At 71.3% G+C, this 323,752-nt stretch carries 275 protein-coding genes, 2 tRNA genes and 8 pseudogenes; 148 read left to right on the top strand and 137 right to left on the bottom strand.

Going from position 1 to position 323,752, the window contains the following annotated elements; genetic code table 11:
* Nucleotides 1-740 (bottom strand): ABC transporter permease (locus ACH47Z_RS22910; RefSeq protein ID WP_399076430.1); only part of this gene is annotated, 740 nt, incomplete at its 3' end.
* Nucleotides 740-1,759 (bottom strand): substrate-binding domain-containing protein, encoded by a 1,020-nt coding sequence (locus tag ACH47Z_RS22905; RefSeq protein ID WP_399076428.1) that lies wholly within the window; start codon nucleotides 1,757-1,759, stop codon nucleotides 740-742. The genes ACH47Z_RS22905 and ACH47Z_RS22910, both read right to left, overlap by 1 nt.
* Nucleotides 1,760-1,938: 179 nt before the next feature.
* Between ACH47Z_RS22905 and ACH47Z_RS22900 the strand changes: the two genes are divergently transcribed.
* The 4 genes from ACH47Z_RS22900 (at nucleotide 1,939) to ACH47Z_RS22885 (ending at nucleotide 6,143) form a co-directional block, all read left to right on the top strand.
* Nucleotides 1,939-2,730 carry a GntR family transcriptional regulator gene (locus tag ACH47Z_RS22900; RefSeq protein ID WP_399076426.1) on the top strand — a complete coding sequence of 264 codons (792 nt, stop codon included), beginning with the start codon at nucleotides 1,939-1,941 and terminating at the stop codon, nucleotides 2,728-2,730.
* 223 nt (nucleotides 2,731-2,953) lie between these two features.
* Nucleotides 2,954-4,267 carry an ABC transporter substrate-binding protein gene (locus ACH47Z_RS22895; protein WP_399076424.1) on the top strand — a complete coding sequence of 438 codons (1,314 nt, stop codon included), beginning with the start codon at nucleotides 2,954-2,956 and terminating at the stop codon, nucleotides 4,265-4,267.
* An 8-nt stretch (nucleotides 4,268-4,275) separates the two neighbouring features.
* Nucleotides 4,276-5,259, top strand: a complete 984-nt coding sequence (locus ACH47Z_RS22890) for a carbohydrate ABC transporter permease (RefSeq protein WP_399076422.1) — start codon at nucleotides 4,276-4,278, stop codon at nucleotides 5,257-5,259.
* Nucleotides 5,256-6,143: a carbohydrate ABC transporter permease gene (locus ACH47Z_RS22885; RefSeq protein ID WP_399076420.1), complete on the top strand. Its 888-nt coding sequence runs from the start codon at nucleotides 5,256-5,258 to the stop codon at nucleotides 6,141-6,143. The genes ACH47Z_RS22890 and ACH47Z_RS22885 overlap by 4 nt, the downstream gene beginning before the upstream one ends.
* Before the next feature lie 49 nt (nucleotides 6,144-6,192).
* On the opposite strand, the gene ACH47Z_RS22880 is transcribed toward ACH47Z_RS22885, so the two are convergent.
* On the bottom strand, nucleotides 6,193-6,504 hold the full coding sequence (locus ACH47Z_RS22880; protein WP_399076417.1) for a CU044_2847 family protein: 312 nt from the start codon (nucleotides 6,502-6,504) through the stop codon (nucleotides 6,193-6,195).
* Between the two features lie 156 nt (nucleotides 6,505-6,660).
* Here ACH47Z_RS22880 and ACH47Z_RS22875 point away from each other — a divergent pair, with 156 nt between their 5' ends.
* Entirely contained in the window at nucleotides 6,661-7,356 is a 696-nt protein-coding gene (locus tag ACH47Z_RS22875) for a hypothetical protein (protein WP_399076415.1), read from the top strand.
* Between the two features lie 31 nt (nucleotides 7,357-7,387).
* Nucleotides 7,388-9,607 (top strand): CHAT domain-containing protein, encoded by a 2,220-nt coding sequence (locus ACH47Z_RS22870; RefSeq protein ID WP_399076413.1) that lies wholly within the window; start codon nucleotides 7,388-7,390, stop codon nucleotides 9,605-9,607.
* A gap of 149 nt (nucleotides 9,608-9,756) precedes the next feature.
* Here ACH47Z_RS22870 and ACH47Z_RS22865 read toward each other — a convergent pair whose 3' ends face one another.
* The gene (locus ACH47Z_RS22865; RefSeq protein WP_399076411.1) at nucleotides 9,757-10,068 is read right to left on the bottom strand and encodes an FAD binding domain-containing protein; all 312 of its coding nucleotides are present in this window, start codon (nucleotides 10,066-10,068) and stop codon (nucleotides 9,757-9,759) included.
* A gap of 156 nt (nucleotides 10,069-10,224) precedes the next feature.
* Nucleotides 10,225-10,298, bottom strand: a tRNA-Pro gene (locus ACH47Z_RS22860).
* 105 nt (nucleotides 10,299-10,403) lie between these two features.
* Here ACH47Z_RS22860 and ACH47Z_RS22855 point away from each other — a divergent pair.
* Nucleotides 10,404-10,922, top strand: a complete 519-nt coding sequence (locus ACH47Z_RS22855) for a DUF309 domain-containing protein (protein WP_399076409.1) — start codon at nucleotides 10,404-10,406, stop codon at nucleotides 10,920-10,922.
* Between the two features lie 73 nt (nucleotides 10,923-10,995).
* Nucleotides 10,996-11,769 (top strand): precorrin-6A synthase (deacetylating), encoded by a 774-nt coding sequence (cobF, locus tag ACH47Z_RS22850; protein ID WP_399076406.1) that lies wholly within the window; start codon nucleotides 10,996-10,998, stop codon nucleotides 11,767-11,769.
* A gap of 21 nt (nucleotides 11,770-11,790) precedes the next feature.
* On the opposite strand, the gene ACH47Z_RS22845 is transcribed toward cobF, so the two are convergent.
* Nucleotides 11,791-12,537 (bottom strand): cobalt-precorrin-6A reductase, encoded by a 747-nt coding sequence (locus ACH47Z_RS22845; RefSeq protein ID WP_399076404.1) that lies wholly within the window; start codon nucleotides 12,535-12,537, stop codon nucleotides 11,791-11,793.
* Between the two features lie 61 nt (nucleotides 12,538-12,598).
* Here ACH47Z_RS22845 and ACH47Z_RS22840 point away from each other — a divergent pair, with 61 nt between their 5' ends.
* Nucleotides 12,599-13,375, top strand: a complete 777-nt coding sequence (locus ACH47Z_RS22840) for an HAD-IIA family hydrolase (protein ID WP_399076402.1) — start codon at nucleotides 12,599-12,601, stop codon at nucleotides 13,373-13,375.
* On the opposite strand, the gene ACH47Z_RS22835 is transcribed toward ACH47Z_RS22840, so the two are convergent.
* The 3 genes from ACH47Z_RS22835 to ACH47Z_RS22825 all read right to left on the bottom strand — a co-directional run bounded on the left by ACH47Z_RS22835 (nucleotide 13,364) and on the right by ACH47Z_RS22825 (nucleotide 17,010).
* Complete coding sequence (locus tag ACH47Z_RS22835; RefSeq protein WP_399076400.1) at nucleotides 13,364-14,146, bottom strand: sulfite exporter TauE/SafE family protein; 783 nt, start codon at nucleotides 14,144-14,146, stop codon at nucleotides 13,364-13,366. The two genes, ACH47Z_RS22840 and ACH47Z_RS22835, sit on opposite strands and share 12 nt — an antisense overlap.
* Nucleotides 14,147-14,234: 88 nt before the next feature.
* Nucleotides 14,235-15,746 (bottom strand): long-chain fatty acid--CoA ligase, encoded by a 1,512-nt coding sequence (locus tag ACH47Z_RS22830; RefSeq protein WP_399076398.1) that lies wholly within the window; start codon nucleotides 15,744-15,746, stop codon nucleotides 14,235-14,237.
* Between the two features lie 76 nt (nucleotides 15,747-15,822).
* A complete protein-coding gene (locus ACH47Z_RS22825) occupies nucleotides 15,823-17,010 on the bottom strand; it encodes a thiolase family protein (RefSeq protein ID WP_399076396.1) in 1,188 nt (395 codons plus the stop codon).
* Nucleotides 17,011-17,180: 170 nt separating this feature from the next.
* Here ACH47Z_RS22825 and ACH47Z_RS22820 point away from each other — a divergent pair, with 170 nt between their 5' ends.
* From ACH47Z_RS22820 to ACH47Z_RS22810, 3 genes are all read left to right on the top strand, one after another.
* Nucleotides 17,181-17,723 (top strand): alpha/beta fold hydrolase, encoded by a 543-nt coding sequence (locus ACH47Z_RS22820; RefSeq protein ID WP_399076394.1) that lies wholly within the window; start codon nucleotides 17,181-17,183, stop codon nucleotides 17,721-17,723.
* Entirely contained in the window at nucleotides 17,675-17,992 is a 318-nt protein-coding gene (locus ACH47Z_RS22815; protein ID WP_399076391.1) for an alpha/beta hydrolase, read from the top strand. Before ACH47Z_RS22820 ends, ACH47Z_RS22815 begins: the two co-directional genes overlap by 49 nt.
* Before the next feature lie 144 nt (nucleotides 17,993-18,136).
* On the top strand, nucleotides 18,137-18,934 hold the full coding sequence (locus ACH47Z_RS22810; RefSeq protein WP_399076389.1) for an SAM-dependent methyltransferase: 798 nt from the start codon (nucleotides 18,137-18,139) through the stop codon (nucleotides 18,932-18,934).
* A gap of 41 nt (nucleotides 18,935-18,975) precedes the next feature.
* On the opposite strand, the gene ACH47Z_RS22805 is transcribed toward ACH47Z_RS22810, so the two are convergent.
* On the bottom strand, nucleotides 18,976-19,830 hold the full coding sequence (locus ACH47Z_RS22805) for a Cof-type HAD-IIB family hydrolase (RefSeq protein ID WP_399076387.1): 855 nt from the start codon (nucleotides 19,828-19,830) through the stop codon (nucleotides 18,976-18,978).
* A gap of 146 nt (nucleotides 19,831-19,976) precedes the next feature.
* Here ACH47Z_RS22805 and ACH47Z_RS22800 point away from each other — a divergent pair, with 146 nt between their 5' ends.
* The 7 genes from ACH47Z_RS22800 to ACH47Z_RS22770 all read left to right on the top strand — a co-directional run bounded on the left by ACH47Z_RS22800 (nucleotide 19,977) and on the right by ACH47Z_RS22770 (nucleotide 27,761).
* A complete protein-coding gene (locus tag ACH47Z_RS22800) occupies nucleotides 19,977-20,810 on the top strand; it encodes an SAM-dependent methyltransferase (RefSeq protein ID WP_399076385.1) in 834 nt (277 codons plus the stop codon).
* Between the two features lie 58 nt (nucleotides 20,811-20,868).
* Nucleotides 20,869-22,272 carry a glutamine synthetase gene (locus ACH47Z_RS22795; protein WP_399076383.1) on the top strand — a complete coding sequence of 468 codons (1,404 nt, stop codon included), beginning with the start codon at nucleotides 20,869-20,871 and terminating at the stop codon, nucleotides 22,270-22,272.
* 2 nt (nucleotides 22,273-22,274) lie between these two features.
* Nucleotides 22,275-23,462 carry an amidohydrolase family protein gene (locus ACH47Z_RS22790; protein WP_399076381.1) on the top strand — a complete coding sequence of 396 codons (1,188 nt, stop codon included), beginning with the start codon at nucleotides 22,275-22,277 and terminating at the stop codon, nucleotides 23,460-23,462.
* A gap of 16 nt (nucleotides 23,463-23,478) precedes the next feature.
* The gene (locus ACH47Z_RS22785; RefSeq protein ID WP_399076379.1) at nucleotides 23,479-24,006 is read left to right on the top strand and encodes an NUDIX hydrolase family protein; all 528 of its coding nucleotides are present in this window, start codon (nucleotides 23,479-23,481) and stop codon (nucleotides 24,004-24,006) included.
* Between the two features lie 183 nt (nucleotides 24,007-24,189).
* The gene (locus ACH47Z_RS22780) at nucleotides 24,190-24,984 is read left to right on the top strand and encodes a hypothetical protein (RefSeq protein WP_399076377.1); all 795 of its coding nucleotides are present in this window, start codon (nucleotides 24,190-24,192) and stop codon (nucleotides 24,982-24,984) included.
* Between the two features lie 274 nt (nucleotides 24,985-25,258).
* Nucleotides 25,259-26,593 carry a PP2C family protein-serine/threonine phosphatase gene (locus tag ACH47Z_RS22775; RefSeq protein WP_399076375.1) on the top strand — a complete coding sequence of 445 codons (1,335 nt, stop codon included), beginning with the start codon at nucleotides 25,259-25,261 and terminating at the stop codon, nucleotides 26,591-26,593.
* Between the two features lie 112 nt (nucleotides 26,594-26,705).
* Nucleotides 26,706-27,761, top strand: coding sequence for an MASE1 domain-containing protein (locus ACH47Z_RS22770; RefSeq protein WP_399076372.1), 1,056 nt, complete (start codon nucleotides 26,706-26,708; stop codon nucleotides 27,759-27,761).
* A gap of 28 nt (nucleotides 27,762-27,789) precedes the next feature.
* On the opposite strand, the gene ACH47Z_RS22765 is transcribed toward ACH47Z_RS22770, so the two are convergent.
* Nucleotides 27,790-27,866 (bottom strand) — tRNA-Pro (locus ACH47Z_RS22765).
* 123 nt (nucleotides 27,867-27,989) lie between these two features.
* On the opposite strand from ACH47Z_RS22765, the gene ACH47Z_RS22760 reads away from it, so the two are divergent.
* Nucleotides 27,990-28,697 carry a transketolase gene (locus tag ACH47Z_RS22760; protein WP_399076370.1) on the top strand — a complete coding sequence of 236 codons (708 nt, stop codon included), beginning with the start codon at nucleotides 27,990-27,992 and terminating at the stop codon, nucleotides 28,695-28,697.
* 47 nt (nucleotides 28,698-28,744) lie between these two features.
* Entirely contained in the window at nucleotides 28,745-29,668 is a 924-nt protein-coding gene (locus ACH47Z_RS22755) for a transketolase family protein (protein WP_399076368.1), read from the top strand.
* A 474-nt stretch (nucleotides 29,669-30,142) separates the two neighbouring features.
* Here the strand turns inward: ACH47Z_RS22755 and ACH47Z_RS22750 are convergent.
* The 19 genes and pseudogenes from ACH47Z_RS22750 to ACH47Z_RS22660 form a co-directional block, all read right to left on the bottom strand.
* A pseudogene (locus ACH47Z_RS22750) lies at nucleotides 30,143-30,344 on the bottom strand (MFS transporter); the annotation flags it as partial.
* A 110-nt stretch (nucleotides 30,345-30,454) separates the two neighbouring features.
* Nucleotides 30,455-30,814: an MmcQ/YjbR family DNA-binding protein gene (locus ACH47Z_RS22745; protein ID WP_399076366.1), complete on the bottom strand. Its 360-nt coding sequence runs from the start codon at nucleotides 30,812-30,814 to the stop codon at nucleotides 30,455-30,457.
* Between the two features lie 30 nt (nucleotides 30,815-30,844).
* A complete protein-coding gene (locus tag ACH47Z_RS22740; protein WP_399076364.1) occupies nucleotides 30,845-31,366 on the bottom strand; it encodes a GNAT family N-acetyltransferase in 522 nt (173 codons plus the stop codon).
* Nucleotides 31,363-31,932: a helix-turn-helix domain-containing protein gene (locus tag ACH47Z_RS22735; RefSeq protein WP_399076362.1), complete on the bottom strand. Its 570-nt coding sequence runs from the start codon at nucleotides 31,930-31,932 to the stop codon at nucleotides 31,363-31,365. The genes ACH47Z_RS22740 and ACH47Z_RS22735 overlap by 4 nt, the downstream gene beginning before the upstream one ends.
* 63 nt (nucleotides 31,933-31,995) lie before the next feature.
* Complete coding sequence (locus tag ACH47Z_RS22730) at nucleotides 31,996-32,901, bottom strand: LysR substrate-binding domain-containing protein (protein WP_399076360.1); 906 nt, start codon at nucleotides 32,899-32,901, stop codon at nucleotides 31,996-31,998.
* Between the two features lie 31 nt (nucleotides 32,902-32,932).
* Nucleotides 32,933-34,126, bottom strand: coding sequence for a glycine C-acetyltransferase (locus tag ACH47Z_RS22725; RefSeq protein ID WP_399076358.1), 1,194 nt, complete (start codon nucleotides 34,124-34,126; stop codon nucleotides 32,933-32,935).
* A gap of 52 nt (nucleotides 34,127-34,178) precedes the next feature.
* A complete protein-coding gene (gene tdh / locus ACH47Z_RS22720) occupies nucleotides 34,179-35,207 on the bottom strand; it encodes an L-threonine 3-dehydrogenase (protein ID WP_399076356.1) in 1,029 nt (342 codons plus the stop codon).
* Nucleotides 35,208-35,396: 189 nt separating this feature from the next.
* Nucleotides 35,397-35,972 carry a GAF domain-containing protein gene (locus ACH47Z_RS22715; protein WP_399076354.1) on the bottom strand — a complete coding sequence of 192 codons (576 nt, stop codon included), beginning with the start codon at nucleotides 35,970-35,972 and terminating at the stop codon, nucleotides 35,397-35,399.
* 85 nt (nucleotides 35,973-36,057) lie between these two features.
* Nucleotides 36,058-36,657 (bottom strand): GTP-binding protein, encoded by a 600-nt coding sequence (locus ACH47Z_RS22710; protein ID WP_399076351.1) that lies wholly within the window; start codon nucleotides 36,655-36,657, stop codon nucleotides 36,058-36,060.
* Nucleotides 36,635-37,006: a DUF742 domain-containing protein gene (locus ACH47Z_RS22705; protein ID WP_399076349.1), complete on the bottom strand. Its 372-nt coding sequence runs from the start codon at nucleotides 37,004-37,006 to the stop codon at nucleotides 36,635-36,637. The genes ACH47Z_RS22710 and ACH47Z_RS22705 overlap by 23 nt, the downstream gene beginning before the upstream one ends.
* Nucleotides 37,007-37,008: 2 nt before the next feature.
* Nucleotides 37,009-37,443, bottom strand: coding sequence for a roadblock/LC7 domain-containing protein (locus tag ACH47Z_RS22700; RefSeq protein WP_399076347.1), 435 nt, complete (start codon nucleotides 37,441-37,443; stop codon nucleotides 37,009-37,011).
* 86 nt (nucleotides 37,444-37,529) lie between these two features.
* A complete protein-coding gene (locus tag ACH47Z_RS22695) occupies nucleotides 37,530-39,614 on the bottom strand; it encodes an ATP-binding protein (protein WP_399076345.1) in 2,085 nt (694 codons plus the stop codon).
* 314 nt (nucleotides 39,615-39,928) lie between these two features.
* Nucleotides 39,929-41,056 carry a hypothetical protein gene (locus ACH47Z_RS22690; protein WP_399076343.1) on the bottom strand — a complete coding sequence of 376 codons (1,128 nt, stop codon included), beginning with the start codon at nucleotides 41,054-41,056 and terminating at the stop codon, nucleotides 39,929-39,931.
* Nucleotides 41,053-41,361 (bottom strand): helix-turn-helix domain-containing protein, encoded by a 309-nt coding sequence (locus ACH47Z_RS22685; protein ID WP_399076341.1) that lies wholly within the window; start codon nucleotides 41,359-41,361, stop codon nucleotides 41,053-41,055. Before ACH47Z_RS22685 ends, ACH47Z_RS22690 begins: the two co-directional genes overlap by 4 nt.
* The gene (locus ACH47Z_RS22680) at nucleotides 41,358-42,095 is read right to left on the bottom strand and encodes a hypothetical protein (RefSeq protein WP_399076339.1); all 738 of its coding nucleotides are present in this window, start codon (nucleotides 42,093-42,095) and stop codon (nucleotides 41,358-41,360) included. Before ACH47Z_RS22680 ends, ACH47Z_RS22685 begins: the two co-directional genes overlap by 4 nt.
* The gene (locus tag ACH47Z_RS22675; protein WP_399076337.1) at nucleotides 42,092-42,376 is read right to left on the bottom strand and encodes a hypothetical protein; all 285 of its coding nucleotides are present in this window, start codon (nucleotides 42,374-42,376) and stop codon (nucleotides 42,092-42,094) included. Before ACH47Z_RS22675 ends, ACH47Z_RS22680 begins: the two co-directional genes overlap by 4 nt.
* Nucleotides 42,373-43,140, bottom strand: coding sequence for a hypothetical protein (locus tag ACH47Z_RS22670; RefSeq protein WP_399076335.1), 768 nt, complete (start codon nucleotides 43,138-43,140; stop codon nucleotides 42,373-42,375). Before ACH47Z_RS22670 ends, ACH47Z_RS22675 begins: the two co-directional genes overlap by 4 nt.
* Before the next feature lie 122 nt (nucleotides 43,141-43,262).
* Nucleotides 43,263-43,955: a Crp/Fnr family transcriptional regulator gene (locus tag ACH47Z_RS22665; protein WP_399076333.1), complete on the bottom strand. Its 693-nt coding sequence runs from the start codon at nucleotides 43,953-43,955 to the stop codon at nucleotides 43,263-43,265.
* A 145-nt stretch (nucleotides 43,956-44,100) separates the two neighbouring features.
* Nucleotides 44,101-45,267 (bottom strand): MBL fold metallo-hydrolase, encoded by a 1,167-nt coding sequence (locus tag ACH47Z_RS22660; protein ID WP_399076331.1) that lies wholly within the window; start codon nucleotides 45,265-45,267, stop codon nucleotides 44,101-44,103.
* Nucleotides 45,268-45,473: 206 nt separating this feature from the next.
* Between ACH47Z_RS22660 and ACH47Z_RS22655 the strand changes: the two genes are divergently transcribed.
* Together ACH47Z_RS22655 and ACH47Z_RS22650 are read left to right on the top strand one after the other, a co-directional pair.
* A complete protein-coding gene (locus ACH47Z_RS22655; protein ID WP_399076463.1) occupies nucleotides 45,474-46,652 on the top strand; it encodes a Glu/Leu/Phe/Val dehydrogenase dimerization domain-containing protein in 1,179 nt (392 codons plus the stop codon).
* A gap of 78 nt (nucleotides 46,653-46,730) precedes the next feature.
* Complete coding sequence (locus ACH47Z_RS22650; RefSeq protein ID WP_399076329.1) at nucleotides 46,731-47,351, top strand: TetR family transcriptional regulator C-terminal domain-containing protein; 621 nt, start codon at nucleotides 46,731-46,733, stop codon at nucleotides 47,349-47,351.
* 136 nt (nucleotides 47,352-47,487) lie between these two features.
* Here the strand turns inward: ACH47Z_RS22650 and ACH47Z_RS22645 are convergent, their stop codons facing one another.
* The 3 genes from ACH47Z_RS22645 to ACH47Z_RS22635 form a co-directional block, all read right to left on the bottom strand.
* Nucleotides 47,488-48,273, bottom strand: coding sequence for an SGNH/GDSL hydrolase family protein (locus ACH47Z_RS22645; protein WP_399076461.1), 786 nt, complete (start codon nucleotides 48,271-48,273; stop codon nucleotides 47,488-47,490).
* A gap of 144 nt (nucleotides 48,274-48,417) precedes the next feature.
* Nucleotides 48,418-49,134, bottom strand: a complete 717-nt coding sequence (locus ACH47Z_RS22640) for a DUF6250 domain-containing protein (RefSeq protein WP_399076327.1) — start codon at nucleotides 49,132-49,134, stop codon at nucleotides 48,418-48,420.
* Nucleotides 49,135-49,330: 196 nt separating this feature from the next.
* The gene (locus ACH47Z_RS22635; protein ID WP_399076458.1) at nucleotides 49,331-51,421 is read right to left on the bottom strand and encodes an alpha-galactosidase; all 2,091 of its coding nucleotides are present in this window, start codon (nucleotides 51,419-51,421) and stop codon (nucleotides 49,331-49,333) included.
* A 217-nt stretch (nucleotides 51,422-51,638) separates the two neighbouring features.
* Between ACH47Z_RS22635 and ACH47Z_RS22630 the strand changes: the two genes are divergently transcribed.
* Nucleotides 51,639-52,436, top strand: a complete 798-nt coding sequence (locus ACH47Z_RS22630; protein WP_399076324.1) for a tyrosine-protein phosphatase — start codon at nucleotides 51,639-51,641, stop codon at nucleotides 52,434-52,436.
* 6 nt (nucleotides 52,437-52,442) lie between these two features.
* On the opposite strand, the gene ACH47Z_RS22625 is transcribed toward ACH47Z_RS22630, so the two are convergent.
* The 20 genes from ACH47Z_RS22625 to ACH47Z_RS22530 form a co-directional block, all read right to left on the bottom strand.
* Entirely contained in the window at nucleotides 52,443-52,565 is a 123-nt protein-coding gene (locus tag ACH47Z_RS22625) for a DUF6126 family protein (RefSeq protein WP_399076322.1), read from the bottom strand.
* Complete coding sequence (locus ACH47Z_RS22620; RefSeq protein ID WP_399076320.1) at nucleotides 52,562-53,185, bottom strand: helix-turn-helix domain-containing protein; 624 nt, start codon at nucleotides 53,183-53,185, stop codon at nucleotides 52,562-52,564. The genes ACH47Z_RS22625 and ACH47Z_RS22620 overlap by 4 nt, the downstream gene beginning before the upstream one ends.
* Before the next feature lie 91 nt (nucleotides 53,186-53,276).
* A complete protein-coding gene (locus tag ACH47Z_RS22615) occupies nucleotides 53,277-54,662 on the bottom strand; it encodes an aspartate aminotransferase family protein (protein WP_399076317.1) in 1,386 nt (461 codons plus the stop codon).
* A complete protein-coding gene (dxs, locus tag ACH47Z_RS22610) occupies nucleotides 54,659-56,557 on the bottom strand; it encodes a 1-deoxy-D-xylulose-5-phosphate synthase (RefSeq protein ID WP_399076315.1) in 1,899 nt (632 codons plus the stop codon). Before dxs ends, ACH47Z_RS22615 begins: the two co-directional genes overlap by 4 nt.
* A gap of 29 nt (nucleotides 56,558-56,586) precedes the next feature.
* Nucleotides 56,587-57,720: a flavodoxin-dependent (E)-4-hydroxy-3-methylbut-2-enyl-diphosphate synthase gene (gene ispG, locus ACH47Z_RS22605; protein ID WP_399076314.1), complete on the bottom strand. Its 1,134-nt coding sequence runs from the start codon at nucleotides 57,718-57,720 to the stop codon at nucleotides 56,587-56,589.
* Nucleotides 57,721-57,724: 4 nt separating this feature from the next.
* Complete coding sequence (hpnH, locus tag ACH47Z_RS22600) at nucleotides 57,725-58,747, bottom strand: adenosyl-hopene transferase HpnH (protein ID WP_399076312.1); 1,023 nt, start codon at nucleotides 58,745-58,747, stop codon at nucleotides 57,725-57,727.
* 5 nt (nucleotides 58,748-58,752) lie between these two features.
* Entirely contained in the window at nucleotides 58,753-59,394 is a 642-nt protein-coding gene (locus tag ACH47Z_RS22595; protein ID WP_399076310.1) for a 1-hydroxy-2-methyl-2-butenyl 4-diphosphate reductase, read from the bottom strand.
* A 1-nt stretch (nucleotide 59,395) separates the two neighbouring features.
* Nucleotides 59,396-61,441: a squalene--hopene cyclase gene (gene shc / locus ACH47Z_RS22590; protein ID WP_399076308.1), complete on the bottom strand. Its 2,046-nt coding sequence runs from the start codon at nucleotides 61,439-61,441 to the stop codon at nucleotides 59,396-59,398.
* A gap of 120 nt (nucleotides 61,442-61,561) precedes the next feature.
* Complete coding sequence (locus tag ACH47Z_RS22585; protein ID WP_399076456.1) at nucleotides 61,562-62,626, bottom strand: polyprenyl synthetase family protein; 1,065 nt, start codon at nucleotides 62,624-62,626, stop codon at nucleotides 61,562-61,564.
* A gap of 68 nt (nucleotides 62,627-62,694) precedes the next feature.
* Nucleotides 62,695-64,131: a hydroxysqualene dehydroxylase HpnE gene (gene hpnE, locus ACH47Z_RS22580; protein ID WP_399076306.1), complete on the bottom strand. Its 1,437-nt coding sequence runs from the start codon at nucleotides 64,129-64,131 to the stop codon at nucleotides 62,695-62,697.
* Nucleotides 64,128-64,355 carry a DUF6380 family protein gene (locus ACH47Z_RS22575; protein WP_399076303.1) on the bottom strand — a complete coding sequence of 76 codons (228 nt, stop codon included), beginning with the start codon at nucleotides 64,353-64,355 and terminating at the stop codon, nucleotides 64,128-64,130. The genes hpnE and ACH47Z_RS22575 overlap by 4 nt, the downstream gene beginning before the upstream one ends.
* Nucleotides 64,355-65,317: a presqualene diphosphate synthase HpnD gene (hpnD, locus tag ACH47Z_RS22570; protein WP_399076301.1), complete on the bottom strand. Its 963-nt coding sequence runs from the start codon at nucleotides 65,315-65,317 to the stop codon at nucleotides 64,355-64,357. The genes ACH47Z_RS22575 and hpnD overlap by 1 nt, the downstream gene beginning before the upstream one ends.
* On the bottom strand, nucleotides 65,314-66,210 hold the full coding sequence (gene hpnC / locus ACH47Z_RS22565; RefSeq protein WP_399076300.1) for a squalene synthase HpnC: 897 nt from the start codon (nucleotides 66,208-66,210) through the stop codon (nucleotides 65,314-65,316). Before hpnC ends, hpnD begins: the two co-directional genes overlap by 4 nt.
* A 360-nt stretch (nucleotides 66,211-66,570) precedes the next feature.
* Nucleotides 66,571-67,371, bottom strand: coding sequence for an ABC transporter ATP-binding protein (locus tag ACH47Z_RS22560; protein WP_399076298.1), 801 nt, complete (start codon nucleotides 67,369-67,371; stop codon nucleotides 66,571-66,573).
* The gene (locus tag ACH47Z_RS22555) at nucleotides 67,364-68,293 is read right to left on the bottom strand and encodes an ABC transporter permease (protein WP_399076296.1); all 930 of its coding nucleotides are present in this window, start codon (nucleotides 68,291-68,293) and stop codon (nucleotides 67,364-67,366) included. Before ACH47Z_RS22555 ends, ACH47Z_RS22560 begins: the two co-directional genes overlap by 8 nt.
* Before the next feature lie 57 nt (nucleotides 68,294-68,350).
* Nucleotides 68,351-69,223: a glycosyltransferase family 2 protein gene (locus ACH47Z_RS22550; protein WP_399076454.1), complete on the bottom strand. Its 873-nt coding sequence runs from the start codon at nucleotides 69,221-69,223 to the stop codon at nucleotides 68,351-68,353.
* A gap of 5 nt (nucleotides 69,224-69,228) precedes the next feature.
* Nucleotides 69,229-70,008, bottom strand: a complete 780-nt coding sequence (locus ACH47Z_RS22545; protein WP_399076294.1) for a CDP-alcohol phosphatidyltransferase family protein — start codon at nucleotides 70,006-70,008, stop codon at nucleotides 69,229-69,231.
* Complete coding sequence (locus tag ACH47Z_RS22540) at nucleotides 69,986-71,047, bottom strand: iron-containing alcohol dehydrogenase family protein (protein WP_399076292.1); 1,062 nt, start codon at nucleotides 71,045-71,047, stop codon at nucleotides 69,986-69,988. The genes ACH47Z_RS22545 and ACH47Z_RS22540 overlap by 23 nt, the downstream gene beginning before the upstream one ends.
* Nucleotides 71,035-71,787, bottom strand: a complete 753-nt coding sequence (locus ACH47Z_RS22535; protein ID WP_399076290.1) for a sugar phosphate nucleotidyltransferase — start codon at nucleotides 71,785-71,787, stop codon at nucleotides 71,035-71,037. The genes ACH47Z_RS22540 and ACH47Z_RS22535 overlap by 13 nt, the downstream gene beginning before the upstream one ends.
* Nucleotides 71,784-73,589 (bottom strand): DUF5941 domain-containing protein, encoded by a 1,806-nt coding sequence (locus ACH47Z_RS22530; protein ID WP_399076289.1) that lies wholly within the window; start codon nucleotides 73,587-73,589, stop codon nucleotides 71,784-71,786. The genes ACH47Z_RS22535 and ACH47Z_RS22530 overlap by 4 nt, the downstream gene beginning before the upstream one ends.
* A gap of 259 nt (nucleotides 73,590-73,848) precedes the next feature.
* Here ACH47Z_RS22530 and galE point away from each other — a divergent pair, with 259 nt between their 5' ends.
* From galE to idi, 3 genes are all read left to right on the top strand, one after another.
* A complete protein-coding gene (galE, locus tag ACH47Z_RS22525) occupies nucleotides 73,849-74,850 on the top strand; it encodes a UDP-glucose 4-epimerase GalE (protein ID WP_399076287.1) in 1,002 nt (333 codons plus the stop codon).
* Between the two features lie 132 nt (nucleotides 74,851-74,982).
* The gene (locus ACH47Z_RS22520) at nucleotides 74,983-75,924 is read left to right on the top strand and encodes a cation diffusion facilitator family transporter (protein ID WP_399076285.1); all 942 of its coding nucleotides are present in this window, start codon (nucleotides 74,983-74,985) and stop codon (nucleotides 75,922-75,924) included.
* Between the two features lie 174 nt (nucleotides 75,925-76,098).
* Nucleotides 76,099-76,692 carry an isopentenyl-diphosphate Delta-isomerase gene (gene idi / locus ACH47Z_RS22515; protein ID WP_399076283.1) on the top strand — a complete coding sequence of 198 codons (594 nt, stop codon included), beginning with the start codon at nucleotides 76,099-76,101 and terminating at the stop codon, nucleotides 76,690-76,692.
* 13 nt (nucleotides 76,693-76,705) lie between these two features.
* On the opposite strand, the gene ACH47Z_RS22510 is transcribed toward idi, so the two are convergent.
* Together ACH47Z_RS22510 and ACH47Z_RS22505 are read right to left on the bottom strand one after the other, a co-directional pair.
* The gene (locus ACH47Z_RS22510) at nucleotides 76,706-77,194 is read right to left on the bottom strand and encodes an ATP-binding protein (protein WP_399076452.1); all 489 of its coding nucleotides are present in this window, start codon (nucleotides 77,192-77,194) and stop codon (nucleotides 76,706-76,708) included.
* A gap of 175 nt (nucleotides 77,195-77,369) precedes the next feature.
* Complete coding sequence (locus ACH47Z_RS22505; protein ID WP_399076281.1) at nucleotides 77,370-77,969, bottom strand: HdeD family acid-resistance protein; 600 nt, start codon at nucleotides 77,967-77,969, stop codon at nucleotides 77,370-77,372.
* 97 nt (nucleotides 77,970-78,066) lie between these two features.
* Here ACH47Z_RS22505 and ACH47Z_RS22500 point away from each other — a divergent pair, with 97 nt between their 5' ends.
* A complete protein-coding gene (locus ACH47Z_RS22500; protein ID WP_399076279.1) occupies nucleotides 78,067-78,822 on the top strand; it encodes an enoyl-CoA hydratase/isomerase family protein in 756 nt (251 codons plus the stop codon).
* Here ACH47Z_RS22500 and ACH47Z_RS22495 read toward each other — a convergent pair.
* Both ACH47Z_RS22495 and ACH47Z_RS22490 read right to left on the bottom strand, forming a co-directional pair.
* Nucleotides 78,809-79,444: a DJ-1/PfpI family protein gene (locus ACH47Z_RS22495; protein WP_399076277.1), complete on the bottom strand. Its 636-nt coding sequence runs from the start codon at nucleotides 79,442-79,444 to the stop codon at nucleotides 78,809-78,811. The two genes, ACH47Z_RS22500 and ACH47Z_RS22495, sit on opposite strands and share 14 nt — an antisense overlap.
* Before the next feature lie 22 nt (nucleotides 79,445-79,466).
* Complete coding sequence (locus ACH47Z_RS22490) at nucleotides 79,467-80,426, bottom strand: GlxA family transcriptional regulator (protein WP_399076275.1); 960 nt, start codon at nucleotides 80,424-80,426, stop codon at nucleotides 79,467-79,469.
* Nucleotides 80,427-80,588: 162 nt separating this feature from the next.
* Here ACH47Z_RS22490 and ACH47Z_RS22485 point away from each other — a divergent pair, with 162 nt between their 5' ends.
* The gene (locus ACH47Z_RS22485; protein WP_399076273.1) at nucleotides 80,589-83,006 is read left to right on the top strand and encodes a Tex family protein; all 2,418 of its coding nucleotides are present in this window, start codon (nucleotides 80,589-80,591) and stop codon (nucleotides 83,004-83,006) included.
* 106 nt (nucleotides 83,007-83,112) lie between these two features.
* On the opposite strand, the gene ACH47Z_RS22480 is transcribed toward ACH47Z_RS22485, so the two are convergent.
* The 3 genes from ACH47Z_RS22480 to ACH47Z_RS22470 all read right to left on the bottom strand — a co-directional run bounded on the left by ACH47Z_RS22480 (nucleotide 83,113) and on the right by ACH47Z_RS22470 (nucleotide 88,057).
* Nucleotides 83,113-85,263, bottom strand: a complete 2,151-nt coding sequence (locus tag ACH47Z_RS22480; protein WP_399076272.1) for a tetratricopeptide repeat protein — start codon at nucleotides 85,261-85,263, stop codon at nucleotides 83,113-83,115.
* 91 nt (nucleotides 85,264-85,354) lie between these two features.
* A complete protein-coding gene (locus ACH47Z_RS22475) occupies nucleotides 85,355-86,995 on the bottom strand; it encodes an ABC-F family ATP-binding cassette domain-containing protein (RefSeq protein WP_399076270.1) in 1,641 nt (546 codons plus the stop codon).
* Between the two features lie 36 nt (nucleotides 86,996-87,031).
* Nucleotides 87,032-88,057 carry an oxidoreductase gene (locus ACH47Z_RS22470; protein WP_399076268.1) on the bottom strand — a complete coding sequence of 342 codons (1,026 nt, stop codon included), beginning with the start codon at nucleotides 88,055-88,057 and terminating at the stop codon, nucleotides 87,032-87,034.
* Nucleotides 88,058-88,158: 101 nt separating this feature from the next.
* Between ACH47Z_RS22470 and ACH47Z_RS22465 the strand changes: the two genes are divergently transcribed.
* Nucleotides 88,159-89,070 (top strand): FAD-dependent oxidoreductase, encoded by a 912-nt coding sequence (locus ACH47Z_RS22465; RefSeq protein WP_399076450.1) that lies wholly within the window; start codon nucleotides 88,159-88,161, stop codon nucleotides 89,068-89,070.
* Nucleotides 89,071-89,085: 15 nt separating this feature from the next.
* On the opposite strand, the gene ACH47Z_RS22460 is transcribed toward ACH47Z_RS22465, so the two are convergent.
* Nucleotides 89,086-91,095: a Xaa-Pro dipeptidyl-peptidase gene (locus ACH47Z_RS22460; protein ID WP_399076266.1), complete on the bottom strand. Its 2,010-nt coding sequence runs from the start codon at nucleotides 91,093-91,095 to the stop codon at nucleotides 89,086-89,088.
* A 198-nt stretch (nucleotides 91,096-91,293) separates the two neighbouring features.
* On the opposite strand from ACH47Z_RS22460, the gene ACH47Z_RS22455 reads away from it, so the two are divergent.
* Nucleotides 91,294-92,796, top strand: a complete 1,503-nt coding sequence (locus ACH47Z_RS22455; RefSeq protein ID WP_399076264.1) for a M1 family metallopeptidase — start codon at nucleotides 91,294-91,296, stop codon at nucleotides 92,794-92,796.
* 18 nt (nucleotides 92,797-92,814) lie between these two features.
* Here the strand turns inward: ACH47Z_RS22455 and ACH47Z_RS22450 are convergent, their stop codons facing one another.
* From ACH47Z_RS22450 to ACH47Z_RS22440, 3 genes are read right to left on the bottom strand one after another with little or no spacing between them, the layout of a single operon-like run.
* Nucleotides 92,815-93,747 carry an adenosine kinase gene (locus tag ACH47Z_RS22450; RefSeq protein WP_399076262.1) on the bottom strand — a complete coding sequence of 311 codons (933 nt, stop codon included), beginning with the start codon at nucleotides 93,745-93,747 and terminating at the stop codon, nucleotides 92,815-92,817.
* Nucleotides 93,744-94,127, bottom strand: a complete 384-nt coding sequence (locus ACH47Z_RS22445; RefSeq protein WP_399076260.1) for an Appr-1-p processing protein — start codon at nucleotides 94,125-94,127, stop codon at nucleotides 93,744-93,746. The genes ACH47Z_RS22450 and ACH47Z_RS22445 overlap by 4 nt, the downstream gene beginning before the upstream one ends.
* 42 nt (nucleotides 94,128-94,169) lie before the next feature.
* The gene (locus ACH47Z_RS22440) at nucleotides 94,170-95,636 is read right to left on the bottom strand and encodes an amino acid permease (protein WP_399076258.1); all 1,467 of its coding nucleotides are present in this window, start codon (nucleotides 95,634-95,636) and stop codon (nucleotides 94,170-94,172) included.
* A 235-nt stretch (nucleotides 95,637-95,871) separates the two neighbouring features.
* On the opposite strand from ACH47Z_RS22440, the gene ACH47Z_RS22435 reads away from it, so the two are divergent.
* Nucleotides 95,872-96,612, top strand: a complete 741-nt coding sequence (locus tag ACH47Z_RS22435; protein WP_399076256.1) for a MerR family transcriptional regulator — start codon at nucleotides 95,872-95,874, stop codon at nucleotides 96,610-96,612.
* 10 nt (nucleotides 96,613-96,622) lie between these two features.
* Here the strand turns inward: ACH47Z_RS22435 and ACH47Z_RS22430 are convergent, their stop codons facing one another.
* The 3 genes from ACH47Z_RS22430 to ACH47Z_RS22420 are packed head-to-tail and all read right to left on the bottom strand — an operon-like array spanning nucleotide 96,623 to nucleotide 101,237.
* Nucleotides 96,623-98,794, bottom strand: coding sequence for a 3-hydroxyacyl-CoA dehydrogenase NAD-binding domain-containing protein (locus ACH47Z_RS22430; protein ID WP_399076254.1), 2,172 nt, complete (start codon nucleotides 98,792-98,794; stop codon nucleotides 96,623-96,625).
* 41 nt (nucleotides 98,795-98,835) lie between these two features.
* Nucleotides 98,836-100,050 (bottom strand): acetyl-CoA C-acetyltransferase, encoded by a 1,215-nt coding sequence (locus ACH47Z_RS22425; RefSeq protein WP_399076252.1) that lies wholly within the window; start codon nucleotides 100,048-100,050, stop codon nucleotides 98,836-98,838.
* 35 nt (nucleotides 100,051-100,085) lie between these two features.
* Nucleotides 100,086-101,237, bottom strand: a complete 1,152-nt coding sequence (locus ACH47Z_RS22420) for a CaiB/BaiF CoA transferase family protein (protein WP_399076250.1) — start codon at nucleotides 101,235-101,237, stop codon at nucleotides 100,086-100,088.
* A gap of 276 nt (nucleotides 101,238-101,513) precedes the next feature.
* Here ACH47Z_RS22420 and ACH47Z_RS22415 point away from each other — a divergent pair, with 276 nt between their 5' ends.
* Together ACH47Z_RS22415 and ACH47Z_RS22410 are read left to right on the top strand one after the other, a co-directional pair.
* Nucleotides 101,514-102,692, top strand: a complete 1,179-nt coding sequence (locus ACH47Z_RS22415) for a saccharopine dehydrogenase family protein (protein WP_399076248.1) — start codon at nucleotides 101,514-101,516, stop codon at nucleotides 102,690-102,692.
* A 149-nt stretch (nucleotides 102,693-102,841) separates the two neighbouring features.
* On the top strand, nucleotides 102,842-103,030 hold the full coding sequence (locus ACH47Z_RS22410) for a hypothetical protein (RefSeq protein ID WP_399076246.1): 189 nt from the start codon (nucleotides 102,842-102,844) through the stop codon (nucleotides 103,028-103,030).
* On the opposite strand, the gene ACH47Z_RS22405 is transcribed toward ACH47Z_RS22410, so the two are convergent.
* Nucleotides 102,994-103,701: an endonuclease V gene (locus tag ACH47Z_RS22405; RefSeq protein WP_399076244.1), complete on the bottom strand. Its 708-nt coding sequence runs from the start codon at nucleotides 103,699-103,701 to the stop codon at nucleotides 102,994-102,996. The two genes, ACH47Z_RS22410 and ACH47Z_RS22405, sit on opposite strands and share 37 nt — an antisense overlap.
* Before the next feature lie 60 nt (nucleotides 103,702-103,761).
* Between ACH47Z_RS22405 and ACH47Z_RS22400 the strand changes: the two genes are divergently transcribed.
* Nucleotides 103,762-104,058 carry a YciI family protein gene (locus ACH47Z_RS22400; protein ID WP_399076242.1) on the top strand — a complete coding sequence of 99 codons (297 nt, stop codon included), beginning with the start codon at nucleotides 103,762-103,764 and terminating at the stop codon, nucleotides 104,056-104,058.
* A 13-nt stretch (nucleotides 104,059-104,071) separates the two neighbouring features.
* Here ACH47Z_RS22400 and ACH47Z_RS22395 read toward each other — a convergent pair whose 3' ends face one another.
* Nucleotides 104,072-105,172: a WD40/YVTN/BNR-like repeat-containing protein gene (locus tag ACH47Z_RS22395; protein ID WP_399076240.1), complete on the bottom strand. Its 1,101-nt coding sequence runs from the start codon at nucleotides 105,170-105,172 to the stop codon at nucleotides 104,072-104,074.
* Between the two features lie 219 nt (nucleotides 105,173-105,391).
* On the opposite strand from ACH47Z_RS22395, the gene ACH47Z_RS22390 reads away from it, so the two are divergent.
* From ACH47Z_RS22390 to ACH47Z_RS22375, 4 genes are all read left to right on the top strand, one after another.
* Entirely contained in the window at nucleotides 105,392-105,808 is a 417-nt protein-coding gene (locus tag ACH47Z_RS22390; protein WP_399076238.1) for an SsgA family sporulation/cell division regulator, read from the top strand.
* A 330-nt stretch (nucleotides 105,809-106,138) separates the two neighbouring features.
* Nucleotides 106,139-107,764, top strand: coding sequence for an ABC-F family ATP-binding cassette domain-containing protein (locus ACH47Z_RS22385; RefSeq protein ID WP_399076236.1), 1,626 nt, complete (start codon nucleotides 106,139-106,141; stop codon nucleotides 107,762-107,764).
* A 150-nt stretch (nucleotides 107,765-107,914) separates the two neighbouring features.
* Complete coding sequence (gene ddaH / locus ACH47Z_RS22380; protein WP_399076234.1) at nucleotides 107,915-108,691, top strand: dimethylargininase; 777 nt, start codon at nucleotides 107,915-107,917, stop codon at nucleotides 108,689-108,691.
* A gap of 186 nt (nucleotides 108,692-108,877) precedes the next feature.
* Complete coding sequence (locus ACH47Z_RS22375; RefSeq protein WP_399076232.1) at nucleotides 108,878-109,852, top strand: acyl-ACP desaturase; 975 nt, start codon at nucleotides 108,878-108,880, stop codon at nucleotides 109,850-109,852.
* A gap of 23 nt (nucleotides 109,853-109,875) precedes the next feature.
* Here ACH47Z_RS22375 and ACH47Z_RS22370 read toward each other — a convergent pair whose 3' ends face one another.
* The gene (locus ACH47Z_RS22370) at nucleotides 109,876-110,121 is read right to left on the bottom strand and encodes a WhiB family transcriptional regulator (RefSeq protein ID WP_225095216.1); all 246 of its coding nucleotides are present in this window, start codon (nucleotides 110,119-110,121) and stop codon (nucleotides 109,876-109,878) included.
* A 224-nt stretch (nucleotides 110,122-110,345) separates the two neighbouring features.
* Here ACH47Z_RS22370 and ACH47Z_RS22365 point away from each other — a divergent pair, with 224 nt between their 5' ends.
* Nucleotides 110,346-111,137 (top strand): VOC family protein, encoded by a 792-nt coding sequence (locus ACH47Z_RS22365; protein ID WP_399076230.1) that lies wholly within the window; start codon nucleotides 110,346-110,348, stop codon nucleotides 111,135-111,137.
* A 23-nt stretch (nucleotides 111,138-111,160) separates the two neighbouring features.
* On the opposite strand, the gene ACH47Z_RS22360 is transcribed toward ACH47Z_RS22365, so the two are convergent.
* The 3 genes from ACH47Z_RS22360 to ligD form a co-directional block, all read right to left on the bottom strand.
* Nucleotides 111,161-112,243 (bottom strand): LacI family DNA-binding transcriptional regulator, encoded by a 1,083-nt coding sequence (locus ACH47Z_RS22360; protein WP_399076228.1) that lies wholly within the window; start codon nucleotides 112,241-112,243, stop codon nucleotides 111,161-111,163.
* A 114-nt stretch (nucleotides 112,244-112,357) separates the two neighbouring features.
* Nucleotides 112,358-113,302, bottom strand: coding sequence for an ornithine cyclodeaminase family protein (locus ACH47Z_RS22355; protein ID WP_399076226.1), 945 nt, complete (start codon nucleotides 113,300-113,302; stop codon nucleotides 112,358-112,360).
* 45 nt (nucleotides 113,303-113,347) lie between these two features.
* On the bottom strand, nucleotides 113,348-114,367 hold the full coding sequence (ligD, locus tag ACH47Z_RS22350) for a non-homologous end-joining DNA ligase (RefSeq protein ID WP_399076224.1): 1,020 nt from the start codon (nucleotides 114,365-114,367) through the stop codon (nucleotides 113,348-113,350).
* A gap of 73 nt (nucleotides 114,368-114,440) precedes the next feature.
* Between ligD and ACH47Z_RS22345 the strand changes: the two genes are divergently transcribed.
* Nucleotides 114,441-115,502, top strand: a complete 1,062-nt coding sequence (locus tag ACH47Z_RS22345) for an ATP-dependent DNA ligase (protein ID WP_399076222.1) — start codon at nucleotides 114,441-114,443, stop codon at nucleotides 115,500-115,502.
* A gap of 109 nt (nucleotides 115,503-115,611) precedes the next feature.
* Here the strand turns inward: ACH47Z_RS22345 and ACH47Z_RS22340 are convergent, their stop codons facing one another.
* Nucleotides 115,612-116,076, bottom strand: a complete 465-nt coding sequence (locus ACH47Z_RS22340; protein WP_399076220.1) for a MarR family winged helix-turn-helix transcriptional regulator — start codon at nucleotides 116,074-116,076, stop codon at nucleotides 115,612-115,614.
* Nucleotides 116,077-116,257: 181 nt separating this feature from the next.
* On the opposite strand from ACH47Z_RS22340, the gene ACH47Z_RS22335 reads away from it, so the two are divergent.
* The 7 genes from ACH47Z_RS22335 to pcaD are packed head-to-tail and all read left to right on the top strand — an operon-like array spanning nucleotide 116,258 to nucleotide 122,739.
* Nucleotides 116,258-117,013, top strand: coding sequence for a CoA transferase subunit A (locus ACH47Z_RS22335; protein ID WP_399076218.1), 756 nt, complete (start codon nucleotides 116,258-116,260; stop codon nucleotides 117,011-117,013).
* Entirely contained in the window at nucleotides 117,013-117,657 is a 645-nt protein-coding gene (locus ACH47Z_RS22330) for a CoA transferase subunit B (RefSeq protein WP_399076216.1), read from the top strand. Before ACH47Z_RS22335 ends, ACH47Z_RS22330 begins: the two co-directional genes overlap by 1 nt.
* Nucleotides 117,654-118,856, top strand: a complete 1,203-nt coding sequence (locus ACH47Z_RS22325; RefSeq protein WP_399076214.1) for a thiolase family protein — start codon at nucleotides 117,654-117,656, stop codon at nucleotides 118,854-118,856. The genes ACH47Z_RS22330 and ACH47Z_RS22325 overlap by 4 nt, the downstream gene beginning before the upstream one ends.
* Before the next feature lie 19 nt (nucleotides 118,857-118,875).
* On the top strand, nucleotides 118,876-119,649 hold the full coding sequence (gene pcaH, locus ACH47Z_RS22320; protein WP_399076212.1) for a protocatechuate 3,4-dioxygenase subunit beta: 774 nt from the start codon (nucleotides 118,876-118,878) through the stop codon (nucleotides 119,647-119,649).
* A gap of 8 nt (nucleotides 119,650-119,657) precedes the next feature.
* Nucleotides 119,658-120,260, top strand: a complete 603-nt coding sequence (gene pcaG, locus ACH47Z_RS22315) for a protocatechuate 3,4-dioxygenase subunit alpha (protein ID WP_399076210.1) — start codon at nucleotides 119,658-119,660, stop codon at nucleotides 120,258-120,260.
* Nucleotides 120,257-121,585, top strand: a complete 1,329-nt coding sequence (pcaB, locus tag ACH47Z_RS22310; protein WP_399076208.1) for a 3-carboxy-cis,cis-muconate cycloisomerase — start codon at nucleotides 120,257-120,259, stop codon at nucleotides 121,583-121,585. Before pcaG ends, pcaB begins: the two co-directional genes overlap by 4 nt.
* Nucleotides 121,582-122,739 (top strand): 3-oxoadipate enol-lactonase, encoded by a 1,158-nt coding sequence (pcaD, locus tag ACH47Z_RS22305; RefSeq protein ID WP_399076206.1) that lies wholly within the window; start codon nucleotides 121,582-121,584, stop codon nucleotides 122,737-122,739. The genes pcaB and pcaD overlap by 4 nt, the downstream gene beginning before the upstream one ends.
* Before the next feature lie 13 nt (nucleotides 122,740-122,752).
* Here pcaD and ACH47Z_RS22300 read toward each other — a convergent pair whose 3' ends face one another.
* Complete coding sequence (locus ACH47Z_RS22300; RefSeq protein ID WP_399076204.1) at nucleotides 122,753-125,437, bottom strand: AAA family ATPase; 2,685 nt, start codon at nucleotides 125,435-125,437, stop codon at nucleotides 122,753-122,755.
* A gap of 334 nt (nucleotides 125,438-125,771) precedes the next feature.
* On the opposite strand from ACH47Z_RS22300, the gene ACH47Z_RS22295 reads away from it, so the two are divergent.
* Nucleotides 125,772-126,827, top strand: a complete 1,056-nt coding sequence (locus ACH47Z_RS22295) for a DUF2510 domain-containing protein (protein WP_399076202.1) — start codon at nucleotides 125,772-125,774, stop codon at nucleotides 126,825-126,827.
* A 158-nt stretch (nucleotides 126,828-126,985) separates the two neighbouring features.
* Here ACH47Z_RS22295 and ACH47Z_RS22290 read toward each other — a convergent pair whose 3' ends face one another.
* Complete coding sequence (locus tag ACH47Z_RS22290) at nucleotides 126,986-127,600, bottom strand: TetR/AcrR family transcriptional regulator C-terminal ligand-binding domain-containing protein (protein ID WP_399076200.1); 615 nt, start codon at nucleotides 127,598-127,600, stop codon at nucleotides 126,986-126,988.
* A 160-nt stretch (nucleotides 127,601-127,760) separates the two neighbouring features.
* Here ACH47Z_RS22290 and ACH47Z_RS22285 point away from each other — a divergent pair, with 160 nt between their 5' ends.
* Both ACH47Z_RS22285 and ACH47Z_RS22280 read left to right on the top strand, forming a co-directional pair.
* On the top strand, nucleotides 127,761-128,564 hold the full coding sequence (locus ACH47Z_RS22285; RefSeq protein ID WP_399076198.1) for a phosphatase PAP2 family protein: 804 nt from the start codon (nucleotides 127,761-127,763) through the stop codon (nucleotides 128,562-128,564).
* Entirely contained in the window at nucleotides 128,561-129,508 is a 948-nt protein-coding gene (locus ACH47Z_RS22280; RefSeq protein WP_399076196.1) for a hypothetical protein, read from the top strand. The genes ACH47Z_RS22285 and ACH47Z_RS22280 overlap by 4 nt, the downstream gene beginning before the upstream one ends.
* A gap of 78 nt (nucleotides 129,509-129,586) precedes the next feature.
* Here ACH47Z_RS22280 and ACH47Z_RS22275 read toward each other — a convergent pair whose 3' ends face one another.
* The 4 genes from ACH47Z_RS22275 to ACH47Z_RS22260 all read right to left on the bottom strand — a co-directional run bounded on the left by ACH47Z_RS22275 (nucleotide 129,587) and on the right by ACH47Z_RS22260 (nucleotide 135,035).
* A complete protein-coding gene (locus ACH47Z_RS22275; protein WP_399076194.1) occupies nucleotides 129,587-130,435 on the bottom strand; it encodes a phospholipid scramblase-related protein in 849 nt (282 codons plus the stop codon).
* 66 nt (nucleotides 130,436-130,501) lie between these two features.
* Complete coding sequence (locus ACH47Z_RS22270) at nucleotides 130,502-132,550, bottom strand: phosphocholine-specific phospholipase C (protein ID WP_399076192.1); 2,049 nt, start codon at nucleotides 132,548-132,550, stop codon at nucleotides 130,502-130,504.
* Nucleotides 132,551-132,762: 212 nt separating this feature from the next.
* Nucleotides 132,763-134,610: a molecular chaperone HtpG gene (gene htpG, locus ACH47Z_RS22265; RefSeq protein WP_399076191.1), complete on the bottom strand. Its 1,848-nt coding sequence runs from the start codon at nucleotides 134,608-134,610 to the stop codon at nucleotides 132,763-132,765.
* A 14-nt stretch (nucleotides 134,611-134,624) separates the two neighbouring features.
* On the bottom strand, nucleotides 134,625-135,035 hold the full coding sequence (locus ACH47Z_RS22260) for a cold-shock protein (protein ID WP_399076189.1): 411 nt from the start codon (nucleotides 135,033-135,035) through the stop codon (nucleotides 134,625-134,627).
* 153 nt (nucleotides 135,036-135,188) lie between these two features.
* Between ACH47Z_RS22260 and ACH47Z_RS22255 the strand changes: the two genes are divergently transcribed.
* Genes ACH47Z_RS22255 through ACH47Z_RS22245 form a run of 3 tightly spaced genes read left to right on the top strand, consistent with a single transcriptional unit; the run spans nucleotide 135,189 to nucleotide 137,346 of the window.
* Nucleotides 135,189-136,253 (top strand): Rieske 2Fe-2S domain-containing protein, encoded by a 1,065-nt coding sequence (locus ACH47Z_RS22255; RefSeq protein WP_399076187.1) that lies wholly within the window; start codon nucleotides 135,189-135,191, stop codon nucleotides 136,251-136,253.
* Nucleotides 136,250-136,420, top strand: a complete 171-nt coding sequence (locus ACH47Z_RS22250; protein WP_399076185.1) for a hypothetical protein — start codon at nucleotides 136,250-136,252, stop codon at nucleotides 136,418-136,420. The genes ACH47Z_RS22255 and ACH47Z_RS22250 overlap by 4 nt, the downstream gene beginning before the upstream one ends.
* A 23-nt stretch (nucleotides 136,421-136,443) precedes the next feature.
* Nucleotides 136,444-137,346, top strand: coding sequence for a PDR/VanB family oxidoreductase (locus ACH47Z_RS22245; RefSeq protein WP_399076448.1), 903 nt, complete (start codon nucleotides 136,444-136,446; stop codon nucleotides 137,344-137,346).
* A 21-nt stretch (nucleotides 137,347-137,367) separates the two neighbouring features.
* On the opposite strand, the gene ACH47Z_RS22240 is transcribed toward ACH47Z_RS22245, so the two are convergent.
* From ACH47Z_RS22240 to ACH47Z_RS22210, 7 genes are all read right to left on the bottom strand, one after another.
* Nucleotides 137,368-139,545, bottom strand: a complete 2,178-nt coding sequence (locus ACH47Z_RS22240; protein WP_399076183.1) for a discoidin domain-containing protein — start codon at nucleotides 139,543-139,545, stop codon at nucleotides 137,368-137,370.
* Nucleotides 139,546-139,595: 50 nt separating this feature from the next.
* Nucleotides 139,596-141,200, bottom strand: a complete 1,605-nt coding sequence (locus tag ACH47Z_RS22235; protein ID WP_399076181.1) for a glycoside hydrolase family 13 protein — start codon at nucleotides 141,198-141,200, stop codon at nucleotides 139,596-139,598.
* A gap of 34 nt (nucleotides 141,201-141,234) precedes the next feature.
* Nucleotides 141,235-142,110 (bottom strand): carbohydrate ABC transporter permease, encoded by an 876-nt coding sequence (locus ACH47Z_RS22230; protein WP_399076179.1) that lies wholly within the window; start codon nucleotides 142,108-142,110, stop codon nucleotides 141,235-141,237.
* Nucleotides 142,107-143,063 (bottom strand): carbohydrate ABC transporter permease, encoded by a 957-nt coding sequence (locus ACH47Z_RS22225; protein WP_399076177.1) that lies wholly within the window; start codon nucleotides 143,061-143,063, stop codon nucleotides 142,107-142,109. Before ACH47Z_RS22225 ends, ACH47Z_RS22230 begins: the two co-directional genes overlap by 4 nt.
* Nucleotides 143,064-143,068: 5 nt before the next feature.
* On the bottom strand, nucleotides 143,069-144,421 hold the full coding sequence (locus ACH47Z_RS22220; RefSeq protein WP_399076175.1) for an ABC transporter substrate-binding protein: 1,353 nt from the start codon (nucleotides 144,419-144,421) through the stop codon (nucleotides 143,069-143,071).
* A 140-nt stretch (nucleotides 144,422-144,561) separates the two neighbouring features.
* On the bottom strand, nucleotides 144,562-145,560 hold the full coding sequence (locus tag ACH47Z_RS22215) for a LacI family DNA-binding transcriptional regulator (protein WP_399076173.1): 999 nt from the start codon (nucleotides 145,558-145,560) through the stop codon (nucleotides 144,562-144,564).
* Nucleotides 145,561-145,662: 102 nt separating this feature from the next.
* Complete coding sequence (locus ACH47Z_RS22210) at nucleotides 145,663-146,334, bottom strand: hypothetical protein (protein WP_399076171.1); 672 nt, start codon at nucleotides 146,332-146,334, stop codon at nucleotides 145,663-145,665.
* A 277-nt stretch (nucleotides 146,335-146,611) separates the two neighbouring features.
* On the opposite strand from ACH47Z_RS22210, the gene ACH47Z_RS22205 reads away from it, so the two are divergent.
* The 3 genes from ACH47Z_RS22205 (at nucleotide 146,612) to ACH47Z_RS22195 (ending at nucleotide 148,239) form a co-directional block, all read left to right on the top strand.
* Nucleotides 146,612-147,268, top strand: coding sequence for a helix-turn-helix domain-containing protein (locus ACH47Z_RS22205; protein WP_399076170.1), 657 nt, complete (start codon nucleotides 146,612-146,614; stop codon nucleotides 147,266-147,268).
* 14 nt (nucleotides 147,269-147,282) lie between these two features.
* On the top strand, nucleotides 147,283-147,840 hold the full coding sequence (locus ACH47Z_RS22200) for a toxin-antitoxin system, toxin component (RefSeq protein WP_399076168.1): 558 nt from the start codon (nucleotides 147,283-147,285) through the stop codon (nucleotides 147,838-147,840).
* A 171-nt stretch (nucleotides 147,841-148,011) separates the two neighbouring features.
* Nucleotides 148,012-148,239 carry a hypothetical protein gene (locus ACH47Z_RS22195; protein ID WP_399076166.1) on the top strand — a complete coding sequence of 76 codons (228 nt, stop codon included), beginning with the start codon at nucleotides 148,012-148,014 and terminating at the stop codon, nucleotides 148,237-148,239.
* 30 nt (nucleotides 148,240-148,269) lie between these two features.
* Here ACH47Z_RS22195 and ACH47Z_RS22190 read toward each other — a convergent pair whose 3' ends face one another.
* Nucleotides 148,270-148,950, bottom strand: a complete 681-nt coding sequence (locus ACH47Z_RS22190; RefSeq protein ID WP_399076164.1) for a 4'-phosphopantetheinyl transferase — start codon at nucleotides 148,948-148,950, stop codon at nucleotides 148,270-148,272.
* On the bottom strand, nucleotides 148,898-149,803 hold the full coding sequence (locus ACH47Z_RS22185) for a metallophosphoesterase family protein (RefSeq protein ID WP_399076446.1): 906 nt from the start codon (nucleotides 149,801-149,803) through the stop codon (nucleotides 148,898-148,900). Before ACH47Z_RS22185 ends, ACH47Z_RS22190 begins: the two co-directional genes overlap by 53 nt.
* Before the next feature lie 291 nt (nucleotides 149,804-150,094).
* On the opposite strand from ACH47Z_RS22185, the gene ACH47Z_RS22180 reads away from it, so the two are divergent.
* On the top strand, nucleotides 150,095-151,216 hold the full coding sequence (locus ACH47Z_RS22180) for an ATP-grasp domain-containing protein (RefSeq protein WP_399076162.1): 1,122 nt from the start codon (nucleotides 150,095-150,097) through the stop codon (nucleotides 151,214-151,216).
* Nucleotides 151,217-151,294: 78 nt separating this feature from the next.
* Here ACH47Z_RS22180 and ACH47Z_RS22175 read toward each other — a convergent pair whose 3' ends face one another.
* From ACH47Z_RS22175 to ACH47Z_RS22165, 3 genes are read right to left on the bottom strand one after another with little or no spacing between them, the layout of a single operon-like run.
* Complete coding sequence (locus ACH47Z_RS22175; protein ID WP_399076160.1) at nucleotides 151,295-154,339, bottom strand: alpha-mannosidase; 3,045 nt, start codon at nucleotides 154,337-154,339, stop codon at nucleotides 151,295-151,297.
* A gap of 45 nt (nucleotides 154,340-154,384) precedes the next feature.
* Nucleotides 154,385-155,722, bottom strand: a complete 1,338-nt coding sequence (locus ACH47Z_RS22170; protein WP_399076158.1) for a 6-phospho-beta-glucosidase — start codon at nucleotides 155,720-155,722, stop codon at nucleotides 154,385-154,387.
* A complete protein-coding gene (locus ACH47Z_RS22165) occupies nucleotides 155,719-156,483 on the bottom strand; it encodes a DeoR/GlpR family DNA-binding transcription regulator (RefSeq protein WP_399076444.1) in 765 nt (254 codons plus the stop codon). The genes ACH47Z_RS22170 and ACH47Z_RS22165 overlap by 4 nt, the downstream gene beginning before the upstream one ends.
* A gap of 128 nt (nucleotides 156,484-156,611) precedes the next feature.
* On the opposite strand from ACH47Z_RS22165, the gene ACH47Z_RS22160 reads away from it, so the two are divergent.
* From ACH47Z_RS22160 to ACH47Z_RS22115, 10 genes are all read left to right on the top strand, one after another.
* Nucleotides 156,612-157,664 (top strand): carbohydrate kinase family protein, encoded by a 1,053-nt coding sequence (locus ACH47Z_RS22160; protein ID WP_399076156.1) that lies wholly within the window; start codon nucleotides 156,612-156,614, stop codon nucleotides 157,662-157,664.
* A gap of 57 nt (nucleotides 157,665-157,721) precedes the next feature.
* Nucleotides 157,722-158,999 carry an ABC transporter substrate-binding protein gene (locus tag ACH47Z_RS22155; protein ID WP_399076154.1) on the top strand — a complete coding sequence of 426 codons (1,278 nt, stop codon included), beginning with the start codon at nucleotides 157,722-157,724 and terminating at the stop codon, nucleotides 158,997-158,999.
* A gap of 124 nt (nucleotides 159,000-159,123) precedes the next feature.
* Nucleotides 159,124-160,008, top strand: a complete 885-nt coding sequence (locus ACH47Z_RS22150; protein WP_399076442.1) for a carbohydrate ABC transporter permease — start codon at nucleotides 159,124-159,126, stop codon at nucleotides 160,006-160,008.
* A complete protein-coding gene (locus ACH47Z_RS22145) occupies nucleotides 160,005-160,853 on the top strand; it encodes a carbohydrate ABC transporter permease (RefSeq protein ID WP_399076152.1) in 849 nt (282 codons plus the stop codon). The genes ACH47Z_RS22150 and ACH47Z_RS22145 overlap by 4 nt, the downstream gene beginning before the upstream one ends.
* 38 nt (nucleotides 160,854-160,891) lie before the next feature.
* Nucleotides 160,892-161,818 carry an alkaline phosphatase family protein gene (locus tag ACH47Z_RS22140; protein WP_399076150.1) on the top strand — a complete coding sequence of 309 codons (927 nt, stop codon included), beginning with the start codon at nucleotides 160,892-160,894 and terminating at the stop codon, nucleotides 161,816-161,818.
* The gene (locus ACH47Z_RS22135) at nucleotides 161,815-164,751 is read left to right on the top strand and encodes a glycoside hydrolase family 2 TIM barrel-domain containing protein (RefSeq protein WP_399076147.1); all 2,937 of its coding nucleotides are present in this window, start codon (nucleotides 161,815-161,817) and stop codon (nucleotides 164,749-164,751) included. The genes ACH47Z_RS22140 and ACH47Z_RS22135 overlap by 4 nt, the downstream gene beginning before the upstream one ends.
* A gap of 44 nt (nucleotides 164,752-164,795) precedes the next feature.
* Nucleotides 164,796-166,622 carry a LamG-like jellyroll fold domain-containing protein gene (locus ACH47Z_RS22130; RefSeq protein ID WP_399076145.1) on the top strand — a complete coding sequence of 609 codons (1,827 nt, stop codon included), beginning with the start codon at nucleotides 164,796-164,798 and terminating at the stop codon, nucleotides 166,620-166,622.
* Between the two features lie 21 nt (nucleotides 166,623-166,643).
* A complete protein-coding gene (locus ACH47Z_RS22125; protein ID WP_399076143.1) occupies nucleotides 166,644-168,341 on the top strand; it encodes a PHP domain-containing protein in 1,698 nt (565 codons plus the stop codon).
* 125 nt (nucleotides 168,342-168,466) lie between these two features.
* Nucleotides 168,467-169,225 (top strand): IclR family transcriptional regulator, encoded by a 759-nt coding sequence (locus ACH47Z_RS22120; RefSeq protein WP_399076141.1) that lies wholly within the window; start codon nucleotides 168,467-168,469, stop codon nucleotides 169,223-169,225.
* Nucleotides 169,226-169,525: 300 nt separating this feature from the next.
* Nucleotides 169,526-170,923: a glycoside hydrolase family 16 protein gene (locus ACH47Z_RS22115; RefSeq protein ID WP_399076139.1), complete on the top strand. Its 1,398-nt coding sequence runs from the start codon at nucleotides 169,526-169,528 to the stop codon at nucleotides 170,921-170,923.
* Between the two features lie 13 nt (nucleotides 170,924-170,936).
* On the opposite strand, the gene ACH47Z_RS22110 is transcribed toward ACH47Z_RS22115, so the two are convergent.
* Entirely contained in the window at nucleotides 170,937-171,848 is a 912-nt protein-coding gene (locus tag ACH47Z_RS22110) for a helix-turn-helix domain-containing protein (protein ID WP_399076137.1), read from the bottom strand.
* Nucleotides 171,849-171,994: 146 nt separating this feature from the next.
* On the opposite strand from ACH47Z_RS22110, the gene tkt reads away from it, so the two are divergent.
* From tkt to ACH47Z_RS22075, 7 genes are all read left to right on the top strand, one after another.
* A complete protein-coding gene (gene tkt / locus ACH47Z_RS22105) occupies nucleotides 171,995-174,070 on the top strand; it encodes a transketolase (RefSeq protein WP_399076136.1) in 2,076 nt (691 codons plus the stop codon).
* Nucleotides 174,071-174,136: 66 nt separating this feature from the next.
* A complete protein-coding gene (gene tal / locus ACH47Z_RS22100) occupies nucleotides 174,137-175,282 on the top strand; it encodes a transaldolase (protein WP_399076133.1) in 1,146 nt (381 codons plus the stop codon).
* Nucleotides 175,279-176,871: a glucose-6-phosphate dehydrogenase gene (zwf, locus tag ACH47Z_RS22095; RefSeq protein WP_399076131.1), complete on the top strand. Its 1,593-nt coding sequence runs from the start codon at nucleotides 175,279-175,281 to the stop codon at nucleotides 176,869-176,871. The genes tal and zwf overlap by 4 nt, the downstream gene beginning before the upstream one ends.
* Entirely contained in the window at nucleotides 176,868-177,794 is a 927-nt protein-coding gene (gene opcA / locus ACH47Z_RS22090) for a glucose-6-phosphate dehydrogenase assembly protein OpcA (RefSeq protein WP_399076129.1), read from the top strand. The genes zwf and opcA overlap by 4 nt, the downstream gene beginning before the upstream one ends.
* A gap of 1 nt (nucleotide 177,795) precedes the next feature.
* Complete coding sequence (gene pgi / locus ACH47Z_RS22085) at nucleotides 177,796-179,466, top strand: glucose-6-phosphate isomerase (RefSeq protein WP_399076127.1); 1,671 nt, start codon at nucleotides 177,796-177,798, stop codon at nucleotides 179,464-179,466.
* Nucleotides 179,467-179,468: 2 nt separating this feature from the next.
* A complete protein-coding gene (gene gnd / locus ACH47Z_RS22080; protein ID WP_399076125.1) occupies nucleotides 179,469-180,347 on the top strand; it encodes a phosphogluconate dehydrogenase (NAD(+)-dependent, decarboxylating) in 879 nt (292 codons plus the stop codon).
* A 6-nt stretch (nucleotides 180,348-180,353) separates the two neighbouring features.
* The gene (locus ACH47Z_RS22075) at nucleotides 180,354-180,947 is read left to right on the top strand and encodes a histidine phosphatase family protein (protein ID WP_399076123.1); all 594 of its coding nucleotides are present in this window, start codon (nucleotides 180,354-180,356) and stop codon (nucleotides 180,945-180,947) included.
* Between the two features lie 23 nt (nucleotides 180,948-180,970).
* Here the strand turns inward: ACH47Z_RS22075 and ACH47Z_RS22070 are convergent, their stop codons facing one another.
* The 3 genes from ACH47Z_RS22070 to ACH47Z_RS22060 form a co-directional block, all read right to left on the bottom strand.
* Nucleotides 180,971-182,860, bottom strand: a complete 1,890-nt coding sequence (locus ACH47Z_RS22070) for an ArnT family glycosyltransferase (RefSeq protein WP_399076121.1) — start codon at nucleotides 182,858-182,860, stop codon at nucleotides 180,971-180,973.
* Nucleotides 182,861-183,029: 169 nt separating this feature from the next.
* Nucleotides 183,030-184,820, bottom strand: a complete 1,791-nt coding sequence (locus ACH47Z_RS22065) for a bifunctional sugar phosphate isomerase/epimerase/4-hydroxyphenylpyruvate dioxygenase family protein (RefSeq protein ID WP_399076119.1) — start codon at nucleotides 184,818-184,820, stop codon at nucleotides 183,030-183,032.
* Entirely contained in the window at nucleotides 184,820-185,716 is an 897-nt protein-coding gene (locus ACH47Z_RS22060) for a shikimate dehydrogenase (protein ID WP_399076117.1), read from the bottom strand. Before ACH47Z_RS22060 ends, ACH47Z_RS22065 begins: the two co-directional genes overlap by 1 nt.
* Before the next feature lie 176 nt (nucleotides 185,717-185,892).
* On the opposite strand from ACH47Z_RS22060, the gene ACH47Z_RS22055 reads away from it, so the two are divergent.
* Together ACH47Z_RS22055 and ACH47Z_RS22050 are read left to right on the top strand one after the other, a co-directional pair.
* The gene (locus ACH47Z_RS22055; protein ID WP_399076115.1) at nucleotides 185,893-186,558 is read left to right on the top strand and encodes a TetR family transcriptional regulator; all 666 of its coding nucleotides are present in this window, start codon (nucleotides 185,893-185,895) and stop codon (nucleotides 186,556-186,558) included.
* Between the two features lie 172 nt (nucleotides 186,559-186,730).
* Nucleotides 186,731-188,095, top strand: a complete 1,365-nt coding sequence (locus ACH47Z_RS22050) for an MFS transporter (protein ID WP_399076113.1) — start codon at nucleotides 186,731-186,733, stop codon at nucleotides 188,093-188,095.
* A gap of 24 nt (nucleotides 188,096-188,119) precedes the next feature.
* Here ACH47Z_RS22050 and ACH47Z_RS22045 read toward each other — a convergent pair whose 3' ends face one another.
* The gene (locus ACH47Z_RS22045; RefSeq protein WP_399076110.1) at nucleotides 188,120-188,461 is read right to left on the bottom strand and encodes a VOC family protein; all 342 of its coding nucleotides are present in this window, start codon (nucleotides 188,459-188,461) and stop codon (nucleotides 188,120-188,122) included.
* Nucleotides 188,462-188,697: 236 nt separating this feature from the next.
* Here ACH47Z_RS22045 and ACH47Z_RS22040 point away from each other — a divergent pair, with 236 nt between their 5' ends.
* Complete coding sequence (locus tag ACH47Z_RS22040; RefSeq protein WP_399076440.1) at nucleotides 188,698-191,394, top strand: LuxR C-terminal-related transcriptional regulator; 2,697 nt, start codon at nucleotides 188,698-188,700, stop codon at nucleotides 191,392-191,394.
* Between the two features lie 123 nt (nucleotides 191,395-191,517).
* Nucleotides 191,518-191,715 (top strand): hypothetical protein, encoded by a 198-nt coding sequence (locus tag ACH47Z_RS22035; RefSeq protein ID WP_399076108.1) that lies wholly within the window; start codon nucleotides 191,518-191,520, stop codon nucleotides 191,713-191,715.
* A 15-nt stretch (nucleotides 191,716-191,730) separates the two neighbouring features.
* On the opposite strand, the gene ACH47Z_RS22030 is transcribed toward ACH47Z_RS22035, so the two are convergent.
* Complete coding sequence (locus tag ACH47Z_RS22030; RefSeq protein WP_399076106.1) at nucleotides 191,731-192,192, bottom strand: potassium channel family protein; 462 nt, start codon at nucleotides 192,190-192,192, stop codon at nucleotides 191,731-191,733.
* 415 nt (nucleotides 192,193-192,607) lie between these two features.
* On the opposite strand from ACH47Z_RS22030, the gene ACH47Z_RS22025 reads away from it, so the two are divergent.
* The 4 genes and pseudogenes from ACH47Z_RS22025 to ACH47Z_RS22010 all read left to right on the top strand — a co-directional run bounded on the left by ACH47Z_RS22025 (nucleotide 192,608) and on the right by ACH47Z_RS22010 (nucleotide 196,042).
* A complete protein-coding gene (locus ACH47Z_RS22025) occupies nucleotides 192,608-193,954 on the top strand; it encodes a hypothetical protein (protein ID WP_399076104.1) in 1,347 nt (448 codons plus the stop codon).
* Between the two features lie 120 nt (nucleotides 193,955-194,074).
* Complete coding sequence (locus tag ACH47Z_RS22020) at nucleotides 194,075-194,518, top strand: SHOCT domain-containing protein (protein ID WP_399076102.1); 444 nt, start codon at nucleotides 194,075-194,077, stop codon at nucleotides 194,516-194,518.
* A 58-nt stretch (nucleotides 194,519-194,576) separates the two neighbouring features.
* The gene (locus ACH47Z_RS22015) at nucleotides 194,577-195,008 is read left to right on the top strand and encodes a hypothetical protein (RefSeq protein ID WP_399076100.1); all 432 of its coding nucleotides are present in this window, start codon (nucleotides 194,577-194,579) and stop codon (nucleotides 195,006-195,008) included.
* Nucleotides 195,009-195,029: 21 nt separating this feature from the next.
* A pseudogene (locus tag ACH47Z_RS22010) lies at nucleotides 195,030-196,042 on the top strand (CorA family divalent cation transporter).
* Nucleotides 196,043-196,060: 18 nt separating this feature from the next.
* Here the strand turns inward: ACH47Z_RS22010 and ACH47Z_RS22005 are convergent.
* A complete protein-coding gene (locus tag ACH47Z_RS22005) occupies nucleotides 196,061-196,654 on the bottom strand; it encodes a TetR/AcrR family transcriptional regulator (protein ID WP_399076098.1) in 594 nt (197 codons plus the stop codon).
* Between the two features lie 101 nt (nucleotides 196,655-196,755).
* Here ACH47Z_RS22005 and ACH47Z_RS22000 point away from each other — a divergent pair, with 101 nt between their 5' ends.
* Complete coding sequence (locus tag ACH47Z_RS22000) at nucleotides 196,756-197,634, top strand: NAD(P)-dependent oxidoreductase (RefSeq protein WP_399076096.1); 879 nt, start codon at nucleotides 196,756-196,758, stop codon at nucleotides 197,632-197,634.
* A gap of 1 nt (nucleotide 197,635) precedes the next feature.
* Here the strand turns inward: ACH47Z_RS22000 and ACH47Z_RS21995 are convergent, their stop codons facing one another.
* Nucleotides 197,636-198,085, bottom strand: coding sequence for a PPOX class F420-dependent oxidoreductase (locus ACH47Z_RS21995; RefSeq protein ID WP_399076094.1), 450 nt, complete (start codon nucleotides 198,083-198,085; stop codon nucleotides 197,636-197,638).
* An 89-nt stretch (nucleotides 198,086-198,174) separates the two neighbouring features.
* On the opposite strand from ACH47Z_RS21995, the gene ACH47Z_RS21990 reads away from it, so the two are divergent.
* The 3 genes from ACH47Z_RS21990 to ACH47Z_RS21980 all read left to right on the top strand — a co-directional run bounded on the left by ACH47Z_RS21990 (nucleotide 198,175) and on the right by ACH47Z_RS21980 (nucleotide 201,398).
* Entirely contained in the window at nucleotides 198,175-198,762 is a 588-nt protein-coding gene (locus tag ACH47Z_RS21990) for a TetR/AcrR family transcriptional regulator (protein ID WP_399076092.1), read from the top strand.
* Nucleotides 198,759-200,108, top strand: a complete 1,350-nt coding sequence (locus ACH47Z_RS21985; RefSeq protein WP_399076090.1) for an MFS transporter — start codon at nucleotides 198,759-198,761, stop codon at nucleotides 200,106-200,108. Before ACH47Z_RS21990 ends, ACH47Z_RS21985 begins: the two co-directional genes overlap by 4 nt.
* Nucleotides 200,109-200,174: 66 nt before the next feature.
* Nucleotides 200,175-201,398 carry a serine hydrolase domain-containing protein gene (locus ACH47Z_RS21980; protein WP_399076088.1) on the top strand — a complete coding sequence of 408 codons (1,224 nt, stop codon included), beginning with the start codon at nucleotides 200,175-200,177 and terminating at the stop codon, nucleotides 201,396-201,398.
* 24 nt (nucleotides 201,399-201,422) lie between these two features.
* Here ACH47Z_RS21980 and ribA read toward each other — a convergent pair whose 3' ends face one another.
* Nucleotides 201,423-202,094: a GTP cyclohydrolase II gene (gene ribA, locus ACH47Z_RS21975; RefSeq protein ID WP_399076086.1), complete on the bottom strand. Its 672-nt coding sequence runs from the start codon at nucleotides 202,092-202,094 to the stop codon at nucleotides 201,423-201,425.
* Nucleotides 202,095-202,183: 89 nt separating this feature from the next.
* Here ribA and ACH47Z_RS21970 point away from each other — a divergent pair, with 89 nt between their 5' ends.
* Nucleotides 202,184-202,921 carry a creatininase family protein gene (locus ACH47Z_RS21970; protein WP_399076084.1) on the top strand — a complete coding sequence of 246 codons (738 nt, stop codon included), beginning with the start codon at nucleotides 202,184-202,186 and terminating at the stop codon, nucleotides 202,919-202,921.
* Nucleotides 202,922-202,974: 53 nt separating this feature from the next.
* Here ACH47Z_RS21970 and ACH47Z_RS21965 read toward each other — a convergent pair.
* The 5 genes and pseudogenes from ACH47Z_RS21965 to ACH47Z_RS21945 form a co-directional block, all read right to left on the bottom strand.
* Nucleotides 202,975-204,048, bottom strand: a pseudogene (locus tag ACH47Z_RS21965) (YbhN family protein); the annotation flags it as partial.
* Nucleotides 204,045-205,202 (bottom strand): class I SAM-dependent methyltransferase, encoded by a 1,158-nt coding sequence (locus ACH47Z_RS21960; RefSeq protein WP_399076082.1) that lies wholly within the window; start codon nucleotides 205,200-205,202, stop codon nucleotides 204,045-204,047. The pseudogene ACH47Z_RS21965 and the gene ACH47Z_RS21960, both read right to left, overlap by 4 nt.
* Entirely contained in the window at nucleotides 205,199-206,383 is a 1,185-nt protein-coding gene (locus tag ACH47Z_RS21955) for a glycosyltransferase family 4 protein (protein ID WP_399076080.1), read from the bottom strand. Before ACH47Z_RS21955 ends, ACH47Z_RS21960 begins: the two co-directional genes overlap by 4 nt.
* Nucleotides 206,384-206,388: 5 nt before the next feature.
* Nucleotides 206,389-206,787, bottom strand: a complete 399-nt coding sequence (locus tag ACH47Z_RS21950) for a 6-pyruvoyl trahydropterin synthase family protein (RefSeq protein WP_399076078.1) — start codon at nucleotides 206,785-206,787, stop codon at nucleotides 206,389-206,391.
* Nucleotides 206,788-206,934: 147 nt separating this feature from the next.
* Entirely contained in the window at nucleotides 206,935-207,924 is a 990-nt protein-coding gene (locus ACH47Z_RS21945) for a dehydrogenase (protein WP_399076076.1), read from the bottom strand.
* Between the two features lie 106 nt (nucleotides 207,925-208,030).
* On the opposite strand from ACH47Z_RS21945, the gene ACH47Z_RS21940 reads away from it, so the two are divergent.
* Nucleotides 208,031-208,798 (top strand): CDP-alcohol phosphatidyltransferase family protein, encoded by a 768-nt coding sequence (locus tag ACH47Z_RS21940; protein ID WP_399076073.1) that lies wholly within the window; start codon nucleotides 208,031-208,033, stop codon nucleotides 208,796-208,798.
* 69 nt (nucleotides 208,799-208,867) lie between these two features.
* Here ACH47Z_RS21940 and ACH47Z_RS21935 read toward each other — a convergent pair whose 3' ends face one another.
* From ACH47Z_RS21935 to ACH47Z_RS21890, 10 genes are all read right to left on the bottom strand, one after another.
* Nucleotides 208,868-209,581 (bottom strand): YcnI family protein, encoded by a 714-nt coding sequence (locus ACH47Z_RS21935; protein ID WP_399076072.1) that lies wholly within the window; start codon nucleotides 209,579-209,581, stop codon nucleotides 208,868-208,870.
* Nucleotides 209,582-209,622: 41 nt separating this feature from the next.
* Nucleotides 209,623-210,198: a hypothetical protein gene (locus tag ACH47Z_RS21930; RefSeq protein ID WP_399076070.1), complete on the bottom strand. Its 576-nt coding sequence runs from the start codon at nucleotides 210,196-210,198 to the stop codon at nucleotides 209,623-209,625.
* Between the two features lie 51 nt (nucleotides 210,199-210,249).
* Nucleotides 210,250-211,614, bottom strand: coding sequence for a GH1 family beta-glucosidase (locus tag ACH47Z_RS21925; protein ID WP_399076068.1), 1,365 nt, complete (start codon nucleotides 211,612-211,614; stop codon nucleotides 210,250-210,252).
* Between the two features lie 29 nt (nucleotides 211,615-211,643).
* The gene (locus ACH47Z_RS21920; RefSeq protein ID WP_399076438.1) at nucleotides 211,644-212,483 is read right to left on the bottom strand and encodes a carbohydrate ABC transporter permease; all 840 of its coding nucleotides are present in this window, start codon (nucleotides 212,481-212,483) and stop codon (nucleotides 211,644-211,646) included.
* Between the two features lie 7 nt (nucleotides 212,484-212,490).
* A complete protein-coding gene (locus ACH47Z_RS21915; protein ID WP_399076436.1) occupies nucleotides 212,491-213,483 on the bottom strand; it encodes a carbohydrate ABC transporter permease in 993 nt (330 codons plus the stop codon).
* Between the two features lie 8 nt (nucleotides 213,484-213,491).
* The gene (locus ACH47Z_RS21910; RefSeq protein ID WP_399076067.1) at nucleotides 213,492-214,808 is read right to left on the bottom strand and encodes an ABC transporter substrate-binding protein; all 1,317 of its coding nucleotides are present in this window, start codon (nucleotides 214,806-214,808) and stop codon (nucleotides 213,492-213,494) included.
* Between the two features lie 918 nt (nucleotides 214,809-215,726).
* Nucleotides 215,727-217,820 (bottom strand): elongation factor G, encoded by a 2,094-nt coding sequence (fusA, locus tag ACH47Z_RS21905; protein ID WP_399076065.1) that lies wholly within the window; start codon nucleotides 217,818-217,820, stop codon nucleotides 215,727-215,729.
* Between the two features lie 328 nt (nucleotides 217,821-218,148).
* A complete protein-coding gene (locus ACH47Z_RS21900; protein ID WP_399076062.1) occupies nucleotides 218,149-219,435 on the bottom strand; it encodes a nucleotidyl transferase AbiEii/AbiGii toxin family protein in 1,287 nt (428 codons plus the stop codon).
* A gap of 49 nt (nucleotides 219,436-219,484) precedes the next feature.
* Nucleotides 219,485-219,679 carry a hypothetical protein gene (locus tag ACH47Z_RS21895; RefSeq protein ID WP_399076060.1) on the bottom strand — a complete coding sequence of 65 codons (195 nt, stop codon included), beginning with the start codon at nucleotides 219,677-219,679 and terminating at the stop codon, nucleotides 219,485-219,487.
* A gap of 285 nt (nucleotides 219,680-219,964) precedes the next feature.
* A complete protein-coding gene (locus tag ACH47Z_RS21890; protein ID WP_399076058.1) occupies nucleotides 219,965-221,023 on the bottom strand; it encodes a LacI family DNA-binding transcriptional regulator in 1,059 nt (352 codons plus the stop codon).
* Between the two features lie 302 nt (nucleotides 221,024-221,325).
* Here ACH47Z_RS21890 and ACH47Z_RS21885 point away from each other — a divergent pair, with 302 nt between their 5' ends.
* The 8 genes from ACH47Z_RS21885 (at nucleotide 221,326) to ACH47Z_RS21850 (ending at nucleotide 233,176) form a co-directional block, all read left to right on the top strand.
* Nucleotides 221,326-222,915: a sugar ABC transporter ATP-binding protein gene (locus ACH47Z_RS21885; RefSeq protein ID WP_399076056.1), complete on the top strand. Its 1,590-nt coding sequence runs from the start codon at nucleotides 221,326-221,328 to the stop codon at nucleotides 222,913-222,915.
* Nucleotides 222,912-224,006 (top strand): ABC transporter permease, encoded by a 1,095-nt coding sequence (locus tag ACH47Z_RS21880; protein WP_399076054.1) that lies wholly within the window; start codon nucleotides 222,912-222,914, stop codon nucleotides 224,004-224,006. Before ACH47Z_RS21885 ends, ACH47Z_RS21880 begins: the two co-directional genes overlap by 4 nt.
* Before the next feature lie 73 nt (nucleotides 224,007-224,079).
* Nucleotides 224,080-225,051: a substrate-binding domain-containing protein gene (locus tag ACH47Z_RS21875; protein WP_399076052.1), complete on the top strand. Its 972-nt coding sequence runs from the start codon at nucleotides 224,080-224,082 to the stop codon at nucleotides 225,049-225,051.
* Nucleotides 225,052-225,324: 273 nt separating this feature from the next.
* Nucleotides 225,325-226,293: a cyclase family protein gene (locus tag ACH47Z_RS21870; RefSeq protein WP_399076050.1), complete on the top strand. Its 969-nt coding sequence runs from the start codon at nucleotides 225,325-225,327 to the stop codon at nucleotides 226,291-226,293.
* 67 nt (nucleotides 226,294-226,360) lie between these two features.
* A complete protein-coding gene (locus tag ACH47Z_RS21865; protein ID WP_399076048.1) occupies nucleotides 226,361-229,180 on the top strand; it encodes a SpoIIE family protein phosphatase in 2,820 nt (939 codons plus the stop codon).
* Nucleotides 229,181-229,304: 124 nt separating this feature from the next.
* Nucleotides 229,305-230,852, top strand: a complete 1,548-nt coding sequence (locus tag ACH47Z_RS21860; protein WP_399076046.1) for a sugar ABC transporter ATP-binding protein — start codon at nucleotides 229,305-229,307, stop codon at nucleotides 230,850-230,852.
* Nucleotides 230,849-231,940 (top strand): ABC transporter permease, encoded by a 1,092-nt coding sequence (locus tag ACH47Z_RS21855; RefSeq protein ID WP_399076043.1) that lies wholly within the window; start codon nucleotides 230,849-230,851, stop codon nucleotides 231,938-231,940. Before ACH47Z_RS21860 ends, ACH47Z_RS21855 begins: the two co-directional genes overlap by 4 nt.
* A gap of 72 nt (nucleotides 231,941-232,012) precedes the next feature.
* Nucleotides 232,013-233,176 (top strand): substrate-binding domain-containing protein, encoded by a 1,164-nt coding sequence (locus tag ACH47Z_RS21850; protein WP_399076041.1) that lies wholly within the window; start codon nucleotides 232,013-232,015, stop codon nucleotides 233,174-233,176.
* A 46-nt stretch (nucleotides 233,177-233,222) separates the two neighbouring features.
* On the opposite strand, the gene ACH47Z_RS21845 is transcribed toward ACH47Z_RS21850, so the two are convergent.
* Nucleotides 233,223-233,900 carry a DUF429 domain-containing protein gene (locus ACH47Z_RS21845; RefSeq protein WP_399076040.1) on the bottom strand — a complete coding sequence of 226 codons (678 nt, stop codon included), beginning with the start codon at nucleotides 233,898-233,900 and terminating at the stop codon, nucleotides 233,223-233,225.
* An 86-nt stretch (nucleotides 233,901-233,986) separates the two neighbouring features.
* Complete coding sequence (locus tag ACH47Z_RS21840) at nucleotides 233,987-234,943, bottom strand: hypothetical protein (RefSeq protein ID WP_399076038.1); 957 nt, start codon at nucleotides 234,941-234,943, stop codon at nucleotides 233,987-233,989.
* Between the two features lie 249 nt (nucleotides 234,944-235,192).
* Here ACH47Z_RS21840 and ACH47Z_RS21835 point away from each other — a divergent pair, with 249 nt between their 5' ends.
* From ACH47Z_RS21835 to ACH47Z_RS21810, 6 genes are read left to right on the top strand one after another with little or no spacing between them, the layout of a single operon-like run.
* A complete protein-coding gene (locus ACH47Z_RS21835) occupies nucleotides 235,193-237,718 on the top strand; it encodes a Pls/PosA family non-ribosomal peptide synthetase (RefSeq protein ID WP_399076036.1) in 2,526 nt (841 codons plus the stop codon).
* 13 nt (nucleotides 237,719-237,731) lie between these two features.
* A complete protein-coding gene (locus ACH47Z_RS21830) occupies nucleotides 237,732-240,983 on the top strand; it encodes an amino acid adenylation domain-containing protein (RefSeq protein WP_399076034.1) in 3,252 nt (1,083 codons plus the stop codon).
* Nucleotides 240,984-241,025: 42 nt separating this feature from the next.
* On the top strand, nucleotides 241,026-242,030 hold the full coding sequence (locus ACH47Z_RS21825; RefSeq protein ID WP_399076032.1) for a TauD/TfdA family dioxygenase: 1,005 nt from the start codon (nucleotides 241,026-241,028) through the stop codon (nucleotides 242,028-242,030).
* Nucleotides 242,027-243,097, top strand: coding sequence for a 2,3-diaminopropionate biosynthesis protein SbnB (gene sbnB / locus ACH47Z_RS21820; protein ID WP_399076030.1), 1,071 nt, complete (start codon nucleotides 242,027-242,029; stop codon nucleotides 243,095-243,097). The genes ACH47Z_RS21825 and sbnB overlap by 4 nt, the downstream gene beginning before the upstream one ends.
* 36 nt (nucleotides 243,098-243,133) lie before the next feature.
* Nucleotides 243,134-244,195 (top strand): 2,3-diaminopropionate biosynthesis protein SbnA, encoded by a 1,062-nt coding sequence (gene sbnA, locus ACH47Z_RS21815; protein ID WP_399076028.1) that lies wholly within the window; start codon nucleotides 243,134-243,136, stop codon nucleotides 244,193-244,195.
* A 58-nt stretch (nucleotides 244,196-244,253) separates the two neighbouring features.
* Nucleotides 244,254-245,345, top strand: coding sequence for an alpha/beta fold hydrolase (locus ACH47Z_RS21810; RefSeq protein WP_399076026.1), 1,092 nt, complete (start codon nucleotides 244,254-244,256; stop codon nucleotides 245,343-245,345).
* 10 nt (nucleotides 245,346-245,355) lie between these two features.
* Here the strand turns inward: ACH47Z_RS21810 and ACH47Z_RS21805 are convergent, their stop codons facing one another.
* The 4 genes from ACH47Z_RS21805 to ACH47Z_RS21790 all read right to left on the bottom strand — a co-directional run bounded on the left by ACH47Z_RS21805 (nucleotide 245,356) and on the right by ACH47Z_RS21790 (nucleotide 252,203).
* A complete protein-coding gene (locus tag ACH47Z_RS21805; RefSeq protein ID WP_399076024.1) occupies nucleotides 245,356-248,295 on the bottom strand; it encodes a hypothetical protein in 2,940 nt (979 codons plus the stop codon).
* Nucleotides 248,296-248,297: 2 nt separating this feature from the next.
* A complete protein-coding gene (locus ACH47Z_RS21800; protein ID WP_399076022.1) occupies nucleotides 248,298-250,145 on the bottom strand; it encodes an HSP90 family protein in 1,848 nt (615 codons plus the stop codon).
* A 50-nt stretch (nucleotides 250,146-250,195) separates the two neighbouring features.
* A complete protein-coding gene (locus tag ACH47Z_RS21795) occupies nucleotides 250,196-251,182 on the bottom strand; it encodes a hypothetical protein (RefSeq protein ID WP_399076020.1) in 987 nt (328 codons plus the stop codon).
* Nucleotides 251,183-251,366: 184 nt separating this feature from the next.
* Nucleotides 251,367-252,203, bottom strand: a complete 837-nt coding sequence (locus ACH47Z_RS21790) for an alpha/beta fold hydrolase (protein WP_399076018.1) — start codon at nucleotides 252,201-252,203, stop codon at nucleotides 251,367-251,369.
* A 296-nt stretch (nucleotides 252,204-252,499) separates the two neighbouring features.
* Here ACH47Z_RS21790 and ACH47Z_RS21785 point away from each other — a divergent pair, with 296 nt between their 5' ends.
* The 4 genes from ACH47Z_RS21785 (at nucleotide 252,500) to ACH47Z_RS21770 (ending at nucleotide 256,108) form a co-directional block, all read left to right on the top strand.
* On the top strand, nucleotides 252,500-253,243 hold the full coding sequence (locus ACH47Z_RS21785; protein ID WP_399076016.1) for an alpha/beta fold hydrolase: 744 nt from the start codon (nucleotides 252,500-252,502) through the stop codon (nucleotides 253,241-253,243).
* Between the two features lie 86 nt (nucleotides 253,244-253,329).
* Nucleotides 253,330-254,310 carry a pirin family protein gene (locus tag ACH47Z_RS21780; RefSeq protein ID WP_399076015.1) on the top strand — a complete coding sequence of 327 codons (981 nt, stop codon included), beginning with the start codon at nucleotides 253,330-253,332 and terminating at the stop codon, nucleotides 254,308-254,310.
* A 10-nt stretch (nucleotides 254,311-254,320) separates the two neighbouring features.
* Entirely contained in the window at nucleotides 254,321-254,662 is a 342-nt protein-coding gene (locus tag ACH47Z_RS21775; protein WP_399076013.1) for a GNAT family N-acetyltransferase, read from the top strand.
* A gap of 204 nt (nucleotides 254,663-254,866) precedes the next feature.
* Nucleotides 254,867-256,108, top strand: coding sequence for an MFS transporter (locus ACH47Z_RS21770; RefSeq protein ID WP_399076009.1), 1,242 nt, complete (start codon nucleotides 254,867-254,869; stop codon nucleotides 256,106-256,108).
* A gap of 24 nt (nucleotides 256,109-256,132) precedes the next feature.
* Here ACH47Z_RS21770 and ACH47Z_RS21765 read toward each other — a convergent pair whose 3' ends face one another.
* Entirely contained in the window at nucleotides 256,133-258,880 is a 2,748-nt protein-coding gene (locus tag ACH47Z_RS21765) for an ATP-binding protein (protein WP_399076007.1), read from the bottom strand.
* 238 nt (nucleotides 258,881-259,118) lie between these two features.
* On the opposite strand from ACH47Z_RS21765, the gene ACH47Z_RS21760 reads away from it, so the two are divergent.
* The 8 genes from ACH47Z_RS21760 (at nucleotide 259,119) to ACH47Z_RS21725 (ending at nucleotide 268,824) form a co-directional block, all read left to right on the top strand.
* On the top strand, nucleotides 259,119-260,462 hold the full coding sequence (locus ACH47Z_RS21760) for a helix-turn-helix domain-containing protein (RefSeq protein ID WP_399076005.1): 1,344 nt from the start codon (nucleotides 259,119-259,121) through the stop codon (nucleotides 260,460-260,462).
* Nucleotides 260,463-263,210 carry an AAA family ATPase gene (locus tag ACH47Z_RS21755; RefSeq protein ID WP_399076003.1) on the top strand — a complete coding sequence of 916 codons (2,748 nt, stop codon included), beginning with the start codon at nucleotides 260,463-260,465 and terminating at the stop codon, nucleotides 263,208-263,210. It abuts the gene before it with no gap.
* A 93-nt stretch (nucleotides 263,211-263,303) separates the two neighbouring features.
* Complete coding sequence (locus ACH47Z_RS21750) at nucleotides 263,304-264,068, top strand: alpha/beta fold hydrolase (RefSeq protein ID WP_399076001.1); 765 nt, start codon at nucleotides 263,304-263,306, stop codon at nucleotides 264,066-264,068.
* 181 nt (nucleotides 264,069-264,249) lie between these two features.
* The gene (locus ACH47Z_RS21745) at nucleotides 264,250-265,458 is read left to right on the top strand and encodes an extracellular solute-binding protein (RefSeq protein ID WP_399075999.1); all 1,209 of its coding nucleotides are present in this window, start codon (nucleotides 264,250-264,252) and stop codon (nucleotides 265,456-265,458) included.
* The gene (locus ACH47Z_RS21740) at nucleotides 265,430-266,359 is read left to right on the top strand and encodes a carbohydrate ABC transporter permease (RefSeq protein WP_399075997.1); all 930 of its coding nucleotides are present in this window, start codon (nucleotides 265,430-265,432) and stop codon (nucleotides 266,357-266,359) included. Before ACH47Z_RS21745 ends, ACH47Z_RS21740 begins: the two co-directional genes overlap by 29 nt.
* On the top strand, nucleotides 266,356-267,171 hold the full coding sequence (locus tag ACH47Z_RS21735) for a carbohydrate ABC transporter permease (RefSeq protein ID WP_399075995.1): 816 nt from the start codon (nucleotides 266,356-266,358) through the stop codon (nucleotides 267,169-267,171). The genes ACH47Z_RS21740 and ACH47Z_RS21735 overlap by 4 nt, the downstream gene beginning before the upstream one ends.
* A gap of 128 nt (nucleotides 267,172-267,299) precedes the next feature.
* On the top strand, nucleotides 267,300-268,274 hold the full coding sequence (locus ACH47Z_RS21730; protein ID WP_399075993.1) for a helix-turn-helix domain-containing protein: 975 nt from the start codon (nucleotides 267,300-267,302) through the stop codon (nucleotides 268,272-268,274).
* Nucleotides 268,275-268,398: 124 nt separating this feature from the next.
* The gene (locus ACH47Z_RS21725) at nucleotides 268,399-268,824 is read left to right on the top strand and encodes an SsgA family sporulation/cell division regulator (RefSeq protein WP_399075991.1); all 426 of its coding nucleotides are present in this window, start codon (nucleotides 268,399-268,401) and stop codon (nucleotides 268,822-268,824) included.
* A 127-nt stretch (nucleotides 268,825-268,951) separates the two neighbouring features.
* Here the strand turns inward: ACH47Z_RS21725 and ACH47Z_RS21720 are convergent, their stop codons facing one another.
* Nucleotides 268,952-270,613: an MFS transporter gene (locus ACH47Z_RS21720; protein WP_399075989.1), complete on the bottom strand. Its 1,662-nt coding sequence runs from the start codon at nucleotides 270,611-270,613 to the stop codon at nucleotides 268,952-268,954.
* Between the two features lie 203 nt (nucleotides 270,614-270,816).
* Here ACH47Z_RS21720 and ACH47Z_RS21715 point away from each other — a divergent pair, with 203 nt between their 5' ends.
* The 6 genes from ACH47Z_RS21715 to ACH47Z_RS21690 all read left to right on the top strand — a co-directional run bounded on the left by ACH47Z_RS21715 (nucleotide 270,817) and on the right by ACH47Z_RS21690 (nucleotide 279,555).
* The gene (locus tag ACH47Z_RS21715) at nucleotides 270,817-272,181 is read left to right on the top strand and encodes a cytochrome ubiquinol oxidase subunit I (protein WP_399075987.1); all 1,365 of its coding nucleotides are present in this window, start codon (nucleotides 270,817-270,819) and stop codon (nucleotides 272,179-272,181) included.
* Nucleotides 272,174-273,454 (top strand): cytochrome d ubiquinol oxidase subunit II, encoded by a 1,281-nt coding sequence (locus ACH47Z_RS21710; RefSeq protein ID WP_399075985.1) that lies wholly within the window; start codon nucleotides 272,174-272,176, stop codon nucleotides 273,452-273,454. Before ACH47Z_RS21715 ends, ACH47Z_RS21710 begins: the two co-directional genes overlap by 8 nt.
* The gene (locus ACH47Z_RS21705; RefSeq protein WP_399075983.1) at nucleotides 273,451-275,217 is read left to right on the top strand and encodes an ABC transporter ATP-binding protein/permease; all 1,767 of its coding nucleotides are present in this window, start codon (nucleotides 273,451-273,453) and stop codon (nucleotides 275,215-275,217) included. Before ACH47Z_RS21710 ends, ACH47Z_RS21705 begins: the two co-directional genes overlap by 4 nt.
* Nucleotides 275,214-276,953, top strand: coding sequence for an ATP-binding cassette domain-containing protein (locus ACH47Z_RS21700; RefSeq protein ID WP_399075981.1), 1,740 nt, complete (start codon nucleotides 275,214-275,216; stop codon nucleotides 276,951-276,953). The genes ACH47Z_RS21705 and ACH47Z_RS21700 overlap by 4 nt, the downstream gene beginning before the upstream one ends.
* On the top strand, nucleotides 276,925-277,227 hold the full coding sequence (locus ACH47Z_RS21695) for a WhiB family transcriptional regulator (protein ID WP_399075979.1): 303 nt from the start codon (nucleotides 276,925-276,927) through the stop codon (nucleotides 277,225-277,227). Before ACH47Z_RS21700 ends, ACH47Z_RS21695 begins: the two co-directional genes overlap by 29 nt.
* Before the next feature lie 585 nt (nucleotides 277,228-277,812).
* On the top strand, nucleotides 277,813-279,555 hold the full coding sequence (locus ACH47Z_RS21690) for a pyruvate dehydrogenase (protein ID WP_399075977.1): 1,743 nt from the start codon (nucleotides 277,813-277,815) through the stop codon (nucleotides 279,553-279,555).
* An 88-nt stretch (nucleotides 279,556-279,643) separates the two neighbouring features.
* On the opposite strand, the gene ACH47Z_RS21685 is transcribed toward ACH47Z_RS21690, so the two are convergent.
* From ACH47Z_RS21685 to ACH47Z_RS21670, 4 genes are all read right to left on the bottom strand, one after another.
* Entirely contained in the window at nucleotides 279,644-280,381 is a 738-nt protein-coding gene (locus ACH47Z_RS21685) for a YoaK family protein (protein WP_399075975.1), read from the bottom strand.
* Complete coding sequence (locus ACH47Z_RS21680; protein ID WP_399075973.1) at nucleotides 280,362-280,886, bottom strand: DoxX family protein; 525 nt, start codon at nucleotides 280,884-280,886, stop codon at nucleotides 280,362-280,364. Before ACH47Z_RS21680 ends, ACH47Z_RS21685 begins: the two co-directional genes overlap by 20 nt.
* Nucleotides 280,887-280,940: 54 nt before the next feature.
* A complete protein-coding gene (locus ACH47Z_RS21675) occupies nucleotides 280,941-281,603 on the bottom strand; it encodes a hydrolase (RefSeq protein ID WP_399075971.1) in 663 nt (220 codons plus the stop codon).
* Nucleotides 281,604-281,732: 129 nt separating this feature from the next.
* Nucleotides 281,733-283,610 (bottom strand): amidohydrolase, encoded by a 1,878-nt coding sequence (locus ACH47Z_RS21670; protein ID WP_399075969.1) that lies wholly within the window; start codon nucleotides 283,608-283,610, stop codon nucleotides 281,733-281,735.
* A gap of 285 nt (nucleotides 283,611-283,895) precedes the next feature.
* On the opposite strand from ACH47Z_RS21670, the pseudogene ACH47Z_RS21665 reads away from it, so the two are divergent.
* A pseudogene (locus ACH47Z_RS21665) lies at nucleotides 283,896-284,346 on the top strand (alpha/beta hydrolase fold domain-containing protein).
* Here ACH47Z_RS21665 and ACH47Z_RS21660 read toward each other — a convergent pair.
* A complete protein-coding gene (locus ACH47Z_RS21660) occupies nucleotides 284,315-285,454 on the bottom strand; it encodes a low temperature requirement protein A (protein ID WP_399075967.1) in 1,140 nt (379 codons plus the stop codon). The pseudogene ACH47Z_RS21665 and the gene ACH47Z_RS21660 sit on opposite strands and share 32 nt — an antisense overlap.
* A 50-nt stretch (nucleotides 285,455-285,504) precedes the next feature.
* Nucleotides 285,505-285,699 (bottom strand): hypothetical protein, encoded by a 195-nt coding sequence (locus ACH47Z_RS21655; protein ID WP_399075965.1) that lies wholly within the window; start codon nucleotides 285,697-285,699, stop codon nucleotides 285,505-285,507.
* Between the two features lie 238 nt (nucleotides 285,700-285,937).
* On the opposite strand from ACH47Z_RS21655, the gene ACH47Z_RS21650 reads away from it, so the two are divergent.
* The 4 genes from ACH47Z_RS21650 to ACH47Z_RS21635 all read left to right on the top strand — a co-directional run bounded on the left by ACH47Z_RS21650 (nucleotide 285,938) and on the right by ACH47Z_RS21635 (nucleotide 289,375).
* Nucleotides 285,938-286,516, top strand: coding sequence for a Dps family protein (locus ACH47Z_RS21650; protein ID WP_399075963.1), 579 nt, complete (start codon nucleotides 285,938-285,940; stop codon nucleotides 286,514-286,516).
* A gap of 54 nt (nucleotides 286,517-286,570) precedes the next feature.
* Nucleotides 286,571-287,485, top strand: coding sequence for a LysR family transcriptional regulator (locus ACH47Z_RS21645; protein ID WP_399075961.1), 915 nt, complete (start codon nucleotides 286,571-286,573; stop codon nucleotides 287,483-287,485).
* Nucleotides 287,486-287,636: 151 nt separating this feature from the next.
* The gene (locus ACH47Z_RS21640) at nucleotides 287,637-288,764 is read left to right on the top strand and encodes an LLM class flavin-dependent oxidoreductase (protein ID WP_399075958.1); all 1,128 of its coding nucleotides are present in this window, start codon (nucleotides 287,637-287,639) and stop codon (nucleotides 288,762-288,764) included.
* Complete coding sequence (locus ACH47Z_RS21635; protein WP_399075956.1) at nucleotides 288,761-289,375, top strand: FMN reductase; 615 nt, start codon at nucleotides 288,761-288,763, stop codon at nucleotides 289,373-289,375. Before ACH47Z_RS21640 ends, ACH47Z_RS21635 begins: the two co-directional genes overlap by 4 nt.
* Before the next feature lie 334 nt (nucleotides 289,376-289,709).
* Here the strand turns inward: ACH47Z_RS21635 and ACH47Z_RS21630 are convergent, their stop codons facing one another.
* Nucleotides 289,710-290,564, bottom strand: coding sequence for an NmrA/HSCARG family protein (locus ACH47Z_RS21630; protein WP_399075954.1), 855 nt, complete (start codon nucleotides 290,562-290,564; stop codon nucleotides 289,710-289,712).
* Nucleotides 290,565-290,810: 246 nt separating this feature from the next.
* Here ACH47Z_RS21630 and ACH47Z_RS21625 point away from each other — a divergent pair, with 246 nt between their 5' ends.
* The 5 genes and pseudogenes from ACH47Z_RS21625 to ACH47Z_RS21605 all read left to right on the top strand — a co-directional run bounded on the left by ACH47Z_RS21625 (nucleotide 290,811) and on the right by ACH47Z_RS21605 (nucleotide 296,067).
* Complete coding sequence (locus tag ACH47Z_RS21625) at nucleotides 290,811-291,764, top strand: DUF5996 family protein (RefSeq protein ID WP_399076434.1); 954 nt, start codon at nucleotides 290,811-290,813, stop codon at nucleotides 291,762-291,764.
* Between the two features lie 80 nt (nucleotides 291,765-291,844).
* Entirely contained in the window at nucleotides 291,845-292,882 is a 1,038-nt protein-coding gene (locus ACH47Z_RS21620; RefSeq protein ID WP_399075952.1) for a metal-sensing transcriptional repressor, read from the top strand.
* Nucleotides 292,883-292,889: 7 nt separating this feature from the next.
* Nucleotides 292,890-293,606, top strand: a complete 717-nt coding sequence (locus ACH47Z_RS21615; protein ID WP_399075950.1) for a lysostaphin resistance A-like protein — start codon at nucleotides 292,890-292,892, stop codon at nucleotides 293,604-293,606.
* A gap of 140 nt (nucleotides 293,607-293,746) precedes the next feature.
* Nucleotides 293,747-295,338 (top strand): annotated as a pseudogene (locus ACH47Z_RS21610) (alpha/beta hydrolase).
* Nucleotides 295,339-295,578: 240 nt separating this feature from the next.
* Complete coding sequence (locus ACH47Z_RS21605) at nucleotides 295,579-296,067, top strand: GAP family protein (protein WP_399075948.1); 489 nt, start codon at nucleotides 295,579-295,581, stop codon at nucleotides 296,065-296,067.
* Nucleotides 296,068-296,375: 308 nt separating this feature from the next.
* Here the strand turns inward: ACH47Z_RS21605 and ACH47Z_RS21600 are convergent.
* A pseudogene (locus ACH47Z_RS21600) lies at nucleotides 296,376-296,663 on the bottom strand (DUF302 domain-containing protein).
* 186 nt (nucleotides 296,664-296,849) lie between these two features.
* Here ACH47Z_RS21600 and ACH47Z_RS21595 point away from each other — a divergent pair.
* The 3 genes from ACH47Z_RS21595 to ACH47Z_RS21585 all read left to right on the top strand — a co-directional run bounded on the left by ACH47Z_RS21595 (nucleotide 296,850) and on the right by ACH47Z_RS21585 (nucleotide 299,385).
* Nucleotides 296,850-298,214 (top strand): rhodanese-like domain-containing protein, encoded by a 1,365-nt coding sequence (locus tag ACH47Z_RS21595; RefSeq protein ID WP_399075946.1) that lies wholly within the window; start codon nucleotides 296,850-296,852, stop codon nucleotides 298,212-298,214.
* Between the two features lie 80 nt (nucleotides 298,215-298,294).
* Nucleotides 298,295-298,642, top strand: a complete 348-nt coding sequence (locus ACH47Z_RS21590; protein ID WP_399075944.1) for a rhodanese-like domain-containing protein — start codon at nucleotides 298,295-298,297, stop codon at nucleotides 298,640-298,642.
* Nucleotides 298,639-299,385, top strand: coding sequence for a sulfite exporter TauE/SafE family protein (locus ACH47Z_RS21585; RefSeq protein ID WP_399075942.1), 747 nt, complete (start codon nucleotides 298,639-298,641; stop codon nucleotides 299,383-299,385). The genes ACH47Z_RS21590 and ACH47Z_RS21585 overlap by 4 nt, the downstream gene beginning before the upstream one ends.
* Before the next feature lie 9 nt (nucleotides 299,386-299,394).
* On the opposite strand, the gene ACH47Z_RS21580 is transcribed toward ACH47Z_RS21585, so the two are convergent.
* Entirely contained in the window at nucleotides 299,395-299,682 is a 288-nt protein-coding gene (locus tag ACH47Z_RS21580) for a metal-sensitive transcriptional regulator (RefSeq protein WP_399075940.1), read from the bottom strand.
* A 99-nt stretch (nucleotides 299,683-299,781) separates the two neighbouring features.
* Between ACH47Z_RS21580 and ACH47Z_RS21575 the strand changes: the two genes are divergently transcribed.
* From ACH47Z_RS21575 to ACH47Z_RS21540, 8 genes and pseudogenes are all read left to right on the top strand, one after another.
* Nucleotides 299,782-300,369: a rhodanese-like domain-containing protein gene (locus tag ACH47Z_RS21575; protein ID WP_399075938.1), complete on the top strand. Its 588-nt coding sequence runs from the start codon at nucleotides 299,782-299,784 to the stop codon at nucleotides 300,367-300,369.
* Between the two features lie 167 nt (nucleotides 300,370-300,536).
* Nucleotides 300,537-301,796 (top strand): MFS transporter, encoded by a 1,260-nt coding sequence (locus tag ACH47Z_RS21570; RefSeq protein WP_399075936.1) that lies wholly within the window; start codon nucleotides 300,537-300,539, stop codon nucleotides 301,794-301,796.
* Nucleotides 301,797-301,906: 110 nt separating this feature from the next.
* A complete protein-coding gene (locus ACH47Z_RS21565) occupies nucleotides 301,907-302,263 on the top strand; it encodes a KUP/HAK/KT family potassium transporter (protein ID WP_399076432.1) in 357 nt (118 codons plus the stop codon).
* A 688-nt stretch (nucleotides 302,264-302,951) separates the two neighbouring features.
* The gene (locus ACH47Z_RS21560) at nucleotides 302,952-303,326 is read left to right on the top strand and encodes a hypothetical protein (RefSeq protein ID WP_399075934.1); all 375 of its coding nucleotides are present in this window, start codon (nucleotides 302,952-302,954) and stop codon (nucleotides 303,324-303,326) included.
* 343 nt (nucleotides 303,327-303,669) lie between these two features.
* Nucleotides 303,670-303,976 (top strand): annotated as a pseudogene (locus ACH47Z_RS21555) (alpha-hydroxy-acid oxidizing protein); the annotation flags it as partial.
* Nucleotides 303,977-304,431: 455 nt separating this feature from the next.
* Nucleotides 304,432-307,200 (top strand): S8 family serine peptidase, encoded by a 2,769-nt coding sequence (locus ACH47Z_RS21550; protein ID WP_399075931.1) that lies wholly within the window; start codon nucleotides 304,432-304,434, stop codon nucleotides 307,198-307,200.
* Complete coding sequence (locus ACH47Z_RS21545; RefSeq protein WP_399075929.1) at nucleotides 307,197-308,609, top strand: hypothetical protein; 1,413 nt, start codon at nucleotides 307,197-307,199, stop codon at nucleotides 308,607-308,609. Before ACH47Z_RS21550 ends, ACH47Z_RS21545 begins: the two co-directional genes overlap by 4 nt.
* A gap of 209 nt (nucleotides 308,610-308,818) precedes the next feature.
* Entirely contained in the window at nucleotides 308,819-309,811 is a 993-nt protein-coding gene (locus ACH47Z_RS21540) for a helix-turn-helix domain-containing protein (protein WP_399075927.1), read from the top strand.
* A gap of 293 nt (nucleotides 309,812-310,104) precedes the next feature.
* Here ACH47Z_RS21540 and ACH47Z_RS21535 read toward each other — a convergent pair whose 3' ends face one another.
* The 3 genes from ACH47Z_RS21535 to ACH47Z_RS21525 all read right to left on the bottom strand — a co-directional run bounded on the left by ACH47Z_RS21535 (nucleotide 310,105) and on the right by ACH47Z_RS21525 (nucleotide 313,521).
* Nucleotides 310,105-311,223 carry a 3-hydroxyacyl-CoA dehydrogenase NAD-binding domain-containing protein gene (locus ACH47Z_RS21535; protein WP_399075925.1) on the bottom strand — a complete coding sequence of 373 codons (1,119 nt, stop codon included), beginning with the start codon at nucleotides 311,221-311,223 and terminating at the stop codon, nucleotides 310,105-310,107.
* A 58-nt stretch (nucleotides 311,224-311,281) separates the two neighbouring features.
* Nucleotides 311,282-311,848: a carboxymuconolactone decarboxylase family protein gene (locus ACH47Z_RS21530; protein WP_399075923.1), complete on the bottom strand. Its 567-nt coding sequence runs from the start codon at nucleotides 311,846-311,848 to the stop codon at nucleotides 311,282-311,284.
* Between the two features lie 479 nt (nucleotides 311,849-312,327).
* A complete protein-coding gene (locus ACH47Z_RS21525) occupies nucleotides 312,328-313,521 on the bottom strand; it encodes a PucR family transcriptional regulator (protein WP_399075921.1) in 1,194 nt (397 codons plus the stop codon).
* 298 nt (nucleotides 313,522-313,819) lie between these two features.
* Between ACH47Z_RS21525 and ACH47Z_RS21520 the strand changes: the two genes are divergently transcribed.
* The 4 genes from ACH47Z_RS21520 (at nucleotide 313,820) to ACH47Z_RS21505 (ending at nucleotide 318,441) form a co-directional block, all read left to right on the top strand.
* The gene (locus ACH47Z_RS21520; RefSeq protein ID WP_399075919.1) at nucleotides 313,820-315,508 is read left to right on the top strand and encodes an alpha-keto acid decarboxylase family protein; all 1,689 of its coding nucleotides are present in this window, start codon (nucleotides 313,820-313,822) and stop codon (nucleotides 315,506-315,508) included.
* A 54-nt stretch (nucleotides 315,509-315,562) separates the two neighbouring features.
* On the top strand, nucleotides 315,563-316,783 hold the full coding sequence (locus ACH47Z_RS21515) for an aromatic acid exporter family protein (protein WP_399075917.1): 1,221 nt from the start codon (nucleotides 315,563-315,565) through the stop codon (nucleotides 316,781-316,783).
* 81 nt (nucleotides 316,784-316,864) lie between these two features.
* Nucleotides 316,865-317,752 (top strand): alpha/beta fold hydrolase, encoded by an 888-nt coding sequence (locus ACH47Z_RS21510; RefSeq protein ID WP_399075915.1) that lies wholly within the window; start codon nucleotides 316,865-316,867, stop codon nucleotides 317,750-317,752.
* A 32-nt stretch (nucleotides 317,753-317,784) separates the two neighbouring features.
* Complete coding sequence (locus ACH47Z_RS21505) at nucleotides 317,785-318,441, top strand: LuxR C-terminal-related transcriptional regulator (RefSeq protein WP_399075913.1); 657 nt, start codon at nucleotides 317,785-317,787, stop codon at nucleotides 318,439-318,441.
* 62 nt (nucleotides 318,442-318,503) lie between these two features.
* Here ACH47Z_RS21505 and ACH47Z_RS21500 read toward each other — a convergent pair whose 3' ends face one another.
* Nucleotides 318,504-320,054 carry a YhgE/Pip domain-containing protein gene (locus ACH47Z_RS21500; RefSeq protein ID WP_399075911.1) on the bottom strand — a complete coding sequence of 517 codons (1,551 nt, stop codon included), beginning with the start codon at nucleotides 320,052-320,054 and terminating at the stop codon, nucleotides 318,504-318,506.
* On the opposite strand from ACH47Z_RS21500, the pseudogene ACH47Z_RS21495 reads away from it, so the two are divergent.
* Together ACH47Z_RS21495 and ACH47Z_RS21490 are read left to right on the top strand one after the other, a co-directional pair.
* Nucleotides 320,026-320,691: pseudogene (locus ACH47Z_RS21495) on the top strand (alpha-hydroxy-acid oxidizing protein); the annotation flags it as partial. The gene ACH47Z_RS21500 and the pseudogene ACH47Z_RS21495 sit on opposite strands and share 29 nt — an antisense overlap.
* Before the next feature lie 555 nt (nucleotides 320,692-321,246).
* Nucleotides 321,247-323,340, top strand: a complete 2,094-nt coding sequence (locus tag ACH47Z_RS21490) for a SpoIIE family protein phosphatase (RefSeq protein WP_399075909.1) — start codon at nucleotides 321,247-321,249, stop codon at nucleotides 323,338-323,340.
* Nucleotides 323,341-323,752 lie beyond the last annotated feature (412 nt).

The following is a 323,752-nucleotide window of genomic DNA, read 5'->3' as shown; positions in this document are numbered from 1 at the left end:
GGCACACCGACCGCCCGCGCGGACTCCTTGTTGCCGCCCACCGCGAAGATCCAGTTGCCGTACTTGGTGCGCAGCAGCACCCAGGTGGCGATCGCCGCGAAGACCACCCACCACACCACGGTGATCTTCACCTGGACCCCGCCCACGTCGAACGACGACGCGAAGACCTTCTTCGCCTGGTCGAACCCGTCCATGTCACTGATGTCGTCGGTCGCGACATTGCCGGTGACCAGCTTGGTCACGGCCAGGTTCGCGCCCTGAAGGATCAGGAACGTGCCCAGGGTGACCAGGAAGCTCGGCAGCCCGGTCCTGACCACCACCCAGCCGTTGAAGAACCCGATCGCCAGCGACACCAGCAGGGCGGCGATCACGCCGACCCAGACGTTCATGGTCAGCTGGTAGCTGAGCATGCTCGCGGTCAGCGCCGAGGAGATCACCGCGACGCCGGAGGACAGGTCGAACTCGCCACCGATCATCAGCAGGGCCACCGGAAGAGCCATGATGCCGATGGTCGAGGACTGGTAGAGGATCGTGGCCATCGAGCTGCCCTGGCGGACCGAGGGTGCGGCGATCAGGAAGAAGACCAGTACGGCGGCGGCGCCGAGGAAGACCCCCACCTCCGGCCGGGCCAGCACCCGCAGCGCCAGCGGGCGCCGGGCGGTGCGGCCGTCGGTCCCCCGGGGACCGGACGTCGGCGGTGTCGTCCCCACGGCCGGCTCGGCGTGCTGGGCCATACTCATCACCGGGTGCCCTTCGCGGCGAACTCGGCGACCTTGTCGACGTTGGACTTGTCGACGAAGGCCGGACCGGTCAGCACCGGCTCCTCGCCGCCGCCGCTGTAGTTGCCGTTGTTCTTGTAGAGCCACAGTCCGTCCACGGCGAGGTAGCCCTGGAGGTAGGGCTGCTGGTCGACGGCGAACTCGATGGAGCCGTTCTGGACGGCCTTGACCAGGTCCTTGTTGAGGTCGAAGGTCGCCACCTTGGCCTTGCTGCCCGCATCGCCCACCGACTGCACGGCGGTCAGGGCGAAGGGGGCGCCGAGGGTGACGACGGTGTCGATGGCGCTGTCCTGCTTCAGCTTGGCCGTGATGGTCGACTTCACGGACGGCATGTCGGTGCCGTTCACATACAGGGTCTCAGTGGTGCCCTTGAACGTCTTCTGCACGCCGTCACAGCGCTGGGTGAGGCCCACGTTGCCCTGCTCCTGGATCACGCACACGACCTTCTTGGCGCCGGTCGAGTTCAGCTTGTTGCCGAACGCCTCGCCCGCCACGCTCTCGTCCTGCCCGAAGAACTCCATGAGGCCGAGCTTCTTCCAGTCGCTCAGTCCCGAGTTCAGGCCCACCACCGGGATGCCCGCCTGCTGCGCCTTGCCTATGACGCTCTTCATCGCGTCCGGCTTGGCCAGGGTGACCGCGACGCCGTCCACCTTCTGGTCGACCGCGTTCTGCACCAGGTTCGCCTGGTTGCCCGCGTTCGGGTCGGCGGAGTAGATCAGCTTGATGTTGTCCTTGGCCGCGGCGGCCTCGGCGCCCTTGCGGACGGTGTCCCAGAAGGTGTCACCGGGTGCCTGGTGCGTGACCAGCGCGACGGTCATCCGAGGGGTGTTGGCCTTGCCCGCCGAAGCGTTCTGAGCCGCCTCCTCGGACTTCTTCCCGCCGTGGCTGCTGGAGCAGCCGGCGAGGGTCAGGGCTGCCGCTGCGGCGACCGCAACGACGGGGGCCAGCCTGCGGGAGCGGGAGCGAGAAGAGCGGTCCATCTTTCCAGCACCTCACTGTGCGTGCGACGGGGGGAAGGGACGCTGTTGCGTTGGGACGGGATCCAAGTCCCTGGTGAGCCCGCTGTCAATACTTTGTTAAGACATCATTTCACGAGCAGGTCCGAATGTAAGTACAAACCATTGACACTTGGACCTCCGCAGGCCTACACCTGACGGGCATGAGCCCAGTACACCGCACACCGCAGCGAACGGCACCGGGTGACCGGGCGCTCGACTCCCTCACCTTCGCCCTGGACCGTACGAGTCCGGTACCGCTGTACTACCAGCTCGCCCAGCAGCTGGAGGCCGCCATCGAACACGGCGTGCTGGCTCCGGGCAACCTCCTGGGCAATGAGGTCGACCTGTCCGTACGGCTCGGCCTGTCCCGCCCCACCGTCCGCCAGGCGATCCAGTCCCTGGTCGACAAGGGCCTGCTGGTGCGCCGCCGCGGGGTGGGCACCCAGGTCGTCCACAGCCAGGTCAAGCGACCCCTGGAGCTCAGCAGCCTCTACGACGACCTGGAGTCGGCCGGCCAGGGCCCGACCACCCGGGTGCTGCGGGCCGAGCGGATCCCGGCGGCCGCCGACGTGGCCGCGGCCCTCGGCATCGCGGAGGGCGCCGAGGTCACCGTACTGGAACGGCTGCGCTCTACCCATGGCCAGCCGGTGGCGTTCCTGTGCAACTACCTGCCACCCTCACTGCTCGAACTCCCCACGGAGCGGCTGGAGTCGACGGGTCTGTACCGGATGCTGCGGTCCGCCGGGATCGTCCTGCACAGCGCCCGCCAGTCCGTCGGCGCCCGCAGCGCCACCGCCGAGGAGGCCGCCCTGCTGGACGAGAAGGAGGGCGCGGCCCTGCTCACCATGCGCCGCACCGCCTACGACGACACGGGCCGGCCGGTGGAGTACGGCAGCCATGTCTACCGGGCCTCGCGCTACGTCTTCGACTTCCAGCTGCTGGTCAGACCCTGAGGCGATCAACTCCGCCCGCCGTTCAACAAAATTGCAGGTGTTGATGACGATTACGTTTCGGGCAAGACACCCACCAGTGCGAGCCGACCCTATTGACGCATGAGCGGACATGGGGGTGTTATGACGCCCACGATGTTCGGTCGAGTTGGTTTCTGAGCGGTTTCGACGACCTTTCGGTGATCAACTCATCCCCTTGACCGAGCCCTGCTTCCTTGGAGCCGCCATGCGCCTCTCCCCCTCCGGTGCTTCCGTCCCGGGTCCCAGCCGTCGCTCACTGCTCCGCGGTGCGGGCGGTGCCGTCCTGCTCGCCGGTGGCGGCATACCCCTGCTGTCCGCCTGCGGGAGCAGCGGTTCCTCCTCCGACCCGAAGACCGTCACGGTCGGCTCCAATGCCTCGGACGCGGTGCCGAAGAAGGCCTTCGAAGGCGTTTACGCCGACTTCAAGAAGCAGTCCGGCCTCACGGTCAAGGTGAACACCAAGGACCACAACACCTTCCAGGAGCAGATCAACTCGTATCTGCAGGGCACTCCGGACGACGTGTTCAACTGGTTCGCGGGTTACCGCATGCAGTTCTTCGCGGCGAAGGGGCTGGCCTCGCCGGTCGACGACGTGTGGGCGAAGATCGGGGACAATTTCCCCGACGCGATGAAGAAGCTCAGCAAGGGCGAGGACGGCAAGTACTACTTCGTGCCGCTGACGACGTACCCCTGGGCGATCTTCTACCGCAAGAGCGTCTTCCAGCAGCACGGCTACAAGGTCCCCACCACCTGGGACGACTTCGTCGCCCTGTGCAAGCAGATGAAGAAGGACGGCCTGGTCCCGATCGCGTTCGGCGACAAGGACGCCTGGCCGGCGATGGGCACCTTCGACCAGATCAACTTCCGGCTCAACGGCTATGACTTCCACGTCCAGTTGATGGCCGGCAAGGCCTCCTGGACGGACGCCAAGGTGAAGGCCGTCTTCGACCACTGGTCCGAGATCCTGCCCTACCACCAGGACGGCTTCATGGGCCGCACCTGGGAGGACGCCGCGCAGACGCTGGTGTCGAAGAAGGCCGGCATGTACCTCCTCGGCTCCTTCGTGGCGCAGCAGTTCACCAACAAGGCCGACCTGGACGACCTGGACTTCTTCCCGTTCCCGGAGATCAACCCCACCTACGGCCAGGAGACGGTCGAGGCGCCGACCGACGGCTTCATGGTCAGCAAGTCCCCCAAGAACCACGACGGTGTCCTCAAGCTGATGGAGTACCTGGGCAGCCCGGCGGCCGAGGAGGCGTACCTCAAGACCGACCCGAGCGTGGTCGCCGCCTCCAACAAGGCCTCCACCTCCGCCTACTCGCCGCTGCAGAAGAAGGCGTTCGAGATGATCGGCGCCGCCAAGAACCTCACCCAGTTCATGGACCGCGACTCCCGGCCCGACTTCACCTCCACGGTGATGCAGCCAGGGCTGCAGAAGTTCCTGCAGAACCCCCAGGGCGTGGACAGCCTGCTGTCGTCCATCGAGCGCCAGAAGAAGACGATCTTCGCGTCCCAGTGAGCGATCCGATGACGACCGACATGACGACGAAGACCCCGGAGGCGGCCGCCACGGCGCCCCCGGGGCCCACGCCTGAGAAGAAGAAGCGGGCCGCGCAGAGCCACAAGCGTCTGCTGACCCGCCGTGACCGGATCACGCTCGGCCTGATGGCGGGCGTGCCGACGATCCTGCACGTGGCCCTGGTCTGGGCCACCGCCATCGCCTCGATCTTCCTGGCCTTCACCACCTGGGACGGCATCGGGTTCGACTCGATCAAGTGGGTGGGCCTGGACAACTTCAAGCAACTCTTCAACGACAACCCGCAGTTCTGGCCGGCCGTCCAGCACAACGTCGTCTGGTTCGTCGTACTGATCCTGATCCCGACGCCGTTCGGCCTGTTCCTCGCCGTCCAGCTGGACAAGAAGATCCGCTTCAGCCGCGTCTACCAGACCGCGTTCTTCCTGCCCGTCGTCATCTCCATGGCCTGCATCGGCTTCGTCTGGCAGCTCGTCTACAACCCGGACACCGGCCTGATCAACAGCATCATCGGCGCCAACAAACCCGGCCACTACGTCGACTGGATCGGCGACCCGCACCTGAACCTGTGGGCCGTCCTGATCGCCGCGTCCTGGCGGCACACCGGCTACATGATGATCCTCTACCTCGCCGGCCTCAAAAGCGTCGACCCCTCACTGCGCGAAGCCGCCGCCCTCGACGGCGCAGGCGAGTGGCAGACCTTCAAGAACGTCATCTTCCCCACCCTGCGCCCGACCAACACGGTCGTCCTCGTCGTCACCATCATCGAGGCACTGCGCGCCTTCGACCTGGTCTTCGTCTTCAACAAGGGCGCCCAGGGCACCGAGTTGCTGTCGATCCTGGTCACCAACAACATCATCGGCGAGTCCAGCCGCATCGGGTACGGCTCCGCCATCGCCGTGGTCCTGCTGGTGATCTCGCTCGCGGTGATCATCCCGTACCTGATCGCCACCTTCCGGAAGGAGCGGCGCGCATGAGCACCACCACCCTGCCGCTGAAGCAGCGCGCCCCGATCCGCCCGGCCCGGGTGCTCCTGCACGTCTTCCTCGCCGGGACGGCACTGGCCTGGCTGGCCCCGCTGCTGTGGGCGATCTTCTCAGCCCTGCGGCCCTACAGCGAGACCAGCGCCAAGGGCTACGTCTCCTGGCCGGACAAGCTGACGTTCGACAACTTCACCAACGCGTTCCAGCAGTCGGACATGCTGCACTACTTCGGCAACACCCTGATCATCGCGGTGCCGGCCGTCCTGCTGACCCTGTTCCTGTCCTCCTGCGTGGCCTTCTACGTCAGCCGCTTCGACTTCCGCCTCAACCTCGCCCTGCTGCTGGTCTTCACGGCCGGCAACCTCCTGCCCCAGCAGGTCATCATCACCCCGCTGTACCGGCTGTACCTGCTGACGAACCTGCCGGGCATCACCGCCAGCGGCAAACTGTACGACTCCGCCCTCGGCCTCGTCCTCATCCACGTGGCGTTCCAGTCCGGCTTCTGCGCGTTCGTGCTGAGCAACTACATGCGCTCACTGCCGCACGAACTGACCGAGGCCGCACTAGTCGACGGCGCCTCGGTATGGCGGCTGTACTGGCAGATCACCCTGCCCCTGTGCAAACCGGCGATGGCCGCCCTGGCCACCCTGCTGTCCATCTGGATCTACAACGACTTCTTCTGGGCCCTCGTGCTCATCTCGACCGGGGACAACATGCCGATCACCTCGGCCCTGAACAACCTCTCCGGCCAGTACTTCACCGACCCCAACCTGGTCGCCGCCGGCTCCCTCCTGACCGCGATCCCGACCCTGATCGTCTACTTCGCGCTCCAGCGCCAGTTCGTCAACGGCCTCACCCTCGGCTCCAACAAGGGCTGAACCGCCCGCACTTGAGGTCCGTGACCGGCCCCGCCCACGGCGGCGCCGGTCACGACTTGTTCCACGTCAGACTGACGGTCAGTTGAGCCGAGGCTCCGGCCGCCGTGATGATCGCTCCTGCCTGGGCGTTCAACTCGACGCCGAACTCCACGACGAGGGTGTCGGGCCGCTGGACGAAGTCCTCCAACTGCGCGGTCAGCCCCTTGGCCACCGCCCGCACGGCCTGCAGGACGGACTCGAACGTACCCTCGGCTCTCTCGATCACCGTCGCCGACGCGCCCCGGGTCAGCAGGGGACTCGACGCCTGCTCGTCGGAGACCCTGACGAGCACGGCGCTACCGTCGTGTAGCGGGAACTGCATGATGGTCATAATGTATTGATTAGCACGAAATGTCGGATACTGTCAGGTAGTTGATGGTTCTTCCATTTCCTGAGCAGGTGCGCCGAGGGCGAGGGCAGGGTCGGTGGGCTTCGGGCCGCAATCGCATGCGGCGCCCCCCTCGAAGGAGCGGAAGCGATGCCACTCGCCGTCGAAATCGTTCTCATCGTCATCGGAGTTCTCCTCCTCGCACTCGCCCTGATCGGCAGCGGCATTTCGCGGCGCCTGATGACCATCCCGAAGATGCATCGGGCACCACGTGTCGCCGTGGCCATTCTCGGCGTGTTGCTGCTGGCCGGCGGATTCTGGGGAATGTGGAGCGGGACGCAGAAACACGGGCCAACTCTGGCCGCTCTCAGGGCTCATATTCCAAATGATGTCAAGTCCTCACTGACCTGCACGCAAGCTGTCGATACCCCCAAGAACGGGGTGAAGCTGGAATGCAGTGGTGGGCAGGGCAGCCTCCCAACCTACGTCTGGTACGCCATGTTCCCCGATGTGAATTCGATGCAGAACTACTGGATGCAGGAAGCAGGCCCCTCGAACCTCCCAGGAACCCACTGCAAGACCATCGCCGACTACGAGACGGGGGGCAAGCAGACCTTCACCCTCGGCGATCAGGCCATCACCGATGGCGACGAAGCCTGCTACGTGAACGGGAATACCACTGCGGAGATATACACGGACCGGCGTTACAACATCGTCGTCTACGCCGAGGAATCGGATCCACAGAAATTCTCCGATTTCACCAAGTGGCTCGACAATACCTCGGTGCCCCCAGGCCCGTCCGACACCGCTCCCCCGACGCCCTCGCAGACCCCCGACGGAAGCTGACCCTGCCTGCTAGCGAGAAGGGCGCGGCGCCATGACGGGGGAATTCGATTTCGTCCTCGAGATGAGCGAGGCGCCCGGCGGCTACAGCATCGAGGTCTCGTCGCCGTGCGGTGAGGACCGCGCCCTCGCCGAGATCGACGCACTCGGCCTGCTGGAGAGGCTGCCGTCGCTGCAGGCAGCGGTACTCGGGTCCGCCGTGCGCTCCCGGGGCGTGGAGACCGAGCTCGAGACGCCGGTCCGGCAGGTCGGCAGCATGCTGTACGACGCCGTGTTCCAGAGCGCGATCAAGGCGCTCTACCTGTCCAGCAGGCAGAAGGCCCAGGAGCGCGGGCAGAGGCTGCGCATGGTGCTGCGGGTGCGTGCCCCGGACCTCGCCGCACTGCCCTGGGAGCTGCTGCACGACGCGAAGCTCGGCGGCTATCTGTGCCTGCACCACCCGATCATCCGCTACGTCGAGATCCTGGAGCCCGTGTCGCCGCTCCGCGTGGTGCCGCCGCTGCGCATCCTGGGCATGGTGTCCCTTCCCGGCTCGCTGGGGGCGCTCGACGCGGACGCCGAGAAGGAGAGCCTGAGCACCGCGCTCGAGCCGCTCATCAACGACAGGATGGTGCAGCTCGACTGGGTGCCCGGGCACACCAAACAGGACCTGTTCGAGGCTCTGCTCCGGGGCTGTCACATCTTCCACTTCACCGGTCACGGACAGTTCGACGACGTCCGGCACCAGGGAATGATCCTCTTCGCCGACGAACAGGGCCGGCCGGATCCGCTGCACGCCGAGGCGCTCGGCTCGCTCATCAGCGTCGCCGACCCCGCCCCCCGCCTCGTCGTGCTCAACAGCTGCGAGACCGGGACCTCCCGGTCACAGGATCTGTTCTCCAGCACGGCGGCGGAGCTGGAGTACACGGTGCCGGCCGTGGTGGCCATGCAGTTCGCGGTGACCGACAAGGCGGCCGTGCTCTTCGCCCGGGCCTTCTACCAGGCCCTCGCCGCCAACCGGCCGGTCGACGAGGCCGTGCGCACGGGGCGTATCGCGCTGCGCGCCGACAAGGACGACAGCCTCGAGTGCTTCACCCCCGTCCTGTACCAGCGCAGCGGAGACGCCCGGCTCTTCGACCTCACCTCCCCACGGCAGTCCACTCCCCCGCGGACCGTGGTCCAGGAGATCAACCAGCTGCAGTGGGACGCCGGCGGCGCGAGGCGCTCCGAAGAGCGACCCACCCCCCGGCCGCCGCCCCCGACGCCGACCCCCGCCCCCGCCCCCGCCCCCGCCCCGACCCCGGCGGCTTCCCAGCGGAAGCCGCCTTCCGAGACATTCCAGCGGAAGCCGCCGTCCGAGCAGAAGCCGCCTCCCCCCAGGGCGCCCTCCCCCGGCATCACACCACGCCCGGAGATCGACACGGGGCAGTGGGTGGTCAGTCTGGCCGTCCATCCCCAGGGGCGGCTGCTCGCCACCGGCGCCCGGAAGCTCGTACGGGTCTGGAACGTGGTCACCGGCGAGCCGACGTGGGAGCGGCGGCTCGCCGGGTGGAGCACCATGGTGAACGCGATCGCCTTCAGTCCCGACGGGGGAAGGCTGGCGGTCGGCAGCACGGACAACCGCGCCCGCGTCTGGGAGATGGCGACCGGGGAGCTGGTGGCCGAGCTGGCACACCATCATTTCGTCAACACGGTGGACTTCGACCCCACCGGGCGCTACCTGGCCACGGGGAGCGCGGACGCGGTGGCCGGCGTCTGGGATCTGACCACCGGGAGCCGCGTCCTGTCCGTACGCCATGCCCGTGCAGTGAAGGACGTGACGTTCAGTCCGGACGGGAGGCTGCTGCTCACGGCGTGCGAGGACAAGAAGGCGTATGTCTGGGACACGGACACCGGCTGGCAGAGGGCGGAGATTCCGCACAAGCACTTCGTCCTCGGTGTCGCCTTCTCGCCGGACGGGCGGAAGATCGCCACGTGCAGCGAGAACCACAGCGCCCTGATCAGCGAGACCGGGACCTGGACGACGCTCTTCCAGGTCGAGCACAGGAGTGGTCAGAGGTCGGTGGCCTTCAGTCCCGACAGCAGCATGTTCGCCACCGGCAGTCAGGACGGCGCCGTATGCGTGTGGCGGGCCGACACCGGGCTGGCGCTGCTCACGCTCAAGCACCACCGCTCGGTGAACGCCCTGGCGTTCTATCCGGACGGCCGGTACCTCGCCAGCGCGGGTGAGGACAAGGTGGTGCGCAGCACCCTGCTTCCCGAGCTGGACTGGTGAGCCCTCCGTGCTCAGCGTGGGCGGCACGATGATCAACGGCAGCAGGGGAACGTCCGCGTCGACTCCCTGAACCAGGGCGCACTAACGCGTCTGCTGGTGTCCGGGAGCAAGGAATCCCCGGGCGATGGCGCTGAAGGCATGCGGCGCTGTCATGGGCAAGAGGTGCCGGTGGCCTTCGGCAGCAGCGGGACCAGTTCGCCGACCAGCGGCCGCTCCTGAAGCGCGTACTGGCGAACCCCGGCGCCGACCTCCAGGATGCCGTCCCGGCGCTCGATCCTCTGCAGGTCACCGATCCTGTTGATGTCGATCAGTGCCTCCGGCCTGACCAGCCGCATGGTGAGCAGGGGCAGCAGGCTCTGTCCGCCGGCGAGGACGAAGGAGTCGAGGCCGTACGCGCACTTGAGCGCGACGGCCTCGTCGACGGATTCGGGATCGCAGTACGTGAAGGGAGGCGGCTTCATCGCCAGTCCTTGGCTGCGGCTCCTGGGGAGGGAGCAGGGTGCGCTGCCCTTCTCCTCCCAGTGCACCACGCCTCGCGGACCTGATCCACTCGGGCGCCGACTCCGGAAAGACCGAGAGGCCGCCCGTAGGCGACCTCTGATCCGCGACTTCATCAGTCGGGACGACAGGATTTGAACCTGCGACCCCTTGACCCCCAGTCAAGTGCGCTACCAAGCTGCGCCACGTCCCGATGCACTCACTCGCGGTGACCCGCGTGATCGCGCGAACAGAACTTTACCCCACGCCCGGGGGTGCGCCGAAGAGGGCCGGCGGGGAGCGGGGGAGAATCGGCGGTATGACGAACGCGGGCACATCGGAGGCCAGGGACCGCGACGCGGACGGGCGGGCGCGCAACGCCCGGCCCCGGGACGGGCTCGGGCGGCCGCTGCCCTACGGCGCGGAGGGCGTCCCCCGTCAGCCGGAGGGGGTCGTACGGGCGCCCGACGAGACGGTCACCGAGGCGCAGGCGCTGCTGGACGCGGGCAGGCCGTTCCACGCGCACGAGGTGTTCGAGGACGCCTGGAAGTCGGGGCCGCCAGACGAGCGGGCGCTGTGGCGGGGGCTGGCGCAGCTGGCGGTCGGGCTCACCCATGCCGCCCGCGGCAACGCCGTCGGCGGCGCACGCCTGCTGCGGCGGGGCGCGGGGGCGGTCGAGGCGTGGGAGAAGGAGCGGGGCGAGGACCGGCCGTACGGGATGGATCTCGCCGGGCTCGCCCGGTGGGCGCGGGAGCTGGCGCAGCGGGTGGAGCGGGGCGCCGGGCCGGTGGACCCGGTGGCCGAGGCGCCCCGGCTCGGGTGGGGCGAGATCCGCTGACCGGGCATGCGGCGATGACCGTGCGTACGGAGGCGGTGGACGCGTTGTCAGTGGCATACGGCAGACTCGGAGCGTGCGAAAGATTCATGTCATCGGTATCGGCGCGGGCGACCCCGACCAGCTGACCCTGCAGGCCGTCAAGGCGCTGCGGAGCACGGACGTGTTCTTCCTGCTGGACAAGGGCGAGGTGAAGGGGGATCTCACCCAGCTCCGCCGGGACATGCTCGACGCGCATCTGCCGGAGGGGGCGTACCGGGTGGTGGAGGCCCGTGACCCGGAGCGGGACCGCAAGGCGGGCGGGTCGGCGTACTCACCGGCCGTGGAGGACTGGCGCAGCGCCCGCGCCGGGATCTACGAGCGGCTGATCGCCGAGGAGCTGGGCGAGGACGGCACCGGCGCGTTCCTGGTGTGGGGCGATCCCGCGCTGTACGACAGCACGCTCGGGATTCTGCAGGAGGTGCTGGAGCGGGGCGCGGTCGCCTTCGAGTACGACGTCATACCCGGTATCAGCAGTGTCTCCGCGCTGGTCGCCCGGCATCGTACGGGGCTGAACCGGGTGGCGCGGCCGGTGCAGATCACCACCGGGCGGCGGCTCGCCGAGGGCTTCCCGGAGGGGGTGGACGACGTGGTGGTGATGCTGGACGCCCATCAGACCTTCCGGCAGTACGCCGGCGAGGACATCGACATCTACTGGGGCGCCTACATCGGCACCCCGGACGAGCTCCTCGTCTCCGGCCCGCTCACCGAGGCCGGCCCGGAGATCGAGCGGGTGCGGGCCGAGGCGCGCGAGCGCAAGGGCTGGATCATGGACACGTATCTGCTGCGCAGAAACCCGGGAGCCCGGTAGCGCCCCGAGGGGCGTCGGTCCTCACCCCGGGCTGAGGCCCAGCCGCTCCACGACGCCCGCCACGTCCGGCACCGCCGTCACGCCCCGCGGAAGCGGCGGACGGCGTACGACGACCACGGGCAGCCCGAGTTCCCGTGCGGCGGTCAGTTTGGCGGCGGTGGCCTCGCCGCCGCTGTCCTTGGTCACCAGCACCTCGATGCGGTGGGTGCGCAGCAGTTCGGTCTCGTCGGCGAGGGTGAACGGGCCGCGCGCGAGGACCAGTTCAGTGTCCGGCGGCATGGGCGGCTCGGGCGGTTCGACCGAGCGGACGACGAAGTGCAGGTCCGTCAGGTGGGCGAAGGCGGCGAGGCCCAGGCGTCCGGTGCTGAGGAAGACCCGGCGGCCGAGACCGGGCAGCGCCTCGGCGGCTCCGGCCAGGGACGGGACGTCGTACCAGCGGTCGCCGGGGCCCGGCCGCCAGCCGGGGCGGCGCAGCACCACCGCCGGCACCCCGGTGGCCGCCGCCGCGCGAGCCGCGTTGAGGGTGATCGCCTCGGCGAAGGGGTGGGTGGCGTCGACGAGGGCGTCCACGTGGTGCGCGCGCAGCCAGTCGGCGAGGCCCTCCGCGCCGCCGAAGCCGCCGATCCGCACCTCACCGGCCACCGCTCCCGGCTGCGTGACACGGCCGGCCAGGGACGTGGTGACCTGGACGCCGGGGCGTGCGGCGAGGTCGGCGGCGAGGCGGCGGGCCTCGGTGGTGCCGCCGAGGATCAGGACGTGCGCGGGCATAGGGGTGAGCGTACGAGGTCGTACGGGCCTTTCCGGAGGCCGGGTCGCTACGGTCGGGGGCATGGACGTGCGTGCCGTTCTCATCGACATCGACGGTGTCCTCACCGTCTCCTGGAAGCCGCTGCCGGGCGCGGTGGAAGCGCTGCGCGCCGTCCGGGGCGCGGGGCTGGGGGTGGTCCTGGTGACCAACACCACCTCCCGGTCCCGGGCGTCCATCGCCGGATCGCTCGCGGACGCGGGGTTCTTGGCGGGAGCCGAGGACATCCTGACGGCCCCCGCGGCCACCGCCGTCCATCTGGCCGGGGCCCGCGTCGCGCTGCTGAACAGCGGGGACATCGGCGAGGATCTGGAGGGCATCACCCTCGTCGACGACCGCGACGACGAGGTCCCGGACATCGTACTGCTCGGCGGCGCGGGACCGGAGTTCGGCTACGAGGCGCTCAACCGTGCCTTCGGCCGGCTTCAGCGGGGCGCGCGGCTGGTCGCCATGCACCGGAACCTGTACTGGCGGACGGACGAGGGACTCCAACTGGACGCGGGGGCGTTCCTGGCGGGCCTGGAGGCGGCCGCGGGGGTCGAGGCGGAGGTCACCGGGAAGCCGTCGCGGGCGTTCTTCGAAGCGGCCCTCGACCGTCTCGGGGTCGGTGCGGAGCAGGCGTTGATGATCGGGGACGACGTCGAGCACGACGTCCTGGCGGCGCAGCGGCTCGGCATCACCGGGGCGCTGGTCCGCACGGGCAAGTTCCAGGCGCGGACGCTGGAACGGGCGAGCGGAAGCCCCGACCACGTCCTGGACTCCTTCGCGGACCTCCCGGACCTGCTGGGGCTAGCGCAGTAGCAACTGCACCCCGCCCACGATCGTCGCCGCGATCACGAGTTGTTCGAAGAGTCGCTGGTTGATCCGGTTCACAGCCCATTTGCCGAACAGCGCACCGGGCACGACGAACACCGCGAGTGCCGCGTCAAGGAGCAGTGAGTGCCCGTCGATGAGGCCGAGGCCCGCGCTGAACGGCACCTTGGACACGTTCACGATGAGGAAGAAGAACGCGGAGGTGCCGAGGAAGCCCAGCTTCCGGAAGCCCGCCGAGAGCAGGTACATCGACATCACCGGGCCGCCCGCGTTGGCGACCATCGTCGTGAACCCGCCGAGCACGCCGTACGAGCGCGCCTTCACCCGGCCCGCCCGGCCGGTCACCGCGTCCGGCTCGTCCGCCCCGCCCGCGGCCTCCGCCCGGCGCCGCCGCCACAGGGTGACGCCGGCCATCAGCAGCAGGATCGCGCCGATCGAGGTCCGTACGACCCCGTCGTCGGCCCACATCAGGAACAGCGTGCCGATCACGACCCCGGCTGCGACGGCGGGGAACAGCCGCCACAGGGTGGGCCAGTGGGCGTGCCGCCGGTAGGTGAGGACGGCGAGCACGTCGCCGGCGATCAGGACGGGCAGCAGTACGCCGGTGGAGGCGCGGGCGGGCAGGACGGCCGCGAAGACCGCGAGGCTCACCGTGTTGGCCCCGCTCACCGCGGTCTTGGAGAAGCCGACGAGCAGGGCCGCGAAGGCGAGCGCCGCGAACCCCCAGCCGGATATGTGCCAGAGCGTCATCGTGTTCATGCGGGGACCGATGCTATGTCCGGACAAGTCTCCGGCGTAAGGACCGTCTCGCCAGGTGATCCCTGCCATCCCCCTATGACCGACCCGCTTACTTTTTCGCGTACTTCGCCCGGATCTCCCGCTTCAGCACCTTCATGCTCGGGCCCAGCGGCAGCGCGTCCGTGAACTCGACGCGCCGCGGGTACTTGTGCCGGCCCAGGTGCTCCTTGGCCCACTCGATGATCGAGGCGGCGTCGGGTGCGGCGCCCGGCGTCGGTACGACGACGGCGGCGACCTCCTCGCCGTGCAGTTCGTCGGGCAGGCCGATGACCGCGACCTGGGCGATTCCGGGGTGGCGCGCCAGGACCTCCTCGACCTCCCTCGGGTACACGTTGTAGCCGCCGCGGATGATGACGTCCTTCTTGCGGTCGACGATCCTCAGGAAGCCGTCGTCGTCCTTGGTGCCCAGGTCGCCGGTGCGGAACCAGCCGTCGACCAGGGCCTCGGCGGTGGCCTCGGGCCGGCCGAGATAGCCGGAGAAGACGTTGTGACCGCGGATGACGACCTCGCCCAGCTCACCGGCCGGCAGCAGCTCGGCACGGTCCTCCACCTCGGCACGCGCGATCTCCACGTCGACGCCCCACAGGGGATGCCCGATGGTGCCGGCCCTGGTGCCGAACAGCGGCTGGTTGACGGTGGCCGTCGGCGAGGTCTCCGACAGCCCGTACCCCTCGTAGACCGGCGCGCCGAACGCCTCCTCGAACCGCTCCAGTACGGCGACGGGCAGCGAGGCGCCACCGGAGATGCAGACCCGCAGCTCGGGCAGCCGCTCCGCCTGCGCCGCTGCCGCCGCGAGGGCGACGTACATGGTCGGCACGCCGTGGAAGGTGTTCACCCCCTCCTCGGCCATCAGCTCGATGGCGCGGGCCGCGTCGAATCGGGGCAGCAGGACGAGCGTGGCGCCCGCCCGCCAGGTGGAGTTGAGCGAGACGGTCTGCCCGAAGGCGTGGAAGAGGGGCAGCGCGCCGAGGGCGATGTCGTCGGCGCGGATGTCGTTGGCGTCGAAGGCATTGACGGTGGCGTTCATCACGATGTTGAAGTGGCTGAGGACCGCGCCCTTGGGGACGCCGGTGGTACCGCTCGTGTAGAAGATCACCGCCGGGTCGTCGGCCGCGCGGGTGACGTACACCGGCAGCGGCTCGGCGTCCGCCGCGAGTTTGTCGAACTCCTCGCCCAGGACGGTCACTTGGACGCCGGTGGCCTCGGCGGCGGCCCGGCCGGTCTCCGCCTGGGCCGGGTGGACGAGCAGCAGCCTCGCCCCGCTGTCCTTGAGCACGTGCTCGACCTCGCCGGCCGACAACAGCAGATGCACCGGTACGACGACTCCGCCGGCCGCGGTGATCGCGTAGTAGGCGACCGGGAATTCGGTGGTGTTGGGAGCCATCAACGCGACCCGGTCACCCGGCCGTACGCCCAGGGCGGTGAGCGCGCCCGCCCGGGCGAGGGACCGCCGCCACACCTCGCCGAAGGTCAGCCGCAGTCCGCCTTCCACGAGGGCGGTCTTGCCGGGGCGGCGCTTGGCGTTCTCGGCGAGGATGGAGGCGACGGACAGGGTTGCCATGGAGTGGTGCTCCGTTTCCTTGCTGCGGCTCGTACTACCGAACTCCCTTGCCGGGAGCCCTCGTTGACGTTGTGAGTCAGCGCCTCTCCACCAGCACCGCACTCCCCTGCCCCACGCCCACGCACATGGTGGCCAGCCCCCGCTCCGCCCCCGTACGCCGCATCCGGTGCAGCAGGGTCGTCAGGATGCGGGCGCCCGAGCAGCCGAGGGGGTGACCGAGGGCGATGGCGCCGCCGGTGGGGTTGACCAGCTCCGGGTCGATGCCCAGCTGGTCGACGCAAGCGAGGGCCTGGGCGGCGAACGCCTCGTTGAACTCGGCCTCCTGGAGGTCACCGATCTCCCAGCCGGCACGGGCCAGTGCCTTGCGGGTGGCGGGGACCGGGCCGATGCCCATGACGTCGGGGTGGACCCCGGCGGAGGCACCCGCGACATAGCGGCCGAGGGACTCCAGGCCCAGCTCGTTCAGGGCCTCCTCGCTGACCAGGAGCAGCCCGGCCGCGCCGTCGTTCATCGGCGAGGCGTTGCCCGCGGTGACCGTGCCGCCCTGGCGGAAGACCGGCCTGAGGCGGGCGAGTTTCTCCAGCGAGGTGTCCTCACGGACGCACTCGTCCTGCTCGACCACGATGCCGTCCGGCCGTTCCACAGACAGGAGTTCGTTGTCGAAGTGGCCGTTCTTCCGCGCGGCGGCGGCGAGTTGGTGACTGCGCAGCGCGAACGCGTCCTGCCGCTCACGGGAGACGCCGTACCGCTGGGCGACCTCCTCGGCGGTCTCGCCCATGGACAGCAGGCCGTGCAGGTCCTTCATCGCCGGGTTGACCAGACGCCAGCCGAGCCGGGTGTCGTGGGTCTCGATGCGCTGCGGCAGGGCCTCGTCGGGGCGGGGCAGCACGAAGGGGGCACGGCTCATGGACTCGGAGCCGCCCGCGATCACGATGTCGGCCTCGCCGGCGGCGATGGTGCGGGCGGCGGCGGTGACCGCTTCCAGCCCGGAGGCGCACAGCCGGTTGACGGTGGCGCCGGGCACGGTCTCGGGCAGGCCGGCGAGGAGGGCGGCCATGCGGGCGACGTTGCGGTTGTCCTCACCGGCCTGGTTGGCCGCGCCCCAGTAGACGTCGTCGATCCGGGCCGGGTCGAGCGCGGGCACACCGGTCACCAGGTCGCGGATCACCGCGGCCGCCAGATCGTCGGGCCGGACGCCGGACAGGGCTCCGCGCAGCTTGCCGATGGGGGTGCGGCGGGCGGCCGCGAAGTGGACGGGACGCACGGCCTCGACTCCTGACCTGACTGACCTACGACTGATCCACGACACTGTCGACCAGCCACTTAATTAGCACTGCTAGTTTTGGACTATAGACCTCCGACCGGCCCACTGGGAAGATCCCCCCGGACCGTCGCCCAGACCCGCACCGAGTCGCCGAGTCCCCCGGAGGAGACATGCCCCACGTCCGCGAGCACACCCTCGACGGCACCCACGGCCGGATCGCCGTACGCGAGTGGCCGCACCCGGCACCGCGGTACCTCGCCCTGGTGGTGCACGGGTACGGCGAGCACGCGGGCCGGTACGACGGGCTCGCGGACGTGCTCACCGGGCACGGGGCGGCCGGCTACGCGCCCGATCACGCCGGCCACGGCAGGTCGGCCGGGGAGCGGGTGGTGATCGAGGACTTCGAGGACGTGGTCACCGATGTGCACGCCGTGGCGGTCCTCGCCCGCGCCGCCCACCCCGGTCTGCCGCTGGTCCTGGTCGGCCACTCCATGGGCGGGCTGATCGCGGCCCGCTACGCGCAGCGGTACGGCTCGGAGCTGACCGCGCTGATCCTGTCCGGGCCGGTGATCGGCGCCTGGGCCAGCTGCCGGGGCGGCTGCTGGCCCTGCCGGAGATCCCGGACACCCCGGTCAGCCCGGCCGCGCTGTCCCGGGACCCGGCCGTGGGCGCCGCCTACTCCGCCGATCCGCTGGTGTGGCACGGGCCGATGAAGCGCCCGACGCTGGAGGCGTTCGCCCGGGCCCTGGAGACCGTCGCCAAGGGCGGTGACGTGGGCGACCTGCCGCTGTTGTGGCTGCACGGCGAGGACGACAGGCTGGTGCCGTTGCCCGGCAGCCGGGCCGGCGTGGAGCGGCTGAGCGGCGGCCGGCTGACCGAGCGGATCTTCCCCGGGGCGCGGCACGAGGTGTTCCACGAGACGGACAAGGAGGAGGTCTTCGCGGAGGTGCTCCGCTTCCTGGACGGTGCCCTGCCCCGCTGAAACCTCCAAACGGCGTGCCAGGCAACCACGTTGAGGTCGGCGCTCAGCGAACAGGGCCTGCGCCGCACGGCAAGATCGTGTCACACTGCTGCCCGCACGTCCCGGTGTGAGGGCGCCGGGGCCGGCCGAGCGGAGGAGCAGCACGTGACGGGGACCGAGTCGGCCGCATCGCGCATCGACACCACCCGGCCGCATCCGGCCCGGGTCTACGACTGGTTCCTCGGCGGCAAGGACAACTACCCCGTCGACGAGGAGCTGGGCCGCCGGATCATGGCGATCGACGAGGGCGCCCTGCGGGCCGCCCGCGCCAACCGGGCGTTCATGCAGCGCACCACGCGCGCCCTGGCCCAGGACGGCATCCGCCAGTTCCTGGACATCGGCACCGGCATACCGACCGAGCCCAATCTGCACCAGATCGCGCAGTCGGTGGCCCCGGACACCCGGGTGGTGTACGTCGACAACGACCCGATCGTGCTGGCCCACGCCGGCGCCCTGCTGCGGGGCACCCCGGAGGGGATCACGGAGTACGTCCAGGCCGACGCCCGCGATCCGCGCGCCATCCTCGAACAGTCCGCCCGCGTCCTGGACTTCGACCGTCCGGTGGCCCTGTCCCTGATCGCGCTGCTGCACTTCGTCGCCGACGAGGACGGCGCCCACGAGGTGGTGTCGACCCTGGTGGACGCGCTGGCGCCGGGCAGCTGCCTGGTGCTGTCGATGATGACGGCCGACTTCGAGCCGGAGAACGTCGAGAAGGGCATCGCCGCGTACGCGGCCGGCGGGGTGACCCTGGTGGCCCGCTCCCGCGCCGAAGTGGCCGCCTTCTTCAACGGACTCGACCTGCTGGAGCCGGGCGTCGTGCCGGTCGACGACTGGCGCCGCGAGGAGGCACCGGACGGCCCGGGGCCCGTCTCGCTGTACGGCGCGGTCGGCCGCAAGCCCTGAGCGCGCGTTCCTTCGGACCGACGCACGGCCCGAAGAGTGACTCACAGCCCGAGCACGCGCGCGATGGTGCGCAGGACGCCGTTGTCGTTGTTGGACGGGGCCAGGTGGCGGGCCCGGCGGACGACCTCCGGGTGGGCGCCCGCCATGGCGAAGGACCAGTCGGCCGCGTCGAGCATCTCCAGGTCGTTGAGGTAGTCGCCGAAGACCATGGTCTGCGCGGGCGTGATGCCGAGGGTGCGCTGGAGGCCGCGCAGCGCGGTGCCCTTGTTGGCGGTGCGGTTCATGACGTCGACCCAGTGCTCGCCGGACACCACGACCTGGTGGGTGCCGGCGAACTCCGCGAGCGCGGGTGCCGTGGAGTGCTCGGCGGAACCGAAGTCGAACAGTGCGATCTTGATCACATCGTCCTCGACGGCGGTGAGGTCCTCGACGACCCGGTGCTCCACGTAGTACTTGCGCACCTCCGCGACAAACGCCTCGTCCGACCGCTCGACGTACGCCGACCGCTTGCCGCACACCACGGCGCCCACGTCCCCGCCGTCCGCGACCAGCCGCCGTACCGTCCGCACGATCCGCGCGGCCACGGACGCGTCGAGCGTGTCGGAGCTGAGCTCCACGCCGTCGCGGACGACGTACGTGCCGTTCTCCGCGATGAACACCATGCCCTCGGCGACCTCGGCGAACTGCCGGGCCAGCGTGGCGTACTGGCGGCCGCTGGCGGGGCTGAACAGCACACCGCGGCGGCGCAGTTCGGCGAGCATCGGCCACAGGCCGTCGGGTATGCGCTTGGCGTCGTCCAGCAGGGTGCCGTCCATGTCGGTGACGATGAGCCGGATGTCGGCGGGGCCCGCGGGCAGGCCGGGGTCGTCCAGGAGGGGCGTGGGCGTGGCGGGCATGGCCTGCTTCCGGTCGGGGGAGGGGTACGCCGTCCAGTGTTCCTCATGCGCCGTCCCGAACCGCCCGGACCGGGCGTTTACCGGGACAGCGCGATCACCGGGCGGCACAATGACGGCGGGCAACCGCGTGCGAGAAGGGCGGCGACGTGACCGAGGGCGACTCCCCGACGGCCGGGACCGAGGGCTCCCCCACGGCCGGACCGGCGAAACTCAACACCTCCGTGGCGCACAACGCCCGGGTGTGGAACTACTGGATCGGCGGCAAGGACAACTACGCGGTCGACCAGCAGGTCGGTGAGCACGTCGCCGGGATGTTCCCGGTGATCCGTGAGGTGGCCCGCGCGGACCGGGCGTTCCTGGCGCGGGCGGTGCGGTACGTGGCCGCCGAGCGCGGGATCCGCCAGTTCCTGGACATCGGCACGGGCCTGCCGACCGTGGACAACACCCACGAGATCGCGCAGCGCATCGCCCCCGAGTCCCGGATCGTGTACGTCGACAACGACCCGATCGTGCTGGTGCACGCCCGCACGCTGCTCACCAGCTCCCCCGAGGGCGTCACGGACTACGTCGACGCCGATGTGCGCGACCCGGACACGATCCTGCAGCGCGCCGCCGAGACCCTGGACCTGACCCGGCCGGTCGCGCTGATGATGCTCGGCATCCTGAACTTCGTCCTGGACACCGGCGAGGCCCGGGACATCGTGCGGCGGCTCGTCGACACCCTGCCCTCGGGAAGTTGTCTGGTCCTCACCCACCCGACGTACGACGGTGACGTGGGCGGCGAGGGCAACGTCGCGGCGATGGAGTTCTGGAACGCCAACGCCACCCCGCCGATCACCGCCCGCGGCCGCGCGGAGATCGCCTCGTTCCTCGAGGGCCTGGAGCCGGTCGAGCCGGGCCTGGTGCCCTGCTCGCAGTGGCGCGCCGAGACCGCCGCGGCGCCGGTGCCGCAGTACGGCGCGGTGGCCGTGAAACCCTGAGGCCCGGCCCTGACGCCCGTCGACGCCGGCACCCCGCGGACCGAGCCGAGGAGGACGTATGACCACCCTTGCCGACCCCGTGCCCGGCGGGCGCCCCGAGGATCTGCGCCGGGTCGCCGCGCTCACCGCCGACCTGGCCGCGCGGGGCGTACGCGGGATCGTGCTCGCCTACGTCGACACCGCCGGAGTCTGCCGGGTGAAGACGGTCCCGACGGCGCGGCTGGCGGCGGCCGTGTCCTGGGGCGTCGGCATGTCCCCGGTGTTCGACACCTTCCTCGCGCACGACTCGATCGTCACCACCGACGTACTCGGCTCCCCGGACGGCGACCTGCGCCTCTACCCGGACCTCGACCAGCTGGTGACGCTGGCCGGGCAGCCCGGCTGGGCGTGGGCGCCGGTGGACCGGATCACCCAGGAGGGCGCCCGGCACCCCGGCTGTGCCCGGACCTTTCTGCGCCGGATCGTCGCCGACGCCGCCGAGCGGCACGGGCTGGCCTTCAAGGCGGCGATCGAGGTCGAGTGGTCGCTCGGGCTCGGCTCGGCCCCCGCCGGGGAGTTCGTGCCGGCGGTCTCCGGCCCGGCGTACGGCGCGATCCGGCAGGTGGAGCTGAGCGACTACACCGCCGACCTGCTGACCGCGTTCGCCGCGCAGGACGTGCCCGTCGACCAGCTCCATCCCGAGTACGCGCCGGGGCAGTTCGAGATCTCGGTGGGCGCGCTGGACCCGGTGGCGGCGGCCGACCGCAGCGTCCTGGTCCGGCAGACGGTCCGCGCGGTCGCGCAGCGGCACGGCCTGCGGGTGTCGTTCTCGCCCGCGGTGTCCGCCGAGGGCGTCGGCAACGGCGGCCATCTGCATGTGTCCTGCTGGCGCGGCGGGGTGAACCTGCACGCGGGCGGGGAGCGCCGCTACGGCATGACGGCCGGGGCGGAGTCCTTCACGGCCGGGATCCTGGCCCGCCTGCCCGCGCTGACGGCGGTCACCGCCCCGAGCCCGGCCAGCTCCCTGCGGCTCAAACCCTCCCAGTGGGCAGGGGTGTTCACCGCCTGGGGCCGGGAGACCCGCGAGACGGCGCTGCGGGTGATCACCGGTACGGCCGGCCGCCGGGACCAGGACGCCAACCTGGAGGTCAAGCCGGTCGACCTGGCCGCCAACCCCTACCTCGCCCTCGGCTGCGTCATCGCCGCGGGCCTCGACGGTCTGGCCGGTGCGCTGGAACTGCCCGAGGAGACCACCGGCGACCCGGCCCGCTACGGCCCCGACGAGGCGGCGGCCCTCGGCGTACGGCGGCTGCCGCGATCGCTCCCCGAGGCGGTCGAGGAGTTCCGCGCCGACGAGGTGCTGCGGGCGGCGCTGGGCCCGGTCCTCGCGGACGCGGTGACCGCGGTACGCCTGGGTGAGGCGGCGGCCGTCGAGGGCCTGGACGACGCGCGGGTGGCGGCGGCCTACCGCTGGGTGTACTGACCATGGCCACCGCGCCGGGACCGGTCCACGAGGCCCTCGCCGCGCTGCCGTTGGTGGACCACCACTGCCACGGCGCGGTGACGGCCGACCTCACGCCGGAGGAGTTCGCCGCGCTCCTCACCGAGGGCGGGGCCTGGCCCGGCGTCTCGCCCTTCGACACCCCCGCCGGGGTGGCCGTACGCCGGCACTGCGCGCCCCTGCTGGACCTGCCGAGGCATGCCCCGCCGGCCGCGTATGCGGCCCGCCGTACGGAGCTGGGCTGGCGGGAGGTCAACCGCCGCTTCCTGACCGCCGCCGGGGCCGAGGCGTTCTTCGTCGACACCGGCTACACCACACACCCCCTCACCTCCCCCGCCGAGCTGGCGGCGGCCTCCGGTGCCGCCGCCCGGGAGGTCGTACGCCTGGAGCAGGTGGCGGAGGCGGTGGCCGCGCGGGGCGTGGAGCCGGACGCGTACGCGGAGGCGTTCCGCACGAGCGCCGAGGAGGCGGTACGCCGGCCGGGTGTGGTGGCGGTGAAGTCGGTCGCCGCCTACCGCACGGGCTTCGCCCTGGACCCGGCCCGCCCGACGGCGCAGGAGGTGACCGAGGCCGCCCGGCACTGGCTGGAGGCCGGGGGCCGCCTGACGGACCCGGTCCTGGTACGGAACGTCCTGTGGACGGCCGTGGACCTGGGCCTGCCCCTCCAGCTGCACACCGGCTTCGGCGACGCGGACCTGCGGCTGCACCGCGCCGACCCGGCCCTGCTGACCGACTGGCTGCGCCTGGCCTCCGGCACGATCCCGGTCCTGCTGCTGCACTGCTGGCCGTACCACCGGCAGGCCGCCTATCTGGCCGCGGTGTTCGAGCAGGTGTACCTGGACGTCGGGCTCGCCCTGCACCACACCGGCCCGGCCCGCTCCCGGGCGGTGCTGGAGGAGGCGCTGGAGATCACCCCGTTCCGGAAACTGCTGTACAGCTCCGACGCCTACGGTGTGGCCGAATTCCACCACCTGGGCGCCCTCTGTTTCCGTCAGGGACTGGCCGGTCTTCTCCAATCCCGCGTCGACGCGGACGAGTTGAGCCTGCCCGACGCCCTGCGCATCGCCACCTGGACGGGCCGCGACAACGCCCGCCGCCTCTACGGACTCTACGGACCGCCCGCACCCGAACCGGCCCGCGACCCCAGCGAGCGCCCCACCCGGAAAGTATGATCAAGCAATGTCAGACATGACCGAAACCACGCCCGGCTGGCTCACCACGGACGAGCTGGAAATGGCCAGGGCCCGCATGCCGATCCTGTACGTCGAGGCCGTGCCCGTGCGCGTGGACGACAGCGGCGAAGTCACCAGCATCGGACTGCTGCTGCGCATCGGCCCGGACGGGACGGTCAGCCGGACCCTGGTCTCCGGCCGCGTCCTGCACCACGAGCGGGTCCGCGACGCCCTGCTGCGCCACCTGGAGAAGGACCTCGGCCCGGTCGCACTCCCCCGCATCCCCGCCTCGCTCCAGCCCTTCACCGTCGCCGAGTACTTCCCGACGGCGGGCATCACCCCGTACCACGACCCACGCCAGCACGCGGTCTCCCTCGCCTACATCGTCCCGGTCAGCGGCGACTGCCGCCCCCGCCAGGACGCCCTGGACCTGGTCTGGTTCAGCCCCCAGGAAGCGGCCTCCGTGGCCGTCCAGAGCGAGATGCCGGGCGGGCACGGAATGCTGCTGAGGCAGGCGCTGGCGCACGCGGGGGTGGCGATCTGATGGAGACGGCCGCCCGACCGGCCTGTCTATCAGGCCAGTCGGGCCCCTGACCAGGGATGACGCCGTCACGTTCAGGTTGTGTTCAGGTTCGCCGCGCCCCGTGGCAACAGCTGCACCAGAAGCCCCAAAACAATGGCAAAGGAGGCTGGGGCAACGGTAGTTGCGCGTGCGAGGGTGCGGATCATGAGCACAGAGCACGTCCTCCAGGACCCGCCGCGCGGTCACGCACGCGCGCGCATACGCGAGAGCGCGAACAAGGTGCCGGAGGTCACCGTCTACTTCTGGATCATCAAGGTCCTCACGACCGGCATGGGCGAGACCGCCTCCGACTTCCTGGGTCATCTGCTGGGCCCGGTCCCGGCGGTCGGTCTCGGCTTTCTCGCCTTCGCCGCGTCGCTCGTGCTCCAGTTCGCCGTGCGCCGGTACGTCGCCTGGATCTACTGGACGGCGATCGTCATGGTCAGCGTGTTCGGCACCATGGCCGCCGACGTGCTGCACGTGGGTCTCGGTGTCCCGTACACCCTGTCCACCCCGTTCTTCCTCATCGCCCTCGCGGCCGTCTTCGCCCTCTGGTACCGGAGCGAGCGCACCCTGTCCATCCACTCGATCCGCACCCGCCGCCGCGAGTACTTCTACTGGGCGACCGTCCTCGCCACGTTCGCGCTGGGCACCGCCGCGGGCGACCTCACCGCGACCATCGGCCTCGGCTACCTCGGCTCCGTCGCCCTGTTCGCCGCGGCCATCTGCGTCCCCGCTCTCGCCCACCGCATGCGCCTGCTCGGCGCGGTGACCGCCTTCTGGACGGCGTACGTCATCACCCGCCCGCTCGGCGCCTCCCTCGCCGACTGGATGGCCCTGCCGACCAAGCGCGGCGGCCTGGACTGGGGCCTGGGCCCGGTGACCCTGTCCTGGACGGTGGCGATCATCGGCTTCGTGGCGTTCCTGGCGATGTCACGGCGGGACGTGCGGACCGTCTGAAGCCGCCCGCAGCGTGCGAAAGGGTCTCGCCCGGCTAGTGCCGGCGAGGCCCTTTCCCCTGCGGTGCCGGCCGCCGCCGTAGCACCCGGCCCGGGCACCGGTGCCACAATCGAAGGCGATGCAGCCGCCATGGCGGGGGCACGTCCCGGGAGCCACCGCGGTGGTCCGGGTGGCGTGGCGCTGCCGAGTGGTGGACGTTGGTGCTGACGGGCCGTGTCACGCTGTCGTCCCGCAGGGACACCCGCATGGACAGGGGTCGCGCCAGGAGGCCGGAATGGCGGGAGAGAAGGCAGGGAGACAGCCCAGCCAGCCGTACCTCCCCGACCTGCACATGCGGCTGCGTTCCGAGCTGAGCCGGATCGACGAGCAGTTGCGCACCCTGCTGTCCGCCATGGACCGGCTGCAGGGCCTGCTGGACGCGGTGGTGGCCATCAGCCGTGAGGTGGAGCTGCCCGCGGTGCTGCACCGCATCGTGACGACCGCCATGGAGCTGGTCGGCGCCCGCTACGGGGCCCTGGGCGTGCTCGACGAGTCCGGAGAACGCCTGGAGCAGTTCATCTCGGCCGGTCTGTCCGAGCAGGAACGCCTCGCTCTGGCCGAGGCCGGACGGCCTCGTGGTCTGGGCGTCCTCGGCCACCTGATCCGCTACCCCGGCCCCGTGCGGATCGACGACATCCAGGGCCATCCGGCCTCCGCCGGATTTCCGCCGGGCCACCCGCGCCTGCGCACCCTGCTCGGCGTCGCCATCACCGTGCGCGGCGAGATCTACGGAGACCTCTACCTCTCCGAGCGGCACGACGGACAGCCCTTCGACGTGCACGACGAGAACGTCGTCGTCGCCCTGGCCAGCGCCGCCGGCATCGCGATCGAGAACGTCCGCCTGTTCGAACGGATTCGCGTCGGAGCCGAGCAGTTCCAGCGGCTTCTGCTGCCCACACTGCCCGACCTGCGGCCGTTCACCGCCGCCGCCATCTACCGGCCCGCCGCCGAGCCCAGTCAGCTCGGCGGGGACTGGTACGACGCCATCCCCCTGGCCGACGACGTCGTGGCGGTCGTCATCGGCGACGTCGTCGGCCACGATCTGCAGGCCGCGGCCGCCATGGCGGCCACCCGCAACATGCTGCGCGCCCTCGTCATCGGCCAGAGCAGTACGCCCGGCGCGGTCCTCGCCCAGCTCGACCGGACCCTGGAGACGGTCCGGAACAATCGCGTCACGACCACCACCCTGGCCCGCATCGAGCCGGAGGGGCCGGGCTGGCGACTGCGCTGGAGCACCGCGGGCCACGTCCCGCCCCTGCTGGTCACCCGTGAGCACCACGTGGTCTGTCTGCTCGCCGAGCCCGGACTGCCGCTCGGTGTCGACACCGGGCAGCCCCGCCCGGACCACTCCCGCTTCCTGCCCCCGGAGGCCACCGTCGTCTTCTTCACCGACGGGCTGATCGAGCATCCCTGCCACTCCATCGACGAGAGCCTGAGCGAACTCGCCGGTCTCGCCGCGGTCCACGCCGCCCTCCCGCTTCCGGAGTTCGTCCGGACACTCGCCGATCACCACCCCAGCGACGGTCACGACGACATGGCCATCCTCGCCGTGCGCACCCCGCCCGCCTGACCCACGGACCGCCGCGCTCAGTGCCGCTCCCGGGCCGGCCCGGCCTGCCGTGGAGGATCCGGGGGATCCGGCGGATGATGGGTGCGGGGCGATTCACCTCGGAGGTCGCCCGATGGCTGTCGCGCCGCATCATCGGCTCCGGCGCAGTGGGCCGGCCGCCCTGGAGATCTGTGCCATCGCCGCGCTGTACTACGGCTCGGCCAGGGTGGGACTGCTCCAGCAGCTGGTGCGTGGCCAGGTCACCCCGCTGTGGCCACCCAGCGGTATCGCGGTGGCGAGTCTGCTCCTGCGCGGCCCGCGGGTCTGGCCCGGTATCGCACTCGGCGCGTTCCTGGTCAACATCTCGCTGGGGCCCTCGCTCCCGGCCGTGCTCGCCATCGCGGCGGGCAACACCCTCGCGCCCCTCTGCTCCTACCTGCTGCTGCGCCGTACGGGGTTCCGTGCCGAACTGGACCGGCTGCGGGACACACTCGCACTGATCTTCCTCGGTGCGTTCACCGGGATGCTGGTCAGCGCGACGACGGGCAGCGGGACCCTGGCCCTCGCCGGGGTACTGAGCACCGGCGATTTCTGGCCGACGTGGTCGGTCTGGTGGACCGGCGACGCGATGGGCGTCCTGGTGGTCACGCCGGTGCTGCTCGTCCTCCGCTCGGCACACCGGCCGAGGAAGGCGCGGCCGTTCCGGTGGGCGGAGGCGCTGCTGCTTCTGGCGGCCACGGCCGGTGTGGGATTCCTCGTCACCGGTCACACTCCCCTGCTGTTCCTCGGGTTCCCGCTGCTGATCTGGGCGGCCTTCCGCTTCCAGCTGGCCGGGGCCGCGCCCTGCGCGCTGGCCATGTCGACCTTCGCGATCATCGCCGGTGGCGAGAGAGCAGGCCCGTTCGCCGGTCACGACCTGCTCACCGAGATGATCACCCTGCAGGCCTTCAACGGTTCCACCGCGCTGACCGCGCTCCTGCTCGCGGCGGTCATCAGCGAGCGGAACCAGACCCAGCGGGAGATCGCGCGGGCCTGCGGGCAGCTCGCCACGATGGCGGCCAAGATCGCCTCCGGCGACCGCCGCCCGACGCTCCCCGACGCGAAGCACGAGAAGGGCGAGGGGGACGAGGGGGACGAGAAGGGCGCCGGAGACCCGCGGACACGACAAAAGCCGTCTCCTCATCCCTGAGAAGACGGCCTCCGACCAACAGAAAAGCTGGTCGGGACGACAGGATTTGAACCTGCGACCCCTTGACCCCCAGTCAAGTGCGCTACCAAGCTGCGCCACGTCCCGGTGCCGTTTGACCTGGGGTTTCCCCGGTCGAAACGCGCAGGGAAACAATACCGCACTCGGATCGGTGGTCGCCTCTCCGTTTCGTGTTGACCTCAAGTCTGGTTGAGGTTGCACGATCGCCTTATGACGATCACTGCGGACTACGGCCGTACCTACGGCTACGACGACCTGCCCGGGCTGATGAGCCTCATGACCGGCGACGAGAAGCACGGGCCTGCGGCCACCTCCACCCTCGACGTGCTGTGGGTGCTCTACGACCGGGTGCTGCGGGTGACGCCGGAGAGGCGGGAGGATCCGGCCCGGGACCGGTTCCTGCTGAGCAAGGGGCACGGGCCGATGGCGTACTACGCGGTGCTGGCCGCGAAGGGGTTCGTGCCGGTCGACTGGCTGCCCGGGTTCGGGTCGTACGACTCCCCGCTCGGGCATCACCCGGACCGGGTGCTGGTGCCGGGGGCCGAGATCGCCAGCGGGTCGCTCGGGCACGGGCTGCCCATCGCCGTGGGCAGCGCCCTGGGACTGCGGGCGCAGGGGCTGCACGACCCGGCGGTCTGGGTGCTGATCGGGGACGCCGAGCTGGACGAGGGCAGCAACCACGAGGCGATCGCCTTCGCCGGGCCCGCCGGGCTGGAGCGGCTGCACACGATCGTGGTCGACAACTCCTCCGCCAGTCATGCGCGGCCCGGCGGGATCGCCGCCCGGTTCGAGGCCGCGGGCTGGTCCGCGGTCACCGTCGACGGGCGCGATCACGAGGCTCTGCACGCGGCGTTCACCGCGCCGCATCCCGGGCGGCCGCACGTGGTCGTGGCCCGGGTCGAGCCGAAGACCGCCTGATGTCCAACGTCCGTCCCCTCGCATCCGACCGGAAAGGCTCCCTTGTCGTGGAAACCATGCGTGACCGTTTCGCCCCCGTCGTCTCCCGGCTGCTGGACGAGGATCCGCGGGTCGCGGTCGTCCTCGCCGAGATCGGCAAGGACGGCTTCCAGGAAGTCATGGCCCGACATCCGGACCGGGTGATCAACGTCGGTATCCGGGAGCAGTTGCTGGTCGGGGCGGCGGCCGGGCTGGCGCTGACCGGGCTGCGGCCCGTGGTGCACACCTTCGCCAGCTTCCTCGTGGAGCGGCCGTTCGAGCAGGTCAAGCTGGATCTGGGGCACCAGGACGCCGGGGCGGTGCTGGTCAGCGCGGCGGCCTCCTTCGACTGGCCGGCGGGCGGCTACACCCACATGTCCCCCGGCGACGTGGCGCTCCTCGACACCCTGGACGGCTGGACCGTTCATGTGCCCGGGCATCCGGACGAGGCCGAGACCCTGCTGCGCCACGCGGTCGGCGCCGGTGACGACAAGGTGTACGTCCGGCTGTCCGTGCAGGCCAACCGGCGGGCGCGGGTGATCGACGGGCGGCATTTCGTCACCGTGCGCGAGGGCCGCTCCGGGGTGGTCGTCGCCGTCGGTCCGCTGCTGGACACGGTCCTCGACGCCACCGAGGGGCTGGACGTGACCGTGCTGTACGCGACGACCGTACGGCCCTTCGACGCGGCCGGGCTGCGCCGGGCCACCGAGGCGGCGGGCACCGACGTCGTCCTGGTCGAGCCGTACCTCGCGGGCACCTCGACGGCCGCGGTGAGCGAGGCCCTGTCCGACGTACCGCACCGGGTACTGGGCCTGGGCGTGAGCCGCCGGGAGCTGCGCCGCTACGGGACGATCGAGGAGCACGTGGCCGCACATGGGCTGGACACCCCGAGCCTGCGAGACCGGATCGGCGCCTTCGTGGGGACGGCGGGGCGAGTGACCGCCGGGGTGTGAGACCGGGGCGGTGAGTGGGTGCGTGCCGGCGCGGTGAGTGGGTGCCTGTCGGGCGGCGCCGAGGGGCGCGGAGGGTCCGGCGGTGCGCCTGGGTCAGCCCGGGGTCCCGGCGGTGCGCGGACCGGCTCGGGGTCCGCCTAGGGCAGCAGGGAGGGCCAGCGGTACGCGGAAGGGCTCGGGGGCGCGCAAGACAGCGCCGGGCCCGGCACTGCACCGCAGGCGCGGCGGTGCGCCCAGGTCAACGCGGGGCCCGACAGCGCGCGGACCGGCTCGGGTCCACCCAAGGCAGCACGGAGGGCCCAGCAGTGCGCGGGCCGGCACGAGGTGCACCCGTGGCAGCGCGGAAGGACCGGCAGTGCGCGGGCCGGCACGAGGTGCACCCCGCGCAGCGCGAGGGACCAGCGGTGCGCGGGCGGACTCGGGGGCACCCGAGGCCGCGCGGGTGTCCCGGAGGGGTCAGTGTGCGGGCGTGGGTGTGTCCGCGCGGAGCAGGTCGCGTACCGCCGGGATCGCCAGCAGAGCCGTGGCCACCGCCAGGGTGGTCGCGGCGGAGATCAGCAGGACGTGGCCGGCGCCGTGGGCCTGGCCGACCGGCATCATGGCGAGAGAGCCGGCGACGTCGTAGGCATGGATGCGGTTGAGGACGTGCCGGGATCTGGGTCTGCAGGCTGGTCGCCCGTCATGGCGGATGCCCCTCGTTGCCTCCCTCGCCGGCCCGGCCAGGGCGCCGGGCCGCCCGCGCCGCGCGGGATCATGCCACGCCCGGCCGGCGGCCGCCGGGGATTTTCACTCCGCGCGCGGGTGGCCCAACTCGGGGTAGGCGTCGAGGAGTCGGGGCGGGGCGGCCTGTCGCCAGGAGTCGGCGAGGATGTCGCGCAGCTCGTCCTCGTCCTCCAGCGCGGCGAGTCTCGCTCTCACCCAGGCGAACTGGGCCTCGTGGTCGGCGACCCAGAACTTCCCCGGCTCGGCCAGCACCAGTTCGTCGCGCTCCTCCTTGGGGCAGCGCACGGCGATGGACGTCTCCTCCTCGGGCAGGGTCGCGAACATCTTCCCGGCGACCCGGAACGTGGGCATGCTCCAGGCGATCTTCTCCGTGGTGTCCGGCAGGGACAGGGCGATACGGCGTACGTCTTCAGCGTCCGGCATGCAACGCACCGTAGCTCCTGCCACTGACAGTCACCCGCTGAGCCGCTTGAAGTACAGCGTGGTCGGCCGCAACTCGCCCGCCGGGCTGAGCGCGTAGTCGGGGATGACACCTGCCTGCGTCCAGCCCGCCGAGCGGTAGAGCAGCTCGGCGGGGCTGCCGGTCTCGGTGTCGAGATGGAGCAGGCTGATGCCGGTCGCGGCGGCCGCCTGCTCGGCGGTGGTGAGGAGGCGGCGGCCGAGGCCCTGGCCCCGCGCGGTGCGGCGCACCATCAGTTTCACCAGTTCCGCGCGATGACGGCTGTTCGGTTTGTCGGGGTACGCCAGGCTCACGGTGCCGGTGATCCGGTGGCCAGCGTCGACGGCCGCCCAGACGGCGAGCCGGGCCGCCGCCGTCGCGTCCGCCCGCTCCCGCCACCACGCGGCGGCCTCCTCCTGGGCGAGCGGCGCGAGGAAGCCGACCGAGGCACCGCCGGCCACCGTGTCGGCCAGCAGCTCCGCCAGCTCCCCGGCCCGCTCCCGTACCTGCGTGCCGTCCCAGCGCTCCACCCTCACGGCCGCACCACCGCCAGCACGTACCGTGTCTCGCCGGATCCGGCACAGCGGAACCGGGTCGGGCCGAAGACCCGCATCCGCAGGCAGTCGCCGGTGTCGAGGTGGTGGGCCCGGTCCCCGGCGGTGACTTCCAGGGCCCCGTCGAGCACCCACAGATGCTGTTCCAGGCCGCTCACGGGCGGCCGGTCGTAGGCGATGTCGGCGCCCGGCGCGAGCCGGCCCTCGACCAGTTCGCCGCGCAGGCCGGGGTGCGGCGGGGAGACGGACCGCCGTACGAAACCGGAGGCGGGGTCCTCCCAGATCCGCTGGTCGGCGGCCCGGACCAGCGGGGCCGGTTCCGCCTCGACCTCGCTGAGCAGCTGGGACATCGTGCGGCCGTAGACATGGCAGAGCCGGTTGAGCAGGGCGGCGGTGGGGCTGATCTCGGCGCGTTCGGCGCGCGAGAGGGTCGACCGGCTCACTCCGCTGCGCTCCGCCAACTCGCCCAGGGACCAGCCGTGTTGGGCGCGCAGCTCGGCCAGCCGGGTGCCGAGCCGGGTGTCGAGGGGATCCTCCGCGCTTCTCATCTCCGGGACGTTATCCCCGATATGAGACACCGGGGTTACGGAAGCCTCACATCTCGCGGGCGCTCACGCCTCCTGCGCCGCCCGCCCCAGCGCCTCCAGCACCGGGCGGATCAGCGGGTGCCCCTCGGCTCCGCGCCGTACGGCGGCGAAGACGCGGCGGGTCGGGGCCACGCCGTCGACGGGGCGGACGATCACGCCGGTCAGGTCCATGCCGTTCAGGGCAGAGCGCGGTACGAGGGCAACCCCCGCGCCCGCCGAGGCGAGGGCGACGACGGCGCGGAAGTCGTCGGAGGAGTGCTCCAGGCGGGGCTGGAAGCCGGCGTTCTCGCAGGCGAGGACGACCACGTCGTGGCAGGGGTTGCCGGGGTACGGGCCGATCCAGGGGTCCTTGGCCAGCTCGGCGAGGGGGACCTCGGCGGTGTCCGCGAGGCGGTGCCCGACGGGTACGACGGCGTCGAACGGCTCGGCGTAGAGCGGGACATGGGTGAGCCGGGGGTCGTCGGCGGGCGGGGCGCCCCGGTACTCCACGGCGACCGCCACGTCGACCTGCCGGTCCAGCACCATGGGCAGGCTCGCGTCGCCCTCGGCGTCCTGGACCCGGATCCGGATGCCGGGCGCGGTGTCCGCGAGCCGGGCCACGGCCGGGGCCACGACCTGGGCGATGCCGGTCGCGAAGGCGGCCACCGTGACCGTGCCCGCCTCGCCCGAGCCGTAGGCGGCCAGCTCCGCCTCGGCCCGCTCCAGCTGGGCGAGGACCGCGTTGGTGTGGCTCAGCAGGATCTCGCCGGCCGGGGTGAGCCGCACCCCCTTGGCGCTGCGCTCGACCAGCCGGTGGCCGGTCTCCTGCTCCAGCGCGGTCAGCTGCTGGGAGACCGCGGAGGGGGTGAGATAGAGCGCGGCGGCCGCCGCGGTGACCGTGCGGTGGTCGGCCACCGCACGGAGGATGTGGAGCCGCCGTGCTTCGATCATGTCCTCAATTATCCCCAGCTGTCGGCGCTGGTCAGACCGCCAGCTCGGCGCGGGCGGCGACGAACGCGTCGACCGCGCGGTTGACGTCGGCCGTGGAGTGCGCGGCGGACAGCTGGACGCGGATCCGGGCCTGGCCCTGCGGGACGACCGGGTAGGAGAAGCCGATCACGTACACGCCGCGCTCCAGCAGCAGCTCGGCCATGCGGCCCGCCTCGGCGGCGTCGCCGATCATCACGGGGGCGATGGCGTGGTCGCCGGGGAGGATGTCGAAGCCCTCCTCGGTCATCCGGCGGCGGAACAGGGCGGTGTTCTCGTTCAGCCGCACGCGCAGGTCGTCGGCCGACTCCAGCAGGTCGAGGACCTTCAGGGAGGCGGCGGCGATCACCGGGGCGAGGGTGTTGGAGAACAGGTACGGCCGGGAGCGCTGGCGCAGCAGGGCGACGATCTCGGCGCGGGCCGCGACATAACCGCCGGAGGCGCCGCCGAGGGCCTTGCCGAGGGTGCCGGTGATGATGTCGACGCGGTCCATGACACCGTGCAGTTCGGGAGTGCCGCGGCCGGTCGGGCCGACGAAGCCGACGGCGTGCGAGTCGTCGACCATGACCATCGCGTCGTAGCGGTCGGCGAGGTCGCAGATCTCGCGCAGCGGGGCGACGTAGCCGTCCATGGAGAAGACGCCGTCGGTGACGATCAGCCGGCGCCGGGCGTCGGACGCCTCCTTCAGCTTCGCTTCCAGGTCGGCGAGGTCGCGGTTGGCGTAACGGAAGCGGCGGGCCTTGGACAGGCGGATGCCGTCGATGATGGAGGCGTGGTTGAGGGCGTCGGAGATCACCGCGTCCTCCTCGCCGAGCAGGGTCTCGAAGACACCGCCGTTGGCGTCGAAGCAGGAGGAGTACAGGATCGTGTCCTCCTGGCCGAGGAAGGCCGACAGGCGCGCCTCCAGCTCCTTGTGGACCTCCTGGGTGCCGCAGATGAAGCGGACGGAGGCCATGCCGTAGCCCCAGCGGTCGAGGGCCTCGTGGGCGGCGGCGATCACCTCCGGGTGGTCGGCCAGGCCGAGGTAGTTGTTGGCGCAGAAGTTGAGGACCTCGCCGGGGCGGCCGCCGGCGGTGACGCCCACGGTCGCGGACTGCGGGGTGCCGATGACCCGCTCGGGCTTGTGCAGACCGGCGGCGCGGATCTCGTCGAGGGTGGCGCGCAGGTCGTCGCGGACGGTCTCGAACATGAAGGGCTCTCCTGAAGGTGCTTGCGGGGGAAGGGAGTTACGACGCTGCTGCTCACGCAGTCCAGTCGAGGATGACCTTGCCGCCCTTGCCGCTCGCGGCGTCGGCGAAGGCCGCCTCGAAGTCGCGGTAGCCGTACCGGCCGGTGATCACGGGGGCGAGGTCCAGGCCGCCTTCCAGCAGCACCGACATCGCGTACCAGGTCTCGAACATCTCGCGGCCGTAGATGCCCTTGATGGTGATCATCGAGGTGACGATCCGGGACCAGTCGACCGGGAACTCCTGGGCGGGCAGGCCGAGCATGGCGATCCGGCCGCCGTGCGTCATGTTGGCGATCATGTCCCGCATGGCCTCGGGGCGGCCGGACATCTCCAGGCCGATGTCGAAGCCCTCGCGCAGTCCCAGCTCGCGCTGGCCGTCGGCGATGGTGGTCTGCGCGACGTTCAGGGCGAGGCTCACGCCGATCTTGCGGGCCAGCTCCAGGCGCTCCTCGCTGACGTCGGTGACGACGACGTTGCGGGCGCCGGCGTGCCGGGCCACGGCGGCGGCCATCAGGCCGATCGGTCCGGCGCCGGTGATCAGGACGTCCTCGCCGACCAGCGGGAAGGACAGTGCGGTGTGCACGGCGTTGCCGAACGGGTCGAAGATCGCGGCCACGTCGAGGTCGACGGGCACCCGGTGCACCCACACATTGCTCGCGGGCAGGGCGACGTACTCGGCGAACGCCCCGTCGCGGCCGACGCCGAGGCCGACGGTGGCCCGGCACAGGTGACGGCGGCCGGCCAGGCAGTTGCGGCACTTGCCGCACACCAGATGACCCTCGCCGCTGACCCGGTCCCCTATGCGGATGTCGCTCACGTCGCGGCCGGTCTCGACGACCTGCCCGACGAACTCGTGCCCGACCGTGAGCGGGGTGCGGATCGCCTGCTGCGCCCAGCCGTCCCAGGCCCGGATGTGCAGGTCGGTGCCGCAGATACCGGTCCGCATGACCTTGATCAGTACGTCACCGGGACCGATCTCCGGCTCCGGGACGTCCGTCAGCCAGAGTCCCGGCTCCGCCTTCTCCTTGACCAGCGCCTTCACGCGTGCGGCTCCTGTGGGTGAGGTCCCGGCCCGCGGGCATACCGAAGAAGCCCGCACCGGGTCAGAGGGGTGGAATCACCCCGCAATCTGCCGTATGCGCGGGCCGCGGGTCCATCGAGCTTTTCTTAACCGCCGCCTCAGCTTTCCTTCACGCCCCAGGTGCGGGAGGAGAAGGGATGCCGTCGTCCGTCACAGGGGCAGTCCGTCCTCGGCGCTTCGTTCGAGGCGTACGACGAGGTCGGCGGCCAGCGCCTTGATGGTCTCCAGGCCGGCCCTCCCCCAGACCCGGGGCTCGGTGTCGGCCGCGCACACGGTGCCGAGCGCCATACCGGAGCGGTCGATCAGTGGGGCGCCCATATAGGAGCGGATGCCATAGGCGTCGACGACCGGGTTGCCGGCGAAGCGCGGGTAGTCACGGACGTCCTCCAGGACCAGCGCCTTGTGGCGGACCACCACATGGGGGCAGAACCCATGGTCCCGGGGCAGGACCCGGCCGAGCTCGGCGCTGCTGCCGTCCTCGCGGACGACCGGCGCGACGGCGGGGGCGCTCAGCCCGGCGAAGAACTGGTGTTCCTCGCCGATGAAGTTGACCATGGCGTACGGCGCGCCGGTGAGTTGGGCGAGATGGGCGGCGAAGACGTCGAGCGCGGGATCGGGGCGGTCCACCAGGCCGAGCAGGCGCAGTCGGCGGACGCGGGCGGGGGCCTCCTTGTCCTCGGGGGTGAGCAGCAGACCCCGGACCGGCCGGGGTGGCTCGTAGCTCATGGCCGGGCTCCGGGCCGTACTCCTGGCTGGGGTTCGGCGCTGTGGGCATACCTCATATAGGAACTCCGTGGGCAATAGGGCGGGATCACATGTGGGCGCCATGGCTCGGCGCGGTCGCCGGAGCGTGGGCGAGGAGGTGGCGTACGAGGGTGAGCAGGGTCTGCACGCCGGAGCTGGAGATCCGCGCGTCGCAGCGGACGATGGGGATCTCCGGGTCGAGGTCGATGGCGGCGCGGACCTCTTCGGGGTCGTAGCGATAGCCGCCGTCGAACTCGTTGATGGCGACGATGAAACCGAGCCCGCGCTCCTCGAAGAAGTCCACGGCCGCGAAGCAGTCCTGCAGGCGCCGGGTGTCGGCGAGGATCACCGCGCCGAGCGCGCCCTCGGACAGCTCGTCCCACATGAACCAGAACCGCTCCTGCCCCGGCGTGCCGAACAGGTACAGCACGTGGTCCGGATCGAGGGTGATCCGGCCGAAGTCCATGGCGACCGTGGTCTCCATCTTGTTCTCGATGCCGTCGAGACTGTCCGTTCCGACGCTGACCGTGGTGAGCAGCTCCTCCGTACTGAGCGGGGCGATCTCGCTGACCGCGCCCACGAAGGTCGTCTTGCCGACCCCGAACCCGCCCGCCACCAGGATTTTCAGCGCGGTCGGGAACGGGTCAGAGCTGTCGTCGTAGTCCATCGAGCACTGCCTCCAGCAGAGACCGGTCAGTGGGTGTGTGGTGGAAGACGGGGGGCTTGGTGGTCAGCACCTCGCAGTCGACGAGGTCCGAGAGCAGCACCTTGGTGACCACCGCGGGCAGCTTCAGATGTGCGGCGACCTCGGCGACCGAGACGGGCGCGCGGCACAGGTCCAGCGCTTGGGCGTGCTCGGGGCCGAGATAGCCGAGCGGAGCGACGCCGGTGGCCATCACCTGCGACATCAGGTCCAGGGCGACGCTGGGCTCGGTCCGTCCGTTGCTGATCGTGAACGGGCGCACCAGCCGTCCGGCCGCGTCGTCCAGCCAGGGCCCGTCGCCGGCTGCGGCCACGCTCAAGGCCTCGTCGCCGCGGAGTCGACGGGGTGCTGGCGGGGCGCGGTCACCAGGTAGGGACGGACGCTCTTGACGAGCATCGCCATCTCGTAGCCGAGCACGGCGGCGTCGGCCTCGCGTCCGGCGAGCACGGCGAGGCAGGTGCCGGAGCCGGCGGTGGTGACGAACAGCAGGGTCGAGTCGAGCTCGACGACGACCTGGCGGACGTCCCCGCCGTCGCCGAACCGGATGCCCGCGCTGCGGCCGAGGGAGTACAGGCCGGACGCCAGGGCCGCCATGTGGTCGGCGCTGTCGATGTCGAGGCCGTGCACGGACTTCACCAGCCCGTCGCAGGACAGGAGCACCGCGCTGCTGGTGTGCGGTACGCGCTGCACGAGGCCGCTCAGCAGCCAGTCGAGGTCGGATGCCTGGGCGGTCGGCGCATCGCTCGCCATGGTGGATCGACTCCTTGGGGTACGAAGGTCTGTGGGAGCGCGGGCAGTTGGGAAACGAGACGGGGTGGAGCGGGGTAGCGCGCGGGTCAGCCGGCCGGGGCGCTCCCGTCGGGCCGGCCGGCGCCACGGGCACCGTCGAGTCCGGGCGCGTGGACGCGCCCTTGAGGTATGGGTGTCGGCTCCAGGTGGTCCGGCCCTTCCATGGGTACGGGCTCCATGGGTAGGACCGCCGTACTCTCGATGGGTTCGAGGTGTTCCATGTGCTGCTGCGCCTCGGCGAGTCCGATCCCGCGCTGGAATGCCGCCATCAGGCCCGGGTCGTGGCCCGGGACGGTGTCGGCGTCCTGGCGGGGTGTGGGGCCGCCGCGCAGCTGGGGCACGATGTGCTCCTGGGCGCGGCGGCGGGGCAGTTGGGGCTTGCCCATGGTGCCGCGCACGGTGCCGGCGCGCGGGGTGGGCAGGATGCCGGCGTGCGCCTCGACCGCCGACCGGTCCCCGGCGCCGATGCCGGGTACGGCCGCGGCGGGGGTGGGCCGGTCCTGCCGGGCACCGCGCACCGGAAGGGGCGCCGGTGCGCCACCGCTCCGCCCGCCGTACGGGCCCTCGGCACCGGGCGGCCCCGAGCCGTCCCCGGCACCGGTCCACCCGGGATCACCGGCCAGGGACCGGCTGTCCCCAAGTCCGGTTTCCGAGCCGGTTTCCGAACCGTGCCGCCCGGTCCCTCGCTGGGCGTGCCGCCGCCGTCCGGTGCCCGGGCCCGGCCCGGCACCGGCCTGCGCGGCGGCGGTCCCGTCCCCCGGCCGGCCCCCCGTCACCTGCGAGGACACCGGCGCGGCAGCCGGCACGTGCGGCTGGGTCCGCGTCTGGGGCTGCGGGTGGGTCTGCGGCTGCGCCTCCGCCGGCCCGTGCGGCCCGTGCCCCTGCGGCGACGCGCCGGTCCCGGCCGACTCACCGGGCGCCGCGGCCGCCGTGCCCAACAACGCCTGCGGGACGACGAGTACGGCCTGGACACCGCCGTAGATGTTGGTCTGCAGGCGCACATGGATGCCGTGTCGGCGGGCGAGCTGGGAGACGACGTAGAGCCCGATGCGGCCGTCGGCCAGCAGGCTGGCGACGTTGACCTGGTCGGGGTCGGCGAGCAGGGCGTTCATCCGGTTCTGTTCGCCGACGGGCATGCCGAGTCCGCGGTCCTCGACCTCCACGGCGAGCCCGGAGGTGACGAGGCCCGTACGCAGCAGCACCTGGGTCTGCGGGGCGGAGAACACCGAGGCGTTCTCGATGAGTTCGGCGAGCAGGTGGATGACGTCGGCGACGGCGTGGCCGCGCAGTTCGCCGTCGATCGGCGGTACCAGTTTGACCCGGGAGTACTGCTCGACCTCGGCGATGGCGGAGCGCAGCACCTCGGTCATGCTCACCGGGTTGCTCCACTGCCGCCGGGAGACGGCGCCGCCGAGCACGGCGAGGTTCTCGGCGTGCCGCCGGATCCGGGTGGCCAGGTGGTCCACGTGGAACAGGCCCTTGAGCAGGTCGGGGTCCTCGATCTCGTTCTCCAGCTCGTCGAGGATCGAGATCTCCCGGTGCACGAGGGACTGCAGCCGGCGCGCGAGGTTGACGAAGACCTCCAGCTTCTGCTCGCTGCCCGTCTGGCTGGAGAGCTGGGCGGCGCGCACGACGGCGGTGACGGCGCCGTCGTGCGCGCGGGCGAGGTCGGCGGCGAGCAGTTCGAGGTCGTCGGCGTCCGCGGGCGGCCGGCGCGGTGGGGTGCGCTGCGGCGGGGTCGCGCCCTGGCGCAGCGCGTCCACGAGGGCGTGCAGGTCGGCCTCGCCGCGCGCGGCGGTGCGCCGCAGCACGTCGACGCGGTCGGCGACCGAGCGGGCGGCACGGTCGGCGGCCACGGCGGCGATGAGGATGCCGGCGACCGTCACGGTGACCGCTCCGGCGAGCACCGCCCACAGGACGGGCCCGGTACGGGCGCCGGTGGAGCGGATGCTGAACAGGACCGCGGCGCTGGCGCTGAGCGCGACCGCGAGGGGCGGCAGTACGGCGAGCCTCATGAGCTGGGGCCGTATGTGCGTTTCGGGCAGTGCGGGAGCCGTTCGGGCGACCGGCCGCCCGTGCCGGCCGCCCTCCCGGCGGTCGGCGCGCGTGGCCGGTGCTCGGAGGTGAGACATCGCTTGCGTCCTCGTACTGGTCCGTGGGCCTGCCTTCGCGGGGTGCGCGAGGCGGGCATGCGTCATCGCGGCGCCGGGCGGCGGAACCGGGGAATCCGGCCGCCCGTCGCCGACGGACACTCACAGTAGTTGCCTGAGCATCATGTGCGGTGGGCAGTTGACAAAGTCCCCCGAGGAGCGTCCCACTCTGGTATGAAGCCTCGTACGACAGATCGATAATCGTCCGGAGCGCCCCGGCCGCAAGGGACGACACTCCCCGCATGATTACGGAGAGTGTCGACTTTGGCCTTGGGTTGGCGGGTTCCGGCGACAGGTCAGCCGGTGGCCCGCTCGAGCAGGGTGCGCGCCTTGCCCGCCCATTCCTCGACGCAGGCCATGACCGAGACGACCTGCTTCACGGCGGCGGAGATGTTCTTGACGGGCTTGCGGACGTGCCGGCTGAGGCTCAGCAGACCGTCGGCGGCCGAACCCATGCCGTCCAGCCCCGCCATGCTCTCCTGGGCGGTCGCCTCCAGGTCGACGAGCTGACGCAGGAACTCGTCCGTCCCCTCGCCCCACTCCTCGGGCGGGGTGATCTCGACGAGGCTCAGCGCCGCCCGCACCCCGCTGTCCAGGCTCGTCATACGACGGGCGAAGGCGTGCGCGGTGTCCTTCAGCTCGTCGGCGGGAGAGCTGATCGACTCGGCGTACCGGGCAAGTCCCGCGAGCCGGGCGCTCATCGGCACATGGGCCTGGGCGAGGCCGGCGATCTCCGCGCCGTGCTGCTCGGTCAGCGCGGCGATCGTCTCGATCGCCTTGGTGATCGTGTCCATGTCCTCGGTGACCTGTTCCAGGCCGTCCTCGATCGCGGCGAACTCGTCCAGCAGGCCCGGCGCCTCCTCGTCCTGCTCTGCGGTGTCCCCGGGCGCGGCGGGGGTCCCGTCGGCCGGCTGGATCCCGCGCAGCACACGGGCCGGGGTGAGGGATTCGAACCCGTCGCGCAGCCCCACCTCCAGCGCGTTCTCGATCGTTTCGCGGGCGTCGGCGAGGCCGCTGCGCGAGCGTTCGTAGTGGATGGTCCTGATGGAGGCGATGTCGAAGGGCAGCTGCCCGTGTTCGCCGATGTGGATGGTGGGTTTGCCGGTGATGTGGCGCAACCCCAGCTCGTACATCACGTTGGGGTTGCCGCCGGTCACGTCGGCGATGACCAGGTCGGACTGGATGACGTGCCGGCAGATCTGCTCGTTGACGTCGCCGGCGTGCGCGATGCGGTCGGCGCGCAGCGGGGTCATGCCGTACCTCGCGCAGGCCGGGGCGATCACCTGCTCGAAGACGCGGAGGTGATGCTCGTACGCCGCCCGCTCCGGACTGCCGTGCGGGGCGTAGGAGTTGCCGATGGGGCCGATGACGAAGCAGGTGACGTCGCGGTCCTGCTCGTCACGGGCGGCCAGGGTCGTGATCATCCGGGAATCTCCGTTCCGTGGTCGTTGGCGGGGTGCCGCCGGGCGGCGTGTGCGGCGCCCGCTTCGAGATCGACGGCGTAGACGGGCCGCTCCTCGATGCCGAGGGCGCGCAGCAGATACGCCGTGGGGATGCGGTACCGGTGGCCGAGGCGGAGCACCGGGCAGGGGAAACGGCCGTCGTGGATCAGCCGGTAGGCCGTACCGGGGCAGATGCCGAAGGCGCGGGCGGCCGTACAGAGGTCGACGCTCAGCGGCAGGTCGAAGGCCTCGGCGAAGGTCAGGGGTGGTCCGGACCGCGGGCTCACGGCCGGCTCCCGGACGGAAGCAGCGCGAGGGTGCCGATACGGTCCGCGTCCTCGTGCCGCCGGGCCCGGAACACCAGGTGGGCGAGCCCGGAGCAGTGGGCGAGCGCGCCCAGTCGCTCCCCTTCCCGGCGTGTGCCCGCGTCGACGAAGCGGAGCGTCGCCGACAGGCCGTCCCGCTGCGGCGGCGGTGTGATGTGCAGCTCCCAGTCCGCGCCCGGCTCCGCCTCCGCGACGTGCCGGCCGTCCGCGACCGCCGCCACGTCCGCGACGGGGACCTCGCGCCTGCCGCTACGCGCCCTGGCCCACATCTGGTTCGCGGCGCGCCGGAGGAGGCAGCCGCCGGGATCCGGGTCCAGCGGGTCGGCCGCGGCCAGAGCTTCGAGGACGGCGAGCACGGTCTCCGCCTCGAGATCGGCTCGTCCGACGGGCCACCGGAGACCGATCCGGTACCGGGTCCGGCCCAGCCCGGGGAGCGCGAGCCAGACGGCGAGGAGCCGGTGGCCTCGGTCTCCGTCCCCGGGCTCCTGGGCCGTGACGACGGCCTGCCGCCAGATCGGCGTCCACAGTGTCCGGTCGGCCCGGGGGCCGTACAGCGTGGCCCTGGCCTGCTGGGCAGTGAGGTGTGTCGTGTGATCACCGATGTGCACGGCGAGGCTCACCTGCCCGTCGGCGTAGGGGGCGGCGAGCCTCCGCGCGATGGTGTCGAAAAGGCCGGGGGTCTCGGACGATGTCATCGCTGCCTCCCGTCCGGCCGCGCCGGGCCGAGTGCCGACATGGCCGCGGTCGCCCGCGCGCAGGCGTGGGACAGGGCGGCCAGACGTGACCGCGCCGACGCGTACCGCGCCGCCCGGATCAGGCCGGCCCGCCGCTGTCGGTCTGCCGGGCCCGGGTTCGCCGAGGCGGCCGGGTGGATGTGGATGCCGCCGTACACGTTGCGGCCGACGTTGACCCCGCAGTCCGCCCACTGTTCCCGCGCGCCGCTGCCCTCGGGCAGGACGTCGAACGGCGCCGTCACCGTGCGCGGCGGGGGTCGGCCGGCGGGACGGGCGCGGGGAGCCCCACGGTGATGCCTCCGCTGACGTCACCGCCCACGGCAGCGCCGTGGTGGACGTACTGGGTGAGCGCGGCACGGCCCGTCCGTCCGGCAGCCGGCAGGTCCGGTCCCCGCCCCTGCTCGATGAGCGGCCGCAGCTCGTCCGGGGCGTGGCCGGGGACATGGATCCAGCCGTACCCTGCGAACTCCTTCGCCTGGACGTGCACTTTGACGTACCGACCCGGGTCGAGGCCGTTCTGCCCCAGCCGTACGACGTCCTGGTACAGCCGGTCGGAGACGATCACTGCGAGGTCGGTCGTGGTGAGGGCCGCCAGGACGGCCTTCAGCTGGGGCGCGTCGAGGTAGCGCGCGACGGCGACCGGTGCGGGACCGGCGTGGCCGAGGGCGGCGTCCGAGACCACCCCGGCGTCCACGGCGAGCCGCAGCCGCACACGGGTGGTGCGGTGGGCGTTCACGGCGGCCAGAGCGGCCGTCAGGTGCCGTACGAACGGGTCCAGCACGACGCTTTCCCGGGTGCCTGCGGGCAGTACGGCGAACTCCTGGTCGCCCTGCGGCTGGCGGGCCCATGCGGTGCGGTGCAGTCCGGACAGCCGTGCCGCCTCGTCCAGGACCCGTACGAGGTCGGCCTGGACGGCGGACTGGGCCCGGGTGTCGAGGCGGCCGTACTGCTCCACGTCGGCCGCGAGACACAGCCTGTGCTGCGGCGCGTTGGGGTGGATGGTCATGGCGACTTGTCACCTGCCTTCGGTGGTCGGGTGCGGTGTGCGTCCCAACTGTGCGAAGAACAGGGAGAGTTGACCATCAAGCCGCATTAATGCGGCTTTGTGGCGGTGAAGTCGGCGGCCTGCTATGCGAGCCGGGCCTGCTGCCGCAGGCGGTCGAGGTCGCGGATGGTGGTGCGCCGGGTACCGGTGCTGATGAGGCCGTCCTCGCGCAGCTGCGCGAGTGCCTTCTGTACGGTGTCCTTGGTGGAGCCGGTGAGCGCGGCGAACTCCTCCTGCGTGAGGTTCACCCTGATCATCAACTCGCCCCGCCCGCCACTGCAGCCGTACGACGTGACCAGTTCCACGAGGACGCGGGCCAGCCGCACCTTCACCGGATGCCCGGCGAAGTCCAGGAGCCGGCGGCCGGCTCGGCGCAAGCCGGTGCCGAACAGGCCGTACAGCGCCATCGACGCATCGGGGGCGGCGGCGAGAAAGGGCAGCAGGTCGCCCTGGGGGATGACGGTGGCGACGACGTCACCGCACGCCGTGACGGTGGCCGATCGCGCCCTGTGGTCCGTGGCCGCGATCTCGCCCACGACGTCGCCCTCGATCCTGATCTCCAGCAGCGCGTCGCGACCGCCGTCCGTGCGGGCCGTGACCTTGACGATCCCCTCGTGCAGCAGTATCAGATCGCGGGTGCTGTCGCCCTCGCGGATCAGGACCTCGCGGGGCGTGTAGCGGCGCGGGCTGCCGAGGCGCTGGAGGTCCGCCCAGACGGATTCCGGCAGGGCGGTGAGGAAGGGCACACGGTCGTCGGCGTGCGGGCTCTGCTTCATGCGCACAGCACAGCAATCCGCGGCCCGGACGGTGCGGAATTTCGCTCAGCGCCACTCCGCGCATCGAACGCACGCGGGGCGCACGACGGCGCACAGGAGAGGCACGGCGGGCTCCTCCTGCGGCGCCGATGTCGTCGTGGCCGCGTCAGCCCCGCGTCGGCGGCTCCGCCACCAGCGCGCCGACCGAGCGCCAGGTACGGCGCTCCGTGCCCGCCACTCCCCGCCACCAGGCCTCCGCCGGAAGCTTGCCCTCCGGTTCGAAGGGCTCGCCGGGCCGGGGCAGGGCCACCGCCTGGCCTGCCTCCTCGGCCGCCTCCTTGGTCCACTCCCCCGGTTCGGCCCACGGGTGCGGGGCGAGGTTGAAGGTGCCCCAGTGGATCGGCAGCAGCGCGCCGTGCGGTGCGCCGCCCTGGAGGTCCAGGTGGGCACGCAGACCCTCGTCGGGACGCATGTGGATGTCGGGCCAGAACTCGCTGTACGCCCCGATCTGGATCATCGTGGCGTCGAACGGGCCGTGGGCGGCGCCGATGTCCTTGAAGCCCTCGAAATAGCCGGTGTCGCCGCTGTGGTAGATCCGGTGCTCCTCACCGGCGACGACCCAGGACGCCCAGAGGGTGTGCTGGGTGTTGCGCAGGCCGCGGCCGCAGAAGTGGCGGGCCGGGGTGGCGGTGAGGGTGAGGCCGCCGACTCTGGTGGACTCGTGCCAGTCCAGCTCGCGCAGCCGGTCCGCGGAGACACCCCACTGCTCCAGGTGGGCGCCGACGCCGAGCGGCACGGCGAACAGGGTGTCCGTGCCGGCCAGCGCCTTGATCGTGGGCAGGTCGAGGTGGTCGTAGTGGTCGTGGGAGATCACGACCACGTCGACCTCGCCGAGCGCGGCCAGCGGCAGTGGCACGGGGTGCAGCCGCCGGGGTCCGGCGAACGGGAACGGAGAACAGCGCTCGCCCCAGACCGGGTCGAACAGCACCCGGTGGCCGTCGATCTCCGCCAGCACGCTGGAGTGCCCCATCCAGGTCAGCCGCAGCCCCGTGGCGGGCGGCTTGGCCAGGTCGGCGAAGGTCGTGGGGTGCACCGGGACGGTGCCCTTCGGGGCGCGCAGGGGCCGGGTCTCCTTGTCGAAGAACACCTTGGCGAAGTCCAGCGTGGAGCCGGAGGGCCGGGTGCGCGCGGTGCCGCCGGGGTTCTGGAAGACGCCGTCCTTGAAGTGGGGGGAGCGGCGGATGCGTGCCATGCGCTCACCGCCCGGGTCCGCGCCGAAGGCCTCCGGCCGCAGCGCGCGGAGCCCGGAGCTCGAGGAACGCAAACCGGTCACGGTACCTCCCGGTGAAGTGGGTGAGGCTCCCCATTATGGTCGGCGCCTCCGACAGCCCGGGTCCCCCAGGGGGTGCCGGGCCGTATCCGCCGAGCACTACTGAACCATCGTTCAGCACATTGACAGGGCGGGGACCGGCTTCAGATACTGACCAACGATTCAGTAATACCCTGGGAGGCACCATGCCCGACCTCGCCGTCGAACGGGTGCCCGCGCCCCTGATGTCGCTCGTCTGGACCGACCACGCCACCGGCCGCCGGGGCTTCCTGGTCGTGGACCGGCTGGTGCGCGGCGTGGCCAGCGGCGGGCTGCGGATGCGCCCGGGCTGCACCCTGGAGGAGGTGGCGGGGCTCGCCCGCGGCATGACGATGAAGGAGGCCCTGCACTACGACCCCGAAGGCCGCTACATCCCGCTCGGCGGCGCCAAGGGCGGCATCGACTGCGATCCCCGGGCCCCGGAGGCGTACGGGCTGCTGGTGCGATATCTGCGCGCCATGCGGCCGTACATCGAGAGTTTCTGGACCACCGGCGAGGATCTCGGTCTCACCCAGGACCTGGTCGACCGCGCGGCGGACGAGGCGGGCCTGGTCTCCTCCGTCCAGGCGGTGTACCCGCTGCTGGACGACGAGGCGGCGGCCCGCGCGCGGCTCGCGGACGCCTTCGCCGTCGAGGTGGACGGCATCGGGCTGGACGAGCTGGCCGGCGGCTGCGGGGTCGCCGAGTCGGTGCTCACGGCCCTGGACCGGGCGTCGGTGCCGTACGCGGGCACGCGTGTGGCCGTCCAGGGGCTCGGCACGATGGGCGGGGCCACGGCGCGGTTCCTCACGCGCGCGGGGCTGACGGTGGTGGCGGTCGCCGACATCAAGGGCGCGATCGCCAATCCGGCGGGGCTCGACGTCGAGGCCCTGCTGGCCGCGCGGGACGGTTACGGCACCGTCGACCGGCGTGCGCTGCGGCCCGGCGACCGTGAACTGCCCGGCGACGCCTGGCTGTCCGTCGAGGCGGAGGTGCTGGTGCCGGCGGCCGTGTCGTACGCGATCGACGCCGACGACCAGGAGCGGATCGGCGCCCGTTGGATCGTGGAGGCCGCCAACATGCCGGTCCTGCCGGAGGCGGAGGCACTGCTGGCCGCGCGCGGGGTGACCGTGCTGCCGGACGTGGTGGTCAACTCCGGTACGAACGCCTGGTGGTGGTGGACCCTGTTCGGCGACATCGGCGCGGACGCCGACGAGGCCTTCGCGCACATCCGGCGCTCCATGCGCGCCCTGACCGGCCTGATGCTCGACCGCGCGGACGCCGACGGTACGACCCCGCGCGCGGCCGCCCACGCCCTGGCGACCGACCGCCTGCCGTTGATCGCGGAACGCTTCGGGTGGTACCGGTGAGGACCCCCGCCGACCCGAACGGCCGGAAGGTACCTGGTCCGTTCGGCTCTGCTCACGACAACGCACTATCGTGACGGCGTGGCGAGAGTGCGGTTGAGCGTGGCCGAGCGGCGGGAGGAGCTGCTGCGGGCCGCCATCGGGCAGATCGAGGTGCGGGGCGTGGCGGCGGTCAGGATCGCCGACGTGGCCGCGGCGCTCGGGGTGAGCAACGCGCTGGTGCTGTACCACTTCTCCACGAAGGAGAGGCTGGTCGCCGCCGCGTTCGCCTACGCGGCCGAGGACGATCTCACCCGTCTGCGCACGCTGCTCGGGCGGCGTACGTCCGCGCTGCGCCGGCTGCGGGCGGCGGTGCGCTGGTACGCGCCGACCGGCCAGGCCAAGGGCTGGCGGCTGTGGATCGAGGGCTGGGCCGTGGCCCTGCGCGAGCCCGCGCTGCGGGAGGTCACCCGGGACTTGGACAAGCAGTGGAAGGCGGCGATCGCCGAGGTGATCGCCGAGGGCGTGACGGCGGGCGAGTTCACCTGCGCCGACCCGGCCGGTACCGCACTGCGACTGACCGCGCTGCTGGACGGCCTGGCGGTACAGCTGACGTCCTACCCGGGCGCGGTGCCACGCAACCGGGCCCAGGACTGGGTGGACGACGCCCTCGCCCGCGAACTGGGCCTGGACCGAAGGGCGTTGACCGATCGGGAGCGGTGAGCATGCCGGCAGGGCGTCCGGCCAGACCCGGCTGAGCAGGGACCGGTACCGTGCAGACCGCCCGCGCACAGGCTCCGGAAACCCCGCCGTACCCCGCCCCCGCCACATGTGCGGGAGCGGGGCGGGAGCCATGGGGTCAGGCCACCGAGGCTATGCGGTGTTTGATGTCGTCCGGGGACAGGGTGCCCTTCGCCGTCACGTGGTCGCCGGAGGACTCGCCGCGCAGTCGGCGGCCGATCCACGGGACGAGGTACTCGCGGGCCCAGTGGACGTCGTCGCGGCGGATGTCCAGGGTGCCCCGGGGCGGCAGCGGCGGCCACGGCTGCTCCGGGTCGGCCGGGGTCTCGAGGCCGAGCGCCTGGCCGGCGCGCAGCGCCACGCGCGTGTGCCCCTCGGGCGAGAGGTGGAGCCGGTCGCTGTCCCACGCCCTGCGGTCCTGTACGGACTTCAGGGACCACAGGTCGAGCACCGGGCAGCCGTACCGGTCGGCGATGGCCCGTACATGCCCGTTGTACGTGGCGATCTTGCCACGCAGATGCTTGAGCAGGGGGACGCCCCGGGTGTCGAACCCGGTCGTCACCATGACCGTGCCCGCGGCCTCGGTCAGCCGGGCCACGGCCCGCTCGAAACGCTCGGCCACCTCGTCCGGGTCGGTGCCCGGGCGGATGATGTCGTTGCCGCCCGCGCAGAAGGAGACCAGGTCCGGGGCGAGTTCGACGGCCTGCGGGAGCTGGTCCTCCACGATCTGGTCGAGCAGCTTCCCGCGGACCGCGAGATTGGTGTACTGGAAATCGCCCTCGGGCCGCCGGTCGGCGAGCAGGACCGCGAACCGGTCGGCCCAGCCCACGAACGCCCCGTCGGGCCCGGGGTCGCCGACGCCCTCGGTGAAGCTGTCCCCCACCGCCACGTACGACCCGATCACTGATCTGTTGTCATTCTTCGAATCGTCTGCCACGTCGGACCATGATTCCCCTTCGGATGTGACCTACGCGACCGTAGGCAGGGGTTGACGAACGGTGAGATGAGCCACTCTTAAATCATTTGCCATTCAGGAATACTCCAGTCTTCAGCGACGTTGACTGTGCGATCGCCACACCCGGAAGCCGCTGACCCTGAGGTGGCTCCACACGGTCCGGAAGCCGAAGTACCCGCCGGTGTACGGCTCGGGGTCCGTGTAGTCGAACACCAGGCGGCCGTTGTTCCACCACTGCACGAGCGAGCCGTCGGAGACGACGCGTACGTGGTTGGGCCGGTTCGGGACCAGCAGCGGCTCGGTGTAGTCGTAGACGAGCGGGCGGACGCCGGGCTCGCCGACGTAACGGCGCAGCCGGGTGGTGGTGTTGTAGTTCGCGCCGTAGCCCACGTAGTAGGTCGTGAGGTAGTCGTACTCGGCGAGGGCCCCGGTCCGGTGAGTGGCGAACAGGTCACCCGGGGAGCGGACGTCCGTCGCGTTCCAGAAGTTGTTCAGGTCCGAGACGCGGTCGTTGGCGCCGCCTTCCGAGACCGCGGTGGCCGTGTACTCGAGGACGTAGGGTCCGTCGAGCCGGTGCCGGAACCAGACCGTCGCGCCGCTGGGCACATCGATGTCCAGGACTCCGTCGGCCGCGGTGACGCTGCCGCCGTCCTGGAGTTCCGTCACCCACCGGCCGAGGCCGTGCCGGAAGTCGTCGCGGGCGAGGAGCCGGCGAGGGCGGGGCGCGGCGCTCGCGGCCGGGGCGGGCGCGAGCGCGGCTACGGCGGCCGCGGCGGCGAGGGCGGTGAAGGCCCGTCGGGTGGTCGTCATGTGCGGGGCTCCTTTCAGGCGGTAAGCGCTTGCTGTCGACGGCGACCACTGTGTCCCGCACCCATCCTTTCTGTCGACTCCCCGGGCGCGTCCGCCATGTGACCGCAACACACGCCGTGCGGCGGAGGCCGGACATGCCGAAGGCCGGACCCGGGGATCGTGGGTCCGGCCTTCGGCCGCGTGTCAGGCGGAAGGCTCAGATGCGCCGCAGCCGGATGACCGTCGCATCCAGGTCACCCTTGAGTCCGGTGCGCAGGCCGTGGTGCAGCAGGACTGCCCCGCGGTGGATTTCGCCGGTTTCGCGGCATTCGTACGACGCCGTCGGGTCGAGTCCGCGCAGCCGCAGCGCCGGCACCGGCTCGCCGTAGCTCTGCGCCTGGAGCCAGGCGAGGACCACCGCCTCCTCGCCACTGAGGTACTGGACGGCACTCAGACCGCCGGCCGGGGGCCGCAGCCGGTACAGCTCGCCGCGCTGGACGACCGGGCGGATCTCCTTGTACAGATCCACCCAGCGCCGGGCCTCGGCCAGTTCCTCGGGGCTCCACTCCGTGAGGTCGCCGCCGACGCCGAGGACGCCCGCCATCGCGCTGACGAACCTGAACCGCAGTGTGCTGACACGGCCGTTGAGCTGATGGTTCGGGCTGTCGGTGACCCAGGCGGCCATGACCCGGGCGGGGTGGAGCTGGCTGAAGCCGTACTGGATGGCGAGCCGGTCCAGCGGGTCGGTGTTGTCGGAGGTCCACACCTGGTCGGTGCGGCCGAGCACCCCGAGGTCGATCCGGCCGCCGCCGCCCGAGCAGGACTCGAAGGCGACCTGGGGGTGCGCCGCGCGCAGCCGGTCCAGCAGGGCGTACAGGGCGTGGACGTGGTCCACCCACAGCCGCTGCGGGTAGGGCTCGCCGGGCCAGCCGGCGTCGGTGAAGCAGCGGTTGAAGTCCCACTTCACATAGTCGATCGGGGCACTGGACAGCAGGGTGTCCAGCTGCTCCCACAGATACTCCTGGACGTCCTCGCGGGCGAGGTTGAGGACGAGCTGGTTGCGCAGTTCCGTCCGCTTGCGTCCCGTTTGGTACTGCACCCAGTCGGGGTGCGCGCGGTACAGGTCGCTGTCCGGGTTGACCATCTCCGGCTCGACCCAGATGCCGAACTGCATGCCGAGGCCGTGCACCTGGTCGGCGAGGGGCTTGAGGCCCTGCGGGAAGCGGTCGGGGTTGGGGGTCCAGTCGCCGAGTCCGGCGCGGTCGCTGGTGCGGGCGCCGAACCAGCCGTCGTCCACCACGAACAGCTCCACGCCGATCTCGGCGGCCCGGCGGGCGAGCGCGAGCTGCTGTTCCTCGGAGATGTCGAAGGTCGTCGCCTCCCAGGAGTTGAACAGCACCGGCCGGTCCCGCTCCGCGTCCGGGATGACGTACGCGCGCTGGTAGGCGTGCCAGGCGCGGCTCGCGCCGCCGAAGCCGCCGTCGGACCAGAGGCCCGCGAAGACCGGGCTCGTGTACGACTCCCCCGCCTCCAGCATCAACAGGCCCGAGTCGTCGTAGCCGGCGCCGCCGGTGATCTGCACGCGCGCGTCCGGGAGCTGGCCGACGGCGATGCGCCAGGAGCCGGACCAGCCGAGCGCGCAGCCGTAGACCTCGCCGCGCTCCTCGGTGGCGTCGGTGTCCAGGGCCACCCAGGGCAGGTGCTGGTGGCCGGTGTGGCCGCGGCGGCTGCCGATGACCTTCTCACCGTAGGTGAGGGGGGCGGTGGTGAGGCGGGACTCGGCGGCCCAGCGGCCGTGCAGCTGGGACAGCCGCCAGCCCTCGCGGTCGGGCAGGGTCCAGGTCGCCGCGTCGGCCCGCAGCAGCTCCACGCGCGCGTGCCCGCCGTTCGCCACGGTGACCCAGCGCTCGACCACGTCACCGCGCATCCGGTAGTGCAGGGTGATCGCGACCCCGTCGTCGTCGAAGCACAGCCGCAGCTCCTCGCCCTCGCCCTCGCCCTCGGTGTCGGTGTCGTACGACACGAAACGCCACTCGGTGCCGCGCCGCTCCTCGGTGCGCACGGACAGGGCGGGGCGGACGAAGCGGGGGCCGCCCTCGACGGGGTACTCCTCGCGGCCGTCGAGCGGGGACTCGAAGGGCCAGTAGCCGGGCAGCGGGTCCTCGGCCAGCGCCTCGGCGTCCGCGAGGGCGATCCGTGGCCCCCAGTGGAGGTGGAGCAGTTCGTCCGCATCAGTGCGATGCAGGGCATAACTGCTGGTGGGCCCCGAGAGGAGCCAGGTACGACCGTCTTCGGCGATGTCCACCACGTAAGACCTCACAGGTGCCAACAGATCCGCTCAAGTGCAAACATCATTAGGCTCACGTGCCCTCGGTTTCAATGCCTGTGGACAACTGGTTTCCGTGTCGACGGCCCTCGTCTCCCTGCCTGTGGACAACTCCTTGCCCGAGGAAACCGATGTCGTATCGTCGACACAGCGCCCGCCGACGAGCCGCGACGGTGGGGCCCGACCGGGAGGAGCCCCCGTGACGCAGCAGGTCCCGTCGACCGAGCCGGAGCTGGCCGGTGTACGCAATTTCCGTGACGTGGGCGGCCTGCCGACCACGGACGGACGGCGGGTGCGCCACGGCGTGCTGTTCCGCAGCGGGCACCTCGCGCACGCGACCGAGAACGACACCGTGTTCCTCGCCTCGCTGGGCCTGCACACGATCTTCGACTTCCGCAACGCGGCCGACCAGAAGCTGGAGGGCCCGGACGTCGCGCTGCCCGGCGTGCGGAATCTGAACCTGCCGCTGAGCGACCCGGCGGACGGCGCCGAGTTCTGGCAGATGGTCCGGGACGGCGACCTCGTCCAGCTGCGCGGGATCCTCGCCGACGGCAAGGGCGCGGCCCGGATGGTCGCCTCCTACCGGAAGATCGTCAAGGAGCGCACCGCCGAGCACTCCCGGGTGCTGCGCGCGCTCACCGAGGACAGCGTGCCCGCGCTGATGCACTGCGCGGCCGGCAAGGACCGCGCGGGCATCTCCATGGCCGTCACGCTCCTCGCCCTCGGCGTGGAGCGGGACGCGATCGTCGCCGACTACCTGGAGTCCAACGCCAAGCACCGGCGCTACAAGGTCCGTCGCAGTGGCAGCGCCGAGACCGCGTACACCCCCGAGGTGATGGAGCTGCTCAGCCCGCTCTTCGACGCCCGCGCCGAGTACCTCCAGGCGGCCTTCCAGAGCATCGAGGACACCTGGGGCGCGGTCGACACCTACCTGGAGCAGGGCCTCGGCCTCACCCCCGGCGACCGGGACCGGCTGCGCGAGCGCCTGCTGAACTGACCCGGATCAGCCCTTGCCGCCCACCGCGAACAGCAGGTAGAGGAACGCGGCCAGGACATGGCCGACGGCGATGTAGATGATCAGGCGGATCCACAGGGAGCGGGGGAACTTCGTCTCGAGGTCGCTCATGGCAGCTCTCCGGTCGACGGCCCCAGGCACAGCGCGGCCATGGGACTCTGCAGCAGGGTGTGGACGAACAGCAGCTCGACACCGTCGTGGTCCTCGGCGGCGAGGCGGTGCGGGGTGAGCGAGTCGAAGTGGGCACTGTCGCCGGGCGCGAGCAGATGCACGGTGTCGCCGAGCCGCAGGCGCAGGCGGCCCCTGAGGACGTAGAGCCACTCCTCGCCGGGGTGGACGCGCACGATGTCGCCCTGTGAGCCGTACGGCACGCGCACGCGCAGGGCCTGCATACCGCGGCCGGGCGACCCGGCCTGGACGTACGTCCAGCCGCCCGCCCGGGTCGGCTCCATGTCGCCGGCCCGCACGATCGCGTCCCGGTCGGAGACCGTCTCGCCGAGCAGTTCGGAGACCGTCGTATCGTAGATACGCGCGAGGGCGAGCAGCACCGGCAGCGACGGCTGGCGCTGCCCGGTCTCCAGCCGGGACAGATGGGCGGGCGAGAGTCCGGCTGCGCGGGCCGCGGCCTCCAGGGTGAGGCCGGCGCGCCGGCGCAGTGCACGCAACTGCGGCGCGATCACGGGCAGTCCGTCACCCGGCTCCGCCGGCGGCCCGGCGTCTGAGGCGTTCATGCCTCCATTCAGCACCTGTTTTGCCTGAGCGGCAATTTTCTTGCCTCTGAGGCAAAAAACCGTTCTCTTCCTGCCGTTCTTCTGGTGACGCTCAGCGGTTCGCCACCGCCTGCTTGATCAGGGTCTTGCCGAAGTCCCACATCAGGCCGCCGCCGCTGTGCGCATCGTCCATGACGGCGGTGAAGGCGTCCACGAACCGGTCGACGTCGGCCTCGTCGATGATCAGCGGCGGGATCAGCTTGATCACTTCCAGGTGGTCGCCGGAGACCTGGGTGAGGATCCGGTGCTTCTGCAGCAGCGGTACGACGACCATCTGGGCGAACAGGCCCTTGCGGGCGGCCTGGAGCATGGTCCAGCGGCTGCGCAGCTTGAGCGAGGACGGCCGGCCGAACTCGATGCCGATCATCAGGCCCCGACCGCGGACGTCGGCGAGCAGCTCGTATTTGTCGGTCAGTGCGGTCAGCCGGGACTTCAGCAGCTCGCCCGTGCCGCGCACGCCGGCGACGATCTGCTCGTTCTCCATGACCGACAGCACGGCGAGGCCGCACGCCATCGCCTGGGCGTTGGAGCCGAAGCTCGCCGAGTGGACCAGCACGCGGTCCATGGACGAGTAGACCTTCTTGAAGATCCAGTCCTTGCCGAGGGTGGCCCCGACCGGCACATAGCCGCCGGACAGCGCCTTGGCCACGCACACCAGGTCGGGCTCGACGCCGTCCTCGTGCTGGTAGGCGTAGAAGTCGCCGGTGCGGCCGAGGCCGGTCTGCACCTCGTCGGCGATCAGCAGCGCCTTGTGCTTGTGCAGCAGGTCCTGGGCGGCGCGCAGATAGCCGGGCGGTGCCTCGTGCACGCCCTTGCCCTGGATCGGCTCGACGATCAGCGCGGCCACGTCGCCCTTCTTCACCTCCCGCGCCAGGGCGTCGAGATCACCGAGGGGTACGGCGGTGTCGGGCAGCAGCGGGGCGAAGCCGTCGCGGAAGCCGTCCTCGCCGTTGACGGACAGCGAGCCGGTGGTCAGGCCGTGGAAGGCGTGGTCGCAGTACAGGATCCGCGGCTTGCCGGTGGCATAGCGGGCGAACTTCAGGGCCGTCTCGACCGCTTCGGTGCCGCTGTTGCCGAAGAACACCCGGTCCAGGTGCGGGCTGTGGGCGAGCAGCCGTTCGGCGAGCAGGCCGGGCAGCGGCTGGCAGTCGAAGCGGGTGAGGTCGGCGAGGTCGAGGTCGAGGACGTCGTGCAGTGCCTTGCGGACGACCGGGTGGTGGCGGCCGAGGCCCATCACACCGAACCCGGCGAGCATGTCCAGGTAGTCGTTGCCGTCGGCGTCCCAGAAGTGGGCGCCCTCGGCCCGCTCGTAGACCTTGTCGAAGCCGATGGTGTGCAGCATGCGCCCGAGCTGCGGGTTGAGGTACCTCGTGTGCAGCTCGTAGCGTTCGGCTCCGCGCTCGGCGAGCAGCGCGCCGAGGTCGAACTCCGTGCTCATTCCTTCTCCTTGGCTGGGCCGCCCGCGTCCCTGAAGACCAGGCTCGCGCTGATCCGCCCGGCGATCTCGACGGGCGTGAGTCCGATGTCGGCCAGCACCTCGCCGCGTTTGGCGTGCGCGAGGAACTGCTCCGGGATGCCGAACCGCCGTACCGGCACATCCACGTCGGCGTCACCGAGGGCCAGCGCCACGGCCGAACCGACGCCGCCCGCACGGCTGTTGTCCTCCACGACGGCCACCAGCCGGTGCTCGGCGGCGAGGCCCGGCAGCGCGGGGTCGACGGGCTTGACCCAACGGGGGTCCACCACCGTGCAGTTGATGCCGCGCGCCTGCAGCAGGTCGGCGGCCTGGAGGCAGACCGGCGCCATCACGCCGACGGCCACCAGGAGCACCTCGGGGCGTTCGGCGCGATGCAGGACGTCCATGCCGCCGACGTGGCCGACGGCCGGGATGTCGGGGCCCACCGACTCCTTCGGATAGCGGACCAGGGTGGGCGCGTCGTCCACGGCGACGGCCTCGCGCAGCTGGGCGCGCAGCTGGTCGGCGTCGCGCGGGGCGGCGATCCTCAGGCCCGGCACGACCTGGAGGATCGACATGTCCCACATGCCGTTGTGGGAGGCGCCGTCGACGCCGGTCACGCCCGCCCGGTCCAGGACGAAGGTGACTCCGCAGCGGTGCAGGGCGACGTCCATCAGCAGCTGGTCGAAGGCGCGGTTGAGGAAGGTGGCGTAGACGGCGAAGACGGGGTGCAGACCGCCGGTGGCGAGCCCGGCCGCCGAGACGGCCGCGTGCTGTTCGGCGATGCCCACGTCCCACACGCGGTCGGGGAAGCGCTCGGCGAACTTGGTGAGCCCGACCGGGTGCAGCATGGCCGCGGTGATGGCGACGACGTCGTCCCGCTCCTCGCCGATCCGCACGATCTCGTCGCCGAACACCGAGGTCCAGGACGGTCCGCCGGACGGCGAGAGCGGCTCGCAGGTGAGCGGGTCCATCACGCCGACGGTGTGGAAGTGGTCCTCCTCGTGGGCGAGGGCGGGCTCGTAGCCGCGGCCCTTCTCCGTGAGGCAGTGCACGAGAACCGGGCCGTGGAAGCGTTTCGCGCGGCGCAGCGCCGACTCGACGGCCTTGACACTGTGGCCGTCGATCGGGCCGACGTACTTCAGGCCCAGGTCCTCGAACATGCCCTGCGGGGCGAAGGCGTCCTTGAAGCCCTTCTTCGCGCCGTGCAGGGACTCGTAGATCGTGGTGCCGACGACCGGGGTCCTCAGGAGTACGTCCTTGCCCCAGGCCAGGACCTTCTCGTAGCCGTCCGTCGTGCGCAGGGTGGCCAGGTGGTTGGCGAGGCCGCCGATGGTGGGGCCGTAGGAGCGCTCGTTGTCGTTGACGACGATGATCAGCGGCCGGTCCTTCGCGGCCGCGATGTTGTTCAGCGCCTCCCAGGCCATGCCGCCGGTCAGCGCGCCGTCGCCGATGACCGCGACCACATGGCCCTTCTCCCCGTGCACCTGGAAGGCCTTGGCGAGGCCGTCGGCCCAGCCGAGCGCGGTGGAGGCGTGGCTGTTCTCGATGACGTCGTGCTCGGACTCCTCGCGCGAGGGGTAGCCGGACAGGCCGCCCTTCCCGCGCAGCTTGGAGAAGTCCTGACGCCCCGTCAGAAGCTTGTGTACGTAACTCTGGTGGCCGGTGTCCCACAGGATGCGGTCGACCGGTGACTCGAAGACCCGGTGGAGGGCGAGGGTCAGTTCCACCACGCCCAGATTGGGGCCGAGATGCCCCCCGGTCCTGGAGACCGCCTGCACCAGGAACTCACGTATCTCGTGGGACAGTTCGCCGAGTTCCGCCTCGGACAGCGCCTTCAGGTCGCGTGGTCCCCGGATGTTCTCCAGCATGGTCACGCTCGACCCCCTCTCGGTCCGTGCTTGCCTCAATTCGACTGGTCTGCGGGGCTCGTCCGCTCGGCGAGCTTCATGGCCTCCTCGATGAGGGTCTCCACGATCTTCGACTCGGGGACGGTCTTGACGACCTCGCCCTTGACGAAGATCTGGCCCTTTCCGTTGCCCGAGGCAACCCCGAGGTCGGCCTCACGGGCCTCGCCGGGACCGTTGACCACACACCCCATCACCGCGACCCGGAGCGGCACCTCCATGCCGTCCAGTCCCGCCGTGACCTCCTCGGCGAGCTTGTACACATCGACCTGGGCCCGCCCGCACGACGGACAGGAGACGATCTCCAGGCGCCGCTCCCGCAAGCCCAGGGACTGCAGGATCTGGATGCCGACCTTGACCTCCTCGACCGGCGGCGCGCTCAGCGAGACCCGGATGGTGTCGCCGATGCCCCGCGCCAGCAACGCCCCGAAGGCGACGGCCGACTTGATCGTGCCCTGGAACGCCGGACCGGCCTCCGTGACGCCCAGGTGCAGGGGGTAGTCGCACTGTTCGGCGAGCTGCCGGTAGGCCTCGATCATCACGACCGGGTCGTTGTGCTTCACCGAGATCTTGATGTCCCGGAAGTCGTGCTCCTCGAACAGCGACGCCTCCCACAGCGCGCTCTCGACCAGCGCCTCCGGGGTCGCCCTGCCGTACTTCTGGAGCAGACGGCGGTCCAGGGAACCGGCGTTGACCCCGATCCGGATCGGCGTGCCGTGGTCCTTGGCGACGCGCGCGATCTCCCGCACCTGGTCGTCGAACTTCTTGATGTTGCCCGGGTTGACGCGCACGGCCGCACAGCCGGCCTCGATCGCCGCGAACACGTACTTGGGCTGGAAGTGGATGTCCGCGATCACCGGGATCTGCGACTTCCTCGCGATCGTGGCGAGGGCGTCCGCGTCGTCCTGCGTGGGGCAGGCGACGCGGACTATCTGACAGCCGGACGCGGTGAGTTCCGCGATCTGCTGCAGGGTGGCGCCGATGTCCGACGTACGGGTCGTCGTCATCGACTGCACCGACACCGGGGCACCGCCCCCGACCGCCACCGGCCCGACGTGGATCTGCCGCGACGTGCGCCGCGGCGCGACCGGCCGGGCCGGTACCTCGGGAACGCCCAAGGGAACGGCGGTCACGGCGTCACTCCCGGTTTCCGGAGACGGTCTCGCGCATGGCCCGCAGCGACTCCTTCAGGGAGCCGACGGTGGCGAGCACGGCGGTGGGCTCGTAGCCGCAGTGCGCCATGCAGTTGTCGCAGCGCGGGTCCTTGCCGCGGCCGTACTTGTCCCAGTCGGTCTCCTCCAGCAGTTGCCGGTACGTGGCCACGTAACCGTCGCTCATCAGGTAGCAGGGCTTCTGCCAGCCGAACAGCGAGTAGCTCGGGATCGCCCACGCGGTGCACGGGAAGTCGACCTTGCCCTCGAGGAAGTCCAGGAAGAGCGGGCTCTGGTTGAGCCGCCACTTGGCGCGGTTGCCGCCCGAGAAGGCCTTCTTGAACAGTTCCCGGGTCTGCTGGACGCCGAGGAAGTGGTCCTGGTCGGGGGCCTTCTCGTAGGCGTAGGCGGGCGAGAGCATCATCTCGTCGACCTTCAGGTCGTCGTTGAGGAAGTTGAGCACCTCGACGACGGTCTGCGGGGTGTCGGTGTTGAAGAAGGTGGAGTTGGTGGTCACCCGGAAGCCGCGCCGCTTGGCCTCCTTGATGGCCTCCACCGCCTCGTCGAAGGTGCCCTCCTTCGCGACCGAGGCGTCATGCCGCTCACGCAGCCCGTCGATGTGCACGGCCCACGCGAAATAGGGCGACGGCTTGAACTTGTCCATCTTCTTGCGCATCAGCAGCGCGTTGGTGCAGAGGAAGACGAACTTCTTCCGTGCCACCAACTGCCGTACGATCTCGTCGATCTGAGGATGCATCAGGGGTTCGCCGCCGGCGATCGACACCATCGGCGCACCCGACTCCAGGACCGCGCCGACGGCCTGCGCCACGGGCATGCGCTGCTTGAGCACGCCCGCCGGGTGCTGGATCTTGCCGCAGCCCTCGCACTTGAGGTTGCACGCGAACAGCGGCTCCAACTCGACCAGCAGGGCGAACTTCTCCCGCTTCCTGACCTTCTGTTCCAGCAGATATGTAGCGACCTTGAGGGTCTGACGCAACGGCATGACCATCTGGCTCACCTCCGGGGGAGCAACAAAGAACGGTGCCATTCAAAAAACGCGGGAAGTACGGAACGAAGAACGCGGAAGGCTGATATTCCACCGCGTACCGTGCCGATCCGGACGAGTTCATGTTCTGGAGCGTCCACGACCACCCGGACGGCCGCAACCGGGCGTTCGCCGGCCTGGACGGCGCTCAGCAGCGTGGCGGCCGACTCCATGTCGACCGCGATCGCGCCGGTCGCGAGCAGCTGCGCGCGCTCGGTGCCGCGTACGACGTGGTCGGAGCCGGTGAGCGGCCCGGTGTGGACCGTGCGTCCGGGCAGCAGCCGCACGAGTTCCTTGACCAGCAGCTCGGTCGCCACGCAGGCGACGGTGCCGCGCGGGTCCCGGGTCTCCTCGGCGACCACCAGATCGCCGGGGTGCATGCCGGGGGCGAGCCCGGCGCAGAACCCGGTGGCCAGCACGGCCGCGTCAGCGAGTGCCGGCACGGCGAGCTGCCGGGTGACGGAGCGTTCCGCCGCCTTCGGGCCCATGCCCGTACGGACGACGGAGTACGGCCCGCCCGCGCCGCTCCTGTCGCCCGTGCGCAGGGCGAGCTGCTCGATGCCGAGCGCGCAGGCGATCAGCAGCGGGGCCGGGGCGGGCTGGGCGTTCACCTCAGTTCACCCTGGCCTCGGCGTGCGGCGTCCTGGCCCCGGGACGAGGCGTCCTGGCGAGCAGCCGGCGCTCGAAGGGGTCGCCGTGCAGGTAGCGGCCGAGCGCGGTGAGCGGGAAGACCTGCCGGTACAGGTGGTAGTTGATGGAGAAGTCCCAGGGGAAGCCGGTGCCGGTGAAGTACGGCTCGTCCCAGCTGCCGTCCTCGCGCTGGGTGTCAGCCAGCCACCGGATGCCGCGCTCGACGGCCTTGGAGTCCTGCTCCCCCGCCGCGAGCAGCGCCATCAGCGCCCACGCGGTCTGCGAGGCGGTGGAAGCGCCACGGCCGCTCCACTCCTTGGCGTACTTGTAGGAGCGCAGGTCCTCGCCCCAGCCGCCGTCGTCGTTCTGGACGCGCTCCAGCCAGGCTACGGCCCGCCGGATCGCCGGGTGCGATCCGGGCAGTCCGGCCGCGGTCAGCGCGGGGACCACCGACCCGGTGCCGTAGACGTAGTTGACGCCCCAGCGGCCGAACCACGAGCCGTCCGGCTCCTGTTCGGCGAGCAGCCAGTCGATGCCGCGCCGGGTGCGCGGGTCGTGGGCGAGGCCCTCGGCGGCGAGCATCTCCACGACGTGCGCGGTGACGTCCGCCGACGGCGGGTCGATCACCTCGCCGAAGTCGCAGAACGGCAGCCGGTTGGGGAACGGGCTGGTGTTGTCGACGTCGAAGGCGCCCCAGGCCCCGTTCTTCGACTGCATCCCGAGGTTCCAGCGCACCGCGCGCCCGATGGCCTTGTCCATCCGCTCGGGGTCGTGGTGCCGGACCCGGCGCAGCGCGAGCACGACCTCGGCGGTGTCGTCGATGTCGGGGTAGTTGTCGTTGTGGAACTCGAACGCCCAGCCGCCCGGCGGAAGTTGAGGTCGCCGTACGGCCCAGTCGCCGGGCCGGACGATCTCCTCGCCGAGCATCCAGTCGGCCGCCTTGACCAGTTGCGGGTGGTCGGCGGGCAGCCCCGCGTCGACCAGCGCGATGGTGGCGAGGCAGGTGTCCCACACCGGGGACTGGCAGGCCTCGATCATCCGGGCGCCGTCCTCGCGCCACACGGCGAAACGGTCCAGCGAGGCGAGGCCCTCGCGCAGGACCGGATGGTCCAGGTCGTAGCCGAGCAGGTGCAGGGCGATGACCGAGTACACGGCCGGGGGCTGGATGCCGCCCCAGCAGCCGTCGTTCTCCTGCCGCTCGACGATCCAGCGGGCCGCGGAGTTCATCGCGGCCCTGCGCAGCCGGCGCACGGCGACCCTGCGATAGCCGCGGACCACCTTGTCGAGCCGCTGGAAGAGCCCGTCCCAGCTCGTCACCGGGGCGAGCGGCTGCGGCGGGTTGGGGTTCGCCGGGTCGGTGTGCAGCTCGTCCAGCGCGAAGGGCGCGGGGCGCACCGGGCGCTTGGCGGAGACGACGGTGAGCGGCACGATGGTCTGTCGCGCCCAGCACCCGAAGTTGTAGATGTTGAGCGGGAACCAGGTGGGGAAGTAGAGGAGTTCCGGCGGGAGTTCGGGCAGGTCCTCCCACTTCCACCAGCCGAACAGGGCGAGCCAGATCCGGGTGAAGACACGGGAGGCGGCGATCCCGCCGCGCTCGCGGATCCAGGCGGACGCCTTCGCCATATGAGGTGCGTCGGGCGCGTCGCCGGCCAACCGGAGGGCGACGTACGCCTCGACGGTGGTGGACAGTTCGCCGGGCCCGCCGTAGAAGGTGGCCCAGGTGCCGTCCTCGAGCTGCTCGCCGCGGATGAACTTCGCGGCGGCCTGGGTGGTCTTCTCGTCGCGGATGCCCAGGAACTGACGGAGCAGCAGGTCTTCGGCGTCCATGGTGACGTTGGTCTCCAGGTCGCCCTTCCACCAGCCCTGGTCGTCCTGCCGCGACAGCAGGAAGTCGGTGGCGCGCCGGGCGGCGCGTGCGGCGGCGTCGCGCACCCCGGCCGCCTCGGGGGTGGTGAGAGTGGTGTCGCTGGCCGCGGCCGCGTGAGGCTGCGAGGTCGCCCCGGTGCTTCCGTCGGTCGTCGCTGTCATGGCTTCCCCTTCGTGCAGTCGTGCGAGTCGTGCTGCTGTGGGTCCGCCGTCGGCCGGTGTCCTGACGCGATCATGTGACACCGGCCGGCGACTACGCGAGGCGTGTTCGGCCGATAGTGATCATCTCTTTCGTACGACGACGAAGTCGGCGAGTGCCGCGAAGGCGTCCCGGACCCGGCCGGGCATGTCGACGGCGTCGAGGGCTCCGATGGCGATGGTGTGCTGGCGGCGCGCTTCGTCGGCCGTCCAGTCGCGGCCGCCGGCCTCCTCGATCAGGGCCGCGCGGGCGGCGAACTCCTCCTCGGAGAAGTTCTCGAACTCGCTGCTCTTGGCGTCCGCGGCGAGCATCTCGCCGAGCTGCTCGGAGGCGGCGCCGCCGGCCGCGAGGGCGGCGACGACCGGCAGGGACTTCTTGCGCTGGCGCAGATCGCTCCAGGTCTGCTTGCCGGTGGCCTCCGGGTCGCCCCAGATGCCGAGCAGGTCGTCGACGGCCTGGAAGGCGAGGCCGAGGTGGTAGCCGTACTTCTCCAGCGCGTCGGCGGTCCTGTCGTCCGCGCCGCCGAGGAGGGCGCCGATGGAGGAGGCGCAGGCGAGCAGCGCGCCGGTCTTGTTGCCCTCCATCTCCAGGCACTCCTCGACGCTGACGCGGTCGCGGTGCTCGTAGGAGATGTCCTGCGCCTGACCGTCGATCAGGGCGCGGGTGGCGGCGGTCAGCCGGCGGGTGGCGCGGCCGGCGTCGACGGTGCCGAGCTCCAGCAGGATCTCGTTGGCGAGGGCGAACAGGGCGTCGCCGACCAGGATGGCCTGGGCGGGGCCGTGCACCTTCCAGACGGTGTCGCGGTGCCGGCGCTGCTCGTCGCCGTCCATCAGGTCGTCGTGCAGCAGCGAGAAGTTGTGGACGAGTTCGACGGCGACGGCCCCCGGGATGCCCACCTCGGGCGCCGCGCCGGTGACCTCGGCGGAGAGCACGGCGAGGGCGGGCCGTACGGCCTTGCCGCCGTCTCCGTCGGCAGGGTTGCCGGCCGCGTCGATCCAGCCGAAGTGGTAGGCGGCGACGGTGTCCATGGGCGGCGCCAGGCGGTCGACGGCCGTACGCAGGACCGGTGTGGCCAGGGTCCGGCCGCGCTCCAGCAGCGCGGTCACGTCCACCGCGGTCCTCCGAGCGGGTGTCGAGGCCGGGGGCACAGTGGGCACAGTCTCTCCTCTTGTTGCGGTGCCGGGGGTGCGGGGGCCCGCCGTGTGCTGATCGAGCATCAGGCCGCCTCCTCGAACGCGAAGAGACGGCGGGGGCGGGGCCGGCCCAGGGCGCCGAGCGCGGCGTCGGCCGCGCTCACTCCACTGCGGACCGCACTCTCCATGGTCGCGGGCCACCCGGTGGCGGTCCACGCTCCGGCCAGGTACAGGCCGGGGGCATTGGTGCGGGCGCCGGGCCGCAGCCGCCCGACGCCGGGGGTGGGGGCGAACGTCGCCGTGCGCTCCCGGGTCACGAAGAAGTCCCGCACCACCGCGCCGCGCGTGCCCGGGATGAGCCGCTGGAGCTCGGGCAGATAGCGTTCACGGAGTTCGGCGACCGGCAGGTCGATCTCGTCCTGTGCGGCCGACTGCGACAGTGCCAGATACTGCCCCCCGGCGAGCCCGGAGGCGTCCGTGCGGTCGAAGACCCACTGTACGGGGGTGCCGAGGGCGGCGAAGAAGGGCCGGGCGAGCACCGTGCGGTCGTAGACGACGTGCACGTTGAGGATGGGGGCCGTACCGATCTCGAGCAGCCGCTCGGGGGCGTCGAGGGCGCCGGGCGGCAGCAGGTCGTGCGCCTCGCGCTGGGGTACGGCGAGGACGACGGCGTCGGCCTGGATCGTCTCGCCGGGAACCTGAACGCTCCAGCTCCCGTTCTCGTTGGTAGAGACGGAGGTGACGCGTGTACGGACCTCGGTACGGACGCCCGCGGAGTCGAGCGCCTTGCGGGCCAGCCGGTCGTGCAGTTCGCCCAGCGGGACGTGGGCCCAGCCGATGTCGGCGGCGCCCGGGTCGGACAGCAGACCGGTCTTGAACACCATCGCGGCGAGCCCCAGCGAGGCGTCGCCCGCGACCGCGTTGAGGGTGGCGACCCCGACCAGGTCCCACAGGGCTTCCACGGCGCGCGCCGACTGGCCGTGCGCGGCCAGCCAGCTGCCGAAGTCCTGCGTGTCCAGGGTCGGATCGGCGAGGTCGAGCCCCTTGAGCGCGAGCGCGGCCCGCCCGACCGCGGCACGCTCGGCCAGCGACAGATGCGGATACGTGGCGAGGCTGCGCCCCAGGTGGAGGGGGACGGGCAGCGCGTCGCGCCGCAGCCGGCCGAGCCGCCTGCCCTCGGGTCTGGCGACGTCGACGACGGGGACGTCCAGGCGGTCCTGCAGCGGTGCCAGCGCCGTGCCCTGGATCCGGTCCAGGAACCAGCGGTAGGCGGTGCAGCAGCGCAGGTACACGTGCTGGCCGTTGTCGACGGTCAGTTCGCCGCGCTGGAAGGAGAAGGCGAGGCCGCCCAGCCTGGGCCTGCCGTCGAGCAGGGTGACGCGGACACCCGCGTCCGCGAGCGCGAGCGCGGCGGTGATGCCGGCGAGCCCGCCGCCGACCACGACGGCGCTGCGGCCTGCCGCGGCCTCGCCTCCCGCGGGGTCAGCGTGCGCCTGTGCGGGGCGCGAGCCGTCGCTCATCGTGCGTCCTTCCCTGCGAACGCTCCGCGGGGGGTGCCGTGATGGGCCGTCAGGCCTCCGCGGACGCGTCGTGGCTGATCGCGCAGTTCCCCGCGCCCCTTTGGGGCGCTGCAGACCGGCTCGGTGTACAGAGTGAACGGTGCACGCTCCGCCGTCGCAGTCAGGGACGCCACGCCGGAGCAGAGGGTTGCCTGCGGCGTGTCTCCTGGTTCGGTGAGGTCCATCAGGCGCGCCTCCTGACGGAGCGCGGCGCGACATGGCGGGTCACGTGCCGGGTGTCGAGCCCGGACAGACCGCGCACGGCGACGTAGGCCTTCTCGCGGCCGGGCAGCGAGACGCGGCCGCGCAGCACGGCCTCGGGGTCGCGCTCGATCCGGTCCAGCAGCCGGCGGTAGATGCCGGCCATGGCGGCCACGCAGGCGCCGCTGCGCCGGTCGAGCATGGGGAGCAGCCGGTAGCCCTCGGCGAAAAGGGCGCGGGCCCGTCGCACCTCGAAGTGCACGAGGCCCGCGAAGTCGGAGCCCTCCGGTGGGCTCGGCCCGTCGAACCCGGCCGAGCAGCCGAACTTGGCCAGGTCGTCGGCGGGCAGATAGGTACGGCCGTTCTGGGCGTCCTCGCGGACGTCTCTGAGGATGTTGGTGAGCTGCAGGGCGAGGCCGAGCGTGTCGGCGTACTCGGAGGCGCGTTCGGCGCCGCGCGCTCCCGGTTCGGTGCCGAACACGCCGAGCGAGATCCGGCCGACGGCGCCGGCGACACAGCGGCAGTAGACCTTCAGGTCGTCCCAGGTCTCGTAGGTCTCCCCGCGTACGTCCATGTCGACGCCGTCGATCAGCTCGTCCAGGCCGCCGAGCGGGATCGGGAAGGCGCGGGCGGCGTGGTCGAGGGCGACGGCCACCGGGTCGGTGTCGTCCTCCGCGACCTCGCCGTCGCGGACCCGGGCAAGGAGCGCCCTGGTGTCCTGAAGGCGGGTCAGCTTGGTCTCGCCGGGCAGGTCGCCGTCGCCGATGTCGTCCACGCGCCGGGAAAACGCGTACAGCGCCGACATGGCGCGGCGCTTGGGCGTGGGCAGCAGCCGGATGCCGTACGCGAAGTTGCGGGCCTGCTGCCCGGTGACGGCCTCGCAGTAGCTGTAGGCGGCGAGTACCGGCGCGGACACGCGCGACGGAGACTCCACGGTGCGGATCACCCCTCTCCTCGCAGGATCACGCCCGCCTCACGCAGCAGCTGGACCTTGCCAGGTTTGGGCGGGCCGGGAAGTACGTCGTATTCGGCGGCGGCGATCGCGTGGATCGCCGCCCTTCCCCCCGCCACGAACCCTGCGAGCAGCAGCTTCAACCTGCCGTGGACGCTACCCACCAGGGGGGCGCCTTCATTCAGCAGATCGCGGGCGCGTTGTGCTTCGTATGCAACCAGGGCGCGCACCGATGCGCCCCCGGTTTTCTCGCCAAGATCCGCTTCCTGGACGTGAAAGCGCTTCATGTCCTCGGCCGGGAGGTAGATCCGGTCCCGGCCGAGGTCCTCGGTGACGTCCTGGAGGTGCTCGACGATCTGCAGGGCGGTGCAGATGGCGTCGGAGAGGCGGACCCGCTCGGGCGTCGAGGTGCCGGTGACGCCGAGAACGAGGCGACCGACGGGGTTGGCGGACAGTTCGCAGTAGGCGAGGAGGTCGTCGTAGGACTCGTACCGGGTGACGAGCTGGTCCTGGCGGTTGGCGGCGATCAGGCCGAGGAACGGCTCGGGGGTCAGGCCGCGGCGGCGGACGGTGGGCTGGAGGCGACGCAGCAGCGGGTGGAGCGGGGTGCCCTCGAAGACCCGGCGCAGGTCCGCCTCGAAGGCGTCGAGCAGGACCAGGCGGTCCTCGGCGTCGGCGGCCGACACGCCGAGCAGCCGGGCGTCGGCACCGCCGGGGGCGAGGTCGCCGTCGCCGATGTCGTCCACGAGGCGGGCGAAGCCGTATACGGCCATGAGGTCGTCGCGCCAGGCACGGGGCAGGAAGAAGGGGGCCACGGGGAAGTTCTCGCTCGCAGCCTTGTCCAGGGTGGCGCGTTCCGGTTCCGGCGCCGTCTCGGTGGCCGTCATCGTTCGCTGCCCGGGGCGGGGACGGCACATGCTGCGTTGAGCTGGGGAGTCTCCGTAGCCATTGCCGTCACATCTCCCGTTCTACACTGCCGACCCAATACACACTATTTCGGACACGCCGCCCGGCTGTCCGCGGGCCGCCCTGGCGCAGGATGTCGCGCATTATCGCCCCACTTGCCGCTTTCCGGCACCCGTACAGCTTACGTTGTACAACGCATGGAGGTCCGTCGGGGTGTCCTGCGCATCACAACAACACACCGATTGGCGTCAAGATTCCTTGCCCCAGCCGGAGTTGACGTTTCCTTTGCGGCGCGGGGCCCGGCCGGACCGATACCGGCGGAGCCCCTGGCCGAAAACAGGCTACTTCCCCGTGAACTTCTCGTACTCCCTGAGCACCTCTTCGGTCGGCCCGTCCATCCGCAACTCACCGCGTTCCAGCCACAGGACGCGGTCGCAGGTGTCGCGGATGGACTTGTTGTTGTGGCTGACCAGAAAGACCGTTCCGGCCTCCTTGCGCAGCTCCCGGATGCGCTCCTCGGAACGCTTCTGGAACCCCCGGTCACCTGTGGCGAGGGCCTCGTCGATCATGAGGACGTCGTGGTCCTTGGCGGCGGCGATGGAGAAGCGCAGCCGCGCCGCCATGCCGGAGGAGTACGTCCGCATCGGCAGGGTGATGAAGTCGCCCTTCTCGTTGATGCCGGAGAAGTCGACGATCTCCTGGTAGCGCTCCTTGATCTGCTCGCGGGGCATGCCCATGGCGAGACCGCCCAGGATGACGTTGCGCTCGCCGGTGAGGTCGTTCATCAGGGCCGCATTGACGCCCAGCAGCGAGGGCTGGCCGTCGGTGTAGACCCTGCCGCGCTCGGCGGGGAGCAGACCGGCGATGGCGCGCAGCAGGGTCGACTTGCCGGAGCCGTTGGAGCCGATCAGGCCGATGGCCTCGCCCCGGTAGGCGACGAAGGACACCCCGCGCACGGCGTGCACCTTGCGCACGCCCCGCGCCGCGTCGTCCTTGCCTCGCCGCAGAATCCTGCTCAGCGCCGCCGTGGCGCTGCCCTTGCCGGTCCTGGCGCCGTTGACGCGGTAGACGATGTGCAGGCCGTCGGCGATGACGGTGGGCCGGGGCTCGCCCGTGCCCGGTGCGGTGAGCTGCTCACCCACGGCCGTACCTCTCCTCCGCCTGCCAGAAGTACACGAAGCCGCCGGCGAAGACGGCCACGGCCCAGAACAGCGCGATGGCCCACACGTGCGGGGGCAGGTTCGCGGCGCCGTAGCCGTCGATCAGCGCGTAGCGCATCAGGTCCATGTAGACGGCGGCCGGGTTGACCTGGAGCAGCCGGACCGCCAGCTCGGAGCGGCCCTCCATCATCTTGCTGATGGAGAACATCACGCCGGAGGTGTACATCCAGGTGCGCAGGACGAACGGCATCAGCTGGGCGAGGTCCGGCGTCTTGGCGCCCATGCGGGCCACGATCAGCGCGAGCCCGGTGTTGAACAGGAACTGCAGCAGCAGGACCGGCACGATCAGCAGCCAGGCCGGGCTCGGGTAGCTGCCGAACCCGATCGCCACGATGAACATCACGATCATCGAGAAGAGCAGCTGCTGGAGCTGCTGGAGCGAGAAGGAGACGGGCAGCGAGGCACGCGGGAAGTGCAGGGCGCGTACCAGGCCGAGGTTGCCGGAGATCGCCCGGACGCCGGACATGACCGAGCTCTGCGTGAAGGTGAACACGAACACGCCGGTGACCAGGAACGGGATGTACACGTCCTGGGACAGCCCGCGGCTCGCGTGCAGGATGACGCCGAAGATGAAGTAGTACACGCCCGCGTTCAGCAGCGGGGTGGCCACCTGCCACAGCTGGCCGAGCTTGGCCTGGCTGTACTGCGCCGTCAGCTTCGCCTGGGAGAAGGCGAGGATGAAGTGGCGCCTGCCCCACAGCTGACGGACGTACTCGGCGAGCGAGGGACGGGCGCCGCTGACGGCGAGCCCGTACTTGGCGGCGAGCTGCGCGGCCGTCAGTCCCTCGTCGGGCGACGGTATCGCGTTCACCGCGACACCGCCGTCATGGGTTGTGTGACTCACGAGTGGGAATCCGGAATCTCTTGGTAAGAAGCTTGCTCTTCAGGTAAGAGAAGCTTCTCAGATCACTGGAGGCCGGCCCAGCCGGGTCAGCCGCCACACCGTGCGCCACTTCATGGGGCGGCGCGGGCCGCACGGAGACGTCCAGCCCTCCTTGAAGCCACCGAACCAGGCCTTCAGGGCCGGGGCCGACGGACGGCGCGCCAGCGTGAGCAACAGCCAGACGCCGAGGTAGACGGGGACGAGCAGCGCGGGCAGGTTGCGGCGGGCCAGCCAGACGCGGTTGCGGGCGACCATGCGGTGGTAGACCGCGTGCCGCGAGGGCGCCGTCGTCGGGTGGTACAGGACCATGTCCGACCGGTAGTCGATCATCCAGCCGGCGTCCAGGGCCCGCCAGGCCAGGTCGGTCTCCTCGTGGGCGTAGAAGAACGCGTCCGGCAGGGTGCCGGCCTCGGCGAAGACACGGGTGCGCACGGCGTTGGCGCCGCCGAGGAAGGTGGTGACCCGCGAGGAGCGCATCGGGTCGGAGGCCCGCAGCCGGGGCACATGGCGGCGCTGGGTCCGGCCGGTCTCCGGGTCGGCGATGCGGAAGCTGATGATGCCGAGCTCGGGGTCGGCTGCGAGGGCCTCGCGGGCGAGCTGGGCGGTGTCGTGCCGGGCGAGCAGGCCGTCGTCGTCGAGGAACAGCAATATGTCGACATCACGGCCGCCGGGCCCGAAGGCCTCTATGCCGACGTTGCGGCCGCCGGGGATGCCCAGGTTCTCGGGCAGCTCGATCGTCCGGACGCCCTCGGGGACGTCCGGGACGGGCGAGCCGTTGCCGACGACGACCACCTCGACCGGGTCGCCGTCCTGCTTGGCGACCGAGTCGATGAGGGCCCGCAGCTCGTCGGGCCGGTTGCCCATCGTGATGATGACGGCGCCGACCTTCATGGCACTCACTTCAGCCTGCTGGAGGCGAGGATGGACACCAGGTGCAGCAGGGTCTGCAGCAGGGCGATCCCGGCGAGGACTGCGACACCCAGCCGGGAGAAGAACAGGTCGCCGCGGACCTGGTCGACGATCGCCAGCACCAGGATCAGCAGGGACGCCTCGATGCCGAGGATCAGCCGGTGGAACTTCAGCATGGCGGCGGCCTTGCGGGCCAGCGCCATGCCGGAGGAGCGCATCTCGGCGGCGGCCTCCTGCACCGGCGGCTTGCCCGCCTGGTGACGGGCGACGCCGACGAGGTCGGTCTCGGCCTTGATCAGGATGGCGCCGAGCGCGGCGAGCGTGCCGAGGAAGGCCCACAGCCAGTCGATGCGGCCGCCGCCCCACAGGTCGGCGGCGCGCAGCCCGAAGCCGACGAGCACCGCGGCATCGGTGAGGTAGGCGCCGACCCGGTCCAGGTAGACGCCGTTCAGCGAGTACTGCTTCTTCCAGCGCGCGATCTCGCCGTCGACGCAGTCCAGCAGCAGGTACATCTGGACGCAGACCACGCCGAGCACGGCACCCGGGATCCCCGGCACCAGCAGGGCCGGGGCCGCGAGCACGCCGAAGACGGTCATCAGGTACGTGAGCTGGTTGGGCGTGACCCTGGTGTTGACCAGGTAGCGGTCGACCCGCAGGGACACCTCGCGCATGTAGAGGCGTCCCATCCAGTGCTCACCGCTGCGCCGGTCCTTCACCCCGGCGGGGTGGACGACCGGACGGAGTTCAGCTACCGATGGCCTTGACATAGTCGGCGTAGATGTCCTTGATCTGGTTCGGCTTGAGGGCGAGGTGTTCGAGGATCGTGTAGCGGCCGGGCCTGGTCTCGGGCGCGAACTCCACGGCGCGGACGAACTCGTCCACGGTGAAGCCGATCTCCTCCGGAAGCACCGGAAGCCCGTGCCGGCGCAGCACCTCCGCCGTGTGGGCCGCCTCCTCGTGGGCCCCGCGCAGATACGTCGCGAAGGCCGCGCCGAGCCCGCACTGCTCGCCGTGGGAAGCGGCGCGCTTGGGGAACAGCAGGTCGAAGGCGTGGTTGATCTCGTGGCAGGAGCCGGAGGACGGGCGGGAGTCACCGGAGATCGACATCGAGATGCCGCTGAGGACGAGGGCCTCGGCGAGCACCTGGAGGAAGTCGTTGTCGCCGATGCCGCCGGGGTGGCGCAGGACCGCCTCGCCGGCCTGGCGGGCCATGGCCGCGGCGAGACCGTCGATCTTCTCGCCGTTGACCCGGTTCGACAGCTCCCAGTCGGCGACCGCGTTGATGTTGGAGATCGCGTCGCCGATGCCGGCCCGGACGAAGCGGGCCGGGGCCTCGCGGATCACGTCCAGGTCGATGACGACCGCGATCGGGTTCGGCACACCGTAGGAGCCGCGCCCGGCGTCGTTGTCGAGGGTGGCGACCGGCGAGCACAGACCGTCGTGCGCGAGGTTCGTCGGCACGGCGACCAGGGGCAGGCCGACCCGGGCCGAGGCGAACTTGGCGCAGTCGATGATCTTGCCGCCGCCGAGGCCGACCACGGCGTCGTAGTGGCCGGACTTCATCTCGCCGGCCAGCCGGATCGCGTCGTCGAGGGTGCCGCCGCCGACCTCGTACCAGGTGGCGCCGGGCAGCGAGGGGGCGATGCGCTCGCGCAGCCTGGCGCCGGAGCCACCGCTGACGGCGACGGCCAGCCGGCCGGACTGCGCGATGCGTTCGTCGGCGAGGACGCCGGCCAGGTCGTCCAGGGCACCCGGGCGGATGTCCACGACGACCGGCGAGGGAATCAGCCGGGTCAGTAGCGGCACGCGATCTCCCGGCCCTTGGCGAGGTCGTCGTGGTTGTCGATCTCGACCCACTGGACGTCACCGATCGGCGCCACGTCGATGCGGAAGCCGCGGTTGACCAGCTCCTGGTACCCGTGCTCGTAGAACTGCTGCGGGTCGGTCTCCCAGACCGTCTTCAGCGCGTCGGCCAGGTCGGGGGCGGCGTCGCCCTCGATCAGGGTGACGCCGATGTACTCGCCGGTGGCCTCGGCGGGGTCCATCAGCTTGGTGATCTTCGTCATGCCCTTCTCGGGGTCGACGACGACCTTCATCTCCTCGTCCGCGAGGGACTTCACGGTGTCGAGGGCCAGGATGATCTTCTTGCCCTCGCCACGGGCGGCGAGCAGCGTCTTCTCGACGGAGACCGGGTGGACGGTGTCGCCGTTGGCGAGGATCACACCGTCCTTGAGGGCGTCACGGCCGCACCACAGGGAGTAGGCGTTGTTCCACTCCTCGGCCTTGTCGTTGTCGATGAGGGTGAGCTTGAGGCCGTACTTGGTCTCCAGCGCCTCCTTGCGCTCGTACACGGCCTCCTTGCGGTAGCCGACGATGATCGCGACCTCGGTCAGGCCGATCTCGGCGAAGTTGCCGAGGGTGAGGTCGAGCACCGTGATCGAGTCCTCTATACCCGCGGGCCCCACCGGCACCAACGCCTTGGGCAGGGTGTCGGTGTAGGGGCGCAGACGCCGTCCGGCGCCGGCCGCCAGTACGAGGCCGATCATGCGGGTTCTCCTTCATCGTGTACGGCGGGTGCCCCTGCGGACACCCAGAAGCGGATGCTCTCGGCGAGCACCACGAGGGCCACGGCCACGGCGAGGACCGTGAGCGCGAGCGTGAACTGCGCAGCGGTGAGGACCGCTGCCAGGACGGTGACGAGCAGCGTCCGCCCCTCGTGCCCCCCGATGACGCGCACCAGCCAGGCCGGCGGCGCTCCGGCGTTGCCGCGGATGCGGTACACCGTGTCGTAGTGATGGTAGGCGACGGCGGCCACCAGCCCGAAAGCCGCGGGAAGGGCTCCGTTCACCCCCGCCTTGCTCGCGAGGATCAGGACGGTGCCGTACTCGGCGGCCCGGAAGACGGGCGGGACCAGCCAGTCGAGGGCGCCCTTGAGGGGGCGGGCGACGGCGAGCGGGGACTGCAGGACGTAGAAGACGGCGCCCAGGACGGGCCACCAGCTGCCGTACGGGGCGAGCCAGGCGGCGAGGGCGACGACGGCGCCGCCGACCAGCGCGGTGTACGCCGGGGCCCGCAGCGACACCCGGCGGGCGACACGGGTGAGGCCTTCCGCGAGCGGCCCGCTGTCCGCGAGGTCCGCGAGCGCCCGGGCGGCCCGGTCGGTGCGCCGCGCCTTGCGGGTCAGGGACCGCAGCACCCGGCCGGCGGTGGTGTACGTCGCCGCGAAGGCGCAGCCGACGAGCAGCGCGTAGAAGGTGATCCGGGGCGTGGTGGCCGCGGTGAGGACCGCGATCATCGCCCAGCGCTCGCCGATGGGCAGGACGATCATCCGCCGCACCCACACCGTCCAGCCGACGCTGTCGAGCCGGTCGGAGAGTGCGGCGGTGGGGCTGGTGTTGGCGGTGGCGTCGTGGTTGGCCTCGTTGAAGGAGAAGTCGACCACGTGCCGGCAGGTCTGCAGGACCATCGCGCCGAGCGCGAGCGCCCATACGTCGTCACCGCCCCGGGCCGCGCCCAGCGCGAGGCCGGCGTAGTAGGCGTACTCCTTGGCCCGGTCGAAGGTGGCGTCCAGCCACGCGCCGAGCGTGGAGTACTTCAGCGCGTACCGGGCGAGCTGGCCGTCGGTGCAGTCGAGCACGAAGGACGCGATCAGCAGCACGCCGGCCGCGACGAACCCCGCGCGCGTGCCCGTCGCCGCGCAGCCGGCCGCGATCAGGGCGGTGAGCAGCGAGGCCGTGGTGACCTGGTTCGGGGTGAGACCCCGGCGGGCGCACCAGCGGGCGACATAGCGCGAGTAGGGGCTGATGAAGAACGTGGTGAAGAAGCCGTCGCGGGATTTCACGGCCGACTTCAGGCGTACGGCCTCGTCGTCGACGGCGGCGACGGCCTGCCGGGCCTCGTTACGGGCCTGCGGGTCGGCGGGCACGGCGGCGACCAGGCTGCCCAGTTCGGGCCGGTGCACCTCGCCGCCGTCGGTGTCGAGGGCGGTGACGACGCGGTCGGCGAGGCTGTCGACCGCGAGGGCCGTGGCCGTACCACCCCCGCCCGCGGTGGTCTCGCGGGCCACGGCCCGGGTCAGCGCCTGCCGGGCGGCGGGCTGGGCGGTGACGGCGCCGGGGACGGCGGAGAGCGGGAAGCGCGGGTCGGTCAGGCCGAGGCGCAGGGCGTGCGGGTGGCCGACGAAGCGGGCGTCGACCAGGGCGACGCGCTCGCCGGCCGGGACGGCGGCGAGCAGGGTCTCGGCCGTGGCGGCGTCCTCCGCCGCCCGGACGTCGAAGCCGAGGGACCGCAGATCGTTCTCGAGGGTCGATCCGGGCACCGGCTGACCGGTGACGATGGCGGTCGACAACCGAACTCACTCCCTGGGTGCCGGCGCGCGGGCGCCGGTCGCTTGCGTGGTGGGGCGCCCTGCCTGTGGCACCCGGGTGTCGGCAGAGGCTATCCGATGGTTCCGGACCCGTGTTCACCGGCCGTTCACGGCCCGGCCCACGGTGACTGCCCCGGCCTTTGCCGCGATCATCATCGGGGATCCGGGGCCCGGCCCACAAACCGTCGGCGCAGACCCGGGCAACCGGGACACACCTTCGGTCCGCCTAGGCTGGGCGACCATGACGTGGCTGATCACCGGCGGAGCCGGATACATCGGGGCGCATGTGGCACGGGCCATGGCGGGCGCCGGAGAGAGCGTCGTGGCGCTGGACGACCTGTCGGCCGCGGTGCCGGAGCGGCTGCCCGCCGAGGTGCCGCTGGTACGGGGCTCGACGCTGGACGGCGAGCTGCTGGGGCGGGTCTTCGCGGAGTACGGCGTCACGGGCGTCGTCCATCTCGCGGCGCGCAAGCAGGTCGCCGAGTCGGTGGCCGAGCCGACCCGCTACTACCGCGAGAACGTGGGCGGCCTCGCCACACTGCTGGACGCGGTCGCCGCGGCGGGCATCGGCCGCCTGCTGTTCTCCTCGTCGGCGGCGGTGTACGGCAACCCGGACGTGGACCTGATCACCGAGGACACCCCGTGCGCCCCGGTGAACCCCTACGGCGAGACCAAGCTGGCCGGGGAGTGGCTGGTGCGGGCGGCGGGACAGGCGCACGGCATCTCCACGGTGTGCCTGCGCTACTTCAACGTGGCGGGCGCGGCGGCGCCGGAGCTGGCGGACACGGGCGTGTTCAACATCGTGCCGATGGTCTTCGACCGGCTCACCCGCGACGAGGCCCCGCGGATCTTCGGCGACGACTACCCGACGCCGGACGGCACCTGCGTCCGTGACTACATCCACGTGGTGGACCTCGCCGAGGCCCACCTCGCGGCGGCACGCCGACTGGCCGACGGCACCCTGGCCGGGGACCTGACGCTGAACATCGGGCGGGGCGAGGGCGTCTCGGTGCGGGAGCTGATCACGGTCATCGGGGAGGTCACCGGGGACCGCCGCCCACCCGTGGTGGAACCGCGCCGCCCCGGAGACGCACCACGCGCGGTCGCCTCCGCCGAACTCGCCACGAAGGAACTCGGCTGGCACGCCCGGCGCGACGTCCGCGAGATGATCACCTCGGCCTGGCAGGGCTGGCAACTGCACCACGGCGCCCGAACCCGGCGGCCGACCCTGCGGCACCCCTGACCCGCGGAACGTTTCCGCAGGTCAGGGGATATGACAACGGTGTTCACTGCCGCGTTGCCCCATACCCCCCACCCGTAGTTCACTGGGCCTGCCGGACGGATCCCGCAAGGGCACAGGAAGGGCGGTTGGTTCATGGGGGCAGGGCACGACCACGGGCACGCGCACGGCCATGCGCCGGCCTCGGGCACGGCCGCGGCGGCGTACCGGGGGCGGCTGCGGATCGCGCTGGGCATCACGCTCACGATCATGGTCGTGGAGGTCGTCGGCGGCCTGGTCGCGGACTCGCTCGCGCTGATCGCGGACGCGGCGCACATGGCGACGGACGCGGTGGGCCTCGGCATGGCCCTGCTCGCGATCCACTTCGCCAACCGCCCGCCGAGCACCAACCGCACCTTCGGCTACGCCCGCGCCGAGATCCTCGCCGCCCTGGCCAACTGCGTGCTGCTGCTCGGCGTCGGCGGCTATGTGCTGTACGAGGCCGTCCAGCGGTTCGTCTCGCCCGCACCGGCGCACGGCGGGCTGATGGCCGTGTTCGGTCTGTTCGGCCTGGTCGCGAACTCGGTCTCGCTGGCCCTGCTGATGCGCGGGCAGAAGGAGAGCCTGAACGTGCGCGGCGCCTTCCTGGAGGTCGCGGCGGACGCGCTCGGCTCGGTCGCGGTGCTGGTCTCGGCGGCGGTGATCCTGACCACGGGCTGGCGGGCGGCCGACCCCGTCGCCTCGATCGTCATCGGCCTGATGATCGTGCCAAGGACGCTGAAGCTGCTGCGCGAGACGCTGGACGTCCTGCTGGAGGCGGCCCCGAAGAACGTCGACATGGCCGAGGTGCGGGCCCACATGCTGGCACTGGACGGCGTGGAGGACGTCCACGACCTGCACGCCTGGACGATCACCTCGGGCCTGCCCGTGCTGTCCGCCCACGTGGTGGTCGGCCCGGACGCGCTGAACGCGATCGGCCACGAGAAGATGCTGCACGAACTGCAGCGCTGCCTCGGCGATCACTTCGACGTGGAGCACTGCACCTTCCAGCTGGAGCCGGGCGGGCACGCGGAGCACGAGGCACGCCTGTGCCACTGAACACACGTACGACCGTTCGCCCCTGGCGGGCGGTTCCCGGCCGCGGACGCCGGGCACGATGATCTACCGGGCCCCGTCCCGGTACGGCGCCGCGCGCGGACGTGCGGGGAAGTGCCGGGAGTGCCGGATTCGTACGGCAGACTTGGGGTGCGAAGAACGAGGCGAAGGATGGGTATGCCGATCACACCTGCCACCGCGACGCACGGCTCGTCGCAGGGCACCGCAGAGGCGATTTTGCTGGAACTGGTCGACGAGAAGGGTGTGACGATCGGCACGGCGGAGAAGCTCGCCGCGCACCAGCCGCCTGGGCAGCTGCACCGCGCGTTCTCGGTCTTCCTCTTCGACGAGCAGGGCAGGCTGCTGCTCCAGCAGCGGGCGCTCGGCAAGTACCACTCCCCCGGTGTGTGGTCCAACACCTGCTGCGGCCACCCCTACCCCGGCGAGGCGCCGTTCGCGGCGGCGGCCCGGCGGACGTACGAGGAGCTGGGCGTGTCGCCCTCGCTGCTCGCCGAGGCGGGCACGGTCCGCTACAACCACCCGGACCCGGCCTCGGGCCTGGTCGAGCAGGAGTTCAACCACCTCTTCGTCGGCCTGGTGCAGGCGGAGCTCGTGCTGGACAAGGAGGAGGTCGCACAGACCGCCTTCGTGACGGCGGCCGAGCTGGCCGAGCGGCATGCCCGCGACCCGTTCTCGGCCTGGTTCATGACCGTGCTGGACGCCGCCCGCCCGGCGATCAGGGAGCTGACCGGACCTTCGGCCGGCTGGTGAGCCGTCGTACGACCTAACGCGCGGGCTTGAGCGGCAGAGCGGCCCAGATCACCTTGCCACCGCTCGCGGTGTGCTCCACGTCCACCGTGCCGCCCGCCTCCTGGGCCACCTCACGGACCAGCAGCAGGCCCCGGCCGCCGGTCTGGCCGTGGTCGGCCTCCAGGGCGGTCGGCCGGTAGGGATGGTTGTCCTCCACGGACACCCGCACCCACTCGGCTCCGACGGCGACCTCCACGGCCAGCATCGGCGACAGCAGCGCCGCATGCCGCACCGCGTTGGTGACCAGTTCGGAGACGATCAGCAGCAGGCCGTACTCCAGGTCCTCGGAGACCGGCACGCCCTGGCGCAGCAGCAGATCCCGGACGGCGTGCCGGGCCTGCGGGACCGAGGCGTCGACCGCGGCAGCGGTGAACCGCCAGACGCCCTCGTAGGGAAGTGGATTTGGCGGCCGCTCGGCGCCCCCCGCTGGGCGCGGGCCGTCCCCGCGCCCGTGGTTGTCCATCGTCCGGTCGCCACCCTCGCGCTCGATTGTCACCACACGTCGAGTGTTGGTAACGATCCGCTCCGGCCCGCATACCTGAACAGAAGTCAGCGGGTATCGAGCGCTTTGTGATCGAGTGCGTATGACACGGTCACGTGTGGGACTGTTTCCGCTCCTCCGCGCGCCGGTTCGCGAACTATTCGGGTTGTACGGGTTTGGGCCCGCCCTTCCCCGAGACCAGCCCGACGACCCGGCGCCCGCCGTAGCCGGTGGCCACGAGGCCGAGGCCGTCGAAGAGCAGGGCGAGCGAGAAGAAGGCGCCGATCACATACTGGCTGCTGCTCGGCCAGGAGCCGAGGACCAGGATCCCGAGCAGCAGGTCGAAGGCGCCGAGCAGCAGGGTCCAGCCCAGCTGCGGTCCGCGCACGACCAGGCCGCCGACCAGCCGGAAGATGCCGGCGGAGAGGAACAGCAAGGCGGCGAACATGGTGAGGGCGGCGGCCGCGGCGTGCGGCAGGCGGATGACGACGACGCCGGCCGCGATGTTCAGGGCGGCGACGACGACACCGAGCCAGAAGAAGCTGGTGCCACGGGCCTGGATCGCGTGCAGCAGGCCGACGATCCCGCCGATCAGCAGCAGCCAGCCGAACAGCAGCATCGAGGTCAGCGTGGCGACCGCGGTGTAGACGAGCCCGACGAGCCCGGCGAGGACGAGGACCACACCGAGCACCGCGAGCAGACCGAAGCCGCGGTGGAGTGCGGTTGCCTGGTCTTTCCGCTTCCCGGCTCTGGCCATCGCCACCTCCCTGATTGCCTCGTTTACCCTTGTTCTCCGTATTTTTCCCTCGGGGTGGGGTTCGGTAACACCTCGGCGGACGCATAGCATCCCGACCATGGAGCCCCAGCTGTCGCACCATGTCGAAGGCGCGGTCGCCACCGTCGTCATCCGTCACCCGGCCAAGCGCAACGCCATGACCGCCGCGATGTGGCGGGCGCTGCCGCCGCTGCTGGACACGCTCGCGCGCGATCCGGGCGTGCGGGCACTGGTGCTGACCGGGGAGGGCGGGACCTTCTGCGCGGGCGCGGACATCGGCACGCTGCGGGATGCGCCGGAGGAGGCGCCGGGGCTCGCGATGGTGGCGGAGGAGGCGCTGGCCGCGTTCCCCAAGCCGACCGTCGCCGCCGTGCGCGGGCACTGCGTGGGCGGCGGGGCACAGCTCGCGGCGGCCTGCGATCTGCGGCTGGCGGAGGAGAGCGCGCTGTTCGGGGTGACTCCGGCGCGGCTCGGCATCGTCTACCCGGCGTCCTCGACCCGCCGGCTGGTGTCGTTGGTCGGCCCGGCCACCACCAAGTACCTGCTGTTCACGGCCGAGTTGATCGACGCCGGGCGGGCGCTGCGCACCGGGCTCGTGGACGAGGTGCTGCCGGACGGCGAACTGGGCAAGCGGGTCGCGGAGTTGACCCGGATCCTGGTCTCCCGCTCGCAGCTCACCCAGGCCGCCGCGAAGGAGTTCACGGGCGGCCGCACGGACCGGGACGCCCACTGGGCCGAGCAGGCGCGCGACAACCCCGACACCGCCGAAGGGGTCGCCGCGTTCCTGGAGCGCCGGCAGCCGCGCTTCTCGTGGAGCGTGGCTACGTCAGGATGAAGCGGCTCCTGCCACGGAACTCCTCGACGAGGTGGGCGGGCGCCTTCTGCGGGGACCCGGCGTCGTAGGGCGGCTGCGGGTCGTACTCGGTCAGCAGCTGGACGGCCTGGGCGTGTTCGTCGCCGGCGATCCGGCCGAGCAGGGTGAGGCCCATGTCGATGCCGGAGGAGACACCGGCCGCGGTGACGTACGTGCCGTCGAACACGACCCGCTCACCCGTGGGTTCGGCGCCGTACTGCTCCAGGACGTCGAGGGCCAGCCAGTGCGAGGTCGCGCGGCGGCCCTTGAGGAGCCCGGCGGCGGCGAGCAGCAGGGAGCCGGTGCACACCGAGGTCGTCCAGGTGCTGGTGGCGTCGGCGGTGCGCAGCCAGGCCAGGAGGGCCTCGTTCTCCATCTGCGGGGTCTGTCCGGGGCCGCCCGGGACGACCACGATGTCCGGGCTCGGTACCTCGGCCAGAGTCCTGTCGGCGGTGAGGGCGAGGTTCCCGGTCTCGTTGCGGACGGGTCCGGTGCGTTCGGCGACGAACACGGTCTCCGCATCGGGGAGACGGCCGAGGGTCTCGTACGGGCCCACGGCGTCGAGGGCGGTGAAGCGGTCGTAGAGGACGATGGCGATCTGCATGGGTTTTCCCTTCGGCGGAGCTTCAGTGGAGGGGCACGGGGCGGAAACGGCGGCGGTATTCGGCCGGGGACGCCCCGAGCGTTCTGACGAAGGCGCGGCGCATGGCCTCGGGGGTGCCGTAGCCGCTGGCGCGGGAGATCTCCTCGATGCTGTCGGCGGTGTCCTCCAGGAGGCGGCGGGCATGTTCGAGGCGGACGCGGTCGACATAGCGGCCGGGAGTGGTGCCGGTCTCGGCCTGGAACGCGCGGGCGAAGTGGCGCGGTGAGAGGCGGGCGCGGGCGGCGAGGGACTCGACGCCGAGGTCGGCGGCCGGGTGCTCGGTGATCCACTGCTGGACCTCGCGCAGTGGCTCGCGCTGCGCGGTCTGGGCGGCGAGCTGGGCGCTGAACTGCGCCTGGTTGCCGGGCCGGCGCAGGAAGACCACCAGATGGCGGGCGACCGTGAGGGCGACGTCCCGGCCGAGGTCCTCCTCGACCAAGGCGAGCGCGAGGTCGATGCCGGAGGTGACGCCGGCCGACGTGGAGACCGTGCCGTCGCGGACGTAGATCGGCTCGGCGTCGACCTCCACGGCCGGGTGGTCGCGCGCGAGGGTGCCGCAGTACGCCCAGTGGGTCGTGGCCCGCCGGCCGTCCAGCAGGCCCGCCTCGGCCAGCAGGATCGCCCCGGTGCACACCGAGACCAGGCGCTCGGCGTGGGGCGCGTGCGCACGCAGCCAGTCCGTCAGGCGCGGGTCGGGGCGGCGGGTGCCCGCACCGCCGGGGACGAGCAGGGTGTGCGGCTCGGGCGACTCGGCCAGGGCCGAGTCCGGTACGAGGGTGAGACCGCTGGAGGCGCGCACGGGAGCGCCGTCCAGGGAGGCCGTGCGGATCCGGTACGTCCCCGGGGAGTGCGTCTCGGCCCCCGCGAAGACCTCCACGGGGCCCGTGACATCGAGGCTCTGCACGCCGTCGAAGAGGAGGACGAGAACGGTTCGCTGCGGCATGGATCCAGTCTTGACGAGGCTGGGGATGGCCGCAATGACATGTTTCCCACCTTTCCTGCCATGCGACCCACGGCGGATTCAAGTGCGGCCCTTATCCACGGTTGTCGGTGTCACCTGCCACAATTGCCGCGCAAGCTGACGTGGAGAAGGCGGTACGGGATCGTGACGACACCCCTCGTAGGGTCCATCGAAGGCAGGATCGCCGAGGAGCTCGGCGTACGGGAGCGGCAGGTGAAGGCCGCGGTAGAGCTGCTCGACGGCGGTTCGACGGTGCCCTTCATCGCCCGCTACCGCAAGGAAGCGACCGAGATGCTCGACGACGCGCAGCTGCGCACGCTCGAGGAGCGGCTGCGCTACCTGCGGGAGCTGGAGGAGCGGCGGGCCGCGATCCTGGAGTCGGTGCGCGAGCAGGGCAAGCTCACCGACGAACTGGAGGCGCAGATCCGCGGCGCCGAGACCAAGGCGCGGCTGGAGGACATCTACCTGCCGTACAAGCCCAAGCGGCGCACCAAGGCGCAGATCGCGCGGGAGGCCGGGCTCGAGCCGCTGGCCGAGGGGCTGCTCGGCGACCCGAATGTCGAACCGCTGGCCGCGGCCGCAGCGTTCGTGGACGCCGGCAAGGGCGTCGCCGACCCGCAGGCCGCCCTCGAGGGCGCCCGCGCGATCCTCACCGAGCGGTTCTCGGAGGACGCCGACCTGATCGGCGAGCTGCGCGAGCGCATGTGGGTGCGCGGACGGCTGGCCGCGAAGGTGCGCGACGGCAAGGAGGAGGCGGGCGCCAAGTTCGCCGACTACTTCGACTTCGCCGAGCCGTTCACCGAGCTGCCCTCGCACCGGATCCTGGCGATGCTGCGCGGCGAGAAGGAGGAGGTCCTCGACCTCGTCCTGGAGCCCGAGGAGCCCACGGAGGGTCCTTCCTCCTACGAGGGGATCGTCGCCCATCGGTTCGGGATCGCCGACCGGGGCCGCCCCGCCGACAGGTGGCTGACGGACACCGTCCGCTGGGCCTGGCGCACTCGCCTCCTGGTCCACCTCGGCATCGACCTGCGCCTCAGGCTGCGTACGGCCGCCGAGGACGAGGCGGTGAACGTCTTCGCGGCGAACCTGCGCGACCTGCTGCTGGCCGCCCCGGCCGGCACGCGCGCGACGCTGGGTCTGGACCCCGGTTTCCGTACGGGCGTGAAGGTCGCCGTGGTCGACGCCACCGGCAAGGTCGTCGCCACGGACGTGATCTACCCGCACGTCCCGGCCAACAAGTGGGACGAGGCCCTCACCAAGCTGGCCCGGCTCGCGAAGGAGCACGCGGTCGAGCTGGTCGCGATCGGCAACGGCACGGCGTCCCGCGAGACGGACAAGCTCGCCGTCGAACTCATCGCCAAGCACCCGGAGTTGAAGCTCACCAAGGTGATGGTGTCCGAGGCGGGCGCGTCGGTGTACTCGGCGTCGCAGTACGCCTCGCGGGAACTGCCGGACATGGACGTGTCGCTGCGCGGCGCGGTCTCCATCGCCCGCCGACTGCAGGACCCGCTGGCCGAGCTGGTGAAGATCGACCCGAAGTCCATCGGCGTCGGCCAGTACCAGCACGACCTGTCCGAGGTGAAGCTGTCCCGCTCGCTGGACGCGGTGGTCGAGGACTGTGTGAACGGCGTCGGGGTGGACGTCAACACCGCGTCCGTGCCGCTGCTTTCGCGGGTGTCGGGCATCTCCTCCGGCCTCGCCGAGAACATCGTGGCGCACCGGGACGCCAACGGGCCGTTCCAGTCGCGCTCCGAGCTGAAGAAGGTGGCCCGGCTCGGCCCGAAGGCGTACGAGCAGTGCGCGGGCTTCCTGCGCATCCGCGGCGGCGAGGACCCGCTGGACGCCTCCAGCGTGCACCCCGAGGCCTACCCGGTGGTGCGCCGCATGGTGAAGACCAGCGGCCAGCAGGTGGCCTCCCTCATCGGCAACACGGGCGTACTGCGCTCGCTGCGGCCCGCCGACTTCGTGGACGACACCTTCGGTCTGCCGACGGTCACCGACATCCTCAAGGAGCTGGAGAAGCCGGGGCGCGACCCGCGTCCGGCGTTCAAGACGGCCACCTTCAAGGAGGGCGTGGAGAAGATCTCCGACCTGTCCGCCGGGATGATCCTGGAGGGTGTGGTGACGAACGTGGCCGCCTTCGGCGCGTTCGTGGACGTCGGTGTCCACCAGGACGGCCTGGTGCATGTCTCGGCGATGTCGAAGACGTTCGTCAAGGACCCCCGCGACGTCGTGAAGCCCGGTGACATCGTCAAGGTGAAGGTCCTGGACGTGGACATCCCGCGCAAGCGGATCGGGCTGACGCTGCGCCTGGACGACGAGGCGGCCCCGCAGGGCGGCCAGGGCGGCGGCCGGCAGCAGCGCGGCGGACGTCCGCCCCAGCAGCGGCAGGGCGGCCAGGGCCAGCAGCGGCAGGGGGGCCAGGGGCAGGGCCAGCGGCAGGGCCGGGGCGGCGGCGACCGCGGCGGACGGCAGGCGCCGGCCCCGGCGCCGGCCAACAGCGCGATGGCCGACGCCCTGCGGCGGGCCGGGCTGCTGAACCCGAACGACGGGCGGCGCTGAGCCGCGGGGGCGGGGCCGTGCGGCACGCCGGGCACGGCCCCGCCCCGCGCCTTCCGCGACCTGCGCCGCAGGTCGGACGCGTGGACGTCGCGGCTTCGGGCGCCGGTCAGTGATGGTGGCCGTAGACGATCGCCCTGGTGCCCGCGCGTGCGCAGGCCTCGTCGGCCAGGGCCCGCGCCTCGGCCGCCTCCCGTAAGCGGCCCGCGTCCTCCAGCGCCCGGGCGAGATTGGATCCGGTCAGCCCGGTCGCGTACCAGTTGTCGTACTCCTGGCGGATCCGCAGCGACTCCTGGAGGGCGACGATCGCCTCCTCCGTCCGGCCCGCCGCGTACAGGGCCCAGCCGAGGCTGTTCAGGGAGTCGCCGTGATAGATGCGGTCGTGCCCCCGGTGCAGTTCGCAGGCCAGTCCGAAGGCGGCGGCCGCCTCGGCGTGGCGTCCTCCCGCGTCCAGGGCGAGCCCCATGTTGTGCTGGGCCCGGCCCTCGTTCCACCGGTCGCCGAGCTCGCGGAACCGCCCGCGGGCCTTCACATGGGTGGTGAATGCCAGGCCGACCTCGCCGGATCTGCGCTGGGCGAGGCCGAGGTTGTTCCAGGCCATGCCCTCGCCCGTCGCGTCCCCCGTACGGTGGTAGAGGTGCGCGGCGTGCGTGAGCGGTTCGATGGCCTCGTCGGGGTCTCCCCCGCGCGACAGCGCGTTGCCGAGTTGAAGGCAGACGGCCGCCTCGGCGCGCTCGTCCCCCAGCCGGTGCGCGAGGGGGCGCGCCGCGCGGCCGACGGCGATCCAGTCCTCGAAGAAGCGACGCCAGCGCAGATACCCGGCCAGGTGCAGGGCGAGGCCCACCCGGACCTCCGGATCGTCGTCGTCCGGCCACAGCACGGCGGCCACGAGGTTCGCGTGCTCGACGTCGAACCAGGCCAGGGCGGCCTCCCGGCGCCGGACGGCGTCCGGGGAGGGGTCGTGCACCGGCGCGGGCAGATGGCGGTCACCGTCCGCGGCCTGCCGGTGGTAGTGCCGGCGGACCCGGGCCCGGGCCGTGCGTGCCTCCCGGCCCGACCGCGGGTCCGCGGAGGCGAGGGCGCAGGCGTAGCTGCGGACGAGATCGTGGATGTGCCAGCGTTCCCGGACGTCGTCTCCGGGCTGGTCTCGTGTCACCAGGTGCGCGCACGCGAGGTCGTCGAGCACGTCCAGCGCCTGCGCACCCGGCAGTCCGGTGATCACCGCGGCCGTGTCCGTGTCGTAGTCCGCACAGGGGACCTGCGCCAGCAGACACAGGGCCCGGGCACGGCCGGCGGGCAGGCGGCGCACGGAGGCCTCGAACACGGGCGCCAGCACCAGCGGCCTGCCGTACTGGTCGACGCCCCGGCTGCGAAGGGTGTCGGTGAGATGCGTCCCCGAGCGGAGTTCCTTGACCAGGGACGCGACGCGGCCCCGTGAGCGGTGGTGGCGCAGGAGCGCGGCCACGATCTGCAGGGCGAGGGGCACGTGCCCGCACAGTCCGGTCAGTTCGCCGAGCGACTCGGCCTCCCGCTCCAGCCGGTCGTCTTCTCCCTCGCGCAGCCTCAGCGCCTCGGCGATGAGCGCGGTGGAGTCGCGCGGGCACAGCGGGCCGAGCGACAGTTCCCGGGCCGGCAGCGAGGGATGGGACTCCCGTGAGGTGAAGACGACCCGGTGCGCTTCGCTGCCCGGCAGGAGCGGCGGGAGCTGGCCTGCCTCGCAGACGTTGTCGAACAGCAACAGCACCCGCTTGCCCTCGTCGGCGAGGGTGGCCAGGCGGCTGAGGTACAGGGCGTGCTGGTCGACCTCCTCCGAGGGCAGATGGGCGCCGCCGACGCCGAGGGCGTACAGCAGGGACGCGACGGCCCTGGCAGGCGACACCGGGGTGTCGTCGTACCCCGCCAGGTCGAGGAACAGGATCCCGCCGGCGAACCAGCCCTCGTTCCGGGCGACATGGGCCGCACGCAGCGCGAGTGCCGTCTTGCCGATGCCGCCGAGACCGGTCACGGCCCACAGGAGGGTCGAGCCGGTGGCCGCGGTGTCGTCCGGCGGTCGCAGGCCCCGCAGGAGCGCCGCCAGATCGCGTTCCCTGCCGGTGAATCCGACCGGGGCGGCGGGCAGGGCGGACAGCACGTTCGGCCCGCTCGCGGGGGCCGCGGACGTGGCGCCGAGTGCGACAGGACCGTAGAACCGGCCGCCACGCAGGTCGACATGGTCGCCGTACTGGGGGCTGCCCGTGGGTCCGCCCTCTGCTGTGTGCACCCGATCCTCCCCCACCGGTGGCACTTCGAGGCGCCACACGCTAGGCCATCCTGTGTCGCAGCGGTACGTGATCGGGTGATTCCGATGCGTCCTAGCGCTCGGTCACCTTTCCGCTCGCCACCTCCAGGCGGCGGGTCACCCGGACCGCGTCCAGCATGCGCCGGTCGTGGGTGACCAGCAGGAGGGTGCCCTCGTAGGCGTCGAGGGCCGACTCCAGTTGCTCGATGGCGGGCAGGTCGAGGTGGTTGGTCGGCTCGTCCAGGACCAGGAGGTTGACGCCCCGGCCCTGGAGCAGGGCGAGGGCGGCGCGGGTGCGTTCGCCCGGTGAGAGCGTCGCGGCCGGGCGCAGCACATGGTCGGACTTCAGGCCGAACTTGGCGAGCAGCGTGCGCACCTCGACCGGCTCGGTGTCCGGGACGGCCGCGCAGAAGGCGTCGAGGAGGGTCTCGGGCCCGTGGAACAGCCCACGGGCCTGGTCGACCTCGCCGACCAGCACGCCGGAGCCGAGGGCGGCATGGCCCGCGTCGAGCGGGAGGCGGCCGAGCAGCGCGCCGAGCAGGGTGGACTTGCCGGAGCCGTTGGCCCCGGTGATCGCGACCCGGTCCGCCCAGTCGATCTGCAGGGACACCGGGCCAAAGGTGAAGCCGCCGCGCCGGACCTCGGCGTCGCGCAGGGTCGCCACGACCGCGCCGGAGCGCGGGGCGGAGGCGATCTCCATGCGCAGCTCCCACTCCTTGCGCGGCTCCTCGACCACCTCCAGGCGCTCGATCATGCGCTGGGTCTGCCGGGCCTTGGCGGCCTGCTTCTCGCTGGCCTCGCTGCGGAACTTGCGGCCGATCTTGTCGTTGTCGTTGCCCGCCTTGCGCCGGGCGTTCTTCACGCCCTTGTCCATCCAGGCCCGCTGCGTCTGCGCACGATCCTGGAGGGCGGCCTTCTTGTCGGCGTACTCCTCGTAGTCCTCGCGGGCGTGCCGGCGGGCGACGTCCCGCTCCTCCAGGTAGGCCTCGTAGCCGCCGCCGAAGAGGTTGATCTGCCGCTGGGCGAGGTCGAGTTCGAGGACCTTGGTGACCGTGCGGGTGAGGAACTCGCGGTCGTGGCTGACGACGACCGTGCCCGCGCGCAGGCCGGTGACGAAGCGCTCCAGGCGGTCCAGGCCGTCGAGGTCGAGGTCGTTGGTGGGCTCGTCGAGGAGGAAGACGTCGTAGCGGGAGAGGAGGAGCGAGGCGAGACCGGCGCGGGCCGCCTGGCCGCCGGAGAGGGCGGTCATCGGCCGGCCCAGGTCCACGGCGAGGCCGAGGGAGTCGGCGACCTCCTCTGCGCGTTCCTCCAGGTCGGCGCCGCCCAGGTTCAGCCAGCGCTCCAGGCTCACCGCATAGGCGTCGTCGGCGCCGGGCGCGCCGTCGACCAGGGCCTGGGTGGCCTCGTCCATCACGCGCTGCGCCTCGGCGACGCCGGTGCGGCGAGCCAGGAACTCCCGGACGGTCTCCCCCGGCCTGCGCTCCGGCTCCTGCGGCAGATGGCCGACGGTCGCGGTGGGCGGGGACAGCCGCAGCTCGCCCTGCTCCGGCGGGGTGAGCCCGGCGAGCAGCCTGAGCAGGGTGGACTTGCCCGCGCCGTTGGCACCGACCAGCCCGATCACATCGCCGGGCGCGACGACGAGGTCCAGCCCGGAGAAGAGGGAGCGGTCGCCGTGCCCGGCGGCGAGGTTCTTGGCGACGAGGGTGGCAGTCATCAGGACGCCGATCCTAATGGGCCCGGCGTCCCGCTCTCAGCTCCGTTTCCCGCCGGGCACCGGCGCCGTGAGCACATCGGAAGCCGTCCGGGCGACGACGTACGCCTCCCCCTTGACCGCCCGGGGCTCCAGGGCGACGCGGTGCCGGCCGGGCTCGAGGACGCCGTCGAACACCTCCCGGGCGTGGGTGCGGTGCAGCCGGTCGAGACGGTACGCGGTGATCCGCACCCGGCACGGCGCGCTCACCTCCACCTCCACCGCGTCGTCGGCGGCGGCCAGCCCGGTCAGGCGGCGCCGCGCGAGCGGGCTGCGGTCCAAGGCCGCCTCGATCTGGGCGACGAGCAGCGGCACGATCGGGGCCAGGCCGTCCACCGCCACGACCTCGACCCCGGCCTGTGCGAAGGCCCGCAGTACGGCGGCCCGTTCGGCGTCGCCGACCGCGCGGCCGAAGGCGACCGCGCCGTAACCGCGCAGTTCCTCGGCCAGAACGGCCCGGGCGTCCTGGGTGATGTCGGCGCCGATGCCGATGGTGCGCAGCGCGGCGGCCAGCCGGGCGAGGACGGCGACCCGGGCGCCGATCAGCAGCACACGGCGGCCCGGCGGGCCTTCGTCCAGGGCGGTCAGGGCGGCGCGGTAGTCGGCCCCGCGGAAGCGGAACGGCCCTATGCCGTGGTAGCCGTTGCGCTCCAGGTCGGCGTGCTCGTCCGTCTGCCAGGCGAAGTCCCGCCAGACGTAGTCCTCGCCGTCGCGCTCGATGACGGCGGTGACCGCCCCGCAGCCGAGATCCTCGCACTCGGGGCAGCCGTAGATGACGAACCGGCCGTCCGGGAGCGGTGGTTCGGCATCCAGCAGCAGCGCGCGCACCTGCTCGGTGAAGATGGCGGGCGGCACGTCCGAGGCGAGCGGGGAGACCGCGTCCAGGTCGGACAGCTGGAACAGCAGCGGACGGCCGTCCACGACGAAGTCCACGAAGTCGCGGTGAACCTGGTAGCCGCCGTCGGCGAGGACACCGCCGACGCGGGTCGCCGGGGCCAGGCCGAAGGTCGCGTATGCGGCAGACATGCTGTGAGTATCCCCACACCGGGACGGATGTGAGCGCGGCATGACATATTCGTCCGGGCAGGGCCTATCGTCCAGGCGTGGACAACGAGCCGAATGACGAAGTGATCGTGGTCGGAGGCGGGGTCGCCGGGCTGACGACGGCCGTGCTGCTGGCCGAGTCGGGTCGGCGTGTGCGGGTGTGGGCGCGGGAGCCCGCCGAGCGTACGACCTCGGCGGTCGCCGGCGGCCTGTGGTGGCCGTACCGCATCGAACCCGAGGCCCTGGTCGGCGCGTGGGCGCTCGAATCCCTCACCGTGTACGAGGAGCTGGCGCGGCGGCCGCAGGAGACGGGCGTACGCCTGGTCGACGGCGTACAGGCCGGGATCCGACTGGACGGACTGGGCGACTGGGCGGGCCGGGTGCCAGGGCTGCGGGAGGTGCCCGACGGGCTGGCGGCACGGCTGCCGGTGATCGACATGCCGGTGTATCTGGCGTGGCTGCGGGAGCGGTTGGCGAAGGCGGGAGGCGTCGTGGAGGCGCGCGAGGTGACCGACCTGGCGTCCGTCCCCGCCCGGGTCGTCGTCAACTGCACGGGAATCGGCGCCCGTTCGCTGGTCCCCGACCCGGAGGTGCGGCCGGTGCGCGGGCAGCTGGTCGTGGTGGAGAATCCGGGCATCACGACGTGGTTCGGCTGCGTCGACCACTCCTCCGCCTCGACCTATTTCATCCCGCAGCCGTACGGCCTGCTGCTGGGCGGTACGGCGCAGGAGGACGACTGGTCCCTGGAGCCGGAACCGGCCACGGCCGCGGCGATCGTCGCCCGCTGCGCGGAGATCCGCCCGGAGATCGCGGGCGCCCGCGTCCTCACCCACCGCGTCGGCCTGCGCCCGGCCCGGAGCGCGGTACGACTCGAACGGCAGCCCCTGCCGGACGGCCGCGTCCTGGTGCACAACTACGGCCACGGCGGGGCCGGGATCACGGTGGCGTGGGGGTGCGCGCGGGAGGCGGCCGGGTTGGCGTTCCCGGCCGCCTGAAAGGGCACCCGCGCGCTACACCGGGACGTGCTGCGCAGCACCCGGTGCGCGGACGCCGTTCAGGACCGTCGGTGTGGGAGCCCTGCCCGTGCTGCCGGACGTGGCCTGGGCGAACGCGGACGCGCCGCCGACCAGCGGAAGCCGGGCCGTCGTACCCGACAGGGACACCGTGAGCGTCGGCTTGGTGGACGGCGGGTCGATGAGGTCCTTGTCCGTGCCCGCGATGATCAGGGCGAGGCGGTGTCCCTCGGGGATGACGTGGTCGGTCGCCGCCAGGTCGAGGGTCATCGTGTACGGCTTGCCCGGGGTGAGCGGGACGCCCTTGCCGAGGTCGGCGTAGTGGCCGAGGTCGGCGTAGTGGCCGAGGTCGGCCCAGCCGCGGCTGAACACGGTGTAGTCGACCTTGGCGGTCTTGGCCTTGGTCTCCTTGAAGCAGGCGCTGTCCCCGGCCGTGCTCTCGCCCCAGCAGGTGCGGTTCGGCAGCGTGGTGATGCCCTCGGCGGCGTCGGCGTAGTCGCGGACGGTGTCCGGGCCGAGGTCGACCAGGACGGCGGACAGGTGGGCCGAGGTGGTGGTCGGGGTTGCCGTCACCGTCACCGTGGACGAGCCGGACAGGCGCAGGTCATGGGTGAGCGGTGCGGTGAGGAAGCCCGCCTTCTCAGCGGTCGGCGTGGTGAGGTGGGCCGCCCAGTCGGTCTCGCTCAGCTTCGGGTCGTCGGTGAAGGTCTCGGTGCCGGTCGCGGGGCGCAGGCCCAGCGCGCCGACGCCGGCCTGCGGGCCGGGAGCCGGGTGCAGGACGGTGGCCCGGGTGGTCCGCGGGGGCCAGACGCGGGAGGTGACCCACTGGTCGGGGTGGCGTTCGATGTCGGCCATCGGCTCACGGTCGACACCGTTGTCGTAGTCGAGGAGTTCATGGTCGAACCAGCGGTGCAGGGTGTCGACCCAGGCGCCGCGCCGGTAGTCGAACGGGTCGACGTGCCCGGTCTGGGAGAGCCAGATCTTGCGCTCGACGCCATGCTTGGCGAGGGCGTCCCACCACTGGCCGAAGTGCTTGGTGCGGACGTTGAGGTCCTGCATCCCGTGCACCAGGAACACGCTCGCGCGCACCTTGGCCGCGTCCTTGACGTAGTCCCGCTCGGTCCACAGCGGCGTCCAGTCCCCGCTGCGCGGGCTGCCGTCGGTGAGCTTCTTCTGTACGGCCGCGCAGTGGGCCTTGGCCGCATCGCTCTGGACGTATCCGGCCAGTTCGGCGGGGCCGCCGTCGTACAGCGGGGCGCCTTGCGCGAAGTAGTAGTCGTACCAGGAGGAGATGCCGCTGATCGGGACGATCGTCTTCAGGCCCTTGACGCCGGTGGCGGCGACGCCGTTGGCGATCGTGGCGTCCCAGCTCTTGCCGATCATGCCCGTTCGGCCGTTGGTCCAGGTCGCCTTGACGGTCTTCGTGCCGGTGCGGCTGGTGTAGGCGCGGGCGCGGCCGTTCAGCCAGTCGACGACGGCCTTCGCGGACCGGATGTCGGAGCGGCCGCCGACGTCGACGCAGCCGTCGGAGCGGTTGGTACCGGCGAGGTCGACGCCGATGAAGGCGTAGCCGCGGGGCACGAAGTAGTTGTCGTAGAACAGCGGCATCTGGACCACGCGGCCCTGCGCGTCGTACGTCTTGACCTGGCTCTCGTTGCCGCGGCCGCAGCAGGAGAAGTAGGGGCTCGCGTCCATGATGACGGGCACCTTGCGGCCCTGTCGGGCGGGTTCGGCGGGGCGGACGATGTCGGCGGCGACCCGGTCGGGCTTCCCGTCGCCGTCCCCGTCGAGGCCGGTGTCCACCCAGACGGACTCGCGGATGGCGTGGGCGTAGGAGTAGACGGGCCGGCTCTCGCGGGGTGTCCGGCCGTCACGGCCGGCGGCCTGTGCGGCGGCGGCCGGGGTGAGGAAGGCGGCCGTCAGGATGACGGCGACCGCTGTCGCGAACGGTCTCCAGATCGTGAAGCGCGTGCGCATCGGCGTGCGTATCGGCGTGCTTTTCGGCATGCGCGGACGGTACTCCGGTCAACTCCCGTGCAGAAGAGGGCTTTCCGGCACCCGGGTGACGCGTGACGGCTGAATGGCGATCGTGTGACAGCAGGTGCTGTGGACAGGCCAGGGGTCACAGGGAATGAATAGGCTCCGGAAAGATCCACCGAACAGATCCACCGAACGGACTCGCACTCCCGACGACTTGGAGCTGACGTGCACCGCAGAATCATCGCGCCGGGCGCACTCGCGGCGGCCTCCCTCCTGCTGGCGATCCCGGCATCGGCCGCGAGCTACTCCCCCGGCGCGCCGGGCATCGGCGACCCCTACTACCCGTACTACGGCAACGGCGGCTACGACGTCTCGCACTACGACCTGAGGCTGCAGTACCAGCCGACGACGGACGAACTGCAGGGCACGGCCACGATCCTGGCGAAGACCACCCAGGACCTGTCCAGCTTCGACCTGGACTTCCTGCTGGACGTCAGCGAGGTGCGGGTGAACGGCGCCACGGCCTCCTTCACCACCTCCGGGCAGCACGAACTGGTCATCACGCCGAAGACGCCGCTGGCCAAGGGCACGCCGATCACGGTCGTCGTCCGCTACAGCGGAGTGCCGTCGTCGAAGACCGCCTACGGCTTCAACACCTGGCACCGCACGCCCGACGGCGCGGTGGCCGCCGACGAGCCCGAGGCCGCCTGGTGGTGGTTCCCGAGCAACGACCACCCGAGCGACAAGGCCACCTACGACGTGTCCGTGGCCGTGCCGGACGGCACCCAGGCCATCTCCAACGGCACGCTGCAGTCGACCAGTTCGAAGCTGGGCTGGACCCGTTACAACTGGCGGCAGAACAAGCCGCAGGCGACATATCTGGCCACGCTCGCCCTCGGCAGGTTCGACATCACCACCAGCACCTCCGACGGCGGGGTGCCGGTCGTCAACGCCTACAGCAAGGACCTCGGCGACAACGACGGGGCCGCACGGGCGAGCGTGGAGCGCACCGGGGAGATCGTCGACTGGCTCAGCAACTACTTCGGGCCGTATCCGTTCAGCTCGGCCGGCGGGTACGTGCCGAACACCACCACCGGGTACGCGCTGGAGACCCAGACCCGCGTCTACTACAGCCCCAAGCAGTTCGCGAACGGCTCCAACACCTCCGTGGTCGTGCACGAGCTGGCCCACCAGTGGTACGGCGACGACGTGTCGCTCAAGGGCTGGAAGGACATCTGGATCAACGAGGGCTTCGCCCGGTACGCGCAGTGGCTGTGGTCCGAGCACGAGGGCGAGGGCACCGCGCAGCAGCTGGCGGACTACGTGTACGCCTCGCACCCGGCCGACGACCCGTTCTGGACGGTGAAGCCCGGTGACCCGGGACCGGACGACCAGTTCGACATCGCCGTCTACGACCGGGGCGCGGCCGCGGTCCAGGCGCTGCGGAACGAGGTCGGCGACGACGCGTTCTTCGCCATCCTGAAGGGCTGGCCGAAGGAGCACGCGTACGGCAACGCCTCGGTAGCCGACTTCCAGCGGTACGCCGAGCAGGTGTCCGGCAAGCCCCTCGCCGCGCTGTTCGACACCTGGCTGTTCCAGCCGTCGAAGCCGGCCGTGTCCGCTGCCCGTACCGCGTCCCTGGCGAAGCCGGGCGCGACGGTGGCCCAGCCGAAGTCGTGGAAGAAGATCGAAGCGACGAACGACCTCCACGACACGCGCGGGCGCTGACCCGGGGCCGGGGGCGGTCTAGGGTCTCGGCTCCGCCGCCCGCTTGAGCAGTTCGTCCCGGCCGATCGCGTCCGCGCGGGAGGCCGGGACGGTGCAGGCGTACGCCCCGGCGAGGGCTCCGTAGCGGGCGCAGGTCGCGGGCGGCTCGCCGGCGAGGCGGCCGTAGAGGAACGCGGCGGCGAAGGCGTCACCCGCGCCGTTGGAGTCGACCACCGGCGCGGGCGGGGTCTCGGCGGGCACCCGGGTCAGCTCGCCGTCGGCCAGCAGATAGGCGCCCTCGGCCCCGGCGGTGGCGACGACGGTCCGGGCCCGGCCCTCGTCGGCGATGCGCCGCATGGTCCGCTCGGGGTCGGTCAGGGCGGCGGCCGACAGGAAGACGAGGTCCGCGGCGAGGGCGAACGGCTCGTGGTAGGAATTCTCGCCGTCCCAGTCGTGCAGGTCCGTGGACAGTGGCACGCCGGTCCCGGTCAGCACCGGCAGGGCCTCGGCACAGGGCTGGGTGATGGTCACGTGGACGTGCCGGCTCGCCTGGGCGAGCGTGCGCAGCGTCTCCTCCGGGAAGCGGTCGCCGGGGCGGGCGCGGCTGGTGTCGTACAGGGACAGACGGCGGCCGTCGGGGCCGACGAGGTTGACCGCGCGTTTGGTCCCGGCGGGCTGCGGGAGCGCGGTGAGGGTGATGCCGTGCTCGCGGTGCAGGGCGCGCACGAGGTCGCCCTCGGGGTCGTCGCCCAGCAGGTCGAGGTGGTGGGTGCGCAGGCCGAGGGCGGCGAGCCCCAGCGCGACGAAGTCACCGGTCTGTCCGGCCCGGGTGCGGATCCCGGAGTCGATCATGTAGCTGTCGGCGTACGGCAGGGGCAGCTCGGGGACGTGGACGACCGTGTCCACTCCGGCCCCGCCCAGCACCAGGACGTCCGTCGTGCCGTTCCCTGGCGCCCCGGTCTGTGTACTCATCCCCCGCCCTCCCCGTGGTCGTACACCGTCATCGCGATCCGGCTCCGCCGAGTGGGCCGAGATCCCCTCGCCGTGGGTCCTCCCGGCAGTGGACGTCTGCGGCTCGTACGTGGCTGCTCGCGCAGTTCCCCGCGCCCCTTCGGGGCGCGATCCTGACCGTACAACGACAGGCGCTGGACCGCGCCCAGGGCGAAGTCGTTGCGGGCCCGGTCGCGGTGCCAGGCGCGGTACGCGCGCTCCGGCTCCGGCCAGCGGCGCGAGAGGGCGAGGACGAAGCCCTTGCCCCAGCCGCCGATGTCGTTGCAGACATGGGCGATCACCTTGGTGCCCTTGGCCAAAGGAACGGTGGCGTCACCTCGGATGTATGTGATCCCCGACATGACGCCACCGTAGGCGATGCCACTGACAGTGGCCCTGAGCTGCTACTTAGTCAGCTGCGACAGCTCCTTGTCGGCGTTCGCGGACACCCGTCGGCGCACGCCGAACCAGCCGGCGACCAGCAGGACGGCGATCACCGGGATCAGCAGGATGGTCTTCCGGCCGACGTCGGGGTCGTTCCACATCATGCCGAGGCAGATCAGCAGGAACGCGATCGTGGCGATCTCGGTGACCGGGCTGAACTTCAGCTGGAAGTGCGGCCGGGTCACGAGGCCTTCGCGGGCGCGGCGGACGAAGATCATGTGGCAGAGCATGATGATCACCCAGGTGCTGATGATGCCGAGAGAGGCCACGTTCAGCACGATCTCGAAGGCCTGGCTGGGCATGAGGTAGTTCAGGCCGACGCCGAGCACGCAGACCGCGCAGGTCAGCAGGATGCCGCCGTAGGGCACCTGGCTGCGGCTCATCTTCGCGGTGAACTTGGGGGCGGAGCCCGCCATGGCCATCGAGCGCAGGATGCGGCCGGTGGAGTACAGGCCGGAGTTCAGCGAGGACATGGCGGCGGTCAGCACGACGAGGTTCATCACGTCACCGGCCGCCGGGATGCCGATCTTGGACAGGACGGTCACGAACGGGCTCTCGTCGGCGGAGTACACCGAGCCGGGCAGCAGCAGCGCGAGCAGGACGACCGAGCCGACGTAGAACAGGCCGACACGCCACATGATCGAGTTCACCGCGCGCGGGACGATCTTCTCGGGCTCGGCGGTCTCACCGGCGGCGACGCCGACCAGCTCCAGCGCGGCGTACGCGAAGATCACGCCCTGCATGACCAGGACGACGGGCATCAGACCGTGCGGGAAGATGCCGCCGTGGTCGGTGATCACGCTCAGGCCGGGGGTGTGGCCGCCGACCCTGTGCTGGGTGGCCAGCAGGAAAATGCTGACCAGCATGAAGCCGACGATGGTGGCGACCTTGATGATCGCGAACCAGAACTCCATCTCGCCGAAGATCTTCACCGAGATCAGGTTCACGGCCAGGACCATCGCGAGGGCGATCAGCGCCAGGACCCACTGCGGGATCGAGGTGAAGAAGCTCCAGTAGTGCGTGTAGAGCGCGATGGCGGTGATGTCGGCGATGCCGGTGGTCGACCAGTTCAGGAAGTACATCCAGCCGGCGACGTAGGCGCCCTTCTCGCCGAGGAACTCGCGCGCGTACGACACGAAGGAGCCGGAGGACGGCCGGTACAGGACCATCTCGCCCAGGGCGCGCACGACGAAGAAGGCGAAGACGCCGCAGACCAGGTAGGCCAGGGCGAGCGCCGGGCCGGCGTTGTGCAGTCGGCCGCCGGCTCCGAGGAGGAGGCCGGTGCCGATGGCTCCGCCGATGGCGATCATGTTGATGTGGCGGGCCTTGAGGTCCTTGCTGTAACCGGCGTCGCCCGCGTCCGCGGGCGTTGCGGCCGCCTGCGCAGGGGTTACGGCCTGTGCCGAATCCACGGCGTCCTTGCTCACGGGTGGTACCACTTTCCTCGTGCGCCCGGACCTCGTGGGCCCAGGTGGCTTACTTTCTTGGCCCGCACCACCCTGGTGGGGCGCGGTACAGACCAAGCCAGCAGCTTCCCAGAAAGATCGCCGGATATGCGGTGGTCCACGTCACAGAGCGTTACTTCTCACACGATCCACCCGGTGATCACGCGACGTTCACCACGGGTTTCACACCACTGGTGAGACAGCGATACTGCTGCACATGACGACCGACGCGACGAGCGACACCGGGGAGCAGACCGGGGAGCAGACCCTCACCATCGACGAGCTGGCCGCCCGCGCGGGCGTCACGGTCCGCACCGTCCGTTTCTACGGCAGCAAGGGGCTGCTCCCGCCGCCGGAGATCGGTCCGCGCCGGGTGGGCCACTACGGCCCCGGGCATGTGGCGCGGCTGGCCCTCATCGAGGAGCTGCAGCAACAGGGCATGACGCTGGCGGCGATCGAGCGGTACCTGCGGCAGCTGCCGCCCGGTCTCACCCCGCACGACCTGGCCATCCACCGCGCGGTGGTCGCCTCCTGGGCGCCGGACGCGGTGGACACGGTGTCCCGGCGGGAACTGGAGCGGCGGGCCGGGCGGCCGCTGTCCACCGAGGAGGTTGAGCGGCTCGCGGCCATGAACGTCGTCATGGTGGCGGACGACGGCACCTTCCGTGTCGACGCGGGGCTGCTCCGGCTCGGGGTACGGCTGCTCGACGTACCGCTGTCGCAGGAGGCGATCCTCGCGGCGCGCACCGTGCTCATCGAGCACTCGCGCGCCGCGGCCCGTGAACTGTCCCAGCTCTTCCGCGGCGAGGTGGCCGAGCGCGCCGCACGGGATGTGAAGTCCCTGTCGGCGCACATGCACCCGCTGGTCGTGCAGGCCCTGCTGACGACGTTCCAGCGGTCGCTGCGGGAAGAGCTGAGCGAGTGGGTCAGCGGATCGGATCCGGACGCCGATAGCTAGCCGCTATCGGCTAGTCGCTGAAGCGCTCCCCCTTCTCCGCCTTCGCCACGAGCAGCGCGGGCGGGGTGAACCGCTCGCCGTAGGCCGCGGCGAGCTCCCGCGCGCGGGCCACGAATCCGGGCACACCACCCTCGTAACCGTTGATGTACTGGAGCACACCGCCGGTCCAGCCGGGGAAGCCGATGCCGAAGATCGAGCCGATGTTGGCGTCGGCGACCGAGGTCAGGACGCCCTCCTCGAGGAGACGTACGGTGTCGAGTGCCTCGGCGAAGAGCATCCGCTCCTGCATGTCCCGGAACGGGATCTCGTGGCCCGGCTTGGTGAAGTGCTCACGCAGGCCCGGCCAGAGCCCGGCGCGCTTGCCGTCCTCGGTGTAGTCGTAGAAGCCGGCGCCGCCGCTGCGGCCGGGGCGGTCGAACTCGTCGACCATGCGGTCGATGACCGCCTCCGCCGGGTGCGCCGTCCAGGTGCCGCCGGCCTCCTCCACGGCCCGCTTCGTCTCGCCCCGGATCTTGCGCGGGAGGGTGAGGGTCAGCTCGTCCATGAGGGAGAGCACCTTGGCGGGGTAGCCGGCCTGGGCGGCGGCCTGCTCGACGGAGGCGGGCTCGATGCCCTCGCCGACCATGGCGACGCCCTCGTTGATGAAGTGGCCGATCACCCGGGAGGTGAAGAAACCGCGCGAGTCGTTGACGACGATCGGCGTCTTGTTGATCTGCCGGACCAGGTCGAAGGCCCGGGCGAGGGCCTCGTCGCCGGTGCGCTCGCCCTTGATGATCTCGACCAGCGGCATCTTGTCGACCGGCGAGAAGAAGTGCAGCCCGATGAAGTCGGCCTGGCGCTCCACGCCCTCGGCGAGGGTGGTGATGGGCAGGGTGGAGGTGTTGGAGCACAGCAGCGCGTCGGGCGCGACGACGGACTCGATCTCCTGGAACACCTTGTGCTTGAGCGAGGTGTCCTCGAAGACGGCCTCGATCACCGCGTCACAGCCCGCGAGGTCGGCCGCCTCGGCGGTCGGGGTGATCCGGGCGAGCAGCGCGTCCGCCTTCTCCTGGCTGGTACGGCCCTTGGCGACGGCCTTGGCGCACAGCCTCTCGGAGTAGCCCTTGCCCTTGGCGGCCGCCTCCGCGGAGACGTCCTTCAGGACGACGTCGATGCCCGCGCGGGCGCAGGAATAGGCGATGCCCGCGCCCATCATGCCGGCGCCGAGGACGGCGACCTTGCGGACCTTGCGGGGCTCGACGCCCCCCGGGCGGTTGGCGCCGGAGTTGACGGCCTGGAGGTCGAAGAAGAAGGCCTGGATCATGTTCTTCGCGGTCTGCCCGGTGACCAGCTCGGTGAAGTAGCGGGTCTCGATGGTGATCGCGGTCTCGAAGTCGACCTGGGAGCCCTCGACGGCCGCCGCCATGATGTTGCGCGGGGCCGGGTAGGGGGCGCCGTTCGTCTGCTTGCGCAGATTGGCCGGGAAGGCGGGCAGGTTGGCGGCGAACTTGGGGTTGGCGGGGGTGCCGCCCGGGATCTTGTAGCCGGGGACGTCCCAGGGCTGGTGCGACTCGGGGTGCGCGTCGATGAAGGCGCGGGCCTTGGCCAGCATCTCCTCCGGCGTGGCGGCCACCTCGTGGACCAGACCGTTGTCCAGGGCGCGGCGGGGGTTGTACTGGGTGCCCTGGAGCAGCACCTTCAGCAGCGCGTCCGTGATGCCCATCAGGCGCACGGTGCGGGTGACGCCGCCGCCCGCGGGCAGCAGGCCGAGCGTGACCTCGGGCAGGCCGATCTTGGAGCCGGGGGCGTCCAGGGCGATGCGGTGGTGGGACGCGAGCGCGATCTCGTAACCGCCGCCGAGGGCCGCGCCGTTGATGGCGGCGACGACGGGCTTGCCGAGGGTCTCGATGCGGCGCAGCGCGTTCTTGATCTCGGTCGCGGTGTCGAAGACCTGCTGGGCGTCCTCGGGACCGGCCTTGATCATGTCCTTGAGGTCGCCGCCCGCGAAGAAGGTCCTCTTGGCCGAGGTGTAGACGATGCCGCGGATGGAGTCCTTCTCGGCCTCCGCCCGCGCGGCGATCGCCGTGATGGAGGCGCGGAACGCCTGGTTCATCGTGTTCGCGGACTGGTTGGGGTCGTCCAGGACGAGGGTGACGACACCGGTGTCGTCCTGCTCCCAGCGGATGGTGGTGCTTTCGGTCATGACAGTCGTCTCCGTTGAAGTCTGGTGATTCCGCGGGGAGTTCAGATGCGCTCGACGATGGTGGCGATGCCCATGCCGCCGCCGACGCACAGGGTGGCGAGGCCGTAGCGCTTGTCCTGGCGCTCCAGTTCGTCCACGAGGGTGCCGAGGATCATCGCGCCGGTCGCGCCGAGCGGGTGGCCCAGCGCGATGGCGCCGCCGTTGACGTTGACCTTGTCCAGGGAGAGGCCCATGTCCTTGACGAAGCGCAGCACGACCGCGGCGAACGCCTCGTTGATCTCGACCAGGTCGATGTCGTCGATGGTGAGGCCGGCCTTGGCGAGCGCCTTGCGGGTGGCGGGCGCGGGCCCGGTGAGCATGATGGTGGGCTCGGAGCCGGAGACGGCCGCCGAGACGATCCGCGCGCGCGGGGTGAGGCCGTAGCGCTCGCCGACCTCCTTGGAGCCGATCGCGACGAGCGAGGCACCGTCCACGATGCCGGAGGAGTTGCCCGCGTGGTGGACGTGGTCGATCTTCTCCACCCAGTGGTACTTCTGCAGCGCTACGGCGTCGAAGCCGCCGAGTTCGCCGATGTCCGCGAACGACGGCTTGAGCTTCGCCAGGGAGTCGGCGGTGGTGCCGGGGCGCGGATGCTCGTCATGGTCGAGGACGACCAGACCGCTGCGGTCCTTGACCGGGACCACGGAACGCTCGAAGCGGCCCTCCTTCCAGGCCGTGACCGCGCGTTCCTGGGACAGCGCCGCGTACTCGTCGACGTCCCGGCGGGAGAAGCCCTCGATGGTGGCGATGAGGTCGGCGCCGATGCCCTGCGGTACGAAGTTGACGGCGAGGTTGGTCATCGGGTCGTTGAACCAGGCGCCGCCGTCGGAGGCCATCGGCACCCGGGACATCGACTCCACACCGCCCGCGAGGACGAGGTCCTCCCAGCCCGAACGGACCTTGGCGGCGGCCAGGTTGACGGCTTCCAGGCCGGAGGCACAGAAGCGGTTCTCCTGCACTCCGGCGACCGTGTCGGGCAGGCCCGCGGCGACCGCGGCGATCCGGGCGATGTCGGAGCCCTGGTCCCCGACGGGGCCGACGACGCCGAGGACGATGTCGTCGATCGCGGCCGGGTCGAGGCCGGGGAAGCGGCCGCGGATCTCGTGGATGAGGCCGACGACCAGGTCGATGGGCTTCGTGCCGTGCAGGGCGCCGTTCGCCTTGCCGCGGCCGCGCGGGGTGCGGATCGCGTCGTACACGTACGCTTCGGTGCTCACTGGTGTGCCTTTCGGAAAGGGTGGGCCGAGCGGGGTCAGTCGCTGCCTGCGACCGGGTCGTCGTTCACGCCTGCGGGTATCCCCCAGTCCCGCGCCACCGACTCGGTGTCCGCGCCCGGGCGGGCCGGGCCGGTGCGGACGGCGGTGGGGGTCGCGGAGAAGCGGGGGGCGGGGGCGGGCTGGGTGATGCCGCCGTGATCGGTGAAGGTGCCGCGGGCGGCGAGATGCGGGTGGTGCGGGGCCTCGCGCAGGGACAGCACGGGGGCCACGCAGGCGTCGGTGCCCTCGAACACGGCCGTCCACTCGTCACGGGTGCGGGACGTGAAGCGGGCGGCCACACGCTCGCGCAGCTCGCCCCAGCGGGTCCAGTCCTTGCGGGCGCCGGCCAGGTCGTCCAGGCCGAGCAGGCGCAGGAACTCCTCGTAGAACTGCCCCTCCAGAGCGCCCACCGCCATGTACTGGCCGTCGGCGGTCTCGTAAGTGCCGTAGTAGGGACAGCCGCCGTCGAGGAGGTTGGCGGCGCGCCGGTCCTGCCAGCCGCCGGCCGCGAGCATGCCGTGGATCATCGCGGACAGATGGGCGGTGCCATCGACGATGGCAGCGTCGACGACCTGTCCGGTGCCGGTCGCGCGCGCGTGGTGCAGGGCGGCGAGGACACCCACGACCAGGTAGAGGGAGCCACCCGCGTAGTCCCCGAGGAGGTTGGCGGGGACGGCCGGGGGCTCGTCCGGGCGGCCGATCATGCCGAGGGTGCCGGTAAGCGCGATGTAGGCCACGTCGTGGCCCGCGCGCTGGGCGAGGGGGCCGTCCTGGCCCCAGCCGGTCATCCGGCCGTAGACCAGGCGGGGGTTGCGCGCGTGGCACTCCTGCGGGCCGACGCCGAGGCGCTCGGCGACGCCCGGGCGGTACCCCTCGACGAGGATGTCGGCCCGCTCGGCGAGGTCGAGCACGCGCGCGGGGCCGTCCGGGGCCTTCAGGTCGACCACGACCGACCGCTTGTTGCGGTTCGTGACGTCGTACGCGGGGTCGATCGCGAGGCCGGGGCCGCCCGGCCGGTCCACCCGGACCACGTCCGCGCCCAGGTCGGCCAGGAGCATGGCGGCGAACGGGCCCGGCCCGATGCCGGCCAGCTCGACCACACGCACACCGGAGAGCGGCCCCTGCCCCGGCTTCACTGCCGTCGTCATGCTCCAGCCCCCAAGCGTGTGTGACACAACTGATGTAACACCCGTGATGCTAAGAACGCGTTCCATCTGACACAAGACCTGAACGAGCAAGCGCTTAGCCAAGTGCCCGGCACATCGGAGACCACCCGAACGGGTGAGAGGTGAGTGAGCCATGCGCCGGGTCGGCTCACTTCCGCCGCCCAGACGTCACCGGGGTACAGCCGGTCGTCGGAGTACGGCAACCTCACGCTAGCCTCAGCCACCGACAGCGGCACGGGCTGCACGACAAGGGGTGTCATGAGCAGGCTAAACAGGACGGACCGTCCCTACGACCTCGTGCTCTTCGGAGCCATCGGCTTCGTCGGCACCCTCACCGCGGAGTACCTCGCCGCGCACGCGCCGGACGATCTGCGCTGGGCGGTGGCCGGCCGCGACGAACACAGACTGGAACGGCTGCGCGAACGGCTGCCCGGCGGCACGGACATCGGCGTGCTGCGGGCCGACGTGGGCGAACCGGCCACACTGCGCGCCCTCGCCGAGCACGCGCGCGTGGTGGCCACGTCCGTGGGGCCGTACGTGCTGTACGGCGAGGAGCTGGTCGCCGCCTGCGCGGAGACCGGCACCGACTACCTGGACCTGACCGGCGAGCCGGAGTTCGTGGACCTGACGTACGTCCGGCACGACGCACGCGCGCGGGAGACGGGCGCGCGCCTCGTGCACGCCTGCGGCTTCGACTCCGTGCCCCACGACCTGGGCGCGTACTTCACGGTCCGGCAGCTGCCGGAGGGGGTCCCGCTGCGGGTGGACGGCTACGTGACCGCCGACGCGGCCTTCTCCGGCGGCACCCTGGCCTCGGCGCTGAACCAGTTCTCCCGCGGCCGGCAGATGCTGGCCGCCGCGCGCGAACGGGGCCGGCACGAACCGCGGCTGCTGGGGCGCCGGGTCGCGGTACCGACGGGAGCGCCCCGTTTCGCCGGGGAGGTCGGCGCGTGGGCGCTGCCGCTGCCGACCCTCGACCCGCAGATCGTGCGCCGTTCGGCGCGGGCGCTCGAGCGGTACGGCCCGGACTTCCGCTACCGGCACTACGCGGCGGTGCGGCATCTGCCGGTCGCCCTCGGCGGGGTCGCCGCCGTCGGCGCGGCGGTGGCGGCCGCCCAGCTGCCGCCCGCGCGGCGCTGGTTGTCGGGGCGGCTGGAGCCGGGGGACGGGCCGAGCGCGGAGAAGCGGGCGCGGAGCCGGTTCGCGGTGCGCTTCGTCGGCGAGGGCGGCGGCCGACGGGTGTGCACGGAGGTCTCGGGCGGCGACCCCGGCTACGACGAGACGGCGAAGATGTTCGCCGAGGCGGCCCTGTGCCTGGCCTTCGACGAGCTGCCGCCGACGACGGGGCAGGTCACCACCGCGCAGGCGATGGGCGACGCCCTGACCGGGCGGCTGCGCGCCGCGGGGATCACCTTCCGGGTGGCGGCCGCCGGGTGACCGCCACGTCCCCGCCTTCCCTTCGTTTTGAGACTTCACGGTGAGGATGCGCCGCCCACCTTGCGCCCTGGCACTCAAAAGTTTCACACGGTCTTTCAATGAAACGATGGAGGCCCGGAACAAAGCAGCCGCAAGGAGGCGGGAAACGCATGAAGTTCGTGCTCGAAGTGACCGTGGACGAGGGCACGCCGACGCAGGACCGGGCCAGGGAACTGGGCCGGATCCTGCGCTACTGGGGCGGCAACCTCCACCACTACGCCCTCGAGCCGGGTGACGGCTCGGACATCTACGACTCGGCGTATCAGGAGGTCGGCGCCTGGCGCGTCGTCGCCTCCTGAAGCGACCGGCGGCACAGGGCGTCGGCCCGGCGCGTGGTCTCCGGCAGCCGGTAGCGCGGGGTCAGGGCGAGGGTGTGGGCCAGGGCGTTGTCCAGGCTCACCCGGTGGCCGACCGAGACGAAGACCGGCTTGACGCCGTCCCGGGTCCGCAGGGCGCGCCCGACCTCCTCGGTCCCCGCGAGCAGCGGCGCCGACGCGCCCCGCGCGGGGGCCGGTTCGTCGTACCTGAAGGTGAACGGGTTCTTGGCGACGCCGATGACCGGCAGTCCGGTGAGCACGCCCAGATGGCTGGCGAGGCCGAAACGGCGCGGGTGGGCCAGTCCGTAGCCGTCGCACACCACCAGGCCGGGCGGGCACGGCAGCCGGTCCAGGGCGGCCCGGACGGTGGGGATCTCCCGGAAGGCGAGCAGCCCGGGCACGTACGGGAAGGACACCCGGCCCACGGCCGTCGCCTCGGCCACCACCTCCAGGGTGGCGGCGTCCAGCACGACGGCGGCCGCGGCGACGAGATCGAGGCCGTCGTCGTAGGCGACGTCGACGCCGGTGACGTGACCCTGCCCCGGCGGCGGTCCGGGCTCGTCCAGCACCACCCGCCCGCGCAGCTCGTCCTGTACGGCGCGGGCCTCTTCCTCGGTCGCGGGCCAGCCCGCGGGTACGCCTACGGTCGTCATCGTGTCCAGAACTGTACGGCCCGGGGCGGATTGTCAGTGTCCGGGGGTAGCCTCGTGATCATGTTCGTACTCGATCTGACCTACACCGCGCCCCTCGACGCCGTCGACGCCCTGCTGCCCGACCATGTGGCCTGGCTGGAGGAGCAGTACGACAAGGGCTTCTTCCTGGCCTCCGGGCGCAAGGAACCCCGGGAGGGCGGGGTGATCCTGGCCGTCGCCGAGGACCGCGCCCTGATCGACGAGATCGTCGCGCGCGATCCGTTCGTCGTCGCCGGCGTGTGCGCGTACCGCGTCAGCGAGTTCATAGCCACGAAGACGGCCCCCGAGCTGGACCGGCACCGCCAGACGCTGAGCTGAGCCGGTCCCTCGCTCAGCGTTCCAGCCGGGCCACCCTGCCCTGTTCGCCGGCCGCCCAGCAACTCAGGTCGGGCGTGCAGGCCACGGTGTCGTAGGAGCCGGTGTCGATCGTCCGCCAGGTGCGGCCGCCGTCGGTGGTCAGGTCGGTGCCGGTGGGGCCGACGGCGAGCGCGGCACTGCGGCTGTACGGCAGCCAGGCGGCGCCGGAGCGGTAGGCGGGCGGGGGCGTGGCCGCCGGGGCCCAGGTGCGGCCGCCGTCGGCGGAGACGGCGGCGGCCTGCGGCGAGGACTGGCCGGGGCGGTAGTCGCCGCCGACGGCGAGGCCGTGGGTGCGGTCGCGGAAGGCGAGCGCGAAGACGCCCTTGGCCGGATCGCCGGCCGGCACGGGTGTGTCGGCCGCCGTCCAGGTCAGTCCGCGGTCGGCGGAGTGCAGCACGCGCGCGTGGGCGCCGCCCCCGGTGGCCAGCCAGACGTCCCGCGGGCTCGAGGTGACCAGGCACTGGCCGCTCGCGGCGAAGCCTGCCTCGCCGTCCAGGGCGGTGGGCATGCCCTCGGCGGGCAGCACCCGCCAGGAGCGGCCGCCGTCGCTTGTGGACAGCATGCGGAACTTCCCGTCCACCGGGTCGCTCACGGCGAGGCCGTGGCGGCGGTCGAAGAAGGCCAGGCAGTCGTAGAAGGCGTTCGGGTCGGTGTTGCGGAAGGACTCGGTCCAGCTCGCCCCGCCGTCGTCGGTGCGATAGACGCGGGAGGCCTCGCCCTCGCCGATGGCCAGCACCACCGCGCGCCGCGCGTCGAACGCCTCCACGTCCCGGAACTGCAGGTCGCCCGCCCCCGGCGGCGAGACGTTCCGCCAGCTCGAGCCGCCGTCCGTGGTGCGCAGCACCGTGCCGTCGGTGCCGGCCAGCCAGGCCGTCCGCCGGTCGACGGCCGCGAGACCCCGGTACCGGACCTGTGGGGTCCCGGGGTCCTTCGCCGCCCAGTGCGCTCCTGCGCCGTCCGGTCCGAGCGTCCGGGCCTCGGCCGCCGGGACCGTCAGCGCGGCCAGCGCCGCCCCGCACGCCACCCCCGCCGCCACCAGCCGGCCCGTCCGTCCCCTGCGTCGCGTGCTCCCCAAGCGCCTCATGGCGGGCGAAGCTAGCCGACCGGACCGGCGCCGTCCAGAGCACCAACTGCCCGCCCTCGCGGGGCGAACGGGCCGGATCCCGCCACGCATGAACGCGGTGACCGAGGTCACTCGTGATCGGTGTGCACGCCTTGGCCGGATCCGACGTCTCTACCGGTGCCGGGTGCCGCACACCCGGGCGTAGTCCAGCCGTCACGAGGGAGCAAGGCGTTGTCCACCGTCATCGAGCAGCCCGTAGAGGCCCGTCTCGTCGCCGCCGCACCGCGCATGCCGAGCATTCCCGCCACGCTGCGCTACGACCGACGCGACCCGTTCGCCGTCGTCATGACCTTCCCGGCCCCGGCCACCCTGGAAGGCGTCGAGGTCGCCTGGACCTTCTCCCGCGAGCTGCTGATCGCCGGGCAGCAGGGCCCCGAGGGCCAGGGGGACGTCCGGGTGCGTCCCTACGGCTACGACCGCACGGTGCTGGAGTTCCACGCCCCCGAGGGCACCGCGATCGTGCATGTGCGCTCGGGCGAGATCCGGCGCTTCCTGGCGGCGGCCGACGAGCTCGTGCCCGTCGGTCTGGAACACCTCCAGCTCGACCTGGACCACGACCTGGCCGAGCTGATGCGGGACGCCTGCTGACCGCCACGCGCGCGTGAACGGCGTCATCGGCCCCGGCACGGCCCGCGTCGAGGGCCGCTTTTAATTGCGTTGACAGCCTTCGGGCCCCCTTCTACCGTTTACCTCGGTCCTGTTGCCGTCGATTGGAGAAGGACGTTGCTCGTCTGAGGTCTTGAGACACCGCGTTCGCACCGGTGAGGTGTGCGCGGCGTACGACCTCGGCGTCCGAGCCGTCCTCCGGCACAGGCCCTTTTTCATGGGCTCCTCGTGCCCACAGACCTTTCGGTTCCCGCCTCGCGGTGTCTCGACATGCGCCCACCCGACCGCACGCACCTTCATCGCGAGGCCTTCATGTCATCTTCCCTCACCTGTACGTCCCTGTCCTTCGCCTGGCCCGACGGCACCACCGTCCTCGACGGCCTCGACATCGCGTTCGGCCCCGGCCGCACCGGGCTCATCGGCGTCAACGGATCAGGAAAGTCGACCCTGTTGAAGCTGCTGGCCGGAGAACTGACCCCGGCGGACGGCACCGTCAAGGTGGCCGGCGAGGTCGGCCACCTCCCGCAGAACGTCACCCTCGACACCGCGCTCCGCGTCGACCAGGCCCTCGACATCGCCGGGAAACGGGCCGCGCTGCACGCCATCGAGGCGGGCGACGTCGCCGAGGAGCACTTCGAGACGGTCGGCGACGACTGGGACGTCGAGGAGCGCGCCCTGGTCACGCTCGGCGAACTCGGTCTCGGCCACATCGGCCTGGACCGCACCGTCGGCGAGGTCTCCGGCGGCGAGTCGGTGCTGCTCCGGCTGGCCGCGCTGCTGCTGCGCCGCCCCGACGTGCTGCTGCTCGACGAACCCACCAACAACCTCGACCTGTACGCGCGCCGACGGCTCTACCAGGCCGTCGCCGCGTGGCCCGGCGTCCTGATCGTGGTCAGCCACGACCGGGAACTGCTCGACCTGGTCGACCAGATCGCGGAGCTGCGCTCCGGGGAGGTCACCTGGTACGGCGGCAACTTCTCGGCCTACGAGGAGGCGCTCAGCGTCGAGCAGGAGGCCGCCGAACGGATGGTGCGCGTGGCCGAGGCGGATCTGAAGAAGCAGAAGCGCGAACTGGTCGAAGCGCACACGAAGTTGGCGAAGCGGGTGCGCTACGGCAACAAGATGTACGAGAGCAAGCGCGAGCCCAGGGTCGTGATGAAGCTCAGGAAACGCGCGGCCCAGGTCTCCGCGGGCAAGCACCGCGTCATGCACGAGGAGAAGCTCGCCGAGGCCAGGGAACGGCTGGACGAGGCGGTGGAGGCCGTACGGGACGACGACGAGATCCGCGTCGACCTGCCGTACACGGCCGTGCCGCCGGGCCGGCAGGTGCTCACCCTGGAGAACCTGGGGCTGGCCTACGGGGCGCGTGTCGAGGGGATCCTCGATCTGCGCGGCCCGGAGCGGATCGCGGTCATCGGGCGCAACGGCGCCGGAAAGACGACGCTGCTGCGGACCGTCGCCGGGGAACTGGCGCCGGTGGCAGGCTGGGCACACGCGCACGTGCCGCTGCGTTTCCTGCCCCAGCGCCTGGACGTGCTCGACGACGAGCTGACGGTCGCCGAGAACGTGGCCCGGTTCGCGCCGGGCGCCACCAACAACCGGGTCCGGGCACGCCTCGCCCGCTTCCTGTTCCGGGGCGCGCGGGCCGACCAGAAGGCGGCCACCCTGTCCGGCGGCGAGCGGTTCCGGGCGGCGCTGGCCGCGCTGATGCTCGCCGAACCGGCACCCCAGCTGCTGCTCCTCGACGAGCCGACCAACAACCTCGACATGGCGAGCGTCCGGCAGCTGACCTCGGCCCTGGAGTCGTACGAGGGCGCACTGCTCGTGGCCAGCCACGACATGCCGTTCCTCGAGTCGATCGGCATCACCCGCTGGCTGCTGATGGAGGAGGGAGAACTGAAGGAGATCACGCCGGAAGACGCCGGGTATCCCGCCTAGCGCCGGTGGCATGGGTCCGGCCCCGACGTATCAGGAGGGGCACAGCCTGACACCGGGGGTTTTGCCCTGGCGGGAGCGGACTGCATGATGGCGGACCGGCGCCGAATTCACCGGCGCCGGCACCCGCACCGCCGATTCGAAAGGTCCCTCGTGCCCAGCAAGAAGGCCCTCGTCCGCCGCCCCAGCCCCCGCCTCGCCGAAGGCCTGGTGACGCACGTCGAGCGGGAGAAGGTCGACGTGGGGCTCGCCATGGAGCAATGGGACGCCTACGTCGAGGCGCTGCGCACGGCGGGCTGGGAGACGATCGAGGTCGACCCGGAGGACGACTGCCCGGACTCGGTGTTCGTCGAGGACACCGTCGTCATGTACAAGAACGTGGCGTTGATCACCCGGCCCGGCGCCGAGTCCCGGCGCATGGAGACCGTCGGGGTCGAGGAGGCGGTGGCCCGCCTCGGCTGCTCGGTGAACTGGATATGGGAGCCGGGCACGCTGGACGGCGGCGACGTCCTGAAGGTCGGCGACACCGTCTACGTCGGCCGGGGCGGACGCACCAACGCGGCCGGTGTGCAGCAGGTGCGGGCCGCCTTCGAGCCGCTGGGCGCCCGCGTGGTGCCCGTCCCGGTGAGCCGGGTGCTGCACCTGAAGTCGGCGGTGACCGCGCTGCCCGACGGCACGGTGATCGGGCACATCCCGAAGCTGGACCGGCCCTCGCTGTTCCCGGGCTTCCTGTCGGTGCCCGAGGAGTCCGGCTCGCACGTGGTGCTGCTCGGCGGCCACAAGCTGCTGATGGCGGCGAGCGCCCCGAAGACGGCGGAGCTCCTGACCGATCTCGGCCACGAGGTCGTCACGGTCGACATCAGCGAGTTCGAGAAGCTCGAGGGCTGTGTGACCTGCCTCTCGGTGCGCCTGCGGGAGCTGTACGCCTGATCGGGGTGAAGTACCGGGCGCGTCGGAAACCCGTGCCAGGGGGTGCTGATCAGCGATCTTTACAGCGAACTTAACCTACGGCTTCGTAACCTACGGATTCGTAGCCTACGATCTCGTAGGTTTCCGGCGCCGCTCGCCGGACCATCCCCTTCTCGCTTCTCTTGCTCGGCGTCCCCTGGAGTTCCTGTGACGATCACCTCCCCTCATCTCGGCAGCCCGTCCGCCTGGACCGACGCGCGGCTGCTGTACGCGCTGGAGGAAGTGGTCGAGACGGAACTGAACCGGCATCTGAAGGTCGCCAAGGACTGGATGCCGCACGAGTACGTGCCCTGGAGCGACGGCCGTAACTTCCCCGGCCTGTTCGAGGACGGCGAGGCCTGGGACAAGGACCAGTCCAAGGTGACCGAGATCGGCCGGATCGCCCTCGTGGTCAACCTGCTCACCGAGGACAACCTGCCGAGCTACCACCACGAGATCGCCACGCTCTTCGGCCGCGACGGCGCCTGGGGCACCTGGGTGCACCGCTGGACGGCCGAGGAGGGCCGGCACGGCATCGTGATGCGCGACTATCTGCTCACCTCGCGCGCGGTGGACCCCGACAAGCTCGAGCAGTTCCGCATGTCGCACATGAGCGAGGGCTTCGAGTCCGACAACGGGCACTCGATGCTGCACTCGATCGCCTACGTCGCCTTCCAGGAGCTGGCCACCCGGATCTCGCACCGCAACACCGGGCACCAGTCCGGCGACCCGGTCTGCGACCGCATGCTGGCCCGCATCGCGACCGACGAGAACCTGCACATGGTCTTCTACCGCAACCTGCTGAAGGCCGCGTTCGAGCTCGCACCCGACCTGACGATGCAGGCGGTCCGGGACGTCGTGGTGAACTTCCGGATGCCCGGTCACGGCATTCCCGGCTTCGAGCGGGCCGCCGCGCAGATGGCCATCGGCGAGGTCTACAACCTGCGCATCCACCACGACGACGTCCTGCAGCCCGTGCTGCGCTTCCTGAAGGTCCTGGACATCGACGGCCTCGGCCCCGAGGGCCGGCAGGCGCAGGAGGAACTCGGCCTGTTCATGGGCGGACTGGACGCGGAGGCCCTGAAGTTCGACGAGAAGCTGGCCGCGCGCAAGGCCCGGATGGCGGCGCGGGCCGGGCGCTGACCCCGGGCGGGGCCTGCCGGCGGTCAATGCGAGGTGCGGCGCAGGGCGAGGCGTTCCTTCTCGGAGAGCCCGCCCCAGACGCCGAAGCGCTCGTCGTTGGCCAGGGCGTAGTCCAGGCAGGCCGGGCGCAGCTCGCACATGGCGCAGATGCGCTTCGCCTCGCGCACCGAGCTGCCCGGCTCCGGGAAGAAGAAGTCCGGCCCGGTCTGGGCGCACAGGGCCTGTGCCTGCCAGGTGTCGTCGGCCGGGGTGATCGTGTCGAAGTGCATGGCCAGGATCGTGCCGCGCGGCGAAAAACGTTCGATCAACGCCTGTTCAACGCCTCCGTCAAGGCTCCGGCCGCTCCGATCATCCTCCCCCGGCCCGGCCCGGTGCACGGCGGCGCGCGGGACGTGTGCGGGGTGCGCGCGTGGCGGTGCTCCGGCGGCGATTGTCAGTGGGGGGTGGAAGACTCGGCAGTGCAGAGGACGGGACCCTTTCGAGGAGGGCGAAGATGCTCACCACCCGTTTCGTCAACGGCGCTCCGAACTGGATCGATGTCACCACGTCCGACATCGACGGCGCCCGATCCTTCTACGGCGGTCTGTTCGGCTGGGAGTTCCAGTCGGCGGGACCGGACGCCGGCGGCTACGGCTTCTTCCAGCTGGGCGGAAAGACCGTGGCGGGCGGCGTGCAGGGCGGCCCCGAGCAGGGCCCGCCGGCCTGGACGGTGTACTTCCAGAGCGCGGACGCCGAGGCCACGGCCAAGGCGGCGGAGCAGGCCCACGGCAGCGTGCTGGTCCAGCCGATGGACGTGATGGGCCAGGGACACCTGGCGATCCTCGCCGACCAGGCGGGCACACCGTTCGGGATCTGGCAGCCCGGACGGACCAAGGGCGTGGACGTGGCGAACGAGCCGGGTTCGCTGTGCTGGGTCGAGCTGTACACACCGGACGTCGCGGCGGGCGCCGCCTTCTACCACAAGGTGCTCGGCCTGGAGACGTCCTCGGTGCCGTTCCCGGGTGGGGTGTACACCTGCGTCAATCCGGCCGATGCCGGTGAGGACGCGATGTTCGGCGGCATCATGCCCCTGTCCGAGGCCCTCGGCGACGCGGGGCGCGGCCCCCACTGGCTGCCGTACTTCGAGGTGGCGGACACGGACGCCACGGTCGACAGGGCGGGGCGGCTCGGCGGCACGGTACGCATGCCGGCCACGACCCTGGAGGGCGTCGGCCGCATGGCCCAGCTCACCGACCCGTACGGCGCGCACTTCGCGGTGATCCGGAGCGCGTCACAGCAGGGCTGAGCCGGGTCGGGGCCGGCCCGTGGCTACGCGGAGGCGCGGCGGATCAGGGTCGTCGGGAGGATCACGCCGCCGGAGCCGTCGGCGGGCGGCGGGTCCGCCGGCGCTCCGGCACGGTCGCGGCCGCCGGACAGGCCGCGCAGCAGCAGTCGGGCCATCAGACGCCCCATTGCCTCGGTCTCCTGACGGACCGTCGTCAGCGGCGGGTCGGCCTCCAAGGCGACGGGCAGCATGTCGTCGAAGCCGATCACGGCCACGTCCTCGGGCACCCGCCGCCCGGTCGCGCGCAGCACGCGCAGGGCGCCGAGCGCGGTGAGGTCGTTCGCGGCGAACACGGCGTCCACGTCCGGGCAGCGGTCGAGGAGTTCACGCATCGCGCGTTCGCCGCCGGCCGGCGTGAAGTCGCTCTCCACGACCAGCCGGGGATCGCTCCCGCCGGGCGCGTCGCCCATGACGTCCCGGTACCCGTCGAGCCGGTCCACGGCCGAGGTCTGGTCCAGGGCGCCGGTGAGATGCGCGACGCGCCGGCGGCCGAGGTCCACGAGATGGCGTACGGCCGCGCGGGCCCCGCCCCGGTTGTCGCTGTCGACGTACACCACGCCCGGGTTCTCGCCCGCGCGGGTGTCGTCGCCCCAGCCGGGCCGCCCGCCGAAGACGGTCGGCACGCCGGCGGCGTGGATGAGGCCGGGCAGCGGGTCGTCGAGGTGCAGCGAGAAGACGAGTGCGCCGTCGACGTGCCCGCCGGCGAGATACCGGGCCACGCGCGCGTGATCGTCACGGCCCTCGGTGAGCAGCAGCACCAGCTGGTTGTCGTGGGCGGTCAGCTCCTTGCTGATGCCGCGCAGTTGGAGGGCGAAGAAGGGGTCGGCGAAGACCCTGGTTTCGGGCTCGGCGATGACGACCGCGACGGCGTCGTGCCGCCGGGTCACGAGGCTGCGCGCCGCCCGGTTGGGGACGTAGCCCAGTTCCGCCACGGCCTGCCGGACCCGCTCGGCCAGCGGCTCGCGTACCCCGTCCCCGCCGTTGACCACCCGCGACACGGTGGCCCGGGACACACCGGCCCGCGCGGCGACGGCCTCCAGCGTGGGGCGCGACACTGCCTCGGTCACTTCGGGACTCCTCATCGGCTGCTGCCGGTCAGGATAACCGCGAGGTGACACCGCCGCCGGAGCCGCAAACAGCGGCTCGGCCAGGCGGGATCGCCCTCCCGCGTGGGCCGTGGTTCAGCCCAGCAGGTCGATCGTCGCTCCCACACCCCGGCGCTCGGCCTCCCGCCAGGCGAGCCAGGTGAGGGCGAGGTCCTGCCAGGGCAGCCCGACCGGGGCGTACACCGTGCGCTGCCCGGCCGAGGTGCGCCCGGGGCGGGTGCCGCGCAAGACGTCGGTGAGGGTGGCGTCGGCGGTGGTCCGGGCGAGCCCGGGAGCCGCCAACGCGCCCATGCTGACGGCGAGTTCCTCGTCGTCCACGACGAGCAGCGCGGCGTCCAGCAGATCGGGGGCGAGTTCCCGCTTGCCGGGCTCGTCGGTGCCGAGGCTGGTGAAGTGCTGGCCGGCGCGGGTGTCGCCGAGGGCGAGCAGCGGTGTCCGGGACCAGGTCGCGAGCAGGACGGTGTCGGCCGCCCCGGCCACCGCGCCGGCGGAGTCCAGCACCCGGCCGCCGTGCCGGGCGGCGAACGCGGCGGCGCGCTCGGCGTCCGTGTCGTGCACGACGAGCCGCCGGGTCCGGTGCTCGCCCGTCAGGCCGCGCAGCGTCAACTCGGCCTGGGCACCCGCTCCGATCACGCCGAGGACGTCGTAGGCGGCCGGGGCCAGCAGCGCGGTCCCGAGGGCGGCGGCCAGCCCGGTCCGCCAGGCCGTGACGGTCGCCGAGTCCAGCAGCGCGAGCAACTCCCCGTCCGCACCGCTGTGCAGACAGATCACCCCGCGCAACGCGGGCCGGGCCGCGGGGAACTTGGCGTTCACCTTCACCGTGTAGGCGTCGACGCCCGGCAGCAGGCCGGGGATGAGCGCGGTGGCGGTGCCGGGGAACGGCAGGTCGGTGCGGATCCGCCGGCCGGGTACGGCCGTCGCCGTCGTACCGGCCGTACGGAAGCCGTCGCGCAGCGCGGCGAGACAGGCCGCCGGTTCCAGCACGGCCTCGAGGTCGCTTCGGGTCAGGACACGGGTCATGTCCGCATGATCGCCCACCCCGGCCCGCGAGGAGTTCCCCTCCTCTCAGGACGTCCCCTCCCGCCGGGCCCGGCTCGGCTGGACCCGTGTGGGTTCGCCGGGCATCTTCGGATACTCCGGGGGGTACGGCAGATCGCCCAGGCCGTGGTCGTGTTCGTCGCGGCGGGCCAGTTCCAGGAGGGCGTCCAGGGAGTAGGCGTGGTCGTCCATGTCGGCGTGCACGTCGCCGAGTCGGGCGAAGCGGGCCGGCATGGTGGCGAGGTCGAAGTCGCGGGGGTGGGCCGTGCCGACCTCCTCCCAGCGCAGCGGCGCGGAGACGGGGGCGTGCGGGCGGGGTCGTACGGAGTAGGCGGAGGCGATGGTGCGGTCCCGGGCCGTCTGGTTGTAGTCCAGGAAGATACGGCTGCCCCGTTCCTCCTTCCACCACTTGATCGTCACCTGCTCCGGCATCCGGCGTTCCATCTCCCGGCCGACCGCGATGGCCGCGCGGCGCACCTGGGTGAAGGTCCAGCGCGGTTCGATCGGGACGAAGACATGCAGACCACGGCCGCCGGAGGTCTTCGGCCAGCCGCGCAGTCCGCCGAACTCGTCGAGGACGGCGCGCAGTTCGTGGGCGGCGCGGACGGCGTCCGCGTAGTCGGTGCCGGGCTGCGGGTCGAGGTCGATGCGCAGTTCGTCGGGGTGGTCGACATGGGTGCGGCGCACCGGCCAGGGGTGGAAGGTGAGCGTGCCGTACTGGGCGGCCCACACCACGGCAGCCTCCTCGGTGGGGCACATCTCGTCGGCGCTGCGGCCGCTGGGGAAGGTGATGTGGGCGGTCGGGATCCAGTCGGGCATGCCCTTGGGCGCGCGCTTCTGGTAGAACCACTCGCCGTCGACGCCGTCCGGGTAGCGCTGGAGGGTGGTGGGCCGGTTGCGCAGGGCGCGCAGGATGCCGGGGCCGACGGAGACGTAGTACCGGGCGAGATCCAGCTTGGTGAAACCACGCTCGGGGAAGAAGACCTTGTCCGGGCTGGACAGCCGTACGATCCGGCCGGCCACCTCCAGTTCCACCGCAGCACCCATGCGGCCACGGTAGGCGCACCCCGCACAGTGCGCATACCGGGCGCAAGAGTACGTTTGCGAGCAGAATCAAGGCATGGATCTGCCGGTGATGCCACCCGTGAAGCCCATGCTCGCCAAGTCGGTGGCGACGATCCCGCCCGGTATGCACTACGAGGCGAAATGGGACGGGTTCCGGGCGATCGTGTTCCGCGACGGGTCCGACGTCGAGCTGGGCAGCCGTACCGGAAAGCCGCTGACCAGGTACTTTCCCGAGCTGGTGGTGGCGCTGCGGGAGCGGGTGCCGCAGCGGTGCGTGCTCGACGGGGAGATCGTGATCGCGCGGAACGGGCGGCTGGACTTCGACGCGCTGACCGAGCGGATCCACCCGGCGGACTCCCGGGTGCGGATGCTGGCCGAGCGGACCCCGTCCTCCTTCGTCGCCTTCGACCTGCTCGCGCTGGACGACGAGTCGCTGATGGACGTGCCGCTGACCGACCGCCGCGCCCTGCTGGACCGGGCGCTCGCCGCGTCGACCCCGCCGGTGCATCTGGCGCCCGCGACGACGGATCTCGAGGTGGCCGAGCGGTGGTTCGAGCAGTACGAGGGTGCCGGCCTGGACGGGGTCGTCGCCAAGCCGCTCACCCTGCGCTATCTGCCGGACGAGCGGGCCATGTTCAAGATCAAGCACGAGCGGACGGCCGACGTCGTCGTGGCCGGGTACCGCTTCCACAAGAGCGGCCCGGTGGTCGGCTCACTGCTGCTCGGGCTGTACGACGACCACGGCAGGCTCCAGCACGTGGGCGTGTCGGCCGCCTTCCCCATGCGCAAGCGCGCCGAACTCGTCGAGGAGCTGGAGCCGCTGCGCATGGACGACGTGGCCGGGCATCCGTGGGCGGCCTGGTCGGACGAGGCCGCCCATGAGACGGCCCGGCTGCCGGGCGCGCCGAGCCGCTGGTCGGGCAGGAAGGACCTGTCCTGGGTGCCACTGCGGCCGGAGCGGGTCGCCGAGGTGGCCTACGACCACATGGAGAACGGGAAGCGCTTCCGGCACACGGCCCGCTTCCGCCGCTGGCGCCCGGACCGCACACCGGAGAGCTGCACCTACGCCCAGCTGGAGGAGCCGGTGCGGTACGACTTGGCGGAGATTCTGGGGTAGCCCCCGGTCAGGTACGGGTGGCGTGCACCCGGCGCCATGAGCCCCGTACGGCCATGAGCCCCGTACGGCCGTGAGCCCTACGCCGTGAGAACCGCGCGGAGAGGCAGGCTCAGCCCCGCGCGGCCGCCGGCTCGGCCGGATTGCGCAGGCCCTCCGCCGCGTCCGCCACCCGCCGGATCAGGTCGAAGAAGACCGTCTGCTCCTCGGGCGACAGGGGCGCGAGGAAGACCTGGTTCATCCGGGCCGTGCGCACAGTGAGCTTGCGGTGGGTGCGCAGGCCGTCGTCGGTGAGGCGGAGCAGGAAGCGCCGGCCGTCCTGCGGGTCGCGCACCTTGGTCAGCAGTCCCCGGCGGCCGAGCCGGCTGATGACCTCGGCGATGGTCGACCGGTCCAGGCCCACCCGCTCCCCCACGGTCCGCTGGTCGAGGCCGGGCTCGGCGACGAGCGCGTTCATGACCGCGAACTGCGGCGAGGTGATCTCCTCGGAGACCATGGTGTTCCACAGCAGGTAGTGCGCCTGCTGGAGCCGCCGGGCCAGATGCCCGGGATGGGTGCCGAGATCCACGGCGGCCATGCGCGCTCCTCTGGTCGATTAGTCGGTGTACTGAACGATAACCGGCGCTGAGCCTCCCTGTCTTCCGACCACGGTGCTTACATACAGGGGTCTTGACGGTTTTCCGCTCCGGTGGCAGCGTGAGGAGCACCTCGCTGAAATACTCAGTGCCCTGATTAATTGATGAGATGGGGCTTCACGGATGGACAAGGTGGTCGCCACAGCCCTGGAGGCGGTGGCCGATGTGCCGGACGGCGCGTCCCTCGCGGTCGGCGGGTTCGGGCTGAGCGGTGTGCCGAACGTGCTGATCCAGGCGCTGTACGAGCGCGGAGTCGGCGGTCTCGCGGTCGTCTCCAACAACTGCGGGGCGATGGAGACCGGGCTCGCGGTGCTGCTGGCCGCGGGGCGGATCACCCGGGTGACCGGCTCCTACATCGGCGCCAACAAGGAGTTCGCCCGCCAGTACCTGGGCGGCGAGCTGGAGCTGGAGTTGATCCCGCAGGGCACGCTGGCCGAGCGGCTGCGCGCGGGCGGCGCCGGGATCCCCGCCTTCTACACCCCGGCCGGGGTCGGCACCCAGGTCGCCGAGGGCGGGCTGCCCTGGCGCTACGACGGCCAGGGCGGCGTAGCGCTCGCCTCGCCGCCGAAGGAGGTGCGGGAGTTCGACGGCGTGGAGTACGTCCTGGAGCGGGCCATCCGTACCGACTTCGCGCTGGTCAGGGCCGCGAAGGGGGACCGGCACGGGAATCTCGTGTTCAACAGGTCCGCCCGGAACTTCAACCCCCTCGCCGCGATGGCCGGCAGGGTCGCGATCGCCGAGGTGGAGGAGCTGGTGGAGCCCGGCGAGATCGCCCCGGACGCCGTACATCTGCCGGGCGTCTTCGTACAGCGGGTCGTGGCGCTGACCCCGGAGCAGGCGGCGGACAAGCGGATCGAGCAGCGGACGGTGAGCAGCTGATGGCCTGGACACGCGAGGAGATGGCCGCGCGGGCGGCACGCGAGCTGCGGGACGGGCAGTACGTCAATCTCGGCATCGGCCTGCCGACGCTGATCCCGAACCATCTGCCGCCGGGGGTCGAGGTGATCCTGGAGTCGGAGAACGGGATCCTGGGCACCGGGCCGTATCCGGCCGAGGACGAGGTCGACCCGGATCTGATCAACGCCGGCAAGGAAACCGTCACCGTCCTGCCGGGCGCTTCGTTCTTCGACTCTGCGCTGTCCTTCGCGATGATCCGCGGCGGGCACATCGACGTGGCCGTGCTCGGTGCGATGCAGGTGTCCGTCGGCGGCGACCTGGCCAACTGGGCCGTGCCCGGCAAGCTGGTCACCGGGATCGGCGGCGCGATGGACCTGGTGCACGGCGCCCGGCAGGTGATCGTGGTGATGACGCACACCGCGAAGGACGGCTCCCCGAAGATCCTCGAGAAGTGCACGCTGCCGCTCACGGGCAAGGCGTGTGTGAACCGAGTCATCACGGATCTGGCGGCACTGGACGTCACGGAAGACGGGCTCGTGCTCGTGGAGACCGCGCCGGGCGTCTCGGTCGAAGACGTCGTCATCAGGACCGACGCGGAAATGCGGATCGGGGAGAACGTGCTGTGAACCCTGTTTACATCGTCGACGCCGTCCGCACCCCGATCGGCCGCTACAACGGCGCCCTGGCCTCCGTCCGCCCGGACGACCTCGCCGCCCACACCCTCCGCGCCCTCATCGACCGCACCCCGGACCTGGACCCGGCCCGCATCGAGGACGTCTACCTCGGCAACGCCAACGGCGCCGGCGAGGAGAACCGCAACGTGGCCCGGATGGCCGCGCTGCTCGCCGGACTGCCGACCTCCGTGCCGGGCGTGACCGTCAACCGGCTGTGCGCCTCCGGTCTGGAGGCGGTGATCCAGGCGGCCCGCGCCATCGCTGTCGGCGACGCCCACATCGCGCTCGCCGGCGGTGTGGAGTCCATGACCCGGGCGCCGTACGTACTGCCCAAGTCCGACCGGCCCTTCCCGGCCGGGCACGCGGAGCTGTACTCCACGACGCTCGGCTGGCGCATGGTCAACCCGAGGATGGACCCGCGGTGGACCATTCCACTGGGCGAGAGCGCCGAGCTGATCGCCGACAAGCACAAGATCGGCCGCGAGCAGCAGGACGAGTTCGCCCTCGCCTCGCACCGCAAGGCGGCCACCGCCCACGAACAGGGCCTGTTCGACATCGAGTTGGCACCCGTCCCGGTTCCGCAGCGCAAGGGCGAGCCGGTCGTCTTCGCCGCCGACGAGTGCGTACGGCCGGACGCCTCGCTCGCCGCGATGGCGAAGCTCAGGCCGTCCTTCCGCAGCGATGGCGGGACCGTGACGGCGGGCAACGCATCCCCGCTGAACGACGGTGCGGCCGCCCTCCTGCTGACCGACGAGGAGGGCCTGAAGGCCACCGGCCGCGAGCCGCTCGCCCGGATCTGCGCGACCGGCGTGTCCGCGATCGACCCGCACTACTTCGGGCTCGCCCCGGTCGAGGCCGTCAACCGGGCACTCGCCAAGAGCAGCAAGGGATTTGACGAGCTGTCAGTCCTCGAGCTGAACGAGGCGTTCGCCGCCCAGGTGCTCGGCTGCCTCGCCGAGTGGCCCGAGTTCGACCCGGCGGTCCTCAACCCGCAGGGCGGGGCCATCGCGCTCGGCCATCCGCTCGGCGCCTCCGGAGCCCGGCTCGCCGGCACGGTCGCCCACCAGCTCGCTCGCCGCGGCTCCGGCACCGGTGTGGCCACCCTCTGCATCGGCGTGGGCCAGGGCCTCGCCCTCGTCCTCGAACGGTAAGGAAGCATCAGGTATCCCCATGGCTCTCACCCAGCAGGACATCGACCAGGAGATCGCGGCCGAACACGCCGCGTACGAGAAGCGTGTCGCCGACGGCGGACCCGTCGAGCACCACCCGCGCCGGGACTTCGCGCCGTACCGCTCCTCGGTGCTGCGCCACCCCAAGCAGCCCCTGGTCGCCATCGACACCGGCAAGGACCCGGAGCTGGTGGAGCTGCACTCCCCCGCCTTCGGGGAGCGCGACATCACCGGGATCGACAACGACCTCACCCGGCAGCACACCGGGGAGCCGGTCGGCGAGCGGATCACCGTCTCCGGGCGGCTGCTGGACCGCGCCGGGCACCCGGTGCGCGGCCAGCTGATCGAGATCTGGCAGGCCAACTCGGCCGGACGCTACGCCCATCAGCGCGAGCAGCACGACGCGCCGCTCGACCCGAACTTCACCGGCGTCGGCCGCACCCTCACCGACGCCGAGGGTCGCTACCACTTCACCACCGTCCAGCCGGGCCCCTACCCGTGGCGCAACCACGTCAACGCGTGGCGCCCCGCCCACATCCACTTCTCGGTGTTCGGCACGGCGTTCACCCAGCGGCTGGTGACGCAGATGTACTTCCCGAACGACCCGCTCTTCCCGTACGACCCGATCCTGCAGTCGGTGACGGACGACGCGGCCCGGCAGCGGCTGGTCGCCGCCTACGACCACGGCCTGTCGGTGCCGGAGTTCTCGCTCGGCTACCGCTGGGACATCGTGCTCGACGGCCCGGCCGCCACCTGGATCGAGGAAGGACGCTGACGCACACCATGACGACGACCGACACGAGCAGCCCGGAGAACGTCCTGCCCACCCCGTCCCACACGGTCGGCCCCTTCTACGGCTACGCGCTGCCGTTCCGCGGCGGCGAGGAGATCGCACCGCTCGGCCACCCGGACACGATCACCGTCCACGGGTACGTCACGGACGGCGAGGGTAACCCGCTGCCGGACGCGCTCGTCGAGCTGTGGGGTCCGCGGCCCGACGGCACGGTCCCGCGGGTCGACGGCTCCATCCGCCGCGATCCGGCCACCGGCGGGTATCTGGGCCGCAACGGCGTGGAGTTCACCGGCTGGGGTCGGATCCAGACGGACGCCGACGGCCACTGGTACGCCCGTACGCTCCGGCCCGGCGCCCGTGGGAACAGCGCGCCGTACCTCAGCGTGTGCGTCTTCGCCCGCGGCCTGCTCGTGCACCTGTACACCCGGATCTACCTGCCGGACGACGAGGCCGCGCTCGCCGCCGACCCGCTGCTCACCCAGGTGGGCGAGCGGCGCGGCACGCTGATCGCCGGGGACGAGGGCCAGGGCACCTACCGTTTCGACATCCGCCTTCAGGGCGAAGGCGAGACGGTCTTCCTGGAGTACCAGTGACAGTTGAGAGCGACACCGGCCTGCTCGCGCCCGGGTGGGCCGGTTCCCCGGCGGCGGACGCCACGAGTGACACCGCCTTTCTGCGCGCCCTGCTCGACGCCGAGGCGGCCCTCACCCGTGCCCAGGTGGCGCTGGGCCTCGCGCCCGCCGAGGCCGCCGACGCGGTGACCGGGGCGGCCGACCCCGCGCGCTTCGACATCCGCTCCCTCGCCGGGCGCGCCCGGGCCGGCGGCAACCCGGTCATCCCGCTCGTCGCCGACCTCACCGCCGCGGTGGGCGAGCCGTACGGCTCGTACGTCCACCGGGGCGCCACCAGCCAGGACATCCTGGACACCGCCGCCATGCTGGTCGCCGTACGCACGCTGGAGCCGGTCCTTGCCGACCTCGCCCGCACCGAGCGCGCGCTGGCCCGCCTGGCCGCCGCGCACCGGGACACCCCGATGCCGGGGCGCACGCTCACCCAGCACGCGGTACCGACCACGTTCGGCCTCAAGGCGGCCGGCTGGCGCTCGCTCGTCCTGGACGCCCGTGACCGCATCGCACACGCACGGCGGACGCTGCCGGTCCAACTGGGCGGCGCGGCCGGAACGTTGGCAGCCTTCCAGGCGTACGGCGCCCAGGACGCGACCGCACCGACCGAGGCGTACGCCCGTGAACTGGGGCTCGCCACACCGCCGTTGCCCTGGCACACCCTGCGCACCCCCGTCGCCGACCTGGCCGGCGCGCTGGCCTTCACCGTGGGCGCGCTGGGCAAGGTGGGCGAGGACGTGCTGACACTGTCGCGGACGGAGATCGGCGAGGTGGCCGAGGGCAGCGGCGGCGGTTCATCGGCCATGCCGCACAAGGCCAACCCCGTGCGCGCCACCCTCCTCGCGGCCGCCGCGCGCCGTGCCCCGCAGCTCGCGGCGACGCTGTACGGCTCGCTCGCCGCCGGGGACGAGCGGCCGGCCGGGGCCTGGCACGCCGAATGGGAGCCGCTGCGCGACCTGCTCCGGCTGACCGGCGGCGCGGCCCGGGACGCGGCCGAACTCGCCGAGGGCCTGCGGGTGAACGCCGAGGCCATGCGCCGCAACCTGGATCTCACCCGGGGTCTGATCGTCTCCGAGCGGCTGTCCGCCGTACTGGCACCGCGTCTCGGCCGAGCCCGGGCGAAGGAGCTGCTCGGCGAACTCGCCCGCCGCACCCACACCGAGAGTCGTACGCTCGATGAACTCCTCGCAGAAGTACCGGGGTTGACGGACCTGGACCTGACCGAACTCACCGATCCCGCGCAGTACACCGGTTTCGCCGGTGCCCTCACCGACCGTGCTCTGGAGCGACGTTGACCGTGAAACTCCTCAACCACCGTACGGAAGGCCCGGCTTCGGCTCCCCCGCTGCTGCTCGGTCCGTCGCTGGGCACCTCGTACGCCCTGTGGGACGCGGTGGCGCCCGAACTGTCCGTCGGCCACCGGGTGGTGCGCTGGGACCTGCCCGGGCACGGCGGTTCGGCGGCGGACCTGATCGGGCCGGGCGCGACCGTCGGCGACCTCGCGGCGCTGGTGCTGGACCTCGCCGACGCGCTCGGCATCGACCGCTTCGCCTATGCGGGTGTCTCCCTCGGCGGCGCCGTCGGCCTGCACCTGGCCGTGCACCACCCCGACCGGCTGAACTTGCTGGCGGTGGTGTGCTCCTCCGCGCACTTCGGCGGCAGCGCGGCGTGGGAGGAGCGTGCGGAACGGGTGCGGCGCGAGGGTCTGGAGTGGCTGGTGGAGAGCGCCGACGCGCGCTGGTTCACGCCCGGGTTCACCGTGCCGCGGCTGGTCCAGGACCACCGGGAGGCCGACCCGGAGGCGTACGCCGCCTGCTGCGACGCGCTCGCCGCGTTCGACCTGCGCGACCGGCTCGGCGCGATCGTCGTACCGACCCTGCTCGTGGCGGGCCGGGAGGACCCCGCGACGCCGCCCGGGCATCTGCGGGAGATCGCCGACGCGGTGCCCGGCTCGACGCTGGTGGAGCTGCCCGGGGCCTCCCATCTGGCGCCCGCGCAGTGCCCGCGGGCCGTACTGGCCGCGCTGCGCACCCAGCTCGACGGGCCGCCGGCGCGCGGGATGGCGGTGCGCCGGGAGGTGCTGGGCGACGCGCACGTGGACCGGGCGCAGGCCCGGCAGACCCCGTTCACCGCCCGCTTCCAGGACTTCATCTCGCGCTATGCCTGGGGGGAGATCTGGACCGACCCCACGCTGTCGCGGCGCGAGCGCAGCATGATCACCCTGACCGCGCTGGTCGCACACGGCCACTACGACGAGCTGGCCATGCACGTCCGGGCGGCCCTGCGCAACGGGCTGACACCGGAGGAGATCGGCGCGGTGCTGCTCCAGACCGCCGTCTACTGCGGCGTACCGGCCGCCAACTCCGCGTTCGCCGCGGCCCAGCGGGTGCTCGCCGAACTCGCGGAGGAGGAAGGGGAAGAGGGCATGGACGAAGGGCCGGAGGGCTGAAAGCGTCGTCCGCCTACCGCAGCCCCCGCCCCGTCGCCAGCACCTCCCGCGCCTGGGCCACCAGACCCTCCGCCCCGCACTCCCGGGCGAGGTCGAGGCCCCGGTTGAGTTCCGTGACGGAGCGGGCGGCGATGCCGTACTCGACGCGGGCCGCCGCGTGTTCGTACTGGCAGGGTGAGGCCTCCAGGTAGGTGACGGCCTGCGCGGCGAGCTGGACCGCGCGGCTGCCGGTCTCCAGGGCGGCGGCACAGCGCAGGGCCTCGCCGATCGCGGTGTCCGTGCCGAACCGTTCGGCCTGCCGGCGGGCGTCGGACGCGAGCTGGGCGGCCCGCGGCGGGTCCTGCGCGGCGAGGGCCTTGGCGAGGTCGATCGACCAGGACGCGAGCACGGGATTGTGGCCGCCGCGCGAGGCGGCCGTCTTCTCGGCGGCCTCCAGCTCGTTGATGCCGTCCTCGACACGGCCGACGGCGAGCAACAGCCGGCCCCGCACGGACCGGATGTCGGGCAGCACGATCGTGGACGGGTACGGCGGTGCGAAGCCGTACTGCTCGGCGACCGACCAGGCCTCCTGGACCCGGCCGCGGGCCAGCAGGGTGTCGACCAGTCCGCAGGTGGCCGACCAGTACAACGGCAGCCTTCGGCCGACACGTTCGGCGAGGACCAGCGCCTCACGCAGGGTGGACTCGGCGTCGCGCAGGCGGCCCTGTCTGCGGTAGGCGAGACCGAGGAAGGCGTTGGCGAGCGAGAGATGGCCGCCGCGCCAGCCGGCGGAGGTGTAGGCGCGCAGCGCCTCGGCGAAGAGGCTCTCGGCGCGGTCGAGCCGGTCGGTGTAGGCATAGGTGTTGCCGAGCATCATCAGCAGCTCCATGCCCCACTCCTGGTTGGTCCAGCCGAGACCGGGCGCGAGGCGGCCGTTGACGAGGGCGCGGTCGCACAGCTCGACGGCCTCCTCGGCGCTCTCGCCGTGGGTCATGGCATCGAAGGCGCGCAGGATGAGCAGGACGCGTTCGGTGTTGTCGCGGCCGGTGCGGGTGCCCGCGAGTTCGGCCAGGCGCCGGGAGCGGGCCGGGGAGACGGTCTCGCCGTGGATGGTCTCCCACATGAACTGCACGGCCTGCAACCGCATTTTGGCGGGGCCGGGTTCGTGCCGGGCCGCCTCGGCCTCGACCGTGCGGACGGCCTCCTCCAGTTGGTCGTTGTGGAGCTGCGCCTGGGAGAGCCGGACCACCGCGTCGACCCGTCGCTCGCCGCCCAGGCCGGGCATGGCGAGCGCGAGCTGGAGGTGCTCGATGGTGACGGCGGGTGCCGTGAGCAGGGTGGCGCAGCCCAGTTCGAACAGGACGTGCGCCTGGACCTCGGGGAGCGGCGGCTCCGCCAGGGCGCGTTCCAGGCAGGTACGGGCCGCGTCGGGCGCGCCGACGGCGAGGTGTTCGCGGGCGGCCTCGCGCAGTTGCTCGACGAGTTCCTCGTCGCCGTCCGGGTGCACCTTCAGCAGGTGCCGGGCCGCCTCGGCGGCGCCCCGGCCCAGCTCGGAGATGATCTGGGCGGCCACACCGTGCATGGCGGTGCACACGGCGGGCGGGATGGAGGTGTAGACGGCCGTGGCGACCAACGGGTGGACGAACTCCAGCTCCCCGTCCTCGCGTTCGGCACCGGCGGGCCGGTCGGGCTTGGTGAGGATGCGGTCGTTGCAGAGGAGTTCGGCGCAGTGCCGGGCGAGGTCGTCGTTCATGGTGGCGAGGCGGGCGACCATGCCGACGGTGATGGGGGCGCCGAGGATGGCGGCGGCCCAGGCGAACCGGGTGGCCTCCAGGCCGAGGTCCGTGAGCCGGTCGACCAGTCCGCCGCTGCGGGCGGAGCGGTTGAGGGCGCGCAGTTCTCCGGCACGGCCCTCGACCGGCGGGAGTTCGCTGTCCCGCACCTTGGCGAGCAGTTCGACGGTGTAGTAGAGGTTGCCGCCGGTGACGGCCCACACCTCGCGGCAGAACGCGTCGTCGGCATGCCGGCCGAGGGCAGCGCGGGTGAGTCCGGCGGTGGCGTCCGGGGTGAGCGCGCTGAGGTCGTTGACGGGGCGGCCCGCGGCGGCGGCCACCGCGTCGAGGTGGCGAGCGCTGTCTCCGCCGACCTCGCCGGGGCGGCGGGCGACCACGACCAGCACGGACACGTCGTCCAGGCGTTCGGCGAAGGCGGCGAGCCAGCGCAGGGTCTCCTGGTCGGCCCAGTGCGCGTCGTCGATCAGCAGGACGAGGGGCCACTCCCGGCGGGCGAGCCGGCGCACCGCGGCGACGAGTCCGTCGCAGACGTACTGCGGGTCGGCGCTGCCCTCCTGCGGGTCGGCTATGCCGAGGGCGGGGCCGGCGATGTCGTACCAGTCGCCGAGGTACTCGCGGGCCTCTTCGGGCAGCAGGGCCAGCAGCGCGGGCTGGAGCAGCTGCCGTACCACGTTGAACGGAACGGACTTCAGGGTCTCCGCCCCGCGTGCGGACCAGACCGTGCAGTTACGGGCTTCGGCGATGCGGCGCGTCTCGGTGAGCAGCGCGGTCTTGCCGAGTCCCGCCTCGCCGCGGAAGACCAGCAGGCTGCCGGCGGACGTCCGGTCGGCGCACAGGACGTCGAGCGCGTCCACGACAGTGGCGATCTCCGCGTCCCGCTCCCACAGGGAAGCCGAGCCGGCCGTCGGCGGCCGTCCCTCCGTCATCCCGTTACCTCCCCAGGTCGCCCGAATGACGTACAGAGCACGAGCGTAGCCGTCCGGCAGGGCCCGCGGTGGGCGGTCCGGGCAGCTGTTGCCCCGCCGGGTGAAAGTGGGTGCGGACAGGCGACGCTCGCCCGGCCCGAACCGCCGGTCAGCAGCCGACGGAGCGTCAACCGTGCCGTCCGGGGCCGGTACCGGAGGCGGTCGCGGGGCCGGTGTCCGGAAGGACGGCGGAGAGAAAAAGGACGGGAGAAATCCGAGGCGAAATATTACGGTCTGTTCCGTTCGCGAAGGATCCTCTCATCACACTTTCACGGTCGCCTCCTACGGTGGGGGCATGACGCAGGTGACTCCCCCCGGGTGGTACCCCGACCCCGGGCAGACGAACGACGTTCCGCCCACCGAGCGCTGGTGGGACGGCAAGGCCTGGACGGACCGGACCCGCCCCGCCGGGACGGCCGCCGCGTGGGGTCCCCCGCCGCAGTCGGTTCCCTCCGCGCCCGTCGGCTACGGCGAACAGCCGGGGTACGGGACGTATCCGGCGTACCCCGCCGAGCCGCCGGCCGGGCCCCGGAAGCGGCTGCGGAACGGCGTGGCCGTCGCGATGGCCACCGCGGTGCTGGTGAGCATCGGGATCGGCGTCTACGCGCTGTCCAAGGGCGACGGCAACGGCAGCGGCGACCGGGCCGCCTCGGGGCAGGGAGCGCCGGGCGGGCAGAGCGGCGGCCAGGGCGGGCCGTCCGGCGGCGGCTCGGGCGGGTCCGGAGGTTCCGGCGGATCCAGCGGCTCCAGCGGCTCGGGCGGCTCGGGCGGCTCCGGCGGTGGTGCGCCGTCGCCGGGGCGGTCCGACGCGCCCAAGGTACAGGGCGGCGGCACGGTGGCGGACCCGGTCAACGGGATCAGCCTGCCGGTGCCGAAGGGCTGGACCGGGCAGACGATCAGCGTCGGCGCGGAGGTGACCTCGGCCGACTCCTACAAGTGCCCGGGCAACGCCCGCCAGACCTGCACCGCGGGCGGCGCCTACACGGCTCCGGCGGTGGCGCTGGGCCTGCGGGGCACGACGGCCGAGGAGGTCGCCAAGGCGGACATCGCGGCCAACGCCAAGCAGTCCTACGGCGGCGACACCTACGGCAGCATCACCTCGCACCAGGTGCTGGCCTCCCAGGCGGTGACGGTCGCCGGGCAGAAGGGCTACATGGTGCGCTGGAAGGCGGTGACCAGCAAGGGCTCCGACGGCTACGTCGAGTCGGTCGCCTTCCCCTCGCCCAACGACACCCAGCAGATCGTGGTGGTCCGCTTCGGCGTGGACGTCGGGCAGAAGACCTCGGTCATCGACGAGATCCTGGCGGGGATCAAGGTCTCGTCCGGCGGCGGCAACGGCCAGAACGCCTGAGCCGGAGAAGAGCGGGACGCCGACGTGAGACGGCCGGGTGGGGCGCCCCTCCGCTCAAGAGGAGCCCCACCCGGCCGGGGGGTGCGCGCCGCCCCCGTCCCCACGGTGCGGCGCGAGCAGGTCGCCGTTCAGTCATCCCGTGAACGGCGGCCTGGGTCCTATGTCAGCCCGAGTGCGGGCAGCACGGTGGCCTCCACGAACCGGACCAGATAGTCGCCGTCGGCGTACTGGCCGCTGAGCATCGGCCGTACGCGCAGGACGCCGAACATCATCGCGGGGATGTACTCCAGCGCCGGATGGCCGGCCGGGACCTCGCCCCGGGCCACGCCCCGCGCGAGCATCTCCTGCAGCGCGGCGATCTCCGGGTACACCAGCGCCTCGCGCAGCGCCTGTGCCAGTTCCTGGTCGGCGGTCACCGCGTGCCCCAGGGCCTGGAGCAGCCTGGTGTCCTTGCCGGACCAGTCGCCCGCGGCCCGTGCGGCCTGGCGCAGGTCCTCGGCGAGGGACCCGGTGTCGATGCCGGCGAACCGCACCCGGCGGTTGGCGCGCAGTGCGGCCGCGACGAACTGGGGCTTGGTCTTCCACTGCCGGTAGAGCGTGGACTTGCTGCACCGGGTGCTGGCGGCGACGCCGTCCATGGTGACGGACTCGTACCCGCACTCGCGGATCTGCTCCAGCACGGCGTCGAAGAACTCCCGCTCACGCTCCGGCGTGATCTTGGAGCGGCGCGAGGCGACGACCGTGTCCGGTTCGTCCGCGGCCTGCGACGTCATGCGGTGCTTCCTCTCGCTCGTGGGCCTGTCTTCCAGTGTGGCGCACATCAATCGATACGTCAGTGTACCGGTACTGACGCGTATCGGTACACTGACGTTTCGGTACGACAACGTATCGATGAGTTCTACACGCACCACCGTCAGTGAAGGGGCCGGGGGGATGACTGCGCGAACCGAGCCTGCAGAGGCAGAGGCGGAACCGCCGGACGCGACCGCGCGCCCGGCGCTCATACGTGAGCTTCTGCTGGTCGCGGGGCTGTTCCTCGTCTACAAGCTCGGCCGGCAGCTGGCCACGGGCCATACCGGGAACGCCCTCCACAACGCCCAGCGCGTGTGGGACCTGGAGCGGGCGCTGCGCCTCCCCCACGAGAACGCCGTGCAGTCCGCACTGCTGCACGGCGACACCCCGGTCCACCTCGCGAACACCTACTACGCAACCGTCCACTTCCCGGCGACGCTGGCCTTCCTGGTCTGGCTCTACGTCAAGCGGCCCGCCCACTACACATGGGCCCGCCGGGTCCTCGCGGTGGTCACCACGGCCGCGCTGGTGCTGCCGTTCACCTTCCCGCTGGCCCCGCCGCGGATGCTGGCCGGGACCGGCCTGGTGGACACGGCGAAGATCTACGGTCCGTCCGTGTACGGCCCGCCGTCCAGCGACCATCTGTCCAACCAGTTCGCGGCGATGCCGTCGCTGCACTTCGGCTGGGCGCTGATGGTGGCGATCGGCCTGATCGTGGCCACCCGGTCCCGCCTGCGCTGGCTGTGGCTGCTGCACCCGCTGATCACCCTGCTGGTGATCGTGGGCACGGCCAACCACTACTGGCTCGACGCGATCGTGGCGACCGCCATGCTCGGCATCGCCCTCGCGGTGATCCATCCGCCGCGGCGCACGGCCGGCACGGCCGGACGCGGCACGGGGCGGCTCGCCCCGGGCAGGCCCGTCCTGGTGGGAGCGGGCCGATGAGCGCCGCCGCCCTGATCGCCGTAGCCCTCTCCCTGGTCTCGGCCGTCGCTTACGCGCTCGCCGCCGTCGCCCAGGAACGGCTCGCCTCCCGCACCGCCGGCACCGGCCTGCTGCGGCTGCTGGGCAGTGGTGCCTGGTGGGGGGCGGTCGGCCTGAACTCGGCCGCCGCGCTGCTGCACGTCGTCGCCCTCAGGTACGGTCCGCTCACCCTCGTCCAGCCGCTGGGAGCGCTCACCCTGGTCGCGGCCGTGCCGCTCGGGGCGCGGGCGGCCGGGCGCCGGGTCAGCGCCGTGGAGTGGCGCGGTACGGCGCTGACGCTGCTCGGGCTCGCCGCGCTGCTCGTCACCGCCTCCGGTCCGGCGCCCGAGCAGGTGCTGTCGCTGACCGAGGCGCTGGCGGTGGCCGGTACGACGGCCGCCGCGATCGGCATGCTGTCCCGCCCCGGCGCCCGCCCGGGCCTGCGGCACGCGACGGCGTCCGGCTTCGCCTCCGGTGTCGCCTCGGCGCTCACCCAGACGGTGACCGTGGCGGCCACCGACCGTACCGGCCCGGCACTGAGCACCGAGGTGATCGTGGTCGCCGTGCTCGTCGCCGGGTTCGCCGTCGGCGGGCTGCTGCTGTCCCAGACCGCCTACCGCGGCGGCCTCGGCGCCCCGCTGGCCGTGGTCACCCTCGCCAACCCGGTCGCGGCCGCGCTGATCGGCCTCACCCTGCTCGGCCAGGGCCTCCAGGGCGGCGCCGGCGGCGTACTGCTGGCCCTGGCCGGAGCGGCCCTGGCGTCCTGGGGCGTGCTCCTGCTCACCCGGGTCACACCGGAGCCGGTGCCGGAGGACGACGACCACCCCGTGGCCGCCGTACTGGCCCTGGAACCGGGCACGGCGACCGCCGAACCGGCCCTGGTGCCACGGCAACCGGAGCAACCGGGACACCTCACCGCACTCTGAGCACACAGAACGGCGGCCGGGGCGCAGCTCTTCCGCGCGCACCGGCCGCCGTCGCCGTACTCCCCCGTCGGGGGCCGCTCAGTTCCAGCCCCGCGAGTCCTGCTTGAGGGCGGTGTCGACGGTCAGGGCCGTCGCCACCACGAGGCTCAACAGCGGCTCGGGGAGCTGGTAGTGGATCTGCAGGACGTAGTTGTCCGCGGTCGTGAAGAGCGTCTTGGCGAGGCCTTCCCAGGTCTTGGTGATCCGGGCGACCTCGTTGTCCGCGTGGTCGACGATCGCGAAGTTCCAGGCCCGCCAGTTCTCCGCCTTGATCGCGCCGACCTGCTGGCCGTTGGCGTTCATCGCGAAGTTGATCTTCCCGATCATGTTCTGCTGGACGATCTCGCCGACCGGCGATCCGTCCGGACGCGTCACGATCACCCGGGACTTGAAGATCTTCGCGGGCCGGGTCAGCAGCAGCTGCGGCTGGCCGTAGGCGTCGCGGATCTCCAGCTTGTGGGTCAGGAACTGGTCCCAGTTGGAGATGAAGCGGAAGATCTTCCGCAGCACGCCCTGCCCGACCTCGGTGACCGAGCCGATGTCCCGGCCGTTCTGATCCATGACCTTGTACTCGTTGGTCACCTCGATCAGCTTGGCCTTCTGGTTCACGACCAGGATGGGCTCGGTGAAGATCGTGCCGCCGCCGGTGCCGCCGGACACGGCCCCGGCCTGCTGCTGCACCTGCCGCTGCACCTTGGGGTCGGCGGCCTGCTGCTGCGGGGCGCCGAACTGCTGAGGGGCGGCCTGCTGCTGCGGGACCTGGCCGGCGGGGGCCTGCGCCGGGTTGGTGTGCTGGGTCCACTGAGCGCCGTCCCAGTAGCGGAGCGTCTGGGGCGCTCCGTGCGGATCCGGGTACCAGCCTGCAGGAGTGTTCGATTGTGTGGTCACCGGGGCACACTACCCTGATCTGATCGGTACCTGACCAGTCCGCACGGAGCGGTGTTCATCGCCCGTTCACTCCGTGGCGAGCGCCGGGTCGCTGACGCCGGGACGGCCGTTCTCGACGTGCCCGGCGAAGCCGCGCAGGAAGGCCGCGTCGCCGTCGCAGGTGACCGTCACGTCGTACCAGCGCTTGCTCGCCGCGAGGTCGACGGTGTGCTTGACGGTCGCGCCGGGCCGTACGGTCACGGTGGCGGGGTGGCCGCCGTAGCCGTTCACCACCCTCAGCTTCACCGTGCCGGATCCCTTGTTGGTGAAGGTGAGTTCGAGGTGGTCGCCGGCGGTCCGGGCGGTCGCCTCCGGTCCCGTCGTCCTGCCCTTGCCCTTGAAGACGCGCAGGAAGCCGTTCGGGCCGTGCACGGTGAGGTCGTGGACGCCGCCGGAGTAGACCGGGTTCCAGGTGTCGGAGAGGTGCTTGCCGGCCTCGGTGGTGTAGGTCCAGGGGCCGTCGGCGCGGTTGCCGGAGGTCACCAGGAACGCGGCGCCCGCGTGCGCCCCCGAGGCGAACGTGAGCGTCAGCTTGCCGGTCGAGGTGTCCGCGGAACCGTCCACCACCGGGGCGTACTTCAGCGGGCGGGTGGGCCGGTGGCCGCGCTCCTGCCCGGGCAGCGAGGGGTTGGCGGGAGGCTTCGGCACGTAGTCGGGGTGCCGGTTGTGGTCCGGCGGCTGGTAGCCCGCCGTGGACGGCAGCGCGACCCGCTTGGTGTCCTTGCGGGAGAAGTCGAAGGCGCTGGTCAGATCGCCGCTCACGGTCCGCCGCCAGGGCGAGATGTTCGGCTCGTGCACACCGAAGCGGCGCTCGATGAACCGGATGATCGAGGTGTGGTCGAAGGTCTCGGAGCAGACGTAACCGCCCCTGCTCCACGGGGAGACGACCAGCATCGGCACCCGCTGGCCGAGCCCGTAGGCACCGGCGACATGACTCGCGTCGCCCTTGAACAGGTCGAGGGAGGCGTCCACGGTCGACTTGCCCTGCGCGTCGGAGGCCGGCGGGAACGGCGGGACGACGTGGTCGAAGAAGCCGTCGTTCTCGTCGTAGGTGATGAACAGCGCCGTCTTGCCCCACACCTCCGGGTTCGAGGTGAGCGCGTCGAGGACCTGGGAGACGTACCAGGCCCCGTAGTTGGCGGGCCAGTTGGGGTGCTCGGTGAAGGCCTCGGGGGCGACGACCCAGGAGACCTGCGGCAGCTTGCCGGCCTTGACGTCGGCCTTCAGCTGGTCGAAGAAGCCCTCGCCCTTCTTGGCGTCGGTGCCGGTGCGGGCCTTGTCGTACAGCGGGTCGCCGGGCTTGGCGTCGCGGTACTGGTCGAAGTAGAGCAGCGCGTTGTCGCCGTAGTTGCCACGGTAGGCGTCTTCTATCCAGCCCCAGCCGCCCTTCGCGTCGAGGCCGTCACCGATGTCCTGGTAGATCTTCCAGGAGACCCCGGCCTTCTGAAGGCGCTCGGGGTACGTCGTCCAGCCGTATCCCTTCTCGTCGTTGCCGAGGACCGGGCCGCCGCCCTGGCCGTCGTTGCCGACGTAACCGGTCCACATGTAGTAGCGGTTCGGGTCGGTCGAGCCCATGAACGAGCAGTGGTAGGCGTCGCAGAGGGTGAAGGCGTCGGCGAGCGCGTAGTGGAACGGGATGTCCTTGCGGGTCAGGTACGCCATGGTCGTGCTGCCCTTGGCCGGCACCCACTTGTCGTACTTGCCGCCGTTGAAGGCCGCGTGGGTGTCGTTCCAGCCGTGCGGGAGGTCCTGGATGAAGGCGAGGCCCAGGTCGTCGGCGTCGGGGTGGAAGGGCAGGATGTCCTTCGTGCCGTCGGACTGCTTCCAGACGGACGTGCCGTTCTGGGAGACGGATCGGGGGTCGCCGAAGCCGCGGACACCGCGCAGCGAACCGAAGTAGTGGTCGAAGGATCGATTCTCCTGCATGAGGACAACGATGTGCTCGACGTCCTGGACGGTCCCGGTGCGGTGATGGGCGGGCAGGGCGGCCGCGCGCTGGATGCTGCTGGACAACGCGGTGAACGCCGTGGTGGCGCCCGCGAGTTGGAGGAAACGGCGCCGGTTGACTTCGGGCATGGGTGTTCGGGTCCTCTCGTCCTGACGTACGCGATGCCGCCCACATGACGGAATCCGCGCGGAGCGAGTGTTCCAAGAGCAACAAACGTCAGGGAAGGGTCTGATGGCGCCCATGTGAAAGTCGGCGGTCCGGGAGGTGCTCCGCCGGCCACGGTCGGCGCGGACCGTGGCCGGCAGGAATACCTAAGGAGCGAACTCCTCGGGCATATCGGTCAGATCGTGCGGGCGAGTCGGTCGGCGAGCAGCTTGGCGAAGCGCGCCGGGTCGGCCAGGTCGCCGCCCTCCGCGAGCAGGGCGGTGCCGTAGAGCAGCTCGGCCGTGTCCTTCAGATCGGGGTCGGCGGGGCGCTGCTCGTGCGCCGTCCGCAGCCCGCTGACCAGCGGGTGCTCGGGGTTCAGCTCGAGGATGCGCTTGACCGGCGGGAGTTCCTGGCCCATCGCCTTGTACATCTTCTCCAGCGCCGGCGAGATGCCGTCGGCGTCGCTGACCAGGCAGGCCGGCGAGCTGGTCAGGCGGGTGGTCAGCCGTACGTCCTTGACGGCGTCGAGGGTCTCGCCCAGCCAGGCCAGCAGCGGCGCGTGGGCGTCGGACCTCTCCTCCGACAGCTCCTCGTCGGCCTCGTCGGCGGGCAGGTCGACCGCGCCCCGTGCGACGGACTGGAACTCCTTGCCGTCGTACGCGCGCACCGCGTCGACCCAGATCTCGTCCACCGGGTCGGTGAGCAGCAGCACCTCGTACTCCTTGGCCCGGAAGGCCTCCAGGTGCGGGGAGTTCTCGACCTGTGCGCGGCTCTCGCCGGTCATGAAGTAGATCTTGTCCTGACCGTCCTTCATCCGGGCGATGTAGTCGGCGAGGGTGGTCGGCTCGTCGCCGGCGGTGGTGGCGAACGACGCGATGTCGAGGATCGCCTTGTGGTCCTCGCCCGCGTCGAGCAGACCCTCCTTGACCGCGGCGCCGAACTCCCGCCAGAACGTACGGTACTTGTCGGCGTCGTTCGTCATGAGGTCCTTGACGGTGGACAGGACCTTCTTGGCGAGGCGGCGCCGGATCAGCTGGATGTGCCGGTCCTGCTGGAGGATCTCGCGGGAGATGTTCAGCGACAGGTCGGCGGCGTCCACGACGCCCTTGACGAACCGCAGGTGGGACGGCAGGAGTTCACGCGTGTCGTCCATGATGAACACCCGCTTGACGTACAGCTGGATGCCGTGGCGGGCGTCGCGCTGGAACAGGTCGTGCGGGGCACGCGCGGGGAGGAAGAGCAGCGCCTCGTACTCGAAGGTGCCCTCCGCCCGCATCCGGATGGTCTCCAGCGGGTCGGTCCAGTCGTGGCTGATGTGCCGGTAGAACTCCTTGTACTCCTCGTCCTTGACCTCCGAACGCGGCCGCGCCCACAGCGCCTTCATCGAGTTGAGGGTGTCGTCGCCCATCCGGATCGGGAAGGCGATGAAGTCCGAGTACCGCTTGACGATCTCCCGGATCTTCCACTCGTCGGCGTAGTCGTGGAGGGCGTCCTCCTCGTCCGCGGGACGCAGGTGGACGGTGACCGCGGTGCCCTCCGGCGCGTCCTCGACGGTCTCGATGGTGTACGTGCCGCCGCCGTCCGACTCCCAGCGCACACCGCTCTCCTCGCCGGCCCTGCGGGTGAGCAGGGTGACCTTGTCGGCGACCATGAAAACGGAGTAGAAGCCGACGCCGAACTGGCCGATCAGCTCGGCCGATTCGGTGTTCTTCTCGTTCTCCTTCATCCGGCGCAGGGTCTCGGCCGTGCCGGAGCGGGCGATGGTGCCGATCAGTCCGACGACGTCGTCGCGCGTCATGCCGATGCCGTTGTCGCGCACGGTCAGCGTGCGGGCGTCCTTGTCGGCCTCGAGGGCGATGTGCGGGTCGTCGGCCCTCAGGCGGTCGTCCGTCAGACCGGCGAGGCGCCGCTTGTCCAGGGCGTCGGAGGCGTTGGAGATGAGTTCCCGCAGGAAGATGTCCTTGTTCGAGTAGATCGAATGGACCATCAGCTGCAGAAGTTGCCGTGCTTCGGCCTGGAACTCCAGCGTCTCGGTGCTCATTTCGTCCTGTCTCCTCAGTCCTCGATCCAGCCGTGCCGCTTGGCGAACAGGGTCAACTGCTTGCGTACGGCGATGATCTGCTGTCCCGTCAGGTCGGGGACGAAGGTCAGCAGCAGCTCCGTCACCTCGCGGGTGTACTCGGCCGAGCCGAGCACGTCGCACATCGGCTCCTGGCCCTCCGCGGCGCCCACGGGGACTGCCCCCTCGGCCGCCTGTCCCGACTCCTGCGCGAACCGGACGGACGAGGCCTTCAGCCCGCGTCCGCCGTTCTCGATCTCGAACTCCACCGCCAGACCCGGACGCACGGACGACTCGGGAATCAGCAGGTCGTTCACATGCAGGAAGACGTCTTCTCCACCCTGGCCCGGAGCGATGAAACCGTACCCACGCGTCTCATCGAACCGGATCACCCGACCGACAGCCATCCTCAACCCCCACACACACACACAGCCACACCCAGCCTCGGTACTGCCGCTCAGCGTACGCGACCTGGTGCTTCCGTGAGGCGGAAGGAGCGTTGCGGCCCCTCGACGCGCGCCCCGACGATGCCACCACCACAACAGACGGGAGCCGCCTCCATGCCCCATGTAACCGCCTTCGCAAGGAACCAGTGGTACGTCGCCGCCTACAGCCAGGAGGTCGGGCGCGAGCTGCTCGGCCGGACGGTTCTCGGCGAACCGCTCGTCCTCTACCGCGCCGAGGACGACGGCACCCCGGTCGCCCTGCACGACCGGTGCGTGCACCGCCGCTATCCGCTCTCCGAGAGCGGCCTGGACGGCGACCGGATCGTCTGCGGCTACCACGGCTTCACCTACGACCGCACCGGCACCTGTGTGTACGTGCCGGGCCAGAAACGCGTCCCGCGCACCGCGCGCGTCGCCGCCTACCCGGTGGTGGAGCAGGACTCCCTGGTGTGGGTGTGGATCGGCGACCCGGACCTCGCCGATCCGGCTGCCGTCCCGCGGGCCCGGCACCTCGACTCCCCCGGCTGGGTGACGGTCCGGGGCATGGAGCCGATCGACGCCGACCACGGCCTGCTCGTCGACAACCTCCTCGACCTCTCCCACGAGACCTATCTGCACGGCGGTTACATCGGCACCCCGGAGGTCGCCGAGACACCCATCACCACCGAGGTGGACGAGGGCGCCGGCATCGTCCGGGTCAGCCGGCACATGGACGACGCCGAGTGCCCGCCGTTCTACGCCCGCTCCACCGGCATCACGGGCCGGATCACCCGCTGGCAGGACATCGAGTACCACGCGCCCTGCCTGTATCTGCTGCACAGCCGCATCGCACCGACGGGAGTCGTACCCGAGCCGGACGGCAGCGACCCGGCGGGCTTCCACACGGAGATCACCTACGCCATCACCCCGTCGTCGGATGGCAAGGTGTACGACTTCTGGATGGTCTCCCGGGACTGGGCGACGGACGACCCCGAGGTCACCGAGTTCCTGCGCGCCAACAACCACACCGTGGTGATGCAGGACGTCGACGCCCTCAACCTCCTGCAGCGGACGCTGGGTTCGGAGCGCGCCGGCTACCAGGAGCTGAGCATCAACATCGACACCGGCGGCCTGGCCGCGCGCCGCATCCTGACCCGGCTGGCCGAGGAGGGCGACAAGCCGGTGGAGAAGGTCCAGTGAGCAGACCCACCGGCGAGGTCTACCGCATCGACTGGCTGCCGGGCACGGACGTCCTGCACGGCACCTGCCACTGCGGGGCGGAGCACAGCGCACAGGACCCGGTGGAGATGTGGGAGTGGATGCTGGCCCACCCCGAGGGGCACGAGACCCGGGAGGACGTACGGTGACGGAAACCGAACTCATCGTGGAGATGCGGGAGTTCGTGGCGGACGGAGTGCTGTCGCTGACCCTGCGCCATCCGCTCGGGCAGGACCTGCCCGCGTGGGAGCCCGGCGCCCATGTGGACCTGCTGCTCGGTCCGGAACTGGAGCGGCAGTACTCGCTCTGCTCCGACCCGGCGGACCGCTCCGCCTGGCGGATCGCGGTGCTGCGAGAACGGACAGGTCGGGGCGGATCAGCCCATGTGCACGACGAGTTGGGCGCGGGCGACAAGGTGCGGGTGCGCGGGCCACGCAACCACTTCCGCCTCGAACCCTCACCCCACTACCGGTTCGTCGCGGGCGGCATCGGCATCACCCCGCTCCTGCCGATGCTGGCCGCGGCCGAGGCGGCGGGCGCCGAGTGGTCGCTGCTGTACGGCGGCCGGTCCCGCGCCTCCATGGCCTTCACCGCGGAACTGGCACGCTACGGCGACCGGGTGACCCTTGCCCCGCAGGACGAGGCGGGCCTGCTCGACCTGGCTCCGGTGCTGGACGACGTTCCCGACGGCACCCTGGTGTACTGCTGCGGTCCGGGGCCGCTGCTGGACGCCGTCGAGGAACGCTGCCCGGCCGGCCGGCTCAGGGTCGAGCGCTTCCAGCCGAAGGCCCAACAGGCGGGCAGTGGCAGCGAGTTCGAGGTGGTGCTCGCGCGCAGTGGCCGTACCCTCACCGTGGCACCGGAGGTGTCGGTGCTGGAGACGGTGCGCGCCGCCGGCGTCGAGGTGCTGTACTCGTGCACCGAGGGGACGTGCGGCACCTGTGAGACGGACGTGCTGGAAGGCGCCCCGGAGCACCGGGACTCGGTCCTCACCGAGGAGGAGCGGGCCGCGGGAGACACCATGATGATCTGTGTGTCCCGGTGCCGGGGCGCCCGTCTGGTGCTGGATCTGTGAGCCGTCCGCCCGGCCGAGGGGTCAGGGGGTCAGATACGCCTCCACCTCGCTGAACTGCCCTGCCGGCCAGCCGCTGTTGGCGCTGACGGCAAGGCGGAGGTACCGCAGACCGGTGCCGCTCGGCAGGGAGACGGTGGCTGTGTTCCCGGTGGCCGGGTCGAAGCGGTAGTCCTGGGAGCCGACGACGGTGGAGTAGTTCGTACCGTCGGTGCTGCCGAGGACCGTGACGGTCTGGGTGCGTGCGCCCCAGGCCGAGGACGGCGGCAGCTTCAGCACCAGGCGCCGTACGGCGTAGGAGGAGCCGAGGTCGACCGTCCAGGACTGCGGGAAGGCGTTGTTGGTGGACTCCCAGTAGGAGCCCGCGTCGCCGTCGACCGCCTTCTCGGGCGTGTAGACGTCCTTGGAGCCGGTCGCGGAGGCCGGGCGGCCCTTGGCGAGGTTGCGGTTCGGGGCGGGGGCGGGGTTGCCCTGGCCGGGCTGGGGCCAGGTGGAGCAGTCCGACCACGTGCTGCTCCAGCCGGAGTTGCCGCCACCGTCGGTCAGGGTGAAGGAGCCGGAGTTCGCCGGGTAGGGGCAGTTGTAGACGCCGGCGGCGCCGACCTGGCCGGCGGTGACGTTCCTGAAGGTGGCCGCGCCCTGCGCCTCGGCCTGGACGACGACCGTACCGGTGTTCTGCACGCTCGCGCCGGTCACGGTGACGTTCCTGACCGGATAGCCCTGTCCGCCGCCGGAGACGAACTCGAAGGCGCTGTACGGGCTGTCGGTGATGGTGGTGTTGGTGATGTTGACGCCGGCGTTGATGGCGCTGTCGTAGGAGTCGACGCGCAACGCGCCCATCGGATGGTTCCAGTTGGGGTTCATTGCGCCGGTGCGGACGAGGGTGTTGCCGTCGACGGTGATGGTGCCCGCGAGGGGGTAGAAGGGGTCGAGGAACTTCTGGTTGGAGATCGCGATGCCGCTGCCGAGGGCGTTGGTGTCGGAGATCAGGTTGTTCTTCACCGCGATGTCGGTGCCGCCGTAGATCGCGATGCCGTTGGCGAGGTTGGGCTGGGAGATCGTGTTGTTCTCGAAGCTGGAGTTCGTGTCCGGGGAGTAGAGCGACCACATGGCGAGGGCGTCGTCGCCCTGGTTGCGCAGGAAGTTGTTGCGCACGACGACACCCTTGGCGGTGCCGTTGAGGTTGATGCCGTCGGCGGTGGTGTCGAGGATGCGGTTGTTCTCCACCACCAGGTTGTCGTTGTCACCCATCAGCCACATGCCGACCTTCATGTGCTGGATCCACATGCCGGAGACGGAGGAGTTCGGGCCGAGGGAGCCGTTGACGAAGTTGTCGGGGCTGGAGTCGACGCGTTCGGTGACCTCGCCGATGACCGCGAAGTCCTTGATGTGGACGTTTCCGGAGGAGCTGGACTGGTCGATGAAGCGGGAGGTGTGCACGACCGAGTACCAGTTGCCGGCGCCCTGGAGGGTCACGTTCTGCACGCCGTTGAGTGAGGAGGTGATGCGGTAGTCGCCGGGTGGGATCCACACTGTGCCGCCCTGCGCGGCGGCGATGGCGTCCCGGAAGGCCTGCGTGGAGTCGCCGTTGCCGCTGGGGTCAGCGCCCTTGGACACGACGGACACGGAGCCGGCGGGCTGCGTGGCCGCGGCGGCGACCTGCTCGAAGTCGGCGACGTCGACGGTGACCTGGGTACTGGTCGCCTCGAACGCGACCTTGTCACCCGGCTGGACGTTCTGCCCCAGCGGCATCCGGGCGTTGTCGAAGAAGTGGTGCGTCTTGGCGCCGGGGATCCAGCCGGTGTCGATGTACGAGTACCTGGACGTCACCGGGAGGGGCTGGGCGAGCCTGGTGCCGTTGACGTAGACGTTGAGCGCACCGGACTGACCGTCCGGGACGCTGTAGGCAATGTTCACCGCATCGGACGCTTGCGGCACGGTGAACTCCACCCGCTGTCCGGCCGACAGCCGGACGGCCTGCCGTCCGGACGCCTCCGAGGCGAGCGAGCCCTGGGTGTAGTCGGGGCCGATCCTGGTGCCGGTGGTGGTCGCCGACTCGGCCTCGACGGAGGCGAAGGGCAGAGTGGCACCCGGGGCCGCGTGCGCGGCGGGGGCCACGGCGGTGAGCATGCCGGCCGCGAGGGCGACGACCGCCCCGATGGTTGGCATGCGCCTGACATATCTGACGGTACTGGAACGCATGTGCTGATCCCTTCAGGGTGGGGTGCGGGGACAGCTCGCACGCGGTCGGCTCAGGCGCGCAGCCAGGCCGCCGTGTCCTGCGGCAGCCGGCCCGCGTCGTCCAGCGGGCCGCTGCTCAGCAGGAGCCTGGAGTGTGCGGGGAGGTCGGCGGGCGTGGGTGCGAGGTTCACCACGCACAGCGCTCCCCCGGCACGGGCGAAGGCGAGCACGCCGTCGGGGGCGGGCAGCCAGGTCAGGGGACCGTCGCCGAAGACCGGGCGGGTGGCGATGGCCGCGCGGTAGAGGGAGAGCATGGAGTCGGGATCCCGCTGTTGACGGTCGACCGCATACGAGGTCCAGTCGACCGGCTGCGGCAGCCAGGGCTCCTGGGTACTGAATCCCGCGTACGGCACACCGTCGGCCCACGGCAGCGGCACCCGGCACCCGTCCCGCCCGGGGTCGGCACCGTGCGACCGGAAGTGCATCGGATCCTGTATGCGGTCGACCGGGATCTCGGCCTCCGGCAGCCCCAGCTCCTCCCCCTGGTACAGATACACCGAGCCCGGCAGCGCCAGCGACAGCAAGGCGGCGGCGCGAGCGCGCCGGGTGCCGAGGGCGAGATCGGTCGGGGTACCGAAGGCCTTGGTGGCGAAGTCGAAGGCGGTGTCCTCGCGGCCGTACCGGGTGACCGTGCGGGTGACGTCGTGGTTGCACAGCACCCAGGTGGCCGGGGCGCCGACGGGGGCGTGTTCGGCGAGGGTGGTGTCGATGGCGGTGCGCAGTCGGGGCGCGTCCCAGGGGCAGGACAGGAAGGAGAAGTTGAAGGCGGTGTGGAGTTCGTCAGGGCGAAGGTAGCGGGCGAAACGCTCGGGATCCGGCAGCCAGACCTCGCCGACGAACATGCCGTCGTACTCGTCGGCCACGCGCCGCCAGGAGCGGTAGACGGCGTGGAGTTCGTCGCGGTCGACGAAGGGGTGCGGGTCGGGCCGGGAGGCGAGGTCGGGCAGGTCGGGGTCTTTGGCGAGCAGGGCGGCCGAGTCGATGCGGACGCCGGCGACGCCCCGCTCGAACCAGAAGCGCAGGATGTCCTCGTGCTCCTGACGCACCGCCGGGTGGGCCCAGTTGAGGTCGGGCTGCTGGGGGGTGAACAGGTGCAGGTACCAGTCGCCGTCCGGCAGCCGGGTCCACACCGGTTCGGTGGAGCCGACGAACTGTGACGGCCAGTCGTTGGGCGGGAGTTCACCGTGTGCGCCGCGTCCGGGACGGAAGTGGAACAGGGCGCGCTCCGGGCTGCCGGGGCCCGCGGCGAGGGCCGTCCGGAACCACGGATGCCGGTCGGAGACGTGGTTGGGCACGATGTCGACGATGGTGCGGATCCCCGACTCCCGTGCCTCGGCGATGAGTTTCTCCGCCTCGGCGAGGGTGCCGAAGGCCGGGTCGATGGCGCGGTAGTCGGTGACGTCGTAGCCGCCGTCCTTCATCGGTGACAGATACCAGGGGCTGAACCACAGGGCGTCGACGCCGAGTTCGGCCAGGTACGGCAGCCGGGCGCGGACGCCCGCGAGGTCGCCGGTGCCGTCGCCGTCGCCGTCCGCGAAGCTGCGGACGTAGACCTGGTAGATGACGGCGGTGCGCCACCAGTCGCGGTCCTCAGAGGCAGGGGTGGGCTGTCCCACGGAGCTTCCCTTTCTGCAGGCGTTTACGGCGATGTCAGCCCTTGGTGCTGCCCGCGCTGATCCCGGCGATGATGTGCCGCTGGAAGACGAGGAACAGCGCCACCATCGGGATGCTGGCGATCACCATCGCGGCGATGAGCACGGTGAGCTGGATGTTCTGCGACAGCTGGACCAGGGCCACGCTGATCGGCTGTTTGCCGGTGTCGGAGAAGACCATCAGCGGCCACAGGAAGTCCTGCCAGACGGCGACCAGCGCGAAGATCGACACCACGCCGAGGACCGGCCGGGACATGGGCAGCACGACCGACCACAGGATGCGCAGCTTGCCGGCGCCGTCGATCTCGGCCGCCTCCAGGACGTCGCGCGGGAGCTGGTCGAAGAACCGTTTGAGCAGGTAGAGGTTGAAGGCGTTGGCGACGGCCGGGAGCCAGATGCCGAGCGGGTCGTTGAGCAGGCTGGTGTGGATCAACGGCAGGTCGGCAGCGGTCAGGTATTTCGGTACGACCAGGGCCTGCGCCGGGACCATCAGGGTGGCGAGGATGCCGCCGAGGATCACCGTGCCGAAGACCGGCTTCAGCCTGGACAGGGCGTAGGCGGCGGCCGTGCAGAACACCAGCTGGAACGCCCAGGCACCGGCGGCCTGGACGACGGTGTTCCACAGGTGCTCCGGGAGCTGCATCAGGTCCCAGGCGTCGGTGTAGCCGCCGAGGCGCCAGTGGCGCGGAATCAGCGTGGGCGGGGTCCGGGCGACCTCGTCGGGGGACTTCATCGCGCCGGTCACCATCCAGTAGACCGGGAAGAGGAAGGCGAGCGCGAAGAGGACGACGACGGCGGTGAACACGGTCCAGTAGACCGCCTTGCCGCGCGGGCGGGCGAGGGTGGCCGGGGAGATCAGGGTGCGGGTGCTCATGCGGTGTCCCCCTCGGTGCGGGTGAGCCGCAGATAGCCGGCGGAGAAGACCCCGAGCAGGACCAGGAGCATGACGCTGAGGGCGCAGGCGCCGCCGAAGTCGTTGTAGAGGAAGGCGTATTTGTAGATGAGGTAGAGAACGGTGACGGTGGCGTTCTCCGGGCCGCCGCCGGTGATGACGAACGGTTCGGTGAACACCTGCATGGTGGCGATGATCTGAAGGAGCATCAGCATCAGGATCACGAACCGGGTCTGCGGGACCGTGACGTGCCGGATGCGCTGCAGCAGGTTCGCGCCGTCCAGTTCGGCGGCCTCGTACAGCTCCCCAGGGATGGACTGCAGGGCGGCGAGATAGATGAGGACTGTGCCGCCCAGGTTGGCCCACGTCGCCACGATCACCAGGGAGACGAGGGCGGTGTCGGTGCCGTTGGACCAGTTCGAGGTCGGCAGGTGGAGGAAGCGCAGCGCCTCGTTGGCGAGCCCGGCTCCGGGGTCGTAGAACCACTTCCACAGCAGGGCGCTGACCACCGGCGGGATCATCACCGGCAGATAGACCACGACCCGGAAGAAGGCCTTGGCGTGCCGCAACTCGTTGAGGACGAGGGCGAGTACGAAGGGGATCGCGAAGCCGATGAGCAGGGCGAGCAGGGTGAAGGTGAGGGTGTTGCGCCAGGCCGCGGCGAACTCGGGGTCGTGCAGGACGCGGGTGAAGTTGGCGGTGCCGACCCACCGGGGCTTCGAGCCGGGCGTGTACTTCTGGAAGGCGATGACGACCGCGCGGATCGCCGGGTACCAGGAGAACAGGGCGAAGCAGACGAGGCCGCCGAGGAGGAAGGCGTAGGCGCGGGCCTGGTCGATCAGATGGCGGCGCCTGCGGCTCCCCGGCAGGGGCGGCGCCGGGAGCGGGGGGACGGCGGCCTTCGTCACGGGCCGCCGTTCGGCCGTCTTCGTCATGGCGGTCAGCCCCGGGCCAGGATGCTGTCGATCTTGCCGGACGCGTCCTTGAGGAGCTGGTCGATGTCGGCGTCCTTCTTGGTGAGGACGGCGGAGACGGTGGCGTCGAGGACGGAGTAGATCTGCTGGGCGTCCGGCGGCTCGATCTTCATCCGCAGGTGCTGGTTGCCGTCGAGGAAGGCCTGGTAGTTCCGCACCGGGACATTGGCGTTGGCCTTCTTGGCCTGCTGGTCCCTGGCGTCGGCCGCGCCGGTGAACAGGCGCGGCTCGGGCAGGCCGACGGGAGCGTTGTTCTTCTTGGCGCGGGCGTAGTCGCCGAGGAAGCCGCTGCCCGGGGTGAGGAACATGTGGTCCAGCCACTTCAGGCCGGCGCGGATCTGGGCGGGCGTGTCGCGCTTGCTGAACATGTAGCCGTCGCCGCCGATGAGCGTGCCCCGGCCGCCGGGCATGGGGCCGATGGCGATGTCGTCGTAGTTCGCGCCCTTCTCCTTGACCAGGATCGGGATGTTGTCGGGGGCGGCGAGATACATGCCGAGCCTGCCCGAACCCATCATCTGCTGCACGTCATTGATGACGAGGAGCTGCTTGCTGCCCATGGAGTCGTCGGTCCACCGCATGTCGTGCAGGTTCCGCAGGACGGCGTGACCCTCGGGGGTGTCGACGGTGGCCTTCCTGCCGTCGGCGCCGACGACGTCGCCGCCCTGCGCGTACAGCTCGGCGGTGAAGTGCCAGCCGCCCTGGTTCTGTGCGCTGTAGTCGGCGTATCCGACGGTACCGTCGCCGAGTGCGGCGATCTTCCTGGCGTCGGCGCGGACCTCGTCCCAGGTGGTGGGCGGCTTGTCGGGGTCGAGGCCGGCCCTCTGGAAGAGCTTGCGGTTGTAGATCAACCCCATGCTGTATCCGGTACGCGGTATGCCGTAGACCTTCCCGTCGACGGTGTAGATGTCCCGCAGCTGCTTCTGCAGCGTGTCGTAGGACTTCAACTCCTTGAGGTACGGCGTGAGATCGGCCGCCTGGTTGATGTCCACGACGTGCCGGGCGTCGGTGAAGTAGGTGTAGAAGACGTCCTCCATCTGACCGCCGGCGAGCTTGGCGTCGAAGGTCTTCGGGTCCTGGCAGGGGAAGGCGTCGTGCGCGACGACGTCGATGTCCGGGTTCTGCTTCCCGAAGGAGGCGAGGTCCTCCTCGAAGAACTCCCGGTCGGCCTTGGCGCTCTTCGGCGGCTCGCAGTTGACGGTGATGCGTGTCCTGCCGCTCGCCGACCCGTCGCCACCGGACCCGCAGGCGGTGGCGGCGAGGGCGAGGGAGGAACAGACGCCGATCGCGACGACGGTACGGCGGAACCCGGTGTATCTCATCGGTGGACCCCTCGTGGCACTCATGGCAGGAGCGGTGGGCGCCGCACACTCAAGCACCGCCACCACGGGTCCGCAAGATGTCGCGCGAAATCTGTAATTATTTGACAGCCACCCGGATCTTTCGGAGCACCGCCACGATCTCAGTCGCGCGGGGCTTGCGCGGTGGAGCCGCGGACCACCAGCTCGGGCTCGAACAGCAGCTCCTCGGCGGGTACGGCGGTGCCGCCGATCCGCGCGTTCAGCAGCTCGACGGCCGCGCGGCCCATGGCCTCGATGGGCTGGCGGACGGTGGTCAGCGGGGGTTCGGTGCAGTTCATGAAGGCCGAGTCGTCGTAGCCCACGACCGAGATCCGCCCCGGGACGTCGTACCCCTTGCGCCGCGCGGCCCTGATCGCGCCGAGCGCGAGGGGGTCGCTGGCGCAGATGATGCCGGTGACCCCGCGGTCGATCAGCCGGGACGCGGCCGCGTGGCCGCCCTCGAGGGAGAACATGGCCCGCGCGACGAACTCCTCCGGCAGATCACCGGAGATCCCCCGCGCGGCGGCCAGCTTGCGCGCCGAGGGCACGTGGTCGCCGGGGCCGAGGACCAGGCCGATGCGTTCGTGGCCGAGGGAGGCGAGATGCCGCCACGCCTGCTCGACGGCGACGGCGTCGTCGCAGGACACGCCAGGGAAGCCGAGGTGTTCGATGGCCGCGTTGACCAGCACGACGGGGATGTTGCGCTCGGCGAGCAGGCGGTAGTGGTCGTGCGGGGCGTCGGCCTGCGCGTACAGGCCGCCGGCGAAGACGACACCGGAGACCTGCTGCTGCAGCAGCAGTTCGACGTAGTCCGCCTCCGACACGCCGCCCTTGGTCTGCGTGCACAGCACCGGAGTGAGCCCGAGCTGGGCGAGCGCGCCGCCGATGACCTCGGCGAACGCCGGGAAGATGGGGTTCTGCAGCTCCGGCAGGACCAGGCCGACGAGCCGGGCGCGTTCGCCGCGCAGCTGGGTGGGGCGCTCGTAGCCGAGGACGTCGAGTGCCGTCAGGACCGCCTGGCGGGTGGCTTCGGAGACCCCGGGCTTGCCGTTGAGCACCCGGCTGACCGTGGCCTCGCTGACCCCGACCTTCTTCGCCACTTCCGCAAGTCGTCGCGTCATGAGCGCAAGCCTAGCGCAAGTTATGCAAGTGGTTTGCGTAAAGGGCCGTCGGGGCGTGACCGGCCCGGCGCCGCCGGTGACCTGAACGCCGGCGGTGCCGGGTCAGTCCTGGGCGGCCGGGACGACGGTGAGGTGGGGCGCCGTACCCCGTGCCCGGCGGGGGCGGCGTGCGGGTGCGGCGGGGCGGCGGGCGTCGCGCAGGACCATCGTCAGGCGCCGGTACCCGATGTCCCGCAGGGTCTGCGGTGTCTCGTCGACGACCCGGCACTCGGTGGGGCCCCGGCGCGGGTCGGGGTGGAGCAGCAGCCGGACGGCGCCGTCGAGCCGGGTCGCGGACTCGCCGACGGCCCGCATCCAGTGCGGCAGGCCCTGCCGGTAGGCGGCCTCCATGATCGGGTCCTGGGCGATGTCCCGGCGGACCGCCTGGAGTTCGTGGTCGTGGCCGTACGTCTCCAGCGCGGCCCTGAGGTGGGCCAGCATCGGCAGGCACCAGCCCGGCTCGTGCTCGCCGAGGACCTCGGCCGCGTCGGGGTGGAAGAGCACGAACCGCAGGAAGTTGTCCCCGGGCATGGCCGTCGGATGCGGGCGCACACCGCGGAAGAGCGTCGTGTAGGCGCCGTTGGCCATGACCACGTCCCAGCGGTGGTCCACGACCAGGGAGGGCAGGGCGAGGGACTCCAGCAGTGCGGCGTAGTCCTGGAGGTACGCCTGGGTGTCGCACGTCTCGGGGACGGGCCGCGGTACCGGCCGCTGCCCTCCTGCCTGATGTGCCATCGGGCGGTCACCCCTCTTGCCTTCTGCGGCCTTGACGCGGCCCATGCGATCCTGCGGCTCCACCCAGCGGGATGTCAACTATCGTGGCATTTCCTGCCCGTTGACGGCTGAAATTCGCCACAGTTGTGGCGACACCTGGATGTGGGTTCGAGGCACCGGCTAATCTCCGGGAAGTTCACGGCGACCGCTCGCGAGACGCACGTACGCACCACACGCACAGGACGTGACGGAAGCCCTCGAAGAGATGAAGCCTCCAAGAGACGTAGGAGTTCTGTCGGTGACGGATGGCTACGAGGATCCGGGCGCCACGGCGACCGCCCACCTGCCGGCCGTCGTCGCCCGCGTCACAGCGCTCGCCGACCGGCTCGGTGTGCCGCACGCCGAGGTCTTCGACGTCGGACGGCTCTCGGTGGCCTGCGGCGTGCCGGAGCCGGTGGTCAGAGCCCTGCTCAGCGGCCGGCCGGCGGGCGAGCCGGACGTCCAGGCGCGCTTCCTGCAGCGCCTGGGCCTGTTGCGCCGCACCCGGCTGAAGCCGGGCGGCCGCAAGTACACCCAGCAGGAGATCGCCGACGGCGCGGGCATGTCCCGCCAGCAGGCCGGCGCCCTGATCAACGGCGACCGGCGGCCCACCATGGAGCACTGCGACGCACTGCAGCGTTTCTTCCGGGTGCACGCCGGTTTCCTGACCGCTGAGGACCCCGAGGCGCTGGCCGGCGCGCTGCAGCGCACCGAGCAGGAGCTGCTGCAGAAGCTCGCCGACCGGGAGCGGGCCGCGGCCGGCGCCGCCGAGGATCCGCTGGAGAAGCTGCTGCAGGACCACGGGGTGCGCGGGATCGCCTGGCGGGCGGCGCAGCTGCCGACCGACCAGCACCGGGACAAGGTCGCGGAGTGGCTGGACATGCTCTTGGAGAGCGTCAAGCGGCCCGAGTCGTGAACCGGGGGAGAACCGTGGGCATCGGCAGGGACATGCGCCGGCTGTGCGGCGAGCTGGTGGGCGGGCTGACCCTGCCCGTGCCGGCCCCGCCCGAGGAGCTGTACCGCGCGCTGTGCGAGGCGATGAGCCGCCGCCGGGGCCGCCCGGTGCACTTCCGTACGGCCGTCTTCCCGTCCGGCACCGCGAGCGGGCTGTGGCTGGATCTGACCGACCGGGACATCGTCGTCGTGGAGGAACGGACCGCCCCCGGCCACCAGTTGGTGATCCTCGGCCACGAGCTGTGGCACATGCAGGCCGACCACCACGGGCACCGGATCGACGGGACCCCGGTCGCCACACGGCGGCCGGCCGACGACACCGACCAGGCGGCGCTCGAGGCCGTGGTGCGGCGGGTCGCGGCCCGGACCCGCTTCGACCTCGCCGAGGAGCGTCAGGCCGAGACCTTCGGGCTGCTGCTGGCCAGCAAGTGCCGTACGTGGCTGGCCGGTTCGGCCCTGCGCGGCCAGGGCCGGCGCGACGACGTGGCCGGCCGCATCGAGACGTCCCTGGGCTATCCGGGGCCACCGAGCTGACCCTGCCGCGCGCGCGGTGCTGCGTCCAGGGGATTTCCGGGGTCCGGCCTGCGCTGAGCGGGCGAGGCCGAGGCGGAGCCGGACGGCGTTGTCAGTGGTGGGCGGCAAGCTGGAGGTTGCCGCCCACCGCAGGGCGCGCGACCGTGACGCCTACTCGGGGAGAGCCGACCGATGCCCACCGCCGTACTGACCGACCGTGAGCGCACCGCCGTACAGGCCTACCTGCGGCTGCTGCACACCGTGCGCGCCGCCTTCGACGGGCCGCCGGACGACGGCCGGCCCGCCGTGGTGCCGCCCGCCGTGCTGGCCGAGGCGGATCAGGCCCTGGCGCGGGCGGGGCTCGCGGGCAACGAGGAGGAGTTCTTCCGCCTGCTGCGCGAGTGGTGCCCGCGCGCCTGACAGACGCTCAGGGCCGCCACGGCGGGGGTGTCACGCGTGCGGTACGACCACGGAGGTGGCCACCAGCCCGTCCCGTACGGCCCACCGCCCGTCGAAGACCTGGAGCCTGCGGCCCGCGACCAGGGGGCCGGGGACGAGGAGTTCGGCACGCAGGGTGCCGTGCGGCTCGCCGTCCGGGTCCGGGTGCAGGGTGATGTCGGCCTCGGAGAAGTCCAGCCAGGCGCGGGTGAGCGGGAACCACGCCTTGTAGACGGACTCCTTGGCGCTGAACAGGATCCGGTCCCAGTGCACACCGGGCCACCGCGCGGTGAGCCGGGCGAGCCGGATGGCCTCGGCCGGCAGGAAGACCGTCCTGCCGACGCCCTCCGGCAGCGGCCCGTGCGGCTCGGCGTCGATCCCGAGGGAGAGCAGGTCGCTCTCGCGGGTGAGTACGGCGGCGCAGTAGCCGTCGCAGTGGGTCATGCTGCCGATCAGGCCGGCCGGCCAGATCGGGGCGCCCCGCTCGCCGCTGACGACGGGCTGCGCGGGCACGCCGAGCTTCTCCATGGCGCGCCGGGCGCAGCCGCGGACGGCGGCGAACTCACGGCGGCGCTTGGTCACCGCGAGCGCGACGAGCGGCTCCTCCTCGGGAAGGAGGGGGGCATCCCACAGCGGATCGTCACGGTGTGCCTCCACGGCCACGACCGACTCCGGGAGCAGCTCCTCGATCACCGGTTTCGACCTCCATCGGCAGGATACGGCGCAGCCGGCCCGGCGGCTCCGGGCGCTTGCGCCACTCTCGGGGATAACCCACGGAGACCTCCATGAAGCGGACTCCGTCGTGCCAGGTGGTGCGGGGGATGTGCAGATGGCCGTAGACCATGGTCGCGATCGGGAACCGGCGGTGCCAGTCGGCGGTCAGCGTGGTCCCGCACCACATGGCGAACTCGGGGTGCCACAGCACGTCGGTGGGGTGCCGGTGCAGCGGGTAGTGGTTGGCCGGTACGACGGGCAGGCCGGCGGGGAGCGCGGCGAGCCTGCGCTCGGTCTCGGCGACCCGGGCCCGGCACCAGGCGTCCCGGGTCGGATAGGGGTCGGGATGCAGCAGGTACTCGTCGCTGCAGACGATGCCCGTGCTCTCCGCGTAGGCCAGGCCCTCGGTCTTGGTGGCGCAGCCGGCCGGCAGGAACGAGTAGTCGTAGCCGAGGAACAGCGGGGCGACGGCGACCGGGCCGCCCGGGCCCTCCCACACCGGGTAGGGGTCCTCGGGGGTGATGACACCGAGCTCCCGGCATACCTCGACCAGGTGATCGTAACGGGCGACGCCCCGCAGGGTGACGGTGTCCTTCGGGTGGGTCCACAGATCGTGGTTGCCCGGTGCCCACAGCACCTTGCGGAAGCGGGCCGCGAGCGTGGCGAGGGTCCAGCGGATGTCGGCGACGGTCTCGGCGATGTCACCAGCCACGATCAGCCAGTCGTCGTCGCTCGTCGGACGCATGTCCTCGACCAGGGCGCGGTTGTCCGGATAGGTGACGTGCAGGTCGCTGATGGCCAGCAGCTGTCCGGCCCCGGCCGTCGACTCCACCTCGTACCCCTTTCCGATCATCGTCCGTGAACCACAAGAGCATATTCCCGGGGGCGGGACAAGGGGGATCCCCGGCCGGACAGGGGGGATCCCCGGCCGGGCAGGGGTCCGCCAGGGGTCCCGGAATCCGTAACACCCGCGTTGCACGCGCGGGCCCTTGAAAGCCGTATGATCGCCCCAACACCGATGCCCCAATCTCCCTTTTCCCAGGGGCGATTCGGTGTCCCTTCCTTCCTCCTGCCCGGGCACGGGCCGCTGCCCCCTGCCCGAAAACCCCGAAAGGCGGCCTGCATGCTCTCTCGCGTACGCGTCTGGCTCAACCGCACGTACGCGGAGAACGTCTTCTTCATGGAACAGCTGCGGAGAAATCCCAGCGACCGCGCCGTGGAGATCCATGCGACGCACGCGGACCCCGACTCCCCCGTGCTGGCCGCCGCCGACACCGCCGACCTGGAGCCGGAGGGCCTGTCCCCGGCCGCCTACGTCGAGTACGCCCTCGACCAGTGCGCCCGGCGCGGCATCGACGTCTTCGTGCCACGGCTGCACCAGGCGGCGATCGTCGCGCACCGAGCCGACTTCGCGGCGGCCGGTACGGCGCTGCTGGCGCCGACGCCCGAGGCGGTGGCCGTCTTCGAGGACAAGGCGACCGCGTACGAGGCCGTCCGCTCGGTGGGCGTCCCGGTGCCGCCGTGGTGGCGAGTCCGTACGGCGGACGAACTCCTCGCTGCCGTCGAGGAGTTGGAGGCGGCCGGGCACAAGGCGTGCTTCAAGCCGGCCGCCGGTGCGGGCGGGGTCGGCTTCCGGGTGATCACCCGCGCCCCGTTCTCGCTCGCCCATCTCGAGGGCTTCCCGGGACCGTACGTGCAGCTCGACCTGGTCCTGCAGGCGCTGCGGCGGGCGGAGGAGCCGGTGGACTGGCTGGTGATGCCGCGCCTGGAGCAGCCCGAGGTGTCCGTCGACGTCCTGGCCGGACCGGACAACCGGGTACGGCTCGCGGTGGGCCGCACGAAGAACGGCCGCCGGCGGGGCTTCACCCTGGACGAGCGCTGGCTGGCCCCGGCCCGGCTGATCGCGGAGGGCTTCGGGCTGCACTACCTGTCCAACATCCAGTTCCGCATGTACGGCGACGAGCCCGTGCTGCTGGACGTCAACACGCGGCCCGCCGGTGGCCTGCACCAGCTGTCGCTGTGCGGTGTCAACGCCCCCTGGGCCGCAGTGCAGTTGGCGCTCGGCGAGGACCCCGGAGTGGTCGAGCCGCCGTTCCTGGGGCAGGAGTACACGGTGGTGGCGGGGCCTCGTCCGCTGTTGCCCACGGCGTTTCCGCGGCAGAGGTCGGAGGAGGCCGAGGTTTCGTTGCCGGTGGCAGCGGTACCTGTGCAGGCGGCTTCGGCGGCGGAGGTGCTGCCGCTTTAGGACGTACGCCGACTGCGGGTCGCTCGTGGTTGCTCGCGCCGTTCCCCGCGCCCCTTTGGGGCGCGGGGAACCGGTGTTTCAGCGCGCCACTGCCAACCGCAGTGTCCGTACCTCGAACGGCCGCAGCGTCACCGGTACCGCGTTCCCGTCGGTCTCGGCCTGTTCGAGCGGGCGTTCCAGCAGATCGGTGACCTCGGCCCCGGCCAGCGGGAACCCGGTGCGCAGCAGCCCGTCGGCGCGGCCACCCCGGGACTCGTACAGTCGCACCACCACGTCCCCGGAGCCGTCGTCGGCGAGCTTGACCGCCTCCACGGTCACGCCCTCGCCCTCGGCGGAGACGACGGGCTCGGGCCCGCCCGCCGAATCGGCCACCCGCAGCGGGAGGTTGAGGGCGTAGCCCTCGGCGACCGCGTCCTCGATGCTCGCGCCGGGCAGCAGGGCGTAGGTGAAGCGGTGGCGGCCCTGGTCGGCCTCGGGGTCGGGGATGCGCGGGGCGCGGACCAGGCTGAGGCCGACCGTGGTGGTCGTACCCCCGTCCTCGCGGACCGTGCGGGTGACGTCGTGGCCGTAGGTGGAGTCGTTGATGACGGCGACGCCGTAACCGGGCTCGGCGATGTGCACCCAGCGGTGGCCGGAGACCTCGAAGCGGGCCGACTCCCAGGTGGTGTTGGTGTGGGTGGGCCGCTGGACATGGCCGAACTGGATCTCGGCGGAGGAGTGCGCGGCGCGCACGTCGACGGGGAAGCCCGCCTTGAGGATCTTCTCCGTCTCGTGCCAGTCGATGTCCGTCTCGACGTCGACGCGGGCACTGCCGGCGCGCACAGTGATCGTCTGGGTGATCCGGGAGCCCTTGCCGAAGGAGCGGACCACGCGGATCGCACCGACGAGCGGGGTGTCCTCGACGACGGTGACCGAGTCGGCCTCCAGCAGGTCGGTGTAGCGGTTGCGGTAGTGCTTGTCGATGTCCCAGGCGTCCCAGTAGTTGGGCAGGTCGGTGTGGAGGCGCAGGAGGTTGCCCTGACCGGCGAGGACTTCGCGGTTCGCCCGTAGATCGAATACGGACGACAGTGTTCCGTCTTCGGCCAGCTGTACACGGACGATCCCGTTCTCCATGCACCGCCCGCTCACCGTCACCGGGTGCGGGGGCTCGGCCGGGGTGAGGGGCGCGGAGCCGTTCGCGGGCACCCGGACGTACACCGGTGCGCCCTCGGAGGTGCGGACCACCTCGGCGCGGTCGCGGGGGCTCGTGTTGAACACGCGGGGCGCACCGGCGCCCAGAGCGGCGATCGCCTCGCCGGTGAGCGCCGTCAGCTCCTCCGCCACGCGGGCGTACTCGGCCTCGGCCTCGCGGTGCACCCAGGCGATGGAGGAGCCGGGCAGGATGTCGTGGAACTGGTGCAGCAGGACCGTCTTCCACAGCCGGTCCAGCTTCTCGTACGGGTAGGTGTAGCCCGGCGCGTGCAAGGCGGCCGTGGTGGCCCACAGCTCGGCCTCGCGCAGCAGGTGCTCGCTGCGGCGGTTGCCCTGCTTGGTGCGGGCCTGGGTGGTGTAGGTGGCGCGGTGCAGCTCCAGGTACAGCTCGCCCACCCACACCGGGGCGTTGGGGTACTCGGCGCGGGCCTTGGCGAAGAAGGCGTCCGGGTGCTCGATCTCGACCTTCGCCGAGCCCTCCAGGTCCTTGAGGCGGCGGGCGCGTTCCATGATCTCGCGGGTGGGGCCGCCGCCGCCGTCGCCCCAGCCGAAGGGGGCGAGGGAGCGGGTGGCGCCGCCCTTCTCGGCGTAGTTGCGCACGGCCCGGGACATCTCCTCGCCGCTGAAACGGGCGTTGTAGGTGTCGATGGGCGGGAAGTGGGTGAAGATCCGGGTGCCGTCGATGCCCTCCCACCAGAAGGTGTGGTGGGGGAAGGTGTTGGTCTGGTTCCAGGAGATCTTCTGGGTGAGGAACCAGTCGTTGCCGGCGAGCTTGGCCAGCTGCGGGTAGGCCGCGGTATAGCCGAAGGAGTCGGGCAGCCAGACGCCCTTGGTCTCGATGCCGAAGTGGTCCATGAAGAACCGCTTGCCGTGCACCAGTTGGCGGGCGAGGGCCTCGCCGCCGGGCAGATTGCCGTCGGCCTCCACCCACATGCCGCCGACCGGCGCCCACTGGCCCTTCACCACGGACTTCTTGATCCGCTCCCACACGTGCGGGTAGTTGTCGCGGACCCACTCGTACTGCTGGGCCTGGGAGCAGGCGAAGACGAACTCCTCGTACTCGTCGGCGAGCGCCGTGACGTTGGAGAACGTTCGCGATGTCTTGCGCTTGGTCTCGCGGATGGGCCAGAGCCAGGCGGAGTCGATGTGGGCGTGGCCGACGCCGGAGAGGATGTGCGCGCTGGCGTGGGCGGGCTTGGCCAGCACCGGGCGCAGGGACTCGCGCACGGCACTCGCCGAGCCGGCGATGTCGTCCAGGTCGAGCAGGTCCATGGCCCGGTCGAGGGCGTGGGTGATCTCGTGCCGGCGCGGGTCGTGCTCGCCGAGTTCCCGCATCAGTTCGCGCAGCACCTGGAGGTCGAGGTCGAGATGCCAGACCTCCTCGTCGAGGACGGCGAGGTCGGCGCGGCGGAATGTGTACAGCGGACGGTCGCCTGCCGTCCGTACATCGCCGAGCGGGGTCGGTGCGGTGAATTCGTTCGCGAGGATGTCCGGGTTGGAGGCGGCCTCGACCAGGTAGTCGATGACCTCGCCGCCGGTCGCCGGGTTGGCGATCGGCACGTACTGGTTGAGCGGGTTGACCGCCTTCAGTGGTGTCCCGTCGGTCAGGTGGACCAGCGCCTCGGCCTGGTTGCCCGGCCAGTCGCCGGTGAAGCCGAGGTCGATGACGGCCTCGACGCGCCGGCCCGCGAACTCGGCGGGCACCTGGCCGTGCATCCGGAACCAGGTGGTGCCCCAGGGCGGTCCCCACGGGGTGTCCATGGCAAACGGCTCGTACGGGGCGGCCGCGGCCTCCGCGAAGGGCACCGGCTCGCCCGGTGCCTGCCAGGCCGCCACCTCGAAGGGGACGGTGGCCGCGTAGACGGCGGGCTTGATGCGCTGGTTGTGGAGGCGCTCTACGCGCTCCTCGATCCGGCGGCGTTCGTCGTGCATGGAAGTCTCCAGAAGAGGTTTGGAAAGCGCTTTCCCGTCCGCTGACTACTTTAGATAACCCAGCCCGGGGTGGACCTCGGTGTACCCGTCGACCAGCCGACGGGCCACGTTCACCGAGTCGACCAGCGGATGCAGCGCGAACGCCTTGACGGCCGTCGTACGAGAACCGGACTCGGCGGCGGCGAGCACCTCGCGCTCGACGGCCTTGACCGAGCAGACGAGGCCGGTGGCGTGGTCGGGCAGCGGGTCGACGGCGACCGGGTGGGCGCCGTTGGCGTCGACCAGGCAGGGCACCTCGATGACGGCCTCCCCGTCGAGCACCGAGAGGGTGCCGCGGTTGCGGACGTTGAGGATCAGGGTGGTCCGCTCGTCCCGGGCGATGGCCCGCATCAGCGCCAGGGCGACCTTCTCGTAGCCACCGGACAGGTCGTCGGCGTCGCGCTCGCCGGCGCCGGCCGTCTCCCGGTTCTCGGCCATGTAGGTCGCCTCGCGCTCGGCGCGGGTACGGTCCCAGGCTGCCAGGGCGTTCGCAGCCGGGTCCCTGACCTCCTCGTAGAAGTGCGCCTGCTGGTCGCGCAGGAAGGCGCCGCGGGTCTTCTCGGCCTGCTGGTAGGCGCGGACCGCCTCGCGGTTGAAGTAGTAGTAGTGCAGGTATTCGTTGGGAATGGCGCCGAGGGACTGGAGCCAGTCGACGCCGAAGAGCTTGCCCTCCTCGAAGGAGCCGAGCAGGTCGGGGTCGGCGAGCAGGCGTGGGAGTTCGTCGCGGCCCGCGATGCGCAGGCCGCGCACCCAGCCGAGGTGGTTGAGGCCGACGTAGTCGATCCAGGCCTCCTTCGGGTTCGCGCCGAGCACGCGGGCGATACGGCGGCCGAGGCCGACCGGGGAGTCGCAGATGCCGATGACGCGGTCGCCGAGGTGGCGGGACATGGCCTCGGTGACCAGTCCGGCGGGGTTGGTGAAGTTGATGACCCAGGCGTCGGGGGCGAGGCGGGCCACCCGCTGGGCGATGTCGACGGCGACGGGGACGGTCCGTAGGCCGTAGGCGATACCCCCCGCTCCGACCGTTTCCTGGCCGAGGACGCCCTGGGCCAGGGCGACCCGCTCGTCGTCGGCGCGGCCCTCCAGGCCGCCGACGCGGATCGCGGAGAAGATGAAGTCGGCGCCACGCAGGGCCTCGTCGAGGTCGGTGGTGGCGGTCACGGTGGGGGCGTCGTCGACGGTCGACGCCTGGTCAGCCAGTACCCGGGCGACTGCGCGCAGTCGCCCGTCGTCGAGATCATGCAGGACGACCTCGGTGACCCGCCCCTCGCCGCGGTCCGTCAGCAGTGCCCCGTACACGAGCGGCACGCGGAACCCGCCGCCGCCCAGAATCGTCAGTTTCACGCTTGAGCCTTTCCTGAGAGGACCACCTCGACACCGGCCTCCTCCAGGGCGGCTCGGGTCGCCGGGTCCACCGGCGCGTCGGTCACCACCATGTCCAGGTCCTCGGGACCGCAGACCTTCGCCATGCCCGTACCCGGGAACTTGGCCGAGTCGGCGAGCAGCACGGCCTTGTCGCTCGCCTTGATCATGGCGCGCTTGACGGGCACCTCCACGACCGTCGTGTCCATCACCTGTCCGCCCGGGCGGACCCCGCTGGTGCCGAGGAAGAGCCAGTCGGCGTGCAGCTGGCGCAGGTTGTCCTCGGTGAGGAAGCCGACCAGGGAGCGGTACTCGCGGCGGACCATGCCGCCGAGCAGCACCAGCTCGATGCCCTCGTCGTCGGCCAGCTCCTCGTACACCACCAGGTTGCTGGTGATGACGGTGAGGCGACGGCCGTGCAGCTGGCGGGCGAGGCGGAAGGCGGTGGTGCCGATGTCGAGCAGCACCGACTGGCCGTCCTCGACGAGCGCCGCGGCGCACGCGGCTATCGCGTCCTTCTCGGCCACGCGCACCTCGGCGACCTCGGCGAAGGGCTGGTCGCCCTCCTCGACGACCGCGCCGCCATGGACACGTGTGAGCAGCCCGTCCTCCTCCAGTTTGACCAGGTCGCGCCTGATCGTCGCGGGGCTCACCCCCAGCCGCTCGGAGAGGTCGGTCACAGCTGCGGGGCCGCCGGAGCGCAGGGCCCGCAGGATGAGTTGGTGTCGTCGTTCTGCCAGCACGCCGTGAACACTACTCGTCATCTTCAATCAAATCCATGCTCACTTCTGCTCGGGTATTGACCAATCTCGCGGAGCGGCGCACGATTCCCGTCATCGAAAATGACGAGTTTTGACGAGAGGCTGTGCGCGTGGACGACGACAGGCCCGATGTGCTGCTGACGGGGCTGCTCTTCTACGACCTCGTCCTCACGGGGCTCGGGAAGCCGCCGACGCCGGGCGAGGAGATCTGGACGCAGGGCATGGGCTGCGGCCCCGGTGGCATCGCGAACCTCGCGGTGGCCGCGTCCCGGTTCGGTCTGCGCACGTCGCTGGCCACGGTCTTCGGGGACGACTTCTACGGCGAGTACTGCCGGGACGTGCTGTGCGACCAGGAGGACATCGACCTCTCGCTGTCCCGCACCGCGGACGGCTGGCCCACCCCCGTGACCGTGTCGCTCGCCTCCGGCCACGACCGGGCCCTCGTCACCCACGGCCAGGAGCCCCCGTACTCGCAGGACGTGCTGATGGGCGACCCGCCCGAGGCGCGCACCGCCCTCGTGCACATCGAGGCCGAGCCCCGCGAGTGGATCGCCAAGGCGGCCGCGAACGGCACCCACGTCTACGCCGACGTCGGCTGGGACCCCACCCAGCAGTGGTCCACCGACCTCCTCGACCAGCTGAAGCTGTGCCACGCCTTCCTCCCCAACGAGACCGAGGCGATGGCCTACACCCGCACCGACAGCGCGGTGGCGGCCCTCGGCACACTCGCCGAGCTGGTCCCGGTGGCCGTGGTCACCCGGGGCGGCGACGGCGCGATGGCCGTCGACCAGACGACCGGCGAGTACGCGGAGGTCCCTGCCCTCGACGTCGACGTCCTGGACCCGACGGGCGCCGGGGACGTCTTCGGCGCGAGCTTCGTCGCGGCCTCGCTCGGCGGCTGGCCGCTGGCGGAGCGGCTGCGGTTCGCGGTCCTCGCGGCCGGGCTCTCCGTCCGGCACCACGGCGGGGCGCTCGCGGCCCCCGGCTGGTACGGCGTCGACCGCTGGTGGCGGTCGCTGAAAGACCCCGAGCTGAAGCAGGCGTACGGCTTCCTGGCGGACCGTCTGCCGGCCGACGTCGGCCCGCCCGTGCGCCACGCCCCCGTCACCCCGCCGGCCCGTCACACGCCCGCCGGCCCGCGCGCCTCCGCACGGCGGCCCTGACCCTCGAACCCCCTCAGCACGTCTCAGCACGTCGAACAGGAACAACAGGAGTGACCCGTGGACCTTTCTCGTAGAGGCTTCCTCCAGGCCGCCGCGCTCACCGCGGCCGCCTCCGGCCTGACCGTCGCATGCGGCGGCGGCTCGGGCTCGGGCGGCACCAGGAACGGCAAGAACCTCACCCTGTGGTACTGGGGTGGCGCGCTCAGCGACAAGGTCGTCGCGGAGGCCAGGGCGCACTTCGCCGGCGAGGTCAAGCTGACCGCCGCCTCCATCGGCGGCGACTTCAAGCAGAAGCTCACCACCACCCTCGCGGCGGGCAGCTCCGTGCCCGACATCACCGGGATCAAGGGCGAGGACATGGCGTCCTTCCTGCCCAACGCCGGCCGCTTCCTCGACCTGAACGACCTGGGCTTCAAGCAGATCTCGTCCCAGTACCTGGGCTGGAAGACCAAGCTCGCCCAGACCTCCGACGGCAAGCAGATCGGTTTCCCGATCGACATCGGCCCCACCGCGCTCTTCTACCGCGCGGACCAGTTCGAGAAGGCCGGGCTGCCCACCGACCCGGACAAGATCGCCGCGGCGGCCAAGACCTGGGACGACTACTTCACGCTCGGCACCGAGCTGAAGAAGAAGGTGCCCGGCACCTACCTGGTCAACAACCTCGGCTCGGTGTTCACCATGGCCGTCGGCCAGGGCACCAGGCGGTTCATCGACAAGGACAACCACTTCATCGGCGACCAGGACCACATCCGCACCGCGTGGGCCACGGCGATACGCCCCTACACGCTCGGCCTCGACGCCAGGATCAACGACAACAGCTGGAACGCCGCCATCGGCAAGAGCCTGACCACCGAACTCGGCGCGGCCTGGCACGCGCTGGACATCGAGCAGGCGGCCCCGGCCACCAAGGGCAAGTGGCGGGTGTGCGCGATGCCCGGGGGACCTGCCAACCAGGGCGGCTCCTACCTGGCCCTGCCCCGGCAGTGCCGCAACCCCGACGAGGCCTTCAAGATCATCAGCTGGATCCTCAGCCCGGCCAACGACGCCCGCGGCTTCACCGACGCCGCCATCTTCCCCGCCGCCCCGGCCGCCTACTCCATGCCGGCGATGACGGGCCCCGACGCCTTCTTCGGCGGGCAGAAGATCATCGAGGTGTTCGGGCCGGCCGCCCAGGCCATTCCGGACAGCTACGAGGCGCCCGCCGACGCCGCCGTCATGGCCCCCTACATGACGGAGCTGACCAACGTCGAGGCCAAGGGCAAGAAGCCCGACGACGCCTGGAAGGACGCCGTCAGCCAGGCCAGGCAGATCGCCCAGCGCCAGGGGGTGAGCTGAGGTGTCGTCACCTCCGGTCACCGGTTCCGCCGAGGCACCCGGGCGTCTCGGCGAGCCGGGCCCGGCCCGCTTCCGCCCGCGGCGCACGCCGCCGGCGGGCAGCGTGCGGCCCAGGCGTCGCGGGCTGCTGTCGTACTGGCGGCAGTACCTGGCGATCTCGCCCTTCTATCTGGTCTTCCTCGCCTTCTCGTTCTTCCCTGTCTTCTATTCGCTGTATCTGGCCTTCCAGCACTGGGACGGCCTGGGCACCATGCGGTTCGTGGGCCTGCAGCAGTTCCGGTTCCTGTGGAAGGACCCGGTCTTCTGGCTGTCGGTCCGCAACACCCTGGTGATCTGGGTGCTGTCCACCGTTCCCACCCTGTTCGGCGCACTGGTGCTGGCGACGCTGCTGCACTCGGTGCGCCGCTTCAAGGGCTTCTACCGCATCGCCCTCTACGTGCCGAACGTGACCTCGATCGTCGCCGTGTCGATCTTCTTCGGCGCGGTGTTCAGCGACAACTTCGGCCTGGTCAACGCGATCCTCGGCATGGTCGGCATCTCTCCCGTCCCGTGGCTGAGCAATCCATGGCTGATCAAGCTGGTCATCGCGCTGCTGATGACCTGGATGTGGACCGGCTACAACATGATCATCTATCTGGCCGGCCTCCAGGCCATCCCCACGCAGATCTACGAGGCGGCCAAGCTGGACGGCGCCGGGCCCGTCCGTACCTTCTTCCAGATCACCCTGCCGGTCATGCGGCCCATCATCCTGTTCACCGTCGTCATCTCGACCATCAACGGTCTGCAGAGCTTCAGCGAACCCCAGATCCTGTTCGCCAGCAACGCCGCCAACGCCAACCTCGGCGGGCCCGGCCAGGCCGGCCTGACCACACTGCTGTACTTCTACCAGTCGGCCTTCCTCAACAACGACTACGGCTACGGCGCGGCCATCGTGTGGGCCTTCTTCGTACTGATCATGATCCTGGTCGTCGTCAACTGGCGCATCGTGCAGCGCGGGAGGAAGTCATGACCGCGACGAACACCGGACGGTCCAGGCGCCCCAGGGGCCTGACCGCGCACATCGTCCTGATCCTGGCCGTCCTGATCTCGGTTTTCCCGTTCGTGTGGACGATCGTCATGGCGACCAACACCACGCAGGACATCTACAAGAGCCCGCCGAAGATGACCCCCGGTTCGCACCTGCTGGAGAACATCCGGCACGTGCTCGACACCATCGACTTCTTCGGATCGATGCTCAACACGGTCGTCGTCGCGTGCGTCACCACCGTCCTGGTCCTGTTCGTCGACTCCCTGGCGGCCTTCACCTTCGCCAAGTTCGACTTTCCCGGACGCCGGGTGCTGTTCGCCGCGCTGCTGGGGTTCATGATGCTGCCGCTCCAGCTGGCCGTCCTGCCGCAGTTCATCCTGATGTCCCACCTCGGCTGGGTCGGCACGCTCCAGGCACTGATCCCGCCCGCCCTCGCCAACGCCTTCGGCATCTTCTGGCTGCGCCAGTACATCGAGGGCGGTGTGCCGGACGAACTCCTCGACGCCGCGCGCATCGACGGCGCCGGGTTCTTCCGCCAGTACTGGAACATCGTGCTGCCGATGATCAGGCCCGCGCTGTCCTTCCTCGCCATCTACGCCTTCGTCGGCGCCTGGAACGACTACATCTGGCCGCTCGTCGTACTCACCGACCCGGGCCACCTCACCCTCCAGGTGGCGCTCGCCCAGCTCCATGTCGGCCACACCACCGACTACAGCATGGTCATGGCCGGCGTGCTGATGGCGTCCCTCCCCCTGGTCGTGGTGTTCAGCATCTTCGCCCGCGGTTTCATCGCGGGCGCCACCGAGGGAGCGGTCCAGGGGAGCTGACCCCGTGCTGGGGACACGAGAGACGGGAGGGATGGGCCGTGACGGACGTCGGCACCGCGCACAGCAGGGTGCTCGTGGTGGGCATGGACGGGCTGCGCCACGACCGGCTGGCCCGGTCGCCGTCCCACGCCCCCGTGCTGCACGCTCTGATGGCCACCGGCGCCCACGGCACCAGCCTGCTGCCCTACGGCGAGGCGGACGGCCAGGCCGAGAACGGGCCGTCGACCAGCATGGCCTACACCGACTCCGGACCAGGCTGGTCGAGCGTGCTCACCGGGGTATGGCCCGACCGTCACGGGGTGACCGGCAACGACTTCGCCGGCGCCGACTACGCCCGCTACCCCGACTTCCTCAGCCGCGCCGTCACCACCCGGCCCGGTCTGCGCACCGCGGCCGCGGTGTCCTGGCCGGAACTGGTCCGCCGCGGCGTCCTCGGCGCCGCCATCGGCCGACGAGTGCACTACGACGGCGAATCGGACGGCTACGACACCGCGGACCGCCTGGTCGCCCGCACCGCCGCACACTGGCTCACCGAGGACGACCCCGACGCCGTGTTCGTGCACTTCGGTGCCACCGACGAGGCCGGCCACGCCGCGGGCCCCCTCTCTCCCGCCTACGACCACGCCCTCCGTGCCCAGGACACCCACCTCGGCCGGCTGCTGTCGGCGATCGACGCCCGGCGCTCGGACCCCGGGCGCGCCGACGAGCACTGGACCGTGCTGGTCACCACGGACCACGGTCACCTCGACACCGGCGGCCACGGCGGCGACACGCGTGCCGAACGGGAGGTCTTCGTCATCGTCGCCGAGCCCGGCGGGCCCGGCGGCACCCGGCTCGACACGCCCCGTCTCATCGACATCGCCCCCACGGTCCTGGACCGTCTCGGCATCCCCGTCGACCCCGTCTGGGGCCTGCGGGGCCGCCCCCTGCCCCGGCCCACCGCACCGACTCCGGAATGGTCATGACCGACGCACTCCCCGCCGATCCCCTGATCGCCCTCCGCCCCTGGACGGCACCCGAGGTGACCTCCTGGGGGCGCCTCCCCATGAACGCCGTCGACCGGCGCTCCGGCGCACTCCCCCTGGACGGCGACTGGCGCTTCCAGTTGCTGTCCGCGCCGGACGCGCCGGTCGGCGGTGCGTGGTCCTCCGCGTACGTCCCCGGCGCCTGGACCCTGCAGGACACGGACGACCTGCCGCAGTACACCAACGTCCGTATGCCGTTCGCCGACTTCCCGCCCGACTCGCCCGCCGCCAACCCGACGGGCGTGTACGAGCGCGAGGTGGACGTACCCGCCGACTGGACCGGCCGCCGGATCGTCCTCCAGGTCGGCGCCGCCGAGAGCGTGCTGCTGGTGCACGTGGACGGGCGGCCCGTCGGCATCTCCAAGGACAGCCATCTGGCCGCCGAGTTCGAGCTGACGGGGATCATGCGCCCCGGGGAGCGGGCCGTCGTCAGGCTGACCGTCGTCAAGTGGTCGGACGCCTCGCACATCGAGGACCAGGACCAGTGGTGGCACGGCGGTGTCACGCGGTCGGTGCTGCTGTACGCGACCGATCCGCTGCACCTGGCCGACGTGGCCGTGCGGGCACGGCGGGACGGCGGGCTGCGGGTCGACTGCCGGGTACGGCACGCGGACGGGACACTGCCCGAAGGGTGGTACGTCAGCGGGGAACTGGACGGGCGACTCCTCGAGCAGGACACGGAGTTCGACCGGGCCAACGCCGAGGACGAACGCGTCTCCGACTTCCTCGGCGAGGCCCGGATCCGCGCCACCGTCCCCGAGGTGCGCACCTGGAACGCCGAGACGCCCGAGCTGTACGGCCTCACCGTCCGCCTGCACCGCCCCGACGGGACGGTTGCCGACACCTCGCAGCACCGCATCGGTTTCCGTGACGTCGAGATCGTCGGCCGGGACCTGCTGATCAACGGCGAGCGGGTGTTCATCCGGGGCGTGAACCGGCACGACTTCCATCCGCTGACGGGGCGGACGGTGTCGTACGACGACATGCGCGCGGACCTCGTCCTGCTGAAGCGTTTCGGCTTCAACGCGATCCGCACCGCGCACTATCCCAACGACCCAGCGCTGTACGACCTCGCCGACGAGCTCGGCTTCTACGTCGTGGACGAGGCGGACATCGAGGCCCACGACCACGCCCACGAGATCGCCGACGATCCGCGCTGTCTGAACGCCTTCGTGGACCGGGTCTCGCGGATGGTGCTGCGCGACAAGAACCACCCGTCGGTCATCATCTGGTCGCTGGGCAACGAGTCCGACTACGGCGCGAACCACGACGCCGCCGCGGGCTGGGCGCGACGGCACGATCCGACGCGGCCGATCCAGTACGAGGGTGCCGCCAAGCTCGACTGGGCGGCGACCGACGACGCCTCCGACATCGCCTGCCCCATGTACGCGCCGATCGAGGACTGCGTCGCGCACGCGCTGTCCGGCCGGCAGACCAGGCCGCTCATCCAGTGCGAGTACTCGCACGCCATGGGCAACAGCAACGGCACGCTCGCCGACCATTGGGCGGCCATCGAGTCAACGCCGGGTCTTCAGGGCGGGTTCATCTGGGAGTTCTGGGACCACGGAATTCTGCAACGCGTGAGTGACGCAAGACCCGCCGGGCGCGCGGGCGCCGGACTGTATGACAACGGTGTCGCCGCACCCGGCCATCGCTGGGCGTACGGCGGTGACTTCGGCGAGACCGTCCACGACGGCGCGTTCATCGCCGACGGGGTCGTCTTCCCCGACCGCACGCCCAAGCCGGCCCTCTACGAGCACCGGGAGATCGCGGCGCCGGTGCGCATCGCGTGCTTCAGGCACGAGGGCATCGTCCTCGGCAACCACCAGCACTTCCGGGGCCTGGGCTGGCTGTCCGGCGTGTGGGAGCTGTCCCTCGCCGACGGCCGGACCCTGACCGCGCCCGCCGAGCTGCCGGATCTGCGGCCGGGTGAGACGGCGGCCGTACCGCTGCCGTTCGAGCTGCCGCGCGACGGGGGCGAGGCCTGGCTGACGCTGCGGGTGACGACGGCCCAGGAGCTGCCGTGGGCGCCGCCGGGCACCGAGGTGTGCGCGCCGCGGGTGCGGCTGCGGGCGGCTTCCGCGAGGGCGGAGGCCCCTGCGACGGATCGTTTCGTCAGCGTCGACGGCGAAGGCCTGCTGGTCCACCCCCTCCTCACGTCCGCCCCCACCCTCTCCCTGTGGCGGGCCCCCACCGACAACGACGAGCTGGGCGGGATCGCCCTGCGCTGGCGGACGTGGGGGCTCGACTCCCTGGTCCGCAAGGCCGTGTCCGTACGGCGGGACGGCGCAGGCGTGACCGTGCACGCCGAGTACGCCGGGACGGCCGGCGTCGTGCGGCACCGCCAGGTGCTGACGCCCGTCGAGGGCGGCATCCGCGTCGACGAAGAGGCCGTACTGCCGGACGAGTTCGACGACGTGGCCCGGGTCGGCACGGTGTTCGAGACGGTGCCGGGCCTGGACCTGATGGAGTGGTTCGGGCAGGGGCCCTGGGAGTCGTACCCCGACCGGAGCGCGGGCGCGCCCGTGGGTCACCACCGCGTCCCCGTCGACGCGTTGTTCACCCCGTATCTGCGTCCCCAGGAGAGCGGCGGCCGGCACGGTGTCCGCCGCTTCACCCTGTCCGCGCCGGACGCCACCGGCCTCGCGGTCGAGTTGGACGAGCCGCGCCAGGTCTCCGTCACCCGCTACCGCGCCGAGGACCTGACCGCCGCCCCGCACCACGACGAGCTGGTGCCGCGCCCGGGGTGCGTGGTGCACCTCGACGCGGCGCACCGGGGGCTGGGCACGGCCTCGTGCGGCCCCGACACCTCACCCGCCTACCGCATCGCACCGGGCGTCCACCGCTGGAGCTGGACCCTGCGCGTTCTCTGACTCCCCCCACGCCTCCTCTCCCCTTCACCTCTCACGGAGCACACGTGTGTACTTCGCATGACCACCCCCAGGGCGAGGCCGCGCAGGCCGGTGCCGGACGACGCAGCTTCCTCAGGGCCACCGCACTGCTGGGCGCCGCCGCCACGGCCTCGGTCGCGCTGCCGGCCGTCGCCGAGGCGGCGGAGAAGGGCGGTTGGCGGCCCGATCCGGACAGCCGTCGCTTCACCCTCGCGGTGATGCCCGACACCCAGTACCTGTTCGACGGGCCGAGCATCGACCCGGCGCCCGTCGAGGCGTCGCTGCGCTATCTGCTGGAGCACGGCAAGGACGAGAACATCGTCTTCCTGTCCCACCTCGGCGACCTCACCCAGAACGGCGCCAAGGAGGAGTTCGCCGCGATCGGCACGGCGTTCGGGATCCTCGACCGCAAGGGCGTCGGCTACAGCGTGCTGGCCGGCAACCACGACGTGCGGTCCTCGACGGACGACCAGCGCGGCCCGACGCCGTACCTGGACACGTTCGGTCCGCAGCGCCTTCGAGGCAAGTCCACGTTCGGGGGCGCCTCTTCGGACGGCTACAACACCTACCACCTGTTCCGGGCCGCCGGGCGGGAGTGGCTGGTGCTGGCGCTGGACTGGCGGCTGTCGGCGCAGGGGTACGCGTGGGCGAAGGACGTGCTCGCCCGGCACCCGAAGACTCCCGTCATCCTCACCACGCACGAACTCGTCGTCGGGGACGACCAGTTGTCGACGTACGGGCAGCAGCTGTGGGACCGGCTGATCGCGGACCACGACCAGATCTTCCTGACCCTGAACGGCCACTACTGGCCGGCGGGCCGGGCGGTCCGCAAGAACGCGGCCGGCAACGACGTGCACCTGCACCTCACGAACTACCAGAACCGTTACTTCGGCGGGGCGGCGATGATCCGCCTCTACCGGTTCGACCTGGACCGGAACGTCATCGACGTCGAAACCGTCTCCCCGTGGATCCTCGGCCGGGCCAGGAAGGGCCTGAACGAGCTGGAGCGGCAGGAGATCGAGCTGAGCGGTGACGTGGACCGCTTCTCGGTCGGCATCGACTTCGCGGACCGCTTCGCCGGCTTCGACCCGGTGCCGGCCCGCCCGGCGCGGCCGGCGTCGGCGATGCTGATCCCCGGCACGGTCGCCTACTGGCGCTTCGAGTCGGCCGTCTCCGGCACCGTCCGCGATCTGTCCGGCCGGGGCAACGACCTCACCGTGGTCCCGGTGGGCGGCGGCACGCTCGGCTGGTCGGCCGACCACCATCCCGACCAGCCCGGCCACGGCAGCCTGGAGTTCCAGGGCTACAAGTCCCCGCTGAAGGGCGCGTATCTGAAGACGGTCGACGGCGCTCCGCTCAACTCGGCCACGTTCAGGAGCGGTTACACCATCGAGGCGTTCTACCGCCTTCCGGCCGACTGGGACCCGGGCCACAACGCCTGGTCCGGCATCGTCAGCCGCACCGGCACGGGCGGCGCCGCCGGCAAGACCGCCGACGACCCGGACGAGCCGCTGGCCACGCTGTCGCTGTCCAATGACCGCGAGCCGCAGTGGGCGATGCGCCCGCTCAACCAGGAGGGCATCGCCACCAACTGGGGCCAGGAGACGCCGCTGGAGACGTGGTGGCACGTCGCGGTGGTCAACGACGGCACGCACACCACCCTGTATGTGGAGGGCTGCCCGGTCGTCCGCAACCCGAAGGCCCCGGCCGTCGGGATCACCTCCGTCGGACTGCCCTGGCTGCTCGGTGGCTACGAGTACGCCGGGAAGATCGACCAGATCCTGCACGGCCGGCTCGGCGACGTCCGCATCGTCGGACGGGCACTGCCCGTCACCGCCTTCATGAACCGCTGACACCCGCATCCGAGGATCATCATGACCGAGCAGCAGCTCCCCGTCTGGGCCGACCCGGCGGTCTCCCCCACCGCCCTCGACGCCCAGGGCGTGTCCAGACGCCAACTCCTGCGCCGCGCCGGTCTGTTCGGCGCCGCGTTCGCCCTCGGGCCGGCGGCGACGCCCGCGTTCGCCGCGTCCCCGCAGAGCCTCGGCGGCGAGGACCCGCACCTCGCCTACCTGGTCGGCGACCACCACGTCCACTCCGTGTACAGCCATGACGCGAAGTACACGTTCTCCCAGCAGGCCCAGGCCGCCGCGAAGTACGGCCTGGACTGGATGGTGTTCAACGAGCACTCCAACTTCGGGCACGCCTACTATGGCGCGAAGATGGAGCACGCGGAGATCCTCAAGGCCCGCGCCGAGAACCCGCGTCAGCTGATCTTCCAGGGCCTGGAGTGGTACATCCCGGCCGCCGAGCACTGCACGGTCTTCGCCGCGCCCGGCCCCAACGAGACCGACCTGCTCACCCAGTTCGAGCTCGCCTACGACGGCAAGCTGCTCGGCTACACCGACGGCTCCGCGACCGGCACCTACACCGCCCGCAACGAGGCCCACGCGGTCAAGGCCGTCCAGTGGCTGGCCGAACAGCGCCGCACCGGCTACGTCGACGACGTCCTGGTGCTCGCCAACCACCCGCTGCGCCTCGGCATCGACTCCCCGCACGAGATGCGCAACTGGCGGGACGCAGGGTGGGGCGGCGGGAACGAGTGGGCCCCCGAGATCATGATCGGCATGGAGGGCGCGCCCGGCGCCCAGGGCGCGGCGATCCCCGGCTGGCGTGGCGCCACCTCGATCCGCGGCGAGTACGAGAACAAGCCCTCCGCCCAGTCCTGGGCGGGCTACCCGGCGGACGCGTACCTCACGTACGGCGGCTTCGACTGGGCCACGGCGACGGTCGGCGGTCTGTGGGACGCGCTGCTCGCCGAGGGCCGCCTGTTCACGATCACCACGAACTCCGACAACCACCGCACGGTCTTCGACACCTGGAAGAACGGCGACTGGCCGGCCGGGCAGAATTTCGACAACACCGGCAAGCTGCCCGACCCGGTCAACACCACCACCCCGCAGCCGGGCAGCGACTTCTGGCCCGGCGAGTTCAGCCGCACCCACGTCGGCGTCACCCGCTACGGCTACCGCGCGGTGATGGCGGGCCTGCGCGCGGGCCGGGTGTGGGTCGACCACGGGCATCTGCTCGACGGCCTCGACGTGCGCGTGAAGCGGGACTGCGACCACGGCCCGGGCGTCACGCTCGGCGGGCGGCTGCGTGTCCGCGCGGGCGAGCGGATCACACTGTCCGTGACGGTCACCACGGCCTCCCGTACCAACCCGCAGGGCATCCTGCCCCGGCTGGCGCACGTGGACGTCGTCCGGGGTGCCGTGCGCGGCCCGGTCGCCGACCGGGACTCCTGGCGCGCGCCGGACACCAAGGTCGTGCACACCGCGGACGTCAGCGGCCGTACCGGCACCTACACCCTGCGTGTCCCGCTCACCGCCGGCGACGAGTCCTTCTACGTCCGGCTGCGCGGCAGCGACGGAAACCGGCACGGAACCGGTTACCTCGGTGCGTCCGTCGACCCGCACGGGCCGATCCCGCACGAGCCGGGAAACGGCGACCCGTGGGCCGACACGTGGTTCTACTCCAACCCCGTCTTCGTCGAGGTGACCGGAGCCCGCTGAGACACCGGCTGAAACACCGTAGCTGCTGATCCGGCGGCCTCGTCCGCATACTGTCGGCAGCAACATCCCCGCCGGACACCGCCCGGCGGGGATGCCCGGCGACAGGGTGAGGTGGGTACGTGCCGGTGAGTGAACGGTCCGCCGCCGACCGGCTGCTGTCCGTGCTCGGCGCGTTCGACCACGAGCACCCCGCCCTGTCGCTGACGGACATCAGCCGCCGGGCCGGGCTCAGCCTGACCACCGCGCACCGGCTGACCGGCGCCCTGACGGCCTGGGGCGCGCTGGAGCGCGACGCCTGCGGGGTCTACCACGTGGGGCTGCGGCTGTGGGAGGTGGCCGCGCTCGCCCCGCGCGGCCTCGGCCTGCGCCAGCTGGCCCTGCCGTACCTGGAGGACCTGTACGAGGCGACGCACGAGAACGTGCAGCTGGCGGTGCGGGACGGGGGTGAGGTCGTCTACGTCGAGTGGCTGCAGGGCCGTTCGGCGGTGGGCGTGCAGATCCGGGTCGGGGCGCGCTGGCCGCTGCACGCCACCGGGGTCGGGCTCGTCCTCCTCGCGCACGCGGACCCGGCCTTCCAGGAGGAGTACTGCGCCGGGCCGCTCGTCTCCTTCACCCCGTACACCCTCACCGATCCGGCGCTGCTGCGGCGCACGCTCGCCGAGGTACGGCGCTCGGGTGTGGCGGTGAGCGAGCGGCAGGTGACCGAGGATGCCCTCTCGGTCGCGGCGGCGGTGCGCGACGCGGGCGGGGAGGTGGTCGCGGCGGTGTCGGTGGTCGTGCCCCGGGCGGGCGCCCAGGTACCGGCGCTGGCCCCGGCGGTCCGGCTGGCGGGCCGGGGCATCTCCCGGGCCCTGGGCTGGCGGCCGCAGCGCCGCGAGAGCTGACCCGCCCACTCCCCCTACCGACCGGGCCGCCGTGCAGAAGGCGATCACGGTGACGACGGAGCCGGCCGTGGAGGTGCTCGGGCTACCGGAAGGCGGGCAGCGCGGTCTGAGCGGGTACGGGTGGCTTCACCCCGTGAACTCCACTGCGAATCAAGGACTTTCCTTGTTTCAAGCCTTGACGGTTCAAGGGGCGGGGAGCACATTGGCGGCACTCTGAGAGCGCTCTCAGGCCAGGCCCGGGCCGGCGCGGGAGCGCTCTCACCTCATCCCCACACCCCGTATCCGAGAGGCACCCGTGACATGAGCGCATCCTCCGGCATACCCGGACCACACCCCCTGCGGCGCGCGTTCGTCGCCGTCGTCGCCACGCTCGGCCTGTCGGCGGCCCTCGCCACGGCCGCCACCGCCCCCGCCGACGCCTCCGCCCCCACACCCCCGTCCGGCTGGACCCAGGTCTTCCTCGACGACTTCAACGGCGCTGTGGGCTCCGGCGTCAACACGGCCAACTGGCAGTACGACACCGGCACTTCGTACCCGGGCGGCGCCGCGAACTGGGGCACCGGCGAGGTCGAGTCGATGACGTCGAGCACGAACAACGTGTCCCTCGACGGCAACGGCGACCTGCAGATCACCCCGCGCCGGGACGCCTCCGGCAACTGGACCTCCGGCCGGATCGAGACCACCCGCACCGACTTCCAGCCACCGGCCGGCGGCAAGCTGCGCGTGGAGGCCCGGATCCAGATGCCGAACGTGACCGGTGACGCGGCCGCCGGCTACTGGCCCGCCTTCTGGATGCTGGGCGCGCCCTACCGGGGCAACTACCAGAACTGGCCGAGCGTCGGCGAGCTGGACATCATGGAGAACGTCAACGGCCTGAACAAGACGTGGGCCACCATGCACTGCGGCACCAACCCCGGCGGCCCGTGCAACGAGACCACGGGCCTCGGCAACTCGACCGCCTGCCCGAACACCACCTGCCAGTCGGGCTTCCACACCTACACGATGGAGTGGGACCGCTCGGTGAGCCCGGAGGCGATCCGCTTCGCCGTCGACGGCGTCACCTACCAGACGGTGACGGCGAATCAGGTGGACGCGACGACGTGGGCCAACGCCACGAACCACGGCTTCTTCGTCATCCTGAACGTGGCGATGGGCGGCGGCTTCCCCGCGGCGTTCGGCGGCGGCCCGACCGGCGCCACCGAGCCGGGCCACCCGATGGTCGTGGACTACGTCCAGGTGCTCCAGTCCTCCGGGAGCGGCGGCACCACTCCCCCGCCGAGCGGCAACCGGGACGCCTACAGCCCGGTCCAGGCCGAGTCCTACGACAGCCAGTCCGGCATCAGCACCGAGACCACGACGGACACCGGCGGCGGGCAGGACATCGGCTACATCGCCAATGGCGACTGGGCGCTCTACAAGGGCGTGAACTTCGGCTCGACGCCGGCCACACAGTTCTACGGCCGGGTCGCCAGCGGTGCCGCGAGCGGGGTCAGCGGTCTGGTGCAGGTACGTCTGGACAGCCCCACCAGTACCCCGGTCGGCAGCTTCGCCGTCGGCAACACCGGGGGCTGGCAGTCCTGGCGGACCGTCCCGGCCAACATCAGCCCGGTCACCGGCACCCATGACGTCTATCTGACCTTCTCCAGCGGCCAGCCGGCGGACTTCGTGAACGTGAACTGGTTCGACTTCGGTCACTGACGTTCCGGCGCTCTCAGCGCAGCTCCGCCCGGAACCCCACCGGTGTCCGCCCGGTGTGCAGCTGGAAGAACTTGGTGAAGTTCGCCGCGTCGGGGAAGCCCACGGCCGCCCCGACGCGGCCTATCGGCATGTCCGTGTGGGCGAGGAGGCGTTTGGCCTCCAGGATCACGCGTTTGTCGATGAAGCCCTTCGGGGTCTCGCCGGTGGCGGCGCGGACGGCGCGGACGAGGGTGCGCCGGGAGTAGCCGAGGGCGTCGGCGTAGGCGCTGACGCTGTGGTTGGTGGCGAAGCCCTGCTCGACGGCGTCCCGGAACCGCGTGAAGATGCTGTCCGTCTGTTGCCGGGAGGCCTCGGCGGAACTGGCCGCGAGGTGGGCGAGACGCAGCAGGAACGCGGTGAGGGTGTGTCTGAGGACGGCGGTGTGCAGGCTGAGCGGGAGGGTGGCGGTGTCCTCGTACTCGCGTCGCAGCTGGTCGAGGGAGGCCTGGAGGGCGGCGAGCCGGTCGGGGTCGGGGTGGAGCAGGGGCGGGAGGTCGTAGCGGTACAGGCCGGTGGCCTCGACGGTGGCGCGGGGCAGAAAGCCGGGCTGCATGGTCAGGACCGTCCCGCGGTACAGGGACTCCCGGTCGAAGCGGTGGACCTGTCCGGGGCGGATCCAGAGCAGGTCGCCGGCCGTGGCCTCGTACTCGGCGAAGTCGATCATGTGCCGTACGGGGCCGTCGGTGAAGAGCATGACGACGTGGAAGTCGATGCGGTGGACGCGCTCCAGCGGGGCGTCGGCGTGCCAGGTGTGGTCGGTGCCCATCGGGCCGACCTGCATACCGACGCGGCCGACGGCCAGCTCGGTCGGGAAGGCGAAGGTCCTGATTCCGTCGCCGCCGCCGTTCGTGGCACCGCCTTCAGCTTGTGGCGTTCTGTCAGCCATGTCCTGTTCGCGCCGTCCGTGTTCCGTGATCGCTGTCCCAGATTCACCACAGACTGACACACCCCGACCTTCCCTCGAAAAAGTCAGACTTTTAAGTTTGAACGCGTCCGGCCAGCCATCCCGCACTGAACGAGGACTTCTTGAAGATGACCACGCAGACTTCCGACAGCTTCGAGTGGACCGACCTCGACCGGCGTGCCGTGGACACCGCCCGCCTGCTGGCGGCCGACGCGGTGCAGAAGGTCGGCAACGGCCACCCGGGCACCGCGATGAGCCTGGCTCCTGCCGCGTACACGATCTTTCAGAAGGTGATGCGTCATGACCCGGCCGACCCGGAGTGGGCGGGCCGTGACCGCTTCGTCCTCTCCCCCGGCCACACCTCGCTGACCCTGTACACGCAGCTGTTCCTCGCCGGGTACGAGCTGGAGCTGGACGACCTCAGGGCCTTCCGGACGCACGGGTCGAAGACGCCCGGCCACCCCGAGTACGGGCACACGGCCGGCGTCGAGACCACCACCGGCCCGCTGGGCCAGGGTCTCGCCAACGCGGTCGGCATGGCGATGGCGGCCCGCTACGAGCGGGGCCTGTTCGACCCGGAGGCTCCCGAGGGCACCTCCCCCTTCGACCACACCATCTGGGCGATCGTCTCCGACGGCGACCTGGAGGAGGGCGTCTCCGCCGAGGCCTCCTCGCTGGCCGGCCACCAGAAGCTCGGCAACCTGGTCTTCCTCTACGACGACAACCACATCTCCATCGAGGGCGACACCGCGACCGCCTTCTCCGAGGACGTCCTGAAGCGGTACGAGGCCTACGGCTGGCACACCCAGCGCATCGAGCCCACCGCCGAGGGCGACGTCGACACCGAGGCCCTGTACCGGGCGCTGAAGGCCGCGCAGGCCGAGACCGGGCGGCCGTCGATCATCGCGATGCGCACGATCATCGCCTGGCCCGCCCCGAACGCCCAGGGCACCGAGGCCTCCCACGGCTCCGCCCTCGGCGAGGACGAGATCGCGGCCACCAAGCGGCTCCTCGGCTTCGACCCCGAGCAGACCTTCGAGGTCACCGACGAGGTCCTCAAGCACACCCGCCGGGCCCTGGACCGGGGCGCCGAGGCGCACGCCGCCTGGGACAAGCGGATCGCCGAGTGGCGCACCGCCGACGCCGAGCGGGCCGCCCTGTTCGAGCGGGTCGGCAAGGGCGAGCTGCCCGCGGGCTGGCAGGACGCGCTGCCGGTGTTCGAGGAGGGCAAGTCCGTCGCCACCCGTGCCGCCTCCGGCAAGGTGCTGCAGGCGCTCGGCCCGGTGATCCCCGAGCTGTGGGGCGGCTCCGCCGACCTCGCCGGCTCCAACAACACCACCATCGACAAGACCAGCTCCTTCCTGCCCGAGGGCAACCCGCTGCCCGAGGCCGACCCGTACGGCCGTACCGTCCACTTCGGCATCCGCGAGTTCTCCATGGCCGCGGAGATGAACGGCATCGCCCTGCACGGCAACACCCGGATCTACGGCGGCACCTTCCTGGTGTTCTCCGACTACATGCGCAACGCCGTCCGCATGTCGGCCCTGATGCAGCTGCCGGTGACGTACGTGTGGACGCACGACTCCGTCGGCCTCGGCGAGGACGGCCCGACCCATCAGCCGGTCGAGCACCTGGCGTCGCTGCGCGCGATCCCGGGTCTGAACGTCGTCCGCCCGGCGGACGCCAACGAGACCGCGATCGCCTGGGCCGAGATCCTGAAGAGGCACGCCGTGAACCCCGCCCCGCACGGGCTCGCGCTCACCCGCCAGGGCGTGCCGGTGTACGCGCCGAACGAGGACGCGGCCAAGGGCGGCTATGTGCTGCGCGAGTCCTCGACCGAGGTCCCGGAGGTGATCGTCATCGCGACGGGTTCCGAGGTGCAGCTGGCCGTGGCCGCGCGGGAGGCGCTGGAGGCGGAGGGAATCGGCACCCGCGTGGTGTCGATGCCGTCGGTGGAGTGGTTCGAGGAGCAGGACCAGGCGTACAAGGACGCCGTGCTCCCGCCGGCCGTCAAGGCCCGGGTCGCCGTGGAGGCGGGCATCGGGCTGACCTGGTACCGCTACGTCGGCGACGCCGGCCGGATCGTCTCCCTGGAGCACTTCGGCGCCTCCGCCGACGCGAAGACCCTGTTCGCCGAGTTCGGCTTCACCCCCGAGAACGTCGCCGCCCAGGCCCGCGAGTCGCTCGCCGACTCGCGCTCCTGACCCGACCGCGACAAGAATCCGCTCCTGACGTCCGCGACAAGACAACGCGGCGAGAAGAAAAGAAAGATGACTGACGTGACCGAAGCAATCGCCACCGCCGGAGCCCTCAAGCGCCTCGCCGACGAGGGGGTCTCCATCTGGCTGGACGACCTGTCGCGCAAGCGGATCGCCTCGGGCAACCTGGCGGACCTGATCGAGAACAAGAACGTCGTCGGTGTCACCACCAACCCGTCGATCTTCCAGGCCGCCATCGGCTCCGGCGAGGGCTACGAGGAGCAGCTCACCGACCTCGCCGTACGGGGTGTGACGGTGGACGAGGCGGTGCGGATGATGACGACCGCCGATGTGCGGGCCGCCGCCGATGTCCTGCGGTCCGTGTACACCGCCTCCGAGGGGCGCGACGGCCGCGTCTCCATCGAGGTCGACCCCCGCCTCGCCCACGACACCACGGCGACGATCGCCGAGGCCAAGCAGCTCGCCTGGCTGGTCGACCGCCCCAACGTGATGATCAAGATCCCGGCGACCAAGGCGGGCCTGCCGGCGATCACCGAGGTCATCGGCCTCGGCATCAGCGTCAACGTGACCCTGATCTTCTCGCTGGAGCGCTACCGCGAGGTCATGGCCGCCTACCTGGCCGGTCTGGAGAAGGCCCGCGAGCGCGGCATCGACCTCTCCACGATCCACTCGGTGGCGTCCTTCTTCGTCTCCCGCGTGGACTCCGAGATCGACAAGCGGCTGACCGCCCTCGGCACCGACGAGGCCCTCGCCCTCAAGGGCCGCGCGGCCCTCGCCAACGCCCGGCTCGCCTACGAGGCGTACGAGGAGGTCTTCGGGTCCGAGCGCTGGCTGGCGCTCGCCGGGGACCGGGCGAACAGGCAGCGTCCGCTGTGGGCGTCCACCGGTGTGAAGGACCCCGCGTACAAGGACACCCTGTACGTGGACGAGCTGGTCGCGCCGGGCACCGTCAACACCATGCCGGAGGCCACGCTGAACGCCGTCGCCGACCACGGCGAGATCACCGGTGACACGGTGACCGGCGGGTACTCGCAGGCTCGCGCCGACCTCGCCGCCGTCGAGCGGCTCGGCATCGCCTACGCCGAGATCGTCCAGCAGCTGGAGGACGAGGGCGTCGCCAAGTTCGAGGCGGCCTGGCAGGACCTGCTGGACGCCGTCGCCACGTCCCTGACGAGCAAGGGAGCTGACGCCCGATGACCGAGAACGCACCCGCCGCCCCGGCGCCCGCACCCGAGGCGGTGCAGGTCCCGGTGGGCCCGGCCGCCGACTGGGAGAACCCGCTCAGGGACGCCCGCGACCGCCGCCTGCCCCGCATCGCCGGCCCGTCCGGTCTGGTCATCTTCGGTGTGACCGGTGACCTGTCCCGCAAGAAGCTGATGCCGGCCGTGTACGACCTGGCCAACCGCGGTCTGCTGCCGCCGGGCTTCTCCCTGGTCGGGTTCGCCCGCCGGGAGTGGGAGGACCAGGACTTCGCGCAGGTCGTGCACGACTCCGTGCGCGAGCACGCCCGCACCCCGTTCCGCGAGGAGGTGTGGCAGCAGCTCGCCGAGGGCATGCGGTTCATCCCCGGCGACTTCGACGACGACACCGCGTTCAAGCAGCTCAAGGACGCCGTGGAGGAGCTGGACGCCTCCCGCGGCACCGGCGGCAACTTCGCGTTCTACCTCTCGGTGCCGCCGAAGTTCTTCCCGAAGGTCGTGCAGCAGCTGAAGAAGCACGGCCTGGCCAACCCTCCACAGGGTTCCTGGCGGCGCGCGGTCATCGAAAAGCCGTTCGGCCACGACCTCGGCAGCGCCCGCGAGCTGAACGCGATCGTGCACGACGTGTTCGAGCCGGACCAGGTGTTCCGCATCGACCACTACCTGGGCAAGGAGACGGTCCAGAACATCCTGGCGCTGCGCTTCGCCAACCAGATGTACGAGCCGATCTGGAACCGCTCGTACGTCGACCACATCCAGATCACCATGGCCGAGGACATCGGCATCGGCGGCCGCGCCGGCTACTACGACGGCATCGGCGCCGCCCGTGACGTCATCCAGAACCACCTCCTTCAGCTGATGGCGCTGACCGCCATGGAGGAGCCGATCGCGTTCGACGCGGAGGCGCTGCTCACCGAGAAGCTGAAGGTGCTCAAGTCGGTGCGCCTGCCGGCGGAGCTCGGCAAGCACACCGTGCGCGGGCAGTACGCCGAGGGCTGGCAGGGCGGCGAGAAGGTCGTCGGCTACCTCCAGGAGGAGGGCATCGACCCCACGTCGAAGACCGACACCTTCGCCGCGATCAAGCTGGGCATCGACAACCGCCGCTGGGCGGGCGTGCCGTTCTACCTGCGCACCGGCAAGCGGCTGGGCCGCCGGGTCACCGAGATCGCGGTGGTCTTCAAGCGGGCCCCGCACTCCCCCTTCGACTCCACGGCCACCGAGGAGCTGGGCCAGAACGCGATCGTCATCCGCGTCCAGCCCGACGAGGGCATGACCGTCCGCTTCGGCTCGAAGGTGCCGGGCACCTCGATGGAGATCCGGGACGTGTCGATGGACTTCGCCTACGGCGAGTCGTTCACCGAGTCGAGCCCGGAGGCGTACGAGCGGCTCATCCTGGACGTGCTGCTCGGCGACGCGAATTTGTTCCCCCGTCACCAGGAAGTGGAAGAGTCCTGGAAGATCCTCGACCCGATCGAGGAGTACTGGGCGGCGCACGGCAGGCCGGCGCAGTACGCGTCGGGCAGCTGGGGACCCGAGGAAGCGGACGAGATGCTCGCACGAGACGGACGGAGCTGGCGCAGGCCATGAAGATCGACCTGACCGACACCACGGCAAGCAAGATCAACAAGGCGCTGGTGCAGGGCCGCCGCGCCATCGGCACCCCGGCCGTGGGCATGGTCCTGACGATGGTCATCGTCACGGACGAGGAGAACGCCTACGACTCGATCAAGGCCGCCGAGGACGCCTCGCACGAGCACCCCATGCGGACCCTGGTCGTCATCAAGCGGCATGTGCGCACCCTGCGCGACCGCACCCACTCGCGCCTCGACGCCGAGGTCCGGGTCGGCTCCGAGGCCGGCACCGGCGAGACGGTCGTCCTGCGCACCTACGGCGAGGTGTCCGAGCACGCCGACTCGGTCGTCCTGCCGCTGCTGCTGCCGGACGCGCCCGTCGTCGTGTGGTGGCCGGTGGAGGCCCCCGAGACCCCGTCCAAGGACCCGCTCGGGGCGCTCGCCCAGCGCCGGATCACCGACCTGTACGCGGCCCTGCGGCCGATGGAGGTCCTGGAAACCCGGGCCCGTAACTACGCGCCCGGCGACACCGACCTCGCCTGGACCCGGCTCACGCTGTGGCGCTCGATGCTGGCCGCCGCCCTGGACCAGGCCCGCGCGCGGATCACGTCGGCGGCCGTCGAGGCCGAGGCGGACAACCCCAGTGCCGAACTGCTCTCGCGCTGGCTGGAGGCCCGGCTGAACGTGCGCGTGGACCGCGTGGTCACCGGCGGCCCGGTCGTCACCGCCGTACGCCTCGGCACCGCGAACGGCGAGATCGTCATCGACCGGCCCGAGGGACCGCTCGCGACCCTGACCCTGCCGGGCCAGCCGCCGCGCACCCTGGCGCTGAAGGTCCGCCCCACCTCCGAACTCATCGCCGAGGAACTGCGCCGCCTCGACGCCGACGAGATGTACGCCATCGCCCTCAAGGGCGAGGCCACCAAGGAGAACGCCTGACATGGCAGCGACCCAGTCTTCCGGGTTTCCCCAGCTCACCCACCGGCCCGAGTGGCCGGCCCTCGTCGACCACCGCGCCGAGGGCCGGCCGCACCTGCGCGACCTGTTCGCGCAGGACCCCGGCCGCGCCGAGCGGTACGTCGTACGGGTCGGCGACCTGTACATTGACTACAGCAAGCACCTGATCACCGACGAGACCCTGGCCCTCCTCCAGGAACTCGCCACCGCCACCGGCGTGTCCGGCCTGCGCGACGCCATGTTCCGCGGCGAGAAGATCAACGTCACCGAGGACCGCGCCGTGCTGCACACCGCGCTGCGCGCCCCGCGCGAGGCGGTGATCGAGGTCGACGGCGAGAACGTCGTCCCCAAGGTGCACGCCGTGCTCGACAAGATGGCACGCTTCGCCGACCGCGTCCGCTCGGGTGAGTGGACCGGCCACACCGGCAAGCGGATCAGGAACGTCGTCAACATCGGCATCGGCGGCTCCGACCTCGGCCCGGCCATGGCGTACGAGGCGCTGCGCCCGTACACCGCACGGGAGTTGACGTTCCGCTTCGTGTCGAACGTGGACGGCGCCGACCTGCACGAGGCCACCCGCGACCTGGACCCGGCGGAGACCCTGTTCATCGTCGCGTCCAAGACGTTCACCACGATCGAGACGATCACCAACGCGACGAGCGCGCGGAAGTGGCTTCTCGACGGTTTGGACGGCGACGACAAGGCCGTGGCGAAGCACTTCGTGGCGCTGTCCACGAACGGAGAGAAGGTCACCGAGTTCGGCATCGACCCGGACAACATGTTCGAGTTCTGGGACTGGGTCGGCGGCCGCTACTCGTACGACTCGGCGATCGGCCTGTCCCTGATGATCGCCATCGGCCCGGACCGGTTCCGCGAGATGCTGGACGGTTTCCACCTGGTCGACGAGCACTTCCGCACCGCGCCCGCCGAAGCCAACGCGCCTTTGCTGCTGGGCCTGTTGGGGATCTGGTACGGCGACTTCCACGACGCCCAGTCGCACGCGGTCCTGCCGTACAGCCACTACCTGTCGAAGTTCACCGCGTACCTCCAGCAGCTGGACATGGAGTCCAACGGCAAGTCGGTGCAGCGCGACGGCAAGCCGGTGCAGTGGCAGACCGGACCGGTCGTCTGGGGCACCCCGGGCACCAACGGGCAGCACGCCTACTACCAGTTGATCCACCAGGGCACCAAGCTGATCCCGGCGGACTTCATCGGCTTCGCCCGCCCGGTCGGTGAGCTGAGCGCCGAACTCAAGGCGCAGCACGACCTGTTGATGGCCAACTTCTTCGCCCAGACCCAGGCCCTCGCCTTCGGCAAGACGGCCGAGGAGGTCCGCGCGGAGGGCGTGCCCGAGCAGCAGGTGGCACATCGCACCTTCCACGGCGACCACCCGACGACCACGATCCTGGCGACCGAGCTGACCCCGTCGGTGCTCGGCCAGCTGATCGCCCTCTACGAGCACAAGGTGTTCGTGCAGGGCGCCGTGTGGAACATCGACTCCTTCGACCAGTGGGGCGTGGAGCTGGGCAAGGTCCTCGCCAAGCGCGTCGAGCCCGCCCTCACCGAGGGCGCCGACGTCCCCGGTCTCGACCCCTCCTCCCAGGCCCTCGTCGCCGCCTACCGCACTCTCAAGAACGCTCAGGAAGTGAACTGATCATGCAGCTCGGTCTCATCGGTCTCGGCAAGATGGGCGGCAACATGCGCGAGCGGATCCGCCGCGCCGGCCACACCGTCATCGGCTACGACCGCAACCCCGAGGTCTCCGACGTCAAGTCCCTGGCCGAACTGGTCGAGAAGCTCGACGCGCCCCGCCGTGTGTGGGTGATGGTCCCGGCCGGCACCGCCACCCAGACCGTCGTCGACGAGCTCGGCGATCTGCTGGAGCCCGGCGACACGGTGATCGACGGCGGCAACTCCCGCTGGACGGACGACGAGAAGCACGCCGCCGCCCTCGGCATCAAGGGCATCGGCTTCGTCGACGCCGGTGTCTCCGGCGGTGTGTGGGGCCTGGAAAACGGTTACGCACTCATGGTCGGCGGCGACCAGCAGCACGTGGAGCCGCTGAAGCCGATCTTCGAGGCGCTCAAGCCCGAGGGCCCCTACGGATACGTCCACGCCGGCCGCGTCGGCGCCGGACACTTCTCCAAGATGGTCCACAACGGCATCGAGTACGCCATGATGCAGGCCTACGCCGAGGGCTGGGAGCTGCTGGAGAAGGTCCACTCCGTGGAGAACGTCCGCGAGGTGTACCGCTCCTGGCAGGAGGGCACCGTCATCCGTTCCTGGCTGCTGGACCTCGCGGTCAACGCCCTGGACGAGGACGAGCACCTGGAGAAGCTGCGCGGCTACGCCGAGGACTCCGGCGAGGGCCGCTGGACGGTCGAGGCGGCCATCGACAACGCGGTGCCGCTGCCCGCGATCACCGCGTCGCTGTTCGCCCGGTTCGCCTCGCGGCAGGACGACTCCCCGCAGATGAAGATGATCGCCGCGCTGCGCAACCAGTTCGGCGGCCACGCGGTCGAGAAGAAGGACTGATCCACCGTGGGGGACCTCCTGCTGGTCCGCCACGGTGAGACGGAGTGGAGCCTGTCGGGACAGCACACGAGCTGGACCGACCTGCCCCTGACCGAGCACGGCGAGGAACAGGCCAAGTCCCTCGCCCCGCTCCTCACCGAGCGGACGTACTCCCTGGCGCTGGCCAGCCCGCTGAACCGCGCGCTACGCACCGCCGAACTGGCGGGCCTGACCGGGGTCGTGCCCGACCCCGATCTGCACGAGTGGGACTACGGCGGCTACGAGGGTGTCACCACGGTCGACATCCACCGGACGCGCCCCACCTGGGACCTGTGGACCGACGGTGTGCCGCCCGGCCCGGAGGGGCACCCGGGCGAGTCACCGGAGGAGACCGGGGCCCGCGCCGACCGGGTGCTGGCCCGCGTCGACAAGGCGCTCGCCGAGGACGCCGGGGACGTGGTCCTCGTCGCCCACGCCCACTTCCTGCGGGTGCTCACGGCCCGTCGGCTGGGCCTCCCGCCCGCCGAGGGCCGGCTGTTCCAGCTGGCCACCGGCACGGTCAGCCGGCTGTCCACCGAGCACGGGCGACCCGTGATCGCCGAGTGGAACAGACGGCCGTAACGGCCCTTCTCCTGCGGCCCGGTTCACCTCTGGTGGGCCGGGCCGCAGTCGTACAGCAGCTTGCCGCGGTCGCGGGGGTCGTAGGCGGAGCGCGGGACGAGCGTGCAGTGGGCGGCGGTCCAGCGCAGCAGCGCGCCGACGGGCCGCCGGTCGTCGCGGGCGCCGCGCTTCAGGTCGGCGCGCGGGACGACGACGTAGCGCAGCCGCCCGCTGTCCACCAGCGCGCGGAAGGCCGCCGGCCGCGGGAACGGGACCTGGCCGGTGTAGCCGCCCATCGGCAGCACGGACGCGTCGGCGGCGATGACGTACGGGGCCGCGCTCTCCCAGCCGGGGACGGCGGCCAGATAGCGGGCGCCGCCCCGGTGCGCGGTGAGATAGGCGAGCAGCCGCCGTTGTTCGGGGCGGAGGGCGGACAGGGCGGTGCCAGTGCGGGTGCTGGTGGGGCCGACGCGGCCGAGGCCGCCGGGCTGGTTGTAGCGCAGGGAGAGGGCGGACGCCGACCAGCCGGCCGGGATCAGCAGCACGGCGGCGAGCCCCGCGGCGAGCGCGGCCGGCCGGCGCAGGGTGGCGAGGAGTACGGCGACCAGGCCGAGGGCCGCCGCGCAGGGCACCGCCCAGGTCTCGAAGTGCCGGTACCGCAGCGCCAGGGACACACACCAGACGACGTTGACCACCAGCACGGCCGACAGCAGCATCCGGGAGCGCCGGGCCTGGACGACACCGGCGGCGGCGAGCGTGGCCACGGCCACCGCGACGACGCCCATGTAGTAGGTGTGGCCGGTGACGCTGCCGAAGCTGAAGGCGGCGAAGAAGGTCGCGCCCCACACGCCCCACAGCACGAGTCCGGCGAGCTGCCGGTCGGTGCGCGCCGGGCGCCGCCGCCGCAGTGCGACGATCCCGCCCGCCAGGCCGAGTACGGCGAGCGGATACAGCCAGCCGGTCTGGGAGGCCAGGCCCGGCGCGACCATCTTCCACACGCTGTCGCCCATGCCGGGCCCCGTCCCCTGCGCGGCGCGGGCCGCGTGGCTCGCCACGATGCTGCCGGTGCCGGCCGCGTCGACGCCGACGGCGTGGAAACGGGTCAGGAAGTTGTAGCCGACGACCAGCGCGAACGGCGAGTCGTTCGTGGTGCCGTCGAGATACGGCCGGGACCCGGCCGGGGTGAGGGCGGCCACCAGCATCCACGACACCGACACCGCCACGGTGACCGCGCCGGCGAGGGCCACGTGGGCGATCCGGCGGCGCAGTGCGGCGGGCGCGGCGACGAGGTAGGTGGCGGCGAGCGCGGGCAGCACCGCCCACGCCTCCAGCATCTTGCACTGGAAGGCCAGGCCCACCCAGAGGCCCGCGAGCAGCAGGGTGCGCGGGCGGGCCTTCTCGGCGGCCCGCCAGGTGGCCTCGGCGGCCAGCAGCAGGAGCAGCACGAACGGAGCGTCCTCGGTGACCGACCGGCCGAGGCCCACGGTCACCGGCGTCAGCGTGAGGAAGGCGGCGGCCAGCAGCCCGGCGGTCACCCCGGCCCACCGGCGCACCAGGACATGCAGCAGGAGCACACAGCCCACCGTCTCCAGGGCCTGCGGCAGCACCAGCGCCCACGGATGGAAGCCGAACACGAGCGCGGACAGGGCCTGCGGCCACAGGAATCCGGGCAGCTTGTCCAGGGTGAGGGAGCCGGCCGGGTCGAAGGAGCCGTAGAAGAAGTCCGTCGGGCTGTCGGTCATGCTGCGCACCGCGCTCGCGTAGAACGCGTGGTAGGTGCTGTGCTCGAGGCCCCACAGGCAGAGCACGGCGGCGAGCAGGCAGATGCCCGCGAGCACCGGCCGCTCGTACCGGTCGGTCCGTGGGCGGGGCGGGGCCACGGGCGGCGGCCCGCCGTCCCGGACGACCGGCTCGGTGGGGGTGCTGCTCAGCATGAACGGCCTTTCGGGCTCCCGGAACGGAAGTGTCCGGGCGCGGCGCGCACACCGGATCTCGCGGAGTATCCGCCGCCCGACATGTACGGAGCCTGAACCGGAACTGAACCCGATGGAGGTCTCACCGGGCTCTCACCCCTACGGGGAATCCGGTAAGAGCCCGGGCGGTTCAGCGCAGGAGCCGTCCCGCGTGCTGGGCCGCGAGCCGCACCGGCGCGTTCGCGGCGCCGTAGCCGAGGTGGCCGGGGTCGCGCTGGACGAGTTCGAAGAAGACGCGGCCGACGGTCTCGGTGTAGCAGTGTCTGAAGGCGCCGCCCGCGTCCCGGTCGTAGAGGATGCCGAGGTCCTGGTACGTCTCCAACTCCCCCTCGGCGAAGTCGAATCGGGCGGCGAGGTCGTCGTAGTAGTTGGCCGGGACCGGCAGCAGGCGGCCGCCGGCCGCACGGAAGGCGCGGGCCGCGGCCACCACGTCGTCGGTGGCCAGCGCGATGTGTGCGGCGTGCACGGTCTCGTCGGCGGGCGCCGCGCCGACGGTGAGGGCGATACGGACGCTGCCGTCGGCGTTGGTCACCGCCCGGCTCCGGCGCAGCCCGTAGGGGTCGGCGAGGTCCACGCTCTCCTGCGCGCCGAGCCCGAGGACACTACGGTGGAAGAGGGTCGCCTCGTCGAAGTGGTGCCAGGGCTGGGTGAGCGCGAGGTGGTCGATACGGGTGCCCGGGGCGGGCGCGGGGGCGTCCGGCAGGTCGGCGAAGTCACCTCGCCAGCCTGGGAGTTGGGAATCCTTGGTGGCGAGGAGAAACAGTTCTGTTCCGTCGGGTGCGGCGACCGCGTCGAGCGGGGCGTCCCCGGGGGCACGGAGGCGGGGCAACACGGGCGCGTGGAGGGCCTCGGCGCGGCGGGCGGCGGCCGCGGGGTCCGGGGACCCGAGGCCGATCGCGGCCAGCCGGGTGCCGTCGCGGCGGTCGGTGGCGGCGGTGTTGACCAGGATCCGGGCCTCGCCGCGCTCCCACAGGTCGACGGGTTTGCCGCGGTGCCGGGCGGTGCGGGTGAAGCCGAGCGCGGTCAGCAGGGCGGTGACCGGTTCGGCGTCCGGGGTGCGGAGTTCGGCGAAGGCGACCCCGGTGGGCACGACGGGCGGCGGCAACTCGGCGGCGCCGACAGCCTCTTGGAGCAGCAGCAGGGACCGGTGGGCGTCCACGGCGGTGGAGCCGGCGTCGGCCTGCCGGAAGACGTCGTTGAAGACCTCGAGTGACAGCGGCCCTTGGTAGCCGGCCTTGAGGACGTGCCGCAGCAGCCTGGTGACGTCGAAGCCGCCCTGGCCGGGGAAGCACCGGTGATGACGGCTCCACTGCAGCACGTCCATGGCCGGCAGCGGGGCGTCGGCGAGCTGGAGGAAGAAGATCTTCTCGCCGGGTATGTCCTCGATGCCCCTGGGGTCCGAGCCCCGGGAGAGGATGTGGAAACTGTCCAGGCAGGTGCCGAGCGCCGGATGCCCCGCCGCCTCGACGATGCGCCACGCGTGGTCGTACGTGTTCACATACCGCCCCCAGGCCAGCGCCTCGTACGCCACCAGGATCCCGAACTCCTGGGCCAGGTCAGCCAGTTGGGCCAGCTGCCCGGCGGCGAGGGCGTCGTCGTCCAGGGCGAGCGGGGAGACGCTGGAGCACACGAGGACGGTGTCGGCGCCGAGCCGCTCCATCAGCTCGAACTTGTGCCGGGCCCGCCGGAGATTGCGGGTGAACACCTCTTCCGGTACGGCCTCGATGTCCCGCATCGGCTGGTACAGATCGATGCTCAGCCCGAGATCGGCGCAGCGGGTGCGTATCTCCTCGGGAGTGAGGGGGCTGGCGAGGAGGTCGTTCTCGAAGATCTCGACGCCGCCGAACCCGGCGCGGGCGGCGGCCGTGAGCTTCTCGGTGAGGGAGCCGCTGAGGGAGACGGTGGCGATGGCGGTGCGCATCACCGGACACCACTTCCCGAACGCTCCACACCGGCCAGTTCCTCGAAGTCGGCCAGCATGCGACCGCTGTCCGGCTCGAGCCCCGTGAACAGCCGAAACGCGTCCGCGGCCTGGAACACGGCCATCCCGCCCCCGGACAGCACGGCACACCCACGCGCCCGGGCGACCCGCACCAACTCGGTCTCCAGCGGCCGGTACACCACCTCGGCGACCCACATCCCGGGCCGCAGCAGCTCAGCGGGCACCGGCAGGCCGGGATGGGCGGCCATACCCGTAGGGGTCGCGTGCACGAGCCCCCCGGCACCGTCGGCCTCCGCAAGCAGCACAGGCAACTGATCGAGAGACGCGGCCTCCGCCCGTCCTGGGCCGAAGTGCCGTACGAGGGATGCGGCGAGGTCGGCCGCGCGGTCGGGGAGCGCGTCGACCACCGTGACCCGGCTCGCGCCCAGGGTCAGCACGGCGTGCGCCACCGCCGCGCCCGCGCCGCCCGCGCCGAGCTGGACCACCCGCTCCAGCGGGGCGTCCGGCAGGCCGCGCGCGAAGGACGCGGCGAAGCCGGTGACGTCGGTGTTGTGACCGACGGCCCGGCCGCCGTCCTCGAAGACGACGGTGTTGACCGCGCCGAGCGCCTCGGCCCGCGCGTCGAGCGCGTCCAGGTGCTCGATGACGAGCTGCTTGCAGGGGTGCGTGATGTTCAGCCCGTCGAAGCCGAGGTCACGGGCGGCCCGGACCAGGTCGCCCACCGCCTCCGGTGCCACCCCGAGGACGTCGGTGTCGAGGAGCCGGTAGACATAGCGCAGGCCCTGCCGGTCCGCCTCCCGCTGATGCAGGGCGGGGCTGAGCGAGGGGCCGATACCGGCACCGATCAGCCCGACGAGATACGAGTCCTTGGCCACGCGAGCCTCCCGGGGCAGCGCTGATACAGCGAAGCTAATGTACGAACCAGTACGTTAGCTATATCAGCCGCCGAGGCCTCGAGGAAGCCCCCGGCGGCATCCGCGGCCCTGCTTCTACAATCACCGGCACGACTGACGAGCGTTCAGTCCAGGCACCCACGGCCCGAAGGAATGCGATGACCAGCGTCGAAGAACCCCTGCGACCCGGCGGGCGGACACGCGACGCCGCCCGCACCCAGGCCGAGATCCTCGACGTGGCCACGCAGGAGTTCGCGCGGGCCGGTTACGACGGCGCCCGGGTCGACGAGATAGCGGCCCGCACCCGCACCACCAAGCGGATGATCTACTACTACTTCGGCGGCAAGGAACAGCTGTTCACGGCCGTGCTGGAGCGGGCGTACGGCGTGATCCGCGACGCCGAGCAGCAGCTCGACGTCGAGCATCTGGACCCGGTCGCGGCGATCCGGCGCCTGGCCGAGCTGACCCTGGACCACCACGAGCAGCACCCGGACTTCATCCGCCTGGTCAGCATCGAGAACATCCACGGCGCCGAGCACATCGCGGCCTCCGCGAAGCTCGGCAGGATCGGCTCCCCGGCCCTGGACGTGATCCGCCGGATCCTCACCGCCGGGCAGGAGTCCGGGCTGTTCACGGCCGACGTGGACGCCGTCGACCTGCACGCCATGATCAGCTCGTTCTGCTTCTTCCGGGTCGCCAACCGGGCGACCTTCGGCGCCCTGTTCGGCCGCGACCTGGTGGACCCCGGCCGGCGGGAGCACTACCGCACCATGCTCGGCGACATGGTGATCGCCTATCTGACGGCGGAGCGGACGGACGCCTGACGAGTTCGGGCTCCACCTCTTGACACAGGGGTAACACGCGCGCAACATCCCACCCACCACGACTAACTATCCAGTGGGTTAATTAGCCGCCGTGATCCGGCCTCACCCGCTCCCTCCCCTCGTCGCTCACCCCGCCCTTTCCGTAGGGTGGGGTTCCTCCGAAGGAGCCGCCGTGTCCGTCCCCACCCCTGCCCCCGCGCCCGCCGCCGACGCCCCTCCCGGCCAGCCCTGGAAGGCGGCGACGGCCGCCTGGATCGGCAGCGCGCTGGAGTACTACGACTTCTTCGTCTACGGCAGCGCCGCCGCGCTGATCTTCCCGAAGGTGTTCTTCGACGCCTCCGACCCGGCCACCGCCACCCTGCTCTCGCTCGCCACCTTCGGCGTCGCCTACGCCGCCCGGCCGCTCGGCGCCCTGGTGCTCGGGCACATCGGTGACCGGCTCGGCCGCAAGAAGATCATGGTGTTCACGCTGATCCTGATGGGTCTGTCGACGTTCCTGATCGGCTGTCTGCCCACCCGCGCCCAGGCCGGCTCGCTCGCCCCCGTGCTGCTCGTGCTGTGCCGTGTCCTGCAGGGCATATCGGCGGCCGGTGAGCAGGCCAGCGCGAGTTCCATGACCCTGGAGCACGCGCCGCCGGGCCGGCGCGGGTTCTTCACCAGCTTCACCCTCAGCGGCACCCAGGGCGGCCAGCTCATCGCCACCCTCGTCTTCATCCCGGTCTCCCGGCTGCCCGAGGACCAGCTGCTGTCCTGGGGCTGGCGGGTGCCGTTCTGGCTGAGCGTGGTGGTCGCTGTCGCCGGCTACGTCATCCGGCGCCGGCTGCGCGAGACCCCAGCCTTCGCGAAGCAGGTGGCCGGCGAGGGCGTGGTCCGGCTGCCGCTCGCGGTGCTGCTGCGCGAGCACTGGGCCGATGTGCTGCGGGTGATCGCGGGGGCGCTCGTCGCCTCGGTCAGCACGATCTTCACGGTGTGGGCGCTGGCGTACGCCACCAGCGACGCGGTCGGCATGTCCCGTACCTCGATGCTGTGGGTCGGCGCCCTCGCCAACCTGGTCGCGCTCGGCGCGATCCCGCTGTGGGCGACCCTGTCGGACCGGATCGGGCGCCGGCCGGTGTTCCTGATCGGCGCGGTCGGCAGCGCGGTGGCGATGACCGGCTATCTGTGGGCGATCTCCACCGGCTCCTACCCGCTGACCCTGGCCCTCGGCATCGTCGCCTTCGGCCTGGTCTACAGCGCCGCGAACGGGGTGTGGCCCGCCTTCTACGGCGAGATGTTCGCGACCCGGGTCCGGCTGTCCGGCGTGGCGATCGGCACGCAGACCGGCTTCGCGGTGGCGGGATTCGCGGTCACCTTCGCCGCCGGGATCGCCGGTCCGGGCGGCGACGACTGGGCGGCGGTGGCCCTGTTCACGGCCGCGCTGTGCGTACCGCCGGTCGTCGCCGCGCTGTCCGCCCGTGAGACGCACACCGTCCCGACGGAACTGCTCGGCGAACGCGAGGGCCGGCAGCCGACGGGGGCGGAGCGGGTCACGGCCTGAGGCTCGTAACGCTTCCGGGGGCCGCTACGGGCGCGGGTGGCGGGGCTCGTACAGGGCGAGCTCGGCGCCGCCCGGCAGCCGGAGGGCGGTCACCCGGCCCCAGCGGGCCTCCTCCACGGGGCGGCTGAACTCCGCTCCCCGCTCGGCGAGTTGACGCCGGGTCTCGTCCAGGTCGTCGCACATCAGCATCAGCTCGTGCGAGGGCTCACCGTCGGTGGGGTGGCAGGCCACCTCGGCGGGCGGCGCCTTGAAGATCAGCCAGCCGCGGCCCGCGTCGACGTAGTTCCAGCAGAGGGTGCCGCGCAGAAAGGCCCGGTCGGCCTCCGGGTCCCGGCTGTAGATCACCACATGTGCACCGTTGATCACGCGGGGAGGCTAGTGCGGCGGGCGGGGCCGGACAAGCACCGGCGCCGTAGCGACAGGCCGACGAAAGATCCCGGGGCCGGCGGGCCCGCGTGGACCGGGAGCCTCCGGGTCCGTCAGGGCTGTTCCGTCCCTGCCAGGGACCAGTGGCTCCTGTTGCGCATGAGGGTGCAGGGAACAAGCTGGTGGGAGGGGGAACGTGGTCCGTGACCCGACGATCACGAGTGGTGGTGAGCACCATGGCCGTACCGGGCGAGGACGGACCGGCGCCGACCCCCTCGCAGGCCGATCCCCGAGGGGAGCCGTTCCTGCGGACACGGTTCGCCGTACCGACGCGTCCCGTGACGTTCCTGCGCCGCGACCGGCTGGCCGGACACCTCGACGATGCCCCCGCGACCCCGTTGACCGTGGTCCAGGGAGCCGCGGGGGCGGGCAAGACGCTGCTGGTCGCCGACTGGGCCTCGGCGTGGGACGGGCCCGTGGCCTGGCTCACCGCGCGGGTGGCGGACAAGGGGTGCGGAACCTTCTGGGCGTACCTCCTGCAGGCCCTGTGCCTCGCCGGTGTGCCGGTGGACACCGATGTCGGCTTCCCCATCGAACCCGGCCGCGTGCACGACGCGCTCCTCACCCGGCTCGCCGCCCGGCTGAGCGCCCGGACCACACCGGTGATCGTGGTCATCGACGAGTACGACAGGGCAACCGACCCCGAGATCGCGGACCAGCTGGAATTCGTCCTCCAGCAGGCGGGACACGGCATGCGCCTGGTCCTCGTCACGCGCACCGAACCACTGCTCCCGCTGCACCGTTACCGGGCGGCCGGCGCCATCACGGAGATCAGGAACGCCGAGTTGGCCTTCACCCGCGACGAAGCCGCCGAGCTGCTGGCGCTGCACGGGCTGAGCCTCCCGGCCGGCGACGTGGGTGCGCTGGTGGAGCGCACCCGGGGCTGGGCGGCCGGACTGCGGCTGTGCGCCCTGGCCGCGCAGTCGGAGCCGGATCCGGGCACGTATCTGAAGGAGTTCGAGGCCGACCGCACCACGATCGCCGACTTCCTGCTGGCCGAGGTACTCAAGCGGCAGACGGCGGAGACACAGGATCTGCTGCTGCGGAGCAGCATCCTCGAACGCGTCTGTCCCGGTCTCGCCGACGCCCTCACCGGGCGCACCGACGCCGAACTCATCCTGACCGGTCTGCACCGTGAGAACGCGTTCGTCGAGTACCTCGGGCACGCCTGGTTCCGTCTGCATCCGCTGTTCGGGGAGATCCTCCGCGCCCACCTCCGGGTGCGCTGCCCCGGGCTGGAGACCGACCTCCACGGCCGCGCGGCGCACTGGCTGCGGCACTCGGGGTCCCTCGGCGAGACGCTCGGCCACGCGGCCGCGGCGCACGACTGGGAGACCGCCGCCGGGGCCCTCGTCGGCGGTCTCGCCATCGGGGAGATCTTCACCGGCCTGCACGTCGACGAGCTGGCCGAGCTGTTCTCCCGCATGGGGCCCGGGCCCGCCGGCCCCGCCACGGACCTCGTCCGTGCGGCCCGCGCGCTGTCCCGGTGCGACGTCGAGCACGGTCTGTCCCGCCTGCGGCGGGCGGCACGGGTCCTGACCTCGCGCGGCGGATCGTCCGACGGCGAGGGCGATGCCGCGGACGGCCTGGCCGCGACCCGGCTGAGCTGCGCCTTCCTGGAAGCTCTGGCAGCGCGCCTGGCCGGTGCGCCGGGCCGGGCGGACACGGCCGCACAGGCCGCGGAGAGGCTTCGGCGCGACGTGCCCGGCAGGCTGCTGGAAGAGCACCCCGAGCTGTTCGCGCTCCTGCTCACCCATGTCGGTTCGGCACGCCTGTGGGCCGGCCGGATGCGGGACGCCCGCGCGGCCCTGACCACGGTGGTCGATTCCGGCCGGGCGGGGGCGACGGCACCGGCGCGTCAGGAGTGTCTGGGTCATCTGGCGCTCATCGACTATCTGGAGGGCTGGCCGGGCAGGGCCGAGCGCAGGGTGTCGGCCACGGTCACCGCGGCGGACCACTGCGGCCCGCCCCCGGCGCCCGAGCCGGGGCTGGGCTCCCTGGTCCTGGCCGCGGTGGCCGTCGACCGCGACGAGCTGGACCGGGCCCAGGCGCTGCTCGACGCCGCGACGGACGCGCGGCGCCTGCCACTGGACCCGGTGGCGCAGGCCGGGGAGGCCGTCGTCGCAGGGCGTCTGTTCCTGGCCCGCGGTGACACGCAGGCCGCACTCGAAGCGGCGGACCGGGCGGTCGTGGCCGATGTGGCGTCTCCCTGGGCCGCGGCGCACACGGCGTCCGTGGCCGCCGCCGCCCACCTCGCCGAGGGCCGGCCGGAGATGGCCGTGAAGCTGCTGGCGGAGGAGCCCGACGGCGAACCGGTGTGCCTCGTGGGAGCCGCGCAGGCGGAGCTGGCCGCGGGCCGGCCCGAGGCCGCGGCCGAACTGCTCGGCAGAGTGCGGCCGCAGGGCCACGTCGGCCCGGCCGTCACGGTACGGGCCGCACTGGTCGGAGCCCAGCTGGCGGGCGAGGCCGGAGACTTCGCCTGTCAGCGCGGGCTCGTCGCCCAGGCACTGCGGGAAGCCCGGCGTGAGCGGCTGCGCCGCCCCTTCGTGGACGCGGGACCGTGGCTGCGCCCGTTGCTGTGCACCGTGCCGTTGCGCGCGCTGGCCGAGGGCTGGCTGCTCCCCGGTCCGTCGGCGCCCGGCGGACCGGCGCGGGCCGGGGAGCAACCGCTGCCGGTGGTGGAGGAGCTGAGCGAACGCGAACGCGACGTCCTGCGCCGGCTGGCGCAGCCGATGTCGACGCAGGAGATCGCCGCCGATCTGTACGTGTCGGTCAACACGGTCAAGACCCATCTCAAGAGCGCCTACCGGAAGCTGGCCGTGAACCGGCGTCACGACGCGGTGCGCCGCGCGCGCGACCTGGGGCTCCTGTGACACTCCGGGGGCGCGGCGCTGGTATCACCTCCCCCGGGTGAAGCAGCGCGGCGGACCGGGGGCGGAGGATCGCACGGACAGGGACGGGCACGCCCCTTCGGGAGACATGGGGAAGAGCGGCTCATGCGCTACGAGATTCGCGTCGACGGACTGATGACCGAGACGCTGGTCAAGGCGTTCCCCGAGCTGGACCACGTACTGATGGCCGGTCAGACCGTCCTCTTCGGAGCGGTCGTCGACGAGGCACACCTGTACGGACTGCTGGCCCGCTGCCAGTCGTTGGGGCTGAGAGTCCTGGAGATACGCCAGACGCCGTCGTGATCCGGCCGTCGCACCTCACTCCGGCGGCCTGCGCTCCCGGCGCCGCAGGCCGACAAGGACCGCGGCCGCGAGCACCCGTACTGCCACACCCACGAGCAGCAGACTGCAGGTCATCTGGCACATCACCACCACCCTGCCCGTCCCGGAGACCGGGGTGATGTCGCCGAAGCCGACGGTGCTGAAGGTGCTGAGCGTGAAGTACAGGGCGTCCGTTCTGCTCAGGTGCTCGCTGAAGGAGCCGGGCACGGCGCGTTCGAGCAGGTAGTAGACGCTCGCGAAGACGACCAGATACAGGGGGACCGTGGCGGCCAGCGCCTCGACGGCCTTCAGCCGCGGCGAAGGCGAGCGCGCGATGAGCCACACCTCCCACCCGAAGAACAGGACGACCGCCAGCAGGCCGCAGACGAGGACCAGCGCGGTGACCCCCCAGCCGTGCCAGTCCAGCGGCAGCAGGTAGTACGCCGCGACAAGGCCCACCGCGACGCCGACCGCCCAGGGCGACGGCCACGGCCGTGGCCCTGGGCCCCGGCCGGCCGGCGCGCTCCGCCCGCTCCGGCGGGGTCCGCTGCTTCCCGGCAGCCGCTGGATCGGTCATCGTGCGCCTCTTCGTCCGCTCCGCCGCGGGCCGGCCGCGGCCCTGCGTACCCACCTCATCGTCCCGGCCCCCCGCCCGGATCACCCGCCAGGGGTGACGCCCACGGCGGCCGGCCGGGGGGACGCTGGCCCGGTGAGGTCCCCGCACACGGCCCCGCGGCCGTCCGGAAGCGGATCCGCCGATCGCGTGAGGCGGAGCCATGACCGAACCGCGTGGTCACGAGCCGTATGCCGGACGGGAGCAGTCTCCCGGCGGGGCCCCTTCACGCGAACGTCCGAACATTCCCCAGGAGGAGCCATGGCTTCCGGCACCCCCTCCAGGCCGTCCGATGCGGGCCCGCCCGAGCAGGCCGGTCATGTCCTGAGCGCCGAGGAGCACGCGGAGTACCTGCGGCTCCGCCGTGTCTCGCGGCTGCGCCACCGGGGGCTGCGGCGCATCGGCGCATCGGTCCTCCTGGTGCTGACGCTCGTCCTCGCTCCGCTGGCCGTCGTCGCGGTCTGGGTCCACGACACGGTCGCCGACACCGACCGGTACGTGCAGACCGTGGCACCGCTCGCCTCGGAACCGGCCGTGCAGAACGCCCTCGTGAACCGCCTGACCGACCGTGTGGTGGCCCAGGTGGACGTCCAGGCGGTGACGGCCTCGCTCAGCAAGGTGCTCGCGGACAACGGGGCGCCGCCCCGGGTGGTCGACGCCTCGAAGGCGCTGACCGGCCCGCTGCGCTCCGCCGTGCAGACGGTCGTGCACCGCGTCATCGACCGCGTGGTGACCAGCGACGTCTTCAGGGAGGCATGGGTGGCGGGCAACCGGCGGGCGCAGTCCGCGGTGGTGGGCATGCTGACCGGACATGGGCAGGGAGCGCTCAAGGCCCAGGGCGACACCGTGCAGCTCGATATCGGAGTGGTGATCGACCAGGTACAGAAGCGCCTGGTCGACGCCGGCTTCAAGCGGGCCTCCGCCATCCCGAAGATCGACCGCTCGGTCACCCTGTTCCGCACCGACAAACTCCACAAGGCCCAGAACGCGATGCTGCTGCTGGACGTCCTCGGAACGTGGATGCCCGTACTGGCTCTCGCCGTGGCCGCCGCGGGCGTGTGGGCCGCTCCGGGACACCGGGTGATGCTGATGGTCACCTCCCTGGGCATCGGCGCCATGATGATCGTGCTGCTCGTGGCCCTGGTCGTCGTACGGCGGGTCTACCTCGACTCGGTTCCCCCGACGGCGTTGCCACCCGATGCCGCGGCGGCGATCTTCGACACCTTTGTCCGTTTCCTGCGTGACAGCGTCCGTACGCTGCTCGTCGTCTCCCTGATCACCGCGCTGGCGGCCTACCTGTACGGGCCAGGCCGAGCGGCCCGGGCCGTGCGGTCCGTGGCGCGGAAGGGCACCGCGGTGGCGGGGCGGGGACTGAGCCGCGCCGGTGTGCACACCGGCCACTTCGGGCAGTGGCTGACCGTCCGCCGGCCGTGGACCACCGGCGTCACCATCGGGGCCGGTGCCCTGGCCCTCGTGCTGTGGAACCACCCCACGGTGGGTGGGGTGGCGCTCGTGCTGCTGCTGGTCGTGGCGGTGCTCATCGTCACGGCCGTCCTCGCCGCCGCGACGGGGCCGGCCCCCGGCCGGGCGGATCCGTCGTACTCGTGACGGCCGTTCACCCGCCCCGGGTGAGGTGGCCACGTCCCCGCCCGGCGCACGCTGAGGAGCGTACGGGGCAGAACCGTACACAGGCACTACCGGGCGCGGACCCGGAACGGAGGAAGCGACATGAGCGCGCAGACCTACCTCGCGTACGACTATCCGGCGCTGAGTGTCTTCTGGTCCATGCTGGTGTTCTTCCTGTGGATCATGTGGTTCGTCCTGCTCTTCCGGATCGTCGTCGACATCTTCCGGGACGACGACCTGGGCGGCTGGGGCAAGGCCGGCTGGCTGGTGTTCGTCGTCGTCCTGCCCTTCCTGGGCGTCTTCGTCTACCTGATCGCCCGCGGCAGGAACATGGGCCGCAGGGAGGTCCAGCACGCCCGTGCGCAGCAGCAGGCCGTCGACGCCTACATCCGCGAGACCGCGCAGGCGGCCGCACCCCCCACCAGCGCCGACGAACTCGCGAAGCTGTCCGGGATGCGCGCCCGCGGCGACATCACCGACGAGGAGTTCCGGCGGGCGAAGGAACTGGTCCTCGCCGGCAGCGGGCCGGCCAAGGAGCACACGTGACGTCCCGTCCGGCTCGGCGCACTGAGCGCGTCGCACAGCACAGAAACGAGGTCGTACGATGACCGCCACACACGGCACGCACGCACCCACGCCCACCGCCAGGGAACAGTGGGCGACCGGCCTGATCGCCTTCGGCGCCGTCATGCTGATCCTCGCCGGGGTACTGAACATCTTCCGCGGCATCATGGCGATCGCGCACGACGACGTGTTCCTCGTGACACGCACCTACGTCTTCCGGTTCGACCTCACGGGCTGGGGCTGGATCCATCTGGTCCTGGGCGTCGTCGCGCTGCTCGTGAGTGCCGGCCTCGTCCGGGGCGCCCTGTGGGCGCGGGTCTGCGGCGTGGCCATCGCCTCGCTGATCATCCTCGCCAACTTCCTCTCCCTGCCGTACTACCCGGTGTGGTCGATCGTTCTGATCGCCTTCTCCGGATTCATCATCTGGGCCCTGTGCGTGGGCAGGAGCGGCGCCTCCGACCTGTTCGACTGACGGCCGTAGGCATTCAGGGCAATGATCGTCACGATGGTGTCGATGCCGGAGGGGGTCACGACGCGTCTCTCCGTGTCGGAGGCGCGTCGGCGGCTCGCCACGGACCGCTTCCTGCTCCTCGGTGTCGAACTGCCCGAGGAGTCCGAGGAGGAGGGCCCGGCGGACGAGCCGCTGGCCCGCCGGCTCGGGCTGGACGCCGAGGAACTGGCCTGGTTCGGCGCACCGGGCGAGTCCGCGCGGGCCGAATTCCTGGGCGACATCGCCGGGTTCGTCGTACCGGTGGTCCATGACGTGCGGGTCGCCCATGTGCACGCCCTGGCCGGCGAGCGTTTCCTGGTGATCGCCCACCGGGGGCGGGCCGCTCTGGCGGCGGACATCACGACGCAGCTGCGACGGGAGAAGCCCCACGACGCCGTGGACACGCTGTTCCTGCTGCTCCAGGAGGCGCTGGCGACGTTTCGCCGGGCCGCGGTGCGGGCGCTGCTCCAGGTGGAGGAGCTGGAGGACGCCATGTTCGAGGAGCGGCGGCCCCAGCAGATCTACCGGCTGTCCCAGCTGTGCCGCCAGGCCGCCCTTCTGCACCACTCGTTGCTGCCCTACCTGCAGGTGGTCGAGGAGATGGTCACCCGCAGGATGACGAGCCACGACTTCCCGGTGGAACGGCAGCGGCTCGCCCAGGACTTCCAGCGGGCGGCACGTCTGGTCCTCGCGGACATCGAGTCCCTCCAGGACGCCGCCCGCCGGGCCTTCGCCAGTTACGGGTCGCGGGCGAACAGAACGGCGTGATCAACCGGTTGACCATCGTGTCGGTCATCTTCCTGCCGTTGTCGTTCCTGACCGGCTTCTTCGGTATGAACTTCACTTTCATGACCGACGAGTTGGAGAGCAGGGTGGTCTTCTGGCTGCTCGCCGTGGGACTTCAGGTGGTCGTCCTGCTCGTCGCCGTCTACGTGCTGCACCGCACCCGCGTCTGGCGGAGACTGCGGGAGGAGGAAGACCAGAACACCGGTGAGGACCTCGGCGCCGAAGGATGAGTTGCCGTACGGCCGTGGTCAGGGGGCCGGGGCCACCGCCGCGTCGAGCAGCGGACCCAGTTCCCGTACGGCCGTGGTCAGGGGCCCTACGTCCTGTTCGGCGCGGGCCATCAGGATCGCGCCCTCCAGGGTGCTGATCATCAGCGTGGCCAGGGACTCGGCGCGGGCCGCGGGGACGCCCAGGCCGGCCAGGGCCTCGGCGAGCGGGGTCCGCCAGGTCGTGAACGCGGCGGCCACGGCCTCACGGGTCGAGCCGCCGGCGAAGGCGCACTCGGCGGTGGCCGCGGCGACCGGGCAGCCCGCGGCGAAGCCGTCCGCCGCGTACTCGTCGGCCCACTGCGCGACCATCGCCGCGAACAGCCTGCTCGGCGTCGGCTCCTCGAGCCCCGCGAGAAAGCGCGCGATCCGCCTGCCCGCATACCGTCCGGCCCAGCCGACCGCCTCGTTGACCAGCTGTTCCTTGCCGCCCGGGAAGTAGTGCTGGAGGGAGCCGCGCGGCGCGCCGGCGTGGGCGACGACATCGCGCATCCCGGTCGCGGCGACCCCCTGGCGCCGGATGAGCTGGGCCGCGCTGAAGACCATCCGCTCCCGAGGGCCTCGCTGCTCACTCATCGGCTGCCTCCGTCCCTCTCCGCCTCCACTCTATGACCGGCGTCATAACGGCCGCTACTATGACAGCGGTCATAGTCGGCCTCCGGAGGGAAAGGCAGCCCGTGAACGTCGGTTTCATCGGTCTCGGAGTGATGGGCCGGCCCATGGCCCTGCGCCTGGCCTCCGCCGGCGCTCCCCTGGTGGTCTGGAACCGGACCCCGGAGCGGACCACCCCCCTGCGCGCCGCCGGCGCCGAGGTCGCGGCGAGCGCCGACGAGGTGTTCGCGCGGGCGGACGTGGTGCTGCTGATGCTCGCCGACGAAGCCGCGGTCGACGGCGTCCTCGGCCGCGGCACCCCCGCCCTCGCCGCCCGCGTCGCGGATCGCACCGTCGTCCACATGGGCACGACCTCCCCCGAGTACTCCCACGCCCTCGAGGCCGACGTCCGCGCCGCCGGCGGCCGCTACGTCGAGGCACCCGTGTCCGGATCACGGGTCCCCGCGGAACAGGGTCAGCTGGTCGCCATGCTCGCCGGGGACGAGGACGCGGTCGCCGCCGTACGACCCCTGCTCGCACCCCTGTGCCGGGAGACGTTCGTGTGCGGCCCGGCACCCGGCGCCCTGCTGATGAAGCTGTCGGTCAACCTCTTCCTGATCACCCTGGTCACCGGGCTGACCGAGGCCTTCCACTTCGCCGAACGGCAGGGCCTGGACCGCCGGCTGTTCCTCGACGTCCTCGACGCGGGCCCCATGGCCAGCGGGGTCTCCCGGATGAAGGCGCCCAAGCTGCGCGAACGGGACTTCGCGGTGCAGGCGGCCGCGCTGGACGTCCTGAAGAACAACCGCCTCATCGCCGAGGCCGCCCGCAAGGCCCGGCTGGCCTCACCCCTGCTCGACGTGTGCCACACCCTGTTCGAGGAGACCGTGGCACGGGGGTACGGCGGCGAGGACATGGTCGCCGTACTGCGGGCGATCGAGGCGCGGACCGCCGAGCAGTCGTAGATCACCCCTTCTTCGGGTTCTTCGGGATCCCGTACGCCCGGTCGACCCGCAGCCGTACGACCAGGCGCCGGTCGCGGACCATGGCCGCCCGGTAGTCGTCCCAGTCGGGGTGTTCGCCGCCGACGTCGCGGTAGAGCCGGATCAGTTCCTCGACGGTGTCGTCGTGCGGGTCCTGGGCGACCGGGCTCAGTTCTGCCGTGCCCTCGGCGACGGTGTACGACCAGCGGTCGGCGCTGGTGACGTGGTAGGAGGCGCGGGGGTCGCGGCGCAGGTTGCGGGCCTTGGCGCGGTCGTCGGTGACGGAGATCCGGATGATCCGCTCGTCGGGGTAGTAGGCGTGGCTGACGTTGGACAGCTGGGGGCGGCCGTCCTGTTTGAGGGTGACCAGGACGCCACCGTGACCTTCGGCGAGCAGTTCGAGGAGTGCGTCCTGCGCGGTGTCGTGAGTCATAGCAGCTTCAACTCGCCGGAGCGGGCCCGGCATTCCCGCACGCCGCACGGTCGGTAGACACTGTCTACCCAGCCTGGTAGACAGTGTCTATGACTGAGTCCGACACGGGGTTGCGGGAACGTCTCGTCGATGTGGGCGTGGAGCTGCTGGCCGCCGAGGGACTGCCGGCGCTGACTCTGCGGGAGATCGCCCGGCGGGCCGGTGTCTCGCACGGGGCGCCGCGCCGTTACTTCCCCACCCATCTGGAGCTGCTGTCGGCCATCGCGCGGCGGGGCTTCGCCGATCTGGCCGAGCGGGTGGAGAGGGCGTCCGATCCGGGTACCGGACCGCGTGCGCGGGTGGCCGCGTTGGCGCGGACGTATCTGGAGTTCGCGCTGGACAGCCCCGGCATGTATGAGCTGATGTTCCGTCATGACCTGCTGGAGAGTGGGCATTTGGGGTTGCGGGAGACGAGTCTTCCCTTGTTCGAGCGACTCGTCGGGCTGGTCGGCGAGGTGCGGCCGGAGGCCGGCGGTGCCGATGCCCGGCGGGTGGCGGGGGCGTTGTGGGCGAATCTGCACGGGATCGCGCAGTTGTGGCGCTGGCGCAGTCTCCAACTGGCCGTCGGCAGCGACGACTTCGGGCCGCTGCTGGATGCGGCGCTGGCCGCGCACCTGGGTGCGGAGGGCGGCCGGTGAACCGGCGGTGGACGCTGGCGAGCAGCGTGGCGGGCGCGGTGGTGGTCGCGCTGGACGGTACGGTCCTCACGGTCGCGCAGCCGCGGCTGCAAAGGGAGTTGGGGGCTTCGTTCGCCGAGGTGCAGTGGACCAGTACGGCGTATCTGGTCGCGGTGGCGAGCCTGCTGGTGTTCGCGGGGCGGCTCGGGGACCGGTTCGGGCACCGGCGGGTGTTCGCGCTCGGCATGCTGGGGTTCGGGGTGGCGTCGGCGGGTGTCGGGCTCGCGCCCGGGGTGGGGTGGGTGATCGGACTGCGGGCGGTGCAGGGGGTGTTCGGGGCCCTGTTGCAGCCGGCCACGCTGGGCATGCTGCGGGCCGCGTTCCCGGCGGACCGGCTGGCGAAGCCGCTCGCCGTGCGGACGGCGGCGATCGCGCTGGCGGCGGCAGCGGGACCGGTGGTGGGCGGGGCGCTGGTGACCTCTCTGGGCTGGCGGGCGGTGTTCTTCGTGAACGTGCTGCCCGCGCTCGCCTTCGGCCTACCGGCCCTGCGGCGCCCGGAGCGGATCCCGGCGGGCGCCCGGACCGGGCTGGACGTGCCGGGGGCGGTGATGCTCGCGGTGACGCTGGCCTGCCTGGTCCACTCGCTGACCGTGCGGCCCGTCTCCTGGGCGGGGCTCGTCCTCGCCGGAGCCGGTGCCGCCGTCTTCGTCCGGCACGAGCGGCGTACGGCGTCACCGCTGCTGCCGCCGGGTGTCCTCGGCTCGCGGACGGTCGGGGCGGCGCTCGGCGTCCTGGTCGCGGTGTCGGCGTCCCTGTTCGGCACACTCTTCGTGGCCACGTACGTCCTCCAACGCGGCCTCGGTCTCGACCCGTTGGAGAGCGCGCTGCGCAGTCTGCCGCTGGCGGTGCTGATGGTGGCGTCCGCCGCGCTGTGCCCGGTGCTGCTGCGCCGGCTCGGGGCGCGCGGTACGACGACGGCGGCGACGGCACTGCTGGCGCTCGGCGTGCTCGTGCTGGCGCGGGCCGCCTCGGCGCCGGTGTTCGGCTGTGGGTTCGCCCTGCTGGGCGCCGGGTTCGGGACGGTGATGGTGGCGGCCACCCATGTCATCGTGACGGAGGCCGAGGCGGCGGTCGCCGGAGTGGCGGGCGGGCTGCAGCAGACCGCGCTCAACGTGGGCCCCGCCCTGGGCGTGGCCGCGGCGAGCGCGCTGCTGGGCGCCGGGACCGTACCGGCGCTGCTCGTCCTGGCCGCCGTGGCCGCCCTCGGGGTGCCCCTGGCCTGCGCGCTGTCCGCGGCGGGCGGCGTCACGTCGGTCACACCCACCGGCGAAGATCGGGTACGGGGCGGGGTTCCTGCGGGACGATGAGCACCGGTGCCTCCCGGCCAGGCCGGCCGGGAGGCACCGCGTACGAAGGCGACCGGAGGAGAGCGAATGGGCAAGCTGCGACAGGAAGTCGGCCCGGACGAGGCGGGGTTGGACGACAAGGCGCTGGACCGGCTGGACCGGTACGTCACCGACCTCGTCGACGAGGGCCGGCTGCCCGGCTGTCTGCTGTCCGTGGCCCGCGGCGGCCGCGTCGCCCACCTCACCACGTACGGCCGGCGTGATGCCGCGGCCGGGCTGCCGGTCGAGCCGGACACGCTGTGGCGGATCTACTCGATGACCAAGCCGGTCACCGCCGTCGCCGTACTGCTCCTGGTGGAGAAGGGCCGGCTGGGCCTGGACGACCCGCTGGAGCGCCATCTGCCGGCCTTCGCCAACCCCCGGGTGTACGCGAGCGGTTCGGACGCCGAGCCGCACACCCGGCCCGCCGCCGGCCCGATCCTGATCCGCCATCTGCTCACCCACACCGCCGGGCTGACCTTCGGCTTCTACCATCACCACCCGGTCGACGCCCTGTACCGCGCGTCGGGCCTGGAGTACTCGGTGCCGCCGGGCGCCGACCTGGCCGAGACGGTCGAGGTGTACGCGCGGATGCCGCTGCAGTTCGACCCGGGCACCCAGTGGAACTACTCGGTCGCCTCGAACGTGCTCGGCCGGGTGATCGAGGTGGTGTCCGGGCGGCCGCTGGACGCGTTCTTCGCCGAGCGGATCCTCGGCCCGCTCGGCATGACCGACACCGGTTTCCACGTCGTGCCCGAACAGGAGCCCCGGCTGGCCGAGTTGTACCGGGAGACGAACGCCGGCGGGATCGAACCGGTGCCGGGGCTGCCGGTGCACGGCCGGCCGCGGTTCCTCTCCGGCAGCGGCGGCCTGGTCTCCTCGGCGTACGACTTCCACCGGTTCATGGAGATGCTGCGCCGGGGCGGCGAACTGGACGGCGTCCGGCTGCTGTCGGCGGACAGCGTCGCGCTGATGAGCCGCAACCAGCTGCCCGGCGACGCCGTGCTGCGCGCCTTCGGCGCCCCCGTCCACCAGGAGCCCGGCAACGACGGCCTCGGCTTCGGCTTCAACGTCTCGGTGGTGGTCGACCCGTCCCGCACCCTGGCCCCGTCCAGCCTCGGCACGTACGGCTGGACGGGCGCGGCCACGACCGCGTTCTGGGTGGCCCCGGAGCATGAGCTGACGGTGCAGTTCATGACCCAGGTGCGCGCCAAGACGCTGAAGGTGTTCCCGGAGCTGCGGCGGCTGGTGCACGAGGCGGTCGTGAACTGACCGCCCGGACCGCCGGGCCGGCCGTCAGGAGCCGTGGGCGACGGCGTCCAGGTGCGGCAGGATGTGGTCCAGCCGCTCCCGCTTGGTGCGCAGATAGGTGATGTTGCTCTCGCACGGCTCGATCAGCAGCGGAACCCGCTCGGCGACCTGGATGCCGTGCCGGACGAGGGCCTCCCGCTTGCGCGGGTTGTTGGACATCAGCCGCACCGAGCGCACACCGAGGTCGCGCAGGATCTCGGCGGCGACGCCGTAGTCGCGGGCGTCGACGGGCAGGCCGAGGGCGAGGTTCGCCTCCACGGTGTCCAGGCCCTCCGCCTGCAGGGCCATCGCACGCAGCTTGGCGAGCAGGCCGATACCGCGGCCCTCGTGGCCCCTCAGGTACACGACGATGCCGCTGCCCTCGGCGGCTACGGTGCGCAGGGCGGACGCCAGCTGGTCGCCGCACTCGCAGTGCTGGGAGCCGAACGCGTCGCCGGTCAGGCATTCCGAGTGCAGCCGGGTCAGCACGTTCTCGGTGCCGATCTCGCCGTACACGAGGGCCACTTGCTCGTCGCCGCGGTCGTGGTCCAGGTAGCCGATCGCCTGGAACTTCCCGTACACGGTGGGCAGCGGTGCGTTCACGACACGTTCCGCGCCCGATCGCCGGGGGGACTTCGTGCCGAGAACGCCGATGGTGTCGCCGATGTTGTCTGTCATGATCTGTTTCCTAAGCAGAGACGAAAGGCCGTGAAATGACGAGTGGTTCGGGTGCGCGTGCGGCGGCCCGTGGAATGGGACACGGCGTGATGCCGACGGACACCACGGAGGACGTACGGGCGCGGGGGGCGGGCGTTTCAGCACAGGTCGCCGTCCTTCCCGTCGGCAGCTTCGAACAGCACGGGCCCTTCCTTCCGCTGGCGACCGACACGCTGGTCGCCTGTGCCGTGGCGCGGGAGATCGCCGCCGCCTACCCGGTGCACCTCCTTCCGCCGGTGACGGTCTCCTGCTCGCACGAGCACGCCGGCTGGCCGGGGACCGTCAGCATCTCCGCCGTGACCCTCCACGCGGTGGTCCGGGACATCGCGGCGTCGCTGCGCCGCGGCGGGGTCGACGCGCTCGTCGTGGTCAACGGGCACGGCGGCAACTACGTGCTGGGCAACGTCGTGCAGGAGGCGTCCGCGCGCGGTGAGCGGATGGCGCTGTTCCCGGCCGTCGAGGACTGGGAGGCGGCGCGTGAGCGGGCGGGGGTACGGACCTCGCTGCTCACCGACATGCATGCCGGGGAAATCGAGACCTCGATTCTGCTGCACGCTCATCCCGAATTCGTCCGCCCTGGTTACGAGTCCGCCGATTTCGTCGCCGACGACCGTCGTCATCTGCTCAGCCTGGGAATGTCCGCCTATACCGAATCGGGGGTCATCGGCCGTCCTTCCCTGGGGTCGGCGGAAAAGGGGGAGGAACTGCTGGCGAGCCTGGCGGAATCCTTCAGGGCGACGTTCGCGTTGCTCACGTCCGCCGAGGGTTCCGGAGAGGTACGGGGATAACCGCGCAGCCCGGCGTACCAGCGGGCGACGAGGACCACGGCGCCGGGCAGGCTCGCCACGAAGCTGAGCACGCCGTACACCACGGCGACGGCGACGCCGCTGCTCGCGCCGAGGCCCGCGGCGCCGAACGCCCAGGCGGTGACGCCCTCACGGGGGCCGAAACCGCCGACGTTCAGCGGCAGGCCCATGGCGACCAGGGCGAGGACCGCGAGCGGGGTCAGTACGGCCACGGAGGCGGTGGAACCGGTGACCCGGGCCGCGACGACGAACATCGCCAGGTGCCCGGCCAGGATGACGGCGGAGGCCAGTGCGACACCGGGGCCGGCCTGCCGGGACAGCAGCCCCTGCCGCGCCTCGCCGAGGCCGGCGCGCAGCGCACCCCGGCGGCGGGCGGAGGCGCGGTTCATGCGGACGGCGAGGACGACGGCGAGGGCACCCACGACGGCCAGGGCGGCGAGCGGGGCGAGGTCGCGTGCCTCGTCCCGGACGGGTGAGGGCAGGACCAGCAGCGCCACCGCGCCGAACACGGCCAGCGCGATCTGCCCGGCGACCCGCTCCAGCACCACCGCCTTCACCCCGCGCCGCAGATCGCCCGCGCTCTGCCCGTGCCGTACCGCCCGGTGCACATCGCCCAGGATGCCGCCGGGCAGCGCCGCGTTGAGAAACAGCGCGCGGTAGTAGTCGGCCAGAGCGGGCCCGAACGGCAGCCGGATCCGCAGCCCCCGAGCCACCAACTGCCAGCGCCAGGCACTCAACACGGTGGTGACCCCGCCGATGCCCAGCCCGGCCAGCACGCTCGCGGCATCGATCCGCCGCAGCCCGTCGAGCAGCACCCCGGTACCCAGCCGCCACAGCAGGGCGGCGAGGATGACCACGCCGACGACGGTCCCCACGTGCGCGCGCAGGGCGCGGGGGCCGGAGCGGCGGGGGGCGGGGGGCTGCTGCGACGTGAGGGTGGGGCCGGGCGTGGCTGCGGGCTCGCCTGCCGGCGGTTCCGCCGGCACGGTGCCGTCCTCGCCGGCCGTCCGCCCCGCAGCCGCACCCGCGCCATGCACACGCGCGCGGGCCGCCGTTCCGGTGGACGTCACGCGGCGCTGTACGTCGGCTGCCGTTGTCCGGGACGTCATGCGGTGCCGCCCGTCGGACGGGGCAGGGCGAGGAGGTCGCTGTGGTGGACCAGCACGCGCAGTTCGCCGGCCGCGCAGGCGGCGAGCCGGTCGCGCAGATAGCGTTCGGCGCGTTCGCGCAGGTCGGGGCGCTGTTCCACGGCCGCGCCCACCCAGCCGCGCAGCCACTGCTCGGTCAGCGCGGCCTGCTCGGGGCCGAGCCGCCACGGGCTCGGATGCACCCGTACGGACGCCCCGCGCGCGGCGAACGCCTCGCAGGTCACGGTGACCGCGTCCGGGCCGAGCAGGCCGGCGCGCCGCTGGTGGGCGTTGAACGCCTCGGCGATCTCGGCGTCCAGCGGGTCGCCCGGGGTGAGTTCGACGCGCCCGGCGACGGACAGCGTGAGCAGGGCGGGACAGCCGGCCCCGGCGCAGGCGTCGACGAGGGTGAAGACCTCGTCACGGGTGAGTACGTCGAGCAGCGCGGAGGCGGTGACCAGCGAGGCGCCGCTCAGTGCGTCCGGGGTCAGCCGGCCCACGTCGCCGCGCCGGGTCTCGACGCTGACGCGGCTGCCGTCAGCGGCGGAGCGCGGAGAGGCCACGGCGGCGAAGTGCAGCAGATAGGGATCGCGATCGTGCAGGACCCAGTGCTGGGCGCCGTCGAGTCGGGGCGCGAGCCAGCGGCCCATCGAGCCGGTGCCGCAGCCCAGGTCGTGCACGGCCAGTGCGCCCGTCCGGCCCGGCAGGTTCGCGAGCCGGATCCTGAGCGGGTCCAGCAGGTCCTGGGCGCGGGCGGCCGCGTCGGCCGGTTCCCGCAACTGCAGCCACTCGGGCGCGTACCGGGGCGGTTCCTCGGGGTCGGCGTCCCGCAGCCGTACGGTGGCCCGCTCACCCGGACGGCCCACCGGCCCGGCACCGGGAACGGCGGACAGCACCGAGTCGGCGGCGGCCGCGGCAGCGCCCCCGACCAGCCCGACATCAGGAGCGGTTCCGGTGCGGCCCGCGGTCACCGCACTCCCCTGACCGCCGCCCACGCCATCCGGCGCGCCCTGCTCCCCGTTCCCCGTCCGCCGCACGGACCTCACCTCGCCCTCGCTGCCCGGCGCCGACCCCGCCTGCCTCGGCCCCGGTTGGGCCGGGATCGCGGGGGTTCCGCTCTTCATGGTGTCGGTCATGCCGCCCTCCTCGGTGCCTCGGGGAGGCGGGCGAGGACCGCGGCCAGGCTGCGGGCGGTGGTGGCCCAGCCGTCGAGCGCGGCGCGCCGGGCGCGGGCCGCGGCCTTGAGGCGGCGGCGTACGTCGGGCTCGCCGAACCAGCCGCGCAGCTCGGCGCCGAGCGCGCCGGGGTCCTCCGGCGGGACGAGGATGCCGGGCACGCCGCCGTCGGGGGCGCGGCCGACCGCCTCGGGCAGGCCGCCGACGTCGGTGGCGAGCACGGGGATGCCACGGGCCAGCGCCTCGGTCACCGCCATGCCGTAGGTCTCCGCGTAGGACGTCAGGACCATCAGGTCGGCGGCGGCGTAGGTGGCGTCGAGGTCGGCGCCGGAGCGCGGGCCGGTCAGGTGCAGGCGGTCGGCGAGGCCGTACCGGGCGATCAGCCCCCGCAACTGGGTCACGTACGCGGGGTCGTGGCCGAGTCCGCCGACGCACTCGCAGGTCCACGGCAGGTCCCGTACGGCCGCGAGCGCCTCCACGAGCCGGTGCTGGCCCTTGCGGGGGGTCACCGCGGCCACGCACAGCAGCCGGGAGACGCCGTCGGTGCCGGGCGCGAGGGGGGCGATGTCGGCGCCGGGGGCGGCGACGTGCACCCGTTCGGGGGCGAGGCCGTGGTGGGAGACGAGCCGGCGCACCGCCCAGTCGCTGGTCGCGACGACGGCGGGCACGGCCCGCAGCACCGCGCGTTCGCGGGCGTCGAGGTCGGCGGCGGCCTCGGGGGCGAGGCCGGTCTCGTCGCCCAGTGGCAGGTGGACCAGCACGGCCAGGCGCAGGCGGTCGGCGTGCGGAGTGACGATCTCCGGGACGCCGCAGGCGACGAGCCCGTCCATCAGCACCACCGCGTCGTCCGGGAGTTCCCGCAGGGTGCGGGCGAGGTGGTCACGGGCGGCCCGGTCGGGGCGCGGCCAGCCGCCGGGCGCGGGGTGCCGGGAGACCTGCCAGCCGAAGCCGGGCAGGTCCAGGCAGACCCGGCGGTCGTAGGCGTTGCCGCCGCTGGGCGCGGCCGGGTCGTCGACGCCGCCCGGCAGGACGAAGTGCACGGTGCGCAGGGACATGGGAACGATTCCGGCGTGCTGGTGGTCTGCGGTGGGCTGCGCGGGCACGTAGGAGAGCCGAGCCCTCGCCACGGTCGCTTCGGTCACCTCGGTCACAGGGCACGCTCGTAACTCGCCCAGGCGATGTGCGACTCGTGCAGGGTGACGGTTATCCCGGCGAGGCCCTTGGCGCCTTCGCCGAGGGCGCCCTTGTGGACGCGTTCGGCGAGCCGGTCGGCGATGACCTTGGCGAGGAACTCGGTGGAGGTGTTGACGCCGGCGAAGTCGGGTTCGTCGTCGAGGTTGCGGTAGTTCAGCTCGGCCGTGATGACGCGCAGTTCCTGGGTGGCGAGGCCGATGTCGACCACGATGTTGTCCTGGTCCAGCTGTTCGCGGCGGAAGGTGGCGTCCACGAGGAACGTGGCGCCGTGCAGTCGCTGCGCGGGTCCGAACACCTCGCCGCGGAAGCTGTGGGCGATCATGATGTGATCGCGGACGGTGATGCTGAACAACGGACGACCCTCCAGGTGCGGCGCGTCTGGTCCCCCGGACAACTGTGCTTGCCCGGGGATGACGTGTCCCCCGGACCGTGCGGGCCCGAGGATGACGTCTAGTACGGCTCTTCGCTTCCCCGTGTTCAGCCCTCTCTCACTCTTTTCTCAGGTCAGACCCGCCTCGGTGTACCGGATCCGGTGGCACAGGGCCGGGATGTCGCCGGCCGCGAGCTGCGGCATGACGTCGGGGAGTTGCTCGAACGCGCTCTCCCCGGTGATGAGCGCGTCCAGCGCCGGGTCGGCCAGCAGGTCGAGGGCGAGCGTCATCCGTTCGGCGTAACCGCGGCCGGGACGGGCGGCCGGGGAGACGGTGCCGACCTGGCTGCCGCGCAGGCTGAGCCGGCGGGAGTGGAAGGCCTCGCCGAGCGGCAGGCTCACGCGCCGGTCGCCGTACCAGCTCAGTTCCACCACCGTACCCTCGACGGCGAGGAGTTGCAGGGCGCGGGTGAGGCCGGCCTCGCTGGCGCTGGCGTGGACGACGAGGTCGCAGTCGCCGAGGGCGGCGTCGGGCGTCGCGAAGTCCACGCCGAGGGCCTCGGCGGTCTTGGCGCGGGCGGGGTCGGCGTCGACGAGCTGGAGCCGGACGCCCGGGAACCGGGCGAGCAGGGCGGCCACCGAGCAGCCGACCATGCCGCCGCCGACCACCGCGATCCGGTCTCCGACCAGCGGAGACGCGTCCCAGAGGGCGTTCACGGCGGTCTCCACGGTCCCGGCGAGCACGGCCCGCCCGGGGGGCACGGACTCGGGTACGACGGTCACGGCATTCACTGGAACGACGTAACGGCTCTGGTGCGGATACAGACAGAAGACCGTGCGCCCGATCAGGTCGGCCGGGCCCTCCTCCACCATGCCGACGCTGAGGTAGCCGTACTTCACCGGGCCCGGGAAGTCGCCCTCCTGGAACGGCGCCCGCATCACGGTGTGTTGACTGGCCGGCACCTGGCCGCGGAAGACGAGGGTCTCCGTCCCCCGGCTCACCCCGGAGTACAGCGCACGCACCAGGACCTCGCCCTCGGCGGGCTCCTCGAGGGTGACGTCACGCAGCTCCCCATGGCCGGGCGAGCGCAGCCAGAACGCGCGGGCCGAGCGGTTCATCGGCATCCTCCTGAACAGTAGGCAAGTTGTTCACGTACCGAGAAGTGCACAGGCCGCGCACAGTACGCGGCGTTGATCGACTCTGTCACTGGCCGGAGGGTATGCGGTGGCCCTGAACAACACGTATGACGCGAGGCTCCAGCAGGAGACCGCTGTGGGAGCGGGCGTACAGCTGCTGCTGCTCGCCCTGCTCGGCACGGCGATAGGCATGGGGCCGGCCGGCTGGCTGACGGGGCTCGCGTTCGCGTTCGCCACCTGGGCGGTCCTGTCCCGCGCCCTGCATCGCTCCCGACTGCGTTCCTTCGGTCCCGCGAACCGGGTCACGCTCGGCCGGGCGACCCTGGTGGGCGGGGTGACCGCGCTGGTCGCGGACTCCTTCGAGAGCGCCCCGCCGGTGACCCTGCTGGTCGGCCTGACCGCCGTCGCCCTGCTGCTGGACGGCGTCGACGGCAAGGTGGCCCGCCGTACCGGCACCTCGACGGCGCTCGGCGCGCGCTTCGACATGGAGGTCGACGCGTTCCTGATCCTGGTGCTGAGCGTGTACGTCTCGACGCAGCTGGGCCCGTGGGTGCTGCTGATAGGCGGCATGCGGTACGCGTTCGTCGCCGCCGCCCGCCTCGCCCCCTGGCTGAACGCCCCGCTGCCGCCCTCCTTCGCCCGCAAGACGGTGGCCGCGGTGCAGGGCATCGCCCTCCTCCTGGCGGGCGCCGAACTCCTGCCCCACCTGGCGAACCTCGCGATCGTCCTGTCGGCCCTGGGCTCCCTGCTGTGGTCCTTCGGCCGCGATGTGCGGTGGCTGTGGCGTACGTCGCGTACGACGGCGCCGATACCGGCCGAGGCGCAGGTGCGGGAGCTGGAGCTGGCGGCGCGCTGAGCGGGCAGAGCGAAGGGCCCGGACCGGGGATGCCGGTCCGGGCCCTTCGTGGTACGTCCGGTGGTGCGGTTACGACTGCGGCTTGCGGCTTCGTACGATCGCGAAGGCGGCGGCCGCGAGACCGAGGACGCCGGTGATCAGACCGGCGATGCCGAGCCCGCGGGCCGTGGAGTCGCTGGAGTCGCTGGAGTCGGCCGCCTGGGTGGTGGCGGCGGTGCTCTTGGCGGGGGCGGCGCTCGCGTCACCGGCGGTCAGCTTGAGCACGGGGGCGGGGTTCTCGGGTTCGTCGCCGCCGGTGGGCTCCTCGATCCAGCGGGCGGTCTTGCCGTCGGAGTAGGTCTGGAGCGTCTTGAACGCCAACTGTCCGGCGTCATCGGGCAGTTGACCGAAGGCGACGGTGAAGTCCTCGTACTGTCCGGCGGTGATCTTCCCGCCCGTGAAGGTGATCTCGGAGGCGGCCTCGGTGATGGTGCCGTCGTCGGTCTTGACCGGCGTCTTGAGCCTGGCGGTGGTCACCTTGGCGGTCCAGCCGTCCTGCGGGTGCACGAGGACGCCGAGGACGGGGTGGTCGGTGGGCAGGAAGACCTGGACCTTGGTGGTGGCGGCGTTGTCCTCCTCGTTGGGGACGCGGAAGGTCAGGACGCCGTCGGTGGCGCCCTTGGCGTAGCTCTCGGGGTGGACGGTGACGTGCGCGGAGGCGGCACCGGCGGCGAGGAGGACGAGGGCGGCGGCGCCGGCGGTGACGGTCGCGGCGCCGCGCAGGGTCGAACGAGTCGCGGACATGGGTGAGTTGGTCTCCGTACGAGTGACGTGGTGAAACGGGGTCAGTGTGGGTACGGGACCGGGGCCGGGGGTCCGCGCCGGCTGACCGCGTGCCGCAGCGGGGTCCGGCGGGGCGGTTCGGGGCCTGCCGGGACGCGCGGGGCGTCCGGGGCGGGGGCGGGCAGCGGGGCGTCGCGCCACCAGGCGGCGAGGCCGGGTACGAGGGTGGTGGTACGGCGCAGCAGCGACCACAGCGCGGCCTCGCCCCGCCGCAGCCACCAGGCGGCGGCCAGCGCGGCGAGGAGGTGGGCGGCGGTGGCATGGGCGGTCGTGTGGTGCTGAGTCGCCGTGTGCATGTGCATCGCGGCCATGGAGTGGCCCGGGGTGCGGTGGGCGGCGTCGAAACCGATGTGCAGGGCGGCCTGGGTGAGCAGCATGGCGGCGCCGATGCCGACGAGCGACCGCTCCCGCCGGCCGAGCACCCAGCCGAGCGCGAACACGCCCAGGAACCCGGCCGCGTCGGCCCACAGCGGCGGCATGTCGCCCATGGCGAGCCCGTGCCCGGTGGCAGCGAGCAGCACGCACACCGCGGCGAACACCGCGGCGCGCAGACCTCTCACCCCCGGGGACGCGCTCATGGTGAGGGAGTCTCCCACGGTGGGGGGATACGTGGGGAAGGGGTGTCCGGTTCAGGCGGCCCGGCGGGACTGGCCGCGGTGGTCGCGGACGAGGTCCGCGTACCGGTGGCCGCTGCCCTTGATGGTGCGCGCCTGGGTGCGGTAGTCGACGTGGACGAGGCCGAAGCGCTTGGCGTAGCCGTACGCCCACTCGAAGTTGTCCAGCAGCGACCAGGCGAAGTAGCCCGCGAGCGGGGCACCCTTGCGGGCGGCCGAGGCACAGGCGGCGAGGTGCTGCTCCAGGTACTCCTGGCGCTCGGGGTCGTCGACGCTGCCGTCCGGGCGGACCACGTCCGGGAAGGCGGAACCGTTCTCCGTGACGTAGATCTTCCGGGCGCCGTAGTCCTCGGTGAGGCGCAGCAGCAGTGTCTCGATGCCGCTCGCGTCGATCTCCCAGTCCATGCCGGTGCGCGGGACCCCCTCGCGGCGCACGGCCCGGACGTACGGTGCCGGGCCGTGGGGGGCGTCGGCGACGTACGCCGGGAAGTAGTAGTTCAGCCCGAGCCAGTCCAACGGGGTGGCAATGGTGTCCAAGTCGCCGCTCTGCACGGGCAGTTCGACGCCGTAAGTCTCGACCATGTCGGCGGGGAAGCCGCGGCCGTGCACCGGGTCGAGCCACCAGCGGTTGACATGGCCGTCCTGGCGGCGGGCCGCCGCGATGTCCTCGGGGCGGTCGGTGGCCGGGTGGACGGTGGAGAGGTTGTTGACGATGCCGACCCGCGCGCCGGGCGCGGCGGCGCGCACCGCCTGTGCGGCGAGGCCGTGGCCGAGGAGGAGGTGGTACGAGGACCGTACGGCGGCGGTGAGATCGGTCCAGCCGGGGGCCATCTTCCCTTCCAGGTGGCCGATCCAGGCCGAGCAGGACGGCTCGTTGAGCGTCGCCCACAGCGTGACGCGGTCGCCGAGGCGGCCGGCGACGGCCGAGGCGTACTCGGCGAGCGCGTGGGCGGTGTCCCGCTCGGGCCAGCCGCCGCGGTCCTGGAGTGTCTGCGGCAGGTCCCAGTGGTAGAGCGTGACGGACGGGGTGATGCCCGCCTCCAGCAGGGCGTCGACCAGCTCGTCGTAGAACGCGAGGCCCTTGGGGTTCACCGGGCCGGTCCCGGTGGGCAGGACCCGCGGCCACGCGACGGACAACCGGTATGCGTTGACGCCGAGTTGACGCATCAGGGCGATGTCCTCGCGCCAGCGGTGGTAGTGGTCGCAGGCGACGTCGCCGGTGTCGCCGTTCGCGGTCTTCCCCGGGGTGTGGGAGAAGGTGTCCCAGATCGAGGGCGTACGGCCGTCCTCGGCGACGGCCCCCTCGATCTGGTACGCCGCGGTGGCCGTGCCCCACAGGAAGTCGTGCGGGAGGGCGGCGAGGTCGATGCGTTCGGACACGTAAGTCCCTTCGGTGTCACGAGTGTTGGTCACTTGACGGCACCCGCCGTCAGCCCGGCGACGAGATAGCGCTGCAGCAGCAGGAACCCGGCCACCACGGGCACGCTGACGACCAGCGAGGCGGCCATGATCTGGTTCCAGTAGACGTTGTTGAGGGTGGAGTAGCCCTGGAGACCGACGGCGAGGGTACGGGTGGTGTCGTTGGTCATGACGGACGCGAAGAGCACCTCGCCCCACGCGGTCATGAAGGCGTAGACGGCGACCGCGACGATGCCGGGGATCGCGGCCGGCACGACGATGCGGAGCAGCGCGCCGAGCGGGCCGCAGCCGTCCACCAGCGCCGCCTCGTCCAGGTCACGCGGCACCGAGTCGAAGTAGCCGATCAGCATCCAGATGGAGAAGGGGAGGGAGAAGGTCAGATACGTCAGGATCAGGCCGCCGCGGGAGCCGAACAGGGCGATGCCGGTGGCGTTGCCGATGTTGACGTAGAGCAGGAACAGCGGGAGCAGGAAGAGGATGCCCGGGAACATCTGCGTCGACAGCACGGTCACCGTGAACACCCGCTTGCCACGGAAGTCGTAACGGCTGACGGCGTAGGCGGCGAACACCGCGATGACCACCGAGCAGACCGTCGCCGCGCCCGCCACGATCAGCGAGTTCACGAAGTACCGGGCGAGCGGGACCGTCGACCAGATGTCGATGTACGGCCGGATCGTCAGCCCGCTGGGCAGCCAGCGGAACTCGCCGGTGACGTCCGCGAGCGGCTTCAGCGAGCTGGAGACCATCACGTACACCGGGATCAGCACGAAACCGGTGAGCAGCGTCAGGAAGATCCGCCGGGACCACAGGAACGAACGGGGCGGCGCCATCGGCGAGTTATGCATCGGATGCCCTCCGTCCGCGCGAGGTGAGCAGCAGATAGACGCCCGTGACGACGAGCAGGAAGAGCAGCAGCAGGACGGACATCGCGGAGCCGGTGCCGAAGTTCCAGGTGACGAAGGAGGCTTGGTAGATGTGGACCGAGATCAGGTCCGCGGCCTCCGGGGCGGCCCTGCCGAACAGGACGTACGGCGTGTTGAAGTCGTTGAACGTCCAGAGGAAGAGGACAAGGACCAGCACCTGGTTGACCGGGCGCAGCGAGGGGAGGGTGATGCGGCGGATCTGCTGCCACATCCCGGCCCCGTCCAGCGCGGCCGCCTCGTACAACTCCCGTGGGATGTTCTGGAGTCCTGCCATGACGATGAGGAAGGCGAACGGCCAGCCCTTCCACACCGACACGGTCAGCAGGGCGTAGAAGCTGTTGTCGCCGATGAGCCAGAAGGAGGGCTTGCCGGTGAGGTGCAGCTGGTCGTGCAGGACGTGGTTCACCAGGCCGTTGTCGTGCTGGAACATGAACACCCAGGTGATGACGGCCGCGTAGACGGGTAGCGCGTACGGCACCAGGAACAGGGCGCGCAGCAGTCCGCGGCCGCGGAAGGTGTCCTGCATGAAGACGGCGGCGGCGGTGCCGATCAGCCAGCACAGGCCGACCGACAGCAGGGTGAAGGCGACGGTGACGGCGAAGGAGTGCAACAGGGCTTTGCCGACGGGGGCGTTGAAGTCGACCGACATCCTGTAGTTGCCGAGACCGGACCAGGGGGCGGTGCCCCAGTCGCGGATGTAGAACTGGGTCAGCTCCTTGAAGCTCATCACGATGCCGATGACCATCGGCACCAGATGGACGAGGAGTTCGAGCACGAGCGCGGGCAGGAGCAGCAGGTAGGGCAGACCGGCGCGGCGGATCCGCCCGGGACGGCGGCGGGGTTCGTGCGCCGCCGTCGCACCGGGGGCCGTCTCACGCACCGGCTCCTCGAAGGTGGTGGTGGTCATGGTCTCGCTCACGCCGCCGGCATCTGCTGCTGTGCCTTCTCCAGCGCGGCCTTGACCGAGTCGGCGGTCACCGTCCGCCCGGCGGCGGCGTCGGCGAACAGCTCCTTGACCGCCGTACCGACCGCCGTCTCGAACTGCGACTCGGACGCGACCTGCGGCAGGGCTGCCGCGGACGTGGCGAGGGTGTTCTTCAGCACGGCGTTGGCCGGGGTGCCGAACGAGGCGTCGGCCTGTGCGGACTTGACGGGTGGGATGGTGCTGTAGGCCTTGTTGAGGGTCTTCTGTTCCTCGTCGGAGGTCAGGAACTTCACGAACGTCGTGGCGCCGTCGAGGTTGTGGGTGTTCTTGAAGACGGCGAGGTTGATGCCGGCGACCATCGAGTTGACCTGGGTGCCGCTGCCGGGGGTGCCGGAGATCACGGGCACGGGTGCGATGCCGTAGGAATCGTCGCTCATGCCCTGGGACTTGAGGTTGGCGGACGCGGACTGCCACAGCAGCATCGCCAGCTTGCCCTTGGCGAAGTCGCTGACCGACTGGTTCTGCGCGTACTCGGCGTCACCGGCCGGGATGACCTGGTCCTTGGCCATCAGGTCGACGTAGCTCCTGACCGCGTCCACCACCTTGGGGTTGGTGAAGTCGGGCTTGCCGTCGGCGGTGAAGAAGTCCGCGCCGTGCTGCTTGGCGAAGACGAAGACGTGGTGGATGTTCTCGGACACGTTGCCGCCCTCGGCGCCGAGCACGGCCTTGCCCCTGGCCTTGATCTTCTTGCCGTCGGCGACCAACTGGTCCCAGGTGGCCGGGGGTTGGGAGATGCCGGCGTCGGCGAAGATCTTCTTGTTGTAGTAGAGGGCGTAGGCCATCGAGTACAGCGGGACCGCGGCCGGGTCCTTGCCCGCGGCGCCGGTCGAGCCGAGAGCCGAGTCCACGAACCGGTCCTTGCCGCCGATCTTCGCGAAGTTCTGCGCGTCCCACGGCAGCAGCGCGCCGGTCGCCTGCAGCGAGGCGCTCCAGGTGTTGCCGATGTTGAGCACGTCCGGGCCCTGGCCGGAGGTGGTGGCGGTGAGGATCCGGTTGAGCAGATCGGACCAGGGCACGACCTCCAGCTTCACCTTGATGCCGGTCTGCTTCTGGAACTTGTCGAGTTCGGGCTTCAGGACCTGCTGGTCGACGGCGATGCTGGCGCCCTGGTTGGACGCCCAGTACGTCAGCGTCTTCGGTGAGTCGTTCGACCCGCCCCCGGTCGCGGAACCACCGCCGCAGGCCGTGGCCGCGAGGGCGAGAGACAGGGCGGCGGCGCCGGTGGCCGCGGCTCGGATTCTGCGCATGGCTCCTGGTGTCCCTTTCCGGGAGTCGAACCCCGAGGGCGCCGACGGAAGCCGACATCGCACGACATCGCGCTCGACTCCCGAAAGCTCCTCATGGCTTAATTTACGACGTGAGTTAAACCGCGTGGGCGGCGGCCGTCAAGGGCTTTGGCAGAGTTCGGCAGAGGTGGGGGGAGGTGGTTGGACTTGTTCGCCGGGGGGTGGTGTCTTGGGGACGGGGGTGGTGCTGGGGGCTGTGTGGGTTGCGGCTTACGGGTGCCGGGGCGGTGGGGTGTGGTGCGGCGCGGGCGATGTGATGCGGTGGTCCGGCGTGGTGCGCGGTCCGGTGCCCGCGGTGACGACGGCTGCCCGGCCCGGTCGGCCGTCGTGAGGGGACGGGGCTGGGAGGCAGCGGGGCCGGGGGCGGAGCCCCGGAGACCGCAAGGCCAGGGCCCCGAGACCGCGAGGACGGAGGCCGCGCCACGGGCCGGGGAGCTCGTGGCACGGCCCGTCAGGGAACGGACGGGACCGGGTGTCCGCTACCGGCACCGTAACGCTCACCGCTACCGGGCCAGGACGGTCAGCGTTGCCGGCCCCGAGCCCAAGCCATCCCCGGGACTGGAGCGGACACCGTAACCGGGGCCGGAGCGGTGAGCGTTGCCGGACCGCAGCGCGCACCGCTGCCGGACCGGAGCGCACGCCGTCACCGGGACACCGGAGCAGACACCGTGATCCGGGCCGGAGCGGTCACCGTTGCCGGACCGGCAGAGCGCACCACTACCGCACCGGACCGGACCGGACACGGTTACCGGACCGACAGAGCGCACCACTACCGGACCGGACACGGCTACCGGACCGGCGTGCGCACCGCTATCGCACCGCAGCGCACACCGTCACCGGACCGGAGCAGTCACCGTTGCCGAACCGCAGCACGCACCACTACCGGACCGGAGCGCTCACCGCTCGCGGTGTCGTTGCCGGTGCCGGCGTCGGTCGCGGTGCCGGGGCGTAGCCGGTGGGGCGGGTCGTGAAGGTGCCGCGGCCCTGGGTGCGGCTGCGCAACCGGGTGGCGTAGCCGAAGAGTTCGGCCAGTGGCACGGTTGCCGTCAGGACGGCCGCGCCACCCCGCGTCCCGGAGCCGGCGACGCGGCCGCGTCGGGCGGCCAGGTCGCCGAGGACCGTACCGACGGCGTCCTCGGGCACGGTGACCGTGACCTCGGCGACCGGTTCCAGCAGGGCCATGACGCAGGCGCGCAGGGCCGTGCGGAGCCCGAGCCGGCCGGCGGTGCGGAAGGCCGTGTCGGAGGAGTCCTTCACGTGGGTGGAGCCGTCGGTGAGCGTGACCCGCAGCCCGGTCACCGGGTGCCCGTCGAGCGGACCCTCGGCGAGGGCGTCCCGGCATCCGGCCTCCACCGCACGGACGTACTCCTGCGGCACCCGTCCACCGACGACGGCGGAACGGAACTCGAAGCCGGTGACGCCGGCTTCGGGCCCGAGCGGTTCCACGTCGAGCACGACATGGGCGAACTGCCCTGCCCCGCCGTCCTGTTTGACGTGCCGGTACACGAACCCGGCCACTCCCCCGACGACGGTCTCGCGGTACGCGACCCGCGGCCGCCCCACGGTGACCTCCGGTCCCCCGTCGCGCCGGATCTTCTCCACCGCGACCTCCAGATGGAGTTCGCCCATCCCGGACAGCACGGTCTGCCCGGTCTCGGCGTCGGTGCGCACCACCAGCGAGGGGTCCTCCTCGGCCAGCCGGGCCAGCGCCACCGCCAGCCGGCCGGTGTCCGTGGCCCGCCGGGCCTCGACGGCGACGGACACCACGGGCTCGGCGGCGACCGGCGGTTCCAGCAGCAGCGGGGCACCGGGGTCGCACAGCGTGGAGCCGGCCCGCGCCGACTTCACACCGGCGAGCGCCACGATGTCCCCGGCCACCGCCCGGTCCAGCTGGACGTGCCGGTCCGCCATGACCCGCAGGATGCGCGCCACGCGCTCGGTACGCCCGCTGCCCTGCTCGCGCACGGTGTCTCCTTTCTCGAGGGTGCCGGAGTAGACACGGACGTAGGCCAGCCGCCCGGTGGCGCTCGCGTTCACCTTGAACACCAGTCCTGCGAACGGGACTTGGGGATCGGCCACCCGCTCTTGCTCGCTGCCCTCGTGTTCGCCACGTACGGCGGGGACGTCGAGCGGGGACGGCAGATAGGCGACGACCGCGTCCAGCAACGGCTCGATGCCGCGGTTGCGGTAGGCGGAACCGGCGAGGACGACCAGGCCGTCCCCGGTGCGGGTGAGGTCGCGCAGTGCGGTGGCGAGCGTGGCGGGCGTGAGTGCGTCCCGGTCGCAGAACTCCTCCAGCGCGCCCGGATGCAGCCCGGCCACGGTCTCCTCGAGCTGCCGCCTGCGGCGTACGGCCTCCTCGCGCAGCGTCTCGGGTACGGCCCCCTCCACGGCCGTACCCGTACCGTCGCCCCACGTCAGCGCGCGCATCCGCACCAGGTCGACGACGCCGGTGAACGTGTCCTCGGCGCCGATGGGCAACTGCACGACCAGCGGCGCCGGGTGCAGCCGGTCCCGGATCGAGGCGACGGCCTTGTCGAGGTCGGCGCCCGCGCGGTCCAGCTTGTTGACGAACGCGATGCGCGGCACGCCGTGCCGGTCGGCCTGCCGCCACACCGACTCGCTCTGCGGTTCGACCCCGGCGACGGCGTCGAACACGGCGACCGCCCCGTCGAGGACGCGCAGCGAGCGCTCGACCTCGTCGGCGAAGTCGACGTGCCCGGGGGTGTCGATGAGATTGATGCGATGTCCGTCCCAGGCACAGCTCACGGCGGCGGCGAAGATGGTGATGCCGCGGTCGCGTTCCTGCGGGTCGAAGTCGGTGACGGTGGTGCCGTCGTGCACCTCGCCCCGCTTGTGGGTGGTGCCGGTCGCGTACAGGATCCGCTCGGTGACGGTGGTCTTGCCCGCGTCGACGTGGGCGAGGATGCCGAGGTTGCGGACGGCGGCGAGGCTGGTGATGTCGGTGCGCACGGCCCGAGGCCTTTCGGAAGCCCAGAGACTCTCTGGGGATCTGAGAAAAAGGGGCAGCGCGATTCACCCGTGCGAGCCGAAGCGTGTGCCGGTGCGACAGGGCAGGGCAGGTCAGCGTGACGTCACGGGCGTCCGGTGCCGGCCGCGCAGCGGGCACCGGCCGGACGAGGACACGAGGATCACCTCGTACCGGGAACGGGGAGCGAGAACAGCACTGCGCGCACGCATGGCCAAGCTCCCCTCGGTGTCGGACGACAGGCGCCGTCATACGGTCGTGGCGGCGCTCGGTACGGGATGACGGTACGGGGGGAAGCGCGGCCGGGGCACGTCATTTTCCGAGCGGGGCCAGTGCCCGGACGAGCCGGCGCAGCCATTCCTCCGCCGCGCCCCGGACGTCGGGGTACCGCTCCCGGAACGCGGCCCAGTCCACATCCCACCCGAGCACCGCGGCCGGGTCGAGGGCATCGGGGCCCGCGGGTACGGCCGCCCGGCGGAAGACGCCGCGCAGCAGGCGTTGCGGAAGCCGGGCGCCCTGTCCCTCCGCGAGGAGGACCGCGTCGTACAGGTCCTTGCCCTGCGCGCGGCCCCCGTCCCGGCTGTCGGTGTGCAGCCAGAGCAGCTTCCAGGTCAGGGACAGCTCCCGGCTCACCGTGCGCACCGGGACGGGCTGTCCGCCGTCGCCGCGCGGTACCAGCGTCCACACCGGGGCCTCGGGCAGCTGTTCGTCGCGGGCGAAGTCGAGCCGCACCTCACCGGACGGCAGACCTTCCGCATGCCAGGGGACGACGAGGCGCACTCCGGGTGTGTCGTGGTACGCGTACGTCCAGGTGCCGTCGACGCGTGCCTTGTCCGCGTCGAGAACCAGCCCCGGGGCCGCCTCCGGATGCCGCGCGAGGCGCTCGAGCAGATCCAGATACGGCGGCCCGGTCTCCACGGTGTCCTCGTCGGCCAGCCAGTGCAGCCCCTCGGGCGGGAGCACGGGCCGCTGCCCGCCGGTGCCGAACTCCTCGTCCGCCCATATCTCGTACCGCGCCGCACCGTCGGCGGCCTCGGGCCACTGCTGCACGATGTCGAGCCGGTCCACATACGGATACGGGTCCAGCGCATCGACCCCGACGGCACTCTCCAGCACCACCCAGTCGAGGTCACCGGGTTCCCGCGCGCCCGCTCCCACCCACGCCGGCATGACCATGCTGCCCCGCAGCACCAGACTTCCACTCCACGGAGCGTCCGCGATCACCCGCAGCACATGATCGAGCGCCGCACGCCGACAGCGCGCCACCTCGTCGGCCCCGCCGCCGGGTCGGTCTGCGTTCACGGGGCAGACGGTAGCGGCCGCCACTGACAACGGCCGAAGCGGCGGTCCTACTCGCCGAGTACCAGGCGTTCCAGCGCCGCCCGTGACCGTGCGTCGGCCCGCGAGCCGGTCGGCCATGCTCCGTCTGCGCTGCACGGCGACGGAACCCGGTGGCAGCGCCTTCGCGAGAGTCCCGGTGAGCACCCGGGCGTAGACCTCCAGGTCGGCGGCGTCCCCGCGCAGCGCGGCTGTCAGCAGGCCGAGGGAGTCGGGTGGCCCGCCGGGCTCGAACGGGACGGGGTCGTGTGGCGAGGTCATCGTGGGACCTCTCGCGGTGGTGGGTGCGCCGAGTCCGCTGGACCGGGTGTCAGCCGTCCAGGCTGAGCACCATCGTGGGGCGCTCGATGACGTGGTCCTCGCGCAGCGGTCGTACGGCTTCGGCGCCGCTGAAGACGTTCCGTATCCCGCCGTAAAGACAGTCGTGACAGCCCCGGTACCGGCCGCTGCGGCCCACGTGGTGGACGGCCGAGCCCATGACCTGGCCCACCGGCTCGAACCCCACGGCGCGCAGTGCGGCGAACTCAGCGGTGGACAGCGCCGAGGAGCCACGTCCCGCTGCCCTGCATCCTCCGCGACACGCGCGGCTGCCGCCGGGGGCAGCCCGGCCCCGTCCATTCCCCGCTCATGGACACCGACTTCGCGCTTCGTGCCCTGCCCGAGGGCGTAGCGGCCCGAGTCTCTGCCCGGCTGCCCGGAGCGGCCCCGGTGGGCGACGGTGGCGCTTGCGAGCAGGCCGTGAAGTGAACGAAGGGGCTGGGTGGCGGACGCCGCCCCCGAAGCGGTGGCCTCACTGCCGTCGGCCCGCTGTCCGGGGGCGGTGGCCCGTCGGCCCGGCGGTGCTCTCCCTGACCTGGAGGGAGCTGCGCAGCACCACTGTGCGCAACGGGTCACGTTTCCCGGCGACGCGGTCGAGCAGCAGGTTGGCCGCTGTCCACCCGAGGTCGTACGAGGGCAACTGCACCGTGGTCAGGCTGGGCCGCACCAGCGGCGCCCAGGGCACCTCCCCGAACGACAGCACGCCGATGTCCGGTGATTCCAGACCCGCCTCGTGTACCGCCTGCAGCGCCCCGACGGCCATCAGGTTGTTGGCCGCGAAGACCGCGTCCGGCCGCCGCGGCGCCGCGAGCAGGTCGGCCATGGCCCTGCGCCCGCCCTCGACCTTGAAGTCGGCATGGCGGGTGAAGTCGTGCAGCAGGTCCACGTCCTCGGGAGCGGCACCCGGGTCCTCGTCCAGGAAGTCCTGGAGCGCCCGTCGGTAGCCTGCCAGCCGCTCCTCCGAGGTGGAGGCGCCCTGCGGGCCGGTGATGCAGGCGATCCGCCGGTAGCCGCGAGCCAGCAGGTGCGCGGTGGCCGCCTCGCTGCCCTCCTCGTTGTCCACGAGCACGGCGTCCACCTCGGCCCCGCGCAGCCGGCGGTCCACCGCGACCACGGGGATGCGGCGGCCCTCGAGGGCGGACAGGTCGGTACGGCTGCGTGACGCGGCCGCCATGATGACGCCCGCCATCTGCTCGGCGACCGCGATGTCCAGGTAGCGCCGCTCCTTGTCGACGTTCTCGTCGGTGTTGCACAGCACCACCGAGAGGCTGGTCCGCTGGGCGGCGTCCTCGACGCCGCGGGCCAGCGCGGTGAAGAACGGGTTCGCGATGTCCGGGATGAGCAGTCCGATGACGCTGCTGCGCTGCGTGCGCAGCGACCGGGCGACCCGGTTGGGGGCGAAGCCCAGTTCGGCCGCCGCGCGCCGGACCCGTTCGGTGCGCTCGGCCGTGACGCGACCGCCATTGAAGACCCGGGAGACCGTCGCCGGGGAGACTCCGGCGGCCTGGGCCACGTCGTTGATCGTCGTCATAGGTCCTCCGACCCCTCCTCGCCCACCAGGGGCCGCAGTCGCGGGGTGCCGGGTCGACGCCGCCCCGCTGCGGTCGACTCGTACGCGGCTCTTGACACCCCTCGGAGGCAAACCCTACGTTTCGCTGAAAAGGATTTCAAGATCCCGCCGGAGCCCAGCCCACAGCAAGTGGGCCCCTCCTTGGCCATCCCACCCCTCCACGGAAAGCGGATGGTGGGGAAGTTTTTGAAATCGATTTCCTAAAATCCTGCTCCACCACCTGTGCACCAAAGGGAGGTCCGCTATGGCGCGGACGGCGCGGCATGAGCGGCGAACCGCCCGCCCTGCTGCGAATGCGGGGCATCAGCAAGGAGTTCCCGGGCGTCCGGGCGCTCAGCGACGTCGAACTGACCGTCCACCCCGGCGAGGTCGTGGCGTTGCTCGGCGAGAACGGCGCCGGCAAGTCGACGCTCATGAACATCCTCGCCGGGGTGCACGCCGACTATCAGGGGACCATCGAGATCGACGGCGAGCCGGTGCGGATCCACTCCCCGAAGCACGCCCAGCAGCACGGCATCTCGCTGATCCACCAGGAACTCAACCTGGTCCCCGAACTGTCCGTGTCCGACAACGTCTTCCTCGGCCGCGAACTGCGCACCGCACGCGGCACCCTGGACCGCGCGGCGATGCACGCCCGCACCGCGGAACTGCTGGCCGACCTCGGCCTCGACCTGCCCCCGCGGCAACTGGTCCGCGACTGCCGCATCGCCGAGCAGCAGCTCGTCGAGGTGGCCAAGGCGCTGAACGGCACCCTGCGGATCCTGGTGCTGGACGAGCCGACGTCGGCGCTCGCCGAGGCCGAGGTGGAGCGGCTGTTCACCGTGATCCGCCGGCTGGCAGCCCGCGGCGTCGGGTTGATCTACATCTCCCACCGGCTGGAGGAGCTGGAGGAGATCGCCGACTCGGCGACCGTACTGCGCGACGGCACCTTCGCGGGCCACCGCCCGATCGCCGGCACCGACCGCGCCGAGCTGGTACGGCTGATGGTCGGACGGCCGCTGGGCGAGCTGTTCCCCAGGGCCCCGGAACAGCGTTCCGACGGCACGGTGCGGCTGCGCGTGAAGGGCCTGACGAGCACTCCCGCGCCCGGCAGCACCCGTACGCCGCTGCGCTCGGTGGACCTCGAGGTGCGGGCCGGGGAGATCCTCGGCGTCGCCGGGCTGATGGGCGCCGGGCGCAGCGAGGTGCTCGAGGCCCTCTTCGGGGCCGACGACCGTGTGCGCGGCGAGATCACGCTGAACGACCGCCCGTACGCCCCGCACACCCCGCGCAGGGCGATCCGCAGAGGCTTCGCGCTGGTCGCCGAGGACCGCAAGGCGCAGAGCCTGGTGATCGGCAACACGGTGCGGTTCAACGCCACCCTGGCCGCGCTCGACCGCTACCTCAGGCCGTGGCGCACCGTGGACGCCCGCCGGGAGAAGGCCGCCGCGGCCGGCAAGGTCGCGGAGCTGCGCACCAAGACGCACAGTCTGGACGCCGTCGTCGGCACCCTCTCCGGCGGCAACCAGCAGAAGGTGGTGCTGGCCAAGTGCCTGCTCACCGAGCCCTCGGTGCTGCTGCTCGACGAGCCGACGCGGGGCATCGACGTCGGGGCCAAGGCGGAGATCCACGCCCTGATGGACACCCTTGCCGCGCAGGGCACCGCGATCATCGCCGTCTCCTCCGAGCTCCCGGAGCTGATCGGCATGTGCGACCGGATCATCGTGCTCTGCGAGGGGCGGCTGACCGGCGAGTTCCACCGCGACCCGGCCCACGGGCCGGCCGCGACCCAGGAGGCCATCCTCACCGCGGCGATGGCACGGCAGAACGTTGTGGCCGGACCACCGGCCGACGAGAACGAGGCAGAGAAATGAGCAAGACACTCCCACCGGCCGAGGACACCGCCACCGGGACCGGCGAGCACCTCCAGACGCTGCGCGGGCGCCTGTCCCGGGCCCTGCCGTCCCTCGGCTCCCTGCAGAGCTACATCGGCCTGGTGCTCGTCGTCGCCGTGGGCATCGCCACCAAGGGCCAGATCTTCTGGAACCAGGACAACCTCACCAACGCCGTCACCGCCTTCGCCTCACGCGGCATCCTCGCCGTGGGCGTCACCCTGGTCATCCTCACCGCGGGGATCGACCTGTCCGTGGGTTCGGTGCTGGGCATCGGCTCCATGACGGCGGCGATGCTGCTGGTCCACCACGGGCTGTCGCCCTGGGCGATCGTGCCGCTGTGCGCGCTGGTCGGTGCGTTCTTCGGCTTCCTCAACGGGATCGGCACCACCTGGCTGCGCATCCAGTCCTTCGTGATGACCCTGGCCATGCTCTCGGTGGTGCGCGGCATCGACCGGCAGATGAGCAACAACGTGGCCGTCGGCGTGCAGTTGGTGGACCCGCACGGCCACCTCACGCCCAAGGCCGCCGCGTTCGCCGCACTGGGCACCCCGGGTCACACCCTGATCGCGGGCATCGGCTACCCGGTGATCGCGTTCGTCGCGGTCTGCGTCGCGGTGCAACTGCTGCTGTCCCGGACCCGGTTCGGACGGCATGTGTACGCCGTGGGCGGCAACCCCACCGCCGCCCGGCTCTCCGGGGTCAACGTCACCCTGGTGATCATCACGGTCTTCACGCTCTGCGGCCTGCTGGCCGGCTTCGCCGGTCCCATCGACGCCGCGTACAGCGCCTCGGCCGACCCGCTGGCCGGCACCTCCTACGAGCTGGACGCCATCGCCGCGGCCGTCATCGGCGGCACCAGCCTGGCCGGCGGCAAGGGCACCGTCACCGGCACCGCCGTCGGCGCGCTGATCCTCACCCTGCTCGACAACGTCCTGGGGCTCAACGCGATCAGCGACAACATGCAGATGATCATCAAGGGCCTCATCGTCGTCGTGGCCGTCGTGCTGCAGCGACCGGGCTTCCTCCAGCCCCTCATCGAGCCGCTGCGCCGCCTGCGCGCCCGCGCCTGACCGTCCCCACACCCCACACCCCACACCACCGCTCACCCCTCACCCTCACCCTCACCCACGCAAGGAGTCCGCTGTGTCCCGGATCCGTCGTACCGCTGTGGCCATCGCCGCCGCGGCCGCCACCGTCGCCGCCCTCACCTCCTGCGCCGCCCACGCGCCGAAGACCGCCGCCGCCGGTTCGGCGAGCGGCAAGAAGACGTTCGTGGTCGGCTACTCCCAGTCCAACAACGCCGAGCCGTACCGCGCCCAGCTCAACGCGCAGCTCGAGTACTTCGTCAAGAAGTACCCGGACCTGAAGCTGCTGCCCATCACCGACGCGCACCAGGACAGTGCCACCCAGGTGAGCCCGGTGCAGAACTTCATCCAGCAGAAGGTCGACGTCCTGATCCTCTCGCCCAACGAGCCGGCTCCGCTGACCGCCGCGGTGCAGCAGGCCTGTACCGCGCACATCCCGGTCATCGTCCTGGACCGGACCGTGAACACCGACTGCTACACGTCCTTCATCGGCGGCGACAACTACAAGATCGGCAAGCTCGCCGGTGAGGCGGCCGTGCAGGCCCTGCCGCACGGCGGCAACGTGGCCGAGCTGCAGGGGACCCTGTCCGACCAGCCGCAGATCGACCGCGACAAGGGCTTCAGAGACGCCATCGCCGGACACAACATCAACATCGTCTACCACCAGGAGGCGAAGTGGCTGAAGGCCAACGCCACCGCGATCACGCAGCGTTGGCTCGCCCAGGACAAGAAGATCGACCTCGTCTACGGTGAGAACGACGACATGGCCCTCGGCGCCGTCCTCGCGGCCCTCGGCGCCGGCAAGGCCGACGGCATCAGGTTCGTCGGCATCGACGGGCTCGCCATCCCGACCGGGGGCATCCGCGCCGTACAGCTCGGCCAGATGTACACCACCTTCATCTACCCGACCGGAGCCCAGCAGGCGGCGGACACCGCCGAGGCCATCGCGCACGGAAAGACCGTCGGCAAGCACCAGACACTGCAGACCACCAGGATCACCAAGGACAACGCCGCGGCCGTCTACCAGTAGTACGACATGTCCGGCAAGGTCGGCTGACCCCGGCCGCCCGAGGGGCCCGCTCCACGGAACGGGCCCCTCGGTGGACGAGGGCGCCGGAAGATCGATCGGGGAGAAACTCCCGGGCGTGGTCGCGGGCCCACTGGCCGAAGGTGCGAGCCGGAGCCCGCGTCTCCTGCGGGCGACCGGCGGTTCGGCGCAGGTCGTGCAAGGCTGGGAATCCGGGTCGGCGGGCCCGGTGCCCCGTCGCCGGGGCCGTGTCGACGCTGGGAACGGTGAGTACGGATGAGCCCGAACTCCGCGGACGGTCCGGAGCCCGGGCCGGCCGGTGCCGGCAACGGGCCCGCCGTCTCCCGTCGGGAGTTCGACGCGCTCTTCGAGGCGGTCCGCACCTGGGGCCGCTGGGCCCCGGCCGACCGCGGTGCCTGGAACCGGGTGACGGCGGAGCATGTGCGGCGGGCCACGGCCGCGGTGCGGTCCGGGCAGGTCGTTCCGCTGGCGCTGCCCTGGAACACCCGGCCCGGCCCCGACAACCCCAGGCCCGCTCTGCACCACATGACCGATCTCGGTGACGTGGAGAGCCCGGAGCCCTCGACCCACAAGGACTTCATCGCCGCCGACTACCACGGCAAGGCCGTCACCCATCTCGACGCCCTGTGCCATGTCGCCTACCGGGGGCAGCTCTACGACGGCCGGACGGCGAACGACCTCGTCGGCGCGGCGGGTGCCCGTTTCGGAGCGGTGTCGGCGCTCGGCCCCCTCGTCACGCGGGGCGTGCTCCTCGACCTCCCCGGCGTCCTGGGTATCCGCTGGCTGGAGCCCGGGCAGGCGGTGCACGCACAGGACGTCATCGCCGCGGAGAAGGCGCTCGGTGTGACCATCGGCAAGGGCGACGCGGCGCTGCTGCGCTCCGGACACGTCCGCCGCCGCGGGGAGCTCGGTGCCTGGGATCCCGGCGCGGCGAGCGCGGGCTTCCACGTGGACGCCGTACCGCTGCTGGCCGAGCGGGGCATCGCGCTGCTCGGCGGGGACGGCGACAGCGACGTACGGCCCTCACCCGTAGACGGCGTGCACTCGCCCGTCCATGCCCTGGTCGTGGCCGCGATGGGGGTGCCGCTGCTGGACAACCTCGATCTGGAGGCCCTTTCGGCCGCGACGGCGGAGGCGGGGCGGCATGAGTTCCTGCTTGTCGTGGCGCCGCTGAACATCCCGGGCGGGACGGGCTCACCCGTCAATCCGGTCGCCATTTTGTGACCGCAGGCACCTAATGTCCGTATCCTCATCTATGTCAGGTTGTTCCGGAAAAGCGGAAGCGATACCGATGGGGCGAGCGACAGAAGGCACGGGGCCTGCCCGTTCCCGTGAGCTTTTTCTGGAGGGTGAGCCGGTCGAAGCCTGCGTGCGCGCCCTCATCTCGAACTCGTGGCAGCGCTGCCGGGCCCTGGGACTCTCGCCCGACCAGTCCGGCCTTCCCTTCCGGGCCGACTTCGACCGTGATGCCCGTATCGTCCGAGCGGCCGTGCCGGTGCTCGACCGGCTGCAGTCCTGGTTCGCCGGCAGCAAGATGAACATCTGCGTGGCCGATGCGAACGGGACGGTACTCCTGCGCCGCTTCGGAGACGCGTCCCTGGCCAGAAGCCTCCCGGCGTTCCAGCGCATGCCCGGATTCGTGTTCGCCGAGCAGTACGCCGGCACCAACGGCATCGGGCTGGCGCTGGCGGAGCGGCAGCTCATCCAGGTCTACGGCGCCGAGCACTTCGCCGAGCGCGGGCAGGGAAACGCCTGCCGCGCGCTTCCCGTCCGCGACCCGGTCAGCGGCCGTATCGAGGGCGTCCTGTGCCTCGGCTACCCCCGCGGCGCCGAGGACCCGGCGCTGGCCACCGTGATACGCAGGGCGGCCCGCGCCATCGAGCGGCGGCTGCTGGGACAGAGTTCCGAACGAGAGCGCGCCCTGCTACGGGCGTACCTGGGCACCAGGGCCGAAACCGCCGCCGGCCCTCACCACAACGTCGAGGTCGGCGAACTGGCCCTCGGGATGCACCCCCGTGACCGGGCGATCCTCATGGAAAAGGCGGCCGAGCTGATCTCCGGTGCGCAGCGGGCCGCTGTCCACGTTCCCCTGTCCGACGGCCGGCGGGTCACCCTGGTGAGCCGTCCGATGACGAGTGCCACCGGCGTGGAAGGCTTTGTCGCCGAGGCCATCCTGCCCGGCCCCGCACCGCACGAGCCCCTCCTCGTCGCACGGTCGGCCGAGGAGCCGCCGCGCCTCCCCGTCGAAGCCCCGGCCCTCGTCGTCGCCGTCCCCGCCGTCCCGTCGTCCGGGGCCGCTCCCCTCGCCGCGGCACCCGGCCTCGTACCCGGCCGGGCCGAAGCGCGCGGCACCGGCGCCCCCGTGGGCGGGCCCGGCGGCGCGGCGGGCGGTCACCTCCCGCCCCCGGCGAGAGGGCTCGTGCTGGTGGGGGAGCCGCACGTGGGGCGGTACGCCCTCGCCGCGCGCCGCCGCCTGGAGTTGCTGACCGACGCGAGCACGCGCATAGGCACCACCCTGGACGTGCGCCGCACCGCCCAGGAACTCGCCGAGACGGCGGTGCCGCGACTGGCCGACTACGTCACGATCGACCTGCCCGAGGCCGTACTGCGCGGCGAGGAGGCCGCCGACCCCCTCGCCGACCTGCACCGGACGGTGGTCCACGGCATCCGCGACGACTGTCCGTTCCACCCGGTCGGCAAGCGCGTCGACTACGGTCCGACCACTCCGCAACTGCGCTGTCTGACCGGCGGGCAGGCGGTGCTGGAACCGGACCTGAGGATCGCCGCGGGCTGGCTCGCCCACGACCCCGAGCACACCGAGGAGCTGCTGACCCACGTCCACTCCCTCATCGCGGTCCCCCTGGTCGCCCGCGGTGTCGTCCTGGGCGTGGCCGCCTTCTACCGCGGGCGCGACCCCGCCGCCTTCGGCGACGACGACCGTTCGCTCGCCCAGGAACTCGCCACCCGCGCCGCCCTGTCCATCGACAACGCCCGCCGCTACACGCGCGAGCGCACCATGGTCCTGGCCCTGCAGCGCAGCCTGCTCCCGCAGGGTCCGCCCGAGCAGGACGCCGTCGAGGTGGCGCACCGCTACCTGCCCGCGGAGTCCGACGTGGGCGGGGACTGGTACGACGTCATCCCCCTCTCCGGCAGCCGTGTCGGCCTCCTGGTCGGCGACGTCGTCGGCCACGGCATGCTCTCCGCCGCCACCATGGGCCGGCTGCGCACCGCCGCCCGCAGCTTCGCCGAACTCGACTTCCCCCCGGACGAGGTCCTCGCCCACCTCGACAACCTGGTGGGACGCCTCGACCGGGAGGACGCCTCGGGAGAGGCGGGCATCGTCGGCGCGACCTGCCTGTACGCCATCTACGACCCGACCGCACAGCAGTGCACCATGGCCCGCGCCGGGCATCCTCCCCCCGCGCTGGTCAGCCCCGACGGCACGGTGACCTTCCCCGACCTGCCCGCCGGACCCCCGCTGGGCCTCGGGGGCCTGCCCTTCGAGGCCGCCCAGATCGACCTCCCCGAGGGCAGCGGGCTGGTCCTCTACACCGACGGACTCATCGAGGACCGCAGCCGCGACGTCGACCTGGTCCTCGACCAGCTGCGCGGCACCCTGGCCCACCCGGAGCGCACACCCGAGGAGATCTGCGAGGCGGTCCTGGACACCGTGGCGCCGGCCCACCCCCATGACGACATCGCCCTGCTCGTCGCCCGTACCCGCGCCCTGGACCCCGACCGGATCGCCGCCTGGGACCTGCCCGCCGACCCCTCCCTCGTCAGCGAGGTCCGCGCCTCGGCCCTGCGCCGGCTGGCCGACTGGGGACTCGAGGAGGTCTCCTTCGCCGCGGAGCTGGTGCTGAGCGAGCTGGTCACCAACGCCATCCGCCATGGCTCCGGGCCCATCCGCGTCCGTCTGCTGCGCGACCGCGCCCTGATCTGCGAGGTCTCCGACACCAGCAACACCGCCCCGCACCTGCGCCGGGCGGCCACCACCGACGAGGGCGGCCGCGGCCTGTTCCTCGTGGCCCAGCTGGCACAGAGCTGGGGTACGCGCTACCTCCCACAGGGCAAGGTCATCTGGGCCGAATGGGGGCTCGACGGCGCCTGAGGCGATCGGCGCGGCTGACCCGTTGGTGTCACAGCGGGCGGCACGTCCGGAATGCGTGAGGTGCCGCACCGGCATCACGGGGAAAATCGGGGAGAAATCGCCCTGCCGACCCCCGGAGATGTCCGTGCACGACCCTCCCGACACCTCCGCGAACACGGTCCGGGCCCTCGGGGCCGACCCCCTGGTCCGCATCCGCGGGCTCGCCAAGCGGTTCGGCGGGACCCTCGCACTGGACGGGGTGGACCTCGACGTCCGGGCCGGCAGCGTCCTCGCCCTGCTCGGCCCCAACGGTGCGGGAAAGTCCACGCTCATCAAGGTGCTGGCGGGCGTCCACCAGGCCGACGCGGGCCGGATCACGGTGGACGGGCATCCGCTCGGCAGCCATGCCGCCTCCCGCGACATGTCCTTCATCCACCAGGACCTCGGGCTCGTGGAGTGGATGACGATCGCCGAGAACATCGCCCTGACCATCGGATATCCGCGCCGCGCCGGACTGATCTCCTGGCAGCGGACCCGGGAGCGCTGCGCCGAGGCCCTGGGAACCGTCGCCGGGCACCTCGATCCCGACACGCCGGTCGCCCGGCTCGGGCCCGCCGAGCGCTCGCTGGTCGCCATCGGCCGGGCCCTGGCGGCCCGCGCGAAGCTCGTCGTCCTCGACGAGCCGACCGCCCGCCTCCCCGCCGCGGACTGCGCCCGGCTCTTCCGCGTCCTGCACGCCCTGCGCGACCGGGGGCACGGCATCCTCTACGTCACCCACCGCCTGGACGAGGTGTACGAGGTCGCCGACACCTTCGCCGTGCTGCGCGACGGCAGGCTCGTCAGCCACGGCCCGCTGGCGGGCCACAACCCCGCCCGGCTGGTGCACGACATCGTCGGCGAGGACCTGCCCCGCCATCGCCCCGCTGCCGGCCCCGCGGCCGGCCCCGCCGTCCTCACCCTCGACGGCGCACGGACCGTCGGCACGGGAGCGGTCACCCTGGAACTGGGGGCCGGGGAGGTGCTGGGCCTGGTCGGCCTCTCGGGCGCCGGACACATGGACCTGGGCCGCGCGCTCGCCGGGGCCCGGCCCTTCCTCGGCGGCCGGGTACTCCTCGGCGGCAGGCCCTACGACCCCCGCACGGTCGCCGACGCCGTCGCTCTCGGTGTCGGCCTCGTGCCCGGTGACCGGCTGCGGGAGGGCTGCGCCGAGGGGCTGACCGTACGCGAGAACCTCCTGGCCAATCCCCGTGCGGGAGGTCCGCCCGTGCCGCGCTGGATCGGTCCCCGCCGTGAACGCGCCCGGGCCGCGGAGCTGATCGAACGGTTCGCGGTGCGTCCCCACGACAGCGAGGCTCCCCTCGCCACCCTGTCCGGCGGCAACCAGCAGAAGGTCGTGATCGGCCGCTGGCTCCGGGGGGACCTGCGCCTGCTGATCCTGGAGGAGCCGACCGCGAGCGTGGACATCGGAGCCAAGGCCGCGGTCTACCGCCTGCTCGACGAGGCGCTGGCCGCCGGCCTCGCGGTTCTGCTCGTCTCGACCGACTTCGAGGAGGTGGCGGACGTGTGCCGCCGGGCCCTGGTGTTCGTCCGCGGACGCGTGACGGCCGAGCTGAGCGGTGCGGGCCTCTCGGTCGCGGGGCTCACCCGGGCGGCCTCAGCCATGCCGGCCTCCGGCACGGCCACGGACTCATGACCGCCCCGCCCCCGCCCTTCCCGCCCCGCTCCCGGCCGCACCGGCGGAGCCCGGCCTGGCACCTCGTGGGCGCCTACGGCCTGGTGGTCCTCACCGCCCTGCTCTTCCTGGTCTTCTCCCTCACGCTGCCGCACACGTTTCCCACCCGGGACACCGTCGACTCGATCCTGTCCACCCAGGCGATCCCGGCCGTCCTCGCACTCGCCGCCATGGTCCCCGTCGTGACCGGCTCGTTCGACCTCTCCCTCGGCTACGGCCTCGGCCTGGCGCACGTCATGGTGCTGCACCTCGTCGTCAACCACGGATGGCCCTGGCCGTGGGCCTGCCTCGTGGTGATCGCCGGAGGGGCGGTCGTGGGCGTCCTCAACGGCGTCGTCGTCGAGTTCGGCCGGATCGACTCGTTCATCGCCACCCTCGGAACCGGCAGCATGCTGTACGCCGTGACCGGCTGGGTCACCGGCGGCGGCCGGATCGTCCCGGGCCCGCACGGTCTGCCGGCCGCCTTCACCGGCCTCTACGACTCCAGGGTCCTCGGCCTCCCGCTGCCCGCCTTCTACGTGCTCGCCCTCGCCGTCGCCCTCTGGGTGGTGCTGGAGCGGCTGCCGCTCGGCCGGTGCCTGTACGTCATCGGTGCCAATCCGCGCGCCGCCGAGCTGGTCGGCATCCCGACCCGCAGGTACACCGTCTACGCGTTCGCCGCGTCGGGGCTGATCGTCGGCTGCGCCGGTGTGCTGCTGGCGGCTCAGCAGGAGATCGGCAATCCCAGCGTCGGCCTCGACTATCTCCTGCCCGCCTTCACCGGCGCCCTCCTCGGCTCGACCGCGATCAAACCCGGCCGTCCCAACGCCCTGGGCACGGTCGTCGCCGTCGCCGTGCTCGCCGTCGGCCTCACCGGCATCGGCCAGATGGGCGCCGACTTCTGGACGATCCCCCTGTTCTACGGCGGCACTCTGCTGCTCGCCGTCGGCCTGGCCGGCTACTCCGCCCGCCGGCTGCGCACCGGGGCCGACGCACCCCGCGACGCGCCGGCCGTGCCGCGGCCCCCGCCGTCGGCACCCGGAGGCGGAACCGCGGGCACCACTCCATGACCCATGCACGCCGGGGCCCCGGCTCCGGCCCCCGGCCGCACCCTGACGCTCGCCCCTCCGCGAGGAGCTCCCGTGCACCGCAACCGCAAGGCCACCCCACGCGCCGTCACGGCCCGGTCCGTCTCCCTCGCGCTGCTGGCCGCGCTGGCCGCCTTCACCGGCTGCCAGCGCGGCCCGTCGAACGGCCCCACGGTGTCCACCACCGGCCCGGGCGGCTGCCCCGCGGCCCAGACCACGGCCCGGGCCGCCGTCGTACGAGCGGAACGGACCGACACCGTCTGGAACGGGCCGACCGGCGGCCCCGGAGCGGTGTCCGGCAAGACGGTCGTCTATGTCGCGCAGACCATGACCAACCCCGGAGTCGCGGGCGTCGCGGACGGCGTGCGGGAGGCCGCGAGCGTCATCGGCTGGAACGTCCGGGTGATCGACGCGGGCGGCAGTCCCTCCGGCGTCCAGGCGGCCATGAGCGAGGCCGTGTCTCTCCGGCCTTCGGGCATCGTCATCGGCGGCTTCGACCCCGGCTCGACCTCCCAGCAGGTCGATCGGGCCAACGCGGCCGGCATCCCTCTCGTCGGCTGGCACGCGGTCGCCTCCCCCGGTCCCAGCAGGCGGCCCGAACTCTTCACCAACGTCACCACCCGGGTCGAGGACGTGGCCCGCATCAGCGCACAGTGGATCATCTCCCACTCCAACGGCCGGGCCGGAGTCGTCCTCTTCACCGACGCCTCCATCCCCTTCGCGAGGAACAAGTCCGAGCTGATCAGGAAGGAACTCGCCACCTGTTCCGGCGTGCGGCTGCTCGCGTACGAGAACATCCCGATCCCGGACGCGAGCAGCCGCACCCCGCGGGAGATCTCCTCCCTCCTCTCCCGCTTCCGGAACAGGTGGACGCACTCCGTCGCCATCAACGACCTGTACTTCGCCGACGCCGCCCCCGCCTTCCGCGCGGCCGGCCGACAGGGTTCGGGCCCGCCTTTCAACATCGGCGCGGGCGACGGTGACCCGTCCGCCTTCCAGCGCATCAACAGCGGGCAGTACCAGGCCGCCACCGTCCCCGAGCCGCTGTCGCAGCAGGCCTGGCAGATCGTCGACGAGTTCAACCGCGCCTTCTCCGGTCGTCCCGCCAGCGGCTACGTCGCCCCCGTCCACGTCTCGACGGCCGCCAACAGCGCCGGAGCCACGGCCTGGGACCCGCCGGGCTACCGGGAGGCGTACCGGAGGATCTGGGGCAGATGAGCCTGCCCCCGCATCCCGGTGAAGCACGCGCGGACCTGATGAACGGTCAGTACCGGATCTCGATGAGCCGGCCCTCCGCATCCGGCTCCGGCACCGCGGGAATCCGTTCCGCGGTCCCGAGCGCGATCCGGTGCGCCGACCAGGCGGCGGCAGCGGCGTCGAGCACATCGTCCACGGCGACCCGATCGGCCTCTCCGAGCTCGTCCGGGAGCACGACTCCGGCCTCGGCCAGCAGTGCGCGGCGCAGGTTCTGGCCGCGCCACGTCTTCTTGGCGTACGCCAGTGGCACCCCACCGGCCAGGGCGTGGAAGGACACCTCGGGGTGCACCTCGTGGATGCGCTCATCGGCAAGCCAACACGCCCGACCCTCGAGAAGTTTCGGTGCCAGCCCCCACGCCTGCCGGCTCAGCCGGCTCCCCGTGAGCTCCGCGCACCGGTTCGCGGCCGTCACATAGTCGGGCTCCTGCCACGCAGGCCTCGGCGCGATGAGGAACACGCTGCTGCGTCGCACCCCGAGCAGCGCCTTGGCCGCGAGATCAGCGGCACGCCAGCCCTGCTCGACAAGGTCGAGCGGCATGTCCACCGTGATCACCCGTACCGCACCGGCACGCTCGATCAGCGCATCGAGGGACGCGGCCACCAGGCTCCCCGCGTACGCGCCGTCGGTGAGCCGGATCCCCACCCACCCCTGCTTACCGCAGGCGTCGATCCCCAGGACGTCCATCCCACCCCCGTACCTCCGTCGCCCGTGACAGACGGGACGGCATCTGCAGCAGACCGAACATAGCGCCCGGCCCGCCACAACGCGGATCACCCGTCGCGGGGAACTCTCCGCTGCGCCTGCTCGAACTCGGCCAGCGGGTCGCCGCCGGCCTGCCAGGGCCAGTGGGTGACGGTGCCGCCGAGCGCCTCGAAGGCCGCACGGGCTTCCCGGCGCCGGTCGGCGGCCATCAGCGCGTAGGCGAGGATGTTGAGGTCGGCACGTGCCCGCGCGTGACGGAGGAATCCCGGTTGCACCCAGGTGTGGGCCACGCGGTCGAGGGCCTGGGCGGCCGTCGCCCGGGACCAGTGATTGCGCGCCACCAGCGCTTCGAAGCCGCCCCGGTCGAGGACGGAGTGGTACTGGAGGACCTGGGCGGTGAGTTCCGTCGCCGCGCAGGGCGCGTTCGCGGGCATGCGGGCGCACAGGGCGTCCACGAACTCCAGAACCTGGATGCGTGACCCCGCTTCCTCCGGGGTGAGATAGCCCAGCATGGTGAGGTAGGCCTCACGGTTCCAGCGGTCGCGTGCGAGCACCTCGTTCCACACGCCGAACATCTGCGGCTGCTCCCAGTGTTCCAGGCGTGCCGCCCTCAGGAGGGCCACCCACGGGGTGGGGTCCTGAGGAGTGAGCTCGGCGGCCCGAAGACAGCTGTCGATCACCCCGGCCGCGTCGTCCAGGCCCCCCTGGGAGCGGGCGAGGGCCACCTCGCTCCATGCGTACAGCACGAGTGCGTTCGCGTTACGCGGCTCACGCGTGGCCCACGAGCGCGGCAGACGCCAGCCGGCCAGGAACTCCGCCAGGACGCCCATGCGGTGCGCCCGACGGTCCCAGTCCTCCGGGTCCCGCTCCAGCAGACGGGAGATCTGCGCCACGCACATGTCCGTCATCCCGACCGTGCTTGCCCTCGTGGTCGCCAGCAGGTTCTTCAGCAGCCTGCCCAGGTCCTGGTCGTCGAGTTCCGGGGCAAGACGGGATCTTCCGCGGCGACTTGAAAGAAAAGCCATGGCGGGAGGCTAAGGGGGATGAGGAATCACACAAGCCCTGAGCCGAGATCGTTATGAACGCGTGGGGGACCGCCGTCCGGGTGATCCGCACACGTCCCCGTCCTGCACGGAACCAAGGAAATACGGCCCAATCGAACATTTTTCGCACCACGGCGACCGATCGATCAAGTAGCAATCTGGTCTATCCCTGAACAAACTGGAGTCTCCAGTCCGTGATCGGGCCGAAGTCCACGCCGTCCAGGAGATCGCATGGTGGAGCAGTCCTCCGAGGCCCCCATAACCGGGCCGTACGAACGGACCGAGCAGCAGTTCGCGCAGGCACTGGCCGACGTCCTCGGTGCCGAGCGGGTCGCGGTCGACAGCCACTTCTTCACCGAACTCGGCGCCAACTCCCTGGTCATGGCACAGTTCTGCGCGCGGCTACGGAAACGTGCGGATCTGCCGTCCCCGTCCATGAAGGACATCTACCGGTACCCCACGGTACGAAGCCTGGCGGCGGCTCTCGGCGACGCGGCTCCCGCACCCGTCGATCCGGCCCTCCCCCCGCCGGCCCAGGCGCCGCGCCGCAGCCGGCTGAACCATCTGCTCTGCGGAACGGCCCAGTTACTGGCCTTCCTGAGCTACTCCCTTGTCTCCGGGTTCGTCACCGCCGCGGGGTACGAGTGGATCGCCACCGGTTCGGGCGTCGCCGACATCTATCTGCGGTCGCTGCTGTTCGGAGGGGTCGGGTTCGTCGCTCTGTGCGCGCTCCCGGTCGTCGCGAAATGGCTTCTCGTCGGCCGCTGGAGACCTGGAGAGTTTCCCGTCTGGGGCCTGACGTATCTGCGCTTCTGGCTCGTCAAGGTCCTGCTCCACGCGAATCCCATGGTCTTCCTCGTCGGAACTCCGCTGTACGTGCTGTACCTGCGGGCACTCGGCGCGCGGATCGGCAAGGGGGTCACGATCCTCTCCCCCTCCGTGCCGGTCTGCACCGACCTGCTGACGATCGGCTCCGGCACGGTGGTCCGCAAGGACTCCTTCTTCCTCGGTTACCGGGCCCACGCGGGCCGCATCCAGACCGGCCGGATCACGCTCGGGCGCGATGTGTTCGTCGGCGAGAAGACGGTCCTGGACATCGACACCTCGATGGGCGACGGCGCCCAGCTCGGCCACGCCTCCGCCCTGCACCGCGGCCAGGCGGTCCCGGCCGGCGAGCACTGGCACGGATCGCCGGCGGAGCCCACCCGGGTCGACTACGTACGGGTCGCGCCGGCCGGGTGCGGCACCGGGCGCCGGGCCTGGTTCGGCTGCGTCACGCTGGCGCAGCTGCTCCTCCTGTACGTGCCTGTGGCCGTCGGCGGGGTGTACATGCTGTTCACCGAGGTGCCGGCGATCGGCAAGCGACTCGACCCGCAGAGGACCTCGTGGACGCTCGCGGAACTGGTCACCGACGCGCTGGTCCTCTCCCTGGTGCTGTTCTTCGGCTTCGTCGTGGTGGGCCTCGCCGCCCTGTACAGCGTCCCGCGGCTGCTGCGTCTGGCCGTCAAGCCGGACCGGGTCTATCCGCTGTACGGATTCCACTACGCGGCCCACCGGGCGACGGCGCGCATGACGAACATCAAGTTCTTCGCCTGGCTCTTCGGGGACAGCTCCTACATCGTCCACTATCTCCGCGGCCTCGGCTACGACGTGTCGCACGTGGAGCAGACCGGATCCAACTTCGGCACCGAGGTGCAGCACGAGACGCCCTTCCTGGTCTCCGTCGGCAGCGGAACGATGGTGGCCGACGGACTCTCCGTGCTCAACGCGGACTACTCCAGCACGTCCTTCCGGCTGAGCCGGGTGTCCATCGGGCCGCACAACTTCCTGGGCAACAACATCGCCTATCCCGCGGGCGGCCGTACAGGTGCCGACTGTCTGCTCGCGACGAAGGTGATGGTTCCCCTCGACGGCGAGGTCCGTGAAGGCGTGGGCCTCCTCGGCTCCCCGTGCTTCGAGATCCCCCGCTCCGTGGACCGTGACGCACGGTTCGACCACCTCAGGACGGGCGACACGCTGCGCCGTCGGCTCGCGGCGAAGAACCGCTACAACCTTCGCTCGATGGCCCTGATGCTGTGCGTGCGCTGGCTGCACACCTTCGCGCTCACCCTGCTCGCCCTGGCCTCCGTCGACCTGTACGGCGTGATCGGGCACGTGGTGATCGCCACGTATCTGGCGCTGACGCTCGCGTTGTCCACCGCGTACTACATCCTGGTGGAGCGCTGCCTGCTGTCCTTCCGCAGGCTCCGCCCCGAGTTGTGCTCCATCTACGACCGGACGTTCTGGTCGGTCGAGCGTCTGTGGAAGGTTCCGGACCACTACCTGAACCTCTTCAACGGAACGCCCTTCAAGAGTCTCGTCTGGCGCATGCTCGGCGTCCGCGTCGGCCGCAGGGTGTTCGACGACGGCTGCTACGTGACCGACAGAACGCTCGCCGCCATCGGCGACGACTGCACCCTCAACGCGGGGAGCAAGCTCCAGTGCCACTCGCAGGAGGACGGCACCTTCAAGTCCGACGTCACCACGCTGGGCGCCGGCTGCACGCTCGGCGTCGGCGCCCATGTGCACTACGGCGTGACCATGGGCGACGGCTCGGTGCTGGCACCCGACTCCTTCCTCATGAAGGGTGAGGAAGTCCCCCCGGACGCACGGTGGGGCGGCAATCCCGCCGTGACCATGCCGGACGAAGGCATCGGGTCCCGCGCCGCCGACCGGACCACGTCAACAGCCAACGCCACTGCGGCGACCGTGAGTTGAGGAAGGCCATTCGATGGGAGCGCGCATGGAAGCGGACCGGGAGTTCTGGAGCCGGGTGCTGACCGCCGGCGGTGTCACCACGGTGCCGCGGTGGGTCCGGGAGCCGGCCGAGGGAGTGGCCGAGCACGAGACACCGGTGCCGGACGACGTGGCGGGCGCGATGCGGGAACTGGTCCGGCACCGGGGCGTGCCGGTCAGTGCGCTGCTGCTCGCCGCCCACGGCAAGGTGCTGGCCGCGCTGTCCGGCGAACCGGAGGTGGTCACGGGGTACACCACCGGTGTGCGCGGTGAGCCGCTGCCCTGCCGGCTGGCCGTTCCCCCGGGGTCCTGGCAGGCCCTGCTCTCGGCCGCCGAGCACGCCGAGGCGGAGGTGCTGGCGCACCGGGAGTTCCCGGTGGAGAAGCTGCGGTGGGAACTGGGGCTGACGGAGCCGCCGTACGAGATCGTGTTCGGTCCCCTGGGAGCCGACGGGGCCCACGCCGACGACGGCGTCCTGCACGTGCGCTGGTCCGACCGGGGCGGACGGCTGACGCTGCGCCTGCGGTACCGCACGGACGTGCTGGACAGCGTGGCCGCGGCTCGTATCGGGGGCTACCACGTGACGGCGCTGCGGCTGATGACGGCAGAGCCGGAGGCCGACCACACGCGCCGGAGCCTGGTGTCGGCCGAGGAGGAACAGGAACAGCTGGAAGGCCTGGCCGGACCCCGCCGGCCGCTGCCGGACGCGCGGGCACACGAGCTGTTCGAGCAGCGGGTACGGGCGCATCCGCGCGCGGTGGCGGCCGTGCACGGCGCGCAGGAGTGGACGTACGACGAACTCAACCGGCGTGCCAACAGGCTGGCGCGCGCGCTGCTGGCGAGGGGCCTGGGCCGGGAAGACGTGGTCGCCGTCGTCACCGAGCGCGATCTCGACTGGCTGGCGGCGGTGCTGGCGGTGTTCAAGGCGGGCGGCGTGTACCTGCCGATCGAGCCGCACTTCCCGGCCGGCCGTGTCGCGGCAACGTTGTCGCGGGCGGGATGCCGGCTGGTCCTGACCGAACCCGGCAGCACCGACACCCTCGACCAGGCGCTGGCCACGCTGCCGGGAGTCGAGAAGCTTCTGGTCGGCACCGCGTACGCGGAACCGCACGCCGACGACGACCCCGGCGTGGAGATCGCCCCCGGCCGGCTGGCCTACATCTACTTCACGTCCGGCTCCACCGGCGAGCCGAAGGGCGCGATGTGCGAGCACGCGGGCATGCTCAACCACCTCCACGCCAAGATCGACGACCTGGCGATCGGTGAGGGGTGCGTGGTGGCGCAGACGGCCCCGCAGTGCTTCGACATCTCCCTGTGGCAGCTGCTGGCCCCGCTGCTGGTCGGCGGGCGGACCCTGCTGGTCGAGCAGGACGTGATCACGGACGTGGAACGGTTCGTCGACACGCTGGAGCGCGGCCGGGTCGGCGTGGCGCAGGTCGTGCCCTCCTACCTGGAGGTCGTGGTCTCCTATCTCGAACAGCACCCGCGCACGCTGCCTGACCTGCGGTGTGTGTCGGTGACCGGCGAGGCGCTGAAACGGGAGCTGGTCCAGCGCTGGTTCGCGGTCCAGCCGGACATCGGGCTGCTCAACGCCTACGGGCTGACGGAGACCTCGGACGACACCAATCACGAGGTCCTTCAGGAGGTGCCCGACCGGGTGCTGCTGGGGCGGGCGGTCAACAACGTGCGCGTCTACGTCGTCGACGAGCACCTGTCGCTGGTACCGCTGGGCGCCCCGGGGCTGATCGCGTTCGCCGGTGTCTGCGTGGGCCGGGGGTACGTGAACGATCCCGAGCGGACCCGTGAGGCGTACCGGACGGACCCGTACCGGCCCGGTGAACGGCTCTATCTGGGCGGCGACTGGGGGCGCTGGCACCCCGACGGCAAGCTGGAGTTCCTCGGCCGCCGCGACAACCAGGTCAAGATCCGTGGCTTCCGGATCGAGATCGGCGAGATCGAGAACTGTCTGCTGCGGGTGGAGGGGGTGCGGGACGGTGCGGTGGTCGTCGCCGAGCGGGCCGACGGCAGCAGGCATCTGATCGCCTTCTACACCGGCACGGCCCGGCCGCCGGAGGTGCTGCGCGAGGCACTCGGCGCGGCGCTGCCCGCTTACATGGTCCCCTCGGCCTTCCACCGGCAGGACGGTCTCCCGCTGACGGCCAACGGCAAGATCGACCGAAAGGCCCTGACCAGGCTGGCCGAGGAGTCGGCGCCGGAAGGGGAGGCCGGGGACGCTTCCGGCTCGCTGAGCCCGAGCGAGCGGAGGCTGGCGGCGGCCTGGGCCGAACTGCTGGGGGTGCCCGAGCGGCGGATCGGTCGCACGGACCACTTCTTCGACCTCGGCGGCACCTCCCTGACCGCGGTCAGACTCACCGTCGCGCTCGACCGCGCGGTGTCCCTGAAGGACGTCACCCGGCACCCGGTGCTCGCCGACCTGGCCGCCGTCCTCGACGGCGCGGCCGGGCAGCGCCCGGAGCTGCTGGTGCCCCTGTCGGACGGGGGCGGTGCGCCGGAGTGCGCCCTGGTGTGCTTCCCCTACGCGGGCGGCAACGCGGTCAACTACCAGCCACTGGCGAGCGCGCTGGCGGGCACCGGCCCGGCGGTCCTCGCCGTGGACCTGCCCGGTCACCAGCCGGCCGCGCACCCGGAGCCGTTCGCGTCGATCGAGCAGGTCGCCGAGCAGGTCGCCGCCGAGATCACGGCGCGTGGTCTGTCCCGGGTCATGCTCTGGGGTCATTCCTCGGGCGCCGCGCCGGCCGTCGAGACGGCCAGGAGGCTCCAGCGGCGGGGGGTGCGCGTGGAGCGGGTGTTCCTCGGCGCGCACCTGCTCGGCACGGCCGTCGAGCGGCGCACCGCCATCGATGAGCTGACGAGCCGGAGCGACGCCGAGATCGCGGCGCGGCTGACCGCGGACGGCGGCTACGCGGAACTCGCGGAACTGAACGCGCGGCACGCCGAACGCATCGGTGCGGCCTACCGGCACGACTGTGTCGGCGCGCACCGCTACTTCCGCGCGGCCCTGGAGAACCCGCCACCGGTGAAGCTGTCCGCGCCGGTCTCGGTGGTCGTCGCCGCCGACGACCCGCACACCGATGGTCACGCCCACCGCCACCGGGACTGGCTGCTCCTGGCCGAGCACGTCGATCTCCACGAACTCGCCGACGGGGGCCACCACTTCCTGCGCACCCGTCCGGCCGAGGCGGCGCAGGCCGTGCTGAGCGCCGTCACACCACTTGCCTCCTCCTGAGCCCCGACGAACCGCGGGCGGCCGACCCGAAAGGAACCCGAGATGCCGTTCTCATCCCTGGCATCACCGCTCGATGTGGAGCTGCGGCCGGACAAGCCGGCGCTGCTGTGCGTCGATCCCCCGGAAGACGCCCCGAGTTGGGCGGCCGAGTACCGCGAGGCGCTGCGCGCGCAGGTCACCGAGCACGGGGCGCTGGTCGTCCGCGGGCTCGGGCTGCGGGACACCGACCAGGTCGGTGCCGTCTTCGCGCGGCTGGCCGGCAGTCTCCTGACGGAGCGGGAGACCTTCGCCCCCCGTCAGGCCCTCGGCCCCGGGCTCTACTCCTCCACGACCTGGCCGGCCAACCAGCCGATGTGCATGCACCACGAGCTGAGTTACCCGCTTCAGGTGCCCGGCCTCATGCTGTTCGCCTGCCTGACCGCGCCGGAGCAGGGCGGGGCGACGGCGGTGGCCGACGCCGAACAGGTCCTGCGGGCACTGCCCACCGGGCTCACCGAACGGTTCGAGCGGGAGGGCTGGATCCTGACCCGCACCTACAACGACGAGATCGGGGCGAGCCTGACGGAGTCGTTCGGCACCCACGACCACGCCGAGATCGAGCGCTACTGCCGGGCGAACGCCATCGACTTCACCTGGCAGCCCGACGGGACGCTGCGCACCGAGCAGCGCCGCGGTGCCGTCGTCCGGCACCCCGTCACGGGCCGGAGCTGCTGGTTCAACCAGATCGCCTTCCTCAACGAGTGGACGCTCGCCCCGGAGGTGCGCGAGTACCTGGTGGACGTCTACGGCGAGGACGGGCTGCCGTTCAACACCCTCTACGGCGACGGCAGTCCGATCGGCGAGGACGTCGTCCAGCTGATCAACAGCGTCTACGAGGCACACACCCGGCGCGACCCCTGGCACGCCGGTGACCTGCTGCTCGTGGACAACATCTCCACCGCGCACAGCCGGGAGGCGTTCACCGGGGAGCGGCAGGTACTGGTCGGCATGGGCGAGCCCCTCCGTCCGGCCGGCCACGGCCCGGCCCGGGAGGCGAGCGAGCGATGACCGACGTACTGTCGACCGACCCCCGGCCGGGCGTGCCCGAGCGGTCTTCCGCGCCGACGTTCGCGGTGATCAGCGGTGAGCAGGTGCGGCAAGCGCTGGGCGGGCGCGAGAGACAGCTCATGGAACTGGTCGAGGCCGCCTACCGGCTGCACGGCGCGGGAGACTCGGTCAACCCGCCGTCGTACTTCCTGCGCTTCCCGGACCGGCCCACGGCGCGGATCATCGCGCTGCCGGCCTCCATCGGCGGACCGGACCGCGTGGACGGCCTGAAGTGGATCTCCAGCTTTCCGGCGAACGTGAGCGCCGGGCTGCCACGGGCCTCCGCGGTCCTCATCCTCAACGACCACGACACGGGCTACCCGTTCGCCTGCCTGGAGAGCTCGATCATCAGCGCCACCAGGACCGCGGCGTCCGCGGCGCTGGCGGCCGACTGGCTCAGCCGCGGCCGGACCCGCCCCACCCGCGTCGGATTCTTCGGCACGGGGCTGATCGCCCGTTACATCCACACCTTCCTGCACGGCACGGGCTGGGCGTTCGAGACGGTCGGCGTGCACGACGTGTCCGCCGACAGCGCCGACGGCTTCCGCGGCTACCTGCGGCAGGCCGGCACCACCGCGCGGATCACCGTCCATGACAACGCCGAGGACCTCGTCCGTGCCAGCGACCTCGTGGTCTTCGCCACCATCGCCGGCCGGCCGCACGTCACCGACCCGGCCTGGTTCGGCCACAACCCGCTGGTCCTGCATGTGTCGCTGCGCGATCTGGCCCCCGAGATCCTGCTCGGCTCGGCCAACTTCGTCGACGACGTCGAGCACTGCCTGAAGGCCGACACGTCCCCCCACCTGGTCGAACAGCTCACGGGGAGCCGCGACTTCCTGAACGGAACCCTCGACGACGTCATGTCCGGACGGGTCGCACCGCCCACCGACCGGCCGGTGATCTTCTCGCCCTTCGGACTCGGTGTTCTCGACCTCGTCGTCGGCAAGTACGTCTACGACGAGGTGTCCCGGACGGGCGATCTCCGTCTCATCGATGACTTCTTCCACGAGCTGCGCCGGTACGGCTGAGGCTGTCGTCCGCGGCCTGGCAACAGGAGGCCCGCCTTGCCTGTCATTACCGCTCCCTACGCCTTCAACGAGGGTGACCTCTTCGTCGACCTGGAGTCGATCTGCGGAGGCCCGCTCTATCTGAAGTGCGAGGCCTTCAACTTCGCCGGATCCATCAAGTTGAAGGCCGCGAACGAGATGGTGGAGAGCGCCGAGCGGGACGGAGTCCTGAGGCCTGACTCCGTCCTGGTCGAGTCCTCGTCCGGGAACCTGGGCGTCGCGCTCAGCATGATCGCCGCCAGCAAGGGTTACCGGTTTCTGTGTGTGACGGACTCCCGCTGCAACCTGTCGAGCAGACTCCTGATGGAGGCGCTCGGCAGCGAGGTGCACGTGGTGGCCGACCAGGACTCCAACGGCGGTTTCCTGGGCACACGGATCGAGTACGTCCGTACGCTGTGCGCCTCCGACGACCGGTACGTCTGGCTCAGCCAGTACACCAACGAGGGCAACTGGCTGGCGCACTACCGCACGACGGCTCCGGAGATCGTCCGCCAGTTCCCGGACGTGGACGTCGTCTTCGTCGGGGCGGGCACCACCGGCACCCTGATGGGCTGTGCACGCTACTTCCGCCAGTGGCACCGCCCGGTGCGGGTCGTCGCCGTGGACGCCGTGGGCTCGGTGACGTTCGGCGGCGAGCCGGGCCGCCGGATGATCCCGGGCCTCGGGATGAGCATGCGACCGCCGCTGCTCGACGAGTCCTTCGTCGACGAGGTGATCCGCGTGGAGGAGCCCGACACCATCCGTATGTGCCACCGCATGGCCAGACGCGGCTTCCTGTTCGGCGGCTCCACCGGGACGGTGGTCAGCGGTGCGGCGGCCTGGCTGGCCCGGCACGGAACGCGCGGCGTCACCGCGGTGGCCATCGCGCCCGACCTCGGCGAGCGCTACCTCGACACCGTCTACCAGACCAACTGGCTCCAGGACCTGTACGGCGACCGGGTCCTCGACACCGTGAACACACGGCAGGTGAGCACCGTGTCCCCGGAGACCGAGCCCGCGTCACACAACTCGTCATCGGCGCTCCCCGCACCCGGCGCTCCCCTACACCCGGCGGAGTAGTCACGATGGCTCCCCCCGCAGGATGACCCCGGGTGTGCCATGGGCGATGCTGTGGGCTGTGACAGCTGATCTTCGCCGAGATGGAGCCGAACCCGGGGTCGGAGACGGAGACGGGGGCGCCCGTCCGGCATCCGCTCCGCCGTCGCTCCCTGCCGAGCGCGCGCACCGGCCGCCCCGCTCCCGGCTGCGGCGGTGGCTGCGGCGCGGCGCGCTGGGCTGTGCCGCCCTGCTGGTGGCCGGCACGGCGGCCTCGTTCGTCTACAACGCCGTCACCGCCGGGCGCGCCACGCCGCCGCGCGGGCTCAGGTACGTGCAGGCCGCCGACATCCGCACGCGCTACCAGACCTGGGGTACGGCGGGTCCACCGGTCGTCCTGGTGCACGGCGCCTTCGAATCCGTCGACACCTGGTCACGCCTTGCCCCGCTGCTCGCCCGCGACCACCGGGTGTACGCGCTCGACCTGACGGGCGACGGATACAGCGAGCGCCACGGCCCGTACACCGTCGACCATTTCACCCGGCAGCTCCTGGGCTTCCTGGACGCCATGCACCTCGGCGGTCCGGGCGAGCGGCCACTGCTGGTGGGGCACTCCAGCGGAGCCGCTACGGTCAGCGAGACGGCGCTGCGGGCTCCTGGCCGGCTGGGGGGTGTGATGCTCCTCGACGGCGACGCCCTCGACACCGGTGCCGGGCCGCCGCCGGCCCTCACGTACGTGTTGATCGACCCGTACCGCACCACCCTGCTGCGGCTCGGGCTCGGCATCGACGCGGTGATCCGCAGCGTGTACGACGCACAGTGCGGGCCCGCTTGTCCGCGCCTGGACGCCGCCGGTCTGGATCAGTGGCGACGCCCGCTCCGGGTGCCGGGTGCGGAGAGCGCGCTCTGGAGCATGCTGGCCGCGGGTGTGCCGGGTCTGCCCGCGGACCAGGTGGCTCGGCTCGCCGGGGTGCGCCTGCCCAAGTCGGTGGTGTTCGGAGCCCAGGACGACGTGTTCACCCGGCGGACTCCGCAGGAGACCGCCCGGCGCATCGGCGCACCGCCCGCGACGCTCATCCCGGGCGCCCGGCACCTGACGATGATCTCCAGCCCCGAGGCGGTCGCGACGGCCGTGGACAGGCTCACGGCGGCATCGATCGCGGCATCCCGGTGACTCCGCCGTATCACCCCTCGTCGCGCAGCCGGGCCGCCAGGGAGGTCAGCGGCTCGGTCTCCTCGGTGTGGCCCAGGGCGGTGAGGCGGGAGACCGCCGCGTCGAGGCGGGTGAGGGCGGGGGCGGGGCGTTCCAGGTAGATGCCCTCCACGGCAGCCGCGAGACGGACGCACTCGGCCCACTCGCCGGCACGGTCCTCGTCGGGTCCCGGTTCGCCGAGCAGGGCGAGGGCCTTCTCCAGGGCGGCCAGGGCGGTCTCGTACTCACGGGCGTAGGCGTTGACCCGTCCGTGTTCGTAGGCCAGGGCACTGTCCAGGGAGCGGCCGCGGGCCTCGTACCCCGCGGCGCGGGCCGCGTCGGCGATCCTGCCCGCGTCGGCGAGAAGGGCGAGGGCGTCGGCCAGGCCCTCGGAACCCTGCTGCTGGGCCTGGAGGCGGGCGAGTTCACGCAGGCAGTTGCTGAGCTGCTCGTAGCGCGGGGCCCGGGCGTGGGCGGCGAGGGCCTGGTCCGCGGCCTCGCGGGCCCGGCCGAACTCGCCGGACTCGGCGAGGAGTACGGCGGTCTCCGCGGCGATCATGGCGTGGCTGCCGGGGTCGTCGTCCCAGCCGGCCGACTCGGCCGCGAGGGCGGCGAACTCCGCCGTGGCGGCCTTGAGGTCCTCACCCGCGTTCAGCGCGCGGGCGCGGGTCAGGCGCAGCTGGGCGACGAGCCGGTCGTCCAGCTCTCCGGCGGCGACGTCCGGTTCGGCCAGGAGGGAGTCGAGCAGGGCGATGCAGTCCTCGACGCGGCCCAGGTCGAGGGTGAGCCGGGCCGCGTTGCTGTAGGTGCAGAACGCGTCCGTCCGGCTGCCGTGGCGCAGTTCCAGCTCCGCGGAGCGCGTCAGGTGCCGCAGTGCCTCGTCGGGGCGGCCCAGGTGCATGCAGGCCTCGGCCAGATCACCGTGGAGGCGGGCGGTGTCCACCCTGTCGGCCGGCCAGTCGGCGGCCAGTCGCAGGCTCTCGGTCAGGTCCGCGTGCGCGGCCTGCGCGTCCTTCAGGCCGAACTGGATCCGGCCGCGCAGTCCGAGCGTGCGGGGCAGGTGCCAGGCGGGGCCGTGCGCCTTCAGCCGGTCGAGGAGGGCGTCGACCTCCGTGACCGCGGCGGGCAGATCGCCGGAGAGGGCGTACGTACTGGCCCGCAGCATGAGGGCGCCGGAGACCTGTCCAGCGATGTCGTGCCGGGTGGCGAAGTCGAGCAGCAGGTCCACCTCGGCGAAGACCGGCGCGACGTGCTCCTCGTTCCTCGACGTCTGCAGACGCAGGCCGAGCGCGGTCGCCCGCAGCCGTAGCAGCCGGGCCTCCTGGTACGGGGCGAGGCCGGGCGTCTCCTCGTGCAGCCGGACGAGTGCCGCGTGGGCGGCGGTCAGCGCGGCGGCCTGCGCCTCGGCTCCGTCGGCACGCTCCGCGGGGATCTCGCCTGTGGGGAGCAGGGCGCAGGCGCGGGCGAGCGCCGCGTGACCCGGTGCTCCGGCCTCGTCGTACCGGCTCGCGGCCTCCTCGTACCGGGCGGCGGCTTCGTCGAACCCGTCCTTCTCGCCCGCCCGGCTCGCCTCGTCGGCCAGCAGGTCCGCGCGCAGCCGTACGAGCGGTCCCACGGCCGGGTCGTCGGGGTGGGTGTAGTCGGGGGCGGCGACGAGCGTGCGCAGCCGTGCCCAGCAGGCCGCCGCGTCCGGATGCCCCTGCTCGTCCAACTCCCGTGCCCGGACGATGAGTTCGGGCAGGGACTCGGGGACGGCGGCGGCCGTGCGGGGGGCGGGCGCGGCAGCCGGGGCGACCGGGGCCACGTCGTCGAGGCCGCGGGTGCGCAGGGTCAGTTCCAGTGCGTCCAGCAGGGGGGCACGGTCGAGGCGGGCCCTGCGCAGGTCGGTGTGGGCCGTGGTTCCGTTGCGGGCGTCGAAGCGGGCGGCGAGGTCGTCGGCGCGGCCGCGCACCTCGGCGCGCAGGCCGGCCACCGTCCAGGTGCGGCCCGCGTACCCGGCGGCGGGCAGTTCGCCGTGGCCGAGGAGTTCGACGCGCTGCAGGAGGACCTCCACGCCGGTGAGGAAGCTGAGCAGGTCCAGCGGCGAGTCGACGTCGTCGAACAGGCTCCGGTTCTCTGCAAGGAGTTCCAGGCCGCGTGCCTCGTTGCCGGTCAGCGCGCAGAACTCCAGGTGCCGGCCGACCTCCCCGGACATCGAGGGGTTGCGGCGGCAGCCGCGGTAACCGGCCAGGTGCAGCTCGCGGGCGCGGTCGGTGCGGCCGGTGCGCAGCAGGGGGAGCAGCGCGTACGAGATGGAGCGGGCGGGTTCCTCCTGGCAGGATTCCTTCCCGGCCAGGACGGGCTCCCAGGTGCGCAGCGCCCGCTCGTCGTCGCCCGCCGCGAGGTGGTACCGGGCGCGCTCGCAGATCTCACAGGCCTCGCAGTCGCTGAGCCGGGTGCGGGTACGGCCCGCCCACAGCTCGTAGGCGAGGGCGGTGTCCTCGCCGACGTGGGCGGCGAGCTGGTACGCCTGTCCGTAGTAGGGCTGGAGGCCGAGGCCGGCCTTCTCGTACCGGTCGCGCATCTCCGTCGACCACTGGCGCAGGCTGGCCAGCGGTATCTCGGGAAGCTGGCGCAGGGCGTGGCCCACCCACTTGAACCGCCAGAACAGCATGTGCCGCAGGCGCTCGTCGAAGACGTCGGGCTGCTCGTCGAAGAGGGTGAGCAGGCGGGCGAAGACGACGGGCGACTTCCGGGGTTCGGAGCCGTAGGTGTACGCCTCCTGGAGTTCGAGGAGCGCGTGGACGAGCGGGACGGGCTCCGCGAACTGCTCGGCGGCGTCGACCAGTTCCTCGGCCGTGACGGTGCGGGTACGGCCGTAGGGGCGCCGGTCGTTCTCCTGGAGCGCCTGGTACAGCTCGGCTGTGCTCTGGGGATGGGGTGCGGTAGGCATCGTCAGCTGTCCTTGCGGAGGGCGTGGGCGAGCAGGTCGAGGAAGGAGCGGTTGATGAGGCTCGACTCGGCGGGTTTGAGCGGGCGCCGGGACAGCATCGCGGCCTGCCCGTAGAGGGCTTCGGCGCTGGTGCGGGCCAGTTCGGGCTCGTCGATGGTGACGGCCGTACGGACCAGCGGATTGAGCTGGTTGAGGATCAGCTGGGCCCGCGGAGCCTCCTGACGCAGGTGGCCGAGGATGTCGCCCCACAGGCCGCCCTGCTGCTCGCGGGCGAGCTGGGAACGGGTGCGCTCGTGCCGGGCCTCGCGGCTGTCGAGGAGGAGGGCGGGGGCGGAGGCGGGCTGGAAGGTGCGCAGCGCGACGTCGCAGTCGAAGAGGGCGAGGGCGTCGCGGGCCAGGGCGAGGTAGGCCGCGGCGGCCAGTTCCGTCTCCCGGTCGACGGGGTCGAGGTGGGCGGTGAGCGTGGCCGGGTCGAGGTCGGCGACGCTGACCTCCGGCCGGATCTCCGGCAGCCGGTGGACCAGTTCACGGTCGTAGGTGTAGCCGCCGTTGACGACGCCGAGCCCGGCGGCCGAGGCGATCGCCGCGACCTGCCGGAACTCCTCCACGCTGGAGGTCACGAGCACGGTGCGGTGGGTGCGCGCGAACTCGTCCAGCGTGGCGTGTCCGTCGGTGGTCTCGAACGGCAGCCACGGCAGCAGCATCCGCAGGATCTCGTCGTCGTGCACCGCCAGCGACTTCACGGCCAGGTGGTGGGCCTGGAGAAAGCGGTTGAGGAGGTCCGGGTCGCCGGCGGCGGTCCGGGCGATCCACGCGCGCAGCCGTTCGGTGAGGGCGTCGCGGACCGCGGCGAGGGTGTCGTCCTCGTACAAGGACTCGCGGGACGCCGTCGGGCGCAGGCTTTCGGCGTCGACGACGCAGCGGACGAAGAACGCCCACTCGGGCAGGATCTCCCCGGCCTGCTCGGACAGCAGCATGCCCTTGACGTGCACGCGGTGGCCGTGGCGGCGGCCGGCCGGCACCGCCTCGGGCAGCACGCACGCGATGCCCTTCAGGCCCACGGCCGGCAGGTCCAGTTCGATGGTGTCCAGCGGCGTGAACCCGAAGACCTCCTCGCCGTACGCGGCCAGCGCCCGGGAACGGGATCCAGGCGTGGGGTAGGTACGCGACCAGGGCGCGGGCTCGGGGTTGACGGGTACGCCCGGGCCGCCCGTGCCGTCGTCGAAGGTCACCGGGTGGCGCAGCAGCGAGCCGAAGTGCCGGGCCAGCGCGTGCACGTGAACCGGGCGGGTCCACTCGCCCGCGTCGGCTCGCGGCGTCAGTGTGACGGTGGTGCCGGGCCGGGGGCGGGCCGAGGCGGGCAGGGTGCGGACGGTGTAGCTGCCGTCGCCGCGTCCCCGCCACTCCACGACGGGCGCGTCGGGGGTGCGGGCGGACCGGCTCAGGACATGGATCTCGTCCGCGACCAGGAAGCAGGACAGCAGGCCGATGCCGAACTGGCCGATGAAGTCGGCGCGTTGCTCGGCGATCTGCTCGGCGCGCTTGCTGCTGCGGCCGATGGTGGCGAGGAAGGTGTGCACGTCGGCCTCGGTGAGACCGACGCCGTCGTCCTCGACACGGACCACCGAACCGTCGGCGTACAGGCGGATGCCGAAGGCGTCGGCGGGGGCGACCGGTTCCAGGCCGTGCCGCGCGGTCAGCGCGTCCACCGCGTTCTGCAGGAGTTCGCGCAGGTAGACGCGGGGGCTGGAGTAGAGGTGGTGGGAGAGGAGGTCGACGAGGCCGCGCAGATCCACCTGGAAGGTGCGGTCGGCGCCGACCGGGATCGAAGGGGTGTCGGGCAGAGTCATCGGGCAGTCCGGGGTGAGGTGAGCGACGTGCGGCGGGTGGGGTGGCGGGTTCAGGCGTTGCGCCGGGCCCGGGCGTACATCTCTTCCGGCTTCGCCATGTACCTCCAGGGCCACGAGGTGTAGGCGCCGCCCAGCTCGCGGAAGACGCGCGGCAACACGAGCCTCTCGGAGGCCAGGGACAAGGCCATGGCGAACATGTTGAAGTCGTGCTGCCAGCCCGGACGGCGCACATAGGCGGGGTGGAGGATGCTGCGCTCGGCCGATTCCAGCAACTCGTCCTGGATCTCGGGCGCGATGAGGCAGTTCTTACGGTCGGACTCGACCCAGTCCTCGATGTACGCCATGGCGATCACACAGCCGAGGCGATGGCCATCGGGCGCCCCGGTGAACGCCGCACGGGCGAACGCCAGGGCCTCGCCGGGCTCGCCGCCCCAGCGGGGCTGCAACTGCGACACCCACTCGACGTGGGTCTCCAGGTCCAGCGGGTCGCGGCGCAGGGCGGCGTCGAGCCGGGTCTCGTTGACGGCGGGGCCCAGCGACATGCCGCGGCCGGAGGTGAGCAGGCGGCGCCACGGCGTGACCCATTCCGGCCGCGACTCGGCGGCCTCCAACAGCTGTTCCTCGGCGATGTGGAGCCGCTCGTGGAAGACCCGCCACTGCTCCTGCGTGACGTCCACGGCACGCGCGCGGGTGCGCGCCTCCCAGCCCCAGCTGATGTGGCGCGCCCCGGATATCAGCAGGGCCGTCGCCCGGTGCTCCTTGTCCTCCTCGGCGGCCCGGCCGATCCAGTCCTGCACACCGTCCAGGTCGGCCAGCTCACCGAGGACCAGATGGTCGCGGCCGAGATCGAAGGGGGCCAGCGCCGCCTTGACCGCCGCCCAGTCACCCGCCCCGGCCGCCTCCACCAGCGCGAGCACCCGCGCGTCGCCGAGCGCGCGCAGCGTGTACATCCCGTTCTTCTGCCGGCGCGGGACGGGAAGGGCGTGCGGATCCGCCGCCGGTCTCTCCGCACCCCTGCCGAACAGCTTGCCGAACATGCCGCGCCCTCCCCAGGTTCCGCGTGATCGTCCGGTGCAGCATAAGCGGCCCCACCGACACCGCTCCCCAGGGTTTCCACCGGTGTGTACGACAACGCGACAAGGACCCCGACCGTCAGGTCGAGGCCCTGGGACTGTCATGGTTTTGACCGCAGGCCCGCCGGGGCGGGCCTGCGGCGGGAGGTCACTTGCTCAGGAAGGCGAGGAGTGCCGCGCTGACCTCCTGCGCGTGGGTCCACAGCAGGCCGTGGGGGGCGCCCTCGATCTCGACGTAGTCGGCGGACGGGAGCGCCTTGTGGAACGGGCGCGCGGTCCCCTCGACGGGCAGGATCCGGTCGCCCGTACCGTGCAGGATCAGGGCCGGCACGTCGATGGCCGGGATGTCGGCGCGGAAGTCGGTGTACCAGGTCGACGGCGCGGCGGCCGCCGCGAAGAAGCCGCCGCCCGCGGCGACGTTCCAGCTGTTGCGTACGGCCTCCTCGCTGATCCTGGTGCCGAGGTTCTCGTCCAGGTTGTAGAAGTCCTTGTAGAAGTCGGTGTAGTACGCGTAGCGGTCCGCCTTGACGGCCGCGACGACGCCGTCGAAGAACTCCTTCGGGGCGACCCCGTCGGGGTTGTCGTCGGTCTTGAGCAGGCAGGGCTCCAGCGAGGCCAGGAAGGCGACCTTGGAGACCCGGGCGGAACCGTAGGTGGACACGTACCGGGCGACCTCTCCGGTGCCCATGGAGAAGCCGACCAGGACGGCGTCTCGCAGGTCGAGGGTCTCCAGCACGGTGTTCAGGTCGGCCGCGAAGGTGTCGTAGTCGTACCCGGTGGTCGGCTGGCCGGACTGTCCGAAGCCGCGGCGGTCGTAGGTGATCACGCGGTAGCCGGCGTCGAGCAGCACGGCGCTCTGCCGCTCCCAGGAGTGGCCGTCGAGCGGGAAGCCGTGGATGAGGACGACCGGCTGCCCGGTGCCGTGGTCCTCGTAGTAGAGGTCGATGGTGGTGGAGTTCTCCTGGCCCACGGTGATGTACGGCAAGGTGTCGTTCCTTCTTCCGGAGTGACTGGCGTGTTCGCGGCATGCGCGGCACGGGATGTCGTCACGCTAGGGCGGACGTCTCGCCGCCTGTTGTCCTTCAGCGCATCGCTGCTTGCCTGGAAGTGCCAGGAAGAGCGGGAAGAGGGAAGAGGACGAGCACCCCTCACAGGCGCGGATGGACCACAGACGGTGCACCGGCAGACAAGGCGCCCTCGTCGGCGGCCCCTAGTGTGCTGTTCGAGCCCGCGGCCCGCATCAGCCGATCACCACGACCGGCATCCACAGGGAGTTGCGCCTTGTCCCGTTCCGACAGCCCGACCGTCGTGCTGGTCCACGGCGCCTTCGCCGACGCGTCCAGCTTCGCCCGCGTCATCCCCGAACTGATCGCCCGCGGCCTGGACGTCGTGGCCCCGGCGGTGCCCAACCGCAGTCTGCTCGGCGACTCCGCCTACATCGCCTCGATCGTCCGCGGGATACCCGGACCGGTCGTCCTGGTCGGGCACTCCTACGGCGGCGCCGTCATCACCGTCGCCGGTGCGGAGGACAACGTCACAGCGCTGGTCTACCTGGCCGGCTACGCCCTGGAGGAGGGCGAAAGCCTGGGCGAGCTGCAGGGCGGCTTCCCCGATTCCGACCTCGCCACCGCCCTCGTCTCCACGCCGTTCCCGATCGAGGGCTCCAGCACTCCCGGCACCGATGTGTCGGTCGAGATCGACACGTTCCCGTCCATCTTCGCCGCCGATGTCGATCCCGACCTCGCGGCCGTCCTCGCCGTCTCCCAGCGTCCCCTGGCCGCACAGGCCTTCGCGGAGAAGGCGCCGAAGGCGGCGTGGAAGACCAAGCCCTCCTGGGGTCTGGTCGCCACGGCCGACCGCACCATCAACCCCGAGGTGGAGCGTTACGGCTACCGGCGTGCCGGCATGACCACGGTCGAGGTCGACTCCTCGCACCTGGTGATGCTCGCCCACCCGGAGCGCGTCATCGAGTTGATCGAGGAGGCCGTCCGGGCCACCGCGGTAGGCCCAGCCGTTGATCTGTGACACACGGAGGTCGATCAGTTCTACCAGGCCGCGATCAGGCATGATTGTTGAATATGAAATCACATTCGGATGCGAGAGGGCCTTCGATGAGCAACGTCGAAACGGATCCCGTCGCGCTGCGCCGCGGTGCCGCCGACCACGGTGAGCCCGCGCCACGGGTCGACGTGCTGACCCCGCGGGACGTCCCGTTGGGCGGCCCACGAGCCATGACGGTGCGGCGCACGCTGCCGCAGCGGGCGCGGACGCTGATCGGCGCCTGGTGTTTCATCGATCACTACGGCCCGGACGACGTCGCCGTCACGGGCGGCATGGACGTCCCTCCCCATCCGCACACCGGTCTGCAGACCGTGAGCTGGCTGTTCAGCGGGGAGATCGAGCACTGTGACAGCCTGGGCAGCCACGCGTTCGTACGGCCCGGCGAGCTGAACCTCATGACGGGCGGGTACGGCATCAGCCACTCGGAGGTCTCCACCGCCGGCACCACGATCCTGCACGGCGTCCAACTGTGGGTGGCTCTGCCGGAAGAACACCGGAACACGCACCGGGACTTCCGGCACTACGTGCCGAACCCGGTTCGGGTGGGCGGGGCAGACCTCAGGGTGTTCCTGGGATCCCTCGCCGGTGACACTTCCCCCGTCCGGACGTTCACGCCCTTGCTCGGCGCCGAACTCGTCCTCGACCCGCGCTCGACGACCGCACTCCCGGTGGATGTCGCCTTCGAGCACGGCCTGCTCGTCGACGAAGGGGAGGTCCGCATGGGCGGAACGCTCTTGACCCCGGCGGAACTCGGCTATCTCGGCACGGGAAACGACACCCTGACGCTGACGAACGAGTCGGACACCCCCGCCCGGGCGGTGCTGCTGGGCGGGACGCCGTTCGAGGAGCAGATCGTCATGTGGTGGAACTTCATCGGCCGTAGCCACGACGACATCGTCGACGCCAGGGAAGCCTGGGAGAACGCGTCCGACCGCTTCGGCAGCGTCGAAGGCTACGACGGCCACCGCCTTCCCGCGCCCGCCCTTCCGCATGCCACCATCGCGCCACGCACGAACCCGACGCGCCCCTGAAAGGCTCACGATGACACCTCCCGCCGCCGCTCCGACCGTCCAGCGTGTGGATGCCAGGCACCGGTACGAAATCCTGGTCGACGGCAGGACCGCAGGCCTCACCGCGTACCGCGACCACGCTGACCAGCGCGTCTTCTACCACACCGAGATCGACGACGCCTTCGCCGGGCAGGGCCTGGCTTCGGTCCTCGTCCAGCAGGCCCTGGCCGACGCACGTGCCGCCGGGAAACGCATCGTGCCGGTTTGCCCTTACGTGGCGAAGTTCCTCAGGAGGCACGAGGAGTTCTCCGACATCGCCGACCCCGTGACCCCCGAAGTCCTGCGCTGGCTCGAGACCGAGCTGGCGCGCTGACCCGAGGCATCGACGGTACGGACTCTGCGAGCTCACTCATCTCTGATGGAGATGACTGACATCCCGAACCATCGCCACAGACGGGGAAACATCCAGGGCGGACCGGCGCTTACGCCTGCGTGACGGCATCGAAGAAGCTGCCGGCCACTCCACGGCACCACCGCCCGCGCCGGTCTCCCGGCTCGCCCCGCCAAGAAGGTGCACATGTCCGCATCATCCGACCTCAGGACCTCGCGTCGGCCCGTGACCGCAACGGCCCCGCACGGCGCGCCAGGGTGGCTGGTCGCGCTCCTGGCCGTCGCCTCCGGCATGACGGTCGCCAACCTCTACTACGCCCAGCCCCTCCTGTCCTCGCTGAGCGGTGTCTTCCACACCAGCACGGCCACCGCCGGGGCACTGATCACGCTCACCCAGGTCGGCTACGTGATCGGCATGCTCTTCCTGGTCCCGCTCGGCGACCGGCTGGAGAAGCGCAATCTCGTCACCGTCCTGCTGGCGGTCACCACCCTCGCCCTCGTGGCGGCGGGAGTCGCCACCAGCTTCCCCATGCTGCTGATCGCCTCGCTGGTCAGCGGCGCCACCTCGGTCGTCGCCCAGATCCTCGTGCCGTTCGCCGCCGGCCTCGCTCCTGACCACGCCCGCGGCCGCATCGTCGGCCGGGTGATGAGCGGCCTGCTCACCGGCATCCTGCTCTCCCGCACACTGAGCAGCCTGGTCTCGGACCTCGCCGGCTGGCGCGTCGTCTTCCTCGGCTCCGCTGCCCTGATGGCCGTGCTGGCCGTGGCCCTGCGCGCGGCCCTGCCGCAGCACGCGCCGACCACGACCATCCCGTATCACCACGTACTGCGCTCCACCGTCAGGCTGGTGCGCACGCACCCTGCGCTGCTGCGCCGCGGTCTCTACCAGGCGGCGATGTTCGGCGCCTTCAGTGCCTTCTGGACCACCGTCTCCTTCGTCCTGACCGGCCCCCGCTTCCACTACTCCCCCGTCGGGGTCGGCGTGTTCGCCCTCGTCGGCGCGGCCGGAGCGGCCATCGCCCCGTTCGCCGGGCACTGGGCCGACCGTGGGCTCGTCCGCCCCATGACCGGCATCGCCTTCGTGGTCGCCGCCCTGGCCTTCGCACTCGCCGGATTCGGCGGACACAGCGTCGCGCTGATCGCCCTGGCAGCGATCCTCGTCGACATGGCCGTACAGACGACCCTGATCCTCGGCCAGCACACCGTCTACCAGCTCGACCCCGCCGCCCGCGCCCGCCTCAACAGCGCCTTCATCGCCATGTTCTTCGTGGGCGGCGCGGCCGGATCGCAGCTCGGATCCGTCGTCTACCACGCCGGAGGCTGGACCGGCCTCACCGCACTCGGTGCCGCCCTCCCCCTCATCGCCCTCCTCTACTGGACCACCGAACGTCGGAGGGGGGCAGGAAAGCCGAGCACGGCAAGCCTGTAACCCCCGGGGCCGCGCAGGCCGGGTTCAGCTCGCGGTCAGCTTGTCCCTCAGCTGGCCGCGAGAGGTGATCCCGAGCTTCGGGAAGATGCGGTACAGGTGCGCGCCGATCGTTCGCGGTGACAGATACAGTTGCTGGCCTATCTCCTTGTTGGAGAGGCCTTCCGCCGCGAGCTGGGCGATCTGCAGCTCCTGAGGTGTGAGCAGGTCCCAGTCGGTACGGCCTTGACGCTTGCTGCCCTCGCCCGCCGAGCGGAGTTCCTGGCGTGCCCGTTCGCACCATGGCTCCACACCGAGGGCCGCGAAGGACTCCCGGGCGATCCGGAGCGGAGTGCGGGCTTCCATCACGCGGCGGCGCCGTCGGAGCCAGGCTCCATGAGCGAGCATCAGCCGGGCGCGGGCAAAGGGCGCATGGGACATGTCCAGATCGAGTGCCGATCGGAAGTACTCTTCCGCATCCTCGTCGTCGGCGAGCACCGCATGGGCGAATCCCACGTTGATCCGGACCAGTTGGGCCTCGCTCGATCCGGCGGACGCGTCGAGCTGGTGCAACGCGGCTCTCGCCATGGCTCGTTGGTCATCGCCCGTTGCGGCTTCGGCCAACTCCGCGATGGCAATGGTCTGCAGGAACGGGTGGTAAGCCGGGTCGGCCGGGTCGAACACCCGCCAGACGCAGTGGAACGCCTCCGCCTGGTTGCCGGCGGCGAGGCCGATGAGGCCACGCGTGATCTGGATGAACGCGAGATTGGAGGGGTTGGCCACGGACAGCCCTTGCCGCTCCGCCTCACCGATGACGTCGAGCGCCGTGTCGAGATCCCCGTGCAATGCGGCGAACTGCGCCTTCGCGATCCGCGCAGCGGCCAGCCAGCGCGGCTGGGCGTTCTCCTCGGCCAGACGCATCGCCTCGGCCACGGCCGGGAGTCCGGTCTCCCAGTCGACGGTGTGCACGGTGCTGAACGCGAGGGACACCAGAGTCTGAGCCAGCAGCCCCAGACGGCCCTGGCCACGCAGGCCGGCCGCGGCGTGCCGGAGAAACCCGGTGGCGTGGTCGTACGCGTTCGCCATCGTGGCCGCAGTGCCCAGGGTGGCGGCGGCCAGAGTGTCGTAGCCGCCCTGGCGTTCGAGGCGCTCCAGGCGTTCGAGCACCGTGGCCGCCCGTTCCACCGGGGTGGCTGCGGCCAGTGTGTACACCAGGTCCGGGTGGAGTTCCGGAACGGGTAGCCGCTCGGCCGCAGCCACCACACGCTCCCGCAGTTCCCGCCCCGGATCCGACCACCAGCACCGTCGCGCTGCCGTGCGCAACAGGCGCAGGGCCAGTCCGGGATCGCCGGCCTCGCAGGCCCGCTCCGCAGTGGTGATCAGTAGATGCAGCCGGGGCGTGCTCGTCGCGACATCCACTTCGAGCCCCTCGCGTAGCAGGAGCAGCCGTGCCCGCTCCAGCACGCCGAGTTCCAGCTGCTCGGCCTGCTGCAACAGGCCCGACACACGATCCGTCCGGCCGAGTTCGAGGCCCAGTTCCGCGGCGCCCAGGAGGCGTGCCGCTCTTCCGGACGGGACTTCGCTCAGTGTGGTGGCGCGTTCCCACGCCGTCATGGCCACCGCGGCGGCGCCACGCCCTCTCGCTCTGAGAGCCACCTGGTCCAGTTGCCGCGCCACCGCTTCGTCGGGACGGCCGATGGCCGCAGCCCGGTGCCATGCCTGCCGGTCGGGCTGTGCGTGAAAGACATCGGCGAGGGCGCCGTGGGCGGCAAGACGGTCCGCGAGCGTTGCCGCGCCCAGGACGGCGGAGCGCACCAACGGGTGGGTGAAGCCGATGCGGAACCCGTCGGCGCACACCAGACCGGCGGCAATGGCCGGCTCCAGGGAGCGTACGGACATCTCCGTGCCGGTGAGGACGGATGCGGCGGCGAGCACCTCGGTCAGCGCACCGTCGTCGGCGGCGGCGGTGACGAGCAGCGCATGGCGTGTGTCGGAAGGAAGATCGGCCAGCCGCGAGGCGAAGGCGCGCTCGAGTTTGGCGGTCAGCGGGAGCGCCGCCGATGCCATGGACTCGGAGGGCGCCCCGTTCGCGCCGAGGGTGACCGGGAGCTCGCTCAGCGCCAGGGGGTTGCCGGCGGACATCTCCACCACGCGGCGGCGTACGCCTGGGTCGAGACCGGGATGACGAGCGTCCAGCAGAGCGTCGGCCGCGGTCGGCTCCAGAGGCTTCAGGTGCAGTTCGTGGATGTCGGGGGCGCCCAGCGACGCCATGCGGCCTTCGCGGTGGGCAAGGAGCAGGCCGAGGGGTTCGGCGCCCAAGCGGCGTGCGATGAATCCGAGAACGTCCAGGGTCGGTGTGTCGAGCCACTGGGCGTCGTCCACGACCAGCAGCACCGGAGCTTCGGCGGCGGCCTCGCCGAGGAGGCTGAGTGTGGCCAGGGCGATCATGAAGAACTGGGGCACGGAGGCGCCGGGGGAAGGCTCCGTCATGCCGAAGGCGCCCAGCAGCGCATCCGCCTGGGTGGGGGGAAGGCGCGAGACGCGGTCCGCCATGGTGTGGGTCAGCTGGTGCAGCCCTGCGAACGGCAGGTGGGTCTCGGCCTGTACACCCGATGCCCTGAGGACGGTGAATCCTGAGTTCCGGGCCCGGGTGGCGGCGTGGTCCAGGAGGCAGGACTTGCCGATCCCGGGGGCTCCTTGAATCAGCAGCGCGCTGCCGCACTCGGGCAGTCGATCGACCAATTCGTCGACGGTCCCCAGTTCCTCGTCCCGACCGAACAGTATGGTGCCCGACATTCGATGTTCCCCCGCGCCGGTGTTCTGACCTGGACAGCTGCAGTCTATGTGCGCGCAGAGAACACCTGGGTGCACTGAGAGTCAAAGGTCCGTCCGCGCATCGCCTCGTCACAGTCGCTTCGCAGTCATCATGCCTACGGCGTACGTCATGCCGTGTTCCAGACTGGACGCTGTGCCGGGGCGACCGCTTGCGCGGTGGGGGGTCGGGTTCCGGCACGCGATCGGCTGAGGAGCGCCCATGACACCGGTGATCGACACAACCGGATTCCCGGACGGCGGGAACAGTGTTCGCCGCTGGAACCGGGCTGTCTCCAAGGCCACTGTGCCGGTGACTGTCGCTTCGTACGGGGCACCGCCCACGGAAGGCCGGACGACGACCCGGCCGCTGGGGCACCTGCTCTTCGTCGCGACGGACGCGGATCCGCAGTGCTTCACTCGCAGCCGACGACGGATCGCCCGTGATGCCGGCCGGACCGAGGCTTTCGTGGTGGTCGCCGTCGTGGGAGACACCGGAGCCGTGCTGCAACAGGGCGGAAGGACGGCCGAGCTCACCGCCGGAACGCTTGCCCTGTGGGACACGGAGCGCCCGCATGTGGTCGACTTCCCGCGCGGTGTGGACATAAAGGCCTGCCTCGTCCCCCGCCGTGCTCTCGGCGTACGGGACGACGAGTTGGAACGGGTCACGGCCACCGTGATCGAGGCGGACGGTCCGGTGGCTGCCCTTCTCGGACCGCTTCTCGTGACCCTGGCCGGCACAGCCGTGGACTGCCCCGAGCACGTGGCCGACCGACTGGCCCGCAACTTCACCGACCTGGTGGCCACCCTCATCACCGAGCGGGCCGCCGGGGACGTGGCGGACACGGCCGGGTCCCGATACGCCCAGACCCGGGAAGTCCGCGCCTACGTGGACCGGCGCCTCGGGGATCCGGAGCTCGGTCCGGAGACCATCGCGGCTGCGCACAGCATGTCCGTCCGGTCCCTCCACAAGCTCTTCGAGGGGGAGGGAACCACGGTCAGCCGCCTGATCCAGCGCCGTCGGCTGGAGGAGTGTGCCAGGGATCTCGCCCGCGGCGACAGCGGTGAAAGGACGATCTCCGGCGTGGCCCGCCGTTGGGGCTTCAGCAGCCCGGCCCACTTCAGCCGGCTCTTCCGCACCGCGTACGGCATGTCGCCGAGCCGGTGGCGCGACACTCGCGGCGGCGCTGCGCCGTCCGACGCGTCAGCCGTGGTGGACGGGCCTGCCCCAGCGGAGAACGATCGCATGACACCGGGTGCTCTCCGTTGTCGCGAGAAGCGCGACCGGGGGCCCTCAGTGGCGAAGCGCTCGAAAACGGGGGGCTTGACCTGCAGCGATGAGGCGACGCACGGTGGGCTCGTGGGGTGCCGCGACCTGCGGGACTCCGCGGACGCTCTCCCGGGTCTCCACGCCGACGGAGAACTCGAGCCCACCGTTGATCTGCCGTCCGACGTGCTCGCCGATGAGGCCTTCCTGCACGTGCAGGCGACGCCGATGGGCGCGGCCACCGGGCGGCGTGGGCCGAGCCGGGCTCCGGCGGGCGAGTGCGGACAGGAAGGGGCATAGGTGTCGGGGTCGAACGGCTCACTGTCCCGTAGCGGTCTGCGAGGCCGTGAGGTCGAGCTCGAAGAGCTTCAGGCACTGATCGCCTCGGTGGCCCGCACCGGAAGCGGCGCCTTGGCCGTGCTCCAAGGGGAACCCGGCATCGGCAAGACCACGCTGCTCACCGAGGCCGTCTCCCGGGCCGGAGCAGCGGGATTCTCGGTCGGCCTCGGCAAGGCCGACGAGCTGCATCACATCGTGCCGCTGTCGTCGTTGGCGGCCAGCGTCCTGCACGGCGACCAGCCACTGCTGTCCGGCGTCGCCTTCGCCGATCTCGCGCGGAATCAGGATCAGCGGATCTGGCTGGTGGAGCGCCTCGCGGAGGCGATCGAAGCCAGAGCCGACCGTGCGCCCGTGCTGATCGCCCTGGACGATGTGCAGTGGGCCGACCCGCTGAGCCGGTTCGCCCTGAAGCAGCTTCCGGCACGCCTGCGCACCTCGCCGGTGCTGTGGCTGCTGGCCGGGCGACCGGATCCCACGGGACCGACGGAGGAGATCGTCACAGCCGCGGCCGGCACGCTCCCGACGGTCGCTGTGTCCTTGGGGCCGCTGTCCGGCACGGCCATCCGCCAACTGGCCGACGACACCCTGGGGGCAGCCGTCGACGAGCGGGTACGGGACCTGCTCGACGGGGCTGGAGGGAACCCGTTTCTCGCGGTCGAGATGCTCACGGGGCTGGGTACCGCCGAGGCCTCGCGTGATCTGGTGCCCTCCACGCTTGTGGTGGGGGTGCGCGGCAGACTCAGATCCCTGCAGCCCAGCACCCTGCGCTTCCTCCAGATGGGAGCCGTGCTGGGGCGCAGGTTCGGCTTCCATGACGCAGCCGCGCTGTACGGCCAACCGCCCGCCACGCTGATCCCTGCGCTCGAGGAGGCGATCCGCGCCGGACTGCTGGACGACGACGGCGACGATCTGGTCTTCCGGCATGATCTTCTGCGCCAGGCCGTCTACGTCGACATCCCGCCGTCGGCCCGGAAGGCTCTGCACCGCGAGGCCGCCGGCCACCTCGTCTCCGCGGGCAGCCGGCCGATCGACGCGGTGCCGCACATCCTCAGGGGCGCCCTGCCCGGAGACGAGGAGTGCGTGGCGCTGCTGCGGCGAGCCGCGGAGGACGTGCTGCCGGTCACGCCCGGCCTCGCGGCCGACCTCATGACGCGCGCCCTGGAACTGGTGCCATCCGCAGGGCCGCTGAGGTTCGAGGCGGGTGAGCAGGCGATCCTCTTGCTGACCCGGGCCGGCAGGAGCCGGGAGGCGTTGTCCATCGGCGACCGGCTGCTGGCCTGCCGACCGTCGCTGGAGGTGTTCAGCCGGTTGCAGGCCGCCCTCGGCGGGGCGCTGTGGAACCTGGATCTCGCCGAGGAACTGCGTCGCCGGACCGCATCCGCCCTCGGGATCGGGGGCGCGTCCCCGGAGATCGCGGCGAGGTTGGCCGCCCTGCGGGCGCTGGCTCTGTCCCGAGGGCGTGATCTTGTCGCGGCGCGTGAGGCCGGTGAGACCGCGCTGCGGGCCGCCACCGCGACCGGTGACCGGGAGGCGCACGTCCTCGCCCTGTCCGGGCTCGGTGAAATCGCTCAGAACGCGGGTGACAACGGGGTCGCGCTGGAGCACTTTGCCGCGCTCAGCGCCATCGATTCCGCTTTCCTTCCCGAAGAGATCGTCGCGCACCTGCACGTGGACGACTTCGCGTCCGGTGAACGACTCCTCCTGCAGGCAGCGGACAACACCGGGCCGATGCGCCAGGCGATGATGCTGTGGGCGCAGGGCCAGTACGACCTGGGGCTCGGCCGGCTCGATGACGCCGACGCCGACTTCGCGACCATGGAGCGCCTGGAAGACGACGTACAAACACCCGTCCAGCAGGTGAACGGTCGCGTGATCCGCTCCCGGATCGCCCTGCTGCGCGGCGACCGGGAAGCGGCGCACGAGCACCTGGTCGCGGCGCGGGAAAGACTGGTGGTCAAACCGAACCCGGGCAACACGGCCGCAGTGCGCTTCCTGGAGGCGGTCCACGCAGAGGCCGACGGGGACGTCGGGCTTGCCGTCGACAAGATCCGGCAGGTACAGCAGGAAGGCTTCTTCATGCGTTGGCGGCTGCTGCGCGACTGGGTCGACTGCGCGATACGCATGGCCCTGCGCGGCGCCGAGCACGAGCTCGCCGAGGACCTGGCAGCGCAGGCCGAGGCCCACGCCGCGCGCAATCCCGCCGTGCCGACCGCCACGGGCATAGCGGCACAGGCCCTCGGGCTCGTGAAAAACGATCTCGCCATGCTCGAACACTCCGTGGAACTCCTCAAGGCAAGCCCTCGCCCGTTGGTCCGGGCCGCCGCCTGCGCCGATCTCGGACGGGCGCTCCTGGCGGCGGGCCGCAGACCTCAGGCGGTGGCCGCCCTGACGCACGCCCAGGGCACGTTCACCGAGTCGGGCGCCCACGCAGCAGCGGCACGCATACAGCGCGATCTGGACGGTGCCGGGGCCGGCAGCCGCAGGGCAGCGACCGCGCAGCGCCCCGTCCAGGGTTGGGGAGCCCTCACGGCCTCGGAGAAGAAGGTCGCACGCCTGATCGCCGAGGGCCACACCAACCGGTCGGCCGCCGACGCCCTGGTCGTCTCCCCGCACACGGTGAACACTCACCTGACCTCCGTCTTCCGCAAGCTGTCGGTGAACTCCCGGGTTCAGCTCGCCAACCTGGTCATGGCCATGCCCGACAACTGAGAGGGCCTGTGGGTGATTGGTACGTTCGCGCGATGCCCTGCCGCACCTGAACCCACTTGGCTGGGAGACCGAACTCGATCGGAGGGCACCGCCATGCCATCTGTCCCCCCACCGCCCACCATCGTGCTGGTGCACGGGGCGTTCACCGATGCCTCGTCCTGGGCGGGGGTCATCAGCCTCCTTCACACCGCCGGACTGACCGTGCGCGCCCCGGCGAACCCGCTGCGCGGCCTGGCGCAGGACGCCGCCTACATCAGGAGCATGGTGCGGGGCATCGAGGTCCCCGTCGTGCTGGTCGGCCACGACTACGGCGGCGCGGTCATCACGCACGCCGCCACCGACGCCGACAACGTCGTGGCGCTGTGCTACGTCGCCGGGTTCGGCCTCGACGCCGGCGAGAGCGTCCTGGACATCACGCGCCGCTTCGCCCCCGCGCCGGTGGCCGACGCGACCATCACCGCCGCCCTCCCCACCCAGGTACCCGGCGGCCCGGACAGCGAGCTCTACATCCGCAGGGAACGGTTCCCGCAGGTGTACGGCGCCGACCTTCCGTCACGCGTGAAGGATGCGATGTCCGTGGCGCAACGCCCGATCGCCCAGCGCGCGCTGACCTCCAGATCGGGCCCGCCGGCATGGGCCTCCAAGCCGTCCTGGTACGCCATCGCCACCGCCGACCGGATGCTCAACCCCACCGCTCAGCGCTTCATGGCACAGCGCATGGCGGCCACCGAATACATGCTGGACGGCTCGCACGCCGTGGTGCTGTCGCAGCCCGCCGCCGTCGCGGCGATGATCCGGGAAGCCGCCGAGCGGAGCCGTGGTCGCGGCGACGGCGACGTGCTCCGACAGGCCTTCTGAGCAGGTGAAACCCTATAGGATGCATTCGAACGGAAGATGCCGGTATGGACCATCTTGACGGCACCCCTGCTGTTCGCCCACCCTCGCGACACCGACTCCGCCCACAGACATCACGTCACTCGGCAAAGGCACCAGCATGATCTCACCGGCAAGACCGCCGGCGCGGCGGATCGCCGCCCTCTTGACGGGAACCATCGCCCTGGCACTCGCCGCCACCGGTTGCGGCGGCGGAACCGGTGCCGGGTCCGCCCCGGGCAAGGTCACCTCCATCACCGCGCTCGACTACTACACCGACGAACCCGAACACTCCCAATGGGGCGAGATACTCACCTCCTGCGGCAAGAGCGCCGGTGTGCGGGTCGAGCAGACAAGCGTTCCGGGCGCGTCGCTCATCCCCAAGGTCCTTCAGCGGGCGTCGTCCCGGACCCTTCCCGACCTGCTGATGCTGGACAACCCCGACCTCCAGCAGATCGCGCAGACCGGCGCGCTCACCCCGCTGGGCCAGTACGGCATCAATTCCGGCGGCTACGCCAAAGGCATCCTGTCGGCGGGCACCTACAACGGGAAGGTGTACGGACTGGCCCCCTACGTCAGCACGATCGCCCTCTTCTACAACAAGGACATGCTCGCCAAGGCCGGTGTCGCCGTACCGAGGACCTGGGACGAGCTGAAGACGGCGGCGGCCAGGCTGACCCGTCCCGGACGCTACGGCATGGCGGTCGACGCGAACGCCACCTTCGAGGGCACCTGGCAGTTCCTGCCCTTCCTGTGGTCCAACGGCGGGGACGAGAAGCATCTGGACACGCCGCAGGCAGCGCAGGCACTTCAGCTGTGGGTCGACCTGGTGAAGAGCGGGTCCATGTCGAAGTCGGTGCTGAACTGGACACAGGCCGACGTGCACGATCAGTTCGTCGCCGGCAGGACGGCCATGATGATCAACGGCCCCTGGCGGATCCCCGCCCTGGACAAGGACAGGAACCTGCACTGGGGAGTGGCCCCCATCCCCGTCCCCCGGACGGGGCAGACCCCTGTCACACCGCTCGGCGGTGAGGTGTGGACCGTCCCACAGAGCGCTTCCAGGGCCCGGCAGGAGAAGGCCGCCCGGGTACTCGCCTGCCTGAACAGCTCCTCGACCATGCTCGCCCTGGCCGAACAGCACTTCACCGTGCCCTCCCGCCCGGCGGTGGCCGCACAGTACGCCGGGCAGGTCCCGTCGATGGCCGCCTTCGCCAAGAGCGTGGAAGCGGCACGGTCCCGTACCGGCGAACTCGGCGTCAGGTGGCCCAAGGCGGCGACCGGCATGTACACCGCGATCCAGTCCGCGCTGACGGGCGAGCAGACACCGGAGGAAGCCCTCAGGCATGCGCAGCGGATCGCGACCAGCAACTGACCGGCGCCTGTGGGAGCGGCTGGCCCAGTGGATGTTCCTCGTGCCGGCCGCGGCGTACCTGCTGCTGTTCTTCGGCTACCCGATCGTCAAGAACGTCGTGATGAGCTTCCAGCAGTACACGACCACGACGTTCTACACGGGCGCCGCGCCGTTCGTGGGACTGCAGAACTATGCGAAGATCCTGGCCTCGGACCTGTTCGCCAAGTCCCTGCTGACGACGCTCCTGTTCACCGCCGGCTCGATATGCGGGCAGTTCGTCCTCGGTCTGGGCTTCGCCCTGTTCTTCCAGCGCCGCTTCCCGCTCGGCGGCGTTCTGCGCTCGCTCCTGTTGCTGCCGTGGCTGCTGCCGCTGGTCGTCTCCGGAGCGACGTGGAGATGGATGCTCGACCCCGACACGGGAGTCGTCAACGCGGTGCTGCGCGCCCTCCACCTCTCGTCGTCCGGCATCCCCTGGCTCACCGGCACCTCACAGGCACTGGTGTCGGTGATCCTGATCAACATCTGGATCGGGATCCCCTTCAACACCGCGATCCTCTACGGCGGTCTCCAGGACATTCCCACGCACCTGTACGAGGCGGCGAAGCTGGACGGCGCCGGACCGGTGACGTCGTTCCGCCATGTCACCTGGCCACTGCTGCGGCCCGTGGTGAGCGTCGTGCTGGTGCTGGGCGTGGTCTACACCCTCAAAGTGCTGGACATCATCCTCGTGGTGACGGGCGGCGGACCGGCGAACGCCACCGAGACCCTCGCCACCCAGTCCTACGAACTGTCCTTCCAGCAGTTCGAGTTCGGGCGCGGTGCCGCGATGAGCAACGTACTCATCGTCATCTCGCTCGCCTTCGCCCTCGTCTACCTGCGCGCCAACCGTCGCGCCCGGAACGTCGAAGAGGCGATCACTTGAAGCGCGCACCGAGCCGTGGCCGGCCGTCCACCATCGTCGGGGTCGTCCTGCTCGCGCTGATGCTGTTTCCCGTCTACTGGATGGTGAACGCCTCCCTCCAGCCGACCGGCAACACACTGCGGGGAGACTGGCTCCCCTTCCACCCGGACTTCAGCGGTTACGCCACCGCCCTGCGCGATCAGGGACGCAACCTCGTCACCAGCCTCGTCGTAGCCCTCGGCAGCGTCGCTCTCAGTCTCGGGCTCGCCGCGCCGGCGGCCTACGCGCTGGCCCAGTTCCGCATCCGCGGAACCAACCTCGTGCTCCTCTGCATCCTGGTCACACAGACGGTGCCGGGCATCGTCGTGGCCAACGCGCTCTACAGCGCCTACAGCGACCTGGGGCTCCTGAACTCCTACGTCGGGCTGATCCTCGCCGACTCCACCGCAGGGGTCCCCTTCGCGATCATCATCCTGCGTGCGTTCATGCGGAACATTCCCAGGGAGATCATCGAGGCCGCCTACCTGGACGGTGCCGGGAGGCTGCGCGTCTTCCGCTCCGTGGTGCTCCCGGTGAGCAGGAACGCGTTGATCACCGCTGCCGTCTTCACCTTCCTCTTCACCTGGAGCGACTTCCTCTTCGCCCTCACGCTGACCACCACGGAGACCGTTCGGCCGATCACCCTGGGCATCTACCAGTACATCGGTGCCCACACCAACCAGTGGAACGCCATCATGGCCACCACGGTCATGGCGTCCGTCCCCGCCGCCGTACTGCTCGTCGTCGCTCAGCGCTACGTCGCCGCCGGTGCCACCGGCGGAGTCATCAAGTGAGGGGCGTCTCAGTCCGGCACCCCTGAACTAGCGGATTCACGCGATGTGCCGGCCCAGGCCAGGCTGGCACGGTGTTCTGGAAGGCACACCAGGTCTTCGCCTGTCGATCACGATGCGAAGGGGGCCAGATGTCCGTCGTCCTTTCCACCGCGGCGCTGTCCGCAGCCGACCGGATAGAGCTCTGGCATGAAGCGGTGTCCCAGACGTTCGTACCGCTCGATGTCAATATCCTGGAGGAAGATCCTTCGCCAGGAAGAATCTTCACCCACCAATTGGGTGCCACACAGGTGTCGGACGTCCGGGCCGGATCTCAAGAGGTGACGCGCAGCAAGCGCCTGATAGCCCGGGACGGGAAGGAATACCTCATCCTCACGCTTCAGTGCAGAGGCAGCGCCGTCAAGGAACAGGACGGGAGAGAGTGCCTGATAGAGCCGGGGGATTTCTCCATTTCTGATTCGTCTCGCGTGTTCAGAAAGAAAGTGGAGGGCGAGTTCTGCTTCACCTCCTTTCAGTTCCCCCGGAAAGAGCTTCGCGTGCGGGACGAGGACCTGCAGGCGTCGACTGCGAGAGCGTTCTCGGGTCGTGACGGAAGTGCCGCACTGGTGGCGACCTATTTCGCGCGCATGGCGCGCGAAGCAGCGGGCTTCGACGACTTCGTCGGCCGTCAGTTTCTCGCCACCGGGCTCGACCTGCTGGCACTGTTCATCAACGAGCGGTGCGGCCGCTTCAGGCCTCAGGCTCCTGAAACCGCCGCGGCCATGATGGTGCGGGTGAAGGAGCACATCCTGCAGAACCTCTCCGACCCGGACCTGTCACCCACCGCGATCGCCGCCGCTCACTTCATTTCGGTGCGCTACCTGCACAAGTTGTTCCAGCTGGAGGGAACCACCGTCGGGGAGTGGATCCGGACGGAGCGGCTGGAGCGGTGCCGTCGGGATCTTCTGCGGTCCCCGGCTCTGGGACTCGGGGTGGCGACCGTCGCCCGACGCTGGGGCTTCGTGAGTCCCAGCCATTTCAGCCGTGTCTTCCGTGCCGCTTATGGCATAGCTCCTCGCGACTGGCAGATTCACGGCCTGTCCGGTGAACAGCGCACGGCTGGGTAACGTGCCCGGGACAGAGTTCTTTCTCGTGCCATATTCCGTGCATTCCGAGACAAAGATGGCCCAACTCCAGGATTTAGGGTTATTCAAAGGAAATCCGCTCCTGCAGCCCTTGTTGGGGAATGAAATGATCCAGCCTGAAGCCTCGGTCATGTGCATGGTGACCGTGCTCGTGAGTGTCCCGGACGAGCTGCCCGCCCCGCTGCCTGCGGAGCTGCACTACGACATGTCCGACCCCTACGCCGTTCGACTCTCGCTCGGCGCGCCCGCGGCCAGACCCGTGGACTGGGTGTTCGCCCGCTCACTGCTCACGGAGGGCCTGCGCCGGCCTACCGGTGCCGGGGACGTGCTGGTGATTCCCCGTCACCGTTGCCATCCGAACTCCGTGCGCGTCGTCCTGCGGTCCGCCGCCGGCGCGGCCCTGATCGACATCGCGGAGTCAGCGGTCGCCGCGTTCGTGCAGCGGACGGTCTCGCTCGTACCTCCGGGCACGGAGAGCCTTCACGTCGACATCGACCGTGCCCTCGCCGAGCTCACCGACAGGCGGGACTGAACCGGCCTGGGCCGAGACGCCGGAGACGACGAGGCCAAGGACGAGTGGACGTGGCACGGCCCCCAGCACCGGTGCGGCGGGGCGTCCGGCGCGGTCGTACCCGTCAGGCCCGGTCATCCAGCCGACGTCACCCCGCCGTGTTCATCGCGTCGGCCGTCTCCTCCGTCTCCGGCACCACAGGACCCGCCGCGGCGTCGAATGCGTGGGTCACCTCCGGTGCCGTGCCCTTCACCAGCAGGCGGCGGGCCCGCTCCTCGTATCGGCGGTCGGTGGCCGTGAGCCGGCTGTGGTGCTGGGCGAGATGTTCCGACCATGAGGCGACCAGGTAGTTCTCGATGAACCGCTCCGGGTCGTTGCCGTCCTGGTAGAGCCCCCAGGTGAGGGCTCCCGTGCGCCGCCGTGAACGGGCCACGTGATCCATGCAGTCGCTGAAGGCGGCCCGGTTTCCGGGGGCCACGCGGTAGACGACGGAGACCAGCACGGGGCCGTCGGCCGGGCCGGGCTCGAACACGAGGGGCGCAGCGGGCCAGTGGTCGGACGGGGTCGGGTCGACGGCGTCCGCGTCGTGCAGCGGCCAGCGGCGCACGCTCACCGCACCGGCCAGGAGCAGCCCGCTGCCGGCCAGGAGGGAGACGGCCAGTCCGAGTCCATCGGCCAGCGCACCCCACACAGGTGCCGCCAGGGCCTGCCCACCCTGGAAGACCAGCAGGTACACGGCGAGTCCCCGGGCCCTGACCCAGCCGGGCAGCCTCGTCTGGAGGGCCGCGTTGAGGGTGGACAGCACGGCGATCCAGGCCAGCCCGGCGGGCAGCAGCACGACCACCGTGAGCCAGGGGAGGCGGACCGTGGCGAGCACTGCCAGCACTCCGGCGAAGACGACGGCGCCCGCGGCGAGCGTGCCGTTGGCGCCGAGAGCCCGGCGGACGGCGGGCAACACGAAGGCCCCGCCGACGGCACCGACACCGACCGCGGCGAGCAGCAGCCCGTACCCTCCCGAACCCAGGCCCAGGGAACGGCTCGCGACCAGGGGAAGCAGCGACCACAGCGCGCCGCCACCGGGTACGAACAGCACCGTACGCAACAGGACTCGACGGACGCCGGGCGCGTACCACACGTAGCGGCGGCCGGCGTGGAGGGCCGTCAGGAGCTTCTCGTTCTGGGCTGCGGGCGCCTGGGGCGGCGGTCGCCGCCAGACCGTGAGGACGGCGGCGATGCCGAGGTAGGACGCGGCGTTGAAGGCGAAGACCCAGCCCGCGCCCGCCGCCGCGACCACCGCTCCGCCGAGCGCGGGGCCAAGGGCTCGGGCCAGGTTCATGTTCACGGCGCCGAGCGCGGCCGCCTGTCCCAACTGGCTGCGCTCCACGAGCTCGGGCTGGATCGCCTGCCAGGCGGGGCCCATCAGAGCGGTGCCGCATCCCAGCAGGAAGGTGAGGCCGAGCAGCAGCCCCGGAGTGAGTTCGTCCGCGAACGCGAGCACCGTCAGCCCGGTGGAGACGCCGAGCATGGCGAACTGCGCGGCCAGCAGCACCCCGCGACGGTCGTAGCGGTCGGCCAGCACGCCCGAGGGCAGGGCCAGCAGTACGACGGGGAGGCTGGAGGCGGTCTGGACAAGCGTCACCAGCGCGGCGTTGTGCCCGACCAGCAGCCACTGTGCGCCGACGGTCTGCATCCAGCTGCCGATGTTGGAGACGAGTTGCGCGATCCACAGCGCGCGGAAGACACGCGCCGCGAACGGGGCCCAGGCCGAATAGGGTCGTGGGCGGTCTTTCGGTGACGGTGCAGCGCTCATGCTGGTCCCTGCCGGAGCCGTGCGGGCATAAACGATGGGAACCATAGGAGTCATCGGTGAAATCCGGTTGACCGAGAGCGCACCGCCTGTGGCCCCTGAGCGCATTGCGCTGCGGGAACACGTGCCATGCGCCGAGAGACAAGGGACGCCCGCCCACCGGTCCTACGGTGCCCTCAGGACTCGTTCGACCAAGGGGAAACACCATGGCATCGCCCGCAGTGGTGGAGATCTCACGATGGCAGTTCGCCATCACCGCCGTCTTCCACATGAGCTTTCCCGCACTGACCGTCGGACTCTCCGTCTTCCTGGCCGTGATGTACACGGTCCACCTCAGGACCGGGAATCCGCTGTACCTTCAGATCTTCCGTTTCTGGAAGAAGATATTCGCGGTCGGGTTCGGTCTCGGTGTGGTCGCCGGTACCGTGATGACTTTCGAGTTCGGCCTCAACTGGGGACGATACGCGCACGCGGTCGGTCCGATCCTCGGTGTCACGATCGGAATGGAGGTCATCACGGCCTTCTTCCTGGAGGCCGGGTTCATAGGAATCATGCTGTACGGCGACGGCCGGGTACGCCCACGGACCATGGCGTTGGCCTGCTGGATGCTCGTCGTCGGCACCCTGCTGTCCACGACGTGGATCCTGTCCGCCAACAGCTGGATGCAGGACCCCGCCGGCTTCACCGAGGTCGACGGCCAGTTCCGGGCGAGCAACTGGTGGCACGTGCTGTTCAACCCGGCGTTCGCCTACCGGTACCCGCACATCCTGCTCGCGGTACTCATCAGCGCCAGTTGGTTCATCGGCGGGATCGCCGCCTGGTACCTCGTCAAGCAGCGAGCACTGCCCTTCGCACGCCGCACCCTGTCCATCGCCCTGGGAGTACTGGCCGTCCTGATGCCGGTACAGCTGTACGTGGGCGACGCCACCGCCGCGTTCATGGGTGTCCACCAGCCCGCGAAACTCCAGGCCTTCGAAGGCAACTGGAAAACCGACAACAACGGCTACAACCTGCTCGTGGTGCCCGACACGGACAAGGGCGAGAACACGTTCCACGTCGAGATCCCTCACCTGGGCGCCGTCATCGGCAAGGACCTGTCCGGAAGGGCACACGTCCCCGGACTGCTGCAAACACCCGCGAACGACCGCCCCAACATGTGGTCCGCCTTCTACGGCTTCCGGGCGATGTACTTCACCGCCCTGGCGATGTTCGGCATGACCTTCGCCGGATTGGTGCTGCGGCTGCGCGGAAGGCTGTACACCGCTCGGCGGTTCCACCGGCTGATGGTCTGGATGGCTCCCGCCGGTGTCGTGGCCATCAGCGGCGGCTGGATCACAGCGGAGACCGGCCGGCAGCCCTGGGTGGTCTACGGCCTGATCCGCACCAGCGACGCCGTCTCCCACCTCTCCCCCGGCGCGGCGGTCGCCGGCCTCATCGGGTTCGTCGCCGTCTACGCGCTGTTGCTCGGGCTGTGGATCCGCTACATCGTCCGCACGGTGCGGACCGGCCCCGAGCACCTGGTCGCCGACACCGGCACCGCCGTCCACCCCTCGGAGACCAGCCATGCTTGAGTACGCGTCATACGCCTTGGTCCTGCTCGCACTCGGCGCCTACGTCCTGCTCGACGGCTACGACCTGGGCATCGGCATCCTGAGCCTGTTCGACCGCGACGACCGGCGGCGCAAGGAGTACAACGAGCTGATCGCGACCGCCTGGGACGCCAACGAGAGCTGGATCATCCTGGCGGGTGTGGTGCTGTGGGCGGGCCTGCCCGGTGTCTACGCCACCGTGCTGCCCGGCCTCTACCTGCCGCTCATCCTCATGCTGCTCGCCATCGTGCTGCGCGGCACGGCCATCGAGCTGCAGAGCGCCGCCTCCGGCTACCGGCGCGGCTGGGGCCTCGTCTTCGGGCTCGCATCGCTGGTGGCCACGTTGTGCCAGGGCCTCGTGATCGGGGCCGTACTGTCCGGACTGCCCCACCGCGGTGGGGTGTTCTCCGGGGGCACCTGGGACTGGCTGACGCCCTACAGCGTGCTGTGCGCCCTGGGGCTGGTGGCCGTGTATCTGCTGGCGGGTGCCGCATGGCTGCAGGACAAGACCACGGGGACCGCCCACGAGCGAGCGGGCCGGCTGGGGCGACCGCTGATCCTGGCGGTCGCGGTGGCCGGTCTGGTCCTGGGATTCGGGCTCCCGCTCGCCGACCCGCAGCACCTGCGCTTCGACGAGCCGCTCCGCGCGACCCTGTTCGGCCTCGCGGTGGCGGTGGCCGTGGTCTGCGCGGCGATCGCCTGGTACGGCTTCGGCCGCCGGCCCGACTGGCGTCCGTTCGCCGCCGTGGCCGGTACGGAGGCCGCGGGCCTGCTCGCGCTCGTCGCCGCCACGGCACCCGTCGTCGTCCCGCCCGACCTGACCGTGCACGCGGCCGCCAGCCCGCACGGGTCGCAGCTGTTCCTGCTCATCGGGGTGGGCGGGTGCATGCCGGTCGTCCTGACCTACAACATCTACGCGTGGTGGGTCTTCCGCGGAAAGTTCGCCCAGCCACCGGCCACCACCGGCGCGGCCGACCACCCGTCCGACACCGCGGCTGCCACAGGGCAGCCCGCGGCGGTGGTCCCGGTCGCAGGCGACGGTCCGTGGGCGGTCGTTGTCGCCCGGCGCGTACTCCTGACCCTTCTGGCCGTTGCGGTGGCCGCCGTCTCGCAGGACGCCTTCGGTGGCGTGCGGGTGTGGATCGGCCCGGTCGGTGTCGTTGTGTTCGCGTTGACCGCGCTGGCCGTGTGGATCCGGTCCGACCGCCGCTCGGCGGCCGTCGGCGAGTTCGACCTCCAGGCAGCCGAACAGTGACAGTGACCGACATCCCCGACCGTCTCGACCGCCTCGGCCGGGACGACGAAGGGCAGCAGCGGGCGGCGGAACTGCTCACCGCATGGGCGGCGGTCGGCGAACCCGCGTTCCGGCGAGCCGGCACCCTGCGCGGGCTGGCGGCCGCGGGTCATGTGCTGTGGGCGGCGGGGCTGGGCTGGACGGCGCAGGCCGCGCTGCGGGCCCCGCACGGGGGCGTGGCCCTGGCTCCGGTGCTCTCCGGTGCGGCTCTGGTCGCCGTCGGGCTGCTGCTGCGCGCGGTTCTGCTCGCGGCGGCCGACCGGGTCGCCGAGGACGGGGCGGCCGCCGTTCAGGATCACCTGCGCGCTCGCCTTCTCCTGGCCGCACTCCCGTCCACGGGTACGCCCGCCGCGGAGGTGTCCGACGCCGCTCTCGGTGAGGCGCTGGACAGCGAGGTGGGTCGGCTGAGCCCATGGCTGACGACGTACGTCCCGGCTCGGCGGGCGATGCTGCTGGGCAGCGGCGTCATCCTGGCCGCTGTCCTGGTGGGCAGTTGGGCCGTCGCGCTGATGCTGGTGCTGGCCACCCCTCTGTTGCCGTTCAACCTGAAGGTGATCGGCATGGGCACCCGTGCCGCCGTGCACGCCCAGCTCAGCGCGACCCGGAGGCTGAGCACCCATCTGCTGGACCAGTTGCGCGGACTGCCCACGCTCGTCGGCCTCGGAGCCGGTGCGGAAGCGGTACGCGCGACCGAGGCAGCCGACAGGGAACTGGCCAGGCGCACCAACGCCGTACTGCGGGTCGCCTTCCTCTCGACCGCCTGGATCGAGCTCCTCATCACCGTGGCCATGGCTGTCGTCGCCACGTACTGCGGGCTCGCCCTGCTGGGCTACCTCGACCTGCCGGTGGTCCCGTCCACCATGAGCCTGGGCACCGCGCTGTTCGTCCTCGTCCTGACCCCGGCGTACTTCGCCCCCGCCCGGGAACTGGCCCGCGGCTATCACGCCCGTGCCGAGGCCTCCGCGGCGGCCGAGCTGATCGCGGACATCATCGACCGGACCGCCGTCACACCGGCCGGCGGCCCGCCGACCCGCGTGCACGCCGTGCGCCCGCCGAGCCCGGCCGGTGTGCTCCTGGACGAGGTGACGGTCCGGTACCCGGATCGCGACGACGCGGCCCTGACCGACGTCACCCTGTCCGTGCGGCCGGGTTCCATCGTGGCCGTCAACGGGCCCAGCGGCGCCGGAAAGACCACGCTGCTCTCCGTGGCGGCAGGTCTGCGCGAACCGGACCGCGGGCGGTGCCTGCACACCATCGGTTCCGCGACCCTGCCCGCCTCACCGGCCATGACGGCATGGGCCGGACAGCCCTCCTACCTCCTCCCGGGCACATTGCGCGACAACCTGCTGCTGGCGCGGCGCGGCGCCGACGACGAGCACCTGACCGCGGCGTTCGCGGCACTGGGCTTCGAGGACCTGCTGGCCGCGCTCCCCCAGGGGTTGGCGACCCCGATCGGTGAACGCGGCTGGGGGCTGTCCTCCGGACAGATGCAGCAACTGGTGCTGGTCCGGGCACTGCTCCACGACACACCACTGCTGTGCCTGGACGAACCCACCGCCCATCTGGACCCGGACGGGGAGGCCCGGATCATCGCCGCCATCCGGACACTCGCGCGCACCCGCACCGTGCTGCTGACGACACACAGCCCGGCACTCCTCGACATCGCCGACGACATCGTGCGGTTGAGCCAGGGACGGGTGTCCCGGATCGGGGAGACGCTGTGACCGCGTTCAGGCTGCTGTGGACTGCGGCGGACCACCGGGCACGCCGCGACCTGCTGTTCGCGGCGGTGCTCGCCGGGACCGCCGAACTGTGTGCCGCCGGTCTGCTGGGGGTTTCCGGCTGGTTCCTGACCTCCTGCGCGGTGGTCACCGCACAGGCGAACACCACTTGGTCCTGGATGTATCCCTCGGGGACCGTCCGCGCTCTGGCCCTGGGCCGCACCGGTCTGCGCTACTCGGAGCGCCTGGTCAGCCATGGCGCTCTGCTCGGTGCGACCGTCTCGCTGCGCTCACGGCTGGTCCGCGCCGCGACCACCGTGCCGGCACGCGAACTGCGCAAACACCGTGACGGCGCCCTGATGGCCCGACTCACCAGCGACGTCGGCGCGGTGGGCGGGATGGCCGGCCAGGTCGCCCCGCCGCTGGCCGGGATCGGCCTGACCGCCACCGTCGTCGTCACTCTGCTGACGGTGGCGAGTCCGCCGTCAGGTGCGAGCGAACTGCTGCTGCTCGCGCTCTCCGCAGCCACGGCAGTGACCGCCGAGCGGCGGACCCGCGGCCATCAGCGGACGGCCGCAGAAGCCTGGGCCGCTGCACGCACCGCGCTGCTCAGCGCGCGCTCGGCTCTTCCGGAACTGCGCTGCCTGGAGGCGGTCGACCTGGTCCGCGATCAGGTCGCGCACGCGGTCGGCCGAGCCCGGCGGGCCGAGACCGCGGCGGAGTCGCTGATGCGCCGGTCCAAGCTGCTGCTGCGGTTGTCGGCCGTGGCCGGCCAGACGGCGGTCCTGGTCCTGGCTCTGTCCGGTCCTGTCTTCACGCAACCGGCTGCCGACGCCATCGGCGAGGTGCTGCTGGTCGCGGCCGCTTACGAGTTGGTGGAGACACTCCCTCAGGTGCTCCGCGACCACGGTCTGGCCACCGACGCCGCCCTGCGGCTCACAGGCCTGGCGAACCGCGCACTCCCGGACGAGCCGTCGACCACGTCCCCGTCGAAGTCGCCGCTCGCGGGCGCGGCAGGAGCGCCCCTGGTGGCCCGCCACCTGCCCGTGGGTGTCGGCGACGACCGCACCCGGTGGTCCGCGGTGATCGAGCCCGGCAGCGTCGTCATGGTCACCGGACCCAACGGCAGCGGCAAAAGCACCCTGTTGGAGACTCTGGCGGGGCGCATCTCCCCCGCCGCTCCCCGGTCGGTGCTGCTCGACGGCGTCCCCGTCGAGTCCCTGCCCGCCCATGCGATCGCCGATTCCCTCACCCTCGTGGAAGCGGAGGACTGGATCGCCGACGCGACCGTCGCCGAGATCCTCCGGCAGGCCGCCCCGGACGCGGACGACGACACGCTTCGGGCCGCCCTGGCGGCCGCGGCCTTGGAGCGGTTGCCTCTCGACACCCCGACGGGCCCCCTGGGCCATGCGCTCTCACAGGGCCAGCGACGCCGCCTGGTGATCGCGAGAGCGGTCCTGCGGACACCGGCGGTCCTCCTGCTCGACGAGCCGACGGCCGGCCTCGACGCGCCTACGGCGGTGCGGATGCTGACCGGCGTGCGTCGCGCCCTGCCGGACAGCGCCCTGGTGATCGCCCTACCGGACCGGCACGACGACCTGATGCCCTTCGCCGCCACCCAGGTCCTGCGGCTGAAGCCCCCTTGCCGAACGGGCAGGGGACCGGTGCCGCGAAACGAACGACAAAGGGGATCATCGAACGGAGGTTTTCGTGAAGATACGGACCAAACCCATTCTTGACATATGGAAGTGGCAAGCCGACGCCGCGTGCCGCGGCATGGACAGTTCCGTTTTCTTCTCGCCCCACGGTGAGCGGGGCCCTGCACGCCGGCGGCGCGAAGCGGCGGCACGTGCGATCTGCCGGACCTGCCCGGTCAGCTCTCCCTGTGCTCTCTTCGCCCAGGCCTCTCGCGAGCCTTACGGCGTATGGGGCGGTTACACGGAGGCGGAACGCCACAGTCACCATGCGACCGAACCGCCGAGCTCAACGGAATCAAGCGGCACTGCGGCATAGATCTCGGCAATGACGTTCCCGGTGTCGTGGGCGCCTGGTCGGCCGCGGATCTGCCGGACCTCCCTGCGGCTCCGTACACCCTGCCGGCCCGGCTCTCCACGGAGGAAGCCGTCGCGGGCCGGGAGTGGCCGGCGCTCGCGCAGGACGGGGCGCACTACCCGGGAGAGGCGCTGCGGTCGTCCTCGGGGAGGACCGCTACCGGGCCGAGGACGGGGCCGCCGAGGTCACCGCGACCATCGGTCCACTGCCCGCGGTGGTGACTCCGTCCGCGGCGCTGGACGACTCGGTCCGACTGTGCGACGGGCTGAGCAACATCGCGTTGCGGGGCGAGGCCGCAGAGCCCATCGACCCGTCGGTCCGGCAGGACACCGCAGCCGTCGTCGAGACGGGCCCGTTCACCCGACAGCGGGGGCGGATCGTGCCGGCCACATCGTGGCCAGGGATCGGTGCACTGCCTGAACGGACCATGTGCACGGACGGACAACCGCGGCTCTGCCGTCTCGCTAACGTGATCCGCGTGCGAAGCGGGCCCGCTGAGCCCTCGCGCGGCGGCGCCCACGGCAAAACCGGAATCCGAGGAGCGCCATGGCCAAGCAGACCATTGCCGAACAGTACGTCGACCTCATGGCCCGTGCCGGTGTACGCCGCATGTACGGCGTGGTCGGGGACAGCCTGAACCCGGTCGTCGACGCGGTCAGACGGCACGACGCGGTGGAGTGGGTCCAGGTCCGCCACGAGGAGGTCGCGGCGTTCGCCGCCGGCGCGGAGGCCCAGCTCACCGGTCGGCTCGCGGCCTGCGCGGGCTCCTGCGGACCGGGCAACCTCCACCTGATCAACGGCCTGTACGACGCCCACCGCTCGATGGCGCCCGTACTCGCGCTGGCCGCCCACATACCCAGCGGCGAGATCGGCACCGGCTACTTCCAGGAGACCCACCCCGACCGGCTGTTCGCCGAGTGCAGCCACTACTCGGAGCTGATCTCCTCACCCCGCCAGATGCCGCGCGTGGTGCAGACGGCGATCCAGCACGCCGTCGGCCGACGCGGCGTCTCGGTCGTGGCGCTCTCCGGCGACACCGCCGCCGAGGACTCCCCGGACTCGGCACCCGAACTCGCCATGCCCCTGGACGTGCCCGCCATCCGCCCGAGCGATCAGGAGATCGCCCGGCTCACGGAAATCGTGGACGGCGCCGAGCGCGTCATGGTGTTCTGCGGCCGGGGCGTCGCCGGCGCCCACGCCGAGGTGATGGCCTTCGCCGAGAAGGTCAAGGCACCGGTCGGGCATGCGCTGCGCGGCAAGGAGCACATCCAGTACGACAACCCGTACGACGTCGGCATGTCCGGCCTGCTCGGCTACGGCGCCGCGTACGAGGCCATGCACGAGTGCGACCTGCTGCTGCTCCTCGGCACGGACTTCCCGTACACCGACTTCCTGCCCCGCCACGTGCGGACCGTGCAGGTCGACGTCCAGCCGGAACGGCTGGGTCGGCGCACCCGACTCGACTTCGCCGTCTGGGGAGACGTACGCGAGACCCTGCGGTGCCTGACCCCAGCGGTGCAGGAGAAGACCTCGCGACGCTTCCTCGACCGCATGCTGGAGCGGCACGCGCACGCCCTCGAGGGCGCCGTGCACGCCTACACCCGCAACGTCGAGAAGCACACGCCGATCCACCCCGAGTACGTGGCCGCGGTCCTCGATGAAGAGGCCGCCGACGACGCGGTGTTCACCGTGGACACCGGGATGTGCTGTGTGTGGGCGGCCCGTTACCTGACACCGAACGGCCGCCGCCGGATCCTCGGTTCGTTCGTGCACGGGTCGATGGCCAACGCACTGCCCCAGGCCATCGGCGCCCAGTTCCTCGACCGCGGCCGACAGGTCGTCTCCCTCTCCGGCGACGGCGGGTTCTCCATGCTGATGGGCGACTTCCTGACCCTCGTCCAGTACGGCCTGCCGGTGAAGGTGGTCGTCTTCAACAACTCCTCGTTGGGCATGGTCGATCTGGAGATGATGGTCGACGGCCTGCCGCCGCACGCCACGACCTACCCGCACACCGACTACGCGGCCATCGCCACGGCGGCCGGGGCGCGCGGCATCCGGGTGGAGAAGCCCGGCGACGTGCGCGACGCCTTGCGCGAGGCCTTCACCCACGAGGGGCCCGCGCTGGTCGACGTCGTCACCGATCCCGCCGCGCTGGCCGTCCCCCCGAAGATCACCACCGAGCAGATCAGTGGCTTCGCGCTGTCGGCGAGCCGGACGGTGCTGAGCGGGGGCGTCGGCCGCATGGTCCACCTGGCCCGGGCCAACCTGCGCAACATTCCGCGTCCCTGAGAGGGGACACGGATACGCCTGAGCCCCCCTGGATCAGGGGGGCTCAGGCGTATCCGGTGCATTCCCGTGGGGCAGGCGGTCCCTGCTCTCAGGACGGTGGCCTCGTCCAGGCCGGGTCGCCGGCCGAAAGGCGGTGGGTGGTCACCGAGGTGACCGCCAGGAGCAGCAGGGCCAGGCCGAGGGTGAGCACGAGGTGGCCGTGCAGGACCAGTTGGGCTCCGACGAAGGCGCCGAGGAGCATCGCCAGCACGGACAGGATCCGGCGGCCGGGCCGTGGCGCCGCACCGCCGGCGGGGGTGGAGTCCGCGGCCAGCCCGGTCAGGGTCAGGGTGAGTACGGTCGTGGTGAGGTCCGGGACGCCGAGGCGTCGGGCGACCGCGTTCTGCAGCCCCATGGCGATCCCGAGGAACACGATCAGGGTGTACTGGACCCCGGTGGTGACCCGCCCGTCGGTGACCGCGGCGGCGGCCACGGTGACGGCGACCAGGACCGTCTGCACGGTGGTGGCCGTCTTCAGCAGGTTTCCGCGGTGCGTCGCGAACCGGGTGCCGAGCCTGCCTCCGGCGAGCGCGCCGACGAGGAACGCCGCCAGCGCGACGACGGAGGCGAGCGCGGAGAGGTTCGCGGCGCCTACCAGCGCGAACCCCAGGAACACCACGTTGCCGGTCATGTTGGCGACGAAGACGTGCCCGAGCGCCAGATAGCTCACCGCGTCGACCAGACCGGTGACCACCGTCAGCGTCAGCATCAGGGGAGGCAGCGGGCCGTGGCGGTCCTGTCGGGGTGGTACGAGTGTGCTGACCGCGTCACTCAGCAGCCTGCGCATACTGCTTCCTTTCCGATTCGTCGGACGGGCGGTGCAGCATCACGCGGGTGAGCAGTCCGCTCACCGGGCCGGCCACGATCGCGGGGAGGACGACCCAGAGCGGCCAGGGCGTGACGCCCAGCGCCCGGTCGAGCGACCACCCGCCGGGCCCGGTGAGGGCCAGTGCCGCGGAGACGACGACGAGGACCATCGGGTATTCGTAGCCGTCGTTCTGCACCCACAGGCCCTTGGGCCATTTGACGGTGCCCGCGACCGTCATCACACCCATGGCCGCCATCGCGGCCAGAGGCGTGAGCAGTCCGGCGGTCAGGAACAGGCCGGCCCCGATCTGACTGGCTCCCGCGACGATCGCGGTCAGCCGGCCGCCGCGGAACCCGTCGTGGCGGAACTCCTCGGTTCCGCCCGCCAGGCCATGGCCCCCGAGCCGGAAACTCACCTTCTGAACTCCGTGGCCGGCGATGAGAAGTCCCGCCACCAGCCGGAGGACCAACAGTCCAGCGTTCATCTCTTCCTGCCTGTTCCTGACTCCGTCCTTGACTGCTCTGCGAAGGACCGGGAATCAGCCGGCGGCGTGGGCCCCGATGACGGCCTGCGCGTAGACCATCCCGAGGCCGTAGGCGCCGCCGTGCTCCTTGACCACGTCGCCCACGGCGGCGTACGTCTCGGTGCGGGCCCAGTCACGCTGCAGCTCCAGCAGCACCTGCACCCAGGTCACCGGCACCGCGCCCGCCTGGACCATGCGCTGGATGGCGTGCTCGTGGGCCTGCGGGCTGACGCCGCCGGACGCGTCGGTGACGACGTAGACCTCGTAGCCCTGGGCAATGGCGGAGAGCACCGGCAGGACGATGCAGACCTCGGTCCACAGGCCGGCGAAGACCAGCTTCTTACGACCGGTGGCCTTGACCGCCTCGACGAAGTCGACGTCCTCCCAGGCGTTCATCGTGGAGCGGTCGATGATCTTCTGGTCGGGGAAGACCTCGGCGAGCTGCGGCAGGATCGGGCCGGAGAAGGACTCGGCGGCCACAGTGGTCAGCACGACCGGCACGTCGAACACCCTGGCGGACTTCGCCAGGCCGACGGTCGAGTTGATGATCGCGGTGCGGTCGCCGCTGCCGGTGCCGAAGAACATCTGCGGCTGGTGGTCGATGAAGAGCACCGCGCAGTTGTCCGGGGTGAGCAGGTCGGGGCTGGGGGCCGCGGTGACCTCGGAGATGTTGACCATGACAGGGCCTTTCCAGGTGTGTGGTGATCGCGGACGGGTGTCCGCTGTCGAGCGCAACCGCGCGGTGGCGGCGCGAGGTGGGGTGGTGTCCCGGGAGGGGCGGCTCGTGACCGGGCCCCTCCCGGGAGATCAGAGGGAGAAGCAGGGGTCGAAGAACGTGCTCGCTGTCTCCGGGGCCAGGCCGCGTCGGGCGCGCCACTGGCGGTGCTGCTCCGACTCGGTGACGGCCTGGCCGAGCAGTTCGGCCTGTCGGGCGCCCGACAGACCCGTACCGGGCGTGGCCTGGTAGCCGCCGAAGTGTGCCACCGGGCTCCAGTCGGGGCTGACCGGCGGCAGCTCCTCGTCCAGGCCCTCGTACTCTTCGGCGGCGTAGACGATCCGGCCACCGACGACCGTCAGCAGGGCCTCGATGTGCGCGATGTCCGGCTCGGGCACGGTGAAGTAGTCCTCGGACAGGACTGCCAGGTCACCGAGGAAGCCCGGGCGCAGGACGCCCTTGACGCCCTCCTCCCCGGTCAGCGCGGCACCCGCCTCGGTGAACATGGCCAGCGCGGTGCGGCGGTCGACCCGGTTGTGCGGCGGGCGGACGACCAGGTCACCCACGGTGCGGCCGGTGATGAGCCAGTGCAGGGCGACCCACGGGTTGTAGGTGGAGACCCGGGTCGCGTCGGTGCCGGCGCCGACGGTCAGTCCGCGTTCCAGCATGGCCCGGATCGGCGGGGCGTCCGCGGCGGCACCGGGACCGTAGCGGCGTACGAACGCCTCGCCCTGGAAGGACAGCCGGTTCTGCACGGACATGGCGCCGCCGAGGGCGGCGATGCGGTCGAGGCTGTCCGCGGAGACGGTCTCCGCATGGTCGAACAGCCACCGGTTGCCGGCCGGGAACAGCCCTTCCGCGGCGAGCTTCTCGAACACCGCCAGGTCCCGGCGGATCGTCTCGTCATAGGTGGCGTGCAGCCGGAATCCCCAGCCGTGCTCCATGAGAAGACGCACCGCCTTCTCGAACTCCGGCTCGTAGTCGCCGTGTTCGGGGCGCGGCTGGGCGAAGTTCTCGAAATCCGCCGCCGCCCATGTCAGATTCTCGCCCGCACCGTTGAGGCGCAGCCATTCGTCCCCGTCCTCGGGCCGGGCCATTTCGATCCAGCGGGTGAGATCGTCGATCTCCTGACCGGCGGTCTGCGGGAAGAGGTGATAGGCGATGCGCAGCGACAGCTGACCGGCCTTCGCCAGTTCGACGACCGTGCTGTAGTTCTCGGGGAAGTTCTGGAACCCTCCGGCCGCGTCGATCGCCGACGTGAGGCCGAACCTGTTCAGTTCCCGCAGGAAATACCGGGTCGAGGTCTCCCTGTGCTCCTCGTCCAGCACCGGGGCCTTGGCCAGGGTCGAGTAGAGGATGAGGGCGCTGGGGGCGGCCAGCAGCATGCCCGTGGGCTCGCCGTCCCTGCCCCGTACGATCTGGCCGCCCTTGGGGTCGGGCGTGTCCCGGGTGAATCCGGCGGCCTTGAGAGCCGCCCGGTTGAGCACCGCCGCCTGGTACAGGTGCAGGACGAACACCGGGGTGTCCGGCGCGGCGGCGTTCAGCTCGGCGACGGTCGGCAGCCGCCGTTCGGCGAACTGCTCGGCCGACCATCCGCCCACCACCCGCACCCACTGCCCCTTGGGCGTGCGTGCCGCCTGCTCGCGCAGCATCGCCAGGCCCTGACGCAGGGTGGGGACGCCGTCCCAGCGCAGCTCCAGTACGTAGTTGAGACCGCCCCGGATGACATGCAGATGCGCGTCGTTGAGGCCGGGGACCATCCGGCGGCCGAGTGCGTCGACCACCTTCGTGTCCGGGCCGACGTGGGGTGCGACGTCGTTGTCGTCGCCGACGACCGTGATGACACCGTCGCGGATGGCGATCGCCTCGGCCTGCGGGCGGACCGGGTCTCCGGTGTGGATCTTCGCGTTGCGGACGACCAGGTCCGCGGCATTGTCGGTGGCGCGGGGAACCAGCCCACCGACCGGCATCGTGGACACCTTTCGACAACCTCCTGCGGGATGAACGACGTCGAATGCATCTGCATCGACTTCCATGTGCGTCGACAGCGACGGGTTCGCATTCCGGGGCGGGCTACCGTGCACTGCACAGGCCCTGACCCGGCACCTCGGCTGCTGCACCGCCAGGCTATTTCGAGCCAAAGCGTCCCTTTGTCCCGGCAGTGCACTGGATGCGTTCCGACAGCGCACTGCCTGTCCGTGCACTCTGAGGACAACTCCGGTGCGCTCGTGGACAATCGCCGTCACGTCAGCGGCCTGGCGTGGCGATCGACGACTCGTCAGATCCCCGGGTCTGATGCCACCGCCAACCCGCCCTACCTCTTCGACCTGCCCCGGCGGAGGGCCGCGAGGCGGTCGACGAGGTGCAGATCGACGAGGAGTGGATCACCGCCTGGTGCGCGAACTCGCCGTAGGCGCGAACGCCGCCGTGGTGTTCCCCGAGTACGACCTGTCCCCCGAGGTCCGCTACCCGGTCGCCATCGAGCAGAACTGCACGGTCGCGACCTGGGTCGTCGAGCAGGGCGCTGCCAAGGGCCTGGACGGCTCCCGGCCGGCGGTGGCCGGCGACTCCGTCGGCGGCGACATGACCGCCGGCCTACGCCAACAAGCTGCGCGAGGCCGGTTCCCGGTCACCGCCGTGCGCTTCCAGGGCATCATCCACGACTTCGTGATGCTCAACGCCCTGCGCGAGACCCACGCCGCGTGACCACCGCGACCAGGCTCGCCAGAACCACACCGGCGACGAGCGCGGGTGCCGGGGACCAGGCGGCCGCCAGGACACCGGCCGCGGCGAGGGGAAACAGAATGCGTTCGGCCACGCGCCGTTGGTGTGGCCGCAGGTGCACCATCCAGACCGTGATCAGGAAGACGGCCGCCGGTCCGGTGACCGCGGCGCCGGCCGCAGTGGGTGAGGTCCCGGTGTGTCGTGTGACGTGATCGGCGTACGCGGCGAGGCCGGCGCCCTCGGCGGTCGCCGAGGCGAAGATCAGGTAGTGGCCATAGGCCCAGGGGAATCTCCTGCGGTGGGCCTGGTGCGTCGTGGCGAGCAGCGTGTGCGCGGGCCGGGCGAAGTACAGCCACCACATGGCGTAGGCCATGAGCAGTCCGCCGGCCGCCAGCACATACAGCGAACCGGTGCCGTGATGCCGGTCGAAAGCGCTGCGTACGGCGACGGTGGCGGCCGCGACGGACTCGCCGAGGACGATGAGGGTGAACAGTTCGTAGCGCTCGGCGATGTGATGCGGATGCCAGGGCGTCATCCCGGCGGACTGCGCCCACACGGGGACGGCCACCTCGGCCAGGATCATCACCACGATGCCGGGCAGCCGCGCCGGCACGGGAACGAGGAGCAGGCCCACCCAGCCGAGCTGGCAGACCGATACCCCGACGGCGAAGCGCAGCGTGGTGCTCCGCCGAACGGGATCGGACAGCGCGGCACGCAACCACAGCGCGGCCAGCGCCGTCCGCAGCACGACGTACCCGAGCGTGATGACGTACAGATCCCCGTCCTCGAACGCGCGGCGCACGCCGGCGGCGAGGACGAGCGATCCCGTGATCTGTACCAGCACCGTCAGCCGGTACGGGACGTCGTCCGGGTCGTAGGCGGAGGCGAACCAGGTGAAGTTCATCCACGCCCACCAGATGGTGAAGAAGACCAGCGAGAAGCGCAGGGCACCGCCGGCGTAGTCCCCTTCCGTCAGAGCCCCGCGCAGGCTCGTGGACGCCTGCGCCACCGCGACCACGAAGCACAGGTCGAAGAACAGCTCCAGCGAGGTGGCGGACCGGTGCGGCTCGCCGGGGTTGCGGCCCACCATGGTGCGCCGCCGCTTGGCGCCCGGGTCCGCCCGCAGGGTCGGGACGCGGTTCAGCGGAGGGCTCCCGGGGCCGCCTCGATCGTCCGGTGGAAGGTGGGACAGGTGCAGATCATGTGCCGAAGCCGGTCGACGGGTACCTCCGCATGGACGGCCACGTTCAGCCCGTACGACACCTCCCCGCCCGCGTACTCGCCGCCCGGCCCCAGCCCGACGACCACCACGTCCGCCTGCTCGTCCGTACTCATGCCTCTCCTTGTTCCGCCGGCACTCCGGCCTTGGGCCGTCCCACCGACGCTAGAGCTGCCGGAGAACCGCCCGAGTCCGCCGGCGCACGGAGGCTTGTCCGAGAGTGAACACCCGTCACGAGCACCGGACTCAGTGCGCCGGCAGGCACCACCACATGCACTGCGGGTCAAGCCATGCCTCGACCAGGCACCTAGCGTCACCGGAGTACGAACAACAGAGCACCGCAGGAGGCGGACCATGACCACCAACCCCCCATCCGCCCACAGCAGCCAGCCCTGGCTGCACCAGAAGGGCGAGGTCATCCAGGAGTTCGGGACCGTCAAGCAGTTCCCGGTCGCCCTGTCCTACGAGGCGCGGATGTACTCCTGCCAGCGCCTGAACAAGGTCCTCGCGGACACGCAGATCCTCTACGGCCTCTACAAGAAGCACCACTGGCTGATGCGCGGCGCCACCTTCTACCAGCTGCACCTGGTCCTGGACAAGCACGCAGGCGAACAGCTGGAGATCATCGACACCATCGCCGAACGCGTCCAGTCGCTGGGCGGCGTGGCGGTGGGAGATCCGCGGCACGTCGCCGAGATCACGTCGATCCCGCGGCCCCCGGACGGGGTGGAGGAGGTGCCGGCCATGCTGTCCCGGCTGCTGGAGGCCCACGAGACCATTCTCATCGACGCCCACGACGCCACCGCACGGACCGCCGAGTGCGGTGACGACGGCACCATCGACCTGCTGGTCTCCCAGGTGATCCGGACCGGCGAACGGCAGGCGTGGTTCCTGGCCGAGCATCTGGTCGACACACCGCTGGTGCGTGCCTGACCGACGGCCTACGACCACTGTCCCCGCCCATGTGAGCCCTGCCGTCCGCATACGATGCAGCGAAGATCGAAGCCGGCGCTGCTTGACCGGGAGCGGATGATGGATCTGCGGCAGATGGAGGTCGTCGTCGCGGTGGCCGACGCGGGCGGTTTCACGGCGGCGGCACGGCGGCTGCACGTGGTCCAGTCCGCCGTGTCCAGCACGGTCCGCGCCCTCGAACGCGAGCTGGGCACCCCGTTGTTCGACCGCACCACACACCGCGTCGCCCTCACCCCGGCCGGCGAGGCGTTCGTCCCCGCCGCACGCGCGACACTCCGGGCCGCCGAGCTGGCACGGGAGGCCGTCGATGCCGTACGGGGGCAGCTGCGCGGGCGGGTGACGGTCGGCACGATGCAGGGGGTGTGGGCGGGACTCCACCACGCCCTGGCCGCGCTGCGTGCGGAACATCCGGGCGTGGTCGTGCACCTGCGACAGGCGGCCGTCGCCGACATCCGGCAGGCACTGCGCGACGGCACGGTGGACCTGGCCGTGGTCGCGCTGGACCGCCAGCAGCAGCGCGGGCTCGCGACCCGGCTGCTGTCCCGCGAGGACATGGTGCTGCTGGCGGCGCCCCGGCGGGTGCTCGCCGGGGCCACACCGAACGGCGAGGTCCGGCTCGCCGACATCGCCCGGTTGCCCCTGGTGGACTTCACACCCGGCTGGGCCATCCGCTACGCGGTCGACCGGGCCTTCCGGGCCGCGGGCGTCGACCGTGGCACGACGTTCGAGGTGAACGACATCGGCGCGGCGGCCGAACTGGTCCGGGGCGACCTGGGCGTCTGCATCATGCCCAAGTCGATCGCGGACCGCTTCCCCGATCTGCCCCAGTACCGGTTCGACCGGCACGCACCGACCTGGAAGATCATGGTGGTACGGCCTCCCGGCGAGGCACCCCCGGCGGTCGCCGCGCTGCTGCGCCACATCACCTGACGGCTCGGGACTCAGCGTCTCCTCCCCGATGACCAGGGCACCCCGGGAAGAACGCTGTGGGACCACTTCCCGTGCGCGCACGGTCATACCGGCCACACCGTGAACTCCTACCGTTCGAGAACCACTCAATCACCCGATAACCGGAGGAACCTTGCAGTTCGGGATCTTCAGCGTCGGCGACGTCACACCGGACCCCACCACGGGACGGACCCCGACCGAGCACGAGCGCATCAAGGCCATGGTCGCCATCGCCCAGAAGGCCGAGGAGGTCGGCCTGGACGTCTTCGCGACCGGCGAGCACCACAACCCGCCGTTCGTACCGTCCTCGCCGACCACGATGCTCGGCTACATCGCGGCGAAGACGGACAAGCTGGTCCTCTCCACCGCCACCACCCTCATCACCACCAACGACCCGGTGAAGATCGCCGAGGACTACGCGATGCTCCAGCACCTGGCCGACGGGCGCGTCGACCTGATGATGGGCCGCGGCAACACCGGCCCGGTCTACCCCTGGTTCGGGCAGGACATCCGCCAGGGCATCAACCTCGCCATCGAGAACTACAGCCTGCTGCACCGCCTGTGGCGCGAGGACGTTGTCGACTGGGAGGGCAAGTTCCGCACCCCGCTCCAGAGCTTCACCGCCACGCCACGGCCGCTGGACGGCGTACCGCCGTTCGTCTGGCACGGCTCGATCCGCTCACCGGAGATCGCCGAGCTGGCCGCCTTCTACGGCGACGGCTTCTTCCACAACAACATCTTCTGGCCCGCCGACCACACCAAGCGCATGGTCGAGCTGTACCGGACCCGCTTCGCCCACTACGGCCACGGCACACCCGAGCAGGCGATCGTCGGGCTCGGCGGCCAGGTGTTCATGCGGCGCAACTCGCAGGACGCGGTGCGGGAGTTCCGGCCGTACTTCGACAACGCGCCGGTCTACGGCCACGGGCCCTCGCTGGAGGACTTCACCGACCAGACCCCACTGACCGTCGGCTCCCCGCAGCAGGTCATCGAGAAGACGCTCACCTTCCGCGAGTACGCCGGCGACTACCAGCGCCAGCTGTTCCTCATGGACCACGCCGGGCTGCCGCTGAAGACCGTCCTGGAGCAGCTCGACATGCTCGGCGAGGAGGTCGTACCAGTACTGCGCAAGGAGTTCACCGTCGGCCGCCCCGCGGACGCGCCGGAGGCGCCGACCCACCAGTCCCTGCTCGCAGCGACTGCGGAAGCCACTCCGGTAGCCGCTTCGGAAGCCGCTTCGGGAGGGATGACCGCCGCATGAAGCTCGTCGCCGTATCCGCGGGTCTGAGCACCCCCTCCTCCACCCGCCTGCTGGCGGACCGTCTCACCGACACGGTCCGCGACGAGCTCGCCGATCAAGGCCACAAGGCGGACGTGGATGTCATCGAGTTGCGTCCCCTGGCTGTCGCCATCGCCAACAACCTCGTCACCGGATTCCCCCCACCGCAACTGGCCGGCGCGATCGAAGCGGTGACGAGCGCCGACGGCCTGGTCACCGTGACACCGGTGTTCAGCGCCTCGTACAGCGGGCTGTTCAAGTCCTTCTTCGATCTGATCGATCCGGGTGCCCTCACGGGCAAGCCGGTCCTGATCGGAGCGACGGGTGGCACTCCCCGTCACTCTCTCGTCCTGGAACACGCGCTGCGCCCGCTCTTCACCTACCTGCGGACCGTGGTCCTCCCGACCGGCGTGTACGCGGCGTCGGAGGACTGGGGTTCAGGCAGCGACGCGCACACCGAGGGCCTGCCCGCGCGCATACGCCGGGCGGGCCGGGAGATGGCCTCGATCCTGGTCGCCAGAGCAACCGATCCCCTGCCCGAGGACGACCTCACCTTGTCCAAGAAGCAGCTCTCCGATCTGCGCTTCGACTGAGCACGCCTGCGCACCTGCGGCCTGCGCTCAGCCGTTCGTCCAGGTCCGTGTTCCCGCTGAATCCAGAGGCGTCGGTGATCCTCAACCGGGCCCGGGGATGGGGTCGTTCCTTGCGGACGATCAGCCACATGCCCTGTGGCCGGCCGCTGAGCAGGTCCCCGGTGAGTTCGGCAACGCCGGCAGCGGATGCGGACACTCCGGGTTGACCACCGCCAACGCATCGGCGGTGGCGCCGAGGCCGGACTCCCGCCGGACCTGTTCTCCCAGTGCCTCGGACAGGCGCTTCTCCATCTGCTGCCGCGGGCGGCGGACGCCCCGCGGACAAGGCGACCTGTCATGGTGCCGATGCGAAGGTGCTCTCGGCCCAGTCGGCGAACGACGTCCAGTGCAGATCGGGATGGGCGGCGTGCAGCGCCGGCACGTCGACGCGGTAGCCGTGGCCACGCAGGAACGCCCACATCGCGCGCATGTCGTCGTTGCCGATCTCGTCGAGCTGCACTTCGTTGTGGCGAACGGTCCGACCGAGCGCCGTGCTCAACGTGGCAGCCATGTCACCGGGCGTGGGGGCGTCGCCGGCGAGCTCGATGCGCTGTCCGATGAACGTGTCAGGTGCGGCGAAGACGGCGGCGGTGAACTCGCCCAGGTCGGGGCGTGCCAGTTGTTGCAGCGGGCGGTCCGGGGGCAGCGGCAGATCGAGCACCCCCTGGAGGATCCGATCCACGTCGCCGAGGGCGTTGTCGAAGAAATAGGTGGGACCCAAGATCGTGTAGGGCACCCCTCCTGCGGCCAGTTCCCGTTCGATCACTGCCTTGGTCTCGAAGTGCGGCACGCCAGTGTCCTGGTCGGCACCTGCGACGGAGCTGAAGACCAAATGCGGCACACGGGCCTCATGGGCTGCGGTGAGAATGGCCCGGCCCTGTGCGATCTCGGCGGCCGGCCCTGACTCGAAGGGCGTGGTCATCGCAAACACGCCGGCTACTCCCCGCATGGCTGAGACCAGGGACTCCCGGTCCCCGAGATCTCCGCCAACAACCTCGACGTCGCGGGCGGCCAGGCGCCGGGCCGAAGCGGATTGAAGGTTGCGGACCATGCCACGGACGGCCACACCGCGGGACAGCATCGCGCTGACGACGGCACTGCCCTGCCCCCCGGTGGATCCGAGTACCAGCACCGGCTGGTCGACATTCATGATGAAGCCTCCTTCCGAATCGGCCCTACAGGAATCGTCGCCTCTGGTGAGGCTGGGCCGTTGGATCACTGTCCTGGCGAGGCGGGCACAGCGGCTGCTCGTGGAGCATGCCGAGCGTTCCGGTCCGATGGCCGGTGAGGCGCCCGGTTGCCTGATTCTTCGGCTGAGGGCAGCGTGGTCGGTATCGGTCAGCTGTCCTGGGAGGAGTGTGCTGTGGCCATTGTCTCCCATGGGGCGTCGCGGACGATGTGGCCGCGGCTGCGGGTCGCCGACTGGACCGAGACCCGGGAAACACTGCACATGTGGGCCCAGATCGTCGGCAAGATCCGGCTGGCCCACGCGCCCCTGGTCAACCACTGGTGGCAGGTCACCATGTACGTCAGCCCGCGCGGCCTGACCACGTCGGTGATTCCCTACGGCTCAGGGGGCTTCGACATCGAGTTCGACTTCCACGACCATCAGCTGTGTGTCCGCAGCAGCGACGGCGCCAGCCGCAACGTGGGCCTGGAGCCGAGACCGGTGGCTGACTTCTACCGCGCGACGATGCACGCCCTGGGTGACCTGGGAATCGAGACAAAGATCCAGGCGTCTCCGAATGAGGTGGACCCGGCGATTCCCTTCGATGAGGACTACCAGCACGCTTCCTACGACCCGAGCGCCGCACAGCTCTTCTGGCAGCAGTTGCTGCAGGCAAACCGGGTGCTGGGGGAGTTCCGCTCGTGCTTCGTCGGCAAGGTCAGCCCAGTGCACTTCTTCTGGGGTGCCATGGACCTGGCCTGCACGAGGTTCTCAGGACGGGCCGCCCCGCCGCATCCTGGCGGCGCCCCGAACTGCGGTGACTGGGTGATGGTGGAAAGCTACTCCCGCGAGTTGAGCAGCTGTGGTTTCTGGCCCGGCGGCGGTGAAGAGGGGGCCTTTTACTCGTACGCCTATCCCGAGCCGGATGGCTTCGCCGCGCAGCCGGTCACCCCGGCCGACGCGTTCTACAGCCCTGACCACGGTCAGTTCCTTCTCCCGTACGAGGCGGTGCGTACTGCAGCCGACCCGGACCGGGTACTGGCTGGTTTCCTGCACACGACCTACGAGGCTGCTGCGGAACGCGGCGGCTGGGACCGGGCGGCCCTGGAAGAGGACCCGAACCGGTGGCGACAGCACCGCAGATCATCACCCACGGTGAGCGTGCATGACGATCGGCAATGACCTGGCGGCAGCGGTGGACCGGCCCGAGGTGGGGGCCGTCCCGTGGCACCCCTGAGTCCCGGGACGTAAGCGCTACGTTCGTGGGCCACACGCGGCGACTGCGAGCAAAATGCCTGGGTCGTGCTTGCGCAGGGGACTTCGGCCTGCCGCATGCCGGACTGGAGGACCTGTCCCATCTGGTCCTGCCGGCCGGCGGCATGGCGCTGGTCGCGTTCTGCGACACGATGGCCAACGCCCGCAGCTACGCCGCCGCAGGCGGCTATGGGGTCAGCGGGGAGCGGGAGCTGGCGGCCCTGGGAGCTGCGGATGTCGTGGCGGGCCTGTCGCAGGGCTTTCTCGTGTCCAGCAGCGGTTCGCGGACCGCTGTCGGCGAAGAAGCCGGCGGCCGCTCACAGCTGGTGGGGTTGAGTGTGGCCGTGCTGGTCGCGGTGTTCGCGGCGGTCGGCACACCGCTGATCCAGCCGCTGCCCACGGCCGTGCTCAGCGCGGTCGTGGCGGCCGCGGCGATGAACCAGCTGAGCGTGCGCCGCATCAGAGGGCTGCGCATGGTGCATGACAGCGAGGCCGCGTTGGCCGTGGCGGCGATGGTCGGCGTGATCGCGCTCGGGGTCCTGAACGGGCTGGGCGTGGCGGTGTTGCTGTCGATCGGGCTGTTCGTCCACCGGTCGGTGCGGCCGCACGACGCAGTGCTGGGGAAGACGCCGGACCTGGACCGTTTCCACGACATCGAGGTGCACGAGCAGGTGGAGACCGTGCCAGGCCTGATCGTCTACCGGTTCGATGCGCCGCTGTTCTTCCCGAACGCCCCGCTCCTTCCGGCAGCGGGTCCGGACCGTGGTGGCCGCCGCGGAACACCGGCCGACGCCGTCACCCCGGTCATGCAGCCCGGCTCGCCGATAGTCACCGGCGAGGTGATCAAGCGGCTGCGTCACGCCGAGGGGCAGCTCCACGGCGTGATCGCCATGCTGGAGTCCCGTCGGGACCGTGTCGACGCCCCCACCCTGCTCGCCGCAGCCGCCCGGTTCGTCGGCTCGCCGGTCTGGGCGCTCCATGCCGGTCCAACAGGAAGTGCCTTCCGTGTCCGGCTGCCGGGCCGCGGCCCGGCAGCCGTAGCCTGAGTTTCTGATGCGTCTTCGCCGTCCGGTGTCCTCCAGGATCGTTCTGCCGTCAGTGGTGGCGGTGCTGGTCCTGGTGAACCTTGCTGAGAACGGGCGCCTGCCCTCTCTGGGCCTGGCCAACGCCGTCATCGCGATCCTGCTGCTCAGCCTGATGGTGTGGTGGGCCGGCGGGACCCGGGACGACGTGGGTCTGGGGAGGGGGACGCTGTGGCGCGGCGCGCAGTGGGCGTCGGCTCTCGTCGGCATCGTGGCAGCGGTGTACCTCATCGGAGCCTTGCTGCCGTTCACGCGGGAACTCTTCTCCGACTCGCGTACCAGGCACCTGGCCGGAGGCGAGGTGGCTCTGCGCATGTTCGTGAAGGTCCCGCTGGGTACCGTGCTGCTGGAGGAGTACGCCTTCCGGGGGGTGCTGTACGGGCTCATCCGGCGCTCCCGCGGCGTTCTGGCCTCGACTGCGGTCTCGTCCGTACTGTTCGGCCTGTGGCACGTCCTGCCCTCCCTGTCTCTGGCCACGGAGAAGCCCGCACTTACCGCGGTCTTCGGCCACGCTCCGACCGGGGCTGTCGTGGCCGACATCGGTGCGGTGCTCTTCACCGCTGCTGCCGGTGTGCTCTTCTGCGAGCTGCGCCGCCGCAGTGACAGCCTGCTGGCACCGATCGGACTCCACTGGGCCACCAACGCCCTGGGCTATCTCGCCGCATTCGTGCTGGCACGGACGCGGTAGCCAGCGAGCTGGGAACGGCTGGCACCGCGCCGACCCTCGGGCGACGATGGAAGAGCCCGGTTCCGCAGGGCCGCTGACGTCCCGTCCGGACGAACCGGACGGGTGCGTGGGCCGCACCCCCCGACTGATGGATCGCCGCTGTGAACACGATCGACGAGTCCCCGGACCCGGGCGACGGGCCCGACAAGACGGTGACGGCACGGTCGCGGTCGTCGAAGAAGCACCGGAAGCTCGGGTCCTTGACTCTTCCCGGCTGCTGGGGGGCGCTGGTGGCCTCCTGTCTGTCCTTCACGCCGTCGCTGCTGCCCCGGGGCGGTGTCATCCAGGGCGTGGTGTGGGGCATCAGTGCCGCTATCGGTTACGCGGTCGGGGTGCTGTTGGCGTCGATCTGGCGGGCCTTCGCCGACCGGGATCCGCGCCCGCCCCGGGCCTGGTCCTGGCGTGCGCTGCTGATCTGCGCGGCCGTGCTGTTGACCGTGTTCTTCGGGCTCGGACAGTACTGGCAGTACCTGATCCGTCACATGATGGGCGTGACCGAGTACACCATGTGGCTGGTCGTCCTGTCGCCCTTCGTCGCGGTGGCGGTGTTCTGGCTGATCCTGCTGATCGGGCGGGGTATCCGGGGTGGATTCCGCTGGACGGCGGACCGGCTCGGACGCTGGATCGGGCGCAGCGCGGCAAGGACGGTCGGCTGGCTCCTGGTAGCCGGCGTGACGTACCTGGTCATCACGGGCCTGCTGCTGCAGGGTTCCGTGGCTCTCGCCAATCAGGTGTTCTCGGTGCGTGACAGCGCCACCCCCGAGGGGGCGCACCAACCCACCAGCTCACTTCGATCGGGCGGGCCGGGGTCGCTCGTGCCGTGGGATTCGCTGGGGCGGCAGGGGCGCGGGTTCGTCGGGGCCGGGCCGTCGCAGGCAGACATCGTACGGCTCACCCACCGTCCGGCCATGGAGCCGATCCGCGCCTACGCCGGGCTGGGGTCCGCGGGCGACACGGAGGCCCGCGCCGAGCTCGCGGTCGCGGACCTGGACCGAGCTGGCGCGTTCCGGCGGAAGAACCTGCTGGTGGTGACCACGACCGGGAGCGGCTGGGTGGACCCGGCGTCGGTCGACTCGTTCGAGTATCTGTCGGGCGGAGACGCCGCGACGGTGGCGATCCAGTACTCCTACCTCCCCTCGTGGATCTCGTACCTGGTGGACCAGTCCAAGGCCAGGGAGGCCGGCCGGGACCTGTTCGACGCGGTCTACGGTGTCTGGTCGCGCCTGCCCCAGACGAGCCGGCCGAGGCTCTTCGTCGCAGGTGAGAGCCTGGGCTCCTTCGGCGCTGAGACGGCGTTCAGCGGAGAGAACGACCTTGCCAACCGTACGGCGGGCACGCTGTTCGTCGGCCCACCCAACTTCAACGCGCTGTTCCGCGAGTTCACCGACCACCGGGACCCCGGCAGCCCCGAGATCCAGCCGGTCTACAAGCACGGGCGGACAGTCCGTTTCACGAGCGACCCGAGCGCGGCGATCCCACCCTCAGGCCAGCCCTGGGACAGGGCATGGTCTGGATCCCGTTCGTGACCTTCTGGCAGGTGAGCGCTGATCTGCCGTTCTCCACCGGTGTGCCGGCCGGCCACGGTCACACGTACGCGGCCCAGTACGTGGACGGTTGGAACACGGTCCTGCGGCCGTCCGGCTTGTCCGCCCAGGACCTGGACAATCTCAAGAAGATCATCGCCCGCGAGTGACGCCCCGAGGCAGGGGTGGGGGGCGCTGATCGCCTTCGTTTTCGCCGTCCCTGAACCTGGCGGGGGCTCGACGGTGTCTGCGGGTGTGGTGGACAGGGGTTTGTGCCTAAGGTGACGTAACGGGTGAGCCCGTTGTCGTGTGGCCCTCGTTGCCCTCGCCGGAAGTGCTGGACCTCCCGGGGGCATCCCCTCAGGGGCGTCAGAACTCAGCGGCGTAACACGCAGAGAGGACGACGCCGCATGGGTAGCGCGATCGGTCAGCTGCTCAGCGCTGCCGTCGGCGTGGCCATCAGCCCACTGCCGATGATCGCGCTGGTCGTGATGCTCGCCACGCCGCACGGTCGGGCCAACGGGATCGCCTTCGTCACCAGCTGGATGGCTACGCTGGCCACTGTCGGCGTGATCATGCTGGTGATCGGTCGTGGCGCCCATGCGGGCGGGAAGCCCGCCACGTGGACCCTGTGGCTCACGCTCGCACTGGGGGTGTTGTTCGCGCTGCTTGCCGTCAAGCAGTGGCGAGACCGGCCACGGCCCGGCGAGGCGGCCGAGCCGCCGGCGTGGATGGCCAAGGCCACCCCCAAGACCCTGCGCTACCGCATCCTCCACGTCCCCGCCCGGGTGGTGCGCGGCCAGCGCAAACGCCGCCTCAAGATCCCGACCACCTGGCCCTGGGCAGCGGCGATCGTGCGGGCCTTCGCCCGCATCCTCGCCCTGCCCCGGCCCACCTGACCGACGCGGACCGCCCCCGCGAGCGCCGGGAGGAGGACACCGCACACCCCGGGCCAGTGGAACCCGGCGTCATCCGGCACGACAGCCGACGCGCGCCCCTGACCGGCACCGCCCGCAGACAGGGATCAACGCGACATCACGGGCGCGAGATCAACTTCTGGCACCCGTGAAACAGCGAGGCTCGTCTACGCCTTCCACGGCCGACTGAACCCAAGCAACCGCCGATCACCTCAACAACCAAGATCAGCCGTTAAGTTGGCACTCCCGCACGCGGGGCCGCCGCGGGGACCTGCCGGGTCGGGCATGTGTCAGCGTCCTTTGTCCGCGTCGGTCCCCGTGAGGGAGGCGAGAGCGGCGTCGAGGCGGCGGGTAAGCCTCCTCGGCGACCGGGCGGAGGGCGTCGAGTCCGGTCAGGGCCACCATCGTCTGCGGACCGGGGGCCCTGACGGCGGTGCGGTCGCCGTCGGTGCGGACGACCACGTCGTCGCCTTGAGGGTGGCGGTGACGTCGATCTCGGTGAGGACGCCGAAGCCCTGGCCGGCGAGGGCCTCGCGAACCCGGGTGACGGCGGTAACGAAGTCTGTGTCGAGGTGCACCGTGCGGTCGTAACGCGTGGGGTTGGCCCTTCCTGTTCGCTTGCCCGGCGAGGACGGGTGTCCAGCTGCGGGCCAGGCATCCGTGACCTGCTTCACAGCCATGCCCTTCGGAATACCCCCTGGGGTATCAATGTTACTGTCGACATATACCCCCAGGGGTAATTCTTCACTGGAAGGGAGTACGCCGTGTTCTTCATCGACACCCTTGAGGTCGCCGGGCTCGGCAACCGCAGCTATCTGGCCGGCGGCGAGCGGACGGCGGTGGCGGTCGATCCGCCGCGGGACATCGAGCAGGTGATCGCGGCGGCGGCGCGGCGCGGGGTGCGGATCTCGCATGTCGTCGAGACGCACGTCCACAACGACTACGTCACCGGTGGCCTCGAGCTGGCCCGGGTCACGGGCGCCGCTTACCTCGTCCCCGCCGGGGCTCACGTCTCCTACGAGCGTGTGCCCGTGCACGACGGTGACCGCTGGGAGATCGGGGGAGGGTCCGGCCTGGTGCTGCGGGCGCTGGCCACTCCCGGTCACACTCCGCACCACACCTCCTACGTCCTGGAGGCGGACGGCACGGAGGTCGCGGTGTTCACCGGCGGCTCGCTGCTGATCGGCACCGTCGGCCGGCCCGACCTGGTCGAACCGCGGCTGACCGAGCACCTCGCCCGCGCCCAGCACGCCTCCGCGCACCGGCTGGCCGCCGAGCTGCCCGACGAGACGGCGGTGCTGCCCACCCATGGCTTCGGCAGTTTCTGCTCCTCCTCCCAGGCGGAGGGCGAGTCCACCACTATCGGCAAGGAGAAGGCGGCCAACGAGGCGCTCACCCGGGACGTGGACGCCTTCGTCGCGGACCTGCTGGCCGGCCTGGACGACATCCCCGCCTACTACGCCCACATGGGCCCGGCCAACGCCGACGGACCGGCGCCGGTCGACCTCACTCCGCCCGCGGTCGCCGACGCCGAGGAGATCGCCGACCGACTGGCCGCCGGCGAGTGGGTGGTCGACCTGCGCAACCGTGTCGCCTTCGCCGAGAACCACCTCGCGGGTTCCTTCAATTTCGAGGCCGAGGGGCAGCTCGCCACCTACCTGGCCTGGCTGATCCCGTGGGGCAAGCCGGTGACCCTGCTCGCCGAGTCGCCCGAGCAGCTCGCCGCCGCCCAGCGCGAGCTGGTCCGCGTCGGCATCGACCGCCCGGCCGCCGCGGCCACCGGGGCGCCGACCGGCTGGGTGCGGGACGGCGAGGCCCTCGCCTCCTTCCCGAGGGCCACCTTCGCCGACCTTGCGGCGCGCTCCGGGGACGGCGTCGTCGTCCTGGACGTCCGCCGGGCCTCCGAACGGGCGGCCGGCTTCATCGAAGGCTCTGTGCACATCCCCGTCCATGCCCTGCACTCCCGTATCGGCGAGGTGCCGGCCGGTCAGGTGTGGGTGCACTGTGCGGGCGGTATGCGCGCCGCCATCGCCGCGTCCCTGCTGGATGCGGCCGGCCGGGAGGTGGTGGCCGTGGACGACTCCTTCGCCTCAGCCGAGACGGCCGGGCTCACCGTCGGCGCCCCATGACCAGGCCGGAGAACCGAGGACGAACAGGAGCGAGAACCATGTCGAGCCTCTTTCGACGCAGTGCAAGCAGTCCGGGACGGGTGACCGTGCAGGACGCCGCGATCCGCACCGGTCATGCCGCCGGACGGGGCGGTGACGCCCTGCTGCTCGACGTACGCGAACCCCACGAGTGGCAGGCCGGGCACGCGCCCGGCGCCGTACACCTGCCCCTGACGGCGCTCGCCGCCGGTGCCGGACTGCCCGCCGAAGCACAGAGCCGGCAGCCCGTCGTCGTGATCTGCCGTTCGGGCAACCGCTCGCAGCGGGCGGCCGAACTGCTGCTCGCCACAGGCGTGGAGGCCGTCGACGTGATCGGTGGCATGCGGGACTGGGCCGTTGCCGGACTGCCGGTGGTGGACGCGCACGGCAGGGACGGGACCGTCGCATGAGTGCTGTGATCCTCGCGCTGATCGCCGGGGCCGTCATCGGTCTGGCCCTCGGGGCGCTCGGGGGCGGCGGCAGTGTGCTGGCCGTGCCCGCCCTGATCTACCTGCTGGGTTTCACCCCGGTCGCGGCGACCACCGCGAGCCTGGTCATCGTCACCGTCACCTCCGCCACGGCGCTGTCCGCGCACGCCCGTGACGGCCAGGTCCGCTGGCGTACGGGGCTGCTGTTCGCGGCGGCGGGAATCGGCCCGGCGATGCTGGGCGGGGCGCTCGCCGGTCGCCTGCCGGCTGCCGCGCTGGCCGTGTCCTTCGCCGTGGTCGCGGCCGTCGCCGCGATACGCATGCTGCGGCACCGCCCGGCGCCGGGAACCGCCACACCGGTACGGCCCGTCCGGGCCGCGGCCGCGGGCGCCGGGCTCGGCGCGGTCACCGGCGTGCTCGGCGTGGGCGGCGGCTTCCTCGCCGTACCGGCACTGGTCAATGTCCTGGGCATGCGGATGCGGGCGGCGGTGGGCACCAGTCTGCTGGTCATCACCATCAACTCGCTCGCCGCGCTGGCCATGCGCGCCGGAACGGCGAGCGGCCTGAACTGGGCCGTCATCGGACCGTTCGCCGGCGCGGCGATCCTCGGCGCCTGGGACGGCAAACGCCTGTCGGCCAAGCTGCCCGGGGACACCCTGCAACGCGTGTTCGCCCTCGTCCTGCTCGCGGTGGCCGGCTTCATGCTGGTGGACGCGGTGGCGTAACGGCCGCCCTCACGCCAGTGACAGAAACAGCTTCTCCATCCGCGCGCGCATCGCCTCCGCGTCCTGCCCGTTCCTCCTGCCCGACTCGATGTCCGCCACGCACTGCTGCAGCCCGGTGGCGATGATCGCGAAACCCGCCCGGTCCAGCGCCCGCGAGGCCGCCGCCAGCTGCGTGACGACCTCCTCGCAGTCCCGCCCTTCCTCGATCATCCGGATCACCCCGGAGATCTGCCCCTGCGCCCGGCGCAGCCGGTTCAGCACGGCCTTCAGGGACGTGCCCTCGAGCTCCAGTTCCACGACCACTCCTCTGCCTATACCCCTAGGGGTACTCTACGTCCCGGTTCGGGACGGCGACGACCAGACGACCATCAAGAGACGACAAGGATCACCGCTGTCATGACCAGCCCCCTCGCCCCCATCACGCTCGGCACCGACGAGGCCCGAGAGCGACTCCACGAACTCACCGTCATCGACGTCCGCACCCCCGGCGAATACGCCTCCGGTCATCTCCCGGGCGCCCTCAACATCCCCCTGGACCACGTCCGTCGCGCACTGCCCGAGATCCGGCACGCGGCCGGGCGCGGAGACGTCCTCGTGGTGTGCGCCTCCGGTGCCCGCTCGGAGAACGCCTGCAAGCTCCTGGCCGAACAGGGCATCCCGACCGCCACCCTCGCGGGCGGCACCACCGGCTGGGCCGCGCAGGGGCATGACCTGCACCAGCCCGCCGCGTGCGACACCCGGGCCCGCTGGAGCATGGAACGGCAGGTCGGCTTCACCGCCGGAGCGGTGGTGCTCCTGGGGCTGCTTCTCGGCCTGCTCGTGCACCCGGCCTTCCAACTGCTCTCCGTTGGCATCGCGGGCGGCCTCGTCTTCTCCGCCCTCACCGACACCTGTGGCATGGCGGCCATGCTCGGCAAGTTGCCGCACAACCGGCCCCGCGCAGCCGACCTCGACGCCACGCTCGCCGCGCTGCGCGGCCGCTGAGCCGGAGCGACCGGTCCCGTCCGGAAACCGGAGGATCCGATGGGTTTTACCGACGTCCACCCACCGCCGCTCGTCGGCACTGGGCTGAGCAGCAGGGCCTTCGCTGCCGGCCTCATCGGCGACCCTGGCGACCGTGGGGCCACCGGCAACTGTCTCGCGGAGGACTCATGACCATCGCAGCCGAGGCAAGCTGCATACGGCTCGGGATGCGCGCCAACCTCGCCCAGTTCACCCTGCTCGTCGCCGTCAACGCCCTGGTCGGCGGCATGCTCGGCCAGGAACGCATTGTCCTGCCGCTGCTGGCCCGTGACGTCTTCCACCTGACCGCCTACACCGCCGCGCTGACGTACATCGTGGCCTTCGGCGCCACCAAGGCGATCACGAACTTCTTCGCCGGCACCCTCTCCGACCGCTACGGCCGCAAGCCCGTGCTGGTCGCCGGCTGGCTGGTGGCGCTGCCGGTGCCGGCGCTGCTGATCTTCGGGCCGGCCTGGGGCTGGATCGTCCTGGCCAACGTCCTGCTCGGCGTCAACCAGGGCCTGACCTGGTCGACCACCGTCATCATGAAGATCGACCTGGTCGGACCGCAACGGCGCGGCCTGGCCATGGGCTTCAACGAAGCCTCCGGCTACGTCGCCCTCGCGACCACCGCCATGGCCACCGGTGCCATCGCCGCCCATTGGGGGCTGCGGCCCGGCCCCTTCCTCCTCGGCGCCGCCTACGCCGCCCTCGCCCTGGGCCTGTCCACCCTCGCCGTCCGCGAGACCAGGGGCCACGCCCGCGCCGAGGCCGCCCGCCACCCTGCACCCAAGAACCCCGACCACCACGGCGAGCTGACCACCGGCCAGATCGCCCGGATCACCAGCTTCCATGACAAGGCCCTGTCCGCCGCCAGCCAGGCCGGCATGGTCAACAACCTCAACGACGCCCTCGCCTGGGGCATCTTCCCCCTCCTCTTCGCCGCCCACGGCCTGTCCGTCGCCGCGATCGGCGTCCTTGCCGCCCTCTACCCGGCGGTGTGGGGGCTCGGGCAGCTGTTCACCGGCTGGTGGTCCGACCAGATCGGCCGCAAACACCTGATCACCGCCGGCATGCTGATCCAGGCCGCGGCCATCGCCCTGGTGGCGACCGGCACCAGCTTCCCCGTCTGGGCCACCGCCCAGGCCCTCCTCGGCGTCGGCACCGCCCTGGTCTATCCCACCCTGCTCGCTGCCATCGGCGACGTCGCCCACCCCGCCTGGCGCGCCCGTGCTGTCGGCGTCTACCGCCTCTGGCGCGACGGCGGCTTCGCCGTCGGCGCCCTGCTGGCCGGAGCCCTCGCCGACGCCTACGGGCTGACCACCGCCATCTGGGCCGTCGCCGCCCTCACCGCCGCCTCCGGCCTGATCGTGGCGGTGCGCATGTACGAAACCCACCCTCAGACCTGAGTGCAGGCAACGGTCCGACAGCACGCATCCGGTGAACCGGCGAAAGCTCCGGCAGTTCTGGCTTCGCCCATGAGGAGGAGGTCACTTCCCAGGCCGCCCAGCTCGGTTACCTGCCGAGGCTGCGGATCGCGCACACCTCCGATTCGACCATCGGCCAGATCTACGTCCCCTGGAGCAACGGGCTGCTGATGGTCTCGGTCCTCACCCTGGTCTTCGCCTTCCGCAGCTCCGCGACGCTGCCCTTCGCGTTCGGCATGGCGGTCACCGGGACCATCACCATCGCCTCCCTGCTGTTCTTCTACGTCGCCCGCGCGAAGTGGCGTACGCCCCTGTGGCTGATCGTCGTCGGCGCGACCGTGCTGCTCTTCGTGGGCCTGCTGTTCGTGGCGGCCAACATGACCAAGCTGGTCCACGGCGCGCTGCCGCTGCTCATCGGCCTGACCGTGTTCACCGTCATGCCGATCTAGCAACGCGGCCGCGGGCTCGTCACCGCCGAACGCGCACAACTCGAGGGCCGGCTCCCCGAGTTCATCGACGACCTCCGCTCGGCGGCAAGCAGACCGCGCCCCTGGCCATGCGGGCCAGGACCGGCTCTCCGCCACCCTCCAAGCGCTCACCCACGCGAGCGCCGCAGAGCCCCGAACCCCCGAGCAGACTCAAGCACGCCACGCGATCAAGGAATGTGAGCGGAGGCTCGCCCGCGACCAGGCAGCCCTCGACGCCGGAGCCGACCCCGCCGCAATCCCCGCTCTATGCGCAATAGATCCGGCGAATCACTGAGAGTCTTGGAGACATTGCACAGCGCGTCCAGACCGCTGCCCCCGACAAGAAGGGCCCCCTGTACGAGGCCCTGGGCATCACCATCAGCTACGAACACGCAACGAGGACCGCGACCGTCAGATCGAGGCCCTCGTCACCGTATCGTCAAGCGTTGTGTCCGAGGGGTGAGTTGACGGCTGACGATACGGGCGTCGTGGCTCAAGGCAGACTCGGCCCCTGAGACCTCTTTCAGCGCACGCCGACAAGCGGCTCGGCCACCTCCTCCGTACCCGGAAGCCTGCAGCACTCCGCCCCAACCGCCTCGTCCGGCCTCGGCACCTTCGGCCACGGCAGACGCTCTGCGTCCCCTTCGCCAGAAGCGGGTACGAACCGCACATGCAGCACAACAGCGCACGCCTGAAGGCAGCATGGATCTGCCTACTCATCGTCGGTGCCGGCATCCTCATCTTCGGTGTCGTCGCCGCGGTCGCACCGGGGGCCGACGACGAGCAACTCATGCGGGCCGACGGTGCGGCCGCGACCGGTATGGGCCTGTTCGGTGTACTGATCACCCTCGTACCGTTCCGCTGCGGGGAAAGGTGGGCGTGGTACGCACAGTGGTACTACCCGGCCTTCTGGATCGCCCACTTGGCGGGAGGGCTACCGCCGGGCAAGGACCACGTCCACCAAGTGGTGTTCATCGTTCTGTCGCTCGTAGGGCTGCTACTGCCCGTTCGCGTCTTCTTCCCCCGCGCCATGACCACCGCCTGACCTGGGCACCCGTCAGCGCTCGTGCGTGCCCGAGCCGGTGAACGGGACCGTGGGCGTAGTCGCAGTGTTCCGCCTGTCTGGGCAGTGACCCCAATTCACTCGTTCCGGCAAGCACCGCACCGCTGCACTGACCTCGTGGCCATACGAGTCGGCTGGGCAGACACCGGAGACGAATGCGGCGAAGGCCTGTGGCTGCTGCCTTCGTCCCCATCATGCTGCCGTGTCAGGGGACCGACAACCGGTGGCTCGCCCGCGCCGTACCCAGAAGCGAGGCCCCGACCGACAATGGCCGGGGCCCAGTAGCATCCGGCTAGCCGAGCGTGCCGCCGAACTGGCCTGCGACCGCCAGGCCAAGGGCGGTCTGCCCGCCCTCGACGCCCTACCTGCCGTGGTCGAGGCCGCCGACGGCCTGCCCGTCGTGTTCGACTCCGGCGTCCGCACGGGAGCAGACATCATCAGGGCCTTCGCCCTCGGTGCCACAGCCGCATGCGTCGGCCGACCCTACCGCCTACGGCCTGACCCTCGACGGGACGGACGGCACCGTTCACGTCCTGCGCTCCCTGCTTGCCGAAGCCGACCTCATCGTGGCCGTCGACGATTACCCCGCTCTGGCCGACCGTGCGCCCGACGCCCTCCGCCGCATCCGCTGATGCGAGACGATCCGTACTCCCGGTGACGCCTGGCTCGAAAGACGGACCCTCGGAAAACTCGAGCTCGCCCCGTGTCGTTGCGGTCATCTCCGACTCCACCGTCGCCCGGGCGGAGCCGGCTCTCCGGGGGCAGACCGGCTGGTCACGCCCGCTTCACGTGGCTCGGCAGAGGCGAAAGAGGGCCAACGCGCCTCGACCACCGGCTGCGCGCAGTGAAACGCCCTGACTGCCATCAGCTACCGACATCATGTCGACAACACAGACTCAAAGCCGGTAAATGCCGTACAGCTTCGCCGTTTCGGTGGCGACTTCCTGCCGGTTGGCAGAAGTCCGCCAGCCTGCTCATCTTGTGGCGGCTTTTCCAGGTTGAAAGATTCCCCGCAGCGTGGGCGCTGTTCGGGGGCAGCGCCTTGTCTTTGCTTTCCCCGAGTTCGCTTGCAAGAAGTGGAGTGCCCATGAAACGGCGGAGACGAGCGTTCGCTCGCGGCCTCGCCATAGCCAGTGCGGCCGTGCTGCTCGCCGCACCCGAGCAGTACGCGTCGGCCACCGGAGCGAAGACCTCTGCGGTCGATTCCGGTGCGAAAAGTACGGCTTCGGTGGGCGCGTTGCCCGGCATACCCGGGTCCTCGGCGCTCGGTCCGTGGCGCTCGTTCCAGCAGCCCATGCCCGCACAGTCGGCGAAGAACGGCCCGCACCAGGTCCTTGTGGTGCTCGGCTCGGCCACCCACGTGACCGGCAAGTCGCTGGGCAAGCACCGCAGTCTGCAGATCCGCACCCCGCTGACCTCGGACACCGCGGTCAACTCCGCACTCCACCGGACTCACGCCGTCTCCATGCGGCCGCTGGTGCCGGGTCTCACCGCCGCCCAGGCCCGGCAGCTGCACTCAGCCGCCCAGGCGAAGCTGGGATCCGCGGCGATCGACCTGTCCAAGGTCCAGGTCGTCCAGCTGGCCGGCGGCGACGCCTCGGCTGCCGCCCATACGCTGGCCGCCGCACCCGGGGTCGTCTACGCCGAGCCCGACCGGACCGTCTCCCCCATGAACACCGGCGCCGTGCCGCTGCCCTCCTCAGTGGGCGCCACCGCAGGGAAGGCCGACTCGTCGGCGAGGGAGCAGGACAGCGGTGCGACCGGCACCGACGGTGTGCCCGGCAACGCGGCTCTCGGCACCTCGCTGCAGAGCTTCCTCAACGCCGGCGGCGTCGACGCGACAGGCGCCTACAGCCTGCTGAAGCAGCAGTTCCAGCAACTGCCCGGCGCCGGTGAGACCATCACCAACGTCTCGGTGGGCGACCTCACAGACGCGTCGACTCCGAACCTGGGCCCCGCGGGGCCGACGACCGTCGTCCAGAACGGCCGGCGATACCTGGACATCCCCACGATGCCCTTGATCCCCACCTACACCGCGGACGCGACCGGCACACTCGACCCGACCGGCTCGACCCGGGGGCAGGACTCCGCGCTGGGTGAGGTGCTGCTGGACTTCTCCGTGATGGCGCCGCTTCCCCACGACCTGCAGCGTCCGGGCATGCAGGGCAGCGGGAACTCAGACCTGCTGGGCATCGCCCCGGGGGCCGACTACCGGCTCGTCGTCCCGCAGCAGCCGACGTTCAGTCAGATCGCGGTGGCCCTGCTGGCTGCCGCCCGGCAGCAGCCGCGGCCCGACGTGATCACCGCCAGCCTGGGCTACGGCACCGACGCTTTCGGGTTCGCCGGACGCTACCTGGAGGACGACCCGGTCCAGCAGTCCGTCATCGCGTCGATCGTGCAGCAGTACGGCATCACCATGGTGGTCTCGTCGAACGACGGGACCCGTCTGTTCACCAACGCGGCCGTCGGCCCCGACGGCGGCAGCACCGCGACCGCCGTGACGGGCAAGGCCGCCGACACCACCAGGATCGACGACGACCAGCTGTCAACCACGCCCAGCAAGGTCCTGGACTCCGGCGCGATCGCCGCGGGCGGCACCACGACAGACGACACTCTGGCCGTGCCCCCGCAGAACGGCGCAGCCGCGTCGGGCAACGGGACCTGGGCGACCACCAGGCTCAACGGCTCCGGGATCTTTTCCTCGGGATTCGGCACCCGGATCGACGTCTCGGCGCCCAGTGACGGCATCCCCGCCTTCGAGCACCGAGGCCAGACCGCGCAGTCGGTGACAGAGGTCCTCAGCGGAGGCACTTCGGCCTCCGCACCCGAGATCGCGGCCGCCGCGGCGGTCGTGCTGCAAGCCTCCCGGCTGACCGGGCAGCACCCGTCGCCCCAGGACGTCCGCTCGCTGCTGGAGCGCACCGGCCGGGCCGTACCGACTGCGCCGCAGATCGACCAGCCGCTGCACGTCGGTCCGCAGCTCGACGTCACCGCCGCGGTGCAGGCGGTCCTGGCCAAGGCGCACGGCAGTCATGTGACCACGGGCACGCCCCGGATCGTCCGGCTCTCCGTGGCGCATCGCCAGACCATCGGCGGGCTCGGTGGCTCCTACCTGGAGGCCACCGACCCCGGGTACACCGACCTGGCCGGACCGGGCACGGGCGCCAGCGCCACCGGTGAGGGCCTGGTGGGACCGGTGACCATCGGCGCCGACGTCACCGGCCTGAGCGACCGGGACGGCGTGAGCTACGCGCTGCGCATCAAGAACCATGAGTTCACCTCCGCTGTGCCGGCGATCCGACTCACCCCCACGCAGATGCTCGCCGCCGCCGGACTTCCGGTCGTCTCCGCGACGGACCGTCAGGTCCCACTCACCTTCGAGGTGCGCCACGGCAACGAGGTGCTGGCCTCCACCACTCACCAGCTGACCTTCGGCCCCACCGACGGCGGCTACGCCGAAGCACTCGCCCCGGTGGTCCAGCCCGTGGTCGAGGCGGGGCACTCCGTACAGGTGCGCTACGACCTGACCGGCGTGCGGAACGTCAGCTCGCCCCAACTGGTCGTGTCGCAGGTCGGCCACTGGAACCCCGCGTCGGCGCCCATCTTCTCCGCCGTCCACACCGCCCCGCTGACGGGACTGCGCGGCACCGTCACCGTCCCGGCCGACGCCTTCTCCGCCGCGGCGGCATCTACGGCATCGGTGTCCTCCAAAACCCCGCGGGCGGCGCCAAGCGCGGCCCGGTGTACGGCGAGTTCGCCTCCGTCCGCGTCGACGGCGGTGACCCGTCGCAACGCCCGGCGGCGCCGACCCTGGCTGCGAAGGGATCCCAGGAGTTCGGTCACCTGCTGGAGGTGAACCGGGCTGCGCCGCGATTCTCGGTGCACTACGACGTGTCGCGGGTCAAGGGCGCCACCGGCACGCTGCTGGAGTTCTCCGCACCCGGACCGAACATGTACAACTCCTACAACATGGTCAGCAACCAGAACGGCACCACCCACGACCACAACGGGGTGGACAGCCCGGCCACGCTCGACCGCTCGCTCACGGGCACGCGAGGCACGGCGGACCTCGACGCCCTCGCGCTCAAGCTCCCTTCCTCGATCGCCTACGACCTGCGGGTGTTCGCAGTCGACCAGCACGGCAGGACAGTCGGGCAGGCTTCGCCGACGTCTCTTCTGGCCTACGACGACGGAATGGCCCCCGACGGCACGAACCTGACCGACTTCGCGATCGTCCCCGGCGGCACGTCCGTCGCGGCGGTCGAAAGCCCCACCGGCGAAGGCTCGGTGTACGACTACGACGCCGCCACCGGAACCTATGGCCGCAAGCTGACGAGCGACCCCACGTACGGCTCCATCTACGAGGTGTTCGGCGTCGACTCCGCCCAGCACGCGTTGGTCCTGCACAAGCAGACGACCACCGGCGAGCAGTGGCTCGAGACATACGACACGGGCACCGGCGACGCGGTGGGCAGCCCCGTCCGGGTCGATGACCAGTACGTCGTGACGGGCGGGCGGGTGGACGCCAAACGCCACCGCGCAGCGGTGCTCGCCCACCGTTCGAGCGACCGGGCGGGCTTCGTCCTGCCCGTGGACACGGCAACCGGCGCAATGGGCACCCCGCTCCAGCTCGATCCCACTCCGGACGGGAGAACGTCGTACGGCCTGCTGGACGTGGACGAGTCGACCGGCCTCTTTTCCGCGCAGAAGACCGGCACCACCGTCAACTGCGTGGCATCGATCGGCTCCGGCACGGTGGCAGCGGTCGACCTGGACACCGGGACGGTCACCCAGAGCCAAGGTGGTATCCCCTGCGCCGGGGACCTCGCCGCCGACCAGAAGGGCAACCTCTACGAAACGTGGTACCACTCCTACAGCGTCAACTTCGCCGGCACCGGATACCTCGGGCAGCTCGGCGGCGGTGACCCGGTGAACGTCGGAACGGCTCAGACGCCCCTCGCGCTCGCCGTCGACGGGGAGCACCATTGGGCGTTGCTCGCCTTCCGGTTCCCGGACCTGAAGCCCATGGGCGGCTTCCAGCAGTACGGCTTCACCGACAACAACGCCACCGGACGCATGGCCGTCGTCGACCTGAAGACAGGCAACACGGTGGGTACGGTGACCGGCGTCGAGTACCCCCTGTACGGCTCCTGGAACGGCCGGCTCGAGACACACCGCGAGCGCGTCATGCAGCTCGACCCGGCGACCCGGACGGGCTGGACGTACGCAGGCGACGGAAGCCAGATCCAGCAGTTCTCCTACTGATCCGATCCGCTTGCTCGACACCCGGGTCCGCGGGCGCCACAGCGCCCGCGGACCCGCGGGCCTTACGGGAACCGGCCATGACCCCCGGCCCCCGGACCAGGCCCTCCTTGACGACATGGAAAATGTCGACGGGACAGCTGTGGCGCAGGAACAAAGGTCGCCGACATCCGCCGGCCGGCGGGCAGGCGATATGAAGGCGGAAAAAGGGCATGCCATTCAACGTACTGGGACTGACAGAGGAGACTGAGCGCGTCTACGCCGTGCTGGTCCATACGCCCCAGGCCACGGCTTCGGAGCTCGCCGGCGCCTGTGAACTGTCCGTTCCCTCCACCACGCGGCAGCTGGCCGAACTGGTCAAGGAGGGCCTGGCGACGCGGGCCACCGGCCGACCGCCCCGGTTCACCGCGGTGGCCCCCGACATCGCTGTCACCGCGCTGATCCGCCGCCGTGAGAAGCAACTCGATGAGGCCCGGTCGCAGGTGCACCGGCTGATGGAGGCACACCGGGAGGCGTCCCGGATCAGCAGCCCGGACCTCGCGGTGGAACTCCTCACCGAACGCGCCGACGTCAGTACCGCGGTGCAGTGCATGACCACCCAGGCACAGCGCGAGATACGGGCCTTCGACCGGCCCCCCTACGTCGACCGGCCTGGCAGCAACCTCGACGAGCAGATCAAGCGGCAGCGCCGCGGCGTCGCCCACCGCGTGATCTACGACCGCGCCGCCGTCGCCTGGCCGGGCCGCCTCGCGGACGACATCCTGCCCAGCGTCCGGGCCGGCGAACAGGCGCGTGTCCGTACCGAGCTGCCGCTCAAACTCGTGATCTGCGACAGCCGGGTCGCGATCATCCCCATCAGTTCGGCGCCGGGCGGTCAGTTGGCGGCGTATCTCGTGAAGAGCTCACCGATGCTGGTGGCCCTAGAGGCGCTCTTCGAGGCGGAGTGGGAGCGGGCGGTTCCCCTGCCCCTGACGCACCGCACAGCCGCCGAAGGGAGCCTCGAGAGCGGCACCGGCGAACCCGACCAGGAGACCCGGTCACTGGTGTCGCTGCTCGCGGCAGGGCTCACCGACGCCGCGATCGCCCGCGCCCAGGGCTGGAGCGAACGCACCACCCAACGCCGTATCCACCGGCTGATGAGTCAACTCGGGGTGAACACCCGGTTCCAGGCCGGGCTGACCGCCGCCCAGCGCGGCTGGCTGTGACTTTGCCAGCGAAGCGTGCTGCGGGCAGCCGGGACAGGGGCCAAGATCCGGACCATGTGCGGACCAACTCAGCTCATCATCAGGCGATTCCACCCGTTACCACAGGTCAGAACCGGTTGAGGTGGCGTCGCCACCCACAAGCGCAATCACACGGCAGCCACCATCGATGAACGCGGGCGCGAACTCGGCAGCCCCACCACCGGCACCACCAGCGCCGACCACCTGCGTTTACTCGCTTGGGCACATCGCTTCGACGAGCACCGCGTCCAGAAGCCGGTGCAGGTCATCGATCCTCACCGGGTGGGAGCGGGCGGAAGCTCACCCAGCGCACGCATGAGGGCGATCTGCGCCTGGTCCCGCTGAGTTGCGAGTTCCTCGATGGGTCGGTCGCCGAGGTAGGCCTCGGCCTGCTCGCTCAGGAGTTTGACGGTGGCCTCGTCGAAGGTCGGGCTTCCCAGGAACTTCCAACTCTGTTCCATCGCGGGAGCGAGATGCGAGAGGAAGTGAGCAAATCCGCCGGAACCGCCGCCGAGATGGAAACTCTGGAAGGGCCCGGCAACCGCCCAACGCGGGCCGATCGAAGAAGTGACGAGTTCGTCGAGTTCCTGCTCGGTCACCACTCCCTCGGCCACCAGATGGACGCACTCGCGGAAGAAGGCCGCCTGCAGGCGGTTCGCGACGAAACCCGGAACTTCCTTGTGCAGGACCTGGGGCTTCTTGCCCAGGGCGCTGTAGAAGGCGCGTGCCTGCTCAACGGTCTCCTCCGAGGTGAGCCTGCCCGGAACGATCTCGACAAGAGGCACCAGGTGCGGCGGGTTGAAGGGGTGGCCGACGATCAGGCGCTCGGGCTGCTTGAGGACGGTGGCGATCTCGCTGGCCGGAAGACCCGAGGTCGAGGTGGCGAAGAGCGCATGGGCAGGAGCGTTCTCCTCGATGGTGGCCCACATCCGGTGCTTGATCTCCAGGCGCTCCGGGCCGTTTTCCTGCACCACGTCGGCGTGGGCCACCGCGGCGGCCAGATCGGCCTCGAAACGCAGCCGGGCAGTCAGGTCGTCCGTCCGCATGCCCAGCTCTTCCAGCGTGGGGGCGATGTCTGCCAGACCTGCGCGGACCTGGCTCTCCGTCGTGGGAGCCGGGTCGCTGATGGTGACCTCACAGCCGTGGGCGAGGCACAGGGCTGCCCACGACATGCCGATGACGCCGGCGCCGACGATGGTGACGTTACGGAACGATTCCGCGTTCGCAGTGTTCATGGTGTGCGATTCCTTACGGGTGGTGAGCGTCGCACCGCGACATTGCATGAAGTGTTTGAGGGCTGCCCGCGGGCCTGCCATGCTGACGGAGGGCGTGCCTGATCTCTGTTGCCGAGAAATCGCAGGCAAAGTATGCATGGCGAATTTTCCGAGTTCCACGCCTGCCTCTCTCGCGCTTCTCGGGGGTGTCGGCCCCGTACGGGCCGACACCGCCACGTCACTGCGCCGGTACCTGCATGCGCCGGCTCGCGTCGATCACGGCATCACCATGGTCTTTCTCGACCTCGACATCGAGAACGGTGCAGACCCGTCCGAAGGACCAGTAGAACCCGGTCACCTGCATGATCTCGAGGATCTCGCGTGGAGTGAGGCGCTCCTTCACCGCGGAGAAGATCTCGTCGGAAACGGTCGGGGCGGCGACGACCGCGGCCACGAAGCGGATGATTGCGCGGTCGTCGCCGGGGAGCTCCGGGGCGTTGAAGTCCTTGCGCTTGATCGCGTCCCGTACGGCGTCCGACACACCGACGGACGCTGAGATCGGCACGTGCTGGGTGAACTCGTATGCGCAGTCCGTGGCGCTGGCCGTGGTCAGAATGGTCAGTTCACGGTCTCGCGGGGAGAGCGCCAGCTGGGTGAACTGCGCCTGGCCCTGCCGGAGGAAGATCTCGACGGTGGCCTGCGAGTGCGACAGCATGTCGAATGCCGCGTGCTGCGGCAGCTGGTCGAGGAACTCACGCAGTTCCTTGGGAAAGTCCTGCCGGTCGGGATAGGTAAGACGGGACACAACGGCTCCTTCTGGGAATGCGACGGTGAAGTGCTGCTCTGCTGCGGCAGTGGATGGGCCACTCGGTATGCCGGGCCGTCAGGCCGCATGCCATACCGTCTCCGCGTCTTCGAGGTCCGCACCATTTCGAATGGTTGGCCGCCCTCGCCGGACTGCGGGGCGATTGCCTGCATTTGCCAATCTAGGCTTGCGTGACCGCGACGCACCGAAGCTCGACTACAAATTCTCGTAGTGCTTACGCCAATCGGCATGGAGTCGCATTCCGGTCAGAGTGCTACCGCGACCGGGCGCGGGCGAGGCTGTTCGGCTCGATGGAACATTCGTGCCGACCCGCCGTTGACCCTCGCCGTGATTGTCGTGAGCGTCCCCTGCGGGCATTACCTGCTATCAGGTCGGCACCTATGCGCTCGGTCCGCCCGCATGCCTCGGTCCCCATGCGGCGCACGCCCCACGGCAGACAAGGGTGAAGGAATCCTCCGTCACGTCTGATAGAGACGGAGCGCGACCAGGGACGCGACGAGTCCGTCGCCGCTGCGCGGATCGAATCCGGTGAGTTCGTGCCACCGGCCGAGCCGGTAAGCCAGCGAGTTCGGGTGCAGGTGCAACCCGCGGGCCGCGGCGGCCACCGACAGGCCGTGGTCTGCGAATGCGGCCACGGCCTGGGCCAGGTGGGGGTCCGTGCGCGCCGTGGCCACGGCCTTGGTGAACAGCGGAGCCAAGCGGATGGCCTGCCCGCCGAGGCCGGCGGCGAGCCAGGCGTCGGCGAAGTACACGACACGGCACTGTTCGCCCGTCCGGGACAGCGCCTGGGTCGCGTCGGTGATGCTGTCCGCCGCCCCGGCCAGGCCGGGGCGGGACAGGCCGACGCCGATCGCGGTGGCGTCCCGCCGCGGCGGGATGGCCGCGGCGGCTGCGGCCACGGCGTCCGGGTCGTGCCGCTGCCCCAGGACCAGGAGCCGGGCGCCGGCGGTGGCGCAGTGGAGTTCGCCGGTCAGGGCGGTCAGCCGAAGGCGCAGCTGTTCGGTGCGGTCGTCCTGCCAGTCCTCGGCGGGCAGGCACAGCGCCTGGAACTCGCCGTCGACTCGGTAGCCGAGCGCTTGGGCCAGGGGGGCCGCCGCCTCCACCTGGACGGGGTCGGCGGTGAGCGCGGCGAACAGCCGGTGGGCGAGCGTGACCCGGGTGACCTGAGCGCGCCGGACCTCCTCGCCGTAGGCCTCGGATGCGTTGCCGGTGAGGACCCGGATCCAGGTCCAGATGAGCGTGACCAGATGCGTCAGGTCGCCGACGTGCTCGGGGTGGTCGGCCGTGGCCCGCTGCAGGATCAGGTTCCACGCCTCGCGAAAGGTGACGTGATAGGCCCCGAGCATGAGTTCGATGGGCAGGCCCTGCTCGGCGCGCCGCCGCCCCAGCTCCCGGGCGTGGGCCATCTGCTCCTCCCCCGGCGGCCGCTGCTCGGCGATTCCGGCGAACAGCATGCGGCCCTGGTACAGCACGAAGTCCCGGTGTTCCTCCGTAGGCACGACGGCGTAGTCGGGGATCTCGGCCCGGATTCGCCGGACGATCTCGAGACTGATCACCGGCAGGTCGTCGGTGATGTGCGCGCAGATCTGAGCAACGGCGTTCCGGGCCGCGTCCGAGAGGGGGATCGACAGTGCCGGGTTCTCGGATTCCACGAACTCGACCCTAGCATTTCTGGCTTTTCACCGTAGATCCAGAGCGCTGGGTGGTGAAAATCTCAAATCTCGGACGGAAGATCGGCCGACGGGGGGTGCGGACGCGGGGAACCGTGAGGTCGAAGGGTGAGCGGCGAACCGGTTGGCCCGACAGCGGCCCGGGCTCGTGGATTCCACAAATCCTGGCTCAGCATCTCCAGGTTTTCGCCGTAGTTTTGTCCGTTATGCAGTGAAATGCTCGAACCGTTAGCGAAAAACCAGTGGAACAGGCGCATCTGCCGGAAACCGAGGTCCAGACATGACAGGCGACTACACCGTTGGCGACCACCTTCTTGCCAGGCTCGACGAGATCGGTGTCCAGCACGTGTTCGGCGTGCCGGGCGACTACAACATGGCCTTCCTCGATCGCATCGTCGAGCACGACCGCATCAGCTGGGTCGGCAACGCCAACGAGCTCAACGCCGCCTACGCAGCCGACGGCTACGCCCGCGTCAACGGGGCCGGTGCCCTGCTGACCACCTACGGTGTGGGCGAGCTCAGCGCGATCAACGGGATCGCCGGCGCCTACGCCGAATACGTCCCGGTCATCCACATCGTGGGCGCACCGTCCACGGCGGCGCAACAGGCCGGCGCGCTGCTCCACCACACCCTCGGTGACGGCGACTACCGGCACTTCGCCCGGGCACACGCCGAGGTCACCGTGGCCCAGGCCTACCTGAGCGCGGGCAACGCGATCGCCGAGATCGACCGGGTGCTGGCCACCAGCCAACGGGAACGGCGTCCCGGCTACCTCGTACTGCCCACCGACGTGGCCGCGAGCCCGGCCGAGCCGCCGACGCAGCCGCTTCTCGTACCCGCGCCGGAGGCTTCGGCCCGGGTGCTGGAGGAGTTCACCGACGCCGCACGCACCATGCTGGCCGAGGCCGACACACTGGGTCTTCTCGCCGACTTCCTGGCCGACCGGTTCGGTGTCCGGGCCGAGGTGGCCGAGCTGGTCGCTGCCGGCCGGATCCCGAACGCGACGCTGTCCATGGGCAAAGGCGTGCTCGACGAGAGCGCCCCCTTTTTCACCGGCACCTACTGCGGCGCCGCCAGCGACAAGCGGGTGCTCGCCGCCATCGAGCAGGCCGACGTAGTGCTGTCGGTCGGTGTGCGGTTCAGCGACAGCACCACTGCATTCAGCCACCGTATCGACGCGGAGCGGACCATCGACATGCAGCCCTGCGCCACCCACGTCGGCGACCGGGTGTTCGCTCCCCTGCCGATGCGCGACGCCGTGCGAGCGCTGACCGGGGTGCTGGCCGAGTCGGGCCGGTCGTGGGCGCGCCCGGATCTTCCGCCGGCCTCAGCCGATGACCTGGCCGACGAGACGCCCTCCGACAGCGCGGAAGCCTTGCGTCACGCGACGTTCTGGCCGACGATCCAGAGCTTCCTGAGGCCGGGCGACATAGTGGTCGCCGAGCTGGGCACCTCGCTCTTCGGAGCGCAGGCGATGCGGCTGCCGGCCGGGGCGACTTTCATCGGCCAGCCGTTGTGGGCCTCCATCGGGTACACCCTCCCGGCGACCCTCGGCGCACAGCTCGCGGCGCCCGGGCGGCGCACGATCCTGCTCATCGGGGACGGCTCCGCACAGGTGACCGCTCAGGAGCTCGGCACCCATCTGCGGGAAGGCTGCACGCCGATCGTGCTGCTGATCAACAACGGCCGCTACACCATCGAGAACGTACTCCACGGTGGGGAGCGTCGCTACAACGACATTCCCCGATGGAACTGGAGCCTGCTCCCGGCGGCCATGGGAGGCGAGTCGGCGGCCACCATGCGGGCGAGTACACCGGCCGAGCTGAGCACGGCACTGGCCGGCGCCGCCGATCCGGCCGACCTGGTGCTGCTGGAGGCCGTACTGCCCCCGTCGGACGTTCCGGAGGTGCTCGTGCGGGCCACGGAGCAGTCGCTCGCCGCTGCCCAGGATGCCGACGCGGCCCGCTGAACACCGATGACACCCGGACCGACCATCGAGACACCCCATCGGCGGAACAGCACCATGGATCCTTTTCTCCCTGGCACGCGGCATGGAAGCACGGCGGTAATGCCGCGGGCCTGGACGGCCGCGCTGCGAATGATCAGTGCGGTCCGCGCGAGAGAGAGTGAGTACGTCCTGCGCCATGGCGTGAAGAGCCTGGTCGCAGCGGTGTTCGCGTGGCAGCTCATCGCCTTGTGGCTACCGGGGCAGCAACAGTTCCTCGGCGTCGGCACGGCGTTGGTCATGGCCAATGCGTCCACGGTGTACAGCTCGGTGGTCCATGCCGCGCGCCGGGTGGCGATCCAGGTGTCAGGTGTCTCCCTGGCTGTCGCCGCCGCCTGGTTGCTGGGGGCCACCGCCGGAGCCATCGTGGCCGTCCTGATCGTGGTGCTGCTCACCGGTGGACGTCGTAACGGTGAGGACCGGCTTCAAGTCGCTTCGACTGCGGTGATCAGCCTGACGGCCGCCGCAGCGGCTCCGGTCGGGCATGTGGTCGTCCCCGCGGTCTCCACCCTTGCAGGTGCCACGGTGGGAGTCGCGGTCAATGCCTTGGTCTTCCCACCGACGTATCTCAGCCAGTCCGACGCCGCCGTGCGCGGCCTGGCCCGCTGCACGGGCACGTTGCTGCGGGACATGGGCCGTGACGTGAGGGAAGGACGGTCTGCGAGTCACGCGCACCTCTGGCTGGAGAGGGCACGAGAGCTGGAGCGGCAGGTCTCGGACGCTCGCGACGAGGTGCAGAAGGCTGCTGAGAGCCTGCGCTGGAACGCCCGCGCAGCCGCGCACCGACAGCACATGTCCGCAGTCTACGAATACGCCTTCGAAGTTCTCCACAGGGCGTCGTTCCAGGTGCGAGGCATCGCCAGGACTCTGGCCGACAGCCTCGGCGCGGACAGCACCGACCACGGCCTGAAGCAGGGATTCGCAGTGCGATACGGGGAGGCACTCGAGTTGGCAGGGCAGGTCTTCCTCACATATGCCGCTCTCGGTGTGGCGGCCGACGCACATCAGGGCGATGCCCGGAGGCAGTTGCGCACAGTGATCGATCGCATGCTGACCTGGCATGCAACGGTGACCGATCTGCTCGAGCGCGGCGCACTGACCGATCTGAACGCATGGCAGGTCTACGGGTCGCTCGTCGCCGATGTGGAGCGACTCCTCACTGACCTGGACGGCATCGAGCCACCCGAAGAAGCAGGTGCGGCTGAAGTCGTCAGCGTTCGTGGCGTACTGAGTCGATGATCCGATCGAGCATCTGTCTCGAACGTCTGTCGTGACACACGGAGAGGAGACATGTCACGTGAGCCGAGAGCGAGGCGCGCAATGTCAGCCGCTGGGGCAACCGATGGCGTCGAAGCCTGGTGGTCAGGAGGCGAGTACGTCTCTCTCCGCCTGCGCGGCGTCGAGCATCTGATCTTCGTACGCCGGATGGGCAGCGGGCCCCCGCTCACACTCCTGCACGGATACCCGGCTTCGTCCCACCAGTGGGCCAAGATCGCGCCCGAGCTGGCCCGCAACCACACCCTGGTGATGCCGGACTTCCTCGGCTTCGGCGCGTCCGCCAAGCCGCACGAGCACGATTACTCCCTGATGGAGCAGGCCGATCTGGTGGAGGCACTGTGGGCGCACGACGGCTTGAGTGCCACCCGGGTCGTCGCTCATGACTACGGCAGCTCGGTCGGGCAGGAGCTGCTCGCACGACGTTCGGAGGGCTCGCTGTCTGTGGCCCTGGTCGACATGACTCTGATGAACGGCGGCATCTACCCCGAACTGCACCGGCGTACCGACGCGCAAAGCCTGCTCCTGGACCCCCAGTTCGGCCCCGTGCTGAGCGCGCAGGTCGACCAGGACGGATTCATCACCGACCTCGCCGTCACGTTCGCACCCGCCTACGACGCGCTGACCGACAGCGTGGATATGTGGCGGACGTACAGCCGTGACGACGGACATCTGAACTCCCATCTGCTGCTGCGCTATGTCCGCGATCGGGAGACGTACCGCGATCGCTGGGTCGAGGCGCTCGAGGGGACAGACCTTCCGCTTCAGTTCGTGTGGGGTCTTCAGGACCCGGTCTCCGGCGCGCACATCGCCGAGCGGATCCGCGACAGCGTGCCCGGGGCACGGCTGCTCGAGCTGCCGGACGTGGGCCATTGGCCGTCGCTGGAGGCGCCGGAGCGAGTGATCTCGGCACATGAAGACAAGCGCTATTGATCGCGTATCGCGTTACAGGAGGCGACTGGTCCATGATCAATGAACCGGAGGAATGGACCGACCTCCGACAGGAGATGGCGGTCTGGCGGAACCGGTTCCTGCGGCTGCTCGACCGGTCGCCGGCACCCACTGCGATCAGCCAGCCCGATGGATTGCTGGTGATCACCAATCCCGCATTTTCTGCCCTGTGGGGCCTGACGCCGGGACATATGCGTGATCTCAACCTGCTCGATCTGCTGGTCTCCCCGGACGAGGAGTCACTGCTCAAGATCTCGGAGGGGCTTCGATTCGGGCGTCGTTTCCGCTACCCGATTCGAGTCGAGTGGGACGCCGTGGGCGTGACGAGAACCGGCCAACTCACCGTGGAACCGGTCAGCGACGAAGTCATCACTCCGACGCTGCTCATGGTGTTCCTGCACGTCGACCCGATGGCGCACGGGGCAGAACCAAATCTGGTGCAGGAGTTGTCACCGAAAGAAGAACGCATCCTGGCGTTGGTCGCGTCCGGAGCCACCTCCGCGTTGATCGCCCGGGCGGTCGGCCTCACGGCGGACGGCGTCAACTACCATCTCTCCCGGATGTGCCGCCTGCTGAAAGTGCCGAACAGGACCGCACTGGTTGCCAAGGCGTATGTCCTCGGAATTCTGAGCCCCACGTCCTGGCCCCCCGGCTCCGAAGAAGGCGAGTGACGTCGGGCGAGCCCCGCCCACTCTGACCGGGCGAAACGGCGGAGGCGCCGGACCACCGCTCGTCATGCCGGAACCGCCCCGCTCAGTCCGCTCAGTACGACGTCGTGGCATCGCGACCTGTCGCCGATCTGAACGATGGCGGCGTGGGGCTGGTGGTCGTACGCCGTGGCAAGAAGGAGGCAGGCTCCGGATGCCGGCGCATCAATTTCGTAAGAGCCATCGGATTGCGTGCCGATCCGGCCCAGTTGGCTCCCATTCAGCGAGAGAAGGGTGATGGCGGCCAGGGACACGACGTCTCCGTAAGAGTTCCGTACCCGGCCGAAGACGCGGGGTGCTGCCTGCGAGGGAGGGGTTGGCTCGGTGGCGTTGCGCCGGTCGGGCGCCGCAGTTCGGGGAGCAGGCCTTCCACCGGATTCGTGCTGCGTACCGCCGGCTGGGGCCGCGAGGGAGACCGTGGAGCGGAAGTGTGCATGTGCGGCAGTGATCTGATGGCTCGTGAGCCGCTGGTGACCGCCGTGATCACGGATCCACGCGACGATCAGTCCCAGGGCCAGGCCGACGAAACACCCCAAGGCGATCATGATCCAGCCACGCGTCAGGCCGGCATCGCCCCGGGCGTCGAAGTAGAGGATTGCGCGAACGCCGTCGTCGATCTGCCGCATGGGTTCGAACTGGGCGAGCCACCGGTAGGGGCTGGGAACGGTCTGGAGGGGGAAGCTCCCCCCGGACGAGGGCACCGCCAAAGCGACGAAGAAGAGCATGCCCACCAGCGACCCGAGTCCTCCGACCAGCGAAATGATGGTTTGAGTGGTCACCCCGACGGCGATCGAGGCGCATACGGAGTAGATCCATAGCTGACCGAAGTGGGGTGTATCCATGTGAAGGGCGAATTTACACGTGAGCCAAATTGCTGTCGCGGTGACCGGTGACAGGACGACCGACATGACGGTCTTGGCCACCAGTGTTTGGGTGCGGGTGATCGGGACCGGCAGATTGCTGGACCAGCGACGTCCGCGCTCGGCTGACTGATATCCCAGAGCGAAATCGACCGAGCTGCTGACGACACCCGCACCCAGATAGGCGCCAAGAGTGAGGACGAGGCTGACGTAAAAAGCGCTGAGGCCGAATCCGGAATGGTTGCCGAGAGGGCGATGCTCGCTCGTGTGCAACGTGACGGGGTCGGCCAGCAATATCTTCTCGGCGGTCGGGATCGCCCGGCGGCTCGTGTGGTGCGCGGGCTCCATGTGCGCAGCCAGCGTCGCGGCGATACGACTCGATACGGTGTGAGTCGTTCGCTCTCCGACGGCTTGAACCGAGGAGGTGGCCACACTGCCGGAACGGGGGTTGGTGAGCAGGTGGACACTCGGCTGCCGCGGAGCCGTCCCATGGGGCGCGACCGGGCCGGTCAAGGACAGGACGCCGCTGCTGAAATCCGCCGGAATGATCAAGGCGCCGTAGACTGCGTCTTTGTCCATCTCGGCTTCTGCCCCGCGCAGACTCAGGGTCCGCCATTCCACGCGTTGACGGGAATCCGCCGCGGTCGTGATGCCCCGGACGATCTGCGGACCGAGGTGCACCTTCCACCGTGCCGAGAAGGCCGGGTTCAAGGGCATCGTGGTCACTCTGGACACCTGGATCACCGGCTGGCGCCCCCGCGACCTGGCCGTCAGCAATTTCCCTCAGCTGCGCGGAAATTGCCTGGCCAATTACACCAGCGACCCGGTCTTCCGCGCCCGGTTCGCCCGCAGCCCGGAGGACGACCCGCAGGCCGCGGTCGCCGAGTGGGTGCGGATCTTCGGCAACCCCCTCACCTGGGACGACCTGCCCTGGCTGCGCTCGATCACCGACCTGCCGCTGATCCTCAAGGGCATCTGCCACCCCGATGACGCCCGCCGCGCCAGGGACGCGGGTGTGGACGGCATCTACTGCTCCAACCACGGCGGACGCCAGGCCAACGGCGGCCTGCCGGCCCTCGACGCCCTGCCGGAGGTGGTCGCGGCCGTCGACGACATGCCCGTTCTGTTCGACTCGGGCATCCGCACGGGAGCCGACGTCGTCAAGGCCATCGCCCTGGGCGCCACAGCCGTAGGCGTCGGCCGGCCCTACGCGTACGGCCTGGCCCTGGACGGCGCGGACGGCATCGTCCACGTGCTGCGCTCCCTGCTTGCCGAAGCCGATCTCGTCATGGCCGTCGACGGCTACCCCACCCTCGCCGACCTCACGCCCGACACACTCCGCCGCATCCGCTGACAGGATTTCCGGGGACGGCCCGCCACGGTCGTGCAGGGCCGCCGGCGGCGGATGACGCCGTCAGCCGTCACGACACCATGACGACATCACGCCCGGGCCAGGGCACACAGCTGGTGGGCCAGGTCGCGTACCGGCTTCGCACCGAGCGCCACCACGAACCGCACCCGACCGGTGCCCCGCGCCAGAACGTCTGCTGTGGCTGTGCACCCGCCTGGTGCAGCGTCGCCACCCCGTAGGCGCGCAGGGCACTGCCTCGCCATAAGCACCACGGAGGGTGGGAGGCGGGCCGTCCCGCGCTGGCTGTGCGTCCGGTGTGCGACCCCAACTCGGCAGTCCGTGTCGAGACCATCCGCCGTCATCTGATCGTGGGCCTTCTGCGGCTGGGTGATGTCGCGCCCGACCGGCAACGCCCCGCCTCCCTTCACTCTGGTGAGCCAGAGCGCTCGACAACAGCGGGCCGAGGCCGCACGGCGGCAGCACGTCCGACAACGCTCGCAATGTGAGGGAGCGCCACACAGACGCCAGGAGCAGGCTGGATGGTGGAGGTGGGTAGCCATGGCGCAAGACGAAGCCATCTCGCCCGTCGAGGGTGCCGCGGTACTGGAAGCACTGTTCCACCAGTCCCCTACAGGGCTGCTGATCCTGGACACGGAGCTGCGAATCCTACGGATCAACCTCACCAGGCCGGTTCTGCACGCCGCGCCCCCTGAACAGATCATGGGCCGACACGTCACCGAGGTGTATGACCTTTCCGCACCCGGTGAGGTGGAGGCGATGCTGCACAGCGTGCTGGAGGGCGGCACACCCGCGCGGGGGCGACTCGTGGGGGTGCGTCCGAAGGGCGGCGCGCCGGGGCCGGAGTACCTGTTCTCCGTCTCGGCATCTCGCCTGGAGGACTCGCAGGGGAGGATCTTGGGGCTGCTGACGGAGATGCTCGACGTCACCGAACGCGAAAAGGTGGACGCCCGCCTGCGTGTCCTCGACTCCGTGCGCGAGCACGTGGGACAGACCCTCGACGTGGTGGCCACTTGTGAGGAACTGGTGCAGGCAGTGGTGCCGGACCTCGCCGACATCGCCGTGGTGGAAGTCGTGGACGCAGTGGTACGTGGCGAGGAACCTCCGCTGAGCCCCCTGGGACCGGAGGTACCCCTGCGCCGTGCCGCCTACGGCCACAGGGGCGGCGGGGAGCAGATTCAGGCGCATCCCGTGGGCGACGTGCGCGCTCTGCCGTTTCCGACGCCTTACGCCCAGACGCTGACCGACCTCAAGCCCCGCCTCGTTGCCCTGTCACCCGACACGCCCTGGCTGGCAGCGGACCCGCCACGCGCCGAGGCGATCCGTGCATCCGGTGCCCGCCTTCTCATCACAGCACCCTTGACGCTGCGGGGAACCGTGCTCGGGCTGCTGAGCCTGTACCGCACCGACCAGGCCGACGTCTACGACGAGGACGATGTCACCCTCGCCCGCGCAGTGGCCGCTCACACCGCGCTGTGCATCGACAACGCCCGCCGCTACACCCGCGAACACGCCATCGCCTCGACCATCCAGCGCCACCTGCTGCCTCCACACCCTGCGCCCCGGACCACCGTTGATACAGCGCACGTGCAAGTGCCCGCCGAGGTGGGAGGAGGCAGCGGGTTCGACACTTTCGCCCTGTCCGGCGCCCGCACCGCACTGGTGGTCGGCGAAGTCGCCGGCCAAGGCATCCACGCGGCCACCACCATGGGACAGATACGGACCGCCACCCACTCCCTGGCCGCACTCGACCTGGAGCCCGACGAACTACTCGCCCGCCTCAACGACACCGCCATCAGCCTGGCCCAGGAACGCGCAGCCCTGCCGCCCGACGACCCCATGCCGCTCACGGGAAGCTGCGCGTACGCGGTCTACGACCCGCTCGCCCAGACCTGCACCATCGCCCTGGCCGGCCATCCTCCACCCGTCATCGCCCATCCCGACGGGACCACCGAGATCCCCGACCTGCCCGCCGGACCTCCTCTGGGCACCGCCGAGGGACCCCCCTTCGCCGCCACCACAATCTCCGTCGCCGACGGCAGCGTCCTCGCCTTCTACACCGAGTCACTGCTGCACACCTCACCGTCTCCGGGCACCCTCCAACGGGTCCTGGCCCACCCTGAGCGGCCACTGCAGGATCTGTGCGATGACGTGCTCTACCGGCTGCGGAACGACTTCCCCCACGGCGACGTCATCCTCCTCCTCGCCCGCACCCACCCGTTCCCCGCCGACCAGGTCGCCACGTGGCATCTCGACCACCACCCCAAAGCCGTCGCCACGGCCCGCACCCACGCCCGCCACCAGCTCATCCTTTGGAGAGTCGATGAGGAAATCGCTTACACCACCGAAATGATCGTCAGCGAACTGGTCACCAACGCCGTCCGCTACGGCACCCCGCCTGTCCGGTTGCAGCTCATCAAGGACCGCACCCTCACCTGCGAAGTCCACGACAGCAATTCCCTCGCGCCACGGCTACGCCACGCGAAGACCATCGACGAAGGCGGGCGCGGCTTGTTCATCATCGCCCAACTCGCACAGAACTGGGGTGTCCGCTACACGCTCGACGGCAAGACCGTCTGGGCCGAGCAGACCCTCCCGCCCGCAACCACGGCCCGCCCCCAACAGCGGGCATAGGTTTGTCACGACACGCATCACTCCGCGCCCGCCCGGAGTTCCCGCCGGACCGCGCCATTGAGATGCCGGGCTACCCGCACCCGCCAAGCCCACCTGCCAACGGCTACTCCAGCCTGGGGCCGGGCCTATTACGAGCTGCGGGGCCTGGCGAACGGCATGTGGCTGAGGAACGACACGAGCAACGGTCCGTTCGGTCCCCCGCACAGTCCCAGATTCATCCACGGCTTGCGCGCAGAGCTTGCCAAGGTCGTCACCGAACTCCTCGACGCCTTCTGAACTACTGGCCTCCGCAGTTTCGCGTCGCTCGAAAGTCAGGTCGGCCTGAGCTGTGCGTTGTCGCGGTGCTGGGGGCCGCGAGGCCCGTAGTCGATGTCCGCGCCGGTGTTGCTGCTGGTCATGACCGCGGCGGGAG

Origin of the sequence: Streptomyces sp. NPDC020192 (genome assembly GCF_044388685.1) — a bacterium.
In the GTDB taxonomy this organism is placed as follows: Bacteria; Actinomycetota; Actinomycetes; order Streptomycetales; family Streptomycetaceae; genus Streptomyces.
This window is presented reverse-complemented; position numbering and strand designations above follow the sequence as displayed.

What these genes read in the sequence shown, in the direction of transcription:
- ACH47Z_RS22905 (WP_399076428.1), bottom strand. Translation starts at nt 1,759, where the DNA reads ATGGACCGCTCTTCTCGCTCCCGCTCCCGCAGGCTGGCCCCCGTCGTT.
- ACH47Z_RS22900 (WP_399076426.1), top strand. Translation starts at nt 1,939, where the DNA reads ATGAGCCCAGTACACCGCACACCGCAGCGAACGGCACCGGGTGACCGG.
- ACH47Z_RS22895 (WP_399076424.1), top strand. Translation starts at nt 2,954, where the DNA reads ATGCGCCTCTCCCCCTCCGGTGCTTCCGTCCCGGGTCCCAGCCGTCGC.
- ACH47Z_RS22890 (WP_399076422.1), top strand. Translation starts at nt 4,276, where the DNA reads ATGACGACCGACATGACGACGAAGACCCCGGAGGCGGCCGCCACGGCG.
- ACH47Z_RS22885 (WP_399076420.1), top strand. Translation starts at nt 5,256, where the DNA reads ATGAGCACCACCACCCTGCCGCTGAAGCAGCGCGCCCCGATCCGCCCG.
- ACH47Z_RS22880 (WP_399076417.1), bottom strand. Translation starts at nt 6,504, where the DNA reads ATGCAGTTCCCGCTACACGACGGTAGCGCCGTGCTCGTCAGGGTCTCC.
- ACH47Z_RS22875 (WP_399076415.1), top strand. Translation starts at nt 6,661, where the DNA reads ATGCCACTCGCCGTCGAAATCGTTCTCATCGTCATCGGAGTTCTCCTC.
- ACH47Z_RS22870 (WP_399076413.1), top strand. Translation starts at nt 7,388, where the DNA reads ATGACGGGGGAATTCGATTTCGTCCTCGAGATGAGCGAGGCGCCCGGC.
- ACH47Z_RS22865 (WP_399076411.1), bottom strand. Translation starts at nt 10,068, where the DNA reads ATGAAGCCGCCTCCCTTCACGTACTGCGATCCCGAATCCGTCGACGAG.
- ACH47Z_RS22855 (WP_399076409.1), top strand. Translation starts at nt 10,404, where the DNA reads ATGACGAACGCGGGCACATCGGAGGCCAGGGACCGCGACGCGGACGGG.
- ACH47Z_RS22845 (WP_399076404.1), bottom strand. Translation starts at nt 12,537, where the DNA reads ATGCCCGCGCACGTCCTGATCCTCGGCGGCACCACCGAGGCCCGCCGC.
- ACH47Z_RS22840 (WP_399076402.1), top strand. Translation starts at nt 12,599, where the DNA reads ATGGACGTGCGTGCCGTTCTCATCGACATCGACGGTGTCCTCACCGTC.
- ACH47Z_RS22835 (WP_399076400.1), bottom strand. Translation starts at nt 14,146, where the DNA reads ATGAACACGATGACGCTCTGGCACATATCCGGCTGGGGGTTCGCGGCG.
- ACH47Z_RS22830 (WP_399076398.1), bottom strand. Translation starts at nt 15,746, where the DNA reads ATGGCAACCCTGTCCGTCGCCTCCATCCTCGCCGAGAACGCCAAGCGC.
- ACH47Z_RS22820 (WP_399076394.1), top strand. Translation starts at nt 17,181, where the DNA reads ATGCCCCACGTCCGCGAGCACACCCTCGACGGCACCCACGGCCGGATC.
- ACH47Z_RS22805 (WP_399076387.1), bottom strand. Translation starts at nt 19,830, where the DNA reads ATGCCCGCCACGCCCACGCCCCTCCTGGACGACCCCGGCCTGCCCGCG.
- ACH47Z_RS22795 (WP_399076383.1), top strand. Translation starts at nt 20,869, where the DNA reads ATGACCACCCTTGCCGACCCCGTGCCCGGCGGGCGCCCCGAGGATCTG.
- ACH47Z_RS22790 (WP_399076381.1), top strand. Translation starts at nt 22,275, where the DNA reads ATGGCCACCGCGCCGGGACCGGTCCACGAGGCCCTCGCCGCGCTGCCG.
- ACH47Z_RS22785 (WP_399076379.1), top strand. Translation starts at nt 23,479, where the DNA reads ATGACCGAAACCACGCCCGGCTGGCTCACCACGGACGAGCTGGAAATG.
- ACH47Z_RS22780 (WP_399076377.1), top strand. Translation starts at nt 24,190, where the DNA reads ATGAGCACAGAGCACGTCCTCCAGGACCCGCCGCGCGGTCACGCACGC.
- ACH47Z_RS22775 (WP_399076375.1), top strand. Translation starts at nt 25,259, where the DNA reads ATGGCGGGAGAGAAGGCAGGGAGACAGCCCAGCCAGCCGTACCTCCCC.
- ACH47Z_RS22770 (WP_399076372.1), top strand. Translation starts at nt 26,706, where the DNA reads ATGGCTGTCGCGCCGCATCATCGGCTCCGGCGCAGTGGGCCGGCCGCC.
- ACH47Z_RS22760 (WP_399076370.1), top strand. Translation starts at nt 27,990, where the DNA reads ATGACGATCACTGCGGACTACGGCCGTACCTACGGCTACGACGACCTG.
- ACH47Z_RS22745 (WP_399076366.1), bottom strand. Translation starts at nt 30,814, where the DNA reads ATGCCGGACGCTGAAGACGTACGCCGTATCGCCCTGTCCCTGCCGGAC.
- ACH47Z_RS22735 (WP_399076362.1), bottom strand. Translation starts at nt 31,932, where the DNA reads ATGAGAAGCGCGGAGGATCCCCTCGACACCCGGCTCGGCACCCGGCTG.
- ACH47Z_RS22730 (WP_399076360.1), bottom strand. Translation starts at nt 32,901, where the DNA reads ATGATCGAAGCACGGCGGCTCCACATCCTCCGTGCGGTGGCCGACCAC.
- ACH47Z_RS22725 (WP_399076358.1), bottom strand. Translation starts at nt 34,126, where the DNA reads ATGTTCGAGACCGTCCGCGACGACCTGCGCGCCACCCTCGACGAGATC.
- ACH47Z_RS22715 (WP_399076354.1), bottom strand. Translation starts at nt 35,972, where the DNA reads ATGAGCTACGAGCCACCCCGGCCGGTCCGGGGTCTGCTGCTCACCCCC.
- ACH47Z_RS22710 (WP_399076351.1), bottom strand. Translation starts at nt 36,657, where the DNA reads ATGGACTACGACGACAGCTCTGACCCGTTCCCGACCGCGCTGAAAATC.
- ACH47Z_RS22700 (WP_399076347.1), bottom strand. Translation starts at nt 37,443, where the DNA reads ATGGCGAGCGATGCGCCGACCGCCCAGGCATCCGACCTCGACTGGCTG.
- ACH47Z_RS22695 (WP_399076345.1), bottom strand. Translation starts at nt 39,614, where the DNA reads ATGTCTCACCTCCGAGCACCGGCCACGCGCGCCGACCGCCGGGAGGGC.
- ACH47Z_RS22690 (WP_399076343.1), bottom strand. Translation starts at nt 41,056, where the DNA reads ATGATCACGACCCTGGCCGCCCGTGACGAGCAGGACCGCGACGTCACC.
- ACH47Z_RS22680 (WP_399076339.1), bottom strand. Translation starts at nt 42,095, where the DNA reads ATGACATCGTCCGAGACCCCCGGCCTTTTCGACACCATCGCGCGGAGG.
- ACH47Z_RS22670 (WP_399076335.1), bottom strand. Translation starts at nt 43,140, where the DNA reads ATGACCATCCACCCCAACGCGCCGCAGCACAGGCTGTGTCTCGCGGCC.
- ACH47Z_RS22665 (WP_399076333.1), bottom strand. Translation starts at nt 43,955, where the DNA reads ATGAAGCAGAGCCCGCACGCCGACGACCGTGTGCCCTTCCTCACCGCC.
- ACH47Z_RS22640 (WP_399076327.1), bottom strand. Translation starts at nt 49,134, where the DNA reads ATGACGACCACCCGACGGGCCTTCACCGCCCTCGCCGCCGCGGCCGCC.
- ACH47Z_RS22625 (WP_399076322.1), bottom strand. Translation starts at nt 52,565, where the DNA reads ATGAGCGACCTCGAGACGAAGTTCCCCCGCTCCCTGTGGATCCGCCTG.
- ACH47Z_RS22620 (WP_399076320.1), bottom strand. Translation starts at nt 53,185, where the DNA reads ATGAACGCCTCAGACGCCGGGCCGCCGGCGGAGCCGGGTGACGGACTG.
- ACH47Z_RS22615 (WP_399076317.1), bottom strand. Translation starts at nt 54,662, where the DNA reads ATGAGCACGGAGTTCGACCTCGGCGCGCTGCTCGCCGAGCGCGGAGCC.
- hpnH (WP_399076312.1), bottom strand. Translation starts at nt 58,747, where the DNA reads ATGGTCATGCCGTTGCGTCAGACCCTCAAGGTCGCTACATATCTGCTG.
- shc (WP_399076308.1), bottom strand. Translation starts at nt 61,441, where the DNA reads ATGACAGCGACGACCGACGGAAGCACCGGGGCGACCTCGCAGCCTCAC.
- hpnE (WP_399076306.1), bottom strand. Translation starts at nt 64,131, where the DNA reads ATGAGCGACGGCTCGCGCCCCGCACAGGCGCACGCTGACCCCGCGGGA.
- ACH47Z_RS22575 (WP_399076303.1), bottom strand. Translation starts at nt 64,355, where the DNA reads ATGGACCTCACCGAACCAGGAGACACGCCGCAGGCAACCCTCTGCTCC.
- hpnC (WP_399076300.1), bottom strand. Translation starts at nt 66,210, where the DNA reads ATGACGGCCACCGAGACGGCGCCGGAACCGGAACGCGCCACCCTGGAC.
- ACH47Z_RS22550 (WP_399076454.1), bottom strand. Translation starts at nt 69,223, where the DNA reads ATGAAGGTCGGCGCCGTCATCATCACGATGGGCAACCGGCCCGACGAG.
- ACH47Z_RS22545 (WP_399076294.1), bottom strand. Translation starts at nt 70,008, where the DNA reads ATGTCAAGGCCATCGGTAGCTGAACTCCGTCCGGTCGTCCACCCCGCC.
- ACH47Z_RS22535 (WP_399076290.1), bottom strand. Translation starts at nt 71,787, where the DNA reads ATGATCGGCCTCGTACTGGCGGCCGGCGCCGGACGGCGTCTGCGCCCC.
- galE (WP_399076287.1), top strand. Translation starts at nt 73,849, where the DNA reads ATGACGTGGCTGATCACCGGCGGAGCCGGATACATCGGGGCGCATGTG.
- ACH47Z_RS22520 (WP_399076285.1), top strand. Translation starts at nt 74,983, where the DNA reads ATGGGGGCAGGGCACGACCACGGGCACGCGCACGGCCATGCGCCGGCC.
- idi (WP_399076283.1), top strand. Translation starts at nt 76,099, where the DNA reads ATGCCGATCACACCTGCCACCGCGACGCACGGCTCGTCGCAGGGCACC.
- ACH47Z_RS22510 (WP_399076452.1), bottom strand. Translation starts at nt 77,194, where the DNA reads ATGGACAACCACGGGCGCGGGGACGGCCCGCGCCCAGCGGGGGGCGCC.
- ACH47Z_RS22505 (WP_399076281.1), bottom strand. Translation starts at nt 77,969, where the DNA reads ATGGCCAGAGCCGGGAAGCGGAAAGACCAGGCAACCGCACTCCACCGC.
- ACH47Z_RS22500 (WP_399076279.1), top strand. Translation starts at nt 78,067, where the DNA reads ATGGAGCCCCAGCTGTCGCACCATGTCGAAGGCGCGGTCGCCACCGTC.
- ACH47Z_RS22495 (WP_399076277.1), bottom strand. Translation starts at nt 79,444, where the DNA reads ATGCAGATCGCCATCGTCCTCTACGACCGCTTCACCGCCCTCGACGCC.
- ACH47Z_RS22490 (WP_399076275.1), bottom strand. Translation starts at nt 80,426, where the DNA reads ATGCCGCAGCGAACCGTTCTCGTCCTCCTCTTCGACGGCGTGCAGAGC.
- ACH47Z_RS22475 (WP_399076270.1), bottom strand. Translation starts at nt 86,995, where the DNA reads ATGACTGCCACCCTCGTCGCCAAGAACCTCGCCGCCGGGCACGGCGAC.
- ACH47Z_RS22470 (WP_399076268.1), bottom strand. Translation starts at nt 88,057, where the DNA reads ATGTCTGCCGCATACGCGACCTTCGGCCTGGCCCCGGCGACCCGCGTC.
- ACH47Z_RS22460 (WP_399076266.1), bottom strand. Translation starts at nt 91,095, where the DNA reads ATGCCGAAAAGCACGCCGATACGCACGCCGATGCGCACGCGCTTCACG.
- ACH47Z_RS22450 (WP_399076262.1), bottom strand. Translation starts at nt 93,747, where the DNA reads ATGAGTACACAGACCGGGGCGCCAGGGAACGGCACGACGGACGTCCTG.
- ACH47Z_RS22445 (WP_399076260.1), bottom strand. Translation starts at nt 94,127, where the DNA reads ATGTCGGGGATCACATACATCCGAGGTGACGCCACCGTTCCTTTGGCC.
- ACH47Z_RS22435 (WP_399076256.1), top strand. Translation starts at nt 95,872, where the DNA reads ATGACGACCGACGCGACGAGCGACACCGGGGAGCAGACCGGGGAGCAG.
- ACH47Z_RS22430 (WP_399076254.1), bottom strand. Translation starts at nt 98,794, where the DNA reads ATGACCGAAAGCACCACCATCCGCTGGGAGCAGGACGACACCGGTGTC.
- ACH47Z_RS22420 (WP_399076250.1), bottom strand. Translation starts at nt 101,237, where the DNA reads ATGACGACGGCAGTGAAGCCGGGGCAGGGGCCGCTCTCCGGTGTGCGT.
- ACH47Z_RS22415 (WP_399076248.1), top strand. Translation starts at nt 101,514, where the DNA reads ATGAGCAGGCTAAACAGGACGGACCGTCCCTACGACCTCGTGCTCTTC.
- ACH47Z_RS22410 (WP_399076246.1), top strand. Translation starts at nt 102,842, where the DNA reads ATGAAGTTCGTGCTCGAAGTGACCGTGGACGAGGGCACGCCGACGCAG.
- ACH47Z_RS22405 (WP_399076244.1), bottom strand. Translation starts at nt 103,701, where the DNA reads ATGACGACCGTAGGCGTACCCGCGGGCTGGCCCGCGACCGAGGAAGAG.
- ACH47Z_RS22400 (WP_399076242.1), top strand. Translation starts at nt 103,762, where the DNA reads ATGTTCGTACTCGATCTGACCTACACCGCGCCCCTCGACGCCGTCGAC.
- ACH47Z_RS22385 (WP_399076236.1), top strand. Translation starts at nt 106,139, where the DNA reads ATGTCATCTTCCCTCACCTGTACGTCCCTGTCCTTCGCCTGGCCCGAC.
- ACH47Z_RS22370 (WP_225095216.1), bottom strand. Translation starts at nt 110,121, where the DNA reads ATGCACTTCGACACGATCACCCCGGCCGACGACACCTGGCAGGCACAG.
- ACH47Z_RS22365 (WP_399076230.1), top strand. Translation starts at nt 110,346, where the DNA reads ATGCTCACCACCCGTTTCGTCAACGGCGCTCCGAACTGGATCGATGTC.
- ACH47Z_RS22355 (WP_399076226.1), bottom strand. Translation starts at nt 113,302, where the DNA reads ATGACCCGTGTCCTGACCCGAAGCGACCTCGAGGCCGTGCTGGAACCG.
- ligD (WP_399076224.1), bottom strand. Translation starts at nt 114,367, where the DNA reads ATGGGTGCTGCGGTGGAACTGGAGGTGGCCGGCCGGATCGTACGGCTG.
- ACH47Z_RS22345 (WP_399076222.1), top strand. Translation starts at nt 114,441, where the DNA reads ATGGATCTGCCGGTGATGCCACCCGTGAAGCCCATGCTCGCCAAGTCG.
- ACH47Z_RS22340 (WP_399076220.1), bottom strand. Translation starts at nt 116,076, where the DNA reads ATGGCCGCCGTGGATCTCGGCACCCATCCCGGGCATCTGGCCCGGCGG.
- ACH47Z_RS22335 (WP_399076218.1), top strand. Translation starts at nt 116,258, where the DNA reads ATGGACAAGGTGGTCGCCACAGCCCTGGAGGCGGTGGCCGATGTGCCG.
- ACH47Z_RS22330 (WP_399076216.1), top strand. Translation starts at nt 117,013, where the DNA reads ATGGCCTGGACACGCGAGGAGATGGCCGCGCGGGCGGCACGCGAGCTG.
- pcaH (WP_399076212.1), top strand. Translation starts at nt 118,876, where the DNA reads ATGGCTCTCACCCAGCAGGACATCGACCAGGAGATCGCGGCCGAACAC.
- pcaG (WP_399076210.1), top strand. Translation starts at nt 119,658, where the DNA reads ATGACGACGACCGACACGAGCAGCCCGGAGAACGTCCTGCCCACCCCG.
- ACH47Z_RS22300 (WP_399076204.1), bottom strand. Translation starts at nt 125,437, where the DNA reads ATGACGGAGGGACGGCCGCCGACGGCCGGCTCGGCTTCCCTGTGGGAG.
- ACH47Z_RS22295 (WP_399076202.1), top strand. Translation starts at nt 125,772, where the DNA reads ATGACGCAGGTGACTCCCCCCGGGTGGTACCCCGACCCCGGGCAGACG.
- ACH47Z_RS22290 (WP_399076200.1), bottom strand. Translation starts at nt 127,600, where the DNA reads ATGACGTCGCAGGCCGCGGACGAACCGGACACGGTCGTCGCCTCGCGC.
- ACH47Z_RS22285 (WP_399076198.1), top strand. Translation starts at nt 127,761, where the DNA reads ATGACTGCGCGAACCGAGCCTGCAGAGGCAGAGGCGGAACCGCCGGAC.
- ACH47Z_RS22280 (WP_399076196.1), top strand. Translation starts at nt 128,561, where the DNA reads ATGAGCGCCGCCGCCCTGATCGCCGTAGCCCTCTCCCTGGTCTCGGCC.
- ACH47Z_RS22270 (WP_399076192.1), bottom strand. Translation starts at nt 132,550, where the DNA reads ATGCCCGAAGTCAACCGGCGCCGTTTCCTCCAACTCGCGGGCGCCACC.
- htpG (WP_399076191.1), bottom strand. Translation starts at nt 134,610, where the DNA reads ATGAGCACCGAGACGCTGGAGTTCCAGGCCGAAGCACGGCAACTTCTG.
- ACH47Z_RS22260 (WP_399076189.1), bottom strand. Translation starts at nt 135,035, where the DNA reads ATGGCTGTCGGTCGGGTGATCCGGTTCGATGAGACGCGTGGGTACGGT.
- ACH47Z_RS22255 (WP_399076187.1), top strand. Translation starts at nt 135,189, where the DNA reads ATGCCCCATGTAACCGCCTTCGCAAGGAACCAGTGGTACGTCGCCGCC.
- ACH47Z_RS22245 (WP_399076448.1), top strand. Translation starts at nt 136,444, where the DNA reads ATGCGGGAGTTCGTGGCGGACGGAGTGCTGTCGCTGACCCTGCGCCAT.
- ACH47Z_RS22240 (WP_399076183.1), bottom strand. Translation starts at nt 139,545, where the DNA reads ATGCGTTCCAGTACCGTCAGATATGTCAGGCGCATGCCAACCATCGGG.
- ACH47Z_RS22230 (WP_399076179.1), bottom strand. Translation starts at nt 142,110, where the DNA reads ATGAGCACCCGCACCCTGATCTCCCCGGCCACCCTCGCCCGCCCGCGC.
- ACH47Z_RS22225 (WP_399076177.1), bottom strand. Translation starts at nt 143,063, where the DNA reads ATGACGAAGACGGCCGAACGGCGGCCCGTGACGAAGGCCGCCGTCCCC.
- ACH47Z_RS22220 (WP_399076175.1), bottom strand. Translation starts at nt 144,421, where the DNA reads ATGAGATACACCGGGTTCCGCCGTACCGTCGTCGCGATCGGCGTCTGT.
- ACH47Z_RS22215 (WP_399076173.1), bottom strand. Translation starts at nt 145,560, where the DNA reads ATGACGCGACGACTTGCGGAAGTGGCGAAGAAGGTCGGGGTCAGCGAG.
- ACH47Z_RS22210 (WP_399076171.1), bottom strand. Translation starts at nt 146,334, where the DNA reads ATGGCACATCAGGCAGGAGGGCAGCGGCCGGTACCGCGGCCCGTCCCC.
- ACH47Z_RS22195 (WP_399076166.1), top strand. Translation starts at nt 148,012, where the DNA reads ATGCCCACCGCCGTACTGACCGACCGTGAGCGCACCGCCGTACAGGCC.
- ACH47Z_RS22180 (WP_399076162.1), top strand. Translation starts at nt 150,095, where the DNA reads ATGCTCTCTCGCGTACGCGTCTGGCTCAACCGCACGTACGCGGAGAAC.
- ACH47Z_RS22175 (WP_399076160.1), bottom strand. Translation starts at nt 154,339, where the DNA reads ATGCACGACGAACGCCGCCGGATCGAGGAGCGCGTAGAGCGCCTCCAC.
- ACH47Z_RS22145 (WP_399076152.1), top strand. Translation starts at nt 160,005, where the DNA reads ATGACCGCGACGAACACCGGACGGTCCAGGCGCCCCAGGGGCCTGACC.
- ACH47Z_RS22135 (WP_399076147.1), top strand. Translation starts at nt 161,815, where the DNA reads ATGACCGACGCACTCCCCGCCGATCCCCTGATCGCCCTCCGCCCCTGG.
- ACH47Z_RS22125 (WP_399076143.1), top strand. Translation starts at nt 166,644, where the DNA reads ATGACCGAGCAGCAGCTCCCCGTCTGGGCCGACCCGGCGGTCTCCCCC.
- ACH47Z_RS22115 (WP_399076139.1), top strand. Translation starts at nt 169,526, where the DNA reads ATGAGCGCATCCTCCGGCATACCCGGACCACACCCCCTGCGGCGCGCG.
- ACH47Z_RS22110 (WP_399076137.1), bottom strand. Translation starts at nt 171,848, where the DNA reads ATGGCTGACAGAACGCCACAAGCTGAAGGCGGTGCCACGAACGGCGGC.
- tkt (WP_399076136.1), top strand. Translation starts at nt 171,995, where the DNA reads ATGACCACGCAGACTTCCGACAGCTTCGAGTGGACCGACCTCGACCGG.
- tal (WP_399076133.1), top strand. Translation starts at nt 174,137, where the DNA reads ATGACTGACGTGACCGAAGCAATCGCCACCGCCGGAGCCCTCAAGCGC.
- zwf (WP_399076131.1), top strand. Translation starts at nt 175,279, where the DNA reads ATGACCGAGAACGCACCCGCCGCCCCGGCGCCCGCACCCGAGGCGGTG.
- opcA (WP_399076129.1), top strand. Translation starts at nt 176,868, where the DNA reads ATGAAGATCGACCTGACCGACACCACGGCAAGCAAGATCAACAAGGCG.
- pgi (WP_399076127.1), top strand. Translation starts at nt 177,796, where the DNA reads ATGGCAGCGACCCAGTCTTCCGGGTTTCCCCAGCTCACCCACCGGCCC.
- gnd (WP_399076125.1), top strand. Translation starts at nt 179,469, where the DNA reads ATGCAGCTCGGTCTCATCGGTCTCGGCAAGATGGGCGGCAACATGCGC.
- ACH47Z_RS22070 (WP_399076121.1), bottom strand. Translation starts at nt 182,860, where the DNA reads ATGCTGAGCAGCACCCCCACCGAGCCGGTCGTCCGGGACGGCGGGCCG.
- ACH47Z_RS22065 (WP_399076119.1), bottom strand. Translation starts at nt 184,820, where the DNA reads ATGCGCACCGCCATCGCCACCGTCTCCCTCAGCGGCTCCCTCACCGAG.
- ACH47Z_RS22055 (WP_399076115.1), top strand. Translation starts at nt 185,893, where the DNA reads ATGACCAGCGTCGAAGAACCCCTGCGACCCGGCGGGCGGACACGCGAC.
- ACH47Z_RS22040 (WP_399076440.1), top strand. Translation starts at nt 188,698, where the DNA reads ATGGCCGTACCGGGCGAGGACGGACCGGCGCCGACCCCCTCGCAGGCC.
- ACH47Z_RS22035 (WP_399076108.1), top strand. Translation starts at nt 191,518, where the DNA reads ATGCGCTACGAGATTCGCGTCGACGGACTGATGACCGAGACGCTGGTC.
- ACH47Z_RS22025 (WP_399076104.1), top strand. Translation starts at nt 192,608, where the DNA reads ATGGCTTCCGGCACCCCCTCCAGGCCGTCCGATGCGGGCCCGCCCGAG.
- ACH47Z_RS22020 (WP_399076102.1), top strand. Translation starts at nt 194,075, where the DNA reads ATGAGCGCGCAGACCTACCTCGCGTACGACTATCCGGCGCTGAGTGTC.
- ACH47Z_RS22015 (WP_399076100.1), top strand. Translation starts at nt 194,577, where the DNA reads ATGACCGCCACACACGGCACGCACGCACCCACGCCCACCGCCAGGGAA.
- ACH47Z_RS22005 (WP_399076098.1), bottom strand. Translation starts at nt 196,654, where the DNA reads ATGAGTGAGCAGCGAGGCCCTCGGGAGCGGATGGTCTTCAGCGCGGCC.
- ACH47Z_RS21995 (WP_399076094.1), bottom strand. Translation starts at nt 198,085, where the DNA reads ATGACTCACGACACCGCGCAGGACGCACTCCTCGAACTGCTCGCCGAA.
- ACH47Z_RS21990 (WP_399076092.1), top strand. Translation starts at nt 198,175, where the DNA reads ATGACTGAGTCCGACACGGGGTTGCGGGAACGTCTCGTCGATGTGGGC.
- ACH47Z_RS21980 (WP_399076088.1), top strand. Translation starts at nt 200,175, where the DNA reads ATGGGCAAGCTGCGACAGGAAGTCGGCCCGGACGAGGCGGGGTTGGAC.
- ribA (WP_399076086.1), bottom strand. Translation starts at nt 202,094, where the DNA reads ATGACAGACAACATCGGCGACACCATCGGCGTTCTCGGCACGAAGTCC.
- ACH47Z_RS21970 (WP_399076084.1), top strand. Translation starts at nt 202,184, where the DNA reads ATGCCGACGGACACCACGGAGGACGTACGGGCGCGGGGGGCGGGCGTT.
- ACH47Z_RS21960 (WP_399076082.1), bottom strand. Translation starts at nt 205,202, where the DNA reads ATGACCGACACCATGAAGAGCGGAACCCCCGCGATCCCGGCCCAACCG.
- ACH47Z_RS21945 (WP_399076076.1), bottom strand. Translation starts at nt 207,924, where the DNA reads ATGAACCGCTCGGCCCGCGCGTTCTGGCTGCGCTCGCCCGGCCATGGG.
- ACH47Z_RS21935 (WP_399076072.1), bottom strand. Translation starts at nt 209,581, where the DNA reads ATGTCCGCGACTCGTTCGACCCTGCGCGGCGCCGCGACCGTCACCGCC.
- ACH47Z_RS21930 (WP_399076070.1), bottom strand. Translation starts at nt 210,198, where the DNA reads ATGAGCGCGTCCCCGGGGGTGAGAGGTCTGCGCGCCGCGGTGTTCGCC.
- ACH47Z_RS21920 (WP_399076438.1), bottom strand. Translation starts at nt 212,483, where the DNA reads ATGGCGCCGCCCCGTTCGTTCCTGTGGTCCCGGCGGATCTTCCTGACG.
- ACH47Z_RS21915 (WP_399076436.1), bottom strand. Translation starts at nt 213,483, where the DNA reads ATGACCACCACCACCTTCGAGGAGCCGGTGCGTGAGACGGCCCCCGGT.
- ACH47Z_RS21910 (WP_399076067.1), bottom strand. Translation starts at nt 214,808, where the DNA reads ATGCGCAGAATCCGAGCCGCGGCCACCGGCGCCGCCGCCCTGTCTCTC.
- ACH47Z_RS21900 (WP_399076062.1), bottom strand. Translation starts at nt 219,435, where the DNA reads ATGACCTCGCCACACGACCCCGTCCCGTTCGAGCCCGGCGGGCCACCC.
- ACH47Z_RS21890 (WP_399076058.1), bottom strand. Translation starts at nt 221,023, where the DNA reads ATGACGACGATCAACGACGTGGCCCAGGCCGCCGGAGTCTCCCCGGCG.
- ACH47Z_RS21885 (WP_399076056.1), top strand. Translation starts at nt 221,326, where the DNA reads ATGAGCGGCGAACCGCCCGCCCTGCTGCGAATGCGGGGCATCAGCAAG.
- ACH47Z_RS21880 (WP_399076054.1), top strand. Translation starts at nt 222,912, where the DNA reads ATGAGCAAGACACTCCCACCGGCCGAGGACACCGCCACCGGGACCGGC.
- ACH47Z_RS21870 (WP_399076050.1), top strand. Translation starts at nt 225,325, where the DNA reads ATGAGCCCGAACTCCGCGGACGGTCCGGAGCCCGGGCCGGCCGGTGCC.
- ACH47Z_RS21865 (WP_399076048.1), top strand. Translation starts at nt 226,361, where the DNA reads ATGGGGCGAGCGACAGAAGGCACGGGGCCTGCCCGTTCCCGTGAGCTT.
- ACH47Z_RS21855 (WP_399076043.1), top strand. Translation starts at nt 230,849, where the DNA reads ATGACCGCCCCGCCCCCGCCCTTCCCGCCCCGCTCCCGGCCGCACCGG.
- ACH47Z_RS21845 (WP_399076040.1), bottom strand. Translation starts at nt 233,900, where the DNA reads ATGGACGTCCTGGGGATCGACGCCTGCGGTAAGCAGGGGTGGGTGGGG.
- ACH47Z_RS21840 (WP_399076038.1), bottom strand. Translation starts at nt 234,943, where the DNA reads ATGGCTTTTCTTTCAAGTCGCCGCGGAAGATCCCGTCTTGCCCCGGAA.
- ACH47Z_RS21835 (WP_399076036.1), top strand. Translation starts at nt 235,193, where the DNA reads ATGGTGGAGCAGTCCTCCGAGGCCCCCATAACCGGGCCGTACGAACGG.
- ACH47Z_RS21830 (WP_399076034.1), top strand. Translation starts at nt 237,732, where the DNA reads ATGGGAGCGCGCATGGAAGCGGACCGGGAGTTCTGGAGCCGGGTGCTG.
- ACH47Z_RS21825 (WP_399076032.1), top strand. Translation starts at nt 241,026, where the DNA reads ATGCCGTTCTCATCCCTGGCATCACCGCTCGATGTGGAGCTGCGGCCG.
- sbnB (WP_399076030.1), top strand. Translation starts at nt 242,027, where the DNA reads ATGACCGACGTACTGTCGACCGACCCCCGGCCGGGCGTGCCCGAGCGG.
- ACH47Z_RS21805 (WP_399076024.1), bottom strand. Translation starts at nt 248,295, where the DNA reads ATGCCTACCGCACCCCATCCCCAGAGCACAGCCGAGCTGTACCAGGCG.
- ACH47Z_RS21800 (WP_399076022.1), bottom strand. Translation starts at nt 250,145, where the DNA reads ATGACTCTGCCCGACACCCCTTCGATCCCGGTCGGCGCCGACCGCACC.
- ACH47Z_RS21795 (WP_399076020.1), bottom strand. Translation starts at nt 251,182, where the DNA reads ATGTTCGGCAAGCTGTTCGGCAGGGGTGCGGAGAGACCGGCGGCGGAT.
- ACH47Z_RS21780 (WP_399076015.1), top strand. Translation starts at nt 253,330, where the DNA reads ATGAGCAACGTCGAAACGGATCCCGTCGCGCTGCGCCGCGGTGCCGCC.
- ACH47Z_RS21775 (WP_399076013.1), top strand. Translation starts at nt 254,321, where the DNA reads ATGACACCTCCCGCCGCCGCTCCGACCGTCCAGCGTGTGGATGCCAGG.
- ACH47Z_RS21770 (WP_399076009.1), top strand. Translation starts at nt 254,867, where the DNA reads ATGTCCGCATCATCCGACCTCAGGACCTCGCGTCGGCCCGTGACCGCA.
- ACH47Z_RS21765 (WP_399076007.1), bottom strand. Translation starts at nt 258,880, where the DNA reads ATGTCGGGCACCATACTGTTCGGTCGGGACGAGGAACTGGGGACCGTC.
- ACH47Z_RS21760 (WP_399076005.1), top strand. Translation starts at nt 259,119, where the DNA reads ATGACACCGGTGATCGACACAACCGGATTCCCGGACGGCGGGAACAGT.
- ACH47Z_RS21750 (WP_399076001.1), top strand. Translation starts at nt 263,304, where the DNA reads ATGCCATCTGTCCCCCCACCGCCCACCATCGTGCTGGTGCACGGGGCG.
- ACH47Z_RS21740 (WP_399075997.1), top strand. Translation starts at nt 265,430, where the DNA reads ATGCGCAGCGGATCGCGACCAGCAACTGACCGGCGCCTGTGGGAGCGG.
- ACH47Z_RS21730 (WP_399075993.1), top strand. Translation starts at nt 267,300, where the DNA reads ATGTCCGTCGTCCTTTCCACCGCGGCGCTGTCCGCAGCCGACCGGATA.
- ACH47Z_RS21725 (WP_399075991.1), top strand. Translation starts at nt 268,399, where the DNA reads ATGATCCAGCCTGAAGCCTCGGTCATGTGCATGGTGACCGTGCTCGTG.
- ACH47Z_RS21720 (WP_399075989.1), bottom strand. Translation starts at nt 270,613, where the DNA reads ATGAGCGCTGCACCGTCACCGAAAGACCGCCCACGACCCTATTCGGCC.
- ACH47Z_RS21715 (WP_399075987.1), top strand. Translation starts at nt 270,817, where the DNA reads ATGGCATCGCCCGCAGTGGTGGAGATCTCACGATGGCAGTTCGCCATC.
- ACH47Z_RS21710 (WP_399075985.1), top strand. Translation starts at nt 272,174, where the DNA reads ATGCTTGAGTACGCGTCATACGCCTTGGTCCTGCTCGCACTCGGCGCC.
- ACH47Z_RS21690 (WP_399075977.1), top strand. Translation starts at nt 277,813, where the DNA reads ATGGCCAAGCAGACCATTGCCGAACAGTACGTCGACCTCATGGCCCGT.
- ACH47Z_RS21685 (WP_399075975.1), bottom strand. Translation starts at nt 280,381, where the DNA reads ATGCGCAGGCTGCTGAGTGACGCGGTCAGCACACTCGTACCACCCCGA.
- ACH47Z_RS21680 (WP_399075973.1), bottom strand. Translation starts at nt 280,886, where the DNA reads ATGAACGCTGGACTGTTGGTCCTCCGGCTGGTGGCGGGACTTCTCATC.
- ACH47Z_RS21675 (WP_399075971.1), bottom strand. Translation starts at nt 281,603, where the DNA reads ATGGTCAACATCTCCGAGGTCACCGCGGCCCCCAGCCCCGACCTGCTC.
- ACH47Z_RS21670 (WP_399075969.1), bottom strand. Translation starts at nt 283,610, where the DNA reads ATGCCGGTCGGTGGGCTGGTTCCCCGCGCCACCGACAATGCCGCGGAC.
- ACH47Z_RS21660 (WP_399075967.1), bottom strand. Translation starts at nt 285,454, where the DNA reads ATGGTGGGCCGCAACCCCGGCGAGCCGCACCGGTCCGCCACCTCGCTG.
- ACH47Z_RS21655 (WP_399075965.1), bottom strand. Translation starts at nt 285,699, where the DNA reads ATGAGTACGGACGAGCAGGCGGACGTGGTGGTCGTCGGGCTGGGGCCG.
- ACH47Z_RS21650 (WP_399075963.1), top strand. Translation starts at nt 285,938, where the DNA reads ATGACCACCAACCCCCCATCCGCCCACAGCAGCCAGCCCTGGCTGCAC.
- ACH47Z_RS21645 (WP_399075961.1), top strand. Translation starts at nt 286,571, where the DNA reads ATGCAGCGAAGATCGAAGCCGGCGCTGCTTGACCGGGAGCGGATGATG.
- ACH47Z_RS21635 (WP_399075956.1), top strand. Translation starts at nt 288,761, where the DNA reads ATGAAGCTCGTCGCCGTATCCGCGGGTCTGAGCACCCCCTCCTCCACC.
- ACH47Z_RS21630 (WP_399075954.1), bottom strand. Translation starts at nt 290,564, where the DNA reads ATGAATGTCGACCAGCCGGTGCTGGTACTCGGATCCACCGGGGGGCAG.
- ACH47Z_RS21625 (WP_399076434.1), top strand. Translation starts at nt 290,811, where the DNA reads ATGTGGCCGCGGCTGCGGGTCGCCGACTGGACCGAGACCCGGGAAACA.
- ACH47Z_RS21615 (WP_399075950.1), top strand. Translation starts at nt 292,890, where the DNA reads ATGCGTCTTCGCCGTCCGGTGTCCTCCAGGATCGTTCTGCCGTCAGTG.
- ACH47Z_RS21605 (WP_399075948.1), top strand. Translation starts at nt 295,579, where the DNA reads ATGGGTAGCGCGATCGGTCAGCTGCTCAGCGCTGCCGTCGGCGTGGCC.
- ACH47Z_RS21585 (WP_399075942.1), top strand. Translation starts at nt 298,639, where the DNA reads ATGAGTGCTGTGATCCTCGCGCTGATCGCCGGGGCCGTCATCGGTCTG.
- ACH47Z_RS21575 (WP_399075938.1), top strand. Translation starts at nt 299,782, where the DNA reads ATGACCAGCCCCCTCGCCCCCATCACGCTCGGCACCGACGAGGCCCGA.
- ACH47Z_RS21570 (WP_399075936.1), top strand. Translation starts at nt 300,537, where the DNA reads ATGACCATCGCAGCCGAGGCAAGCTGCATACGGCTCGGGATGCGCGCC.
- ACH47Z_RS21560 (WP_399075934.1), top strand. Translation starts at nt 302,952, where the DNA reads ATGCAGCACAACAGCGCACGCCTGAAGGCAGCATGGATCTGCCTACTC.
- ACH47Z_RS21550 (WP_399075931.1), top strand. Translation starts at nt 304,432, where the DNA reads ATGAAACGGCGGAGACGAGCGTTCGCTCGCGGCCTCGCCATAGCCAGT.
- ACH47Z_RS21540 (WP_399075927.1), top strand. Translation starts at nt 308,819, where the DNA reads ATGCCATTCAACGTACTGGGACTGACAGAGGAGACTGAGCGCGTCTAC.
- ACH47Z_RS21520 (WP_399075919.1), top strand. Translation starts at nt 313,820, where the DNA reads ATGACAGGCGACTACACCGTTGGCGACCACCTTCTTGCCAGGCTCGAC.
- ACH47Z_RS21515 (WP_399075917.1), top strand. Translation starts at nt 315,563, where the DNA reads ATGGATCCTTTTCTCCCTGGCACGCGGCATGGAAGCACGGCGGTAATG.
- ACH47Z_RS21510 (WP_399075915.1), top strand. Translation starts at nt 316,865, where the DNA reads ATGTCAGCCGCTGGGGCAACCGATGGCGTCGAAGCCTGGTGGTCAGGA.
- ACH47Z_RS21505 (WP_399075913.1), top strand. Translation starts at nt 317,785, where the DNA reads ATGATCAATGAACCGGAGGAATGGACCGACCTCCGACAGGAGATGGCG.
- ACH47Z_RS21500 (WP_399075911.1), bottom strand. Translation starts at nt 320,054, where the DNA reads ATGCCCTTGAACCCGGCCTTCTCGGCACGGTGGAAGGTGCACCTCGGT.
- ACH47Z_RS21490 (WP_399075909.1), top strand. Translation starts at nt 321,247, where the DNA reads ATGGCGCAAGACGAAGCCATCTCGCCCGTCGAGGGTGCCGCGGTACTG.